Annotated in this window: 405 protein-coding genes, 7 pseudogenes and 2 riboswitches (1 of these 414 running past the window's edge); of the genes and pseudogenes, 179 read left to right on the top strand and 233 right to left on the bottom strand. The window is 71.1% G+C overall.

Features of this window, described 5'->3' with window-relative positions; all coding sequences use genetic code 11:
* The 5 genes from nudC to AC07DF_RS03965 all read right to left on the bottom strand — a co-directional run.
* A protein-coding gene (gene nudC / locus AC07DF_RS03985; RefSeq protein WP_391110501.1) for an NAD(+) diphosphatase crosses the window boundary here: on the bottom strand, positions 1–652 show its 5' portion. The gene continues 293 nt to the left of window position 1, outside the view; 652 of the gene's 945 nt are visible here — the first part of the coding sequence; it begins with the start codon at positions 650–652; the stop codon falls past the left edge of the window.
* A 156-nt stretch (positions 653–808) separates the two neighbouring features.
* Entirely contained in the window at positions 809–2212 is a 1404-nt protein-coding gene (locus AC07DF_RS03980; RefSeq protein WP_478966662.1) for a dipeptidase, read from the bottom strand.
* A 10-nt stretch (positions 2213–2222) separates the two neighbouring features.
* On the bottom strand, positions 2223–5705 hold the full coding sequence (locus AC07DF_RS03975; protein WP_478966660.1) for a UvrD-helicase domain-containing protein: 3483 nt from the start codon (positions 5703–5705) through the stop codon (positions 2223–2225).
* A 92-nt stretch (positions 5706–5797) separates the two neighbouring features.
* Positions 5798–9181, bottom strand: a complete 3384-nt coding sequence (locus tag AC07DF_RS03970) for an ATP-dependent helicase (protein WP_478966658.1) — start codon at positions 9179–9181, stop codon at positions 5798–5800.
* Between the two features lie 266 nt (positions 9182–9447).
* Positions 9448–9837: an MGMT family protein gene (locus AC07DF_RS03965; RefSeq protein WP_478966656.1), complete on the bottom strand. Its 390-nt coding sequence runs from the start codon at positions 9835–9837 to the stop codon at positions 9448–9450.
* Between the two features lie 186 nt (positions 9838–10023).
* Between AC07DF_RS03965 and AC07DF_RS03960 the strand changes: the two genes are divergently transcribed.
* The 3 genes from AC07DF_RS03960 to AC07DF_RS03950 all read left to right on the top strand — a co-directional run bounded on the left by AC07DF_RS03960 (position 10024) and on the right by AC07DF_RS03950 (position 16048).
* Positions 10024–12753, top strand: a complete 2730-nt coding sequence (locus AC07DF_RS03960) for a lysylphosphatidylglycerol synthase transmembrane domain-containing protein (protein ID WP_478966654.1) — start codon at positions 10024–10026, stop codon at positions 12751–12753.
* 114 nt (positions 12754–12867) lie between these two features.
* Positions 12868–14415, top strand: coding sequence for an alpha/beta fold hydrolase (locus AC07DF_RS03955; RefSeq protein ID WP_478966652.1), 1548 nt, complete (start codon positions 12868–12870; stop codon positions 14413–14415).
* 160 nt (positions 14416–14575) lie between these two features.
* Positions 14576–16048: an alpha/beta hydrolase gene (locus tag AC07DF_RS03950; protein ID WP_478966650.1), complete on the top strand. Its 1473-nt coding sequence runs from the start codon at positions 14576–14578 to the stop codon at positions 16046–16048.
* 71 nt (positions 16049–16119) lie between these two features.
* Here AC07DF_RS03950 and moeZ read toward each other — a convergent pair whose 3' ends face one another.
* From moeZ to AC07DF_RS03890, 12 genes are all read right to left on the bottom strand, one after another.
* Positions 16120–17298, bottom strand: a complete 1179-nt coding sequence (gene moeZ, locus AC07DF_RS03945) for an adenylyltransferase/sulfurtransferase MoeZ (RefSeq protein WP_184590710.1) — start codon at positions 17296–17298, stop codon at positions 16120–16122.
* Positions 17299–17361: 63 nt separating this feature from the next.
* Positions 17362–18120 carry a spherulation-specific family 4 protein gene (locus AC07DF_RS03940; protein WP_478966648.1) on the bottom strand — a complete coding sequence of 253 codons (759 nt, stop codon included), beginning with the start codon at positions 18118–18120 and terminating at the stop codon, positions 17362–17364.
* Positions 18108–19067: an NAD-dependent epimerase/dehydratase family protein gene (locus AC07DF_RS03935; RefSeq protein ID WP_215118651.1), complete on the bottom strand. Its 960-nt coding sequence runs from the start codon at positions 19065–19067 to the stop codon at positions 18108–18110. The genes AC07DF_RS03940 and AC07DF_RS03935 overlap by 13 nt, the downstream gene beginning before the upstream one ends.
* Positions 19068–19214: 147 nt before the next feature.
* On the bottom strand, positions 19215–20399 hold the full coding sequence (locus AC07DF_RS03930; protein WP_478966646.1) for a hypothetical protein: 1185 nt from the start codon (positions 20397–20399) through the stop codon (positions 19215–19217).
* Complete coding sequence (locus tag AC07DF_RS03925) at positions 20396–22138, bottom strand: DUF3492 domain-containing protein (RefSeq protein ID WP_478966644.1); 1743 nt, start codon at positions 22136–22138, stop codon at positions 20396–20398. Before AC07DF_RS03925 ends, AC07DF_RS03930 begins: the two co-directional genes overlap by 4 nt.
* 189 nt (positions 22139–22327) lie before the next feature.
* Positions 22328–23965: a dipeptide ABC transporter ATP-binding protein gene (locus AC07DF_RS03920; protein WP_478966642.1), complete on the bottom strand. Its 1638-nt coding sequence runs from the start codon at positions 23963–23965 to the stop codon at positions 22328–22330.
* On the bottom strand, positions 23962–24960 hold the full coding sequence (locus AC07DF_RS03915; protein ID WP_478966640.1) for an ABC transporter permease: 999 nt from the start codon (positions 24958–24960) through the stop codon (positions 23962–23964). Before AC07DF_RS03915 ends, AC07DF_RS03920 begins: the two co-directional genes overlap by 4 nt.
* Positions 24957–25964 carry an ABC transporter permease gene (locus tag AC07DF_RS03910; RefSeq protein ID WP_478966638.1) on the bottom strand — a complete coding sequence of 336 codons (1008 nt, stop codon included), beginning with the start codon at positions 25962–25964 and terminating at the stop codon, positions 24957–24959. The genes AC07DF_RS03915 and AC07DF_RS03910 overlap by 4 nt, the downstream gene beginning before the upstream one ends.
* A 4-nt stretch (positions 25965–25968) precedes the next feature.
* A complete protein-coding gene (locus AC07DF_RS03905) occupies positions 25969–27687 on the bottom strand; it encodes an ABC transporter substrate-binding protein (RefSeq protein ID WP_478966636.1) in 1719 nt (572 codons plus the stop codon).
* A gap of 204 nt (positions 27688–27891) precedes the next feature.
* Complete coding sequence (locus tag AC07DF_RS03900) at positions 27892–27984, bottom strand: Ms4533A family Cys-rich leader peptide (RefSeq protein ID WP_310851085.1); 93 nt, start codon at positions 27982–27984, stop codon at positions 27892–27894.
* 68 nt (positions 27985–28052) lie between these two features.
* Positions 28053–29528, bottom strand: coding sequence for a DUF3152 domain-containing protein (locus AC07DF_RS03895; protein ID WP_478966634.1), 1476 nt, complete (start codon positions 29526–29528; stop codon positions 28053–28055).
* An 8-nt stretch (positions 29529–29536) separates the two neighbouring features.
* Positions 29537–30568 carry an alpha/beta fold hydrolase gene (locus AC07DF_RS03890; RefSeq protein ID WP_478966632.1) on the bottom strand — a complete coding sequence of 344 codons (1032 nt, stop codon included), beginning with the start codon at positions 30566–30568 and terminating at the stop codon, positions 29537–29539.
* A 206-nt stretch (positions 30569–30774) separates the two neighbouring features.
* Here AC07DF_RS03890 and AC07DF_RS03885 point away from each other — a divergent pair, with 206 nt between their 5' ends.
* The 4 genes from AC07DF_RS03885 to AC07DF_RS03870 all read left to right on the top strand — a co-directional run bounded on the left by AC07DF_RS03885 (position 30775) and on the right by AC07DF_RS03870 (position 32720).
* Complete coding sequence (locus AC07DF_RS03885; protein WP_478966630.1) at positions 30775–30999, top strand: hypothetical protein; 225 nt, start codon at positions 30775–30777, stop codon at positions 30997–30999.
* A gap of 206 nt (positions 31000–31205) precedes the next feature.
* Positions 31206–31847 (top strand): TetR/AcrR family transcriptional regulator, encoded by a 642-nt coding sequence (locus AC07DF_RS03880; RefSeq protein WP_478966628.1) that lies wholly within the window; start codon positions 31206–31208, stop codon positions 31845–31847.
* Positions 31848–31982: 135 nt separating this feature from the next.
* Positions 31983–32210, top strand: a complete 228-nt coding sequence (locus AC07DF_RS03875; protein ID WP_189723087.1) for a DUF3107 domain-containing protein — start codon at positions 31983–31985, stop codon at positions 32208–32210.
* Between the two features lie 237 nt (positions 32211–32447).
* Complete coding sequence (locus AC07DF_RS03870; RefSeq protein ID WP_478966626.1) at positions 32448–32720, top strand: hypothetical protein; 273 nt, start codon at positions 32448–32450, stop codon at positions 32718–32720.
* Between the two features lie 189 nt (positions 32721–32909).
* Here the strand turns inward: AC07DF_RS03870 and AC07DF_RS03865 are convergent, their stop codons facing one another.
* Positions 32910–33665 (bottom strand): ferritin-like fold-containing protein, encoded by a 756-nt coding sequence (locus AC07DF_RS03865; protein ID WP_478966625.1) that lies wholly within the window; start codon positions 33663–33665, stop codon positions 32910–32912.
* A gap of 481 nt (positions 33666–34146) precedes the next feature.
* Here AC07DF_RS03865 and AC07DF_RS03860 point away from each other — a divergent pair, with 481 nt between their 5' ends.
* On the top strand, positions 34147–36906 hold the full coding sequence (locus AC07DF_RS03860) for a DEAD/DEAH box helicase (RefSeq protein WP_478966623.1): 2760 nt from the start codon (positions 34147–34149) through the stop codon (positions 36904–36906).
* Positions 36907–37037: 131 nt separating this feature from the next.
* Entirely contained in the window at positions 37038–37910 is an 873-nt protein-coding gene (locus AC07DF_RS03855) for an alpha/beta fold hydrolase (protein WP_478966621.1), read from the top strand.
* Positions 37911–37953: 43 nt separating this feature from the next.
* Here AC07DF_RS03855 and AC07DF_RS03850 read toward each other — a convergent pair whose 3' ends face one another.
* A complete protein-coding gene (locus AC07DF_RS03850; protein ID WP_478966619.1) occupies positions 37954–38847 on the bottom strand; it encodes an NYN domain-containing protein in 894 nt (297 codons plus the stop codon).
* Positions 38848–39076: 229 nt separating this feature from the next.
* Here AC07DF_RS03850 and AC07DF_RS03845 point away from each other — a divergent pair, with 229 nt between their 5' ends.
* Both AC07DF_RS03845 and AC07DF_RS03840 read left to right on the top strand, forming a co-directional pair.
* A complete protein-coding gene (locus tag AC07DF_RS03845; RefSeq protein ID WP_010047718.1) occupies positions 39077–39229 on the top strand; it encodes a hypothetical protein in 153 nt (50 codons plus the stop codon).
* Between the two features lie 133 nt (positions 39230–39362).
* Positions 39363–41429, top strand: a complete 2067-nt coding sequence (locus AC07DF_RS03840; RefSeq protein WP_478966617.1) for a trypsin-like serine peptidase — start codon at positions 39363–39365, stop codon at positions 41427–41429.
* Positions 41430–41438: 9 nt separating this feature from the next.
* On the opposite strand, the gene AC07DF_RS03835 is transcribed toward AC07DF_RS03840, so the two are convergent.
* The 3 genes from AC07DF_RS03835 to AC07DF_RS03825 form a co-directional block, all read right to left on the bottom strand.
* Positions 41439–42044: a MarC family protein gene (locus AC07DF_RS03835; protein ID WP_478966615.1), complete on the bottom strand. Its 606-nt coding sequence runs from the start codon at positions 42042–42044 to the stop codon at positions 41439–41441.
* A 165-nt stretch (positions 42045–42209) separates the two neighbouring features.
* The gene (locus tag AC07DF_RS03830; RefSeq protein WP_478966613.1) at positions 42210–43070 is read right to left on the bottom strand and encodes a PHP domain-containing protein; all 861 of its coding nucleotides are present in this window, start codon (positions 43068–43070) and stop codon (positions 42210–42212) included.
* A 195-nt stretch (positions 43071–43265) separates the two neighbouring features.
* Positions 43266–43907, bottom strand: a complete 642-nt coding sequence (locus tag AC07DF_RS03825; protein WP_478966611.1) for a DUF6758 family protein — start codon at positions 43905–43907, stop codon at positions 43266–43268.
* A gap of 159 nt (positions 43908–44066) precedes the next feature.
* On the opposite strand from AC07DF_RS03825, the gene AC07DF_RS03820 reads away from it, so the two are divergent.
* Positions 44067–45290, top strand: a complete 1224-nt coding sequence (locus AC07DF_RS03820) for an MFS transporter (protein ID WP_478966609.1) — start codon at positions 44067–44069, stop codon at positions 45288–45290.
* A 58-nt stretch (positions 45291–45348) separates the two neighbouring features.
* Here the strand turns inward: AC07DF_RS03820 and AC07DF_RS03815 are convergent, their stop codons facing one another.
* Positions 45349–45933 carry a suppressor of fused domain protein gene (locus tag AC07DF_RS03815; protein WP_478966607.1) on the bottom strand — a complete coding sequence of 195 codons (585 nt, stop codon included), beginning with the start codon at positions 45931–45933 and terminating at the stop codon, positions 45349–45351.
* Between the two features lie 462 nt (positions 45934–46395).
* Between AC07DF_RS03815 and AC07DF_RS03810 the strand changes: the two genes are divergently transcribed.
* On the top strand, positions 46396–47511 hold the full coding sequence (locus AC07DF_RS03810; RefSeq protein ID WP_478966605.1) for a magnesium and cobalt transport protein CorA: 1116 nt from the start codon (positions 46396–46398) through the stop codon (positions 47509–47511).
* 23 nt (positions 47512–47534) lie between these two features.
* Positions 47535–48047, top strand: coding sequence for a hypothetical protein (locus AC07DF_RS03805; RefSeq protein ID WP_478966604.1), 513 nt, complete (start codon positions 47535–47537; stop codon positions 48045–48047).
* Between the two features lie 10 nt (positions 48048–48057).
* Here the strand turns inward: AC07DF_RS03805 and AC07DF_RS03800 are convergent, their stop codons facing one another.
* On the bottom strand, positions 48058–48813 hold the full coding sequence (locus tag AC07DF_RS03800) for a hypothetical protein (protein ID WP_478966602.1): 756 nt from the start codon (positions 48811–48813) through the stop codon (positions 48058–48060).
* A 225-nt stretch (positions 48814–49038) separates the two neighbouring features.
* Here AC07DF_RS03800 and AC07DF_RS03795 point away from each other — a divergent pair, with 225 nt between their 5' ends.
* Genes AC07DF_RS03795 through AC07DF_RS03785 form a run of 3 tightly spaced genes read left to right on the top strand, consistent with a single transcriptional unit; the run spans position 49039 to position 52088 of the window.
* A complete protein-coding gene (locus AC07DF_RS03795) occupies positions 49039–50322 on the top strand; it encodes a magnesium transporter MgtE N-terminal domain-containing protein (RefSeq protein ID WP_478966600.1) in 1284 nt (427 codons plus the stop codon).
* On the top strand, positions 50312–50911 hold the full coding sequence (locus tag AC07DF_RS03790; RefSeq protein ID WP_478966598.1) for a DUF1003 domain-containing protein: 600 nt from the start codon (positions 50312–50314) through the stop codon (positions 50909–50911). The genes AC07DF_RS03795 and AC07DF_RS03790 overlap by 11 nt, the downstream gene beginning before the upstream one ends.
* A gap of 43 nt (positions 50912–50954) precedes the next feature.
* Positions 50955–52088, top strand: a complete 1134-nt coding sequence (locus tag AC07DF_RS03785) for an Mrp/NBP35 family ATP-binding protein (protein WP_184590765.1) — start codon at positions 50955–50957, stop codon at positions 52086–52088.
* Positions 52089–52171: 83 nt separating this feature from the next.
* On the opposite strand, the gene AC07DF_RS03780 is transcribed toward AC07DF_RS03785, so the two are convergent.
* From AC07DF_RS03780 to sigE, 5 genes are all read right to left on the bottom strand, one after another.
* Positions 52172–52843, bottom strand: a complete 672-nt coding sequence (locus AC07DF_RS03780; protein ID WP_478966596.1) for a hypothetical protein — start codon at positions 52841–52843, stop codon at positions 52172–52174.
* 202 nt (positions 52844–53045) lie between these two features.
* Positions 53046–53486, bottom strand: a complete 441-nt coding sequence (locus tag AC07DF_RS03775; RefSeq protein ID WP_478966594.1) for a sec-independent translocase — start codon at positions 53484–53486, stop codon at positions 53046–53048.
* Positions 53487–53694: 208 nt separating this feature from the next.
* On the bottom strand, positions 53695–55464 hold the full coding sequence (locus tag AC07DF_RS03770) for a S1C family serine protease (RefSeq protein ID WP_478966592.1): 1770 nt from the start codon (positions 55462–55464) through the stop codon (positions 53695–53697).
* 132 nt (positions 55465–55596) lie between these two features.
* Positions 55597–56514, bottom strand: coding sequence for an anti-sigma factor family protein (locus tag AC07DF_RS03765; RefSeq protein ID WP_478967583.1), 918 nt, complete (start codon positions 56512–56514; stop codon positions 55597–55599).
* Between the two features lie 71 nt (positions 56515–56585).
* Positions 56586–57356, bottom strand: a complete 771-nt coding sequence (sigE, locus tag AC07DF_RS03760; RefSeq protein WP_478966590.1) for an RNA polymerase sigma factor SigE — start codon at positions 57354–57356, stop codon at positions 56586–56588.
* Between the two features lie 162 nt (positions 57357–57518).
* Between sigE and AC07DF_RS03755 the strand changes: the two genes are divergently transcribed.
* Positions 57519–58217, top strand: a complete 699-nt coding sequence (locus AC07DF_RS03755; protein ID WP_478967581.1) for an O-methyltransferase — start codon at positions 57519–57521, stop codon at positions 58215–58217.
* 118 nt (positions 58218–58335) lie between these two features.
* On the opposite strand, the gene AC07DF_RS03750 is transcribed toward AC07DF_RS03755, so the two are convergent.
* Positions 58336–58503, bottom strand: coding sequence for a DUF3117 domain-containing protein (locus tag AC07DF_RS03750; protein ID WP_003966491.1), 168 nt, complete (start codon positions 58501–58503; stop codon positions 58336–58338).
* Between the two features lie 381 nt (positions 58504–58884).
* On the opposite strand from AC07DF_RS03750, the gene chcB reads away from it, so the two are divergent.
* The gene (gene chcB / locus AC07DF_RS03745) at positions 58885–59688 is read left to right on the top strand and encodes a 2-cyclohexenylcarbonyl CoA isomerase (protein ID WP_478966588.1); all 804 of its coding nucleotides are present in this window, start codon (positions 58885–58887) and stop codon (positions 59686–59688) included.
* Positions 59689–59758: 70 nt separating this feature from the next.
* Here the strand turns inward: chcB and AC07DF_RS03740 are convergent, their stop codons facing one another.
* Both AC07DF_RS03740 and AC07DF_RS03735 read right to left on the bottom strand, forming a co-directional pair.
* The gene (locus AC07DF_RS03740; RefSeq protein WP_478966586.1) at positions 59759–60346 is read right to left on the bottom strand and encodes a DNA-3-methyladenine glycosylase I; all 588 of its coding nucleotides are present in this window, start codon (positions 60344–60346) and stop codon (positions 59759–59761) included.
* Positions 60343–60744, bottom strand: coding sequence for a DivIVA domain-containing protein (locus AC07DF_RS03735; protein WP_478966584.1), 402 nt, complete (start codon positions 60742–60744; stop codon positions 60343–60345). The genes AC07DF_RS03740 and AC07DF_RS03735 overlap by 4 nt, the downstream gene beginning before the upstream one ends.
* A 135-nt stretch (positions 60745–60879) precedes the next feature.
* Between AC07DF_RS03735 and folP the strand changes: the two genes are divergently transcribed.
* Positions 60880–61740, top strand: coding sequence for a dihydropteroate synthase (gene folP, locus AC07DF_RS03730; RefSeq protein WP_478966582.1), 861 nt, complete (start codon positions 60880–60882; stop codon positions 61738–61740).
* A 164-nt stretch (positions 61741–61904) separates the two neighbouring features.
* Here folP and AC07DF_RS03725 read toward each other — a convergent pair whose 3' ends face one another.
* Both AC07DF_RS03725 and dapE read right to left on the bottom strand, forming a co-directional pair.
* A complete protein-coding gene (locus AC07DF_RS03725) occupies positions 61905–62663 on the bottom strand; it encodes an LOG family protein (protein ID WP_454363710.1) in 759 nt (252 codons plus the stop codon).
* 120 nt (positions 62664–62783) lie between these two features.
* On the bottom strand, positions 62784–63863 hold the full coding sequence (gene dapE, locus AC07DF_RS03720; RefSeq protein ID WP_478966579.1) for a succinyl-diaminopimelate desuccinylase: 1080 nt from the start codon (positions 63861–63863) through the stop codon (positions 62784–62786).
* 85 nt (positions 63864–63948) lie between these two features.
* On the opposite strand from dapE, the gene AC07DF_RS03715 reads away from it, so the two are divergent.
* Together AC07DF_RS03715 and AC07DF_RS03710 are read left to right on the top strand one after the other, a co-directional pair.
* Entirely contained in the window at positions 63949–64932 is a 984-nt protein-coding gene (locus tag AC07DF_RS03715) for a VldE C-terminal domain-containing protein (RefSeq protein ID WP_478966577.1), read from the top strand.
* 344 nt (positions 64933–65276) lie between these two features.
* A complete protein-coding gene (locus tag AC07DF_RS03710) occupies positions 65277–65723 on the top strand; it encodes an ATP-binding protein (RefSeq protein WP_478966575.1) in 447 nt (148 codons plus the stop codon).
* Positions 65724–65829: 106 nt separating this feature from the next.
* Here AC07DF_RS03710 and AC07DF_RS03705 read toward each other — a convergent pair whose 3' ends face one another.
* Positions 65830–66921 carry a bifunctional succinyldiaminopimelate transaminase/glutamate-prephenate aminotransferase gene (locus AC07DF_RS03705; RefSeq protein WP_478966573.1) on the bottom strand — a complete coding sequence of 364 codons (1092 nt, stop codon included), beginning with the start codon at positions 66919–66921 and terminating at the stop codon, positions 65830–65832.
* A 127-nt stretch (positions 66922–67048) separates the two neighbouring features.
* Positions 67049–67366 carry a ferredoxin gene (gene fdxA, locus AC07DF_RS03700; protein WP_010047804.1) on the bottom strand — a complete coding sequence of 106 codons (318 nt, stop codon included), beginning with the start codon at positions 67364–67366 and terminating at the stop codon, positions 67049–67051.
* A 140-nt stretch (positions 67367–67506) separates the two neighbouring features.
* Here fdxA and AC07DF_RS03695 point away from each other — a divergent pair, with 140 nt between their 5' ends.
* Positions 67507–68523: a GNAT family N-acetyltransferase gene (locus AC07DF_RS03695; RefSeq protein ID WP_478966570.1), complete on the top strand. Its 1017-nt coding sequence runs from the start codon at positions 67507–67509 to the stop codon at positions 68521–68523.
* Positions 68524–68553: 30 nt separating this feature from the next.
* Positions 68554–69408: a transglutaminase family protein gene (locus tag AC07DF_RS03690; RefSeq protein WP_478966568.1), complete on the top strand. Its 855-nt coding sequence runs from the start codon at positions 68554–68556 to the stop codon at positions 69406–69408.
* 86 nt (positions 69409–69494) lie between these two features.
* On the opposite strand, the gene AC07DF_RS03685 is transcribed toward AC07DF_RS03690, so the two are convergent.
* The 8 genes from AC07DF_RS03685 to AC07DF_RS03650 all read right to left on the bottom strand — a co-directional run bounded on the left by AC07DF_RS03685 (position 69495) and on the right by AC07DF_RS03650 (position 77285).
* On the bottom strand, positions 69495–70109 hold the full coding sequence (locus AC07DF_RS03685; protein WP_478966566.1) for a response regulator transcription factor: 615 nt from the start codon (positions 70107–70109) through the stop codon (positions 69495–69497).
* A complete protein-coding gene (locus AC07DF_RS03680; RefSeq protein ID WP_478966564.1) occupies positions 70106–71275 on the bottom strand; it encodes a sensor histidine kinase in 1170 nt (389 codons plus the stop codon). The genes AC07DF_RS03685 and AC07DF_RS03680 overlap by 4 nt, the downstream gene beginning before the upstream one ends.
* Positions 71272–72012, bottom strand: a complete 741-nt coding sequence (locus tag AC07DF_RS03675) for an ABC transporter permease (RefSeq protein ID WP_478966562.1) — start codon at positions 72010–72012, stop codon at positions 71272–71274. Before AC07DF_RS03675 ends, AC07DF_RS03680 begins: the two co-directional genes overlap by 4 nt.
* Positions 72009–72920 carry an ABC transporter ATP-binding protein gene (locus AC07DF_RS03670; RefSeq protein WP_478966560.1) on the bottom strand — a complete coding sequence of 304 codons (912 nt, stop codon included), beginning with the start codon at positions 72918–72920 and terminating at the stop codon, positions 72009–72011. The genes AC07DF_RS03675 and AC07DF_RS03670 overlap by 4 nt, the downstream gene beginning before the upstream one ends.
* 159 nt (positions 72921–73079) lie before the next feature.
* Complete coding sequence (locus AC07DF_RS03665; RefSeq protein WP_478966558.1) at positions 73080–75605, bottom strand: hypothetical protein; 2526 nt, start codon at positions 75603–75605, stop codon at positions 73080–73082.
* A 155-nt stretch (positions 75606–75760) separates the two neighbouring features.
* On the bottom strand, positions 75761–76171 hold the full coding sequence (locus AC07DF_RS03660) for a DUF6113 family protein (protein WP_478966556.1): 411 nt from the start codon (positions 76169–76171) through the stop codon (positions 75761–75763).
* Entirely contained in the window at positions 76168–77028 is an 861-nt protein-coding gene (gene mshB, locus AC07DF_RS03655; protein WP_478966554.1) for an N-acetyl-1-D-myo-inositol-2-amino-2-deoxy-alpha-D-glucopyranoside deacetylase, read from the bottom strand. The genes AC07DF_RS03660 and mshB overlap by 4 nt, the downstream gene beginning before the upstream one ends.
* Before the next feature lie 62 nt (positions 77029–77090).
* Complete coding sequence (locus AC07DF_RS03650) at positions 77091–77285, bottom strand: hypothetical protein (protein WP_010047829.1); 195 nt, start codon at positions 77283–77285, stop codon at positions 77091–77093.
* A gap of 176 nt (positions 77286–77461) precedes the next feature.
* On the opposite strand from AC07DF_RS03650, the gene AC07DF_RS03645 reads away from it, so the two are divergent.
* Entirely contained in the window at positions 77462–79585 is a 2124-nt protein-coding gene (locus AC07DF_RS03645) for a prolyl oligopeptidase family serine peptidase (protein ID WP_478966552.1), read from the top strand.
* 240 nt (positions 79586–79825) lie between these two features.
* Here AC07DF_RS03645 and AC07DF_RS03640 read toward each other — a convergent pair whose 3' ends face one another.
* From AC07DF_RS03640 to AC07DF_RS03610, 7 genes are all read right to left on the bottom strand, one after another.
* Positions 79826–80974 (bottom strand): ABC transporter ATP-binding protein, encoded by a 1149-nt coding sequence (locus AC07DF_RS03640; protein ID WP_478966550.1) that lies wholly within the window; start codon positions 80972–80974, stop codon positions 79826–79828.
* A complete protein-coding gene (locus AC07DF_RS03635) occupies positions 80967–82025 on the bottom strand; it encodes an ABC transporter ATP-binding protein (RefSeq protein WP_478966548.1) in 1059 nt (352 codons plus the stop codon). The genes AC07DF_RS03640 and AC07DF_RS03635 overlap by 8 nt, the downstream gene beginning before the upstream one ends.
* Positions 82026–82036: 11 nt before the next feature.
* Positions 82037–82999, bottom strand: a complete 963-nt coding sequence (locus AC07DF_RS03630; RefSeq protein WP_478966546.1) for an ABC transporter permease — start codon at positions 82997–82999, stop codon at positions 82037–82039.
* Positions 82992–83921 (bottom strand): ABC transporter permease, encoded by a 930-nt coding sequence (locus AC07DF_RS03625; protein WP_478966544.1) that lies wholly within the window; start codon positions 83919–83921, stop codon positions 82992–82994. Before AC07DF_RS03625 ends, AC07DF_RS03630 begins: the two co-directional genes overlap by 8 nt.
* Positions 83922–84054: 133 nt before the next feature.
* Complete coding sequence (locus AC07DF_RS03620) at positions 84055–85668, bottom strand: peptide ABC transporter substrate-binding protein (RefSeq protein ID WP_478966542.1); 1614 nt, start codon at positions 85666–85668, stop codon at positions 84055–84057.
* Between the two features lie 608 nt (positions 85669–86276).
* Positions 86277–88184 (bottom strand): translational GTPase TypA, encoded by a 1908-nt coding sequence (typA, locus tag AC07DF_RS03615; protein ID WP_478966540.1) that lies wholly within the window; start codon positions 88182–88184, stop codon positions 86277–86279.
* Positions 88185–88419: 235 nt separating this feature from the next.
* Positions 88420–90570 (bottom strand): ABC transporter family substrate-binding protein, encoded by a 2151-nt coding sequence (locus AC07DF_RS03610; protein ID WP_478966538.1) that lies wholly within the window; start codon positions 90568–90570, stop codon positions 88420–88422.
* A 289-nt stretch (positions 90571–90859) separates the two neighbouring features.
* Between AC07DF_RS03610 and AC07DF_RS03605 the strand changes: the two genes are divergently transcribed.
* Genes AC07DF_RS03605 through AC07DF_RS03590 form a run of 4 tightly spaced genes read left to right on the top strand, consistent with a single transcriptional unit; the run spans position 90860 to position 94768 of the window.
* Positions 90860–91150: a hypothetical protein gene (locus tag AC07DF_RS03605; RefSeq protein ID WP_478966536.1), complete on the top strand. Its 291-nt coding sequence runs from the start codon at positions 90860–90862 to the stop codon at positions 91148–91150.
* A 54-nt stretch (positions 91151–91204) separates the two neighbouring features.
* Positions 91205–92041 carry a hypothetical protein gene (locus AC07DF_RS03600; protein WP_478966534.1) on the top strand — a complete coding sequence of 279 codons (837 nt, stop codon included), beginning with the start codon at positions 91205–91207 and terminating at the stop codon, positions 92039–92041.
* Between the two features lie 16 nt (positions 92042–92057).
* Positions 92058–93995: a fumarate reductase/succinate dehydrogenase flavoprotein subunit gene (locus AC07DF_RS03595; protein ID WP_478966532.1), complete on the top strand. Its 1938-nt coding sequence runs from the start codon at positions 92058–92060 to the stop codon at positions 93993–93995.
* Positions 93992–94768, top strand: a complete 777-nt coding sequence (locus tag AC07DF_RS03590) for a succinate dehydrogenase/fumarate reductase iron-sulfur subunit (RefSeq protein ID WP_478966530.1) — start codon at positions 93992–93994, stop codon at positions 94766–94768. The genes AC07DF_RS03595 and AC07DF_RS03590 overlap by 4 nt, the downstream gene beginning before the upstream one ends.
* On the opposite strand, the gene AC07DF_RS03585 is transcribed toward AC07DF_RS03590, so the two are convergent.
* The 9 genes from AC07DF_RS03585 to AC07DF_RS03545 all read right to left on the bottom strand — a co-directional run bounded on the left by AC07DF_RS03585 (position 94743) and on the right by AC07DF_RS03545 (position 104079).
* Entirely contained in the window at positions 94743–95738 is a 996-nt protein-coding gene (locus AC07DF_RS03585; protein ID WP_478966528.1) for a phosphotransferase, read from the bottom strand. The genes AC07DF_RS03590 and AC07DF_RS03585 overlap by 26 nt on opposite strands.
* Positions 95735–96847 carry a glycoside hydrolase family 18 protein gene (locus AC07DF_RS03580; protein WP_478966527.1) on the bottom strand — a complete coding sequence of 371 codons (1113 nt, stop codon included), beginning with the start codon at positions 96845–96847 and terminating at the stop codon, positions 95735–95737. The genes AC07DF_RS03585 and AC07DF_RS03580 overlap by 4 nt, the downstream gene beginning before the upstream one ends.
* A gap of 69 nt (positions 96848–96916) precedes the next feature.
* Positions 96917–97495 (bottom strand): GNAT family N-acetyltransferase, encoded by a 579-nt coding sequence (locus tag AC07DF_RS03575; RefSeq protein WP_478966525.1) that lies wholly within the window; start codon positions 97493–97495, stop codon positions 96917–96919.
* A 31-nt stretch (positions 97496–97526) separates the two neighbouring features.
* Positions 97527–100163 (bottom strand): SpoIIE family protein phosphatase, encoded by a 2637-nt coding sequence (locus AC07DF_RS03570; RefSeq protein ID WP_478966523.1) that lies wholly within the window; start codon positions 100161–100163, stop codon positions 97527–97529.
* Positions 100164–100415: 252 nt separating this feature from the next.
* Positions 100416–100859, bottom strand: a complete 444-nt coding sequence (locus tag AC07DF_RS03565; protein ID WP_478966521.1) for an ATP-binding protein — start codon at positions 100857–100859, stop codon at positions 100416–100418.
* 124 nt (positions 100860–100983) lie between these two features.
* Complete coding sequence (locus tag AC07DF_RS03560) at positions 100984–101436, bottom strand: (deoxy)nucleoside triphosphate pyrophosphohydrolase (RefSeq protein ID WP_478966519.1); 453 nt, start codon at positions 101434–101436, stop codon at positions 100984–100986.
* Positions 101437–101524: 88 nt separating this feature from the next.
* The gene (locus AC07DF_RS03555) at positions 101525–101719 is read right to left on the bottom strand and encodes an SPOR domain-containing protein (RefSeq protein WP_382490312.1); all 195 of its coding nucleotides are present in this window, start codon (positions 101717–101719) and stop codon (positions 101525–101527) included.
* A 341-nt stretch (positions 101720–102060) separates the two neighbouring features.
* Positions 102061–102813 carry a GntR family transcriptional regulator gene (locus AC07DF_RS03550; RefSeq protein ID WP_478966517.1) on the bottom strand — a complete coding sequence of 251 codons (753 nt, stop codon included), beginning with the start codon at positions 102811–102813 and terminating at the stop codon, positions 102061–102063.
* Between the two features lie 147 nt (positions 102814–102960).
* Positions 102961–104079, bottom strand: coding sequence for a DUF4190 domain-containing protein (locus AC07DF_RS03545; RefSeq protein WP_478966515.1), 1119 nt, complete (start codon positions 104077–104079; stop codon positions 102961–102963).
* 351 nt (positions 104080–104430) lie between these two features.
* On the opposite strand from AC07DF_RS03545, the gene AC07DF_RS03540 reads away from it, so the two are divergent.
* A complete protein-coding gene (locus AC07DF_RS03540) occupies positions 104431–104655 on the top strand; it encodes a DUF2283 domain-containing protein (protein ID WP_478966513.1) in 225 nt (74 codons plus the stop codon).
* 103 nt (positions 104656–104758) lie between these two features.
* Here the strand turns inward: AC07DF_RS03540 and AC07DF_RS03535 are convergent, their stop codons facing one another.
* A complete protein-coding gene (locus tag AC07DF_RS03535) occupies positions 104759–105664 on the bottom strand; it encodes a LysR family transcriptional regulator (RefSeq protein ID WP_478966511.1) in 906 nt (301 codons plus the stop codon).
* A gap of 82 nt (positions 105665–105746) precedes the next feature.
* Here AC07DF_RS03535 and AC07DF_RS03530 point away from each other — a divergent pair, with 82 nt between their 5' ends.
* Positions 105747–106577 (top strand): oxidoreductase, encoded by an 831-nt coding sequence (locus tag AC07DF_RS03530; RefSeq protein ID WP_478966509.1) that lies wholly within the window; start codon positions 105747–105749, stop codon positions 106575–106577.
* Positions 106578–106802: 225 nt separating this feature from the next.
* The gene (locus tag AC07DF_RS03525) at positions 106803–108383 is read left to right on the top strand and encodes a S8 family peptidase (RefSeq protein WP_478966507.1); all 1581 of its coding nucleotides are present in this window, start codon (positions 106803–106805) and stop codon (positions 108381–108383) included.
* A gap of 65 nt (positions 108384–108448) precedes the next feature.
* On the opposite strand, the gene AC07DF_RS03520 is transcribed toward AC07DF_RS03525, so the two are convergent.
* Together AC07DF_RS03520 and AC07DF_RS03515 are read right to left on the bottom strand one after the other, a co-directional pair.
* Positions 108449–108805 (bottom strand): arsenate reductase/protein-tyrosine-phosphatase family protein, encoded by a 357-nt coding sequence (locus AC07DF_RS03520; RefSeq protein WP_478966505.1) that lies wholly within the window; start codon positions 108803–108805, stop codon positions 108449–108451.
* The gene (locus AC07DF_RS03515) at positions 108802–109203 is read right to left on the bottom strand and encodes an ArsR/SmtB family transcription factor (RefSeq protein ID WP_478966503.1); all 402 of its coding nucleotides are present in this window, start codon (positions 109201–109203) and stop codon (positions 108802–108804) included. Before AC07DF_RS03515 ends, AC07DF_RS03520 begins: the two co-directional genes overlap by 4 nt.
* Positions 109204–109284: 81 nt before the next feature.
* Between AC07DF_RS03515 and arsM the strand changes: the two genes are divergently transcribed.
* Positions 109285–110034: an arsenite methyltransferase gene (arsM, locus tag AC07DF_RS03510; protein WP_478966501.1), complete on the top strand. Its 750-nt coding sequence runs from the start codon at positions 109285–109287 to the stop codon at positions 110032–110034.
* 96 nt (positions 110035–110130) lie between these two features.
* Here arsM and AC07DF_RS03505 read toward each other — a convergent pair whose 3' ends face one another.
* Positions 110131–111030, bottom strand: a complete 900-nt coding sequence (locus AC07DF_RS03505) for a helix-turn-helix transcriptional regulator (RefSeq protein ID WP_478966499.1) — start codon at positions 111028–111030, stop codon at positions 110131–110133.
* 152 nt (positions 111031–111182) lie between these two features.
* Here AC07DF_RS03505 and AC07DF_RS03500 point away from each other — a divergent pair, with 152 nt between their 5' ends.
* Together AC07DF_RS03500 and AC07DF_RS03495 are read left to right on the top strand one after the other, a co-directional pair.
* A complete protein-coding gene (locus AC07DF_RS03500) occupies positions 111183–111503 on the top strand; it encodes a carboxymuconolactone decarboxylase family protein (protein WP_478966497.1) in 321 nt (106 codons plus the stop codon).
* 16 nt (positions 111504–111519) lie between these two features.
* Positions 111520–111933, top strand: coding sequence for a (R)-mandelonitrile lyase (locus tag AC07DF_RS03495; RefSeq protein WP_478966495.1), 414 nt, complete (start codon positions 111520–111522; stop codon positions 111931–111933).
* 41 nt (positions 111934–111974) lie between these two features.
* Here the strand turns inward: AC07DF_RS03495 and AC07DF_RS03490 are convergent, their stop codons facing one another.
* From AC07DF_RS03490 to ychF, 3 genes are all read right to left on the bottom strand, one after another.
* Positions 111975–112229, bottom strand: a complete 255-nt coding sequence (locus AC07DF_RS03490) for a Txe/YoeB family addiction module toxin (protein ID WP_478966493.1) — start codon at positions 112227–112229, stop codon at positions 111975–111977.
* Positions 112226–112507: a type II toxin-antitoxin system Phd/YefM family antitoxin gene (locus AC07DF_RS03485; RefSeq protein WP_478966491.1), complete on the bottom strand. Its 282-nt coding sequence runs from the start codon at positions 112505–112507 to the stop codon at positions 112226–112228. The genes AC07DF_RS03490 and AC07DF_RS03485 overlap by 4 nt, the downstream gene beginning before the upstream one ends.
* A 143-nt stretch (positions 112508–112650) precedes the next feature.
* Complete coding sequence (ychF, locus tag AC07DF_RS03480; RefSeq protein WP_478966489.1) at positions 112651–113739, bottom strand: redox-regulated ATPase YchF; 1089 nt, start codon at positions 113737–113739, stop codon at positions 112651–112653.
* Between the two features lie 170 nt (positions 113740–113909).
* Here ychF and AC07DF_RS03475 point away from each other — a divergent pair, with 170 nt between their 5' ends.
* Positions 113910–114515: a DUF6542 domain-containing protein gene (locus AC07DF_RS03475; RefSeq protein WP_478966487.1), complete on the top strand. Its 606-nt coding sequence runs from the start codon at positions 113910–113912 to the stop codon at positions 114513–114515.
* A 42-nt stretch (positions 114516–114557) separates the two neighbouring features.
* Here AC07DF_RS03475 and ppgK read toward each other — a convergent pair whose 3' ends face one another.
* Together ppgK and AC07DF_RS03465 are read right to left on the bottom strand one after the other, a co-directional pair.
* Positions 114558–115304, bottom strand: a complete 747-nt coding sequence (gene ppgK, locus AC07DF_RS03470; protein ID WP_478966485.1) for a polyphosphate--glucose phosphotransferase — start codon at positions 115302–115304, stop codon at positions 114558–114560.
* Between the two features lie 69 nt (positions 115305–115373).
* Positions 115374–116459 carry a 4-hydroxy-3-methylbut-2-enyl diphosphate reductase gene (locus tag AC07DF_RS03465; protein ID WP_478966483.1) on the bottom strand — a complete coding sequence of 362 codons (1086 nt, stop codon included), beginning with the start codon at positions 116457–116459 and terminating at the stop codon, positions 115374–115376.
* A 263-nt stretch (positions 116460–116722) separates the two neighbouring features.
* On the opposite strand from AC07DF_RS03465, the gene xseA reads away from it, so the two are divergent.
* The 3 genes from xseA (at position 116723) to AC07DF_RS03450 (ending at position 118901) form a co-directional block, all read left to right on the top strand.
* A complete protein-coding gene (gene xseA / locus AC07DF_RS03460; protein WP_478966481.1) occupies positions 116723–117931 on the top strand; it encodes an exodeoxyribonuclease VII large subunit in 1209 nt (402 codons plus the stop codon).
* A gap of 9 nt (positions 117932–117940) precedes the next feature.
* Positions 117941–118186 (top strand): exodeoxyribonuclease VII small subunit, encoded by a 246-nt coding sequence (locus AC07DF_RS03455; RefSeq protein WP_478966479.1) that lies wholly within the window; start codon positions 117941–117943, stop codon positions 118184–118186.
* A 124-nt stretch (positions 118187–118310) separates the two neighbouring features.
* Entirely contained in the window at positions 118311–118901 is a 591-nt protein-coding gene (locus AC07DF_RS03450) for a malonic semialdehyde reductase (RefSeq protein ID WP_478966477.1), read from the top strand.
* Between the two features lie 115 nt (positions 118902–119016).
* On the opposite strand, the gene AC07DF_RS03445 is transcribed toward AC07DF_RS03450, so the two are convergent.
* Positions 119017–119541, bottom strand: coding sequence for a DUF4245 domain-containing protein (locus tag AC07DF_RS03445; RefSeq protein ID WP_454366313.1), 525 nt, complete (start codon positions 119539–119541; stop codon positions 119017–119019).
* Between the two features lie 127 nt (positions 119542–119668).
* Between AC07DF_RS03445 and glpX the strand changes: the two genes are divergently transcribed.
* Positions 119669–120703: a class II fructose-bisphosphatase gene (gene glpX, locus AC07DF_RS03440; RefSeq protein WP_382490272.1), complete on the top strand. Its 1035-nt coding sequence runs from the start codon at positions 119669–119671 to the stop codon at positions 120701–120703.
* Positions 120704–120790: 87 nt separating this feature from the next.
* Here the strand turns inward: glpX and AC07DF_RS03435 are convergent, their stop codons facing one another.
* The gene (locus tag AC07DF_RS03435; protein ID WP_184590908.1) at positions 120791–121168 is read right to left on the bottom strand and encodes a WhiB family transcriptional regulator; all 378 of its coding nucleotides are present in this window, start codon (positions 121166–121168) and stop codon (positions 120791–120793) included.
* 174 nt (positions 121169–121342) lie between these two features.
* Positions 121343–122044, bottom strand: a complete 702-nt coding sequence (locus AC07DF_RS03430) for a DUF1707 SHOCT-like domain-containing protein (RefSeq protein WP_478966474.1) — start codon at positions 122042–122044, stop codon at positions 121343–121345.
* Positions 122045–122233: 189 nt separating this feature from the next.
* On the opposite strand from AC07DF_RS03430, the gene AC07DF_RS03425 reads away from it, so the two are divergent.
* From AC07DF_RS03425 to AC07DF_RS03410, 4 genes are all read left to right on the top strand, one after another.
* On the top strand, positions 122234–123904 hold the full coding sequence (locus AC07DF_RS03425) for a fumarate hydratase (RefSeq protein WP_391099644.1): 1671 nt from the start codon (positions 122234–122236) through the stop codon (positions 123902–123904).
* A 229-nt stretch (positions 123905–124133) separates the two neighbouring features.
* The gene (locus AC07DF_RS03420; protein ID WP_478966471.1) at positions 124134–125537 is read left to right on the top strand and encodes a class II fumarate hydratase; all 1404 of its coding nucleotides are present in this window, start codon (positions 124134–124136) and stop codon (positions 125535–125537) included.
* A gap of 83 nt (positions 125538–125620) precedes the next feature.
* Complete coding sequence (gene fomD, locus AC07DF_RS03415) at positions 125621–126313, top strand: cytidylyl-2-hydroxypropylphosphonate hydrolase (RefSeq protein WP_478966469.1); 693 nt, start codon at positions 125621–125623, stop codon at positions 126311–126313.
* Between the two features lie 321 nt (positions 126314–126634).
* Positions 126635–128779, top strand: a complete 2145-nt coding sequence (locus AC07DF_RS03410) for a SpoIIE family protein phosphatase (RefSeq protein WP_478966467.1) — start codon at positions 126635–126637, stop codon at positions 128777–128779.
* A 106-nt stretch (positions 128780–128885) separates the two neighbouring features.
* Here the strand turns inward: AC07DF_RS03410 and AC07DF_RS03405 are convergent, their stop codons facing one another.
* The 4 genes from AC07DF_RS03405 to AC07DF_RS03390 form a co-directional block, all read right to left on the bottom strand.
* Positions 128886–129629, bottom strand: coding sequence for a hypothetical protein (locus AC07DF_RS03405; protein ID WP_478966466.1), 744 nt, complete (start codon positions 129627–129629; stop codon positions 128886–128888).
* Positions 129626–130075, bottom strand: a complete 450-nt coding sequence (locus AC07DF_RS03400) for a hypothetical protein (RefSeq protein ID WP_478966464.1) — start codon at positions 130073–130075, stop codon at positions 129626–129628. Before AC07DF_RS03400 ends, AC07DF_RS03405 begins: the two co-directional genes overlap by 4 nt.
* Positions 130076–130088: 13 nt before the next feature.
* On the bottom strand, positions 130089–132317 hold the full coding sequence (locus AC07DF_RS03395) for a glycoside hydrolase domain-containing protein (protein WP_478966462.1): 2229 nt from the start codon (positions 132315–132317) through the stop codon (positions 130089–130091).
* A gap of 570 nt (positions 132318–132887) precedes the next feature.
* Positions 132888–135176 carry a transglycosylase domain-containing protein gene (locus AC07DF_RS03390; protein ID WP_478966460.1) on the bottom strand — a complete coding sequence of 763 codons (2289 nt, stop codon included), beginning with the start codon at positions 135174–135176 and terminating at the stop codon, positions 132888–132890.
* A gap of 261 nt (positions 135177–135437) precedes the next feature.
* On the opposite strand from AC07DF_RS03390, the gene AC07DF_RS03385 reads away from it, so the two are divergent.
* From AC07DF_RS03385 to AC07DF_RS03365, 5 genes are all read left to right on the top strand, one after another.
* A complete protein-coding gene (locus AC07DF_RS03385; RefSeq protein ID WP_478966458.1) occupies positions 135438–136373 on the top strand; it encodes an SPFH domain-containing protein in 936 nt (311 codons plus the stop codon).
* On the top strand, positions 136370–136630 hold the full coding sequence (locus tag AC07DF_RS03380) for a type II toxin-antitoxin system antitoxin (protein WP_478966456.1): 261 nt from the start codon (positions 136370–136372) through the stop codon (positions 136628–136630). The genes AC07DF_RS03385 and AC07DF_RS03380 overlap by 4 nt, the downstream gene beginning before the upstream one ends.
* Before the next feature lie 141 nt (positions 136631–136771).
* On the top strand, positions 136772–137296 hold the full coding sequence (locus AC07DF_RS03375) for a PadR family transcriptional regulator (protein ID WP_478966454.1): 525 nt from the start codon (positions 136772–136774) through the stop codon (positions 137294–137296).
* A complete protein-coding gene (locus AC07DF_RS03370; RefSeq protein WP_478966452.1) occupies positions 137293–137982 on the top strand; it encodes an ABC transporter ATP-binding protein in 690 nt (229 codons plus the stop codon). Before AC07DF_RS03375 ends, AC07DF_RS03370 begins: the two co-directional genes overlap by 4 nt.
* Positions 137979–140309: an ABC transporter permease gene (locus tag AC07DF_RS03365; protein WP_478966450.1), complete on the top strand. Its 2331-nt coding sequence runs from the start codon at positions 137979–137981 to the stop codon at positions 140307–140309. The genes AC07DF_RS03370 and AC07DF_RS03365 overlap by 4 nt, the downstream gene beginning before the upstream one ends.
* Positions 140310–140325: 16 nt before the next feature.
* Here AC07DF_RS03365 and AC07DF_RS03360 read toward each other — a convergent pair whose 3' ends face one another.
* Positions 140326–141276: a LysR substrate-binding domain-containing protein gene (locus AC07DF_RS03360; protein WP_478966448.1), complete on the bottom strand. Its 951-nt coding sequence runs from the start codon at positions 141274–141276 to the stop codon at positions 140326–140328.
* A 133-nt stretch (positions 141277–141409) separates the two neighbouring features.
* On the opposite strand from AC07DF_RS03360, the gene AC07DF_RS03355 reads away from it, so the two are divergent.
* Together AC07DF_RS03355 and AC07DF_RS03350 are read left to right on the top strand one after the other, a co-directional pair.
* Positions 141410–141964, top strand: coding sequence for a peroxiredoxin (locus tag AC07DF_RS03355; RefSeq protein WP_390993657.1), 555 nt, complete (start codon positions 141410–141412; stop codon positions 141962–141964).
* 6 nt (positions 141965–141970) lie between these two features.
* Complete coding sequence (locus tag AC07DF_RS03350) at positions 141971–142504, top strand: alkyl hydroperoxide reductase (protein ID WP_382590113.1); 534 nt, start codon at positions 141971–141973, stop codon at positions 142502–142504.
* Positions 142505–142581: 77 nt separating this feature from the next.
* Here the strand turns inward: AC07DF_RS03350 and AC07DF_RS03345 are convergent, their stop codons facing one another.
* The 4 genes from AC07DF_RS03345 to AC07DF_RS03330 form a co-directional block, all read right to left on the bottom strand.
* The gene (locus tag AC07DF_RS03345) at positions 142582–143892 is read right to left on the bottom strand and encodes an AI-2E family transporter (RefSeq protein ID WP_478966445.1); all 1311 of its coding nucleotides are present in this window, start codon (positions 143890–143892) and stop codon (positions 142582–142584) included.
* A gap of 85 nt (positions 143893–143977) precedes the next feature.
* The gene (locus tag AC07DF_RS03340) at positions 143978–144667 is read right to left on the bottom strand and encodes an aggregation-promoting factor C-terminal-like domain-containing protein (protein ID WP_478966443.1); all 690 of its coding nucleotides are present in this window, start codon (positions 144665–144667) and stop codon (positions 143978–143980) included.
* Positions 144668–145086: 419 nt separating this feature from the next.
* Positions 145087–146412, bottom strand: a complete 1326-nt coding sequence (locus tag AC07DF_RS03335) for a PhoH family protein (protein ID WP_399026465.1) — start codon at positions 146410–146412, stop codon at positions 145087–145089.
* Positions 146413–146826: 414 nt separating this feature from the next.
* Positions 146827–147600, bottom strand: a complete 774-nt coding sequence (locus AC07DF_RS03330) for an isoprenyl transferase (RefSeq protein ID WP_391099613.1) — start codon at positions 147598–147600, stop codon at positions 146827–146829.
* 757 nt (positions 147601–148357) lie between these two features.
* Here AC07DF_RS03330 and AC07DF_RS03325 point away from each other — a divergent pair.
* Positions 148358–149566, top strand: a complete 1209-nt coding sequence (locus AC07DF_RS03325; protein WP_478966440.1) for a winged helix DNA-binding domain-containing protein — start codon at positions 148358–148360, stop codon at positions 149564–149566.
* On the opposite strand, the gene AC07DF_RS03320 is transcribed toward AC07DF_RS03325, so the two are convergent.
* The 9 genes and pseudogenes from AC07DF_RS03320 to AC07DF_RS03280 form a co-directional block, all read right to left on the bottom strand.
* On the bottom strand, positions 149567–150430 hold the full coding sequence (locus AC07DF_RS03320) for a class I SAM-dependent methyltransferase (protein WP_478967579.1): 864 nt from the start codon (positions 150428–150430) through the stop codon (positions 149567–149569).
* Between the two features lie 51 nt (positions 150431–150481).
* Positions 150482–150859 (bottom strand): annotated as a pseudogene (locus tag AC07DF_RS03315) (GNAT family N-acetyltransferase); the annotation flags it as partial.
* 50 nt (positions 150860–150909) lie between these two features.
* Positions 150910–151788 (bottom strand): LLM class flavin-dependent oxidoreductase, encoded by an 879-nt coding sequence (locus AC07DF_RS03310; RefSeq protein ID WP_478966438.1) that lies wholly within the window; start codon positions 151786–151788, stop codon positions 150910–150912.
* Between the two features lie 103 nt (positions 151789–151891).
* The gene (locus AC07DF_RS03305) at positions 151892–152551 is read right to left on the bottom strand and encodes a hypothetical protein (RefSeq protein WP_478966436.1); all 660 of its coding nucleotides are present in this window, start codon (positions 152549–152551) and stop codon (positions 151892–151894) included.
* A 34-nt stretch (positions 152552–152585) separates the two neighbouring features.
* Positions 152586–153251 (bottom strand): hypothetical protein, encoded by a 666-nt coding sequence (locus tag AC07DF_RS03300; RefSeq protein WP_478966435.1) that lies wholly within the window; start codon positions 153249–153251, stop codon positions 152586–152588.
* A gap of 22 nt (positions 153252–153273) precedes the next feature.
* A complete protein-coding gene (locus AC07DF_RS03295; protein ID WP_478966434.1) occupies positions 153274–154497 on the bottom strand; it encodes a putative T7SS-secreted protein in 1224 nt (407 codons plus the stop codon).
* A 116-nt stretch (positions 154498–154613) separates the two neighbouring features.
* Positions 154614–154931, bottom strand: a complete 318-nt coding sequence (locus tag AC07DF_RS03290) for a hypothetical protein (protein ID WP_478966433.1) — start codon at positions 154929–154931, stop codon at positions 154614–154616.
* Between the two features lie 128 nt (positions 154932–155059).
* Complete coding sequence (locus AC07DF_RS03285; protein WP_478966432.1) at positions 155060–156106, bottom strand: hypothetical protein; 1047 nt, start codon at positions 156104–156106, stop codon at positions 155060–155062.
* Positions 156094–156753: a hypothetical protein gene (locus tag AC07DF_RS03280; RefSeq protein WP_478966431.1), complete on the bottom strand. Its 660-nt coding sequence runs from the start codon at positions 156751–156753 to the stop codon at positions 156094–156096. Before AC07DF_RS03280 ends, AC07DF_RS03285 begins: the two co-directional genes overlap by 13 nt.
* Positions 156754–157040: 287 nt before the next feature.
* On the opposite strand from AC07DF_RS03280, the gene AC07DF_RS03275 reads away from it, so the two are divergent.
* Entirely contained in the window at positions 157041–157424 is a 384-nt protein-coding gene (locus AC07DF_RS03275; protein WP_478966429.1) for a DUF192 domain-containing protein, read from the top strand.
* Between the two features lie 17 nt (positions 157425–157441).
* Here the strand turns inward: AC07DF_RS03275 and AC07DF_RS03270 are convergent, their stop codons facing one another.
* The 19 genes from AC07DF_RS03270 to AC07DF_RS03180 all read right to left on the bottom strand — a co-directional run bounded on the left by AC07DF_RS03270 (position 157442) and on the right by AC07DF_RS03180 (position 174975).
* A complete protein-coding gene (locus AC07DF_RS03270; RefSeq protein ID WP_478966427.1) occupies positions 157442–157654 on the bottom strand; it encodes a hypothetical protein in 213 nt (70 codons plus the stop codon).
* Positions 157655–157713: 59 nt separating this feature from the next.
* Positions 157714–158436, bottom strand: a complete 723-nt coding sequence (locus AC07DF_RS03265; RefSeq protein ID WP_478966425.1) for a hypothetical protein — start codon at positions 158434–158436, stop codon at positions 157714–157716.
* Positions 158437–158550: 114 nt separating this feature from the next.
* Complete coding sequence (locus tag AC07DF_RS03260) at positions 158551–158949, bottom strand: hypothetical protein (protein WP_478966423.1); 399 nt, start codon at positions 158947–158949, stop codon at positions 158551–158553.
* Between the two features lie 108 nt (positions 158950–159057).
* On the bottom strand, positions 159058–160125 hold the full coding sequence (locus AC07DF_RS03255) for a hypothetical protein (RefSeq protein ID WP_478966421.1): 1068 nt from the start codon (positions 160123–160125) through the stop codon (positions 159058–159060).
* A complete protein-coding gene (locus AC07DF_RS03250; protein WP_478966419.1) occupies positions 160122–162674 on the bottom strand; it encodes a Flp family type IVb pilin in 2553 nt (850 codons plus the stop codon). Before AC07DF_RS03250 ends, AC07DF_RS03255 begins: the two co-directional genes overlap by 4 nt.
* A gap of 255 nt (positions 162675–162929) precedes the next feature.
* Complete coding sequence (locus AC07DF_RS03245; protein ID WP_478967577.1) at positions 162930–163535, bottom strand: OmpA family protein; 606 nt, start codon at positions 163533–163535, stop codon at positions 162930–162932.
* Positions 163536–163590: 55 nt separating this feature from the next.
* A complete protein-coding gene (locus AC07DF_RS03240) occupies positions 163591–164172 on the bottom strand; it encodes a hypothetical protein (protein ID WP_478966417.1) in 582 nt (193 codons plus the stop codon).
* A gap of 34 nt (positions 164173–164206) precedes the next feature.
* Positions 164207–164809: a pilus assembly protein TadG-related protein gene (locus AC07DF_RS03235; protein ID WP_478967575.1), complete on the bottom strand. Its 603-nt coding sequence runs from the start codon at positions 164807–164809 to the stop codon at positions 164207–164209.
* On the bottom strand, positions 164809–165042 hold the full coding sequence (locus tag AC07DF_RS03230; protein ID WP_193502347.1) for a hypothetical protein: 234 nt from the start codon (positions 165040–165042) through the stop codon (positions 164809–164811). Before AC07DF_RS03230 ends, AC07DF_RS03235 begins: the two co-directional genes overlap by 1 nt.
* A gap of 190 nt (positions 165043–165232) precedes the next feature.
* The gene (locus AC07DF_RS03225; protein WP_478966415.1) at positions 165233–166198 is read right to left on the bottom strand and encodes a response regulator; all 966 of its coding nucleotides are present in this window, start codon (positions 166196–166198) and stop codon (positions 165233–165235) included.
* Between the two features lie 43 nt (positions 166199–166241).
* Complete coding sequence (locus AC07DF_RS03220; protein WP_478967573.1) at positions 166242–167453, bottom strand: sensor histidine kinase; 1212 nt, start codon at positions 167451–167453, stop codon at positions 166242–166244.
* A gap of 642 nt (positions 167454–168095) precedes the next feature.
* Entirely contained in the window at positions 168096–168983 is an 888-nt protein-coding gene (locus AC07DF_RS03215) for a DUF5936 domain-containing protein (protein ID WP_478966413.1), read from the bottom strand.
* Between the two features lie 31 nt (positions 168984–169014).
* Complete coding sequence (locus AC07DF_RS03210; RefSeq protein ID WP_478966411.1) at positions 169015–169959, bottom strand: type II secretion system F family protein; 945 nt, start codon at positions 169957–169959, stop codon at positions 169015–169017.
* A 19-nt stretch (positions 169960–169978) separates the two neighbouring features.
* Positions 169979–171316, bottom strand: a complete 1338-nt coding sequence (locus tag AC07DF_RS03205) for a CpaF family protein (protein WP_478966409.1) — start codon at positions 171314–171316, stop codon at positions 169979–169981.
* A 28-nt stretch (positions 171317–171344) separates the two neighbouring features.
* Positions 171345–171704, bottom strand: coding sequence for a TadE/TadG family type IV pilus assembly protein (locus tag AC07DF_RS03200; RefSeq protein WP_478966407.1), 360 nt, complete (start codon positions 171702–171704; stop codon positions 171345–171347).
* Between the two features lies 1 nt (position 171705).
* Positions 171706–172098 (bottom strand): pilus assembly protein, encoded by a 393-nt coding sequence (locus tag AC07DF_RS03195; protein ID WP_470132948.1) that lies wholly within the window; start codon positions 172096–172098, stop codon positions 171706–171708.
* Positions 172095–173354 (bottom strand): CpaE/TadZ family protein, encoded by a 1260-nt coding sequence (locus tag AC07DF_RS03190; protein ID WP_478966404.1) that lies wholly within the window; start codon positions 173352–173354, stop codon positions 172095–172097. Before AC07DF_RS03190 ends, AC07DF_RS03195 begins: the two co-directional genes overlap by 4 nt.
* A gap of 9 nt (positions 173355–173363) precedes the next feature.
* A complete protein-coding gene (cpaB, locus tag AC07DF_RS03185) occupies positions 173364–174071 on the bottom strand; it encodes a Flp pilus assembly protein CpaB (RefSeq protein WP_478966402.1) in 708 nt (235 codons plus the stop codon).
* A gap of 70 nt (positions 174072–174141) precedes the next feature.
* The gene (locus tag AC07DF_RS03180; RefSeq protein WP_478967571.1) at positions 174142–174975 is read right to left on the bottom strand and encodes a hypothetical protein; all 834 of its coding nucleotides are present in this window, start codon (positions 174973–174975) and stop codon (positions 174142–174144) included.
* 381 nt (positions 174976–175356) lie between these two features.
* Between AC07DF_RS03180 and AC07DF_RS03175 the strand changes: the two genes are divergently transcribed.
* From AC07DF_RS03175 to AC07DF_RS03155, 5 genes are read left to right on the top strand one after another with little or no spacing between them, the layout of a single operon-like run.
* Positions 175357–176916 carry a Flp family type IVb pilin gene (locus AC07DF_RS03175; RefSeq protein ID WP_478966400.1) on the top strand — a complete coding sequence of 520 codons (1560 nt, stop codon included), beginning with the start codon at positions 175357–175359 and terminating at the stop codon, positions 176914–176916.
* A 20-nt stretch (positions 176917–176936) separates the two neighbouring features.
* The gene (locus AC07DF_RS03170) at positions 176937–177497 is read left to right on the top strand and encodes a hypothetical protein (RefSeq protein ID WP_478966398.1); all 561 of its coding nucleotides are present in this window, start codon (positions 176937–176939) and stop codon (positions 177495–177497) included.
* A gap of 2 nt (positions 177498–177499) precedes the next feature.
* Entirely contained in the window at positions 177500–177931 is a 432-nt protein-coding gene (locus AC07DF_RS03165; RefSeq protein WP_478966396.1) for a DUF3592 domain-containing protein, read from the top strand.
* Positions 177931–178320: a hypothetical protein gene (locus tag AC07DF_RS03160; RefSeq protein WP_478966394.1), complete on the top strand. Its 390-nt coding sequence runs from the start codon at positions 177931–177933 to the stop codon at positions 178318–178320. Before AC07DF_RS03165 ends, AC07DF_RS03160 begins: the two co-directional genes overlap by 1 nt.
* A gap of 31 nt (positions 178321–178351) precedes the next feature.
* On the top strand, positions 178352–180040 hold the full coding sequence (locus tag AC07DF_RS03155) for a chitinase (protein WP_478966392.1): 1689 nt from the start codon (positions 178352–178354) through the stop codon (positions 180038–180040).
* Positions 180041–180055: 15 nt separating this feature from the next.
* On the opposite strand, the gene AC07DF_RS03150 is transcribed toward AC07DF_RS03155, so the two are convergent.
* The 5 genes from AC07DF_RS03150 to AC07DF_RS03130 form a co-directional block, all read right to left on the bottom strand.
* Entirely contained in the window at positions 180056–180487 is a 432-nt protein-coding gene (locus tag AC07DF_RS03150; protein WP_478966390.1) for a hypothetical protein, read from the bottom strand.
* Positions 180488–180504: 17 nt separating this feature from the next.
* Positions 180505–181809 carry an Nramp family divalent metal transporter gene (locus AC07DF_RS03145; RefSeq protein ID WP_478966389.1) on the bottom strand — a complete coding sequence of 435 codons (1305 nt, stop codon included), beginning with the start codon at positions 181807–181809 and terminating at the stop codon, positions 180505–180507.
* Between the two features lie 184 nt (positions 181810–181993).
* Positions 181994–182476 (bottom strand): ATP-binding protein, encoded by a 483-nt coding sequence (locus AC07DF_RS03140; protein ID WP_478966387.1) that lies wholly within the window; start codon positions 182474–182476, stop codon positions 181994–181996.
* Positions 182477–182573: 97 nt separating this feature from the next.
* Complete coding sequence (locus tag AC07DF_RS03135) at positions 182574–183485, bottom strand: anti-sigma factor RsbA family regulatory protein (protein WP_478966385.1); 912 nt, start codon at positions 183483–183485, stop codon at positions 182574–182576.
* A 42-nt stretch (positions 183486–183527) separates the two neighbouring features.
* A complete protein-coding gene (locus AC07DF_RS03130; protein WP_478966383.1) occupies positions 183528–186386 on the bottom strand; it encodes a LuxR C-terminal-related transcriptional regulator in 2859 nt (952 codons plus the stop codon).
* Between the two features lie 272 nt (positions 186387–186658).
* Here AC07DF_RS03130 and AC07DF_RS03125 point away from each other — a divergent pair, with 272 nt between their 5' ends.
* Positions 186659–188011, top strand: a complete 1353-nt coding sequence (locus tag AC07DF_RS03125; protein ID WP_478966381.1) for a M14 family metallopeptidase — start codon at positions 186659–186661, stop codon at positions 188009–188011.
* 20 nt (positions 188012–188031) lie between these two features.
* On the opposite strand, the gene AC07DF_RS03120 is transcribed toward AC07DF_RS03125, so the two are convergent.
* The 5 genes from AC07DF_RS03120 to AC07DF_RS03100 all read right to left on the bottom strand — a co-directional run bounded on the left by AC07DF_RS03120 (position 188032) and on the right by AC07DF_RS03100 (position 192417).
* Positions 188032–188571 carry a hypothetical protein gene (locus AC07DF_RS03120; RefSeq protein WP_478966379.1) on the bottom strand — a complete coding sequence of 180 codons (540 nt, stop codon included), beginning with the start codon at positions 188569–188571 and terminating at the stop codon, positions 188032–188034.
* Positions 188572–188636: 65 nt separating this feature from the next.
* Positions 188637–190115 carry a GntP family permease gene (locus tag AC07DF_RS03115; RefSeq protein WP_478966377.1) on the bottom strand — a complete coding sequence of 493 codons (1479 nt, stop codon included), beginning with the start codon at positions 190113–190115 and terminating at the stop codon, positions 188637–188639.
* Between the two features lie 102 nt (positions 190116–190217).
* Positions 190218–190628: a RidA family protein gene (locus AC07DF_RS03110; RefSeq protein WP_478966375.1), complete on the bottom strand. Its 411-nt coding sequence runs from the start codon at positions 190626–190628 to the stop codon at positions 190218–190220.
* Positions 190625–191386, bottom strand: coding sequence for an IclR family transcriptional regulator (locus tag AC07DF_RS03105; protein ID WP_382585150.1), 762 nt, complete (start codon positions 191384–191386; stop codon positions 190625–190627). The genes AC07DF_RS03110 and AC07DF_RS03105 overlap by 4 nt, the downstream gene beginning before the upstream one ends.
* Positions 191383–192417 carry a sugar kinase gene (locus AC07DF_RS03100; protein WP_478966372.1) on the bottom strand — a complete coding sequence of 345 codons (1035 nt, stop codon included), beginning with the start codon at positions 192415–192417 and terminating at the stop codon, positions 191383–191385. The genes AC07DF_RS03105 and AC07DF_RS03100 overlap by 4 nt, the downstream gene beginning before the upstream one ends.
* A gap of 148 nt (positions 192418–192565) precedes the next feature.
* Between AC07DF_RS03100 and AC07DF_RS03095 the strand changes: the two genes are divergently transcribed.
* Positions 192566–193843 (top strand): amino acid deaminase, encoded by a 1278-nt coding sequence (locus AC07DF_RS03095; protein WP_478966370.1) that lies wholly within the window; start codon positions 192566–192568, stop codon positions 193841–193843.
* Between the two features lie 12 nt (positions 193844–193855).
* The gene (locus tag AC07DF_RS03090; RefSeq protein WP_478966369.1) at positions 193856–195469 is read left to right on the top strand and encodes an N-acyl-D-amino-acid deacylase family protein; all 1614 of its coding nucleotides are present in this window, start codon (positions 193856–193858) and stop codon (positions 195467–195469) included.
* 22 nt (positions 195470–195491) lie between these two features.
* On the opposite strand, the gene AC07DF_RS03085 is transcribed toward AC07DF_RS03090, so the two are convergent.
* Complete coding sequence (locus tag AC07DF_RS03085; protein ID WP_478966367.1) at positions 195492–196418, bottom strand: S1 family peptidase; 927 nt, start codon at positions 196416–196418, stop codon at positions 195492–195494.
* 162 nt (positions 196419–196580) lie between these two features.
* Positions 196581–197630 carry a hypothetical protein gene (locus AC07DF_RS03080; RefSeq protein WP_478966365.1) on the bottom strand — a complete coding sequence of 350 codons (1050 nt, stop codon included), beginning with the start codon at positions 197628–197630 and terminating at the stop codon, positions 196581–196583.
* Between the two features lie 126 nt (positions 197631–197756).
* Here AC07DF_RS03080 and AC07DF_RS03075 point away from each other — a divergent pair, with 126 nt between their 5' ends.
* Together AC07DF_RS03075 and AC07DF_RS03070 are read left to right on the top strand one after the other, a co-directional pair.
* Positions 197757–198968: a pyridoxal phosphate-dependent aminotransferase gene (locus tag AC07DF_RS03075; RefSeq protein WP_382490149.1), complete on the top strand. Its 1212-nt coding sequence runs from the start codon at positions 197757–197759 to the stop codon at positions 198966–198968.
* A 111-nt stretch (positions 198969–199079) separates the two neighbouring features.
* The gene (locus AC07DF_RS03070; RefSeq protein ID WP_478966363.1) at positions 199080–199496 is read left to right on the top strand and encodes an SCO4983 family protein; all 417 of its coding nucleotides are present in this window, start codon (positions 199080–199082) and stop codon (positions 199494–199496) included.
* 214 nt (positions 199497–199710) lie between these two features.
* On the opposite strand, the pseudogene AC07DF_RS03065 reads toward AC07DF_RS03070, so the two are convergent.
* From AC07DF_RS03065 to AC07DF_RS03035, 7 genes and pseudogenes are all read right to left on the bottom strand, one after another.
* Positions 199711–199881: pseudogene (locus AC07DF_RS03065) on the bottom strand (ABC transporter permease); the annotation flags it as partial.
* A gap of 82 nt (positions 199882–199963) precedes the next feature.
* Complete coding sequence (locus tag AC07DF_RS03060; RefSeq protein WP_478966361.1) at positions 199964–200506, bottom strand: hypothetical protein; 543 nt, start codon at positions 200504–200506, stop codon at positions 199964–199966.
* Positions 200507–200549: 43 nt separating this feature from the next.
* Complete coding sequence (locus tag AC07DF_RS03055) at positions 200550–200735, bottom strand: twin-arginine translocation signal domain-containing protein (RefSeq protein WP_478966360.1); 186 nt, start codon at positions 200733–200735, stop codon at positions 200550–200552.
* The gene (locus AC07DF_RS03050; protein ID WP_478966358.1) at positions 200732–201190 is read right to left on the bottom strand and encodes a hypothetical protein; all 459 of its coding nucleotides are present in this window, start codon (positions 201188–201190) and stop codon (positions 200732–200734) included. The genes AC07DF_RS03055 and AC07DF_RS03050 overlap by 4 nt, the downstream gene beginning before the upstream one ends.
* Positions 201191–201200: 10 nt before the next feature.
* Positions 201201–203438, bottom strand: a complete 2238-nt coding sequence (locus AC07DF_RS03045; RefSeq protein ID WP_478966356.1) for a glycoside hydrolase domain-containing protein — start codon at positions 203436–203438, stop codon at positions 201201–201203.
* Positions 203439–203819: 381 nt separating this feature from the next.
* Positions 203820–205553 carry a WD40 repeat domain-containing protein gene (locus tag AC07DF_RS03040; RefSeq protein ID WP_478966354.1) on the bottom strand — a complete coding sequence of 578 codons (1734 nt, stop codon included), beginning with the start codon at positions 205551–205553 and terminating at the stop codon, positions 203820–203822.
* A 239-nt stretch (positions 205554–205792) separates the two neighbouring features.
* Positions 205793–207622 (bottom strand): phosphoenolpyruvate carboxykinase (GTP), encoded by a 1830-nt coding sequence (locus AC07DF_RS03035; protein ID WP_478966353.1) that lies wholly within the window; start codon positions 207620–207622, stop codon positions 205793–205795.
* 327 nt (positions 207623–207949) lie between these two features.
* On the opposite strand from AC07DF_RS03035, the gene trhA reads away from it, so the two are divergent.
* The 4 genes and pseudogenes from trhA (at position 207950) to AC07DF_RS03015 (ending at position 211787) form a co-directional block, all read left to right on the top strand.
* A complete protein-coding gene (trhA, locus tag AC07DF_RS03030; RefSeq protein WP_478966351.1) occupies positions 207950–208663 on the top strand; it encodes a PAQR family membrane homeostasis protein TrhA in 714 nt (237 codons plus the stop codon).
* A gap of 105 nt (positions 208664–208768) precedes the next feature.
* Positions 208769–210390 (top strand): annotated as a pseudogene (locus tag AC07DF_RS03025) (MFS transporter).
* A gap of 5 nt (positions 210391–210395) precedes the next feature.
* Entirely contained in the window at positions 210396–211022 is a 627-nt protein-coding gene (locus AC07DF_RS03020; protein WP_478966349.1) for a TetR/AcrR family transcriptional regulator, read from the top strand.
* Between the two features lie 33 nt (positions 211023–211055).
* On the top strand, positions 211056–211787 hold the full coding sequence (locus AC07DF_RS03015; protein ID WP_478966347.1) for a Mut7-C RNAse domain-containing protein: 732 nt from the start codon (positions 211056–211058) through the stop codon (positions 211785–211787).
* A 112-nt stretch (positions 211788–211899) separates the two neighbouring features.
* Here AC07DF_RS03015 and AC07DF_RS03010 read toward each other — a convergent pair whose 3' ends face one another.
* The 5 genes from AC07DF_RS03010 to AC07DF_RS02990 form a co-directional block, all read right to left on the bottom strand.
* Complete coding sequence (locus AC07DF_RS03010) at positions 211900–214302, bottom strand: galactose oxidase-like domain-containing protein (RefSeq protein ID WP_478966345.1); 2403 nt, start codon at positions 214300–214302, stop codon at positions 211900–211902.
* Entirely contained in the window at positions 214286–215500 is a 1215-nt protein-coding gene (locus tag AC07DF_RS03005; RefSeq protein WP_478966343.1) for a glycosyltransferase, read from the bottom strand. The genes AC07DF_RS03010 and AC07DF_RS03005 overlap by 17 nt, the downstream gene beginning before the upstream one ends.
* Entirely contained in the window at positions 215497–217149 is a 1653-nt protein-coding gene (locus AC07DF_RS03000; protein ID WP_478966341.1) for an ArnT family glycosyltransferase, read from the bottom strand. Before AC07DF_RS03000 ends, AC07DF_RS03005 begins: the two co-directional genes overlap by 4 nt.
* Positions 217146–218447: a glycosyltransferase gene (locus AC07DF_RS02995; RefSeq protein WP_478966339.1), complete on the bottom strand. Its 1302-nt coding sequence runs from the start codon at positions 218445–218447 to the stop codon at positions 217146–217148. Before AC07DF_RS02995 ends, AC07DF_RS03000 begins: the two co-directional genes overlap by 4 nt.
* A gap of 146 nt (positions 218448–218593) precedes the next feature.
* Positions 218594–220630 carry a thioredoxin domain-containing protein gene (locus AC07DF_RS02990; protein WP_478966337.1) on the bottom strand — a complete coding sequence of 679 codons (2037 nt, stop codon included), beginning with the start codon at positions 220628–220630 and terminating at the stop codon, positions 218594–218596.
* A 237-nt stretch (positions 220631–220867) separates the two neighbouring features.
* Here AC07DF_RS02990 and AC07DF_RS02985 point away from each other — a divergent pair, with 237 nt between their 5' ends.
* Together AC07DF_RS02985 and AC07DF_RS02980 are read left to right on the top strand one after the other, a co-directional pair.
* On the top strand, positions 220868–224068 hold the full coding sequence (locus tag AC07DF_RS02985; protein WP_478966335.1) for a tetratricopeptide repeat protein: 3201 nt from the start codon (positions 220868–220870) through the stop codon (positions 224066–224068).
* A 120-nt stretch (positions 224069–224188) separates the two neighbouring features.
* On the top strand, positions 224189–224398 hold the full coding sequence (locus tag AC07DF_RS02980; protein ID WP_478966334.1) for a hypothetical protein: 210 nt from the start codon (positions 224189–224191) through the stop codon (positions 224396–224398).
* 32 nt (positions 224399–224430) lie between these two features.
* On the opposite strand, the gene AC07DF_RS02975 is transcribed toward AC07DF_RS02980, so the two are convergent.
* Together AC07DF_RS02975 and mca are read right to left on the bottom strand one after the other, a co-directional pair.
* Positions 224431–224724, bottom strand: coding sequence for a hypothetical protein (locus AC07DF_RS02975; protein ID WP_478966332.1), 294 nt, complete (start codon positions 224722–224724; stop codon positions 224431–224433).
* Positions 224717–225598, bottom strand: coding sequence for a mycothiol conjugate amidase Mca (gene mca / locus AC07DF_RS02970; RefSeq protein ID WP_399026341.1), 882 nt, complete (start codon positions 225596–225598; stop codon positions 224717–224719). Before mca ends, AC07DF_RS02975 begins: the two co-directional genes overlap by 8 nt.
* A gap of 147 nt (positions 225599–225745) precedes the next feature.
* On the opposite strand from mca, the gene AC07DF_RS02965 reads away from it, so the two are divergent.
* Together AC07DF_RS02965 and greA are read left to right on the top strand one after the other, a co-directional pair.
* Entirely contained in the window at positions 225746–226144 is a 399-nt protein-coding gene (locus tag AC07DF_RS02965) for a DUF4307 domain-containing protein (RefSeq protein ID WP_478966329.1), read from the top strand.
* A 179-nt stretch (positions 226145–226323) separates the two neighbouring features.
* Positions 226324–226821 carry a transcription elongation factor GreA gene (greA, locus tag AC07DF_RS02960; protein ID WP_478966327.1) on the top strand — a complete coding sequence of 166 codons (498 nt, stop codon included), beginning with the start codon at positions 226324–226326 and terminating at the stop codon, positions 226819–226821.
* Positions 226822–226876: 55 nt separating this feature from the next.
* Here greA and AC07DF_RS02955 read toward each other — a convergent pair whose 3' ends face one another.
* The 3 genes from AC07DF_RS02955 to ilvA form a co-directional block, all read right to left on the bottom strand.
* Complete coding sequence (locus AC07DF_RS02955; protein ID WP_376386212.1) at positions 226877–227734, bottom strand: ABC transporter permease; 858 nt, start codon at positions 227732–227734, stop codon at positions 226877–226879.
* Positions 227731–228768, bottom strand: coding sequence for an ATP-binding cassette domain-containing protein (locus AC07DF_RS02950; RefSeq protein WP_478966325.1), 1038 nt, complete (start codon positions 228766–228768; stop codon positions 227731–227733). Before AC07DF_RS02950 ends, AC07DF_RS02955 begins: the two co-directional genes overlap by 4 nt.
* 148 nt (positions 228769–228916) lie before the next feature.
* On the bottom strand, positions 228917–230146 hold the full coding sequence (ilvA, locus tag AC07DF_RS02945; RefSeq protein ID WP_478966324.1) for a threonine ammonia-lyase: 1230 nt from the start codon (positions 230144–230146) through the stop codon (positions 228917–228919).
* A 164-nt stretch (positions 230147–230310) separates the two neighbouring features.
* On the opposite strand from ilvA, the gene AC07DF_RS02940 reads away from it, so the two are divergent.
* The 3 genes from AC07DF_RS02940 (at position 230311) to AC07DF_RS02930 (ending at position 231718) form a co-directional block, all read left to right on the top strand.
* Positions 230311–230817, top strand: a complete 507-nt coding sequence (locus tag AC07DF_RS02940) for a MarR family winged helix-turn-helix transcriptional regulator (RefSeq protein WP_478967569.1) — start codon at positions 230311–230313, stop codon at positions 230815–230817.
* A gap of 123 nt (positions 230818–230940) precedes the next feature.
* Positions 230941–231444 (top strand): sigma factor-like helix-turn-helix DNA-binding protein, encoded by a 504-nt coding sequence (locus AC07DF_RS02935; RefSeq protein ID WP_478966322.1) that lies wholly within the window; start codon positions 230941–230943, stop codon positions 231442–231444.
* A gap of 25 nt (positions 231445–231469) precedes the next feature.
* On the top strand, positions 231470–231718 hold the full coding sequence (locus tag AC07DF_RS02930) for a hypothetical protein (RefSeq protein ID WP_478966320.1): 249 nt from the start codon (positions 231470–231472) through the stop codon (positions 231716–231718).
* A gap of 42 nt (positions 231719–231760) precedes the next feature.
* Here the strand turns inward: AC07DF_RS02930 and AC07DF_RS02925 are convergent, their stop codons facing one another.
* Positions 231761–232924 carry a cystathionine gamma-synthase gene (locus AC07DF_RS02925; protein ID WP_478966319.1) on the bottom strand — a complete coding sequence of 388 codons (1164 nt, stop codon included), beginning with the start codon at positions 232922–232924 and terminating at the stop codon, positions 231761–231763.
* Positions 232925–233087: 163 nt separating this feature from the next.
* On the opposite strand from AC07DF_RS02925, the gene AC07DF_RS02920 reads away from it, so the two are divergent.
* The 5 genes from AC07DF_RS02920 (at position 233088) to AC07DF_RS02900 (ending at position 237999) form a co-directional block, all read left to right on the top strand.
* Positions 233088–234206, top strand: coding sequence for a hypothetical protein (locus tag AC07DF_RS02920; protein ID WP_478966317.1), 1119 nt, complete (start codon positions 233088–233090; stop codon positions 234204–234206).
* A gap of 95 nt (positions 234207–234301) precedes the next feature.
* Positions 234302–234970: a peptide-methionine (S)-S-oxide reductase MsrA gene (msrA, locus tag AC07DF_RS02915; RefSeq protein ID WP_478966315.1), complete on the top strand. Its 669-nt coding sequence runs from the start codon at positions 234302–234304 to the stop codon at positions 234968–234970.
* An 89-nt stretch (positions 234971–235059) separates the two neighbouring features.
* Positions 235060–236166, top strand: a complete 1107-nt coding sequence (locus AC07DF_RS02910) for an AI-2E family transporter (protein WP_478967567.1) — start codon at positions 235060–235062, stop codon at positions 236164–236166.
* A 138-nt stretch (positions 236167–236304) separates the two neighbouring features.
* The gene (locus AC07DF_RS02905) at positions 236305–236991 is read left to right on the top strand and encodes a DUF4389 domain-containing protein (RefSeq protein ID WP_478966313.1); all 687 of its coding nucleotides are present in this window, start codon (positions 236305–236307) and stop codon (positions 236989–236991) included.
* Between the two features lie 66 nt (positions 236992–237057).
* Positions 237058–237999, top strand: coding sequence for a DUF5829 family protein (locus AC07DF_RS02900; RefSeq protein WP_478966311.1), 942 nt, complete (start codon positions 237058–237060; stop codon positions 237997–237999).
* Positions 238000–238012: 13 nt separating this feature from the next.
* Here the strand turns inward: AC07DF_RS02900 and AC07DF_RS02895 are convergent, their stop codons facing one another.
* The 3 genes from AC07DF_RS02895 to AC07DF_RS02885 all read right to left on the bottom strand — a co-directional run bounded on the left by AC07DF_RS02895 (position 238013) and on the right by AC07DF_RS02885 (position 240384).
* Positions 238013–238774: an SDR family oxidoreductase gene (locus AC07DF_RS02895; protein WP_478966309.1), complete on the bottom strand. Its 762-nt coding sequence runs from the start codon at positions 238772–238774 to the stop codon at positions 238013–238015.
* A gap of 98 nt (positions 238775–238872) precedes the next feature.
* Positions 238873–239256, bottom strand: a complete 384-nt coding sequence (locus AC07DF_RS02890) for a VOC family protein (protein WP_454361473.1) — start codon at positions 239254–239256, stop codon at positions 238873–238875.
* Positions 239257–239343: 87 nt separating this feature from the next.
* A complete protein-coding gene (locus AC07DF_RS02885) occupies positions 239344–240384 on the bottom strand; it encodes an NAD(P)-dependent alcohol dehydrogenase (protein WP_478966306.1) in 1041 nt (346 codons plus the stop codon).
* Between the two features lie 179 nt (positions 240385–240563).
* Here AC07DF_RS02885 and AC07DF_RS02880 point away from each other — a divergent pair, with 179 nt between their 5' ends.
* Entirely contained in the window at positions 240564–241490 is a 927-nt protein-coding gene (locus AC07DF_RS02880; protein ID WP_478966305.1) for a helix-turn-helix domain-containing protein, read from the top strand.
* A 92-nt stretch (positions 241491–241582) separates the two neighbouring features.
* Here the strand turns inward: AC07DF_RS02880 and AC07DF_RS02875 are convergent, their stop codons facing one another.
* The 3 genes from AC07DF_RS02875 to AC07DF_RS02865 all read right to left on the bottom strand — a co-directional run bounded on the left by AC07DF_RS02875 (position 241583) and on the right by AC07DF_RS02865 (position 247107).
* Positions 241583–244897 (bottom strand): S8 family peptidase, encoded by a 3315-nt coding sequence (locus tag AC07DF_RS02875; RefSeq protein WP_478966303.1) that lies wholly within the window; start codon positions 244895–244897, stop codon positions 241583–241585.
* A gap of 308 nt (positions 244898–245205) precedes the next feature.
* The gene (locus AC07DF_RS02870) at positions 245206–246471 is read right to left on the bottom strand and encodes a L,D-transpeptidase (RefSeq protein ID WP_478966301.1); all 1266 of its coding nucleotides are present in this window, start codon (positions 246469–246471) and stop codon (positions 245206–245208) included.
* A 246-nt stretch (positions 246472–246717) separates the two neighbouring features.
* On the bottom strand, positions 246718–247107 hold the full coding sequence (locus AC07DF_RS02865; protein WP_478966300.1) for a hypothetical protein: 390 nt from the start codon (positions 247105–247107) through the stop codon (positions 246718–246720).
* A 109-nt stretch (positions 247108–247216) separates the two neighbouring features.
* Between AC07DF_RS02865 and AC07DF_RS02860 the strand changes: the two genes are divergently transcribed.
* Positions 247217–247531, top strand: a complete 315-nt coding sequence (locus AC07DF_RS02860) for a hypothetical protein (protein ID WP_189722908.1) — start codon at positions 247217–247219, stop codon at positions 247529–247531.
* A 69-nt stretch (positions 247532–247600) separates the two neighbouring features.
* On the opposite strand, the gene hutH is transcribed toward AC07DF_RS02860, so the two are convergent.
* The 3 genes from hutH to AC07DF_RS02845 all read right to left on the bottom strand — a co-directional run bounded on the left by hutH (position 247601) and on the right by AC07DF_RS02845 (position 251393).
* Positions 247601–249139, bottom strand: coding sequence for a histidine ammonia-lyase (hutH, locus tag AC07DF_RS02855; RefSeq protein WP_478967565.1), 1539 nt, complete (start codon positions 249137–249139; stop codon positions 247601–247603).
* 91 nt (positions 249140–249230) lie between these two features.
* Entirely contained in the window at positions 249231–250385 is a 1155-nt protein-coding gene (locus AC07DF_RS02850) for a GGDEF domain-containing protein (RefSeq protein WP_382490053.1), read from the bottom strand.
* Positions 250386–250592: 207 nt separating this feature from the next.
* Positions 250593–251393, bottom strand: a complete 801-nt coding sequence (locus tag AC07DF_RS02845; protein ID WP_478966297.1) for an enoyl-CoA hydratase/isomerase family protein — start codon at positions 251391–251393, stop codon at positions 250593–250595.
* Between the two features lie 215 nt (positions 251394–251608).
* On the opposite strand from AC07DF_RS02845, the gene AC07DF_RS02840 reads away from it, so the two are divergent.
* The gene (locus AC07DF_RS02840) at positions 251609–252292 is read left to right on the top strand and encodes a hypothetical protein (protein WP_478966295.1); all 684 of its coding nucleotides are present in this window, start codon (positions 251609–251611) and stop codon (positions 252290–252292) included.
* Positions 252293–252301: 9 nt separating this feature from the next.
* Here AC07DF_RS02840 and AC07DF_RS02835 read toward each other — a convergent pair whose 3' ends face one another.
* Together AC07DF_RS02835 and AC07DF_RS02830 are read right to left on the bottom strand one after the other, a co-directional pair.
* Positions 252302–253405, bottom strand: a complete 1104-nt coding sequence (locus AC07DF_RS02835) for an adenylate/guanylate cyclase domain-containing protein (protein WP_423570091.1) — start codon at positions 253403–253405, stop codon at positions 252302–252304.
* 195 nt (positions 253406–253600) lie between these two features.
* Complete coding sequence (locus AC07DF_RS02830) at positions 253601–254476, bottom strand: biotin--[acetyl-CoA-carboxylase] ligase (protein WP_478966293.1); 876 nt, start codon at positions 254474–254476, stop codon at positions 253601–253603.
* Between the two features lie 110 nt (positions 254477–254586).
* On the opposite strand from AC07DF_RS02830, the gene AC07DF_RS02825 reads away from it, so the two are divergent.
* The 4 genes from AC07DF_RS02825 (at position 254587) to AC07DF_RS02810 (ending at position 257319) form a co-directional block, all read left to right on the top strand.
* On the top strand, positions 254587–256191 hold the full coding sequence (locus tag AC07DF_RS02825) for an acyl-CoA carboxylase subunit beta (RefSeq protein WP_478966291.1): 1605 nt from the start codon (positions 254587–254589) through the stop codon (positions 256189–256191).
* A gap of 25 nt (positions 256192–256216) precedes the next feature.
* The gene (locus tag AC07DF_RS02820; protein WP_382490037.1) at positions 256217–256426 is read left to right on the top strand and encodes an acyl-CoA carboxylase epsilon subunit; all 210 of its coding nucleotides are present in this window, start codon (positions 256217–256219) and stop codon (positions 256424–256426) included.
* A gap of 111 nt (positions 256427–256537) precedes the next feature.
* Positions 256538–256666: a morphogenic membrane protein MmpB gene (gene mmpB, locus AC07DF_RS02815; RefSeq protein ID WP_478966289.1), complete on the top strand. Its 129-nt coding sequence runs from the start codon at positions 256538–256540 to the stop codon at positions 256664–256666.
* Between the two features lie 32 nt (positions 256667–256698).
* Positions 256699–257319, top strand: coding sequence for a Maf family protein (locus AC07DF_RS02810; RefSeq protein WP_478966287.1), 621 nt, complete (start codon positions 256699–256701; stop codon positions 257317–257319).
* Here AC07DF_RS02810 and AC07DF_RS02805 read toward each other — a convergent pair.
* Complete coding sequence (locus AC07DF_RS02805; RefSeq protein ID WP_478966285.1) at positions 257288–257719, bottom strand: hypothetical protein; 432 nt, start codon at positions 257717–257719, stop codon at positions 257288–257290. The genes AC07DF_RS02810 and AC07DF_RS02805 overlap by 32 nt on opposite strands.
* Before the next feature lie 344 nt (positions 257720–258063).
* On the opposite strand from AC07DF_RS02805, the gene AC07DF_RS02800 reads away from it, so the two are divergent.
* On the top strand, positions 258064–259839 hold the full coding sequence (locus AC07DF_RS02800) for an acetyl/propionyl/methylcrotonyl-CoA carboxylase subunit alpha (RefSeq protein WP_478966283.1): 1776 nt from the start codon (positions 258064–258066) through the stop codon (positions 259837–259839).
* 262 nt (positions 259840–260101) lie between these two features.
* Here the strand turns inward: AC07DF_RS02800 and AC07DF_RS02795 are convergent, their stop codons facing one another.
* On the bottom strand, positions 260102–261082 hold the full coding sequence (locus tag AC07DF_RS02795) for a DeoR/GlpR family DNA-binding transcription regulator (RefSeq protein ID WP_478966281.1): 981 nt from the start codon (positions 261080–261082) through the stop codon (positions 260102–260104).
* 165 nt (positions 261083–261247) lie between these two features.
* Complete coding sequence (locus AC07DF_RS02790) at positions 261248–262696, bottom strand: NAD(P)H-quinone dehydrogenase (RefSeq protein ID WP_189722896.1); 1449 nt, start codon at positions 262694–262696, stop codon at positions 261248–261250.
* A gap of 96 nt (positions 262697–262792) precedes the next feature.
* On the opposite strand from AC07DF_RS02790, the gene AC07DF_RS02785 reads away from it, so the two are divergent.
* From AC07DF_RS02785 to AC07DF_RS02775, 3 genes are all read left to right on the top strand, one after another.
* On the top strand, positions 262793–263230 hold the full coding sequence (locus AC07DF_RS02785) for a gamma-glutamylcyclotransferase family protein (RefSeq protein WP_478966279.1): 438 nt from the start codon (positions 262793–262795) through the stop codon (positions 263228–263230).
* A gap of 95 nt (positions 263231–263325) precedes the next feature.
* Positions 263326–264162: a purine-nucleoside phosphorylase gene (locus AC07DF_RS02780; RefSeq protein ID WP_454365030.1), complete on the top strand. Its 837-nt coding sequence runs from the start codon at positions 263326–263328 to the stop codon at positions 264160–264162.
* A 385-nt stretch (positions 264163–264547) separates the two neighbouring features.
* Positions 264548–266179, top strand: coding sequence for a phospho-sugar mutase (locus tag AC07DF_RS02775; protein ID WP_478966277.1), 1632 nt, complete (start codon positions 264548–264550; stop codon positions 266177–266179).
* Positions 266180–266249: 70 nt separating this feature from the next.
* On the opposite strand, the gene AC07DF_RS02770 is transcribed toward AC07DF_RS02775, so the two are convergent.
* A complete protein-coding gene (locus AC07DF_RS02770; protein WP_478966275.1) occupies positions 266250–266939 on the bottom strand; it encodes a PH domain-containing protein in 690 nt (229 codons plus the stop codon).
* Positions 266940–267154: 215 nt separating this feature from the next.
* Here AC07DF_RS02770 and deoC point away from each other — a divergent pair, with 215 nt between their 5' ends.
* Genes deoC through AC07DF_RS02755 form a run of 3 tightly spaced genes read left to right on the top strand, consistent with a single transcriptional unit; the run spans position 267155 to position 270439 of the window.
* Entirely contained in the window at positions 267155–268117 is a 963-nt protein-coding gene (gene deoC / locus AC07DF_RS02765) for a deoxyribose-phosphate aldolase (protein ID WP_478966274.1), read from the top strand.
* Between the two features lie 5 nt (positions 268118–268122).
* Entirely contained in the window at positions 268123–269559 is a 1437-nt protein-coding gene (locus AC07DF_RS02760; protein WP_478966272.1) for an aldehyde dehydrogenase family protein, read from the top strand.
* Complete coding sequence (locus AC07DF_RS02755) at positions 269552–270439, top strand: aldehyde dehydrogenase family protein (protein WP_478966270.1); 888 nt, start codon at positions 269552–269554, stop codon at positions 270437–270439. The genes AC07DF_RS02760 and AC07DF_RS02755 overlap by 8 nt, the downstream gene beginning before the upstream one ends.
* A gap of 80 nt (positions 270440–270519) precedes the next feature.
* Here AC07DF_RS02755 and AC07DF_RS02750 read toward each other — a convergent pair whose 3' ends face one another.
* Complete coding sequence (locus tag AC07DF_RS02750) at positions 270520–271266, bottom strand: TetR/AcrR family transcriptional regulator (RefSeq protein ID WP_478966268.1); 747 nt, start codon at positions 271264–271266, stop codon at positions 270520–270522.
* A 148-nt stretch (positions 271267–271414) separates the two neighbouring features.
* Here AC07DF_RS02750 and AC07DF_RS02745 point away from each other — a divergent pair, with 148 nt between their 5' ends.
* Positions 271415–272011: an NADPH-dependent FMN reductase gene (locus AC07DF_RS02745; protein ID WP_478966266.1), complete on the top strand. Its 597-nt coding sequence runs from the start codon at positions 271415–271417 to the stop codon at positions 272009–272011.
* A complete protein-coding gene (locus AC07DF_RS02740) occupies positions 272008–273531 on the top strand; it encodes a DHA2 family efflux MFS transporter permease subunit (protein ID WP_478966264.1) in 1524 nt (507 codons plus the stop codon). Before AC07DF_RS02745 ends, AC07DF_RS02740 begins: the two co-directional genes overlap by 4 nt.
* A 1-nt stretch (position 273532) precedes the next feature.
* On the opposite strand, the gene AC07DF_RS02735 is transcribed toward AC07DF_RS02740, so the two are convergent.
* Complete coding sequence (locus tag AC07DF_RS02735; RefSeq protein ID WP_478966262.1) at positions 273533–273934, bottom strand: hypothetical protein; 402 nt, start codon at positions 273932–273934, stop codon at positions 273533–273535.
* Between the two features lie 56 nt (positions 273935–273990).
* On the opposite strand from AC07DF_RS02735, the gene AC07DF_RS02730 reads away from it, so the two are divergent.
* Entirely contained in the window at positions 273991–274695 is a 705-nt protein-coding gene (locus AC07DF_RS02730; RefSeq protein WP_478966260.1) for a uridine kinase family protein, read from the top strand.
* A gap of 225 nt (positions 274696–274920) precedes the next feature.
* Here AC07DF_RS02730 and AC07DF_RS02725 read toward each other — a convergent pair whose 3' ends face one another.
* Positions 274921–275661, bottom strand: a complete 741-nt coding sequence (locus tag AC07DF_RS02725; protein ID WP_478966258.1) for a SigE family RNA polymerase sigma factor — start codon at positions 275659–275661, stop codon at positions 274921–274923.
* 237 nt (positions 275662–275898) lie between these two features.
* Here AC07DF_RS02725 and afsQ1 point away from each other — a divergent pair, with 237 nt between their 5' ends.
* The 5 genes from afsQ1 (at position 275899) to AC07DF_RS02700 (ending at position 279749) form a co-directional block, all read left to right on the top strand.
* On the top strand, positions 275899–276576 hold the full coding sequence (gene afsQ1 / locus AC07DF_RS02720; RefSeq protein ID WP_097219620.1) for a two-component system response regulator AfsQ1: 678 nt from the start codon (positions 275899–275901) through the stop codon (positions 276574–276576).
* Positions 276573–278177: an ATP-binding protein gene (locus AC07DF_RS02715; protein ID WP_478966256.1), complete on the top strand. Its 1605-nt coding sequence runs from the start codon at positions 276573–276575 to the stop codon at positions 278175–278177. The genes afsQ1 and AC07DF_RS02715 overlap by 4 nt, the downstream gene beginning before the upstream one ends.
* Positions 278174–278791 (top strand): hypothetical protein, encoded by a 618-nt coding sequence (locus tag AC07DF_RS02710; RefSeq protein WP_478966254.1) that lies wholly within the window; start codon positions 278174–278176, stop codon positions 278789–278791. Before AC07DF_RS02715 ends, AC07DF_RS02710 begins: the two co-directional genes overlap by 4 nt.
* Before the next feature lie 97 nt (positions 278792–278888).
* Positions 278889–279473, top strand: coding sequence for a VanZ family protein (locus tag AC07DF_RS02705; RefSeq protein WP_478966252.1), 585 nt, complete (start codon positions 278889–278891; stop codon positions 279471–279473).
* A 63-nt stretch (positions 279474–279536) separates the two neighbouring features.
* Positions 279537–279749 carry a PspC domain-containing protein gene (locus AC07DF_RS02700; protein ID WP_193481686.1) on the top strand — a complete coding sequence of 71 codons (213 nt, stop codon included), beginning with the start codon at positions 279537–279539 and terminating at the stop codon, positions 279747–279749.
* An 85-nt stretch (positions 279750–279834) separates the two neighbouring features.
* Here the strand turns inward: AC07DF_RS02700 and AC07DF_RS02695 are convergent, their stop codons facing one another.
* Together AC07DF_RS02695 and AC07DF_RS02690 are read right to left on the bottom strand one after the other, a co-directional pair.
* Positions 279835–280161: an ATP-binding protein gene (locus AC07DF_RS02695; RefSeq protein ID WP_478966250.1), complete on the bottom strand. Its 327-nt coding sequence runs from the start codon at positions 280159–280161 to the stop codon at positions 279835–279837.
* 142 nt (positions 280162–280303) lie between these two features.
* Complete coding sequence (locus tag AC07DF_RS02690) at positions 280304–281461, bottom strand: adenosine deaminase (RefSeq protein ID WP_478966248.1); 1158 nt, start codon at positions 281459–281461, stop codon at positions 280304–280306.
* Between the two features lie 123 nt (positions 281462–281584).
* On the opposite strand from AC07DF_RS02690, the gene AC07DF_RS02685 reads away from it, so the two are divergent.
* Entirely contained in the window at positions 281585–282343 is a 759-nt protein-coding gene (locus AC07DF_RS02685) for an alpha/beta hydrolase (protein ID WP_478966246.1), read from the top strand.
* A gap of 71 nt (positions 282344–282414) precedes the next feature.
* Here the strand turns inward: AC07DF_RS02685 and AC07DF_RS02680 are convergent, their stop codons facing one another.
* Complete coding sequence (locus tag AC07DF_RS02680; RefSeq protein WP_478966244.1) at positions 282415–283377, bottom strand: LysR family transcriptional regulator; 963 nt, start codon at positions 283375–283377, stop codon at positions 282415–282417.
* Positions 283378–283440: 63 nt separating this feature from the next.
* Here AC07DF_RS02680 and AC07DF_RS02675 point away from each other — a divergent pair, with 63 nt between their 5' ends.
* From AC07DF_RS02675 to AC07DF_RS02665, 3 genes are all read left to right on the top strand, one after another.
* The gene (locus AC07DF_RS02675; RefSeq protein WP_478966242.1) at positions 283441–284712 is read left to right on the top strand and encodes an MFS transporter; all 1272 of its coding nucleotides are present in this window, start codon (positions 283441–283443) and stop codon (positions 284710–284712) included.
* Between the two features lie 100 nt (positions 284713–284812).
* On the top strand, positions 284813–285982 hold the full coding sequence (gene dnaN, locus AC07DF_RS02670; protein ID WP_478966240.1) for a DNA polymerase III subunit beta: 1170 nt from the start codon (positions 284813–284815) through the stop codon (positions 285980–285982).
* A 119-nt stretch (positions 285983–286101) separates the two neighbouring features.
* A complete protein-coding gene (locus tag AC07DF_RS02665; protein ID WP_478966238.1) occupies positions 286102–287118 on the top strand; it encodes a sigma-70 family RNA polymerase sigma factor in 1017 nt (338 codons plus the stop codon).
* Here AC07DF_RS02665 and AC07DF_RS02660 read toward each other — a convergent pair.
* Positions 287002–287388 carry an STAS domain-containing protein gene (locus AC07DF_RS02660; RefSeq protein WP_478966236.1) on the bottom strand — a complete coding sequence of 129 codons (387 nt, stop codon included), beginning with the start codon at positions 287386–287388 and terminating at the stop codon, positions 287002–287004. The genes AC07DF_RS02665 and AC07DF_RS02660 overlap by 117 nt on opposite strands.
* 136 nt (positions 287389–287524) lie before the next feature.
* Here AC07DF_RS02660 and AC07DF_RS02655 point away from each other — a divergent pair, with 136 nt between their 5' ends.
* Positions 287525–288451 carry an AEC family transporter gene (locus AC07DF_RS02655; RefSeq protein WP_478966234.1) on the top strand — a complete coding sequence of 309 codons (927 nt, stop codon included), beginning with the start codon at positions 287525–287527 and terminating at the stop codon, positions 288449–288451.
* A 1-nt stretch (position 288452) separates the two neighbouring features.
* Here the strand turns inward: AC07DF_RS02655 and AC07DF_RS02650 are convergent, their stop codons facing one another.
* The 9 genes from AC07DF_RS02650 to AC07DF_RS02610 all read right to left on the bottom strand — a co-directional run bounded on the left by AC07DF_RS02650 (position 288453) and on the right by AC07DF_RS02610 (position 299020).
* Positions 288453–289046, bottom strand: coding sequence for a Uma2 family endonuclease (locus AC07DF_RS02650; protein WP_478966232.1), 594 nt, complete (start codon positions 289044–289046; stop codon positions 288453–288455).
* Positions 289047–289142: 96 nt separating this feature from the next.
* Complete coding sequence (locus AC07DF_RS02645; protein WP_478967563.1) at positions 289143–290420, bottom strand: thymidine phosphorylase; 1278 nt, start codon at positions 290418–290420, stop codon at positions 289143–289145.
* Positions 290421–290504: 84 nt separating this feature from the next.
* Positions 290505–290909, bottom strand: a complete 405-nt coding sequence (locus AC07DF_RS02640) for a cytidine deaminase (protein WP_478966230.1) — start codon at positions 290907–290909, stop codon at positions 290505–290507.
* Positions 290906–292171 (bottom strand): ABC transporter permease, encoded by a 1266-nt coding sequence (locus AC07DF_RS02635; protein WP_478966228.1) that lies wholly within the window; start codon positions 292169–292171, stop codon positions 290906–290908. The genes AC07DF_RS02640 and AC07DF_RS02635 overlap by 4 nt, the downstream gene beginning before the upstream one ends.
* Positions 292168–293289, bottom strand: a complete 1122-nt coding sequence (locus AC07DF_RS02630) for an ABC transporter permease (protein WP_478966226.1) — start codon at positions 293287–293289, stop codon at positions 292168–292170. The genes AC07DF_RS02635 and AC07DF_RS02630 overlap by 4 nt, the downstream gene beginning before the upstream one ends.
* On the bottom strand, positions 293289–294854 hold the full coding sequence (locus tag AC07DF_RS02625; RefSeq protein WP_478966224.1) for an ABC transporter ATP-binding protein: 1566 nt from the start codon (positions 294852–294854) through the stop codon (positions 293289–293291). The genes AC07DF_RS02630 and AC07DF_RS02625 overlap by 1 nt, the downstream gene beginning before the upstream one ends.
* A 211-nt stretch (positions 294855–295065) precedes the next feature.
* Positions 295066–296115, bottom strand: a complete 1050-nt coding sequence (locus AC07DF_RS02620; protein WP_478966222.1) for a BMP family lipoprotein — start codon at positions 296113–296115, stop codon at positions 295066–295068.
* Positions 296116–296482: 367 nt separating this feature from the next.
* Positions 296483–297529, bottom strand: coding sequence for a BMP family lipoprotein (locus AC07DF_RS02615; protein WP_478966220.1), 1047 nt, complete (start codon positions 297527–297529; stop codon positions 296483–296485).
* 258 nt (positions 297530–297787) lie between these two features.
* A complete protein-coding gene (locus tag AC07DF_RS02610) occupies positions 297788–299020 on the bottom strand; it encodes a M20 family metallopeptidase (protein ID WP_478967561.1) in 1233 nt (410 codons plus the stop codon).
* A gap of 299 nt (positions 299021–299319) precedes the next feature.
* Here AC07DF_RS02610 and AC07DF_RS02605 point away from each other — a divergent pair, with 299 nt between their 5' ends.
* On the top strand, positions 299320–300000 hold the full coding sequence (locus AC07DF_RS02605) for a class I SAM-dependent DNA methyltransferase (protein WP_478966218.1): 681 nt from the start codon (positions 299320–299322) through the stop codon (positions 299998–300000).
* Positions 300001–300870: 870 nt separating this feature from the next.
* Here the strand turns inward: AC07DF_RS02605 and AC07DF_RS02600 are convergent.
* The 4 genes and pseudogenes from AC07DF_RS02600 to AC07DF_RS02585 all read right to left on the bottom strand — a co-directional run.
* Positions 300871–301926: pseudogene (locus tag AC07DF_RS02600) on the bottom strand (hypothetical protein); the annotation flags it as partial.
* Between the two features lie 46 nt (positions 301927–301972).
* Entirely contained in the window at positions 301973–302911 is a 939-nt protein-coding gene (locus AC07DF_RS02595; protein WP_189722860.1) for an N-acetylneuraminate synthase family protein, read from the bottom strand.
* 13 nt (positions 302912–302924) lie between these two features.
* Entirely contained in the window at positions 302925–304190 is a 1266-nt protein-coding gene (locus tag AC07DF_RS02590; RefSeq protein ID WP_478966216.1) for a cytidylyltransferase domain-containing protein, read from the bottom strand.
* 35 nt (positions 304191–304225) lie between these two features.
* Positions 304226–305572 carry a DUF6716 putative glycosyltransferase gene (locus tag AC07DF_RS02585; protein WP_478966215.1) on the bottom strand — a complete coding sequence of 449 codons (1347 nt, stop codon included), beginning with the start codon at positions 305570–305572 and terminating at the stop codon, positions 304226–304228.
* Between the two features lie 198 nt (positions 305573–305770).
* On the opposite strand from AC07DF_RS02585, the gene AC07DF_RS02580 reads away from it, so the two are divergent.
* The 4 genes from AC07DF_RS02580 to AC07DF_RS02565 all read left to right on the top strand — a co-directional run bounded on the left by AC07DF_RS02580 (position 305771) and on the right by AC07DF_RS02565 (position 310460).
* Positions 305771–306757 (top strand): glycosyltransferase family 2 protein, encoded by a 987-nt coding sequence (locus AC07DF_RS02580; RefSeq protein WP_478966213.1) that lies wholly within the window; start codon positions 305771–305773, stop codon positions 306755–306757.
* Entirely contained in the window at positions 306757–308088 is a 1332-nt protein-coding gene (locus AC07DF_RS02575) for an alpha-2,8-polysialyltransferase family protein (RefSeq protein ID WP_478966211.1), read from the top strand. The genes AC07DF_RS02580 and AC07DF_RS02575 overlap by 1 nt, the downstream gene beginning before the upstream one ends.
* 230 nt (positions 308089–308318) lie before the next feature.
* Positions 308319–309473 (top strand): acyltransferase family protein, encoded by a 1155-nt coding sequence (locus AC07DF_RS02570; protein WP_478966209.1) that lies wholly within the window; start codon positions 308319–308321, stop codon positions 309471–309473.
* A gap of 63 nt (positions 309474–309536) precedes the next feature.
* Positions 309537–310460 (top strand): class I SAM-dependent methyltransferase, encoded by a 924-nt coding sequence (locus tag AC07DF_RS02565; protein WP_478966207.1) that lies wholly within the window; start codon positions 309537–309539, stop codon positions 310458–310460.
* Positions 310461–310470: 10 nt separating this feature from the next.
* Here AC07DF_RS02565 and AC07DF_RS02560 read toward each other — a convergent pair whose 3' ends face one another.
* Positions 310471–311121 carry a TetR/AcrR family transcriptional regulator C-terminal domain-containing protein gene (locus AC07DF_RS02560; protein ID WP_478966205.1) on the bottom strand — a complete coding sequence of 217 codons (651 nt, stop codon included), beginning with the start codon at positions 311119–311121 and terminating at the stop codon, positions 310471–310473.
* Between the two features lie 74 nt (positions 311122–311195).
* Here AC07DF_RS02560 and AC07DF_RS02555 point away from each other — a divergent pair, with 74 nt between their 5' ends.
* On the top strand, positions 311196–312617 hold the full coding sequence (locus AC07DF_RS02555) for an FAD-dependent oxidoreductase (protein WP_478966203.1): 1422 nt from the start codon (positions 311196–311198) through the stop codon (positions 312615–312617).
* A gap of 4 nt (positions 312618–312621) precedes the next feature.
* On the opposite strand, the gene leuE is transcribed toward AC07DF_RS02555, so the two are convergent.
* A complete protein-coding gene (gene leuE, locus AC07DF_RS02550) occupies positions 312622–313275 on the bottom strand; it encodes a leucine efflux protein LeuE (protein ID WP_478966201.1) in 654 nt (217 codons plus the stop codon).
* A gap of 45 nt (positions 313276–313320) precedes the next feature.
* The gene (locus AC07DF_RS02545) at positions 313321–314901 is read right to left on the bottom strand and encodes an acyl-CoA mutase large subunit family protein (protein ID WP_478966199.1); all 1581 of its coding nucleotides are present in this window, start codon (positions 314899–314901) and stop codon (positions 313321–313323) included.
* Between the two features lie 149 nt (positions 314902–315050).
* On the opposite strand from AC07DF_RS02545, the gene AC07DF_RS02540 reads away from it, so the two are divergent.
* Positions 315051–315902, top strand: a complete 852-nt coding sequence (locus AC07DF_RS02540; RefSeq protein WP_478966197.1) for a L,D-transpeptidase family protein — start codon at positions 315051–315053, stop codon at positions 315900–315902.
* A 202-nt stretch (positions 315903–316104) separates the two neighbouring features.
* Here AC07DF_RS02540 and AC07DF_RS02535 read toward each other — a convergent pair whose 3' ends face one another.
* The 4 genes from AC07DF_RS02535 to AC07DF_RS02520 all read right to left on the bottom strand — a co-directional run bounded on the left by AC07DF_RS02535 (position 316105) and on the right by AC07DF_RS02520 (position 319892).
* Positions 316105–317169, bottom strand: coding sequence for a hypothetical protein (locus AC07DF_RS02535; protein WP_478966195.1), 1065 nt, complete (start codon positions 317167–317169; stop codon positions 316105–316107).
* Positions 317169–317843 (bottom strand): RNA polymerase sigma factor, encoded by a 675-nt coding sequence (locus tag AC07DF_RS02530; RefSeq protein WP_478966193.1) that lies wholly within the window; start codon positions 317841–317843, stop codon positions 317169–317171. Before AC07DF_RS02530 ends, AC07DF_RS02535 begins: the two co-directional genes overlap by 1 nt.
* Before the next feature lie 343 nt (positions 317844–318186).
* On the bottom strand, positions 318187–318951 hold the full coding sequence (locus AC07DF_RS02525) for a cyclase family protein (protein WP_478966191.1): 765 nt from the start codon (positions 318949–318951) through the stop codon (positions 318187–318189).
* On the bottom strand, positions 318948–319892 hold the full coding sequence (locus AC07DF_RS02520) for a DMT family transporter (RefSeq protein ID WP_478966189.1): 945 nt from the start codon (positions 319890–319892) through the stop codon (positions 318948–318950). Before AC07DF_RS02520 ends, AC07DF_RS02525 begins: the two co-directional genes overlap by 4 nt.
* Positions 319893–320008: 116 nt before the next feature.
* Here AC07DF_RS02520 and AC07DF_RS02515 point away from each other — a divergent pair, with 116 nt between their 5' ends.
* Entirely contained in the window at positions 320009–320929 is a 921-nt protein-coding gene (locus tag AC07DF_RS02515) for a LysR family transcriptional regulator (protein WP_478966187.1), read from the top strand.
* Positions 320930–320978: 49 nt separating this feature from the next.
* On the opposite strand, the gene AC07DF_RS02510 is transcribed toward AC07DF_RS02515, so the two are convergent.
* Positions 320979–321920 (bottom strand): ScbA/BarX family gamma-butyrolactone biosynthesis protein, encoded by a 942-nt coding sequence (locus tag AC07DF_RS02510; RefSeq protein ID WP_478966185.1) that lies wholly within the window; start codon positions 321918–321920, stop codon positions 320979–320981.
* A 139-nt stretch (positions 321921–322059) separates the two neighbouring features.
* Between AC07DF_RS02510 and AC07DF_RS02505 the strand changes: the two genes are divergently transcribed.
* The 21 genes and pseudogenes from AC07DF_RS02505 (at position 322060) to AC07DF_RS02405 (ending at position 343768) form a co-directional block, all read left to right on the top strand.
* Positions 322060–322725, top strand: coding sequence for a ScbR family autoregulator-binding transcription factor (locus AC07DF_RS02505; RefSeq protein WP_478966183.1), 666 nt, complete (start codon positions 322060–322062; stop codon positions 322723–322725).
* On the top strand, positions 322722–323690 hold the full coding sequence (locus AC07DF_RS02500; RefSeq protein ID WP_478966181.1) for an NAD-dependent epimerase/dehydratase family protein: 969 nt from the start codon (positions 322722–322724) through the stop codon (positions 323688–323690). Before AC07DF_RS02505 ends, AC07DF_RS02500 begins: the two co-directional genes overlap by 4 nt.
* 244 nt (positions 323691–323934) lie before the next feature.
* Positions 323935–324513 (top strand): TetR family transcriptional regulator, encoded by a 579-nt coding sequence (locus tag AC07DF_RS02495; protein WP_478966179.1) that lies wholly within the window; start codon positions 323935–323937, stop codon positions 324511–324513.
* A gap of 54 nt (positions 324514–324567) precedes the next feature.
* The gene (locus AC07DF_RS02490) at positions 324568–325329 is read left to right on the top strand and encodes an SDR family NAD(P)-dependent oxidoreductase (RefSeq protein WP_478966177.1); all 762 of its coding nucleotides are present in this window, start codon (positions 324568–324570) and stop codon (positions 325327–325329) included.
* A gap of 48 nt (positions 325330–325377) precedes the next feature.
* Positions 325378–326184 carry a carbon-nitrogen family hydrolase gene (locus AC07DF_RS02485; RefSeq protein ID WP_478966175.1) on the top strand — a complete coding sequence of 269 codons (807 nt, stop codon included), beginning with the start codon at positions 325378–325380 and terminating at the stop codon, positions 326182–326184.
* Between the two features lie 346 nt (positions 326185–326530).
* Positions 326531–327217 (top strand): hypothetical protein, encoded by a 687-nt coding sequence (locus tag AC07DF_RS02480; protein ID WP_478966174.1) that lies wholly within the window; start codon positions 326531–326533, stop codon positions 327215–327217.
* On the top strand, positions 327214–327408 hold the full coding sequence (locus AC07DF_RS02475; protein WP_382489640.1) for a hypothetical protein: 195 nt from the start codon (positions 327214–327216) through the stop codon (positions 327406–327408). Before AC07DF_RS02480 ends, AC07DF_RS02475 begins: the two co-directional genes overlap by 4 nt.
* A gap of 159 nt (positions 327409–327567) precedes the next feature.
* On the top strand, positions 327568–329241 hold the full coding sequence (locus tag AC07DF_RS02470; RefSeq protein WP_478966172.1) for a GH3 family acyl-acid amido synthetase: 1674 nt from the start codon (positions 327568–327570) through the stop codon (positions 329239–329241).
* A 42-nt stretch (positions 329242–329283) separates the two neighbouring features.
* The gene (locus tag AC07DF_RS02465; protein WP_478966170.1) at positions 329284–330165 is read left to right on the top strand and encodes an alpha/beta hydrolase; all 882 of its coding nucleotides are present in this window, start codon (positions 329284–329286) and stop codon (positions 330163–330165) included.
* Positions 330155–331300, top strand: a complete 1146-nt coding sequence (locus tag AC07DF_RS02460; protein ID WP_478966168.1) for a mandelate racemase/muconate lactonizing enzyme family protein — start codon at positions 330155–330157, stop codon at positions 331298–331300. The genes AC07DF_RS02465 and AC07DF_RS02460 overlap by 11 nt, the downstream gene beginning before the upstream one ends.
* A 72-nt stretch (positions 331301–331372) precedes the next feature.
* Complete coding sequence (locus AC07DF_RS02455; protein ID WP_478966166.1) at positions 331373–332260, top strand: FAH family protein; 888 nt, start codon at positions 331373–331375, stop codon at positions 332258–332260.
* A gap of 35 nt (positions 332261–332295) precedes the next feature.
* Positions 332296–333489 carry a hypothetical protein gene (locus AC07DF_RS02450; protein WP_478966164.1) on the top strand — a complete coding sequence of 398 codons (1194 nt, stop codon included), beginning with the start codon at positions 332296–332298 and terminating at the stop codon, positions 333487–333489.
* A 141-nt stretch (positions 333490–333630) separates the two neighbouring features.
* A pseudogene (locus AC07DF_RS02445) lies at positions 333631–334758 on the top strand (IS701 family transposase); the annotation flags it as partial.
* 401 nt (positions 334759–335159) lie between these two features.
* On the top strand, positions 335160–336452 hold the full coding sequence (locus tag AC07DF_RS02440) for an MFS transporter (protein ID WP_478966162.1): 1293 nt from the start codon (positions 335160–335162) through the stop codon (positions 336450–336452).
* Between the two features lie 6 nt (positions 336453–336458).
* Entirely contained in the window at positions 336459–337214 is a 756-nt protein-coding gene (locus AC07DF_RS02435; RefSeq protein WP_478966160.1) for an SDR family NAD(P)-dependent oxidoreductase, read from the top strand.
* Positions 337215–337260: 46 nt separating this feature from the next.
* Entirely contained in the window at positions 337261–337563 is a 303-nt protein-coding gene (locus AC07DF_RS02430) for a YciI family protein (protein WP_478966158.1), read from the top strand.
* A 69-nt stretch (positions 337564–337632) separates the two neighbouring features.
* Positions 337633–338976, top strand: coding sequence for an aminotransferase-like domain-containing protein (locus AC07DF_RS02425; RefSeq protein WP_478966156.1), 1344 nt, complete (start codon positions 337633–337635; stop codon positions 338974–338976).
* Positions 338973–340238, top strand: coding sequence for an ATP-grasp domain-containing protein (locus tag AC07DF_RS02420; RefSeq protein WP_478966154.1), 1266 nt, complete (start codon positions 338973–338975; stop codon positions 340236–340238). Before AC07DF_RS02425 ends, AC07DF_RS02420 begins: the two co-directional genes overlap by 4 nt.
* A 74-nt stretch (positions 340239–340312) precedes the next feature.
* The gene (locus AC07DF_RS02415) at positions 340313–341422 is read left to right on the top strand and encodes an LLM class flavin-dependent oxidoreductase (RefSeq protein ID WP_478966152.1); all 1110 of its coding nucleotides are present in this window, start codon (positions 340313–340315) and stop codon (positions 341420–341422) included.
* 95 nt (positions 341423–341517) lie between these two features.
* Entirely contained in the window at positions 341518–341994 is a 477-nt protein-coding gene (locus AC07DF_RS02410; protein ID WP_382489622.1) for a flavin reductase family protein, read from the top strand.
* 781 nt (positions 341995–342775) lie between these two features.
* The gene (locus tag AC07DF_RS02405; protein WP_478966149.1) at positions 342776–343768 is read left to right on the top strand and encodes a ScbA/BarX family gamma-butyrolactone biosynthesis protein; all 993 of its coding nucleotides are present in this window, start codon (positions 342776–342778) and stop codon (positions 343766–343768) included.
* Positions 343769–343814: 46 nt separating this feature from the next.
* On the opposite strand, the gene AC07DF_RS02400 is transcribed toward AC07DF_RS02405, so the two are convergent.
* Together AC07DF_RS02400 and AC07DF_RS02395 are read right to left on the bottom strand one after the other, a co-directional pair.
* Positions 343815–344345: a hypothetical protein gene (locus AC07DF_RS02400; protein ID WP_478966147.1), complete on the bottom strand. Its 531-nt coding sequence runs from the start codon at positions 344343–344345 to the stop codon at positions 343815–343817.
* 136 nt (positions 344346–344481) lie between these two features.
* Positions 344482–345099, bottom strand: a complete 618-nt coding sequence (locus AC07DF_RS02395; protein ID WP_478966145.1) for an RNA polymerase sigma factor — start codon at positions 345097–345099, stop codon at positions 344482–344484.
* A gap of 230 nt (positions 345100–345329) precedes the next feature.
* On the opposite strand from AC07DF_RS02395, the gene AC07DF_RS02390 reads away from it, so the two are divergent.
* The gene (locus tag AC07DF_RS02390; protein WP_478966143.1) at positions 345330–346595 is read left to right on the top strand and encodes a peptidoglycan recognition protein family protein; all 1266 of its coding nucleotides are present in this window, start codon (positions 345330–345332) and stop codon (positions 346593–346595) included.
* A 2-nt stretch (positions 346596–346597) separates the two neighbouring features.
* Here the strand turns inward: AC07DF_RS02390 and AC07DF_RS02385 are convergent, their stop codons facing one another.
* The 4 genes from AC07DF_RS02385 to AC07DF_RS02370 all read right to left on the bottom strand — a co-directional run bounded on the left by AC07DF_RS02385 (position 346598) and on the right by AC07DF_RS02370 (position 349984).
* Positions 346598–346993, bottom strand: a complete 396-nt coding sequence (locus AC07DF_RS02385) for a hypothetical protein (protein ID WP_478966141.1) — start codon at positions 346991–346993, stop codon at positions 346598–346600.
* A 147-nt stretch (positions 346994–347140) separates the two neighbouring features.
* Positions 347141–347695 (bottom strand): hypothetical protein, encoded by a 555-nt coding sequence (locus AC07DF_RS02380; protein ID WP_478966139.1) that lies wholly within the window; start codon positions 347693–347695, stop codon positions 347141–347143.
* Between the two features lie 108 nt (positions 347696–347803).
* Entirely contained in the window at positions 347804–348310 is a 507-nt protein-coding gene (locus tag AC07DF_RS02375) for a hypothetical protein (RefSeq protein WP_478966137.1), read from the bottom strand.
* A gap of 96 nt (positions 348311–348406) precedes the next feature.
* Positions 348407–349984: a beta-N-acetylhexosaminidase gene (locus AC07DF_RS02370; RefSeq protein ID WP_478967559.1), complete on the bottom strand. Its 1578-nt coding sequence runs from the start codon at positions 349982–349984 to the stop codon at positions 348407–348409.
* 308 nt (positions 349985–350292) lie between these two features.
* Here AC07DF_RS02370 and AC07DF_RS02365 point away from each other — a divergent pair, with 308 nt between their 5' ends.
* The 11 genes and pseudogenes from AC07DF_RS02365 (at position 350293) to AC07DF_RS02315 (ending at position 358836) form a co-directional block, all read left to right on the top strand.
* Positions 350293–350787: a 2-oxo-4-hydroxy-4-carboxy-5-ureidoimidazoline decarboxylase gene (locus AC07DF_RS02365; RefSeq protein WP_478966135.1), complete on the top strand. Its 495-nt coding sequence runs from the start codon at positions 350293–350295 to the stop codon at positions 350785–350787.
* A gap of 192 nt (positions 350788–350979) precedes the next feature.
* A complete protein-coding gene (sdhC, locus tag AC07DF_RS02360; RefSeq protein ID WP_031107855.1) occupies positions 350980–351360 on the top strand; it encodes a succinate dehydrogenase, cytochrome b556 subunit in 381 nt (126 codons plus the stop codon).
* A gap of 5 nt (positions 351361–351365) precedes the next feature.
* Positions 351366–351848, top strand: a complete 483-nt coding sequence (locus AC07DF_RS02355) for a succinate dehydrogenase hydrophobic membrane anchor subunit (RefSeq protein WP_020273764.1) — start codon at positions 351366–351368, stop codon at positions 351846–351848.
* Between the two features lie 19 nt (positions 351849–351867).
* Positions 351868–353622, top strand: a complete 1755-nt coding sequence (gene sdhA, locus AC07DF_RS02350) for a succinate dehydrogenase flavoprotein subunit (RefSeq protein WP_391099198.1) — start codon at positions 351868–351870, stop codon at positions 353620–353622.
* Positions 353622–354401 (top strand): succinate dehydrogenase iron-sulfur subunit, encoded by a 780-nt coding sequence (locus tag AC07DF_RS02345; RefSeq protein ID WP_391099195.1) that lies wholly within the window; start codon positions 353622–353624, stop codon positions 354399–354401. Before sdhA ends, AC07DF_RS02345 begins: the two co-directional genes overlap by 1 nt.
* A gap of 156 nt (positions 354402–354557) precedes the next feature.
* Entirely contained in the window at positions 354558–355178 is a 621-nt protein-coding gene (locus tag AC07DF_RS02340) for a Uma2 family endonuclease (RefSeq protein ID WP_478966132.1), read from the top strand.
* 12 nt (positions 355179–355190) lie between these two features.
* A pseudogene (locus AC07DF_RS02335) lies at positions 355191–355386 on the top strand (site-specific integrase); the annotation flags it as partial.
* Between the two features lie 263 nt (positions 355387–355649).
* Positions 355650–357027 (top strand): annotated as a pseudogene (locus AC07DF_RS02330) (DNRLRE domain-containing protein); the annotation flags it as partial.
* 133 nt (positions 357028–357160) lie between these two features.
* On the top strand, positions 357161–357568 hold the full coding sequence (locus tag AC07DF_RS02325) for a hypothetical protein (protein ID WP_478966130.1): 408 nt from the start codon (positions 357161–357163) through the stop codon (positions 357566–357568).
* 12 nt (positions 357569–357580) lie between these two features.
* A complete protein-coding gene (locus AC07DF_RS02320; protein ID WP_478966128.1) occupies positions 357581–358060 on the top strand; it encodes a thiol-disulfide oxidoreductase DCC family protein in 480 nt (159 codons plus the stop codon).
* 32 nt (positions 358061–358092) lie between these two features.
* On the top strand, positions 358093–358836 hold the full coding sequence (locus AC07DF_RS02315; RefSeq protein ID WP_478966126.1) for a TetR/AcrR family transcriptional regulator: 744 nt from the start codon (positions 358093–358095) through the stop codon (positions 358834–358836).
* A 16-nt stretch (positions 358837–358852) separates the two neighbouring features.
* Here AC07DF_RS02315 and AC07DF_RS02310 read toward each other — a convergent pair whose 3' ends face one another.
* The 3 genes from AC07DF_RS02310 to AC07DF_RS02300 all read right to left on the bottom strand — a co-directional run bounded on the left by AC07DF_RS02310 (position 358853) and on the right by AC07DF_RS02300 (position 362377).
* A complete protein-coding gene (locus AC07DF_RS02310) occupies positions 358853–360409 on the bottom strand; it encodes an ABC transporter substrate-binding protein (RefSeq protein ID WP_478966124.1) in 1557 nt (518 codons plus the stop codon).
* A 187-nt stretch (positions 360410–360596) separates the two neighbouring features.
* The gene (locus tag AC07DF_RS02305) at positions 360597–362114 is read right to left on the bottom strand and encodes a metallophosphoesterase (RefSeq protein ID WP_478966123.1); all 1518 of its coding nucleotides are present in this window, start codon (positions 362112–362114) and stop codon (positions 360597–360599) included.
* A 23-nt stretch (positions 362115–362137) separates the two neighbouring features.
* Complete coding sequence (locus tag AC07DF_RS02300) at positions 362138–362377, bottom strand: SCO4848 family membrane protein (protein WP_382489590.1); 240 nt, start codon at positions 362375–362377, stop codon at positions 362138–362140.
* A gap of 91 nt (positions 362378–362468) precedes the next feature.
* Between AC07DF_RS02300 and AC07DF_RS02295 the strand changes: the two genes are divergently transcribed.
* Positions 362469–363779, top strand: a complete 1311-nt coding sequence (locus AC07DF_RS02295; RefSeq protein ID WP_478966122.1) for a D-alanyl-D-alanine carboxypeptidase family protein — start codon at positions 362469–362471, stop codon at positions 363777–363779.
* Positions 363780–364084: 305 nt separating this feature from the next.
* On the opposite strand, the gene AC07DF_RS02290 is transcribed toward AC07DF_RS02295, so the two are convergent.
* From AC07DF_RS02290 to AC07DF_RS02275, 4 genes are read right to left on the bottom strand one after another with little or no spacing between them, the layout of a single operon-like run.
* Positions 364085–365014: a YihY/virulence factor BrkB family protein gene (locus tag AC07DF_RS02290; RefSeq protein ID WP_478966120.1), complete on the bottom strand. Its 930-nt coding sequence runs from the start codon at positions 365012–365014 to the stop codon at positions 364085–364087.
* The gene (locus tag AC07DF_RS02285) at positions 365002–365457 is read right to left on the bottom strand and encodes a GtrA family protein (RefSeq protein ID WP_478966118.1); all 456 of its coding nucleotides are present in this window, start codon (positions 365455–365457) and stop codon (positions 365002–365004) included. The genes AC07DF_RS02290 and AC07DF_RS02285 overlap by 13 nt, the downstream gene beginning before the upstream one ends.
* Positions 365454–366398: a decaprenyl-phosphate phosphoribosyltransferase gene (locus tag AC07DF_RS02280; protein ID WP_478967556.1), complete on the bottom strand. Its 945-nt coding sequence runs from the start codon at positions 366396–366398 to the stop codon at positions 365454–365456. The genes AC07DF_RS02285 and AC07DF_RS02280 overlap by 4 nt, the downstream gene beginning before the upstream one ends.
* Positions 366399–366408: 10 nt before the next feature.
* Positions 366409–366930, bottom strand: coding sequence for a phosphatase PAP2 family protein (locus tag AC07DF_RS02275; RefSeq protein ID WP_478966116.1), 522 nt, complete (start codon positions 366928–366930; stop codon positions 366409–366411).
* Between the two features lie 133 nt (positions 366931–367063).
* Here AC07DF_RS02275 and AC07DF_RS02270 point away from each other — a divergent pair, with 133 nt between their 5' ends.
* The gene (locus AC07DF_RS02270; protein ID WP_478966114.1) at positions 367064–368446 is read left to right on the top strand and encodes an FAD-binding oxidoreductase; all 1383 of its coding nucleotides are present in this window, start codon (positions 367064–367066) and stop codon (positions 368444–368446) included.
* Positions 368447–368462: 16 nt separating this feature from the next.
* Positions 368463–369218 carry a decaprenylphospho-beta-D-erythro-pentofuranosid-2-ulose 2-reductase gene (locus AC07DF_RS02265; protein WP_478966112.1) on the top strand — a complete coding sequence of 252 codons (756 nt, stop codon included), beginning with the start codon at positions 368463–368465 and terminating at the stop codon, positions 369216–369218.
* Between the two features lie 7 nt (positions 369219–369225).
* On the opposite strand, the gene AC07DF_RS02260 is transcribed toward AC07DF_RS02265, so the two are convergent.
* The 5 genes from AC07DF_RS02260 to AC07DF_RS02240 all read right to left on the bottom strand — a co-directional run bounded on the left by AC07DF_RS02260 (position 369226) and on the right by AC07DF_RS02240 (position 374314).
* Positions 369226–369804: a 2'-5' RNA ligase family protein gene (locus tag AC07DF_RS02260; protein ID WP_478966110.1), complete on the bottom strand. Its 579-nt coding sequence runs from the start codon at positions 369802–369804 to the stop codon at positions 369226–369228.
* A 141-nt stretch (positions 369805–369945) separates the two neighbouring features.
* The gene (gene trpS / locus AC07DF_RS02255; RefSeq protein WP_478966108.1) at positions 369946–370959 is read right to left on the bottom strand and encodes a tryptophan--tRNA ligase; all 1014 of its coding nucleotides are present in this window, start codon (positions 370957–370959) and stop codon (positions 369946–369948) included.
* 102 nt (positions 370960–371061) lie between these two features.
* On the bottom strand, positions 371062–372507 hold the full coding sequence (locus AC07DF_RS02250) for a glycine hydroxymethyltransferase (RefSeq protein WP_478966106.1): 1446 nt from the start codon (positions 372505–372507) through the stop codon (positions 371062–371064).
* A gap of 31 nt (positions 372508–372538) precedes the next feature.
* Positions 372539–372624: riboswitch (ZMP/ZTP riboswitch) on the bottom strand.
* Between the two features lie 138 nt (positions 372625–372762).
* Positions 372763–373944, bottom strand: a complete 1182-nt coding sequence (locus AC07DF_RS02245) for a glutathionylspermidine synthase family protein (protein WP_478966104.1) — start codon at positions 373942–373944, stop codon at positions 372763–372765.
* Positions 373945–373957: 13 nt separating this feature from the next.
* On the bottom strand, positions 373958–374314 hold the full coding sequence (locus AC07DF_RS02240; protein WP_478966102.1) for a hypothetical protein: 357 nt from the start codon (positions 374312–374314) through the stop codon (positions 373958–373960).
* Between the two features lie 151 nt (positions 374315–374465).
* Here AC07DF_RS02240 and AC07DF_RS02235 point away from each other — a divergent pair, with 151 nt between their 5' ends.
* From AC07DF_RS02235 to AC07DF_RS02205, 7 genes are all read left to right on the top strand, one after another.
* Positions 374466–375335 (top strand): hypothetical protein, encoded by an 870-nt coding sequence (locus AC07DF_RS02235; RefSeq protein WP_478967554.1) that lies wholly within the window; start codon positions 374466–374468, stop codon positions 375333–375335.
* A 183-nt stretch (positions 375336–375518) separates the two neighbouring features.
* A complete protein-coding gene (locus AC07DF_RS02230; protein ID WP_478966100.1) occupies positions 375519–376097 on the top strand; it encodes an antibiotic biosynthesis monooxygenase in 579 nt (192 codons plus the stop codon).
* Between the two features lie 30 nt (positions 376098–376127).
* Positions 376128–378974, top strand: a complete 2847-nt coding sequence (pabB, locus tag AC07DF_RS02225) for an aminodeoxychorismate synthase component I (RefSeq protein ID WP_478966098.1) — start codon at positions 376128–376130, stop codon at positions 378972–378974.
* A 38-nt stretch (positions 378975–379012) separates the two neighbouring features.
* The gene (locus AC07DF_RS02220; protein WP_478967552.1) at positions 379013–380536 is read left to right on the top strand and encodes an AMP-binding protein; all 1524 of its coding nucleotides are present in this window, start codon (positions 379013–379015) and stop codon (positions 380534–380536) included.
* A gap of 23 nt (positions 380537–380559) precedes the next feature.
* A complete protein-coding gene (locus AC07DF_RS02215; RefSeq protein ID WP_478966096.1) occupies positions 380560–382149 on the top strand; it encodes a class I adenylate-forming enzyme family protein in 1590 nt (529 codons plus the stop codon).
* Positions 382146–383324, top strand: coding sequence for an FAD-dependent monooxygenase (locus tag AC07DF_RS02210; protein ID WP_478966094.1), 1179 nt, complete (start codon positions 382146–382148; stop codon positions 383322–383324). Before AC07DF_RS02215 ends, AC07DF_RS02210 begins: the two co-directional genes overlap by 4 nt.
* A 13-nt stretch (positions 383325–383337) precedes the next feature.
* Entirely contained in the window at positions 383338–384135 is a 798-nt protein-coding gene (locus AC07DF_RS02205) for an aminotransferase class IV (protein ID WP_478967551.1), read from the top strand.
* 75 nt (positions 384136–384210) lie between these two features.
* Here AC07DF_RS02205 and AC07DF_RS02200 read toward each other — a convergent pair whose 3' ends face one another.
* Positions 384211–384678: a carboxymuconolactone decarboxylase family protein gene (locus AC07DF_RS02200; protein WP_478966092.1), complete on the bottom strand. Its 468-nt coding sequence runs from the start codon at positions 384676–384678 to the stop codon at positions 384211–384213.
* 63 nt (positions 384679–384741) lie between these two features.
* On the bottom strand, positions 384742–386130 hold the full coding sequence (gene pdxR, locus AC07DF_RS02195) for a MocR-like pyridoxine biosynthesis transcription factor PdxR (protein WP_478966090.1): 1389 nt from the start codon (positions 386128–386130) through the stop codon (positions 384742–384744).
* A gap of 47 nt (positions 386131–386177) precedes the next feature.
* On the opposite strand from pdxR, the gene AC07DF_RS02190 reads away from it, so the two are divergent.
* From AC07DF_RS02190 to AC07DF_RS02180, 3 genes are read left to right on the top strand one after another with little or no spacing between them, the layout of a single operon-like run.
* Positions 386178–386693, top strand: a complete 516-nt coding sequence (locus tag AC07DF_RS02190; RefSeq protein ID WP_478966088.1) for a carboxymuconolactone decarboxylase family protein — start codon at positions 386178–386180, stop codon at positions 386691–386693.
* Positions 386690–387136: a carboxymuconolactone decarboxylase family protein gene (locus tag AC07DF_RS02185; RefSeq protein WP_478966086.1), complete on the top strand. Its 447-nt coding sequence runs from the start codon at positions 386690–386692 to the stop codon at positions 387134–387136. Before AC07DF_RS02190 ends, AC07DF_RS02185 begins: the two co-directional genes overlap by 4 nt.
* Positions 387133–387849 carry an isocitrate lyase/PEP mutase family protein gene (locus AC07DF_RS02180; RefSeq protein WP_478966085.1) on the top strand — a complete coding sequence of 239 codons (717 nt, stop codon included), beginning with the start codon at positions 387133–387135 and terminating at the stop codon, positions 387847–387849. The genes AC07DF_RS02185 and AC07DF_RS02180 overlap by 4 nt, the downstream gene beginning before the upstream one ends.
* 6 nt (positions 387850–387855) lie before the next feature.
* Here the strand turns inward: AC07DF_RS02180 and AC07DF_RS02175 are convergent, their stop codons facing one another.
* The 9 genes from AC07DF_RS02175 to AC07DF_RS02135 all read right to left on the bottom strand — a co-directional run bounded on the left by AC07DF_RS02175 (position 387856) and on the right by AC07DF_RS02135 (position 399875).
* Positions 387856–388812 (bottom strand): ABC transporter substrate-binding protein, encoded by a 957-nt coding sequence (locus tag AC07DF_RS02175; RefSeq protein ID WP_478966083.1) that lies wholly within the window; start codon positions 388810–388812, stop codon positions 387856–387858.
* Position 388813: 1 nt separating this feature from the next.
* The gene (locus AC07DF_RS02170; protein ID WP_478966081.1) at positions 388814–390763 is read right to left on the bottom strand and encodes an ABC transporter permease; all 1950 of its coding nucleotides are present in this window, start codon (positions 390761–390763) and stop codon (positions 388814–388816) included.
* Positions 390763–391833 carry a quaternary amine ABC transporter ATP-binding protein gene (locus tag AC07DF_RS02165; protein WP_478966079.1) on the bottom strand — a complete coding sequence of 357 codons (1071 nt, stop codon included), beginning with the start codon at positions 391831–391833 and terminating at the stop codon, positions 390763–390765. Before AC07DF_RS02165 ends, AC07DF_RS02170 begins: the two co-directional genes overlap by 1 nt.
* A 41-nt stretch (positions 391834–391874) precedes the next feature.
* The gene (locus AC07DF_RS02160) at positions 391875–393407 is read right to left on the bottom strand and encodes a GMC family oxidoreductase (protein ID WP_478966077.1); all 1533 of its coding nucleotides are present in this window, start codon (positions 393405–393407) and stop codon (positions 391875–391877) included.
* An 89-nt stretch (positions 393408–393496) separates the two neighbouring features.
* Complete coding sequence (locus tag AC07DF_RS02155; protein ID WP_478966075.1) at positions 393497–395017, bottom strand: aldehyde dehydrogenase family protein; 1521 nt, start codon at positions 395015–395017, stop codon at positions 393497–393499.
* Positions 395018–395326: 309 nt separating this feature from the next.
* A complete protein-coding gene (locus tag AC07DF_RS02150; protein ID WP_382489546.1) occupies positions 395327–396316 on the bottom strand; it encodes a malate dehydrogenase in 990 nt (329 codons plus the stop codon).
* A gap of 394 nt (positions 396317–396710) precedes the next feature.
* Positions 396711–398042 (bottom strand): helix-turn-helix domain-containing protein, encoded by a 1332-nt coding sequence (locus tag AC07DF_RS02145; RefSeq protein WP_478966073.1) that lies wholly within the window; start codon positions 398040–398042, stop codon positions 396711–396713.
* 395 nt (positions 398043–398437) lie between these two features.
* The gene (locus AC07DF_RS02140) at positions 398438–398875 is read right to left on the bottom strand and encodes a DUF3017 domain-containing protein (protein WP_478967549.1); all 438 of its coding nucleotides are present in this window, start codon (positions 398873–398875) and stop codon (positions 398438–398440) included.
* Positions 398876–399020: 145 nt separating this feature from the next.
* Positions 399021–399875, bottom strand: coding sequence for a bifunctional methylenetetrahydrofolate dehydrogenase/methenyltetrahydrofolate cyclohydrolase (locus AC07DF_RS02135; RefSeq protein WP_478966071.1), 855 nt, complete (start codon positions 399873–399875; stop codon positions 399021–399023).
* A 276-nt stretch (positions 399876–400151) separates the two neighbouring features.
* On the opposite strand from AC07DF_RS02135, the gene AC07DF_RS02130 reads away from it, so the two are divergent.
* From AC07DF_RS02130 to AC07DF_RS02115, 4 genes are all read left to right on the top strand, one after another.
* Positions 400152–400730 carry a hypothetical protein gene (locus tag AC07DF_RS02130; protein WP_478966069.1) on the top strand — a complete coding sequence of 193 codons (579 nt, stop codon included), beginning with the start codon at positions 400152–400154 and terminating at the stop codon, positions 400728–400730.
* A gap of 133 nt (positions 400731–400863) precedes the next feature.
* Positions 400864–401610, top strand: a complete 747-nt coding sequence (locus AC07DF_RS02125; protein ID WP_478966067.1) for an FHA domain-containing protein — start codon at positions 400864–400866, stop codon at positions 401608–401610.
* On the top strand, positions 401607–403166 hold the full coding sequence (locus AC07DF_RS02120) for a protein kinase domain-containing protein (RefSeq protein WP_478966065.1): 1560 nt from the start codon (positions 401607–401609) through the stop codon (positions 403164–403166). Before AC07DF_RS02125 ends, AC07DF_RS02120 begins: the two co-directional genes overlap by 4 nt.
* A gap of 168 nt (positions 403167–403334) precedes the next feature.
* The gene (locus AC07DF_RS02115) at positions 403335–403928 is read left to right on the top strand and encodes an ALF repeat-containing protein (protein WP_478966063.1); all 594 of its coding nucleotides are present in this window, start codon (positions 403335–403337) and stop codon (positions 403926–403928) included.
* 51 nt (positions 403929–403979) lie between these two features.
* On the opposite strand, the gene purH is transcribed toward AC07DF_RS02115, so the two are convergent.
* Both purH and purN read right to left on the bottom strand, forming a co-directional pair.
* Positions 403980–405545: a bifunctional phosphoribosylaminoimidazolecarboxamide formyltransferase/IMP cyclohydrolase gene (gene purH, locus AC07DF_RS02110; protein ID WP_478966061.1), complete on the bottom strand. Its 1566-nt coding sequence runs from the start codon at positions 405543–405545 to the stop codon at positions 403980–403982.
* Positions 405542–406180, bottom strand: coding sequence for a phosphoribosylglycinamide formyltransferase (gene purN, locus AC07DF_RS02105; protein WP_478966059.1), 639 nt, complete (start codon positions 406178–406180; stop codon positions 405542–405544). The genes purH and purN overlap by 4 nt, the downstream gene beginning before the upstream one ends.
* Before the next feature lie 344 nt (positions 406181–406524).
* Between purN and AC07DF_RS02100 the strand changes: the two genes are divergently transcribed.
* Positions 406525–407301, top strand: coding sequence for a hypothetical protein (locus AC07DF_RS02100; protein ID WP_478966057.1), 777 nt, complete (start codon positions 406525–406527; stop codon positions 407299–407301).
* A 16-nt stretch (positions 407302–407317) separates the two neighbouring features.
* Here AC07DF_RS02100 and AC07DF_RS02095 read toward each other — a convergent pair whose 3' ends face one another.
* Entirely contained in the window at positions 407318–409549 is a 2232-nt protein-coding gene (locus AC07DF_RS02095) for a cell division protein PerM (RefSeq protein ID WP_478966055.1), read from the bottom strand.
* A 96-nt stretch (positions 409550–409645) separates the two neighbouring features.
* Between AC07DF_RS02095 and AC07DF_RS02090 the strand changes: the two genes are divergently transcribed.
* Positions 409646–410902, top strand: a complete 1257-nt coding sequence (locus AC07DF_RS02090; protein WP_478966053.1) for a helix-turn-helix domain-containing protein — start codon at positions 409646–409648, stop codon at positions 410900–410902.
* 87 nt (positions 410903–410989) lie between these two features.
* Here the strand turns inward: AC07DF_RS02090 and sucD are convergent, their stop codons facing one another.
* The 6 genes from sucD to AC07DF_RS02060 all read right to left on the bottom strand — a co-directional run bounded on the left by sucD (position 410990) and on the right by AC07DF_RS02060 (position 419766).
* Positions 410990–411874: a succinate--CoA ligase subunit alpha gene (gene sucD / locus AC07DF_RS02085; protein WP_193481601.1), complete on the bottom strand. Its 885-nt coding sequence runs from the start codon at positions 411872–411874 to the stop codon at positions 410990–410992.
* A 21-nt stretch (positions 411875–411895) separates the two neighbouring features.
* Positions 411896–413074: an ADP-forming succinate--CoA ligase subunit beta gene (sucC, locus tag AC07DF_RS02080; protein WP_399775858.1), complete on the bottom strand. Its 1179-nt coding sequence runs from the start codon at positions 413072–413074 to the stop codon at positions 411896–411898.
* A 507-nt stretch (positions 413075–413581) separates the two neighbouring features.
* Positions 413582–414634: a hypothetical protein gene (locus AC07DF_RS02075; protein WP_478966050.1), complete on the bottom strand. Its 1053-nt coding sequence runs from the start codon at positions 414632–414634 to the stop codon at positions 413582–413584.
* Between the two features lie 223 nt (positions 414635–414857).
* On the bottom strand, positions 414858–416021 hold the full coding sequence (locus tag AC07DF_RS02070; protein WP_478966048.1) for a VWA domain-containing protein: 1164 nt from the start codon (positions 416019–416021) through the stop codon (positions 414858–414860).
* A 139-nt stretch (positions 416022–416160) separates the two neighbouring features.
* A complete protein-coding gene (locus AC07DF_RS02065) occupies positions 416161–418596 on the bottom strand; it encodes a DUF5682 family protein (protein ID WP_478966046.1) in 2436 nt (811 codons plus the stop codon).
* A gap of 51 nt (positions 418597–418647) precedes the next feature.
* The gene (locus AC07DF_RS02060) at positions 418648–419766 is read right to left on the bottom strand and encodes an ATP-binding protein (protein WP_478966044.1); all 1119 of its coding nucleotides are present in this window, start codon (positions 419764–419766) and stop codon (positions 418648–418650) included.
* 145 nt (positions 419767–419911) lie between these two features.
* Here AC07DF_RS02060 and AC07DF_RS02055 point away from each other — a divergent pair, with 145 nt between their 5' ends.
* Together AC07DF_RS02055 and AC07DF_RS02050 are read left to right on the top strand one after the other, a co-directional pair.
* A complete protein-coding gene (locus tag AC07DF_RS02055) occupies positions 419912–421267 on the top strand; it encodes an SWIM zinc finger family protein (protein WP_478966042.1) in 1356 nt (451 codons plus the stop codon).
* 133 nt (positions 421268–421400) lie between these two features.
* Positions 421401–423029, top strand: a complete 1629-nt coding sequence (locus AC07DF_RS02050; protein WP_478966040.1) for a DUF5691 domain-containing protein — start codon at positions 421401–421403, stop codon at positions 423027–423029.
* Positions 423030–423172: 143 nt separating this feature from the next.
* On the opposite strand, the gene AC07DF_RS02045 is transcribed toward AC07DF_RS02050, so the two are convergent.
* Positions 423173–423589: a coenzyme B12-dependent isobutyryl CoA mutase small subunit gene (locus AC07DF_RS02045; protein ID WP_382489501.1), complete on the bottom strand. Its 417-nt coding sequence runs from the start codon at positions 423587–423589 to the stop codon at positions 423173–423175.
* A 476-nt stretch (positions 423590–424065) separates the two neighbouring features.
* Here AC07DF_RS02045 and AC07DF_RS02040 point away from each other — a divergent pair, with 476 nt between their 5' ends.
* Together AC07DF_RS02040 and AC07DF_RS02035 are read left to right on the top strand one after the other, a co-directional pair.
* Positions 424066–424932, top strand: a complete 867-nt coding sequence (locus AC07DF_RS02040) for an esterase/lipase family protein (RefSeq protein WP_478966038.1) — start codon at positions 424066–424068, stop codon at positions 424930–424932.
* A gap of 97 nt (positions 424933–425029) precedes the next feature.
* Positions 425030–426703 (top strand): M23 family metallopeptidase, encoded by a 1674-nt coding sequence (locus AC07DF_RS02035; protein ID WP_478966036.1) that lies wholly within the window; start codon positions 425030–425032, stop codon positions 426701–426703.
* 94 nt (positions 426704–426797) lie between these two features.
* Here the strand turns inward: AC07DF_RS02035 and pcrA are convergent, their stop codons facing one another.
* The gene (gene pcrA / locus AC07DF_RS02030; RefSeq protein WP_478966035.1) at positions 426798–429275 is read right to left on the bottom strand and encodes a DNA helicase PcrA; all 2478 of its coding nucleotides are present in this window, start codon (positions 429273–429275) and stop codon (positions 426798–426800) included.
* 303 nt (positions 429276–429578) lie between these two features.
* Positions 429579–429737, top strand: a riboswitch (cyclic di-AMP (ydaO/yuaA leader).
* 8 nt (positions 429738–429745) lie between these two features.
* Between pcrA and AC07DF_RS02025 the strand changes: the two genes are divergently transcribed.
* Both AC07DF_RS02025 and AC07DF_RS02020 read left to right on the top strand, forming a co-directional pair.
* Complete coding sequence (locus AC07DF_RS02025) at positions 429746–430921, top strand: C40 family peptidase (RefSeq protein WP_478966033.1); 1176 nt, start codon at positions 429746–429748, stop codon at positions 430919–430921.
* 76 nt (positions 430922–430997) lie between these two features.
* Positions 430998–432014, top strand: coding sequence for an SLAC1 family transporter (locus AC07DF_RS02020; RefSeq protein WP_478966031.1), 1017 nt, complete (start codon positions 430998–431000; stop codon positions 432012–432014).
* Here AC07DF_RS02020 and AC07DF_RS02015 read toward each other — a convergent pair.
* Positions 431992–432345 (bottom strand): hypothetical protein, encoded by a 354-nt coding sequence (locus AC07DF_RS02015; protein ID WP_107455854.1) that lies wholly within the window; start codon positions 432343–432345, stop codon positions 431992–431994. The genes AC07DF_RS02020 and AC07DF_RS02015 overlap by 23 nt on opposite strands.
* 421 nt (positions 432346–432766) lie before the next feature.
* On the opposite strand from AC07DF_RS02015, the gene AC07DF_RS02010 reads away from it, so the two are divergent.
* Positions 432767–433834 (top strand): C40 family peptidase, encoded by a 1068-nt coding sequence (locus AC07DF_RS02010; protein WP_478967547.1) that lies wholly within the window; start codon positions 432767–432769, stop codon positions 433832–433834.
* 22 nt (positions 433835–433856) lie between these two features.
* Here AC07DF_RS02010 and AC07DF_RS02005 read toward each other — a convergent pair whose 3' ends face one another.
* Together AC07DF_RS02005 and AC07DF_RS02000 are read right to left on the bottom strand one after the other, a co-directional pair.
* Positions 433857–434600 (bottom strand): LuxR C-terminal-related transcriptional regulator, encoded by a 744-nt coding sequence (locus tag AC07DF_RS02005; protein WP_454365522.1) that lies wholly within the window; start codon positions 434598–434600, stop codon positions 433857–433859.
* Positions 434597–435883, bottom strand: a complete 1287-nt coding sequence (locus AC07DF_RS02000) for an ATP-binding protein (RefSeq protein WP_478966028.1) — start codon at positions 435881–435883, stop codon at positions 434597–434599. Before AC07DF_RS02000 ends, AC07DF_RS02005 begins: the two co-directional genes overlap by 4 nt.
* 178 nt (positions 435884–436061) lie before the next feature.
* Between AC07DF_RS02000 and AC07DF_RS01995 the strand changes: the two genes are divergently transcribed.
* Together AC07DF_RS01995 and AC07DF_RS01990 are read left to right on the top strand one after the other, a co-directional pair.
* Complete coding sequence (locus AC07DF_RS01995; protein ID WP_478966026.1) at positions 436062–437501, top strand: PspC domain-containing protein; 1440 nt, start codon at positions 436062–436064, stop codon at positions 437499–437501.
* Positions 437488–437706 carry a hypothetical protein gene (locus AC07DF_RS01990; protein ID WP_478966024.1) on the top strand — a complete coding sequence of 73 codons (219 nt, stop codon included), beginning with the start codon at positions 437488–437490 and terminating at the stop codon, positions 437704–437706. The genes AC07DF_RS01995 and AC07DF_RS01990 overlap by 14 nt, the downstream gene beginning before the upstream one ends.
* Before the next feature lie 18 nt (positions 437707–437724).
* On the opposite strand, the gene AC07DF_RS01985 is transcribed toward AC07DF_RS01990, so the two are convergent.
* Positions 437725–438252: a DoxX family protein gene (locus tag AC07DF_RS01985; protein ID WP_454365516.1), complete on the bottom strand. Its 528-nt coding sequence runs from the start codon at positions 438250–438252 to the stop codon at positions 437725–437727.
* Positions 438253–438379: 127 nt separating this feature from the next.
* A complete protein-coding gene (locus AC07DF_RS01980) occupies positions 438380–439696 on the bottom strand; it encodes a hypothetical protein (protein ID WP_478966022.1) in 1317 nt (438 codons plus the stop codon).
* A gap of 288 nt (positions 439697–439984) precedes the next feature.
* Between AC07DF_RS01980 and AC07DF_RS01975 the strand changes: the two genes are divergently transcribed.
* Positions 439985–440851, top strand: coding sequence for a DUF4429 domain-containing protein (locus AC07DF_RS01975; protein WP_478966020.1), 867 nt, complete (start codon positions 439985–439987; stop codon positions 440849–440851).
* A gap of 3 nt (positions 440852–440854) precedes the next feature.
* Here AC07DF_RS01975 and AC07DF_RS01970 read toward each other — a convergent pair whose 3' ends face one another.
* Complete coding sequence (locus tag AC07DF_RS01970) at positions 440855–441649, bottom strand: class II aldolase/adducin family protein (protein ID WP_478966018.1); 795 nt, start codon at positions 441647–441649, stop codon at positions 440855–440857.
* Positions 441650–441847: 198 nt separating this feature from the next.
* On the opposite strand from AC07DF_RS01970, the gene AC07DF_RS01965 reads away from it, so the two are divergent.
* Entirely contained in the window at positions 441848–442321 is a 474-nt protein-coding gene (locus AC07DF_RS01965; protein WP_478966016.1) for a pyridoxamine 5'-phosphate oxidase family protein, read from the top strand.
* Between the two features lie 3 nt (positions 442322–442324).
* Here the strand turns inward: AC07DF_RS01965 and guaA are convergent, their stop codons facing one another.
* Positions 442325–443905, bottom strand: coding sequence for a glutamine-hydrolyzing GMP synthase (gene guaA, locus AC07DF_RS01960; protein WP_478966014.1), 1581 nt, complete (start codon positions 443903–443905; stop codon positions 442325–442327).
* Positions 443906–444247: 342 nt separating this feature from the next.
* Here guaA and AC07DF_RS01955 point away from each other — a divergent pair, with 342 nt between their 5' ends.
* Positions 444248–444541 (top strand): chorismate mutase, encoded by a 294-nt coding sequence (locus AC07DF_RS01955; protein ID WP_193481580.1) that lies wholly within the window; start codon positions 444248–444250, stop codon positions 444539–444541.
* A gap of 526 nt (positions 444542–445067) precedes the next feature.
* On the opposite strand, the gene AC07DF_RS01950 is transcribed toward AC07DF_RS01955, so the two are convergent.
* Positions 445068–446204, bottom strand: a complete 1137-nt coding sequence (locus tag AC07DF_RS01950) for a hypothetical protein (RefSeq protein ID WP_478966012.1) — start codon at positions 446202–446204, stop codon at positions 445068–445070.
* 214 nt (positions 446205–446418) lie between these two features.
* Between AC07DF_RS01950 and AC07DF_RS01945 the strand changes: the two genes are divergently transcribed.
* Complete coding sequence (locus AC07DF_RS01945) at positions 446419–447402, top strand: LAETG motif-containing sortase-dependent surface protein (RefSeq protein WP_478966010.1); 984 nt, start codon at positions 446419–446421, stop codon at positions 447400–447402.
* A 90-nt stretch (positions 447403–447492) separates the two neighbouring features.
* Here AC07DF_RS01945 and AC07DF_RS01940 read toward each other — a convergent pair whose 3' ends face one another.
* The 3 genes from AC07DF_RS01940 to AC07DF_RS01930 all read right to left on the bottom strand — a co-directional run bounded on the left by AC07DF_RS01940 (position 447493) and on the right by AC07DF_RS01930 (position 452102).
* A complete protein-coding gene (locus AC07DF_RS01940; protein WP_478966008.1) occupies positions 447493–449280 on the bottom strand; it encodes a GMC family oxidoreductase N-terminal domain-containing protein in 1788 nt (595 codons plus the stop codon).
* A 35-nt stretch (positions 449281–449315) separates the two neighbouring features.
* The gene (locus AC07DF_RS01935) at positions 449316–450944 is read right to left on the bottom strand and encodes a succinic semialdehyde dehydrogenase (protein ID WP_478966006.1); all 1629 of its coding nucleotides are present in this window, start codon (positions 450942–450944) and stop codon (positions 449316–449318) included.
* 144 nt (positions 450945–451088) lie between these two features.
* Positions 451089–452102, bottom strand: coding sequence for a serine/threonine-protein kinase (locus tag AC07DF_RS01930; protein ID WP_478966004.1), 1014 nt, complete (start codon positions 452100–452102; stop codon positions 451089–451091).
* Positions 452103–452516: the final 414 nt, after the last annotated feature.

Below are 452516 nucleotides of genomic sequence, written 5' to 3'. Positions count from 1 at the left end.
CCGACTGCTCGATGGACTCGCCGGGCTCGACGAAGCCGGCCAGGGTGGAGAAGCGACCCTCGGGCCAGTGCACCTGCCGGCCGAGCAGGATGCGGTCGTCCTCGTCGGTCACGGCCATGATCACGGCGGGGTCCGTGCGCGGGTAGTGCTCCGCGCCGCAGGCCTGGCAGCGGCGGATGTGGCCGGCCGCGGCGATGACGGTGCGCTCGCCGCAGCGCGAGCAGAAACGGTGTGTGCGCTGCCAGTTCTCCAGCCCCACCGCGTGCACCATCAGGCCCACGTCACGGGCCGACAGGAGCAGGCCCGCCTCGCGCAGGCCCGCCGGGCGCGCGGACTGGTCCATACGCCCGGGCAGGGAGTCCTTCTGGAGGGCGAAATAGCTGACGCCGTCCTCGTCGATGCCGAGGAAGTAGCGGTGCGCCTCGGTGAGGGGGGCCTCGAAGGAGGGGGTCATGACGAGTTCGGTGTGCCCGTCCGCCGTCTCGTCGATGAGGACCTGGCCGCCGGAGACCACGAAACAGCGCGTCGAGGGGTGGCTCCACGCCGCCGCGAGCCAGGCCTCGTCGAGCCGGTGGTGCGCGGCCCTGTCGATGCCGTTCGGGGCGGTGAGCGAGATGGGTCGGTCGGCGTTCTGGTCGGTCCAGGTGGTCACTGGTGCTTCCAACTCCCCGGTGGAACGGTCGGGTTCGGCGGGCTGATCAGCGGGACGTACGGCGGGGGGCGACCGGGTCCGGAGGGGCTCGGGCGGTGCGGGGCGGCTCCTCCAGTGTGCCCCTCGCGCGTGGCCGGTCCGGGCGGCCCGGGACGCTCAGGGCGCATCGCGCCAGTTCTCGGCGAGGTCGCCCCACAGGTACGCGGTGGTCTCGACGCCCTTGAGGAGCAGGTCGAGTTCGACCTTCTCGTTCGGCGCGTGCCAGCCGTCGGACGGGACGGAGATGCCGAGGAACAGCACCGGAGCACCGAGGACGTCCTGGAGGTCCGCCGCCGGTCCGGAGCCTCCCTCGCGGGTGAAGCGGACGGGTTTCTCGAAGGCCCGGCCCATGGCGCGGGCCACCGACTGGAGGGCCGGGTGGTCCAGCGGGGTCAGGCACGGGCGCGTGGCCCCGCTGAACGTGATCTCGCAGCGGATCCCCGCGGGCACCTGCTGTTCGGCCCAGGCGCGGACGGCCTTCTCCACGTGGTCGGGGTCCTGGCCCGCGACCAGCCGGAAGGACAGCTTCACCAGGGCGGAGGACGGGACGATCGTCTTGCTGCCGGGGCCCTGGTAGCCGCCGCCGATGCCGTTGACCTCCGCGGTGGGGCGGGCCCAGACGCGCTCCAGGGTGGTGTACCCGGCTTCCCCCTGGGTGGCGTACGACTTGGCCGCGCGCAGCCACTGCGACTCGTCGAAGGGCAGTTCGGCGAGGAGTTCGCGCTCGCGGTCGGTGAGCTCGACCACGCCGTCGTAGAAACCCGGGATCGCCACGCGCGCGTGCTCGTCGTGCAGGGCGGCGACGAGGCGGGCGGCGATGGTCGCCGGGTTGGGCACCGCGCCGCCGAAGGAGCCGGAGTGGATGTCCTGGTCGGGGCCGTGCAGCCGTATCTCGCATTCGGCGAGGCCGCGCATGCCGGTGCACACCGTGGGGGTGTCCTCGGACCACATGCCGGTGTCGGAGACGATCACGGCGTCGGCGGCGAGCCGCTCGGCGTGCTGCTCGACGAGGGCCCGGAAGTGGGGCGAGCCGGACTCCTCCTCCCCCTCGATCAGCAGCTTCAGATGCACGGCGGGGGTCGTGCGACCGGTGGCGGCGAGGTGGGCACGGACGCCCAGGGTGTGGAAGAACACCTGGCCCTTGTCGTCGGCCGCCCCGCGCGCGTAGAGACGGTTCTCACGGACGACGGGCTCGAAGGGGTCGCTGTCCCAGCCGTCCTCCCGGGCGGCGGGCTGCACGTCGTGGTGGCCGTAGACCAGCACCGTGGGTGCCCGCGGGTCGTCGGAGGGCCACTCGGCGAAGACGGCGGGCGCGCCGGGGGTCTGCCAGACCTCGGCCGTCGGGAACCCGGTCTCCTTCAGCTCGGCGGCGAGCCAGTCGGCGCTGCGTCGTACATCGGGCGCGTGGTCCGGCTGGGCGGACACCGACGGGATGCGCAGCCACTCGGCGAGGTCGTCGAGGAAGGCGTCGCGATGCTGCTGGATGTACGTACGGACGACGCTGTCCGGGGTCTGGCTCATGGTCACGAGCCTATCGGCCCGCACTGACGTCCTCGGAGTGCGGTTCCTCACCGGGCGGACCCTCGCTCAGCAGCCGCTCCAGTGCCTCGCGGTCCGGCAGGCCGTCGGGGCGGACGATCTCGCCGCTGCGCACGTACAGGAACGCGACGGTGACGGATTCCAGGGGAACTTCCTGCTGCTCGGCCCAGGCCAGGCGGTAGACGGCGAGCTGGAGGGGGTCCGCGGTGTGTGAGCGGTTGGTCTTCCAGTCGACGATCTCGTACGTCGTGCCCTCACCGTCGCCCGTCTTGTAGACGGCGTCGATACGGCCCCGTACGACACGGCCGGCGAGCGTGAGCTGGAAGGGGGCCTCCACCCGGTAGGGCGTGCGGTGCGCGTACTCGGTCTGCTCGAAGGCGTCCTTGAGTACCTCCAGGTCCCGTTCGTCGGCGATCTCCGCTTCGCCGCCGGGCAGCTCCTCCGGCTCCAGCAGGGGCAGCGTCAGCTCTTCGAAGCGGGCCTCGACCCAGGCGTGGAAGCGGGTGCCGCGACGGGCTGCGGGCTGGGGCGGGCGGGGCATGGGGCGAGCCAGCTCCTGGGCGAGGCCGTCCGGGTCGGCGGCCAGGAGCAGCAGCTGGGAGGCCGTGAGGGAGGTGGGCAGGGGGACCTCGGTGACGCTGTCGCGGGCGCGCAGGAGCTCGCCGGTGAGGGCGTCGAGGTCGCGGTCCCAGGAGGCGATGGTGCGGGCTTCCTCCGGGGTGAGGTGCGGCCTGCGGTGTGGGTGTGCGTCCGAAAGTTCCGGTGGCGGCGCCTGGCGAGGGATCGTCGGGCCGTCCGGCCGTGCGTCCTCGTCAACCGAGTCTTCACTGAAAGGTTCTTCACTGAAGGGGCCTTCGTCGAACGGGTCCGGCTCGTCATACGGAGGCTCGTCGTCTTCGGGAGGCGGGGGCCACTCCGGGTCGTCGACGGCGTCCGGGTCGTGCACGGCCGCCGGGTGCCCGTCCTCGTGGGACGCGAGGTCCTCCAGATGGGCCAGGACGGTCTCGGCGGCGGCGCGGCGGCGGGCCAGGGCCGCCTCGTCCAGGGGCAGGGGCCACACCTGGTCGGCGGTGGCCTGGTGCAGGGCCGGGTTCTCCTCGTCCTCGGCGGGTTCGTCCGCCCAGGCCTCGATCTCGCCGTACCCGGCCGCGCAGTGCTCGTAGAGGTCCTGGAGGAACGCGGAGGGTCCGCGGCGCTTCTTCTGGGTGGGTCCCCACCAGTGGCCGGAGCCCAGGAGCAGGGAGCGGGGGCGGGTGAAGGTGACATAGCCGAGGCGGAGTTCCTCGGTGTGCTGGTGCTCCTTCATGGCCTCGTGGAAGGCCCTGAGGCCCTTGGCGTCCCAGGAGGTGATGTCGGGCAGGGTGTCGGCGTCCCCACGCAGCCCGTGCGGCAGGACCTTGCCCTGGGAGGTCCACTTCTCGCGGCCCTGGCTGCTGGGGAAGGTGCCGGCGACCAGGCCGGGGACGACCACGACGTCCCATTCCAGGCCCTTGGACTTGTGGGCTGTGAGCACCTTGACGGTGTTCTCGCCGCCGGGGAGGGCGTTGTCGAGGCCCTTCTCGTACTGGGCGGCGGTGCGCAGAAAGCCGAGGAAGGCGAGCAGGCCGGCCTCGTTTTCGCCGGCGGCGAAGGATGCGGCGACGTCCAGGAAGTTGGACAGCGTCTCGCGGCGCCGCGCCGCCAGGGCGTGCGGGGACGCCGACAGCTCCACCTCCAGGCCGGTGACGGCGAGGACGCGGTGCAGGACGTCCATCAGTGGGTCGGACAGGGAGCGGCGCAGGTCGCGCAGTTCGGTGGCGAGGCGGGCGAAGCGCACGCGCGCGTCGGGCGAGAAGGGCAGCCCGTCGTCGTCCCCGTGGCCGTCCAGCGGCGTCTCCAGGAAGGTGTCGAGGGCGTCCGCGAGGGAGATCACCTCGGCCGGGTCGACCCCCTCGACGGCCTCGGCGAGGCGGCGGTCCGGGTCGTCGTCGCCCTCCACGCGCGCGTGCGTGACGAGAAGCCGGGCCCGCCGCCCCAGCAGGGCGAGGTCGCGCGGACCGATGCGCCAGCGCGGGCCGGTCAGCAGGCGGACCAGGGAGGCGTTGGCTCCGGGGTCCTGGAGGACCTCGCACACGGAGACGAGGTCGGCGATCTCGGGCAGGTGGAGCAGCCCGGACAGGCCGACGACCTCGACCGGGATGTCCCGGGCCACCAGTGCGCCCTGGATCTCGGAGAAGTCGGTCGCCGTGCGGCACAGGACCGCGATCTCGCCGGGCGCCGTCCCGGTGCGGACGAGGTGGGCGACGGAGTCGGCGGCCCAGTCGATCTCCTCGGCATGGGTACGCAGCAGCGCGCAGCGAACGATGCCGTCGCGTTCGGCTCCGGGGGCTGGGCGAAGTGCCTCCACGCCCTCGTGCAGGGCGCGCAGTGGCTCCGCGAGGCCGTTGGCGAGGTCGAGGAGGCGGCCGCCGCTGCGGCGGTTCTCGCTGAGGGCCTGGCGCGTCGCGGGGCGGCCGTCGGCGCGGGCGAAGTGCTCGGGGAAGTCGTCGAGGTTGGCGACGGAGGCGCCGCGCCAGCCGTAGATCGCCTGGCAGGGGTCGCCCACGGCGGTGACCGGGTGGCCGGTGCCCTCGCCGAACAGGCCTGCCAAAAGGACGCGTTGGGCGACCGATGTGTCCTGGTACTCGTCGAGCAGGACCACCCGGAACTCGTCGCGCAGGAGGCGGCCCACTTCGGGGATCCCGGCGAGCCTGGCCGACAGGGCGATCTGGTCGCCGAAGTCGAGCAGGTCCCGCTCGCGCTTGGCGGCTCTGTAGCGGTTCACCAGCTCGGCCAGTTCGCGGCGTGCGGCAGCGGCTTCGGGGACCTTGCGCAGGTCGGCGTTGCTGAGCTTGACGCCGCGCAGGTTCAGCAGCAGTTCGGCGTCGTACGCGCGCAGCGCCTCGGGGCGTACGAGGTGCTCGGCGAGTTCGGCGTCGAGGGCGAGGAGGTCGCCGACCAGGTCCGGGAAGGAACGGGTCAGGGCCGGATAGGACCCCGGGGCCTCACGCAGAACGCGCGCGGCGAGCTGGAAGCGGGTCGCGTCGGCGAGCAGCCGGGAGGTCGGCTCCAGCCCGATACGCAGGCCGTGGTCGGTCAGCAGGCGTCCCGCGAAGGCGTGGTACGTGGAGATCACCGGCTCGCCCGGCGGGTTGTCCGGGTCGATGGTCTCCGGGTCGGTGACGCCGGCCTTGACCAGTGCCTTGCGGACGCGCTCGGCGAGTTCGGCGGCCGCCTTGTTGGTGAAGGTGAGGCCGAGCACCTGCTCGGGGGCGACCTGGCCGGTGCCGACCAGCCACACCACGCGGGCTGCCATCACGGTCGTCTTGCCCGAGCCGGCACCGGCCACGATCACCTGCGGGGCGGGCGGCGCGGTGATGCAGGCCGTCTGCTCCGGGGTGAACGGGATGCCGAGGAGCTCCTTGAGCTGTTCGGGATCGGTGATACGGGCGGGCACATCGAGAGAGGCTAGTGGCGGCCACTGACAGTGGCGGCCGGATCGGTCTCCGGTGAGGAGGATGCCCAGGTCAGCACGTGTGGTGCGATAGATCACTCGACTACATGGCGGCCCTCCTGGCGCGCGCTGCACGAGGCCCGGAACGCGCAGTGCGTGCAGTGCTGCCCGGCGGTCGGTGTGAACCGTTCGTCGAGGACCTTGCCGGCGGCGGTGGCCAGCAGATCGCCGACCCACTCCCCCTCCAGCGGCTCCTGGGCCTGCACCTTGGGCAGGGTCTCGCCGCCGTCGCGCTGGGCGGCGCCCTGCCGGAGATGGACGAGTTCGGCGCCGCCCGGCTCGGGACGCACGCCGTCGAAGGCGTCGTCGACGGCGCCCTCACGGACGGCCAGCTGGTAGACGGCGAGCTGCGGGTGGCGCTCGACCTCCTTGCCGGTGGGCGCCTGTTTGCCGGTCTTGAAGTCGACCACGTAGGCGCGGCCGTCGCCGTCCGCCTCGACGCGGTCCATCTGGCCCCGGATGCGCACCTGGTAGTCGCCCGCCTCGAGGGTGACGTCGAAGTCGTGCTCGCTGGCGACCGGGGTCCGCCCGGTGCGGTCCATGACGTGCCACTGAAGGAATCGTTCGAGCGCCACGCGCGCGTTGTCCTTCTCCTGGTCCGACTTCCAGGGCGCGTCGAAGGCGAGGGCGTTCCACACGGAGTCGAGGCGTTCCATGAGGACGGAGAGGTCGGCCGGGGTGTGCCCGGAGGCGACCTCGTCGGCGAGGACGTGCACCACGTTGCCGAAGCCCTGGGCGGCGGTCGCGGGCGCGTCGGCCTTCACCTCACGGCCCAGGAACCACTGCAGGGCGCAGGTGTTGGCCAGCTGGTCGAGGGCGCTGCCCGAGAGCACGACGGGCTGGTCGCGGTTGCGCAGCGGCACCTTGGACTCGGTTGGCTCGAACATGCCCCACCAGCGGTAGGGGTGCGCGGACGGCACCAGGGGGCGGCCGTCCTCGTCGGCGAGGGCCGCGAGCCGGGCCAGGCGGCGTGCGGCGGCTTCCCGGAGGGCCTCGGAGACGCGCGGGTCGACCGTGGTGGCGCGCAGTTCGGCGACGAGTGCCGCGACGGACAGCGGGCGGCGCGGGCGTCCGGTGACGTCCTTGGGTTCGACGCCGAGTTCGGTGAGGAAGCGGGAGGGCTGGTCGCCGTCGTCCGCCGGGGCCTTGACCGCGGTGACGACCAGGCGTTCACGCGCGCGCGTGGCCGCCACGTAGAACAGGCGGCGTTCCTCGGCGAGCAGCGCGCCGGGGGTGAGGGGCTCGGCAAGTCCGTCGCGCCCGATGCGGTCGGCCTCCAGGAGGGAGCCGCGGCGGCGCAGGTCGGGCCAGAGCCCCTCCTGGACGCCCGCGACGACCACGAGGCGCCACTGCAGGCCCTTGGAGCGGTGTGCCGTCATGAGGCTGACGGCGTCGGGGCGTACGGCACGCCGCGCGAGGGTGTCGGCGGCGATGTCCTCGGCCTCGATCTCCTCAAGGAAGTTCAGCGTGCCCCGGCCTCCGGTGCGCTCCTCCGCCCGGGCCGCCGTCGCGAACAGCGCGCAGACCGCGTCCAGGTCGCGGTCCGCGTTGCGCCCGGCCGCGCCGCCCCGGCGGGCGGCCCGCTCCAGCCGCGCGGGCCACGGTGTGCCGTTCCACAGGTCCCACAGCGCCTCCTCGGCCGTACCGCCGCCCGCCAGGCGCTCACGGGCCTTGCCCAGCAGCGCACCGAGGCGCTGGGCGCCGCGCGCGTACGCGGGGTCGTGCACGGCCAGCCGCTCCGGCTCGGCGAGCGCCCGCGCCAGAAGCACGTCGGAGGGGGGCGGCAGCGCGTTTCCCGCGGCCCGCTCCTCGTCCCGCAGAGCCCTGCCGAGACGGCGCAGGTCGGCGGCGTCCATGCTCGCGAGCGGGGAGGTGAGCAGAGTGAGAGCGGTTTCCGTGTCCAGCCAGGAGATGTCGGGGCGGGAGGTGTCCGGCCGGGAGATGTCCGGCTCGGCGGAAGGCGCGTCCTTGAAATCGGCGGAAGGGCCGTCCTTGGAAGAGGCCTCCCCCTCGGGAGCCCCCGACGCCTCCGCCGCTGCCACCGCCCGAAGCGCCGTCAGCAGCGGCGCCACCGCCGGTTCGTGGCGCAGGGCCACGTCGTCGCCGTCGACGTCCACCGGGACGCCGGCCGCCGTGAGGGCGCGGCGGACCGTGGGGACGGTGCGGGAGCCGGCGCGCACCAGCACGGCCATCTCGCTCCAGGGGACGCCGTCCTCCAGGTGGGCCCTGCGGAGGATGTCGGCGATGTTGTCCAGTTCCGTCCCCGAGGTCGGGTACGTGTACGCCTCGACGCGGCCGCCGTCCCTTACGGGTGCGAGTTCGCGGTGGGCGCGGACCTTCTCGGCGGGCAGGCGGGTCAGCGGCATGCGCTGGGTCAGCAGCCGGGTGGCGGCCAGCAGCCCGGCGCCGGAGCGGCGGGACGTGCGCAGCACCGCGACGGGGGCCGGGCGGCCGTCCGCGCGCGGGAAGGCGTGCGGGAAGTCCAGGATGCCGTTCACGTCCGCCCCGCGGAACGTGTAGATCGACTGGTCGGGGTCACCGAAGGCGACAAGGGTGCGGCCACCGCCCGCCAGGGCGTGCAGGAGTCGTACCTGAGCGGGATCCGTGTCCTGGTACTCGTCGACGTAGACGGCGTCGTAGCGGGCGCCGAGCCAGGCCGCGACCTCGGGCCTACGGGCGAGGAGCACGGCGCGGTGGACGAGCTCCGCGTAGTCGATCACGCCTTGGAGGTCGAGCACGTCGAGGTACTCGGCAAGGAAGGCGGCCGCCGCGCGCCAGTCGGGGCGGCCCGTACTGCGGGCGAAGGCGTCCAGGGCGTCGGGTCCGAGGCCCAGTTCACGGCTGCGGGCGAGGACCGCGCGGACCTCGTCGGCGAAACCGCGAGTGGTCAGGCAGGCGCGCAGTTCGTCCGGCCAGCGCACGTGCGCGAGGCCGAGCCGCTCCAGGTCCACCTGGCCCGCTAGCAGCTCCCGTACGGAGACGTCCTGCTCGGGGCCGGACAGCAGTCGCATCGGCTCCACGAACCGGTCGCTGTCCTGGTGGGCACGGACCAGGGCGTAGCAGAACGAGTGGAAGGTGGTCGCCCGGGGAGCGCGGGCCGCCCCGGCCCGGGTGGCCATGCGGTCGCGCAGTTCGACGGCCGCCTTGCGGCTGAACGTGAGGACCAGGACCCGCTCGGGGTCCCCGCCCCGGGCGATGCGCTCGGCCACGGACTCGACGAGCGTGGTGGTCTTGCCGGTGCCCGGACCTGCGAGGACGAGCAGCGGGCCGGCCTCGTGGTCAACCACCAAGCGCTGCGAGGCGTCCAAAAGAGGGGGGTCCACCGGGGCGGGAGGGGTACGTACCAGTCGGTAAGCGCCACGGCTCCCCCGCCGCACCCGGGGGTGCGACAGGCCGCTGGTGGAGGAAGAGGAGCTCACGTGGTTCGCCGGTCCTGGTGGAAGTACTGGTTGGCGGGCCACCGCGCGTGGCGGGCGGTGACCGCGGGGTGACGGGGACACGCGCAGCCGACGCTACGCCGACGGGTGAGGCGGAAGCAGGGCTTCCCCTTCTTCCCGCCGGCCACTCGTGGCACTCGCGGCACTCGTGCCCCTCGCCTCACGAACGTACGTCATGGCACCGACGTGCCCCGATTCCCCCGTCCGGATCACGGGCCACACGGGAGGCCGCCGGATGGCGGAAGCTGTCAGGTGTGACCCTCCGCGCGTTCGCCGCCGTCCCACCGCGCCCGTCGCATGTCGATCCGCGGCAGGTGGCCCTCGGCGGCCCGGCTCGCCTCCTTCAGGGGCGTGCCCTCCACGCGGTAGTGGCCGAGCGCCCGCTGCTCGCGCCCCGGGAGCAGGACACCGTCCGCGCGGACGACTCTCCACCACGGAACGGCTCCCCCGTAGAGAGCCATCACACGGCCGACCTGCCGCGGACCGCCCTCCTCGAGCCACTCGGCGACGTCGCCGTATGTCATGACACGGCCTGGCGGGATCAATTCGGCGACGTCGAGGACCCGCTCGGCGTAAGCGGGCAGGGCTTCCGCACGCTCGTCCCCGTGCCGGTCCCCCTCAAGGCTCTGCTCACTCATCCGCCCCATCCTGCCCCACCCCACCGACAACAGGACGCGCGTACTCCCGAGCGATTCCTTCGCCCGGCAGGACCGCGTCGGGCAGACTGTCCGCCCCCGCATGTGCACCCTGATGCCCCCGCGTATCGGTGCGGCATGCCACCATCGTGCGGGCGGTGACCGGTGATACGAGACCAAGAAGAGACGATGAAGCAACAGGGTGCGCACCCGGACGACACGGAGGGCACCTCTGACGCTGCGTCGCGCCCGGACACGCCGGACGACGGCCCGAAGGCGGGCAGGAAGCAGGCCCGGCCGGTCTCAGAGGAACCGGACATCGCGCACATCGACGAGGTGGAGGGCGACGAACCGCTGCTCCCCGCGCGCGTGCACCGCCCGTCCGACCTGATGCGGCTCCTGGTGGGCGTGCTCGCCGTCGCGGTGCTGATCGGCATCGCCGCGTTCGCGCACGGCACCACCTCGGGCCTGGAACAGGACATCAACAAGGGCACCGGGCAGGCGCCCGATCTGCTCATCAAGATCGCGGGGCTGGCCTCCAGCATCGCGATCCTGCTGGTGCCGGTCGCTTTCGCCATCGAGCGGCTGATCAAACGGGACGGCCTGCGAATCGCCGACGGCGTGCTCGCGGCGGTCCTCGCGCACGGTGTGACACTCGCCACCGATCTGTGGGTCGCCCGGGCCGCCCCCGACTCGATCCAGGAGGCCCTCACCCAGCCCTCCCCCGGGGACATCCACGCGCTGACCGACCCCGTGCACGGCTATCTGGCGCCGGTCATCGCCTATATGACGGCCGTCGGCATGTCGCGCAGACCCAGGTGGCGCACGGTGCTGTGGGTCGTGCTGCTGCTCGACGCCTTCTCGATGCTCGTCACCGGGTACACGACCCCGTTCTCGATCATCCTGACCGTGCTGATCGGCTGGACCGTGGCCTACGGCACCCTCTACGCGGTCGGCTCGCCCAATGTCCGGCCCACCGGGCAGACCCTGATGGCCGGTCTGCGGACCGTCGGCTTCCGCCCGGTCAGCGCCTCACGCGAGGACACCTCGGACAACCCGGACACCGGCGACCGGGGCCGGCGCTACTTCGTCACGCTGGAGGACGGCCCGCCGCTGGACGTCACGGTGGTCGACCGGGAGCAACAGGCCCAGGGCTTCTTCTACCGTGCGTGGCGCAATCTGACCCTGCGCGGCTTCGCCACCCGCAGCAGCCTCCAGTCGCTGCGCCAGGCCCTGGAGCAGGAGGCGCTGCTGGCGTACGCGGCCATCGCGGCCGGTGCCAACGCGCCCAAGCTGATCGCCACCTCCGAGCTCGGCCCCGACGCGGTCATGCTCGTCTACGAGCACAGCGGCGCACACACCCTCGACTCGCTGCAGGACGAGGAGATCACCGACAACCTGCTGCGCGACACCTGGCACCAGGTGAAGGCCCTGCAGTCCCGGCGTATCGCGCACCGCAGGCTGGTGGGCGACGCCATCCTGGTGGATCGTTCCGGCACGGTGATCCTCACCGACCTGCGCGTCGGCGAGATCGCGGCCGGCGACCTGCTGCTGCGCATGGACATCTCCCAGTTGCTGGTGACCCTCGGCCTCCGGGTGGGCGCCGAGCGTGCGGTGGCCTCGGCGGTGGGCGTGCTCGGCCCGGACGCGGTGGCGGACTGCCTTCCGATGCTCCAGCCCATCGCGCTCAGCCGCTCCACGCGCGCGACGCTGCGCAAACTGGCCCGGGAGCGGGCACAGCGCGAGCGCGAGGCGGTGCTGGAGGCGTCCCGGCTGGCCAAGCAGGCGCGTCTGGAGGAGTCCTCGGACGAGGCGGTTCCGGTCCCGGAGAAGGCCGACAAGAAGGCCGTACGGGCGGAGCAGCGGGCCGAGAAGCGGGCCATCGACGAGGCCGTGGAGGAGGCGCGCGAGGAGGACCTGCTCACGCAGATCCGCCACGAGGTGCTGCTGATCAGGCCGCAGGCCCCGGTCGAGCCGGCCCGGCTGGAGCGGGTACGGCCGCGCACGCTGATCAGTTTCATGGCCGGAGCGATCGGCGCGTACTTCCTCCTCACACAGCTCACGCACATCGAGTTCGGACCGCTCATCGCGAACGCCGAGTGGGGCTGGGTCGCCGCGGCGGTGCTGTTCTCCATGTGCAGCTACCTCGCGGCGGCGATGGCTCTGCTGGGGTTCGTGCCCGAGCGGGTGCCGTTCCTGCGGACCGTGGCGGCGCAGGTCGCCGGGTCGTTCGTCAAGATCGTCGCCCCGGCGGCGGTGGGTGGTGTCGCCCTGAACACGCGCTTCCTGCAGCGCGCGGGAGTGCGGCCGGGGCTCGCGGTGGCGAGCGTGGGCGCGTCGCAGTTGTTCGGGCTCGGCTGCCACATCCTGATGCTGCTGGCCTTCGGATATCTGACCGGGACGGAGAAGACGCCGTCGCTGTCGCCGTCCCGGACGGTCATCGCCGGCCTGCTGACGGTGGCGGTGCTCGTACTCGTGGTGACCTCGGTGCCGTTCCTGCGGAAGTTCGTCGTCACGCGCGTGCGGTCGCTGTTCGCGGGTGTCGTGCCGCGCATGCTGGACGTGTTGCAGCGGCCGCAGAAGCTGGTCACCGGCATCGGCGGCATGCTGCTGCTGACCGCCTGCTTCGTGATGTGTCTGGACGCGTCGATCCGCGCGTTCGGCGACGAGTCCACCTCGATCAGCCTCGCCAGCGTCGCCGTCGTCTTCCTCGCGGGCAACGCCCTGGGGTCCGCGGCTCCGACGCCGGGCGGTGTGGGCGCGGTCGAGGCGACCCTGACGGTCGGTCTGATCGCCGTCGGCCTCCCGAAGGAGGTCGCGGCACCGGCCGTGCTGTTGTTCCGCCTGCTGACGCTGTGGCTGCCCGTGCTGCCGGGCTGGCTGGCCTTCAACCACCTCACCCGCAAGCAGGCCCTCTGACACCAGTGGTCGCCGGGCAGGGATTTCGGCACGGCTCTTGGCAACACCAGCCCCTCCTACCTCGTACGACACGCGTCCCGCGCGTCCGCCCGCGGGCCGCCGCAGGATGGAAACATGCCATCCCTCCTCCGGCTGCGCGCCGTCGTCCTGACCGCCATCGCCGTGCTGCTGTCCACCGTGCTGGCGGGCTGCGGTGACGACGACGCCAAGGACGAGGACCTCACGCGGCAGGAACTGAGCTGGGAGGCCTGCCCGGCGCCGGACGAGGCCCAGGGCGGAGGCACCTCGCCCTCTCCCCTGCCGGACGACGGCGAGTGGCAGTGCGCCACCATGAAGGCCCCTCTCGACTGGGACGATCCCCAGGGCGACACGATCGGCATCGAGCTGATCCGCGTCAGGACCACCGGCGAGGCGAGCGAACGCATCGGCTCGCTCATCTTCAACTTCGGCGGCCCCGGCGGCTCGGGCGTCACCGCCCTGCCCGGCTTCGCCGACGACTACGAGACCCTGCGCACCCGCTACGACCTGGTCAGCTTCGACCCGCGCGGAGTCGGCCGCAGCGACCCGGTGATCTGCGAGAACGACCAGCAGCTCGACGCGTACTTCCAGCAGGACGGCACGCCCGACGACACCGCCGAACGCACCGAGCTCCTGGACAGCACCACGGAATTCAACGACGCCTGCGAGCAGAACTCCGAGAAGATCCTGCCGCATGTGCGCACCACCGACGCGGCCCGGGACCTGGACCTGATGCGCCAGGTCCTCGGCGACGACAAGCTGCATTACTTCGGCTTCTCCTACGGCACCGAACTCGGTGGCGTCTACGCCCACCTGTACCCCAAGCGGGTCGGACGCGCCGTGTTCGACGCCGTCGTGGACCCCACCAAGAACCCCCAGCAGGGCTCGCTCGGGCAGGCCGGGGGCTTCCAGCTCGCGATGGACAACTTCGCCGAGGACTGCGTGTCGAAAACCGAGGAGTGCCCCCTCGGCGACAGCGCGCAGAACGTGAAGGACCGTATCGCCACGCTGCTCAAGGACCTCGACAGCAAGCCGATCCCGGGCGTCTTCCCGCGCCAGCTCACCCAGACCGCGGCGACGAGCGGCATCCTGCAAGCGCTGTACTCGCAGGACCTGTGGGAGACCCTCACGGAGGGCCTGACTCAGGCGTACGACGGTGACGGCAGCATCCTGATGCTGTTGTCCGACTCCATGAACGGGCGCAGTGAGAACGGCGAGTACGACAACTCGGTCGCGGCCCTCACCGCCATCAGCTGCGCCGACGCCAAACCGCGCTACGACAGCGCCTATGTGGAACGGAAGCTGCCCGAGTTCCGGGCCGCGTCCCCCTTGTTCGGCGAAGCCCTGGCGTGGGGCATGATCGGCTGCACCGACTGGCCCGTCGCGGGCGCCGCCGACCACCCGGACGTGAGCGCGCCGGGCTCGGCGCCGATCCTGGTCGTAGGCAACACCGGTGACCCGGCCACCCCGTACGAGGGCGCGCGGAAGATGGTGGACGCGCTGGGCAAGGGTGTCGGTGTCGAGCTGACGTACCGGGGGCAGGGGCACGGCGCCTACGACAGCAAGAACAAGTGCGTGCTGGACGCGGTGAACGGCTATCTGCTGGACGGAAAGGTGCCGCAGGCGGGGACCGTCTGCACCTGAGAACTTGAGTCACCTGAGCACAGCCACAGCCCCAGCCTCACCGAAGCCGCAGGTCAGAAGGTTATCCACAGGCCGACACGGCCGGCTCGGGATCTGCCTACCATGGCCTGACCGCCATCCGCAGCACGGTGCGGACGGCCTGCGAGGGGGGACTGGGCGCATGTCGCGCTTCGTACGGTGGACCGCTGTGGCGGTCGCCTCGGCACTGCTGGCGGCGGGCTGCAGCGGCGGCTCGTCCGGCGACGACAAGGGCGGCGGGCTCTCCTGGGGCCGCTGCAAGGCCACCGCGGACGCCCCCGCACCGAGCAGCGACTGGCAGTGCGCGACGCTGAAGGTGCCGCTGGACTGGTCGAAGCCGGACGGCGAGACGATCGGACTGGGACTGATCCGCGCCAAGGCCCGCGGCGACGACCGCGTCGGCTCGCTCCTGTTCAACTTCGGCGGCCCCGGCGCCTCGGGCCTGTCCATGATGCCGTCGTACGCCCCGGCGGTCTCCGGGCTCCGTGAGCGGTACGACCTGGTGAGCTGGGACCCGCGCGGGGTGGGTGCGAGCGAGGGCGTGCGCTGCCGCGGCGACAAGGAGATCCAGGCCGCCGAGTCGGTGGACGTCACCCCGGACACACCGGCCGAGGAGAAGGCGTACTTCCAGGACGCCGCCGACTTCGGCGAGGGCTGCCGGAAGGACGCCGGAAAGCTCATGGCGCATGTCTCCACCGCCGACTCGGCCCGCGACATGGACCGCATCCGGGAAGTCCTCGGCGACGACAAGATGCACTACTTCGGCATCTCGTACGGCACCGAACTGGGCGGCACCTATGCCCACTTGTTCCCGAAGAACGTGGGCCGGATGACACTGGACGCGGTCGTCGACCCCGGCGCCGACACCGTGGGCCATGCCCAGAACCAGGCCAGGGGCTTCCAGCGCGCGCTGAACAGCTATCTCGAGTCCACGGGCCAGGACCCTCAGGAGGGCACGCGGAAGATCGCGGACCTGCTGCGACGGATCGACGCCCGGCCCCTGCCGACGGCCACCCCCGCGCGGAAACTGACCCAGACACTCGCGGTCACCGGCCTCACCCTCCCCCTGTACAACAAGGAGAGCTGGCCGACGCTGACCAGCGCCCTCGACGCGGCCGAGCGGGGTGACGGATCGGAGCTGCTGACCCTCGCCGACGGCTACAACGACCGCGCCCCTTCGGGACAATACGGCACCACGACCCACTCACAACGGGTCATATCGTGCCTGGACGACAGGCAGCGGCCGACCGCGGCCCGGACGAAGGAGCTGCTGCCGCAGTTCGAGAAGATCTCCCCGGTCTTCGGCACCTTCCTGGGCTGGGACACGGCCGGCTGGTGCCACGACTGGCCGGTGCCCGGACAGCACGACACCCCGGAGGTGAGCGCCCCCGGCGCGGCGCCGGTCCTGGTGATCGGCAACACCGGCGACCCGGCCACCCCCTACGAGGGCGCCCGGAAGATGGCCGACGAGTTGGGCAAGGGCGTCGGCGTGATGCTCACCTGGCGGGGCGAGGGCCATGGCGCGTACGGCAGCGGGAGCGACTGCGTGGACTCCACGGTGAACGCGTATCTGCTGGACGGCTCGGTCCCGAAGGACGGCAAGGTCTGCTCATGACGACGGCGGGGGCTTCGGGCACCCGTGGTGCCCGAAGCCCCCGCCGTTCGGGAAGGGAGGCCGGATACGGCTCAGTAGACCGGCTTGTCCGGCTCGATCTGGTTGACCCAGCCGATCACGCCGCCGCCGACGTGGACCGCGTCCGAGAAGCCCGCGGACTTCAGGACGGCGAGGACTTCCGCACTGCGGACACCCGTCTTGCAGTGCAGGACGATCTTCTTGTCCTGCGGGAGGCTCTCCAGGGCGGTGCCCATGAGGAACTCGTTCTTGGGGATCAGCCGGGCGCCCGGGATGGAGACGATCTCGTACTCGTTCGGCTCGCGGACGTCGATGATGTCGATGCCCTCGCCGTCGTCGATCCACTCCTTGAGCTGCTTGGGAGTGATCGTGGAGTCGGCGGCCGCCGCCTGGGCCTCCTCGGAGACGACGCCGCAGAAGGCCTCGTAGTCGATGAGCTCGGTGACGGTCGGGTTCTCGCCGCAGACCGCGCAGTCCGGGTCCTTACGGACCTTGACCTGGCGGTACTGCATCTCCAGGGCGTCGTAGATCATCAGCCGGCCGACCAGCGGGTCGCCGATGCCGGCGAGCAGCTTGATGGCCTCGTTGACCTGGATGGAGCCGATGGACGCGCACAGCACGCCCAGGACGCCGCCCTCGGCGCAGGAGGGAACCATGCCGGGGGGCGGGGGCTCCGGGTAGAGGCAGCGGTAGCAGGGGCCGTGCTCGGACCAGAAGACGGAGGCCTGGCCGTCGAAGCGGTAGATCGAGCCCCAGACGTACGGCTTGTTCAGCAGCACGCAGGCGTCGTTGACCAGGTAGCGGGTCGCGAAGTTGTCCGTACCGTCGACGATCAGGTCGTACTGGCTGAAGATGTCCATCACGTTGTCGGCCTCGAGCCGCTCCTCGTGAAGGATCACGTTCACGTACGGGTTGATGCCGAGGACGGAGTCACGGGCGGACTCGGCCTTGGGGCGGCCGATGTCGGCCTGGCTGTGGATGATCTGGCGCTGCAGATTCGACTCGTCGACCTCGTCGAACTCCACGATGCCGAGGGTGCCGACGCCCGCGGCGGCCAGGTACATCAGCGCCGGCGAGCCCAGGCCGCCGGCGCCCACACACAGCACCTTGGCGTTCTTCAGCCGCTTCTGCCCGTCCATCCCGACGTCGGGGATGATCAGGTGGCGGGAGTACCTGCGGACCTCGTCTACGGTGAGCTCGGAAGCCGGCTCGACCAGGGGTGGCAGCGACACGGGGACTCCGTTGGTCGGTCAATCACTACGGTTGTTCTCCCCGTAACAGTGCCATGGGCTTTTTCATTCCGAGACACCCGTTCCGACACGCGAGACGATTTCGTCCCAGTAGCCGGGCATGGCCTCCCAGGGATCGGTGAGTCCACCACAGTCCGTGCGGTCCGTGCGGTCGGTGAAGTAGATCGTCGCGGCACCCTGCCAGCGCGCGATGCCCAGCGCCTCCCCGAGGTGGGAGCGAGGCACCCCGTGGACGAAGTGACAGAAGCGCTCGGGCGAGTGGTCGGCGGTCCACTCGGCCACCTGCGACCAGCGGTAGTCGCTCCACGGACCGGAGAAGGTGACCAGCTGGTCGGCGAGTTCGACGTACCCCGGGTGCGGGTGGATGCCATGGCCGAGGACGATGTGGGCCTCGGCGCGGATCACGCGGAGCGTGGCGATCGTGCGGCGCACCTCGGGCAGCCCGACGTGGTCCGCCGGGCAGCGCTCCAGGAGGAAGCCGTCGACCTGGTACCAGTCGACGAACCGGTGGGCGTCCGAGATCAGCTCTCCGAAGTTCCGGGTGCCGTACCGGGTGTCGAGATGGCCCAGCACCCGGATGCCGGCGTTGCGCAGGCGGCCGGCCGCCTCCAGGCAGTGCGGGTCGGGGCGGGCGCCGGGGCCGTCGGCCACGTTGAGGACGACCCAGTGCAGCGGGGTGCCGGGGCGGGTGAGCTCGCCCCACTCGGTGGGGGCGAGGAGGGGGTGGGCGTAGCCGGGGACGGCGACGCCGGGGCGGAGTTCCGTGCCGGGGTCGCGTGGTCGTGTCCTGGTCAGATGCGGCATGCCGCCTCCATCCAGATGTCCGCGAGGGACTCCTCGAGGCCGATCCGGGGACGCCAGCCGAGCCGGTCGCGGGCGGTGCGCACATCGGCCTGCTGCCAGCTGCCGCAGCCGTCGGGGTACGGGTACGCGACCTGGGGTGCGTGGTCCGAGTCCGGGCGGGGGTGGCCGATGGCCGGGCGAAGCGCGCCGGGAGGCCCGTCGAGTTCATGGAGGGCACCCCCGTATCCGGCCACCCGGGCGAGGACCGCGGCGGCGTCGCGCAGGCGCACGGCGCGGCCGGAGCCGATGTTGATGACGCCCTGCGCGGCGGAGAGCGAGGCGGCGTGGACGGCGCGGGCGACGTCGCGGACGTCGACGAAGTCGCGCTGCGCGCCCAGGCCGCCGAGTTTCAGCTCGCCGTCGCCGGACTGCATGGCGCGGCGCATGGCCTCGGCGAGACGCCCGAGCGGGGAGCCGGCGGGGGTGCCGGGTCCGGCCGGTGAGAAGACGCGCAGGACGACGGCGTCCAGGCCGGAGCCCAGGACCAGTTCGGTGGCGGCGAGTTTGCTGACGCCGTACGGGCCGCCGGGCCGGGGGACGGCGTCCTCGGCCGTGGAGGAGCCGGGCTGGCTGGGCCCGTACTCCGCGCTGCACCCGATCTGCACCAGTCGGGCGCCGCAGCCGCTGCGGCGCAGGGCCTCGCAGACGGTGGCCACGGCGACGGTGTTGTGGCGGGTGAGTTCGCGGGCACCGCCCCTGGTGGCACCGGCGCAATTGACGACGACGCCGGGGTGGACCGCGTCGAGGAAGCGGGTGAGGGCGCCGGGGCTGCCGGAGGCGAGGTCGAAGCGGACGTCGGCGTCGTCGCCGCGGCCGAGGGCGGTGAGCTGCACGGCCGGGTCGGCGAGCAGGCGGTCGGCGACGAAGCGCCCGATGTAGCCGTTGGCTCCGATCAGCAGGACTCTCATCGCGCGGCTCCCGGGGCGGCTGGGACTCCTGGGTGGGTCGTCATCGGGGTTCTCCTTGGTGCGGGGCGATCGGGACGGGGCGGGTGCCTCCGGCGGTGGGCCGGTGTCTGCGGCTACGGGGTGACGGCTCTGCGGGGTGAGAGCTCTCTAGGTCGGTGCGTGGGCCGAGGCCCTGGTCAGCTTGCGCGTCGCATGGACGAGGAGGGCCAGGGCCGCGGCTCCGCAGGCGAGGGTGGGGACGCTGCCGGCGCCCCAGAGGGTGACGAGGGTCTCCACGGGGGTGCTCAGGAAGCCGAGACCGGGGAGGCGGGCGATGAAGACCGTGGCGAGGGCGGCTGCCTGGACCGTGGCCGTCGCGGTGAGGACCACGGCAGGGGCGTAGGCGAACCGGTGGGTGGCGAGGAGGCGGGCGATGAAGAGGAGCCCGCCCAGGGCGAGGGCCTCCGCGTAGCACGCGGGCTCGTCGAGGACTGCCGCACAGAGGGCGAGCAGGGCCGCCAGGGCGCCCAGGAAGAGGACGACCGAGCCGAGCAGGAGTGGTCGTACGGCGGCGGCGAAGTCCTCGAGGCCGCGGCTTGCCGCGAGCCTGCGGCGGCCACGCGCGGTGAAGAGGTGGGCGGTCCAGGCCGCGGGCGCGCACGCCAGGGCGAGGGCCAGGACAGGGGCGACGGTGAGGGGCCAGGGGCCGTCTGCCGCACCGGTGGGCAGACCGTCGGGACCGCCGGTGACGGCGCTCTGGAGGAGGCCGTTGCCCAGGAGGGAGTAGCCGATGAGCCAGGAGATCCAGAGGGTGCTTCCGCCCGGGGCCGTGTGGTCGGTCCGGCTCAGGGGGCCTCGGCGGAGGGCGGCGCGGAGGGCCAGGCCCACGGCGAGGATGCCCGCTGCCGTGGCGAACTGGCGCGAGCGGCCGTGGGTGAGGTGCACGGCGGCCACGGTGGCGGCGCACAGCGCGCCCGGCAGGAGTGTCAGGAGGACCCAGTCCGCGCGTGCCCGGGGGGCAGCGGGCGCCGGGGGCGCGGGTGCGTCCCCGTCCCGGGTGACTCGGGCGTACATCTCCTCCGCGAGGGAGAAGACGTCCCGGTGGCGGAAGCGGGCCGCGGTCCGCTCGGTGATGCCGTGCGCTTCCAGTCCGGCCGCGATCTCGAGGGGGTCCACCGCGCGTTCGCAAAGTTCCCGGTGACGGTGCATCAGCGCCTTCACGGGATCGGCACCGCGGCGAGGGGAGGGCGGCTTGCGGTCTGCGGCCGACTCCTGCTCCCCGGGGTGTTCGCGCTCTGCGGCCGGTTCCGGGGCCGGTGTTCCAGGACGGTCCAGTTCGCCCAAGTCGTTCATCGTGCTCTCTCCGGGGCGGGGACGACGGGGGTGGCTCGTACGGGACCGTCTCCGGCCCAGCCAGGGACGCCCCGGGTGGCGAGGCCGGGCGTCGGGGCGGCCCAGCGGACCGGGACACGTGCCTCGGCGGGCACCGCGAAGGGCAGCGGCTCCGCGTCGAGGGCGTCACGGCGGACGGGGGCTCGGGAGACGATCTCCAGGTAAATGCTGTGAAATGCCTCGATGTTCTGCTCGACCGTGAACAGTTCGAGGGCACGGGCCCGGGCGGCGGCGCCCAGGCGCTCACGGCGCTCCGGGTCGCGCAGCAGCGCGACGCACGCCTCGGCGAGCGCCCGCGGATTGCGCGGGGGCACGACCAGCCCCGTGCCTCCGATGACCTCCACGACAGCGCCGACGTCCGTCGACACCGTCGCGCGCCCGCAGAGCATGGCCTCGGCAAGGCCGATCGGGAAGCCTTCGACGACGCTGGACAGCACGGTCACGGCGCCCGAGGCGTAGGCGTCGGCGGGGGCCGGGAGTTCCGGCCCTCCGACCTCCTCGAAGGACACCGGGTTGTGGCCAGCGGCGTGCGGCCCCTCGGCCTCGTCGGGGAAGAGATGGGCGGCCAGCGCCCTGCAGTGGGCGAGATAGGCCGCGCCTTCGCTGCCGGCGGGGGCGCCGACGATCCGCAGGCGCGTCTTCGGCTCCTGTTTGCGGATCTCGGCGAAGGCGTGCAGCAGCGAGACCAGGTCCTTGGCGGGCTCGACGCGGCCGACCCAGACGAGCGTGTCCGGGTCGGCGCTCTCCGCGGACTCGCCCACTTCCGCGTAGGGCCGGGCGTCCATGCCGGGGTAGATCGTGCGGAGCTTGGCGCGGTCGGCACCGCAGCGCTCCTGCCAGCGGCGGGCGTGCGTGTTGCCGGCGGTGACGACCTCGGCCTGTCCGTAGGCCTCGGCGGCGAGTCTGCCGTGGAAGGCAGCCAGCAGGGACCGCACGGCGGGCGGGGCGTCGGGGGCGGTGAGGTAGTGCGTCCGCAGCCGCACGCCGTACTCGGTCACCAGCAGGGGGACGCCGGTGAAGTGGCGGGCCAGCAGGCCCGGCAGGGCGGCCGGGCCGCCGGACGCGGCGTGACAGAGGTCGACCGCACCCAGTCCGTCGTTCTCGTACCAGTCGAGGGAGAGGGGGCGCAGCGCCCTTTCGAGGTGCGCGGCCACGGCGAGCAGGTCCGGAACCCGGGCCTCACGCGCGGCGCGGTGGGCGCCGGGCGCACGACAGGCGCGTTCCAGCGCGTGTACGGCGGCCTCGGAGCGGAGAGCTCGGGGAAGGCCGCCCTCCTCGCGGGCGAGTTCGGCGAGGCCGTACAGAGCGTTGGCGAAACGGTCCGCCTCGGGGGTCGACGTCCCACCCCCGGACGACGTCCCACCCCCGGACGACGTCCCACCCCCGGACAACGTCGCGCCCCCAGACGACGCCCCGCACAGCACCGCAGCCAGTTCGCCGAAGCACTCGGAGAACCGCCGGCGTGCGCGGCGGCCCAGGGTCACTCCGTCGTCCTCGGCCATCCACAGCGGTGCGGTGCGCACCCTGCGGACGTTCGGCGACAGCGGGGTCCAGCCCTCGTCCTCCTGGTGTTCACTGCGGCTGAGCGCGTAGACGTCGAACTCGTGCTGTGCGAGCCCGCGCACCAGCCGGTCACACCAGAGCCTGGCGTCACCGCTCACATACGGATAGCCACCCTCCGTAAGCAGTCCGATGCGCACGTGTGCACCCCCGATCTCCCGTATGGGGAGCCGCCGTTGCCCGGCGGCTCGCAGCGGGACGAACGTATGCGGTCAAGGCGGTGGTACGACGGACGGTTGTCCGTCGCACCACCAAAAGGGGTGAACGGTCGTAACTTTCCCGTGCGGGTCGCGTTCCGTCGCGCTAGGAGATCAAGCGGACACGGATCGTCATACCGCGGCCAACTCCCGTCGCTCCGCCCGGCGTCGCGCGGCGGCCTCCGGGTCGATCGCCGGTACGGCGGCCAGCAGCTGCCTGGTGTAGGGCTCTTGCGGCGACCCGTACACCTCGGCGATGGGCCCTTCCTCGACGATCCCGCCCTTTCGCATCACCGCGACCCGGTCGCTGACCTGGCGTACGACGGCCAGGTCGTGCGCGATGAAGACCAGCGCGAGCCCGAGTTCGCGCCGCAACTCCCCCAGCAGCTCGACCACATGCGCCTGGGTGGTGACGTCGAGGGCCGAGACCGGCTCGTCGCAGACGATGACGCGCGGGTCGGCCGCGAGCGCCCGCGCGATCCCGATGCGCTGGCGCTGACCGCCGCTGAACTCGTGCGGGTAGCGGTCGTGGTGCGCCGCTTCGAGCCCCACGCGCTCCAGCAGTTCCGATACGCGCTCCCGGATGCGCCCCTCCTCGGACTCGCCGCGCGCACGGAGCGGATCAGCGATGGACTCGCCCACGCTGCGGCGGGGGTTGAGGGAGGAGACGGGGTCCTGGAAGACCATCTGCACGGCCGGGTTCACCCCGGTGTGCGCGCGGCCCTCGAACCTCAGCGATCCGGCCGTCGGCTCCAGCAGCCCGACGAGCATGCGCCCCAGGGTCGTCTTCCCGCTGCCGCTCTCGCCCACGACGCCGAGCGTCTCACCGCGCCGCAGGGGCAGCGACACATCGTCCACGGCCGTGAACGCCCGCTTCCCGCGCCCGAACACGCGCCTGAGGCCGCTCGCCTCCAGCACGGCCTCCTCGGCCTCCTCGACCTTCCCGGCCTCCTCGGCCTTCCCGGCCTCCGCGGGCGCCGGGGAGGCCTTCCGGGGCGCGTCCAGCCGTGGCACCGCGGCCAGCAGGTCCCGGGTGTACGGCTGGGCCGGCGCGCCCAGTACGCCCGACACCGGGCCGTGCTCGACCGCCCGCCCGTGCCGCATCACCAGCACCTCGTCGACGCTCTCGGCGGCGACGCCCACGTCGTGGGTGACGAGCAGCAGGCCCATGCCGGTCTCCTCGCGCAGCGTGTGCAGCAGGTCGAGGACCTGGGCCTGGACGGTGACGTCGAGGGCGGTCGTCGGCTCGTCGGCGATCAGCAGGCTGGGCTCGCACGCGAGCGCCATGGCGATCAGGGCGCGCTGGCGCATCCCGCCGCTGAACTCGTGCGGCCGGGAACGCGACCGCCGGGCCGCGTCCGGGATGCCCACCCGGTCCAGGACGTCGACGGCACGCGCGCGTGCCGCCCGCCGGGACACGCGCGCGTGGGCGCGGTACACCTCGGCGATCTGGTCACCGATCGCGTAGTACGGGTCGAGGGAGGACAGCGGATCCTGGAACACCATCGCGGCCCGACCGCCGCGCAGCCGCCGCAACTCCTCGTCCGAGGCCCGCTGTACGTCGGTGCCGGCCACCTCGACCGAGCCCCCGACCCGCGCTCCCGTGCCGCGGTGCAGGCCCAGCAGGGCGGACGCCACGGTCGACTTGCCGGAGCCGGACTCACCGACCAGGGCCAGGGCGGCGCCCTGTTCCAGGCGGAAGGAGAGTCCGTCGACGGCACGCAGCTCGCCGAAGTCCACGCGCAGATCCCTCACGTCGACCAGGCTCATGTCAGCACCACCCGTCGGTCGGCCACCGCGTACAGCACGTCCGCGACGGCGTTGGCCAGGACCACGAAGAAGCCGGTCACCAGGACCATGCCGACGACCACCGGCAGGTCGACGACCTTCACCGCGCCCACCAGCGCCTGTCCGATGCCGGGCAGTCCGAAGAGCGTCTCGGTGAGGACGGCGCCGCCGAAGAGCACCCCGAGGTTGTTGGCGTTCACGGCGATGAGCGGTGCCACCGCGCCGCGCAGCGCGTGCCGCCCGATGATGGCCCGCTCCCCGATGCCGTACGCGCGGAAGGTCCGTACATGGTCCTCGGCGAGGGTCTCCAGCATCGCGGCCCGGGTCAGCCGGGCGTAGGTGGCCGACTCGATCAGCGCGAGGGACAGCCAGGGCAGCAGCAGGTTCCAGGCCCACTGCTCGGGGTCGTCGGTGAAGGCGACGTACTGCGGGAACGGCAGCAGTTGCAGCTGTCCGCAGACGACGATCATCAGGACCAGGCCGATGACGAAGACGGGCGTGGCCGTGCCGACCAGCGTGAGGCCGGTCAGCAGCCGCTCCGTGAGCCGGCCGCGCCGCCACACCGACAGCACGCCGGTGCCGATGCCGATGACCAGCCACAGCACCATGGCCCCGAGCGCGAGCGAGCCGGTGACCGGCAGCTTCGCCAGGATCAGGTCCGTGACCGGCTGGTCGCTCTGGTACGACAGGCCGAGGCAGGGCGCCGGGCAGTGCTGCACGGACGTACCGGTCGAGAAGTCCTGGCCTGCGACGAGGCCCGACAGGAAATGCCAGTACCGCACGTACAGCGGGTCGTCGAGCCTCAGCTGCTGGGCGACCTGGTGGACCTGTTCCGGTGAGCAGCGCGGGCCGCAGGTGATCTGTGCGACGTTGCCGGGTGTGGCGTAGAAGACGACGTAGATGATCACGGAGATGGCGAAGAGGGTGACCAGGGCGCCGAGCAGGCGGCGCAGCGCGAAGCCGCCGAAGCCGCTCATGCCGTACCTCCCTCGGCCGCCTTGGCCTCCCGCTTCCGCCCCGTTCCGATGCGCAGCCGTGAGGCCGCGCGCGGGTCGAGGGCGGTGCGCACACCGTCGCCGAGGACGGTCAGGGCCAGCACGGTCACGAACAGCGCGCCCGCGGGCAGCAGCAGGTACTGCGGTGCCGCCTGGTACCAGACGTCGGCCGCGGTGAGCATCTGCCCCCAGGACGGCGTCGGCGGCTTCACGCCCACGCCGAGGAAGGACAGTGCCGCCTCGACGGTGATGTTCTGCGGGATGAGCAGCGCCGAGTACGTGATGACGGGCGCCGCGAGGCCCGGCAGCAGTTCGCGGCGTGCGATCCGCGCGGTGCCCCAGCCGCTGAGCCGTGCCGCGGAGACGTAGTCGAGCTGCTTGAGGGTGAGCGTCTGCGCGCGCACCATCTTGGCCAGCGTGCCCCAGCCGGAGACCAGCCCCACGACGAGGGCGACCAGGACGGGACGCGGGAAGCTCGTGGGCACGATGGCGAGCAGGGCCAGCGCGATGACCATCAGGGGCATGGACACGAAGATGTCGGCGATCCGGGTGACGGCGAGGTCCACCCAGCGGTTGCCGAGCCCCGCGATGACGCCCAGCACGACACCGAGCAGCACCTGCACCACCGTGGCCGCCAGCGCGACGCCCAGCGAGACGCGCGCGCCGTAGGTCAGCCGGGCGAACAGGTCGCGTCCGGTCTGTGGTTCGACGCCGAGCCAGTGGTCACCGCTGATGCCGCCGAGCGGCCCGATGGGCACGCCTCCGCGCGCGGAGTCCACCAGGGAGGGGTGGTAGGTGGTCGGGTCCTGGCCCTCCAGTGCCGTGAGCAGGGGCGCGGCGAGCGCGATCAGGACGAGCAGGGCGACGACGGCCGCCGCGACGAGGGCGGCGCGCCGCGTGCGCAGCCGCCGCCAGAACTGACGGGCCCCCGAGGCCCCCGGAGCGGACACTCCGGGAGCCCCGATGGCGAGAACTGCCTCACTCACGGCGCTACTTCACCGCGACCTGGGAGATGTCCAGCACACCGGTCCAGTCACTGATCACGATGTTCTTGACGTCCTTGCCGTACAGGCGCTTGTAGACGGGGTGGAACAGCGGGACGGTCAGGGCCTTCTCGCCGATCTTCTTGTCCAGCGCGCCCCACCTCTTGGCGGCCTGGTCAAGATCCGTCAACTTGTTGATCGCGTCAATCTCGGCATTGACCGACTTGTCGTTCAGCAGGCCCGTGTTGAAGTTCGCGCCGTCCTTGACGATCTGCCGGCCGTCGAAGATCGGGGCGAGGAACGGACCGCCGGAGGGCCAGTCGGCACCCCAGTGGGCGAGGAAGAAGCCAGGCTCGGTCTTCACGTTGTGGATCTTGTCGGAGTAGTCGTTCTCCTCCAGTCCCTGCAGCTCGACCGTGATGCCGGCCTTCTTGAGCGCGTCCTGGATCGCGGTCGCGATCTCCGGGCTGGTCTCGAAGTCCTTGGCGTTGGAGTGCGTCAGCGTGACGGTGAGCCCGCTCGGATGACCGGCCTCCTTCAGCAGCTCCCTGGCCTTCTGCGGGTTGCCGCTCTTTCCCGCCGGGAACAGGTCGTACGGCGTGTACCCGAAGGACTTCTGGTCGGGCAGGAAGGTGGTCGCGGGCTCGGCGAGCGCCGAACCGCCGGCGGCGTTCACCACGGACGACCGGTCGAGGGCGTACGAGATCGCCTGCCGCACCTTGACGTCGTCGAACGGCTTGATGGCCGGGTTGAACGCGATGTAGTTGGTGTAGCCGAAGTGCCCGGTGCCGACGCGGGCGGCGAGCTCCTTGTCGCCGGTGACCTTGGCCAGCTCGGCCGGGCCGAGATTGGTGTCCGTGGTGACCGCGGCGGCGTCCGCTCCCTGGGACGCGGACAGCCGCTGGTTGATCACGGACGAGTCGAGCCCGGACCGTACGTCGATCTTGTCCGGGTAGGCCTTGCGTTCGGCGTCGGTCGAGGCGGACCAGTGCGTATTGCGCTCCAGGGTCAGCCGCTCACCGTCGTTCTCGTTCCGCACGACCTTGTACGGCCCGGACGAGACCGGGTGCTCCTCGTACTTCGTGCCCGTGTCCTTGGTCTTCGGGACGGGCGTGAACTGCGTCTGCGTTGCGAGGTACGGGAACTCGCCCTCGGGCTTGTTCAGGCGGAAGACGATGGTCCGCTCGTCCGGCGTCTCGATCGCGTCGAGGCCCTTCTTGTCCTTGTACGGGCCCTGGTAGTCAGCGGCCCCGACCAGCCAGTCCCGCAGGTAGGGGGCGCCGCCCGACAGCTCGGGGGCGAAGGAGCGCTCGATGCCGTACTTGATGTCGGCCGAGGTGATCGGGGTGCCGTCCTCGTACTTCAGGCCCTTCTTCAAGGTGTACGTCCACACCGTCGCGTCCTTGCTGGGGCGCCCGGTGTCAGTGGCGAGGTCGGGGACGACCTCGGTGCCGGCGGCGCCGCCCTCGCGGTTGCGGGTGGTGAGCGTACGGAAGACCAGGGACGGGACGTTGCCGCCGCCGGAGGTGTACAGGCGTGCCGGGTCGAAGTCCTCCTGGGGGGTGGCGTTCAGGACCGTGAGGGTGCCGCCCTTGTGGGGCGTGGAGTCACCGCCGGCGCCCTTGGCATCGTTGTCCTTCGGCCCGCAGGCGGCGGCACCCGCTGCCAGGACCAGGCTGACGGATGCCGCGGCCACGCGGCGCGCTGTGACGGACGGTTGGCGCATCGGAATGACGACCTCTCGATGATGTCTCGGATCGCGAGACGAGATGACAAGGCGTGAGACGAAAGGGAACAGACGTCTGCCCGGCGCCGGGTCGTCGAAGAAACCGTGGTCGGAATGACCGTGGTCGGAACAGCCGTGACCGAAGAAAGCCGTGACCGGATCACGGAGAGCATGGGTTTTCGCGACGCGCGCCTCGGGCGGGCGTCAGCAACAGTGAATGTCGGCCACGCAGAGCGGGGTCACGCCGATGAGCGCCAGCTCGATGGCGGCGCGAACGGAGGCGGGACGGGGCGACATGCGCAGAAATATGTACGACTTTTCTGCGCATGTCAACGCGCGATGCGGGCCCGCCCCTGTGACACCCGTCAATTCCCCGGGTAGGCCCAGGGGTTGGGACGGCAGCGGATGCCGTCATGGTCGAGGAACTTGGTCTGCTGCTGCATGACCGGGGCGAGTTCGCCGTCCTTGTCGCAGGTGACATGGTTGTAGCCGAGGCGGTGCCCGACCTCGTGGTTGATCAGCATCTGCCGGTAGGCGTGGATCTCGTCGCCGTACGTCGGCGAACCCTGCGCCCACCGGTAGGCGTTGATCATCACGCGTTCGGTCGCGGCCGAGTCGCAGGAGACGTTGTCCACGGTGGTGTCGAGGCCGGACTTGGCACACCAGTCGGCGGTCGTGCCGGGGCTGGCGAGTGTGATCACGAAGTCGGGATTGCCGGAGTAGACGCGCTCGAAGGTGTGCGCTCCGTTGTGGGCCCAGCTGCGCTGGTCGTTGAGCGTCTTCTGCACGGCCTCGGCGAAGAGCTCGCCGTCCAGCCCGAGCCCCTGCTCGACGTCCACGCGGTAGGTGTGCTTCTGCCCTGTACCGGGCGCCTTCGCGATTCCGGGGACGGCGTCGAACCTGCCCGAGCCCTTGAACTTGGCGCCGAGCGGGTACGTCCTGGCCATCTTCTCGTCGTACGTGAGCGGCTTCGCGTCGGATTCCGGGGCGGGTGTCTGCCTGCCCCCGTGGGGCGCGGGGTCCCGGGCGTCACGGGCCTGGTCGGTGGCGGACTGCGACTGCACGCCGGCACCGCCCTGGTCGTCGGCGACCTGGCCGGCGACGACGACGGCCAGCACGGTGGTGACGGCGGCGGCCGCGATGCCGGTGAAGGTACGGCCCTTGCCGCCCTTGACCGGGGCGGGCGCGCCGGTGGGCTCCGCGTCGTCGAGGTCGTCGTCGCGGTCGCCGAAGGGGGTGTCGGCCGGAGTGCCCGCGTTCCAGTCCGTGACGGAGGCGTAGGCGTCCGCCGCGTGCGCCGAGGCGGCCGTACGGGGCGCGAAGACGTCGTCCCCTTCGCCGAAGGCGTCGACGTACTCCTGCCGAGGCCCCGGCACGGACGCCCGCCGCTGTCGCGGTATGGGAGCGGCGCCCCGGCCGCTCTCCCTCAACTCACCCCAGCCGCCGCCGGGCTCCCGCTGCTCGGGGTGGCCGCCCCGGGCATGGGGGAAGCCGTGCGCGGGGGTGCCGTCGGGCAGCCGCGGAACGTCGCGTCCCGGGACACCGTCCGGACGCCATCCGTCCGGCAGGCGCGGCATCCCGTACGGCGGCGTGCCGGACCCCGGCACGGGCCCGGACCCCGGTGCGGGCCGCGGCCCCGGCGCACGGCGTGGGCCCGCGCCCGGTGGCGGCCAGCCGCCCTGTCCGGCGCCGGGCGGTGCCGTCCGGCCACCCCGGCTCGGGTCGGGCACCTGGCCCTGCCCTGGTCTCTCTCCCTGCGATCCGGCCCGGTCGTCCCGTACTGCGGTCGCGTCCGCGGTGTCGCCCTTGGCGACGGCCCCGCGGCGGCTGTGGCGTCCCACGTCGCGCCTCAGCCCCCCATGCTCTCGTCGGTGCGTTCTCTGTCGACGGCGTCGCCCCGGGCCCGCTCCGCACGTCGCGTGCCCAACTCTCCGGAATCGGCGAGGAGTTCACGAAACGCCAGAGCAACCGTCTCCGGGTACTCCATCATGGCCACGTGCCCCGCGTCCGGCAACGTCACCAGCCGCGAGTCGCGAAAGGCCCGGGCCGCCTTCTGGGCCATGCGGAAGCCGACCAGTTGGTCACGGCCACCGTAGACGAGGAGGGTCGGCGCGAGAACGCGCTCGGCCTGGCGCCACAGCCCCTGCTGGCCGCCCAGCGTGTAGGCGTTGACGATCCCGCGCGCGGACCGCGCCATCGCGTCCCAGAAGTACGGCAGCCGCAGCCGCCGTTCCATCTCCTGCACGGCGTTGCGGAAACCTTCCGGCGTCACCCGCCCCGGGTCCCCGTAACACAGCGCCATCACGCCGCGTACCCGCTGCTCCGCCGTCCAGGCGCGGGTGAGACGGGTGAAGAGCAGGGCGACACCGGGCACCGCCAGCAGCCCCGTGGGCACGGCGGAGCGCTGCACGCGGATTTCCGGCAGGGCAGGCGACACGAGCGTGAGCGTACGGACGAGATCGGGCCGTACCGCGGCGACACGGGTGGTGATGGCGCCACCGAGCGAGTTCCCGAACAGGTGCACGGGACCACGGCCGGAGGCGTCGAGGTAACGGATGACCGCGCGCGCGTGCGCCGTGACGGAGTAGTTGCCGTCGTCCGGCGGCGGGGAGTCGCCGAAGCCCGGCAGGTCGACGGCCTCGCTGTCGACCACCTCCTCCAGCAGCGGCATCAGCGCCGACCAGTTCTGCGAGGAACCGCCGAGTCCGTGGACATAGAGCGCGGGAGGCAGCCCCTCGCGCGCGGGTGGTCGGGAACGCACCGTCAGCGTGACCCCGGGCAGCTCGACCGACCTCAGCCGCTCGCCCTCCGCGACCCTGACGCCCCCCACCTTCGGCAGCACATTGGCGGGCGGCACGAACGGCAGCTCGGTCGAAGACATGCGGCAATGTTACGAGACGATCACGCAGTGGCTCATGTGTTCGCCGTCACAAGAATCGGACAAGAGCAGTTCAGGGGGTGCGCACCGCGTCACGCTCCGGACGCGGATCGCATAGCGTCCGGATCGGGTGTCTCCTAGGCTCGTACAGAGGGCACCCGCGTGTGGCCCCTGCATCCTCAGGGACGTTCGTAGGAAGGGAGCCCAGCATGGCCGTAGACCCCACCGACCCCGAGACGTTCGAGGCCGAGGAAGCGCCGGAGGCGCAGGAGTACGACGTCGAGGCCCCCGAGGTCGACGCGGCCGAGCAGCACGCGGACCTCGCGCCGGACCGCGACGACCCGCTGACCGGCGTCGAGCCGGACCGCGCCAACGAGGCCGACCTGGTGGAGCAAGCCCGGATCGTCTCACTCGACGAGGACGACTACCGGTGACGTTCCCCACCGGGGGCGGCAAGCAGCGTTATTGAACAGGAAAGAGGCTGCATTATGCCCGCTCTGCCCCTGTTTGAAACCTTCGCAACCGCTTTCGCGACCGTCCGGTCCGTGAAATTCTGCGCTCTCACCGCGCACACCACGGTTACCGAAAAGTACGATGGCGACGCGGCCAGATCCGCACGTGGACGACTATGGGAGGCGGCGTGACAGCCATCGAGCAGACAGAGGCGGTTCGCCCGCGGGGCACACGCCTGCCACGCCGTGCCCGACGCAACCAGCTCCTGGGAGCCGCCCAGGAGGTCTTCGTGGCCCAGGGCTATCACGCGGCGGCGATGGACGACATCGCCGAGCGCGCGGGCGTCAGCAAGCCGGTGCTCTACCAGCACTTCCCGGGCAAGCTCGACCTCTATCTCGCACTGCTCGACCAGCACTGCGAGTCGCTCATCCAGGCCGTGCGCCACGCGCTCGCCTCGACGACGGACAACAAGCAGCGCGTCCGGGCGACGATGGACGCGTACTTCGCGTACGTCGAGGACGACGGCGGCGCCTTCCGCCTGGTCTTCGAGTCTGACCTGACGAACGAACCCGCCGTGCGCGAGCGCGTCGACAAGGTCACCAACGAGTGCGCGGAAGCGATCTGCGACGTCATCGCCGAGGACACCGGCCTGTCGCGAGCGGAGTCGATGCTCCTCGCCTCGGGCCTGGGCGGCCTCGCTCAGGTCGTCGCGCGGTCCTGGCTGCACAGCGACCGCAGCGTGCCCCGCGACCAGGCGGTGCAGCTGCTGACCTCGCTGGCGTGGCGCGGCATCGCGGGCTTCCCGCTGCACGGCAGCGAGCACCACTGACGGGCGCTTTGTTCCCGCCCGATGTTCGCTCGTGGCGTTCTCGGGCGGGGACTGAAGGTCCCCTCGCCGGGCTAATGTGTGCTGCGTACGGCGCGGAAGGTCGCGCACATCACTGACCGTCGGAGGGACATAGCCGTGGAGGTCAAGATCGGCGTGCAGCACGCGCCCCGCGAGATCGTTCTGGAGAGCGGTCAGAGTCCCGAGGAGGTCGAGCGGGTTGTGGCCGAGGCACTGGCCGGAAAGTCGCAGCTGCTGAGCCTCGTGGACGAACACGGCCGCAAGATCCTGGTCCCGGCCGACCGTCTCGCGTACGTCGAGATCGGCGAGCCGGCCCCGCGCAAGGTGGGCTTCGGCGCGCTGTAGGCGCGTGAGTGGAGCGGGGCGGGACGGCCAACGGCCGTCCCGCCCCGCTCGCGTCTCCTCCCCCGAGCGGCTCCGGAGCGGTTCCGGGACGGTCCCGGAGCGGCCCCCGTGCGGCACCTGGGTTCCTCCACGGATGGAGCACAGAGCGCGCACAGAATGGGATTGGATTCCGCAGGTCACGGGTAAGACGGGCTACGACCGATTTGGGCAGGCCGGCCATGTGGGAGGGACCCCGACATGCTCCTGGAAGCGTTGAGCTCCGCGATCCTCGGCCTGGCTCTGGCCTGGGCGGCCACCCAGCGCCTGTCGCACCGGCTCCCGGCCCGCCCGCTGGTCCTGTCGACCGGAGTCGCCGGAGCCGTCTTCGGGGCATTCGTCATGCACAGCGCGCTGGAGGCCGGGCATCTGCTGCTGGTCCTGCTCGGCGCGGTGATCGTCTCGGTGGCCTCGCTGTCGCTGCTGCTGCGCCCGACGGGACGCCACCTGCGCCGACGATCAGCCACGGCGTAGCCGGAGCAGCCCTCAGGGGCACGGACAACGCCCTGAAGGGGCGCGGGGAACTGCGCGACCAGCCACCGGCGGCCCGCAGCCTCCCCACTGCCCGCGGAAGCGCACACCGCGCTCATGCCGAGAGCCGCGCGGAAGCGCCTTCCGCACCATGCCGACACCGCGGTGCGGCCGCACCCCCTGGCGAAACGGCTACGCGGCCAGCCCCAGCGCGGCCATCCGCTTGGTGTGGGCCTCGGTGATCCGGGAGAACATCTTGCCGACCTCGGCCAGGTCGAAGCCGTCCGCGACACCGCCCACCAGCATGGTCGACAGGGCATCCCGGTCGGCGACAACCCGCTGGGACTGCGACAGGGCCTCTCCCATCAGCCGCCGCGCCCACAGCGCGAGCCGTCCGCCCACGCGCGCATCGGCGTCGATGGCGGCGCGCACCTTCTCCACGGCGAAACCGCCGTGGCCTGTGTCGTCGAGCACGGCCAGCACGAGGTCGCGGGAGTCGGAGTCCAGACGGGCGGCGACCTCCCGGTAGAAGTCGCTGGCGATGGAGTCGCCCACGTAGGCCTTGACGAGTCCCTCCAGCCAGTCCGAGGGAGCCGTCTGCTTGTGGAACCCGTCGTAGGCGGCGACGAACGGCTCCATCGCCCGCGTCGGCTCCTCCCCGATCTCGGCGAGCCGGTCGCGCAGCCTCTCGAAGTGGTGGAACTCGGCCGACGCCATCTTCGCCAGCTCCGCCTTGTCCGCCAGCGTCGGTGCCAGCTTGGCGTCCTCCGCGAGCCGCTCGAACGCCGCCAGTTCCCCGTACGCGAGCGCGCCGAGCAGATCCACGACAGCGGCGCGGTACTGCGGGTCGGCGGAGGCCGTCGCCCAGTCCCGGGCGGCGACTCCGGTGTGCTCGGCCGGGGTGGCAGTGGCGTCCGAGGCGGTCTCAGGCTTGTCAGAGCTCGTCATGAAGCGCACAATAGCTCGCCCGCCGGGAGGCGTAAGGCCCTGGTCATTCACTGTGACAACGGCTACGTGACCAAATCGGCCATCGCATGTGCGGGATTCCGGGGTATGGTGGTAATGCGCCTGCTGGTACTTCGACGTACCTCGACAGGCCGCACGTATGAGGATGCCCGGTCGGTGGCCCGATCGGCTCCGACCCGACAGACCTCCGCGTCCGTACGGCACTGTGCGTACGGAGCCCGGAGGGACACCCTCAGCGGTACGAGCGCTAGAGCGTCGACAGTGGTCCCGTGCCCAACGGCACCGCCGCAAGGCCGCCGACGTCCCCGGCACGGTCCGTACACGACCCCCGCGCTCGCCTCGCACCGCCCCACACAGAAGAGGCAGCACCCTGACTACGACGTTCCGAGAGCTCGGAATCCTCCCCGAGACCGCCGAGGCCCTTGAGGCCGTCGGCATCACCACCCCCTTCCCCATCCAGGAGATGACGCTGCCCGTGGCCCTTTCGGGCACGGACGTCATCGGCCAGGCCAAGACCGGCACCGGCAAGACGCTGGGCTTCGGCCTCCCGCTCCTCGAGCGCGTCACCGTCCCCGCCGATGTCGAGGCCGGACGCGCCAAGCCCGAGGACCTCACCGACACCCCGCAGGCGCTCGTCGTCGTCCCCACGCGCGAGCTGTGCCAGCAGGTGACCAACGACCTCCTGACGGCCGGCAAGGCCCGTAACGTGCGCGTGACGGCGATCTACGGCGGCCGGGCCTACGAGCCCCAGGTCGAGGCCCTGAAGAAGGGCGTCGACGTGGTCATCGGCACCCCGGGCCGGCTGCTCGACCTCGCCGGGCAGAAGAAGCTGAACCTGAAGCACGTCAAGTGCCTGGTTCTCGACGAGGCCGACGAGATGCTCGACCTGGGCTTCCTGCCCGACGTCGAGAAGATCATCAACATGCTGCCGGTCCGGCGCCAGACGATGCTGTTCTCGGCCACCATGCCGGGCGCGGTCATCGGCCTGGCCCGCCGCTACATGTCGCAGCCCACGCACATCCGTGCCACGACGCCGGACGACGAGGGCGCGACGGTCGCGAACACCAAGCAGTTCATCTACCGCGCGCACAACATGGACAAGCCGGAGATGGTCGCGCGCATCCTGCAGGCCGACGGCCGCGGTCTTGCGATGGTCTTCTGCCGGACGAAGCGGACGGCGGCGGATCTCGCCGACCAGCTCAAGCAGCGCGGCTTCGCCTCCGGCGCGGTCCACGGCGACCTCGGCCAGGGCGCCCGCGAGCAGGCCCTGCGCGCCTTCCGCAACGGCAAGGTGGACGTGCTCGTCTGCACCGACGTCGCCGCCCGCGGTATCGACGTCGAGGGCGTGACCCACGTCATCAACTACCAGTCGCCGGAAGAGGAGAAGACGTACCTGCACCGCATCGGCCGTACGGGCCGCGCGGGGGCGAAGGGTACGGCGATCACGCTCGTCGACTGGGATGACATCCCGCGCTGGCAGCTGATCAACAAGGCGCTGGAGCTGGGCTTCAACGACCCGCCGGAGACGTACTCCACGTCCCCGCACCTCTTCTCCGACCTCGGCATCCCCGAGGGCACGAAGGGCGTCCTGCCGCGCTCGGAGCGCACGCGCGCCGGGCTGGACGCGGAGGAGCTGGAGGACCTGGGCGAGCCGGGCGGCAGGGCGCCGCGCGGGCGCGGCGCCCGGAACGGCCGCGGCGGGCGGGACGAGTCCCGGCCGGCCGAGCGCGAGCGTTCCGAGCGCACACCGCGACGCCGCCGCCGCACACGCGGCGGAGCGGCACTGGGCGGGGCGCCGGAGTCCGCCGGCACCACCGCACCGGAGACCACAGCTGCCTCCGGCACCGCCGAGGCGGACGCCGTCACGGCTCCGCGCACCCCGCGTCGTCGTCGCCGCACCCGCGGTGGCGCTCCGGCCGAGTCGGCGCCGGTCACGGCCGTCGAGTCCGCCCCGTCCGAGCAGGCGGAGAACGCCGTGGCGACGGCGGAGGGCACGAGCGCGGAGACGCCCGAGGCGGCGAAGCCGCGCCGGCGCCGTACGCGCCGGTCGGAGACCCCGGTGGAGACGCCGGTGGCGGAGACCGAGGCCGCGGTGACGCCGTCGGCCACGGAGTCCGCGGCCGTCGCGGATGACGCCCCGGTGACCGCGCAGCCCGAGGCTTCCGCCACCAAGCCGCGCCGCCGCACCCGCAAGAGCACGGCGGCGGCAGCGGCCGAGTCGGCGGTCGACACGGCCGAGGGGACCAACGAGTCCGTCGCGGAGGCCGCGGAGACGAAGCCGCGGCGTACCCGCAAGGCGGCCGCGAAGGCCGAGGCCCCCGCCGAGCAGGCCGAGGCAACGGAGCCCAAGCCGCGCCGCACGCGGAAGACCGCGGCAGCGGCGGAAGCCGCCGTGGACACGGCCGAGGCCGCCGAGGCGAAGCCGAAGCGGACGCGCAAGGTGACGGCTGCGGCGGAAGCCGCCGTCGACACGGCCGAAGCCGCGGAGACCAAGCCCCGCCGCACTCGCAAGACCGCGGCAGCGACCGAGGCAGCCGTCGGTGTGGCCGAGGCCGCAGAGGTCAAGCCCCGCCGTACCCGCAAGACCGCGGCAGCGGCCGAGGCTCCCGCCGGCACGGCCGAAGCCGCGGAGACCAAGCCCCGCCGTACCCGCAAGACCGCGGCAGCGGCCGAGGCAGCCGTCGACACCGCGGAGGGCGCGGAGGCCAAGCCGCGCCGCCGCACCCGCAAGGCCGCCGAGACGGTCGAGGCAACCGAGACCGTCGCCGCCGGCATCCCGGCCCAGACGGCCCAGGAGCCCGAAGCCGCCGAGGCCAAGCCGCGTCGTGCCCGCAAGGCCGCCCCCAAGGCCGAGGCAAGCGTCGACACGGTCGAGGCGACCGAGGCGAAGCCGCGCCGCACGCGGAAGACGGCCACCGCGGCTCCGGATGCCGAAGCCGCCGAGGCCAAGCCGCGACGGACGCGGAAGACCGCCGCAGCGGCCGAGGCCGCAGTCGACACCGCCGAGGGCACGGAGGCCAAGCCGCGCCGCCGCACCCGCAAGGTCACCGAGCCCTCCGAGATCCCGGCCCAGGCCGGGCAGGAGCCGGAGGCCGCCAAGCCGCGCCGCACGCGGAAGACGGCCGCTGCCGCCACGGCCGCCGCCGAGGACGGGGCCGAGGCGAAGCCCAAGGCCCGCCGCACCCGCAAGGCCACGGCCACCGCGGAGCCCACGGAGGGCTGACACTCCGCCCGACGGCCCGGTCCCACCCAGGTGGGGCCGGGCCGTCGGCGTTCCCGCGGGCGCAAGCCACCGCCGGAGAGCGCACGCAAGCCACCCGCCGTAGAGCGCACCTCACCCGCTACCCTCACCCCGTGAGCAGGCAAGCCACCTTCACCCCGCCCCCGGGCGCCCGCGCATATCCCCTGCGCACGGCCCGCGGTGAGTTCGCCGTCGTCGACTCGTCGCCGAAGGCGGGTGCGCGGGTCAGGGGAGTTGTCCTGATGCTGCCCGGATTCACCGGGAGCAAGGAGGACTTCAGCCTGCTCCACGAGCCGCTCGCAGAGCGCGGGTACCGGGTCGTCGCCGTGGACGGACGGGGGCAGCACGAGTCGGACGGGCCGGTGTCCGACGAATCCGCCTACGCCCAGCGGGAACTGGCCCGGGACGTGCTCGCGCAGGCCGAGGCGGTCGGCGTTCCCCTGCACCTCGTCGGGCACTCGTTCGGCGGACAGATCGCCCGTGCGGCCGTACTGCTCGACCACTCCCCCTTCCTCTCCCTGACCCTGGTCTCGTCCGGCCCGGCGGAGATCTCCGTCTCCCAGCAGCAGCGCGTGAAACTGCTGCGGGACGCGCTCGCCGTCATGTCGATGGAGGAGGTCTGGGAGGCGATCCAGGCCATGGGGCCGCCGGAGGAGGTCGGCGGGCCCGCGCGCGGCATCGGCGACCAGGACCAGTTGCGCCGGCGCTGGCTGGGCAACAAACCGGCCCAATTGCGCGCGACCGGACGCCAGTTGTGCACCGAGCCGGACCGCGTCACCGAACTCGCCGCCGTACCGCTGCCGTTCCATGTCCTGTCGGGGGCACACGACGACACCTGGCCGGTGGCGATCCTCGACGACATGGCCCTGCGGCTGAACGCGCACCGCACGGTCATCACGGGAGCCGAGCACTCCCCCAACGCCGACCGGCCCCTGCCGATGGCCCGCGCCCTCGCCGACTTCTGGGACAGCGTCCGGACGGTCTAGTGCGGCGCACCCGGACGGTCCGGGATCGGCACACCCGGACGGTCTAGAACTGCGCCCGCAGATGCTCCCAGAAGCCGTCCCGCAGGGCGCGCCGCAGATCGGCCTGCCCGCGCAGCGAGTACTGCAACAGGCCCTCCGCCTCCACGAGCAGGTCCTGGTCGACCGAACCGGGCAGATAGGGGTGCCCGTGCAGCAGCTCCCCCAGCGTCTCCCGGCCGCGTGCCGCCAGCCACTTCGCCGAGATCTGGGCCCCCACGAACCGCACGTCCTCGCGGGCCGGCCTGCCCGTGGTCGCCTCGAAGGCGGCGGCCGTGCGGCGGGAGACGTACGGCTTGAAGAAGTCGAGGTCGAGGGTGCGCTGGCTGTCGACCTCCCACAGCAGGGGCTCCGCCTGGTTGCGGCCCTCCGGCGCCTCGATGCCCCACAGGTGGACCCGGGCGCCGTAGCCCTGCGCCGCCTCCACCGCCGACACCAGGTCCTCGTCACCGCCGAGCAGGGCAGCGTCGCTGATGGCACGGTGCCGGGCGAGTGACTCCAGGTCGGAGCGGATGAGCGAGTCGACGCCCTTCTGCTGGTTGTTGGCGTTCAGATTGCCCAGTCGCACCTTCACGTCCGGCAGCTCCGCGATGGTCTGCTGCTCCGCCGTGTGGATGCGGCGGCGGGCGCCGTCGTACCAGTAGACCCGCAGCAGTCTGCTGTCCGCGAAGATCGTGCGGGCCTTGTCGATGAGCGCGTCGATCAGGCCCTCGGCGTCCAGGTCGAAGGCGCGGCGGTCCTCCGTACCCGCGACGAGCCGTCCCGCGGCCGCGTAGAGATACCCGGCATCGACGAAGATCGCATGGGTCGAGGGTGTCTTCGCCACCTCGGCGAGCATGCGCTGGAGCAGCTCGTTGGTGCGGTCGATGCGGGCGCTCAGGTCCGCGGGGTCGTCGTTCATCACTTCCATTGTCCCGGCGGTCACGCTGCGAACACAACTGTTCCCGGTCGGTCCCGTAACGACACTCTTACGGCTCAGTAATTAGCCGTTCGAAAAATTTCCTTAGCGTAGGGAATGTTTGAACCATGCAGTCCTGTTGACTCATACGGAACACCGGGCACCGAAGCCTCGTGGGCCGCCACACCGAGTAGTTCTCCTCAGGAGGATGACCAGACGAAGGGAGAAGCCCTTGCGCTTCGAAATCATGCACCTCGACGACGTCGACGGCACGCCCGTGGACACGACCGTCGTGGACGCCGCCTCCGTCAACCGGATCGTTCAGCAGGCCGCCGCCACCGGGCAGCGCCTCTGGATCCGCCCGGCCGGGACCACGGCCTCATAACGCGCGCAGCTCTCCCACACTTCGGAGCCCCCGCCCGGCATCGGCCGTGCGGGGGTTCCGCTGTTGCGGACCGCTCCAGCCGGGGGCGTACTGGCTGAGGGGCCCAGCGAGAGCGAACAGGACGGTGGGACGCATGTCCGTGACGGGCCGGTCGAACGGGGAGCTGCAGGAACAGGCCGCGGCCGAGGCCGCGCGACGGTACGAGGACTCCACCGCGGAGCGGGAGCGGGTCGAGGGCAAGCTGGCGGCCGGCGTGCGGTTCCCGGACGCCCCGGACGCGCTCGCCGTCCGCGCCGACCGGATCCTGGAGCGGGGCGGTCTGTCGCCCTCGGCGGTCGTGGCGGACATCCACGGCGAGGCCATGGACCTGCCCGACGCCAACGAACGCATCATCGACCTGTCCAACGAGCTCCAGGCCTGGAGCTTCCTGCCCCGCGGGGTCAGGGCCGGGGCCTCGGTCGCCCGGATCACCCTGCGCCGCGACGGCCGTGAGCTTCCGCACGGCACCGGCTTCCTGGTGTCGCCGCGGCTGATGATGACCAACCACCACGTGCTGCCCGACGAAAGCTTCGCCCGCCGGTGCTTCGCCGAGTTCAACGCCCAGGTCACGGTCGACAACGTGCCCGACACCGCCGTCCGCATGGAGCTCGACCCGGGGGCCTTCTTCGCCGCGGACAGCCGGCTGGACTTCGCCCTGGTCGCGGTCGCGCCCGCCCCGGACGGCCGCCCGCCGGGCGAGATCTTCGGCTGGAACCGGCTCAGCGTGCAGCTCGGCAAGCTGGTGCTCGGCGAGAAGGTGAACATCATCGGTCACCCGGACGGCCGCCTCAAGGAAATCGTTCTGCGCGACAACGCGGTGCTGGTACGGCTCGACGACTTCGTCCACTACCGAACCGACACGCGCCCCGGAAACTCCGGCTCCCCCGTCTTCAACGACCAGTGGGAGGTCGTGGCCCTGCACCACAGCGGCGTGCCGAAGAAGGACGACCAGGGCCGCGTCCTGCGGAAGGACGGACAGCCCTGGCGCCACGGCGACGGCGACGACGCGATCGAGTGGGTCGCCAACGAGGGCGTCCGCATCAGCTCGATCCTGAAGCACCTGGCCCGGCTGGACCTCGACCCGGCGCGGCGTGCCCTGCTGACCGAGATGGGCCCGGACTCGGGCCTGGACCTGAGTACGGTCGCAGCGCCCGCGCTCACCTCGCCGGCGGCACCCGGCGTCACACCCCCGCCGGTCACCGTCGCTCCGGTCACGGAGAGCGGGACGGACGCCGGCAGGCCCAAGACCGGACGCCCGGCCCGGAACACCGCCTTCGGCGGCCGCCGGCACCTGGTCTTCCTGCACGGCAGGGACCAGCACAAGAAGCAGCCGGACGAACTCCGCCGGACCTGGGCATCCGGCCTGAACCGCGGACTCACCCTCGCGTCCCTGCCCCCGATCGACCCGGAGGACGCGTGGTTCCCGTTCTACGGCACGAGACTGCACGACCTCGTGAGCGGCAGGGAGAGCACGGTCGAGGCCATCGGCCTGGACATGGTGAGCGCCGCGGCTGCCGCCGAGGTCTTCGCTGCGGAGTCGCCCACCGGCTCCTACGAGCGGCTGATCTACGAGGCGGCCGCCCGGGCCGGCATGCCCCAGAACGGCCCGGCGACCACCGAGGGCTTCGGGGCGGGCCTGGTCGGGGCCCTGCACCGGCCGCTCAGCTGGCTGGCCGCCCGGTCCGACCTGGACGAGTGGACCATCGCCACGTTCCTGCGGGACGTCGACCTGTATCTCGGCGACAGCGCCGTGCGGCAGTCGGTGCTGGACAGCGTCCTGGAGACGATGCCCGCCACCGGCGAACTGGTGCTGGTCACGCACAGCCTGGGCACGGTGGTCGGCCTGGACCTGCTGACCCGGCTCCCGGATGGCCTCGACCCGGTTCTGCTCGTCACCGCGGGCAGCCCGCTCGGCCTGGACGGCGTCAACGAACGGCTCCTCGCCCGCGGCCCGCACCGGCCGCCCCGGGTGCGTGACTGGGTCAACGTCTGGTGCCCCACCGACGGGGTGGCCATCGGCTGCCCGCTGGAGGACGAACGCTGGGGCAAGCTCACCCAGCTCGCCGTCTCCAACGGCCGCGACCGTGCGCACAACATCGACGAGTACCTCGCCCACCCCGGCGCGGCCGGTGCGATCGGCTCGGTGCTCGGCCGGACCTGACGTGCCCCGTCAGCTCCCCTGGATCACCTGCGTGACGCCGTTGATGATCTGCTGCACGGCGATCGCGGAGAGCATCATGCCCGCGAGCCGGGTCACCAGGACCACACCGCCGTCCTTGATGATCCGGATGATCACCAGCGAGTAGCGCATCACCAGCCACAGCACGACATGGATGGCGAGGATCGCCGCCCACACGGAGACCTGCGCGGCAACGCTGTGCGCCTTCTGCACGGCGAGGATGACCGACACGATCGCCCCCGGCCCGGCCAGCAGCGGCATGCCCAGCGGCACGAGGGCGACGTTGACGTCCTTGGTCTGCTTCGGCTCGTCGGTCTTCCCGGTGAGCAGATCGAGCGCGATCAGCAGAAGCAGCAGCCCGCCCGCGATCATCAACGCGGGCACGGAGACATGCAGGTAGTCGAGGATCTGGTGCCCGAGCAGCCCGAACACGGTGATCACACCACCGGCGACACAGACGGCCTGAAAGGCCATCCGCTTCTGCACCTTGCCGGGTCGGCCGGCGGTGAGCGCGAGGAAGATCGGGGTGATCCCGGGGGGATCCATGATGACGAAGAGGGTCAGGAAGAGGGAGCCGAAGACGGCGACATCGAACATGGGTGTGATGGCCTTGCGAGGTTGATGAAACGCGCGGCGGGCAGCGGCAGCGACCTGACCGCTACCGCTCCCGCACCCGCTGTGGGCAGGCGTTCCGCACGGCGGAACGGGTGGGCACAGCGGACAGCGCCGAGTGCCTGAAAAGAGACCTAAGGGGGAGAAACCTCAGACAGCTCCGCCGGCCCCGGGCACCGGAAACGCCCCGAAGGCCCGCCGGGTGATCTCCCCGTACACCTCGGGATCCGTCGTGTACTCCCCGAGCACACACGTCTTCCGGCTGCCGTGATAGTCACTGGACCCGGTCACCAGGAGCCCCAGCTCCTTCGCCAGCCCCCGCAGCCGCGCGCGCGTATCCGCGTCGTGGTCCATGTGGTCGACCTCGATGCCGTCAAGACCGGCCGCGGCCATCTCGGCGATCGCGGCCTCCGGCACCGTACGCCCCCGCTTGGTCGCCCCGGGATGCGCGAACACCGCGACGCCGCCCGCGCCCTTGACCAGCCGGATCGCCTCGAAGGGGTCGGTCTCGTGCTTCTCGACGTAGGCCCGGCCGCCGTCGGCCAGCCAGTCCTCGCTGAAGGCGTCGTTCACGGTCGGCACGACACCCAGCTCGACGAGCGCGCTCGCCACGTGCGGACGCCCGACGGAGCCGTCACCGGCGATCCGCCGTACCTGCTCCCAGGTCACGGGCACGCCCAGCCCCTGAAGCTTGGCGATCATGCCCTGCGCCCGGGGCACCCGATCGTCCCGGACCAGCTCGCGCTCGGCGAGCAGCGCCGGTTCCTCGGCGTCGAAGAGGTAGGCCAGCATGTGCATGCTGATGCCGTCGAGCCGGCAGGAGAGCTCGGCCCCGGTGACCAGCGTCAGCCCCTCGGGCAGCGCGGCGATCGCCTCGGCGTGCCCGCGGGTGGTGTCGTGATCGGTGAGCGCGACGGCGTCCAGCCCGGCCGCGGCGGCCTTGCGCACCAGCTCGGCCGGGGTGTCCGTGCCGTCGGAAGCGGTGGAGTGGGTGTGCAGATCGATACGCACGACACGGACTCCAGACACTGACGGGACGAACAGGGCTGCTCAAGGATAACCGGATTTTCAGCGCCCCCTGTCACACCCGAACCCACGAAGCGCCCCCTACACCAACGCCCCCAAGGGGCGCGGGGAACTGCGCGACCGGCCCCATCCGACCCGCAGCCGCCCAAGAACCAAGGCTCCCACCCCCCCCCCTGGGCGCTACGGCTCAAGCAAGCGCGGCGACAACGCCCCGCACGGCACCAGCTCCACCTCCGCGCCGGCGTCCCGCACATCCGCCAAGACCAGCTCGTCGTACATCAGCAACCCGGACTGCTCCGGCCACACGACCGCCCACAGCCACATCCCGAGCGCCTCGCCGGCGAACACCGCGCGGTCGTCCGGCGCCCCGGTCACATGCCACAGCGGCGTCGGCCGCCCCGCGGCGAGCACTTTCGCCTGGGCCGGTTTCTCGACGTTCATATAGGGCCCCGGGTCCGGACCGTCCATGCCCGCGTAGCGCGCGCCGAGACCGACACCCAGCTCCTCGGCCACCAGGATCAGCTCGCCCATCCCGCCGAGCGGCCCGGGCCCCGTACAGGCCACGGCCGTGGCGCGGCCGCCCGTGCGGTCGTCCCCCGCGCAGGCCACACCCGTGAACAGCCAGCCGACCGGCAGCGGCCAGGGCATCCACACCGGCACCTGAGTCCGGTGCACCACGACGTTGAGGGCGTCGACGCTGGGCGGTATCACAGGCTGCACCGGATGGACGGTGCCGTGCACATCGCACTGCCAGGAGTCGGAGAAGAGGCCGGGAGCCCTGACCCGGCCACCGCACTTCGGGCAACTGGGTTCGCCCCTCATAGGGCCCCACGGTCCTACCCCCGCCCCGCCGCGTCAAGGACGATCACCCAACCGGACGGAACCCTTCACCCCCATATTAGATGTAGCTTGCATTAGTTAGCATGGCTAACTTAGTATGTGCATATACCAACTACCTCGTCTCGGGAAAGGGAGCACGCAATGGACCCCTTCGACGCCGGAGCGGACGGCCTCCTCAAGCAGCCCAAGTCCGTGTGGGCGACCGCCGGAGCGTCGGTCGTCGCCTTCATGGGCATCGGACTCGTCGACCCGATCCTGCCGTCCATCGCCTCGGGTCTGCACGCCTCCGCCAGCCAGGTCTCCCTGCTCTTCACCTCGTACTTCCTCATCACCGCGATCGCGATGCTGGTCACCGGCTTCGTCTCCAGCCGCATCGGCGGCAGGAAGACCCTGCTGCTCGGCCTCGCCCTGGTCGTGGTCTTCGCGGGCCTGTCGGGCACCTCCGGATCCGTCGGCGAACTGGTCGGATTCCGGGCCGGCTGGGGGCTCGGCAACGCACTGTTCGTCTCGACGGCCCTCGCGGTCATCGTCGGAGCGGCGGCAGGCGGCAGCGCGGCGGCGATCCTGCTGTACGAGTCGGCCCTCGGCCTCGGCATGGCCTGCGGTCCGCTGCTGGGCGCCCTGCTCGGTGACGCCAGCTGGCGCTACCCGTTCTTCGGTACGGCCTTCCTGATGGCCGTCGGCTTCCTGTGCATCGCGGCGTTCCTGAGGGAGCAGCCGAAGCCGGCCCGCAAGACCTCGCTCCTGGACCCGGTCAGGGCCCTCGGCCACGGCGGTCTCGCCTCGGCTGCGGTCTCAGCGTTCTTCTACAACTACACGTTCTTCACCGTGCTGGCCTTCACCCCGTTCGTGCTGGACATGAGCCCGTACCGGTCGGGTGCGGTGTTCTTCGCCTGGGGTGTGCTGCTCGCCGTGTTCTCGGTGATCGTGGCGCCACGGCTGCAGAAGCGGTTCGGCTCGCTGAAGGTGCTCGGCGGCTCACTGGTGGTGCTCGCGGCCGACGTGCTCGCGCTCGGCTACGGCGACCACACCACGGCCGTCGTCTGCACGATCCTGTCCGGTGCCTTCATCGGCGTGAACAACACCGTCTACACCGAGCTGGCACTCGGCGTCTCGGACGCGCCCCGGCCGGTGGCGAGCGCGGGCTACAACTTCGTGCGCTGGTTCGCGGCGGCGGCCGCCCCGTTCTTCGCACCGAAGATCGAGGAGTGGACCGACCTCCACATCCCGTTCGTGGTGGCGGCCGTCACGGCCGTGCTGGGCGCCGCGGTCGTGGTCGTACGCCGGAAGGCCCTCACCCTCGAAGCCGAGGAGCTGGAGCCGAAGCACGCGACCGAGGACAGCGTCACCGTCTTCGGCAACTGAGCCGACTGAGCAACTGATGCTTTTCGGCCATGGGTTGGTGAGGTTCCTCACTCAGGCCTCACTCCAGCGCGACGGACCTCCGGGACGGATCCCGGAGGTCCGTCCCCTGGTTCAGCCACCGCTCCTGGAGCGCCTGGGCGCCGTGCACCCGCTTCCAGGCGGCCTCGTTCGGGGTCATCGGCAGCAGCGGCAGGAACCGTACGGGGTCGAGGGGTTCGTCGAGCTCCAGGTCCTCGACCAGACCGCCCGGTTCGGCGACCAGGACCGAGGTGAAGGGGGCGCCCGGCCACAGCGGTTCGCCGACGTCGAGGGAGGCACCGGGGGCCACGATCAGGCCCTCCACCTGCGGAGACGCGGCGAGAACGGCCAGCGGGCGGAGCACCTTGTCCGTCTCGGCGAGCCCCGCCCGGACCGACAGGACCAGCTCGGCGCGCGGACCCTTCACCGGGTCGGCGACCGCCGCCGTGGGGTCCGTCATGGGTTGCGCGGACATGCCGAGCGTGGCGTAGCGGGCGATGTCGCCCTCCTGGAAACGCAGCACCTCGATGCGGTCCGTACCGAGGAACGTCACTGCCGCGCGCGCGTCCGGTTCGCCCAGCGCACTACGCAACCGGGCCTCGACCAGAGGAAGAACATCAGCCATGCGGTGAGCATAGAACTCGTCAGTAGCCGGCAAAGGAGCACCTTGACAGTTTTGTCGGCTGCTACTCTTGCCCGGTGGTTCGGGGCAGCACGCAGAAGCGTCGCGATCAAGCCCCGACGCCGATGGAACTCCCTTACGAGGGACCGGCCGGAGGAGGTGGGGCTGCAATGGATCGAAGTCGACCGTGCAGTAGCACCACGCTCTCCCGCCGCTGATGTAGCTGCTCTGTCTCTCTGGCCGGCCGCCACCTCTCGCACTCGCTTCACCGCGGAAGAGCGCTTCGTTTCGTTTTTCCTGATCTGCCTCAGTAGCTGAATCAGTAACGAAGCTCGCCACCGCGACGGTGCGGTGCTCCCCGCTTTGTGGACGTGCCAAACATCAGCAGTCACTACGTCCTCATTCCGGGTAGTTCCACCCGTCGCCGCCGGCGCCTTTCGTTGCCCTCCCGCGAAGGAGCCCGCCATGTCGATGATTCGCGACCTGCGCGCCGTGGTCCGTCCGTCCCGCGTCTCGCTGCGCAAGGACAGTGGCACGTACGACACCACCCGCAGCCCGGCGACGGCCACCGCCGTCGTCGACTGCGCCATCTACCGCGACGGCCGCCGCATCGAGACCGAGACCCCGCTGACCCCGCACGAGGCGGTGCGCCTGGTGCGCCGCGACGGGGGCTTCGTGTGGATCGGCCTGCACGAGCCGACCGAGGCCGAATTCTCCGGCATCGCCAGTGAGTTCGGGCTGCACCCGCTGGCCGTGGAGGACGCCGTCCAAGCCCACCAGCGGCCCAAGCTGGAGCGCTACGACGACTCGCTCTTCACGGTCTTCAAGACCATCCACTACGTCGAGCACGACCAGCTCGACGCCAACAGCGAGGTCGTCGAGTCCGGCGAGGTCATGTGCTTCACCGGACGGGACTTCTTCATCACCGTCCGGCACGGCGGGCAGGGTTCCCTGCGGGCTCTGCGGCACCGCCTCCAGGACGACCCCGAGCTGCTGGCCAAGGGCCCCTCGGCCGTGCTGCACGCCATCGCCGACCACGTCGTCGACGGCTACATCGCGGTCGCCGACGCGGTGCAGGACGACATCGACGAGGTGGAGACCGAGGTGTTCTCCCCGGGGCGCAAGGGCTCGCCGCGCGGTTCGGACGCCGGGCGGATCTACCAACTCAAGCGCGAGGTGCTGGAGTTCAAGCGGGCCGTGTCGCCGCTGCTGCGGCCCATGCAGCTGCTGAGCGAGCGGCCGATGCGGCTGATCGACCCGGACATCCAGAAGTACTTCCGGGACGTCGCCGACCACCTGGCCCGGGTCCAGGAGCAGGTCCTCGGCTTCGACGAACTGCTCAACTCCATCCTCCAGGCCAACCTCGCGCAGGCGTCCGTGGCGCAGAACGAGGACATGCGGAAGATCACCTCCTGGGCGGCGATCATCGCCGTACCGACGATGGTCTGTGGCGTCTACGGCATGAACTTCGACCACATGCCGGAGCTGCACTGGCGGTACGGCTACCCGGTGATCATGGGCATCACCGTGGTCATCTGCCTGGGCATCCACCGCACGCTGAAGCGGAACGGATGGCTGTGAGCGGCCTGGATAGGCTGAGGCCCATGACAAGCGAGCTGCTCGGCCAGGCCCTCGTCGAGGAGGCCACCAAGAAGTCCGGCCTCGTCTGGGTCCAGGGCCCCGACGGCCCGGCGCGTGCGCTCTGGCACGTGTGGCACGAGGGTGCCGCGTGCCTGATCGGCGACGGGCCCGGCGAGCAGCCGCTGCCGGGGCTCGCCGACGGGGGCGAGGCCCGGGTGACGGTCCGCAGCAAGGACAAGGGAGGCCGGCTGGTCTCCTGGACGGCCCGGGTCACCGAGCTCGCGCCGGGCTCCGAGGCGTGGGACGCGACGGTGGCCGAGCTCAAGGGAAAACGGCTGAACGCGCCCGACGGCGAGGCCATGACCGGCCGCTGGGCCCGCGAGTGCCGGGTGCTGCGCCTGGAACCGACCGGGACGACGGCGCCGTTGCCCGACGGCTCCCTGTCGGAGCCGCCCCTGCCGTCCCCGGCGATCACCCGCCGGCCGATCCCGGCGGGGCTGCCCCGCCTGCTGCTGAAGAAGCGCAAACGGACGTGACGTCCCGGGCCTACGACGCCGGCAGCTGCTTGCCGTAGTCCACCGTCTCGTTCCTCTCCGGCTCCCTGAGGGAGAAGTCCTCTCCCCAGGCGGAGAACGTGAGGGTGCCCGCGCCGCCGGCCCGTTCCATGCGCAGTGGATACGGCTTGCCCTCGAGGGAGACCTCCAGGGCGCCGCCGGAGCCCTTGTCGCCGGTGATGCGGATGGTGCGGACGCCCGCCTGCTCCTCGTGGCCGTCCGTCTCGAGTGTGCCGTGCAGGGTGAGCAGACCGTCGAGGAGGACACCCTTGTCCGTGAAACCGCTGAACTTCTTGTACGCGGGGTCGCCCTGCGGCACCTTCACGAACTTGCCGCCGAGCTTGGAGGCCGCGGCCGCGTCCCCCTTGCCGCCCCCGCCCTGGCCGTCACCGTGAGTCCAGAACTCGGCGTCGGCCTTGACGAAGAGCTGCTCACCGACGCGCAGCACCTGGAAGGTCGTGCCCTCGGTGGTGACCGATCCCTCGCCACCGTCGTCCTTGAGACGCATGTCGAGGGCGTACGTCTTCTCGCCGCTGACGACACTGCCGTGCACCCGGACCGCCCCGGCGGACTCGGCGGCCGAGCGGGTCTTGCTCTGGATCTTCCCGGCGGGCAGTCTGCCGACCCCGTTGGTGCCCTCGTTGGGATCCTCCGCGCAGCCGGTGAGCACCGTCCCCGTCACGAGCAGCGCGCACATCGCGCTCGCGAGTACGGCACTACGGCTTCGGCCGTGGCGAATCGGAGTCACAGGTGGAGCTGCCTCTCTACGGGGAGACCTGAACGGCGTACCGCAGGGTACCGGGCACGTGCGGGCAGGTCGGAGCCAGTCCGTCCGGACCGCCCGCCGACGCACCGCCGATCGGGACGGGCTAGCCTGAAGCCCACCCGAGCGGGCAATTCGGAACAGACGGATACACAGGCAGGCACAGAGACAGGCACCAGGAAACACCCCGCACGAAAAGGAGCCGCGGCCATGGCAGCGGGCGCCCCCAGGATCTTCGTATCGCACCTCTCCGGTGTCGCCGTCTTCGACCCCGCAGGCGACCAGGTGGGGCGGGTGCGCGATCTGGTCGTCATGCTGCGGGTGGGGCAGCGGCCGCCGAGGCTGCTCGGCCTCGTCGTCGAACTCGCCACCCGCCGCCGCATCTTCCTGCCCATGACCCGGGTCACCGCCATCCAGTCGGGCCAGATCATCACCACCGGCGTGCTCAACGTCCGGCGCTTCGAGCAGCGGCCCACCGAGCGGCTGGTCTTCGGGGAGCTGCTGGACCGGCGCGTGACGCTCACCGAGACCGGTGAGGACGTCACCGTCCTCGACCTGTCGGTGCATCAGCTGCCGGCCCGCCGGGAGTGGGAGATCGACCGGGTCTTCGTCCGCAAGGGCAGAAAGGGCAGCGCCTTCCGGCGGGCCAAGGGCGAGGCGCTGACCGTCGAATGGACCGCCGTCACCGGCTTCTCCCTGGAGGAGCAGGGGCAGGGTGCCGAGAACCTGCTCGCCACGTTCGAGCAGCTGCGCGCCGCCGACCTGGCCAACGTCCTGCACCACCTCTCCCCCAAGCGCCGGGCCGAGGTCGCCGCCGCCCTCGACGACGACCGGCTGGCCGACGTGCTGGAGGAACTCCCGGAGGACGACCAGATCGAGATCCTCGGCAAGCTGAAGGAGGAGCGCGCCGCCGACGTCCTGGAGGCCATGGACCCGGACGACGCGGCCGACCTGCTGGGCGAACTGCCGACGGACGAGCAGGAGCGGCTGCTGAACCTGATGCAGCCCGGCGACGCGGCCGACATGCGGCGCCTGATGTCGTACGAGGAACGCACGGCGGGCGGTCTGATGACCACCGAGCCGATCGTGCTGCGCCCGGACGCCTCCGTCGCCGACGCCCTCGCCCGCATCCGCGAACCCGACCTCTCCCCCGCCCTCGCCGCCCAGGTCTACGTCTGCCGCCCACCGGACGAGACGCCGACCGGCAAGTACCTGGGCACGGTCCATTTCCAGCGCCTGCTGCGCGAGCCACCGCCCTCGCTGGTCAGCTCGATCGTGGACAGCGACCTGCAACCGCTGGACCCCGAGGCGGATCTGCCGGCCATCGCCGGGTTCTTCGCCACGTACGACATGGTCGCGGCGCCCGTGGTCGACGAGGCGGGGGCGCTGCTGGGCGCGGTGACCGTGGACGACGTCCTCGACCACATGCTTCCCGACGACTGGCGGGAGACGGAATTCCATCTGGACGAGGAGGTGCCGACCGATGGTTCCTGAGCGCGAGACCCTGCGCGAGCGCACGCCGGCCGGCGCCACGGCCGCGAGCCGGCCGCGCGCGACCCGGCTCGACCAGCCCGGCGTGCCCAGGCGCCGGTTCCTGCCCGAGTACGACCCGGAGGCCTTCGGGCGGCTGTCGGAGCGCATCGCGCGCTTCCTGGGCACGGGCCGCTTCCTGGTCTGGATGACGGCCGTCATCATCCTGTGGGTGGCCTGGAACAGCCTCGCCCCGCGTGACCTGCGCTTCGACGAGTACCCGTTCATCTTCCTGACCCTGATGCTGTCGCTCCAGGCCTCCTACGCCGCTCCGCTGATCCTGCTCGCGCAGAACCGGCAGGACGACCGTGACCGGGTCAATCTGGAGCAGGACCGCAAGCAGAACGAGCGGTCGATCGCGGACACCGAGTACCTGACCCGCGAGATCGCCGCCCTGCGGATCGGCCTGGGCGAGGTCGCCACCCGCGACTGGATCCGCTCCGAGCTCCAGGACACGATCAAGGAGATGGAGGAACGGCAGAACGGCCACCGTCACGACCCCGTCGTATTCCCGGCGGAACGGTCACGGGGACGTGACGCAGACGACCGCTGACAGGCTTTCCTACGCACCGGTACAGCGCCGTACCATCGTCCTTATGGCTACGGAAGACGCGGTGCGCGAGGCACTGGCGACGGTGAACGACCCCGAGATCCACAAGCCCATCACCGAACTCGGGATGGTCAAGTCGGTGGAGATCGGCGCGGACGGGGCGGTCGCGGTCACCGTGTACCTCACGGTCTCGGGCTGCCCGATGCGGGAGACGATCACGCAGCGCGTGACCGACGCGGTCTCCGGCGTCGAGGGCGTCACCCGCGTCGACGTCACGCTCGACGTGATGAGCGACGAGCAGCGCAAGGAGCTGGCGAACGCCCTGCGCGGCGGCCAGACGGAGCGCGAGGTCCCCTTCGCCAAGCCCGGCAGCCTCACCCGCGTCTACGCGGTCGCCTCCGGCAAGGGCGGCGTGGGCAAGTCCTCGGTGACGGTGAACCTGGCGGCGGCCATGGCGGCCGACGGCCTCAAGGTCGGGGTCGTGGACGCCGACATCTACGGCCACTCCGTGCCGCGCATGCTCGGCGCCGACGGCCGTCCCACCCAGGTCGAGAACATGATCATGCCGCCGTCGGCGAACGGCGTGAAGGTCATCTCCATCGGCATGTTCACCCCGGGCAACGCCCCCGTCGTCTGGCGCGGCCCGATGCTCCACCGCGCCCTGCAGCAGTTCCTGGCCGACGTCTACTGGGGCGACCTGGACGTCCTCCTCCTGGACCTGCCGCCCGGCACCGGCGACATCGCGATCTCCGTCGCCCAGCTGGTCCCGAACGCCGAGATCCTGGTCGTCACGACCCCACAGCAGGCGGCGGCCGAGGTCGCCGAGCGCGCGGGCTCCATCGCCGTACAGACCCACCAGAAGATCGTCGGCGTGGTCGAGAACATGTCCGGCCTGCCCTGCCCGCACTGCGACGAGATGGTCGACGTCTTCGGCACGGGCGGCGGCCAGGTGGTGGCCGACGGCCTGACGCGCACGACCGGCGCCAACGTCCCGGTCCTCGGCAACATCCCCATCGACGTCCGCCTCCGCGAGGGCGGCGACGACGGCAGGCCGGTCGTCCTGACGGACCCGGACTCCCCGGCGGGGTCCGCGCTGCGGGCCATCGCAGGCAAGCTGGGAGGCCGCCAGCGGGGCCTGTCGGGCCTGTCCCTGGGGATCACTCCGAGGAACAAGTTCTAGATCGAGACGCCGCCTGGGGGCAGCGCCCTCAGGGGCGCGGGGAACTGCGCGAGGGGGCGCCGAAACACACGGCGCCCCTTCGATCAGGCGTATTCGGCGATGTCCTTCACCACGGCGAACCCCAAGCCGTACGCACTCATACCCCTGCCGTACGCACCGACATGGACACCCGCCGACGTCGACCCGGCCAACACCCACCCGAACTCGGACTCCCGGTAGTGGAACGCCGTCGGCACACCGTCGACCGGCAACGACAACGTGGACCAATCGGCCCCGTCGAGGTCGTCCGCCAGCACCCACGCCGTCTCCGTCTGCTGCTCCAGCCAGTCGTCCCGCAGAGAGTGATCCATCTGCCCGGGCCACGTGGCGGACAGCAGTCCCACACCCGCGAGCCACGCCGCGGAGGACACCGACGTGGCCTCCAGCAGCCCCGTACCGTCCGCACTGCGCCGCGAGGGATGCGCCGCGACGGTGACCACGACCGCGAACTTCTCCTTCGCCTCCTGATCACCCCCGGACACGAACTCGTTGCGCACCCTGGGTTCGTCCCCGTGCCCGATCGACCCGTGTTCCACGGCCCCGTCGGCCGTCGTACCGACCTGCATCAGCCAGCGCGGCCCCGTGAAGGCCTCGTCGAGGCCGTACCACGGGAAGGGCGCGCGCAGGTAGCCGTCGACGTTACGCCGGGCGGAGGGGACCTGTTGTCCGTCCTCCGCGGCCGGCGCCTGCGCGACTCCTGGACTCGTCGTCTCCATGTGCCCGGACGCCTCCTCGCTCTAGTCGGACCGGAACGGCCCGCCCCCCTTCGGGCGTACTCTTCCGGTCCGCACAACAACTCGGCAGCATAGCCACACCGCTGCGAGCAGCAGGGAAAGCGCCCGGCGCGTGCGCCGCACGGGGGCCTGGTTCAGGCCGTACACAGCCCGACCGGAGTATGAAACGCGTCACGCGAGTCGCTCAGGTGGCGTCCGCGTCGAAGGGCGGACGGTCGTCCCGGTCCGGCGTCTCGGGCTTCTTCGTCATGTCGATACGGCCACCGGACGAACCGGCGGAGCCGGAGGACGACGTGTCGGAGTCACGGCTGTGGACGGCGTCGGTGACCTCGGCCATCTCCTTCTTCAGGTCGAAGCCGTTGCGGATCTCCTTGAGCCCCAGGTCCTCGTTGTCCAGCTGCTTGCGGATGAACGCCTTGGGGTTGAGGTCCTCGAACTCGAAGTCCTTGAACTCCGGGCCGAGTTCCTCACGGATGTCGTTCTTGGCGCTCTCCGAGAACTCACGGATCTTCCGGATCGTGCGTGTCACGTCCTGGATGACCTTGGGGAGCTTGTCCGGACCGAAGACGAGCACGGCAAGGACGATGAGCGTCACCAGCTCGAGTGGTCCTATGTCATTGAACACCTGAAGCTCCTTGCGATGTCCTCGGTCCTCGGCCCTCGGTGGTCGGCCCTCGGTGGTCGGTGCGGGTCTTGCCGTGGTCCGGGCCGGGTCCACGGTACCCGGCGATCCTGTCCGACCGGTACTGTCCCGAGAGCTCCGAGTGCGAGGAGTGGGAGCGCTTTCCGAATTGTTTGCCTGGTTGGTCCCTGTGCTTCCCGGACATCACGTCTCAGCTGCCACCGGAGGAGCCGAGGACGAGTGAGACCGTCCGTTCCTTGCCGCCGCGCTCCAGCGTCAGCTCCAGCCGGTCGCCGGGACGGTGGGCCCGGGTCTTGACGATCAGTTCCTCGCCCGAGTGGACCCGCTGACCGTCGACCGTGGTGATGACGTCGCCCGCCTTGATCCCGGCCTTGGCGCCCGGCCCGTCCGCGGTGACCGGCGGTCCGCCCTCGCTGCCCTCGGCGGCGACCCGGGCGCCGTCGCCCGTGTAGTCCATGTCCAGGGTGATGCCGATCACCGGGTGGGTCGCCCCGCCGGTGTTGATCAGCTCCTCGGCCACGCGTTTGCCCTGGTTGATGGGTATGGCGAAACCGAGGCCTATGGAGCCTGACTGGCCGCTCTCCAGTTCGGAGCCGCTGTCCGCCGAGCGGATGGCCGAGTTGATGCCGATGACCCGGCCCCGGGAATCGAGCAGGGGCCCGCCGGAGTTGCCGGGGTTGATGGGCGCGTCGGTCTGGAGCGCGTCGACGTACGACACGTCGCCGCCGTCGCCCTTCTCTCCGCCCGCCGTGATGGGCCGCTGCTTGGCGCTGATGATGCCGGAGGTGACGGTGCCGGCCAGGTCGAAGGGCGCGCCGATGGCCACGACCGGATCGCCGACCTGCATGTTGTCCGAGTTGCCGAGGGGCAGCGGGGTGAGGCCGCGTACGCCCTTCACCTTCACAACGGCGAGGTCGTAGCCACTGTCCCGGCCGACGAGCTCGGCCTGGGCGGTCTCCCCGCTGTTGAACGTCACGGTGATGTCACCGGAGGATCCGGCGGGCCGCACGACGTGGTTGTTGGTGAGGATGTGGCCGCGGGCGTCGAGCACGAAGCCGGTGCCGGTGCCCTGTTCGCCGGAGCCGCTCACATGCAGGGTGACCACGCTGGGCAGGGCCCGTTGGGCGATCCCGGCCACGCTGTCGGAGTCCCGCCCTGCGGACTCCTTCCCGGCCTGCGGGAGCTCGACGGTCCCGATGCCCCCGTTCCGCTCCAGATACGTCCCTGCCACGCCGCCGATCCCTCCGGACAGGAGCGCCAGCAGCACGGCACCGCCCGCCAGGGCCTTCCTGCCCCGCTTGCGCCGCTGTTCCGTACTGGGCACACCGGCCCCGGTCTGCTGGAGAGGCCCGGGAGCCGCCCAGGGGTCGTATCGCTGCCAGGGGTCGGGAGCGGGTGCCGCAGGTGCCGGTGCCGCGAGTGCAGGTCCAGGTGCCGGTGCCGGGATGCCGGGAGCCGTTGCCTGCGCCTCCGGTGCGACGGCTGCCGGCGGGACGGGTGCGCCCGGTATGGACGGCCGACTCGGTATCGCCGTGCCGTGCGTCGGCGTGGCCGCCGCCGGATGCTGGACGGGCGGCGCGGGCGCCCAGGGGCCCGGTTCGCCGTAGGGCGGGGTGCTGTACGGGTCGGGATCGTGCAGCGGCTTGGCCGCACCGCCGACCGGCATGGCGGGCTCCACGGCGGTGCCGGCGGGCTCCTCGGGACGCCTCAACTCGTAGTCACCCGCGTCCTCGTCCTGCCGCACGGCGGGCCGCGCCAGCTCGAAGTCGCCGTCGCTGCCGACGTCTGTGCCGGCGTCTGTGCCGATGCCGGTGACGGTGACGGTGACGGTGACGGTGTCGGTGTCGACGGAGTCCGCCGGAGCCGCCCCCTGCCCCTCCGGCTCGCCCGGCTCCCCCTGAGCGTCCTGCGGCCGTGGACGGCTCCACCACTTCGCCTTCGTGGGCTTCCCCTCGTTCATGCTCTCCCCACAGCCGCGGCACGGCTCGAATGCGGTGACCGCGGTTCGTCGAATCGGCGCCCGGCCACGCCTCGGCAGCGGGCGACAACCCCCGGATTCAATCAGGTTCGCCGCCCGGTGCGCAGAGGCCGGTCAGCGGGCCGTCCGCGAGGAGGCGGAAGGAGAGGGGGCCGGGGTCGGGTCCGGGAGGGGCACGGCGAGCAGGGGCCCCGCGATCTCGGGGACCGCGGACCACGAGGTCAGGGCCGCCGGCGCCACCTCGAGCGGATGTATCAGCGGGGACATGGCCACGGCACCGGCCACCACGGGGGCGGTCAGCGCGTGCACGGCGTGGTGCCGGGTGGCGGGCGGCATTCCGGGCAGCAGCGGTGCGGACACCTCGGTCGGGGCGACCGGGGTCTGGCCGAGCATGCTCTGGCCGTGCACCTGTCCGAGCAGTGGCGCAGCACCCCGGCGCCGCTGGGATTCCGGCGTCGTCGCGCCCGCCCCCTGCGTGCGCGTCGGCGTCACGTTGCTTCCCGTGCCGGAGCCGCTGCGGGCTTCCGTGTCTCCGGGGGTGCCGGTGGTGACGCCGCCCAGGGCGATCGCGGCCAGGGACACGGCCCCGGCGGCCGCGAACGCGAACCGCAGCCGCGAGGAGGACCTGTCGGTCTCGGACCGGCCGACGTCGTGGATACGGAAACCCCGGCCCCCCGAAGGAAGGCCTCGGCTGTCGGAAGGCAGCACGGGGATGTGCGGCCGGGACGGGGCGTACCCGAACTCGAACCGCTCGCCGCGCTTCGCGCCGAAGGCCCCGGACGAACCGAACCGTCCGGACAGTCCGCCGGGCAGCCCTCCGCCACCCGGGGGCATACCGTCACCGTCCGGGTCGCCCCCCGCGGGTAGTCCCTGCAGGCGGGCCAGGAAACTCTCCGAGGGAGGCGGTGGGGCCGCCTCGGCGAAGACGTTCTTCAGCCGGCGCTGGGCGTCCACCTCCGCCTTGCATTTCGGGCAGGTGGCCACATGCGCCAGTACGCGCTCCCGCGCGTCATGACCGAGCTCTCCGTCCACCAGGGCGGAGAGTCGGTCTCCCAGGTGCTGCTCTGCGAGGTGTCCCTCGGAGGACTCAGGACGTGATCCGCTCACGCGCTCGTGCCCCCTCCTCCCAGTGCGGGAACACGGGGCACGAAGGAGCGGCGCTCGGCACGCGCCTCCGGGGAGCGGTGCGCGAGGGCCTTGCGCAGCTGGGAGCGGCCACGGTGGATCCGCGAGCGGACCGTGCCGAGCTTGACGCCGAGCGTCGCGGCGATCTCCTCGTACGACAGTCCTTCGATGTCGCACAGGACGACCGCGGCGCGGAACTCGGGGGCCAGGGTGTCGAGGGCCTGCTGGACGTCGGCGTCGAAGTGCGCGTCGTTGAAGACCTGCTGCGGCGTGGGCTCCTTGCTGGGCAGCCGCTCGGCCGCGTCCTCGCCGAGCGCGTCGAAGCGGATGCGCTGCTTGCGGCGGACCATGTCCAGGAACAGGTTCGTGGTGATGCGGTGCAGCCAGCCCTCGAAGGTGCCCGGCGTGTAGGTCGACAGGGAGCGGAAGACACGGACGAAGACCTCCTGCGTGAGGTCCTCTGCGTCGTGCTGGTTGCCGGTGAGGCGGTAGGCGAGCCGGTAGACCCGGCCGCTGTGCGTGCTGACGATCTCCTCCCAGGTGGGCGGAGTCCACGCCTGCCCGTCCGCGTCGGTGGAGAAGGTCGCGGTCTGGGCGAAGTCAGCGGCGTGGCTGTGGTCAGCAGTGTCGTTCACGGATGTCGGCCTGCCCGCTGATCCGAGGAAGCGCCGGAACACTCCTCCGCGATCCACAGGCGCAGCCGCACCTCCCCTGTCAGCTCTGGTGGTGTCCAGTGGAGCCCCTACCATAGCCACCTCGCCCGTTAGGACCGGATAAGCGGTTTTACGAGAATTTGATCTGGGCTGATACGCCTCGTACTGCTGCGACGGCACTTGCTCGGCGTCCTCGTCCACTGCCTGCCCCCCGTCCCGGCCCGCGCCACTCGCTCATCCCTTTAAACGACCGGTCCCATCTGCGGGTTCCCGCACCCAACGGATACAGTCACGCCGAGGCATTCACGGGGACAGGAGAGGGTCATTACCGGCAACCGGCAGACGAGCTGGGCGTTCGCCGACGCCTATGTCGCCGAGGACGAAGCGCTGCACTGGGCCCGGGACCGGGCCCGTGAGGCAGGGCTGCGCTCGGTGACGCCCGGCACGGGCGCCGCGCTGCGGTTGCTGGCCGCCTCCGTCGACGCGAAGGCCGTCGCGGAGATCGGGACCGGCTGTGGTGTCTCCGGCATCCACCTCCTGCACGGTATGCGGCCGGACGGTGTGCTGACGACCGTGGATCCCGAACCGGAGCACCAGCAGTTCGCCCGCCAGGCCTTCCGCGCCTCCGGCTTCGCCAGCAACCGGGCCCGCTTCATCCCGGGCCGTGCCCTCGACGTGCTGCCCCGCCTCGCGGACTCCGGCTATGACCTCGTCTTCTGCGACGGCGACCGCCTCGAGGTCATGGACTACCTCGCTGAATCGTTGCGGCTGCTGCGCCCGGGTGGGCTCGTCGTCTTCGAGGGCGCCTTCGCGAACGGCCGAACGGTGGACTCCGGACCGCAGCCCACCGAGGTGCTGCGACTGCGGGAACTGCTGCGCACGGTGCGCGAGAGCCAGGAGCTGGTGCCCTCACTGCTGCCGGTGGGCGACGGTCTGCTGTGCGCGGTGAAACGCTAGCCGGATCGCACGTTAGCGGAGCGGATGCCGGGGCAGGCGAAAGTCATTGATGAGAAAACAACCGCCCCGGCACCACAGATGATGCCGGGGCAGCTGAAAGGGTATGGCCGCTTGCGCCTCAGCCGACGACCTTCTTGAGGGCGTCGCCCAGCGCGTCGGCCTCGTCCGGGGTCAGCTCGACGACGAGCCGACCGCCGCCTTCGAGCGGAACGCGCATGACGATGCCCCGCCCCTCCTTGGTCACCTCGAGCGGGCCATCGCCCGTCCGCGGCTTCATGGCCGCCATGCTCGTTCCCCTTCCTGAAACCCAGCTCATCGTCAAAGCCGTCGGCCCCGAGAAGGGCACACGTGCGGCCCTGAGCAGGACTCGCGACACCGGCATCGAACACATTGCTTCCAAGCCATTATCCCGCATCTCAGGACCCGATGACCAACATCAGTAGGCATCGCTTGGGCAACGCACGCGAGCAAAACCACTCAATTCGGCGAAGTGACTGCGATACTCCGCCACCGCACACACATCCGCCGAACGGAATCGGGCAAGAATTCTTTGACGCAGGTCACACGTCCGGTCCGGTCACCTGTCGGCGATCTCCGTCATGCTGTCCTGCAGAACCGGGACCTACCGACCGGTAGGTCCCGAGCAGCGACACGGAGGGGATACCCCATGGCCGACACCGTGCTCTACGAGGTGAGCGACGGGCTCGCGACGATCACGCTGAACCGCCCCGAGGCGATGAACGCGCTGAACGTGGAGGCCAAGGTCGCCCTGCGGGAGGCGGTCCGGTCCGCGGCGGACGACGCCGCGGTGCGGGCGGTGCTGCTGACCGCCGCCGGTGACCGGGCGTTCTGCGTCGGGCAGGACCTCAAGGAGCACATCGGGCTACTGGTCCAGGACCGGGAGACCGGTTCGAGGCAGACCATGAACACCGTGCGGGAGCACTACAACCCGATCGTGCGGACGCTGGCCGAGGCGGCGAAGCCTGTCGTCGCCGCAGTGAACGGGGTGGCGGCCGGGGCGGGCTTCGGCTTCGCACTGGCGGCGGACTACCGGATCGTGGCGGACACGGCCGCGTTCAACACCTCGTTCGCCGGGGTGGCGCTGACCGCCGACTCGGGGATCTCCTGGACGCTGCCGCGGGTGATCGGCCCCGGCCGGGCGGCCGACCTGCTGCTCTTCCCGAGGAGCATCAGCGCGCAGGAGGCGTACGAACTCGGCATCGCCAACCGGCTGGTGCCCGCCGGCGAGCTGCGCGCGGAGGCCGAGAAGGTGGCACGGGCGCTGGCCGAGGGTCCGACGGTGGCGTACGCGGCGCTCAAGGAGGCGGTGGCCTACGGGCTGACGCACTCCCTGGAGGAGACCCTGGAGAAGGAGGACGAGCTGCAGACGCGGGCGGGGTCCTCCGAGGACCACGCGATCGCGGTGCAGGCCTTCGTCAACAAGGAGAAGCCGAAGTATTTGGGCCGGTGAGTTCGGGGGTGTGACGCGCCGTCGGGGGCTGCGGGTCGCCGGTGGTTGATCGCGCAGTTCCCCGCGCCCCCTAGGGGGCGCTTCTCGCCACGCATGTCTCCAGGTGATCGTCCACCAGGCCGCACGCCTGCATCAGCGCATACGCCGTCGTCGGGCCGACGAAGCGCAGGCCCCGCTTCTTCAGCGCCTTGGAAAGGGCCGTCGACTCGGGGGTGACGGCCGGGACGTCGGAGAGGGTCTTCGGGGCCGGGCGGGTGCCCGGCTCGGGGGCGTGGGACCAGATCAGTTCGTCCAGGTCGCCCGGGGCCCATTCGGCCAGCACGCGCGCGTTGGCGAGCGTCGCGTCGATCTTGGCGCGGTTGCGGATGATGCCGGCGTCGGCCAGCAGGCGCTCACGGTCCTCGTCGGTGAAGTCGGCCACCGAGGCGATCTTGAAGTCCGCGAAGGCGGCACGGAAGCCGGGGCGGCGGCGCAGGATCGTGATCCAGGACAGGCCGGACTGGAAGGCCTCCAGGCTGAGACGTTCGTAGAGGGCGTCGTCGCCGTGGACCGGGCGGCCCCACTCCTCGTCGTGGTACGCCACGTACTCCGGGGCGGACAGGGCCCAGGGGCAGCGCAGCGCGCCGTCCGGGCCGGCGAGGGCGGTGCCGTCGCTCACGGCCGGTCCTCCTGTCGCGGACCTGGCTTGTCCATGGACACGTGGTTTTCCGCGGACGCGTGGTGCTGCGGGGTCACCGGGCCGTGGGTGGCGGCCGCCCGGGCGCCCGCCAGGGCCGATTCCAGGTCGGCGATGCGGGCGTCGCGCTCGGCGAGCTCGGCGCCGAGGCGGCTGAGGGCGTCGTCCACGTCCCCCATGCGGTAGCCGCGGGCGGCGAGCGGGAAGCGGAGGCTCTCCACATCCGCGCGGTCGACCGGGCGGTCCGGGGGCAGCGGGTCCCGGAGCTGCTCGGGGGCGGCCTCGGGCAGCGGGCCGTTCTCCCCGCCGCCCACCACGGCCAGGGTGACCGCGCCGACCACGAGGACCAGCGCGACCACCAGGAACAGGAACATAACCATCGCGGGGCCCCCACGGCAGGTGTCTCGGAGTCTTCGAAAGACGGATGTTGTCAGGCTCCGATCGTGCCATGCGAGTCTGACAGTTAGGGTCGCAGGCGGCGGAAGACGGGGACGTACCAGGAAAGGTCACAGGGGATGCTCAGGCTGGGCAGGCGGGAATTCGAGCCGCGCGAGCCGGTGATCATGGCGATCGTGAACCGGACCCCGGACTCCTTCTACGACCGGGGTGCGACCTTCCGCGACGAGCCGGCCCTCGCGCGCGTGGAGCAGGCGGTGGCCGAGGGAGCCGCGATCATCGACATCGGCGGGGTCAAGGCCGGGCCGGGCGAGGAGGTCACGGCCGAGGAGGAGGCCCGGCGGACGGTCGGGTTCGTGGCCGAGGTGCGGCGGCGGTTCCCGGACGTGATCATCAGCGTGGACACCTGGCGGGCCGAGGTCGGGGAGGCCGTGTGCGAGGCCGGGGCCGATCTGCTGAACGACGCGTGGGGTGGGGTCGATCCGGGGCTCGCCGAGGTCGCCGCGCGGTACGGGGTGGGGTTGGTCTGCACGCACGCGGGCGGTGCGGAGCCGCGGACGCGGCCGCATCGGATCGAGTACGACGATGTCGTGGCCGACATTCTGGATGTGACGGTCGGGCTGGCGGAGCGGGCGGTGGCGCTGGGGGTGCCGCGGGAGTCGATCATGATCGACCCGGGTCATGACTTCGGGAAGAACACCCGGCACAGTCTGGAGGCGACTCGGCGGCTGGACGAGATGGTCGCCACGGGGTGGCCGGTGCTGGTGTCGCTGTCCAACAAGGACTTCGTGGGCGAGACGTTGGACCGGCCGGTCAAGGAGCGGGTCGTGGGGACGTTGGCGACGACGGCGGTGTCCGCGTGGCTGGGGGCGCAGGTGTACCGGGTGCACGAGGTCGCCGAGACGCGGCAGGTGCTGGACATGGTCTCGGCGATCGCGGGGCATCGGGCTCCTGCCGTGGCGCGGCGGGGGTTGGCCTAGCCCGGGCACCAGGGGGCTCCGCCCCCTGGACCCCCGGCCTGTGCCCACCCGCCACCCGAATCACCCGGACAAGAAGTCCGACTCGCCCCACCCGCATCACCCGGACGGGAAGCCCGGCTCGCCCGCCCGAAGCGGGCCGGCAGGAGGCTGGGCTCGGAACGCCTCTAGCGCCCCGCCTCCTTCGACACCAGCGCCACCGCCTCGTCCACGTCGTCCGTGACGTGGAACAGGAGGAGGTCCTTCTCCGCGGCCTTGCCCTGGGCGATGACCGTGCCGCGGAGCCAGTCGACCAGGCCGCCCCAGTACTCGCTGCCGAAGAGCACGATGGGGAAGCGGGTGACCTTCTGGGTCTGGACGAGGGTGAGGGCCTCGAAGAGTTCGTCGAGGGTGCCGAGGCCGCCGGGCAGGACCACGAAGCCCTGGGCGTACTTGACGAACATCATCTTCCGGACGAAGAAGTAGCGGAAGTTCAGGCCGATGTCGACGTACGGGTTCAGCCCCTGCTCGAAGGGCAGTTCGATGCCCAGGCCGACCGAGATGCCCTTGGCCTCCAGGGCGCCCTTGTTGGCCGCCTCCATCGCGCCCGGGCCGCCGCCCGTGATGACGGCGAAACCCGCGTCGACCAGGCCCTGCCCCAGTCGCACGCCCGCTTCGTACTCGGGTGAGTCCGCCGGGGTCCGGGCCGAGCCGAACACGCTGATCGCGGGCGGGAGTTCGGCGAGCGTGCCGAAGCCTTCGATGAACTCCGACTGGATGCGCAGCACGCGCCAGGGGTCGGTGTGGACCCAGTCGGAGGGGGCTCGCTCGTCCAGCAGCCGCTGGTCGGTGGTGCTGGCCTGCACCTGGTCCCGCCGCTGGAGGACCGGGCCCAGGCGCTTCTCCTCCGGCGGCTGCTTCTTCCCCTCGGGGTTGCCGGTCGCCATGTGCGCTCCCTCCGTCGTGCCTGTCGTTCCACCTCAGCGTAGATCTACGCGGGTTACGAACGAGGGACGTGAGCATGTCCGCGATGAAGCGCCGTAAACACGAGGGGCGCCCCGGCCGGGTCAGGCCGTCAGCCAGCTCCTCAGGCGTTCCTCGCCCGCGAGGATCTTCGCGGTCTCCACACGCTCGTCCCGCTTGTGGGCCAAGTGGGGGTTGCCCGGGCCGTAGTTGACCGCGGGGACGCCGAGCGCCGAGAAACGGGAGACGTCCGTCCAGCCGTACTTCGGCATCGGGGTGCCGCCCACCGCCTCGATGAACGCCTTCGCCGCCGGGTGGGACAGTCCCGGCATCGCCGCGCCGCTGTGGTCGACGACCTCGAACTCCGCCACGCCGCAGTCCGCGAAGACCTCCCGGACGTGGGCGACGGCCTCCTCGGGCGTGCGGTCGGGCGCGTAGCGGAAATTGACGGTGACGACGCACTCGTCGGGGATCACGTTGCCGGCCACTCCCCCGCTGATGCCGACCGCGTTCAGGCCCTCGCGGTACTCCAGACCGTCGATGACCGGCCAGCGGGGTTCGTAGGAGGCCAGGCGGGCGAGGATCGGGGCGGCCGCGTGGATCGCGTTGGAGCCCATCCAGCCGCGTGCCGAGTGGGCCCGCTCGCCCGTGGTCTTCAGCAGCACCCGCAGGGTGCCCTGGCAGCCGCCCTCGACCTGGCCGTCCGAGGGCTCCAGGAGCACCGCGAAGTCCCCCTCCAGCCACTCGGGGTGCGTCTCGGAGACGTGCTTGAGGCCGTTCAGCTCGGCGGCGACCTCCTCGTTGTCGTAGAAGACGAAGGTCAGGTCGCGGTTGGGGGCCGGGACCGTGGCCGCGATGCGCAGCTGCACGGCGACGCCCGACTTCATGTCGCAGGTGCCGCAGCCCCACAGGACGCCGTCCTCGTCGAGCCGGGAGGGGACGTTGCCGGCGATCGGGACGGTGTCGATGTGGCCGGCCAGGATCACCCGCTCCGAGCGGCCCAGGTTCGTACGGGCCACGACGTTGTTGCCGTACCGGTCGACCGTCAGATGGGGCAGCGCGCGCAGCGCGGTCTCGACGGCGTCCGCGAGCGGCTTCTCGGTGCCGCTCTCGGAGCGGAAGTCGACGAGCCGGGCGGTGAGCTCCGCGGCGTCCAGCGTGAGGTCAAGCGAGGTGTCGGCCATGCCGTCGACCCTAACGCGCCAGTCGGTGTGCCCACTGTCCCCACCTGGCACATGGGAATCCATACTCTCCAGTACCTTGTACGGCGTGCCAGAGCCGTCCTCCCCCAAACGCCGTGGCCGCCTCTTCCGATGCGGATCCGCCTTCGTGATCCTGCTCGCGGTCGCCGGTTACCTCGTCGTGCAGTACATCACCGGAGGCACGGGCGAACCGGGCTGCAAAGTCGTCTCGGGCAAGGGCGACGGGGCGTCGTACGCGTTCTCGCCCGAGCAGGCCGTGAACGCGGCGACGATCACCGCCGTGGGCACCGGGCGCGGGCTGCCGGAGCGCGCGGTGACCATCGCGCTGGCGACTGCGCTGCAGGAGTCGAGCCTGCGCAACATCAACCACGGCGACCGGGACTCGCTCGGGCTGTTCCAGCAGCGTCCCTCGCAGGGCTGGGGCACGCGCGAGGAGATCCTGGACCCCACGTACTCGGCCGGCGAGTTCTACGACCACCTGGTCAAGGTGCCCGGCTACACACGGCTGCCCCTCACCGTCGCGGCGCAGCGGGTGCAGCGCAGCGGCTTCCCGCAGGCCTACGCCAAGCACGAGCCGGACGCCGCGCTGCTCGCCGCCGCCCTCACCGGCCAGTCCGCGGCCACGCTGACCTGCGAGGGCCGTCCGGCCGCGACCCGGGCGACGGGCCCGGACGGGGTGCGTACCGCGCTCGTGCGGGACTTCGGGCGCGATGTGCTGGAGCCGGCCGGCGCCCAGGTGGGCGACTCGTCGGCGGCCACTCCGACGCCGTCCCCGAGCGGCGCTACGGGCGATTCCGACGGGCGGACGGTGACGCTGCCGGTGACGGCCGAGACGGGTTCCGCGACCGGGCGTAGCCTGGAGCGGCGCGGCTGGCAGCTGGCGCACTGGGCCGTGGCCAATGCTTCCGAGCTGCACATCGCGCGCGTGACGTACGCCGGGCGTGAGTGGGTCGCCGGGAACACCGCCAGCGAGTGGCGCGCTCCGACGGCGAAGGGCACCGCGGGGGCGGAACGGGACACGGGCGCCGTCCGTATTGTCACGATGCGCTAGATCGCGCAGGGGTACGGGAACTCACCCCTGGGGGTTACCCGCGCGGCTCGGCGGCGACGGTGTGCGCAGGTTTTCGCGCCCTCACCCGGGAATCCGTGAAAACCCTTGGGCCTACAGGGCTGGAAGGATTCGGCGGACTTTCCGGCCTGGGCCTTTTTGCCCGTTTGTCCGCAGCCGATTATGCGACGCATTACCAACTCTTTACGTTGCGACGCCGCAACCTTCCCGGGCTTCGAGCGGTAGTCACTGCGTCCGAGCCGGGGCGGTCAACAGCCAGTCGATCAACTCCCGGAGCCGGTCGGACACTTCACGAACCTCACTGTTCTCTCCGTCGAAGGAGCACCATGTCCCTCCCCCTGACCCGCCGGATCGCCCGTGCCGCGCTCATTGTCGCTGCGGGGGCGGCTGCCGGGGTCGGTGCGGCCGGCTCCGCCAGTGCGGCCCCCGAGCTGCCGGCCAACCCGAACCTCGGCGGACTGACCGCCCTGGACGGGGCGAACGTCGGCAACACCGTCGACGGCGCGGCGACGGACGTCAGCAAGTCCGCCGGTGACACCGGCAGCAAGGCCGTCAAGAAGGCGGTGCCGGCCGCGGGCAAGCTCGGCGGCAAGACGGTCAAGAAGGCCACGCCCGTCGCGCAGAAGGCGGCCGGTGAAGCGGCCGGCTCCGCCGGACAGCTCGTCGGCGAAGCCGCGGGTTCGGCGCAGGGGGGCCTGCCGACGGACTCCCTGACGAAGGGCGGCGTGCCGTCCGCGAACACGCTGCCGGCGAAGGGCCTGCCGGTCGGCTGACGCCCACCTCAGACCGCTGAAGGGGTCCAGGGAATGTCCCTGGACCCCTTCACTGTGCTCCGTGTTCGCCGCGTTCCGTGCCCGCCGGACGCGACGGCTCCGGCTGCTACAGACGTCGTACCGCCGCCGCGATCCGCTCGTCCGTCGCCGTCAGGGCCACGCGGACGAACTCCGCGCCCGCCGAGCCGTAGAAGTCGCCGGGGGCCACGAGGATGCCTCGGTCCGCGAGGTGGGCGACCGTGTCCCAGCAGGATTCGCCCCTGGTGGCCCACAGGTAGAGGCTGGCCTCGCTGTGCTCGATGCGGAAGCCGTGGGACAGCAGGGCCTCGCGCAGGAGGGCACGGCGGGCCGCGTAGCGCTCGCGTTGGACGCGGACGTGGTCGTCGTCGCCCAGGGCCGCCACGACGGCCGCCTGCGTCGGCGCGGACGTCATCATGCCGCCGTGCTTGCGGATCTCCAGGAGAGGGCTCAGGACGGCCGGGTCGCCGGCCAGGAAGGCCGCGCGGTAGCCCGCGAGGTTCGAGCGCTTGGAGAGGGAGTGGACGGACACGATGCCGTCGTACGAGCCGCCGTTGACGTCGGGGTGCAGCACCGAGACCGGGTCGGCCTCCCAGCCCAGCTCCAGGTAGCACTCGTCGGAGAAGAGCAGGATGCCGTGCTCGCGGGCCCAGGCCACGATCCGGGCGAGGTCCGCCTTCGAAAGGACCTTGCCCGTGGGGTTCGACGGGGAGTTCAGCCAGAGCAGCTTCAGGCCCTCGGGGTCCAGCTCCGTCGGGTCGTCGTAGACCTCGTACTCGGCACGGGCCAGGCGGGCGCCCACCTCGTACGTCGGGTAGGCCAGGCGCGGGTAGGCCACCCGGTCGCCCGGTCCGAGGCCCAGCTGGGTCGGGAGCCAGGCCACGAGTTCCTTGGAGCCGACGATCGGCAGGACGTGGCCGTGGGTGACGTCGCGGGCACCGAGACGGCGCTCGACCCAGCCGGTGATCGCGTCGCGCAGCTCGGGCGTGCCCCAGACAGTCGGGTAGCCCGGCGAGTCCGCCGCTTCGACCAGCGCTTTCTGGATCAGCTCGGGAACCGGGTCGACCGGGGTGCCGACGGACAGGTCCACGATGCCGTCCGGGTGGGCGGCGGCCGTGGCCTTGAACGGCGTCAGCTTGTCCCAGGGGAAAGCGGGGAGACGGTCGGAGACTGCGGACACGGTTTCTGGCTCACTTTCTGGTACGTACGAGCCGTCGTAGGCCAAACGCCTCGGCCCCGTACGGCGACCAGGGTGTGATCGGGCCGTACGGGACCGAGGCGGCACGGTGTGCGGCCGCTCGTGGTGGCTAGGCCTGCGGCGGCAGCGCGGCGATGAAGGGGTGGTCGCGCTCGATCAGCCCCAGCTTGCTGGCGCCGCCGGGCGAGCCGAGCTCGTCGAAGAACTCGACGTTCGCCTTGTAGTAGTCCTTCCACTCCTCCGGGGTGTCGTCCTCGTAGAAGATCGCCTCGACCGGGCAGACCGGCTCACAGGCACCACAGTCGACGCATTCGTCCGGGTGGATGTACAAGGACCGGGAGCCCTCGTAGATGCAGTCGACCGGGCACTCCTCGATGCACGCCTTGTCCTTGACGTCGACACAAGGCTGCGCGATGACGTAGGTCACGCTGTCGTTCCTCCTCGATAGGGCGCTGGCGGGCCTCCTCAGGCTCCGCCGCCTGGCGCGCGGGAGCGCGGCGTCGTCGATGCCCGCCCCTAGTATCTCCGTTCTTGGGCATGATCCGAACAGGAGGGGTGTACCGACCTGTGGAAATCTCTGCCGCCGGGCGTCTCGAGGTGGCCATCACCGCTGCTGACGTGGGCAAACGGGTCTCCGTACGGAGCTTGATCGAACATGCGGCTCCGGGTGAGAAGTTCACCGACACGGTCGGCGTTCTCACATCATGGGACGAAGGTGTGCTGCTGATCACACGCCGGGGTGGCGAGAGCGTCCGCATCGCGGAATCCGCGCTGGTGGCGGGCAAGGTGGTGCCCGCCGCTCCGGCGCGTCGCCGTGGTCCGGCCGCCTCGTACGAGGAACTGGCCCGGGTCGCCGCGCGGGCCTGGCGGCCCGTGGAGAGCGAGCGGCTCGGCGACTGGGAGCTGCGGGCCGCGTCCGGATTCACGCGGCGGGCCAATTCGGTGCTGCCGCTCGGCGAGCCGGGCATGCCGCTCGACGAGGCGCTCGTCGCCGTCCGGCGCTGGTACGGCGACCGCGGGCTGCCCGCCTACGTCCAGACCGCGACCGGCGCCGAGGGCACGCAGGAGCTGCTGTGTGCCGAGCTGGAGGCGCGGGGCTGGGTGCGGGAGGTGACCGCCGAGCTGTGGATCGGGCCGCTGGCGCCGGTCGCCGACCGTGCCGATCCCTCGGGCGTCGGGCTGTCCCGGGAGACGGACGACGCATGGCTGGCCCGGTACCAGCGCAAGGGCGTGAGCGAGGTGGCGCTGCGGGTACTGGGGAGCGGACCTTCGGTGTGGTTCGCGACGGTTCCGGGCGCGGTCGAGGGTGCCGCTCCGGCCGCCATCGGGCGGTGTGTCGTCGACGGGCGGTGGGCCGGGTTCGCCGCCGTCGAGGTCGATCCGGAGTCGCGGCGGCAGGGGCTGGGCACGGCCGTGATGGCGGCGCTGGCCCGGCGGGCCCTCGACGAGGGCGCGTCGGCCGCGTGGCTCCAGGTCGAGGCCGAGAACGCGGGAGCGCGGGAGCTGTACGCCGGGATGGGCTTCGCCGCGCACCATGCCTACCACCACTACCGGGCGCCGGAATCCGGCGGCAACGGCCGGTAACCGATCGTCGTGAGAGGGCACGAGCCAGGTATGCGTCCCCCCTATCCCCCGTCCCCGGAGCGCTCCGCCGAGCTGCGGCGGCGGTTCGCCGAAGAGGCCCGGTCCGAGCGGCCCGATCTGTCGACGCTGTGCCTGCTGGTGGGCGCTGAGGCGGACCGGGAGCTGGACGAGGCGGGCCTGGACACCGCTCAGGTCGAGCTGGACCGGCTGGCGGGGCTGCTGCCGTACCGGCCCGGCGGGCCGCGGGCCTGGGCTGTCGCCCTGCGGGAGCTGCTCGGTGAGCGGATGGGTTTCGGCGGGAGCCCGGCCGACTACCAGCGGCTGGAGTCCTCGCTGCTGCACGAGGTGCTGGTGCGGCGCAGGGGGTTGCCGATCCTGCTGTCCGTGGTGTGGATGGAGGTGGCCCGGCGGGCCGGGGCGCCGGTGTACGGGGTGGCTCTGCCGGGGCATTTCGTGGTCGGGTTCGGGCCTGACGAGGGGCAGGTGCTCGCCGATCCGTTCGACGGGGGGCGGGTGCTGACGGGGGCGGACGCGGAGGTGCTGGTCGCCGGGGCGACGGGGACGGGGCGGCTCGATCCGGAGATGCTGCGGCCGGCGGATCCGCTGGAGGTGGTGCTGCGGATCCTGAACAACGTGCGGGCGTGGGCGGCGGCTCGGCCGGAGCGGTCGGATGTCGCGCTGTGGGCGGTGGAGTTGTCGCTGCTGTTGCCTTCGCATCCGGCACGGTTGCGGTACGAGCGGGCGCGGTTGCTGGTGCAGCGGGGGGACTTCGTGCCGGGGGCCTTGGAGTTGGAGGCGTACGCGGAGGTTGTTTCCGCGGTAGATGAAGAGGCTGCCGAGCGGGTGCGGGGGGAGGCTTTCGCGGCTCGGGCGATGCTCAACTGATGCCCTCTCGCCGTCCGACTTGTGCTGTTTGGCATGTGCGGGTGCGTTGTGGTTGATCGCGCAGTTCCCCGCGCCCCTAAAAAGTTTTACAGCCAGCCCTTTTCTCGTGCTGTCCGGACCGCCTCCGCTCGGTTTCTCACCGCCAATTTCTGGATCGCCGTGGAGAGGTAGTTGCGGACGGTGCCCTGGGAGAGGTGCAGGGTTGCCGCCAGTTCGGCGTTGGTGGAGCCGTCGGAGGCTGCTCGGAGGACTTCTCGCTCGCGGTCCGTCAGCGGGTTGGCGCCGTCCGCCAGGGCCGCTGCCGCGAGGGTGGGGTCGATGACGCGTTCGCCGGTGAGGACCTTGCGGATCGCTTCGGCGAGCCGGGCCGCGGGGGCGTCCTTGACCAGGAAGGCGTCGGCGCCGGACTCCATGGCGCTGCGGAGGTAGCCGGGGCGGCCGAACGTGGTGAGGATGACCAGCTTCACGGCCGGGAGCTCCTCGTGGAGGCGTGCCGCCGCCTCTATGCCCGTCGCACCGGGCATCTCGATGTCCAGGAGTGCCACGTCGACGGCGTGTTCGCGGGCCGCTTCCAGGACCTCGTCGCCGCGGGCCACCTGGGCGACGACCTCGATGTCCGCTTCCAGGCCGAGCAGGGCGGCCAGGGCCTCGCGGACCATCGACTGGTCCTCGGCGAGGAGGACCTTGATCGTGCGGCTCATGCCGGGGATCCTACGTCCGCCGGGTCGGCCGTCGGCACGCGGGCGACCAGGCGGAAGCCGTGCTTGAGCGGGCCCGCCTCCAGGGTGCCGCCCGCCTTGGCCAGGCGTTCGGTGAGGCCCGTGAGGCCGTTGCCGTAGCCGTCGTCCGGGCCGCCGGAGCCGTTGTCCTCGACGGTGAGTTCGAGCACCGGGCCGTCGAGGGTCTGGCGGCGCAGCAGCTCGACCGTGCAGCGGCGCGCGCCGCTGTGCCGTACGACATTGGTGACCGCCTCGCGCAGGGCCCAGGCGAGGGCGGACTCGCTGTCCTCGGGGACGCCGGCGAGGCCGGGCGGCTCGGCGGGCAGGTCGGTGGTGACGCCGGCCGCGGTCAGGGCGACCCGGGCACCGGCGAGTTCGGCGCTCAGACGGGGGCGCCGGTAGCCGGTGACGGCCTCGCGTACGTCCACGAGGGCCTGGCGGCTGACCTGCTCGATGTCGGCGACCTGCTGGGCCGCCTCGTCGGGCCGGCCGGGGAGCATCCGGCCGGCCAGCTCGCTCTTGAGGGTGATCAGGGAGAGGGAGTGGCCGAGCAGGTCGTGCAGGTCCCTGGCCAGGCGCAGGCGTTCCTCGTTGGCGGCGAGCTGGGCGACGGTGGCGCGGGCCTCGCGCAGGGCGATGGTCGTCCGGACGAGTTCGCGTACGCCGGTCATGGCGAAGCCGCCGAGCAGGGCCGGGATGAGGAGCCCGGCCAGGAAGGAGTGACCGTCCGGCACCGCGAACGCCACGGCGGTCAGCAGGGCGCACGCGGCCGGGATCGTCCAGCGGGCCATGCGCAGGGGCAGGGCCGCCCCCGAGGCGATGGAGACGTACACGAACAGCACCAGCCACTCGCGACCCAGGGTCAGGGCGAGGAGCGTGGACTGGGCCGCGAGGACCCCGAGCGAGCCGAGCACCAGGGCGTTGCGCTCGCCGCGGCCGGTGCGGAAGACCAGCAGCATGTACCAGGTGACGAACGCGGCCAGGCCGATCCAGCCGAGGATCCGCACGCCCGTGCTGTGGCCGCCGTGCAGCAGGTCGGTGACGGGCGCGCTCAGGTAGACCAGCCAGATGCCGGTCCACAGCGACTTCACCGCCCGCTGCCGGCGGTTCACCGGGCGCTGCCCGATACCGAACCCGACGCCGCTCACGCCTTCAGGGTGTCCTTCCGGTACAGCCAGGCCGCGCCGCCCGCGAACAGGGCGAACGACACCACGAGGACGGCGAGGTCCTGGACGTGCGGGGCGCGGCTCTGCTCGATGGCCTGCCCCAGGGCAGCGTACGCGTGCGTGGGAAGCCACTTCGCGATGTCCTGCAGCCAGTCCGGGAACGTCGTCGTGGGCATCCACAGGCCGCCCAGCATCGACAGGCCGAAGTAGGTGATCATCGTGATCGGGCGGACCGCGTCGCCGCTGGCGAGGTAGCCGAGGGCGACACCCAGCGCGGCGAAGACGAGGCTGCCGGCCCAGATCGCGCCGGTGAGGGCGAGCCACTGCCAGGCGTCCAGGGTCACGCCCTTCACGGCCGCCGCGACGGCGAAGACGATGACGATGGACGGCAGGCTGACGACGGCGGCGCTCGCGGTCTTGGCGAGGACGTAGCCGCGGCCCGGCAGGGTGGTCAGGCGCAGTTGCCGCACCCAGCCGCCCTCACGCTCCTTGGCGATGCGCTCGCTGTTGCCCATGAGGACGGCCGTCAGAGCGCCGAAGGAGGCCATGGAGACCATCATGTAGGTCGGCAGGGTCAGGCCGGAGCCGGGGACCTTCGTGGTGCTGTCGGCGTTGCCCGCGATGATCAGGAACAGCACCGACGGGTAGATCACGGAGAAGAAGAGGAACTTGCGGTTGCGCAGGGCGCGGGTGAGTTCCAGCTTGATCAGGCTGTTCACTTCGACTTCGCCTCCTCGGCGGCGGTGATCGCGACGAAGGCCTGCTCCAGGCCGAGCCCGGCGACTTCGAGGTTGCGGGGGTAGACGCCGAGGCCGTAGAGGGCGTGGACGGTCGCGTCGGCGTCGGTGGACTGGATGCGGACGGTCCGGCCGGAGACGGCCAGGGAGGTCAGGAAGGGCAGGCCGCGCAGGGCCGCCTCGTCGACGGTGTCCGCCAGGTCGAAGGAGACGCGGCGGGCGCCCGCCTTGGCCTTGATCTCGGCGGCCGTGCCGTCGGCGAGGAGCCGGCCGCGGTGCAGCACGAGGACCCGGTCGGCGATCGCGTCGGCCTCCTCGAGGTAGTGGGTGGCGAAGAGGACGGTCCGGCCCTGGTCGGCCTGCTCGCGCATGGTGGCCCAGAAGGCCTGGCGGGTGGTGACGTCCATGCCGGTGGTGGGCTCGTCCAGGACGATGAGGTCGCTGTCGCCCGCGGTGGCGAGGGCGAAGCGGACGCGCTGGGCCTGGCCGCCGGAGAGCTTGTTGACCTTGCGGCCGGCGATCTGGGCGATGCCCGCGCGGGACAGGACCTCGGAGGGCTGGTACGGCTTCGGATGCAGGTCGCAGGCGAGCCGCACCAGTTCGGCGACCGTGACCTCGTCCATCAGCCCGCCACTCTGCAGCATGGCGCCCACGCGCCCGGCGACGATGGCCTCCCGAGGGCCGGCGCCGAAGAGGCGGACCGTGCCGCTGTCGGGCTTCTTGAGACCCAGGAGCAGATCGAGGGTGGTGGACTTGCCGGCGCCGTTGGGGCCGAGCAGCGCCACGGTCTCCCCCGGGCGCAGGGTCAGGGTCAGTTTGTCCACGGCCCGGACGGTGTCGTATGCCTTGCTCACCTGGTCGAACGCGACCACCGAGGCTGTCATTGCCATACGCGTTGTCATACGGCCATGGTGGCTTCGGCGGTGCCGGCCGGGGCAGTGTCGGGCGTCCGGAGTGCCGGATGACAGATGTCATGCCGGTGGGGTGACGACGCCGAGCAGCCCCTGCCCGGTGGGCAGGGGCTGCTCGTCCGTCCGGACCCTACGAGGTCAGTTCGGCTTGGTCTCGATGACTCCGACGCGCTCCGCCGGTGTCTTGCCGCGCAGGGCCTTGCGCAGCGCGGAGACGACGTCCTGCGGCAGGACGTCGCGCTTGCCGCTCGCGCCCTCGATCTGCACGCCCTGGAAGGTCGTGCCGTACGCCTCCTGGAGTGCCTTGAGGTTGTACGTGTCCACGAGCTTGCCGTCGACGGCCTTGAAGCTCAGGATCTTCGGCAGGGACACCTTGCCGAAGTCGATGCTGTGCGCCGCGTCGGTACGGATGGTGACGAGGTCGGACATCGCGGGCTGCGCGAAGTCCTTCATCATCCGGTCGACCTCGGCGTTCGACACCGTCGGCTTCCGCGTGGTGGTCGGGAGCGTCACCGCGCCGGCCGTGCCGGTCTCCACCTGGGTGCGGTAGGCCTCCTCGACAGCGGCCGTCGACTTGGCCACGTCGATGCCCTGGCCCGCCTTTCCGTAGACGGCGACGGCCTTGCCGCCCTGGAACTTGATGGTGCCGTCGGACGACGAACCGGAGCCGCCCGCGGCGGTCTCCAGGGACGCGTGCAGCTTCTCCTCGTCGATCGGCATGACGGGCGTGACGACGCGGTGGTTGCCGAAGAGCGAGCCGATCACGGAGACCGGGTTGTAGTCGCTCTTCGCCGCCGCGTCCGCCGTGGCGTCCATGTCGAACTGGAGGCCCGCGTTGTCCGGGTCGAGGGACACGCTCTTGCCGCCCACCGACAGCTTCAGCGGCTTGCCCGCCCGGTCGTCGAAGGCGGCGTCGAGCTTCTTGACCGCGCCGTCGCGGGTGGTGCCGCCGATGTCGACGCCGAGCACGCTGGTGCCCTTGGGGACGTCGGTGCGGTTCATCAGCAGACCGGCGCCGTAGAGGCCACCGGCGGCGACGACCACGCCGACCGCGAGCAGTACGAGCTTGTTGCGCCCCTTCTTCTTCGGCGCCTTCGAGGAGCTCGCCGGGGGCGGGGAGACCGGCTCGGGCAGCTTCGGGGCCCCGTGCGGCACCGGGCCTTCGCCGGGCGCGCCCGGGCCGAACGGGGAGGCCGCGCCGGACGGTACGACCGGGATGCCGCTGGTGACGGTGTGCCCGGAGACGTTGTCGTGGCGGGGGCTGAAGCCCTGGCCGTCCGGTTCGGGGGCCGGCTTCTGCGGCGTGAGGATGGCGGTGTCGTCGCTCATACCGCCGCCGGGGGCGCCGCCCAGGGGGCCGGGTCCGCCTGCGCCGGCGGGGCCGCCGGGGCTGGCCGTACCCGGGCCGCCCGGGCCTCCGGGGCCGCTCTTGCCGGCCGGGCCGCCGGGTGCGCCCGGGCGACCGGGGCCACCGGGACCGCCTATGGCTCCGGGGCCGGCGGGCGCGCCGGGGCCTCCCGGCCGGCCGGGGTCGTTGAAGGCGCTGGGGGCGCCTGGGCGACCGGGCTCGTCGAAGCCTCCGGGGCCACCAGGCCCACCGGGCCTGCCCGGCTCGCTGAAGCCGCCGGGGCCGCCAGGACCGCCGGGGCCACCCGGTCGGCCCGGGGCACCCCGTCCACCCGGTCCGGCGAAGGCGTCGGGACCGCTCTGCTCGGTGAAGCCGCCCGGGGCGCCGGGTCCACCGGCAGGCGGCATCATCGGGCCGTCCCCGGTGACCGGGCCGCCCGTCGGGCCGGCGGGGCCCTGGGGGCCGGAGCCTCCCTGGCCCACACGGTCGTTCTCCGAGAAGTACGGCAGCTCGTCGCGGCGCGGTTCGCCACCACCGCTGCCGATGCCGCTGCCCGGGGCGGGACGCGAACCGTTGCCCAACGGGCCCGCCGCCAGTGCCTCGGTGACGTCGAAGGAGCCGGTGCCGCCGCCGTGCCCGGGCGCGACGGGTCCGCCGGTCGCGCCGCCGGGGAGCCCGGCACCGTTCGTACCGCCGGACCGGGAGCCGCCCGGCGCGCCCATGGAGCCGACCACGCCCCCGGGCCGCCCGGCACCCGGCCGGGCCCCACCGGGCGCACCGGCGCCGGACGCGCCGGGAGCGCCCGCACCAGGGGCGCCCGCGCCGGAACCGCCCGCCGCCGGGTTGGAACCGTCCGGCATACCGGCCCCGTTGGTGGAGCCGCTGCCCTGACTGCCCGGGCCCGTGCCCGACTTGCGGGGCGCGAACCAGTCGCTGGTCGGCTTGTCGTCGGCGGGCTGTGCGGGCTCGGCGGGAGGCTCGACCGTGCCGGTGCCCCTGGAGGTGGCGGCACCCGGGGCGCTCGCCTCGCTGCCGGGGCCCGCACCGGTCGTCCCGGTGTCGCCCGAGCCTTCCGATTCCCCGACGGGCTTGCGCACCACCACGGGCGGAATGGGCCGCGACCCAGGGATGTTGATCCGGATCCGGGTCGTCAGCGTGGTCTCGGTCTTGCGTTCCTCCGGCCTGGCGGCCGAACGGCCCGCGTCCGTACCGGCGTCGGAGACCGCGGGGGTCCCGTACGGCGGCGTACCCGACGGGTAGGCGGCTCCACCGCGCCCGTTGGGCCCGGAGGACGGAGTGTCAGTTTCACGACTCAAGGCAGGTTCTCCCGGTTGGCTCCGCCGCCCGACACAACCTCACGCGGGCAGCTCGGCGGCGCGCACCACCATACTGGCCACTTCTAGCCCGTATCCCATGACCGCCGGGAATCCCACACCGGACCCCCACGGGCACGTCCTGGCGAAGTGGTACGTCACTTGGCAAGTCGGACGGGACCGCCGTCCGGTTGCCGCCCCGGGGCAAGGGTGGCGCACATCACAGCCACACCGATGCCCCCGAGCAGATAGAGGTAGGAGCCGCTCCCCGCGGCGAAGAGGAAGTCGCCCTCGGGACGGCTGGCCGTGAGCAGGATGACGGCGAGCATCCAGCCGGCGGCGACCGCGACGCCCCCGATCCGGCCGCGGGTGACGCGTGCCGCGCCCAGGACGGCTCCGGCCTCCCCGGCGAGGGCGAGCAGCAGTCCGCCCGGGAACCACGCCGGCTGCACCAGCGCCCCGGCCACGCCGACCACGGCCCCGAGCAGAAAGAATCCCAGACAGGCGGTGATCCGCGCGGCGGACGGCGGCCGTAGCGGCTGGGCGAGCATCGGGCTCCGGTCACTCATGAGACCTCCTCGACACCGGCGAACAGGTCCGTCTCCCGCTCACCGGGGCCCTGCTCGCCCCGCACCAGCTCGTAGTACTCGGTCGTGAGGATCGGCTGGGCGAGTTCGTTGGACAGCGCGAAATACGGCTCGGCCACGGTGATCTGGGTGGCGTGGGCGCGCATCGCTGCGGCCTTGGCGGCGGCGTGGGCGGTGCCGTCGATCACCGTGGTGACGCGCTCCTCGGCCACCACGCCGGGTACGTCGTCGACCTCGGCCGCCTTGGTGAAGGGGAGGCCGGGCAGGTCGTCGCGGAGCCGGGCGAAGGACTCCTCCACAACGGGCCGGGGGACCCGGTTCCAGTAGATCTTCCGGACCGGACGGCCGGCCTCGGCGGAGAGTTCGGCCGCGCGCATGGCGACGCGGTGGGCCTGGATGTGGTCGGGATGGCCGTAGCCGCCGTCGTCGTCGTAGGTGACGAGGACCTGGGGGCGTACCTCGCGGATCACCTCGACGAGATGTGCGGCGGCCTCGTCGACGTCGGCCTGCCAGAAGCAGCCGGGGTCGTCGTTTTCGGGCAGGCCCATCATCCCGGAGTCGCTGTAGCGTCCGGCGCCGCCGAGCAGGCGGACGTCCTGGACACCGAGCTCGGCCATGGCGGCGGCGAGCTCGCGGCGGCGGTACTGCCCCAGCGCGGCGCCGGTCAGGTGCCCGAGCCCGGGCGGGATGACCTCGCCGCGTTCGCCGAGGGTGCAGGTGACCAGGGTGACGTGGACACCCTCGGCCGCATACCTGGCCATGGTGGCGCCGTTGTTGATCGACTCGTCGTCCGGGTGCGCGTGCACCAGCAGCAGACGCCGGTCGGGCAGTTCCGTCATGGAACCCACCCTACGAGGTCCCGCGACCCCGGCTCACGAGGCCGCGGGCGGGACCCGGCCGGTCAGAACTTGATACTGCCGATCATGCCCGCGATGTTCGTCGTCAGCTCGTTGATCGTGGGAGCGACGGTCGAGGAGGCGAGGTAGAAGCCGAGCAGCATGCAGACGACCGCATGCCCCGCCTTCAGTCCTGACTTCTTGATCAGCAAGAAGACGATGATCGCCAGCAGCACCACCGCCGAAATCGAGAGTGCCACGGCGGCTCACCTCCAAAGATCCACAAGGGCGCGGGGGTCGGACTATGGGGGCATTAAATCCGTACGTCAGCCAGCAGGTTCATACCCACTATGCGACATTGATCATAACTATCCGTCCGTGCGCATCGATCGGCGCACGGCCGCACAAGGGGGCGCATGGCCAATATGGTCAGGGCATGACGACCGAGCCTGACTCCTTCCCCCGGCGGCACGCCCGCACCCAGCGCTTCACGCTCGGCGCGCCGCGTTCGTTCAGTGTGGCGCCCGACGGTTCACGAGTTGTGTTCCTGCGCTCCGGTTCCGGTACGGACCGGGCGAGTTCACTGTGGGTCCTCGACACGGAGGAGGGCGGGGAGCGCGTGGCCGCCGACCCGGGCGCCCTGCTGGGCGGTGCCTCGGAGGACCTGTCACCCGAGGAGCGGGCACGGCGTGAGCGCAGCCGCGAGGGCGGGGCGGGCATCGTCGGGTACGCCACCGACTCGGCCGTCGAGCTGGCCTCTTTCGCCTTGTCAGGGCGGCTTTTCACAGCCGAGCTGCGGGCCGGGACGGCGCGTGCGCTGCCCACCCCGGGGCCGGTGATCGACCCGCGTCCGTCGCCCGACGGGCGGCACATCGCCTACGTCGCGCAGGGCGCTCTGCGGGTGGTGGGCGCCGAGGGGGACGGCGACCGGGCGCTCGCCGAGCCTGATTCCGAGAATGTCTCATTCGGGCTCGCCGAGTTCATCGCCGCCGAGGAGATGGGGCGTTCGCGCGGCTTCTGGTGGGCTCCGGAGTCGGACCGGCTGCTCGTGGCGCGGGTGGACGACGCGCCGGTGCAGCGGTGGTGGATCTCCGATCCGGCGCATCCCGGGCGGGAGCCGCAGCGGGTGGCGTATCCGGCGGCGGGCACCGGCAACGCGGAGGTGCGGCTGTTCGTGATCGGTCTGGACGGGTCGCGCACGGAGGTCGCCTGGGACCGGGCGCGGTATCCGTACCTGGCGCGTGTGCACTGGTCAGCGGCGGGCGCGCCGCTGCTGCTCGTACAGGCGCGCGATCAGCGCAGCCAGTTGATCCTGGCCGTGGATCCGGAGTCGGGCGCGACACGGATGGTGCACGCTGACGAAGATCGAACATGGCTTGATCTTTTCCCCGGGGTGCCGTGCTGGAGCCCGTCCGGGCAGCTGGTCCGGATCGCGGACGAGGGCGGTGCGCGGGTGCTGGCGGTCGGGGAACGGCCGCTCACCGGAGCGCAGTTGCACGTCCGGGCCGTACTGGACGTCTCCGACGACGACGTGCTGGTCTCGGCGTCCGCGGGTGAGGAGGCCGGCGAGGCGGAGACGGGCCAGGTTCATGTGTACCGGGTGAACGAGCTGGGCGTGGAACGGGTGTCCCAGGAGCCGGGCGTGCACACGGCTGCGCGCGCCGGGGACGTCACGGTTCTGGTCTCGGCGACGCTGAATCGGCCAGGTGTGCGGGTGCAGGTGCTGCGCGACGGGAAACCGACGGCGACTGTCCCCTCTTACGCCGAAGACCCGGGTATGTCCCCCCGCGTGACGCTCACCGAGGGGGGCGCACGCCGCATCCCGTGCGCCGTGCTTATGCCTCGGGACTACGCCGGTGACACCCCACTGCCGGTACTCATGGACCCGTACGGCGGGCCGCACGGGCAGCGGGTGGTCGCCGCGCACAACCCGCACCTCACCTCGCAGTGGTTCGCGGACCAGGGCTTCGCGGTGATCGTCGCGGACGGCCGCGGCACCCCGGGCCGGTCCCCCGCCTGGGAGAAGGGGATCCACCACGACTTCACGCTGTCGCTCGACGACCAGGTGGAGGCGTTGCAGGACCTCGCGAAGCGGTATCCCCTGGATCTGTCCCGGGTGGCGATCCGCGGCTGGTCCTTCGGCGGCTGGCTGGCGGGCCTTGCGGTGCTGCGCCGCCCCGACGTCTTCCACGCGGGCATCGCGGGGGCGCCGGTGACGGACTGGCACCTCTACGACACGCACTACACGGAGCGGCACCTGGGCGCCCCCGCCGAGCACCCGGAGTCGTACGCGGGGAGCTCCCTGGTCACCGCCGACGGGCTGTCCTCCCCCGCCGAGCCGCGCCGCCCCTTGATGGTCGTGCACGGCCTCGCCGACGACAACGTGGTCGTGGCCCACGCCCTGCGTCTCTCCTCGGCCCTCCTGGCCGCCGGCCGCCCGCACGAGGTCCTGCCGCTGTCCGGGGTCACCCACATCACCCCGCAGGAACAGGTCGCGGAAAACCTGCTCCTCCTCCAGGTCGACTTCCTGAAGCGCTCCCTGGGCATCACCACCGCCTGACCGCACGGCAACGGGCCGGGACGACATGGCGCGCCCCGGCCCGTTTACGGCACCCGCACGGCCGTACGCGGTTCAGCCTGACGTGTCCGTATATCGGGACCGGGTCGGCGAAGTTGCTTGCGTGTTAACGCAGTTGGCGGGGGTTTGTGGGCACTTGGGCTGCCGCGTGCCGGGAACGCCGGTTCCCGGCACCTTCAGCGGAAGGCACCGGGAACCGTAAGCAACGTCACCGCAGGGCGGTCAGGCCGCGTGGACCACGTCCTTTTCCTCTGCGAAGTGGCAGGCCGACTCGTGGGCCGCCGGGTTGTCCTCACCCTTGAAGCGCTCGGGGACCGCGAGGAGCGGGACCTCCTGGGCGCACTTGTCCTGGGCCTTCCAGCAGCGGGTGCGGAAGCGGCAGCCCGAGGGCGGGTTGGCCGGGGACGGGACGTCTCCGCTGAGGATGATGCGCTCGCGGCCCTCGCGGGACTCCGGGTCGGGCACCGGGACGGCCGAGAGCAGCGCCTGGGTGTACGGGTGGGTCGGGTGGTCGTAGATCTCCGTGTCCGAGCCGATCTCGGCCATCTTGCCGAGGTACATGACCCCGACCCGGTCCGAGATGTGCCGGACGATCGACAGGTCGTGCGCGATGAAGAGGTAGGAGAGGTTGAACTCGTCCTGGAGCTTCTCCATCAGGTTGATGACCTGCGCCTGGACGGACACGTCCAGCGCGGAGACCGGCTCGTCGCAGATGATGATCTCGGGGTTGAGCGCGAGGCCGCGGGCGATGCCGATGCGCTGGCGCTGACCGCCCGAGAACTGGTGCGGGTAGCGGTTGATGTACTCGGGGTTGAGACCCACGACGTCCAGCAGGTCCTGAACCCTGCGGCGGCGGTCGCCCTTCGGGGCCACCTCGGGGTGGATCTCGAAGGTCTCGCCGATGATGTCGCCCACCGTCATACGGGGGTTGAGCGAGGTGTACGGGTCCTGGAACACCATCTGGATGTTCCGGCGGACCGCCTTCAGCGCACGCCCGGACAGCTTGGTGATGTCCTGGCCCTTGTAGAAGATCTCGCCCGCGGTCGCCTTCTCCAGCATCATCAGCAGCTTGGCGACCGTGGACTTGCCACAGCCGGACTCGCCCACGATGCCGAGCGTCTCGCCCTGGTAGAGGTCGAAGGAGATACCGTCGACCGCCTTGACCGCCCCGACCTGCTTCTTGAAGAGGATGCCCTGGGTGAGCGGGAAGTGCTTCACCAGGTTGCGCACCTGCAGGATCGGCTCGCCCCGCTCGACGGGGGCCTCGATCGCGGCGACCGCGTCCGTCTCGGAGCGGGCGTTGACGACCTCGACCTCGGAGACGTTCGGTGTGGCGTCCTGCGGCTCGTCGGTCTTGCTGAGCTCAGCCATGGATCGTCTCCTTCCAGAAGTGGCATGCCGATCCGCGGCCGGCCAGCTCGGTGCCGTCCCGCTCGGCGACCGGGTGCAGCGCCGGAATGTCCGTACGGCAGACGTCCTGGGCCTGGGGGCAGCGCGGGTTGAAGGCGCAACCGCTCGGGATGCGCAGCAGGTTGGGCGGCAGACCCTTGATCGCGTAGAGCTCCTGGCCCTTCTGGTCCAGGCGCGGGATCGAGTCCAGCAGACCCTTGGTGTACGGGTGCGCGGGGCGCTTGTACAGCTCGTGCACCGGAGCGGTCTCCACGATCCGGCCCGCGTACATCACCGCGATCTTGTCCGCGACGTCGGCGACGACGCCGAGGTCGTGGGTGATCAGGATGAGGCCCATGTTGTACTCGCGCTGCAGCTCCGCGAGCAGGTCCATGACCTGGGCCTGGACCGTCACGTCGAGGGCCGTGGTCGGCTCGTCGGCGATGATCAGGTCCGGCTCCAGGGCGAGGGCCATCGCGATCATGATGCGCTGGCGCATACCGCCCGAGAACTGGTGCGGGTAGTCGCCGATGCGCTCCTTGGCTGCCGGGATCTTCACCCGGTCCATCAGCTCGATCGACTTGGCCTTGGCTTCCTTCTTGGACATGCCCTGGTGGACGCGGAACATCTCGCTGAGCTGGTAGCCCACGGAGAGCACCGGGTTCAGCGAGGACAGCGCGTCCTGGAAGATCATCGCGATCTTGCTGCCGCGGATCTTCCGCCGCTCTTCGTTGGACATCTTCAGCATGTCCTGGCCGCGGAAGAGGATCTCCCCCTTGGGGATGCGGCCGGGGGGCATGTCGAGGATGCCCATGATCGCCTGCGCGGTCACGGACTTGCCGGAGCCGGACTCGCCGAGCACGGCCAGCGTCTCACCCGCGGCGACGGAGTAGTTGACGCCGTTGACGGCCTTGGCGACGCCGTCGCGGGTGCGGAACTCCACGTGCAGGTCGCGGACTTCGAGCAGCGGGCGGCCAGCGTCCGCCGCGCCGTCGGGCGCGGGACTCTCGGCCGTTTCATCGATGATGGTCACGTACGCCTCCCTCAGCGCAGCTTGGGGTCGAGGGCGTTGCGTACCGCATCGCCGAACATAAGGAACGAGAGCACCGTGATCGAGACCATCACCGACGGGATGATCAGGGTGTGTGGGGCGATACGGAGCTGCTCACGTCCTCGCGCCACGTCGCCGCCCCAGGATACCGCCGTGTCACCGAGGCCCACGCCCAGGAAGGACAGGGTGGCTTCGGCCGCGATGTAGCCGCCGAGCGCGATGGTCGCCACGACGATGATGGGCGCGAGCGCGTTGGGCAGGATGTGCCGGATCAGGATCCTGGACGTCGAGGCACCGAGGGCCTTGGCGGCCACCACGTAGTCCGCCTGCTTGATGGTGATCACAGCACCGCGGGCGACACGGGCGATCTGGGTCCAGCCGAGGAAGGCGAGGGCCATGATGACGACCCAGACGCTGCGGTCGTCGAAGGAGTTGAGCACCACCAGGGCGCCGAGCAGGAACGGGATGCCGAGGAAGATGTCGGTCATCCGCGACAGCAGGGTGTCGGTCCAGCCGCCGAAGTAACCGGCGATCATGCCGATGACCGTGCCGATGACGGTGACGCAGAGCGTGACACCCACACCGACGGTGATCGAGGCACGGGCACCGTAGACGACACGCGCGTAGATCGAACGGCCCTGGACGTCGTAGCCGAACCAGTCCGGGGCGAAGAGGTGACCCCAGTTCGGCTTCCCCAGATAGTGCTTGGCCAGGTCGGCGTCGCGTGGCGAGGCGCTGGTGAACAGTCCCGGCCAGAGCGACATCACCAGCAGGAACACGATCAGCACGGCCGAAACCAGGAACAGCGGGTTGCGTCGCAGGTCGTGCCAGGCGTCGGACCACAGGCTGCGCGCCTTGTCGGGAGCCGGGCCGGCGTCGGTCACGACGACGCCCGCGGTGCTCGCGGTGTCACCGGGAAGGGCTTCGACCTTCTTCTCGACGGTTTTGTCAGGCATACCGGATCCTCGGGTCCAGGACCGCGTAGAGCAGGTCGACGATCAAGCTGGCAGCGAGGTAGATGAGCACCATCAGCGAGGCGATTCCCACGACCGTGGCCCCCTCACGACGGGTGAGCGCCTCGTAGATCTCGACACCGATACCCCGCACGTTGAAGATGCCCTCGGTCACGATGGCGCCGGTCATGAGGTTGCCGACCTCGATACCGAGGAAAGTGACCACGGGAATCAGCGAGTTGCGCATCAGGTGGACACCGATGACGCGGCGGCGCGGCAGCCCCTTGGCCACGGCGGTGCGCATGTAGTCGGACCGCAGGTTCTCCGCGATCGACGTGCGGGTCAGCCGGGCGACGTAGGCGAGCGACAGCGACGCCAGCACGGTGGCGGGAAGCGCGAGCTGGGCGAAGTCGGTCGAGTCGGTCACCGTGGGTGTGGTCACCGACCACTGGAACGCGAGCAGATACTGCAGCAGGAAGCCCAGCACGAAGGACGGCATCGAGACGAGGACCAGTGTCAGCGTCAGCAGTCCGCGGTCTCGCAGTGTGTCGGGCCGCAGGCCGGCGACGACACCGAGGCCGATGCCCACGAGCGTGACGAAGGTGAAAGCGAAGAGCGTCAGTCTGAGCGTCACCGGGAACGCGTCGGTGATGATGTCCGCGATGGGCCGCTGACTGGCGATCTGGGTACCGAAGTCGCCCTGGAACAGCCCCATCATGTAGTTCGCGTACTGCTGCAGGAGCGGCTGATCGAGACCGAGTTCCTTCTTGATGCCCGCGACCACCGTCGGGTCGTACGCCTGATCCCCCATCATCGCCCGGACTGGATCGCCGGGCAGGGCGTACATCATGCAGAAGATGAGCAGGGTTGACCCGATGAAGACCGGGATCATCTGGAGCAGTCGCCGTGCGACATAGCGCCCCATAGGTGCCTCCGTGAGGGGTTAACGCAGGTGCGGGGGCCGCCTCCTGATGAGGAGACGGCCCCCATGCACCTCCCACCGCCACCTGGGCGGCGGCGGGTCTACGGCCGAGGGGGAAGAGGTCCGAGAGGTCCTCTTACTTGGTGGTGACGCCCCACACTTCGAGGTCACCGTGGAAGTCGACGTTGACGTTGTCGACGTTCTTACCGTGGCCGCCGTTGATGCGGTAGTACCAGAGCGGGATGGCCGGCATGTGCTCGACCAGCTTCTTCTCGACCTCCTGGAAGGCCTTCACCGACTCGTCGAGGGACTTGGCGTTGTCCGCCTTGTTCATCAGGTTGTCGATCTCCTTGTTGGAGAAGCGACCGTTGTTGGCCTCGGCGGTGGTGTGGTAGAGCTCCTTCATGAAGTTGGCGTTGACCGGGTAGTCGGCGACCCAGCCACCGCGGTACATGCCCTTCACCTGGTCGTTGTCACGGGCCTCGAGGTCCGTGGCGAAGTCCGGCTTGGGGTCGCCGACGCAGTCGACACCGGTGGCCTTGCGGATGGACTCGCAGACCGCGGTCACCCACTCCTTGTGCCCACCGTCGGTGTTGTACTGGACGGTGAACTTGTTGCCCGGAACGCCACCGCCCTCCTTGATGAGCTGCTTGGCCTTCGCCGGGTTGTACGTGAACACGTCGGTGTCCAGGTCCTGGTTGCCCTTGACGCCAGGCGGCGTGAAGGACTTGGCCGGCGTACGGGTGTTGTTCAGAACCGTCTTGGTGATCGTGTCGCGGTCGATCGCCATCGACAGACCCTGCAGGACCTTCGGGTCGATGTCCTTGAAGGTCTTGGAGTAGAACGCCGGGGTCAGCGACTGGATGGCCGCGTACGGCTGCTCGATGGCGCCGTCGCCCAGGTCCTGCTTGTACTTCGGCAGGTCCGTCGGGCCGACCTGGCGGATCATGTCCAGGTTGCCGGAGACGACGTCCTTGTAGGCGGCCTCGAGCGTCGTGTAGGCCTTGAACTGGACGCCCTTGTTCTTCGCCTTGTTCGGGCCCTGGTACTCGTCCCAGGCCTTGACCTGGATGAGCTTCTTGTGGTCCCACTTCTCGAAGGTGTAGGGACCGTTGCCGACCGGCTTCTGGCCGAAGGCCTTCGGGTCGTCGTAGAAGACCTTGGGCAGCGGGGCCCACGTGCTGTAGCCCAGCTTGTAGTTGAAGTACGGCATGGTGTTCTTCAACTCGATGGTGAAGGTGTGGTCGTCCACGGCCTTCAGACCGGACATGGTCTCGGCCTTCGGGTCACCCTTCTCCGGGTGGACATCGTCGTAACCCTTGATGTCCTGGAACCAGAAGGAGTTCTGCTGGTTGTTCTTGATGTTGGCGTACCAGTTCCAAGCGTCGATGTACGACTTGGAGGTGACTTCTTCCCCGTTGTGGAACTTCCAGCCCTTCTTGAGCTTGACCGTCCACGTCTTGGAGTCGTCGGTGGTGACCGACTCGGCGTTCGTGTAGACGATGTCACCCTTGGAGTCGAAGTCCAGCAGCTGGGTGAAGAGGGACTGGATGACGTACGAGCCGTTGGTCTCGTTGGTGTCAGCCGGGATCAGCGGCTTCTGGGGCTCGCCGACGTCGATAGAGACGTATCCGGCCGGCCCGGAACCCTTGGTGTTCCCCTCGCCGTCACTGTCGCCGCCGCAGGCGGTGGCGGCCAGGGCGACGACTATCGCCCCCGCGACCCACTTGGCGCTCTTGGCACCGCGCATGGGTTCCTCCTATGAAGTCATTGGTTCACCGCAAAGGGAGCACAGGACAGATCACCGCCACCGCCCGTCGTCCGGTGCCGGAAATCGTCAGGTGCCCCCGCGCCCGTGAGGGTCGGCGTCGCCGTCGGCGAGTGACCCGTTCATCCGAGCTCTACGCGCCTAACTATCTGCCAAACACTGGGGCCGAACCACACCCTCGAGGTCTCGGTTCGATCACAGCTCGCGTATACATCTTCCAAAATCCGGACAAAGGGTTTGGTGAAAGATCCCTGCGAAACGGACTTGTTACACATCTATCGGTAACGGGTGTCCGCATTCCGGACGCGAGAATGAGATAAACGGGTTGCGACTCCCGTAGCCGCCGTGCAGGGTGCCAGCGGTGGCTGTCGCCCTCTCAGAAGGCCTGCGTCGCAAGGCCGTTGGACGGCCCCGGATCAGGGCAGGGTGCGGCGCTTCCGCGACAGGGTAGTGGGAACGGGGCGTTCCGAACGGCTGTCCCCGCCAAATCGAGGGTTTTCCCTAACCCTTTCCTCTGCGTTCCCCCTTCTTTACGAACACGCCGGGCCCCCGCACAGCGGGGGCCCGGCGTGTTCGTGCGGTGGGAGGCGTCAGCCGTGCTTGGCGCGGCTCGCGGCGCGGGCGCGCTCGCGGGCGTCCAGGTTCACCTTGCGGATGCGCACGGCCTCCGGGGTGACCTCGACGCACTCGTCGTCGCGGCAGAACTCCAGCGACTGCTCCAGCGACAGCTTGCGCGGCGGGACGATCGACTCGGTCACGTCGGCCGTGGACGACCGCATGTTGGTGAGCTTCTTCTCCTTGGTGATGTTGACGTCCATGTCGTCGGAGCGGGAGTTCTCACCGACGATCATGCCCTCGTACACCTCGGTGCCCGGGTCGGTGAACAGCACGCCGCGCTCCTGGAGGTTGGTCATCGCGAACGCGGTGACCGCACCGGCGCGGTCGGCGACCAGGGAGCCGTTGTTACGGGTCTGGAGCGCGCCGAACCAGGGCTCGAAGCCCTCGTGGATGGAGTGGCCGATGCCCGTGCCGCGGGTCTGGGTCAGGAACTCCGTACGGAAGCCGATCAGACCGCGGGAGGGGACGACGAACTCCATGCGGACCCAGCCGGAGCCGTGGTTGGACATGTTGTCCATGCGGCCCTTGCGCACGCCCATGAGCTGCGTGACGGCGCCCATGTGCTCCTCGGGCACGTCGATCGTCATGCGCTCGACGGGCTCGTACGTCTTGCCGTCGACCTCCTTGGTGACGACCTGCGGCTTGCCGATGGTCAGCTCGAAGCCCTCACGGCGCATGGTCTCGACGAGGATCGCCAGGGCCAGCTCGCCACGGCCCTGGACCTCCCAGGCGTCGGGGCGCTCGGTGTCCAGCACGCGGAGGCTGACGTTACCGATCAGCTCGCGGTCGAGGCGGTCCTTCACCTGGCGGGCGGTGACCTTGCGGTCCTTGACGGCCCCCTTGTTGTCGGCGCCCTTGCCGGTGGCGCCACGGCCGACCAGCGGGGAGGTGTTGGTGCCGATCACCATGGAGATCGCGGGCTCGTCGACCGTGATCAGGGGCAGCGCGACCGGGTTCTCCGGGTCGGCCAGGGTCTCGCCGATCATGATGTCCGGGATACCGGCCACGGCACAGATGTCACCGGGGCCGGCCATCTCGGCCGGCTTGCGGGTGAGCGCCTCGGTCATCATCAGCTCGGAGATGCGGACGTTGCTGACGGACCCGTCGCGCTTCATCCACGCGACCGTCTGGCCCTTGCGCAGCTCGCCCTGCTCGACGCGGAGCAGCGCGATACGGCCGAGGAAGTTGTCGGCGTCCAGGTTGGTGACGTGCGCCTGGAGCGGGGCGGCCTCGTCGTACGTCGGGGCCGGGATGTGCTCCAGGATCGTGGAGAAGAACGGCTCCAGGCTGGTGGAGTCGGCCGGGACCGTGCCGTTGTCCGGCTTGGTCAGCGAGGCGATGCCGTCACGGCCGCAGGCGTAGACGATCGGGAACTCGATCTGCTCCTCGTCGGCGTCCAGGTCGAGGAACAGGTCGTAGGTCTCGTTGACGACCTCGTCGATCCGGGAGTCCGGGCGGTCCGTCTTGTTGATGCACAGGATGACGGGCAGGCGCTGCTGCAGCGCCTTGCGCAGCACGAAGCGGGTCTGCGGGAGCGGGCCCTCGGAGGCGTCCACGAGCAGGACGACACCGTCGACCATCGACAGACCGCGCTCGACCTCACCGCCGAAGTCGGCGTGACCGGGGGTGTCGATGATGTTGATGGTGATGACGTCCCCCCCGTCCTTCGGGTGGTACTTCACCGCCGTGTTCTTGGCGAGGATCGTGATGCCCTTCTCACGCTCCAGGTCGTTCGAGTCCATCATGCGGTCGTCGACGCCCTCGAGCTGGTGCGCGGCGAAGGCGCCGGCCTGCTTCAGCATGCCGTCGACGATGGTGGTCTTGCCGTGGTCGACGTGGGCGACGATGGCGACGTTGCGGATGTCGTGGCGCGTGGCCATAAGAAGGCGTACTCCCGGAGTGTGAGGAAGGCCCTGCGCGGACGTCTGCGGTGCGCGGACCCTGCCGGGCTCAACATGCCACGGCCTCACCCCATCGTACGGGTCCGCTCCCGCTGGGGTGAGCCGGGATACGTCGGTGCTGGTCAGCGTTGTTTATGAGGTGCTCGGCGTCCGCGCCCGGGTTGCTGGGGGCTGCCGCCCCCAGGCCCCCGCTTCGGCCTGAACGGCCTCGTCCTCAAGCGCCGGACGGGCTGGGAGTGCCTGACGGGCCGGAGGCCGGCTTCGCGCCCTTCTTCAGGAAGCCCATGTCCTCGTAGACCGGCGTGCCGAGGCCGAAGGCTCCGGCGTTGACCAGGTTCTTGCGGGCGGCGACGAGCTGGGGGCGCTGGAAGAGGGGGATCGAGCCGGCCGCCGCCCAGATGCGGGAGTCCGCCTTGCGGATCAGGGAGCGGGACTCGCCCTCGTCGAGGGTGGCCACGGCCTGGTCGAAGAGCTGGTCGACCTGGTCGGTGCCGACTCGGGTGTAGTTCTGCTCGACGTTCAGCGAACCGTCGGCGGCCGGGACCGGCTTGGCGTAGACGGGCCGGGCGTCGGTGGCGGGGAACGCGGAGGCGGGCCAGGAGTACAGGGCGAGGTCGTACTGGCCGGACGCGATGTGGTCCTTGAAGTAGGACTCGTCGGAGACCTTGGAGATCTCCGTGCCGATGCCGACGCGCTCCAGCATGCGGGCGATGCGGTCGGCCACCGTGCGCAGCGTCTGGGAGCCGGGCCCGGAGGGGAGCACGAAGCGGAGGGTGAGCGGCTTGCCGTTCTTGGCGAGCGGGGCGGCCTCGCGGCCGGCCGGGGCGGCGGTGCCCATGGGGGCGTACGCGCCGGGGGCGCCGCCCTGGTGCGGCTGCTTGTACTGCTTACCGTCCTGGGCGAGGTGGTTCGGGTCCGTCTCGCGGTGCGCCTTGCCGTCCTGCCGGTCCTTGTCGTCCTGCCGGTCCTTGTCGTCCGAGCCGACGATGTACTCGCCGTCGTCGTCACGCGACCCGTCCTCGGAGGAACCGGCCTTCTCGCCCTCGGCTCCGGCCGCCTTCTCCCCCTTCTTCTTCTCTTCCTTGATCGGGCCGCCCCGCACCCAGCCGGCGTCCGCGAGCAGCGCCTGGGCCTCCTTGGTGTCCTGGCCGCCGAGGGCCCCGCTGTTGTCGGCGTAGGCGGCCTGGCCGGACAGCGCGAGGTGGCTGCCGACCGGTACGGCGGGCAGTCCGAGGGGCTTGAGCACCGCCTGGGCCAGTTCCTTGCGGTCCAGGGCGCGGGCGACGGCCCTGCGGACGCGCTCGTCGGTGAGCGGCCCCTCGGCCCCGTTCAGGGCGAGCTGTGTGAAGGCCGGCTCCAGGGACTTGCGCACCTCGAAGCCGCGCAGGGCCTGCTGCTGCCGGGCGTACTTGGCGGCCGCCTTGGGCGTGCGCGGCTTCTGGTCCGCGTCGGGGCCCATGACCGGGCTGCTGGAGCCCCGGGGGCGGGCTGCGACGGTGATGCGGCGGGCCTCGGAGGGGGCGATCTCGGCCAGGTCGATGGAGCCGGCGGCCAGCTCTTTGGCCCGCTTCTCGCGCGGCACCGTGCGCAGGATGATCTCGGAGAGCTTGGCCGGCCGGCCCCACCAGCGCGGATTGCGGGTGAGGGTGATCTCCTCGTTCTTGCGGCTGAGCTTCTTCACCAGGAAGGGGCCCGCCGTGACCTTGAGCTTCTTGCGTGCCCCGTCGTTGAAGGAGTCCGGCGTGCCCATGACGTCCTTCGGGTACAGCGGCGAGAACAGCGAGCGCCAGTCGGCGTAGGGGCGGCTGAAGGTGACCCGGACCTCCAGGGCGTTGTCCCCGCGCTCGATCTTCTGGATGCGGTCGTAGCCGGCGTTGCGGGCGGTCCAGTAGGCGGTGTCCTTGCCGGACAGGGCGCGCCACTGGGCGGCGAAGTCGGAGGCGCCGATCTCCCGGCCGTCGCTCCAGACGGCCTGCTGGTCGAGCTTGTAGAGGACGACCTGCTTGGGCTCCGTCTCGACGACCTTGGCGGACTCCAGGTAGGCGGGGTTGCGCTCCGGGCGACCGTCGGCGTTCATCCGGAACATCGACGGCAGGACGGCCTGGGCCACGCGGGTGGTGGTGGCGTCGGCGTCCGACTGGAAGGTGTTCAGGGTGTCGGGCACGGAGTCGACGGCCCAGCGCAGGGTGCCGCCGTCGGCGATCCGGTCGCGGGCGGCGGGCTGGATGTCCTGCCCGGCGAGCGGCTTGCCCGCCGGGTCCTCGGAGCCGCATCCGGCGAGCGCGGGCACCGCGAGCACTCCCGCGGTGAGGAGGAAGGCGACCGAGCGCGAGACCGCACGCGGGCCGACGCCGTGCTGGGACATCTGTGCTACCTCCGGAAAGCCGCGGGCGTTATGATCACTTTTGGCGGTATTTGGATTTCATCTGATGTATGCGGCCCACTGAAGAGGAAAGGGTTCGGCAACACAGGGCGACACGGCGGTCACCGGCGGAGAGTCACCCGTGCGGAGCAATACACGGCACGGCGCACCCATGCGCCTCGGCCAATCGATGCACATCCCTTCACAGCACAAGGTGTGACGCGCAACACTCGCAGGCGCATGAACGTTGCCGCCTTGGGCCTCGAAGGACCCGCGGAAGTGAGGGCAAGTCATGTCCGTTCACGACGAACTGACGTCAGTCCAGCGCAGCCTCGACGACCTGCTCCGGTCGGTGGGGCGCCTGGAGAAGCAGCTCGGCACCGGCGGCCTGGAGATGCGCCGCGTCCGTGCCGACGCCAACCATCTGCGCGAGAGCGTCGCCCTGCTGCGCGACGCCGCCGCCTCGCCGGCCGCACCGAAGCGCCCCGAGCTCGTCACCATCTCGGACACGCCGTACGACTCCGCCCTGTGGAGCGACTCGGACGACGAGGGGCTCGGCGCCCGGGACCGGCGCGCTCCCTGACCGGTCAGGAGTGGTACGACCGGCACCTCCCCCGAACCCGACCGGAGTCGTCACGTGGCCACTGGTACGGAACCCCCCGCCACCGAACCCCAGCCCAGAAGCGGCGGTGTACGGGCGGGTACGCGCGCCGCGATCACCGCCCCGCACCTGCGCACCGACCGCTGGTGGCTGGCGCCGGCCGGCACGGCCGCCGGCCTGCTGGCCTTCATCGTCTACTCGACCTGGCGGGCCTTCGCCGACGCCCACTACTACGCGGCGCCGTACGTCTCGCCCTTCTACTCCCCGTGCCTGGCGGAGCGGTGCAAGCCGATGAAGGCCGGCCCGAACTGGGAGATCTTCGGCAGCTGGTGGGGCATCTCGCCCGCCATCATCATCCTGATCTTCCCGCTCGGCTTCCGGCTGACCTGCTACTACTACCGCAAGGCCTACTACCGGGGCTTCTGGGCGTCCCCGCCGGCCTGCGCGGTGGCCGAGCCGCACAAGAAGTACACCGGTGAGACCCGCTTCCCGCTGGTCCTGCAGAACATCCACCGGTACTTCTTCTACGCCGCGATCCTCGTCGCCGGGATCCTCACGTACGACACCGTGCTCGCCTTCCGCGACGAGAACTACGCGTGGGGCCACATGGGCCTCGGCACGCTCGTGTTCCTGGTGAACATCGTGCTGATCTGGGCGTACACGATCTCCTGCCACTCGTGCCGGCACATCGTCGGCGGCAAGCTCAAGCACTTCTCCAGGCATCCCGTGCGCTACCGGATGTGGCAGTGGGCCGGGAAGCTCAACGCCCGGCACATGCAGCTCGCCTGGGCGTCGCTGGTGAGCGTGGCGCTCGCCGACTTCTACGTCTATCTGGTCGCGTCCGGCGCCTTCGACGATCCGCGGTTCTTCTGATGAGGGGTGCGTACTGATGTCCGTGGTCGACCGGCAGGAGTGGGACGTCGTCGTGGTGGGCGCGGGCGGGGCCGGGCTGCGCGCCGCCATCGAGGCCCGTGAGCGGGGCGCCCGTACGGCCGTGATCTGCAAGTCGCTGTTCGGCAAGGCGCACACCGTGATGGCCGAGGGCGGCATCGCCGCGGCGATGGCCAACGCCAACGAGAACGACACCTGGCAGGTCCACTTCCGCGACACCATGCGCGGCGGCAAGTTCCTCAACCAGTGGCGGATGGCCGAGCTGCACGCGCAGGAGGCGCCGCAGCGGGTGTGGGAGCTGGAGACCTGGGGGGCGCTGTTCGACCGCACCAAGGACGGCCGGATCTCCCAGCGCAACTTCGGCGGCCACGAGTACCCGCGCCTCGCCCACGTCGGCGACCGCACGGGCCTGGAGCTGATCCGCACGCTCCAGCAGAAGATCGTCGCGCTGCAGCAGGAGGACTTCAAGGAGACCGGCGACTACGAATCCCGGCTGAAGGTCTTCCAGGAGTGCACGGTCACGCGCGTGCTGAAAGCGGACGGTCGCGTCTCGGGGGTCTTCGCCTACGAGCGCGAGTCGGGCCGTTTCTTCGTCCTCGAGGCACCCGCCGTCGTGATCGCGACGGGCGGTATCGGCAAGTCCTTCAAGGTGACGTCCAACTCGTGGGAGTACACGGGCGACGGCCACGCGCTGGCCCTCCTCGCGGGCGCGCCCCTGCTGAACATGGAGTTCGTGCAGTTCCACCCGACCGGCATGGTCTGGCCGCCGTCGGTGAAGGGCATCCTGGTCACCGAGTCGGTGCGCGGCGACGGCGGTGTGCTGCGCAACTCCGACGGCAAGCGGTTCATGTTCGACTACATCCCCGACGTCTTCAAGGAAAAGTACGCCGAGTCGGAGGACGAGGGCGACCGCTGGTACGACGACCCGGACAACAACCGGCGTCCCCCCGAGCTGCTCCCCCGCGACGAGGTCGCGCGGGCGATCAACGCCGAGGTGAAGGAGGGGCGCGGCTCGCCGCACGGAGGCGTGTTCCTCGACGTGTCGACGCGGATGCCCGCCGAGGTCATCAAGCGCCGGCTGCCGTCGATGTACCACCAGTTCAAGGAGCTGGCGGACGTCGACATCACGGCGGAGGCGATGGAGGTCGGGCCCACCTGTCACTACGTGATGGGCGGGGTCGCGGTCGAGTCCGACACGGCGGCGGCCCGCGGGGTGCCGGGGCTGTTCGCGGCCGGTGAGGTGGCCGGCGGGATGCACGGCTCCAACCGGCTCGGCGGCAACTCGCTGTCCGACCTGCTGGTGTTCGGGCGACGGGCGGGCTGGCACGCGGCCGAGTACGCGGCGGGCACCACCGGGGCGCGGCCCGTCGTGGACGACGTCCAGGTCGACTCCGCCGCCGCCGAGGCCCTGCGGCCCTTCTCGGCCGAGGCGGAGATCGAGGAGCCCGCCGGGGGCCCACCGGAGAATCCGTACACCCTGCACCAGGAACTCCAGCAGACGATGAACGACCTGGTCGGCATCATCCGCCGCGAGCCGGAGATGAAGCAGGCCCTGGAGAAGCTGGCCGAGCTGCGGGTACGCGCCCGCCGGGCCGGGGTCGAGGGGCACCGGCAGTTCAATCCGGGCTGGCACCTCGCCCTGGACCTCAGGAACATGCTGCTGGTCAGCGAGTGCGTGGCGAGGGCCGCGCTGGAGCGCACCGAGTCGCGCGGCGGGCACACGCGTGAGGACCATCCGGGGATGGACCGCAAGTGGCGCCGTATCAACCTGCTGTGCGCGCTCACCGACCCGACGGGCGGGCTGGCGGCGGATCCGGTCCGCGGCCAGATCACCCTCAGCAGCGAGACCACCGAACCCGTCCGTGCGGACCTGCTCGCCCTGTTCGACAAGGAGGAGCTGGTGAAGTACCTGGCCGAAGAGGAGCTGTACGAGTGAGCGGCTACGAGGCCCGCTTCAAGGTGTGGCGGGGCGATGTCGGGGGCGGCGGCCTGGAGGACTTCAAGGTCGAGGTGAACGAAGGCGAGGTGGTCCTCGACATCATCCACCGTCTGCAGGCCACGCAGGCCCCCGATCTCGCCGTGCGCTGGAACTGCAAGGCGGGCAAGTGCGGTTCCTGCTCGGCGGAGATCAACGGCCGGCCGCGGCTGCTGTGCATGACCCGCATGTCGGTCTTCACCCGGGAGGAGACGATCACGGTGACGCCGCTGCGGGCGTTCCCGGTCGTCCGCGACCTGGTCACCGACGTCGGCTTCAACTACACGAAGGCCAGGGAGGTCCCGGCCTTCGTTCCGCCGGCCGGGGTCGCGCCCGGCGAGTACCGCATGATGCAGGAGGACGTCGACCGCTCGCAGGAGTTCCGCAAGTGCATCGAGTGCTTCCTGTGCCAGGACACCTGCCATGTGGTCCGCGACCACGAGGAGAACAAGCAGGCGTTCGCGGGTCCCCGCTTCCTGATGCGCGTGGCGGAACTGGACATGCACCCGCTGGACGCGGCAGCCGAAACGGGCCTGGACCGCAAGACCACAGCCCAGGAGGAACACGGCCTGGGTTACTGCAACATCACCAAGTGCTGCACGGAGGTCTGCCCCGAGGGCATCAAGATCACGGACAACGCCCTGATCCCGCTGAAGGAACGGGCGGTGGACCGCAAGTACGACCCGCTGGTGTGGCTGGGCTCGAAGATCAGGAGGCGGACCTCAGCAGGCTGAGCGCCTCCTGGAGGTTGTGTTCGGCGATCTCCCGCATCCGCTCGGGGTGCGGGAAGTCCCCCTCGATGAGGGTCAACGGGCCCGAGACGAGCCCGATGTGCGTCGAGAGGCGGTACAGACGCAGGCGGGCCTCGTCCAGACCCGGGGCCCGCAGCGCGTCGTAGTGGGGCCCGAAGCGGAGCCGGAGGAAGACGTGTTCCTGCTCCACGTCGAAGTACATCAGGCCCTCGATGTCGATGAGCGCCGGCTGCCCGTCGGGCGTGAGCAGGACGTGGTCCGGCCCGAGTTCGCCGTGGATGAGGGTGAGGCGCTCGCGGGGGCGGACCTCGCCGGCCAGGGCCTGGACGGTGTCCTCCAGCTCCCGGCGTACGGCGGCGGCGCGGGGCTCGCGCCGGGCCGCTTCGGCGATGCAGCGCAGGGCGCCCTCGGTGACCCGCTGTTCGCAGGAGGTGCTGTGGGAGGAGCCGCCGCTGTCGACGAGGGCGACCTTCCCGAGGCGGGGTCCGGTGCGGGAGTGCAGGGTGGCGAGCAGAGCCGCCATGCGCTCCATGGCCTCCGGCGCCGCCCGCGGGTCGCGGACCAGGGCCTCCTCCAGGCTGCCGCCGGTCAGGTCCTCGACGACCGCCGCGTCCGCCGGGAGGTGGGTATGCGTGGCGTCGGCGTACCGGAGGCGGGGCGTTCGGACCCCGGCGGCGGCCAGCCGGTCGTGGGCAGCCGTGAACAGGTCGAGGCCCGTGCCGTGGGAGAAGGGGTCGCGGGGGTCGGAGGGACCGGCGTCCCAGTAGTCCTCGTCGGCGGACCAGACGTAGGCGACGGCCGTGGAGTCGTCGTCGAGGATGAGGCGGTAGACGCCCTTCTTGGAGCCGCCGCGCAGGCGTTCCACTCCGGTGAGGGTGCGTCCCGCGCCCAGGGCGGCGCGGGCCAAGGGGACGAGGTCGGCACGGGTGAGTTCGCGTCGTGTCTCCGTCACCGCACCCAGTCTTCCTTGTAGGAGCGCCAGTTTTCCTCCGTCGCGGCGAAATCGATGTACAGCGCGACACCGAAGCGGGCCCGGTCGGCGTCCGTACGGGACAGGCCGAGCCGGACACCTCGTACCGCGGCCGGCACGGTCTCGGCGTGGCCCCAGTGGTCGAAGTTGCTCTCCCAGTAGAAGGGCAGGCCCATCAACAGGTCGGTGGAGGGCGGGGTGACCTCCAGGGCGAGTGAGGTCTGCTGGGCGACATAGCCGCCGTAGGTGCCCTCCAGCGGCTGGGCGGTGTCGTACGACATCACGGCGATCTGGTCGACGCGGCGGGCGACCTGGCCGAAGAACTCCTGCGACCACCACTTGGGGTGCTCGGTGAACAGGCCGAACACGGTGTGGAGCGACGGCAGCGGGTCGATCTGGTGGGCGGCGACGGAGAGTCGCGCGTCCCGGGGCCGGGTCTCACGGCGCAGGGAGTCGAGGAGAGAGAGGTAGTCGCGGTCCCCGGACGGCATGGGCTCCAGGTCGAGGTGGATGCCCTCGTAACCGGTGTCCAGGACCTGACGGGCGGAGCGGACGACGGCGGCGCGGGTGCCCGGGTCCTCCAGGTGCATGCCGTCCTCGTCCTCGGACGCGAGGACGTCGCCGAGGAAGGCCTGGACGCGGATGCCGGGCATCTCCTCGTGTACCGCGTCGATGAACCAGCGGGCCCTCGGATAGACCGACTCGGGAAGCGTGCCGTCGTGTTCCAGGGGGCCGGAGTGGACGTACAGGTCGCGGATGCCGGTGCCTCGCAGGCGACGGGCCAGGGCGGTGACATCGGCGTCCTTCTTGCGGCCGTCGACCCAGGCGTGTCCGAGCCAGAGGGCGTCGCGGTTTCTGGTGTGGGTGCCGTCCGCGGGGTCGCCCATGTAGTTGATGCGGAGGGCCGTCAGTACGGACAGCAGCGGGAGCAGGAGGACCACGGGCAGGAACAGCGCCGTACGTCTGACCCAGCGCCGACGCCCCCGGCTTCGTCCGTTGTCGGGTTCGGGAGCCCCCGGTGGGGAGTCCTCGGAGTCCTCGCCCTCGGCGGCCACGGCTTCGTTCGCGGTCGTGTCCTCCGTGTGTTCCATGCCGTCGTCCCCCCGGTGGTGCGGTTGGTGTTGCTGGGGATGACGAACCATACGGATGTTCGGTTGCGATCAGCTGGGCGCCCCGGGCCGGTGCCGCACGTGCACGTGGCCCTCCCGGGGGTGGGCGGGCGGATGCGGAGGAAGGACGGTCGTGAGTATGTAGCGGCTCTTCTCCGCCACGCGGCAGGAGGCCGTGTTGTCCGCCTGGTGCAGGAGTTCGAGGCGGGTCAGGCCGTCGTGGGCGAAGGTGGTGAAGGCCCAGTCGGTCAGGGCGTGCAGGGCGCGCGGCGCGATGCCCCGGCCGCGTGCGTGCGCGGCCGTCCAGTAGCCGACCTCGGCGGACGCGGCGCCGGGGACGATGTCCTTGAGGACCACGTGGCCGGCCAACCGCCCGCCGGCGCCGGAGGGCTGGGCTTCCTCGACGGCGAACGCGTAGCGGCGGCCCTGCTCCCAGCCCTGCTGCTGCTCGCGCAGCCACCGCGCGGCGCCCGTGGCGTCGTCGACGGCGAAGGACGTCCAGCGGCGCAGGGCTTCGTCATGGCCCAGCGCGGCCAGTCCTGCGGCGTCCCCGGGGGTCCAGGGGCGCAGGACCAGGGCGGGGGCCGTCGGCGTGGCGTCCGCCCGGAGCCGTGCGGTGGGTATCGGCATGGGCTGAGCGTACGGTGGCGGCGGGCCGTTCTCAGAACAGGCTCAGCAGCGCCTCCGCCGGGTCCGTCAGGCGGGTCTCGCCGCCGGGCAGGGGGAGTTCGAACCAGACCGTCTTGCCTCGGGGCGTGCGCCGGGAGCCCCACGCGGCGCTGAGCAGGCCGACCAGCTGCAGGCCGCGGCCGCCCTCGTCGGTGTCGCGGGCCCGGCGGCGGCGGGGCTGGACCAGGCCGGAGTCCCAGACCTCACAGACCAGGGTCCGGTCGAGCAGCAGCCGGAGGCGGATCTCGCCCTCACCGTAGCGCAGGGCGTTGGTGACCAGCTCGCTGACCAGGAGCTCCGTGGTGTCGACGAGGGCTTCCATGTCCCAGCTGATCAGCTGGGCACGCGCGTACTCACGGGCCCGGCCCACACTGCGCGGCTCGCGCGGCAGGGTCCAGTCGCCCACGGACTCGTTCGGCAGACCCTGTACACGTGCCATCAGCAACGCGATGTCGTCCTCGCCGTGGTGGGTGTCGAGGGTGTTGAGGACGTGGTCGCAGACGTCCTCCAGCGGCTGGGCGGGGTCGGAGAGGGCGCTGACGAAGGCCTGGAGTCCCTCGTCCAGGGGATGGTCGCGGCTTTCGACCAGTCCATCCGTGTAGAGCGCGAGCAGAGCGCCCTCGGGGAGTTCGACCTCGACCTCCTCGAAGGGCTCGCCGCCGACCCCGAGCGGCATACCCGGCGGCACGTCGAGCATCAGGGCGGACTCGCCGGGTTCCACCAGGACGGGCGGCAGATGGCCCGCGTTGGCGAAGGTGCAGCGCCGGGTGACGGAGTCGTAGACGGCGTAGACACAGGTGGCGAGGTACACCTCCGAGAGGTCCGCCTCGCGGGGGCGGCGGGCCGCCCTCGTCGCCTGCTGGACACCCCCGGGGGCGCCGAGGCCGCGCGCGATCTCGTCCAACTGGGAGAGCACTTCGGCCGGTTCGAGGTCGAGCTGCGCCAGGGTCCGGACGGCCGTGCGGAGTTCGCCCATCGCGACGGCGGCGCGCAGGCCGCGGCCCATGACGTCGCCGACGACGAGCGCGGTGCGGTGCCCGGGGAGTTCGATGACGTCGAACCAGTCGCCGCCGACCTCGCTGGGCCGGCCAGTGTTGGCGTTGCCGGGCAGATAGCGGCAGGCGATGTCGAGGCCGGAGGCCTCCGGGTCGCCGGGCGGGAGCAGGGACCGTTGCAGTATCAACGCGCGCTCGTGCTCGCGCCGGTAGAGGCGGGCGTTGTCGATGCAGACGGCCGCGCGCGCCGCCAGCTCCACGGCGAGATCGCGGTCCCGGTCGCCGAACGGCTCGCTGCCCTTCGTACGGGCGAACTGCACGAGCCCGACGACGGTGTCATGGGCGACCATCGGCACGGCCAGCGTGGACTGCACGAGCCCCCCGTCCTCGCCGGGGACGAACTGGGGGCGGGCCGTGCGCAGGGCGTCCGCGCAGGGCGAGTTGAACGGGTAGTGGTGGACGGCGCCGACCGAGACGGGCACACCGCTGCCGGCGAAGGGCTCGTCGGAGACGGCACTGGCGAACGCCACCCGGCGCAGCTCGGCGCTGCCGTCGGCGAGCCCGGGCGGGGTCTCGTCGCCGGCCAGCAGGCCCTGGTAGAGGTCGACGGTGGCCAGATCGCAGAAGCCGGGCACGACCACGTCGAGGAGCTGCCTGGCCGTGGTCTCCAGGTCCAGGGAGTTGCCGATGCGGGCGCCGGCCTCGTTCAGCAGAGCCAGGTTGCGCCGGGCGGCGGCGGCCTCGCGGGCCGCGGCCCGGCGGGCGGTGATGTCGATCCCGAGCCAGGCGATCCCGATGGGACGGCCCGAACCGCTGTGTACGCGATAGAGGTTGACGGACCAGTGGCGGCGCTCGTCGGAGCCCGGCACGAATCCGGTGACGTGCATGTCGGTGATGGAACTGCCGGTCTCCAGCACCCGCCGCAGCGTGGCGGCGACCCGCTCGGCCTCGCCGCGCTGGAGGTAGTCGTGTACTCCCTTGCCGCGGTGGGCGTCGGGCTCGCCGCCGAAGATGGAGGCGAACCGCTGGTTGACGCGGCGGACCCGCAGGTCGGAGTCGATCAGCAGGAAACCGAACGGGGATTGACTGAAAATGGCCTGCGATGCGGCGAGGTCGGTCTCGATGCTGCGCAGGGTGCGGACGTCGACGACGATGCAGACGGCGGCCTTCTCGCCCTCCTCGGTGCGCGTCGGCATGACGTACACCTCGGCGAGCCCCTCATGACCGCATTCGCCCTCGGTGTCCTTGGGCATCCGGAAGGGCACCACACCGGTCCACTCGCGGCCGTCGAGGATCTCGGCCATCTTGCGCATGCCCCGCTCGCGATGGCGGGGATCGATGAACGCCTCGATGGGGTCCATGCCGACGGCGCGCCGCGCGGAGATGCCGAAGAGGTGCTCGGCGCGCAGGCTCCACTGGTCGACCAGCCCGTCGGGGCCGATCGAGAAGGACGCGACCTTGATGTAGTCGTAGATGGATCCCGGGGGACTGCTCTGCCACATGGCGTCCCCGGGCTGTACCCCGTCGGCCGCGAGCGCACCTCCCACCGCGGAGGCCAGGCCGTCCGCGGCCCTGGCCCTCGCGCCCTCCGACGGGTCCTCGGACTCCGTGGCCTTCGCTGGTATCTCGCTCACGCGAACCGTCCCCTCCAGCTCACCGCGTCCGGCACCGGTCACCGGGGGCGGCTGCCCGCAGTATCCAGCACTACGGTGCCGCACAACACGGTGTTCACGATCACAGCACGGTCCCGATGGTTTTCGGTCCGGACCGTGACAACACTTCCAGTCTTCTAACCAGCGGACACGTCGTCGAATCACGTCTACCGACAACCGCCACTGGCCTGAACCAATCGCTCGACAGTGACAGGGCGTACGTACACCGACTTTTCACCCCGGCACGGTGAGTTCGAACCACACCGTCTTGCCCGCGGCGCCGGGCCGGGTGCCCCAGCGGCGGCAGGAGGAGGCCACCAGTTGCAGTCCGCGGCCGCTCTCGTCCTCGGGCCGGGCGGCGCGTTCGCGGGGCGGGTCCGGGAGCGGGTCGGAGACCTCGACCCGCAGGACGCCGTCCAGGTCGGACGGGCGGAGCAGCCGGACCCCGATGGGGCCTGTGGCGTGTCGCAGGGCGTTGGTGACCAACTCGCTGACCAGCAACGCCGCGAGGTCGGCCAGGCTGTCGAGGTTCCAGCCGCGGAGTTGGCGGCGGACGACCTGGCGGGCGGTGCGCACGGCGCCGGGTGCGGCGGGAAAGGTCCACTCGGCGCGGTCACCTTCGGTGTCGGTCACGCCGATCACTTCCCAGACAGGAGGCCCGCCCATGTCCGGTTTCATGGGGTTAATGGGCACATACCCGGTATCTGGGGCGGAGTACCGTGCGGAGCAGCGCACAGTGGCACGAAAGGCACAGGGGGCGCCCGTACGGCGACCGCCCGGCACCGCACGCCCCCGGATGGCCTCAAGCGCCGGGCACTTCCTCCGCGCCCGGGCCTGAAGTGGTGAGGCCTTCGGCGGCTTCGAGGTGCGCGAGGGTCTGCCGTACGGCCGGGACGTCCTGGTCGAGCCAGTGCACGTCCCAGATCTCGCCCGGGCCGAGCCAGCGCAGCGCGTCGTGGTCCTCGAGGGGCTCGGGGGCGGCGGAGCCGGGTCGCAGCCGCGCGGTCCACACCTGCAGGACGTAGGGCGACTTCAGGGGCCACTCCCCCGGGACGCGCGCGCCGGCCTCGGCGTCGACGCCGAGTTCCTCGCGCAGCTCCCGCACCAGCGCCGCGTCGGCCGTCTCCCCGGGCTCGACCTTGCCACCGGGCAACTCCCAGCGCCCGGCCAGCTCGACGGGCGCACTGCGCCGGGCCGCCAGCAACCGCCCGTCGTCGACCAGCGCGGCACCCACGACGACGATCCGCTCACTCATGCCGGGAGCCTACGGGAGCGCGGCCGGACGGCGACTCCGGCCCCGGGCGCAGGCATCGGGCGCAGGCACCGAGCGCAGGCACCGGGCGTCAGTCGTGCGTCACGCCCGCCCCGTTCTGCCCCAGCCGCTCGACCCAGTACAGCTGTTTGTGACCGCGGCCGTCGAGGCTGTCCGCGATCTTCTGAGCCTCGGACCGGGTCGCGTACCGGCCCACCCGGTAGCGGTTGCCGTTGTCGTCCTCTCGTATCACGAGCCAGGGAAGAGTGACCGTGCTGTCGTTCATCGCGCCCCTCCACTTCCCACCCGCGGCCTGTGCCGTGCCCCACCCGCTAAGGAAACCGCAATGCGCATATGCCCGAGCCTACGCCTAACCTTCACGGAGCGAATACGGGTTTTCACAAAGAGGTACGCAACCAGCCAGAACGCAGGGGGCGCGCGCCAATGAACGCGCCGTCTGAGTGCCTCGGGACACCCGAGCGCGGGCATACCGCATACACCACTGTCGACCTGCGAAGACGACGACCGGTCAGGGAATACGGACCGCCCCGTTCGACGACGGCCGCCTCGGTGATCGTGTGAGCGGGGCGCGCAAGGAGCGCGCCCCGGGACGGATGTGAGCGTTCGCTACTTGACCGGAAGGTGGTAGGCGACCCGGTACCGATCGGCCGGAATCACCACGTCGGCCGTCTCGACCGGGCGGCCGGAGGCGTAGAACGTGCGATGGACGACCACGACCACATGACCGGGGACGCCACCCAGGACGAGCAGTTCCTCGGCGAGCCCCGGACGGGCGCCGACCTCCTCGGTGACGTTGTCCACGATCACCTCGATCGCGCGCATGCGCTCGACGACGCCCATGCCGCCGAGCGGCCCCTCCTCCGGCAGCATCACGGGCGTACGGCCCGTCACGGCGAGCGGCTCCCAGGACGTGGAGAGCATCATCGCCTCGCCGCCCTCGCGGAAGAGGTACTTCGTGCACATCACCCGGTCGCCCGGCTCGATGTCCAGGCGCTCGGCGACCGCGACACTCGCCTCGGACTGCTCACTGCTCGACTCCCAGGTGCCACGCCCGTCCCCGTCGGCCTGCTCCTGGCGGAACGGCGTGGCCCCGCCGGGCGGGCGGTAGCCGGAGCGGGAGACACGCCGGGGCACGGGCCGCTCGCGCACATACGTCCCCGAGCCGGAGCGGCCCTCGACCAGCCCCTCCGCCATGAGCACCTTGCGGGCCTCCAGGGCGACGGTGTCCGAGACTCCGTACTCCTGGCGAATTCTGGCCTGGGAGGGGAGACGGGTGTGGGGTGGCAGCTGACCCTCGACGATCTTCTGGCGGAGATCACCCGCGACGCGCAGATACGCCGGCTGCTCACCGAATGTCACTGGCCGCTCCCATCAGGTTGTACAGACAGCAACAGCGTGGCAACCGTAGGTTGTGCGGTGCAAGTAAAGGCCAGAGAATCACTCGATGTGATGACATGGTGGCCCTGAGGGCTTTACGCAGGCACTTTCTCCCCGCTATAGCCGCCGTCACACCTCGGCTTCGGAGTTGCCGCTCTCACTGTCGTCGAACGCCGGCGGGGTGGTGGCCAGCCCGAGGGCCTTGCGCGCGGTGACGATCTCCGGGCCGTCGACGTACGCGTACGCCTTCTCGTAGTGCGCGAAGTAGGTGTCCACGTCACCGGCCTCGCTCGCCTTCGACCACTCCTCGCGGGCGCCCTCCATCTCCTCGACCAGGTCGGCGACGGGCTTCCGGGCAGCCGACGGCCAGGAGTGGCCGCGCAGGGCCTCGATCTGTTCGCCGAGCACGTCGTGCACCTGCGTGGCCCAGGCCCGGCTTCCGGCGAGATCGTCCTCGGGGGACTTCTCCGGCTCCTCGTACAGCGCCGCGTCGACGGCGTTGGCCGTGGACAGGAAGACGACCTGGTCGGTGTCGAGCGTGGTGGGATCGTCGCGCAGGGAGCCGGTCAGCCGGGTCTTCGCGTCGGTGCTGCCGAAGACGCAGATGATCGCGCGGTCGCCGTAGCGCCAGGTCTCCCGGGACGGCATGAGGTAGTACACGTCGACGTCGGCCGGCATCGCCCAGGAGTCCATGGCGTACTGGCTCTGGAGCGCGTAGCACCTCTCGTCGGCGAGGTCGGTGACCTTGCCGTCGCCCGGGAAGGCGCCGCCCGGCAGCGTGACGACCCCGAACACCTCACCGTCGTGCCCGACTTCGCAGGAGACCGGGTCGACGTCGTAGGTGTCGCCCTCCAGACCGTCGGGCGCGTCGAAGCAGTCGCCCGTGCGCAGCGACAGGCTCTCGTTGCCCTGCGCGCCGTCCTCGAACTTCGCCCAGACCTCGGACGCGGTGCCCGTGGCCAGCACCACCCCCCACAGCACGGCTCCGACGGATGACAGCACCACCCCGGCGATCGCCATGCCCCGCCCGCTCTGCCCGGAGCGCCGGATCTGCCACAGCGCGACCAGCCCCAGGACGAGCCCCGCCACGGGCAGGAAGCAGAGCACACCGAGCACGAGAGCGGCCACGGCGAGCGCGTTGACGGAGACCGGAGTGCCGTAGGGACGGTGCGCCTGGGGCCAGTTGGCAGGCGGCCGGCCGTACGGGTCCTGGGGCTGCGGATTCCCAGGGGGCGGAGGTATCGACACGGGTACGGCGCTCCTGGCTGAGGCGGTGGGCGGGGGTCTGTCGTACGGCTGCGCGCATCGTAAGCGGGTGCGGCGGGGTATGGCGGCCGCGTTCAGCTCAACGGGCTTCAGGGCGGCGGCGTTCAGGTCGCCGGGCCGACCTGGCTGCCCCGGTGAGCGGCTCGGGCTTCTCCGGGACGGGCGGCTGCTGCTCACCCAGGGCGTCAAGGGCATCTCCAAGCACGCGGCCCAGCGCATGGCCCGGCGCGGCATCAGCCAGGAGATGGCCGCGCGTACGGTGAAGACCGGCACACAAGGCCGGGAACGTCGCGTCCGTCGGCCGCAACTGAGCCCGTTCCCGAGAGGCGAACCATGCACATCGAGTACGACCGCGAGAACGACACCGCGTATGTCTCTCTCGCCGAGCACATCGCGGACGGCGCCGCCGTCCGGCAGATCCCCGTCGCCGGGGTCGGGGCGGATGCCGAGGTCTTCCTCGACGTGGACGCGTCGGGCCGGCTCCTCGGCATCGAGGTCATCGGGGCGGGCGGTGCGTTGCCGGCCGAGGTACTGGAGCAGTACTCCTCGTCCGACTGACGGGCCGGGACCGTCGCGGGGGGGGCGGCCAAGGCCGGGGCCGTCGCGGACGGTTGCGCGGACGGTTAGGCCGGAAGGCCGGCACAGGCGGTCAGGGTCGTTGCTACGGCTTCTCCGTCACCCGTCGGCAGGCCTCCGCGTACGCCCGTACCAGCGGCCGTCGTCCGTCCTTGCGGCGCCAGGCCAGGACGTAGCGGCTGGGGGTGACACCGCGCACCGGGCGGGCCGTCACGCCGCCCAGGGTGAGCAGGGGGACGTTGCCCTCGGCCACCAGGCACACGCCGAGGCCGGCGGCTAGAGCCTCGTACGTCTCCTCCGTGCCGGCGATCTCCGCGCCGATCCTGGGCGGCCGGCCGTCACGCGCGTCCAGGGCGAGCCAGAAGTCGCGCAGCGGCCCCGTGCTCTCGGGCAGCGCGAGGAAGGGCTCGTCGAGCAGGTCCGCGAAGTCGATCTCGGCACGGCCGGCGAGGGGATGCGTCTCCGGCAGGGCGACCAGCAGCGGCTCCTCGGCGACGACCGTCCATGCGAAGCGGTCCTGGCCGGGCAGCGGCAGCCAGACGAAGGCGACGTCCGCGGCACCGTCGGCGAGGCCCGCGGTGGGGTCCTCCCAGTTGACCTGCCGGAGCCGTACGACGGCCTCCGGGTGCGCCGCCGTGAAGCGGGAGCGGATCGCGGGCAGCAGGCCGCCGCGGACCGGGCTGGTGCTCATACCCACCACCAGCGTGCTGCGCTGCGCCACCCGGGCCGACTCCACCGCGGCCGCTCCCTCCTCCCAGTCCGCAAGCACCCGCCGGGCGTGCGGCAGCAGTGCCGTACCCGCCTCGGTGAGGGCCACGCCGTGCCGGTCGCGCCGGAACAGCTCGACGCCCAACTGCCGCTCCAGGGCCCGGACCTGCTTGCTCAGGGCCGGCTGGGACACGTAGAGGCGCGCGGCGGCGCGGGTGAAGTGCAGTTCCTCGGCCACGGCCACGAAGTAGCGCAGGTCCCGTACATGGACGTCCATAACCATTGGTTATCACCTTAAGTCTTGGACGGGCGGGCGGGCCCGGCGAGAGGGTGAAGGGAGTGACGACACGAGACGGGGAGCTGGCATGAACAAGGTGTGGCTGATCACGGGTGCGAGCAGCGGCTTCGGGCGGGCGATCGCCGAGGCGGCCCTCGCGGCGGGCGATGTGGTGGTCGGCGCGGCCCGGCGCCCCGAGGCGCTGGACGACCTGGTCGCCGCCCACCCCGACCGGGTGGAGGCGCTGCGCCTGGACGTCGCCGACACCGGCGCCGCCGAGGCCGCCGTACGGGACATCGTGGCGCGGCACGGGCGGATCGACGTCCTGGTCAACAACGCGGGCCGGACGCATGTCGGGGCCTTCGAGGAGACCACCGAGGAGGAGCTGCGGGCGCTGTTCGACGTGCATGTCTTCGGCCCGGCCGCCCTCAGCAGGGCCGTGCTGCCGTACATGCGGGAGCGGCGCTCGGGCGCGATCGTGCAGATGAGCAGCATGGGCGGGCAGCTTTCCTTCGCCGGCTTCTCGGCGTACAGCGCGACGAAGTTCGCCCTGGAGGGCATGTCCGAGGGACTCGCGGACGAGGTCGCGGACTTCGGCATCAAGGTGCTGATCGTCGAGCCGGGCGCCTTCCGCACGAGTCTGTTCGAGACCGGGCGGGCCGGAGTCAGCGCGGACACCGGGGTGTACGGCAAGGTCAGCGAGACCCGTGGGGCCGTCGCCGGCGGTGACGGCGTCCAGCCCGGCGACCCGGCCAAGGCCGCCGCCCTCATCCTGGCCGCCCTGGACGCCGATCCGGCCCCGCTGCGCCTGCCCCTCGGCGACGACGGCGTCAGCGCGGTCCTCGGCCATCTCGACCAGGTGCGGGACGAGGTCGTGGCCTGGGAGAAGCGCACCCGGGACACGGGATTCGACGACTGACGGCCCGTCCGGCGAACTGACGCATATCCGACGGCATATCTGACGACACATCACAAGGGCCCTGCATGTCCGTGCAGGGCCCTTGTGCAATTCCTGTGGAGGCCTCAATCTTTCGGCTGACGCACAGGAGTCGTCCTCGGGTTGACATGACCATGACTCCAGGGTGGCTTCGACGGGCGTGCACCACACCCCACAGCGCACCACCGATCGAGGAGGACCCCTCAGATGGCAGTGATGCGTACTCCCCACGGATCCACCCGGCGAAGACTGGCCGCGCTCGGCGCGACGGCCACCGCGGCGCTCGTCGCGAGCCTCGTCTCCGCCCTCCCCGCCGGCGCGGCCCCGGTCGCCGCCGAGGGACACGTCCAGTACGAGGGCGCCGCGAACGCCGTCGCCGACAGCTACATCGTCACCCTGAAGACCGAGAAGGCCGGTTCCGCCGAGGGCCGCGCCCTGGCGCACAAGTACGGCGCCGAGATCGAGCGGACGTACACCAAGGCCCTGAACGGCTATGCCGTCGAGGCGTCCGAGTCCGAGGCGAAACGTCTCGCCGCCGACCCGGCCATCGCCTCCGTCGTCCAGGACAGGACCTACCGCATCACCGGGACGCAGCCCAGCCCGCCCTCCTGGGGCCTGGACCGCATCGACCAGAAGAACCTGCCGCTGAACAACTCGTACACCTACCCGGACTCGGCGGGCCAGGGCGTCACGGCGTACGTCATCGACACCGGCGTCCGCATCACCCACAGCGACTTCGGCGGACGCGCCTCCTACGGCTACGACGCCGTCGACAACGACAACACCGCCCAGGACGGCCACGGTCACGGCACACACGTCGCCGGCACCGTCGCCGGGAGCGCCTACGGCGTCGCCAAGCAGGCCAAGGTCGTCGGTGTCCGGGTGCTGAACAACTCAGGACAGGGCACCACCGCCCAGGTCGTCGCGGGCATCGACTGGGTCGCGCGGAACGCGGTCAAGCCGGCCGTCGCCAACATGTCCCTCGGCGGCCCCGCCGACACGGCCATCGACACCGCCGTACGCAACGCCGTCACCTCCGGGGTCACCTTCGTGGTCGCGGCGGGCAACGAGTCCACCAACGCCTCCACCCGGTCCCCGGCCCGGGTCACCGAGGCCGTCACGGTCGGCGCCACCACGTCGGGCGACGCGAAGGCGAGCTACTCCAACTACGGCACGGTGCTGGACCTGTTCGCGCCCGGCTCGTCCATCACCTCGGCCTGGAACTCGAGCGACTCGGCGACCAACACCATCTCCGGTACGTCGATGGCGAGCCCGCACGTCGCCGGAGCCGCCGCCCTGCATCTGGCCGACAACCCCACGGCCACTCCCGCGCAGGTCTCCGCCGCGCTGACGTCCGCAGCCACCACCGGTGTCGTCACCAGCCCCGGCAGCGGCTCCCCCAACCGCCTCCTGTACGTCGGCGGCGGTACGACCACCCCGCCCGGACCGCGCTTCGAGAACACCGCCGACCAACCCATCGCCGACAACGCCACCGCCGAGTCCCCGGTGACGGTCTCCGGCGTCTCCGGCAACGCGCCCTCGGCCCTGGCCGTCGAGGTCCACATCGTCCACACGTACATCGGCGATCTCCAGGTCCAGCTGATCGCCCCCGACGGCACGGCGTACACCCTGAAGGGGTACGGCACCGGCGGCAGTGCGGACAACATCGACACCACGTACTCCGTGAACGCCTCGGCCGAGGCGGCGAACGGCACGTGGACCCTCCGGGTGAGCGACAACGCCCGCCTGGACACCGGGCGGATCGACGCCTGGGCACTCCAGTTCTGATCCCCGTGTGCGAAGGGCCGTCAGTTCGCTGACGTGTCCGGTACGCAGGCGTCCTCGGCCGGGAGTCAGGCCCCGGCCGGGACGCCGAGCTCGGCGAGCAGGCCGCGCACGCGCCGCTCGATGGCGTCCCGGATCGGGCGGACGGCGTCGACGCCCTGTCCCGCCGGGTCGTCGAGCCGCCAGTCCAGGTACCGCTTGCCGGGGAAGACGGGGCAGGTGTCCCCGCAGCCCATGGTGATGACCACGTCGGACGCCTGGACCGCTTCGGGGGTGAGGATCTTCGGGGTCTCGGCGGAGATGTCGATCCCGGCCTCGTTCATCGCCTCCACGACGGCCTGGATCCCCGACCCGACGACCACGGCGACCAGGAGCCCGGTCCCGAGCGCTTCGGCGACGACACGGCGGCCGAGGGGCGGGGTCATGCGGTGGCTCCGGTGGCCACCGTGGCGGCCGTCCCGGCGGCGGACTCCGGCGCGCTCAGGAACGCGGCGATCCGGTCCAGGACACCGGGCAGCACCCAGTAGTACACCCACGTTCCGCGGCGCTCGCAGTCGATGAGACCGGCCTGGCGGAGCAGCTTGAGGTGGTGGGAGATCGTCGGCTGCGACAGATCGAAGGCCGGGGTCAGCTCGCAGACGCAGACCTCGCCGCCTTCCCCGCGCGAGGCGATCATCGACAGCAGCCGCAGCCGCACCGGGTCGCCCAGCGCCTTGAACACCTTCGCCAGCTCCCGGGCCCGTTCCTCGTCCAGCGGCGCGGTGGCCAGGCCCTCGCAGCAGGAGGCGTCCTGCCCGATCACCTCGAGCTCTTGTTTCGACATGCCTCTATGTTGACGTTTTTCGATTCAAGGCGCAAGGTTGTATCAACGAACGTCAATACAGCCCGCTTGGAGGCGACCGTCATGAGCGAACACTCCACCGACCTGCGCGAAACCGTCCGTCGTCGCTACGCCGAGGCAGCCGTGCGGGTGACCGCGGGCGGCACCGGCTGCTGCGGCCCCGAGCCGGTCGAGGTCGACGAGAACTTCGGTTCCACCCTCTACGCCGCCGACGAGCGCGACGCCCTGCCCGCCGAAGCGGTCGCCGCCTCCCTCGGCTGCGGCAACCCCACCGCCGTGGCCGAACTCCGCACCGGCGAGCGCGTGCTCGACCTCGGCTCCGGCGGCGGCATCGACGTCCTGCTCTCCGCCCGCCGCGTCGGCCCGACCGGCAAGGCGTACGGACTGGACATGACCGACGAGATGCTCGAACTCGCCCTGGCCAACGCCGAGAAGGCGGGCGCGACGAACGTCGAGTTCCTCAAGGGCACCATCGAGGCCGTCCCACTCCCCGCGAACACCATCGACGTGGTCATCTCCAACTGCGTGATCAACCTGTCCACCGACAAGCCGGCCGTGTTCGCCGAGACGTTCCGCGTGCTGAGGCCCGGCGGCCGGATCGGCGTCTCCGATGTCATCGCCGACGACGCCCTCGCCCCCGCCCAGCGTGCCGAGCGCGGTGACTACGCCGGCTGCGTCGCCGGCGCGCTGTCCTTCGCCGAGTACCGGCGGGGCCTGGAAGCCGCCGGTTTCACCGACGTGGAGATCACCCCGACCCACGCGGTGGCCGACGGCATGCACTCGGCGATCGTCCGCGCGACCAAGCCGCGCTGACGGGCCGGTGCCGTGCGGACCGGCCATGCGGTCTGTGCTGACCGGCCATGCCGCCTGTGCTGACCGTCCGGTGCCGCCGCGCGCAGTCCGGCGCGCTCAGTCCTTCCGACGGTCGGGGGCGGCAGCGGGCTCACCGGTGACCAGCGCCTCCTCGGTGGCGGCCCACGCGGCGAGCAGCTGGAGCGCGTCGTGGTCGGCGGAGCCGGGTGCGGCACTGTAGGCGGTGAGGGTGAGGCCGGGCTGGGCGGGCAGTTCCATGGCGTCGAAGTCGAGGGTGAGGACACCGATTTCGGGGTGGCGGAAGGACTTGCGGCCGGTGTGGTGCAGGCGCACGTTGTGCCTGGCCCAAGCCGTACGGAACTCCTCGCTGCGGGTGACCAGCTCGCCGATCAGGCCGGTCAGCCCGGTGTCGTGAGGGGCTCGTCCGGCCTCGGTCCGCAGCAGGGAGACGGTGGTGTGCAAGGACTCCTCCCAGTCGGGAAAGAAGTCGCGGCCACGGGCGTCGAGGAACTGGAACCGGGCGATGTTGACGGTCCGGGCGGTGCGGTCGGGGAACAGCGGGGAGTACAGGGCCCGGCCGAGGTGATTGGTCGCGAGGATGTCCAGGCGGCCGTTGCGGATGAAGGCCGGGGAGTCGGTCATCGACCGCAGGACGCGCAGGACACTGTCCGGCAGCGGGCCGCGGGCGCGTCCGGGGCGGCGGGCAGGGCGCTTGGCGGCGGCGCGGGCCAGGTCGAACAGATGGGCGCGCTCGGCGTCGTCGAGCTGGAGAGCGTTCGCCACGGCGTCCAGGACCTCCTCCGAGGCACCGGCGAGGTGACCGCGTTCGAGGCGGACGTAGTAGTCGATGCTGACGCCGGCGAGCAGCGCGACCTCTTCCCGACGCAGGCCCGGCACCCGCCGATTTCCCCCGTAGGCGGGCAGCCCCGCCTGCCGGGGCGTGATCTTGGCCCGGCGGGATCTCAGAAATTCGCGGGCGTCGCTCTCGGTGCTCACACGTTTCAGGCTAGGCGGGACGTCCCACGGCTGGGGGGTCCTGCCAGTACCTGTAACGGCAGCCCCTTCTCCACCCACCCGGGCCGCGTTTTCCTCGATATCGACAGCTGAGCGAAGTCCGCACAGTCCGTCTTGATCGAGGAGCAACTCTCATGCCGAAGCAGTCCGCACCCCAGGAGCTTGCCGGGATCGCGCCCAAGCTCGTCGAGGTCACCGACGAGGTCCTGTTCGGTGACGTCTGGGAGCGGCCCGGGCTCTCCCCGCGCGACCGCAGCCTGGTGACCGTGAGCGTGCTGGCCGCCCTGTACCGCGGCGAGCAGCTCGGCTACCACCTCGGTGTGGCCCTGGACAACGGCCTGAGCTGCGAGGAGCTGTCCGAGGCGATCACGCACCTGGCCTTCTACGCGGGCTGGCCCAACGCCATGACCGCGATCACCAAGCTCAAGCAGATCACCGACGCGCGAGACGCCTGACGACAGGAGCGAACCCATGGAACACATCACCGACACCCCCACCCTCAGGGCCCCGGCCGAGCGCTTCACCGGCGACGTCTACCTCAACATGATCGAGACCCCCGCCGAACCGGCCCGCCTGGCCGCCGCCCTGGTGCGGTTCACCCCCGGCGCCCGCACCAACTGGCACTCCCACGCCTTGGGCCAGCTCCTGCACATCACCGACGGCGTCGGCCTGGTCGGCACCCGAGACGGCAACGTCATCCGCGTCAGCGCCGGCGAAACCGTCAAGTGCCCTCCGAACGAAGAGCACTGGCACGGCGCCACCGACACCAACCTCCTGGCCCACATCGCCCTGGTCGTCGGCACCCCCACGGGCGACGGCACGACCTGGCTGGAGCCGGTGACGGACGACCAGTACACGACGGCGCTCGCCGGCGTTGCGGGCTGACGAGCCCAGAACCAGACTGACGGGGACGGACGGCCCAACGTTCAGTAGTGATAGCGCGCCGCGAGGATCACGATCTCCTTGTCCGTGACCAGGTAGACCAGGCGGTGCTCGTCGTCGATCCGCCTCGACCACGCCCCGGGCAAGTGGTACTTGAGGGGCTCGGGCTTGCCGATCCCCGTGAAGGGGTCCCGCTCCACGTCCTCGATGAGCTTGTTGATGCGAGCGAGCATCTTGCGGTCGTTCTTGAGCCAGGACGTGTAGTCCTCCCAGCCCTGGTCCTCGAAGACAAGCCTCACTCGGCACCCGTGTCCGGGGCCGCGGTATCAGGATCGATCAGCTCGCGCTCCGACACGTTGAGGTTGCCCAGGGCATTCTCGTACGCCTTGAGCAGCCGCCGAGCGTTGGCAGGCGAGCGCAGCAGGTACGAGCCCTCGCGCAGCGCCGCGTAATCCTCGGCCGAGACGAGTACGGCGTTGCCGTGCTTGGAGACGATCTCGATGGCCTCGTGATCGTCGTTGACCTTCTTGATCAGCGGAAAGAGAGCCTTGCGGGCTTCGCTCGCAGTTATCGACACGGCACGACTCCCTACATCAAAGTGGTACCGGATAATGTACCACTCACCGCCAGCGCCATCCCCGCACGCAAAACAGCTGGGGGTCGACCCCCGGACGGGTCGACCCCCAGCTGACCTGCATGTTTGCCAGGTCTTGGTACCACTCACACGTTGAAGCGGAACTCCACCACATCCCCGTCCTGCATCACATACTCCTTGCCCTCCATGCGCGCCTTGCCCTTCGCGCGGGCCTCCGCCACCGAGCCCGTCTCCACCAGGTCGTCGAAGGAGATGACCTCCGCCTTGATGAAGCCCTTCTGGAAGTCGGTGTGGATGACGCCGGCCGCCTCGGGGGCCGTGGCGCCCTTCTTGATGGTCCAGGCGCGGGATTCCTTGGGGCCGGCCGTGAGGTAGGTCTGGAGGCCGAGGGTGTTGAAGCCGACGTGGGCGAGGGTGGCGAGGCCGGGCTCGTCCTGGCCGACGGACTGGAGGAGTTCGAGGGCCTCGTCGTCGTCGAGCTCGGCGAGGTCCGCCTCCAGCTTGGCGTTGAGGAAGATCGCCTCGGCCGGCGCGACCAGGGCGCGCTGCTCGTTCTTGAAGTCCTCGTCGGTCAGCTCGTCCTCGTCGACGTTGAAGACGTAGAGGAAGGGCTTCGTGGTCAGCAGGTGCAGGTCGTGCAGCAGCTCGTTGCGCTCGGTGCCCTGGACGATGCCGTGGGCGAAGAGCGTGTCGCCCTTCTCCAGGATCTCCTTGGCCTCCTCGACGGCCTTGACCTTCGGGGCGATGTCCTTCTTGATGCGCGACTCCTTCTGGAGGCGCGGGAGGACCTTCTCGATGGTCTGGAGGTCCGCCAGGATCAGCTCGGTGTTGATCGTCTCGATGTCGTCCTTGGGCGAGACCTTGCCGTCCGCATGCACGACGTTCTCGTCCGCGAAGGCACGGATGACCTGGCAGATCGCGTCCGACTCACGGATGTTCGCCAGGAACTTGTTGCCCAGGCCCTCACCCTCGGACGCGCCGCGCACGATCCCCGCGATGTCGACGAAGTCGACCGTGGCCGGGAGGACCTTCTCCGACTTGAAGATCTCGGCCAGCTTGCCGAGCCGCGGGTCGGGGACGCCGACGACGCCCACGTTCGGCTCGATGGTGGCGAACGGGTAGTTGGCCGCCAGCACGTCGTTCTTGGTCAGGGCGTTGAACAGGGTCGACTTGCCGACATTCGGCAGACCGACGATTCCGATCGTGAGCGACACGTTGCGACTTCCCGTGAGTGGAGAGGGCCAGGAGGCCAGGGGACCGGCCGATCCACCAGTCTACGGCGTACCCGCAACCGGCCCGGCGACCTGTCGAACGCTTGGCCAAGCCCCGGCCCACGGCGTGTCTGAGGGGCGATTCGGCACATTAAACGACCTACGTTGGTGCAGTGGAGCAATACAGGACGCGACCTGCCCGGTACGGACCGCGACGCGACCGGCCGAGATCGTCCCTGCCGCCCCAGTCGAATCGAGGGGCGGAGGGTGAGGAGGCGGTGCGAGCGGAGCGGGGAGAGCGGGCGCCGGGGGCGCAGCGCCGTCCGGCGGCGGTACGGCGGACCGCGTCCGCGTCGGGGGCCCCCACTGCGGGACAGCTGCCGAATCCCCGGCTGACCGGGCTGGGCAGCGGATTGTTCTGCGGGGTGGTGATGTTCCTGCTCGGCGGGCTGTGCTCGGTGCTGTTCGGGGCGTCGCTGACGGCGTACGGCGTGCTGTTCGTGCCGGTGTGCGTGCTGACCGCCGTCTGGGTGAGGCGGGGGGATCTCATGATCGCGCCCGTCGTGGTGCCGATCGCGTTCGCCGTCGGGCTGCTGCCGATGGCCGACGGCGACGGAGGAACCGGCGGCAGGCTGATGGGGCTGGTGACGGCGCTCGCCACGCAGGCCGGGTGGCTGTACGGGGGGACCCTCGTCGCCGGGGTCATCGTCATCGTCCGGCGGATCCGGCTGGTGCACCGGCGACGGACGGCGGCTGCCGGGCCCCGTCCGCCCGTGTGACACCTGCCGGTGTGGTGCCCGCCCTTTGACGCCCGCCGGGCCCTAGTGCCCGGCCGCGCGCATCGCCGCCCCCACGATCCCCGCGTTGTTCTGCAGCTGCGCCGGGACGATCTCCGCCTCGATGCCCTCGATGTGGGGCAGGAACTTGTGGGACTTGCGGCTGACGCCACCGCCGATGATGAACAGCTCCGGCGAGAACAGCATCTCGACGTGGGCGAGGTACTTGCGCACGCGGTGCGACGCCCAGTGCTCCCACGTCATGTCGTGGTCCTCACGGGCCTTGCTGGAGGCCCGCTTCTCCGCGTCGTGCCCGTCGAGCTCCAGATGGCCGAGCTCGGTGTTGGGGACGAGGACGCCGTCGACGAAGACCGCGCTGCCGATGCCCGTGCCGAGAGTGAGCACGATCACCGTGCCGTGGCGGCCGCGGCCGGCGCCGAAGTGCATCTCGGCGACGCCCGCCGCGTCCGCGTCGTTCACCACCGTCACCGGCAGGCCGCCCAGCCGCTCGCCGAGCAGCGCGCGGGCGTCGGTGTCGATCCAGCTGTCGTCGACGTTGGCCGCCGTGCGGATCACGGCTCCGTCGGTGACCACGCCGGGGAAGGTGACCCCGATGGGCCCCGTCCAGCCGAAGTGGTCGACGACCTGCTTGACGCCGTCGGCCACCCCGTCCGGCGTGGCCGGGTGCGGGGTGAGGACCTTGTGGCGCTCCTGCGCCAGGTCACCCTTGTCCAGGTCCACCGGGGCGCCCTTGATCCCGGAACCACCGATGTCCACACCGAAGATCTGCATGGCCCTACGCTACGACGAACGACTGACAGTCACAGGCCGGACGGCGGTCGCTGCCCGGCCCGTTCGCGATCACTCCCCGGAATTTTCACCGGTCCCGGCACCGGCCTCGGTACCCGTCCCGGCCTCGGTCCCCGTTCCGGTCCCGGTCCCCGTACCCGCCCCGCCGCGCTCGGCGGCCAGCGTCGCCGCCTCCTCGCGCAGGTCGCGGCGCAGCTCCTTCGGCAGGGAGAACGTGATGGACTCCTCGGCCGCCTTGACGATCTCGACGTCCTCAAAGCCGCGCTGCGAGAGCCACTCCAGGACCTGCTCGACCAGGACCTCCGGGACGGAGGCACCCGAGGTGACACCGACTGTGGAGACGCCCTCCAGCCAGGACTCGTCGATCTCGTCGGCGAAGTCCACGAGGTACGCCTCGCGCGCACCCGCGATCTTGGCGACCTCCACGAGCCGCTTGGAGTTGGAGGAGTTGCGGGAGCCGACCACGATCACCAGCTCCGACTCGGCGCCCATCTGCTTCACGGCCAGCTGACGGTTCTGCGTGGCGTAGCAGATGTCGTCGCTGGGCGGGGAGATGAGCTGCGGGAACTTCTCCTGCAGCGCGTCGACGGTCTCCATGGTCTCGTCGACGGACAGTGTGGTCTGGGAGAGCCAGACGACCTTGGACGGGTCGCGGACCTCCACCTTCGCGACATCGCCCGGCCCGTCGACCAGCTGGATGTGCTCGGGGGCCTCACCGGAGGTGCCGATGACCTCCTCGTGGCCCTCGTGGCCGATCAGGAGGATGTCGTAGTCCTCGTTGGCGAACCGGACGGCTTCCTTGTGGACCTTGGTGACCAGGGGGCAGGTGGCGTCGATGGTGGCGAGGCGGCCGCGCTCGGCCTCCTCGTGGACGACAGGGGCAACGCCGTGTGCGGAGAACATGACGATGTTCCCCGGGGGCACTTCCTCCGTCTGCTCGACGAAGATCGCGCCCTTCTTCTCCAGGGTCTGCACGACGTACTTGTTGTGGACGATCTCATGCCGGACGTAGACCGGAGCCCCGTACTGCTCCAGCGCTTTCTCGACGGCGATGACGGCGCGGTCCACACCCGCGCAGTAGCCACGGGGGGCGGCGAGCAGGACACGGCGGCCAGGCGAAGCAGACATGCGTCCCATCGTAAGGCCGCGTTCGCCGGGTCAAAGATCGCGTCCGTGCGGAGTCCCCGGGAAGACTGAGAGGGCGCGAGGTGAGTGACGCGGGCGGAGGGGCCGACGGAGGGGACACGATGCCGGAGACCGGGACGGCGGCGGCCCCCGCGGCCGACGGGGAACACACGCCGCGGCGCAGTCCCGGCTTCCGGGACCTGGTCGTCCACGGCCTGAACACCTCACCGAGCGGTTGAGCGGCGTTGTCAGCGGCGCCCACTACTCTCGCGGGCATGGCTGTGAACACGTCCGCGGAATCCCCGCTCCCCGTCGGTGAGGTGTCGCGGCTCATCGGGGGATGGATCGACCGGCTCGGGGCCGTGTGGGTCGAGGGGCAGATCACACAGTTGTCGCGGCGGCCGGGCGCCGGTGTGGTGTTCCTGACGCTGCGCGACCCGTCGTACGACATCTCCGTCGGCGTCACCTGCTACCGGCAGGTGTTCGACGCCGTCGCGGACATGGTGAGCGAGGGCGCCCGGGTGGTCGTCCTCGCCAAGCCGGAGTGGTACGCCCCGCGTGGGCAGCTGTCGCTGCGGGCCGCCGAGATAAGGCCCGTCGGCGTCGGTGAGCTGCTCGCGCGTCTGGAGCAGCTGAAGAAGACCCTCGCGCGGGAGGGGTTGTTCGCGCCCGAGCGGAAGAAGCCGCTGCCGTTCCTGCCGCAGCTCGTGGGGCTGGTCTGCGGTCGGGCCTCGGCCGCCGAGCGCGACGTCCTGGAGAACGCCCGGCACCGCTGGCCCGCCGTCCGCTTCGAGGTGCGCAACGTCGCCGTGCAGGGCGTGCACGCCGTGCCGCAGGTCGTGCAGGCCGTGAAGGAGCTCGACGCGATCGAGGACGTGGACGTGATCATCGTCGCGCGGGGCGGCGGCAGTGTGGAGGATCTGCTGCCGTTCTCCGACGAGCAGCTGATCCGGACGGTCTCCCAGTGCCGTACGCCCGTGGTGTCCGCGATCGGGCACGAGCCCGACAACCCGCTGCTCGACCACGTCGCCGACCTGCGCGCCTCCACCCCGACCGACGCGGCCAAGAAGGTCGTACCGGACGTCGGCGAGGAGTACGAGCGGGTGCGGCTGCTGCGGGACCGGGCGCGGCGGTGCGTGGCGGCGCTGGTCGAGCGGGAGGAGCGCGGGCTGGCCCATGCCCTCGCTCGGCCGTCGATAGAGGACCCGCACCGGATGATCGACGAGCGCGCCGACCACGTGGCGGACCTGCTGGACCGGGGCCGGCGCTGTCTGCGGCACCAGCTCGACCGGGCCGACTCGGAGCTGACGCACACGCACGCGCGCGTGGTGGCCCTCTCCCCCGCCGCGACCCTGAAGCGCGGCTATGCCGTGCTGCAGAAGGCGGACGGGCACGCGGTCCGCGACCCGGGCGAGGTGGAGGCCGGCGAGGCGCTGCGCGCCCGGGTCTCCGAGGGTGAGTTCTCCGTACGAGTGGACACATAGGGTGGGTGGATGACCAGCGAGGTTGATGAGGCGCCGGACATGACCGAGGCGCTCGGGTACGAGCAGGCGCGGGACGAGCTGATCGAGGTCGTCCGGCGTCTGGAGGCGGGCGGTACGACGCTGGAGGAGTCCCTCGCGCTCTGGGAGCGCGGCGAGGAGCTGGCCAAGGTCTGCCGGCGCTGGCTGGACGGGGCGCGGGCGCGGCTGGACGCGGCGCTGGCCGAGGAGGCCGCGGAGGACGAGGACACCGAGTAGACCGGGCCGGCGGGTGCGGGGTGACACACGACACCCTCAGGTTAGTTGAACGTTGAACTTAACTGGCGTACGGTCGAAGACGTCAGCCGATCTTCCGGACCGACCGTCGCGAGAAAGTGCATTCATGTCCCTCGTTCTTGACCCCGCCGCCCAGGACCTGCTGTTCCGTGAGGCCCGCACCGCCAACGCCTTCACCGACGAGCCGGTGACCGATGAGCAGGTGCAGGCGATCTACGACCTGGTCAAGTACGGTCCGACGGCCTTCAACCAGACCCCGCTGCGCATCACGCTGGTCCGCTCCCCCGAGGCCCGCGAGCGCCTCGTGCCGCACCTGGCCGAGGGCAACCGCGCCAAGACGGCGGACGCTCCGCTGGTCGCGATCCTCTCCGCGGACAACGAGTTCCACGAGGAGCTGCCGCACCTGTTCCCCGCCGCGCCGCAGATCAAGGACGTCTTCTTCACCGAGCGCCCGGTCCGTGAGAACGCCGCCGGGCTGAACGCCGCCCTCCAGGCCGCGTACTTCATCGTCGGCGTCCGCGCCGCCGGTCTCGCCGCCGGCCCGATGACCGGCTTCGACTTCGAGGGCGTGCGCAAGGAGTTCCTGGACGACGACCACACCCCGCTGATGATCGTCAACATCGGCCGCCCGGGCCCGGACGCCTGGTACCCGCGCTCCCCGCGCCTGGAGTTCGACCAGGTCGTCACCACGGTCTGAGCCCCGCGTACACAGGCCCTGCGCACATAGGCCCTACTACGCACACGAAAGAAGTCCCCCGGCAGTGCCGGGGGACTTCTTTCGTGTCTTCTCCGTGCCTACGCGAATACGCGGCTCACTCCGTCTTCAGCGCCTCCGCCATCTTCGTCAGCTGCGCGAACGACGCGGTACCCGTCACGACGGTCGTGGAGCCCTTGGCGCCTTCGAGGACCAGCGCGTCGTACCGGCCGCCCTCGTAGCGCGTCCACGTCCGGCCGGCGATCTTCTCGGTCCGCTCGGTCTCCCGCGCGCCCTGGGTCGCCTCGTCGAGGAAGACAGGACGGCGCTGAGTGGACTGCTCGACCGCCACGTACTCCCCCTCGGGATCGTGGAAGCCGAGGTGCCAGGTGTCGAAGTCGTCGCCCCGGTAGCGCACGGAGGTGGCCTTCCACGCATCGGTCAGGCCTTCGGGTGCGGCCACGGGGTACGGAGCGGCGCGGCGTGCCGTCAGCAGTTCGACCCGGTAGTCGACCACCTTGGTCTCGGGCGGGGTGTCGTCGTGCGGGATGAAGAGGTACACGAAGCCCGCCACGAGGACGATGACGCCCATCGAGAGGATCATGTCCCGCGCCGTCTTCTGCTTGCCGTTCGTGCCTGCCACGCCCCCTATCGTCGCAGGTCTCCGGAGCGCTCATCCGTGGGGGCCCCTGCTCATTTTGCGCACTCAGAGATAGAGTCGGGCGACAAAGCCCTCATCCGGCCGTCGTCGTACAGAAAGGTGCGCTCCGATGACCGAGCATCATCACTTGCCGTCCGAACTTGATGTGCCCTCCGAGGCCCCCGACCGCAACCTCGCCCTGGAACTGGTCCGGGTGACCGAGGCCGCGGCGATGGCCGCGGGCCGTTGGGTGGGGCGCGGTGACAAGAACGGCGCCGACGGTGCCGCGGTGCGCGCCATGCGGACCCTCGTCTCCACCGTCTCGATGAACGGCGTCGTCGTCATCGGCGAGGGCGAGAAGGACGAGGCCCCCATGCTGTTCAACGGGGAGCGCGTCGGGGACGGGACCGGGCCCGAGTGCGACATCGCCGTGGACCCGATCGACGGCACCACGCTGACCGCGAAGGGCATGACGAACGCGATCGCTGTGCTGGCCGCGGCCGAGCGCGGCTCCATGTTCGACCCGTCGGCGGTCTTCTACATGGACAAGCTCGTCACCGGCCCCGAGGCGGCCGACTTCGTCGACATCAACGCCCCGGTGTCGGTGAACATCCGCCGGGTCGCCAAGGCCAAGCGGTCCGCGCCCGAGGACGTGACGGTGGTGATCCTGGACCGGCCGCGGCACGAGGGCATCATCAAGGAGATCCGTGAGGCCGGTGCGCGGATCAGGCTGATCTCCGACGGCGACGTGGCCGGCTCGATCCTGGCGCTGCGCGAGGGCACGGGCGTCGACCTGCTGCTCGGCATCGGCGGTACACCGGAGGGCATCATCTCGGCCTGCGCGGTGAAGTGCCTGGGCGGCACGATCCAGGGCAAGCTGTGGCCCAAGGACGACGAGGAGCGGCAGCGGGCACTCGACGCCGGGCACGATCTGGACCGGGTGCTGACCACGGAGGATCTGGTCACCGGCGAGAACGTGTTCTTCGTGGCGACCGGGATCACGGACGGGGAGCTGCTGCGGGGCGTTCGCTACCGGGCGGAAACCGCCACGACCGACTCGATCGTGATGCGCTCGCGGTCCGGCACGGTCCGCAGAATCGATTCCGAGCACCGGCTGAGCAAGCTGCGGGCGTACAGCGCGATCGACTTCGACAAGGGGAAGTAGCGCCCCACGCCCCGGAAGTCGGGGGGCGAGGAATCGCTGAAAAGAGGGCGCCCCCGGTGCGGTGGGGGCGCCCTCTTCCTCTGTCGCTCAGCCTGCCGCGGCTATGCGGTCCGACGAGCGGGCCGCCTTCTTCAGCTCCAGGTCGCGACGGCGCCGCCGGGCCAGGACCACGCGGCGTTCCGCGGCGGTGAGGCCGCCCCAGACGCCGTACGGTTCGGGCTGGAGCAGGGCGTGTTCACGGCATTCGACCATCACGGGACAGCGGGCGCAGACCCGCTTCGCCGCCTCCTCGCGGGAGAGCCGGGCCGCGGTGGGCTCCTTGGAGGGAGCGAAGAACAGGCCGGCCTCATCCCGCCGGCACACCGCCTCGGTGTGCCACGGGGCGTCTTGATCCCTGTCTCGCGCTGGCACCCGCGGGGCCGGAACGGCAGCTACCTGCAGGGACGAATGCGGCGGTTGCAGCACGGTCTACTCCTGACGACGGCTTCGCGAGCGAGAGACGATGCAGCAAGGCCTACCCGCTGTACGCGCGCCTATGCACTGAGTTCCGAACCGCTGGTTTCGCCCCGTTCGCAGGGCCCGTGGGGCCGTGCCGGGGGTGCACCATTTTGCTCCGCACCCCGGGTGGATTCGCGACTGTCAATGATCCAGGTGCTTGCGCAAACTCTTGTCGACCTTGCGCTGCACCCGGTCCAGGATGTCCGCGACGAACTTGCCGCGCTTGGGCCGCGCTTCGACGCTGCCCAGGACGGCCCAGCCGTCCACGTAGACGACCGGTGCCTCCGGTTCGCCCGAGTCAAGGGTGTCCACCTCGAAGCTGCCGAGCACGCCGCCGCCCATGCCGCGCAGCGACACGTTCTCCGGGACGCGGATGTCGACGCTGCCGAAGATCGCGAACGACTTGATCACGACCTGCTGGTGGTCGAAGAGGGCCTCACTGAGGTCTATCTCGACGCTGCCGAAGATCGCGTACGCGTGGATGCGGCGGCCCGCGCGCCAGCGGCCCTTGCGGACGGCGCCGCTGAAGACCGCGACCACGTTGTCGTCGGGGTCCATCGGAATGGCGCCGGCGGTGGGGCGGTAGGGGGCCGGGGCGGGGGACGCGGCCGGGCCCCGGCGGTGGGCGGCGGGCAGGTCCCGTGTGAACACCTCCAGCTCGCCGACCGTCTTGGCGCGCAGCACCCCGTCGACCCGCTCGGCGTGCTCGTCAGCGGTGAGACGGCCCTCGGCGAGGGCGTCGTGCAGGATGTCGGCGATGCGGTCGCGCTCCGCGTCGGAGGCACGGAACTCGGAGCCCGCGGGAGCGGTCTGCTTCTGAAGGTCCTGCTTCTGAAGGTCCACGACAGCAGCGTACCGAAACACGATAGATCGCGACACCCCTCACTGGGGACCTTTGCGAGCCCCTGACCACGACCCCGACCGTGACGAACTGAGCCTTACCTCACAAGCTCGCCGCCGGAGGCAGGTTCTACGCTGGTGGGCGCTCGCCAAAGGAGGCGGGTCGCGTCTGTCGAGTGAGGAATGGGCGAGATGCCTGAGTTCGCGTACACCGATCTGCTCCCCCAAGGGGAGGACACCACTCCGTACCGGCTGGTGACCTCCGAGGGTGTCTCCACGGTCGAGGGGCCGGACGGGCGGACCTTCCTCAAGGTGGAGCCGGAGGCGCTGCGCAAGCTCGCCGAGGAGGCCATCCACGACATCCAGCACTACCTGCGCCCGGCCCACCTCACCCAGCTGCGCCGCATCATCGACGACCCCGAGGCGTCCGGCAACGACAAGTTCGTGGCGCTGGACCTGCTGAAGAACGCGAACATCGCGGCCGCGGGCGTCCTGCCGATGTGCCAGGACACCGGCACGGCGATCGTCATGGGCAAGCGCGGGCAGAACGTGCTCACGGAGGGCGGCGACGAGGCGGCCCTGTCGCGCGGCATCTACGACGCGTACCAGAACCTGAACCTGCGGTACTCGCAGATGGCCCCGCTGACCATGTGGGACGAGAAGAACACGGGCTCCAACCTCCCGGCGCAGATCGAGCTGTACGCGACCGACGGCGGCGCCTACAAGTTCCTCTTCATGGCCAAGGGCGGCGGCTCGGCCAACAAGTCGTTCCTGTACCAGGAGACGAAGGCCGTCCTGAACGAGGCCTCCATGATGAAGTTCCTGGAGGAGAAGATCCGCTCGCTCGGTACGGCGGCCTGCCCGCCGTACCACCTGGCGATCGTGGTCGGCGGCACGTCCGCCGAGTACGCGCTGAAGACGGCGAAGTACGCCTCCGCGCACTACCTGGACGAGATCCCGTCGGAGGGTTCGGAGCTCGGGCACGGCTTCCGGGACGAGGACCTGGAGCAGAAGGTCTTCGAGCTGACGCAGAAGATCGGGATCGGGGCGCAGTTCGGCGGCAAGTACTTCTGCCACGACGTGCGTGTGGTGCGCCTGCCGCGGCACGGCGCGTCCTGCCCGGTCGCCATCGCGGTGTCCTGCTCCGCCGACCGCCAGGCCGTCGCGAAGATCACGGCCGAGGGCGTCTTCCTCGAGCAGCTGGAGAAGGACCCGGCGCGGTTCCTGCCGGAGACGACGGACGAGCAGCTCGAGTCCGAGGGCGACGTCGTCAAGATCGACCTGAACCAGCCGATGGACGAGATCCTGGCCGAGCTCACGAAGTACCCGGTGAAGACCCGGCTGTCGCTCACCGGCCCGCTGGTCGTGGCCCGCGACATCGCGCACGCCAAGATCAAGGAGCGGCTGGACGCGGGCGAGGAGATGCCGCAGTACCTGAAGGACCACCCGGTCTACTACGCGGGTCCCGCGAAGACGCCCGAGGGGTACGCGTCCGGCTCCTTCGGCCCGACGACGGCCGGCCGTATGGACTCCTACGTGGAGCAGTTCCAGGCGGCGGGCGGCTCCAAGGTGATGCTCGCGAAGGGCAACCGCAGCAAGCAGGTCACGGACGCCTGCGGCAGCCACGGCGGCTTCTACCTCGGCTCCATCGGCGGCCCGGCCGCGCGCCTGGCCCAGGACTGCATCAAGAAGGTCGAGGTCGTGGAGTACGAGGAGCTCGGCATGGAGGCCGTCTGGAAGATCGAGGTCGAGGACTTCCCGGCGTTCATCGTCGTCGACGACAAGGGCAACGACTTCTTCCAGGACCCGGCGCCGGCGCCGACGTTCACGTCGATCCCGGTGCGGGGCCCCGGGCTGGCGTAGCGCCTCGGGTGCCACGGGGGATGGATCTCGCCCCCGCCGCCCCTACCCGTCCCGCCCTCCAGGGGCTCCGCCCCTTCGACCCCGCCCGGGGCTCCGCCCCGGACCCCGTTCGGCCCGAAGGGCCTCGTCCTCAAACGCCGGACGGGCTGCCGTCAGAGGGGTGACTATTCGCCTCCACGGGGAACAGTGGTCGCGTCGCGGACGCTGTGCCACGTGGAGGTGATCGTCGATGACCGACGAGCAGGACAGGACCGAGTACCGCATCGAGCACGACTCCATGGGAGAGGTGCGGGTGCCCGCCCACGCCAAGTGGCGGGCCCAGACCCAGCGGGCCGTGGAGAACTTCCCCGTCTCCGGGCAGCGCATCGAGCGGGCGCACATCGAGGCGCTCGCCCGGATCAAGGGGGCGGCGGCCAAGGTCAACGCCGAGCTGGGGGTCCTGGACAAGGAGATCGCCGAGGCGATCCGGGCGGCGGCCGCCGAGGTGGCCGAGGGGAAGTGGGACGAGCACTTCCCGGTCGATGTGTTCCAGACCGGGTCCGGGACCTCGTCCAACATGAACACCAACGAGGTCATCGCCACCCTGGCCACCGAGCGGCTGGGCCGGAGCGTGCATCCCAACGACCACGTCAACGCCTCCCAGTCGTCGAACGACGTCTTCCCCTCGTCCATCCATATCGCCGCCACCGCCGCCGTCATCCGCGATCTCGTCCCCGCCCTGGAGCACCTTTCGGCCTCTCTCGGCCGCAAGGCCGAGGAGTTCGCCGATGTCGTGAAGTCGGGGCGGACCCATCTGATGGACGCCACCCCCGTGACGCTGGGCCAGGAGTTCGGCGGCTACGCCGCCCAGGTGCGGTACGGCATCGAGCGGCTCCAGGCATCCCTCCCCCGGCTCGCCGAACTGCCCCTCGGCGGCACGGCCGTCGGCACCGGCATCAACACCCCGCCCGGGTTCTCCGCCGCCGTGATCGAGGAGATCGGCCGGACGACGGGGCTGCCCCTCACCGAGGCCCGTGACCACTTCGAGGCGCAGGGCGCCCGGGACGGCATCGTCGAGACCAGCGGGCAGCTGCGCACCATCGCGGTCGGGCTGACGAAGATCGCCAACGACCTGCGATGGATGTCCTCGGGGCCGCGGACCGGCCTCGCCGAGATCGCCCTGCCCGACCTCCAGCCCGGCTCCTCGATCATGCCGGGCAAGGTGAATCCGGTCATTCCGGAGGCCGTGCTGATGGTGGCCGCCCAGGTCGTCGGCAACGACGCGACCGTGGCCACGGCGGGTGCCGCCGGCAACTTCGAGCTCAATGTCATGCTGCCGGTCATCGCGAAGAACGTGCTGGAGTCGATCCGGCTGCTCACCAACGTCTCGCGGCTGCTCGCCGACCGGACCGTCGACGGCGTCACCGCCGACCGCGAGCGGGCGCGGGAGTACGCCGAGTCCTCCCCCTCCGTCGTCACGCCGCTCAACAAGTACATCGGGTACGAGGAGGCCGCGAAGGTCGCCAAGAAGGCACTGGCCGAGCGCAAGACCATCCGTCAGGTCGTCCTGGACGGCGGGTACGTGGAGCGCGGCGACCTGACCACGGAGCAGCTCGACGAGGCACTGGATGTCCTGCGGATGACGCACCCGTGACGGTGCGTGGACCGAATACGCCCGGCGCGTGAACCGTGACACGCGCCGCAGCGTCGTATGCCTATGGCACCTAATATCTGTGCATGGCAGAGGGTGGAGCGGTGAGACGCGTGGAAACGGGTGGTGCGGCAGGCTTCTGGGCGCCCGGGAGCCGGATCCTGTGGCGGTACCGGGAGAACGGCGGCCCGCGTCTGCACATCGTGCGTCCCGTCACCGTCGTACGGGACGACGCGGATCTGCTCGCCGTGTGGCTGGCCCCGGGCACCGAGTGTGTGAAGCCCGTGCTCGCCGACGGTACCCCCGTGCACCTGGAGCCGCTGGAGTCGCGCTACACCAAGCCCCGCACCGTGCAGCGCGACCGGTGGTTCGGCACGGGTGTCCTGAAGCTGGCCCGGCCCGGCGAGCCCTGGTCGGTGTGGCTGTTCTGGGATCCGGGCTGGCAGTTCAAGAACTGGTACGTGAACCTGGAGGAGCCGCTGGTCCGTTGGGAGGGCGGTGTGGACTCCGTGGACCACTTCCTGGACATTTCCGTCCATCCGGACCGCAGTTGGCACTGGCGGGACGAGGACGAGTTCGCCCAGGCCCGGCGAGACGGGTTGATGGACGGCCAACAGGCGGAAAAGGTACGAGCGGCGGGGCAGGCCGCGGTGGAGGTGATCCGCGTGTGGGGGCCTCCGTTCTCGGAAGGCTGGCAGCACTGGCGCCCGGATCCGTCCTGGGCGGTACCGTCACTGCCGGAGGACTGGGATCGTACGCCCGCGCATGTGTCCTCATGAGACCCTTGATGCGCCCCCGGGCAAGAAACGTAGGATCGTCCTCCGCAAGGGCGCGCGGCGGGTCGCACACCGCAACTACCGGAGCACGCGCTGGGCTTGACCGATCGTCACCGAGGGGCGGCAGGACGTGAGCGAGGGGTACGAGGGCAACACCGGCAGGGCCTGCGCCACCGGCCCTGGGGGCCCTGAGGGCCGCAGACGGTCGGCCGGTGGCACAGAAACAACCTCTGACCACGCGGGAATTCCGTTCCTGGGGCACGTATTCCGGGTATCGGAGTTTCGGCGGGACCACCTGCACCTCTGGCGTGCAGCCCCGGACGGATGGATTCGACACGCGTGACGGAGCAGCCGACCTCCTTCGAACGCCCGCAGACGGGCATCGACCCCGCGGATTCCCGCGGGGCGCTCGTGCATACCTCGACACCGGCGCGCACGCCCGGCTCGGGCGCCTTACCGGTACAGGGCCGCTCAGGCGGCGACGTCACCGTTCCGGTCACGACGCCGCACACCACGCCGGGCACCTCGGAGCCGGGCACCTCCACGCCGTTCGGCAAGGGCAAGGACACCGTGAGCGACCCCGCCTCCGAGCACTCCCAGCCGGGTGCCGAGCAGACCGCCGAGCGCGAGACCCCGCGGCCGCGCCCCGCCCCCGAGGGCATTCCGGTCCAGCCGGCCGATGAGCAGGACCGGCCGGCGCCGAATGCCGAGGGGCAGGAACGCCGCAGCGGCCAGAGCCTGCCGCCGGGCCGGCCCACGCCGATGCGGCGGGACGGCGACCGGCTCCGGTTCGTCGGCGCCGCCACCCGGCGGATCGCCCGCGGCATCGATCTCGACGAGATCGTGATGGGGCTGTGCCGGGCCACCGTGCCCACCTTCTCCGACGCGATCCTGGTCTATCTGCGCGATCCGCTGCCCGTCGGCGACGAGCGGCCCACCGGCCCGCTGGTGCTGCGGCTGCGCCGCACCGACCGGATACCGGCGGAGCGCGACACCGAGAACGGCTTCCAGCCGGCCACCCAGCCCGAACCGGACGAGCTGGACACGGTCGGCGCCGAGCTGTGCGAGGTACGGCCCGGCAGCGCGCTCGCCGAGGTCCTGCGGGGCGTGCGCCCGGTTTTCACGGACGCTCCCGCGGCCCGCGCCGCGCTGCCCGAACTGCTCGGTGAAGGCGGCGAGTCCGCCGTGCCGGACGGACAGCGGGCGATCCTCGCCCCGCTGCGCGGCCGGCGCCGGGTCATCGGCGCCGCCCTGTTCCTGCGCCGCCCCGAGCGCATCGCCTTCGAACCGGACGACCTGCTGGTGGCCGCCCAGCTCGCCACGCACAGCGCCCTGGGCATCGACAAGGCCGTGCTGTACGGACGCGAGGCGTACATCGCGGACGAACTGCAGCGCACCATGCTGCCCGAGACGCTGCCCCGCCCCACCGGTGTGCGGCTCGCCTCCCGCTATCTGCCGGCGGCGGAGACGGCACGCGTCGGCGGTGACTGGTACGACGCGATCCCGCTGCCCGGCAGCCGGGTCGCCCTGGTCGTGGGTGACGTGATGGGCCACTCCATGACCTCGGCCGCCATCATGGGCCAGCTGCGCACCACCGCCCAGACCCTCGCGGGCCTCGACCTGCCGCCGCAGGAGGTCCTGCACCACCTCGACGAACAGGCCCAGCGCCTCGGCGTGGACCGTATGGCGACCTGCCTGTACGCCGTCTACGACCCGGTATCGCATCGCATCACCATCGCCAACGCCGGTCACCCGCCGCCCGTCCTGCTCCATCTGGGCGGCCGCGCCGAGGTGCTGCGCGTGCCGGCCGGTGCCCCCATCGGGGTCGGCGGCGTCGACTTCGAGGCGGTGGAGCTGGACGCGCCCGCCGGCGCGACCCTGGTGCTGTACACCGACGGCCTGGTGGAGTCGCGCCTCAGGGACGTGTGGACCGGCATCGAGCAGCTGCGTGAGAAGCTCGCCGCGACGGCGCAGCTCACCGGTCCCGACCATCCGCCGCCCCTGGAGGCCCTCTGCGACGAGGTGCTCGACATGCTCGGCCCGGGCGACCGGGACGACGACATCGCGCTGCTCGCCGCCCGCTTCGACGGGATCGCGCCCAGCGACGTGGCGTACTGGTTCCTGGAGCCGGAGGACGCCGCCCCCGGCCGGGCCCGCCGGCTGGCCCGGCGCGCGCTGCAGCGCTGGGGCCTCGAGGAGCTCAGCGACTCCGTCGAGCTGCTGGTCAGCGAGGTCGTCACCAACGCCGTGCGGTACGCGTCCCGGCCGGTCACCGTGCGCCTGCTGCGGACGGATGTCCTGCGCTGCGAGGTGGGGGACGACGTCCCGCAGCTGCCGCGCCTGCGGCAGGCCCGTGCCACCGACGAGGGCGGACGCGGGCTGTATCTGGTGAACCGGCTGGCCCGGCGCTGGGGCGCGACGCGGCTGAGCACGGGCAAGGTGGTCTGGTTCGAGCTGAACCGGGGCTGAGCGCGCACACGGCACGGGCCGGTCCCCGCATCGCGGGGACCGGCCCGTCGTCGAAGTCCGTCACACCGTGCGGGCCACCGTTCGGTTCAGGACTGCTGCCGGGTGTTCAGGATTGCTGCCGGGCAAGGCGTTCGGCGGACCGCTTCCGCGACGGCTGGAGCGGGTCGGCGCCGGAACCGGCGCCCTTGCCGGGAGCCCATTCCCAGCCCTGGATCTTCGCGGCGGTCGCCGCCAGCCGGCTGTCACCGGGCTCGACGTCGAGGTAGAACAGCGCCTCGTCCGGGCGCTTGTCGTCCCCGCCCCACCGGACCACGCCGTCGCACTCGGCAAGGATGTCCCGGATCACCACCGTCTGCTGCGGGAAGAAGCCGCCCCGCACCCCGGAGGGGTAGTAGCCCGGCCGGATCTGCACCGCCGTGCCGGAGGCCTGGTTCGACTCGGCCAGGCCCTTGCGAACCGTCGAGGGGTGACGCCAGCCGGTGACGTCGCCCCGGCGGAGTTCGTCGATCTCGTAGTGGAAGCGGCGGATCACATGGACGAGGACGGTCTCGACGTCGCCCATGCGGATCTGGACGCCGTCGAGGGGAGTGCCGGGGACGGGTCTGGTGTAGATGTGCCCGTGGTCGTCCGCGGTCTTCTCCATCTCCCACCCGTTCGTCGACGGGGTGCCGCTGAGGACTCGCTTGTTGCGTTCCTGCGCCTTGCGTATCGCTTCACGGATCTTGTCCGGATCCGGGCCCGGGGACGCGGCCCGGGCGGGAGAGGAGAGCAGTGAGGAGCCGAAGGCCGCGCCCGCGGCGATGAAGGCGGCACGCCGCAGCGCACTTCGGCGGGACAGGTCGGTTGTCACGTGTCGGTGTCCTTCTTGTGGTGGGCGATGGCGAGTGCGGTGAGGACGAGGGAGCAGACCCCGAGTACGGCGACTGCCGGGTTGATGTACGAGGGGATGACGGCCTCGACGACCCGCCCGTCACTGGTGCGGCAGCCGAAGCGCAACGGGAGGAAGCTCGGCGCGTAGCCGCTGAGCTTGTCCCCGACCGCGTCGCGGCAGGCCTGGGACCGGGCGTAGTCGTCGAGGAGGAACAGATGGAGGAGTCCCCACGTGTACATGGCGATCGTCGCGTCCCAGGCCAGCACGGCCGCGGACCGGGCTGTGAACGTCTCCTTCCTCCGAGCGGCGCGTATCAGGCGTTTGATCCCGTGGACGGTGAGGGGCAGCACCGTGAGGACGCAGGCCAGGAGCAGCACCAGCAACAGCGCGCCGTCGTGGGCGGCGTAGGGCTCGTCTCCTGACATGTGCGCTCCCCTGCTAGTAGTTGCGGGAGATGGAGTTGTACTTCTCCATCACGTAGTACAGCCCCATCCGCTTCTTCGCCTCCGTCATCGCGGGCTCGCCGGGGCCCTGGTACCGGCGCAGGACCTCGTAGATCTCGGTGTCCGTGTAGCCGAGGGTCGGCTTGCGCAGGGCCGGGGAGTCGTCGTCGCCGCCGGGCTTACCGTCGATGTCCCACAGGTGGATGATGGCGACGCTGGTGAGGGCGAACGTCTCGCTGTCGTAGGCCTGCTTCCAGGCGTTGTACTTGTCCTCGTCCTTCGACGCGTCCCGGCGCGGCTGGTCCGAGGAGTACCCCTTGTCGAGGGCGTGGTTATAGGCACCGATCAGAGTGCCGGCCCGCTGCTTGGCGATGCCCGTGGACGTCTCACGGATGTACTTGCGGGTCGTGTTGAAGGCGGTGATGACCGCCAGCCACGCCGCCTCGTCCTGCGGGGTGATGTGCCGCATCTCCCAGTAGGCGGTCGTCTGGATGAGCGCCTTGCGCAGGTTGTATTTGCGGGACAGGTTGGTGATCAGCTCGTCGTGCGCGGTGACGGTCCGTTCGAAGCACTTCCAGTGCTGCCAGCTGCGTGTGCCGCCGTCGAGGGGGAAGCCGAGCGACTCCATGTACTTGCCGACGTCCGTCTGCATGGCCGTGGTGACGTCGGGGTGCAGCCGGGTGTCCTGCTTGACACCTCTCGGCGGGTTGAACGACCCCTGACCGGTGTCACGCCCGGAGGCGATGTTGACATCAATGTTGATCGAACCGCTTCCGGAGCCGACCGTCTTGGTGACGATCTGGTCGTAGGCCCAGTTCTCGGGGAGCGGATAGCCGAAGTTCCCCGAGAATCCGGAGGACATGTCGGATACGAAGGATGCCGAGGCGTGGCCCGCGTCCGATACACGGGTGCACACGTTGCGGGGACCGTAGACGCCGACGCCGTAGCGGTTGCCGTCGTCGCGCATCGCGTCCTGGATGCCCTTGAAGTGGGGCAGGACGTTGTCGGTGACCTCGTAGTCGTAGGCGTCGAAGTCGACCGCGAAGAATATGCGCGCTCCCGGCTTGAAGCCGTGGTCGAGGGCCGCGTTGATCGCGGCCTGTCCGGCCGCTCGGCCCAGGGGATAGCTGAAGTCCTCCGCGCCCCGCCCGAAGGTCTGGTAGATCGGGAAACAGCGCAGCCCCTGGTCGGCGATGGTCTGGAGCTCGCCGGTCTGGATCTCCTTCTCGGGGACCTTGCCGCCGCCGGGGATCGGGTTGGTGAGGTAGCGCCCGACGACGGTGATGCCTTCCGCCTTGAGCGCCTTGGCCCGGTCGGGGGTGATGCGGGTGACGCCGTCGCACGCCGAGCCCTTGCGGTTCTGGTCACCGTAGGAGACGAGGAGGGAGGCCCAGGTGGAGAAGTCGCCCTTCCCCGTCACGGGGAGCTTGACGAACGACTGGAACGAGCGGACCGCGTCGGCATGGGCGGCGGTGAAGGTGCCGCCGAAGGAGACGGAGCGCTGGTTGAGCAGCATGCCGGCGGTGAACAACTGCACCCAGGTGCCGGACGATCCCACCGTCAGGGTGTGTTCCTTCAGACCCGCCTGGGTGCCGGGGCCGAACACTCCGTTGGCGACGCCGTCGGCCATCCCGATGGTGTACTGGACCGCGTAGAGCATCGCCTGGGCGACGGTGCGGGAGTGATGACCGTCGCACGCGATGATGTAGAAGTCCCGGCGGTTGATGAATTCGCCGTTCATCCACTGCTGCACGGCGCGGATCTGGGCGGAGCCGTTGTTGACGGTGACGTACGGGTCCATGTTCAGAAGGCCCTTGAGCACCTTCGGGACCACTTCGCTGCCGGGGTAGGCGAAGTCGACGCCCATGTCCTTCTTGAGCTTGATCACCGAGTCGCGGACACGGTCGTTGTACTTGCCGTCGATCTCGCCGCCGTCGTAGCCCTTGCAGTACAGGCCGGCCTGGACGATCCGGATGATGTTCGCCGGGACACCCGAGGCGCCGATGCGCGGGTACTTCGACTGGAGCGTGGAGAGCGTGCCGGGACCGAAGTTGTCCGACAGTCCGGAGATGCCCAGCTCGTACTGGAGCGCCCGGGTGAGGGCGAACATGACGGTCCAGCCGGTCTCGCCGTTCTCGACGAGCCGCGATATGCCCAGTTTCGCGCCGTCGTCATAGGTGGCGTTGAGGAACGTCTGGGCTCTGCGCACCATCTCATCGGCCATGGGCGTGGCTCTCCTTCACAAGGGTCGTGTCCGAGTACCGGAGCGTGACGGCACCCCCATCCGGCGCGGGACCGGGAGGAGTTGACGAGGGACGGCCTCACCAGGAGGCGAGACGGCTCAGAGGCGCGGCATGACGGCACGACTGTGAAAAAGATGTGCGCATGACAGACGGCACGGCGACATCAGAAACCTCCCCCGTTCCGGTGGCGTGGTCAGTGCACCGGATTGGTGATCACCATAAGCACAGTGCGAGCAGGGGGAGCAAGGGCTTTACTCCTGGGTCAGTTGGTGTCCTGGCGTGATTCCGACCTATCCCCGGACCGGGTTCCGGAACAGGCGGTTGAGCCGACTCACCCATGCCGCACCGGTGAAGAAGTTGTGAAGCGGAATGCCCAGGAGGGGAGCATTCCGGGCGGGAAAGCTGCCCGAAAACTGAAGGCTCGGACAGGCCGGTCCAAGTACCGCGCATCACCGCCCCGTCACCTCGTCATCAGCAGGCGGTTCCGCTCACGGAACGGAAGGGGCGCCCGGCATGATGCCGGGCGCCCCTTCGCGTCTCCTGCTCCTCGTCTACTCCTCGTCCCCCGGCTTGACCGGGTCGAACGGGTCGCCGTCGGTCGGCGGTGTCGTCTCCGGGGCCGTCGGCGGCGTGAAGGTCGGCGGTGACGTCGACGGAGTCGGCGGCGGCGAGCTGCTCGGCTCCTCCGTCGTCGGCGGCGGGGACGACGACGGCTCCTCGGTGGTCGGCTCCTGCGTGGGCTCCTCGGTCTCCGACTGCGTGGGCGTCGGCGTCCACGTCGGCTGGACGGCCGCGCCCTGCTGGGTGTCCAGGTCGAACTTGGTGACGTCACCCATGACGCCGAAGGTGTACGCCGCCCAGATCCGCGCCGGGAAGCCACCGCCGTCGATGCGGGGCTCGCCGAGCGCCTTGTACATCGGGACGTGCTTGTACGGGGGCTTGTCGTCCTCTCCGAACAGCCCGACGGAGGTGACCACGCTGGGCGTGTAACCGGTGAACCAGGCCGACTTGTTGTTGTCGGACGTACCCGTCTTGCCCGCGACCTGCTGGCCGTCGCGCCCCGGGTTGTTGCGCACGGAGGCCTGCGCGGTGCCGTCGTCGACCACGCCGGTCAGCACCGAGGTCACCGAGTCGGCGGCCTCCCTGCTGATGACCTGCTCGCCGACGGGGTCGGGCATGGCGACCGTCTGGTTCCGGTGCTCCACCGACTTCACGACGGCCGGGGTGACCTTCTTGCCGTGGTTGTCGAGGGTGGCGTAGACCCCGGCCATCTGCAGGGGGCTCGCGCCCATACTGCCCAGCGTCTGGGCGGGCACGGCCTCCATGTTCTCGGTGTCCATGCCGAGTTTGCCGGCGACCTTCACCACCTCGGACATCCCGACGTCGACGCCCATCTGCGCGAAGACGGAGTTGACGGACTTGTTCATCGCCGTCTGGACGGAGATCGGCCCGTAGTCCCTGTCGTCCTCGTTCTCGGGGGCGAAGCCGACCTTGCTGCCGTCCTCCATGACCGGGCGCTTGCTCGTGCCGTCGTAGACCGTGCGCGCGTTGATCGGCTCGCCGTCCTGCGTCTTCGCCTGCTCCTCCAGGGCGGCGGCCAGGATGACCGGCTTGAAGGTGGACGCGGGCTGGTAGTCGGTGCGGGTGGCGTTGTTGGTCCAGTGCTTGAAGTAGTCCTGGCCGCCGTACATCGCGACCACGGCGCCCGTCTTCGGGTTCACGGACGCGGCACCGGCCTGGACGTCCGCGTCGACCTTGCGCTTCTTCGGGTCGAGCTTGCTGGTCAACTGCTGCTGGACGGACTTCTCCAGCGCCGCCTGCTTCTTCTTGTCGATGTTGAGCGTGATCGTCCAGCCGCCGGCATTGATCATCCCCTCGGCTTCCTTGCGGCTGCTCGCGGTGCCGTCGGCGACGAGCTGCTTCTTCAGGGTCGCGTTGGCCGCGTTGACCAGGTAGCCCTTCTGGCCCTCCATGCCGGGGGCGGGTTTGGGCTCCTTCGGCACCGGGAACTTCACGGCGTCACGCTCGGACCGGCTCAGCCAGCCCTCCTCGACCATGTTGTTCAGGACGTAGTTCCAGCGCGCCTTGACCAGCTTCTTACCGCCTTCGGAGGCAACCGCCCAGTCGTACTCGCTCGGGGCCTGGAGAAGCGCGGCGAGGTAGGCGCCCTGCGCGACGGTGAGGTCCTCGGCGTCGGTGCGGTAGTAGGCCTGGGCGGCGGCCTGGATGCCGTAGGCGTTGCGGCCGTAGTAACTGGTGTTGATGTAGCCGGCGAGGATGTAGTCCTTGGACTTCTCCCGGTCCAGCTTCAGCGAGATGACCAGTTCCTTCAGCTTGCGCGTGACGGTCTGTTCCTGCGTCAGGTAGTAGTTCTTGACGTACTGCTGGGTGATCGTCGAGCCGCCCTGCGCGCCGCGGCCGGAGAGCGTGTTGAACACACCGCGGGCGGTGCCCTTGAGGTCGACGCCGGCGTCCTTGTAGAAGGTCTTGTTCTCGGCCGCGACGAAGGTCTGCCGGACCTGCTTGGGGACCCTGGACAGGTCGACGACCTCGCGGTTGACCTTGCCGTCGCGGGCCATGATCGAGCCGTCGCTGTACTTGTAGATGTTGCTCTGGCGCTTGGCGTCGGCGTTCCCCTCGGGGATGTCGATCACCATGTACAGCACGATGAAGGCACCCATGCCGAGCAGGCACAGGCCCAGGAAGGTGCCGAGGATCTTCTTCCAGGTGAAGAGCCTGCGTATGCCGCTCTTCCCGGCCGCGGCCGACGAACGGTGGCTCTTGGGTGCCGCCCGGCGCCCACCGCGCTGTCGGGCGCGTCTCTCTTCCGCTCGTCCCATGGGTCCGATCCGCTCCGCTTCGTTCATGTGTGCACTCGCGTCACACAGGTTCGCCGCTCAGGTCAGCTCAGAAAGCTAACACCGGGAGATAAGAGATAGGGCGGCCGATCCGGCCCTTTGCGGGCGTGACAATCAGCACCCATCCCAACGGAACCGACGTTCGAGACACCCGAAGGGTTGCCAGGACGCGATAAAGTGATATCACTTAGATAGACGGACGCTATGCAGGATGGCTCCGCGCGAAGAACGGGGGATTCACCCATGTCCACACACGACACGCAGGTCACCGCAGACGTGCCCGAGATGCCGGCCCCACGCGTACGGGAGTTCACCGCCCACAGCATCGGCGGCGGTCTCGCCCTGCTCCTCGGCCTGCTCGGACTGCTGGCCGGCGCCGGGCTGATCGCGGCCGCCACGGCGGTGGACGGGACCGGCGCCAAGGCCGGCCTGATCATCGGCGGCATCCTGGTCGCGATCGCGGCGTTCCTGGCCATGTGCGGGCTGAACATGGTGGCGCCCGGCGAGGCCCGAGTCGTCCAGCTCTTCGGCCGCTACCGGGGGACGATCCGGCAGGACGGCCTGCGCTGGGTGAACCCGCTCACGTCGCGCACGAAGATCTCGACGCGAGTCCGCAACCACGAGACCGCCGTCCTGAAGGTCAACGACGCCTACGGCAACCCGATCGAGCTCGCCGCGGTCGTGGTCTGGCGGGTCGAGGACACCGCCCAGGCCACCTTCGAGGTGGACGACTACATCGAGTTCGTCTCCACCCAGACCGAGGCGGCCGTGCGGCACATCGCCATCGAGTACCCCTACGACGCGCACGAGGAGGACGGCCTCTCGCTGCGCGGCAACGCCGAGGAGATCACCGAGAAGCTCGCCGTCGAACTGCACGCGCGCGTGGAGGCCGCCGGGGTGCAGATCATCGAGTCGCGCTTCACACACCTCGCGTACGCCCCCGAGATCGCCTCGGCGATGCTCCAGCGGCAGCAGGCCGGCGCGGTCGTCGCGGCCCGGCGGCAGATCGTGGACGGAGCGGTGGGCATGGTCGAGGCCGCGATCGCCCGGATCACCGAGCGGGACATCGTGGAGCTGGACTCCGAACGGAAGGCGGCCATGGTCTCCAACCTCATGGTGGTGCTGTGCGGGGACCGCGCCGCGCAGCCGGTCCTCAACACCGGGTCCCTCTACCAGTGACCGCCCCCTCCGAGGGCCCGGGCCCTCAGCGCCGGCCGCAGCAGCAGCGCAAGCAGGTGCTGCTGCGGCTGGACCCGGCGGTGTACGAGGCGCTCGCGCGGTGGGCCGGGGACGAACTGCGGTCGGCCAACGCGCAGATCGAGTTCCTGCTGCGGAAGGCGCTGGCCGACGCGGGGCGCCTGCCGCGCGAGACCGGACCCATCCCCCGGCGTGGGCGACCGCCGGGGGGCTCCACCCCCGAGCCCCCGTCGGCCTGAACGCCCTCGCCCTCAAGCGCGGACGGCCGGTGGTCACAGAACTGTGACAACCGGCCCCGACCTGCACACCCGCACCGCCCGCCATGAACTGCACACCCGGCGTATACATGCGGCGTATACACGGTGTGTAGAGTGCTCGGCATGTCCATCGGTCACACCCTTTTGGGGCTCCTGGAGTCCGGCCCGCGGCACGGTTACGACCTGAAGCGGGCCTTCGACGAGAAGTTCGGTCACGACCGGCCGCTCCACTACGGCCAGGTCTACTCGACGATGTCCCGCCTGCTGAAGAACGGGCTCGTCGAGGTCGACGGCATCGAGGCGGGCGACGGGCCCGAGCGCAAGCGGTACGCGATCACCGAGGCCGGCATCACCGACGTCGAACGCTGGCTCGCGACGCCGGAGAAGCCGGAGCCCTACCTCCAGTCGACCCTCTACACCAAGGTCGTCCTCGCGCTGCTCACCCACCGCGACGCCGCCGACATCCTCGACACCCAGCGCTCCGAGCACCTGCGCAGCATGCGGATCCTCACCGACCGCAAGCGCAAGGGCGACCTCGCCGACCAGCTCATCTGCGACCACGCCCTGTTCCACCTGGAAGCCGACCTGCGCTGGCTGGAACTGACCGCCGCCCGACTCGACAAACTCCGTGAGGCATTGACCCGATGACGATCCCCGCCGGCTCGCTGCTCACCGCCCAGGACCTGCGCAAGGCGTACGGCCCGACCACCGCGCTCGACGGCGCCGAGTTCTCCATCCACCCCGGCGAGGTCGTCGCCGTGATGGGCCCCTCCGGGTCCGGCAAGTCGACGCTGCTGCACTGCCTCGCCGGGATTGTCACGCCCGACTCCGGGTCGATCACCTACAACGGGCGCGAGGTGACCTCGATGAGTGACGCCGAGCGCAGTGCGCTGCGGCGCTCCGAGTTCGGGTTCGTGTTCCAGTTCGGCCAGCTCGTGCCGGAACTCACCTGCGTGGAGAACGTAGCGCTCCCGCTGCGGCTGAGCGGGTCGTCCCGCAAGGAGGCAGAGCGGACCGCGCTGGCGTGGATGGAGCGTCTCGAGGTCGACGAGCTGCGCAAGAAGCGGCCCGGCGAGGTGTCCGGCGGTCAGGGGCAGCGCGTCGCCGTGGCCCGCTCGCTGGTGACGAACCCGCGCGTGATCTTCGCCGACGAGCCGACCGGCGCGCTGGACTCGCTCAACGGCGAGCGCGTGATGGAACTGCTCACCGAGGCGGCCCGGTCGACCAACGCGGCCGTGGTGCTGGTGACGCACGAGGCGCGGGTGGCGGCCTACTCCGACCGCGAGATCGTCGTACGCGACGGGAAGTCCCGGGACATGGAGCGCGTCGTATGAGCGCACGGCAGTGGGGCCGGGACCTGGCGATGGGAACCCGGTACGCCTTCGCCGGCGGACGCGAGGGATGGACCCGGGCGCTGCTCACGGCCGTGGGCGTCGGGCTCGGCGTGGCGCTGCTGCTGCTCACCACCGCCATCCCGAACGCGCTGGCGGAGCGGGACCGGCGCGAGGAGGCGCGCAGCGACCACACCTTCGGCCAGCAGGAGATACCGAAGGCCGACGACACCCTGATCGTGGTGGACGCGGACACCACGTTCCGCGACCAGGACGTCCGTGGGCGCATGCTGGAGGCGGAGGGCCCGAAGGCCCCGCTGCCCCCGGGCGTCCCTGCGTTCCCGGCGGACGGCGAGATGGTCGTCTCCCCCGCGCTGAAGGAGCTGCTCGCCTCCGACGAGGGGAAGCTGCTGCGGGAACGGCTGGACTACCGGATCACTGGCACCATCGGCGAGCAGGGCCTCGTCGGCTCGCACGAACTCGCCTACTACGCGGGCGGCAAGGGGCTCGCGGAACGGCTCGAGGGCCCCGCCAGCGGGGCCCGGATCGACGGCTTCGGCAACCCGGACCTGGGATCGTCCGACCCCTGGGACCCGGTGCTGCTCCTGCTGGTCCTGGTCGTCTTCGTGGTGCTGCTGATGCCGGTCGCCGTGTTCATCGCCGCGGCCGTGCGGTTCGGCGGCGAGCGGCGCGACCGCAGGCTCGCGGCGCTGCGGCTGGTCGGCTCCGACAGCCGGATGACCCGGCGGATCGCCGCCGGCGAGGCACTCGCCGGCTCCGTGCTGGGACTCGTCCTCGGCACCGGGTTCTTCCTGCTCGGACGCGAACTGGCTGCCTCCTTGGAGGTGTTCGAGGTCAGTGTGTTCCCGAGCTATCTGAACCCGTCGCCCGTGCTGGCCGTCCTGGTCGCGCTGGCGGTGCCGGCGGCCGCGGTGCTGGTGACGATCCTCGCCCTGCGCGGAGTGGTCATCGAGCCGCTCGGCGTAGTGCGCACGGCCAAGCCGGCGCGGCGCCGCTTGTGGTGGCGGCTGCTGCTGCCGCTGGGCGGGCTCGCGATGCTCTTCCCGATGGTCGGACAGGGCCGTGACAGCGGGGACTTCAACCAGTACCTGGTCGTCGGCGGTGTCATGCTGCTGCTGGTCGGCGTGACGGCGCTGCTGCCCTGGATCGTGGAGACGGTCGTGGCACGGCTCGGCTCGGGCGGCATCGCGTGGCAACTGGCCGTGCGCCGACTCCAGTTGAGCAGCGGTGCGGCAGCTCGCATGGTCAACGGCATCGCGGTGGCGGTGGCCGGGGCGATCGCGCTGCAGATGCTGTTCGCCGGAGTGGAGGGCACCTACACCAAGTCGTCCGAGTTCGACGTCTCCCGGGCCCAGATGAGCGTGGACGTGCCGGAGGGCGCCCAAACCTCGTCGGTCGTCGGGAAGTACCGGGACACCGAGGGCGTGGACAAGATCACCGCACTGTCCGACGTCTATCTGCAGGCGCGCGGCGACGAGGACTCCTTCACCCAGGTCACCGTGGCCGACTGCGCGTCGCTGCGCGAGGTGGCCACGCTCCCCTCCTGCCGCGACGGTGACGTCTTCGCCGTCAAGGGCTCGGAGTACGACAGTGCGAGCGACCACCTCTCCGAGCCCGGCACGGCCCTCCAAACGGAGGAGACCGACCGTCCCGGCGACCGGCCGGTCTCCTGGACCGTGCCGCGGGACATCCGGAAGGCCGAGGCACGCGAGGACCCCACCGGGTACGAGCGCGGCGGCATCCTGGTCACCCCCGGCGCGCTTCCCGAGTCCCTCGGTTCGCGCCTCTCCACGGCGCTCTTCCTGAGCCTGGACACCTCCGACCCGGACGCCTACGACCACGTGCGCAACACGGCCGCGCGGCTCGACCCGACGGTCCAGCCGATGACCTGGCACAGCGTCGAGCGCAACGAGCGCTACGCCACCATCCGCACCGGCCTGAACGTCGGCGCCGCGGCCGTGCTGGCGCTGATCGGCGCGAGCCTGCTGGTCTCGCAGCTGGAGCAGTTGCGCGAACGCCGCAAGCTGCTGTCGTCCCTGGTGGCCTTCGGCACCCGGCGGCGCACCCTCGGCCTGTCGGTGCTGTGGCAGACGGCGATCCCGATCGGGCTGGGCCTGCTGCTCGCCGCGACGGTGGGCATGGCCCTGGGCGCGGTCCTGCTGCGGATGACCAGCACGTCGATCCGGGTGGACTGGACGAGCGTGCTGTCGATGACCGGCATCGGCGCGGGCGTCGTCCTGGTGGTGACGCTGCTCAGCCTCCCGCCGCTGCTGAAGCTGATGCGGCCGGACGGTCTGCGCACCGAGTAGGGCTCCGGCCGAACCGTCAGGCGCCCCGGTCCAGCACCCGTACGGGCGCCGACCGGAGCGCCTGACGCAGCGCTTGCGCCAGTTCCTCGTACTCCCCGCCGCGCGCCGCCCCCGTCCGCATCGCCAGCGCGATCCGGCGGGTGGGGGCCGGGTCGGCGAAGTACCCGGTGAGGAGCTGGTCGCTGCGCGAGGTCTCGACCGTGAGGGCGGTGCGCGGCAGCAGCGTGACACCGAGCCCGCCGGCGACGAGCTGCACCAGCGTGGACAGTCCGGCGGCGGTCGTGGTGACCGGCACGTCGTCGCGGCCGGCCTCCCGGCAGATGTCGAGGGCCTGGTCGCGCAGGCAGTGCCCCTCGTCCAGCAGCAGCAGGTTCAGCTCGCGCAGCGCCTGGCGCGGAATGCCCTCGCGCCCGCCGAGCCGGTGGTCGAGCGGGGTGACGAGCACGAAGTCCTCGTCGAACAGCGGCAGTTCCGTCACGCCCGGGACGCCGAGAGGCACCGCGAGCAGCAGCAGATCGAGCCGCCCGCTGGTGAGACCGTCGAGCAGGCTTGCGGTCTGCTCCTCGTGCACCTGGAGGTCGAGGTGCGGATACCGTTCATGGACGAGCCGCAGGACCGTCGGCAGCAGATAGGGCGCCACCGTCGGAATCACCCCGAGCCGCAGCACCCCGGTGAACGGGGCCCGCACCGCCTCGGCCTCCTCCAGCAGAGCGCCCACCTCACCCAGCACCGCCTTGGCCCGTACGGCGATCCGCTCACCCTCGGGTGAGAGCAGCACCTTGCGCGTCGTACGCTCCACGAGCGTCACTCCGAGTGTCTCCTCCAGCGCCGAGACGGCACCCGAGAGGGCGGGCTGGCTCATGCCGATCGCTCCGGCGGCGTCCCGGAAGTGCAGATGCTCGGCCACGGCCGCGAAGGCACGGAGCTGCGCGAGGCTGGGCTGCCTGCGCTTATTACCCACAGTCACTAATAACTACCTCCGATCAACCCGACCGAGTGTAGCTATTTCTGTAATCAATCGACGTTGTGCCAACATCAACACAGTCCAACCCATGGGAAACGCCCGCAATCCGGGTGTTTCTTCGCTGCAAGGAGAGTGTGTGCTCACCGTCGGTGACAAGTTCCCCGAGTTCGATCTGACCGCCTGCGTCTCGCTGGAGAAGGGCGAGGAGTTCCAGCAGATCAACCACAAGACCTACGAGGGTCAGTGGAAGGTCATCTTCGCCTGGCCCAAGGACTTCACCTTCGTGTGCCCGACCGAGATCGCCGCCTTCGGCAAGCTGAACGAGGAGTTCGCCGACCGCGACGCGCAGGTCCTCGGCTTCTCCGGTGACTCCGAGTTCGTCCACCACGCCTGGCGCAAGGACCACGACGACCTGCGTGACCTGCCGTTCCCGATGATGGCCGACTCCAAGCACGAGCTCATGCGCGACCTCGGCATCGAGGGCGAGGACGGCTTCGCCAAGCGCGCGGTGTTCATCGTGGACCAGAACAACGAGATCCAGTTCTCGATGGTGACCGCGGGTTCGGTCGGCCGTAACCCGAAGGAGGTCCTGCGGGTCCTCGACGCCCTGCAGACCGACGAGCTCTGCCCCTGCAACTGGAGCAAGGGCGACGAGACGCTCGACCCCGTCGCGCTGCTGTCCGGGGAGTGATCTGAGATGTCCCTCGACAACCTGAAGTCCGCGATACCGGACTACGCCAAGGACCTGAAGCTCAACCTGGGCTCGGTCATCGGCAACTCCGACCTGCCGGCCCAGCAACTGTGGGGCACGGTGCTGGCCACGGCCATCGCCTCGCGCTCCCCGATCGTGCTGCGCGAGCTGGAGCCGGAGGCGAAGGCGAACCTGTCGCCGGAGGCCTACACGGCGGCGAAGGCAGCGGCCGCGGTGATGGCGATGAACAACGTCTTCTACCGCACGCGTCACCTCCTCTCGGACCACGAGTACGGCACCCTGCGCGCGGGCCTGCGGATGAACGTCATCGGCAACCCGGGCGTCGACAAGGCCGACTTCGAGCTCTGGTCCTTCGCGGTCTCCGCCATCAACGGCTGCGGCATGTGCCTCGACTCCCACGAGCAGGTCCTGCGCAAGGCCGGTATCGACCGCGACGTCATCCAGGAGTCCTTCAAGATCGCGTCCGTCATTCAGGCGGTCGGTGTGACGCTGGACGCCGAGGCGGTCCTCGCGGAGTAACTCCCGTCCGCGGCCTGTGAACCGCAGGGCCCCGTCCCCTGGGCATGGTGGACGGGGCCCTGTTTCATGTCCTGGGGCTACTCCGTCGGCGGGTCCGGGGCAGCCGGCTCGGCACTCACCGCCGTGGCGCCCCGCGGCCGTACCGAATGCCGCAGCGCCGATTCCCTTGAATACGACCGCAGATACCCGGCCACCGTGTTCGTCACCGCGACCAGCGGCACGGCGACCACCGCACCGCCGATCCCGGCCACCATCCCCCCGCACGCGACGGACAGCACCACCGCGAGCGGATGCACCCGCACCGCCCGCCCGAGGATGAACGGCTGCAGGATGTGGCCCTCGATCTGCTGCACCGCGAGCACCACCACCAGCGTCATGACCGCCGTGAACACCCCCTGGGTGACCAGCGCGACCACCACGGCCAGCGCCCCGGACACCACCGCACCCACCAGCGGGATGAACGCGAACAGGAAGATGAACACCGCCAGCGGCACGGCCATCGGCACATCGAGGAAGTAGATCCCCAGCCCGATGAAGATCGCGTCGATCAGCGCGACGATCACCGTGCCCCGCACATACGCCGTCAGCGTCCGCCACGCCGCCGGCCCGGCCCCGGCCACTCCCGGCCGCGCGGCCGCCGGAACCAGCTTCAGCGTCCACTCCCAGATCCGCTTGCCGTCGTAGAGCAGGAACAGGGTGGAGAAGACCGCCAGCAGGATCCCGGTCAGCGCCTCGACGACGACCGTCACGCCCTCCAGGCCCGCCGAGGTGATCGCGTCGGTGTTCGCGCCGACCGCCTCACGCAGGTTCTTGGCGATCTCGTTGATCTGCTTGTCCGTGACGTGGAAGGGGCTGTTCAGCAGCCAGTTCCGCAACTCGTCGATGCCGTCCTGGATCTGGCCCGAGAGATCGTCGATGTTCTCCATGACCTGCCAGGTCACGAACCAGCCGATCAGGCCCATGATGACGAAGCCGAGGATCGCGGTCAGCGCGGTGGCCGGCCCGCGCGGCACTCCGAGCCGCCGCAGCCGCCCCACGGTCGGATGGAGCAGCGCGGTGATCAGCAGCGCGCTCACGAACGCCAGCACCACCAACTGGACGGCGCTGATGACCCGCATCAGCACCCACAGGCTGCCCGCGAGGATGAGCAGCCGCCAGGCGGCCTCCGCCGCGACCCGCACCCCCCACGGCACGGCCAGCGCGGGATCGGGCCGGGCGGGAACGTCGGGCGCGTAGTCCGGGGGCGGCGGAACGTACTCCTCGGACCCGGTCCGGGACTCGGCGTCGCCGCGCTCCCGTTCGGCCTCGGCGCGGCGCTCGTTCCACTGCTCGCTCATCTCGGTCAGTCCGGCGCCGAGCCGGCCGAGCCACCCTGGCACTCGCGACATGATCCGACCGTACATGGCGCGAGCCCCACACCGTACGACGGTGTGGGGCTCGCGCAAGGACGACAGCGGCCGAAGGCCGGGTGGCTCAGTACCAGTTGTTGGCCTGCCAGAACGACCAGGCGTCACACGGGCTGCCGTAGCGGTCGTTCATGTAGCCGAGGCCCCACTTGATCTGGGTGGCCGGGTTGGTCCGCCAGTCGGCGCCGGCGGACGACATCTTGGTGCCGGGCAGTGCCTGGAACATGCCGTAGGCCCCGGAGGAGGGGTTGACGGCCTTGTAGTTCCAGTCGGACTCGTGGTCCACGATGTTGCTGAAGCACTGGAACTGACCGGAGGGCACGATCTGCCGCGCCATCGCCTGGATCTGCGCGATCGTGTAGGAGCTCGAGACAGGGATGTCCGAGATGTCCTTGGAACGGCTGGCGGCCTTCTTGGCCTCCTCGCGCTCCTTGGCCTCTTCCGCCGCCTTCTCGGCGGCCTCCTTCTTCGCGATCGCCGTCTCGGCGGCGGCCTTGCGGGCGGCCTCCTCGGCGTCCTTCTTCGCGCTCACATCGGCGGCGATGGCCTGTACGTCGGCCTGCTGCGTCAGCGACGCGGTCTGCACCTGGGCCTGCTGACCCGAGGGGATGTCCGCGAGCAACGTGGTGCCGTTTGCCGTCGCTTCGGCGTCGTTGTTCTGCGCGGTGCTGCCCGAGGCAACACCGACGACGCTTCCAACAGCGGTGACCGCCGTGGCCGAAGCCACTGCGAATCCCCGGACCGAGATCCGGCTCACACGGTTTCCTTCCAGCATCGCCCGCTTCGGTGACCCTCGCGGACGCAATCGTGCCCCTGACACTGGCCTCCCCAACTACGGGTCACGGGAGGCACGGGCCCGGTGGGCAACTCCCTCGGGAGGGAGTGCCGCGTGGTGCGCGGGCGGCATACGACATCGCTATGCAGTTGGTGCTGATGCTTTTGTGGTGCCGTACCGCTGGGGGTACAGGTGTGTCGTATGCGGGGCCTGACAGGAGTGAGACTCTGCCGTAACACGGCGGGGCAAGGCAATTCTGTGTTGGGTGTGAAAGCTCACATCCCGTTTGGCCCAGGAGATTCACGGAAACTGTGACGCGCGAAGGCGCCGCCCGGCTAGGCTCTTCGCCTTTTCGGACGGCGCCAACTACTGCGTAACCACCACCGCTTGGGGCAGGGCGGTCAGATCTGCCCGTCTTCGAGCATTTCGGTCACAAGGGCAGCGATCTGGGACCTCTCGGACCGGTTCAGGGTCACGTGCGCGAAGAGCGGATGCCCCTTCAGCTTCTCGACGACGGCGACGACACCGTCGTACCGGCCGACCCTGAGGTTGTCCCGCTGGGCCACGTCATGGGTGAGAACCACCCGCGAATTGGCCCCGATCCGGGACAGAACGGTAAGAAGCACATTCCTTTCCAGTGACTGCGCCTCGTCCACGATCACGAACGCGTCGTGCAGCGAGCGGCCCCGGATGTGGGTGAGGGGCAGGACCTCCAGCATCCCGCGCGCGGTGACCTCCTCGATGACCTCCCGGCTGGTGACCGCCGACAGCGTGTCGAACACGGCCTGCGCCCAGGGGCTCATCTTCTCCGCCTCGGAGCCGGGCAGATAGCCGAGCTCCTGCCCGCCCACCGCGTACAGCGGACGGAAGACCATCACCTTCTGGTGCTGACGGCGCTCCAGCACCGCCTCCAGGCCCGCGCACAGCGCCAGCGCCGACTTGCCGGTGCCGGCCCGGCCGCCCATCGACACGATCCCGACGTCCGGGTCGAGCAGCAGATCCAGCGCGATGCGCTGCTCGGCGCTGCGGCCCTTGATGCCGAACGCCTCACGATCCCCGCGTACGACACGGATGTTGCCCTCGGGTGTGACCCGGCCGAGCGCCTTGCCGCGCTCCGACTGGATGGTCAGGCCCGTGTGCACCGGGAGATCGGCGGCCTCGGGGACGTAGACGTGCCCCTCCTCGAAGAGGATGTCCACCTGCTCGCCCGGCAGGGTCAGTTCGGACATTCCGGTCCAGCCGGAGGAGTCCGTGATGGCGAGTTCCGCGCGGTACTCCTCGGCGAGGAGACCCACGGACGACGCCTTGATCCTGAGCGGGAGGTCCTTGGACACGACGGTGACGTCGAACCCCTCGGCCTGCAGGTTGCGGGCGACCGCGAGGATGCGGGAGTCGTTGTCCCCCAGGCGGTAGCCGCTGGGCAGCACGCTGGGGTCCGAGTGGTTGAGCTCGACACGGACGGTCCCGCCGAGGTCCCCGGTCGGAATCGGGGAATCAAGGCGGCCATGACGGATCCGGTAGTCGTCGAGCAGACGCAGGGCCTGCCGGGCGAAGTAGCCGAGCTCGGGATGATGCCTCTTGGCCTCCAGTTCCGTCACCACGACGATGGGGAGCACGACCTCGTGCTCGTCGAAGCGGCTCAGGGCGTTGGGGTCGGCCAGCAGAACGCTGGTGTCGAGGACATAGGTGCGCCGGTCTGGCTTGTGGCGCTTTGTGCTGGTCACCACGGAAGGACGTACCCCCTCGGATGAGGTCGGGGAGCGACGGAGTGGAAGCTGGACCGGGAGGGGTGGGAAAAATCCCGACCGGTCGTCGGCCGCCCTGCGCGGGCCGAGAACCGGCCCTCCCGCCTCTTCATCCGTGCTGTGACCGCACGATCGGGCTGGTGCAAAGGGCCTCCCGGGCGGACGGCCCCGTGCCGTCCGCTGAGATCCGACACCCGTGGTTCGGGCGTCGACCTGACTGGCTTATGCCCTCGAACGAGCCGCGCCATGCCACGGCATATGACGGCGAGCCGGTGAACTCCGTGTTACGTGCGTCTGCGGAGGGGTACCGGGAAGCGTTGCGACGTGCGGTGACCGCGGTGCCGGGCGGGCGCCGGGCAACGTACGGCCTCCCGCGAAAGTTCGGTGTTGAACGGTTCAGCCGCCGAAACGCCGGTGGCGGGCGGCGTAGTCACGCATGGCGCGCAGGAAGTCGACCTTGCGGAAAGCCGGCCAGAACACGTCGCAGAAGTAGTACTCGGAGTGCGCGGTCTGCCAGAGCATGAATCCGGACAGCCGCTGCTCGCCGCTGGTGCGGATCACCAGGTCGGGGTCGGGCTGGTCACTCGTGTAGAGGTGACGCCCGATCATGTCGGTGTCGACGGCCTCGGCGAGCTCCTCCATCGAGGTGCCCTTCTCCTGGGCGTCGAGCAGCATCGAGCGCACGGCGTAGGCGATCTCCTGGCGGCCGCCGTAGCCGATGGCGACGTTGACCAGTATCCCGTCGACGTGCGCGGTGGTCTCCTCGGCCTCCTTCAGGACCGTCTGCATCCCGGAGGGCAGCAGGTCGGGAGTGCCCACGTGGTGCACGCGCCAGCGGCCGTCGGCGGCCAGGGTGCGCACGACGTCCTCGATGATGCCGAGCAGCGGCCCGAGCTCCTCCTGCGGCCGGTCGAAGTTGTCCGTGGACAGCAGCCAGAGGGTCACGACCTCGACGTCGGTCTCACTGCACCAGCCGAGGAACTCCTCGATCTTTCCGGCACCGGCCCGGTGACCGTCGACGGTGCTGGAACCGGCGGCCTTCGCCCAGCGTCGGTTGCCGTCCATGATGACGCCGATGTGCTTGGGCACCTGAGCGTGGTCCAGGTGGCCTTCCACCCGGCGTGCGTACAGCCTGACCAGCAGGCCACGCAGCTTGTCGCGCAGGTTCACGTGATTGTCAGCCCCTCCGTAAGGATCGGACAGGCCGCGATGTGCGGCCCGGTCGTGGCCGCGGGCGGTCCCTGCCCGTGTGGCAGTCCCCGGAGGCGAAGCCTACCCCCGCCGCGTCCCCGGGCCGCCAACGGGTGCGGAGCGAAGGATTCCGGCCCCTGTTCCGGCCTGCCCCCGCACAGAAAAAAATCGGGCCGGTCCGTGGGGGGGAGACGGACCGGCCCGAGGGGGGGTTTCCACCATAACCCTTCGTAAGTGATGCTGCGTGCATCGGCGTGCCACAACTACTCTCCGGAGCCACCCGACGACGGGGCGATGCCCGCGGAAGCCCTCGCTCATGGCTTGTTCTTGACTGAAACACGGCCGATAGGCAGCGAAATCGGGCACCCTCGGGCAGGGTCCGGGGGATTTGACGCACCTTGAGGCCCGCTCGGCGAGTTGTCCCCGGCGTCCCTCCGACGGGTGACCCGGCTGCGAACGCCCGCTTGACCCCGGAGCGGCCTCGCCGCCGCCTCAACAGGGAGGCCCTGGCACCGCGCAGCCCCCTCCACTGCGCGGTACCGCCCGCGCAGCTTTGCTGACGCGAATTACCTTGGTCTGAACTTACGCGGGCGGTGGCACCGAAGGCGAGCCGCAGGCGATAACGATGTGAAAGACCTCGGCGGAAGTTGCGCAAGTGGAGTGAGTGGAAGGAGTGACTCATCTGCGGCGGCCCAAGAGGACAGCTTCTGTCCTCATTCGCACCTAACGTCGCCCCATGACGACGACCGTGAGGATCACATGGGACGCCGCGAACGCACGGCGGGCGGAGCGGCAGTTCCTGGCCAGGCCGGCCGGGAGCGGCACACCGGTCGCCGAGGTGGTCGGCAGGATGGCCGGCGCGCACGCGCAGGTGCTGTCCGCGGCCGAGGTGTCGGTGGGAGTGCGGACGGCCGGGCTGACACGAGCGGACGTACGGACGGCACTGTGGGACGACCGGTCCCTGATCAAGACGTACGGTCCGCGCGGCACGGTACATCTGCTTCCGGCGCGTGAACTCCCCCTCTGGTCGGCCGCCCTGACGGCGGTTCCGACCGGGCCGAGCCCGTTCCCGCCCGACGTACGGCTCACCGAGGAACAGGCCGGCCAGGTCGTGACGGCGATCGGCGACGCGCTCGACGGCAGGTACCTGACGCTCGACGAGCTGACCGAGGAGATCGTCACCCGGACGGGCCCGTGGGCCGGTGACCGGGTGATGCCGGCGTTCCAGGACCTGTGGCCGCGCTGGCGGCAGGTGATGCACCGGGCGGGCTGGGCGGGAACGCTGTGCTTCGGCCCGAACCGCGGTCGCAAGGCGACGTACACGCGCCCGCCGCGCGTGGGGGCCGTGGGCGGTGCGGGGTCCGTGAGCGGTGAAACGGGGTCCGTGGGCGGTGCGGGGTCCGTGGCTGATGCTCTGGGCACCTTCGTACGCCGTTATCTGCACGCCTACGGACCGGCCACCCCGCAGCACTTCGCGAAGTGGCTCGCGGCACCGCCCGGCTGGGCCACGACCCTGTTCGCAGAGCTGGCCGCCGCGGGCCGTATCGAGGAGGTCGACTTCGAGGGGACACCGGCGTGGGTGGCGGCGGGCGACACCGACTTCCCGGACGGGCCCGCGCGGGGTGTGCGGCTGCTCCCCTACTTCGACGCGTACGTCATCGCCGGGCAGCCCCGCGAGCGGCTGTTCCCCGGGGAGGCGTACCGGCGCGCCCTCGCGGGCGGCCAGGCGGGCAACTATCCGGTGCTGCTCATCGACGGTGTGGCGGCGGGGGTGTGGCACCAGCGGCGCCGGGGCCGTCGCACGACCGTCACGGTCGAACCGCTCGGCCGTCTGACGGCACGGCAGGAACGGGAACTGGGCGAGCAGGCGGAGCGGGTGGGTGAGGTGCTGGAGGCTACGGCGGAGTTGGTGGTGGGGGAGGTGGGGGTGGGGCCGCATGCGTGATCAGGAGTGGCGGGGAGAGGGTGAGTCCGGCTTGCGGGCGTCGAAGAGGTGGCGGGTGCTGTGGGCGACGAAGGGCCCTTCGGCCTGGATCCGCTCGTGCAGCGCGCGGAGCTGCGGCTCGTACGCCTCGACGGTGAAGCCGGGAACCATCCAGACGACCTTGCGCAGGAAGTGCACGACCGCGGCGATGTCGTGGAACTCCATCCGCAGCCGCTCGGCCCGCAGCTCGACGACGTCGAGCCCGGCGGCCTCGGCGTCGGCACGCTCACGGTCGGGGTGGCGCCCGCCGCGCACGTCGTCCGGCTGGGGCCCGAGGAAGTACTCGACGAGCTCGAAGACGCTGGCCGGCCCGACGTGCTGGGCGAAATAGGTCCCTCCGGGCTGGAGGACCCGGGCGATCTCCTCCCAGTGCGGGCGGACGGGATGCCGGCTCACGACCAGGTCGAAGGCGCCGTCGGCGAAGGGCAGCGGGGCGTCCTCGGGTGCGGCGACGACCGCTACGCCGCGCGGCCGGAGCAGGGCGGTCGCCTTGGCGACGTTGGGCGGCCAGCCCTCGGTGGCGACGGTGAGCGCGGGCTGCTTCGGAGCCGTACGGGCGAGGGCGAAGTCCAGGACCTCCCCGCCCCCGGTCTGGATGTCGAGCACGGCACTCGCCCGCTCCAGCCGCCCGGCCATCGACGTCGCGTACCCCCAGGACGGCCGCGCTTCGGTGGCCCGCCCCTCGAACCAGGAGAAGTCCCAGCCTTCCGTGGGGACGGAGGCTCCCTCGGCGACGAGGTCCTCGAAGGTGCGGTGCGGGTTCGAGTCCGGGTCGGGGTTCGGGTTCGGGTCGGGGTTCGGGTTCGGGTCTGGGAGGACGAGCACGACATGCTCGTCCTCCCCGTACCGGACGGTGCCGGTCCGGCGGAAGCCGTGCCGCTCGAGGAGACGTACGGAGCCGGCGTTCCCACTGAACGGGTCGGCGTACAGCGGCCGGTTCTGCTCCCGCTCCAGGAAGAGGGCCAGGGCTCTGCTGCCGATGCGTCGCCCCCAGTACGGGCGTCCGAGCCAGTACCCGGTGAAGCGGCGGTCCCCGTCCCACCAGGCGACGAAGTTGCCGGCGACGTCACCGTCCACGGTCACGGTCTGCACGAAGACGGTGTCGTCCCCGAGGACGTTGGCCTTCCAGTGCCGCATGAACGCGTCGCGCGGCCGAGGCGTGAACCTCGACCGCCGAACGGCCTCCGGGTCGTGCTCGTACGCCAGGAAGGACTCCAGATCCTCTTCCACGACGTCGCGCAGGCGTACGTCCATGTCGTCTTCGCTCATGCCCGGAGTGTGGCAGCCGCCACTGACAACGTCCCTCAGGGAACCAGCGGACGCACTTCCTCCGCCACGAACCGCACGAACCCCTCCGGGTCGGGCTCGTCCCCCGTCGGCTGCAGCACCACGGTGTCGGCACCGGCCTCGGCCAGCCGCGCGACGGCCCCGGCCACGGCACCGGCATCCCCGGCGACCCCGAGGTCCGGAAGGGATTCCACTCCCTCGTCGACCAGCTCGGCACGGAGCCGGCCGGCGGCATCGGCCCCGGTCGCGGTCAGCAGATACACGACCACCGGGTGCGGCCCGGCCCCGCGACCGGCCGCCTCCCGCCCTTCGGCGATGAGCCGCCGCGCCTCCCGCACGCCCTCGGCGTTGGTGGAGGCGGTGAGGATCGTCCCGTCGGCGGCCTCCCCGGTGAGCCGCAGCGACCGCGGCCCGGTGGCCCCGGCCAGCACGCCGCTTCCCATGTCTTCCGGCGGCCAGTCGAGGCCGACGTCGTCGAGGCTGACGTACCGCCCGTCGGTGGTCACCCGCTCGCCGCCCAGCAGCGCGCGCAGCGCGACGAGATGCTCCCGCAACAAGGTCACCGGCGACTCGACCCTCGCCCCCACCTGCCCCATCCAGCTCTGCACGCCATGCCCCACACCGACGATCGCCCGCCCCGGGAACATCCGGTGCAGCGAGGCGACCTCCATGGCCGTGACAGCAACATTCCGCAGTGGCACAGGCAACAGCCCCACCCCGACCCGCACCCGCTCGGTCCATGCGAGGGCCGCGGCGGCGGTGGAGATACCGCCTTCTCGAAAGCAGTCTTCCCAGAGCCAGAGTTGTTCCAGGCCTGTCTCATCGGCGATCTGGGCTACGGAGCGGAGTCGTTCTGGGGCGAGTTGCGGACGGAACACTGCGCCGAGTTCGGTCATGCTGCTCTTCCTACCCGGGCGGCGGTACACGCAACAAGGCACCTTGCGCCCTTTGTCTCTCCGGCGAACCAACCATCATGTTGGTCAGGCTCATGGCCGGGCTCTACGCATCGACCAATGGCGACTCAAAGCTGGTCAGTTCCGCAATCTGCCGCAGAATCTCGCGATACTGCTCGCGTCGCTCCACCTCGGGTGTGCTCAGCATCAAGACCGCCATGCGCTTGCAGTCCGGGTGCGGGAGGTAGGCGTAGATCTGAAGCAAGGGGGTCGGTGGGAGGCCGGACTCTGGGGTCGGCGTGCGCACCATTTCGCCCAATGACGCGGGACCGCTGGACAGGTCCAGGTACTCGACGTGGGAGTGCCGCTCTGCTGTGGCCACTGCCCTCGCCGCACTCACCGACCGTGGGGACCAGGCGATGTCTCGCCAGGACACCGTGAAGAGGGAGTGGAGGATTCCGCCGGTGCCTCCCTCCACATCGTCGCGGTGCAAACCCAGGGAGCAGTGGACAGTGCCCACCTCACGCAGTGCACGGAGGAGTTGCTGGCCCGAAGCCAACTGGCCGATGAACTGGTGACGTGTGACGCCGCTTGGAATGGCTTCGACCAGCGGATCGAGTGCTTCCCGGAGCCGGTTCGCCTCGGCGGAAGCGGGCGACGCGAGGAGGATGTCGAGCGGCAGCTCAGTGAAGCCGCCGGGCACGGCGAACCAGATACCAGAACTGGCGTCATTGGCGGAATCATCGATGAGGACCTGAAATGTCATGTTGCGGGATTTCCAGATTCGGCCGATTGAAGGATCAGGAACGGGCCGGGCGGATGCCGACTCGGCGTCCGCGTTCAATATCCTCGGCAGTAGCTCCCCAGTCCGCGACAGAACGGCGGCCGCCGTCCGATCCCGACTGCTGGCTCAGGAGACGGAACCGGCGGGGCGTCGACTCGTCGGAGGTGGGCGCGGCGATCACGCCGATGAAGCGAGGGTCTCCAGCGAGCCACACCACGCCGACCTGAGCCTTCAGTTCAGGCTTCGCGCGAGGAGCCATCCGGCGGTGCCACCAGCCCACTCCCCAGTGCCGGGGAAACACCATGGGCAGTCGCTCCTCCGGGCGGGCAGGGTTCGGGAACTCAAACCACCCGTACTGCCTGCCGACGACGTCGGGCCGATCAGCGAGCCCGTGTGCGGCGTCGCTGTACAAACGCCACGGGTATTCCTGTAGGACACGTCTCGTCTGAAAGGCGGCTGGAAGGACGAAGAGCTGGAGGAACGCGCGGTAGAAGCTGTACAGCAAGAACGGTACGAAGAGGATCGTGTACCCGGGAGAGAGGAACAACACCAGGATCGCCAGCAGGGCGAACCACAAGGCGATCCAGCCAAAGAGAGCGAGCGCGTTCACAGCCAACTGTTTCAACCAGGCGCGCCGGGTCTGCGGGTGCTCCCAAGCAACGGAATGGTCCGTGGGGTTCATATGATCTCTCTTGTCCTCTGGGTCAGAACACGTGCTGGGCGAGATCGATCAGTGCCCCGCCGTCCAGGATGGCCCGTGCACCGTCAACGCCGGTACCTGTGTCCTTCGCTCCGTCATTTTCCAATGTGTCCACCGCACTGGACACCAGACCGTACCCGGCGGTCACGACGCCGAGTGAAGCCGAGGAGATCTCCACGATGTCTCCGGCACGGGCGGAGTCACGAGCCCCGCGCACCACCATGTTCAGGGCCGGATTTCCGAGGTTGGAGATGGCCTTGGCTTCACCGATGGTCTTGCTGCCCAGCGTAGTCAGCACCTTCCCGAGGGATACCGCTTCCTCACTGGCCTGAAGGGCGCGCATCGTTCCACGAGCACCCATGCCGACGGCGCTCACGCCCGGAACAGCTCCCAGGACGTCACCGCCCAGACTGACGACGTTTCCCCAGAAGTCGGAGTCCAACTCACCTTTTGTGATGCCATCTACGAGGGAGGCGCGCACTTTGGGGTCGGACAGTCGCACAGTGAGCGCTGAGGCGCTCAATGCCGCTGCCGCCAACAACAGGACGGCGGCAGCCATGCCGCCCGTGGCCACGAACAGCGCCACCAAGCCGATGACGCCAGCTGTGAAGCTCAGGATGTCGGGCAGGTTCTCCACGAACCACTCGCCGAATTCCTCAAGCCACCCCGGCTCATGTGGCGCCAGTTTCTTCGTGGCGTCGCGGATCTTGCCGGCGCGGTACCGGGCCTTCCCCTCATGCTCCTCGGCAAGCTTCTTCGCCTTGCCAATGATCTTGTCGAGCTCGGCCTGAGCCGCTTCCACAGCGTTGTTCGCACTGGTCAGGCGCTTCTGCGCCTTATCGTCGCGGCCGCCCTTGCCGTCCAGGTCGGGGTCGTTCTTCGCTGTTTCAGCGTGCCCCTTCGCCTCCTCCACGGCAGCCTGGGCGTCCTTGGCGTCCTGCTCCAGCTTCTTGGCCCGGCGCTGGAAATCCTCGAGTTCACCCTCCCAGCGGTCGAGCTGCCGGGCCGCCTTGCGAACGGAGTGCGCGGCGTTCTTCAAGTTGAGCGGGAGCGGTCCGTCATCAAGCTGCTCGCGGAAAGCGACGGCGGCATCGCCCTTCCAGTAGCTGCCGTCCATGAGCTTAGTGACGAGCTCGTGCGTCTCGTGCAGGGTCTTGGCACAGTTGGCGAGCTTCTTGGACAGATCACGAACCGCTTCGGTGGCGCCCGGCGTCGGATTGAAACCCAAGTGGGGATAGTGGGGGTTAGGAATGGAAGGAGAGGACTTGAGCCCCTGAGGCAGGCCCCCATTCCGGGCGGCTGGCGAGTTGGCGTAGGAGGGCTTTTCAATACCAGGCGTGACCGTCACTTCTTACCACCCGGCTTTCCGGCCCTGGCCTTCTTCAAGGCCTCTTCCAACGCCTTGTCAACTTCCTCATAGCTGTCCTTGCTCTGTTCGATGATCTTGGCAAGGTCCTCGGTCTGCTTACCGATTTCTTCGGTGCCGTACTTCCAGTCCTCCTGGAAATCCTCGCACGCAGAGTCCAGATCGTCCGTACCCAGACCGGTGACGGTGGCATCGCTCAGGGCCTTGCGCAATCCCTTCAACGAATCACTCGACTTGTTCAGAAGCCGCATGAAGTGCGCGAGTTCGCCGCCATCCACAGCCAGCCGGTCAGCCATGTACCGCTGCCACCTCCCTGTTCGGAACTGTGTGCCTGAGGCGGCGACTCTACCTGCGTCGCCTTTGAAGCAAGTCGGGCGATCCCCTCTGAGGAGAGCGATCGCCCGACCGTGGGACCTCAGGATCGTCAGCGGTTGACGGCTTGGATCTCCTGGACGACAACGTCCTGCTCGGTACCGAACGTGCCGTCGGGCAGGAGTTGTTGGCCCTGGACGCCGGTACCTGTCCAGTGGATCTTCCAGGTGAGTGTCGCCTGGAGCTTGTACGAGCCTTCACCGGAAGAGCGCAGATATTTCACTCCACACGGTGGATTCTTGTCAGCTTTGCCTCTTGCGTACGGTTCACCAATTGAACCATCCGTGATCTGGCACTCGCCCGAGTCCGGATAAGTAACGGCGTCACCCGTGCCCGGCTCGATCTTCAGAGACACCGGCTCGGCGGTGGTGGTCGCCTGGATGTTCAGCAATGGGACACTTGCCGTTACCGACACCGGCTTAAACTTCGCCGAATCCAGCCAAGCCCAAGTCGGTAGATTCACCTTCGTGGCTTCCTGGGGTGCGAGTTCTACCGTGGTCGACGGGACACGAATCTCGGCGTACGCAAGCTGGGCGAGCATCTCGGGCGTGATGGCTTGGGGGACATTAGCGGGCGGCGGGTCTCCATTGTCCACCCAGAAGATTGGCTCGGTGCAGTCGAGGGAACCCGGGTTGCCGACCTGACTTTCAGGAACGTAGGAGTCCCACCAATATCCTTCACCGGCCTTATCCTTGTTGAAGTCCTTGTACGGATGCCCGTTCACGTAGCGATCGCGCTGCTGCGCATCCCACTGGTAGCCCGTCGACTCGGCCTCCCAGGTGGGCTCCAGAGTCTTCTGAAGTTGCTCAGGCGTGTACTTCGGCGCGTAGTAGCAGGGAGGCGGGGTCCACGAAGTCGTGGATTCGACACCCCCCGCGGACTTACCCGAGCCGTTCTTCGAACGGTCGAAGACGATCACACCGCTTGCCGAGGACGCGAGCGTGTCACCCTCCACGGAGCCCGAGGGCTTCGACGTGCTCGTATCGCTCTCGGTGGTGCCGTCGGGAGTGACCTTGGCCCAGGCACTCGGTGTGCCCGCAGCAACAAGGACCACAGCCAGGGCCAGGCCTCTCAGAACTCCCCGTTTCACTTCAGACACTGCTTCGCTCCTGCGGTCGAAACGATGCGCGTGGTCCGCCAGACCCCGGCCTTGTTCTTCTCCAGCCGGGTGTTGTAGAGGATGAAGTCCTCTTCGGAGGGGGTCGTGACCTTGGGCTTGTTCGTCTTGAGATCCTTGGCGTAGCCCTTGCTCTCGTCGGCACAGAACAGGACCGATGCCGCCGTACCACCATCGAGAGTCACAGTTCGGTCGTAGTACCTGATGGTGCCCGTAATGCCGAGGTTGGCCTTTTTGAACTTCTCCACCCAGACGGCGGCAGCCTCCAACGCTTTACCGGCGTTGTAGAAGTTCATCGCCTTGGCTCTGGGGTCAGTTCCCGCAATCGCCGCGTTGACCGCGCGCATACGGTCAGCGTTGTCCGCTAGTACGGCGTCCTTGTCGGCATCGCCCGTCTTGCCGCCTTCGAAAGTCATGGTCAGGTCGGACGGCAGCTTGATCTCCGGTCGGTCTGCGGACTGTGGAGCCGAGTCGGTGGGCGATGCCGATGTAGCGTCCCCAGCATCGGCGCCAGCGATCTTGTCTTTGTCCTTGCTCTTGGAGCTGTCGTCGCTCCCGCACGCGGTCAGCGTCAGGGCCGCAGCTGCGGTCAGAGTGAGCGCTGCGAGGAAGGTGGGGCGGCGGTTCACGGTCGGCTCCCGGTCAGAGGCGAGGCTTCTCTTGAGCGAACCAAAGCTATACAGCGGGGTGGAGCCGCACCAGGGTGAAGGTTGTCAACTGGCGGGGCGTATGGGGAGAAAGCGGCGTTTCGCCGACCGGTATGAGCCGTAACGGTTGCATAACTCGATGACCGCAAACGGCCCAGCAAAGGGCTTGGGCCCGTGGGCCTATGTGGGGCCTACTCCCCTGCGGATACGTTCAGGCGGGCAGTCGGTGGTAGGTGACAAGTGACAGGCGACACGGTAGGAGGGCCCATATGGGACGGCGTTGGGAGGACGGCCATGGGGAGTTGGTCGTGCGCGGGGGTGATGGGAGGCCGTCTGTCCGTGTGCCGTTGGAGGTCGCCACCTCGTACCGGGCCCGTACGAAAGGGCTCTTGGGACGGGACTTCATCGACGGGGCGATTCTGCTCTCTCCCGCCAACAGCGTGCACACCTTTCGTATGCGCATGCCGATCGATGTCGCCTATCTCGATCGGCACCTACGCGTCGTCGCCGTGCGCACGATGCGGCCGGGGCGGCTGGGGATGCCTCGGCTGCGGGCGCGGCATGTGGTGGAGGCGAGGGCTGGGGCGATGGGTGAGTGGGGGGCGCGGGAAGGTGCCCAGGTGGCGATTTTCGTGGAAGGGAAGGAAAGTTAGGCGAGCCGGCGCCGTCGTTATGCGTTGCCGTTGACCAGGGCCGACGACGGGTCGCCGCGCAACCTGATGTAGCCGCACAGGACAGGTGCGGCCCAGTCGCGTTGGTTCTGGTCGCTGTCTCGGTCGGCCACGTCCACGTCGGCGCCTTCCGTCCGTACCGCCTCTGCCAAGGCCTCGGCGAGCGACGCGGGCGGGATGGGCGCGCCGGCCAGGAGCAGGTCATAGATCATCGGCAAGTCCCCGTTCGTGCACTGTCTGAGCAGGTGAGCATGGGCTCGATCTGGTGCTGTCAGAGGCTCGTTCCGCCGCTCCCCAGGTCGAAGAGTGTGCTTTGTGCCGCTTCCGCGTTCTCCCAACTCGCCGGGCCGTCCGGTTTCACCGACAGCCGCTCCAGTGCCGCCCTGGCCTCCGGGCTGTCCATCGCGCCGAGCAGTTCGATGGCGGAGTCGGCGCCAATATCCTCAGTCACGCAACGCTCGGCCAGGTCCACCGCCCAGTCGGCGAAACGGCCCGGGGCAGGATCGAGAGCCAGCCAGCGGAACACCGAGTCGGTGATGTCGTCCCGCAGCGACGGGATCATGGCCAGCATCGCCGCTTCGACGTGCCGTACGACGTGCCGCTGCAGCGGATACAGCTGCGGTCGGCCCTGCCACGCGCCGACCAGCGCGTCCACGCCGGTCCATGTCACCTGGCTCGGGCGGGGCATGGCCTCCCCGACGGCCTGATGGAACTCCTCCCAGGCATGCCACAAGAGGCCGGGGGACGGGGGCTGAGGCACTTGCGGAACCAGTCCCGGGTCTTCCAGGAGTACGGTCACCACTCGCCGGGCTTCCGCCAGTCGCTCGTCGGTGCGGGGCAGTTCCGCGATCCGGCTCCAGTCGCACTCGTCCCAGGGCTGTGGCAGGGATCGCAGGGCTTGGGGCAGGACGTAGTCGCCCTCCGGATCGCGCCACCGTGCGACCTGCGGATCCCACATCTCCTCGCCATTCGGCTCCGTGCCCGGCTCACTCATCCCTGCGTCCCACCAACGTCCCGTCTCCGTCGTCCGCTCAGTCGTGGGGCATGGGTTCACGGCCGGCTCCCGGCCAGTGGGGAAGCTTCTCCTGCGCCGAAATGTGTGGAGTACTCACACCCACTGCTGCGCGGTATTCCTCGTCGTGGCCGACAGGCTCGGGTCGAAGGCCAAGGAATACGGAAGGTCCTGCAGCCCTTCGGGCAGCAGCGGCCCCTCTTCGCGGGTGGCTTGCCGGGCACGAACGTCGTACACCGAACGGCGCAGCCCGAGAAGCCGGGAACGCACATACGGGCGGAAGTCCCGGACCTCGTCGTCGTTTACGAGTTCCCTCAAGGCTTGTTCGCCGCGCGGACGACCGAGCGAGACAAGCAAGCGCACCGCCGCCTCGACCGCCACGCCGACCCGCACGAACGCGGCTGCGAACAGCGCAACGTCTTCAGCCTCCCCGTCCTTCAGCGATCCGGCGGTGGTTGCACGCTCGAGTGGTTCAGGCACCGTGGGGATGCTCATGTCAGCCCAGGCTTGGACCACCTGCACCACCCGCTCCCGAGTGACCCGGGACGTGGTCGGCATGATTCGGGTCAACCAGGCGTCCGCCTCGAGCCCTCATCCGGCACATCAAGGCGGGCAAGGCCGACCACCTGCTGTAGGCCCCCACTGGGAGCCTGCCTCCGCCGCCTCGGAGAGCAGTCGCGTCGCCTCGGCCACTGCGACGTTCCGGTCGATGTAGCGCATGGCGAGGTCCAGGGCCCAGGGAGCGAAGCAGCCCTCACGCCACAGCCATTCGAGCATTCCCCGTGCCAGATGTGCGGTGATGCGCGCAGCCCACCGCTCGGCGAACGCCTCGGGGTTCGTGTCCTCCAAGTCGATGCCCAGTCGCTCACACTCGTACCAGGCCCAGATCAGACGCTCCCGCGTGACCAACCGCGCGTCGAGCATCAGGGGGACGAGGACCATCTCGACTTCCAGCCACGCGGGCCGGTCCTCCGCATCCTCCAGCCACTTTCCCTCCCATTCGGGAGGTTCCTCCGACGCCGACCGTTCGTCAGGCAGCAGCGCTTCGAGAACGGCCCGCGCTTGGGCGAGGCGCTCCGGTGTCGGTTCGTCCTCCAGCTCCCAGCCGCCGGCCCAGCTGCATGTCAGATCGCGTACCACCTTGGGCAGGAGCAATTCCTCGCCGTCGGTAGGACGAGCCGCCCGTGCCTCGTAGTCCGGTCTCCTCAGCTTCGCGAGCCACTCGCGGGCCTCCCGACGGTCACCTTCGGCCACCGACTCGTCCTTCACGAGGCGCGCCAGCGCCTGCTCACCGTGCGGGCGGCCGAGATCGCGGAGCAGCCAGATGTTGTCGTAGCCACCCAGACCGGCGTGTACGCCCAGCTCGGCAAGCGCGGCGGCCCGGGAGGCTTCCCGGAGCTCACTTTCACGCACGGTCTCCCGCAGCGACCACAGCAACCCTTGGACCTTGGACGAAGCCTCCCGGCGTTCCCGCCGAGCCGTGAAGTGCTGACGCTGCTCGTCGGTGAGCGGGAGACCGGGCTCCTCCTGGGCCCGATCCCAGAGGTCCTCCAGCTCGTCCGGCCAGCCGCTGTCTCTCGGCGGGGCAGCGGCGATCGCCGTCTCCAACTCTCCGAGGAGCGCAGTTGTGCGGTCCTCGGGAATCTCCGCGTGCTCCTCGTCGTACGTCATGAGACCCCCAGGTACCCCATCGCGGTCTTCGGATCCTTCATCTTGCCGGAGCGTAGAGCGTCGTACTTCTCCGCCTCGCTCTTGGCATTCCAGGCGTCGTTCATGGCCTTGAGCTGCGCAGGAGTCACCTCTTGGCCGGCGATGCGGGCGCCGACTTCATTTTGGGCCATCCTGGAGGCTGGGGTTCCCGGAGGAGCGTCCTCGCCTCGCTTCGGCGGCTTGAACCCGTCGAAGATCTTCTGCCATCCCCTGGTGGAGGCGATCTCGTAGCGGGCGACGCGGCCCGGCTCCGCTCTCTGCCACGCGCCCAGCCTGTCCACCTGTGTGGCTATGGAGCCCTTGGTCGTCGCGTTTCCGGTGTTCTTGACCTCCACGACGTGCACCTTGCCGTCCTTGCCACGGTAGGCCACATCGGCGTCCGGGATGCCTGTGACGTCGACCTGGCCGCCCAAGCCGTCTGGGTGTACCGGCGACTCGCGTTTCTTCCTGCGCTCGTCGCTGTCGCCGATGTCCGAGTACACCGTGCTGCCATCCGCCGCCTCGTCCTGCGCCACACGCTTCGTGACGTTCGCCTCGGCGAGGTTCTCGGCGAGCTGGTCCTTGGTCTTGGAGTTCAGCACCTTGGCGGCGAGCTTCTCCCTGCTGGTGTTGTGGATGTTCTTCTGGTTCACCAGCTCCGAGACGTCGGCGATGGCGTCCGCCGCCTCCTTCTTGCTGATGTCCTTGGAGTTCGGGTCGACGTCGTCCTTGGCCCGCTTGAGCAGGTTCTCGAGCTGGGCCTCCTGCAGGTTGACTTTCTCGCCCTGCGGGAGCCGCTTGTACGCCTTGATCTGCTCCCGCAGCAGCTCGGCCCGCGCGTCCAGCGCCTCCTGCTGGGCCTGGCGCGCGTCGTCGGCGTCGTCGCCCGTGCACTCCTTGCCGCCTCCTTCGGCGACGACGATCCGGCCGCTCTGCGGGGCCGCCAGGACGCCCGTGCCGGTGCCCGCGACGCCGCCGACCCGCGCGCCGCCGCCGTACGGGACGCGCCCGATCGCGATGGTGCAGCTGCCGTTCTTCTCGGCATTCTTCTTCGCCTCGTCGGCGTGCTTCTGCGCCTCGTCCGCTGCCTTTTTCGCGCCGTCGAAGTCGCCCGCCCTGGCCGCCTTGCGCGCCTTCTCGGCCGCGTCGGCCGCCTTGTCGAGGGATTCACCGACCTCGGCCAGCTTCTTGAACTTGGTGAACTTCGTGATCGTCTTCGGGCTGAAGATGCCGATGACGTTGACCACGGTGTTGCCGATGGAGGCGCCGTAGTTGCCCTTCTCCCAGTTCTCCTTGTCGACGAACGTGTCGATCGCCAGGTCGGACACGAAGTCCTCGGGCGAGTTGACCCAGCCCCATACGGAGGAGACGTAGTTCCCCTTGTCCCACTCCTTGCCCAGCTCGTCGGCCTTGTCGCCCCACCAGTCCGTGGTGTAGCCCTTCAGGCCGTTCCAGCTGTCCTTGATCGAGCCGACCGGGTCGCTGACGAAGTCCATCGTGCTGGCCAGGAAGCTCTTGGTCGGGGCCACGAAGAATCCACGGACATGGTCCATGAACGTTCTGTCGTGACGTTCCTGGTCATGTACGTCGTCCCAGAGCGACCTCTCCTCGAACGGCCCCGGGGCGAGTGGGACTGTGTCGTTCGTCCCCGCGCCCTCATAGGTGATGATCCGAGTCGACCACGCCGGACCACCGTCGCTGTTGTTGCCGCCCGTACCACCGCCGGCACTCGTGCCTTCCTGGCCACCCGAACCGCCGTCGGTGCCCGAGTCGCCTTCGGAACCCGTCTCGCCGTTCGCGCCCGAACCACGGTCTGCCCCCGCGCCACCGTCCGGGTACGCGCCACCGTCCGGGTCCGCGCCACCGTCCGGGTCCGCGCCGTTGCCTCCGTCGGTGCCGGCGTCCGAACCGCCATTCCGGGGATCGTCATCGTCCCCGGCCGCACCCGTCTCCGTACCATCGCCCTGCGGAGCGGCGCAGGCCGTGCCCGTCACCGAGCAGACCGCCGACTGAATGCCGTCCGCGATGCGCCCGCCGAGACCGCCCACCGACAGCGCGAGGATGATCGCGGCGACGACCGCTACGAGCCCCGCGTACTCCACCGCGGTCTGGCCCTCGTCGCGGCGCCAGCGGATCATCCTCGCGAGGCTGAACGCCCGCCGCTCCTCCCTGTCCTGAGGAGCGGCCTGGAACCATTCCCGCGACGGGGCCCGACGCAGCAGCACGATGACCGCCACCGGCATCGCCGCCTGCGTGAATCCCCGCAGATCACCGTGCATCAGCGTGCCGAAGGACAGCCACACGATCCACGCCTGTACGGCGATCAGTGCGCGGCTCGTCCACACCCCGCCCCGCCACAGGCGCCGGGCCAGGTAGACCCCCGCCACGCTGGGCAGCGAGTCGTACACCAGGATCCCGAAGATCTCACCGGAGTAGTACGACACCACCGACAGCACGGTGACCACGTACAGCACCGTCAGCGCGAACTGCACCCACAGCAGTACCTGCGCCCAGCCCAGTTCCCGTGGCAACGGCGAACGCCGGTCCCAGGAGGGGGTGTTCTGCGCACCCCAAATCCCACTCGGGGGTATTGAGTTACCGGCACCGGACATGTGTGACCTCGGTTCAGCGGGCGGGCATTCAAGGCGGGCGCCCGGCCGAGGCTATTGAGAGTCGAACACTGGCACATGGGCCCCCGGGCCCACCCTCGGCCCAACTTGAACCGCAGGGCCCGTCCCTGCCTGCGGTGGCGAGAGGCGGGCCCCCGGTGAGTGGGCGCTGGTGACTCAGCTCTCCGTGCGCGGGAAGGAGACCTCGACCCGGCGGTTCTTCTTGCGGCCGGCTTCCGAGGCGTTGTCCGCGATGGGGTACTGCTCGCCGTAGCCGCGTACCTCGTAGGTGACATTGGAGTCGGTCAGTTCCTGGTCCAGGACGTTCTGTACGGCGTCGGCGCGTTGCCTGGACAGGACGTCGCCGTGGGCGGAGGAACCGAGGTTGTCCGTGAAGCCGAAGACCCGGATCTTCGTCGCGTTCTGTGTCTTGATCTCCTCGGCGATCGCGGAGATACGGGACTTCGCCTCCGCGCTGAGTTTCGCGCTGTCCTTGCTGAAGAGGACCTCGGCCTGGAGGGCGAACTTGACGTCGGCGTTGGTGTCTTCTCGGCGTTCGTCGCCGCTTTGGTCTTCTACGACCTGTTTGATGTCGAGGACCTTGGCGGAGGCGAGGGTGGCGCCCTCGGGGAGTTTGAGGTCGGGGTCGTTGGGGTCGACCTCGACGGGGGCGGAGGGGGAGGCCTCGGTGCCAGGGGGGACGCTGGGGCCATCGTCGGCGTGGGCGGTCGCGGCGCTGTAGAGGTTTGTGGCGACCATGAGGGCAGCGGAAGCGATGACCATGGAGACACGCTGCGCTGTCACGCGCCTTGAAATTTGAGGAGTGGTCACTTCCGCCTCACCCAGAGATCTTGATGAGAGCACTCGAGAACAGCGGCAGTTGGAAGGTGGCTTCGGTCGTGCTCGACGGGGGGGCCGGGAACTGCAGGAACACAGCCATGGATTCCCCGGCCTTGAGTGCCGAGAAGCCAGTGGTCGTCAAAGGACGTCCATCTGTGTCGCGCAGCACGTAGTACCGCTTCTTGCCCTTCGAGTCGACGAGTGTGGCGCCACCGAACGACCTGCCCTTATTGATGATCTCGGTCTCGTTACCACTCAGCTCGGCTGGGATGGTGACGATTTCGGAGCCGTCGTTCTTCAGGTTGCCGTTCACGGTGACGAAGCCACCGGAGTCACGCTCAGCGGAGGTGATCTGGAGGAGCAGGCCACTCGGCCCCTTCACCTCTGCCAAGGGCTCACTGTCCTGTCCCTCTTGCGCACTCGGCTTGGATCCAGTGTCCTTGGAGGCGGACGACGAAGGCTGCGGCTTTTCGCTGTCGTCGCCACCGCCGCCGCAACTGGCCACGCTGAGGGCCAATCCGGCCGCAACGGTCAACGCGACCGCCCCCCTGCGGGCCTTCGTAGTGAACCGAATGCTCATCACTCTGCGTCCTTCAACTCGTCGCTCGTATTTGTCAGTCGGCCAGATGGACGTCGAAGAGGTCCTCGGGTTTCGGGAGAACGCTGGGGGGATCGCCCGGCTTCAGGTCCCAGTCCCTGTCCTTCTTGCAGGAGAGCCGTGGCAGTACGTTCTCACCCGCGTCCGCGGCGGGAAGCTTGAACGTACAGCGGGGCTCGATCACTGCGGTGGCGAACGCATTCGATTTACGTTCCGCCGTGCCGGGGATGATCGAGTCTCCGACAGGCTTGTTGGTCTCGACCTCAACCGTGAAGCCCAGGAGGCTCTCCGGGCCGCAGCCAACCACTCGGGCGTCGTTCTGCGTGGCGAGCTGGTGTGCGCGCCAGCACGACGGGCCGAGTTCTTCGGCATTGCCGTCGAAGATGTCCTGCCACCTGGTCGGGTCAAGGACGTTCTTCACCCACGCGCCTGCGAGTAGGTTCCGCCTGTCCTGGGCCGCCGCGAGAGCTGCCGCATCCGCGGCCGTCTGGGCGCCGTTCCGATTGACCGCGGCCTGGCCGACCGCAAAGTACGCGAACGCGAGGAAGAGCAGGCTCCCCACCACGGTGATGTAGATGGGGAATGCCTGCCCTGCGTCGCCATATTTGCGAGGTCGGATCAAGGGGCGACCTTGTTGATCTGCGTGGTCAGCTTGTTGACGATCGTCTGACCGATGTTCGTCCCGGCGATCAGCACCACGATCGCCACGACCACCGCGATGATGCCCAGGTACTCGACCGCGGTCTGTCCCTTGTCGCCGGCGCGGCGCTGCATTGCTTCGACCGTGGTGTTCTTCCAGCCGTTCACGCGGACCTTGGTCGCAACGGCGGTCTTCAGCATCAGGTCGCTCATGGTGTTCCCCTCCGGGTTCGGCGTTGCCGCTTTCGGCACCAGAAACGTACGGCGGAACACCCCGCGTCCCAGAGGGCCCCAGGGCCCAATCCGGGGCCCAATCAGAGGCCCAGCGCAACTTCCGGGACTTACCTTTGACGACCTGGGCCCGCAGGCCCATCCACCCTTCCCCCCACTTGGTCACCTCTGGTCACCCCAGTCCTCGACGTGAGTCCGGAGCCGTGCCGATCCACTTGGCGGCAGCTTCGGAGCGGCTGGTGCTGTGCAGTTTGGCGAAGATGCGGTTGATGTGGTTCTTGACGGTCTTCTCGCTGATGAAGCAGGTGGCGGCGATCTGCTGGTTGGTCATGCCGGACGCGATGTGGTCCATGATCTCCGCCTCCCTCGCACTCAGTTGGAACCGCGACCTGTCGGGAGCGACCGGAGGGCCACTCGTCCACCCAGACGAAGACTGTCCCACATGCGGTTGCATTTGCGAAAGGTTTTCTGAAGAAGTGGGTGGGGATGGGATACGCGGTAGAGCCAAATGCCCTGGTGTGGAGGGCGGTTGGGATTGGGTATGCGAGCGTGCGGAGCCAGAAATTCCGTATGCAGTCGCACTCGCTGATTGGCCCAGGCCCTCGGGGAGGGGCTGGGGTCCCGGCGCCTGGCTCTGGCGGAGCTGGGTCAGCAGGGCACCCGCCGCAGTCGGCGTGAAGTGGGCTCGGCCCTCCTTGATGTCCCGTACGGCGTCGACCAACTGGTTGGCGGTGAACTCGCCGTGGACCAGGTAGCCGCCCGCTCCTCGGCGGAGAGCCTCCTGGACGATCTCCGATTCCCTGCTGTACGTCAGCATCACCACCGGGGCGATCTGCACCAGGTAAGGGAGTGCCGAGATGCCGTCCACCCCGGGCATGCGGACGTCGAGGAGAACGACGTCCGGGCGGTGCTGCTGGGCGGCCTCGTAAGCCTGGCGACCGTCAGCGGCCTCGGCTACGACCGTGATGTCCGCGCGGCCGGAGAGGAGCGCTGTGAGGCCGGCGCGGACCACGGGGTTGTCGTCCGCCACGACTACACGCAGCGCGGCGGCTCGTTGGGCCGGCGGAAAGTCGCCGAACGGGTTCAGTGGAGGTTGGGGTGGCTGCTGAGAGTCGGGGTGGGGAGTCAGGTCCGGCATCGGTGCGGCCTCCTCTCGTGGTGTGCGGACGGGTGCGGCGTACTCAGGTGTCGTTCGACTGCCATGCGTTCGATGTCGTCAGAGCCGCCAGTGGAAGTTCCAGGCGGACCTCCGTGCCTCTGGGATGGCTGCCGCGGCCGATGCGGATCCGGGCGCCCACCGAAGCCGCCCGTTCGACCATGCCAACCAGTCCGAAGTGTCCTGACCGGCGCAGCTGTTCGAGGGCCGTTCCCGGTGGGAGACCTCGGCCGTCGTCGTACACGCTGATACGGAGAAGGTCGCCGTGGACACCTGCGTGGACCTGGACCCGAGTGGCCTGCGCGTGGCGATGGGCGTTTTCCATGGCCTCCGAGGCGATGGTGAGGAGTTGGCGGGCCACGGCGGGTGGGACTGGAGGGACGGAATCCCCGCCGGTTGGGCGGTAGACAGTGGGAAGACCGGTGCGGCTGCTGAAGTCCCGGGTGCGGGCCGCGAGTTCTACGAGTACGTCCGTGGCGTGCTGAGGATCGGAGTCGCGGCGGAGGTCGGCGAGGAGCTCTCGGGACTCGGCGGCAGCGCGCCGGGCTGAGCGAGCGACGAGGTCGGCCTGCTGTTTCACCAGGGCCGCATCCATACGGTCGGCACCGGCTGTGCTTGCCAGGCCGTCGGCGGCGAGCGCCACGCCGTGCAAGGTCTTGGCGACCGAGTCGTGCATCTCACGGGCCAGGCGGGCGCGTTCGGCACTGACCGCTTCGGTGACGGACAGCCGGGCCTGCACCGTCGTCAGGGCCTGTGTGGCTGCGCCGAAGCGGAGCATGAGGTTGCGGAGGCTCGAGCCCGCGGCTCCGGCGATGACGCACAGGCCCGGGAGGAGAGAGGCCTCGGCGAAGCCGGCGTGCAGGTTCGCCGCGGTCGCGTAGACCAGCAGGAGAATCAGCGACTGGAGTGAGGCGAACACGGCTGCGCCACGCCAGCCGTAGACGAGACCGGCCAGAAGGGGAGTACAGACGCTGACGTAGGCGAGGGTGCTGTCAGGACCCGCGGAGACGAGGAGCAGGGAGCCGAAGAGGGTGTCCAGGGCCAGGAGGGAGGGATGACGGAGGAGGAGGGGGCCGAATCGTTCCCAGTCTCGGAAGAGAACGTAGGAGCCCATGAAGGTGACGACCACTGCGGCGGCCACCAGGCGGGTGGCCAGGCCTGGGCCGGCGTTGAGCAGTGCTGCGGGGGCGGCTAGGGCGATCATGGCCAGGCGGAAGCCGAAGACCTGGCGGCACATGGCCTGGAGGGCGTTGATCTGGATGGGGATGGCGGGGGTGTCTCCAGCGGCGGGAACGAGGTGGGACACCCGGCCATTGGCCGGATCCGGGTTCCTGTCCGCACCGCTGTGGCCTCCGTGGCCGGGAACGTGTGGCCCCTGGGGCGGTTGAGCGCGATCGTCGTCGCCCGCCGCGCCGTTCGCACGTGTCGCCGCCCCGCCGTTCGCGGCTTCCCTCAGCCCGCCCTTCGCCTCCGCCGTCGGCTCGTCGCGCCTGTCCGCTGTCGCGCGGTCATTGGTTCGGGTCGGCGGCCGGTCGTGCGCCGGTACCGCCGTCGGGTGCTGTGGGGGCGGCGCAGTGGCGTCGGTCCGAGCCGCTGCCCCTTCCCGCCGAAGCCCCCGCCTGATCCGTACCGTCCGCCCGGGGACGGCCGCGGTGCCCGCGTCGGGCCCGGCGGCGTCCGTGGGGGCCGGGGCGTCCGCCGGGATCCACCCCGGTGGGAGGGCCGGTGTCGCGTACGTCACCGGGATGTCCGGGGCTCCCGTCCTCACGTGATCCGGCAGGACCGTACCCGCCGGAGGTGTCGTGATCTCCGGTGGCTTCGGACGGCGGCGCAGCAGCCTGGTCCGCTCCCTCGTCGTCGACATGCCGGCGTCCCCGTCCTACTCGCCCGTGATCGTGCTGAAGTCCGTACCGGAACCGAGCAGCATCCCCGCGCCGAGCAGGATCATCGTGGCCGGGACCATGAACGTCGTGATCATCAACGTGGCCTTGGGAACCGCGCGTGCGGCCTTGCGGCGAGCGCTCTGCGCATCCGTTCGGCGCATGTCCTGGGCGAGCGCGACGAGGGTGTCCACGATCGGGGCGCCCAGCTCCTCGCCCTGCTGCAGCGCGGTCACGAACATGGCCACCTGCTCCGAGTCATTGCGTCGCCGTAGCTCGGCGAAGGCTTCGCGGCGGCTCATGCCGAGGTCCATCTGACGCAAGGTGATGCGGAGTTCGTCCGCCCATGGCCCTTCGTACTTGGACGCTACGCGGTCCAGCGCCTGGCGGAAGCCGAGTCCCGCGCTGACTACGACGGCAAGGACGTCGAGGAAGTCCGGCAGGGTCCGCTCAATGGCGTCCTTGCGGATGCGGATCGCCGACCAGATGCCGACCTCGGCCCAGAAGGCCGCGAAGGCGAACATGATCAGGGCGCTGAAGAGGCTTCCCTCGCTGAGCGCGATGAGACCGCCCAGTCCGCCGATCACCCCGTACACCGCACGCCGGGCCGCGTAGCGGTCGATGGTGAGACCGCCGGGGTTGCCCGCGAGGTCGATCTTGCGGCGATACTTGGCGACCTGTTTGGGACCCATCAGACGCAGGACGGCAGGCGCGTACCGCATGCCGAGCCGATCGACGAGCGAACCCACGGCGCTGGTGCGGGACGAACCGACCTCCAGGGCCAGCGCCAGGTCGCCGGGAAGCCTGGCCTCCGCGCGGTAGATGCGGATGCCGGCGAAGATGCCCCACACGCTGAGGCCCATGACCAGTGCCAGCAGAAGTCCCATCGCGGCGCTCCTTCTCCAGTGACTCGGTGGCTCAGACGTCGATGCGGGACAAGCGGCGGATGAGGAAGAACCCGATGCCGTAGAGGCCGAACGCGATGATCACGCAGGCCTGACCGACCGGCGACGCGGTCATGCGGTCCAGCGCTCCGTCCTCGATGGCGTTCAACAAGAACAAGGCACCCACGCCCAGCACCGGCACCGCGTACGACGTCATGTTCACCTGCGACAACTGCGTCCGCACCTCCCGTCGCGTCTCCTTGCGCTCCTCCAGCGTCTCCGTCAGGTTCCGCAACGCGCTCACCACCTGACCGCCCGCCCGGTTGGACAGCACCAGCGTCGTGACCAGGACCACGAGCTCGCGGGACGGCAGGCGGTCCGCCAGCTCACCCAGTGCGTCGTCCATCGACGCGCCGACGGCCAACTGGGCCGCCACCTTGCCCAGTTCCTCGCCGGCAGGCGCCTCCAGTTCCTCCGCCGCCATCCCGATCGCCGTGCGCAGTGCCAGACCGGCCTGGGTGGCGTTGGCCAGGATCCTCGCCAGCTCAGGGAGCTGGTTGATGAACTTCTCGATGCGTTTCTGGCGTTGCCAGTTGAGGAACTGCACGGCCACCCAGATGCCCAGCAGGCCCGCGATTGGGCCGAAGAAGGGAGCCAGGGCCACCTGGCCGATCAGCCACAGGCCGGCGACCGTGGCGATCATGTAGACGAAGAACTCGCCCGGGGTGATGTCCAGGCCCGTTGCCGCCAGACGGAGTTCGAGCTTCCTTCCCAGCTTGGTTCGGCGCAGGCGACGGTCCAGGTTGCGAAAGCGGCGGCGACGGCCGCCGACCGGTATCTGGCCGGTGGCCGACAGACGATCGACGAGCGCCTGCCGCTGTGCCTTGCCCATGGCGTAGGAGTGCAGGCCCACGACCGCGAGGACGCAGGTCAGCAGGGTGATGCCGATGGTGAGCGTGATGAGGGACTGCAGATCCATGGGAGCGGCTCTCTTCTTCCTACCTGGCTTCTCGGGCGGCCAGCTCGTCCGCGGACTGGGCGACGCCGAAGGCCTGGGGGACGGGCTGGCTCGCCATGTAGAGGCGGTCGGCGATTCTGCGCGGGAGCGGGAAACATGCGAACGCGCCATAGATACGGCCGTCCGCCGCCATCGGCTGAGCATTGAAGCGGGCGACCGTGATCAGTCGGTACGGCTCGCTTCCGTGGCTCTCGAGCAGCGCGATCTCGGTGATGCGCCGGGCGCCGTCCGCGAACCGGGTCAGCTGCACGATGACGTCCACCGCGCTGTTGATCTGGTCGTGCAGCGCCACGAAGGGGATCTCCACGTCCGACATGGACGCCAGGGTCTGCAGCCGCATCAGCGCGTCCTCGGCGCTGTTGGCGTGGACGGTGGCCAGCGAGCCGTCGTGGCCCGTCGACATCGCCTGGAGCATGTCCAGGGACTCGCCGCCTCGGACCTCACCGACGACGATCCGGTCGGGGCGCATGCGCAGGGAGTTGCGGACCAGGTCACGGATCGACACCTGGCCCTTGCCCTCGACGTTCGGCGGGCGTGACTCCAGGCGGATCACATGGGCCTGCTGGAGCTGGAGCTCGGCGGAGTCCTCGATGGTGATGATGCGTTCGCCCCCGGGGATCAGTCCGGAGAGTGCGTTCAGCAGGGTCGTCTTCCCGGTGCCGGTCGCGCCCGAGACGATGACGTTGAACTTCGCCTGCACCAGGCCCGCCAGCAGGTACAGCATGTGCTCGTCGAGCGAGCCGAGGCCGATCAGCTCCTGGAGCGTGAAGGAGCGCGGGAAGCGGCGGATGGTGAGCGTTGCGCCCGTCAGGGAGAGGGGCGGGATGATGACGTTGACGCGCTCGCCGGACGGGAGGCGGGCGTCGACCATCGGGTTGGACTCGTCGACGCGCCGGTTGACCGTCGAGACGATCCGCTCGATCGTCTGCATGAGCTGGTCGTTCGAGGCGAAGCGCAACGGCAGTTGCTCGACCCGGCCGCCGCGCTCCACGAAGATGGCGTCCGGGCCGTTCACCATGATCTCCGTGATGGAGGCGTCCTCCAGGAGCGGCTCCAGGATGCCCAGGCCCAGCGCCTCGTCGACCACCCTGCGGATCAGCTGCGAGCGTTCCACGGTCGACAGGACCGGGCCCTCGCGGCTGATGATGTGCCCGAGCACCCGCTCCAGCCGCGCCCTGCGCTCGGCGGTAGCCAGCGAACTCATCTCCGCGAGGTCGATCTCCTCAAGGAGCTTGGCCCGGTACGAGGCGACCATGTGGCCGTCCTCGCCCCGGCTGCCGTTCTCCTCGGGGGAGTTGATACGTGCCCGCAGGCTCATGAAACCGGTGCTCCTCGTTCGCCGATGATCAGTGGTCGAGCGGCATCGTGGCGGTTTTGCGCGCCGGGTCGAATTTCCAGCCGGGGACGAGGGAGGGGATGTCGACGGTGGCGGTGACCGTGACCTCCTCGCCCGACTCACCGCCCGAGCAGGAAGTCCCGTCGGCCAGCCAGGCGCTGACCGCGTTCCCGCAGGCCTGCTGCTCGGTTCCGGGGTCCAGTGAGGCACTGCGCGCTCCCGCCCGCGCCGCCGTCCCCGCCTGCTGCGCCGTGTAGGCGATCAGGCCGAGTTGTACGGCCGCCATGGCGACGAGCAGCAGGATCGGCAGGAACCCGAGGTACTCGAGGGCCACCTGGCCGCGATCGCGCACTTTACGGTCATCCGACATCTCACTTCGCCTCCTCGACCGCACCCGCGTGGCCCTTGACCGTGAAAGGGAAGGCGATCGTGCCCGGGAAGAGGACGGGGACCTGGAGCTTGACGTCGGAGGTGATGAAGCCTGAGCCGGAGCCCCCGCAGCTGACCGCGGCGCCGGCCCGCCACGCGTCCGACAGCTTGTCCAGACCCGCCTGTTGGCACTTGCCCTCACGGTCGTACTCCGCCGCCGTCCCCGCCCGCACCGCCTCGTCCGCAGCATTCCCCGCGAGAGTGAACGTGTACCCCACGAGCACTAGCTGCCACAGCACTACCAGCGTCACGATGATCGTCGGTGTCATGCCCAGGAACTCGATGGTGACCTGTCCCCGGTCCCGATCACGCGCCAAGGGCGCCCGCATCCTCATCCCCCTCCGTCCTTCCGCCGCCGAAAGCTCACCGACCCCCGGTCACCGCCCCGGAACCCCCGGCCCGCCTTCTGCGCGCCGTCGGAGACCTTGACCAGGCCCAGTTCTCCCGCGAGACCCCACAGGGCCTGCTTCACCGCGCTCTTGTTCTCCAGTTCGTGGATACGGCCCGCGTCCACGACGCTCTGCAGTTCCTTGAAGTTGGCGGGGACGACGGTGGCGGCGACCGCCGTGCCGGTGATCTTCTGGATCAGGGGCGGCTGGATCTCCGTACCGCGGCTGTGCCGGTTGACGACGACGGTCGTCTCCTCGGCCTTGCGGATCTGCAGCCGGTCCCACATCCGTACCGCCCGTTTGGCGCCCCGTACGGCGACCACGTCCGGCGTGGTGATCAGCAGGGCCCGGTCCGCCATCTCCACGGCGGCCGCGCCCGCGCCGTTCAGCTGGGAGCCGCAGTCGATGACGACGATCTCGTAGCGGGAGCGCAGCGCGCTGACGATCTGGCGGGCGGCGCGGTCGGTGACGTCCTCGCCGCGTTCCCCCTCGGCCGGGGCGAGCAGCAGGGCCAGGCCGGTGTCGTGGCGGAAGACCGCGTCGGCCAGGACGCGCGGGGAGATGTCCGTGATGGCGGCCAGGTCGACGACGGAGCGGCGGAACTGGACGTCCAGGTAGGAGGCGATGTCGCCGGTCTGGAGGTCCATGTCGACCAGGGCGGTGCTGCGGCCGGAGGCCTGGGCGGCCAGGGCGAGCTGGATGGCGGTCAGGGTGGCCCCGGTACCGCCCTTGGCGCCGCTGACGGTGACGACGGTGCCTCCGACGCCGGTGAAGACGTCGCCGCCGGCGCCCAGGTGCCGCCGTACGCCGACGGACCACTGGGCGACCGCCTGGACGCGGCTGGCCAGTTCCTCGTAGCTCAGGGGCAGGGCGACGAGGCCGCGGGCGCCGTAGTCCATGGCGGCCTGGAAGAGGCCGGGGCTCGCGTCCGAGGTGACGAGGATGACGCCGACGGCCGGGAAGCGCAGGGCCACTTCGCGGATCAGCTCCAGCGCGGGCACCGGGCCGATCCGCTCGTGCACGACCACGACCTCGGGCAGTTCGTCGACGGACTCGGCGGCGAGCCGCGCGAGGGTGTCGATGAGCTGGGTGGAGTCGGCCACCGGGGCCACCGGCTCGGCGTCCGGGAGCTGGCTGAGCAGCGTCGTGATGGACCGGACGGCGTCCGCTTCACCGACTGCCGGGAGGATCCTCGTGGGCATGCGGGCCTCTCACTTGTCCTTCGCGAGTTCGTACGTCCGGTCCTGCTCCGGGACCGTGGTGTCGCTGCCGGGGGCGACGAGGGCGAGCCGGACCCGCTGGGCGAACGACTCGGCGTAGGTGATGCGCTGGGCGTCGAGGGCGGACAGCGCGAAGGTGATGGGGACGGCGTCGGTGGGCTGCTGGGTGCGGTTGTTCTCGTCCGGCTTCAGCGCGGTCAGGTCGCCCACGTCGATGACTTTGGCGTTCGTCACGATGATCTTCGACTGGTCGGGGTCGCCCTCGCGCTTGCCCTCGAACGTGGCGTACACGTTGACCGAGGAGCCGGGCGTGATCTTGCCGGCCACGCCGGTCGCCGCGTCGATCATGATGGCGACCTCCTGCTGGCCCGGCTGCAGGGCGGGCTGGCGGACGATCATGTCGGACTGGAGCAGGGAGCCCGAACGCAGCGTCGTGACGGCGATCTTGCCCTGGATCTCCCGCAGATCGGTGACGGCGTTGCCGGACAGCCACCGTTCGGGCATCTTGATCTTCTCGAACTGGCCCGTGGTGAGCGTGGTGTAGGGCGGCACGTCCGATTTCAGCCGGTAGGCGGTGACCTCGGGGCCGACCTTGGACTTCACGTCGCCTATGACGGAGAGCACGCCGGTGAAGGCGCCCAGGGCGCAGACGACCGACAGGAGCAGGAGAATCACGCCGCGGCGCTGACGGGAATTCATGAACCGGACAACCTCGTTGGGGATAGCGGTCGGGCGGGGTCGGAGCGGTGCCGGCGAGCGGTGTCGGGGCTCACCCGGCGGCCGTTCGGTTCTCGAGCTGTTTGGGGGGCGGACTCTCGTAGGCGGGTGGCGTGGCCGAACAGAACACGCAGCGGTCGCCGATGACGTCGATGCCGCACCAGTGGCAGCGGCTGCGCCGTACGGACGTGACCAGCTGGTAGAGGACCGACAGGTCGGGCAGATAGCTGCAGAACTCGATGAGCTTGCCGGTGCCCCACCAGCCGGGCGACTCGGCCGGCAGCGGGATCTCGCGCAGCCCCTGCACCTTCCAGGAGGGGGCGAGGGTGGCGGTGACCCAGTCGGACTGGAGCTGCCCCTTGGCGACCAGCATCCAGGTGCCGAACTCGGGGCCGGGGAGGGCGGCTTCGGGGGTGATTCTGACGAGCCGCGGCTCGGGGTGGGCGAGGACGCCGAACTGGCTGCCGGGGACCCAGGACTTGGCGTGCGATTTCAGGCCGACGGGGACACGGTCGAGCCTGGTGACGGAGTTGAGCAGCGCCCCGGCGTGGATGTAGTGGACGAGCAGCCGGCCCGCCGAGGCGAGCACGCCGGGGCTGATGTCGCAGGACGCCAGCTGTCTTAACTGGCGGGCCAGGACCGCCAGTCCGAGCGGGGGCAGGTCCGGACTGAAGAGGGCGATGCGGTCGCTCTCCATGAGGGAGCGCAGGGTGTGCAGCCGGCGCTGTACGGCGGTGGGCGCGGCCTGGGAGCACACCACGATGACGTGTCCGTGGTGCTCGACCAGGGTCTGCATCTCGGCGAGTGCCTGTTCCAGGGGGCGCCGGTCGATGTCCCGCAGCACGACGGCGGGCAGGGTGCGTTCGTCCTGTGGCGGCAGCGCCATGTCGGCACCCGTCACGGCAATGGCAGTTGGCACGCGCAGCTCCCCGTTTCCCCATGCCCGTCGGCGCGCCGGTGTGACTCCGGCACACTTCGGTGACTTCACTGCGTGACTACCTCAGCACTGTATCCACGGCTCTGTGACCGGAGAACAGCGTTTGTGTAGCTGGAGAGCAACTGTCGTTGCACAAGATGCGTCAAAACGGGGCAGGTTGAGCATCTCGCCGGTCGCGGGCGAGGGCTCGGGGGTCCCGGACGGTGGGCCCAGAGGGCCCAGCGTTGACGGTGGGTCTCCGTTTGGGCCCTGAGGCCCACGCCCGGTGCGGGGGCGCGTCCCTACGCTCGCCGTCCACGGATACGTGGTTCGGGTGAGGAGGGGTGCCGTATGGCTGGCGGGGGCGGCATACGGACGTACAGGGACAGACTGGTCTTCGACGACCGCGGCGCGACCGGCACCGAGTATCTCGGGATGGTCGTCGTCAGTGCCGCGATCGTGCTCGCGGTCTCGGCCACCGGCGTCGGACAGCTGATCTACGACAAGATCGCCGCGCAGATCTGCAAGGTCGCCGGCGACGGCGGCTGCGGGGCTGGCGGGAAGGATCCGGGCAAGCCGCTCACCGACGCCGACTTCGAGCCGGCGCTGTGCCAGGTCTCCTCCGTCACCGACAAGGCGGGCTCCAAGGCGAAGATCTTCTTCTGGGAGATCGGCAAGGAGTACGGCTTCCAGGAGCAGCACCTGAAGGCCAAGACGGATGTCAACGGCGACGGCAAGGTCGACGACAAGGACACGCTGGTCTACCTGACCTTCACCGACGCCGCGTCCGTCGCCGCGAAGAAGGACTTCAAGCCGGGTATGAAGGTGGGCCGGTTCGGCGCCGACAAGGTGGAGCTGGGCCTCGGCATCAAGGTGACCAACGGCGACACCTGGGTCTTCCAGAGCCCGGAGGAGGCCCAGCGGTTCCGGGACGACGTGGAGAAGCTCCAGATGTACGAGATGCGGCGCACCATGCCGGGCGGCGCGGAGGCGAGTCTCGGTGACAGCATCGCCTATCTCTTCGGGACCGGGCCGCTGAAGGACGAGGAGGACACCCAGAACCGCATCAAGGAGAACCTCGGCGACAACCGGAAGATCACCTACGGCAAGGTGGGCCTGGAGGCCTCGGCGTCGGCGGGCCTGAAGATCTCGGCGGGCGACGAGAAGAAGCTGAGCGCCGCGCTCGGCGGCACCTTCAAGTACTCCCCCGAGGTGACCTGGACCGACAACGCCTACAAGAACACCAAGTCGTACACGTACTCCTCGTCGATCGAGTACGGCTCCAAGGTGGGCTACGAGGCGGGGCCGCTCAGCGGCGAGTACGCGGCGAACACGACGCAGACCGGCACCATCACGGTCACCTACGACAAGGAGACCAACAAGCTGGTGCGGATCGACATGACCCGGACCGTGGAGAAGGGCGGCCAGAAGGACGGCGCCAAGGTGGGCGGCGACAACGGCAAGAAGGACGGCGACAAGCGGGGCGGGAACGCCGGGGTGAAGGGCACCGACTCGGGGACGGGTATCGAGATCGTCACCAACACCGTGACCTTCGACCCCGGCCCGGCCGGCGACAAGGACCGGGCGGTCGGCGAGCGCTGGCTGGACAGCAACAACGAGCGGGTCGCCACGCCCTTCACGTACATGTTCGACGACCACGCGCCAACGGCCCGGCCGGGCGCCGACGACCCCTTCGGGCAGCTGATGTTCGACCAGGGCAAGTCGAGCCGGATGACGTACACGGGCGAGGTGAACGCGGCCGAGTACGGCTTCGAGTTGAATCTCGGGCTCAGTCTGGGCATGACGATCAGCACGGAGAAGAAGTCGGAGACGCTGACCGATGCCCAGTTCCTGGGGGCGCCCCGCGGGGACGGTCGCTCCTACCTTCCCTACAGCTACTGTGCGAACTGACGAGACGGGAGCCCGATCCGATGAAGACCCGCCGTGCCTGCCTGGCCGCCGCCGCCCTGCTGACCGCCGTGGCCCTCACCGGCTGCGGAAGCTCCGACTCGGGCGGGGCCTCCGTGCCCGACGGCTGGGGGACGCTGAAGACGAAGGGCGTCGACGTGTCGTACCCGAAGGGGTACGAGGTGCAGAGCGCCGCCGAGCGGGGCAAGCACAACGCGGCCGCCGCGGTGCGCACGCAGGACGGGAAGAAGGTCTCGGTCGTCACCGTGCAGCTCGGCTTCACCGAGGCGAACTCCGCCGAGCAGGCCGCGATCGCCGCCGAGGCGGGCATCCAGCTGGGCTCGGACGTCAAGGGCCAGAAGGACGTGGAGCTGGCCGGCACGGACGAGGCCAGGCGCATCGACTTCTCCTTCAAGGCGACCGGCGAGGACGGCGGCCCGTCCAAGGGCACCCCGGTCGAGGGCGTGATCCTCGCCGGGCTCGACTCGCACGACACCACCTTCGCGATCCGGATCGACGCCCAGCAGGGAACCCTGCCGGACGGGGACCTGGACCGGATCATCGACTCGGTCGAGGTGCACTGACCGTGGAGGTGCCGGGCGCCGGATACGTCGTACTCGCGCTGCTGGTCGCGCTGTTCGGCGCGCTGGCGTGGAAGTACGCGCGCCGGCTGGTGACGGTGACGCGGGTGCTGCGCGCCGGTGTCCGGGCGGAGGGCAGTTGCGTCCGGGTGGAGACGGAGCCGTACAACCGCTCCGACGCCAGGCGGCACTTCTTCGCCTTCCGTACGGCCGACGGCACACGGGTCGAGTTCGAGGACCTGGCGGGCTGGTCGACGACGGAGGGCACCGCGGTCACCGTCACCTACGACCCCCGCGATCCGCGGGGCACGGCGACGGTGGCGGGCCGGGGCAGCTGGTCCCCGGTGCTCCAGTCGCTGGCCCTGGTCGCGGGCTGCGGCATGGCCACGCTGGGCTTCGCGATTCTTCTCTGGTTCGAGATCTTCGGGAGTGGCTGATGGCGCTCGTCCGCTGCTGGGCCGTCGGCATCGTCGTCCTCGTCGTCAGCGAGTACGTCCAGATGACGCTGGTGTACGGCCCCTTGGCCGGTCCGCGGGGCGTCGGTTCGTTCGAGGCCGCGCTGGGGCTGGTGCATCTGCCGAACCTGGTCTGTGTCGTGCTCGCCACCTGGGCGGCGGCGCGGGTGCATCCGGAGCCGTGGCGGGAGATGCCGGCGCGGCATCTGGCGGCGGCGTGCGCCGTTCCGGCGGCGGCGCAGGTGCTGCTGCTGACGCTGCGGCCCGATGTGCTGGATCTGGCGGGTCTGGCGTTCTGGATGTCCACCGGGGTGCTGCTGGCTGGGTGTGCGGTGGGACTGCTGCTCGACAGGTTGGTCTGGACCTCTTGACAGCACCTCTGGTCTGGACCATTTTCTTGTCATGTCCAGACACAGACGATCCATGCGGCTGTGGTCGGGTGCCGTCACGGCTGCCCTGGCCCTCACTGTCACGACCGTCGGCCAGGCCTCCGCCGCCGACGTCAACAACGCCAGGAACGCCGGCTTCGAGTCGGGCCTGAGCGACTGGACCTGCTCCGCGGGCAGCGGTACGGCCGTCTCCTCACCGGTGCACGCCGGCACGGCCGCGCTCAAGGGGACCCCGGCGGGGCAGGACAACGCCCGGTGCGCCCAGACGGTGCGGGTGAAGCCCGGCTCGACGTACACCCTGGGCGCCTGGGTCCGGGGCGGATACGCCTACCTCGGCGTCTCGGGCACGGGCACCACCGACGTGTCCACCTGGACCCCGGACTCCTCCTCCTGGAAGCAGCTCTCGACGACCTTCCGGACGGGCTCGTCGACGACCTCGGTGACGGTGTACACCCACGGCTGGTACGGGCAGGCCGCGTACTACGCGGACGACGTGTCGGTGTTCGGGCCCGACGGGGGCGGCGGCACCGATCCGGGGCCAACGGTCCCGGCCACGCCGGGCGGTCTGAAGGTCTCCGGTACGTCGTCCTCGTCGGTGTCCCTGGCGTGGAACGCGGTCTCCGGGGCCACGGGGTACACCGTCTACCGCGACGGCACGAGGGTGACGGCCGTCTCCGGCACCTCGGCGACGGTGACCGGCCTCGCGGCCTCCACGTCGTACTCCTTCCAGGTCGCGGCGGCCAACGCGGCGGGTGAATCGCCGAAGTCGGCGGCGGTGACGGGCCGGACGAACGCGCCGAACGGTCCCGGTCCCGCCCTGCCCAAGCACGCGGTGACCGGCTACTGGCAGAACTTCGACAACGGGGCCACGGTCCAGAAACTCGCCGACGTCCAGTCGCAGTACGACATCATCGCCGTCGCCTTCGCGGACGCCACCTCGACGCCGGGCGCGGTGACCTTCAACCTGGACTCGGCCGGTCTCGGCGGCTACACCGTCGACCAGTTCAAGGCCGACATCAGGGCCAAGCAGGCCGCCGGGAAGAAGGTCATCATCTCGGTCGGCGGTGAGCGCGGCACGGTGGCGGTGAACGACGCGGCCTCGGCGGCGAACTTCGCGGACTCGGTGCACTCCCTGATGCGGACGTACGGCTTCGACGGCGTCGACATCGACCTGGAGAACGGCCTCAACGCGACCTATATGACACAGGCGCTGCGGTCGCTCTCGGCGAAGGCGGGCTCGTCGCTGATCATCACGATGGCGCCGCAGACCATCGACATGCAGTCGACGTCGAACTCCTACTTCCAGACCGCGCTGAACATCAAGGACATCCTCACGGTCGTCAACATGCAGTACTACAACAGCGGTTCCATGCTGGGCTGCGACGGCAAGGTGTACAGCCAGGGCTCGGTGGACTTCCTGACCGCGCTGGCCTGCATCCAGCTGGAGGGCGGCCTCGACCCCTCCCAGGTCGGGCTCGGCCTGCCCGCCTCGACCCGGGGCGCGGGAAGCGGCTATGTGTCACCGTCCGTCGTGAACAACGCCCTGGACTGCCTGACCAAGGGCACGGGGTGCGGGTCCTTCAAGCCGTCCAGGACCTATCCCGGCCTGCGGGGCGCCATGACCTGGTCGACCAACTGGGACGCGACGGCGGGCAACGCCTGGTCGAACGCGGTCGGGCCGCACGTCCACGGGCTGCCGTAGCGGCGCCGGACGCCGTCAGCCCATCGGTCGGTAATGGCCGAGCACCCAGGCCAGCTGCGGGAACCACTCCTGGAGCCGCGTCCTGGGCTTGGCCTCCACCACGCACTCGTAGAACCTGCCGTCCATGTGGACCACCGAGACCATCAGGGCCTTGCCGTCGGGGCTCGCCCGGTAGTGGACGCCGCGGATCTCGGGCCAGCGGAACTCGATCGTCTGGCCGGCCGACTCGAAGGCGACGCCCGTCGCGTCGACGACGATCGCGTTGCGTTTGTCGACGGCGAGGAAGTCCGGGCCGGCCGGTGCCGGTTGCTGGGGCGGGGCCTGGACGTACGGAGGTGGTGCGGGCGGGTACGGGGAGGGCGGGGGCGCGTAGGAGGGCTGCGGGGGCGCGTACTGCGGTGGGGGCGGGCCGAAGCCGGGGCCGGGCGGCGGTGGCTGCTGGGTCATCCGGCCATTCTCCCGCCTCAGAAGAACTCCCCCCACGGCTGGTCCCAGATCTGCTTCACGCACAGGACCAGGAACAGCAGGCCCGCGATGGCGAGCATGGCGTTGCTCAGATGGCCGTTGCGCCATTCGCGGGGAGTGCGGGCCGAGTTGAGGAGCCAGATCAGGGTCAGGGCCAGGAAGGGCATGAAGGCCGCGCCCAGGACGCCGTAGATGATGATCAGGCGGAAGGGCTGGCCCTGGAAGAGCAGGACCATGGGCGGGAAGGTGAGCCAGAGCAGGTAGGCGCGGAAGGGCCAGGAGCGCTCGCGCTTGCCGGAGGCGACCTCCTCGCCCTTGACGGCCTCCTTGCCCGACAGCCGTGCCACGAAGTCGGCGAACATCAGGCTGACGCCGTGCCAGACGCCGATCAGCGAGGTGAACGACGTGGCGAAGAAGCCGATCAGGAAGAACTTGGCAGTGGCACCGCCGTACTCGGCCTCCAGGATGTCGGTCAACTGGATCAGGCCCTTGTCGCCGCTCGCGATGGCGACGTTCGCCGAGTGGAGGAGCTCCGCGCCCACGAAGAGCATGGCGATCACGAAGATGCCGGTCGTGGCGTAGGCGACGCGGTTGTCCAGGCGCATGACCTTCATCCAGCCGGTGTCGGTCCAGCCCTTGGCGTTGACCCAGTAGCCGTACGCCGCGAGCGTGATCGTGCCGCCGACGCCGCCGATCAGGCCCAGGGTGTTGAGGATCGAGTCCTTCTCGTCGGGCAGCACCGGGAGGAGACCGGCGAAGGCGTCGGGGAGGTTGGGGGTGACCCGGATCGCCAGATACACCGTCACCACGAACATGACGCCCACCAGGACCGTCATGACCTTCTCGAACACCGCGTACTTGTTGAACCAGACGAAGACCAGACCGACCAGACCGCAGGCGATGCCCCACCACTTCAGGTCCATCACGTCCGGGAACAGCGCCTGCAGCGGCAGCGCGCTCGACGACATCGCCGCCGCGCCGTAGACGAAGCCCCAGATCACGACGTACACGGCGAAGAACCAGGTGGTCCAGCGGCCGAGGCTCGCCCAGCCGTCGAACAGGGTGCGCCCCGTGGCCAGATGGAAGCGGCCCGCCGCCTCGGCCAGCGAAATTTTCACCAGGCAGCCGATGATCGCGGCCCACAGGAGGGTGTAGCCGAAGTTGCTGCCCGCGATGAGCGTGGCGACCAGGTCACCGGCACCGACACCGGTCGCCGCGACGACGATGCCCGGCCCGATGTGCTTCCAACTCGCCTTACGGGGCTGGGGTTGCTGCGTACCCGTGTGATCCGTGGTCTCGGCCATGCAGATCAAGAAACCGCAAAGACCCCGGCCCGACAAGAGGGCATGAGCGAAAACCCCTCAGGGGCGCGGGACTGTGTCGATCTGCGGCTCCGCCGCGTGGGCGCGAGCAACCACAGACAACCCGCAGCCCGGAGACAGGCCGAGGCGGCACAACGCACCGCCCACGGCCCACCCCAGCGGAGCGTCACGGCTGTCGCCGACCACAGCCGTCCGCCCCACACGTGCCGAGCTCGAACCACACGGTCTTGCCCGGCCCGTCCCGGTGGCAGCCCCAGCGCTGGGCGAGCGCGTCCACCAGGAACATCCCACGGCCGTTCTCCCCGTTGCCCGCGTCCAGCACCCGCGGCACCCGGCGCTCCGCGTCCGCGACCTCGCAGCGCAGTACGCCGTGCGCGGCGAAGAGGGTCAGCCGGAAACTGCTCTCGGCGTGCACCAGGGCGTTGGTGGCCAGTTCGCCGACGAGCAGTTCGGCCACGTCCGCCACCTCACCTCGCTCCGCGAGCCCCCAGCCTTCCAACTGCCTGCGGACCTCCGCACGTGCCTCGCGGACGGCGGAGAGCCGGGGCGCGTACTCGACACTGAGGTGGCCCGCTCCCAGGGGTGGCTGGGGGAACGGACCAAATCGTGCGTCGGGGTCCGGGAGGTGGCGCCCGGAGAGTTGCAGCATGGGTCCAGGGTGATCCCCGGGGGCGGTCCGGCGCAGGGGGAGGACTACCCGATCCCCTACCTGCTTGTGCAGGTGGGGGCGGTGCGCGGTGGCGGCGTCACGCGTACTGGAGGCGGACCGTGGCTCCCTCGGAGTCGTCGCGGATGTCGACGTACGCGCACACCTGGCGGGCGTACCACAGGCCCGGTCCCGGTTCCGGGCCGGTGGCCGGGGGCGGGACGAAGCCGGCGAGCGGGTCGTCGATCCGGCGGGCCGAGCGCAGTTCGCAGACGCAGGCGGGCGCCTCTCCCCACAGCAGTGCGGTGCCGTCGAGGGGGGCCAGGGCCGCCGCCGTCTCCGCGACCGCGGTGGCGAACAGCTCGGCGTCCGCGGCGGGCAGTCCGCGGTTCTCCGCCCAGGACTGCACGGCGGCCGCGTGCGGCTGCGCGAGGTGCTCGGCGCCGGCCGGGGGCAGCGGCAGCGGTACGGCGTCGAGTTCGGCCGCGAGCCGTACCGGGTCCTCGTACACCTCCGTGTCGGGGTGGGTGCGGCGGGCCGCGGCGACGACGGCGGGACCGGCGGTACGGGTGTCGTAGGCGCACAGGGCGGTGGTGGCCATGGGGCCGAACAGGGGGTTGGCGAGGGCCTCGTAGCGGATCCACTCGGTGGTCTCGCGCGTCGAACGGCCGGCGCGGCCGCTCCACACGGGCTCCATGAGGAGGTGGATCCGGCCGCCCGGACCGGCGTGGGCGGCGAGGTAGGAGGCGGCCCGGGCGACGGCGTTGGCGGCGGAACCGGTGTACCAGTCGGTGTGCGGGATACAGGCGATGTCCTTCGCGTCACCGCCGAGGGCGTCCCGGAGCAGGTCCAGGTTGCGGGGGGCGGCGATGGCCACCGGCGGTGGTTCGCCGGGGGCGGCGAGGCCTTCGCCGAGGAAGGGCAGGGCGGCGGCCACGAAGTCCTCGTCGGAGTCGAAGACGGCCATGCGGTGGTCGAACGGGGCGGGTGCGGAGGGCTGTCGGACGGTCATGTGTTCCCCTCGGGAGATGGGTGGGTTGTCCGGTACGGGAGGTCAGCGCCGCGCCGTCACCCAGGCGGCGATCTGGCTGCGGTTGCTGAAGCCGAGCTTGCTGAGGATGCGTTCCACATGGCCTTCGGCGGTGCGGCGGGCGATCACCAGGCGGTCGGCGATCTGCTGGTTGGCGAGCCCCTCGGCGACGAGCCGGGCGACCTCGGTCTCGCGGCGGGTCAGGCGGACCGTGGCGTCGTCGTGCGGGGCCGGGGAGTCCCCGGGGCGCGGGCGGGCCGGCTCCTGGAGCGCCTGGCCGACGAGTTCCGCGAGGCCGAGGCCGCCGCCGCGCCGGTGGGCCCGCTCGAAGGCGTCCCGTCCCAGGGCCGAGCAGGCCCGCTCCTCGCTGTCCCGGCGTACGGAGTTGAGGGTGTGCGCGCCCCAGCGGCCGGTGTCGATGTCGGCCCAGACGCGGTCGGCGCCGCCCATCAGCAGGGCCGCGTGCCGGTGGGCGCCGCGTTCGGCGGCGATCGACGCGAGCAGGTCGAGGGTGAGGGCGATGCCGATGATGTCGTGGACGGCGTGTTTGAGCCGCAGTGCCTCGCGGGCGTGCCGCTCGGCCCGGGGCCAGTCGCGGCGCACGGTGTGCGCGAGGGCGAGGATGCGCAGCACGTACGACCGTACCCACTGCTCGCCGTGCCGCTCGCACAGCCGCAGGGCCTGCTCGCAGACCTCGACGGCCCGGTCGGCCTCGCCCAGGAAGCCCAGCGCGCAGGCGAGTTCGACCTGGTCGAGACCTACGAGGCTCAGGTGCTGGCCGGGTACGGGGCCGCGGGCGACGGTGGTCTCGAAGTGCCGGAGCGCGCCGGGCAGGTCGTCGCCGAACAGCCGGATGACGCCGATGACGTACTCGGCGTGGGCGGCCTCGGCGGTGTCGCCCAGGGCACGGGCGAGGGCGAGGGCGTCCGTGGCCTGGCGGCGGCCCCGGGGGAAGTCCTGGGTGGTGGCGGCCAGCAGCCCGGCGACCCAGAGGCCGCGGGCCCGTTCCCGGGTGGGTCCGGGGCTTGCGGCCAGGGCCCGGTCGAGCCAGTACAGGCCCTCGCGGGGGGCGCCGCAGGCGTGCCAGTAGAACCAGAGGGTGCCTGCGAGCCTGAGTCCGGCGCGTTCCTCGCCCGGGGTGGACAGGCTGAAGTCGAGGGCGGCGCGCAGATTGTCCCGGTCGGCGCGCAGCCGGGCGACCGTCTCCGGCTGCCCGGGCCCGAACCAGCCGCGCTCACAGTCCTCGACCCGCCGCAGCATCCGGTCCCGCTGCCGCCTGCGCACGGCGTCCTCCTCCCCCGCCGTCCGCCGCAGCCGCTCGAGCCCGTACTCCCGCAGCGTGTCGAGCATCCGGTACCGCACACCGCCGGGCCCCGGCTCCCGGCACAGCACGGACTTGTCCACGAGCCCGGCGACGGCGTCGAGAACGTCCTCGGTACGAGGCCCGGCCGGCCCGGACCCGGCGCCCCAGTCCCGTGTCGCGCCGCCGGGGACGGGCACGCCCGGGGACGGCACCAAACCGCCCGGACACCACCCGACCGCGACCGGGGGCAGCGGCACACCGTCGAGGCCGGGGACGGCCGGGGACGGTGTCACCCCGCCGGGGAAGGGCACGGCCAGGGACGGCGGCTCACCGGCAAGGGCGGGCGCCATCACGCCACCAGGGCCGTCACCGGCGCGGGGAGCGGTCAGGGGGTGGCGGGGTGGCACGGGTCGCGGCGCGATGCCGTCGGCCGGGCCCGGGGCGGGGGGTGCCGAGGTGCCGGGGCCGGCGTCGAGCGGGGGCAGCGTGGTGGTCCGGGTGAGCGCGTGCGCGGGGTGAGGGCGCTCCACGGCCGCGCCTCCCCGCCCGGCCCCGCCGCCGAAGCCCGTCGCGCCTCCCCGCCCGGCCTCGCCGCCGAAGCCTGTCGTGCTGCCCTCCGGAAGGAGAACCCCGGCCGGTGCCAGGACCGTTCCCCACCCCGCGTCCCCCTCCCCCGCGTCGTCCGCGCACACCGCCTCGGCCGTCTCCAGGTCGAAGCTGCCCGCCAGGACCGACAGCCGGGCCCACACCGTCTGCTCGGGGCCGGTGCACAGGTCGTGGCTCCAGGCGACCGCCGCCCGCAGGGTCTGGTGGCGCGGCAGGGCCGCGGGGCTGCCGGTGGTGAGGAAGCGGTAGCGGTCGTCGAGGCGGTCCAGGAGCTGGTCGACGTCGAGGACGCGCATCCGGACGGCGGCGAGTTCGATGGCGAGGGGCAGGCCGTCGAGGCGGCGGCAGAGGCGGGCCACGGAGGCGAGGTTGCCGGACGTGAGCCGGAAGCCGGGGACGACAGCGGCGGCACGGTCGGCGAACAGCGTGAGGGCCGGGTAGCCCTCGGCGGCGGACAGGTCGCCGTCCGGGTCGGGCACCGGCAGCGGCCGTACCTCCAGCAGATGCTCCTCGGTGAGACCGAGCCGGTGCCGGCTGGTGGCGAGGATCCGGACGCCCCCGGTGCCGTGCAGCAGGGCCGCGGCCAGCCGGGCGCACGCGCCCGCCAGGTGCTCGCAGTTGTCGACGACGAGGAGCAGCCGCCGGTCCCGTACCTGCTCGACGAGGGCGTCCAGCGGCGGCTGGGCGGAGTGGTCGTGCAGTCCCAGCGCGTCGGCGGCGGCGAGCGGGACGAGGGCCGGGTCGTGCAGCCCGGAGAGGTGCACGAAGCGCACGCCGTCCGGGAAGGCGCGCTGCACACGGGCCGCGATGCGCGCGGCGAGCCGGGTCTTGCCGACGCCGCCCGGTCCGGTCAGTGTCACCAGCCGTGCGCGGGCCAGCAGTTCGCGGCCCTCGGTCAGTTCGCCACGCCGGTCGACGAAGCTGGTCGTCTCGGCCGGCAGGTGGTTGTCCCGTCGTGGCGCTGATCCGCCCATGATCAGCCAGTCCTCTGGGGGTGTGGTCCGAGGATCCGGACAGTCCGGCTCCTCTTGCGCGGATCCTCACTCTCTCCCCTGGCCTACATATATGCACGCGCGAGTCACACCCGCGGGTGTACTTCAGCCGGGGCACCTCGACCTCCGCGCCGCACGCGTACACTGCGCGACCGCTTTCAGTCTTGACCTGCTCATGCCATTAGCAGAACGATGTGCGCCACCCGCACTACGTACGTCGCACGGAACAACCCCACCTCCCACAAGGAGATTTCATGCGACTTCGCATACGAGGCTCCGGGGCCGGCACCGGCAGACGCACCGCCGCCCTCGCCGCCCTTCTCGCACTCGCCCTCGCGGCGCCCCTGTCCGCGACGGCGCCGGACGCCACCGCCGACAGCGCGCCCAAGGCGGCCCCTTCGGCCGACGACGTCATGCAGTACGAGGTCCATCTGCACACGACGGCCAAGGACCGCACGGCACTTCAGCGCACGGGCGTGACCGTGGACGAGTCCCACGGGCACGGTGTCGTCGTCTCCGGAAGCGCGGACCAGATCAAGAAGCTGCGCGCACTGGGCTACGAGGTCACCCCGCTCGGCGCGGTGCCCGACCGGTCCGCCGGCGAGGACGACGTCCGGATCTTCGACTTCCCGTCCGCCGACTCGAAGTACCACAACTACGCGGAAATGACGACCGAGATCAATTCGATCGTCTCGGCCAACCCGTCGATCGCGAGCCGGCGCGTGATCGGCAAGTCGTACCAGGGCCGGGACATCGTCGCCGTCAAGATCAGCGACAACGTCGGCAGCGACGAGGCCGAGCCGGAGGTGCTGTTCACGCACCACCAGCACGCCCGCGAGCACCTGACCGTCGAGATGGCGCTCTACCTGCTGCGTGAGCTGACCTCCGACTACGGTTCCGACTCACGCGTCACCAGCATGGTGAACAACCGCGAGATCTGGATCGTCCCGGACGTCAACCCGGACGGCGGCGAGTACGACATCGCCACCGGTTCGTACCGCTCGTGGCGCAAGAACCGCCAGCCCAACTCGGGTTCGTCGTACGTCGGCACGGACCTGAACCGCAACTGGAACTACCGCTGGGGCTGCTGCGGCGGCTCCTCCGGCTCGGCGTCCTCTGACACCTACCGGGGCACGGCGGCGGAGTCGGCGCCCGAGGTGAAGGTCGTCGCCGACTTCGTGCGCAGCCGGGTCGTCGGCGGGAAGCAGCAGATCAAGGCCGGTGTCGACTTCCACACGTACAGCGAGCTGGTGCTGTGGCCGTTCGGCTACACGTACTCGGACACGACGACCGGGATGACCGCGGACGACAACGCGGCGTTCAAGGCGGTCGGGCAGAAGATGGCCGCTAGCAACGGGTACACGGCGGAGCAGTCCAGCGATCTGTACATCACGGACGGGTCGATCGACGACTACCTCTGGGGCGCGCACAAGATCTTCGGGTACACGTTCGAGATGTATCCGAGGTCCGGTGGAGGCGGGTTCTACCCGCCCGACGAGGTCATCGAGCGGGAGACTTCGCGTAACCGCGATGCGGTGCTGCAGTTGCTGGAGAACGCCGACTGCATGTATCGGTCGATCGGGAAGGAAACTCAGTACTGCAGTTAGGTGCGCGGTTCCCCGCGCCCCTACTCGGCGTTCTCGTCGAAGTAAGCGTCCAGAACCGCGTCCAACTGCTCGTCCCACTCCGTGAAACGGCTCCTGGCCGGTGCTTCGATCTCGATCGGGTACCAGCGCCGGTCAGGGGTGTGGACGGTGACGGTGTAGCGCTTGCCGAAGCGGGCGGTCTCCGTCTCGACCGCGCCGATCTCGTCCCAGCGGAACTCGCATTCCTGGTCGTCCAGGGAGAGTCGTACGCCTCTGTGGTCGGCGACCAGTTTCGCGCGGCGGTCAGAGGCCTCGAAGACGGGACCGTCTTCCGGTGGGGCGTCCTCCTCCGCAGCGTCCTCGTCCGGCTCCGGGGCGGACTCTTCGGCTGCCTCGGTCTCCTCGGCGCCGTCTGCGTCTCCGGCGGATTCGGCGGATTCGGCTTCCGCGACCTCGGGTTCCTTCTCCGGCTCCTCGTCCTTGGTCCGTCCGGACGCGGGTGACGTGAGCCCGGGGATGAAGGCCGGGTCGAATCCGGCGCCTTCCAGGGGCTGGCTGCTCGAACCTATGCGCTGCTCCACAGCGCAGCAGTATGGTCGACAAACCTGTGCGGCACACAACCAGCCCCGGCATCGTTATCAGACGCCTACACGAACAGGCTCAAAACCGCCGCCACCACGAATCCCGCCACCGACAGCACACTCTCCAGCACCGTCCACGACTTCAGCGTGTCCCGCTCGCTGATGCCGAAGTACTTGGCGACCATCCAGAAGCCTCCGTCGTTGACGTGCGAGGCGAAGATGGAGCCGGCCGAGATGGACATGATGACGAGGGCGACGAAGGCCTGGGAGTGGTTGCCCTCGGAGAGGAGCGGGGCCACGATGCCCGCCGTCGTGACGATGGCGACCGTCGCCGAGCCCTGGGCGACGCGCAGGACCACGGAGATCAGGTAGGAGAGGACGATCACCGGCAGGCCCACGTCGTTGAACGTGTCGGAGAGGGCCTGGGCGACGCCGCTGGCCTTGAGGACGGCGCCGAAGATGCCGCCCGCGCCGACGACCAGCAGGATGTTGCCGACCGGCTTGAGGGACGCCGTGGACACCGTCTCCAGGGACTTGCGGGACCAGCCGCGCCGGATGCCGAGCAGGTAGTACGCGAGGAACAGGGCGAGCGTGAGCGCCACGAAGGGGTTGCCGAAGAACTCGATCACCGAGCGGAGCGTGGAGGGGTCCAGGGCGATCGAGGAGAACGTGGCGGCGAGGATGAGGACCAGGGGCGTGCCGATGATGCCGAGGACCGTGCCGAGGGAGACCGGCTGTTCGCGCGGCTCGGTGCCGGTCGCCCGCTGCTCGTCGACGACGGCCTGCTTGGCCTCTCCGGCGGCCTCGACCATGTCCTGCGGCACGGCGACGAAGATGCGGCGGCCGATCCACGCCGAGTACGCCCACGCGGCCAGCACGGCGGGCAGACCGCAGACGACGCCCATGAGGATGACCCAGCCGAGGTCCACGTGGAGGAGACCGGCCGCGGCCACCGGGCCGGGGTGCGGGGGCAGGAAGGCGTGGGTGACGGAGAGGCCCGCGAGCAGGGGCAGACAGTAGAGCAGGATCGACTTGCCCGAGCGCTTGGCGGCGGCGTAGACGATCGGTGCCAGGACGAAGATGCCCACGTCGAAGAAGACCGGGATGCCGAAGATCAGGCCGGTGAGGCCCATGGCGAGCGGGGCACGCTTCTCGCCGAACAGGCCGAGGAGGCGACCCGCCAGTACCTCTGCGCCGCCGCTGACTTCGAGGATCGCGCCGAGCATGGTGCCCAGGCCGATGATGATCGCGACATGGCCGAGGATGCCGCCCATGCCGGACTCGATCGTGGAGACGGCGTCCGACTTCTGGACCGTGCCGAAGAGTTCGGTGACCGACAGACCGGCCGCCAGGCCGACGGCTATGGAGACCGCGAGCAGCGCGACGAACGGCTGGAGTCTCGTCTTGATGATGAGGAACAGCAGGAGCCCGATACCGAGGGCGGCGGTGAGCAGCAGTCCGGCCGTGCCGTCCACGAGGAGGAGCAGTCCTCCGGTGTGGGGTGGGGTCTCGGCAGGGGCGGACGCGGCGAGCGGAAGGGACATTCGGGGGTCCTCTACGTAAATGCATGCGGTTTCGGGGTAGGGGGGAGCGCGGCGCGGCGCACCGGTGGCGCCGCGCCCCGGAGAGCGAGGTGGTGGGGAGGGTCAGCCGAGGACGGCCAGCGCGTCGATCTCGATGAGGAGACCCGCGGGGAGACCGACGTAGACCGTGGTGCGCGCGGCGGGCGGCTGGGTCAGGCCCTGCTCCTCGAAGTACGCGTTGTAGATCGCGTTCATCTCGGCGAAGTGGTCGACGTCGGTGAGGTAGACGCGGATCATCATCACGTCGTCCCAGGAGGCGCCGCCCTCTTCGAGGATCGCCTTGACGTTGGCCAGGGTCTGGAGGGTCTGCTCGCGCAGGGCCGGCCCGGCGGGTGTGGGTGCCTTGCCCTCCTCGGCGGGCAGGAAGCCGACCTGGCCGGCGACCTGGAGGATGTTGCCCTTCTTCACACCGTGCGAGAACTTCGCCGGCGGCGTGGTGTGGGTCTTGGGGGTGAGTGCGATCTTGTCCGTCATACGGTGCCCTTCACTGGTGTTCTGCCGGAGTACTCCCCGCTGATGGCGTCCGCCGTACGGCGTACCAGCGGCAGGAGGGTGAGGAGTTCGTCAGCGGTGACGACGACGTTCGGCGCGGAGACCGACATCGCGGCGACGACCCGGCCGTCGGCGCCGCGGATGGGCGCCGCGACGCAGTTGATGGACTCCTCGTGGCCGCCGAGGTCGGTGGCCCAGCCCTGTTCGCGCACCTTCTCCAGCTCGCGCAGGAACGCGCCGGCGTTGGGTGTCGAACGGGACGTGTACGTGGGGTAGTCGAGCTTCTCCGTCACGGCCCGCCGCTCGTGCTCGGGCAGGTCGGCGAGCAGCAGCTTCGCGACCGCGGCGACGGTGATGGCGACGGGCTTGCCGATGCGGGAGTACATCCGTACGGGGTAGCGGCTCTCGACCTTGTCGATGTAGAGGACCTCGTTCTCCTCGTACACGGCGAGGTGCACGGTGTGGCCGCAGCTCTCGTTGAGGCGGACCAGGTGGGGATGGGCGATCTCGCGGACGTCGAGGTTCTCCATCGCTTCCTGGGCGAGCGCGAAGAGGCGGGCGCCGAGGCGGTAGCGCTGGTCGGACTGGCGGTAGACGAGGCCGTGCTCGTGGAGGGTGCGCAGCAGGCGCAGGGCCGTGGACTTGTGCACGCCGAGGCGGTCGGCGACCTGCCCCAGGTCGGCGGGGCCCTCGGCGAGCAGCGGCAGGATGCTCAGCGCGCGGTCGACGGTCTGGCTCATGGCGTACGTACCTCCTCGTCGGCCCGCTGTGCCTCCGCGGTCCAGCCCGGGCCGAGTCGCAGTCTCCCCCATGCCGCGTCGTCCAGGGCCGCGAGCCGGTCGGCGTGCTCCCGCGACGGGGGTGTGGCGTGGTCGCCGGGGACGGTGAGCGCCGCGGCGGCCATCAGATGCCCGTGCCGCAGCCGGTCCCGGACGGGCAGTGCGCGCAGGGTGGCGGAGAGGAACCCGGCGGCGAAGGCGTCGCCGGCGCCGACCTCGGCGACGACGTCGACCCGGGGGGCGGGGACGAAGGTGACGTCCCGCTTCTCGAAGACGGTGGCTCCCTCGGCGCCCTGCTTGACGACCAGCACCTCCGGTTCGGGGAGGGCGGCGCGGACGGCCTCGGGGCTGGACAGCCCCCAGGCCTCGTCCTGTCCCACGAAGACGAGGTCGGCGCCGCGGGCGAGGTCCCGCAGGACCCGGGGCGCGTCCGTGTCGCCCCACAGTCCGGGCCGGTGGTTGACGTCGAAGGAGACCAGGGGGCGGCCGGGCCTGTGGGCGGTCAGCTCGCGCATCAGGTCCAGGCAGCTCGCGGACAGCGCGGGCGTGATCCCGGAGAGGTGCAGCACGCGCCCGGCGCGCACCGCCGCCGGATCGGGGTCCGTCACGCTCATCGCGGACGCCGCGGAACCGGCCCGGTAGTACGCCACCTCGTGCGCGTCGGTGGCCCGGTCCCCGGCGGTGCGGAAGTAGATGCCCGTGGGGCGGCCGGGGTCACGCCGGACGTGTGCCACGTCGACCCCGTACCCGCCGATCGCCTCGACCAGGTGATCACCGAACGGGTCGTCGCCCACCCGGCTCACCCACCGCACGGAATGCCCGGCGGCGGCCAGCACGCACGCCACGTTCGACTCCGCCCCGCCGATGCCCCGGTCGAAGGAGGGCACGTCGGCGAGCCGCCCCGGCCGGGAGGGCAGGAACGTGACCATGGACTCGCCGAGCGCGACGACGTCCACGACGTCGGGGGCGTTGCAGGGTCCGGTGGGGGTCACGATGCTCGTAGCTCCTCGTCGGGGCGTCGGGGTGGCCGGTGGCCGGTGGCCGTTTCATTGACCGCGGGTGGCCGAGATGTTAGACAGCGTTCAGCGACATACGCAATGCAGATTGCAGAGAATGCAACACAGCTGATCAGGAGGCTCCATGCCAGCCGACACCGCCGCCGAGTCCCTCGCCCGGCTCGCCGCCGAGCGCGTCGACCACCGCTTCAAGGGCCTCCCGCCGGACGCCGACGGCCTGACCGTGGGCGAGCTGGCCGCCCAGCGCCGCAACCTCTTCACCGGCGGCTTCGCCACGCCCGTGCTCGCGCTGTCCGCCGAGCGCCTGGAGCACAACCTGAAGCTGATGGAGACGTACGCGGTCCGGCACGGCCTGGCGTTCGCGCCGCACGGCAAGACCTCCATGGCCCCGCAGCTGTTCCAGCGGCAGATCGAGCACGGGGCGTGGGGCATCACGCTGGCGGTGCCGCACCAGGTGCGGGTGGCGCGTGCCTTCGGGACCCGGAGGGTGTTCCTCGCGAACGAGCTGGTCGACCCGGCGGCCCTGCGCTGGGTCTCCGCCGAGCTGGACGCCGACCCGGACTTCCGCTTCGTCTGCTACGTCGACTCCGTGCGCGGGGTGGAACTGATGGACGCGGCCCTGAGCGGTTCCGTGCGGCCGGTGGACGTCGTCGTCGAACTCGCCGCCGGTGAGGGCGCCCGGACCGGGGTCCGTACGGAGGCGGAGTGCGCGGCGGTCGCGGACGCGGTCGCGGGCACCGGGACCCTGCGGCTCGTCGGTGTCGCGGGCTACGAGGGCGAGGTCCCGAAGGCCGATCCGGAGCGGGTGACGGCGTGGCTGCGGCGGCTGGTCGCGCTCGCCGCCGGCTTCGACGAGGCCGGGCGCTTCGAGGGCCTGGACGAGATCGTCGTCAGCGCGGGCGGCAGCGCCTGGTTCGACGCGGTCGCCGAGGTCTTCGCCGAGATCCCCGGACTCTCCCGTCCCGTGCTGAAGTTGCTGCGCTCGGGCGCCTACGTCTCGCACGACGACGGCCACTACCGCAAGCTGACCCCGTTCAACCGGGTTCCCGAGGAGGGCGCCCTGGAGCCGGCGTTCCGCCTGTGGACGCAGGTGGTGTCGCGGCCCTCCGCCGAGCAGGCCTTCGTCAACGCGGGCAAGCGGGACGCGGCCTACGACCTCGATCTGCCCTTCGCCCAGGTGGTCCGCCGGGACGGCGCCGAGCGCCCGGCCACCGGGGTGTCGGTGACCGGCCTGTCCGACCAGCACGCCTGGCTGAGCACCACGCCTGAGGCGGATCTGGAGGTCGGGGACTGGGTCGGCCTGGGTCTGTCCCATCCGTGCACGTCGTTCGACAAGTGGCAGCTGATCCCGGTCGTGGCGGCGGACGGCACGGTCGTCGACTACGTCCGTACGTTCTTCTAGGAGGCCCGCGCGATGGAAGAGCTCGTCATCCGGGACGCCGAGGTCGTGGACGGCTCCGGCGGACCCTCGTACCGGGCCGATGTCGTGGTCGACGGCGGCCGGATCGTCCAGATCGTCAAGGAGGCCGCGGCGGCCGGCTGCCAGCGGCCGAAGGCACGCCGGGAGCTGGACGCGGAAGGTCTTGTCCTCTCCCCTGGCTTCGTCGACATGCACGCCCACAGCGACCTGGCCCTGCTGCGCGACCCCGACCACAGCGCCAAGGCCGCGCAGGGCGTCACCCTGGAGGTCATTGGCCAGGACGGACTGTCGTACGCGCCGGTCGACGATCGCACGCTCGGCGAGGTGCGCCGGGCGATCGCCGGGTGGAACGGCTCCGGTGACGACATCGACTTCGACTGGCGCTCGGTCGGCGAGTACCTGGACCGGCTGGACCGCGGGATCGCGGTCAACGCGGCCTACCTCATCCCGCAGGGCACGGTCCGCGCGCTCGCCGTCGGCTGGGAGGACCGCGAGGCGACCCCCGAAGAGCTCGACCGGATGCGGCGGTTGGTCGCCGAGGGCATGGAGCAGGGCGCGGTCGGCATGTCGTCCGGGCTGACGTACACGCCCGGCATGTACGCGCAGGACGCCGAACTGACCGAGCTGTGCCGGGTGGTGGCGTCGTACGGCGGCTACTACTGCCCGCACCACCGCTCCTACGGCGCCGGCGCCCTGGAGGCGTACCGGGAGATGGTCGCCCTGACCCGGGAGGCGGGCTGCTCCCTGCATCTCGCCCACGCCACCATGAACTTCGGCGTGAACAAGGGCCGGGCGCCACAGCTGCTGTCCCTCCTGGACGAGGCGCTGGCGGCCGGGGCCGACATCAGCCTCGACACCTACCCCTACACGCCGGGCTGCACGACCCTGGCGGCCATGCTGCCGAGCTGGGCGAACGAGGGCGGCCCGCAGGAGGCCCTGAAGCGGCTGGCGGACGAGGGGACGGCCGAGCGGATCCGCCACGACCTGGAGGTCACGGGCTCGGACGGCTGTCACGGCGTGCCCATCGAGTGGGACACCATCGAGATCTCCGGCGTGGGCGATCCGGCCCTGGACGGGTTCGTCGGCCGGACGGTCCAGGAGTCGGCGGACGTGCGGGGCGAGGACCCCTGGACGACCGCGCGTGGACTGCTGCTGGCCGACCGGCTGGCCCCGACGATCCTCCAGCACGTCGGCCACGAGGAGAACGTCCGGGCGATCATGCGCCACCGGGTGCACACCGGCGGCTCGGACGGCATCCTCCAGGGCGCCAAGCCGCATCCGCGCGCCTACGGCACCTTCCCGCACTACCTCGGGCACTACGTGCGGGAGTTGGGGGTACTGTCGCTGGAGGAGTGCGTCGCGCACCTCACCTCGCGCCCGGCGGCCCGGCTGAGGCTGCCGGACCGGGGCCTGGTGCGCGAGGGGTACGTCGCCGACCTGGTCCTCTTCGATCCGGCGACGGTAGCGGCGGGGTCCTCTTTCGCCGAACCCCGCACGCTCCCGACGGGCATCCCGTACGTCCTGGTCGACGGCCGCTTCGTGATCGAGGACGGCCGTCGCACGGACGTCCTGGCGGGCCGGGCGGTGCGCGGAACCGCTCGGGCGTGACCACCCGGCCCGGCACCCTGCCTTACGGCTTGGGCAGGGTGCAGCCGCTCGCGTGCAGGTCGAGCTTGCTGTCGGTGCCGAAGCAGGCCGGGACCTGGTAGGTCTGCTGGCCGTAGTTGATGCCCTTGCGGACGGTCACTTCGCCGTTCGCGTCGACCTCACAGGGGTTGTTCACCGTGCAGCGCTCGCCGTCCTCGTTGCCGGTGTTGTTGATGGCGACGACCTTGCCGGTGGCCTGGTCGACGATGGGCGAGCCGGACGTGCCGCCGATGGTGTTGCAGGCGGAGGTGTAGCGGACCGAGTCCTTGAAGGTCCAGTCGCCTTCCTTCAGGTTGTGGGCGAACCCGTCGATGTCGCAGCTGTAGATCCGCTTCCAGTAGCCCGAGGGGATGCTGATGGCGGTGCCGGCGACCGGGTGCGAGTCGTTCAGCGTCAGCGCGTTGATGCCGTACGAGCTCTTGATCTGCCCGTACGTGGTGGTGAGCTGGTAGAACGCGACGTCCGTGTCGGTCATCGTGCCGTACGCGAGCTTGGCGGCGCGCAGGGTGGCCACGCGCGAGCCGGAGGCGTTGAGCAGGCCGAAGGTACGGCTGGAGGCCTGGTCGACGCGGACCTGGCCGGGGCCGGGCATGCCGCCGTCCAGGCAGTGGCCGTTGGTCATCACCAGCGCCGGGTCGTTGTCCTCGGAGTCCGGCATGCGGACGACGGAGCCGGAGCAATTGCTGAGCGCGACGGTGCCGGCGAAGTTCACGGCCTTGGCCGACGGGCTCCGGAGCCCGGACAGGGTCTCCGTTGCGGACGTGACCACGTCCGTGACGGCGGACGTGACCTTGCCCGTGTCCGCGGCCTTGCCGACGCCCTGGGGGGCGGCATCGGCGGCGGTCGCGGGAGCCGCGCCTGCCCCGGCTATCGCCAGGGCGAAGAACGCGGCGGCGAGAGGTTTTCTCATGGGGGGTCCCCTCTTGCGACGGAGGCGGCCGGAAAACTTCCGGCCGCCCGCAGTGTTGTCATGCGCATTGTGATCGTCGCAAGGCGGGCAGGGCAAGGAGTTGTTTGCCGCCCGGGACCGGTCAGTTCTGCCCGACCCTACTCAAACCCCCTGACCGACCTGTCACTTGGGCCCCTTGGTGCCGCCGGGGCCGTGTCCGGGCTTGTCCCCGGATCTGCCCGGGGCCGACGTGGCGGCCGTGGGGTCGGACGCGGTCGGGGCGCCGGGCGTGGAGCCGCCGCTCGAAGGACTCCCGGTATCGGACGGGTTCCGGCTCGTCGCGTCGGACGGGCTCGCGGACGCGGCGCCGGACGGCTCGTCGCGATCCGACGGCCGGCCGGAGAGCGGGGCGTTCGGGGGCGTCGCGCCGCCTGACCCCCTGGGCGTCGCCGCCGGCGACTCCCCCGCGGTCGGGCCCGTCCGGCCGCCCTCGCCGTCGCGCGGACTGCCGGAGGGCGAGTCCGGGAGGGAGAGACCCGCGATCAGCGCCGCCGCGGACACGGCACCCACGACCCCGACCGCGACCGCCACGCGCCGGGTATGCCACGGCCCCGGCCGCCGCCGGGAGCGGCGACTCGGACCCGACCGGCCGTAGCCCGGCACGGCCGGCAGCTCGCGGGTGTCGGCCGGACCGGGCGCGGGGGCCGCACCGGGCGCGGGATACCCGACGTGCGCGTCCCCCGGGTGACGCGTGCCGTCCGCACCGCGCTCGGCACGCGTGCCGTGCTGGGCGGGCATGCCGTACTCGGCGGGGATGCCGTGCTCGGCGTGCGGGCCGTAGCCGGCGTCCGTGCTGTACTCGGCGTGTGAGCCGTAGCCGGCGACCGTGCCCTGCTCGGCGTGCGCGCCGTACCCGGCGGCCATGCCCTGCTCGGCGTGCGCGCCGTACCCGGCGACCGTGCCGTGCTCGGAGTGCGCGCCGTACCCGGCGACCGTGCCCTGCTCGGCGTGCGCGCCGTACCCGGCGACCGAGCCCTGCTCGGCGGCCCGGGTGGTCTCCGTGTCCTGGGAGCCCTCGGTGTCGCCGGCCTCCTGCCAGCCGTGTGCCGCCGCCGGATCGGCGTACGCGTCGTACTCCGGGGGCGGTGCGGCCTGCGGCAGGTACACGTTCGGCGGCGGGCCCGGCGGCTCGCCGCTCGTCGCTCCGTCGGCGTACTCGGATGGCTTGGACATGGCGGCGCATTCTAGGTACCGAAGGTGCTGGTGGGACAGCGTGCGGCGATATCAACCCAAATCGCCGTGTCTCACGTGGCGGAAAACACGAGCCGCGGGGCGTTACCGGGCCGTAAGCTCCCTGACATGCAGGTGATCCAGTCGACCAAGCTCGCCAACGTCTGTTACGAGATCCGGGGCCCGGTGCTCGAGGAGGCGATGCGACTGGAAGCCGCCGGTCACCGCATCCTCAAGCTCAACACGGGCAACCCGGCGGCGTTCGGCTTCGAATGTCCGCCCGAGATCCTGGAGGACGTCCTCCGGAACGTGTCCTCGGCACACGGGTACGGGGACGCCAAGGGGCTGCTGGCCGCACGCCGCGCGGTCGTCATGCACAACCAGACCCTCGGCATCGAGACGGACGTCGAGCACGTGTTCATCGGCAACGGCGTCTCCGAGCTGATCGTGATGGCGATGCAGGGGCTGCTCGACGACGGCGACGAGGTACTCGTCCCCGCGCCCGACTACCCGCTGTGGACCGCCGCCGTCTCCCTGTCCGGCGGCACCGCCGTGCACTACCGGTGCGACGAGCAGGCCGACTGGATGCCGGACCTGGCCGACATCGAGCGCAAGGTCACCGACCGCACCAAGGCGATCGTGATCATCAACCCGAACAACCCGACCGGGGCCGTCTACGACGAGGCGATGATCAAGGGGCTCACCGACATCGCCCGCCGCCACAACCTGCTGGTCTGCTCGGACGAGATCTACGACAAGATCCTCTACGACGAGGCCACGCACACCCCGACCGCCGCCGTCGCCCCCGACCTGCTCACCCTCACCTTCAACGGCATGTCGAAGGCGTACCGGGTCGCCGGCTACCGCGTCGGCTGGATGTCGATCTCCGGGCCGCGCGCGCACGCGGACTCCTACATCGAGGGCCTGACGATCCTCGCGAACATGCGGCTGTGCGCGAACATGCCGGGCCAGCACGGCGTGGTCGCGGCGCTCAGTGGACGCCAGACGATCAACGACCTGGTGCTGCCGGGCGGCCGGCTGCGCGAGCAGCGGGACGTGGCATACGAGCTGCTGACTCAGATCCCGGGCGTGACCTGCGTGAAGCCGAAGGGCGCGCTGTACCTCTTCCCGCGGCTCGACCCCAAGGTCTTCAAGATCAAGGACGACCGTCGCATGGTCCTGGACCTGCTCCGGCGCGAGAAGATCATGGTCGTGCAGGGCACGGGCTTCAACTGGCCGGAGCCGGACCACTTCCGGGTGGTGACCCTGCCGTCGGTCGGTGATCTGCGGGACGCGATGGGACGGATCGGGCACTTCCTGGACGGCTACAGCCAGCCCTGACCCGAGACCGCGCTCACACTGTGTGTGCAGCCGGTCCGGTTTTGTGAACAACTCAACTTTAGACGAAATCTAAGCTAGGATGGCTTCCTGAAGCACTCAGGAGGCCGTCCCATGTACGAACCGATCCGCGCCAAGTCGGTCCACAGCACGATGGCCGGCACCACCGCCGACTTCCCCCACCGATCGCGTGAGGAAGAGCTGGACATCCAGCTCGCGGGCCATCTCGCCGCGCTGCTCGCCGTCACGGACGAACTGCGCACCGCGGCACCGTCGGCCGACCTGGACGCCTCGGCGGAGCGGCTCACGGAGCAGGTGGCCCGGCTGAGGGGCGGGCGTACGCCGGTCCGCGCGCCCAGGGGCCGGCGCGAGCGGAGCGCCGTGGCGCTCCACCGGCGGGCCCACGCCCTGGCGGGGCGTGCGCTGGTCGTCGCCGCGTCCCGGGCCGATACGGCCGCCGCCATCCTTGCCGCCGAGCGCATGGATGCCCACTCGGCGGCCCTGGAGCCGCGCACACTCGCGTCCCACTGAGCCCGGTTCACGGGCTCCCTCAAACGGCCCCGGCCCGCGCGCACCCGCAGCGACGCGCGGGCCGGGTGCCACATCTCTGCGTTGGCTTGAGCCGTGTATCGCCGTCGAGGTATCGCCCGTGGGCGGCTGCGGGTTCGGGGCGGCTTGTCACGCCCACGCGGCGGAGCCGCACACATCGACGCGGCCCCGCGCCCCGGACGGGGTTCTGCCCCGCTCAGCGGCGCAGCGCTTCGACGGGTGGGATGCGGGACGCTCTCCACGCCGGGTACATGCCGGCAAGCAGGCCGGCGACCAGGCCGAGTGCCGGGGCGGCGGCCAAGGTGGCGGGGTCGATCACCGGCGTCCACTGCCTCGCCACGGCGACGGTGACCACGACGACGGTGCCACGAGGAAAAGCTTCCTCTTCACTGCCTTCTCCTTGACGGTCGACTGCGAACCCGGAAACCCGGACCGCGCGCGAAGCGGCGTCAGGCCGCCTTCCGCTGGACGCGGGCGAGGGCCTCGGCGGCCGAGCGGCGGTCCTTCTCGTGGACGTCGACGAGAGTGCCGGCGCCCTCGCCCCCGGTCCTCTCGCCACCGGCGCGGAGGCGTTCGGCGACGGCGGTCAGACGCTTGTCGTCGGGGCCGACGGCCAGGTAGAAGAGGGCCTCGTCGACGGCACGGTCGTCACCGCCCCAGCGGACCACACCGTCGAGTTCGGCGAGGATGTCGCGCAGCACCGCGAGTTCCAGGGGGAAGTAGCCGCCCTTGGCGCCGGGCGGGTAGTGGCCGGGCCGGATACGGACGGCGGTGCCGGAGGCCAGGTTGCGGGCGGGCCCGCGCAGCCCCTTCGGAGCGGTCCAGCCGACGGCCTCGCCGGGCTGGAGCTCGGCGATCTCGTAGTGGAAGCGGCGGACGAGGTGGACCAGGACGATCTCGGGAGCACCGAGCCGGATCTGAAGGTCCGTCACCGGGGTGCCGGGCACGGGCCGGGTGGCGATGGATCCGCCCTTGTCGGCGGCGGTCTCCATGTCCCACCCGTTGGCCGAGTCGGCCCCGGCGAGGAGTCGCTTGTTACGGGCCTCGGCCCGTGCGACGCCCTCGCGGACGGCCTTGGGGAAGGTGTAGTCCCGGCGGCTCGGCGGCGTACGCGGGGGTGGCCAGCGCCTGCGAGTACGGGACCGCCGCCGCGGCGGCGGTGACGGCGGCGGCACGCAGCAGGAAGCCTCTGCGGGACAGCGGGGCGGGAGCGTCGCTCACGTGGTCCTCTTCTCGGGATGCTCGGGTGTGGTGGTGCGGCGGTGTTCGGCGAGGGCGATCAGAGCGAGCGTCACCGCGATCACCGCGCAGACCGTCATCACGGGCGCGATGAAGCCGGGGACGGCCGCCGGGTACGAACCACCGGACGACATGCGGCAGTCGAGGGCAGGCGGCAGGTAGGACACGCTGTAGCCGCTCACCTGCCCGTACAGCGAGAGGTTCGCGTCCTGGCAGGCCTGGGCGGTGCCGCTCTCGTCGAGGAAGAGCGACACCAGGCCCCAGACCCAGGCGACCGCGGCGAGGGCTCCGGCGAGCGCGGCGCCGCCGCGTGCCACGGCCCCCGGACCGCCCCTGCCGATCGCCGGGAAGCCGTACCCGGCGAGAGCGAAGGCGGTCACGGCAGCGACGACGATGCAGAGCAGCAGGGGCAGGGCGGCGGGATACGTGGTGGTCATGGTGACCACCTCACCCGCCGGCGAGCTGCCGGACAAGGTTGTTGTACTTCTCGAAGATGTAGTACAGCCCCATGCGCTTGGCGGCATGGGCCTCGGCCTCGTCGCCCCAGCCCTGGTAGCGGCGGATGATCTCGAAGATCTCGCCCTCGGTGTAGTCCAGGCTCATGGCGCGCAGCTTGGTCTCGCCGGCAGGCGGGTTCTTGCCGCCGGGCTTGCCTGCGACACCCCACAGGTGGATCAGAGGCACGGTCCGCATGGCGAAGGCGTTGTCCTTGTTGACCTTCTGCCACATCGTCCAGATGTCGGCGTCCTTGGTCGGATCCAGGCGGGTGCCGGTGACGAACCCGTTGTCGATGCAGTGGTTCCAGGCACGGATGCCGACGTCGCCACTGATCTGCGCGATGCCGGTCGAGGAGTCCTTGACGATGCCGACGCCGTTGAGGTGGTACGAGGCGACCTGGTGGTCCACGCCCTGGTCGATGAGGTCGTAGTGCCGCATCTCCCAGTAGGCGGAGGTCTGGATCATCGCCTTGCGCATGCTGTACGCACGGGACAGCTGGGTGGTCTGCGCGTCGTGCGACATGATCGTCTCGAAGCACTGGGTGTGCGTGAAGAGACGGGCGTCGGTGCCGGTGCCACCGTCGTCCTCGTAGCCGATGCTGCGCATGTAGCGGCTGAGGTCCGCATGCAGCGAGGTGAGGAAGGAGCCGTCGAAACCGACGTCGGGGCGCGGTGGCCGGGGCGCGTTGAAGGAGGCCTGGCCGGTGTCGCGTCCGGAGGCGATGTTGACGTCGATCTCGATGGAGCCGGCGCCGGAGCCGACGGTGCGGGTGACGATCTGGTCGTACGCCCAGTCGGCGGGCAGCGGGTAGCCGAAGTTCCCGGAGAAGCCGGAGGACATGTCGGAGACGAAGGAGGCGGTGGAGTGCCCGGCCTCGCCGACCCGGGTGCAGACGTTGCGCGGCCCGTACACACCGACCTTGAACTCCGCGCCGTCGGCGGCCAGCGCGTCCACGATGCCCTTGAAGTGCGGCAGGACGTTCGAGGTCACCTCGTGGTCGAGCGCGTCGAAGTCGACGGCGAAGAAGATCCGCGTGCCGGGCTTGAAGCCGTGGTCGAGGGCGGCGTTGGCGGCGGCCTGGCCCGCTGCCCGTCCGGCGGCGTAGTTGAAGCCGTCGGCGTCCCTGCCGTACGTCTGGTAGATCGGGAAGCAGCGCAGGCCGTTCGCGGCGATGGTGGCCAGCTCACCGGGCTGGATGGCCTTCTCCGGGAGCGAGGTGGCGCTGGGGTTGGTGAGGTAGCGGCCTATGTACTTCACGCCGGCTGCCTTGAGGGTGGCCGCGCGCGCGTCGGTGATCTTGGTGACGCCGTCGCAGGCCTCGCCGCTACGGCTCTGGTCACCGTAGGAGACGAGGAGTGAGGCCCAGGTGGAGAAGTCGCCCTTGCCGGTGACCGGGAGCTTCGCGAAGGACTGGAAGCTCTGGACGGCGGTGGAGACCGCGCTGGTGAAGTTGCCGAAGGCCACCGGGCGCTGGTTGAGGATCATCGCGCCGGTGAAGAGCCGTGCCCAGTTGCCGGAGCTGCCGACCGACAGGGTGTGCGACTTGAGGCCGGACTGGGTGCCGGGGCCGAAGACACCGTTGGCGACGCCGTCCGCCATCCCGATCTCGTACTGGACGGCGAAGAGCATCGACTTGGCGACGTCGCGCGAATGGTGGCCGTCGCAGGGGATGACGTAGTAGTCCTTGCGCAGGACGTACTGACCGTTGAGCCACTGCTGCACCGCGCGGACCGCGCTGGAGCCACCGCTGACGGTGACGTACGCGTCCATGTTGAACAGGCCCTTGATGACCTTCGGCCACAGTGCGCTGCCCGGGTAGACCGCGCTCAGTCCCATGTCGGCGTTGAGCTGGGTGACGGACTGCTTGACGCGGTCGCTGTAGGTGCCGTCGATGGCGCTGCCGTCGTAGCCCTTGCAGTACAGGGCGGACTGGAGGATCCGGCAGAAGTCCGCGTGCGGCACGTTGTTGGCGTCGATCTTGCCGTACTTCTCCGCGATGGCCGCCAGGGTGGCCGGCCCGAAGCTGTTCGACAGGTTGGTGATGCCCAGCTCGTACTGGAGCGCCCGGGTCAGGGCGTACATGGTGGGCCAGCCGGTCTGCCCGTTCTCCTCGACGGTCATGCCGATGCGGCTGCCGTACACGCGGTTGATGAAGACCTGTGCTTGACGCACCATCTCGTCGGCCATGAGGTGCCCTCTCAGCTGGGGGATGCGGGGCCGCGCCTGAGATCGGGCGGCACTGGGTCGGTGACACCTCCGGCCTCGGTTGGCACCGGCGGCCGGAGGGTCCGAGCGAAGGGCGGAGCGAAAGGCGCGGGTGGGATCAACGCCCTTGTGAAGTCTTTCGCTTGACCATTTCACAGCCCGGGCATCAGACGATCTTGGATTGATCCCAGCAATAGCACCCAGATCGGACCCGGCGGGCGATCAGTTGTGATGGACCCGTGCCCAAGGTGAGGTCGAATGTGCGCACAACCTTTCGCCCGCTCAGGCGTCCCAACTGCGCGGACACATACGGAATGTGTGACACCGTCAGATCGGCGGTCGCCGTCCTGGCGATCGCCGTCCCTAGCGTCTGACGTAGACCTCCGCCGACGCTGTCGACCCCTCGTGCAGGGCGTCGCCCGGCCAGCTGACCGTGTAGGTCACGTCGCGGTGGGTGCGGGGGATGTCGTTGATGGTGAAGGTGCCGTCCGCTGCGACGGTCACCGACGAGAGCGTGCCGGTGCCGAGGCGGTCCTCACGGACGACCTTGAGTACCGCCCGGTCCGCCAGGGGCTTGCCCTGGGCGGTGAACGCGCCGGTGATCTCGATGCCGCCGGACATGGTCGCCTCGTCGGGAGCGGTGAGGGCGATCGCGCTGGAGGCCTTGCCCACCGTCACCGTGTGGGTGATGTCCGTGGCCGGACGGTGGGTCAGGTCGCCGAGGTAGGAGACGGTGTACGTGGCCTCGCCGAGCCGGTCGGGCTCGTCGAGGACCGTGAAGGTGCCGTCCGCCTTGACGGTGGCGGTGCCCAGGTCATGGGTGCCGCTCGCGTCGGTGCGGGTCGCCTTGACCTTCAGCGGCTCGGCGGGCGCCGGCCCGTCGTGCTCCAGCCGGCCGCGCACGGCGAGCGGCTCGCCCGCCACGGCCTGGCCGGGGCTGTGGGTGAGGCCGCCGGTGAAACGGGTGTCGTACTGGACGGCGGGCGGCTTGATGATGTGCAGCCAGTACTGGCCACCGGTCGCGTTGGTGGTGACCGCGAACAGCCGGGATCCGTCCGCCGCCCACTCCATGCCGCGCGGCACGACCCGGTCGCCGTCGAGGCTGCCCTCGAAGACGAACTCCAGCGGGGTGGTGGAGTCGCCCGGGTCGGCGGGCTGCACCAAGAGGTCGGGGACGGCACCGGTGGCGGAGGCTCCGCGGGCGATGTACTTGCCGTCACCGCTGAAGGCGACCGCGCTGGCGGTGGCCCCGTCGGGCAGAGCCCGGTAGCCGGTCGCGGCGTCCGACAGGTCGCCGGTGTTCAACAGCCTGGTGCCGGCGGTGGCGTCGGCGAGGGCGACCTTGCCGCCGTCGGCGGAGAACGCCAGGTCCTTGAGGTTCAGGGCGCCGTTGCCCTGGCCGTCGGCGAAGCGCCGCGCGGCGTTGCGGACGAGGGCGCCGTCACTGGTGTCGTACACGGCGAGGAAGGGGTCGGCCGCCTTCGCGCCCAGCGGCTGGCCCATGAGCATGCGGTCCCCGGCCCCGGCCTCCAGCAGCAGATCGCCGTTGTCGTTCCAGCCGGTGCGGGTGTGCACGCCGTTCACGATCCCGTCGAGGTGGGTCTCGGCGGTGGCGCACTGGGAGGTCGAGGACGTGTTCGGCGTCGTGAAGTAGATCTGACCGCCGGACTGGGCGACCTCCCGGCCGCAGGTGTCGGTGCTGACGGAGGCGACGGTGGTGCGCTGGTAGGTGGTGGTGTCGAAGGCCTCGATACGTTCGCGCAGACCCGCGTACAGCGTGTTGCCGTCGGCGCTGACCGCGAGGCCGGAGACATGGGCCTGGTTGGTGGTGAGCGTCGTGAGGCGCTCGCCCTCGAAGGTGTAGACGGCGATGGTGCCGGAGTTGAGGTAGTAGCCGACGTTGCTGTCCGCCACGAAGACACGCTGGTGGACGTTGTCGACGGCCAGCGCCGAGTACGACGAGATCGGCAGCTTGGCCACGGCGTCGGAGGCCGCCGCGTGCGCCGCGGGTGCGGCGGCGACGGTCAGGCCGGTCCCCGCGAGTAACGCGGCGGACAGCGTGGCGGCGAGCCGTCTGGAACGGTGTGCGGTATTCAACTGTGCCCCCCACAGGCTTCTTTGCGGCCCCCACCGGGACCGGTGGGGCGCCTGTAGAGCATGAAACAGGCGTGAAGATTCGGTGAGCAAGGGGGCGCGACGGGAACGACGAAGGCAGGGGCTCGCACGCCGTTGTGCGAACCCCTGCCTCCGGTACTGCTGTCACCGCGGCCGGCCGTGACGATGTTGCTGGTCAGGGCACTCTCGGTAGACCGGCCGCGGAGTCCTGTGTGCGGGTCTCAGCCCAGGCGCTGCACCAGCGCGCGGTACTCGTCCCACAGTTCCTTCGGGGTGTGGTCGCCGAAGGTGTTGAGGTGCTCGGGGACCAGGGCGGCCTCCTCGCGCCAGACCTCCTTGTCGACCGTGAGCAGGAAGTCCAGGTCGGCTTCGGACAGTTCGAGTCCGTCCGTGTCGAGGGAGCCCTTCGCCGGCAGGACGCCGATCGGCGACTCGACGCCCTCGGCCGTGCCGTCCAGGCGCCCCACGATCCACTTCAGGACACGGGAGTTCTCGCCGAAGCCGGGCCACACGAACTTGCCCTGGTCGTCCTTGCGGAACCAGTTGACGTAGTAGATCTTCGGCAGCTTGGACTGGTCCTTGTCCTTGGCCACGTCGATCCAGTGGGCCATGTAGTCGCCCATGTTGTAGCCGCAGAACGGCAGCATCGCGAACGGGTCGCGGCGCAGCTCGCCGACCTTGCCCTCGGCGGCGGCGGTCTTCTCGGAGGCCACGTTGGCGCCGAGGAAGACGCCGTGGTTCCAGTCGAAGGACTCCGTCACCAGCGGCACGGCGGTGGCCCGGCGGCCGCCGAAGAGGATCGCCGAGATCGGCACGCCCTTGGGGTCCTCCCACTCCGGCGCGATGATCGGGCACTGCGAGGCCGGGACGGTGAAGCGGGCGTTGGGGTGGGCGGCCGGGACGCCGGACTCCGGGGTCCAGTCGTTGCCCTTCCAGTCCGTCAGGTGGGCCGGAGTCTCCTCCGTCATGCCCTCCCACCAGATGTCGTTGTCGTCGGTGAGGGCGACGTTGGTGAAGACGGAGTTGCCCCAGAGCGTCTTCATGGCGTTGGCGTTGGTGTGCTCGCCGGTGCCGGGCGCGACACCGAAGAAGCCGGCCTCGGGGTTGATGGCGTAGAGCCGGCCGTCCTCGCCGAAGCGCATCCAGGCGATGTCGTCGCCGATGGTCTCGACCGTCCAGCCGGGAATGGTCGGCTCCAGCATGGCGAGGTTGGTCTTGCCGCAGGCGCTCGGGAACGCCGCGGCGACGTACTTGGCCTCGCCGCGCGGCGGGGTGAGCTTGAGGACCAGCATGTGCTCGGCCAGCCAGCCCTCGTCACGCGCCATCACGGAGGCGATGCGCAGGGCGTAGCACTTCTTGCCGAGCAGGGCGTTGCCGCCGTAGCCGGAGCCGTAGGACCAGATCTCGCGGTCCTCGGGGAAGTGCGAGATGTACTTGGTCTGGTTGCAGGGCCAGGGGACGTCCTCCTGGCCGGGCTCCAGCGGGGCGCCCAGGGTGTGCACGGCCTTGACGAAGAAGCCGTCGGAGCCGAGCTCGTCCAGGACGGCCTGGCCCATGCGGGTCATCGTGCGCATGGCGACGGCGACGTACGCCGAGTCGGTGATCTCGACGCCGAGCGCGGACAGCGGCGAACCGAGCGGGCCCATGCAGAAGGGCACGACGTACATGGTCCGGCCGCGCATCGAGCCGCGGAACAGGCCGCCCTGGCCCCCGGCACCCTGGAAGATCTCCCGCATCTCGGCGGGGGCCTTCCAGTGGTTGGTCGGGCCCGCGTCCTCCTCCTTCTCGGAGCAGATGAACGTCCGGTCCTCCACGCGGGCGACGTCGGTGGGGTCGGAGGCCGCGTAGTAGGAGTGGGGGCGCTTGATCGGGTCGAGTTTCCGGAAGGTGCCCTTCTGGACGAGCTCCCCGCACAGGCGCTCGTACTCGGCCTCGGATCCGTCACACCAGACCACGTTGTCCGGCTGGGTCAGCTCGGCGATCTCGTTGACCCACGAGATCAGCCCCTGATGGGTGGTGGGGACGGTGGGAGCCGCGATATCGCGCGCCACGATTGCTCCTAAATGAGGGATTTTTGGTGATGTGGAGGCCCCGTGGGGGCTGCGACCCGGATGCTTCACGGTGAAACTTGGCGCTCATCCGGTGCCGACCGCACTCATTTGATCATCCGACGTCCGCGCCCATCTGTCCAGAGGAGCGCACAGGTGAGCAACGTGAGGATCGCCACGGTTTCTCACGACGCTTTGCGTGCACGTTGGGTTCATGTGACCGTCCGTTTGCGTAACCATCGTTCGGCGACGGTGAGAGGATGGCCACTCTTCATCGGCCAATCAGATGGACTGATAGGTCACTTACGGTTCCGTAGCTACCATTCGGCCATGACTGCGTTCGTCCCCGACGCGCCCTCGGATACGCCGGCCGACGGCCGTGGCCCGGTGGCGCTCTCGTTGCCGCACCCGGTGAAGCCCAAGCTGCGCGGCTGGCTGCACCTCGGCATGTTTCCGGCCGTTCTCGTCGCGGGCCTGGTGCTGACCGCCCTCGCCGACTCGTCCAGAGGGCGCGTCGCCTGCGGTATCTACGTACTGACGGCGTGCCTGCTCTTCGGCGTGAGCGCGCTGTACCACCGGGGCAACTGGAGCCCGCGCATGGACGGCGTCCTGCGCCGTCTGGATCACGCCAACATCTTCCTGATCATCGCCGGCACCTACACACCGCTGACCATGCTGCTGCTGCCGGGCGCCAAGGGCCAGTGGCTGCTGTGGGGCATCTGGGCCGCCGCGGCGGCCGGTATCGCCTTTCGCGTCTTCTGGGTCGGCGCCCCGCGCTGGCTCTACACGCCGTGCTACCTCGCGATGGGCTGGGCGGCCGTCTTCTACCTGCCGGACTTCATGCGGACCGGCGGGATAGCCGTCCTCGTCCTGGTCATCGTCGGCGGCCTGCTCTACAGCGCGGGCGGCGTGGTCTACGGGATCAAGAAGCCCAACCCGTCACCGCGCTGGTTCGGCTTCCACGAGGTGTTCCACTCCTTCACCCTGGCGGCCTTCATCACGCACTACGTGGGGATCTCGCTGGTGGCGTACCAGCACGCGTAGATCCCACCCACCTCTCTCAGGCCACGACCCCCGGGTCGTGGCCTTTTTGCATGCCCGAGGGAATCACATTGACAGTCTCTATGTTTTGATAGTTACTCTCATTTCATGGCTACTGTCACTATCGGGGTCCAGCAGGACCCGCGCCGCTGGTGGGCCCTCGGTGCCCTGGTCGCGAGCATGCTGACGCTCGGCTTCGACATGACGATCCTCAACGTCGCGCTGCCCACCATGGCCGCGGACCTGGGCGCGACCACCGGAGAGCAACTGGGGGTCCCCCCAGGCGTTTAGCACTGGGGGAGGATGGCGGACGCCTACGTCGTCGTGTTCGCCGCCCTGATGCTCCCCGCCGGGCTGCTCGGGGACCGGTTCGGGCGGCGGCTGATGCTGGTCACCGGGCTCGGGATCTTCCTGGCCGGCTCGGTCGCGGGCGCCCTGGCCGAGGACGTGACCTGGGTCGTCGCCGCCCGTGCCGTGATGGGCGTCGGAGGCGCGCTGGTCATGCCGCTCGCCCTGTCCGTGCTGCCCTCGCTGTTCGGGCCGGACGAGCGCTCCAAGGCCATCGGCGTCATGTCGGCCGCCTCGGCGCTCGGTATGCCGCTCGGCCCGATCCTCGGCGGCTGGCTGCTCGACCACTTCTGGTGGGGCTCGGTCTTCCTGGTCAACGTCCCGATGGTCGGCATCGGCATCACTGCCTGCCTCGTCCTGCTGCCCGAGACCCGCGACCCGGCCTCCCCCAAGGTCGACACCGTCGCTACGGCACTCATCGCGGCCGGCCTCGGCGCCCTCGTCTACGCCATCATCGAGGCGCCCACGCGCGGCTGGGGCGACCCACTGGTGGCCGGGTTCCTCGCGGGCTCCGCGGTCCTGCTGGCCGGACTGGTCCTGCGCGAGCGCCGGGCGGCACGGCCCATGCTCGACATGGAGCTGCTCGGCCACCGCGGCTTCCTCGTCAACACGCTCACGGCGACCCTGGTCACCTTCGTCCTGGCGGGCCTGCTGTTCCTGCTGCCGCCCTACCTCCAGGCCGTCCTCGGCCATGACGCCCTCGGCACCGGGCTGCGGCTGCTGCCGATGATGGGCGGGCTGATGGCCGCCGCGCGCGGTGCCCAGCCGGTCGTCGCCCGGTTCGGTCCCCGCGCGGTGGTCAGCTCCGGCCTGGTGGTGCTGGCCTTCGCCGCGTTCCTCGGCAGCCGCACGACAGCCGACTCCGGCTACGCCTTCACCGCGCTGTGGCTGACCATCACCGGGCTGGGCTTCGGCTTCGCCGTGGTCCCCGCGATGGACGGGGCGCTGGCCGCGCTGCCCGCCGACCGGGCAGGCTGGGGGTCCCCCCACGCCGTTGAGGCAGTGGGGGAGGTTCCGGGCTGCTGATGACCCTGCGCCAGGTCGGCAGCGCGATCGGTATCGCCCTGCTCGGCAGCCTCCTCGCGGGCGTCTACCGGGACCGGCTCGACGTCACCGGTCTGTCCGCCCGGGCCGCCGACACCGCCGGGGAGTCCGTGGTCGCGGCCCACCTCGTCGCCGAACGGGCCTCCGCACCCGGCCTGGCCGCCTCCGCGGACAGCGCGTACGTCCACGGCATGGGCGTCGTCCTGCTGGTGTGCGGCGTCGCCGCCCTGGTCGCCGCGCTGTGCGCCGGGGCGTTCCTGCCGGACAACCGGTCCGTCCCGGGCGGGACGAGCGGCGCCCCGGCGATGGCCGAGCCCGAGGGCGATGCCCGACAATGACCTTCATGACGGCCCCACGCACCACCCCCGCCGACCGGCCCCCGCTGGGACTCCGGGAGCGGAAGAAGATCAAGACCCGCCAGGCGATCCGCACCGCGACCTACGCGCTGATCGAGGAGCAGGGCTACGACGCCACGACGATCGAGCAGATCGCCGACCGAGCCGAGGTGTCGCCGTCGACCGTCTTCCGGTACTTCCCGACCAAGGAGGACATCGTCATCACCGACGAGTGGGACCCGGTGATGCTGGAAGAGCTGCGGGCCCGGCCGGAGGACGAGTCGTGGGCCGACACGCTGCGGCACGTGATGCGCACGGCCCTCGACCTGAGCCTCGCCGAGGAACCCGAGGTGACCCGGCTGCGGACGCGGCTCGGGGTCGAGGTGCCGGCGGTCCGTGCCCGCATGCTCGAGAGCACGGCGGCCACCGGCGAACTGCTCCGCACCGCCCTCGCGGAACGCTCCGGCCTCGACCCCGACGGCCTGGAGCTCCGGGTGTTCGCCATGTCCGTGATGGGCGGGCTGATGGAGGTCTCCCACTACTGGGCCGAGACCGGCCACCGGGACGACATCCGGGACCTCGTCGACCGCGCCCTGGACGTCCTGGAACACGGCCTGCCGACCGGAAAAGGCTGAGGCGGCGGCCCGTCGCCGTGTCATCCTGACCGGGTGAACGGTCCCGAGATCCACGTCGAGTTCGCCCCCGAGCTGCATGTGTTCGTCCCCCGGGCCCGGCATGCGGGTGCCGTACGGGCCGCCACCGACGGCGTCTCCAGCCTCGGCCATGTCGTCGAGTCGCTGGGCGTACCGCTGACCGAGGTGGGCGCCCTGGTCGTGGACGGACGCGAGGTGTCCTTCTCGCACGTCCCGGCGGCCGGCGAGTCCGTGACCGTACGGACCGTCGCACGCCCCCAGAAGGTCCCGGGCGCTCCCCTGCGCTTCCTCCTCGACGTGCACCTGGGGACGCTGGCCCGCCGGCTGCGGCTGCTCGGCGTGGACACGGCCTACGAGTCGACCGACATCGGGGACCCGGCGCTGGCCGCGCTGTCGGCCGCCGAGCAGCGGGTGATGCTGAGCCGCGACCGGGGGTTGCTGCGGCGCCGGGAGTTGTGGGCGGGCGCGTTCGTGTACAGCACCCGGCCCGAGGAGCAGCTCCGGGACGTCCTGGACCGGTTCCGTCCCGAGCTGCTTCCCTGGACGCGGTGCACTGCCTGCAACGGGGTGCTGCGTGAGGCGACCAAGGATGAGGTCGCCGACCAGCTGAAGCACGGGACGCATGCGACGTATGACGTGTTCGCGCAGTGCACGGCGTGCGGCCGGGCCTATTGGAGGGGTGCGCATCACGAGCAGTTGGAGGCCATCGTGGAGCAGGCGATCGCGCTCCGCGCGGAGCGCCGTTGATCTGAGCGCCGCGGGGAACTGCGGGACCGCTGTGGCTGGTCGCGCCCGCGCGGCGGAGCCGCAAATTGATACAGCCCCGCGCCCCTGAGGGGCGCGTACCCGAGGCCGTTTCCTAGCGCCTGGTCAGGTCCCCCTTGCCGCAGGCGATTCCGTCCCTGTTCCTGTCCAGGTTCAGGGGGTCGTCCCTGCCGTTGATCTTCAGGCGGCCGTAGTCGTTGGCCTTGAGCCACTCGCAGCGGGCTGCCGTCGTCTTCTTCACCTCCGCCGGGAAGTCCGTCGGGACGCAGACGTTGATCGAGCCGTAGTGGCGGTCGCAGCCGGAGATGGTCGGGCTGACCTTCTGCGAGGCCCGCTTCTTGCCGGGCTTCACCACCGTGCCCTCGGGCGCGTCGGCGAAGTCGTGGACGTGCGCCGAGGCGTCGGTCGCCTTGAGCGCCTGCGGGCCCTGGAGGTGCACCCACTTCGCCACCGAGGGCACGCCGTTCGCGTCGACCGCGAAGAGCATGTACCAGCCGGGCGGGGCCAGGTTGGGGTTGCTCGTGACGTTCAGGTCGACGTTGTTGCCGTCCACGGACAGCGGCAGGTCCACGAACCGCTGGTTGGGGTCGGAGGAGTGCGTGACGGCGGCCGGGCGGATCAGCTCGGCCTTGGCGATGGGCCGGTCGACGGTGATCCGCTGGGTGTCGCCGTAGTTCCACTCGGTGTCGATGACGGAAGTGATCTCCGGACGCGGGCCCTTGAACAGGTAGGGCGGGCTGTAGACCGACACGTCGTGATTCCAGGAGCCGTTGCCCGGGTTGTCGCCGGTGGTCATCACACGGCCGTCGGGGAGCAGGAACGCCGAGGAGTGGTAGCCCCGCGCCTCGGGGTCGACGGCCACCGGGTCGAAGGTCTCCGAGGCGGGGTCGAAGATCGACGTCTCGTAGACCGGGTTGGCGCGGTTGTGCAGCGCGCCGCCCGTCTCCAGCACCTTGCCGTCGGGCAGGAGCACGGCGGAGACGTACATCTTGCCCTGGTTCCCGGTCTGCGGGACCGGCCCGTTGCCCATGTCGACCGTGCCCTGCGGGATCGGCGGCCCGGCCACGTACGCGGGGTTCGGCTGCTTGAGGTCGATGATGTCGGTCAGGCGGTTCGCCTCCGGGTTGGAGTCGATGTTGCCGCCTCCGAGGGTGAGGACCTTCTGGTCCTGCGCCGGGGGCAGCAGCACACTCGCCGACTGGTCGCGCTCGTCCTTCTTCTGCAGGCCGGGCACCTGGGTGATGGTGTTGGCGCCGTAGTCGTAGATCGCCGAGCCGGTGCCGGGGATGTTGTTGCCGAAGACGTGGCTGCCCGAGTAGAAGAGGCGGCCGTCCTGCATCAGGATCATCGACGGGTACAGGCCCCAGTAGGACCAGGTCTGGTTGACCTTCCAGGTGGGCTGCCACTGCTGCTCGGCCTGGGAGAACAGTTCGGCGGTGACCGAGCCGGTGGAGTCCTCGCGCAGTCCGCCGAAGGAGATGACGTCACCGTTGCCGAGGATCGTCGCCGACGGGTACCAGTGGCCGTCGTTCATGTCGTTGGTCTTCGAGTAGGTCTCGGTCTCCGGGTCGAAGATGTAGGAGTCCTTGTAGCCCTCGTAGCCGTGCCCGCCGGGAACCGGGTACGCCTTGTTGCCGCTCATCACGAGCACGCGCCCGTCCTGAAGCTGCACATGCCCGGCGCAGAACATGTCCTTCGGCGTCGGGACGACCTTGTAGGAGCCGTTCGCCGGGTCGTAGACCGCCGAGGTGAAGGTGCCGGCCTCGAACATCGACTCGTCGTTGCCGGAGCCCGCGATCAGCAGCACCTTGCCGTTGTGCAGGACGACCGAGTGCATCGAGCGGACCGGGTTCTGCGTGGGCAGCACGTCCCACTTGCCGTTCGCGCACTGCTCGGCCGTGCCCGTGCACTGTGGAGGCAGGACCGGGTCGGGCACCTGGTCCATCGTGTAGTCGTCGGTGGTGGCGGAGCCGGTGCCGTAGACCGAGACGCCCCAGGAGATGCGGTCGGTGCCGGCCGGGACCTCGGGGGTGCGGACCGTGGCCTCGGTCCAGCCGCCCGCCATGTCCAGCGTCTTGAGGTCCGTCCAGTACTGCCAGCCGGCCGTGGCGTCGTGCCGGAACAGGGTGATCGCGGCGTCCGGGGTCGTCGTCTTGTACCAGAGACCGAGGTCGTACTGCTTGCCCGGCGTCACCACCGGCGCGCACGCGGCGGACTCGGTGATCAGCGCCTTGCGGTCGCCGTCGACGCGGCGGGTCAGCTCGACCTTCATGGCCTTGCCGCCGGAGTGCGCGTCGGTCGTGGTGGTGAAGGTGAAGTCGTTGTCGCCCCAGCCGGACTTCTCCCAGCAGTACGGCATGTCGCCGGTGCCGGCGGTCTCGAATCCGGGGTTCTTGATGAGGTTGGCGGCGGAGGCGGTCTGCGGAGAGGTCAGCAGCAGGCCCGAGGTGAGGCCCGCCACGGCCAGGAGTGCGGTACTTCTACGACGTCTTTTCACACGGCTCTCCTTGCTGTGCGGAGCTCCCGCGTCCGGGCTTCTCACGCCCCCGGCGCGGCAGATAGACCAGCGCTTCGGTCCCCGCGAAGCGCAGGACGAAGGTCGTCACCAGCGCGAGCGCGGTGGCGGACAGCACGCCCAGGTGGAACTGGTGCACGAACAGGGCGATCAGCGGGATGCGGAGCACCAGATCGGCGTTGGCGAGCAGCGCGAACCGTCCGGCCCGGTCCCACCAACGGCGGTGCCGGCGCCGTTCGCGGAACAGCAGATGCTCGATGAGCAGGAAGTTCCAGGCGACGCCGAGCTGGTTGGCGAGGATCTCCGCCGGTACGTAGTGCATGCCGAGCGCGGTCAGCGCCCACAGGCCGACCAGGTTCGGCACGAAGCCGGTGAGCCCGATCAGGCCGAAGCCGACCATGCGCGCGGCCGGCGAGGCGGTGCGCAGCCCGGCCAGGTGGCGCAGGAAGCGCAGGCCCTCCTGCGCGGTCGACTTGGACTCCCCCGCGAACCGGTCCTGGAAGACGAAGGGCACCTCGGTGACCGTGCGCGGGCGGCTGCGGACGGCGAGTTCGAGGAGGATCTTGTAGCCGAGCGGCTGGAGCACCTCGGCCGTGACGGCGCTGCGGCGGATCGCGAAGAAGCCGCTCATCGGGTCGCTGATGCCGCGCAGCCGGCGAGGGAAGAGCGCCTTGGTCAGCCAGGTCGCCCCGCGCGAGACGAACACCCGGTAGCTGCCCGCGAGCCCGGCCCGGCTGCCGCCCTTGATGTACCGGGAGGCGACGACGAGCCCGGCACCCGCCCGCTCGCCGGTGGCGACCAGGTCGGGCACGAGCGAGGGCGGGTGCTGGCAGTCGCCGTCCATGACGACGATCCAGTCCGACGTGGCCGCCTTCATGCCCTCGACGACCGCGCCGCCGAGCCCGCCCACCGGCTCCTCCCGGTGCAGCACGGTCACCGGGAACGGGCAGTCCTGCGCCGCCTTCTGGATGACCTCGGGCGTGTCGTCGGTGGAGTCGTCCACGAAGACGACCTCGCAGGGCAGCCGGGCCGGGACGGCCTCGGTGATCTGGCGCAGCAGCTGCCGTACGTTCGCCGACTCGTTGAACGTCGGTACGACGATGGTGACGGCGCCCGGTTCGGGGATCTCGGTGGTCTCGGTCTCGACGACCTCACCGGGGACGGTGGACTCCTGGCTCATCGCGCGCCTCCGGCGGACGTCTGGATCTGGCGGATCTCGATGCGGTCCTCGCCGGTGCCGAAGGTGGCGACCGGGTCCGAGTGCTCCATGGCGGCCTGGACGTTGGGCAGGTCGGCCGCGTCACGCCGTACCGTCGGCGAGGCGACGACGTAGTCGAGGTCCTTCCAGCCGCGCGGCATCGTCTTCGTCACCGCGGGGTCGAGGTCGGCCTTGTAGAACCAGATGACGCCGAGCCCCGGCCGGTAGCCCTGGTGCACCAGGTCCAGCCAGAGGGCGTCGTCCACCAGCACCCGGGTGCGCGCCGGGTCCTCGACCTCCGTGGCCAGCCACTTCGACGCCGCCTGGTAGCCGGCGTTGGCGTCGGTGGTGACAGCGATGCGGGCGCCGTCGTACCAGCGCGGTACGACATAGGCGCCGGCGGAGAGGGCCAGGACCGCGGCGAGCGCGTACCGGCCCAGACTGACGTACCGTTTCTCCGCCTCGGAGCGCCGGCGGCTCAGCACGGCGTGGGCGACGGAAGCGGTGCCGCCGGCGAGGACGAGCGCGAGGAACGGCAGGGCCTGGATGACGTACATCGCGGGCAGATAGCCGTTGGGGCGCAGCGCCAGTGCGGCGAAGATCGCGACGGCCAGGGCCGGTCCGGCAAGGGCCCGGGCGGTGACCGACCAGCGCCAGGTGACGAGCAGCAGCAGGGCGCCCGCGAGACCGCCGAGGGGCAGGATCCTGTCGTAGTACAGCCATGACTGGAGGACGCCCCAGGAGCCGGAGCCCTGGTCGAGGATGAAGCCCGAACCGGGCCGGGTCATCTGGTACTTGACGCCGTCCCAGAGGGAGACGTGCCCGGCGCCCGGCAGCAACTCGCCCTTGAGCAGGGCGAACAGCGGATACGAGAAGCCGATCAGCGCGCAGGCCGTGACGGCTCCGGTGAGGGCGAACTTGCGGGTGTCCTTGTGGCTGTGCCGCCACATGGTGAGGAACAGTGCGGGCAGGACGACGAGCATCGTCTCCTTGGTGAGGACGGCCGTGGCGGCCGCGATGCCCGCGCCGAAGTGGTGCCAGAGGTGGCGGCTCGGGGACGCGGCGAGGGTGAAGGCCAGCAGCGTCCACATCACCGCGAGGTTGTCGAGGAAGATCTCCCGCTGCAGGACCACGGACAGCGGGGAGAGCCCGAAGAAGACCATGCCGAGCCCGGCGGCCCAGCGGGGCAGCGCCAGACGGCGGCCCAGCACGAAGACCAGGACCGCGCTGATGCCGCTGATCAGCAGCATCGCGGCGCGCATGGTGCCCACCGTCATCGACTCGGGGCTGATCAGCGCCGGGATCCAGGTCAGCAGGGCGATCTGGATCCAGCCGAGGGGCGGGTGGTCGTACCAGTAGGTGTAGTGGGCCAGGCCGTTGCCCTGCTGGACCGACCAGGCCTGGGCGAGGTAGGTGCCCTCGTCGTCGCTGAGGGCCGGGTAGTCGGCGATGTTCCAGCCCTGCACGACGAGGGTCGCGACCAGCAGGAGGCCGCACAGGATCAGGTCGGGCCGGGAGGAGCGCAGCCGGCTCGGCGGCTCGGGTGTGCGACGGGCCGGACCGGCGCCGGGCACAGGCTGCCGCTGCGCGGGGACCTCAGGGCTGGTCGCCGCGGGAAGGGTGGAGGTCACGCGGGAACGTCCTCTCGGGTCACGGGAACGTCCTCTTGGGTCACGGGAACGTCATGCCGCGTCTCGTCGAGATGCGCGCCGACATGGGTCGTCAGCTCCCAGTCGTTGCGGCCGCGCTGCTCACGCCACACGGCGCGCACGGCCGCACCGGCGAGCAGGACCTGGTAGAAGGGGCCGCCCAGGACCAGCTTGAGGTAGTGCCCGAAGCGGACGCGCAGCCCGTACTGCTTGCCGAAGTCGTGCAGTCCGACGATCTCGAAGACGAAGGTGACCAGGGCGGTGACGGCCGGCAGGAAGGTGATGAAGGCGACGCCGACAGGCACGTCGAGGAACAGCGCGATCGCCACGTTCAGCGGGATGATCAGGCCGGTGAAGGCCTGCATGAACGGGGTCATCAGGGTGTAGCGGGCGAGCAGGCGCTGCCCGAGGGTGGGCAGTTGCTTCCAGTCCTTCTTCCGGTACACCTGGAGGAATCCCTGGTTCCAGCGGGTGCGCTGCTTCAGCAGGGACATCAGCGAGTCCGGGGTCTCCTCCCGGGTCACCATGTCGGAGTCGTAGGCGACCACGACCTTCTTGCCGACGCTGGAGAGCCTGACGCCCAGGTCGCAGTCCTCGGCGAGGCAGTCCGGATCCCAGCCGTCGGCTTCCCTGAGGACGTCCGTGCGGACGAAGACGGTGTTGCCGCCGAGCGGAATGAAACCTTTCTGCGCGTGCAGATGGAGCCGCGAGCGGAACCAGAAGAAGTACTCCAGGCAGTTGCGCAGGCTGTACCAGCTGGAGTGGAAGTTGATCAGCTGCACGCCACCCTGGACGACGTCCGCGCCGGTGGTGCGGAAGGCGTGGTCGACGTGCGCGAGGAGCTCGGGGTGGACCTGGTCCTCCGCGTCGAAGACCCCGACGACGTCGCCGCGGCAGTGCGGCAGGGCCGTGTTCATGGCCTTCGGCTTGTTCTTCTTCTCGTGCGTGTCGACGACGACGCGGACCCGTGGGTCACGTGCCGCGGCCTTCTCGGCCACCTCGGTGGTCTCCGGATCGTCGTGCCCGACGATCACGATGATCTCGAAGTCGGTGTGGCTCGACTCCAGCAGCCGCTGGATCGTGTGGTCCAGCACCGCCTGTTCGTGCCGGGCGGGCAGCAGCAGCGAGAAGGAGACGTGCTCGTCCCCGTCCGGACTGCTGAACCGCGTGGAGGCGAGCACTTCCGGCGTACGCCAGGCGTGCATCTGCCACCACAACGTGAACGCCGCCATCCAGAACAGAGCCAGTGACACGGCAGCGATGAAGACAGACGTCAGCAAACAGATCCCCCCAGATCCCAGAACCCCCAGTGGTGACAGTGGGCCTGAGTGGCCCCATCCGTCACATCACTGTGCAGAGATTAAGGGGGAACTGTGAAGCCCGGGGGCCGTTCAGATAAAGAGCACGTTTCCGTTGATTCGCGACTTCAGTCGCGCAACACCGCACGCAACCTTTCAACTTCGGTCGTCGGGGCGTCACATGTGAAGTTACGGCAGACATAGGCGGCCGGTTCACCGCCGACCAGCGGACGGCCCGTGAGCAGCGGGAACTCGTCGCTCTCCGGAGCGCCGACGGCGACGACCGCGCCCGGCGCGGTGCCCAGGAGTGCCGTGCGGTGCAAGGTCTTCGTGCCCTCGTGATCGAGCGACGGCCCCACGATCGCGACCTCGCGCGGCCCGTCCAGCGCGGCCTCCGCGGCGGCGAGCCCCCAGCCGATGAAGCGGGGCACGCGCGGACCGAGTGCCTTGACGACCCCGAGGGCCTTCTCGGCGGCGGTGCGGTGGGGCTCGGATCCGGTGTGCGCGGCATAGCCGAGCAGGGCGTTCGCCGCCGCGGTCCAGCCGGACGGTGCGGCGTTGTCGGTCGGGTCCTGCGGGCGGCGGATGAGCTGCTCGGCGTCGGCGGCGGTGTCGTACAGGGAGCCCGACTCCGGGTCGGTGAAGCGGACCAGGACGTGGTCGAGGAGGAACCCGGCGAACTCCAGCCAGACGCCCTCACCGGTGACGGAGGCGAGCGCGAGGAAGCCCTCGGCCACGTCGGCGTAGTCCTCCAGCACGCCCGCGTTGGCGCCGGCGTGGCCGTCCTTGCTGGTGCGGGTGAGCCGGGCCTGCTCGTCGAGGTGGAGTCGCACCAGAAGGTCGGCGGCGACGACGGCGGCCTCGACGAGGTCGGGCCGGTCGAAGTAGGCGCCGGTCTCGGCGAGCGCGGCGATCGCCAGCCCGTTCCAGGCGGCCACGACCTTGTCGTCCCGGCCGGGCGCGGGACGCTCCGACCTCGCCGCGAGCAGCCGCTCCCGGATCGAGGCGATCTTCCCGGCGTCGACCAGCCCTTCCTGCTGCTGAGGCAGCTGGAGGACGGAGGCGCCCTCTTCGAAGGTGCCCTCCTCGGTCACGCCGAAGTACTGCGCGGCGAGCTCGGCGTCCTGCTCACCGAGCACCTCACGGAGCTGCCCGGGCGTCCACACGTAGTACGCGCCCTCGACGTGCTTGCCGGTCCCGTCGTCGCTGTCGGCATCGAGCGCGGAGGCGAACCCGCCCTCGTTCGTGCGCAGTTCGCGCACCATGAAGTCGGCGGTCTCCACGGCGACCCGGCGCGCGAGTTCCGAGCCGGTGGCACGCCAGAGGTGGGCGTACACCCGGCACAGCAGGGCGTTGTCGTACAGCATCTTCTCGAAGTGCGGCACGACCCAGTCGCGGTCGACGGAGTAGCGGGCGAAGCCGCCGCCGAGCTGGTCGTAGATACCGCCCCGGGCCATGCGCTCGCAGGTGTCGGACGCCATCTGCAGGGCACCTTCGGCGCCGGTCCGGGCGTGATGCCGCAGCAGGAACTCCAGCACCATGGACGGCGGGAACTTCGGCGCCCCGCCGAATCCGCCGCGCTGCGGGTCGTACTCCCGGGTGAGCCCGAGCAGCGCCTGCGCGAGCTCCTCCTCACCGGGGGTCCGGGCATCCCCGTAAGAGATCTCCCGGGCCGCCAGATCGCGGACGATCTTCCCGGCGACCTCGGTGACCTCGTCCCGCCGCTCCTCCCACGCCTGGTGCACGCCCTGGAGCACCTGCCGGAAGGAGGGCATGCCCTGGCGGGGCGCGGGCGGGAAGTAGGTGCCGAAGTAGAAGGGCTCGGCGTCCGGTGTGAGGAACACGGTCATGGGCCAGCCGCCCTGCCCGGTCGCCGCCTGCACGGCCTCCATGTAGACGGCGTCCACGTCGGGGCGTTCCTCGCGGTCGACCTTGATGCTCACGTAGTGCGTGTTGAGGTCGTCGGCGGTCTGCTGGTCCTCGAAGGACTCGTGTGCCATGACGTGACACCAGTGACAGCTGCTGTATCCGATGCTGAGCAGCACGGGCACGTTCCGCTCGCGGGCCTCCTCGAAGGCCTCCGCCGACCAGGGCCACCAGTCGACGGGGTTGTCGGCGTGCTGAAGGAGGTAGGGGGACGTCTCGTGCGCCAGTCGGTTCGGCATGGTGTCCATCCTGCCGCAGTACCCCGCCGGTCTCGCGTCAGGCGCCGCCCGGGCGACGCTCCCGCCGCACGCCCGCCGGGCACACGGCGCTCCGCCGGGCCCGTGTCTTCACACAATCGGGCGGGGCACGCCCCCTCGCAACGATGCGCCGTCCGCAGCACACTTGACCAAGGAACGACCGAGAACACGACCGAGGTGACCGCGGAGAACGCCGTTGCCGCCGGAGGGGGACGTGACATGCGGGACAGTCATCGGGCGGAGGCCGAGGGGCTGTTGGCGCGGGCCGTGGAGGAGGAGGTACGGCGGACCGGCGGGCGCAGCGACGGAAAAGTGCTGCTCGCGAGGGCGCGCGGGGGCCTCGACGGGATGGCGCGGAGCGCGGCCGAGGAGTACGAGGCCTACACGCGCGCCCTCGACGAGGCGGCGGCCGGACAGCTCACCTTCGGACAGCGGTACGCCCGTGAGGGCGCCGGGACTCCGCTGCTGGTGGCCGGGGTCGCGGCGGTCGCGGCCGTCGTCGCCGACATGGCCCTCGGTACGGACACCGGGACGGCACTGGGCGCGGGCGTGGCCGTCGGGGTCGTGGGCGCCGCGGCGACGGTCGTGAAGGTGGTCGGCTCCCATCTGCCGGCGGCGCACCACCGCGCCGGGGCCGTGAGCCAGCCGGGCGGACCGGAACAGCTGCGGCTGCAGTGGCTGACGGCGCTGGAGGTGCGGGGCATCCGGCCGTTCCTGGACCAGCAGCGGGTGCTCGCCGCCTCCACCGGGCCGAAGAAGACCGGGCCACGGCTGCGGGGCGCCGACAAGAGCGCGGCGGCGCGCGGGCGCAATGTGCTGGAGCAGTCCTTCGCGCAGCTCCCGGATCCGGCGGAGCCGTTCGCGGGACGGCGGCCGGAGCTGGCGCAGATCCGGCAGTGGGTGCAGGCCGCCCGCGCGAACACGGAGACCCAGCCGACGGTGGTCGTCCTGCACGGCACGCCCGGCAGCGGCCGTACGACGCTCGCGGTGCGGGCCACGCATGATCTGCGGGACTACTTCCGCGGCGCCTGCGTCGTCGATCTGCGCGCCGAGGGCCCGGGCGGGTCCCCGCTGTCCACCCGCGACGCCCTGCTGCATCTGCTCAACCGGCTCGGCGCGCCCCGTGAGCAGCTGCTGTTCCGTGAGCGCTCCTCCCCCGACCAGCAGGTCAAGCGGCTGAGCGAGCTGTACCACCAGCATCTGACCGGCCTGCCCGTCACGGTCGTCCTGGACGACGCCTCGGACGCCGAGCAGGTCCGCGCCCTGGTCCCGGAGCGGTCCGACAGCCTGGTGCTGGTGACGGCGCGGGGCCCGCTGGAGCTGGACGACCTGCCCGCGCGCGTCCATCAGCTGGCGGTGGAGCCGCTGGACGCGGCGGGTGCGGAGGAACTGCTGGGCGCCGCCGCGCAGGACCGTTCCGGGCCGTACGACGCCGAGTCCGCCGACCGGGTCCGGGAGCTGTGCGGCGGGCTGCCGCTTGCGCTGCGCATCGTGGGGTCGTGCCTCGGCCCGCGCTCCCCGCGCGCGCTGGCGACGGACCTCGGCGCGTACGGCCCGGTCGAGCCGGTGGAGCGCGCCCTGTGGCTGCGCTACACCGACCAGCCGGACACCGTACGGCGGCTGCTGCGCCGGCTGGCCCTGGCCGGGCGGGCCTCGCTCGGCGCCGCCGCGGCCGCCGCGCTGCTGGCCACCGACGAGGCGGAGGCGAAGCGGCAGCTGCAGGCCCTGACCCGCGCGGGCCTGATCGACCACGTCCGGGGCGACCGCTACCGGCTGCACGACCTGGTCCGCGCCTTCGCCCAGGCCCGTCTCCTCGACGAGGAGGAACCGGCCGAACGCACGGCGGCGCAGGAGCGGCTGATCGTGAACTACGCCGAGCTGGCCGACTCGGTGCTACGCATGGTCGACGGCAACATGTCGACCCGCACCAACCGCTTCAGCCCGTACGGCTTCACCTCCCTCGACGAGGCGCTGCGCTGGCTGGACGACGAGTCGAGCTTCATCACGGCGGCGCTGCGGCACGCCGAGGGCGTGAACCAGGCGGCGGTCCTGAACCTGCTGGGCGCCCTGTGCGACTACTGCCTGCTGCGCGGCGACCTCTACCGGCTGGGCGAGATCAGCGAGCTGGCGCAGGCGGTGGACGAGGGACTGCTGGTGCGCTCGGTGCAGTGGCGCACCGGCATCGCGGCGCGGCAGCTCGGCGAACTCGACAAGGCCCGCACCACCCTCGCCTCGGTCGTCGACCTCTACCGGGAGGCCCACCACGACGCGGGGGCCGCCCGCGCCCTGTGCTCCCTCGGCATCACCCTGCACCACCAGGGCAATCTGACGGAGGCGTCGGCGAAGCTCCGCGAGGCCCTGGCCCTGCAGTCCTCCGCCGAGCTGGCGACGGACCGGGCGTGGACGATGCACGCCCTGGCGGCGGTGGAGCGGGACCGGGCCCGCGTGTCGGAGGCGCTGGACCTGCTGACCGAGTCCCTTGTCCTGCACCGCGCAGGCGAGTCGGTGCACGGCCAGGCCTGGGCCCACTTCCAGCTCGGCCAGCTGGGCCTGCGCATGGGCGACGTCCCACGCGCCGAGTCCGAACTGCGCGCGGCCCTCGACCTCTACGGCCGTACCCGCGACGCCCGCGGCGAGGCCTGGGCCCTGACCCAGCTGGCCCGGGCCCTGCTGGTCGCCGGCGACGCGTCCCCGGCCGTGGAGGAACTGCGCGGCGCGGCCGCCCGGCACCGCGACAACGAGGACGCGCGCGGCGAGGCCTGGACCCTCTACTACCTGGGCCAGGCCCTGGAGGAGACGGGCAACCTGGACCAGGCGGTCCGCGAACTCGAACGCTCCCGCACGATGTTCTCCCGCATGCGCGACGTCTACGGCCTGGCCTGCGCCCGCCACCACTCGGCCCGCGTCACCCGCGACCAGCGCGCCGCCCAGACGGGCTCCTTGCGGAACTCCGGCTTCGCCCGCCAGCTCCTGGTGGACGCCCGCGCCGACTTCCAGCGCATCGGCGTCGCCCACGGCGAGGCGTGGACCTGCCTGGAACTCGCCGTCGTGGACGCGGGCAACGCCCGCACCCAGCAGGCACTCGCCCTGTGCGACGAGGCCGTCGACCTCTTCACCTCGTACGGCGACCGCCGGGGCGAGGACTGGGCCCGCTTCCTGCGCTGCACCCTCCTGCCGTACGCGGCCCCGGGCGGCGCGGAGGTCGGCACCGCCGTCGCCCAGGAGGAACTGGCCCAGCTGTCCCGCGCGGGCCATCCCCTGCGGGACGAGAAGCTCGACGAGTACATCGACGCGTGGGGGCTGCTGCTGGAACGGGGCGTGAGTCTGGAGTCCGGGTGGCAGGCATGGGGTCTGGGGATGACCCCGAGCCGGCATGCGCGGGAGGTGATGGGGGTGGTGGTTCCGGCGGAACAGGGGTGAGGCGGCACGTACTCCCGGCACGACCGTGCCACCGGCTTCTGGCACCCGCGGGCCGAGAAGTGGGCGGGTGTCGGCCACGCGGGTATCGGGACCGGGCCGGCCCCGGTCTCGGCGGTCCGGATGCTGCCGCCCGCCGAGCCCCATCCCCTGGCCGCGCTCGACCACCGCTTCGTCAGCGTGGACGCGAGCGACGTCCTCGTCCGAGGGCACGGCCCGGCGGGCGCGCACTCCGGCCATCTGCGGCCGGAGACGGCGCACCCGCTGCTGTCACTGGCCGCCCAGCCGGAGACGGCCCACCCGCTGCTGTCACTGGCGGCCCACAGCCGGTGACAGCGCGCTGCCGCCGAGCGGCCGACGGGTGGTCAGCCGTTCGCGGACGGCTTCTTCGCGGCCCCTGCGGCGCTCTCGGCGGCACCCTTCGACTCCGGCTCCGGCTCGGACTCCGCCTGCTCGGCCTTGGGGTCCGGGACCTGGGTGAAGTCGACCCTGTTCATGTGGCGGCTCATGGACTTCATCAGGGCCCACACCGCCAGGGCCATCGCCGCGAAGACGATGAAGCCGAGGACGCCGGGGGTGACCTTGTCCTCGTCGACCTCCTTGGCGAAGGAGACGAGGTGCGTCATTGCCAGGCTTGCGCTTGCGCTCATGTCAGGCATTGTCGCGGACGCCCGCGAAGAGGTCGTCCTCGGGGAGGGAGGTATCGGCGAGAGACTTCGCCAGCTCGTACTCCTCCGTGGGCCAGACCTCCTTCTGGATGTCCATCGGCACCCGGAACCAGCCCCCGTCCGGGTCGATCTGCGTGGCGTGCGCGATCAGCGCCTTGTCGCGGATCTCGTAGAAGTCGGCGCAGGGCACGTGCGTGGTGAGCGTGCGCTGCTTCATGCCGAACTCGTCCCAGCGCTTGAGCCAGTCCCCGTACGGCGACTCCAGCCCCCGGTCCAGCATCGCCTGGTGCAGCGCCTCGGTGCGGGGACGGTTGAAGCCCTGGTTGTAGTACATCTTCAGCGGCTGGTACGCCGGGCCGTACTCGTCCTCCGGGTACTTCTCGGTGTCCGCCGCCCCCTCGAACGCGACCATCGAGATCTTGTGGGTCATGATGTGGTCGGGGTGCGGGTAGCCGCCGTTCTCGTCGTAGGTGGTGATCACCTGGGGGCGGAAGGCGCGGATCTTCCGCACCAGCTCACCGGCCGCCACGTCGACGTCCTCCAGGGCGAAGCAGCCCTCCGGCAGCGGCGGCAGCGGGTCGCCCTCGGGCAGCCCCGAGTCGACGAAGCCGAGCCACTCCTGCTTGACCCCGAGGATCTCCCGGGCCTCGTCCATCTCCTTCTTGCGTACCTCGTGGATGTGCTCCTCGATGTACTTGTCGCCCTGAAGCTTGGGATTGAGGATGGAGCCGCGCTCCCCGCCCGTGCAGGTCACGACCAGCACGTCCACCCCCTCGGACACGTACTTCGCCATGGTCGCCGCGCCCTTGCTCGACTCGTCGTCGGGGTGGGCGTGCACGGCCATCAGTCGCAACTGGTCAGTCAAGACTCAATCCTCAGTAAGTCGGCGCCCTGTGTGCGTCGGCGCAATCAGCGGCTTCTATAGTGACCGAACCGGGAGGCGAATAATTCCGGGACCGGGCCACGGGGCCCTGCCGGGACCCTCGCCCGGGTCTTGTCTTGGAGGACGATCATGAGTACGGCGAGCACGCGACTGCCCGAGGGCCGTTACGGCCGCACCTCGGACGAGCGCGCCGACCGCAAACTCAAGATCATCGGTGCTGTCCTCTCGGTGGCCCTGCTGGGACTGGTCGGCTGGTTCGGCTACCACTACGTCGTCCAGAACGAGATCAGCGCCGAAGTGATCACCTTCGAGCCCGGCAAGGAATCAGTGAAGGTCCATCTGGAGGTCCGCAAGGACGCCGATGCCACCGGCTACTGCACCGTGCGCTCCCAGGCCGAGGACGGTTCCGTGGTGGGCCGGGCCGAAGTGCGCTTCGACAGTGACGCCACCGTCATCGACAAGGTCTTCACCCTGCGCACGACCGCGCCCGGGACGACCGCCGAACTGCAGGGCTGCCAGGCCGACTGAGGCCGCACGGACGTCACCTGCAATACGTAGCGCCTGACCTGCGTTGACGTGAATCTGGTGGCTTATGTCCTCCCCCTTCTGCTCCTGAATTGTTAGGCTCGTGGTTTCGCCCATCCGTGAAGGAACATTCTTCTGGGTAGGGCGATGCTTTGTATTCCCAGTACCTACGAGGAGCACCTGTGACCCAGACCAGCGAGAACGTCACCTGGCTGACCCAGGAGGCGTACAACAAGCTCAAGGCTGAGCTTGCGCACCTTACTGGTCCCGCGCGAACGGAGATCTCCGCGAAGATCGCCGCTGCGCGCGAGGAGGGCGACCTGCGTGAGAACGGCGGGTACCACGCGGCCAAGGAGGAACAGGGCAAGCAGGAACTCCGTGTGCGCCAGCTCACCCAGCTCCTCGAGAGCGCGAAGGTCGGTGAGGCGCCCGCGGCGGACGGTGCGGTGGCGCCCGGCATGGTCGTCACGATCGCGTTCGACGGCGACGAGGACGACACGCTGACGTTCCTGCTCGCCTCACGCGAATACGCGAGCTCCGACATCGAGACGTACTCGCCGCAGTCCCCGCTGGGCTCCGGCGTGATCGGCCACAAGGTCGGCGAGGACGCCGAGTACGAGCTGCCGAACGGCAAGAAGGCCTCGGTGAAGATCATCAAGGCCGAGCCGTACGACGGCTGAACCAACCGTCGAGCCTTGACCTGCCCCCGGCGTCGCTGCGGTGCCGGGGGCACTGTCATGCCGTCGCGGACCGGTACTTGCGCACCGCCAGCGTCCGGAAGACGACCAGGATGAGGATCGAGTAGATCAGCGAGGCCCAGACGGGGTGCTGCATGGGCCAGGCGTCCGACGGCGACTGGCCCGGGTTGGCGAACAGCACACGGCAGGCCTGGACCGTGGCACTGAAGGGATTCCACTCGGCGATGTGGCGCAGCCATGGGGTCATGTGGCTGGTGTCCACGAACGCGTTCGAGATGAACGTGACCGGGAAGAGCCAGATGAGCCCGCTGGACGTGGCCGCCTCGGGGGTTCTGACGGACATGCCGATCAAGGCGCCGATCCAGGTGAACGCGTACCCCAGCAGGAGCAGCAGGCCGAAGGCCCCGAGCACCTTGCCCGCGTTCGTGCTGCCGTCCGACCCGACGCGCCAGCCCACCAGGAGGGCGACCACCGCGAGCACCACCAGGGTCAGGGCCGTCTGCACCGAGTCGGCGAGGGTGCGCCCGGTGAGCACCGCGCCGCGCGCCATGGGCAGGGAGCGGAAGCGGTCGATGAGGCCCTTGTGCATGTCGTCGGCGATGCCCGCGCCGGAGCTGGCCGTGGCGAACGTGACGGTCTGCGCGAAGATGCCGGCCATCAGGAAGTTCTTGTAGTCGACAGCGCTGGTGCTGCTGCCGATCTGCATGGAACCGCCGAAGACATAGGTGAACAGCACCACAAACATGATGGGCTGGATCAGCCCGTAGATAATCATTTCGGGAATGCGGGACATTCTGATCAAATTGCGTTTTGCAACGACCATGGAGTCCCGGATCGACTGGCTGACCGGGTTCGCTGCCGGCGCGACCCGCACGGCGTCGGTGACGGCACTCACTTGGCGACCTCCTTGTCGATCTTCTGGTCGGTCTTCTTATCGGTCTTCTTGCCGGTCTTCTCGTCGATCGCTGCGCCGTTCTCCTCGTCCTTGACCTCGGCCACATGTCCCGTCAGGGACAGGAAGACGTCGTCGAGGGTCGGCCGGCGCAGGCCGATGTCGTCGATCTCGATGCCCCGGGTGTCCAGTTCGCGGATGACCTCGGCGAGGAGCTTGGCGCCGCCGGTCACGGGCGCGGTCAGCTTGCGCATGTGCTCCTCGACCGTGGTCTCGCCCTTGCCGAAGCCGGTGAGGACCTCGACGGCGGCCTGGATGTGCTCACGCTCATGCACCACGACCTCGACGCGCTCGCCGCCGGTGCGGGCCTTGAGCTGGTCGGAGGTGCCCTGGGCGATGACCCGGCCGTGGTCGACGACCGCGATGTCGTGCGCCAGGTGGTCGGCCTCTTCCAGGTACTGGGTGGTCAGCAGCAGCGTCGTACCGCCGGAGACCAGCTGCTTGATGACCTCCCACAGCTGCTGGCGGTTGCGGGGGTCGAGGCCGGTCGTCGGCTCGTCCATGAACATCACGGGCGGCGAGACGACCAGGGCCGCCGCGAGGTCGAGCCGGCGGCGCATGCCACCGGAGTAGGTCTTGGTGGGCCGGTCGGCGGCGTCCGTGAGGTGGAACTGCTCCAGCAGCTCGACCGCGCGCTCCTTCGCCGCCTTCGCCCTCATCTGGTAGAGCTGGCCGACCATCTGGAGGTTCTCACGGCCGGTCAGGTATTCGTCGACGGCCGCGAACTGGCCGGACAGGCCGATCGAGCGGCGGACGGCGTCGGGCTGCTTGAGCACGTCGATGCCCGCGACGACCGCCCGTCCGCTGTCGGGGCGCAGCAGGGTGGTCAGGCAACGGACGGCGGTCGTCTTGCCCGCGCCGTTCGGCCCGAGCAGGCCCAGGACCGTGCCCTCGGGCACATCGAGGTCGACACCGTCCAAGGCTTTGACGTCACCGAAGGTCTTGACCAGACCTTCGGCATAGATGGCGCCTGGCATATGAGTCTCCACGTCTTCGGGGATCGCCGGACAGATGACTGATACTTCGCACGAACACACCATAACGCGATGTATCGCGTCTCACAATAGGTCTCGTCGGTGTCGCGTTCCGTGAGAAAAAGGGATCTTGGCCGGCTCCGGCGGCGGCTCAGTTCATGACCGTGTAGCCCGCCTCGCGGAGCGCCCGGCCGACCTCGACGCAGTGCGCCGGGCCCTTCGTCTCCAGGTGCAGCTCGACCTCCGCCTCCGTGAGCCCGAGCCGTGGGTCGGTCCGTACATGGCTCACATCGAGGACGTTAGCGTCCACCACTGACAACACGCCCAGAAGTGTGGCGAGAGCGCCGGGACGGTCGGTCAGCCGCAGCCGGACGGCCAGGTAGCGGCCCTGCGCGGCCATGCCGTGCCGCAGCACCCGCTCCATCAGCACCGGGTCGACGTTGCCGCCCGACAGCACCGCGACGACCGGCCCCTCGAAGGCGCCCGGCTCGCTCAGCAGCGCCGCGACCGGGCTCGCCCCGGCGGGCTCCACGACGAGCTTGGCCCGCTCCAGGCACAGCAGCAGCGCGGCGGACAGCTCGTCCTCGCTGACCGTGCGCACCTCGTCGACCAGCTCGCCGACCAGGCCGAACGGCACGTCGCCGGGCCGCCCGACCTTGATGCCGTCGGCCATCGTCGCCGGGTTCTCGACCGTCACGGGCCGTCCCGCCGCCAGTGAGGGCGGGTAAGCTGCCGCGCCCTCCGCCTGGACGCCCACGATCCTGAGGTCGGGCCGCAGGGCCTTCACCGCCACCGCGATCCCGGCGGCGAGACCGCCCCCGCCGATGCCGACGACGATCGTGCGCGCCTCGGGGCACTGCTCGAGGATCTCCAGGCCCACCGTGCCCTGGCCCGCGATGATGTCGGGGTGGTCGAAGGGGTGGATGAACACCGCGCCCGTCTCGGCCGCGTACTCCTGGGCGGCGGTCAGCGTCTCGTCGACCACCTGGCCGTGCAGCCGCACCTCGGCCCCGTAGTCCCGGGTGGCGCTGACCTTGGGCAGCGGGGCGCCCTTCGGCATGAACACCGTGGAGCGCACACCGAGCAGCGAGGACGCCAGCGCGACGCCCTGCGCGTGGTTCCCGGCGCTCGCGGCGACGACACCGGCGGCGCGCTCCTCGGGCAGCAGACCCGCGATCCTGACGTATGCGCCGCGCAGCTTGAAGGAACCGGTCCGCTGGAGGTTCTCGCACTTGAGGTGCACCGGCGCGCCGACCATCTGGGAGAGGTGCCTGCTGCCTTCCATCGCGGTCACCCGCGCCACACCCGACAGCATCTTCTGGGCGCCGCGCACATCGTCGAGGGTGACGGGGCGCAAGGAGTCAGCCGTGCTGTAGCTCATGACACCCAGCATCGCAGTTCACAGGCGGGAACGACGGTTGTGACCAACCTCCGAGACCCGCTTTGTGAAGCGCCGGTACGACCCGCCCCCCGGCCGCGTACCCTGTCCCCCAATCAGCCAGCCCTCCACGAAGTGAGCCCCCGGCCATGCCCACAACACCTGAAATGTCGATGGACATGACGACCGTCGGTGACACCGGTCTTCTCGACACGCTGCAGCACGAGGTGGCGCTGTTCGCCCGCCGTGCCGAACAGACCCGGCTCGGCGGAGTCGGGCAGGTGCGCAACTCCATGGACCGCGCCGCGTACCTGCTGCTCAACCGTCTCGACAAGGAAGGCCCGATGGGCGTCAAGGCGCTCGCCGCGAGCATGGGGATCGACTCGTCCACGGTCACCCGGCAGGTGGCTCCGCTGGTCGACACCGGCCTGGTCAAGCGCACCTCGCACCCCGAGGACGGACGGGCGGTGGTGCTCCAGCTGTCCCCGCGCGGGCAGGCCCGGCTGGAGGAAGTGCGCTCCTCGCGGCGGCAGTTGATGGCCGAGCTGACCGAGGACTGGGACCCTGAGGAGCGCGAGGCGTTCTGCTCGCTCCTCACGCGCTTCAACAGCGCGCTGTCCGCCCGGATGGCGGTGCCGGGCGTGCCGGGGCCGGAGACCCAGCCGCAGTCCTGAGCCCCGGCCGTGCGCGGCTCTTGACCTCGGGGCCGACCCTGGCCTGATATGAGACCGGGTCCTGTCGTACAGGCGTACGCGGCCGGGCCCGCAACTTCAGGGCCGCGGCGGGCGGGAGGCGCGATGCGACAACGGCATGCGTCCCGGGCGGCCCGTCGGGCCCGGGAGTTCGAGGCGTTCGTCGCGGGCGCGGCGGGGCGGCTGCTGCAGACCGCCACCCTGCTCACCGCCGAGGCCCCGGACGACAACCCGCGCGCGCGGCGTCTGCTGACCCTGTCCCTGGCGCACACGTACGCGTGCTGGGACCGGCTGCGCGGCGAGGACCCGTACGACCGCACCCGCCAGTACCTCGCCACCCGCTTCGCGCGCGGCACCTGGCACCACTACGGCGGTCTCGGCCGCGCCCGCCCGCACCCCGCCGGCCCCTTGGCGCCGCTCACCCCGCAGGAACGCCTGATCCTGGTCCTCAGGCTCTACGAGGGCGTCGCCGAGGAGCAGACGGCGGCCCTGCTCGGCCTGTCCGTGGAGCGCGTACGGGCCATCTGCCACCGGGCGGTGTCGACCCTGCTGCACCGGCCGCGGGGACCCGCACCGGCGGTGACGGCCGCGAAGGCGGTGCCGTCATGAGCCCTTCCGGCGACCGGAGGCCGTCATGAGCGGGAAGGACCGGGAGGCGACCGCGCGGCGGCTGATGGAGCAGGCGCCGCGGCCCGTGCCGCCCGAGATCCACACGGAGGCGGTGCGCAGGGGCGGCCGCATACTGCGGCGCAGGACGCTGGCCCGCCGGGTGCTGTGGCTGCTGCTGCTCACGGCGGCCGTGGCGTTCACCGTGTGGGCGCTGACGGCCCGCCCCTGGGTGGAGCCGCCGTCGAACACGACTCCACCCCTCACCGGCTGGTGACCGGCTGGACCGGCTGGTGACCCCGGGAGGGCCGGGTCCGCTTCAGCCGATCCAGCCGAGCGCCTGCTGAAGGTCTTCCAGCAGGTCGTCGGCGTTCTCGATGCCGACGGACAGGCGCACCAGGTCGGCCGGGACTTCGAGGGCCGAGCCGGCGGCGGACGCGTGCGTCATGCGGCCGGGGTGCTCGATGAGCGACTCGACGCCGCCCAGGGACTCGCCCAGCGTGAACACCTTGGCGCGGTTGCAGACCTCGACGGCCGCCTCCTCGCCGCCCTCGACACGGAACGAGACCATGCCGCCGAACGACTTCATCTGCTTGGCGGCGATCTCATGGCCGGGGTGCTCCGGCAGGCCCGGGTACAGCACGCTCGTCACGCGCGCGTGCCGGGTGAGCATGTCGGCGACCTTGACGGCGTTCTCGCTGTGCCGGTCCATGCGGACCGAGAGCGTCTTGGTGCCGCGCAGCACCAGCCAGGAGTCGAAGGGCCCGGCGACGGCGCCCATCGCGTTCTGGTGGAAGGCCAGTTCCTCGCCCAGGTCGGCGTCGCTGGTGATCAGCGCGCCGCCGACGACGTCCGAGTGGCCGCCCATGTACTTGGTAAGCGAGTGCACGACGACGTCCGCGCCCAGCGCCAGCGGCTGCTGGAGGTAGGGCGTGGCGAAGGTGTTGTCGACGACGAGGCGGGCGCCGGCGTCCCGGGCGATCTGAGCGACGGCGGCGATGTCGGTGATACCGAGCAGCGGGTTGGAGGGGGTCTCCACCCACACCGCCTTGGTCTTCGGGGTGAGGGCCGCCCGTACGGCCGCCGGGTCGCTCGTGTCGGCGACCGACCACTCCACGCCCCAGCGGGCGACGACCTTGGCGAACAGCCGGAACGTGCCGCCGTAGGCGTCGTTGGGGATGACCACGTGGTCGCCGGGGCTGAGCAGCGTACGCAGCAGGCAGTCCTCGGCCGCCAGCCCGGACGCGAACGCGAGACCGCGGCGGCCGCCCTCCAGGGCGGCGAGGTTCTCCTCCAGCGCGGTCCTGGTGGGGTTGGCGCTGCGGCTGTACTCGTAGCCGCCGCGCAGGCCGCCGACGCCGTCCTGCTTGTAGGTCGAGACCTGGTAGATCGGCGGGACGACCGCGCCCGTCAGGGGGTCGGCGGTGTTGCCCGCGTGGATCGCGAGGGTCTCGAAGTGCTGACTGATCTGCCTGTCGCTCATGAGGACCGAGGGTAGTGCGCCGACGCGAAGAGTGCCGGAGTACGAGTCGAAGCGCGCCCGTGACCGGGTTTTCCACAGGGCCACAAGGGCTGCTCGGCCCGGTTTTCCACAGGTTCGGGGAGCAGGTTGGCCAATTGTCGGCGCGGTCTGGTTCGCTTGTTGCATGGAGATTCTCTGGGTCCTGATCGCGCTGGTCATGCTGGGCTTCGTGCTGCTCCCCTTCCTGCGGCGCAGGCGCGGTGCGGTCGGACTGGTCTCGCCCGACCACCCGGACGCCGCGGACCCGGCGAACTACGGCTTCGTCCGCGAGGAGGAGCTCGACATCCGCATGCCCGGCCCCGACCAGGACCTGCTGGACGTCCTGGACGTGGTGCAGCGCTCGCAGGACCACCGCGCGGCGCAGCAGCTCCTCGCGGGCACGGAGACGGAGGGCGAGCGGCGCTGGCAGCGGGTGCAGGCCTTCGCGGGTGCCGCCTCGCTGGAGCTCGCGCAGCGGCCCGGCGGGGTCGGCGAGGCGCCGGGCGGGCAGTGGCTGCGGGTGTGGCGGGCCGAGGCGCCCAAGGACGCGGGTGGCGCGGCGGTGCAGGCCGAGTTCCTGGTGCAGCAGGCGTGGCGGACGGCGACGCCGGGGACGGACGAGTTCCGGATCATCATGGAGGAGGCCAGGTCGGCGTGCGGCGACGCGGCGCTGCTCTCCCCCGGCGACCCGATTCCGTACATCGTCGAGCTGTCGGTGGCCCGCGGGCTCGGCTACTCCCGCAAGGACTTCGAGCAGCTCTGGCTGAAGATCCTGGACCGCGACCCCGCGCACATGGGAGCGCATCTGGCCGCGCTGCACTACTGGTGCGAGAAGTGGCACGGCTCGCGTGAGCTGGCGTACTCGTTCGCCGAGGCCGCCGCGGCCCGCGCGCCCCAGGGCTCCCTGCTGGCGGCGATGCCCCTCTTCGCGGTGTTCGAGCACCTCCCCGAGGTGACCCTGGTCAGCAGCTTCTGGCAGTCCGAGGTCGTCACGAAGGCGGTGCACGGCGCGCTGCACGCGGTGCACTCGGCCCGCCCCGACGACCCGATGCTGGCGCACGCCCGGCACCTGCTGGTCTTCTTCCTGGTCCGCAGCGAGCGCTGGTCGGAGGCCATGAGCCAGCTGATACACATCGACGGCCACGTGGGCGCCCTGCCCTGGACCCTGTCCGAGGACCCGGCGGCGGAGTTCGCGGTGTACCGGGCGCTGGCGGTGGCGGGCTACGAGGCGAACGGCGGCAGCCCGGCGACCCTGCCGCACTGAGGCACGGCCCCGGGCCCCCGGCCGGAATTCCCCCCGGCCGCCGCACGTTGTAGGGAGCGTCGCCCCGGCGCGGCGTCGCCCCGATTGGAGACCGCATGTTCCTGCACAGCCGTACGCCCCAGCTGCCGTCCCCCGAGCAGGCGCTGCCCGGCCGCCCGGTCCCGGCGTTCACGGTCCCCGACCGCCACACCGTCCTCGGCAACCCCCTGCTCGGCCCCTACCCGGAGGGCCTGGAGGTCGCCGACTTCGGCCTGGGCTGCTTCTGGGGCGCCGAGCGCAAGTTCTGGCAGCTCCCGGCGGGAGTGTGGACGACCCTGGCCGGCTACCAGGGCGGCCACACCGAGAACCCCACCTACGAGGAGGTCTGCTCGGGCCTGACCGGCCACACGGAGGTCGTGCGCGTGGTCTTCGACCCGAAGCTGATCTCGTACGAGCGCCTGCTGAAGACGTTCTGGGAGTCCCACGACCCGACGCAGGGCTTCCGCCAGGGCAACGACGTGGGCACGCAGTACCGCTCGGCGGTCTACACCCACACCGCCGAGCAGGCGGCCATCGCCAAGTCCTCCCGCGACTCCTACCAGAAGGTCCTCACGTCCTCCGGCCACGGCGAGATCACCACGGAGATCGCCCCCGCCCAGGACCGCCCCTTCTACCCGGCCGAGGGCTACCACCAGCAGTACCTGGACAAGAACCCGGCGGGTTACTGCGGCATCGGCGGCACGGGCGTGTCCTGCCCGATCGGTGTGGCCAAGGCCGAGGGCTGAACCCCCGAGGGCTGAACCCCGGTACCACTGAATACACGGGGGCTCCCTGGCAATAGGGTGCCTCCGTGACTGCCCCCTTGAATTCGACCCTGAGTTCGGCGAAAGCCCGGCACGCGCTGCGTCTGTCCGCGCGGGTGTCCGCGGAGTTGCTGCTGGTCCTTGTGATGCTGGCCGTGTCTCTGTGGCTGCTCGGCCGGATGTGGTCGGTGGTGTGGCCGCTCGTCGTAGGTCTGCTGCTGACCACGCTGACCTGGCCCGCGGCCCGCGCCCTGCGTCGTCGCGGATGGCCGCCCGCGCTCGCCGCGTCGCTCGTGACCGTGTTGTTCCTGCTGGTCGCGGGGGGCGTCGTGGCGCTGATCGCGGTGCCGGTGGCGTCGCAGTCCGGTGAACTGACGGACGGTGTGGTCGAGGGCATCCAGAGGCTGCGCGAGTGGGCCGCCGGGCCACCGTTGAACATCGGTGACGCCCAGATCAACAAGGCGTTCGACACCGCGGTCGCCCGTGCCCAGGAGGGCGTGGGCAGCATGGTCGGCACGGTCGTCACGGGCGTCAGCACCGTGGTGAGCGGAGTGGTCACCGCCGTCCTCGCGCTGTTCCTGATGTTCTTCTTCCTCAAGGACGGGCCGAAGTTCCTCCCGTGGCTGTCCCGGCAGCTCCCGGGCCGGTTCGCCACCGACGTCCCGATCGTGTTCGCGCGCGGCTGGGCCACCCTGGGTTCCTTCGTACGGTCCCAGGCGGCCGTCGGCATGCTCGACGCGGTCCTGATCGGGCTGGGCCTGTGGATCCTGGGCGTGCCGCTGGTGCTCCCGCTGGCGGTGCTGACCTTCGTCTCCGCGTTCGTGCCGATCATCGGCGCCCTGTTCGCCGGTTTCGTCGCGGTCCTCATCGCGCTGGTCTCCAACGGCCTGACGGACGCGCTGATCGTGCTGGCCATCATCGTGGTGGTGCAGCAGCTCGAGGGGAACGTCTTCCAGCCCATGATCCAGAGTCGTGGGCTCGGGCTGCACGCGGCCGTGGTGCTGCTGGCCGTGACGTTGGGCGGCAGTCTGGCCGGCATCGTGGGCAGTCTGCTCGCCGTTCCCATCGCCGCGCTGATCGCGGTGGTGTGGAACTACGTGCGCGAGCAGCTCAGCGACCCGCCACGGGAACCGGACGGCACCGACGAGCCGGACACCACCGCCCCCGTGCCGTCGTAACGGCCCCGGGCGCGCGACCGGCCCTGGACGCGCGACCGGCCCTGGACGCGCGACCGGTCCTGCACGCGCGAACGGCCCCGCCCAGGTCGCGTGGCTCCTCCTCGCTTGCGAATCTGCAGGCGAAAGGAGCACCGCCACATGAACCCTGTCACCGCGTCGCCCGTGCGCATCGAGGCGTCTGTCGACCCCCGGCTGTCCCGATGGCTGTGGCTGGTGAAGTGGCTGCTCGCCGTTCCGCACTACATCGTGCTGTTCTTCCTGTGGATCGCGTTCGCCGTCGTGACGGTCATCGCGTTCTTCGCCATCCTGTTCACCGCCCGGTACCCCCGGTCCCTCTTCGACTTCGGCGTCGGCGTGCTGCGCTGGAACTGGCGGGTCGGCTACTACGCACACACCGCGCTCGGCACCGACCGGTACCCGCCGTTCACGCTCGCCGACGTGCCCGACTATCCGGCGCGCTTCGACGTCGTCTATCCCGAGCGGCTGTCGCGCGGCCTGGTCCTGGTGAAGTGGTGGCTGCTGGCGATCCCGCAGTACATCGTCGTAGCGATGTTCGTGGGCGGTGGCTGGGGCTCGGGCTGGCACGACGGGGGCGGCTGGCGGGGCGGTGGGCTGATGACGTGGCTCTCCCTGGTCGCGGTGGTCATCCTGCTGTTCACCGCCCGCTATCCACGGCACCTCTTCGACTTCCTGCTGGGCCTCGCCCGCTGGTGCGCGCGGGTGACCGCCTACGCCGCCCTGATGACCGACCAGTACCCGCCGTTCCGGCTCGACCTGGGCGGGCAGGAGCCCCCCGGCCAAGGGCCCTTGGCCAAGGGTCCCTGACAAGGAGCCCCGGGCAGCGCCGGAATCCCGAGCGGAACCGATTCCTCCCGCTCTACGCTCCTTCGCATGGTTCTCAGACGAGCGTTACAGGTGATCATGGTCGTCACTCTGGCCCTCGCGGGGGCGGTCCAGGGCGGGGTGAGTTCGGCGCGGGCCGGAGACGCCGGACGGCAATTGCTGTTCTACAACCACGCCTACGGCGTCCTCGACCGGGAGACCGCCGACGCCATCGAACACTCGGCCTATCTGCGCGAGTTCGCCGACTTCCAGGTCCGGACCACGACGGGTTCCGGCGGGCAGACCTGGACCGGCCGCTATCTGATGGGGCGCGAGACCTACCTCGAACTGTTCGGCGTCGGCGACCTGCCCGGCAAGGACGGCACCCTCGGCTCCGCCGGCATGGGCATCTCGACCGAGCGGAAGGGCGACCTGGTGACGGTGCTCGCGAGGCTGCGCGAGCAGGGGATCAGCGACCCCGTCGAGTTCCGGCAGACGCGCGACTTCGGCGACGGCGTCCCCGTGCCGTGGTTCGACGCCGTCTTCACCACCGACCAGTTCGACCTCTTCGGCACCTGGGGCATGGAGTACCGACCGGAGTACTTCGCCGACCCCCGCGGCAACACCGAGCCCGCGGCACACCCCGATGACGTGGGCCGGGAGCGCTATCTGCCCGACGGCTACCGCGACCACCTGATGCGGGACGTGACCGGCATCCGGCTCGCGGTGACCGCACGCGACCTCGCCAACACGGTGCCGCTGCTGAAGGCCGGCGGGTTCGCCGTGCGCTCCCTGGCGGACGGGGGCGTCGTCGCGAAGGGCGGCGGCACCACCCTCCGTTTCGACACCGTGCCCCTCGACCAGGTGGGCCTCCGGCAGGTCGAGATGTCGCTGAACCGGCCGGTGGCGTACCGGCACGAGGAGCGCATCGGTCACTCGACCCTCGCCGTCGGCCCGGGGCCGCGAGCCGTGTGGACCTTCGGCGACCAGGGCCGGCCCGCGCCCCGGTGATCACGGAAACCCTCTAGCCCAGCCGCTCCGCCAGGAACTCCTCCCAGGTCCGCTTCCCCTCCTCCGCACCCCGCAGGGTGAGGTTCGCCCCCGCCCGGTACGCCCGCCCCGCCTTGCCGGGGATGCGCACCGGCAGCATCGGGCGGCGCCGCCCCCGGAGGCGGAGGTAGGGCCGGGCCAGGTCGGCGAGGCCGTGGACCTGTGGCCCGGTCAGGTCGGGGACGAGGCCGGCCGGGGCGCCGAGGGTCATCTGCGTGAGGCGGGCGGCGACTTCGCGGGAGTCGACCGGCTGGAGCCGGAGGCCGCCGGGGACCGGGAGCACCGGCAGCTTCGCCATCTTCTCGACCATGGTCAGCGCGAGGTCGTGGAACTGGGCGGCGCGCAGGGTCGTCCACGGGATGCCCGAGTCGGCGACGGCCCGCTCCGACTCCAGCTTCGTCCGCATCCAGGCCAGCGGGACCCGGTCCGCCCCGATGACCGAGATGTAGACCAGGTGCCCCACCCGGGCCCGGGACGCGGCGCGCACCAGATTGCGGGTGGCCTCGTCGTCGCCCTTGGGACCGCCCGCCAGATGCAGCACGGTCTCCGCCCCGTCGAGAGCGGCCTCGACGCCCTCGTCCTTCAGCAGATCGCCGGTGACGTAGGCGATGCCGTCCGCGGCGGAGCGGGGGTTCCGGCTGAGGATCCGCACCTCGTGGCCGACCGCGCGCAGCAGCGGGACGACATGGCCGCCCAGGGTGCCCGTGCCGCCGGTGACCAGGATGGATGACGTCATGACTACTCCCCGACTCTCGACTTCCGATTCGCCTTCGCCGGTATGACGGAGGGCGGCGGGGAGATGTGACAGGCGGAGAGGTCCCAGAGCCCGGAAGATCAGCCGCCGCTGCCGTACGGCCTCGTGATGATCTCCAGTCGGTGGCCGTCGGGGTCGTCGAAGTACGCGCCCCGGCCGCCGTCGTTGTGGTTGATCTCGCCGGGGCGGCTGTGGAACGGGTCCGCCCAGTACGTCAGACCGGCCTCCTGGATACGGCCGAAGATCACGTCGAACTCGTCCTCCGAGACGAGGAAGGCGTAGTGCTGCGGCGTGATGGCGCCGGGGCTGTCCATGTAGTCGAGCGTCACACCGTTGGGGATCTCGACCGGGAGGAACGGGCCGTAGGGCGGGCTCACGTCGAGTCCCAGGATGTCGGCGAGGAACCGGGCCGAGGCGCGCTTGTCGTGCGCGACGACGATGGTGTGGTTCAGCTGCACGGTCATGGTGGGCCTCCCCTCCCGATCCACGATACTCAACGCCGAGGGCCCCGGCGCATGATCAACGTGCGCCGGGGCCCCTGATGGTCAGGCTCAGATCGTCGCCGTGTCGATCACGAACCGGTACCGCACATCGCTGCCCAGCACCCGCTCGTACGCCTCGTTGATCTGGTCACCGCGGATCAGCTCGATCTCGGCACCGAGGCCGTGCTCGGCGCAGAAGTCCAGCATCTCCTGGGTCTCGGCGATACCGCCGATCATGGAACCGGCGAGCGACTTGCCGCCGCCGATCACCGAGAACAGGTTGAGGGAGATCGGCTCCTCGGGCGCGCCAACGTTGGCCAGCGTGCCCTCCGGCTTCAGCAGCGCCAGGTAGGCGTTGAAGTCCAGCGGGGCCGACACCGTGGACACGATCAGGTCGAACGTGCCGGCCAGCTCCTCGAAGGTCTTCGGGTCGCTGGTGGCGTAGTAGTGGTCGGCGCCCAGCCGCAGGCCGTCCTCCTGCTTGCGCAGGGACTGCGACAGCACGGTCACCTCGGCGCCGAGGGCGTGGGCGATCTTCACGCCCATGTGGCCGAGGCCGCCCAGGCCGAGGATCGCGACCTTCTTGCCCGGGCCGGCGCCGAAGCGCTTGAGCGGGGAGTAGAGGGTGATGCCGGCGCACAGCAGGGGCGCGGCGACGTCGAGGGAGAGGCCGTCGGGGATGCCGACGACGAAGTTCTCGTCGACGACGACCTTCTGCGAGTAGCCACCGTAGGTGGGCTCGCCGTCGCGGCCGATGCCGTTGTACGTCTGGACGTTGCCCTCGACGCAGTACTGCTCGCGGCCGGCCTTGCAGTTCTCGCACTCGCGGCAGGAGTCGACCATGCAGCCGACGCCCACGCGGTCGCCGACGGCGAACTTCGTCACGCCCGGGCCGACCTCGGTGACGACACCGGCGATCTCGTGGCCGGGGACCATCGGGAAGATCGCCTCGCCCCAGCCCTCGCGGGCCTGGTGGATGTCGGAGTGACAGATACCGGCGAACTGGATGTCGATCAGGACATCGAACTCGCGCACCTCACGGCGCTCGATGGTGGTGCGCTCCAGCGGAGCCTTGGGGGCGGGTGCGGCGTACGCGGCGACAGTGGTCATGCCGGGGTTCTCCTAGCGGGGTTCCGTGCCCGGCTGCCTTCTGGATCTTCTGACCGGGCACGATCACCACCGTGCCAAAAACGCGAGCGTCTACCCAGACCACGGTTTTGCGTACGCACACGGTGCGTACCACTGGCGGGGTCAGGCTCGTGTGCGTACGACCGTGAATACTGGAGGGCATGGACGAACAGCCCGAACCCGTACAGGAGCCCGCAGCACAGTCCGGCGGGGGCCTGGACCGGCGTGCCGAGCTCAGTGAGTTCCTGCGCACCCGGCGTGCCCGGCTGAAGCCGGAGGACGTGGGACTGCCCGACTTCGGGCGGCGGCGCGTGCCGGGGCTGCGCCGCGAGGAGCTGGCTCAGCTGGCCGGGGTGTCCGTGGCGTACTACACACGGCTGGAGCAGGGCAACGGGCGCAACGTCTCGGCGGAGGTGCTGGACGCGATCGCGCGCGCCCTGCGGCTGAGCGACGCCGAGCACGCCCACCTGACGCACCTGGCGAAGCCGAAGCAGCACAAGAAGAAGCCGGTGGCACGCAGCCAGCAGGTGCGGCCGACGCTGCGGCATCTGCTGGACTCGATCGACACCGTCCCGGCGTACATCGTCGGGCGCCGCTCGGACGTCCTGGCCTGGAACCGGATGGCCGCGGCCCTCTTCGGTGACTGGGCGGAGCTGCCGGCGCCGGAGCGGAACTGGGCGCGGCTGGTGTTTCTGCGGCCCGGGTACCGCGACCTGTTCGTCGAGTGGGACCAGAAGGCCAAGGACATGGTCGGCTATCTGCGCATGGACGCGGGCTGCCACCCGGACGACCCGCAGCTGTCGGCGCTGATCGGCGAACTGTCGGTGAAGAGCGAGGAGTTCCGCCGCCTCTGGGCCGCCCACGACGTCAAGGAGAAGAGCTACGGCGTCAAGCGCCTGCGCCACCCCCTGGTCGGCGACCTCACGCTCTCCTTCGAGACGTTCCGCCTGATCGACGACTCGGAACAGTCCCTGATCACGTACCACGCGGAACCGGGCACCCCGTCGGCCGAGGCGCTGCGCCTGCTGGCGAGCTGGGGGGCGGACGCGACCCGTGCGGGGGCCGAAAGCTCGGCCCCACCGGCCTGACACCGCCTGACACACCGGCCTGACACAGGCCTGCACACACGAACGGCCCGCCGGGAGCCGAGGCTTCCGGCGGGCCGTCCGCTAACGGCCGCTCACTTGCCGTAGTACGCGTTGTAGATCGAGATCGTCGACTTGTTGCCCTTCTTGTCGGCGATCTTGGCGTGGAAGGAGATGGCCTTCCCCTTCTCCGGGTTCTTGACGCTGACCTTGCCGTCCTTGACGGTGAGCTTCTTCCAGGTCTTGCCGTAGTCGTACGACACGTACACCGACAGCGACTTCAGGTTGCTGCCCCTGGCAGCGCCCTCGACGGTGACCGGGATGCTGACCGTCTTGCCGGCCGGGACCTTGCTGTCCAGTCCCGTGACCGCGTTGAAGCGGGCCGTTGAGGCGGGCACCTTCACGCGCGCGTCACCGGACGGCTTCTTGGAACGGAAGACGAAGCTGGCGTCGATGCGGGTGGAGGCCGCCGCAACCTTGACGCTGCGCTTGACCGACGTCGTCAGCTTGTACTCGGCGTCGGCAGACGGGACCTTGAACTCCTCGCCGAACAACGGGTCGGCGTTGGAGCCGACCTTGGTGCCGTTGCGGTAGAGATTCGTCGCGACCGACGTGTAGTCGGACGAGCCTGCGTGCCCGGCGCCGTCGGCGAACAGGGGCAGGGAACCGTAGAGGGCGTTCCCCATGCGGAAAATGCCGAAGTCGGCGTTCAGGCGCGGGCCGAAGACCGCGGTATTGAAGGTCTTCGTGTACTTCTGGCCTGCCTTGAATGTCTGAGGGTCACCGAGCGTGTAACCGGCTTCGGGGATCGGGTTGCCGTCCGCGTCCTTCCCCTTGTACTGCGTGAAGTCGAACGCCCATTTGACCTTGTCCGACGTCGAGAGGTACAAGGTGCGCGCGCTCGGCAGCTTCTGCTCCACAGGGACGCCGAAAACGACACTCTCGGGAAGCATGCCCATGGTGAACAAGTCGCCCGTCTTGCCGGACGCCGCCGCACCCATGTTGTTCTTCACCGCGGCGAGCTCACCCGCCTTGAAGTGCCGGACCTTGTCGCCCTGAATCTTCTTGGCCTTGGCGGTGGTAACCACGTTGTACTCGGCGGCATCGCCCTTGTTCCACTGCCCGTTCCAGGTCTGGCTCAATCCGGAGACCTCCGGACCCAGGTGGGCCATGCGCAGGCCGGCGAACGAGTCGAGGCTCAGGCCGAGACCGGAGTCCGCCGGCTCGTAGAAGTAGTCGACCATCGCGGACACCGGCTTGGCCTGCACGTCCGGGATCCTGATGTCGGCCGGCTTCGTCTTACGAGCGTCGATGGTCACCGTGGTGTTCTTGGTGACGGCCAGCTTCGGCTGGACCAGCCAGTCGATACCGCCCTCGAACGTCTCGACGTTCTCGGCGACCAAGCCGTTCAGCAGGTAGGTGCCCTTGGGCACACGCAACGTGACCGCGCCCGAAGGAGCGACGGGCACCTGGTATTCACGGTTCTTGACCAAGCCCGCGTAGCTCAAGAGATCAGTGCTGTACGCGTCAGTCGGCTTCCCGTCCCTGCCGATGTGCTTAACAGTGACGTCGTACGACTCCATCTCGCGCTGCACCGCCGCCGCTGTGCGGACGGCCTGGCCGCCGCCCGTCGCCGTCACGTACGCCGAGTACGCGCCGTCGACCGTGCCGCCCAGCTTGGTGTCGACGGTGAACGGGACGGAGGCCTTGCCGCCGGCCGGGACGGTCACCGTGGTGGCGCCGAGCTTGAAGAAACCGGCCGGGACGGCCTGGCCCTTGGGGTTGGTGGCGGTCGACGTCAGCTTCAGCGTGACGTCCTTCGTACCGAGGTTGCGGTACGTCAGCTCCTTGGTGACCGGCTTGTCGTCGGTGTGCGGCCACTGCTGGACGCCGAAGCTCACCGAGCCCGGCTCGGCGATCACGGACTGCTTGATGGCCTGGTCGACCTGGATACGGCCCGAACCCTGCTGGTACGGGGTGTACTTGCCGCCCTTGGTGGAGCCGGTGAGGGCGCCCTTCAGCTCGGCGTACTTCCACGTCGGGTGCTGCTGCTTGAGGATCGCCGCCGCGCCCGCGACATGCGGGGTCGCCATCGACGTACCGGAGATCGACATGTAGCCGGCCGGGTTCTCGCCGACCTCCTGGGCTATCTGGCTGCCCGGGGCGGCGGCCGCGGTGATGTCCACGCCGGGCGCGGTCACATCGGGCTTGAGGGCGCCGTCCATGCCGGGGCCACGGCTGGAGAAGTCGGCCAGCGCGTCCTTGTCGTCGACCGCGCCGACGGTCAGGGCCGCGGCGGCGCTGCCCGGGGAGCCGATGGTCTGTTCGCCGTCGCCCTCGTTGCCGGCGGCGATGGCGAACAGGATGCCCTTCTCCTCGGAGAGCTTGTTCACGGCCGCTTCCAGCGGGTCGATCGCGGGCGTGTCCCCGCCGCCCAGGCTCATGTTGACGACGTCGGCGCCCTCGGCGGCGGCCCACTCGATGCCGGCCAGGACCTCGGAGTCGCTGCCGAATCCGCCGTCGTCGAGCACCTTGCCGTTGAGGATCTTCGCGCCGGGCGCGACACCCTTGTACTTGCCGCCGGACTTCGCGCCGGTGCCCGCCGCGATCGAGGCGACGTGCGTGCCGTGGCCGACCTTGTCGGTGGTGTCGGGCGAGGTGGTGAAGTTCTTGGCACCGATCACCTGCCCCTTGAGGTCGGCGTGGGTGGCGTCGACTCCGGTGTCCAGGACGGCGATCTTCACGCCCTTGCCGTCATAGCCGGCCGCCCACGCCTTGGGGGTGCCGATCTGCGCGACGGACTTGTCGAGGCTGGCCTTGCGGACGCCGTCGAGCCAGACGTGCGCGATGCCGGAGGCGGTCTTGCCGCCGTTGGTGACCGCGTCCCACAGGTCGGGCGTGTCCTCCTTGGGCGTCTGCACCGCGTCCGCGTTCACGGACTTCAGCGAGTGGCTCAGTGTGCCCGCGTCGCGGACGTCGGCCTTGGCGGCCGTGGCGCTGCCCCGGTAGCCGACGATGACCTTCAGGCCCTTCTTCTGGGCCTTGCGGGTCGTGGACTTGTTGAGCTCGGTGACGTCGAAGAGCCGCTGGTCGAGCTTGCCGGTGGCGACCAGGCGGGCCGCGTCGGCGGGGATGACGAGGGTGTGGCCGTCGAGCTTGCGGACCTGGACGGGAATGTCCTCGCGTCCCTTGGCCCGTTCCAGGCCGACAACGCGCCCCTTGGCGTCCAGGACGACCCGGTCGCCGGTGATCAGCGTGATGCGGTGCTTGGCGGTGAGCGAGGTGGGCTTCGAGGCTGCGGCCGTCTGCTCGCCGTTCGCCGACGCCGGGCTGGTCATTCCCGCCGCCAGGGCCACGGCCGCCGCTGTGGCGACCGTGGCCGCGCACGCCTTTTTCACTTGTCTGCGCAAGATTCCCCCTTGCAGAAGAACCAGGTGAATTCCCCGTTCACCCGGCCGGGGGTGGTCTCGTACGCATGGCCGTACACCCCCCGGAAAAGGAAGTATGCCGAGGGGTGATCAGGTGCTCAATAGATGAGAAGAGGGTAAGAATTCCGTCGGCGGACTGTTACACGGTCGCCGGAACTCCGTTACAGGGCCGTGGGGTTACGCCGCCCGGTCAAGCCGGGGACAAGACGGAAGCCGCCGCCCGACCCCGTTGCCGAGTGGGCGGCGGCTTCTCTGCAGGAGTTACCGGACCGTCAGGAGCTACCGGACCGTCAGACCGCCGAACCGGCCTTCCAGTCGGCCCAGTTCATGTTCCAGCCGTTGAGGCCGTTGTCCGGAGCGACCGTCTTGTCGCCGGTGTTCTGGACGACGACCACGTCACCGAGGATCGAGTTGTTGTAGAACCACGCGCCCGGCGTCTTCGGGTCGTCGGCGCCCTTCGCGTCCTGGAGACCGACGCAGCCGTGGCTGGTGTTCACACTGCCGAAGATGGACTTCGCGCCCCAGTAGTTGCCGTGGATGAAGGTGCCGGAGCTGGAGAGGCGGATGGCGTGCGGCACGTCCTTGATGTCGTACTCGCCCTTGCCGTCGTCGTCCGTGAAGCCCACGGTCGCGCCGTTCATGCGCGTCTCCTTGAACTTCTCGGACATCACCATGATGCCCTCGTAGGTCTTGTTCTCGGGCGAGCCGGCGGAGATCGGGATGGTCCGCACGGTCTTGCCGTCCTGCGTGATCTTCATCTGCTTGGTCTTCGCGTCGACGTACGAGACCTGGTTACGGCCGATCTTGAAGGTGACCGTCTTCTGCTGGACCCCGTAGACACCCTTGGCGCCCTCGACACCGTCGAGCGCGAGCTTCAGCGTGACGGTGGAGCCTTCCTTCCAGTAGTCCTCGGGGCGGCAGTCCATGCGGTTGGCGTTGAACCAGTGGCAGGCGACCTCCTGGCCACCGGTCGTGCTGACCTTGATGCCCTTCTGGACGGCGGCCTTGTTGGTGATCGCCTTGTCGAAGTTGATCGAGACCGGCATGCCGACGCCGACGGTGGTGCCGTCGTCCGGGGTGAAGTTGCCGATGAAGCTGTTGGCCGGGGAGACCGTCGTGAACGAGGCGTTCTCGTGGGCGACGCGGCCCTCGTCGTCCTTCGCCTCCGCGGCGAGCTTGTAGTTCGTGGAGCGCTCCAGCTGGGCGCTCGGCTTCCAGCTCTTCTTGTCGGCGGATATCTCGCCGCTGACCTCCGTGCCGTCGGACGTCGTCATCTTGACGTCCGTGAGCGTGCCCTTGCTGACGGTGACGGCGGCGGAGTTGTTGATGGAGGCGTTGTCGGAGCCGTCCTCGGGCGTGATCTTGATCTGGGCCGCGGAGGTCTTCTTGGCCGCGGCCTCGTCGACCTTCGACTGGGAGCTGTCGCCGCCGTCACCCCCGGAGGCGTTGTCGTCGCCGCCGGTACAGGCCGAGAGCGCCAGCACTCCACCGAGCAGTGCGGACGCGACCGCCAGGCCCTTGCGCCGCTTACTGACCGTTATCACACGCTTCTCCATCGTTGCCGATTTCCCCAAGACCCCGAGTGTGTCCCCGTCAAAGTCCAAGTGCCCTCGCGTGGACTCGTGAGTCCTCGTCGAGACCTTTCAACGCTACGACCGGTTCGTCCGGTTCCCCATGTGACACAGGTGTGGGGATCACCACGTCCGCGACGCGGATGGTGCTGGTGCGGTCGGTGCGTCGCTTGAGACGACGAAACCCCGGGCGGCGGTTGCCACCCGGGGTCAAGTTTTCCCCGAGCCGCCTCAGCCGGCCGCGTGCGCCCGGCTTCCGCCGTCCCCTTCGTCGCTGTCCTCACCGTCGATCAGGTCGTACTCGCCCTCATCATCATCCTCGTCGTAGTCCCAGTCCGGCGAATCGGGGTCGTACTCGATCCGCTCGCTGCTCCAGGAGGCCTGCTGGAGTTCGACCCCCGGAACCTCGCTGACCAGGTCGAACGGGTCCACGAGGTAGGCGAGGGCCTCAGCGGTGTCTTCCGTCACAGCGTTCTCGGCGTGTACCCGTTCCGACGCCGGCAACTCGGCGTCGTCGGCGATCCGGCGCAGCGCGGACTTGGTGACGGCGTCCGCGTCGTCGACCTCCAGAACGAGTTCAACCCGAACCCGTACAAAACGTGATGTCTCAGGAGTGCTCATGGCGGGAGCGTACGTCCAGGATCTCCCGTGACTTTCCCGTGACCCGCGCCTTTTACTAACATCACCCCACACGGCCAATTCGCCAGTGCCACAAGGGGATCGATATTCCGTGTCATCCGCTCGCCGCCCGTTGCTGACCACCACCGCCGCAGCGACCCTGCTGGGCGCCCTGTGGTTCGTCCCGTCCGCCAACGCGACGTCGGACTCCCCGGTGAGAGACGCGGTCTCGGCGAGCCCGTCGCCGCAGGTCACAGAGCAGGCGCGGATCGCGGCCACGACGGCGGGCGACTCCGTCACGGACACCCGCCTCGCCGACACGGGCAGCTTCGACAGCACGCCCTACGTGGCCGGCGGCACGATGTTCCTGATGCTGGGCGCGGGCTTCGTCGCCTATTCGGTCCGCCGGGAACGGCTCGGCCTCTGAGCGCACTTGGCGCAAGGCCGACCGCCCAGGGGCCCTGCGCCCGGCAAGGCCCCTGCACTGTTCGTCGTATTACCGGAGCGGCCCGGTGACCGTCTCCACCGCGGCGAGCAGCCGCCCGTCGCGCACGAAGGCGTCCGCGGCGGCCAGATCGGGCGCCAGGAACCGGTCCGGCCCCGGACCCTGAACTCCCGCTTCCCGTACGGCATCGATGACCGCCCGTGTCGCGGGCGCAGGCGTCAGCCCCTCGCGCAGTTCGACGGCGCGGGTGGCCGCGTACAGCTCGACGGCGAGGACACGGGTGAGGTTGTCGACGGCCGTGCGCAGCTTGCGCGCCGCCGACCAGCCCATCGAGACATGGTCCTCCTGCATCGCGGAGGACGGGATCGAGTCGGCGGACGCCGGTACGGCGAGCCGCTTCAGCTCGCTCACCAGCGCGGCCTGCGTGTACTGAGCGATCATCAGGCCCGAGTCCACACCGGCGTCGTCGGCGAGAAACGGCGGCAGGCCGTGGCTGCGGTTCTTGTCGAGCAGCCGGTCGGTGCGCCGCTCGGCGATGGAGCCGAGGTCGGCGGCGGCGATGGCGAGGAAGTCCAGGACGTAGGCGACCGGCGCCCCGTGGAAGTTGCCGTTGGACTCCACCCGCCCGTCGGGCAGCACCACCGGGTTGTCGACCGCCGACGCCAGCTCACGGTCGGCGACCAGCCGGGCGTGGGCCATGGTGTCCCGCCCGGCCCCGGCGACCTGCGGGGCGCAGCGCACCGAGTAGGCGTCCTGGACGCGCGGGGCGTCGTCCTGGTGGTGCCCGGTCAGGCCCGAACCCTTCAGCACGGCCAGCATGTTGGCGGCGCTGGCGGCCTGCCCCGGGTGCGGCCGGATGGCGTGCAGTTCGGGCGCGAGGACCCGGTCGGTGCCGAGCAGGGCCTCCAGCGACAGGGCGGCCGTGATGTCGGCGGACCGGTAGAGCGTGTCCAGGTCGGCCAGGGCCATGACCAGCATGCCGAGCATGCCGTCGGTGCCGTTGAGGAGGGCGAGGCCCTCCTTCTCGCGCAGTTCGACCGGCTGGATGCCGTGCGCGGCGAGGAGTTCGGCGGCCGGGCGTACGACACCGTCGGGGCCCTCGGCGTCGCCCTCCCCCATGAGCGCGAGCGCGCAGTGGGACAGCGGCGCGAGGTCGCCGGAGCAGCCGAGGGAGCCGTACTCGTGCACGACCGGGGTGATACCGGCGTTGAGGAGATCGGCCATCGTCCGCGCGACCTCGGGCCGTACGCCGGTGCGCCCGGAGCAGACGGTCTTCAGCCGCAGGAACATCAGGGCGCGCACGACTTCCCGCTCCACGGCCGGGCCCATCCCGGCGGCGTGCGAGCGGACGATGTTGCGCTGGAGCTGTGCGCGCAGCTCGGGGCTGATGTGCCGGGTCGCCAGGGCCCCGAAGCCGGTGCTCACGCCGTACACGGGGTCCGGCTTGGCCGCCAGCGCGTCCACGATCTCGCGGGCCGCGGCGAGGGCGGCCACGGCCTCCTCGGAGAGCTGGACGCGGGCACCGCCGCGCGCCACGGCGAGCACGTCGGACGCGGTCACGCCGGACGTCCCCACCACCACAGTGTGCATATCCATATTCAGGAGCGTACGCAGTGAATTCGACGATGTCACCACTGGGAGCCGGGTTCGCCCCTTACCGATACGTCACACGGCCGCTCCCCTACGGCGCATGGCGCCCCCGGAACCGCCGGCGCTCCCCGTCCGCTCCCTTGGACGGCTCGTCCGCCAGCCGCATGACGGGGTCGTCGGGCCCGGCCCGGCCCGCGACCACCGGCCGGGCGGCCCGCTCGGCCTTGGCCCGGTACTGGGCCGCGTCCGCGAGCCGGAACAGCCGCCGCGCGGAGCGCACGGGCCCGATCGGATCCTCGGTGGAGGCGACCCCGCAGGCCACGCCGTCCCCGAGCTCCAGCTCGGACGCCCGGCGGCACAGTTCACCGGCCGCCTTCACGACCTGGTCGGCGGGCGGCCCGACCGCGAGCAGACAGAACTCGTCCCCGCCGAGCCGCGCCGCCAGGGCCCCCGGCAGCATGGCCCCGCACAGCGACAGCACCGAGCCGAAACGCTCCAGGAGCCGGTCGCCGACGGCGTGCCCATGGGTGTCGTTGACCCGCTTGAGCCCGTTCAGATCGCAGACCACGAGACTGACGACCGCGCCGTCCCTGCGGTGCCGCTCGATCGCCTGCTCCAGGCGTACGTCCACGGCACGACGGTTGGCGAGTCCGGTCAGCGCGTCGGTGAACGCGAGCCGCCGGGCCTCCTCCAGCCGCTCGGTCTGGGCTATGCCGGCGGCCACGACGGAGGCCAGGACGGTGGCGAAGTCGGCGTCGGCCCGCTCGAAGACGGCCTCACCGGCCGGCCGGGCGACATACAGCTCGCCCCAGGCCCGGCCGTGCAGCACGATCGGCGCGACCACACAGCAGCCCCGGCCGCGTCGGCGCAGGGCGGCGACGCGCTGATGGCAGTACCCGGGACGCCGCCCGGCGGCGGGCCCTTCGGCGGTCTCCACCCACGCGTCGGGCTCACCGCCCCCCGCCGCCCACTGCTCGTGCAGGAACTCGGTGATCTCCGCGAACTGGTGCACCGGATAGGCCTCGTCCTCCGGGAACTCCTCCTCCCCGTCGGCCAGCGCACCCACGTTGACGAGGACTTTCAGCCGCCCGAGCTCCCGCTCCCACACCGACAGCGCGGCGAAACTCCCGCCCAGCGCCCGGCACGCCCCGGCAGCCGCCGCACGCCACGCCTCACGCGACCCGTGCGCGGCCGCCATCCCCTGAGCCAACGCGACGACGGCCACCAGCCGTCTGTCCTCACCCATCACTCCAGGCTAGGGACTTTTCAGCCAATCCGTTCTGTGGACGACGCGAACGGGGCGGACTCAGCTGCGGCCGCCGGTCCCGCCCCCACTGCGGGCATGCGTGCCGCTAGGGGCGGCACGGGTGGGCGCAGCGGCACCTCGTCGCGCCGGGCTGCGCACCCACCCGCCCCCAGCACCCACGCCGAGTACCGGACAACAAACCCCAGCTCACTCCCCCGGCCACTCCGGCTTCCGCTTCTCGTTGAACGCCGCGACCCCTTCCGCCCGGTCCCCGGAGAACGCCACCGCCCTCCACGCCGCGTCCTCCACCTCGAGCCCGGCCCGCAGATCCAACCCCTGCCCCAACCGCAACGCCCGCTTCGCCGCCCGCAACCCCACCGGCGAGTTCCCCGCGATCCGAGAGGCCAGCTCCAGCGCCACCTCCCGATCCCGCCCCTCCTCCACCACCTGATCGACCAACCCCAACTCGCCCGCCTCCACGGCCTCCACCCGCCGCGCCGAGAAGATCAGCTCAGCCGCCCGCGCCGCCCCCACCCGACGCGGCAGCAACTGCGTGCCCCCGCCCCCGGGAATCACCCCCACCGACACCTCCGGCAGCCCCACCACCGCCGTACGGTCCGCCACGATCACGTCACACGCGAGCGCCAGCTCGAACCCGCCCCCCAGCGCGAACCCGTGCACCGCCGCCACCGTCGGCACCGGCACCTCGAGCACCCCGGTGTACGCCCCACGCGTCACCGGCCGCTGCCGCACCAGATCCGCGTCGCTGAACGAGTTCCGCTCCTTCAGGTCGGCCCCCACGCAGAACGCCCGCTCATGCGTCGAGGTCAGCACGACCACCCGTACGTCCCGGTCCTCCCCCAGCGCCGCACAGGCCCCGGCGATGGACCGCGCCATCCCGGTCGACACGGCGTTCATGGCCCCCGGCCGGTCGAGGACGAGCTCCGCGACATGCCCCTGCTCATGCCGCCGCACCAGCACGAACTCCCCGAACCGTTCCTCGTTCATGACACCCTCCGGTTAACGCGGGTTAACAATCACCGTCTCGATCATCGCAGCCCCGTCCCCCGCACGAAAGAGCGGACGCGACCGGTTCCCGCACCCTCACCCGTCCACCCGTTCGAGTGACATCACCTCAATTCCGGCCCGACCACCCATGGGAGCGCATAGCGTGCGTCCGCCAACGGCGCACAGGGGGCGCGTGCGCAACGGGGAGGAACGTGATGAGGGCGAACACGCCGACGACGCCACAGCGGGACACCGGGACTGCCACGGCGCCCCGCCGGATGGAGCCGATCACAACCGCCGAGCCGCCCCCGGCGGAAACCGGCCTCTTCACCCCCCGCGTCCGGGGCCGCCACCGCAAGCCCCGCCCCCACAAGGCCCTGCTCGCCGCCGGCGGCCTCGCCCTGGCCGCCGGCACCCTGAGCCTCGTACGCCTGGCCTCCGGACCGGGCCCCGACGGCGTCGGCACCGTCGAGGCCGAACCCCGCCCGGACCCGGTCACCACCGGCACGGACACGGGCCGGACCGCCGACACCGCCGCGACCTTCCCGGCCGTCGCTCCCGAGGTCAGCCCCTCATCACCCGCAACCCTGGGCGGCCTGACCCCGTCCCCGGTCACCAGGGACGCACGACCGGCCCCGCCCGCCGCGACCGGTACCCGAGGGACCGACACGACCGCCGCTCACCGGCCCACGACCATCCCCGACACACCGAACACCCCGGCACCGGTCACCCAGGGCGACGCCCCGCGCCCGGCACCGGCCGAGCCCGCTCCGCCGAGCCGGACCACGCCCGCCCCGGCGCCCGAGCCCAAGCCCGAACAGCCGAAGAAACCCGAAGACCCCGGCCTGTGCGTGCCGGTCATCGGCCTGTGCGTGGACACACCGGGCGGCCGCGGCTGACCGCCCCTGTCAGCCCAGGTCCCGCCGGGTGAGGAGCCACGGCTCCACGACGCCCAGACCACGCACGGGCCGCTGCCACATCGGCTGCAACGCGAACCGGTACGCCGGGGGCTCCTCGCCCTCCTTCTCCGCCGCCGCGGCCTCCTCGGCCGCCTCCGCCTCGGAGGAGGGGGCGTCCTGCGTGCGGATCAGCTCCTCGGCGAAGGCCGTGTCGACGAGGACGGCGTCCTTCGGAGCTATCGAGGTGAGCCGGGAGGCCAGGTTCACGGTCGTACCGAACACATCACCCATACGGGTGGTCACCGTGCCGAACGCCATGCCGACGCGCAGCTCCGGCATCGTCTCGTCGTGCGCCATGGTCTCGATCAGCCGCAGGGCGATCTCGGCGGCGATGCCCGCGTCGTCGGCGGCGTACAGCACCTCGTCACCGAGGGTCTTGATCAGCCGCCCGCCGTTCGCGGCCACCAGGTCGGCGGCCGTGGTCTCGAAGGCCTCGACCAGCTCGCCGAGCTCCTCCTCCTCCATCCGGCGAGTGAGCCGGGTGAAACCGACCAGGTCCGCGAAGCCCACGGCGAGGCGCCGGTCGACCATCTCCTCGTCGTCGGCGGCCTGCACGACCCGCCCGGCCGAGGCGGCGAGCTGACGCCGCCAGACATAGACGAGGAACTCCTCCAGCTCGGGCAGGAGCAGCTCGACGATCGGGTACGTCACCTCGGTGCGGGTCATGCCCGGCTCGGGCGGCTCGGTCAGCCCCTCCAGGAAGGAGTCGATCTGCCACTCGGCGAGCCGTGCGGTGGTCTGCCCGGTGGACCGGGCCACCTGTACGGCCATCGCCTCGCTCAGCAGCCCGGCCTCGACGAGACCGGCGAGACGCCGCAGGGCGAGTACGTCCGCCTCGGTGAGGGCCTTGGCCTGCCCGATGTCCGCGAAGCCCATGGCCCGCCAGAAGCGGGAGGCCAGTTCCATGGAGACACCGGCGCTACGGGCCGCCTGAAACGGCGTGTACCGGCGCTCGGCCCCCAGAATGAGCCCTTCGAGGCGCAGGGCGAGCGGGTCCTCGCCGGGGTCGGCGCCCTGCGCGTCCGTGCCGGAGTCCGGGTCTTCGACGGTCACGCGTGCTGCCCTTCCGATCTGTCACGGTCATGTATCGACCGGCCTCAACTCTACGGCAGGTGTGCGCCAGCTCACTCCGTTAGGTACTCCGCTGCGGGCATGCGTGCCGCTAGGGGCGGCACGGGTGGGCGCAGCGGAGCCCCGCAACGCCGGGCTGCGCACCCACCCGGCCTCAGCCCTCACGCCGAGGACCTGTCAAGCGGGCCTGAGGTGCACGATGTCCCCCGCCCCCACCGGCTCCTGCACCCCGTCCTCCGTCGCCAGCACCAACCGCCCGTCCCCATCCACAGCCACGGCCTCCCCCACCACGCCCCGATCCCCCGGCAGCTCCGCCCGCACGGTCCGCCCGAGCGTCGCGCACGATGCCGCATACGCCTTCTGCAGCCCGCTCACCTCCGGGTCGCCCCCCGCCGCACGCCACTTCCCGTACCACTCCTCCAGAGAACGAAGCACCCCCCGCAGCAGCGGATCCCGATCCGTACTCACCGCCCCGGCCAGCCCCACCGACCCCGCCGTAGGCACCGGCAGCTCGTTCTCCTTCAGCGAGACATTGATGCCGACCCCGATCACGACCCCGTCGTCACCGGCCCGCTCGGCGAGGATCCCCCCGGCCTTGCGTTCCTCGCCCCGCACCGTGACCAGCACGTCGTTCGGCCACTTCAGAGCCGTGTCGACACCCGCCGCGCGCGACAGCCCCGTCGCCACCGCCACGCCCGTGAGCAGCGGCAGCCACCCCCACCGCCCCACCGGCACCTCGCTCGGCGTGAGCAGCACGGAGAAGAACAGGCCCGACCGCGGCGGCGCCGTCCACTGCCGGTCCAGCCGGCCCCGCCCGGCCGTCTGCTCCTCGGCGACGAGCACCGCGCCCTCGACGGCCTCCCCCTTCGCCGCCCGGGCCACGAGGTCGGAGTTGGTGGAGCCGGTGCGATGCACCACGTCCAGCTCCGACCACAGCCCTCCCTCCCGCACCAGCCCCCGGCGCAGGGCGGTGACGTTGAGGGGCGGACGGTCCAGGTCCGACCAACGGCTACCGTTCGGCTCACTCGGCTCTGCTGCATCTCGCGGCGTCATGCAAGCCACCCTAGGTGTGGTAAACGCCGCACTGCCGACCTGAAGGCACCGCACTACTCTACGGATGAGTAACCGTCCCCCCTTTTGAGCAGGCAGGGAGCCGCATCCCGATGTCCGAGCCGGAAGAGCTGCAGCAGCCTGACATTCACACGACCGCGGGCAAGCTCGCGGATCTCCAGCGCCGCATCGAGGAAGCGACGCACGCCGGCTCCGCACGCGCCGTCGAGAAGCAGCACGCCAAAGGCAAGCTGACGGCCCGTGAGCGGATCGAACTCCTCCTGGACGAAGGCTCCTTCGTCGAGCTGGACGAGTTCGCCCGGCACCGGTCCACCAACTTCCAACTGGACAAGAACCGCCCGTACGGCGACGGCGTCGTCACCGGGTACGGCACCGTCGACGGCCGCCCCGTCGCCGTCTTCTCGCAGGACTTCACGGTCTTCGGCGGGGCGCTCGGCGAGGTCTACGGCCAGAAGATCGTCAAGGTCATGGACTTCGCCCTGAAGACCGGCTGCCCGGTCATCGGCATCAACGACTCCGGCGGGGCCAGGATCCAGGAGGGCGTCGCCTCACTCGGCGCCTACGGCGAGATCTTCCGCCGCAACACCCACGCCTCCGGCGTGATCCCGCAGATCAGCCTGGTCGTGGGCCCCTGCGCCGGCGGCGCCGTGTACTCCCCGGCCATCACCGACTTCACGGTCATGGTCGACCAGACCTCGCACATGTTCATCACCGGGCCCGACGTCATCAAGACCGTCACCGGCGAGGACGTCGGTTTCGAGGAGCTCGGCGGCGCCCGCACCCACAACGCGACCTCGGGCGTGGCCCACCACATGGCCGGGGACGAGAAGGACGCCATCGAGTACGTCAAGCAGCTGCTGTCGTACCTGCCGTCCAACAACCTCTCCGAGCCGCCGGTCTTCGCGGAGGAGGCCGACCTCGACATCACCGACGAGGACCGCGAGCTGGACGTCATCGTCCCGGACAGCGCGAACCAGCCGTACGACATGCACGCGGTGATCGAGCACGTCCTGGACGACGCCGAGTTCTTCGAGACGCAGCCGCTGTACGCGCCGAACATCGTCACCGGCTTCGGCCGGGTCGAGGGCCACCCCGTCGGCATCGTCGCCAACCAGCCGATGCAGTTCGCCGGCTGCCTCGACATCACCGCCTCCGAGAAGGCGGCCCGCTTCGTGCGGACCTGCGACGCGTTCAACGTCCCGGTCATCACCTTCGTGGACGTCCCCGGCTTCCTGCCCGGCGTCGACCAGGAGCACGACGGCATCATCCGCCGCGGCGCCAAGCTGATCTACGCCTACGCCGAGGCGACCGTCCCGCTGATCACGATCATCACGCGCAAGGCCTTCGGCGGCGCCTACGACGTCATGGGCTCCAAGCACCTGGGCGCCGACCTCAACCTCGCCTGGCCCACCGCCCAGATCGCCGTCATGGGCGCCCAGGGCGCGGTCAACATCCTGCACCGCCGCACCATCGCCGAGGCGGAGGCGGGCGGCGAGGACCTCGAGGCGGTCCGGGCCCGGCTGATCCAGGAGTACGAGGACGCCCTGCTCAACCCCTACGTCGCGGCCGAACGCGGCTATGTCGACGCGGTGATCATGCCGTCCGACACCCGCTGCCATGTCGTACGGGGTCTGCGTCAACTGCGCACGAAGCGGGAATCCCTGCCTCCGAAGAAGCACGGCAACATCCCCCTCTAGCCCGCAGCGAGCCCAGGAGACCCACATGACGATCAAGGTCGTAAGGGGCAACCCGACCCCGGAGGAGCTGGCCGCCGCACTGGCGGTGGTCAGGGCCCGCGCCGCGGCGGCGACAGAGACCCCGCCCGGCGCACCGGCCCCCCGCGACTCCTGGTCCGACCCGTCCCGCATCGCGTCCCACCGCCTGCCCCAGCCGGGGCCGGCGGCCTGGGGCCGTACGTACTGGCCGGCCTAGGGCTCTCGCCCCCAGGGACGCGGGGAACCGCGCACGGCGGAACAACGCGGGGCGCCGATTTGAGTACCCCTACTCAGGCGCCCCGCCCTGCCAAGCCGCACGCTGGGTGGCATGCTCTGGTCCGACCCCGAGAACGAACCGCCGAAAGAACTCCGCGACATGCAGGACATGCTCCGGCGGCTGGGCGTTCTCATGGCACTGGCCATGTTCGTGGCCATGCTGGTGATCGGCATCAGGTGAGCCGGCCTCGCCCATATGACTAACCTGACTGCATGACCGCTCAGCGCCGCAGGCGACTCGTCCTCGCCTCCCAGTCCCCCGCCCGGCTCGGACTGCTCCGCCAGGCAGGACTCACCCCCGAGGTGATCGTGAGCGGCGTCGACGAGGACGCCGTCACCGCCCCCACCCCCGCCGAGCTGGCCCTCGCCCTCGCTGAGGCGAAGGCCTCCGTCGTGGCGGCCCGGCCGGAGACCAAGGGCGCGCTCGTGATCGGCTGCGACTCCGTGCTCGACCTGGACGGCCAGGCCCTCGGCAAGCCCGCGGACGCCGAGGAGGCCACGGCCCGCTGGAAGTCGATGCGGGGCCGCGCCGGCACCCTCCAGACCGGCCACTGCGTCTACGACACGCTCAGCGGCCGCTATGTCTCCGCCACCGCGTCCACGGTCGTCCACTTCGGCGACCCGACGGACGAGGAGATCGCCGCCTACGTCAGCTCCGGCGAACCGCTCTACGTCGCCGGGGCCTTCACCCTGGACGGCCGCTCGGCCCCGTTCATCAACGGCATCGACGGCGACCACGGCAACGTGATCGGCATCAGCCTGCCCCTGGTCCGGCGGCTCCTCGCCGACCTGGGCGTCGGCATCACGGAGTTGTGGGCGCCGGCGGAGCGATGACCGGCTCGGCCGGGCGGTCGTAGGTCATCAGCAGCAGGACGATCAGGCCGAGCACCAGCATCATGAACAGGAACGCGGGCCAGCCGACGGGCCCCCAGGTGAACGCGCCCAGCAGTCCGTGCACGACCGCCGCGCTGATCAGCAGCACCCGCCCGAGGCCCGCCGGGGGGCGGTCCCGCAGCGCCACGAGCAGGGCGACCAGGCCGCACAGCGCGAAGTAGAGGCCGAAGGCGATCCCGCCGATCTTCGACGACACCGACATCATGTGCGGATCGAGCCCGGCCAGGGACATGTCCTGCCGGTCGACGACGACCCCGAGGAACCAGTTCAGCGCGGCGATGCCGAACGCCTCACCGAAGAGCACCACCGCCACGACCCACGCCACCGGCCTGCGCACCACCGGGCCCACCCTCTTACCCCTAGTACGTTCGAGACATCGCGAACGCTACTGACAGGTAAACCCTGGGACAAGGGTTCCGTGGCGGGCAAAGAATCATTGGGCCATTCGTAGGGACTCCACAAAGAAACGGAGTGGCCCGCAGCACGTGATGACAGAGACCTTGACCACAGGAGACGGCTAGGGTTTCCCGCAGGAGTGCTGCGTACCGCGGTGCGACAAGGGATTTCGCGGGTCGAGCGAGCCTCGCATCACGCTCCGTGTGGGCAAGCTCACCACTGGGGACGGGTCGAAGTGCCGTGTCGGCAGTCCCTAAACTCGGCTTGTTTCAAGGAGGGAGCCTCATCGTGCGCAAGGTGCTCATCGCCAACCGTGGCGAAATCGCTGTCCGCGTGGCCCGGGCCTGCCGGGATGCCGGCATCGCGAGCGTGGCCGTCTACGCCGACCCTGATCGGGACGCTCTGCATGTCCGCGCCGCGGATGAGGCGTTCGCCCTGGGCGGTGACACCCCGGGCACCAGCTACCTCGACATCGAGAAGGTGCTGAATGCCGCGCGGGAGTCGGGCGCGGACGCCATCCACCCCGGCTACGGCTTTCTCTCCGAGAACGCTGACTTCGCCCAGGCGGTCCTGGACGCGGACCTGATCTGGATCGGCCCGCCCCCGCAGGCGATCCGCGACCTCGGTGACAAGGTCGCCGCCCGGCACATCGCGCAGCGCGCGGGCGCCCCGCTGGTGGCGGGCACGCCCGACCCGGTCTCGGGCGCCGACGAGGTCGTCGCCTTCGCCGAGCAGCACGGTCTGCCGATCGCCATCAAGGCGGCCTTCGGCGGCGGCGGTCGTGGCCTGAAGGTCGCGCGCACGCTCGAAGAGGTGCCCGAGCTGTACGACTCGGCGGTGCGCGAGGCGGTCGCCGCCTTCGGGCGCGGCGAGTGCTTCGTCGAGCGCTATCTGGACAAGCCTCGGCACGTGGAGACCCAGTGCCTGGCCGACCAGCACGGCAACGTCGTCGTGGTCTCCACCCGTGACTGCTCCCTCCAGCGCCGGCACCAGAAGCTGGTCGAGGAGGCTCCCGCGCCCTTCCTGTCCGACGCGCAGGTGGAGGAGCTGTACTCGGCCTCCAAGGCGATCCTGAAGGAGGCCGGCTACGTCGGCGCCGGCACGGTCGAGTTCCTCGTCGGCCTGGACGGCACGATCTCCTTCCTCGAGGTCAACACCCGCCTCCAGGTGGAGCACCCGGTCACCGAGGAGGTCGCGGGCATCGACCTCGTCCGCGAGATGTTCCGCATCGCCGACGGTGAGGAGCTCGGCTACGACGACCCGGCGCTGCGCGGCCACTCCTTCGAGTTCCGCATCAACGGCGAGGACCCGGGCCGCAACTTCCTCCCGGCCCCCGGCACGGTCACGAAGTTCGACCCGCCGGCCGGCCCGGGCGTCCGCCTGGACGCGGGCGTGGAGTCCGGCTCGGTCATCGGCCCGGCGTGGGACTCCCTGCTGGCCAAGCTGATCGTCACCGGCCGCACGCGTGCGGAGGCCCTGCAGCGGGCCGCCCGCGCGCTGGAGGAGTTCCAGGTCGAGGGCATGGCGACGGCGATCCCGTTCCACCGCGCGGTGGTGAAGGACCCGGCGTTCGCCCCCGAGCTCACCGGCTCGTCCGACCCGTTCACGGTCCACACGCGATGGATCGAGACGGAGTTCGTCAACGAGATCAAGCCCTTCGCCGCTCCGGCCGACGCCACGGAGGCCGAGGAGGAGCTCGACCGCGAGACGGTCGTCGTCGAGGTCGGCGGCAAGCGCCTGGAGGTCTCCCTCCCGGCCTCGCTGGGCATGTCCCTGGCCCGTACGGGCCTGGCGGCGGGCGCCAAGCCCAAGCGCCGCGCGGCGAAGAAGTCGGGCCCCGTCGCCTCCGGCGACACCCTCGCCTCCCCCATGCAGGGCACCATCGTCAAGGTGGCCGTCGAGGAGGGCCAGGAGGTCAAGGAGGGCGACCTGGTCGTCGTCCTCGAGGCGATGAAGATGGAACAGCCCCTGAACGCCCACAGGTCGGGCACGATCAAGGGCCTCAGCGCGGAAATCGGCGCATCGGTCACGTCCGGCGCGCCCATCTGCGAGATCAAGGACTGACACAACAAGAGTCGGGCGGGCAGGCGCACACAGCACCTGCCCGCCCGTCTCGCTGAGCTGCGGGCATACGCGCCGCCCCAGCTGCGGGCATGCGTGCCGCTAGGGGCGGCACGGGTGGGCGGTGGGGCTCCCCCCCCCCGCTCGAGCGAAGCCGAGAGTGGGGGAGGCACCTCGTCTCGCCGAGCTGCGCACCCACCCGCCCCCAGCCCTCACGCCGGGCACCTGGCAGCCACCAGCAACGGGACCCACCCACCGGCAGCTCCTAGCGCCGCCGCAGATCCGCCACCCGCGCCCGCTCCGCCCCAGGCCCCTGCTCACCCAGGATCGCGGCGGAGCGCAACGGCCCCCCGGCCCCCGGAACCTGACGCCGCGGCCCGGGCAACGGCACATCCCTGCGCTGCTGACGCGCCGGGACCGAATCACCCCCCGGTCCCCCGGCCCCCGCTCCAGCGGAGCCCCGTTGCCCTCCGGCCACGGCGATCTGCACGCCCTGATCGGCAAGCGCCTGAAGCTCGGTGGCCGCACGGTCGTCATGTGCGGGCGGCTCGTCCGTCACAAGGCGCGTGATGAGATCCGTAGGCACGGTCTGGAACATCGTGTCCGTCCCGAGCTTCGTATGGTCGGCAAGCACCACCACCTCCGCGGCAGCCTGCACCAACGCCCGGTCGACGGACGCCGACAACATGTTGGACGTGGACAACCCGCGCTCGGCGGTCAGACCGCTCCCGGACAGAAACGCCCGCGACACCCGCAGCCCGTGCAGGGACTGCTCGGCACCACTGCCGACCAGGGCGTAGTTCGAACCGCGGAGCGTCCCGCCGGTCATCACGACCTCGACCCGGTTGGCGTGGGCCAATGCCTGCGCCACCAGCAGCGAGTTGGTGACGACGGTCAGCCCGGGCACCCGGGCGAGCCGGCGCGCCAGCTCCTGGGTCGTCGTACCCGCCCCGACCACGATCGCCTCTCCCTCTTCCACGAGGTTCGCGGCGAGGTCGGCGATGGCGGTCTTCTCGGCGGTCGCGAGATGGGATTTCTGCGGAAAGCCGGACTCCCGCGTGAAACCGCCCGGCAGTACCGCACCGCCGTGCCGGCGGTCGAGGAGTCCTTCTGCCTCCAGCGCGCGCACGTCCCGCCGTACGGTCACTTCGGAGGTCTGGACGACGCGGGCGAGCTCACGGAGCGACACGGCCCCGTTCGCTCGCACCATTTCGAGGATCAATTGGCGACGTTCTGCAGCGAACACGAAACTGACAGTAACGCCAGCGACCGTCTGCTTTCAGCAGTTTGCGCTGAATAGCAGAAGATGTTCGCACCGAGCAGCGGGAAGTGGTATAGAGCCTAGTCCCGCCGCCTATGCCACACACATGGTCGAATACTCCCCGTGACCAGCGAGGAGCCGGTTTCGGCCTCAGCCCTCGCCGGTCTCCTTGCGCGTGTGCAACTGCCGTGCCACCTCGGCGATCGAGCCCGAAAGCGACGGGTAGACGGTGAAGGCGTTCGCGATCTGCTCGACGGTCAGATTGTTGTCGACCGCGATCGAGATCGGATGGATCAGCTCCGAGGCCCGCGGCGCCACGACGACACCACCGACCACGATCCCGGTGCCCGGCCGGCAGAAGATCTTGACGAAGCCGTCGCGGATGCCCTGCATCTTGGCGCGCGGGTTGCGCAGCAGCGGCAGCTTCACGACCCGGGCGTCGATCTTCCCGCCGTCGACGTCGGCCTGGGTGTAGCCGACGGTGGCGATCTCCGGGTCGGTGAAGACGTTCGACGACACGGTCTTCAGGTTCAGCGGAGCCACCGCATCACCCAGGAAGTGGTACATGGCGATGCGCCCCTGCATGGCGGCCACCGACGCGAGCGCGAACACACCCGTCACGTCACCGGCCGCGTACACGCCGGGAGCGGTCGTACGCGACACCTTGTCGGTCCAGATGTGGCCGGACTCGCGCAGCCTGACCCCCGCGTCCTCCAGCCCCATGCCCGCGCTGTTGGGCACGGCACCGACGGCCATCAGACAGTGCGATCCGGTGATGACGCGCCCGTCGGAGAGGGTCACCTCGACCCGGTCCCCGACCCGCTTGGCGGACTGCGCCCGGGTACGCCCCATGACGTTCATGCCGCGCCGCCGGAAGACGTCCTCCAGCACGGCGGCCGCGTCCGGGTCCTCGCCCGGCAGCACGCGGTCCCGCGACGACACGAGCGTCACCCTCGAACCCAGCGCCTGATAGGCACCCGCGAACTCGGCACCGGTCACACCCGACCCGACCACGATCAGCTCCTCGGGGAGCTCGTTCAGGTCGTACACCTGGGTCCAGTTCAGGATCCGCTCACCGTCCGGCAGTGCGTCGGGCAGCTCACGCGGATGCCCACCGGTGGCGATGAGCACGGCATCCGCCGTCAGGGTCTCCTCACTCCCGTCAGCGGCGCGCACCACCACCTTCCGCGACCCGTCGAGCGCCTGCATGCCCTCCAGACGCCCGCGCCCGCGCATGACCCGCGCGCCGGCACGCGTCACGGAGGCGGCGATGTCGTGCGACTGGGCGAGCGCGAGCCGCTTCACACGCCGGTTGACCTTCCCCAGGTCGACCCCCACCACCCGGGCGGACTGCTCCATGGGCGGGGTGTCGTCGGCGACGATGATCCCCAGCTCCTCGTACGACGAGTCGAAGGTGGTCATCACCTCGGCCGTCGCGATCAGAGTCTTCGACGGCACGCAGTCGGTGAGCACCGACGCCCCGCCCAGACCGTCGCAATCGACGACGGTCACCTCCGCGCCGAGTTGAGCGGCCACCAGCGCCGCTTCGTATCCGCCGGGTCCGCCACCGATGATCACGATCCGAGTCACGTACTCCATTGTCCCGCACCCCTCAAGCCGACACCGCCCGGGGGCCCGCCGCGATGCGGCTCCGTTACGCGAGTGACGCGAGTCCGCCTGCCGTACCCTTCCCCCATGTCGCTCTACGCCGCGTACGCCGGCAACCTCGACGCGCGGCTGATGTCCCGCCGCGCCCCGCACTCGCCGCTGCGCGCCACCGGCTGGCTGAACGGGTGGCGGCTGACCTTCGGCGGCGAGCACATGGGCTGGGAGGGCGCCCTGCCGACGATCGTCGAGGACCCGACCTCCCAGGTCTTCGTCTCCCTCTACGACATCGCCCCCATGGACGAGGACTCGATGGACCGCTGGGAGGGCGTGGGCCTGGAGATCTACCGGCGTACCCGCGTACGGGTGCACACCCTGGACGGCGAGGAGCCGGCCTGGTCCTACGCCCTGAACGCCTACGAGGGCGGCCTGCCCTCCGCCCGCTACCTGGGCGAGATCGCCGACGCGGCCGAATCCGCCGGCGCCCCGCACGACTACGTGATGGAACTCCGCAAGCGCCCCTGCTGAGCCGAGCCCCTCGTCGGAAACGACAAGGCAACGATCGCCACCCCGTCGGCTCCACCATCTACGCGCGTAGGCATTCACCGGCTACCCTCGTCCGCGTGAACGCATCTCTTCTTCCGGACGACATCCAGGGCGCCGCCCCGATCGACCCCAGGGCCGCCGCCGACGCCGCCGCGGCCCGCCTGCGCGAACTGACGGGCGCCGAGACCCACGACGTCGCCCTCGTGATGGGCTCCGGCTGGGCTCCGGCCGTGGACGCCCTGGGCGACCCCGACGCCGAGTTCCAGGTCACCGAGCTGCCCGGCTTCCCGCCCCCGGCGGTCGAGGGCCACGGAGGCAAGATCCGCTCGTACAAGATCGGCGACAAGCGCGCCCTGGTCTTCCTCGGCCGCACGCACTACTACGAGGGCCGCGGCGTCGCCGCCGTCTCCCACGGCGTCCGCACCGCCGTCGCGGCCGGCTGCAAGACGATCGTCCTCACCAACGGCTGCGGCGGCCTGCGCGAGGGCATGCGCCCCGGCCAGCCGGTCCTGATCAGCGACCACATCAACCTCACGGCCACCTCCCCCATCATCGGCGCCAACTTCGTCGACCTCACCGACCTCTACTCCCCGCGCCTGCGCGCCCTGTGCAAGGAGGTCGACCCCACGCTGGAGGAGGGCGTCTACGCCCAGTTCCCCGGCCCGCACTACGAGACTCCGGCCGAGATCCGCATGGCCCGCGTCATCGGCGCGGACCTGGTGGGCATGTCGACGGTCCTCGAGGCGATCGCCGCGCGCGAGGCGGGCGCCGAGGTCCTGGGCATCTCCCTCGTCACCAACCTCGCCGCGGGCATGACGGGCGAGCCCCTGAACCACGAAGAGGTCCTCCAGGCGGGCCGTGATTCGGCAACGCGGATGGGCTCACTGCTCGCACAGGTCCTGGGACGCCTGTAAGCACGGGGCGTCGGTGCCGGGGCCGGGGGGCCGCACCCCGGCGGCTCGGGGTGCCCCCACCGCCAACCCGTGCCGCCCCGAGCGGCGCAGGCCCGCAGCGGCGGCGCGCCCGCGGCTAAAGCGGATGGCACGAGAGCCACGACGCGCCCGCACCCGCCGGACGACGCAAGGGGGCGTGTCGGGGGGTGTCCGCCCGCAGCGGTTGTCGCGTCAACGAACAGCCAGTCGGCGTGGCACCCCATCGCGACGTTCCGAGGACGGACACCCCCCGGCGCGGCCCCGACCCACCCCCGGCGAATAGGCGCTACACACACCCCCACCCAAGCCGCACAGGCCGCCGCAGGCATGGCCCGCCACCACACACAACCGAGAGGCGACACCGACCGTGCACGACGAACTCATCGCACAGGCCCAGGCGTGGCTCACCGAGGACCCCGACCCGGACACCCGCACCGAGCTCGCCCGCCTCCTCGACACCCAGGATCACACCGAACTCGCCGCCCGCTTCTCCGGCACACTCCAGTTCGGCACCGCCGGCCTCCGAGGCGAACTCGGCGCCGGCCCCATGCGCATGAACCGCTCGGTCGTCATCCGCGCCGCCGCGGGCCTCGCCGCGTACCTCAAGAAGCAGGGCCACGACAACGGCCTGGTCGTCATCGGCTACGACGCCCGCCACAAGTCACACGACTTCGCCCTGGACACCGCCGCCGTCATGACCGGCGCCGGCCTCCGCGCCGCCGTCCTCCCCCGCCCCCTCCCCACCCCCGTCCTCGCCTTCGCCATACGACACCTCGGCGCGGTCGCCGGCGTAGAGGTCACCGCCAGCCACAACCCACCCCGCGACAACGGCTACAAGGTCTACCTGGGCGACGGCTCCCAGATCGTCCCGCCCGCAGACGCCGACATCGCGGCGGAGATCGCCGCCGTGGCATCCCTCACCACCGTCCCCCGCCCCACCCACGGCTGGGACACCCTCGACGACAGCGTCCTCGACGCCTACCTCACCCGCACCGACGCCGTACTGGCCAAGGATTCCCCCCGCACGGCCCGCACGGTGTACACGGCGATGCACGGCGTCGGCAAGGACGTCCTCCTGGCGGCCTTCGCCCGCGCGGGCTTCCCGCCCCCGGCCCTCGTCACGGAACAGGCCGACCCCGACCCGGACTTCCCGACCGTCGCGTTCCCCAACCCGGAGGAACCCGGCGCGATGGACCTGGCCTTCGCCACCGCCCGCGAGACATCCCCGGACCTGATCATCGCCAACGACCCGGACGCGGACCGCTGCGCCGTCGCCGTGCGGGACGGCACCGACTGGCGCATGCTCCGCGGCGACGAGGTCGGCGCCCTCCTCGCCGCCCACCTGGTCCACCGCGGAGCGACCGGCACGTTCGCGGAGTCGATCGTCTCGTCCTCCCTCCTCGGCCGTATCGCCGAGAAGGCGGGCCTCCCCCACGTCGAGACCCTCACCGGCTTCAAGTGGATCGCCCGCGCGGAGGGCCTGCGCTACGGCTACGAGGAGGCCCTCGGCTACTGCGTGGACCCCGAGGGCGTACGCGACAAGGACGGCATCACGGCCGCGCTCCTGATCACGGAACTGGCCTCTCAGCTCAAGGAGGAGGGCCGGACCCTCCTCGACCTCCTCGACGACCTGGCCGTGGAACACGGCCTGCACGCCACGGACCAGCTGTCGGTCCGCGTCGAGGACCTCTCCCTCATCGCCGCCGCGATGCACCGCCTGCGCGAACAGCCCCCGACCGAACTCGCCGGCCTGCCCATCACCCGCACCGACGATCTCACCCGGGGCACGGAAAGCCTCCCGCCCACCGACGGCCTGCGCTACACGCTGGACGGCGCCCGGGTGATCGTCCGCCCGAGCGGCACGGAGCCGAAGCTGAAGTGCTACCTGGAGGTCGTGATCCCGGTCGCGTCCCACACCGACCTCCCCGCGGCCCGCGCGAAGGCGACGACGCTACTGGAGTCGATCAAACGCGACCTGTCGGCGGCAGCGGGCATCTGACCACACGAAACAGACGGTCAGACCACACATCCCGGAGTGCCCCCAGGGCACCCCGGGACAGAACTGCTCCCTACCCCACGGCCAGCAGAATCGCGACGAGCACCGCCCCGGCAACCGCCGGCGCCACCACCTCGTAGGCCCACCGCACGGTCACCTCACCCTGCGCCGTCTCCGCCCGGTGCCGCGCCTCGTGCAGCCCGCGCAGCTCGTCCATGATCCGGTCGGTCTCCGCACGCACGGGCCCGTCGGACTCCGGGCCGCCCCCACCGGGGCCCCGCCCCAGCCCCGCACCCATCCCGAGGGTGCTGCCGCCACGCCCCTCGTTCCGCCCCATGGCCCGCCGCGCCTGCGCGCTCGCCCGCATCTCACGCCGCGCGGCCTTCTTGCGGGCGCGCAGCGACACGGGGACGGCCCACAGCTGGTACTTGGCGCCGGACTCGGTGAGGACCTCGTTCGAGTAGGCGGACTTCAGCGAGGCGACCTGCCCCCAGGGCAGCGCGATGACGCGGAAGGGGTTGCGGATCCGCAGCCGGTCGTCGCCCGCGTACACGGCGGGCCGCAGGGTGAAGGCGACGACGAGCGGCACGATGAGCAGCATCAGCGCGAGCGCGAGCCACTGCGTGCGCCCCTCTCCCGAGACGAGCGCGTCGATACCGAGCCACCCTGTGATGGCGAGCAGCAGCACACCACCGGCGATGGCCGGGACCGACCGGTAGACCCGGTCCTTGGACTCGGGCGACTGGGACTCGGGACTCGTCATACCCCGATTCTGCCGGACGCCGACGCCCCCACCCCCGCCACCCCAGCTCAAGCCACCGCGCCCACCCGAAGCCCAAACCACAATGCGCGACCACCGCTCCCCACCCCACTCCACCCCGCAGCCGCCCACACCCACCACCCCCGCCCCCACCCCCACCCAGTCAATCCCGGGGGCTGTACAGCCGCTACGCGCGTAGATATGCTCGTCTGGTGACCATGCCCAGTTCTGCACTCACCGCAGCTCACCCCCTCAAGGACGTCACCGCGTCCGACAGCGCGCTGCGCCGCTTCCTCCACGGGCTCCCCGGCGTCGACGCGGTCGGACTCGAAGGACGTGCGGCCTCCCTCGGTACGCGTTCGATCAAGACGACCGCGAAGGCGTACGCCATCGACCTCGCCATCTCGATGGTCGACCTGACGACGCTGGAAGGCGCGGACACCCCGGGCAAGGTCCGGGCGCTCGGCGCGAAGGCGGTCAAGCCCGACCCGACCGACCGTACGACGCCCGCCACGGCCGCGGTCTGCGTCTACCCCGACATGGTGGCCGTGGCCAAGGAGGCCGTCGCCGGCTCCGGCGTGAAGGTCGCCTCCGTCGCCACGTCGTTCCCGGCGGGGCGCGCCCCGTTGACCGTCAAGCTGGCCGACGTCCGCGAGGCCGTCGCCGCGGGCGCCGACGAGATCGACATGGTCATCGACCGCGGCGCGTTCCTCGCGGGCCGCTACCTGAAGGTGTACGACGAGATCATCGCCGTGAAGGAGGCCTGTGGCACCTCCGCGCGCCTGAAGGTCATCTTCGAGACGGGCGAGCTGTCCACGTACGACAACATCCGCCGCGCGAGCTGGCTCGGGATGCTGGCCGGCGCGGACTTCATCAAGACCTCCACCGGCAAGGTCGCGGTGAACGCCACCCCCGCCAACACTCTCCTCATGCTGGAGGCGGTCCGCGACTTCCGGGCCCAGACCGGCATCCAGGTCGGTGTGAAGCCGGCCGGCGGCATCCGCACCACCAAGGACGCCATCAAGTTCCTCGTCCTGGTCAACGAGACCGCGGGCCAGGACTGGCTGGACAACCACTGGTTCCGCTTCGGCGCCTCCTCGCTGCTGAACGACCTGCTGATGCAGCGCCAGAAGCTGGCCACCGGCCGCTACTCCGGCCCCGACTACGTGACGGTGGACTGATCACCATGGCACCCGCATTCGAATACGCCCCGGCCCCCGAGTCCCGGGCGATCGTCGACATCGCTCCCTCGTACGGCCTGTTCATCGACGGTGAGTTCACCGAGGCGGCCGACGGCAAGGTCTTCAAGACGGTCAGCCCCTCCTCCGAGGAGGTCCTCGCCGAGATCGCCCAGGCGGGCGAGGCGGACGTGGACCGTGCCGTACAGGCCGCCCGCAAGGCCTTCGAGAAGTGGTCGGCGCTGCCGGGCGCGGAGCGCGCGAAGTACCTCTTCCGGATCGCCCGCATCATCCAGGAGCGCTCCCGCGAGCTTGCCGTCCTCGAGACCCTCGACAACGGCAAGCCGATCAAGGAGACGCGCGACGCCGACCTGCCCCTGGTCGCCGCGCACTTCTTCTACTACGCGGGCTGGGCCGACAAGCTCGACCACGCCGGCTACGGCGCGAACCCGAGGCCCCTCGGTGTGGCGGGCCAGGTCATCCCCTGGAACTTCCCGCTCCTGATGCTGGCGTGGAAGATCGCGCCCGCCCTCGCCACCGGCAACACCGTCGTCCTCAAGCCCGCCGAAACGACCCCCCTCTCGGCGCTCTTCTTCGCGGACATCTGCCGCCAGGCCGGCCTGCCCAAGGGCGTCGTCAACATCCTCCCCGGCTACGGCGACACGGGCGCCGCGCTGGTGGCCCACCCGGACGTGAACAAGGTCGCCTTCACCGGCTCCACGGCCGTCGGCAAGGAGATCGCGCGCACGGTCGCCGGCACCCGCAAGAAGGTCACGCTCGAACTGGGCGGCAAGGGCGCCAACATCGTCTTCGACGACGCCCCGATCGACCAGGCCGTCGAGGGCATCGTGACCGGCATCTTCTTCAACCAGGGCCAGGTCTGCTGCGCCGGCAGCCGCCTGCTGGTCCAGGAGTCGATCCAGGACGAGCTGCTCGATTCCCTCAAGCGCCGCCTGTCGACACTGCGCCTCGGCGACCCGCTGGACAAGAACACGGACATCGGGGCGATCAACTCCGAGGAGCAGCTCTCGCGCATCACCTCCCTCGTCGAGCAGGGCGAGGCGGAGGGCGCCGAGCGCTGGTCACCGGCCTGCGAACTTCCGGAGAGCGGCTACTGGTTCGCCCCGACGCTCTTCACGAACGTCACCCAGGCACACCGGATCGCCCGCGACGAGATCTTCGGCCCGGTGCTGTCGGTCCTGACCTTCCGTACGCCGGACGAGGCGGTCGCGAAGGCCAACAACACGCAGTACGGCCTCTCCGCCGGCATCTGGACGGAGAAGGGCTCGCGCATCCTGGCGGTCGCGAACAAGCTCCGCGCGGGTGTCGTCTGGTCCAACACGTTCAACAAGTTCGACCCGACCTCGCCGTTCGGCGGGTACAAGGAGTCGGGCTTCGGCCGCGAGGGCGGCCGCCACGGCCTGGAGGCGTACCTCGATGTCTGACACGCGACTCAGTGTCCTCAAGACCTACAAGCTGTACGTGGGCGGCAAGTTCCCGCGTTCCGAGAGCGGCCGGGTGTACGAGGTGAGCGACTCGAAGGGCAAGTGGCTGGCGAACGCGCCCCTGTCCTCCCGCAAGGACGCCCGTGACGCGGTCGTCGCGGCCCGCAAGGCGTTCGGCGCCTGGTCCGGGGCGACGGCGTACAACCGCGGCCAGGTCCTGTACCGCGTCGCCGAGATGCTGGAGGGCCGCCGCGACCAGTTCATCCGTGAGGTGGCCGACGCGGAGGGTCTTTCGAAGTCCAAGGCGGCGGCGGTCGTGGAAGCGGCGATCGACCGCTGGGTCTGGTACGCGGGCTGGACCGACAAGATCGCCCAGGTGGTGGGCGGCGGCAACCCGGTGGCGGGCCCGTTCTTCAACCTGTCCTCCCCCGAGCCGACGGGCGTGGTCGCGGTCCTGGCACCCCAGGAGTCGTCCTTCCTCGGGCTGGTCTCGGTAGTGGCCCCGGTCATCGCCACCGGCAACACGGCGATCGTGGTGGCGAGCGAGAAGTCCCCGCTGCCCGCGCTGTCCCTTGCCGAGGTGCTGGCCACCTCGGACGTCCCCGGCGGCGTGGTCAACGTCCTCTCGGGCCGCACGGCGGAGATCGCCACCCCGCTCGCTGCCCACCAGGACGTCAACGCGATCGACCTCGCGGGCGCCGGCGAGGACCTGGCGAAGGAGCTGGAGATCGCCGCGGCCGACAACCTCAAGCGCGTCCTGCGTCCACAGCCTGTGGATTACGCGGAGACTCCGGGCATCGACCGCATGACGGCGTTCCTGGAGACGAAAACGGTCTGGCACCCCACGGGGTCACTGGGCGCGTCGGGTTCCTCCTACTAGACGCCTCTCACAGCCGAAGCCCCGGTCCTCCTCCGTCCAGGAGGTCCGGGGCTTCTCCGCGCGCGGGGCGCGCCCCGCCGTCAGATCCCGAGGCGCTGCCCGACGCCGTCGAGCACACAGTCGAGGCCGAACTCGAACTCCCAGGCCCGGTCGTCCTTGCGGCTCGCACCGAGGGCGTACCGCTCGAAGGCCGGATAGCGGCCCGTGCTCATCAGGTAGCGCATCTGCGGGGCCAGGGCCTCGCGGGTCTCGTCGCCGCCGGCCCAGCCGTGGCGTTCCTGGTAGTCCCGCAGGGCGATCTCGGCCTGGGCCGAGCCGTGCACGAAGGAGGTGACGGCCCGCAGGACGGCCATCACCGCGTCGGCGTCCAGACCGTGGGCGGCGAGCGCGGACAACCCTCGTTCGGCCACCGCCATCCGCGAGGGGGTGAGCATGATGACCGGGGTGGGCATGACCGCCATCCACGGGTGGGCGAGCATCAGATCCCGCGTCTGGAGGGCGTAGGAGCGCAGCACCTCGCGCCAGTCCGTGACGTCGTCCGGCACGGCCAGTTCCCGGGACACCCGGTCGATCATGAGCGCCCAGAGGTCGTCCTTGCCGTTGACGTGCCGATAGGCGGCCATGGGTGCGACACCGAGCTTCGTGGCGAGACGGCGCATGGTGACGGCCGCTCCGCCCTCCTCGTCGGCGATCTCGACCGCGGCGGCGGCGATCCGCTCCAGGGTCAGTGAGGTGCGAGGGGCCGGGGCGGGCCGCTCCATGCGCTCCCAGAGGGAGGGCGCCCCGGCCCCGCTCTCCGTGTCCTCCTTCTTCTTCGCGACCGCCATGGTCCGCTCCTCCCGGTCGAAACGTCGCGTACAGCGTATCTCCAGTAGACGGCGTACACATCGCTGTGTACGTTGTACGCACAGAAGATACGTCGTACACGTCGCAGATACGTCGTACACACCGCCGTACACATCCAGGGGGAGACCCATGCCCGCCACCGCCGAACCGCTCCGCGTCGCCGTTGTCGTCGGCTCGACCCGGGAGGGACGCTTCGCGCCCGTCGTGACGAAGTGGCTGACCGGCCACCTCGACCAGCGCGACGACCTGCGCGCCGATGTCGTCGACCTCGCGGAGACGCCGCTGCCGACGGTGTTCCCGGCCTTCGGACAGCAGCCGCCGCCCGGCACCGAAGAGCGGCTGGCCCTCGTGTCACCGCGGCTCGCGGCCGCCGACGCCTTCGTCCTCGTCACGCCCGAGTACAACCACAGCTTCCCGGCGTCCCTGAAGAACGCGATCGACTGGCACGGCGAGGAGTGGCACGGCAAGCCGGTCGGCTTCATCTCCTACGGCGGCCTGTCCGGCGGCCTGCGCGCGGTGGAGCAACTGCGGGTCGTCATGGCCGAGGTGAACGCCACGACCATCCGCAACACCGTCAGCTTCCACAACGCCTGGAGCCGCTTCGACGAGGACGGCACCTGCACGGACCCCGCCGCCGACACGGCCGCGAAGGCCCTGCTCGACCAGCTCGCCTGGTGGGGCCACGCCCTGCGGGACGCCAAGTCCGTCCGGGACTACGTCGCATGACCGGTGAGACCACGGCCTCGCCCGCGAGCACGGCACATCCGGCCCGGCCGGACGCTCCGCCCTCCCGGCTCGTCATCCTCGGCCTGCTGCTCGGCATCGTGCTCGCCACACTCGACGGAACCGTCGTCGGCACCGCACTGCCCACCATCGTCGGCGACCTGGGCGGCCTCGACCAGCTGTCCTGGGTGATCACGGCCTATCTGCTCACCACCGCCGTCTCCACCCCGATCTGGGGGAAACTCGGCGACCTGTACAGCCACAAGGGCAGCTACCTCACGTCCATCACCGTGTTCCTGATCGGCTCCGTGCTGTGCGGACTCGCCCAGGACATGGGCCAGTTGATCGCCTTCCGGGCCCTCCAGGGCATCGGCGCGGGCGGCCTCTTCGTGGGCGCGCTCGCCCTCATCGGCACGCTGCTCACCCCGGCGGAGGCCGGGCGGGCCCAGTCGCTGATCGGGATACTGCTGCCCGCCGCGATGATCGGCGGACCGCTGGCCGGCGGCTTCCTCACCGACCAGCTCGACTGGCGCTGGGTGTTCTACGTCAACGTCCCGGTCGGCGCGGTGGCACTCGCCCTGATCGGCTTCGGGGTGCGGCTGACCGCCGCCCGGGTCAAGGCCCGGATCGACCTGGCCGGAGCCGGGCTGCTGACCGGCGCGATCCTCGCCCTGACCCTCCTCGCGAGCTGGGCCGGGACGACGTACGCCTGGTCGTCACCGCAGGTCATCGGGCTCGCCCTGATCTCCGCGGTCGCGCTGGCCGCCTTCGTGCGGGTCGAGCGGCGCGCCCCGGAACCGGTGATCCCGCCCCGGCTGTTCCGCGACCGCAACTTCTCGGTCGCGCAGGTGCTCAGCTTCGTCACGGGCGCGGCCATGCTGGCGGCGGCGAGCTATCTGCCCCAGTACCTGCAGTTCGTGGGGGACGTGTCGTCCACCGAGAGCGGACTGCTGCTGCTCCCGTTGATGCTGGGCATGATGGCCGCCCAGCTCGTCATCGGCCGGCGGGTGGGCGACGGCGGGCGCTACCGCGGCTACCCCATCGCGGGCGCCGCGCTGGCCACGGCGGGGGCGCTGGCCCTGCTGACGCTGGGCACGGCCACGACGGCACCTGTGGCCTCCGGTCTGACGCTGGTGCTGGGCGTGGGCATCGGCGGTCTGATGCAGCCGACGATGCTCATCACGATGAACAGCGCGGAACCACGCGACATGGGCGCGGCCAGCGGCACCCAGACGTTGCTGCGCACCATCGGAGGCTCACTCGGGGTCGCCGTCCTCGGCTCGTTCTACACCGGCCGGCTCACGGCCGCGGTCACGGACCGGCTCGGCCCCGACGGCGACCGGCTGACGGGCGGTGAGCTCACCCCCGAGGCGCTGCGGGACCTGCCGGAGCCGGTCCGGGACGCCTTCCGGGCGGGCGTCGTGGACGGGCTGCACGGTGTCGCGCTCGGCACGGCCGCGCTGTGCGCCGTCGCGTTCGCGGTGTCCTGGCTGGTCCGGGAGGTCCCGCTGCGGGGCCGGTGAACTACCCCGAGACCAGCCTGGTGACCTGGCTCAGCACCAGGGCGTCCCCGACCGAGGGCGCCTGGGCCACCGGGCCCGTCACCTCCTGGGAATCCACCGGCTTGAAGTCGGCGACCTCGGTGCCGACGCTGTTGTCGAGCGGGTCGACTCCCGTGCCGGCGAGGGGGTTGGGCTTGAGGCCCGTGACCGTGCCGGTGGTGTGGGCGAGGGTGTCGCTCGCGGCCTGGAGACCGGCCCGGGTGTCGGTCTTCCCCGGGGCGGTGTGGACCAGGTCCAGGACCGAGCCGGTTCCCGCCGCGGCCGACGCCGCCCCGGCACCCGCCCCCAGCGCCATTCCCGCGGTCGCGAGGACGGCCAGGGCACGCTGGACGGTCGGCTTCTTGGGTGAGTCGTGTCGGGCCATCACTGCCACCTTCTGACGCTCCGGGTAATCGATTCGACACGAAGGGTAGTTGAGATGTGACGCGCGCATCAAAGACGACCCGCGGGGTCGTACGGCCCCCGATGGATGCCTCACACTGGTGTCCCGTGAGTTCCCCTCTGCCCATACCGACGCGAGTCGTGCTGCTCTGCGGCCCTTCCGGCTCCGGCAAGTCCCTTCTCGCGGCCCGCTCCGGCCTTCCGGTGCTGCGGCTCGACGACTTCTACAAGGAGGGCGACGACCCGACTCTGCCTGTGGTGGAGGGGAGTTCGGACATCGACTGGGACCATCCGGACTCCTGGGACGCGGACACCGCCGTCGCCGCGATCACCCAGCTGTGCCGCACGGGCCGCACGGCCGTCCCCGTCTACGACCTCTCGCTCAGCGCCCGCACCGGCGAGGAGACGGTCGAGATCGGACGGACCCCGCTGTTCCTCGCGGAGGGCATCTTCGCCGCGGAGATCGTCACCCGCTGCCGGGAACTCGGCGTCCTGGCCGACGCGCTGTGCCTGAGCCGCGGCCCGGTGAAGACGTTCCGCCGCCGCTTCCTGCGGGACCTGAAGGAGGGCCGCAAGTCGGTGCCGTTCCTGCTGCGCCGCGGCTGGCGCCTGATGCGGCAGGAGCGCTCGATCGTCGCCCGCCAGAGCGCGCTGGGCGCGTACGCCTGTGACCGCGATGAGGCGATGGGCCGGCTGGCGGCGGCTGCTGCGGGCCGCTGCGCGAGCCTCCGTACGGCGGCCTGAGCGGCGACAGGGCAAGACACCGAACAGAAGACAGAAACAAGCGGGACTGGACGGACCCCCCGGCCCTCCAGTCCCGCTCTTGTGTTCCCCCGTGGTGCTCCCCCCTGGGTGCTCCCCCGTTTTCCTCCCCCTTGTTTCCCCCGTGTCCCCACTCTCCTGAGGAGACGCCCCCCAGCGTCTCCACAGTCCCCCGTGGGCCCCCTTGTGGTGCTCCCCCCCGAACCTTCAGGCCACGAGCTCGCCGAAGGCGTCTTCCTCGTCACGGCCGAAGCTGAGGACCTCGTCCTCGCGCAGCCGGCGGAGCGACCGCCAGATGCTGGACTTCACCGTGCCGACACTGATGTCGAGGATCTCCGCGATCTCCGGGTCCGTGCGGCCCTCGTAGTAACGAAGGACCAGCATGGTGCGCTGGAGTTCGGGCAGCCGGGCCAGCGCCTGCCACAGGACGGCGCGCAGCTCGGTGCCGCGCATCGCGTCCGTGTCACCGGCGGTCTCCGGCAGCTCCTCGGTCGGGTATTCGTTCAGCTTGCGGCGGCGCCACGCGCTGATGTGCAGGTTCGTCATGGTGCGGCGGAGGTATCCGCCGACCGCCGCCTTGTCACTGATCCGGTCCCACGCCCGGTAGGTCGAGAACAGCGCGCTCTGCAGCAGGTCCTCGGCCTCGAAGCGGTCGCCGGTGAGGTGGTAGGCGGTGGCGTACAGGGAGGCGCGGCGCTCCTGGACGTAGGCGGTGAACTCCGCCTCCGACAGCGAACGGCGCTCCCCCGGGTCCTCCCTGTACGCGGCTCCGGCCTTGTTGCCGTCCCCCGTGTGTGCGTCGACCACCGTCATGTAACCGGTGTGCTGACGCCCGGTGCCGCGAGCGCACCCCCGCCCGCTCACGGCACCGGACTTCTCGGAAACCCGGTGCACGTCGTGCAGACGCGTGATCACTGCGCTGGTGCTGATGCCGTGCAGCGTGTTCATCTCGCGCCCCCCGTCGTGGACTTCCGGTGTGCGGCCCGCCGGTCGGGCGGGCTTCCTTGCCTGTGCCGAAAAGCTTGCCAAGGCACTTTCATCGCCGTGTCCGCCGACTGTCACAGGCCTGTCACAGGGGTCGGCCACAGGAGGAGCACGGCTCGTACACAGGCGTCGGCGGTAGGCGCGGCGCTGATCTCGGCCCACAGGTCGAACCCCGCCCCCCTCATGGGCCAGAATGAGCCCGTGCCTTCCCTGTTGCTGATCGAGGACGACGACGCCATCCGGACGGCCCTGGAGCTCTCACTGACGCGCCAGGGTCACCGCGTGGCGACCGCTGCCAGCGGTGAGGACGGTCTGAAGCTGCTGCGCGAGCAGCGGCCGGATCTGATCGTGCTGGATGTGATGCTGCCCGGCATCGACGGGTTCGAGGTGTGCCGGCGCATCCGGCGCACGGACCAGTTGCCGATCATCCTGCTGACCGCGCGCAATGACGACATCGACGTGGTCGTCGGGCTGGAGTCCGGCGCCGACGACTATGTCGTCAAACCGGTGCAGGGGCGTGTGCTCGACGCCCGGATCCGGGCCGTGCTGCGGCGCGGCGAGCGTGAGTCCAACGACGCGGCGTCGTTCGGCAGCCTCGTCATCGACCGCTCGGCGATGACCGTGACCAAGAACGGCGAGGACCTCCAGCTCACGCCGACCGAGCTGCGGCTCCTGCTGGAGCTGAGCCGGCGGCCGGGGCAGGCGCTGTCCCGCCAGCAGCTGCTGCGGCTGGTGTGGGAGCACGACTACCTGGGTGACTCGCGGCTCGTGGACGCCTGTGTCCAGCGGCTGCGTGCCAAGGTCGAGGACGTGCCGTCGTCCCCGACGCTGATCCGTACCGTGCGGGGTGTCGGCTATCGGCTGGACGCGCCTCAGTGACACAGGCGCACCAAGGGGGGGCCCGCGGCTGGACCGCGGAGCGCAAGGGAGTTCTGTCGCGGCTGCGCTTCACCAGCCTGCGGCTGAGGCTGGTCGTCGTCTTCGGCCTGGTGGCCCTGACGGCGGCCGTGTCCGCCTCCGCCATCGCGTACTGGCTCAACCGCGAGGCCGTGCTCACCCGCACCCAGGACGCGGTGCTGCGCGACTTCGAGCAGGAGATGCAGAACCGGGCGGGCGCGCTGCCCGAGCGGCCGACGCAGGACGAGTTGCAGCACACCGCGGGCCAGATGGCGGGCAGCGACCAGCGCTTCAGTGTGCTGCTGGTCGCCCGCGACGCCGACGGCAGGACCGTCTACGGCAGCTCCGGCGGGCTGAGCGGCTTCTCGCTGCGGGACGTGCCGGCCTCGCTGCGCACGGCGGTGAACAAGACGCAGAAGGTCGACGGGGCCAACAAGCACCCGTACCACCTGTACTGGCAGCGGGTCATAGACCACGACACCCCGTACCTCGTGGCCGGGACGCGGGTGATCGGCGGCGGCCCGACCGGCTACATGCTGAAGTCGCTGGAGCCGGAGGCGAAGGATCTGAACTCGCTCGCCTGGTCGCTGGGAATCGCCACGGGACTCGCGCTGATCGGCTCGGCGCTGCTCGCGCAGGCCGCCGCGACGACGGTGCTGAAGCCCGTGCAGCGGCTCGGGACGGCCGCGCGGCGGCTCGGCGAGGGCAAGCTGGACACCCGGCTCAGGGTGTCGGGCACCGATGAACTCGCCGATCTGTCCCGGACGTTCAACAACGCGGCCGAGGCGCTGGAGAAACGGGTCGCCGACATGGCCGCGCGGGACGAGGCCTCCCGGCGGTTCGTCGCGGACATGAGCCATGAGCTGCGTACGCCGCTCACCGCCATCACCGCCGTGACGGAGGTGCTGGAGGAGGAGCTGGAGGCCGAGACCGGGAGCATGGACCCGATGATCGAGCCCGCCGTCCGGCTGGTGGTCAGTGAGACGCGGCGGCTGAACGACCTGGTCGAGAACCTGATGGAGGTCACCCGCTTCGACGCGGGCACCGCCCGGCTCGTCCTGGACGACGTCGACATCGCCGACCAGATCACCGCGTGCATCGACGCCCGGGCCTGGCTGGACGCGGTGGAGCTGGACGCCGAGCGCGGCATCCACGCCCGCCTGGATCCGCGCCGCCTCGACGTCATCCTGGCCAACCTCATCGGCAACGCGCTCAAGCACGGCGGGTCCCCGGTCCGGGTGACCGTCCGGGCGGATGACGACTCGCTCGTCATCGAGGTGCAGGACCACGGGCCCGGCATCCCCGAGGACGTGCTGCCGCATGTCTTCGACCGGTTCTACAAGGCCAGCGCCTCCCGGCCGCGCTCCGAGGGCAGCGGTCTCGGCCTGTCCATCGCCCTGGAGAACGCCCACATCCACGGCGGCGAGATCACCGCGGCCAACTCGGCCGACTCGGGCGCGGTGTTCACCCTGCGGCTCCCGCGGGGCACCGCTCCGGTGGAAGAGCCCGCCGATGACGGGCAGCAGCCCGAGAGCGATACCGACCAGCCCAAGGGCGAGGACTCGAAGGGGGAGGCCCGATGACCGTACGTCTCGCGGCCGTGTCTCGTCTGCTCGCCGTGCCCGCCCTCGCCGTTGTGCTGGCCGGCTGCGGGATCCGGGCCACGGAGGTGCCGACGAACTTCGGGCCCGCGCCCTCGCGGGTGCGGTGCTCGCTCGCCGAGCCGGACGTGTCGGCGCAGGCCGTGCGGGGGCTGCCGGTGCAGGTGTTCCTGCTGTGCGGGTCCTCGCTGGTGACCGTCGACCGGACCGTACGGGTCCCGGACGGCGCGGCCGACTCCGAGCGGCGCATGCTGGTGGCGCAGGGCCTGCTGGACGAGCTCGCCGAGACACCGTCGCCCGCCGAGAAGGAGGCCGGCTACAGCACGGACGTCCGCGGCGGCATCACCGTGGGCGGGCCCGGGAAGGGCGACCCGGAGGACACGCTGCGGCTGAGCGCGGCGCCGGACAGCCTCACCTCGTACGCCCTGGCCCAGATCGTGTGCACCTTCTCCGATTCCGCCGCCGCCGAGGGCGACGGCTCCGTGGTCCTGGGCGGCCCCGGCCCCGAGTCCCCGCGCCGCTACGAGTGCACCGACGAGGTGCGGGCCCGCCCGGGCAGCACGGAGCCGCCGTCCAAGGACGTGGCCGGCGAGTGAGGCGGCGGCGGTTTCCGCCGGGCTGTGGCGCACGCCTCACAGGCGTCCCTGGGGGCATCCCGGAACCGATCCTGCCGGAGGCCGCGTCTTGGGGGGCGTGCAGCGTCAAGGCTCCATCGGCGGCAGCGCCGAGTTCCGCATCCGTGTGACGGGAGGTGTCCTCCTCGTCGCACACCTCGCGTTCGTCGCCTGGTTCACGCTGCGGCCGCTGGAGGTGCCCTGGGTGATGCCCGCCAATCTGCGGCCGTTCGCCGGGATCCGGGCCGATCTCGCCCTGGGCTGGCCCGAGGCGGCCCGTCACATCGGAGAGAAGCTGGCCCTGCTCGCCCCGCTGGGCGTGCTGCTGCCGATGGCGAGCGGCAGGCTGGTCGTCTCGCCGCTGGCGTCCCTGCTGCGCACCGTCGCGGCCGGCGCGCTGCTGTCGCTGGGAATCGAGCTGTTGCAGACCGGCGTGCCCGGTCAGGTCGTGGATGTCGACTCACTGTTCCTGAACACCGCGGGCGTGGGCCTCGCGCACCTGGCGCTCGTCCCCGCGGGCCGCTCCTGGCTGCGCCGCCGCTCCACCGCGCCCCTGACCCGGGCGCCCCTGGCCCCGGAGGAGCCGGCTCAGGGTCGGACCCCGACGATTCCCAGGGTCGGGATCGCCCCGTGGAGCGACGCTTTGCCCCCTTCGTCTCCGTAGCGTGGAGTGCAGATGGGGTACTCGGACGAGAGACCTCGCACACCGACGCTGAAGGAGTCGCACATGTCCCGCCTCGCCCGCCCCACCAACGGCCGCATGATCGGCGGAGTGTGCGCCGCGCTGGCACGGCGCTTCGGCACCTCCACGACGACGATGCGGGTGATCTTCCTGGTCTCGTGCCTGCTGCCCGGCCCGCAGTTCCTGCTGTACATCGCGCTGTGGATCGTGCTGCCCTCGGAGGACAAGGTGCGGAACAAGGCCCAGACGGCCTGGTGACCGCCCGCCGCGGAAACGCCGATGGGGCGCACCCTGTGTCCAGGGGTGCGCCCCATCGGCGTGTGCGTCCGCACGGGCGGGAGGGTCAGGCGAGGGGAATGCCGTTCACCGGGAGCCCGCCGAGCAGCTTGGGAGCCGGGCCGTTCGGGCCCTTGGCGAGCAGCTGTCCGGCGACCGGCTGGGCGGAGGCGAGACCGGTGCCGGCCAGGCTCTGCCCCTGCCCCACCGCCTCACCCGAGCCCGCCGGCAGCGTCTGGGAGAGCTGCTCCGCCGGGAGCGCGTGGGTGACGCTCTCCAGCGCCTGGGTGGCGTCCGGGACGGCCGGGGCGGCGCCCGCGGCGCCCGCACCGGTGGCGGCGAAGGCGGCACCGAGAGCGGCGACACCGAGGGACTTGGCAGCAGACTGCTTCATGAAAACGCGTCCTCGCATTGGAATGACGGGGTGTGTGAGCGGTGCGGCGACCGTAATCACGCGGCGCCATCCGCCGCAAACATCGAAATGCGGACGGCTTGTGAACACCGTCCGCATTCCCTGTGTGCCGATTCCCCCGGGCTCAGCTCTCCGAATCCACAGAGCCGCTGGTCGAAGCGGTCTGCCGGAACAGCCATTCGGATTTCAGCTCGGCGTATCCCGGCTTGATCACGTCATTGATCATGGCCAGTCGTTCATCGAAAGGAATGAACGCTGATTTCATCGCATTGACTGAGAACCACTGCAGGTCGTCGAGCGTATAACCGAAAGCCTCGACAAGGTGCTCGAATTCCCGGCTCATGCTGGTGTAGGACATGAGGCGATTGTCCGTATTGACGGTTGCGCGGAAATGCAGCCGACGCAGCAGCCCGATGGGGTGTTCGGCGTACGACGACGCCGCCCCGGTCTGCAGGTTGGAGCTCGGGCACAGCTCCAGCGGGATGCGCTTGTCCCTGACGTACGAGGCGAGCCGCCCGAGTTCGACGCGGCCGTCCTCGTGGACCTGGATGTCGTCGATGATCCGTACGCCGTGCCCGAGCCGGTCGGCGCCGCACCACTGGAGGGCCTGCCAGATGGACGGCAGCCCGAAGGCCTCTCCGGCGTGGATGGTGAAGTGGTTGTTCTCGCGCTTCAGGTACTCGAAGGCGTCCAGGTGCCGGGTGGGCGGGTAACCGGCCTCGGCGCCCGCGATGTCGAACCCGACCACTCCCAGGTCCCGGTGGCGGTTGGCGAGTTCGGCGATCTCCAGGGCGCGGGCCGCGTGCCGCATGGCGGTCAGCAGGGCGCCGACGCGGATGCGGTGCCCGTTCTCCCCGGCGCGCCGCTCCCCTTCCCGGAAGCCCTCGTTGACGGCCTCGACCACCTCTTCGAGGCTCAGTCCGCCCTCCAGGTGCTGCTCGGGGGCGTAGCGCACCTCGGCGTAGACGACGCCGTCCTCGGCGAGGTCCTCGGCACACTCGGCGGCGACCCGGACCAGGGCGTCGCGGGACTGCATGACGCCGACGGTGTGGGAGAAGGTCTCCAGGTACCGCTCCAGGGAACCGGAGTCGGCGGCCTCGCGGAACCAGAGGCCGAGCTTCTCCGGGTCGGTCTCGGGGAGCTGGGTATAGCCGTTCTCGCGGGCGAGTTCGACGATCGTGGCGGGGCGCAGGCCGCCGTCGAGGTGGTCGTGCAGCAGAACCTTGGGCGCCCGGCGGATCTGGTCCGATGTCGGGGTGTTCGCGATGGTCTGGCTCGTCATTTCCGCACTCTAACTCCTACGCGCGTAGATGGCGCCTCTTCGGCTCCTTTACGTTTTCGTCGATACGTAACGGTGACCCCGGGGACGGGTCGAATACACCCGCGCTTCTGACACTGTTCTGTCATGGCACACCAAGCGACGCCGGTTCGCAGGGCCCGGCTGGGCAGGACACTCGGTCCGGGGCCGACGGCGGTGAGCGGCGTGGTACTGCTGCTGCCGGGCGGGGACGAGATCTCCGGCCGCAGACCGTCGCCCATGCTGGCGACCGCCTCCGTACGAGCCCTGGGGCGCCGGCTGGCCCGAGCGGGCCGGGAGGAGGGTCTGGCCGCGCACGTGGTGCACTACCGCTGCCGCGGCTGGAACGGCAGCGAGGCCAACCTCGCGGCGGACGCCGCCTGGGCGGCCGACGAGGTCGTACGGCGCTACGGGGACGTGCCCGTCTGCCTCGCGGGGACCGGGATGGGCGGCCGGGCCGGGCTGCGTGCGGGTGGGCACGAGGCCGTCAACTCCGTGCTGGCGCTGGCCCCCTGGCTGCCGGAGGACGATGTGGCGGCGCCACCCGAACCGGTGAAGCAGTTGGTGGGGCGGCAGGTGCTGATCGTGCACGGCACCAACGACGAGCGGACGGATCCCGAGTTGTCGTTCCGGCTGGCGGCGCGGGCGAAGAAGGCGAATCGGGATGTGTGCCGGTTCGAAGTGCATGCGGATGGGCACGGGTTGCATCAGTACCGGGACGAAGTGCTGGCGCTGGCCGAGGACTTCGTGATGGGGGCGGTGTACGGGCGGGCGGTGTCGCGGCCTGTGCGGGATGCGTTCGCGGCGCCGCCGCCGTTGGGGTTGCGGATGCCGTTGGCTGCGGGATTCAGTCCTTCGAGGCGGTAGCGCCGTTTGAGGTGCCTGTGGGTTTCGGGGCGCGGGTTGTGGTGGGTTGCTCGCGCAGTTCCCCGCGCCCCTCAAGTCGGCAGCAAACTGCCCCTTCGGGAGAGCAGGAACCTTTTGAAGGCTGCTACCGGTGGGGTGTCCGGGTGGCCTTCCAGCCAGGCCACGCCGATTTCGCGGACCGCGCGTGGTGCGGTCACCGTCAGTTCCACCACTCCTGGCCGGGGGACGGCCGGTGGGGGCAGGAGGGCTACTCCCAGGCCTGCTGCCACCAGGCCTCGGAGGGTTTCCGCCTCCTCTCCCTCGAAGGCGATGCGGGGCTTGAAGCCCGCCTCCTGGCACAGGTCGTCGGTGATGCGGCGCATGCCGTAGCCGGGTTCGAGGGTGACGAAGGTTTCGTCGGCCGCTTCCGCCAGGCGGATGCGGCGGCGGGTGGCGAGGGCGTGGTCGGCCGGGACGACCAGCCGGAGTTTCTGTTCGTCGAGGCGGCGGGCCACCAGGCCGGGGGCGTCGGGGACGGGTGACGTCAGGCACAGGTCGAGTTCGCCCGCGCGGAGGCGTTCGAGCATCGCCTCGCCGTAGTTCTGGACCAGGCTGAAGCGGACGCGGGGATGGTCGGCCCGGAAGGCCTGGAGGAGACCCGGGACCGTCTCGGCGCCCATGGTGTGCAGGAAGCCGAAGGCGACCTTGCCGGTGGCCGGGTCGGCGTCGGCCCGCACCTCCTCGGCGGCACGCTCGACCTCGGCCAGGGCGCGTTCGACGGAGGTGAGGAAGGTACGGCCGGCCGGGGTGAGGGAGACCGTACGGCCGTGGCGGGCGAAGAGGTCGACGCCCAGGTCCTGCTCCAAGCGGGCCATGGAACGGGAGAGGGTCGACTGCGGGACGTTCATCTCCTGGGCGGCGCGGGTGACGTGCTCGGTGCGGGCGACGCCGGCGAAGTACGCGAGGCGGGGCGCCAGCACCTTGGACATCTCTGCCATGTCTTCTGTGTCACTGGATGGTGACAGGCGAGCCGGTGAACTGGGTTGATGCACCATGGGAACGATTATCGCCGTTCCATGCATTGGACGGATCAGTGGGGGCGTACGTAATTTCGAAGCATGTCTCCCGCCAGTACCGGGGCGTCCACCACCGTGGGCGCCGATGTCTCTGTCCCTGCTTCCGACTCCCGTATGTCGCCGGGCGGGCCCGGCTACCGCCGGATGAGTTTCGCCCTCTTCCTCGCGGGTGTCGCGACCTTCGCGCTGCTGTACTCCACCCAGGCGCTGCTCCCGCTGATCTCCGGCGAGTTCGGGGTGGCGGCGAGCGACGCGAGCTGGACGGTGGCCGCCGCGACGGGCGGGCTGGCGCTGTTCGTACTGCCGATGAGCGCCCTGTCCGAGCGCTTCGGGCGGCGGGCGGTCATGACGGCGTCGCTGGCCGTGGCCGTCACGATCGGGCTGCTGGTGCCCCTCGCCCCGTCGCTGGGCGTGCTGGTCGCGCTGCGGGCGCTCCAGGGCGCGGCCCTGGCCGGGCTGCCCGCGTCGGCGACCGCCTACCTCGCGGAGGAGGTCAGCCCCAAGGCGCTGGTCACCGCGATCGGGCTGTTCGTCGCGGGCAACAGCGTCGGCGGGATGAGCGGCCGGGTCATCACCGGCTGGGTCGCGCAGGAGTGGGGCTGGCGGGTCGCCGTCGGTGTCATCGGCGCGATCGCCGTGGCGTGCGCGGTGGCCTTCCGGGCGCTGCTGCCCGCCCCGAAGCACTTCAAGACCGGCTCGCTGCGGCCGCGCGTCCTGGCCCGAACGGTCCGCGACCACCTGTCCAACCCGCTGCTGTGCCGGCTGTACGCGATCGGCGCCCTGTTCATGACGGTGTTCGGCGGCGTGTACACGGTCATCGGCTACCGCCTGACCGAGGCCCCGTTCTCGCTGCCCCAGGGCATCATCGGCTCGATCTTCCTGGTGTACCTCGTCGGTACGGTCTCGGCGTCGACGGCGGGCCGGCTGGTGGGCCGGATGGGCCGCCGGGGCGCGCTGTACGCGGCGGGCGGCACGACGGCCACGGGCCTGCTGCTGTCCCTGGCCGGGTCCCTGCCGCTGGTCCTGCTGGGCCTGGTCCTCATCACCGGCGGCTTCTTCGCGGGCCACGCGGTGGCCTCCTCGGCGGTCAGCAAGACGGCCACGACCGGCCGCGCGCAGGCGTCGGCGCTGTACCAGTCCGCCTACTACATCGGCTCCAGCGCGGGCAGCACGGTCGGCGCGATCGCCTTCCACGCCGGTGGCTGGGCCGGGACGGTCGGGGTCGGGCTGCTGGCGGTGCTCGGCGTCGTGACGATCACGGTGTTCGGCACGCGCGCGGCTCGGCTGCAGCGGCGGCTGACCACGGCCGCCTGACCGTACCTCCGGAGCGTTCCCCCTGGTCGGGGCCGGTTGTCAGTGGGCGCGGATAACGTCCGCGTCTGCTGACCACCGGACCGAGCAGGGGGGATTTTTCATGGAGTTCCGCATCGACCGCACGGCGTTCGCCGAGGCCGTGGGCCGGGCGGTACGGGCGCTGCCCGCGCGGACGCCGGTGCCGGTGCTCGGCGGACTGCTGCTGGAGGCGGACGCGGGACGGCTCGCCGTGACGGGGTTCGACTTCGAGGCGGCGGTACGGGTGGAGGCCGAGGCGGAGATCGCGGTGCCGGGGCAGGTGCTGGTCCTCGGGCGGCGGCTGCTGGAAGTCTGCCGGGTGCTGCCGGAGGGGCCGGTGAGCTGTGCGCTGGAGGCGTCGCGGTTCACGGTGGAGGCGGACGGTACGCGCTTCGGGCTCTCGACGCTGCCGCTCGCCGAGTACCCGGCCCTGCCGGTGGCGCCCGCGCCGTACGGCACGGTGGACGCCGCCGCGTTCGCGACCGCCGTCGCGCAGGTCGCGGTCGCCGCCGGACGCGACGACACGCTGCCGCTGCTGACGGGCGTCCAACTGCGCCTCGACGGCGGGGAGATGACGCTGTCCGCCTCGGATCGCTACCGCTACGCGGTGCGGCGGCTGGAGTGGAAGCCGGGGGCGGCGGCCGACGGGGTGGTGGGGGCCGCCGACGGGGTGGTGGAGGCCTTGCTGCCGTCGCGGCGGCTGCTGGACGTCACGCGGTCGCCGGTGCGCGGCGGGGACGTGCTCATCGGGTGGGATCCGGCCGGTGGCGGCGGGCTGATCGGCTTCGAGTGCGGGCCGACGCGGACGGCGCTGCGGCTCCTGGACGGGCGGCTGCCGGCCTACAAGTCGCTGTTCGACATGGCGGGGGCGGCGGTCGCCGAGGTGGAGTGCGAAGGGCTCGCGGAGGCCGTGCGGCGGGTCGCGGTGGTGGCGGAGGCGAACAGTCCGGTGCGGCTGGACTTCTCGGCCGAGGGGTCCGTCGTGCTGCGCGCGGGCTTCGGGGACGACGTGGCGGTCCAGCGACTGCCGGCCGTGCTGAGCGGCGCCGACGAGATGCCGGTGGCCTTCAACCCGGGCTATCTGCTGGACGCGCTGACGTCCTTCGAGAGTCCGCGGGTACGGCTGGAGCTGCTGGGGGCGGGGCAGCGGGCGCTGCTGCACGGCGTGCCGGACGGCGGCGGGGCGGGGGCGGGCACGGCGCGGGCCGGGACGCACCGGCATCTGCTGATGTCGGTGAAGCAGCTGGTCTGAAGGGCCCCTTCCACCTGCGCTTTCGCGCGCTCGGGGCGCCGTTGTCAGTGGGCTGCGGTAGCTTCCGAAGTGCTGGGCGCAATGGCGCGTGACAGAAATTCCACAGGGGTGGGTGGGCGATGACGAACGGCACGGCGACACCGACGGACCTGGACACCAGGCTGGAGGCACACCGGACGGAGCTGACCGGGTACTGCTACCGGATGCTCGGCTCCTCCTTCGAGGCCGAGGACGCGGTGCAGGACACGATGGTCCGCGCCTGGCGCAGCTACGACAAGTTCGAGGGCCGCTCCAGCCTCCGCTCCTGGCTCTACCGCATCGCGACGAACGTGTGCCTGGACATGCTGACCGCGGGCAACAAGCGCGCCCGGCCCATGGACCTCACCGAGTCCACCCCGCTCGCCCAGGCGGCCCTCGCCCCCCGACCGGACAACGTCTGGCTGGAGCCCATGCCGGACGCCCGTGTGCTGCCCACGACCGACGACCCGGCGGAGGCGGCGGTCGCCAAGGAGTCCGTGCGGCTCGCCTTCATGGCCACGCTGCAGCAGCTGCCGGCCAAGCAGCGGGCGGTGCTGATCCTGCGCGAGGTCCTGGCCTGGAAGGCCAGCGAGGTCGCCGAGCTGCTGGGCACCTCGGTGGCGTCGGTCAACAGCGCCCTCCAGCGGGCCCGGGCCACCCTGGCCGAGCGGCAGGAGCCGGGCGCCGACGCGGTCGTCTCCGACCCGCTGGACGAGGACCAGCAGAAGCTGCTGGACCGCTATGTGGCGGCCTTCGAGGGCTATGACATGACCGCGCTGACGGCGCTGCTGCACGAGGACGCGGTCATGACGATGCCGCCGTTCGACCTGTGGCTGACCGGCACCGAGGACATCACCGGCTTCATGACGACCCTGGGCGCGCCCTGCGCGGGCTCCCGGCTGGTGCCGGTCCAGGTCAACGGGCTGCCGGGGTTCGCCCAGTACAAGCCCGACCCGGAGGGCGGCGGCTTCATGCCGTGGGCGGTCCAGGTGCTGGAGATCTCAGACGGCCGGATCACCGGGTTCCACTGTTTCCTCGACACCAAGCGCTGGTTCCCGCTCTTCGACCTGCCCCTCCGTCTCGAAGCGGAGACCGACCAGGTCGAGCAGGGCGCCTAGGGCCGGGTCGGGGTCGCGGAGTCTGATCCGGCCTCCTGCCCTGCGGGCGGCGAGCTGGAGCCTGGCCAGCAGGTCGACGGTGGCGAGGCCCGGTGGCCCCAGGCCTCCGACATCGCACACCACGACCCGGGCACCGCTGGTGTGCAGCAGTGCCCGTACGTCGTCGCTCAGCCCTCTCACCTCGTCCCGGGTGACGGGGCCGGGCAGCACGAGTACGGGGGGTGTCATGGCGTCCACGATCGGTAGACCGGGCGGGCGGCTGTAACTCATCGCGACTGTCCGTCCTGTCGGCGCCGTCAAGATCACATTGACCGGGATACGGCCTTCCCCGGAGGGTTGGCTGTATGCCCCATGCACCTGCCCCTCCCCCGCTGCCCGATGTCCTCTTCGCCGGTGAGGGGGTCTCGTGCAGGGGGTGCTGAGCGGGTTCGCGGTCATCGCCGTGGTCATCGGGGTCGGCTACTTGATCGGCCGCCGGGGCTACCTGGGTGACGGGGGCCGCGAGGTCCTGACCAAGCTGGCCTTCCACGTGGCGTCCCCGGCGCTGCTCTTCACGACGCTCGCGCAGGCCGACCTGTCGGTGATCTTCTCCGACCGGCTGCTGGTCACGGCGATGAGCACGGCAGCGGCGGCGGGGGTCTTCGTGGCGGTGGGTGCCGCGCGCGGGTGGGGTGTGGGCCGGACGACGATCGGCGCGCTGTGCTCCAGCTACGTCAACTCGGGGAACCTCGGCATCCCGATCGCCGTGTACGTCCTGGGTGACGCGTCGCTGGTCGCGCCGGTGCTGCTGTTCCAGCTGGTCGCTGTCACGCCGGTGGCGCTGACGGTCCTGGACCTGGCGACCGTCGGAGAGGGGAACAAGCGCCCTCTGTGGCAGAGCCTGCTCACCCCACTGCGCAACCCGATTGCGCTGGGCTCCCTCGCCGGGGTGGCGGCGTCGGCGACCGGGCTCCACGTCCCGGGCCCGCTGATGGACCCCCTGACCCTGATCGGCAACATGTCCGTCCCGGCGGTTCTGCTGGCCTTCGGCATCTCCCTGCGCGGCAGCACGCTCCCCCTGCGCGGCGCGGAACGGGCCCCGGTGCTGCTGGCCGTCGCCCTCAAGGCCATCGCCCAGCCCCTGATCGCCTGGTCCCTGGCAGCGGGCGTCTTCGGCCTCCACGGAGCTTCCCTGCTCGACGTGGTGGTGACGTCCGCCCTGCCGGCGGCACAGAACCTGTTCACGTACGCGAGCAGCTACCGGGTGGGCGAGGTGCTGGCGAGGGAGGCGATTCTGTTGTCGACGGTGCTGGCGGTGCCGGTGCTTGTGGTGGTGGCGGCGTTGCTGGGGTGAGTCAGTTGTCGGGGAACTCGCGGGTGTCGAGCTCGAGGCCGAAGGGGTCGGGCAGCGTGATGCGATCTCCGAATTTGCCCTCATCCAGAACCCGGTAGACGTCCCCTCGCGGTTCGCCGTAGAGCGTAATGGCAGGACCTCCGGGGGCCCAGCCGTCGATGAGCAGGTACAGCGGAACACCGGCCTGGGCATAACCGGCGGCTTTCTTGATCCGGTCGTGGCTCGCATTCCCCTTGGACGTGATCTCGACAATGAGTTCTGCGGCAGCCGCTGGGATGAAGTGACCGCCCTCGTCACGCAGCACCTGCCTGGGGGCGACTGCGAGGTCGGGGATGTAGAGCCCGTCACGAGACGGGACCGCCGTACCCAGGGTCTGGTAGATGCCCCAGTGCCTGGGGATGACCTCGTACAGGACTCGCTGAACCAGGTCAGCGATGTCGTTGTGGGCATTGGACGGCGGTGGTGCCACGGTGACGATCCCCTCGATGATCTCCACCTTGCAGCCCTCGGGTGCGTCCGTCTCCTGCCAGATCCGAACGAGGTCGTCCCACTCGTGGCCGTTGGCAGCCGAGTGGTCGACGGTGAGTGCGCTCATGGCGGTTCTCCAATCAGTGCGTCACCGATCCCAGCATGCCGAACGGGACCGGCGGAGGTCCACCGATCCCGTTCCCCCGAAAGGGAATTCCCCTGGTCAGGCGATACGTTCCAGCACCACCGGCGACGCCGTGAAGTCAGTCCCCGGCGCGGCGATGTCGTACGAGCCCTCCACCGACTGCAGGGCGTACTCGAAGCGCTCAGGGGTGTCCGTGTGGAGGGTGAGGAGGGGCTGGCCCTCGGTCACCGTGTCGCCCGGCTTGGCATGCATCTCGACGCCGGCGCCGGCCTGCACCGGGTCCTCCTTGCGGGCGCGGCCCGCGCCGAGGCGCCAGGCGGCGATGCCGATGTCGTAGGCGTCGAGGCGGGTCAGGATGCCCGAGGCGGCCGCCTTGATGACGTGCTGCTCGCGGGCCACCGGCAGCTCCGCGTCCGGGTCGCCGCCCTGGGCCGTGATCATGCGGCGCCAGACGTCCATCGCGGAGCCGTCGGCCAGGGCCTTCGCCGGGTCGGCGTCCCGGATGCCCGCCGCGTCGAGCATTTCGCGGGCCAGCGCCAGAGTCAGTTCCACGACGTCCGCGGGGCCGCCGCCCGCCAGGACCTCCACCGACTCGCGGACCTCCAGGGCGTTGCCCGCGGTGAGGCCGAGCGGGGTCGACATGTCCGTGAGGAGCGCGACCGTCTTCACGCCGTGGTCCGTGCCGAGGCCCACCATGGTGGAGGCCAGTTCGCGGGCGTCCTCGACGGTCTTCATGAAGGCGCCCGTGCCGACCTTGACGTCCAGGACGAGCGAGCCCGTGCCCTCGGCGATCTTCTTGGACATGATCGAGGAGGCGATCAGGGGGATCGCCTCGACCGTGCCCGTGACGTCGCGGAGCGCGTAGAGCTTCTTGTCCGCGGGGGCCAGGCCGTCGCCCGCCGCGCAGATCACCGCGCCGGTGGTGTCCAGGACGTCCAGCATCTGCTCGTTGGAGAGCAGGGCCCGCCAGCCGGGGATGGACTCCAGCTTGTCCAGCGTGCCGCCGGTGTGGCCGAGGCCGCGGCCCGAGAGCTGGGGCACGGCGGCCCCGCAGGCGGCGACCAGGGGGGCCAGCGGGAGTGTGATCTTGTCGCCCACGCCGCCCGTGGAGTGCTTGTCGGCCGTCGGGCGGGACAGGGACGAGAAGTCCATGCGCTCGCCGGAGGCGATCATCGCGGCGGTCCAGCGGGCGATCTCACGGCGGTTCATGCCGTTGAGCAGGATGGCCATCGCGAGGGCCGACATCTGCTCGTCGGCCACCTCCCCGCGGGTGTACGCGTCGATGACCCAGTCGATCTGTTCATCGCTGAGCTCGCCGCGGTCCCGCTTGGTGCGGATGACGGAGATGGCGTCCATGGCCATGGCTTGGGCTTCCTTCCGAGGGTTCCAGAAGCCGTACGGCCCCTCCTGAGCGACTCGGAGGGGCCGTACGGGAAATGACTACTTGCTGAGGTGGCCGGGGCCGAAGGCCTGGGGCAGCATCTGAGACAGCGGCACGATGCCCGCCGGGGTCTCCAGCAGCAGGTCCGGGCCGCCGAACTCGTGCAGCAGCTGGCGGCAGCGGCCGCACGGGACGAGCGCGTCGCCGTCGCGGTCGACGCAGGTGAAGTGCGTCAGGCGGCCGCCGCCGGTGTTCTGCAGCTCCGACACCAGGCCGCACTCGGCGCACAGGCCGAGGCCGTACGAGGCGTTCTCGACGTTGCAGCCGGAGATGATCCGGCCGTCGTCGACCAGGGCGGCCACGCCCACCGGGTAGCCGGAGTACGGGGCGTACGCCCGGGACATGGCGTCCCGGGCCACCGCACGCAGCTTCTCCCAGTCGACGGCCGGGCCGCTGCCGGTCACTTGCCCTGTCCCTTCCGGTACGGCATGCCGTTCGCCTTCGGCATCCTCAGGCGCTGCGCGGACAGGGCGAGCACCACCAGGGTGATGACGTACGGCGTGGCGGAGACGACCTGGTTCGGGACCTCGTCGGTGGTCGCGTACCAGGCGAAGACCAGGCCGCCGACGATCAGGGTGATCGCGGCGTGGACGTACTTCTTGCGGACCACCAGCCAGATGGCGCCGATGAGCAGCAGGAGCGCGCCGAGCAGCAGCAGGGCGTGCACGTTGGCCGAGCCGCCGCGCAGGTTGAGGCTGTCGGTGTAGCCGAACAGGCCCGCGCCGATGGCGAGTCCGCCGGGCATCCAGTTGCCGAAGATCATCGCGGCGAGACCGATGTAGCCGCGGCCGCTGACCTGGCCCTCCAGGTAGAAGGGGTTGGCCACGATGGACAGGAAGGCACCGCCGAGGCCGGCCAGACCACCGGAGATGATCACGGCGATGTACTTGTACTTGTAGACGTTGACGCCGAGGGACTCGGCGGCGACCGGATTCTCACCGCAGGAGCGCAGCCGCAGGCCGAAGGCGGTGCGCCACAGGATCCACCAGGTGGCGGGGATCAGCGCGATGGCGATCAGGGTCAGCCAGGAGACGTTGGTGACCAGGCCGCCGAGCAGGCCGGCGATGTCCGAGATCAGGAACCAGCCGTGGGCGTTGAGGTCCCGCAGGGCGTCGGACAGCCCCGGCACCGTGAAGTTGCCGAGGGAGTCCACCGCCGGGGACTGCTTGGCGGAGCCGCCGGTGTGGCCCTCGAAGGCGAGGGGCGCGAGATAGCGGGTGGCGCCGAGGGCGAGGATGTTGATGGCCACACCGGAGACGATGTGGTTGACGTTGAAGGTGACGGTGACGAAGGCGTGCAGCAGGCCGCCGATCGCGCCGCCCGCGATGCCCACCAGGACACCGGTCCACGGGCCCCACTGGAATCCGGCCCAGGCGCCGAACCAGGTGCCGAGGATCATCATGCCCTCGAGGCCGATGTTGACGACGCCCGCGCGCTCGGCCCACAGGCCGCCGAGACCGGCGAGGCCGATCGGCACGGCGAGCTGGAGCGCGGTGGACATCTGGCTGACGTTGGTGATGCCGTCGGCGCCGGTGATGATGCGGACGATCGAGGTCAGCGCCAGGGCGCCGGCGATGATCAGCAGCAGGACGGGCCACGACAGGCGGCGGCCGGTCGGCGCCGCGGGCTGCAGCGTGGGCTGGTTGAGGTCGGTCACGGTGGTCATCGGCCAGCCACCTCCTTCGTGGTGTTGTGGGCGCCCAGGACGTGACCGGCGGCCAGTTCGGCGCCGACCCGGCGCTGCTGGCGGCGCAGGCCCCATTCGCGGACGGCCTCGTAGGAGACGACGACCGAGAGCACGATCAGGCCCTGCATGATGACCGCGATCTCCTTGTCGTAGCCGTGGAAGTCCAGTTCGGGCGAGGCCTTGTCGAGCCAGGCCCACAGCAGGGCGGCGAAGGCGATGCCGACCGGGCTGTTGCGGCCGAGCAGGGCGATGCCGATGCCCAGGAAGCCGATGCCGGTGGGGAAGTTCAGGCTGTAGGTGTGGGTGTCGCCGAGCAGGATCGGCAGACCGGCCAGGCCCGCGAGGCCGCCGGAGAGCAGCATGGCGGTCAGCACCATGCGCTTGGGGTCGACGCCGCTGGCCGCGGCCGCGGTCGAGGAGGCGCCGGAGGCACGCAGGTCGAAGCCGAAGCGGGTGCGGTTGAGGACGACCCAGTAGCCGATGCCGAGCAGTACGGCGAGCAGCACCAGGCCGTAGATCTCGCCGGCCGCGCCCATGCCGATGCCGGGGATCCAGCCGGACTCGTGCATCTCGCCCGTGGTGTTGTTGTTGCCGACCTTCACACCGAAGACGTCCGGCAGCCACAGGTAGGCGATCACGGAGGTGGCGATCGCGTTGAGCATGATCGTGGCGACGACCTCGCTGACCCCGCGGGTGACCTTGAGGACACCGGCGATGCCGGACCAGAAGGCGCCGGTGAGGACGGCGGTCAGGAGCAGCAGCGGGACCTGGAGGGCGGCCGACAGGTTCGCGTGGGCGCCGACGATGGCGGCCATCATGGCGGCGAGCTGGTACTGGCCGTCGACGCCGATGTTGAACAGGTTCATCCGGAAGCCGATGGCCACCGCGAGCGCCGCGATGTAGTACATCGACGCCTGGTTGATGATCAGCACCTGGATGTCCGAGAAGCCGAGCTGCTCAAACATCAGGGCGAACGGCTCGAAGGGGTTCTTGCCCGACGCGACCAGCACGATCGCGATCAGGACGAAGGCCACGGCGAGCGCGATGACCGGTCCGGCCACCGCGAGGAGCACGCGCTCCTTGTCGAACTTCTTCATCAGCGGGCCTCGTCTTCCCCAGACTCGGGAGACTTGCGGGTCTCGGGGGTCTCTTCGTGTTCCAGGTGGCCGGACGCGGCGCCGGTCATCGCCGAGCCGAGCTCCTCCGGCGTGATGCCGGCCGGGTCGGCGTCCGCGACGAGCCTGCCGTTGTAGATCACGCGCAGGGTGTCGGACAGGCCGATCAGCTCGTCGAGGTCGGCGGAGATCAGCAGCACGGCGAGGCCCTCGCGGCGGGCCTCGCGGATGAGGTCCCAGATGGCGGCCTGGGCACCGACGTCCACGCCCCGGGTGGGGTGCGCGGCGATCAGGAAGCGGGGCTTGTGGCTCATCTCGCGGCCGACGATCAGCTTCTGCTGGTTGCCGCCGGAGAGGGAGGCGGCGGTGACGTCGATGCCGGGGGTACGCACGTCGTACGCCTCGACGATGCGCCGGGTGTCCTCCTGGGCCGCCTTCGGGTCCAGCCAGACGCCCTTGGCGAGGGGCTTCTCGGTGACGTGGCCGAGGATGCGGTTCTCCCAGAGGGGGGCCTCCAGGAGGAGGCCGTGGCGGTGCCGGTCCTCGGGGATGTAGCCGATGCCCTGCTCGCGACGCCTGCGGGTGGGCCAGGCGGTGATCTCCTCGGCGGCGAGGGTGATCGTGCCGGAGTCGGCGTGCTTGAGGCCGATGAGCGCGTCGACCAGTTCGGTCTGGCCGTTGCCCTCGACGCCGGCGATGCCGAGGACCTCGCCCTCGTGGATGGTGAAGGTGATGTCGTCGAGGAGGGCCTTGCCGCCGGGGGTCTCGAGGCGGAGCTTGTCGACGGTGATGACCGGGCGGTCGGTGACCGTGGACTCGGCCGTCTCGGGCGTGGGCAGTTCGCTGCCCACCATCATCTCGGCGAGCTGCCGCGGCGTCGTCTCGGCGGGGACGGCCGTACCGACGGTGGTGCCGCGGCGGATGACGGTGATCTCGTCGGCGACGGAGAGCACTTCGCCGAGCTTGTGCGAGATGAAGATGACCGACAGGCCCTCGGACTTCAGTTCGCGCAGGTTGGCGAAGAGGGCGTCGACCTCCTGCGGTACCAGGACGGCCGTGGGCTCGTCGAGGATCAGCGTGGTGGCGCCGCGGTAGAGAACCTTGAGGATCTCCACGCGCTGGCGGGCGGCGACGCCGAGCTCCTCGACCAGGAGGTCGGGCTGGACGCCGAGGCCGTAGCGCTCGGAGAGGTCCTTGATCTTGCGACGGGCCTTGGCGCCGATGCCGTAGAGCTTCTCGCTGCCGAGCACCACGTTCTCGAGGACCGTGAGGTTGTCGGCGAGCATGAAGTGCTGGTGGACCATGCCGATGCCGCGGACGATGGCGTCGGCCGGCGACGAGAAGGCGACCTGCTCACCGTTGACGGCGATGGTGCCCTCGTCCGGCTTCTGCATGCCGTAGAGGATCTTCATCAGCGTCGACTTGCCGGCGCCGTTCTCGCCGACGAGGGCGTGGACGGTGCCCTTGCGGACGCTGAGGTGGATGTCGTGGTTGGCCACGACGCCGGGGAAACGCTTGGTGATCCCGGCGAGTTCGACGGCGGTCACCGATTCGTTGACCGCCGCTCCGGCCGGAGGGCTGCTGGACGCGTTGATAACGCACTCTCCTGGGGACGGGGGTCGTCTACGCGCGTAGCGCCCCTACGGCATACAAAGGGGCCGGCGTCCCGCGCCAACGGGGCGCGGGAACAGCCTCCCCGCACCCCGTTGAGCGGACGCGACCCCCCGGGGGTCACTGCCTGCTCGAGGCAGTAAGTCGTCAGCTGCTCTTGACCTTGATCTCGCCGCTGATGATCTTCTCCTTGGCCGTCTTGATGGCTTCCTGAAGCTCGGCGTCGTCCGCGAACTTCGGGTTGGAGTCCGAGAGGCTCACCTCGCCGGTCTTCAGATCGCCACGAACGATACCGGTCTCGGGCTTGCCGTCCTCGACCGACTTCGCAAGGTTGTACACCGCCTTGGCGACGTCCTTCATCGCCGAGGTCAGGATGGAGTCCTTGTACTTGGCGAGGGCGGCCTGCTCGTACTGGTCGGAGTCGACGCCGATCGCCCACACCTTCTTGGCGGCGGCGGCCTCGATCACGCCCTGACCGGACAGACCGGCGGCCGCGTAGACCACGTCGGCCTTCTTCTCGATCTGGCCCTCGGCGGCCGTCTTGCCCTTGTCGGGGCTGGCGAAGCCGCCCTCCTCGGCCGTCTGCGTCAGGTACTGCGAGAGCACCTTGACCTTCGGGTCGGTGTCCTTGACGCCCTGCGCGAAGCCCGCCTGGAACTTGTGGATCAGCGGGATGTCCACGCCGCCGACGAAACCGACGACCTTCGACTTGGTGCTCTTGGCGGCGGCGACACCGGCCAGGTAGGAGGCCTGCTCCTCGTTGAAGACCAGGTCGGCGACGTTCTTGGAGTTGATCGTGGCGTCGTCGACGATGCCGAAGGTGGTGTCCGGGAACTTCTCCGCGGCGCCCTTGACGGCCGAGGCGTACGCGTAGCCGACGCCGATGACCGGGTTGTGGCCCTGCTTCGCCAGCGAGACCAGACGCTGCTCCTTGTCGGCGTCGGTCTCACCCTCGGTGGGCTCCACGTCGGCCGTCTCGTAGCCGAACTCCTTCTGCGCCTTCTCCAGACCCGCGTACGCGGCGTCGTTGAAGGACTGGTCGCCCTTGCCGCCGACGTCGTACGCGATGGCGAGGCCCTTGTTCCCCTTCGAGTCCGACGACCCGGCAGAGGTCGAGGTGCTGCCGCAGGCGGAGAGTGCGAGGGCCAGGGAGGCGGTCGCTGCGCCTGCGACCGTGATCCGGGAAATCCGGCGCATGTGTGGGTGCTCCTGTCGTACTGGCGGGACCGGGGCGGCGCGAGTGCGTTCACACGCCGTTCGGCGAGAGTGTGTGCCTGGCGGCGTGGGTACGTGCTCGGACTACCCCGGGGTCGCCCAGCGCCCGATCGGTCGGTTCAGCTTCGGCGCTGGTTTCGCCGCAGATTAACGCGCGTAGACCTGCCTGAAAACCCCTTCTGTCCACCTTGTTATGCGCCCGTGCTCTGCCGTCCCCGTGCTCTGGCCCGGTCGTTGCCGACGGCGAACAGGGGGTGGCTCTGGGTGATCCGTCCCCCGGAAATGCAGGAGAGGGCGGGCACCCCCCCCCGGGGTGCCCGCCCTCTCCTGCTGTCCCAGACCGGTACCTCTACTCGGTCTTCACCTTGATCGAGCCGTCGATGATGCCCTTCTTGGCCTTGTCCACGGCGGCCTTGAGGCCCGCGACCTTGCCGAACTCCGGGTTGGCCTCGGAGACTCCGACGCCGTTGACCTTCAGGTCGAAGGTCTGGGTGCCGGACAGCGGCTTGCCGTCGTGGACCGACTTGGACAGCGCGTAGACCGCGCCGCCGACGTCCTTGAGGGCGGAGGTGAGGATGTACTGCTTGTACGCGGCGAGGGGAGCCTGCTTGTACTGGTCGGAGTCGACGCCGATCGCCCAGACCTTCGCCTTGGCGGCGGCCTCGATCACGCCCTGACCGGAGAGACCGGCCGCCTGGTAGACGACGTCGGCCTTCTTCTCGATCTGGCCCTCGGCGGCGGCCTTGCCCTTGTCGGGGCTGGCGAAGCCGCCCTCCTCGGCCGTCTGCGTCAGGTACTGCGAGACGACCTTCGCCTTCGGGTTGGTGTCCTGAACACCCTGCTTGTAGCCGGCCTCGAACTTGTGGATCAGCGGGATGTCCACACCGCCGACGAAACCGACGGTGTTCGACTTGGTGACCTTGGCGGCCGCGACACCGGCGAGGTAGGAGGCCTGCTCCTCGGCGAAGACGAGGGAGGCGACGTTCTTGCCCTCGACCACGGAGTCCACGATGCCGAAGGTGGTGTCCGGGTACTTGGAGGCCACGGCCTTCATCGCCGGGCCGTAGGCGAACCCGACGCCGATGACCGGGTTGTAGCCCTGCTTGGCCAGCGAGGCCAGCCGCTGTTCCTTGTCGGCGTCGGTCTCGCCCTCGGTGGGCTCGATGTCGGCCGTCTTGTAGCCGTACTCGTCCTTGGCCTTCGTCAGGCCGGCGTAGGCGGCGTCGTTGAAGGACTGGTCGCCCTTGCCGCCGATGTCGTAGGCGATGGCGAGACCCTTGTCTTCCTTCGTGTCACTGCCACCGCTCTCACTGCTGGTGCTGCCACAGGCCGTGGCGACGAGACCGAGCGACGCGACCCCCACCGCGACACGGGTCAGTTTGGAAATCCGACGCATCTGAAGTTCCCCATTCTCCAAAGCCCCGCAGTGGGTGCTCAGTGCGGCGCACATTAACGCGCGTAGACACCCTTGGGAACGGTTCGCAGTGGGGCCGTTATCCATTCGTGCCGATGGCCGGTTACGCCCTTGTGAACCGCGGGAGCGAACGGGGCCGAAAGGTGCGGCCGGGGGCACGGCGCGAGCCTGTTCGACACGCGCCGTTCCGCTGCCCCCGCCCGGGGTCCTTCTCGGAGATCCAGGAGATCCAGGACTGTCCTAACGGAGGCCGTTGACCAGGGCCGCTGCCGTGAAGAGTTCCACGCCGACCGTGATCGCGGACTCGTCGACGTCGAAGTCTCCCTGGTGGAGATCGCGTACGTGACGCTCGCCGGGGACGCGTACGCCGAGTCGGGCCATGGCGCCGGGGACGTGCTCCAGGTACCAGGAGAAGTCCTCGCCGCCGAGGCTCTGCTCGGTGCCCAGGACGGACTCGACCCCGCGACGGGCGATCATGGCGTCGCGCAGGAGCTCGGTCACGCCCGGCTCGTTGACGACGGGCGGCACTCCGCGCACGTAGTTGATCTCCGACTTGGCGCGGTGCAGATTCGCGATCTCGTCGATCGCCGCGACCACGACGTCGGGGGCCTGGCGCCATGCCTCGATGTCGAGGCAGCGCACGGTGCCGGAGAGCTCGGCGTGCTGCGGGATCACGTTCGGTGCGTGTCCCGACTCGACGCGGCCCCAGGTGATCGCGAGCCCGCTGCGGCTGTCGAAGCGACGGCCGACCAGGGCGGGTACGTCGGTGACGACGCGGGCGGCGGCGGTGACCAGGTCGGTCGTGAGGTGGGGGCGCGCGGTGTGGCCGCCCGGGCCGTCGAGGGAGATCTCCAGCCGGTCGCAGGCCGAGGTGATGGGACCCTCGCGAAGCCCGATCTTCCCCGCGTCCACCCGGGGGTCGCAGTGCACGGCGATGATCGCGCCGACGCCCTCCAGCGCCCCGCACTTGATGACGTCGGCGGCGCCGCCGGGCAGGACCTCCTCGGCGGGCTGGAAGATCAGCCGGACGGGGCGGGGCAGCAGGCCCTGCTTGTGCAGTTCGGCGAGGACCAGGCCGGCGCCGAGGACGACGGTGGTGTGCACGTCGTGGCCGCAGGCGTGGGCGCGGTCGGGCACGGTCGAGCGGTACGGGCAGTCGGCCTTGGTGTCCGGGATGGGCAGGCCGTCGATGTCGGCCCGCAGGGCGAGCATGCTGGGGCCTCCGTCCCACTGCTCGCCCTCTACGCCGATGTCACAGACGAGTCCGGTGCCGACGGCGAGTACGCGCGGTTTGAGGCCGGCCCGCTCGAGCCGCTCCTTGATCGCGGCCGTCGTGCGGAACTCCTGGTTGCCCAGCTCCGGGTGCATGTGCATGTCGCGTCGGAACGCGATGAGCTCTGCGCGCAGGGCGTCGGGCAGTGCGCCGGGAAGTACGGCTTCGCCGGGAAGATCGACCTCGGACTCCAGTGACATCAATTGCTTCACCCTTTGAAGGGTAGGGCGCCAGGGCGGTCGGCTGACCCTCGATCAACAAATTTTCAACCCGTTAGGGGAAGAAAATATGACCGCCGGACGTATAGCTATCAAGTGAGATGGGTAAACTCGCCTGCCTTTCGGGCCGAGCCGGTCACCACTCTCCGGGGAGTGTGATATCGGCCACACCTCAGTCGCGACTGCGATACCCATCCATCCTCTCCACGGATACCACGCCCCGCGCGGGGAACACTGTCTTGTTCATCTCACCGGCGCCCGGCCCCGATAGTGTGCGGCCCGTGCGCGCCGACAGCCCCGAGTTCCTCACAGCCACCCAGGCCTCGTACGACGCCATCGCGGAGGCCTATGCCGCCGGGTTCCCCGACAGCCTGGCCGGGAGACCGCTGGAGCGGGCGCTGCTCACGGCCTTCGTGGACCTGGTCCGGGCGTCCGGAGCGCCTGTGCAACCGCCGGTCGCGGACATCGGCAGCGGCCCCGGGTACGTCGCGGCGCGGCTGCACGGGCTCGGGCTGCCGGTGTTCGGGGTCGACGTCTCGCCCCGCATGGTGGCCCTGGCCCGCCGGGCGCACCCGGGGCTGCGGTTCCACGTCGGTTCGATGACGGCCCTGGACCTGCCGGACGAGACGCTCGGCGGCATCGTCGCGCTCTACTCGATCATCCATGTGCCGGACGATCATCTGCCGTCGGTCTTCGCCGAGTTCCACCGTGTGCTGCTGCCGGGGGCGCCGGTCCTGCTCGGCTTCCAGTCCGGCGACGAGGACGGGCATCTGCGCCTCACCGAGCGCTTCGGCAGCCCCATCTCGCTCGACTACTACTGGCGCACCCCCGACACGGTCGCAACCGCCCTCACCGAGTCGGGCCTGCACCTCCACGCCCGCGTACTGCGCGAGCCGGAGGGCGAGGAGAAACTCCCCCGCGCATTCCTGCTGGCCTACAAGCCGGGTGCTGCGGGGGCGTGAGCGGGGCCCTGACCGGGGGCGTGGGCGTGAGCCGGTCGCGGCCGGGGCCCCGCTCTGAGGGCATCTGGCTCCACCTCGGCCTGCCTTTGGCGGGGCGCGGTCCAGGGGTGCCGGTCGGCCCGTCGTTGCGCCTCGGTCGGGGCGTGGGTCCGTGCCGGCCCCGCGGGCATCAGCCACGGTCGGTGCTTGAGTGCACCCCGGTCGGGCCCGTGGACCGGCTGTGATGGGCGCCGTGCCGGGTGTCACGCCAGACGGGCGGAACGCAGATCCGCCCCGGCCGGGCACGCGGAGCGGCTTCGGTGGGCGCCGTTCGGTGTAGTGGTCCGACTTCGTCGGAGATTGTTTCAGCCCGGTCGACGCGCGAGCCGCCGTAGGGCACGAGTCCGTCGTGGGCTCGCCTGCCTGATCCGGCCGGGCTGGTCGGCGGCAACGGCCGCGAGGGCTGTCTGAGTTGCCGTGCCTGCTCCCCCCGCTCCCCGGGGCCCTCAGGTCCCCGAGGGCCCCGTATGGCGTTCAGCCGGCGGCCACCGCCCCCGCGGCGTCCGCCGGGCCCGTCCTGCCTGCCGAGCGGACCGCCCCCGCCGGGGCGGACAGGCTCGCCCTTCCCGTCGAGCCCGGGATGCCGGCCGGGCCGGTCGCCGGACCCGTCGGATCCGTGCCGCTCGCCGGGCCAGCGGGGGCAGTCATGCCCGCCGAACCCGTCACACCCCCCGGGCCGGTCACGGTCGCCGGACCCGTCGGATTGGTGGCGCTCGCCGGGCCAGTGGGGGCAGTCATGCCCGTCGACCCCGTCGCACCCCCCGGGCCGGTCATGGTCGCCGGGTCCGGGATGCTTCCCGGGGCGGGCGGGTCTTCGACGGCGTCGGGCGCGGCCCCCGTGGACAGTCGGTGGACGTCCCGCGCCGTGCCCGTCACGCCCGAGAGGAAGCCCTGGGCTCGGGGGGACGCGTTCTCGGTCAGCCAGGTGGGGTCGATGTCGCAGACCGCTACGCGGACCTCGGTGCCCGAGAGGGCGAGCGGGAGGGTGTGGACGACCGTGGAGGGGAAGCTGAGGATGGTGCGGCCGATGGGGCCTCGGCGGGCGATCAGTTCGAGCGGGAGTTCGGGGCGTACGATCTCCAGGCCCGTCTCGACCGCCAGGCGGCGGAGCTTCGTCGGGCTCTCGCGGCGGTGGGCGAAGTAGCGGGTGGCGCCGTGGGCGGCGGCCAGGGCGCGGACGGCCTCCAGGTAGCGGTCGTCGTCGACGACCCCCGTCTCCACCAGGGACGTGCCCACCATGTCGGCGCCCTTGGTGATGCGCGGCGGGCCGAAGCGGGCCCGGGTCCAGGCGAAGTCGTTGGCGCTGATCGTGACGCCCTCGGGGGTCTCCTCCATCGGCATGGAGGAGAAGATCTCCACCCGGCGCCTGTCCCCGGGGGTGAGGCGCCGGCGGGCCGAGGAGGAGACCGGCGCGAAGATCAGGTCGCGGGGGCCGGGGCGGCCGCCCTTGCGGTGCCAGCGCACCAGCCTTTCACCCCGGGCCAGCTGACCGACGAACTCCATCGTCGCCGTGCCGTCGTCGACGACGACCAGGTCACGGGCGCGGGTGATGGTCAGGAGGAGCTGGACGTAGCGGGAGAAGGGGTCACCCAGGACGATCCGGCGGGCCCTGCGGAGTACGCCCGTGAGGCCGCCGATGGTCTGGAAGGGCGCCAGCGGGCCGCCGCGCGCCTCCTCCCAGCGGACCTCGTGCCCCTCGTCACGGGCCAGGTCGGACATCCGTCGCAGCTGGCCGCGCGTCATCGGGTCGACGGGCGACAGCACCACGAGGGTGAGCCCCACGCCGGGCGCATGCGCGTGCGCCCACTCCAGCACGTTCAGCAGCTGTACCGGACTCTCGACGAACGCGAGAGTGTGGGGGCCGGCGTTCCCGGCGCGGGGGCTCATCGACGTACGACCGTCCCGTCGTAAGGGGGTTGTGGGGGGTGTGAGCTCAGACGCCGACCGGCTCGCCCGCCGCGTCGGCGATCTCCGCCTCGGCGACCACACCGCTGACGCGGCGCAGCTTCTTCATCGGGCCCAGCTCGGACTCGTAGACCTTCTTCACGCCGTCACCGAGGGAGGCCTCGATGGTGCGGATGTCGCGGACGAGGCGCGTGAGGCCCTGCGGCTCCACGGAGGCGGCCTGGTCCGAGCCCCACATGGCGCGGTCGAGGGTGATGTGACGCTCCACGAAGGTGGCGCCCAGGGCGACCGCGGCGAGGGTGGTCTGCAGGCCGGTCTCGTGGCCGGAGTAGCCGATCGGGACGTTCGGGTACTCGCCCTGCAGGGTGTTGATGACGCGGAGGTTGAGCTCCTCTGCCTTCGCCGGGTAGGTCGAGGTGGCGTGGCACAGGAGGATGTTCTCGCTGCCCAGGACCTCGACCGCGTGGCGGATCTGCTTCGGGGTGGACATGCCCGTGGAGAGGATGACCGTACGGCCGGTGGCGCGCAGGGCACGCAGCAGCTCGTCGTCCGTGAGGGAGGCCGAGGCGACCTTGTGCGCCGGGACGTCGAACTTCTCCAGGAAGGCGACGGCCTCGGTGTCCCACGGGGAGGCGAACCAGTCGATGCCGCGCTTCTTGCAGTAGGCGTCGATCTGGCCGTACTCGTCCTCGCCGAACTCGACGCGGTGGCGGTAGTCGATGTAGGTCATCCGGCCCCAGGGGGTGTCGCGCTCGATGTCCCACTGGTCGCGCGGGGTGCAGATCTCCGGCGTGCGCTTCTGGAACTTGACCGCGTCGCAGCCGGCCTCGGCGGCGGCGTCGATCAGCTTGAACGCGTTCTCGATGTCACCGTTGTGGTTGATGCCGATCTCGCCGGTGACGTAGACGGGGCGGCCGGGGCCGGCCTCGCGGGTACCGAACTTGCGGATGCGGGAGTTGTTGCTCATGGCGCAGATGTCCTTACTTGGTGAGGGAATCGAGAGAGGGGCCGAGGATCCAGCTGGCGATCTCTCGGATCGCGCCGTCGCCACCGGGGACGGTGGTGACCGCGCGTGCGGCGCCGCGCACGACGTCGTGGGCGCTCGCGACCGCCACGGGCCAGCCCGCTAGGGCGAAGCACGGGAGGTCATTGACGTCGTTGCCGACGTAGAGCACGCGCTCCGGCGCGATGCCCTGCTCCTCGCACCACTGCTTCAGCGCGAGGTCCTTGCGGTCGATGCCGTGCAGCACCGGGAGCTTGAGCTTCCGGGCCCGGGCGGCGACCACAGGGTTCTGTTCCGTGGACAGGATCAGCATCTTCAGGCCGCTCCTGCGGAGGGCCGCGATGCCGAGTCCGTCCCCGCGGTGCACGGAGACGAACTCCCGTCCGTCGGAGTCGACGAGCACCCGGTCGTCGGTCTGGGTGCCGTCGAAGTCGAGGACGACCGCGTCGATGTCGTCGGCGGTCGGGAGCGCGCCGGGCCGGTCCGCGTCGAAGAGCGGGGCCAGGGCCCGGGCGCGGGCGAGGTCGTGCGGGTCGTCGATCTCCAGCACGCGCGCGGGGTCGGTGCGCACCAGTTCGGTGCGGCCGAAGAAGCGGTGCTGGTGCTTGCGGAAGCCGACCGCTTCCATGCCGTAGGCGGCGCCGGTCTCCAGCAGGTCCTGGGGGCGGTCCTGGCGGCGGGGGCGGAAGGACTTGTCGTGGTTGACGCCGTAGCCGCCGCCGGTGGCCGCGTCGGCCTCGGCGACGCTGCCGGCGGCCACCTCGTCCTCGGCGTCCCGCCAGATGAACCCGTGGAAGGGCGCCACGGTCACCGCGGTGTCGGCGCCGTTCTCGACGATCGCGCCCGCGACCCCGTCCACGTCCTCCCGGGTGATGAACGGGCTGGTGCACTGCACCAGGAGCACCACGTCCACGACCGCGCCGTGCAGGGCCTCGTGCGCGTCCACGGCGTGCAGGACGGCGGCCTCGGAGGTGGCCGTGTCGCCGGCGATGGCGGCGGGCCGCAGCACGACCTCGGCGCCCGCCTCGCGGGCGGCGGCGGCGATGGCCTGGTCGTCGGTGGAGACCACGACGTCCGTCACGAGCCGGGCGGCGCGGCACTCGCGCACCGCACGCGCCACCAGCGGGACGCCGCCGACGGGGAGGAGGTTCTTCGCGGGCACGCCCTTGGAGCCGCCGCGCGCGGGGATCACCGCGAGCACACGGCGCACCGAGGCGCCTTGGCCCGCTTCCGGTTGGGACATGGGGACTACTCCTTGGGCAGGGGACTCGGGGCGGCTCACAGCTCGCCCATCCGCCGGATGACGGGCGCCACGCGCTGCACGCCGTGCCGGTAGGCGCCGCGCGCCGCCCGGCGCACGACCTGCCGGACCGGTCCGGGTTCCTTGTCGGCGGCGGGCGCGCCGGGCAGCGGGGTGCCGTCCGGGCCGAGGTGGTGGCGGGCGAGGATCCCGGGCAGATAGCCGGGCGCGGTGACGGGTGTGTAGTACGGGGCCAGCGGGGGCAGGCCGCCGGGCCGGTCGAGCAGCTTGGCGATGCGTTCGCGGGCCGCGTCGAAGGCGGAGTCGTAGGAGCCGTCCGCGGCGACGCCCTGCCGGGCGACCCACTCCTCGTCGGGCGTGGGCCGGTGCCCGGCGTCCAGCTGGTCCCAGGAGGCGAGGCAGCCGGAGCCCACGAAGTGGTGGTTGCCGAGCGACTCGCGGATGCCGAGGTCGGTCAGGACGACGGTCGGGACCCGGCGGTGCAGCGACTCCAGGGCGGCCGTGGAGCTGACCGTGACCAGCAGGTCGGTGCGGTCGAGGACCTCGCCCATGTTCCCGTAGACCAGGCGGAAGTTGTCCGGCGGGTCGAGGCGCTGCACCAGCTTCTGGTACGGCAGTTCCTCGATGTGGGTGGTGTGTTCGCCCGGCTTGGAGCGCAGCTTCAGCAGCACCTCGCGCTCGGGGTGCCTGCGGGCGTGCTGGACCAGCCGGCTCAGCAGGTACGTACGGTCCTTGCGGCTGTCCGGGACGGAGGGCTGGGCGGCGAAGACCACCGTGTAGGGGTCGTGCTCACCCTCGTACGGCGCACCGCCGAGGAACGGCAGGGCCACCTCGGTCACCGAGGAGTCGTCGGCGCCCACTCCGTCGTAGACGGCCCGGAAGCGGTCCGCGTCCTGGCGGGAGTTGGCGAGGACGAGGTCCGCGCCGTGCCGCAGCAGCAGGCCGTCGGCGAGCTTCTCGTAGACGACGCCGACGTAGCCGGTGACGACGACGGGCCGCGCGGTGCGGTCCTGCCAGACGCGCGCCAGGCCGTGCAGCATCGCCTGTACACCGCCGCCGACGAGGGCGAGGACGAGGAGGTCGTACGACTCCTCTTCCATGGCGCGCAGGAACTCGACGGCGGTGACCTCCCGCAGCGAGTCGGCGCGCACGCCCACTTCCTCCAGCTGGCGCGGGGTGGGCGTCGCCCGGCCGCGCAGCAGATAGCCGTCGAGGACAGGGCGGACTTGCGCGCCCTCGCGCGGTCCGGCTTCCATGGACGGGCCCGGGGCGATGCGGTCCGCGGTCAGCGCACCCCATTTCCATCGGGTGTCTGAGTCCGCGAGGACGGCGATTCGCGGGCGCTTCGGTGTACTTGCTGGCACGTCGATGACGCTAGGAAGCGAATCCGAGGTATGGCGGAACCAGGACTCAACGAAAAGTTAACAACACCCCACCGAAAGCCGAACTGGCCTGCTGGAAGGCGGGAAGTACACGGGGTGCACCGTTCTGACACATGGAGTTCACCCGGTGTACGACCATCGGAAAGTTGCGCTGCCGGGCGGGCTCCTAACGTTTTGCAGGTGCCTAAGCTTTCCGTGATCGTGCCGTTCTACAACGTGCAGCAATATGCCCCGGACACCCTCAGAAGCCTTCGGTTGAACGCCGACCGTGATTTCGAGTTCATCCTGGTCGACGACCATTCGAAGGATGAAACCCCGGCCATTCTCGAACGAGCGGCCGAGGAACTTTCGGATGTCGCCCAGGTGCGTTACATCCGCCACGAGGAGAACGGCGGGCTCGCCACCGCCCGGAACACCGGCCTGGACGCGGCCCAGGGCGAGTACCTGACGTTCCTGGACGGCGACGACTGGCTGGCCCCCGGCTACTTCACCGAACTGGTGTCCGCCATGGACGAGTTGGGGTGCGACTTCGTGCGCACCGACCATGTGCAGGCCACCGCGCGCGCCCGTTCCGTGAGCCGGGTGCCGGTCGGCCGCCGCTGGGAGGTGTTCAGCCCGCGGGACGCCATCCTCCCCGCCCACCGCTCGACGTCGGTCGACTACGCCTACGCCTGGGCCGGTGCCTATCACCGCCGCCTCCTCGACAAGGGCGTGCTCCACTTCACCCATGGGCTGCGCACGGCCGAGGACCGGCCGTGGATCTGGAAGCTGCACCGGGAGGCGGAGTCGTTCGCCGTGGTGAGCCTGCTGGGCGTGTTCTACCGGCGCGGGGTGGCCTCGTCGCTGACCCAGATCGGCGATGTCCGCCAGCTCGACTTCATCCGGGCCTTCGACCAGGTGATCGAGGAGACCGCGTCGGACCGGGAGGCCGACCGGCTGCTCCCCAAGGCGGTGCGGACCTACTGCGCGATCATCGCCCACCACCTCTCCAACGAAGACAGGTTCGAACCGGCCGTGGCCAGACAGCTGCGGTCGATGAGCGCGGCGGCCATCAAGCGCATGCCGCAGGACGCGCTCGGTGACGCACTGGAGGCGATGGACATGGACCGCTCGTCCAAGCTGCGGCGGCTGCGGCGCAGGGCCACCACCACGGAGGCGGCCGCCTGATGCCCGGGACCACTCAGATCTTCTGCGCCTCGACGCTGTACGGCGTCGCCACCCTGGCCGCCGCGATCGACTCGGACCTCTTCGAGGAGCCGGACCGCCGGGTGCTGCTGGTGTTCAACAACTCCGCGACTCCGGAGACCACCCCGGCCCTCGACGAGATGCCGGGCTTCGCGCCGCTGCGCGAGCACTTCGACGAGGTGCTGTCCTGGAACGAGGCGATCCGGCCCTTCCACCCCGGGGCCTGGACGCCGCGCTCCGACGACATCCCCCTGTTCGAGCGCTATCTGCGGATGCTCTGGGGCCTCGGCGACGACCGTGTGAGCCTGGTCCTCGAGTCCATCCAGGTGGCGCCCGCGCTGACCGTGGCCCAGCTGTTCACCGACGCCCCCATCGACGTCTACGCCGACGGGCTGATGAGCTACGGCCCCACGCGCAACAAGCTCGACCCGCTGGTCGGCACGCGTGTGCGGCGGCTGCTGCACCTCGATCTGGTGCCGGGGCTCACGCCGATGCTGCTGACCGAGTTCGAGGTGCCGGCGCACCTGGTGCCGTCGCCCGCGTTCCTGAAGGTGCTGGGCGAGGTCACCGAGACCGTCCCCGAGCTGCCCGCCCTGCCCGGTGACGCGGCGCTGCTGCTCGGCCAGTACCTGTCGGCGCTGAACATCCTCTCCCCGGAGGAAGAGGAAGACCTGCACGTGCGGATGATGCGGGGCGCGGTCGCCCGCGGCCACCGCACGGTCGTCTTCAAGCCGCACCCGACCGCGCCGGCCCGTTACAGCCGCGCCCTGGAGACCGAGGCCGAGAAGCTCGGCGTGGACCTCACCGTGCTGGACACGCCCGTCCTCGCCGAGGTGCTGTTCGACCGGGCCAGGCCCGCGCTGGTCGTCGGCTGCTTCTCCACCGCGCTGTTCACGGCCTCGGCGCTCTACGACCTGCCGGCCGCGCGCATCGGTACCGAGCTGCTGCTGGAGCGGCTGACGCCGTACCAGAACAGCAACCGGATCCCCACCACCCTGGCGGACGCGCTGCTGCCCGACCTGGACGGCGGGACGGACGGCGACGTGCTTCCGGCCGAGCGGCTGTCCGCCCTGGTCACCGCCGTCGGATTCACCATGCAGCCGCAGATCTATCCCGAGCTGCGCCCGCAGGCGGAACAGTTCCTTTCCCGGCATCTCGGTCCGCGCACCCGGCGCTACTTCAAGAAGCGCCGTCTCACCTCGCTCGGCCTGCCCGGCGGTATTCCGCAGCGGCTGGCCTTCCTGCCGCGCAATTCCACGGCACGCCGGGTGGTCCGGCGGGCCAGGGCGCTGCGCAAGGCGGTACGCCGCTGAAAACGTATGCCGAGCACCGCAAGGGCGTCGGTCCGCCACAGAGGCGGGTCGGCGCCTCCGCGTTTTCGCCACTGGTTACCGACATCCAGATGAATCCATGGGAACAGGAAGGCGAAGCCTGTTTCCGTCGAACGTTTAAGCGTCAATTCACGTCCTAGGGTGACAGGCGGCGTCCTGCCCGCCCGCAGGCGGCTCAGGTGAAGGACACACGAGCTACAGAGGTTTCCAGCGTGACCGAGACGGTCGTCAGCACCCGCAAGCCCCAGCCCGAAGTCACCGTGCTGGTCGAACCACCGGGAGCCACGACCGGCCCGCGGCGCAGGAAGGGCTCCGGCGGCCGGCTGCGCGCCCTGGACGGCCTGCGGCTGGTGGCCGCGCTGATGGTGGCGGCGTACCACTACGGCGGTCGCGACGGTGAGGTCTCCGAGGCCTGGGGCAGCTCGCCCAAGGTCCAGTTCCCCACCCTGCACGAGTTCTTCGCCTACGGCTGCCTGGGCGTCCAGGTCTTCTTCGTCATCAGCGGGTTCGTGATCTGCATGAGCGGCTGGGGACGTCCCCTGAAGTCGTTCTTCGCCTCCCGCGCCTCCCGGCTGCTGCCCGCCTACTGGGTGGCGGTCGCGATAGTGACGGTGGTGTTCGCCCTGCCGGTGGTGGCCTACAAGGCGGTGTCGCCGAGCGACGCGCTGGTCAATCTGACCATGCTTCAGATGCCGCTCGGCGTGGACCGGGTGCTCGGGGTGTGCTGGACACTGTGGGCGGAGGTCCGCTTCTACGCGCTGTTCGCGCTGTGCGTGGTGCTCCCGGGGGCGAGCCGCCGCCGGGTGATCATGTTCTGCGCGGGCTGGATGCTGGCGGCGGTGATCGCGGACAACGCGAACATGCCCCTGCTCGACATCGTCCTGATGCCCGAGTACGCCCCGTACTTCATCGGCGGTGTCGGCCTCTACCTCGTCCACCTCGACCGGCGGGACGCCTACGCGTGGGGCATCGTCGCCGTCAGCTGGCTGATCGGGCAGCACTACGCGGTGCAGAGCCTGTGGCACGCCGCCGGCGCGGACGGCTTCTCCTACCGCTCCTCGACCGGCATCGTCCTCGTCGTGACCTTCGGCTTCCTGGCTGTCGCGGCGATCGCGCTGGGCTGGCTGCGCTGGGCCAACTGGGGCTGGCTGACCGTGGCGGGGGCGCTGACGTATCCGTTCTATCTCGTCCACGAACACCTTGGCTGGGTGGTGATCCACGCGCTGCACCGCGGCCTCGGACTGCCATCCGGGGCGACATTCGCCCTGACCGCGGCCTCAATGCTGCTGCTGGCGTGGGTGCTGAACCAGTATGTGGAGAAGCCCCTGACGCCACGCCTGCGGGCAGTGCTGGCGAAGGACCGCTGAGCTGTTCACGGGCCGTTCAACCGACCGTCGGTTTGGGCATCGCTCAGAGAGAAGGCTCGTCTCATGACCAACGCACAAGTCACCGACAAGCACCCCGGCGAACTCGCCGACGTCCCGGGCTGGTTCCCGCCGCTGGACCAGATGCTGTTCACCTGGTTCCTGGAGCGGCAGCAGAAGCAGGGGATGAAGGGCGACCTGCTGGAACTCGGCGTCTACATGGGCAAGAGCGCGATCCTGCTCGGCCACCACCTCCAGGACGGCGAGAAGTTCACGGTCTGCGACCTGTTCGAGGGCGACGCCCCCGACGGGGCCAACCAGGCGGAGTCGGCGAAGTCGTACGCCTCGCTGACCCAGCAGATCTTCGAGCGGAACTACCTCTCCTTCCACGACGACCTGCCCACGGTGATCGCGGCACCCAGCTCCGTGGTGCCGGAGAAGGTGGCCCCGGCCTCCTGCCGCTTCATCCACGTCGACGCCTCGCACCTGTACGAGCACGTGCACGGCGACATCGGCGCGGCCCACGACATCCTGGTGCCCGAGGGCGTCGTCGTCCTCGACGACTTCCGCTCCGAGCACACCCCCGGTGTCTCGGTCGCCGCCTGGGAGGCCGTCCTCAACCGCGGTCTGCGCCCGGTCTGCCTCAGCACGCAGAAGCTGTACGGCACCTGGGGCGATCCCGAGCCGCTCCAGGAGGAACTGCTCGAGATGCTGCGGCAGCGCTCGGACGTCGGGCTGAGCGTGCAGTCGGCGGCCGGGCACCGGCTGATCCGCGCCCGGTCCCGGGGCATGAAGCCGCCGCCGTTCCCGGCCTCCCGGCACTATGTGGCGCCGCCTGCCGCGGCGAAGGCCCCGGCCGCCGAGGTGACCGAGTCCCGTGCGGCGCGACCGGCCCGGCCCGCCCCGTCCCGGGCACGCCGGCTCGCCAAGGACCTGCTGCCGCCCCTGGTCACCCGGGCCGTACGGCGGGCACGCGCGAAGCGTTCCTGACGCCGGGGTGTCATGAGACGCCGTAGCGCGCCCCGATCCCGTCGATCACGAGGGCGAGTCCCTCCTCGAAGTGCAGGTCGTAGTCCTCGAAGATCTCCGCGCCCGCCTGGGCCGACAAGGGAAAGTCGGCCATCAGGCGGGCGCGTTCGTGCACGTCGTAGCCCTCGCGGCGCTCGTCCGGCAGCGGCCGCACGCCCTGCTCCTCGGTGACGAAGCCGAGCGTGTACAGGTACGAGGTGGTGAGCGCGCGGACCGCCTGGGCGAGGGTGAAGCCGGCGGCCGTGAACAGGCGCAGGTTCTCCTCCATCTGCCCCGCGTGCTCGATGCCGGTGAAGCGTGAGCCGCTGAACACCTTCGCGCCGTCCCGGTAGCCGAGCAGGGCCGCGCGCAGCCCCCGGTTGGCCTTCAGCAGCCGGTCCCGCCAGGTGTCGGCCGGGTCGAGCGAGGCCCCGGCGACCATCCGGCGGTACATCTCCGTCGCCATCTCGTCGAGCAGTGCCTGCTTGTCCTTGAAGTGCCAGTAGAGGGCGGGCGCCTTCACGTCCAGCTCCCGGGCGATGGCCCGCAGGGTCAGGCCGTCCAGGCCCGTCTCGTTCAGCAGCCGCAGGGCGGTGTCCGCGACCCGCCGCCGGTCCAGGGGCGCACGTCGTTCCGTACTCACGCTTGACAACTTAACACCGTTAAGGCAACCCTCGGAGGGAGGGTTGCTTAACAGCGTTAAGGAGACGGTGGATCATGGACACGGACGTGCTGGTGGTGGGCGCGGGCCCGACGGGCCTGGCACTCGGTATCGACCTCGCCCGGCGGGGCGTGGCCGCCCTGGTCGTCGAGCGGGCGGAGGCGCTGTTCCCCGGCTCGCGCGGCAAGGGCATCCAGCCGCGCACGATGGAGGTCTTCGACGATCTGGGCGTGCTGGACGCGATCCGCGCGGCGGGCGGCCCCTACCCGGTGGGGATGATCTGGCAGAACGGCAGGCGGGCGGGCGAACACCGGATGTTCGACCCGGCCGAGGCGAGCGAGGACGCGCCGTACACGGAGCCGTTGATGGTGCCGCAGTGGCGCACGCAGGAGATCCTGCACGCGCGGCTGGCCGGGCTGGGAGGAGAGGTGGCCTTCGGCCGGGAGCTCGTCGGGCTGACGCAGGACGGCCTCCCGGCCGGGGTGCGGGCGGAATTCGCCTCGGGGGAGCCCGTCACCGCCCGGTACGCCGTCGCGGCGGACGGCGGCCGCTCGACGGTGCGCAGACTCCTCGGCATCGGGATGACGGGCGAGACCCTCGACCCGAACCCGACGCTGGTGGCCGACGTCCGGATCAGCGGCCTGGACCGGGACAACTGGCACATCTTCCCGCCGGCCGGGGACGGCGACGGCTACCTCGCGCTCTGCCCGCTGGTCGGCACCGAGGACTTCCAGCTCGTGGCGCAGTTCCCGGACGGGACGGCCCCTGACCTCTCGCTGGAGGGCATACGGAAGGTCGTCGCCGCCCGCTCGCACCTCGCCCCCGAGACCGTGACCGAGCTGCGCTGGGCCTCGGACTTCCGCCCCCGGGCGGCCCTGGCGGACCGCTTCCGCTCCGGGCGGGTCTTCCTCGCCGGCGACGCGGCCCATGTGCACTCCCCCGCCGGCGGCCAGGGCCTCAACACCAGCGTCCAGGACGCCTACAACCTGGGCTGGAAACTGGGCGCGGTGCTGCGCGACGGCACGGAGGCGGCGCTGCTCGACACCTACGAGGAGGAGCGGCGTCCCGTCGCCGCCGACATGCTCGGGCTGTCCACCAGCGTCCACCGCGGCGAGACCCGGCGGGGCGGGGCGACCCGTCAGCTGGGGCTCGGCTACCGCACTTCGTCACTCACGCGGGAGACACGCACCGACCCGGGCCCGGTACGGGCCGGCGACCGGGCACCCGACGGGACGGTGGACGGGGCCCGCCTCTTCGACGCGTTCCGCGGACCGCACTGGACGCTGCTGGCTCTGGGCGGGGCGCGGCCTCCCGCCCTCGGCAGGCAGATCGAGCAGGTGCGGACCGTCCACGGCCCGGCGCACGGGGCCTACGGGGCCGGGCTGTTCCTCGTACGGCCCGACGGATACGTCGGCTGGGCCGGGGACTCGGCGACCGGGCTCACGGAGTACCTCGCCCGGTTCGGCCGCAGCCGGTGAGGCGCTACGCGCTGCTCGCCAGGGACAGCTTCACCGCGAAGCCCAGGAACAGGGCCCCCGCCGCGGACGTGGCGCCCGCGGCGAGTCGCTTGCGGCTGCGGAAGGCGGCGGCCAGCCGGGTGCCGCCGAATATCAGCGCACTGAGGTAGAGGACGCTGGCCAGGGTGGCGAAGGTGCCGAGGACGACGAAGGAGACGGCCGGGTAGGCGTATCCCGGGTCGACGAACTGGACGAAGAAGGCGACGAAGAACAGGATCGCCTTGGGGTTGAGGAGACTGATGACCAGCGCCCTGCGGAAGGGCCGCTCATCGGCCGCCGCCCCGGGCGCGCCGTCCTCCGCGGCCCGCTCACGACGGGTCCGCCACAGGCCCCATGCCGCGCGCAGCATCCCGACCGCCAGCCAGGCCAGATACCCGGCTCCGGCGTACTTCACGATCCCGAACAGCACGGCGTTCGCCTGGAGCAGCGAGGCGACCCCGGCCGCCGACAGCGTCATCAGCACCGCGTCCCCGCACCACACCCCGGCCGCGGCCCGATACGCGGTGCGCGTACCGCGTCGGGCGGCGACGGAGATCACGTACAGCGAGTTGGGACCGGGCAGCAGGACGATCAGAACCAGGCCCACGAGGTAGGTGGGCAGATCGATGACACCGAACATGCGAATGAGTGTCGCACGCGGGTCTGACACTCCCCCTCCCCCCGGTCAGAAGACGTCCGAGGGCTCATACGCCCCCCAGACCTCCCGCAGCGCGTCGCACACCTCTCCCACCGTCGCCCGTGCCCGCAGGGCCTCCCTCATCGGGTACAGGACGTTGTCCGAACCCTGCGCGGCCTTCTTCAGGGCCGTCAGTGCCGCGTCCACGGCCGGCTGGTCGCGCTCCGCCCGCAGTTCGGCCAGGCGTTCGGCCTGCCGGGCCTCGATGGCCGGGTCCACCCGCAGCGGCTCGTACGGTTCATCCTCATCGAACTGGAAGCGGTTGACACCGACCACGACCCGCTGACCGGAGTCGGTCTCCTGCGCGATGCGGTAGGCGTTGCGCTCGATCTCACCCTTCTGGAAGCCGTGCTCGATGGCGGCCACGGCACCGCCCAGCTCCTCGACCCTGGCCATCAGTTCCATCGCCGCGGCCTCGACGTCGTCCGTCATCCTCTCGATGACATAGGACCCCGCGAACGGGTCCACGGTCGCCGTCACGTCTGTTTCATGGGCCAGGACCTGCTGGGTGCGCAGCGCCAGTCGCGCGCTCTTGTCCGTCGGCAGGGCGATCGCCTCGTCGAAGGAGTTGGTGTGGAGGGACTGGGTGCCGCCCAGGACCGCTCCCAGGCCCTGCACGGCGACCCGGACCAGGTTCACCTCGGGCTGCTGGGCCGTCAGCTGCACCCCTGCCGTCTGCGTGTGGAAGCGCAGCATCAGCGACTTGGGGTTCCTCGCGCCGAACTCCTCCTTCATGACCCGTGCCCAGATCCGGCGTGCGGCACGGAACTTGGCGACCTCCTCCAGCAGCGTCGTACGGGCGACGAAGAAGAACGACAGGCGCGGTGCGAAGTCGTCGACGTCCATGCCCGCCGCCATCGCGGTACGGACGTACTCGACACCGTCGGCCAGGGTGAAGGCGATCTCCTGCGCGGGCGAGGCGCCCGCCTCCGCCATGTGGTAGCCGGAGATGGAGATCGTGTTCCACCTCGGGATCTCGGCCCCGCAGTACCGGAAGATGTCCGCGGTCAGCCGCAGCGACGGCTTCGGCGGGAAGATGTACGTGCCCCGGGCGATGTACTCCTTCAGCACGTCGTTCTGGATCGTCCCGGTCAGCCGCGCGGCCGGCACACCCTGCTCCTCGGCGACCAGCTGGTAGAGCAGGAGCAGCAGGGCCGCGGGGGCGTTGATCGTCATCGACGTCGAGACCTGGTCCAGCGGGATGCCGCCGAACAGCACCCGCATGTCGTCGACGGAGTCGATGGCGACGCCGACCTTGCCGACCTCGCCGTGCGCGAGGGGGGCGTCGGAGTCGTGGCCCATCTGGGTGGGCAGGTCGAAGGCGACCGACAGGCCCGTCGTGCCGTGGGCGATCAGCTGCCGGTAGCGGGCGTTGGACTCCGTCGCCGTGCCGAAGCCCGCGTACTGGCGCATCGTCCAGGGACGGCCGGTGTACATCGACGGGTACACGCCCCGCGTGAAGGGATACGCCCCCGGAGCCCCCAGCTTCTCCGCGGGATCCCAGCCCTGGAGGGCCTCCGGCCCGTAGACCGGCTCGATGGGCAGCCCGGACTCCGACTCACGCGTCATGGTGTGATGCCTCCCGCCGAGCAGTGGGTGGTCGGGACCTCGCTCACCACCATGCCCCCTGGTTCGCGACGGGTCACGCCAGGGGAACATCTCAGGTGACATCCGGGCACACCGGTGAGACGACAGGGGGCCGCGTGCGTACCAGGGGCATGGGGAGAGCGATCGCTGCGGCGCTCGCCGCGCTGGCCGCGGTGACCGGCTGCACAGTCCAGCCCGCCGACGGCGACGGGAAGGGCCGTTCGCCCGTGCACATCGAGTTACCCGATGGCACCCCGTCCCCGGCGCGCACCCCGCCCGGCGAGGGCGGCCCGAGCACCGCCCCCGCCCCGCCCGGCGACGACAAGCCCGGCGCGGCGCCCCCCGCCCCGGCCCGTGTGCTGTGGTCCCGCGGTGCCACCGGCCGGGACGTCCGCGAGCTCCAGGCGCGGCTGCGGCAGGTCGCCTGGCTCTTCGAGGGGCCGACCGGGACGTACGGCGAGCAGACGGAGCGGGCGGTCAGCGGCTTCCAGGGCAAGCGCGGGCTGCCGCGCACCGGGCGGGTGGACACCGTCACCTGGCAGCGGCTGCTGCGGATGACCCGCGAGCCGGGCCGATGGGACCTGTATCTGATGGGCGGCCAGCCGGCCGACCCGCCGGACCCGCGCTGCACGAGGGGCCGGGTGCTGTGCATCGACAAGACCAGCAGGACGCTGCGCTGGATGATCGACGGGCGGACCGTGTCGACGGTGGCCGTCCGCTTCGGCTCGAGCGGCACGCCGACCCGGGAGGGTGTCTTCTCCGTCTACTGGAAGTCCCGCGACCACGTCTCGACGCTCTACGACGCACCCATGCCCTACGCGATGTTCTTCAGCGGCGGCCAGGCCGTGCACTACTCGGCGGACTTCGCCGCCCGGGGCTACGCGGGGGCCTCGCACGGCTGCGTCAACGTACGGGACGAGGCGGCGATCGCTGAGCTGTACGCGCAGGTCCGCGACGGCGACAAGGTCGTCGTGTCCTGGTGAGGACGCGGGAGGGAAGTTGGGGCGCGGGCGGGACCGGGGGAACGTGTCCCGCCCGCGCTCAGGTGCACGAGCCGTAGGTACGGGGGGAACCCCGGCTCTGTGCGACGGCCGATGACCAGTCGGCTCACTCATTACTGCGCCGGAGCGGCCGAAAACGTCACACCCTCGGCCAGGAGATTTTCACGGAGTACGAAACCGCAGGTCACAGGGGTGCGAGAGACTGCCGGGAGTGGCCGCGGTCCGCGGCCTCACCGTCGGCGTTCCGCCGCTCGGCACGTGCCCCGGCCCGCTCGCCGGCCTGACGGCCGGCCTTCCGCTCGGCCTCGCCGTGCTCGCGGTCCCGCTTTCCGTCCCGGTCGCGGTCCCCGTCCCGGTCCTTGTCCCGGTCGTCGTTCTTGTGCCTGCCCGTCTTTCCGTCGCCGTCCTCGTCGTTCCGGTCGGCGGAGCCGGAGCCGGTCGTGGACAGGACGCCCTTGCAGTACTTCCACACCCGGGTGCCGGCCGCGGCGTCCCGCAGGGCGCGCCTGCGGTCGGCGTCCAGCCGCTTGCCGTCGCGCAGGTCGCGGCAGGCTGAGGTGATCTTCCTGCGGCTGTCTCCCGGGCGGTGTCCCCGCTCGCCGGAGCCGGGCTTCGGTGTCGCGTCCTCGCGTGCCTCGCCCCGCCCGGAGCCACCGGGGCCGCCCGCCGCGGGGCCGCTCGGCGCGTCGTCCGGGGTGGACCCGCCCTGCACCTCGTCGCTCGGCGAGGGCGACTCCAGCGGGCGTTCGGGAGGAGAGACGGCGGCGGAGACCGAGGCACCGGGGCCGGGCTCGTCGCCGCCGAACGGTGTCAGGACTCCGGTTCCGGCCGCGACCGCGATCCCGCCGACCATGCCGACCGCCAGCACGGCGGCCAGGGCGAGGCGTGCGGGACGGGCCCAGGGAGGCCGCCGGCCATCGCCGGAGCCGCTGCCTCGCGAGGTTCCGATCCGGACAAGTCCGGCGTCCACGACCTCGTCGGCGGCCTGTCCGCCCGTGGTCCCGGAGGCCGCGAGGGCCGCCGCGGCGTCGGCACGCTCCGCGCGCAGCTTGCGGAAAGCGGCCATCGCCGCGGCCTCACCGGGGAGTTCCTCGCTGGTCAGCGGGGGTGACGCGGACAGCGCACCGAGCGTCCTGGCGAGTCGTTCGGCCTGGTCGCGGTCGGCGCCTTCGACAGCTTCGAGTGACTCTCCGCTCAGCAAACGCTCCGCCGTTTCGCGGTCCAGCCACCTGTACTGCTCGTCGGCCATCACACATCCTTCTGCGTCCGCGGGACGCTGCGCGTCACACCTGCGGACGTCACCGCACCGCCGCGCGGTTCTCGCTGCTGCGGCAGGGCGTCGAGCACCCCGGCCGATTCCGGATCGGCCTCCGGGTCGTCGCCGAGCAGCTCGGCGAGCCGCCGCAGACCCCGGTGTGCCGCCGTCCGGACGGCGCCCGGGCGCTTGCCGAGCGTCTCCGCTGCCGACTTCGCGTCGAGCCCCACGACCACCCGCAGCACGACCGCCTCGGCCTGGTCCTGCGGCAGCCGGGATATCAGAGAGAACGTGCCGTCGGTGGCGAGCGCCTCCATGGCCTCGCCGGCGGTGTCGGACTCGGCGGCCCGGCCGGTCAGTTCGGTCTCGTCACCGCCGATCGCGGGCCGGCGCCCGCGCATCCGTATGTGGTCCAGCGCGCGGTTGCGGGCGATACGGGCGGCCCAGCCGCGGAAACGATCCGCGTCGCCGGTGAACCGCTCCAGGTCACGGGCTATCTGCAACCAGGCCTCGGATGTCACGTCCTCGGCGTCGGGGTCGCCGACCAGCGTCCGTACGTATCCGAGCAGCCGCGGGTGCACGGCTCGGTACACAGTCCGGAACGCGGTTTCATCTCCGTCCTGTGCCGCACGCACCGCGGCGGTCAGCTCCGCGTCGTCCCCCAGCACCGCGCGCGCCCCTCTTTGCGCCTAAACCGGCGCCGCTCTCGCGGACCGGGTTCTGGCCGTCGTGGTTCCTCAATGCCTGGTTGCGGTCTCAGGTCCGCAGTGGTTGCTGTGGTCATCCGTCCTCCGCGGTCTGGCGCGAAAGGCACGTTACGTCCTGAAACCATTCCCCGTCCATGTCCGTCCAGGATGCAACTAAGCCGTGACACGGCGAGGTGTGACAGAAAACGCAGACATGGCGCTGTAGGAAGTACGGGCCGCCGCGCGGTCCGTGCCGCGTGACGGCCGGGGCCTCTCCTGTGGGGGGTGGCGGCCCCGGCCGTTGCCACGGCGCCCCGGGACGCGCTTACCGCGCCGGACGTACGGCGAACACTCGCGCCGGGAATCCCGAACCGCCCTGTGGCTTGGGCCACGTTGCGATGATCAGGGCCCCCGCCTCGGGGACCTGGTCGAGGTTGGCCAGCAGTTCGATCTGCCAGCGGTCGCGTCGCAGGACGTACGCCTCCAGGCTGTAGTCACCCGCGGAGGCGGCGAGGCCCGGGTCGGTGTCGGACTGTTCGTGACCGATGGCGACGACTCCCGCGTCCTCGAACAGATATCGCAGCACCTCGGCCGACCAGCCCGGCGTGTGGCTGACGCCCGCCTCGTCCCGGTTGGCCAGCGCCACCGGGTCCGGCCAGCGCCGGCTCCACCCGGTGCGCAGGGCGGCGAACGAGCCGGACGGGACACGGCCGTTGCGCTCCTCCCACGACCTCACGTCGTCCAGGGTGGGCGTGGCGTCGGGGTCGGTCTCGACCCGGGCGGTGATGTCGAGCACGACCAGCGGCAGGATCATCTCCTCGACCGGGATACGGTCCAGCGGGCGGGCCCCGGCCACGAAGTGGGAGGGCGGGTCGACGTGCGTGCCCCACTGGCCGACCAGCGTGTAGCGGTGGACCGTGAAACCGTCGCCGCGCTCCAGGTCGAAGAGCGTCTCGCGCCGCTCGTCCCCGAAGCCCGGGAAATGCGGCTGCCCCGGCCGGAAGGCGTGCGTGAGGTCCGTGAAGACCGCCTTCTCGGTCAGCGCGCGGTACGCCGACCACAGCCCGGGCTCGGATCCGCCGAGGGTCACCGGGCGTTCTCCAGGAGCGTGCGCCCGGGGGTGTGCCGAGACGGCGATGCCGACGTCACCGCCACCTTCCTCCGCGTCAGCCCGACGCCCACAAGCACCACGACCATGCCCAGCACCACCCGCACGCTGAGGTTCTCGCCCAGGACGACCGCGCCCAGCAGGACGGAGACGACCGGCAGCAGATAGCCGACCACGGCGGCGTTGGTGGCGCCCTCGTCGTTGATGATCCGGTAGGTGAGGTGGAAGGTGATCGCCGTGCAGAAGACGCTCAGGACCACGGCCGCGATCACGACGGCCGGACCGACGTCGATCGACTCCAGGCCGCCCACCGGCATCGCGAGCGCGGTCAGCCCGCTCGCCGCGACGAGCTGGGCGGCGGAGAGCGAGAGGGTGGGGGTGCCCTTGCGGACCAGCGTGCGGCCCATGTAGGTGAACGCCACGGCGTAACTGGCGGCCGCGCCGAGGATGGCGAGGGCGCCCCAGCCGGTCGCCCCGGTCGTCTGCCAGGGCGCGAAGATCACGATCGTCCCGGTGAAGCCCAGTAGCAGGCCCGCCAGTCGTACGGGACGGAGTCCGCGTTCCGAGCCCAGGGCCAGACCGAGGGCGATCGACCAGAGCGGGGTCGTGGCGTTCAGGACACCCGCGAGACCCGAGTCGACCGTCTGCTGGCCCAGGCTGAACAGCGCGAACGGCAGCGCGTTGCAGAAGAGGGCCGCGACGGCGATGTGCCGCCAGACGGTCACGCCCCGAGGCAGCCGATGCCCCGTCGCGTAACAGGCGACGACGAGGACCAGCGCGCCGAGGGCACAGCGGATGAACGTGACCTGGAGCGGGGAGAGCCCGCGCAGCGCCAACTCGATCCAGAGGAAGGTCGATCCCCACAGCAGCGCGAGCACGGCCACCCGCAATCCGCCCCACAGACTCCGCGTACCACTGTTCACGATGATTCCTCCCCGCCATGGGCCCCGATGCGTTCTCGTCCCGTCCCTACGAAGGTGCCTCAGTCAAGCTTTGAGGACAAGCAAATGGTTCTACCTATTCTGTTAAGCTCAGCTACATGCTTGACGTCAGGCGACTCCAGGTCCTGCGCGCGGTGGTCACCAGCGGCACGGTCACGGCCGCCGCGGCCCACCTCGGCTACACACCGTCCGCCGTCAGCCAGCAGGTGGCGGCACTGGAGAAGCAGGCCGGTACGGCGCTGCTGGAGCGGGTCGGCCGAGGGGTGCGCCCCACGGCCGCGGGTCTGCTGCTCACCGAACACGCGGCCCTGATCAGCTCGGCGGTCGCCCAGGCGGAGTCCGCCCTCGCGGATCTCCGCGCCGGGCGCACCGGCCGGCTGTCGGTCCGTTACTTCGCCACGGCGGGCTCCACCCTGGTGGCTCCGGCCCTGGCCCGGCTGCGCGCCGAGCACCCCGGCGTCCGCGTCGACCTCGAACTCACCGACCCGGAGGACCCGTTCCAGGAGGTGGTGCGGGGCCGGGCCGACCTGGCCGTGGTCGTCCGGACCCATGACCGCGCGGGCGACGGCTTCCGGCTCGTCCACCTCCTCGACGACCCGTACGCCGCCGTACTGCCCCTCGGTCATCCGCTCGCCGGCAAGGAAGTCGTCGACCTCCATGAGCTGTCCGGTGAGCAGTGGGTGGGCAGCGAGCCCCCCGGCCCCTGCCTCGAACCCGTCATCGACTCCTGTGCGGCGGCCGGCTTCAGCCCCGACTTCGTCATCCAGAGCGAGGACTACGCCACCGCGCAGGGCTTCGTCGCTGCCGGTCTCGGCGTCGGTCTGATGCCGGGTCTCGGACTGCGCAACCGGCACCCCGGCGTCGTCGTACGCCCGGTCCGCAACCCCGAGCCGATCCGGGTGATCTCGGCGGCCGCACGGGAGACCGCCCTCGAACAGCCCGCCATGCGCGGCCTGCTGGCCGCGCTGCGGGACGCGGCCGTCACCGCCGACCCGCCCGGCGGACCCGGGGCGGACTGACCGCTGCCCGAGGGGCGCGGGCCGGCGGCGAGGACGGAAGAGGAACATGTCAGACGCGGTGGAGGGCGGGGTCGGCGGGTGCGGCGGCCAGGGTCACCACGCTGGCGAAGATCTCCTTGCCGTGCTGCCGGGCGCTGATCCTGACCTGGTCCGGGTCCGCGAGCTGCTCCGCCTCCAGCCAGCAGGGGATGTCCATCTCGGCGTACCGGACGAAGTCGGTCTCCATGCCGGTGACCGTCACCGTGTCGGGGTGGGCCGTGGCCAGCGCCGCCTGGCGGGCGGCCTCCAGCAGCAGCATGCCCGGGGCGTGGTCCACGAGGTGGTCGAAGAGGATGGGGTGGGTGGTGTCCACCCGCAGCTGCCAGCGGTCGGGCCGGTCGGTCGCGGCGAGCACCACGTCCTCGAAGCGGTCGCGGCCGAACGGGGTGAGGCCCGCCGGAGGCGGCAGCGGCACGGCGCGCGCGGTGGCCGCCGCAGCGTCGGCGTACGGGCCGCGCAGCCGGTTGTAGACGGTGCGGTCCTGGACGGTGAAGCGCGAGCGCGCCGAGGCCAGCGGGCGGCCGTCGCGCTCGACGTCGGCTCTCAGGGTTATCGCGGAGGCCCGCTCACGACGGTAGGTCACCTCGTCGCAGGTGATGTGCAGTTCCAGCTCGGCCGGCCCCCCGTCGGCGTACGCTGCGGCCGGATCGAGTGTCCAGCTGAAGTCCTTCCACAGCAGCTGGTGGCCGAACGGCACGTTGTAGGCGCCGTGGGACAGCAGCGGCAGCGTCTGGCGTACGGTCTCGCTGAGCATCAACGGGTCGTGCAGACCCAGGCGGTTGACGTAGAACGGGTGGGTGGCGGGCCAGGCGGCCGTGACCGTGAAGGCGTCGGGCGCGGTGCGCCGCCAGCTGCGCAGCAGCACTTCGTCCTGGTTCGTCTTGTGCGTGAGGACGGGCGAAACCGTCTCAAAACGGTTTCCGACGCCGTGCTGGGCAAGGCTGATGGACATGGTGTTCCCCCCTGATGCGGTGACTCTCTTCTGGGCACGCGCAGGTGAAGCGAAGGCGCCCCCGGTGACAGGACCGCGCCGACGTGAATAAAATAGAGGTCGTTCTTTTTGTTTGTCTACGGGTTGAGGGAGTCTGCCGATGGCACGACAACGGCAGGAACGCGCGGAACGGACTCGTGCCGCGCTCATCCACGCGGCCGCGGAGGTGTTCGACCAGGCCGGGTACCACGGCGCGGGTCTGAACGCGATCCTGCAGAGAGCCGGCATCACGACCGGAGCCATGTACTTCCACTTCAAGTCGAAGGAAGAACTGGCCCGCGCGGTCATCGTCGACCAGGCCGCCGAACTGCAGTGGCCCCAGGGCAAGAAGGGGCTGCAGCAGCTGATCGACGTGTGCCAGTACCTGGCCGTGGAGATGCGCTCCAACGTGCTGTTCCGGGCCGGCGTCCGGCTCGCCGTCGAGCAGAGCGAGGTGAATCTGCTCGACTACTCGATCTACGACTGGTGGTCCGAGCAGTTCAGCACCCATCTGGCCGAGGCGCGTGAACTCGGCCAGCTGAAGCCGGAAGTGGACGTGGCCGCGTTCTCCCAGGTGATCGTCGCCTCGTACACCGGTACGCAGATCATGTCCCGGCTCTCCACCAACCGGTCCGACCTGCCCGCGCGCATAGAGAACATGCTGCGATGTCTGTTGCCGGCCATCGCGCCGGCGGAGATCGTCGCCTCGCTGGAGTTCCCGGGGAACGGGGAGACGGCGGGGGAATCGGTGGTGGAGGCGGAGCCTGGGGAGGGTGCGGCTTCATGAGACGTGTCCGGGTGTTGCTGACCGGCTCGACCGGGTTCGTCGGGCGGGCGGTCCTGAGCCGGCTGCTGCGCGCGAGCGGCGCCGACGGGCGGCGGGTCGAGGTACGAGCCCTCGCCCGCGCCGTTCCCGCCCTCGCGGACGAGCGGGCGGGCGTGGAGTGGGTGTGCGCGGACCTGACGGACCCCGCCTCGCTCCATGGGGCGGCGAACGGTACGGACGTCCTCGTCCACCTCGCCTGCCGGGTCTCCGGCGGGGCGGAGGAGTGCGAGCGGACGAACGTCGGCGGCACCCGGGCGATCGTCGACGAGGCGCGGCGTGCGGGGGTGGGGCGGATCGTCCACCTGTCCACGGCGGCGGTGTACGGGCCCGGTCCGCACCGGGGCATCCCCGTCGACGGGGTCGTGCCCGCGCCCGTGTCGGCGGCCAGCCGTACGCGGTTGGCGGCCGAGCGGATCGCGCTCGACGCGGGGGCCGTGGTCCTGCGCCCCGGACTGGTCCTCGGCCCCGGGGACCGCTGGGTCGTGCCCGCGCTCGGCGAACTGCTCCAGCGGGTGCCGGCCCGCTGGGACGGCGGCCACGGACTGCTCTCCGCCGTGGACGTCGACGACCTGGCCCGCCTCGTCGCCGCCCTGGTCACGGCACCGGACGGCGGCGCCGTGGCCTCCGGGGTCCACCACGCCAGCCATCCGGAGCCGGTACGCAACGGCGACCTCATGGCGAGGCTCGCCGAGTTGGACGTACTGCCGTCGGCCGGCGCCGACGACTGGGACTGGGAGAAGTGCCTCGCGCGACTGCGGGAGACACCGGGGCGTATGAGCGAGCGGCAGTTCGCCCTGCTGGCGCGGGACCACTGGTACGAGAGCGAGCGGATCTGGCGGCTCACGGACTGCGCCCCCGGGCCGGGACCGCTCGAGCGGCTGGCCGGGGCGGCGGCCTGGTACCGGGAGCAGCTGAGCGCTGGGTGACACCGCCCTCGAGACGGGGCGGCGGGAGAAGCGGTCCGCGGCTGAAGTCAAGGCGGGCGCGCTCGACTTGGCCAAGTGGTCGCGGGGTCGGCGCCGGGAGGCGTCTGTGGGGGAAAGCGGCGGTACGTTCACAGGACTGGGGGCGTGGCCTTCCGTCCTCCCCCGTCCCCAGCCCCCGTTCCCGGCGGGCCCGTGGGAGTCATTTCCCGTGATGGATGCAGAGGTCAAGCCCATGGTGAAGCAGGTGAGAGCGGAACGTACCCGTCAGGCGCTGATCGCGGCGGCGGCCGTCGAGTTCGACCGGCAGGGGTATGCCGGGACCTCGCTGTCCGCCGTGCACCGGGCCTGCGGGGCGACGATGGGAGCACTCACCTTCCACTTCCCCGCCAAGGCGGACCTGGCCACCGCGGTCTGCCGTGAGGCCGAGGCCCTCACCGGCGAGGCGCTCGCCCGGCTCGAACCGGCCGGACCGCTCCCGCCGGTCGCCGAGTTCACCCTCGAAGTGGCCCGGCTGCTGGAGCAGGAGGTCACCGTCCGCGCGGCGGCCCGGCTCACCCGGGAACGGGCCGTCCCGTCCCACTGGTACACCGTCTGGCGGGCAGCCCTGCGCGAGCTCGTGACAGCGGCCCGGGAAGCGGCCGGGACCCGTCCCGCACCCGACGAACTGGAACTGCTGGCGGTCTATCTGACGGCGGGCGCGGAGGCGGCCCTGCGATCGGGGCGCACCGGCGAGGAGGTGCAGGCTCAACTGAAGTGCCTGTGGGCCCTGGTGCACTCATCGAATGAGTGCACGGTCACCCCTGACCGCCTCCGATCACCCTGACTACCCGGTCTTTCTGACGATCTTTCTGACCGCTCCAATGAAAAGGCTCAGCCCATGACTCGACGCTGCGCGCTCGTCACCGGTGGTTCCCGGGGCATCGGGGCCGCCATCGCGACCGAACTCGCCGCCGACGGACACCGCGTGGCCGTGCACTGCCGTGCCGACTCCGCCGCCGCGAAGGCCGTCCTGGACGCCCTGCCCGGCACCGGCCACGCCCTGGTCACCGGTGACATCAGCACGCCGGGCGCTGCCCAGGAGGTCATGGAGTTGGCCGTCGGGCAACTGGGCACCGTGGACGTCCTCGTCAACAATGCCGGTGTCTACTCCGAGCAGCCCGTAGCCACCACCTCGTACGAGGACTGGCAGGCCGACTGGCGGCGCCTCGTCGACGTCAACCTGCTCGGACCCGCCGACCTGATCTGGCACTTCGTCGACCACCTCCGGCAGCGGCCGCAGGGCCCACGGGGCGCCCGCATCGTCAACGTCGGCTCGCGCGGCGCCTACCGGGGCGAACCCGACGCCCCGGCCTACGGCGCCACCAAGGCCGCCCTGCACTCGCTGACCCAGTCGCTCGCCCAGTCCCTGGGCCCGCTCGGCATCGCGGTGACCGCCGTGGCCCCGGGCTTCGTCCGCACGGACCTGGTGGAAGACCTGCTCGTCGGGGACGTCGAGGAGCAGGTGCGCCGCCAGAGCCCGCTGGGCAGGATCGCCGCGCCCTCGGACGTCGCCGCCGCCGTGGCCTGGCTCAGCGGTGAGCGGGCCGAATGGTGCAGCGGTGCCGTGATCGACGTCAACGGCGCCTCGCACCTGCGCTGACCCCGTAACCGGCCCTCCCGGGCCGCACCACACCTCAGAGGAGACCCCGTGCGCGCCGCGCTGTCGCAGATCGCCGTACGACCGGACGAACCCGTCGCCGAGCGGCGGGCCCGCGTGGCCGGCCTCGTTCGTGAGCAGCACACCGCCGACCTGGTGGTCCTGCCGGAACTCTGGACGGTCGGCGCGTTCGCCTTCGACGAGTTCCGCGCCCACGCCGAGCCGCTGGACGGGCCCACGGCCCGGGCGATGGGCGCGGCGGCGGCCGAGGCCCGGGTCTGGCTGCACGCGGGCTCGATCATCGAACAGGGCCCGGGCGACACGTTGTACAACACCTCCCTCGTCTTCGCGCCCGACGGCCGGCTGCACCGGACGTACCGGAAGATCCACCGCTTCGGCTTCGACCGGGGCGAGGCCACCCTGCTGGGCCGGGGGGAGGAGACCGTCACCGTCACCCTGGACGACGGTGGCCCGGCACGGCTGACGGCAGGGCTCGCCACCTGCTACGACCTGCGCTTCCCCGAGCAGTTCCGTCTCCTGGTGGACGCCGGCGCGCAGCTGTTCGTCGTCCCGGCCGGCTGGCCCGCCGCCCGTCGTGCCCACTGGTCGCTGCTGGCCCGCGCCCGGGCCGTCGAGTCCCAGGCGTACGTCCTTGCCTGCGGTACGGCCGGTACGCACGCCGGGGTGGAACAGGCCGGCCACAGCGTGGTGGTCGATCCCTGGGGCGAGGTCCTCGCCGAGGCCGGGGCGGGAGAGGAGACCCTCGTCGTCGACCTCGACCCGGCGCTCGTGGCGAAGACCCGTGCCGAGTTCCCCGCTCTTCGCGACCGTGTTCTCGGTGTGCCGACACCGGGCTGACCGGCCCTCGGCGACAGGTGCCGTCCGCCCCGCGAGTGCCGGGGCGGACGGCACCTGTCGTCTGTGCGCGGCCAACTACCAGGAGAAACAAACTTGTTGGATATTTTCCGGTGGCCTCTTGCGGCCCACGCGGCAGACGTGTAACACTCTTTCGCGAGGCAGTCTGCCCACTTCCAGGAGCCTTCGCACTGCCAACGCGTCGCCGTCGAGCGGCGCTTTTTTGTTTTCCGCGGTACCGGTTCCGATTCCGCGTCTCCCCGTTTCCCCGTTTCTCCGTTTCCCCGTTTCCCCGTTTCCCCGTTTCCCCGCATCTCCTTGTCTCCTGAAGGTGAGGCGACCAGTGACCATGGCCGACCCGACCCCCTCGCATCCCCGCCCGGAGCAGTGTGCGTCGAACCGCTGCCGCCGTGCGGCCCGTTCCGACGGTCTGCGACGCAGGCCCGCCGCTCCCGGTGCCCGGCTCTGCGGCCCGTGCAAACGCGCCCTCGCGGCCGATCTGACGGCCCTGCCCGCGCTCCACCACGAGAGCGAGCAGCGGCTCGTACTCCCCGCACGGCAGGGGGGCCTGGCCCGGGTCACGGGTCACCGGCCGGACGCGCCGCCGGTGAGCGACGCGGCGCTGGACGCCCGGCACGACGCCGTCGTACGACTGGCCTCCTGGGCCCGGCTCGTCCTGGACGAGGAGCCGGCCGCCGGAGCCCCGCCGGAGCGGACCGTTCCCGCTCTGGCCGCCTTCCTCGGCCGGCACATCGACTTCCTGGCCGCCCACCCCGCCGCGGGCCCGGCGGCCGACGAGATCGCCCGCACCGCCACGGCCCTTCGGCTCGTCGTCGCGCCGCCCAAGCCCGACCTCGTACCGCTCGGCCGGTGCGTGGAGCCGGGCTGCGACGCCGAGGTGTCACTCCCCGGGCGCGGCGGCGACGACCTGGTGCTGCGCGGACCGATGTGCGGCGCGGGGCATGTGCTCTCGCCACGTCAGTGGCTTGTCATGAATCACCGTCAGTCAACGCTCGAGACCAAGGAGTCGGGATGAACGACGACCTGCGCGCCCCGCGCGGCAAACGCGTCCCCACGTCGCTCGCCGCCCTCGCCCTCGGCGTCCGCGAGGGGACGATCCGGCAGTGGGCCCGGCGCGGCAAGATCACCCGGTACGGGACCAAACGCCAGGCCCTGTACGACCTGAACGAGCTGGCAGCGCTCGCGGCCGGGGAGAGCGGCGCGTAACTCCCCGCGCCGTAACGCCCCTCCCCCGCACCGAAGACCCGCCCGCCCCTAGAGACCTCCCCACCCCATAGAACCCGCACCACCGTTCGGCCACCGCCGCGCGGCCCTTCGGCATGCCCGAAAGCGGGCCGCGACCACAGTTCTTGAGGAGAGACAGCCATGGAGACGTACCCGGCATCGCAATGGCAGCAGCACTGGCAGGACCGGCGCGACCCCTTCGTCGAGGAGTGCTTCCGGGCCCGCGAGAACCTGCTCACCGATCTGAAGGACCCCGGCGCCGCCCAGGCCCGTGTCCTCGACGACCTCATCGACATCGGCGCCGCGTCGCTGCACTGGAAGGAGCAGGGGTACGACGCCGTGGCCACCGCCCCGGACACCTTCCGGTCCGTGCTGCCGATCATGCGCTACAACGACTTCGCCGAGCAGATCGACCGGGAGACCCGCACCAAGGGCGGCATCCTGTCGTGCAGCCCCGTACTGCGCTGGCTCAAGACCAGCGGGACGACGGGCACCCCCAAGCGCGTCCCGTACACGCTGCACTGGCTGCTCAAGTACCGCATCCCCGCGATGAAGGCGATGTGGGGCACCTACCTGGAACACCACCCCGAGATCCTCGCCCACCCCTGGGCCACCCTCGACACCCAGACGGTCCGCGAGGACGTGTACGACTTCGTGCACGGCGTCGAGCACCAGGCGATCAGCAACCGGCATCCGCAGATCAACAGCCGGGACTGGAACCCGCCGTGGTACGAGTCGCCGTGGTTCGGCCCCGACACGCCCACCAGCCACGCCGGGCGGATGTACCACCGGGTACGGCACCTCGTCGGCAAGGACCTGCACTACATCTCGGCGATCAACCCCAGCACCCTCGTCTCGCTGCGCGACCTGATCGCCGAGCACGGCGCCGAGCTGGTGCGCGACCTGCGCGAGGGCACGCTCCAGGGCAAGCCGTGGACCGAGCCCGACGAGAAGGCCGCGCTGCACCTCGAACAGGTCCTGGGCAAGGGCGAGTTCAGCCTCGTGGACCTCTGGCCGTCGCTGACGCTGTACAGCTGCTGGCTGTCGGCCTCCGCCGAGCTGTACCGGCCGCGTCTGGACGCCGTGCTGCCCGGTGTCGCCAAGCTGCCGTTCATGAGCTGCGGGACCGAGGGCGTCACCACCATTCCCGTGGACGACACCCTGGAGAGCCAGCCGCTCGCCGTCAGCCAGGCGTACTTCGAGTTCGTCCCCGCCGAGGTACCGCTCGGCGCGCTCCTCGACGCCGGCGAGAAGGTCGAGACGCTGCTGTACGACGAGGTCGAGGCGGGCCGCGACTACCACCTGATCATGTCCCAGGGAAACGGCCTCTACCGGCTGTGGACCGGTGACATCTACCGCGTGGACCGGATCGCGGACGGCACCCCCTGGGTCCACTTCACCCACCGCGACGGCGTCTTCCACTCGTTCACCGGCGAGAAGATCACCGAGGGCCAGGTCACCCAGGCCATCCGGCAGGGGCTCGAAGGCAGCGGGCTCGACACCGGGCTGTACATGTGCGGGCCGCGCTGGGACGAGCCGCCGTCCTACACCGTCGTCGTCGAGGTACCGGACCCCGGAGCGGACCTCGACCGGGTGCTGTCCGCCGCGATCGACCGCGAACTGTCCGTCATCAACATCGAGTACGCCTCGAAGCGGGACAGCGGACGGCTCGCCGCGCTCCGGGTGCGGACCGTGGCGCAGGGCGCGATCGCCGCGTACGTCGAGTCGCGGCGGCAGGGCGGCAACGCCACTCAGTACAAGTACAAGCCGTTCCAGAAGGACATCGACTTCGTCGACGCGATCCTCGCCGGCTGAAGCGCCCCTCACCCACTCAGTACCGATCAAGGAGAGCTGACCATGCTGGAGACCCTCAGGCCCCCGCAGAACACCCGCCGCGAGATCATCGACCTGCCCTGCGGCGACACCCGGCTCGCACTGCACCTGTGGCGGCCGGAGCAGATCAAGGGAGCCGTCTTCTACTTCCACGGACTGCAGAGCCACGCCGGGTGGCTGTGGGAGGTGGGCCCGCAGTTCGCCGACAACGACATCGCGTTCTTCGTCCTCGACCGGCGCGGCAGCGGCATAAGCCCCGGTCCGCGCCACGAGATACCGGACGTCGACACCGTCCTCGGCGACTACGCGGAGGCCGTCGCGTTCGTCCGGGAAATGATCGGCGACTCCGTGCCCCTGTCCCTGTTCGGGCACTGCCTCGGCGGCTCCTTCATGGCGGCCCTGATGGCGTACGAGGGGTTCACCACCTCGTACGACGCCGCCGTCTTCTGCTCGTCCTGGCTCGGCCGGATGCACGCGACCCTCGAACCGGACACCCTTGAGGCCATCGCGGCGAGCGGGAGCGAGGAGCTGTGGGACGCGGGGCTGAAGGCAGGCGACTTCACCGACGAGGTCAAGTACCAGCACTTCATCGACCACGACGACCTGGCGGTACGGCAGTTGACGCAGCGGTCGCGGGCGGTGCTGCTGGAACTGGAGCGGCTCTATCTGACGCGCGGACGCCTCAGCCCGGCGGTCCCCGCCGCGACCTTCGTCTCCGGGATGACCGACCCGATCGTGGACCTCGACGCCGCGCACTCCGTCTTCCAGGACCTGGTCTCCGGGCGCGGCTCGATCATGAAGTTCCCGACCGACAAGCACTACCTCTTCTACACCGGCGTCAGCGGCGACCTGGTCGACTGGACGTCGACGTACACCCTGCTCCAGGGGGTGAACCGTGGCGCCTGAGGCCGGCGGGTCCGGACAGGCCCGGCTGTACCACGTCGAGCTGCCCATGCGGACGCCGTTCGACCATCCCGCCGCCCGGCGGCGTACGTCCGACAGCCTGGTCCTGAGGCTCTCGGCCGACGGCGTGGACGGCATCGGCGAGTGCGCGCCCCGGTCGTACGTCACTGGGGAGACCACCGCGAGTGTGCGCACGGCGCTCGAACAGGTCGACTTCGAAGCGGTGTTCGCGCTACTGACCGGCCGTGACCCGCGGGAACTGCTGGGGCTGCTCCACCGGGACGGCTTCGCGCGGACCTTCGGGATCGACGGCGGCAACAACCTGCTCTGCCTGCTGGAGACGGCGGTCCTGGACTGGCTGGGGCGCCGCTCGGGGCTGGGCGCGCGGGAGCTGTTGCCGGGCGAGGCCGACGAGGGGCGCCGGTCGCTGCCCGTCTCGCAGGTGCTCGACCTCAGCCTGGACGCCGAGGAGTTCCTCGCCACCCGGGGACCCTTCCACTTCGTGAAGATCAAGGCGTCGGACGACATCGAGCACGACGCCCGTACCGTCCGGACGATCCGCGACAAGGTAGGCGACGACGTACCGGTCATGGTCGACGCCAACATGTGCTGGACGCCCGAGAACTCGGTCGGCCACGCCCGCCGGCTGCGCGAGGCCGGCGTCGACTATGTGGAGGAGCCGCTGCCCAAGGGCTCGTGGGAGGCGTTGCGCGCGCTGCGCCGCGAGGGCGGGCTGCGGATCATGCTGGACGAGTCGGTGTGCACGGCCCGGGACGCCCGTACGGCGGTCGAGTCGGAGGCCTGCGACGCGTTCAACATCCGGGTGTCGAAGAACGGGGGGCCGCTGCCGGCCGCCGGGCTCGTCGCCTACGCCCGGGAGAACGGCGTCCGTTTCCAGTTCGGGGTCCAGGTCGCCGAGGTGGGCCCGCTCATCAACTCCGGCCGGGCGCTGGCCTTCGGCAACCCGGACGCGCTCACCGTCGAGGCCGGGCAGTCCGACCGCTTCTTCCCGGAGATGATCGTCGCCCCGCCCCCGGCCGTCGACCGCCACACGAACACGCTGGCGCCGGCCGACGGCACCGGCTGGGGCATGGACCTGGCCGCGAGCGCGGAACGCTGGGCCGTGAAGAACTTCTGAGCCGGCCCTTCCCGGTCGCACATCAACGACGCCCATTCCCCACCACACCCATGCCCGAAAGGCGGGAACATCATGACCGTACTGTTCGAATGCACCTACCGGGGCGGCCGGTACTTCGGCCTCGGACTGCCCAAGGAGGACCAACCGTTGAGCCTCACGCCGCTCACGGACCGGAACCTGGGGAAGCTGCTCACCGAGGGCGGCGACGTCGCCGTGCTCCTCGCCTCCTCCGAGACGGTGACCGTTCCCGTGAGCGAACGCGACTCCGTCTCCTTCCGCCCGCCGCTGCTGCCCGACCACCTCGGTGACGCGGTGGTCGGCGGCTTCATGCAGACCCACAACGTCAAGGTGGACGCGGACACCCCGTCCCAGCCGAACTGGTTCCTCAAGGGCCTCGGCGATGTGCTGAGGACCTCCGGGGAGGAGCTGCGCGCACCGGTCGGGTCCGTCGCGCTGACCGAGGAGGCGGAGGTCGTCCTCGTCTACGTCACCGACGCGGACGGCGTCCCCCGGTACGTCGGCTACACCTTCGGCAACGACCTCACCGACATCGGCCGCTTCCGCCGCCACCGGGGACACCTCTCGTACGCCAAGCTGTGCGAGGCGGCCGTGGCGCCCTTGCTCTTCCTCGACAGGCCGCCGCGCCACGTCACCGGGCACGTCACGATCGAGCGGGACGGCGAGCCGTGCTGGCGGGGCGAGTTCACCACCGGCACCAAGGCCCTGCACTACGGGCTCGACGACATCATGTCCGAGCTCTTCTCCTACGACGCTCTGCTCGCCCCCGGCCGTGTGCACTACGTCTACATCGGCGCCGACCGCAGCAGCTTCCACGACGGCTTCCGGATGGCCGACCGCGACCGCGTCACCCTGGACTTCGCGAGCCACGGGGTCACGCTGTCGAACACCGTGCGATGTGCGTCGCCGACGCTCGCCGCCGCCGCGCGCGAGGGATCGTGAGCGGCGGTGGGCGGGGGCATGCCCCGGTCGACGGGGTGCGCAGGCTCAGTGGCACGGAGGCGACGTTCGCGTACAGCCATGCGCTGATGCGGGGCAGGGGCGGGCTCACCACCTCCTTCACGGTGAACGGCGTGTTCTCGCCGGAGCGGATGGAGGCGGCTGTGGAGCTGTGGCTGAGGAGGCTGCCGCTGCTGTCACTGCGGATCGAGGACACCGGGGGCGCGGGGCTGTGGTTCCGGCAGGGGGAGCCCGTCTCCCCGGACGGTGAGCGGCTGTGGGGGCTGCGGGTCGGGCGGGCTTCGGAGGGGACGACAGGTTTCTCCCTCAGCCTCCACCCCGCGATCTGCGACGGCTACTCCGTCGGGCGTCTCGTACGGCCGCTGCTGGACGCCCTGTTCGGCGTTCCGGGTGCCTGTGCCCGGGAGGAGGAGCTGCCGCCGGACACCGACGAGCTGACGTACGAGAGCGGTGGGGTCTGCGGGATGTGCGTGCCGGGGCCGGCCCGGCGGGCTGTGACGTCGCGCGGAGGAGGAACGGGGCCGGGAGCGGGGCGCGGGCGTCCGGCCGGAGTGGTCCGTGAGAGTGGTGGGGGCGTGACCCTCGCCCTCGGTGCGTACGAGACCCGCCGGCTGCGGGACTGGTGCGGTGCGCGGCGGTTGACGGTCGGCGGGTTCCTCGCGACCGTGCTGGCGGACGCGTTCGCCCGGGAGACCGGCCGCCGGGAGGTCACGGTCGCCACGGCGGTGTCCCTGCGCCGGCGCTACGCCGAGCGGGCGCTGATCAGCGAGCCCGGGTGCGTGCTGGGTCTGGTGCGGGCGCGGCTGCGGGCGGGCTGCGCCGGTCGCGACGCCGTGGGCGCGGGGGGTGACCTCGGGGGCCGGGCCCGGGGCCACGCGGAGGTGCTGTGCTCGGCCGGGCGGGACTGGCGTCCGGAGCGGCGGGCGCACACCGCGATCCGCCGGGCCGTGGAACGGGAGGCGGAGGGCGGCGGAGGGCCGGAGCTGCGGGTGACCGACGCCGGTTCGGTGGACACCGCGCTCGGGCCGCACGCGGAGAGGGTCACGGGGTTCCGGACCGTGGCGGCCCGGGGGGCCGGGGCGCTCGACGGCACGCTGCATCTGTCGTCGTTCAAGGGGGCGTTGACGGTCGGGCTGGCCGTCGGCGGGCCTTGGGCGGCGGTGGCCGAGCGGGAGTTGAGCGACGCCATGCTTTTGCTCGACCGCAGGTGAGCGCCCTGCGGGGGTGCGGACTCCTCAAAGTCGTAGCTGGAAGTGGCCCCTTCAATTGAAAACAAAGAGTTCGTTCTCTATTTTTTGAGGGCGGGCTTCGAACCGGCGGGGCCCGCCCAGTCCAGAGGAGGGGAACGCGTCATGGTGAGGTCCGCACGCCACCACGCCTTCGACGCCTTCATCGCGGGGATCTTCGAACGGCTGCCCCGTGCCGACCAGCGCAGATGGGCCCATGTCTACACGCGGGGCCTGCTGGTGACGCCGGGGCGCAAGACGGTGCGCCGGCTCGCGGCCTCCGCCTCGGACTCCACCACGGCGGCCCAGGCCCTGCACCAGTTCGTCAACGCCAGCCCGTGGGACTGGGAGCCGGTCCGCGCCCGTCTGGCCGACTGGGTCGTACGGCGGTCCCGGCCGCGTGCCCTGGTCATCGGTACGGCGGTGCTGCCCAAGCGGGGTGACCGCTCCTGCGGAGTGCACCGCCGCTTCGTCCCCCGGGACGGACGCACGGTCAACTGCCAGGTCGGCATCGGGGCGTTCCTCGCGGTGGAGCAGGGGACAGTGCCGGTCGACTGGCGGTTGCTGCTGCCCGGGCGGTGGGCCGAGGACGCGGGTTCGGGTCCGGAGGCGGGTGCGGCCGATGCCCTGGCGCTGGACCTCGTCGACGGGGTCGCGACCCGGGGTGCGGCCGGCTCGGACGAGGTGCCGGTCGTCGCCGACCTGGTCGGGTTCGCGGACACCGCCGCGCTGGTGGGCGGGCTCGTCGGCCGGGAGCGGCGGTTTGCCGTGGCCGTACCTGATGACTTTGTGGTGCACCCGGACCGTGCGGCCCTCGGCGGGCCCGGCTCTCGAACCGGTGCCGGTGCCGGTGGTGTGCCCGCACGAAGCCTCCTCACAGCCCGTCCGGGCCGGCCGCCGCACCACCCCCCGGCGGCGGCCGAGCCGGACTCGGCGCGAGTGGCGACGGGGGTGGTCCGCCTCCCCGGCATCGCCGTCGCCCTCCGGTTGATCGGCGAGCCGGGAGGCGGACGGATCTGGCTCACGGATCTCGTGGACAGGTCACCGCGCGAGGTGCTCGCGCTGGCCCGGCTGCACACGGGTGCCGTCGACACGGTGGAGCGGCTGGCCGACGACTTCGGTCTGCGCGCCTTCGAGGGACGCTCGTACGCCGGCTGGCACCACCACAAGACCCTGGTCTCCGCCGCCTTCGCCTACAGCACGCTCGGCTCCGCCGCCCCGACGCGCCCCGGCACTCCGGCCCACGCGTCACTCCGGCCACGCATCGCCCGCCCACCGCACCGGGCACGGACTACGGCCACAGGTGGGCGGGCCGGCACGGCCCCGGGACGCGCCGCCGGGGCCCCGGCCCGGACGGTCACGACACCCGGGCGGGCCCCAGCGGCTCCGGCGCGGACCGCTGAGACAGCGGCGCGGGCCGGCGTGGCTCCTGAGCGGGGCTCGGGGAGTCCGGCCGCTTCGACGCGCGCCACTGGGGCTCCGGTGCGGACTCCGGTGCCTCTCGGGCGAGCTGACGCGGCTTCGACATGGACTCCTGTGGCCCTCGCGCCACACGCCCGGCTCCCCGGGCCCCCGGCACGCACCCTCACCATCCCACCGCAACCCCCCGCACACCCCTCGCACCCGCTCCCCACCCCGATACGAACGGAATCCTGATGGCCCTTCCCAAAGCGTTCTGGTTGTTGTGGTTCGGGCAGACCGTCAGCCGGCTCGGGACGCTCGCCCCTGCCTTCCTCGTGCTCTACCTGGAGCAGGACGGGCTCGTCGCCCCGGGTACGACCCCGCTCGTCGTCGGGCTCTTCGGTGCCGGTGTCGTGCTGTCCGGGCTGGTGGGAGGGGCGGTCGCCGATCTGATCGGGCCGCGTCGCACCATCATCGCCGCCCAGCCGGTCACCGCCGCGATGGCCCTGCTCTTCGCCGTCGCCGACCACGTCGTCGCCCTGTGCGCGCTGTCGCTGATCACCGGGTTCCTTTCGGCCGTCGACCGGCCGGCCGGGGCCGGGCTGATCTCCGCGATCGTCCCGCAGGAGCAGTTCTCGAAGGCGTACAGCCTCTTCCTCGTCGGCTTCAACATCGGCATGTCGCTGAGCCCCGTCTTCTCCGGTTTCCTGCTCGAGGTCAGCCCCGGCGCCCTCTTCGTCGTCTGGGCGGTTTCCAGCCTCGTCTACGCGGCCCTCGTCTTCGCGGTGCCCGCCGATCCGCCGCCCGCGCAGGACGCCGACCGGCCCGCCGGGGCCGCGGCGGCCTTCAAGGCGGCCGCACGCGGGATCGCCGAACCCTTCCGGACCCCCGTCCTGGTCGCCTTCCTCCTCCTGACCTTCCTGCTGGCCTGCATCTACCTCCAGGTCAACTCCGCCTTGCCACTGGACATGCGGGCCGGCGGGCTGACCGCCGGGGACATCGGCTTCGTCCTCGCCGTCAACGCCGTCCTGTCCGTGCTGCTGCTCCCGCTCGTGCCCCGCCTGGTCGGCGGGCTGCGCGCCCATGTCCCGCTGATCCTGGCGGCCGTGTTCATGGCCCTCGGCTTCGGCGGCAACGTCCTCGCCGACGGCATGGTCTCCTTCACCGTCGCCACCGTCGTATGGACGCTCGGCGAGGTGCTGTGGGCCCCGATGTCCGCCACCTTCATCGCCGACCGGGCCCCGGCCGGACGCAGCGGCACCTACCAGGGCTCGTACTTCTTCGCCTGGAACGCGGCGTTCGTCGTCGGCAGTCCCGCAGGACTCGCCCTCGCCCACTCCCACGGCTACGAGGCGCTGTGGATGTCCGTCCTCGGCCTGGGGCTCGCGGTGGCGGCCGGCTTCGCCCTGCTGCCCCGGCTGGCCGGGTTCGTGACCAAGCCCGGCCCCGACCCCGACTCCGACCTCGACACGGGCTCCGACCTCGACACCGAGTCCGTGACCACCGGGGCAACCACCCCGGAACCCCTGACCCGAGAGACAAGGTGACCCACCATGCCCGCACCCACCCCCCGCACCGCGCTCCTCGTCGGCGCCGCCGGCGGCATCCTCAAGGAGGTCTCCCGCGAGCTCGCCGAGGAGGGCCACACGCTGGTCCTGTTCGACCGGGACGCCGAGGCCGTCGGCCGGCTCGCCGAGGAGCTGGGACGGATCACCAAGGTCGAGACCGTCGTCGGTGACATCACCGACATCCCTGAGGCGGAACGCCGGCTGGCCGACATCGTCGACCGGTTCGCCCCGTCCATCCTCGTCAACGGCGTCGGCGGCGACACCCGCGTGATCGGCTACGCCGACCTCACCACCGACCACTTCGACCAGTCCTTCCTGGAGAACGTGGTCAGCAGCTGGATCGCGGTCAAGGTGTGCGCCCCGCGCATGGCCGCCGACGGCTACGGCCGCATCGTCAACTTCGCCTCGGCGGGCGGCCGTACGTACAGCCGCTTCAACAACGCCGCGTACGTCGCGGCCAAGGCCGCCGTCATCGGCATGACCAAGCAGCTGGCGTTCGAGCTGGCCCCGACCGGGGTGGTCGTCAACGTCGTCGCCCACGGGCCCATCGCCACCGAGCGGGTCGCCGGGGCGTTCGAGCGGCGCGACCCGGAGCAGCAGCAGGCCGTACTGGCCAAGCTGCCGATGGGCCGCTACGGCACCGTCGCCGAGGCCGTCGGCAGTGTGCTGCACCTCTGCTCGGAGAGCGCCGGCTACTCGACCGGGTCCGTCATCGACATCAACGGCGGCATCTACATGTGAGTCCCGCCCCCCGCCCGCACCCCCCATCGCGACACCGGAGGTATCCATGGCGAAGTTCGTCGTCGAGTTCGAGTACAACGTCGACCGCGCCGGCCGGGAGCATCTGCACCCCGCCCACACCGACTATCTGCGCGCCCTCACCGACAGCGGCGTCCTGCTGCTCGCCGGGCCGCTCCAGGACACCAACGGTGGCCTGCTGGTCTACGAGGCCGAGGACCGCGACCGCCTCCAGGAGGTCCTGGACGCCGAGCCCTACGTCAAGGGCGGCATCGTCTGCCGGGTTCGTATCCGCCAGTGGGCGCCGGGCAAGGGCACGTGGGCCGCGGCGTCGGAGGAGGCCGCGGCCTGAGCCCCGGGTCCATCGCCCCGCCGCCCCTCCCCGTCAAGAAGCAAGCCCCCCTCGAAAGGACCGACTGACGTGCTCGTGACGCCAGTTCAGCAATCCACCACTCCGCTGCGCCGAGAAGCCCTGCACGCCGGGATCGTCGACCCCGGCATGGACTCGATGCGGCTGCTCAGTGAGACGGCGATGAAGTTCCCCGAGGCGCTGTCGTTCTCGTCGGGGGCGCCCCACGACGGTACGCACAACCTCGCGAAGCTCTCGTACTACGTCGACCGGTACATCGCGCACCTGCGGGAGCAGGGGGTGCCCGAGCAGCGCGTCACCCGGCTGCACTTCCAGTACGGACCCGTCAACGGGTTCATCCAGGAAGAGGTCGCCCGCATGCTCGCCAAGGACGAGGACATCGATGTCGCGCCCGAGGCGATCATGATCACGCACGGCTTCCAGGAGGCGGCGCTCGTCGCCCTGCGGGGGCTGTTCCGGTCGCCCGACGACGTGCTGCTGTCCGTGTCCCCCGCGTACGTCGGCATTCGCGGCGCCGCCCGCATGCTCGACATCCCGGTCAAGGGCATCACCGAGGGGCCCAACGGGCTCGAACCGGAGGCCGTGGCCGCCGCCGTGCGTGCCGTGCGTGCCGAGGGCAAGCGGCCCGCCGCGCTCTACCTGGTCCCCGACTTCTCCAATCCGTCGGGCACGGTCGTGCCGCTGGAGGCCCGGCGGCGGCTGCTCGCGCTGGCCGCCGAGGAGGGGTTCACCATCCTGGAGGACAACCCGTACGGGCTCTTCGCGAACGACGAGGAGAGGCTGCCGACGCTCAAGGCGCTGGACACCCGCGGTGACGTCGTCTACCTCGGTTCCTTCGCCAAGTCCGCGTTCCCGGGCGCCCGCCTCGGCTATCTGGTCGGTGACCGGGAGGTCGTCGGCGAGGACGGCACCCGGCGCACCCTGGCCCAGGAACTCTCCAAGGCCAAGGCGATGTTCACGGTCGGCTCGTCCTCGCTCTCCCAGGCCGCGATCGGGGGCATCCTCGTCGACGCCGGCTACGACCTGCGCTCCGCCACCCGGGATCTGGCCGCCGTCTACCAGGAGCGGCTCGCCGCCACCCTCGACGCCCTCGCCGAGCACTTCCCGCCCGAGCGGTACGCCGAGCACGGCGTGCGCTGGAACCGGCCGCGCGGCGGTTTCTTCCTGGTCGTCGAGGTGCCCTTCGAGGCAGACCTCGTCGCCATGGAACGGTCGGCCCGCGACTACGCGGTCAGCTGGGCGCCGATGCGCATGTTCCACCTCGACGGCAGCGGCGAACGCGCCCTGCGCCTGGGCTTCAGCAACCTCACCCCCGCCGCGATCCGCGAGGGCATCGCCCGCCTGGCCCGCTTCATCGAGGCCGAGTCCACATCCGAACAGGAGGCCACCTCATGAACAGCACTCCCACGCGCCCCGTGGCGGTGATCGTCGACGGCTACTCCGCCGGCAACTTCTACCCCGCCGCCTTCGCCGCGTACGGCACGGACGTCGTCCACGTCCAGTCCACCCCGGAGCTGATCCCGGCGATGGCACCGCCGGACCTCACCGCCTACCGGGAGAACATCGCCGGACACGGCGACGAGGACGCCCTCGTCGAGCGGCTGCGCGCCCTCTCCCCCGTGTGCGTGATCGCGGGCCAGGAGTCGTCCGTGCCGCTCGCCGACCGGCTGAGCGAGGCGGTCGGCGTCCCCTCCAACGGCTCGGCCCTTTCACCGGCCCGCCGCGACAAGTACGAGATGATCGAGACGCTGCGCCGCGCCGGGGTGCGCTGCGCGCGGCAGCTCAAGACCGACGACCCGGACGCCGCGGTCGACTGGGCCGAGGACCACGGCAGTTACCCGGTGGTCGTCAAACCGCTCAGCTCGGCGGCCTCCGACGGCGTCTTCGTCTGCGACGGCCCCGACGCGGTCCGCGCCGCCGCCCGCAGCGTCCTCGACGCCCCGAACATGTTCGGCCTCGCCAACACCGAGATCCTCGTGCAGTCCTATCTCAAGGGCACCGAGTACATCGTCGACACCGTCAGCCGCGGCGGCGAGCGGTACGTCTGCGGGGTCTGGGAGTACGAGAAGACGCTGCTGCCGTCCGGCAAGAACATCTACAACCGCGACCTCCTCGCCGACCCGGACGACAACCCGGTGGTCGCCGAGCTCACCTCGTACGTCGACGAGGTCCTCGCCGCCCTCGGCGTCGCCTGGGGGCCCGGCCACGCCGAGGTCATCGTCACCGACGAGGGTCCCGTCCTGGTCGAGATCGCCACCCGCCTCAACGGCAACCTCAACGCCCCCTTCCACGACGTGTGCCTCGGTCACAACCAGGCGGCGCTCACCGCGCAGGCGTACACCCGGCCCGACGAGTTCCTCGCGGAGTACGCCGGACGGACGTACACGAGGCTTCAGCCCGCCGTCGTCTACAACACCCCGACCGAACTCGACGGTGTCGTGGACACCGTCGACGAGAGCGCCGTGGCGGAGATCCGCGCCCTGGACAGCGTCTTCCTCGCGACGGTCAAGTACGCGCCCGGCGCCCGGATCAGGCCCACGGTCGATCTGCTGACCAGCTCGATGCGGGTGTTCCTCACGGCACCGGACGAGACGGCCCTGACGGCCGGCTACGAGAAGGTCCGCGCGCTCAAGGACGCCGTGTACCGGGTCGTCTGACCACCAGCCACACGCTTCTTTCTCTCTTCCTTCCTCTTCGCCTTCTTCCACCGCTTGCTTCCCGGAGGTCTGTCATGCACAGCCGTATCGGTCTCTTCCTGTCCCCCGTCCACGAGACCGGCCAGGACCCGCACCTCGCGATCCGCCGCAACCTGGACCTCGTCGAGTACGTCGATGACCTCAACTTCGACGAGGCGTGGTTCGGCGAGCACCACACGCTGGGCTGGGGCCTGGTCGGGGCGCCCGAGACGCTGATAGCCGCCGCCTCGCAGCGCACCACCCAGATCAAGCTGGCCCACGGCGTCGTGCCGCTCTCCGGCCACCACCCCTTCCATGTGGCGAGCCGGGCGGTGCACCTCGACCACCTCACCCGCGGCCGGTACATCCTGGGCGTCGGCCCGGGCGTGCCCTTCGACGCGAAGATGTTCGGCCTGGAGCAGCCGGTGCAGCGCCGTCGCCTCGAGGAGGCCCTGCCGACGGTCCTCGAGCTGGTCAACGGCGACGAGCGGATCACCCAGCAGACGGACTGGTTCGATCTGCGTGACGCCAAGCTCCAGCTGCCGCGCTTCAGCCCGCAGGGCATCGAGGTCGCGGTCGCCACCTCCGGCACCTCGCAGTCCAGCCCGCGCCTGATCGGCCAGTACGGGCTGAGCATGACCTCGTTCGCGCTGCCCTTCGCCCTGCTCACGCCCGGCGCCCCCGCGCACATCAACCTGGCCCACCAGTGGAAGTACGCGGAGGAGGCCGCCGCCGAGCACGGGCAGACCCTGGACCGCGACAAGTGGCGTATCGCGCTGCCGGTGCATGTGGCCGAGACCCGCGAGGAGGCGTACGCGGACGTCCGCGAGGGCTACGACCGCTGGCTGTTCGAGTACTTCGGCAAGGCGGCCGGCCGTGAGGTCCTCAGCCCCGACGTGCCGCGCGAGAAGGCGCTGGAGGCCCGGGTCGAGGCGGGCGGCGCGCTCGTCGGCTCGGTGGACGACGTGGTCGCCGGCATCGAGCGGCTGCACGAGATCACCGGCGGCTTCGGCACGCTGCTCGTCTACGTCGCCGACTGGACGTCCTGGGAGAAGACCAACCGCAGCATGGAACTGCTGGCCCGCCATGTCGCCCCCCGCATCACCGGCTCGGCGGCCCGCCCGCAGGAAGCGGTGGACTTCGCGATCGCCAGCCGGAAGAAGTAGCGCGAGGGAGCGTCCTCGCCGAGCCCTCCGTATGTCACGCCAGGTCGGGCCGTTCCGTCGGCCCGGCCGTGCGTCCCACCGATCGGAAAGAACTCATGCTGGAGCAACGCTCGTTCCGCGACATACTCGGCCGGTTCACCACGGGAGTGGTCCTGGTCACCGCCGACACGGCCGAAGGCCCCAAGGGCATGGCGGTCAACTCCTTCACCTCCGTCTCCCTCACCCCGCCGCTGGTCGCGCTGTGCGCCGCGGACACCTCCTCGACCTGGCCCGCGATCCGTGAGGCCGGGTCCTTCGCGGTGACGATCCTCGGCGACCAGCACGCAGAGCTGTGCCGCCTGTTCAGCGCGAAGGGCGCCGACCGCTTCGCCGCGGGCGCCTGGTCCACGACCCGGGCCGGGCACCCCATTCCCGCCGACGGTCTCGGCTGGCTGGACTGCCGTATCACCACGCTCCATCCGGCGGGCGACCACGAGTTGGTCATCGCCGAGGCCCTGGAAGGCGCCCTGACGGCACAGGCGGGCCCCCTGGTCTTCCACGCGGGCCGCTTCACGGCCCTGGCAGCGGCCTGACCCGTCCCTCCCCTCCCAGATCCCCCCGGGACACCCCGGACACGGCCCGACGGAACCCCGGCGCAGCTCCCTCCGGCAACGGCCCGGGCACCGGCACCGGCACCGGCACCGGCACCGGTCCAGCCGCGGGCACGGCCCCTGGCCGTGGGTACGGGTCCAGCTGCGGCCCCGGATCCAGCCGTCGCACGGGCCAGGCCGTGACCGGATCCAGCCGTCGCCCAGGCCAGGCCGTGGCTACGGTCCAGTCCGGCATCGGATCCACCCGCCGCACAGGCCAGGCCGCCAGGCGGTCCAGCCGCGGACACCGCCCCGGCCGTGGCAACGGGCCGACCCCGGCACCGAACCCATCCCCGCACCGGATCCACCGGTCGCAGGCCAGGCCGCTAGACGGTTTGGCCGCGGACACCGCCCCGGCCGTGGCTACGGGTCGGCCCCCGGCACCGGACCCAACCCCGGCACCGGCACCGGCACCGGCACCGGATCCAACCGTCGCACAGGGCAGGTCCACAAACGGGGACTCAGCAACCCATCGCTCACCACCCGTCGTCCTCTCTCACCACCCGCCACCCGCCGAGCCGAGGCCACCGGCGTCCTCGGCCCGGTCTGAACGGCCGCGCCCCACCCGGGAGCCGGCTCCGCCCGTGAGGGGCCCGGCCCGGTTCGCACGGCCCCGCCCCGGGACCCGGCACCGCACCCCGCCCTGCCCGGAGCCGGCCCGGCCTGGCTCGGAGGGCCCGGCACCCGGGACCCGCCCCGGGACGCGTTCGTCGCGTCGACGCCCATGAGAAAGGCAACCCGCGTGTCCCACACCGATCCGATACCCAAGGCGCTCACCCTCCCCCTGCCGCCGGATGCCGGGCCGGAGGCCGACCTCCACTTCGTCCGGACCGCCCCGCGTCACCTCGTCGACCGCAGTGCCGTGGCCGAGGTGCTGATCACCGACTGGCGGCGGCTGGGCCCCGACGCGTTCCGGCTGGGCGCGCAGTGGCCGCGCGGGCACCACTTCTACGCACCCATCGCCGGTGCCTGGTACGACCCCCTGCTCACAGCGGAGTCGCTACGCCAGGCCTCCGTCCTGGTCGGGCAGACGTACTACGGCGTCCCGGCGGACCGTCACTTCACCATCGCCGAACTGGAGTTCGAGGTCGTGCCGGGTGTCATCCTGCTCGGCACCCGCCCGGCCGAGATGCGCCTGGAGGCCGCGGCCACGGACGTCCGGGGCGCCGACCGCCGCCAGGGCCCCCCGACCGCACTCACCCTGGAGGCAGACCTGCTGCGCGGCGACGACTTCGCCGGCGCGGGACGGCTGACACTGCGCGTGTCCGCCCCCCGGGGCCCCGCCGCAGGGGAGGGCGGCGGGTACCCGCCCCTGCCCGATCCCGTGCCGCCCGCGATCGTGGGCCGCCTCGACGAACGCGACGTCGTCCTCGGCGTCCCCCGCTCCGCCGCCGCTCGCCGGGGCCTGAACTGGGACCTGCGCATCGACCCCGGCCACCCGGTGCTCTTCGACCACCCGACCCACGAGATCCCCGGCATGGTGCTCCTGGAGGCCGCCCGCCAGGCCGTGCAGGCGGCCTGCGCGCCGTACCGCGTACTCCCCGTGGAACTGCGCAGCGCCTTCCACTCCCCCTTGACCCTGGACATCCCCTGCCGCATCTCCGCGACCAGGCTCCCCGCGCAGGACGCGAGCGAGGACGCCGCGGTCCGGGTCACCGCGTGGCAGTCCGGCCGGCTGGCCTTCGACAGCCTCGTGGTGGCGAGCCTGTGCGACTGATGACCGAGAAGACCGAAGGAGGACCGGCCGGATCCCCAGGACTCTCCTAGGGCGTGGGGCGGCGGTCGTTCCCGCCCGGCTCGGGCTCCGCCAGATGTTCCGTGCAGTAGGCCGTGACGTTCTTCTCGCCGTCCGCCGCCGCCACGAGACGCCGCCAGACCGTCGCGTTCAGGCCCCGGCCGTTTCCCCCGACCTCCTGGTAGTCGCGGCAGTCGGCCTCGGCGCCCCGGGCGGGGGCCGGGCGTTCGTCGTCCGCCGGGAAACCCGCCGCGCCGACCACGCCCATGGCGACACCGACCAGCATGAGACCGGCGAACAGCACCGAGAGCGCCGTCCGCGGGGACGGCACGGGGCGGCGCCGGTCCCGCAGGCCCCAGTCGTCCCGGCGGCGGGCGCGGCCGCGGTGGGCCCCGGCGTCCCGGGCGGCCAGGAACGCGGCCACGGCCCGCTGCTCGGCCCCGGCGTCGACACCGTCCCGGACGAGGGAGGCGACGATCAGCGCCTCGACCTCGACGTCGGGCAGGGCGGGACGGGAACGACGGCCGGGAAGCCCGCCGCCGCTCTGCCGTTCAGCCATGTCCGATTCCGTCCCTGCTCGATCCACTCGCCCAACCGGCCCGCCGGGCCTCACCAGTACGGCCCACACGTCCGGCCTGTTCAGGAGCGAGCGACCGCGCGGTCCCGTCAGCCCTGCCGGAGAAGCTGAGCATCGTTCACGTCGAATCCCCCAGCGTCCGGGGAACCTCATCCGTCACACCCTCCGCGCCCAGCTGCCGGGCGAGGCGCTTCAGCCCCCGGTACGCGGCCGTGCGTACCGCGCCCGGCCGCTTGCCCAGGACCCGCGCGGCGGCCGGGCCGTCCAGGCCGACCACGACGCGCAGCAGCACGGCCTCGGCCTGGTCGCGGGGCAGCCCGCGGACCAGCTCCAGGGCGTGCTCGGTGGTCAGGGCCTCCAGCGCCTGGTCGTGCGTGCTGTGCGGCCCGGGCAGGTCCAGGACGTCCTGTTCCAGCACGGCCGGCCGGGGCCGTACCCGCTGCCGGCGCAGATGGTCCAGCGCCCGGTGCCGGGCGATGGTCGCCGTCCAGCCGCGGAACCCGGCCCCGTCGCCCCGGAATCGCCCCAGATCCCGGGCGATCTCCAGCCAGGCGTCGGACGCCACGTCCTCCGCGTCGTCCCCGACCAGGCCGCGCAGATAGCCGAGCAGGCCGGGCTGCACGAGCCGGTAGGCGACCGCGAAGGCCGCCTCGTCTCCCTGCTGGGCCCGCGCGACGGCCGCGCCCAGTTCCCCGTCGTACGCCTGCATGCGCCGGGGCGCCGCTCCCTGACCCACGTACCGTCCCTGTTCGTACCGAGTGCGCGCCCTCCCGTACCACGCCCCCACGGTGATCAGCGTCGCCGCGGACGGAAGTGTCACAGCGCGTCAGCGCCCGGCGGCCGGCCCCCGTTCGGGTCAACCCGACCCGCCGTCCTCGGGAGCGCCGGCCCGCGGAGGTTTGGGCCAAGTGACGTACCGGGGAGCTCTGCACGCGATGCATCCGCCCCACGAAAGGCGAGCGCCGTATGCCATCTCCCCTCCTGCGCACCGCCGTCGCCACCGCTCTGGCCCTCGGTGCCCTCGGCCTGGCCCAGCCCGCCCGGGCCTCGTCCTCGGACGGCGTGTACACCGTCCGGGTGCCGGACGGCGATCCGCACAAGCGGTCCCTCGCCCCGCGCACCACCGAGCCGTTCAGCATGGTCGGTGTCACCTGGGCGGACCCGGACGCCTCCCTGGACGGCACCGCGTATGTGCGCACCCGCTCGCGCGAGAGCGGCGAGTGGAGCGCGTGGCGGGCGCTGGACGCCGATGTGCGCATGCCCGAGAGCGGCCCCGACCGCGACCACGCCGGGGTGCGCGGCGGCACCCAGCCGCTGTGGACCGGGCCCTCGGACGGCGTCCAGGTGCGCGTCTCGGGCGGGCGGCTGCCCAAGGGGCTGCGCGTCGAACTGGTCGATCCCGACGGCGGGTCGGACGCCGTGCACACCTCGGTCGTCGAACCCGGCGCTGCCCAGCCCGGCGCCGTCGAACCGGCCCCCGGGGCGCCCCTGGCCGGCCGCCCCGCCGTGACGTCGCGCTCCGCCTGGGGCGCCGACGAGTCCCTGGTGAAGGACCCGCCCACCTACACCACCGGCACCCAGGCGATGTTCGTCCACCACACGGCGGGCACCAACGACTACACCTGCTCCCAGTCGGCGTCGGTGGTACGCGGTGTGTTCCTCTACCACGTGCAGAGCAACGGCTGGAACGACATCGGCTACCACTTCCTCGTCGACAAGTGCGGGACCGTCTTCGAGGGCCGCGCGGGCGGCATCGACAAGCCCGTCCTCGGTGCGCACACCTACGGTTTCAACACCGCGACCAGCAGCGTGTCGGTGCTCGGCGACTACTCCACGGCGGCCACCAACGCCGCGGTGCGCGAGTCGGTCGCCAAGGTGGCGGCCTGGAAGCTCGGGCTCTACGGCCTCGACCCGGCCGGGACCGTGGTGCTGACCTCAGGTGCCGACAACGGCAAGTACCAGGCGGGCCAGAAGGTCACGCTCCACCGCGTCTCCGGGCACCGCGACGGCTCCCCGACGGAGTGCCCCGGACAGAACCTCTACGACGACCTGCCCGAGATCCGCGCCCTCGCGGCGAAGGCCGGCACGCTCGTCGCGCCGCAGCCGCAGCCGCAGCCGCAATCGGAGCCCGGGCAGGGAACGGCACCGGCGTCCGAACCGGCGACGGAGTGGGTACCGGAGTCGGAATGGGAGCTCGCCGAGCTGGGGATCGAGGGCGTGCTGGCGCGCTGACGCTACTGCCGGGGCGCCGTGCCCGCCGCGTCCCGGCACAGCAGCCGCAGCGATCCGTGACCGCCGTAGCAGCGGCGGGCCTCGTCGATCGGGTCCCAGAGGCGCCCGTCGGGGGTGCGTATCCAGTGGTCGCCGCCGGTGGCCCACCATTCGGCGCCGGTCTGACGTGCCATCACCTCACCGGCATAGGCCCCGAACCCGCGCAGCACCTCCTCCACGGCCGCGTACGGGGCTCCTTCCCGCCGTATCCCCTCGATCATGCGGTCGATGCTCCACAGACTCTGTGCCGAGTAGTCGAGGCGCAGTCGTGCTCCCTCGCGCATCGTCGCCACCGTGTCCGCCGCCCACCGCAGCGGCTTCGCAGCCGCCGATGGCCTGGTCTCCTGCTGAGTCGTCACACCCCTTCAATGCGCTGCGGGGCGGCGTTTCGTCACGCGAAATCGGCGACTTCCCGGAAGTGGCGCAGGACCGCCCCACCTCGGCCTTACGACAGTCACAGGACTCTCGCAGGAACGGGGTTTAGGCCGGTCGGGGTCCCCCCCGGCTCAGCTCCGCTGCCGGGTCCGGCGGGAGACCACCGCGCGCAGCACCCGCCGCCCCTCCGTCGACACCTCCAGCGCACGCCGCAACCCGGCCGGCCCGTGTCCGGCCAGGACCTCGAGGACGGTGACCTGACGGCGCAGTTCGGCGGCGACGAGCGGCGACATGCCCTCCGTACGGCCCTGGCGACGGGTGTCGACCGAGGAGGCGTCGTCAGGCGCGGTGTCGAGGAGGCGGTGGATCTGGAGGGAGGCGACGGAACAGGCGTCGGCCCACACCCGCACCTCGGCGGCGGAGCGCTCCGCGGGAGCGGCCTGAAGCATCCGGTGGGCGAGCACGACCGCCTCGTCCCCGTCGCCCGCGGCGTCCAGCTTCCCGCGCGCCTGCTCGAGACCGTCACCCCAGTCGCCGGCGCCGGCGTCGTCGGTGAGGCTCGCCCACAGGGGCCGCAGGATCTCGTCGTCACCGCCCAGCAGGGGCACACACCGATCCATACAAGCCAGCCCGCTCGCGGCCAGCCCGCGTTCGTCGGCCTGTGCGATCAACTCCACCAGGCTCATCCACGCCTCCCTCCGCGGGCCTTCTCAGGGGCCCTATCAGGCCGCTACCAGCCCTCACCCCTCACGGAACCCGCACTTCCCCTTACTGCGTGCGACGGCCCCGGAGTGTCACAGGGGCACCACGCCGAGTCTGTCGAGGAAGCGGAACAAGAGGTTTTCGGCCAGAGGATCAGGGTCTGAAGTCAGTACGTCCACAAGCGCCTCGGCGTTCACTTCGTGTCCGGCCTCGGCGGCCCAGCGCACCGCGCGCTCGGCGGCGTCGCCGGGCTCCAGGAAGTAGTCCTCCAGCGTGAGGCCCTCCCGGTCCGCGCCTAAGTAGCCGGCCATCGCGGTCCGCGCGAGGCAGGTCGTCCACGCCCCGCTCTGCGGGGCCGCGGCCTCCAGCACCACGCAGTCGCTGTTCATGACGTACCCGAACAGCGCGGGCGCCCCGGTCTCCCGGGCCAGGTCGTTCATGTTCCCGACGTCGCCCTCGCCGCTCGGGTACTCCCACAGCTGCCATCCGCCGGGTGCCGAGGTGTGCGGCGTCATACCGCCCTCGGCCCCCGTCAGCGCGGCCAGTTCCGCCAGCGGCTGCTCCGCTCTCCCCACGACGAAGTAACCCCAGTAGCCCATCTTCCGGTTCCCCCCGGCATATTCGATTCGACTGGCGTCAGAAGACCACCACAGTCGTACGGGAGTTCGCAGCCGTATGGGCCAATTCGTGCGGAGTCAGCCGATCCTGTCCGCCAGCGCCCGGAACTCCGCCCAGGACAGCTCGGGCCTGTCCGGGTTCCACAGCTTCTGGACGGTCGCCCGCAGCGGCATCCGGATCCCGTCCGCCACCTGGTCCTGGGTCTGCGAGTTCGCGAGGTCGCACCAGACGGCGAAGCTCCCGCCGAGGATCTGGCCGTCGTAGCGCTCCGGCACGGCCGCGGTGCCGCGCAGCACCCGCGGTGTCCACTGCTCGTAGATCCGCTGCCCCGTCGGATAGACGAAGGTCTGCGGCTCGCCGAGCACGTAGTACAGGAACTCGTCGTTGTAGTTGATCACCTTCCGGCCCGCCTCCAGGTACTCCAGGGGCTCCCGGGCGCCGATCTCCTTGCCGGTCCAGTAAGCGACCTGGATGTCCTTGTCCGCCTGGACGGACCCGCCGCGGAAGAAGCCGTCGTTCCACGCGCGCGGGACGCGCTGGTGCTCGCGGACGGTGGCGGCGCGGTCGTTGAGCCAGCCGGTGGTGAGGTCGGCGACCGTGGCGCCCGAGCCGTACTTCTCCCGCGCCGCGGCGGCCAGCTGCGGGAACGCCGCCTCCGGGTCGGATCGGACCAGCGCCTGGTACTCGTCGGCCCCGAGGTGCCAGGGCTTGCCGGGGAAGAGCTCCGCGTACTCGTTCAGCAGCTCGTCGACGATCTCGGCGCTCTCGGGCTTGGAGATGTCGATGGCCCCCTGCACCGCCGACCCCTGCGCGGTGCGCAGCTGCAGGTCGGGGTGGGCGCGCAGGACCGCGCCCAGGTGCCCGGGCGAGTCGATCTCGGGCACGACGGTGATGTGCCGGCTCTCCGCGAGGTCGATGATCTTCCGCACCTGCGCCTTGGTCAGATGCGGCTGGGAGACGATCTCCGGCTGCGTGTCGGACTCGATCCGGAACCCCTGGTCGTCGGAGAAGTGCAGGCCCAGCTGGTTGAACTTCAGATCGCCCAGCTCCCGGACCCGGTCCTCGATCCAGCCGGCCGTGAAGTTCTTGCGCGCGATGTCCAGCATGAACCCGCGCTGCGGCTTGGCCGGCTCGTCCCGCACCACGCCCTCGGGTGCCGTCCCGCCGTCGTGCGTCTCCTGCTTGAGCGTGCGGGTCCCGTAGAAGACGCCCGCGTCGGCGGGCCCGGTGATCTCCGCGCGCCCGTCGCGCACGGTCATCACGTACGACTCCGGGTTCGCCTTCTTGTCGCCGCCGAGCGCCAGCCGCAGGTCCCCGGCGCGCCGGTCGTCCTTCTCGCCCGCGTACGTCATCCCCAGCTCGCCGGCGACCAGCCGTCCCTCGTCGGCCAGCGAGGCGTCGGCCACGACCACGCGGTTGCCGCTCTCGGGCTGCCAGCCCGGGCCGCGCGCCGGCTCGTGGTCGCGCACGGCGGGGATCGTCTGCGGCGCCTCGGACAGGGCGTACGAGCGGCTCGGACTCGGGCTGCTCTCCGGCGAGGTGCCCTGCGGGGCGCCAGCGGTCCGGCCCTCGGAGGGTCTGGCCTCCGTCCCCGTGGACCCGCCGTCGCCGTCCGAGGCCGCCCAGAGCCCCAGACTCACCCCGGCCGCGATCATGACCAGTGCGACGGCCATGGCCACGACCAGCACTGGCCGCTGTTTCACCTGCTTCGCCGTATCCCGGCGCCTGTGCTGACTCACACGGCCAACCTAAAACCCATGGCTGCCCGGCGCGCGTCCACCACACGTTCCGAAACTCTCTCCCCCGGGTGAAATTCGGGCATCCGTCGGACACGTCTCGGTCGCACTCGATAGCGTGACGTCACATCTCTCACACCTTGACCTGCCGACACACGTGACGCCCACGAGGACCCACGCTGCCTGCGCACCGCCTCCCCGACCTCCCCGGCCGAGCAGCCATACCGGTGGAGCACTTCAACGCAGCCTCCGAGGAGGACCTGGAGCAGGCACTCCTCTCCTGTCTGCGCAGCCACCGCTGGGCCGGGCGTGTCGCGGCCCACCGCCCCTACCCGGACCTGGCCGCCCTGCTTGCCGCGGCGGACGAGGCGGCCTACGACCTCGGCTGGTCCGACCTCACCGAGGCGCTGGCGGCCGAGCCGCTGCCCGCCCTCCCGCCGGACACCTACGCCGCTGCCCACACCGCCCTCAGCGCGGCCCACGCCGCCTACGAGGCCCGCTTCGGACACGTGTTCGTCATCTGCCTGGACGGTGTGTCCCCGTCCGAGACCCTGGACCGCCTCCTGGAGGCCATCCGGTCACGATTGACAAACGATCCGGAAGAGGAGCGGGCGGTAGTCGCCGACGAGCTGCGGCGCCTGGCGAAGGAACGGCTGGTGGGCGCGCTGAGGGGCGCGGGGAACTGCGCGAACGACCACAGCGAACCCGCACCCGGCAGATAACGGGAAATCACACCCCAGAAGCCGCAGAGGCTAGCCCGTAAGCATGCCAGTTTGATCACACAGGCAGACCCCCGCTGAGCCCAGCGGCAGCGCATCGCTACGATGCTGGGGGCCGGTGGACCGTACCCGGCCGGGCCCGACCGACACACCAAGCCGGCGCGGCCCCAATCCCCGCTCCCGGAGGAAACTTCCGTGCCGGCTGGAACGCTGTACCGCGGCCGGGAAGGAATGTGGTCCTGGGTGGCTCACCGAGTCACCGGCGTCCTCATCTTCTTCTTCCTGTTCGTTCACGTGCTGGACACCGCCCTCGTCCGCGTGTCCCCTGAGGCCTACGACACGGTCGTGGCCACGTACAAGACGCCGATCGTCGCGCTGCTGGAGTACGGCCTCGTCGCCGCCATCCTCTTCCATGCGCTCAACGGCCTGCGTGTCATCGCCGTCGACTTCTGGATCAAGGGCGCCCGGTACCAGAAGCAGATGCTCTGGACCGTCGTAGCCCTGTGGGTCGTGCTGATGCTCGGGGCGATCTACCCCGTCCTCGGCCACGCCGCTCGTGAACTGTTCGGGAGCTGACGCCAATGTCCACGTCTGAGAAGACCGCCGCCGGCGTCGGCCCCGTCGAGGGCGGCGCCGTCTACACCGTCGACAACCCGGCCCCCTTCATCGAGGCCCCGCGCAAGCGCACCAAGAAGACCCCGAAGTCCACGCGGGGCAACTTCGAGCTGGCCGCCTGGCTCTTCATGCGCCTGTCGGGCGTCGTGCTGGTCGTGCTGGTCCTCGGCCACCTGCTGATCCAGCTCGTGCTGGACGGCGGCGTGTCGAAGATCGGCTTCGCCTTCGTGGCGGGCCGCTGGGCGAGCCCCTTCTGGCAGGTCTGGGACCTGCTGATGCTGTGGCTCGCGATGCTGCACGGCGCCAACGGCCTGCGCACGGTCATCAACGACTACGCGGAGCGCGCGAACACCCGGCTGTGGCTCAAGGGCCTGCTCTACACCGCCACGGTGTTCACCATCCTGCTGGGCACGCTGGTGATCTTCACCTTCGACCCGAACATCCGCTAGGCACGGGGCTGCGAGAATCATGAAGATCCACAAGTACGACACCGTCATCGTCGGCGCCGGTGGCGCGGGCATGCGCGCGGCCATCGAGTCCACGAAGCGCAGCCGCACCGCGGTCCTGACCAAGCTGTACCCCACCCGCTCCCACACGGGCGCCGCGCAGGGCGGCATGGCCGCCGCGCTGGCCAACGTGGAGGAGGACAACTGGGAGTGGCACACCTTCGACACGGTCAAGGGCGGTGACTACCTGGTCGACCAGGACGCCGCCGAGATCCTGGCGAAGGAGGCCATCGACTCCGTCCTCGACCTGGAGAAGATGGGCCTGCCGTTCAACCGCACGCCGAACGGCACCATCGACCAGCGCCGCTTCGGCGGTCACAGCCGCAACCACGGCGAGGCCCCGGTCCGCCGCTCCTGCTACGCGGCCGACCGCACCGGCCACATGATCCTCCAGACGCTGTACCAGAACTGCGTCAAGGAGGGCGTGGAGTTCTTCAACGAGTTCTACGTCCTGGACCAGCTCATCACCGAGGTCGACGGCGTCAAGAAGTCGGCCGGTGTGGTGGCGTACGAGCTCGCCACCGGCGAGATCCACGTCTTCCAGGCGAAGTCCGTGGTCTACGCGTCCGGCGGCTGCGGCAAGTTCTTCAAGGTGACGTCCAACGCGCACACGCTGACGGGCGACGGCCAGGCGGCGGTCTACCGCCGCGGTCTGCCGCTGGAGGACATGGAGTTCTTCCAGTTCCACCCGACCGGCATCTGGCGCATGGGCATCCTGCTGACGGAGGGCGCCCGCGGTGAGGGCGGCATCCTCCGCAACAAGGACGGCGAGCGCTTCATGGAGAAGTACGCGCCGGTCATGAAGGACCTGGCGTCCCGTGACGTCGTATCGCGGTCCATCTACACGGAGATCCGCGAGGGCCGCGGCTGCGGCCCCGAGGGCGACCACGTCTACCTGGACCTGACGCACCTCCCGCCGGAGCAGCTGGACGCGAAGCTCCCGGACATCACGGAGTTCGCCCGCACCTACCTCGGCATCGAGCCCTACACGGACCCGATCCCGATCCAGCCCACGGCCCACTACGTCATGGGCGGCATCCCCACGAACGTCGAGGGTGAGGTCCTCGCGGACAACACCACCGTCGTCCCCGGCCTGTACGCGGCCGGCGAGGTCGCCTGTGTGTCCGTGCACGGCGCCAACCGCCTCGGCACCAACTCGCTGCTGGACATCAACGTGTTCGGCAAGCGCGCGGGCATCGCCGCCGCGGAGTACGCGCAGACGGCGGAGTTCGTCGAGCTGCCGGAGAACCCGGCGGAGCTCGTGATCGAGCAGGTGGAGCGACTGCGCGACTCCACCGGCACCGAGCGCGTGACGGCGATCCGCCGCGAACTGCAGGACACCATGGACGCCAACGTCATGGTGTTCCGCACCGAGCAGACGATCAAGACGGCGGTCGAGAAGATCGCGGAGCTGCGCGAGCGGTTCAAGAACGTGTCGATCCAGGACAAGGGCAAGCGGTTCAACACGGACCTGCTGGAGGCCATCGAGCTGGGCAACCTGCTCGACCTCGCCGAGGTCATGGCGGTCTCCGCGCTCGCCCGCAAGGAGTCCCGCGGCGGTCACTACCGCGAGGACTACCCGAACCGCGACGACGTCAACTTCATGCGGCACACCATGGCGTACCGCGAGGTCGGCGCCGACGGTTCCGAAACCGTCCGTCTCGACTACAAGCCGGTCGTCCAGACCCGCTACCAGCCGATGGAGCGTAAGTACTGATGGCTACCCCTGTTGTGGACAAGGCGGAAGCGGCCGGCCAGCCCGAGCCCGGCTTCGCCGACTCCCCCTACATCACCGTCACCTTCCGGGTCCGCCGCTTCAACCCGGAGGTCTCGGCCGAGGCGACCTGGGAAGACTTCCAGCTGGAGATCGACCCCAAGGAGCGCGTCCTCGACGGCCTCCACAAGATCAAGTGGGACGTCGACGGCACGCTGACCTTCCGCCGCTCCTGCGCGCACGGCATCTGCGGCTCCGACGCCATGCGGATCAACGGCAAGAACCGCCTCGCGTGCAAGACGCTGATCAAGGACATCAACCCCGAGAAGCCGATCACGGTCGAGCCCATCAAGGGCCTGACGGTCCTGAAGGACCTCGTGGTCGACATGGAGCCGTTCTTCCAGGCGTACCGCGACGTCATGCCCTTCCTCATCACGAAGGACACGAACGAGCCGACGCGTGAGCGGCTTCAGTCGGCCGAGGACCGCGAGCGCTTCGACGACACCACGAAGTGCATCCTCTGCGCGGCCTGCACCACGTCGTGCCCGGTCTTCTGGAACGACGGCCAGTACTTCGGCCCGGCGGCCATCGTCAACGCGCACCGCTTCATCTTCGACTCGCGTGACGAGGCCGGCGAGCAGCGCCTGGAGGTCCTCAACGACCGCGACGGCGTCTGGCGCTGCCGCACGACCTTCAACTGCACGGACGCCTGCCCGCGCGGCATCGAGGTCACGAAGGCGATCGCGGAGGTGAAGCGAGCGCTGATCACGCGCCGCTTCTGAGGTCGTTCGCCGTACGGCTTTGAGGGCCCTGTTTCCGCTGGAGACGGGGCCCTCTGGCATATGCCACACCTTCGGGTGAAGGCCTCCGGGACGGACGCGCGGGCGGCCTCGGACCTACGATGATGCTCTCGACACCAGCCCCCCAGGAGGCACCTGATGTCCGCAGCTTCCGTCGAGCAGCCCTTCCACGAGGAAGAGCCGGTCACCCTGACGACCATCGCCGACGAGATCATGGAGCGCCATCCGGGCTACCGCGTCGAGATCATCGGAGGCCATCTCCTCGTGACCCCGTCCCCGGATGCTCCTCATGCCCGCGCCCTGACCAAACTCATGCGCCCGTTCATCGCAGCAGGTCTGGATGACGGGGAAACCGAAGTCCTGCAGAACGTCGGACTCTGGCTCCCCACCGGCGCCGAGGACTACGCCATCCCTGACCTCGTCGTGGTGGACGCCGACATCGACGACCACTTCGTCGAGAACAACGCGTACGACCCGGCCTGCTTCCGCCTGGTCCTGGAGGTCACCTCAGGCAACTGGAAGGACGACCTCAAGACCAAGGTCGCCGCATACGCCGAGGCGACGGTGCCCGTCTACGTCATCGTCGACCGCAAGCACCAGCGCCTCCACGTCCTGACCGACCCGGTCGGCAGCACCTACGAGAACCACCGCCCCCATGCCCCCGGCGAGCTCGTCACTCTCCCGGACTCCATCGGCGCCAAGGTGACCCTCGACGTGGCGGAGATCCTCAAGGCCGGCCAGCCGAAGACGAGCGACTGAGCCGCAGGGCCCGGGACCGGCCAGATTCGGGCTCTCCAACGCACCAACGCGGGCGGGCCCAACAACCCTGCCCACCAAGACCCGAGCCTCCGAACGCCGCACAGCCCTCCCCGGACACCTCTTCACCCCGCCGCAGGGCAGGCCGATCGACCCGACCAACCTCACCCGCGCCTTCACCACGCTTCTCCGCAAGGCCGGCCTCCGCCGCTCCTCGATGTCCTGGGTGGTGCCGTCGGCCATGAGGACGTCGGTGCCTGCGAGGAGGCACTGGCAGCCGCCCGGCGGCTTGGCCCTGCCTCGGGCACCCGCCCCCGGGCATGAAACTCGCCGCGGTGCCCTCAGGGCAGTCCTTGCCGCCCCGGCAGGCCATGTACAGCCAGCGCTGCACCTGCCTCTGCTGGGCGGGGTTGGTCCGATCGCCGAGGTACTCGGGCGTGGACCGGTTGGTGCTCCTCGTGCCCAGCCACAAGTGACACCGGCACCGCTCTGAGGACGACGAAGGGCTTCCCCACGAGCAAGCTCAAGAACGGCACCACGTACTCATGGCGGATGCGGGCGATCGACGAGGCCGGTACGACCTCGCCGTACTACCCGGTCAAGTCGCCCTGCCGGTTCGTCCTGGACACCTCCGCACCCCGGCCGCCCGTGGTGAGTTCCACCGACTTTCCCAACGCGGACGGGAACCAGAGACGTCGTGCGCTACGAGTACGGCTTCAAGTCGGCCACGTACACCGGAAGCCTCGGCCGGGCGAACGGCACGGCGACGAGCGTGAGTGCCTCACTCTCCGGAGCCAGGCCTCCGACGGCCGGACCCAACGTGCTCTACGTCCGTGCCGTGGACGCTGCGGGCAACCCCTCGGATCCCACGAAGTACTTCTTCTACGTCTCGCCCCGGGACCAGGCCGACAGCCCCGGCGACTTCACCGGCGACAAGCTGCCCGACCTCATGGTCGTCACCGAGGGCGGCAACCTGGCCATGTACCCGTCCCAGGCCGACAAGGACGACCTGGCCAAGGGCACCGGCGACCTGGACTACTCGATGGCCGGAGCCTATCGGACCAACCCCGAGAAAGACCCCAACGGGGACGACCTGCCCCCGTACGTCCCTGCCCCGTCAGGGCACTTCAAGGGGGCCCTGATCACGCACAACGGTGACATCTACGGTGGCGACGGTCTTCAGGACCTCGTCGTCCGCCTCGGCGGCAAGCTCTGGGTCTACCCCGGAGACGGTTACGGCGCCGTCAACGTCGACAAGCGCCAGGAGATCCTCCTGCCCGAAGGGGCGCCGAGTCCGGCCGACTTCACCCAGATCCTCAGCGCGGGAGACGCCACCGGGGACGGCCGCGCCGACTTCTTCGCCACGGTGAGGAACTCCGCCGGCGCCGACGACGAGCTGTGGGCCCTCACCGGCTATCACGGCGCCACGGTCGACCAGAGTGTCCGTCTGAACGCCACCGCTTGGAAGGAGCGCGACCTTGTCGTCACCCAGGACGTCTCGGGCGACGGTGTGACCGACATGGTCTACCGGTCCGACGTGTCCGGGAAACTGTGGCTGCGCAAGGGCACCCCCGCTTCCGGCGATGGGGTCGACCTGAGCTCGCCGGCCACCGCGGCGAACTCCTCGGGCGGGGCGGACAACGAGTACGGCTCGTCGGGCTGGTCGAGCAGCGACAAGCCTCATCTGATGGGCACGCCGAGCGCCAACGCCGACACGGTTCCCGACATCTGGGCCGTCCTCGCCGACGGATCGGTTCGCTTCCACGCGGGCAGCAAGACCTCCCTCACCGGCTCAGGGGCTGAGGTCATCGGCCGGGCCGACTACTGGAGGACCCGCATCGCCATCGGGTGACCCGCTGTCGAGTTGTGCGAAACCGGGGCCGTCTTCGTCGAAGACGGCCCCGGTTTGCGTGTTGAACGTGTTCAAAAAAGGGTCTACAGTCTCCCTCGACAGCGTTTTGAACGTGTTCAAGAAGGGTGGGGCAATGGACCGCACGGTCATCGCCTATGTCATCTACCTGCTGGTCAGCGTCGCGTTGACGGTCTGGGTGGCTCGCACGCTCAGCCGGAACGGGAAGGTGTTCCTCGCCGATGTGCTGCACGGCAACGAGAAGCTCGCCGACGCCGTCAACCACCTTCTGGTGGTCGGCTTCTATCTGGTCAACCTCGGGTTCGTGGCGCTGTATCTGAGCGGGGACGAGACCATCACCGACACGCGCGGGGTCTTCGAGGCGCTGTCGACGAAGCTCGGTGTGGTGCTGCTGGTGCTCGGTGTGATGCACCTGGCCAACGTCTATGTGCTGAACCGGATCCGGCGGCGGGGTGTGATGGAGCGGGAGCAGACGCCGCCCGTGCCGCCGCAGGGCTGGGTGGCCCCGCAGGCACAGGCCTGAGCGGAGACCGGCATGAACGCCACCGCACCGGTCCGCCGGCTCACCGTCCTGTACGACGCCGAGTGCTCCCTGTGCGCCTTCGTGCGCGACTGGCTCCTGCGGCAGCCGCAACTGGTGCCGCTGGAGCTGGTCCCGGCCGCCTCCGAGGAGGCCCGGCGGCGCTTTCCCGGACTCGACCACGGCGCCACCCTCGACGAGATCACCGTCGTCGGAGACGCCGGGCAGGTCTACCGGGGGCCCGCCGCCTGGATCGTCACCCTGTGGGCGCTGCGCGCGCACCGGCGGCTCGCCCACCGGCTGAGCAGCCCGTCCGGCGCCCTGCTCGCCAAGGGCGCGGTGCTGGCCGCCGCGAAGTGGCGCGGGTCGCAGTGGGGCGGGACGGGGTGGGGCGGCCGGGTGTACCGGGGCGCGGACGGGTGGGCGTACGCGCCGGACACCGGCTGGACCTACACCGCGCCGGGCTGCGCCGACGGCACCTGCGCCCCTCGCTAGCCGCGCCGGTGCTGACGTTAGGCTCTCTTCCCGTGTCCGCGAAGAACGACGGCCCCGACGACGGCGCCACCCCCACGAAGTCCGAGCAGACCCGCGCCCTGATCCTGGAGACGGCCATGCGGCTGTTCCAGGAGCGCGGCTACGACAAGACGACGATGCGGGCCATCGCCCAGGAGGCCGGGGTCTCCGTCGGCAACGCGTACTACTACTTCGCGGGCAAGGAGCACCTGATCCAGGGCTTCTACGACCGGATCGCCGCCGAGCACCAGGTGGCGGTCCGGGAGATCCTGGACCGGGAGACCGACCTGGAGGCCCGGCTCGCGGGTGTCCTGCGGACCTGGCTGGACATCGCCGCGCCCTACCACGAGTTCGCGGTGCAGTTCTTCAAAAACGCCGCCGACCCGGACAGCCCGCTCAGCCCCTTCTCCCCCGAGTCGGAGCACGCGCGCGTGGAGGCCATCAGCGTCCACCAGGAGGTGCTGGCCGGGGCGACGAAGACGAAGGTGGCCGAGGAACTGCGGGACATCCTGCCCGAGTTGATGTGGCTGTCCCAGATGGGGCTCGTCCTGTACTGGATCTTCGACCGGACCGAGGGGCGGGAGCGCAGTTACCGGCTGGCCGAGCGCGGTGCCCGGCTCACCTCGCGGGGCGTCGCCCTGGCCCGCTTCCGGGTGCTGCGCCCTCTGGTGCGGGAGGTGCACGAGCTGTTCACGGACTTCCTGCCGGGGATGACCCGGGCCATCCCCGACCCGGCGGGGCGCCGCACCGAGTCCTAGGGGCGCGCAGGGCGCCTCAGAGCCTCGTGAGGCTCCAGAGGCGGAAGACGCCCGTGCCGTCGGAGAGGTACTGGCCGCCGCCGATGTCCTCGGTGGTGACGACGTACTCCTTCGCCTGCCACAGCGGGAGCACCGGCACGTCCTGCGCCACGGTCTGCTGCACCTCGCGGAAGTCCCGGTCGGCCTCGCCGCGGTCGGCGTAGCGCTGGCTGTCCTTGATGAGCCGGTCCACGGTCTTGCTGCTGTAGCCGGTGTTCATGGCGCTGCCGGTGCCGACGAGCGCGGCGCCGAAGGTGTCCGGGTCGGGGAAGTCGGCGACCCAGCCGACGGCGTACGCGTCGAGCTTGCCGTTCGCCCACTGCTTCTGGAAGGCGGTCCACTCGTAGCCCTGGAGGGTGACCTTGAAGAGTCCGCTCGCCTCCAGTTCCTTCTTGATCTCGGCCGCCTCCTGCGCACCGGCGCCGCGGCCCTCGGCGTAGCCGTAGGTGATACGGACCGGCAGGCTCACGCCGGCTTTGGTGAGCAACCGCCGTGCCTTCCTCGCGTCCTGCGCGGGATAGTCGTCGAAGAACGAGGCGGTGTGGCCGGTGATGCCCGCAGGGATCAGGGAGTACAAGGGGTCGACGGTGCCGTCGTAGACGGTGGCGGCCAGTCGCTCGCGGTCGATCAGCCAGGCCATGGCCCGGCGGACCTCGGGCTTGTGCAGGGGCTTGCCCGGGCGCGTGTTGAAGTACAGGTTGCGAGTCTCGGAGCCGTCCGCCTCGAAGACGCGCTGCGCCGGGTCGCTCGGGTTGAGGCTTGCGAGGACCTGGGGTGGCAGCTGGCGGGTGGCGACCTCGACCTGCCTGTCCTTCCAGGCGGTGTCGAGGGCGTCGGGGGTGTCGTAGTAGCGCAGCTCGACGGAGCGGCCCGCGCCGTCCTTGACGGCGCCCTGATAGTGGGCGTTGGGCGCGAGGACCGCCTTGGCGTTCTTCGCGTAGGAGGTGAGGGTGTACGGGCCGGTGCCGTCGACACCGTTGCCGGTGCGCAGCTTGCCGGCCGGGTACGCGGTGCGGTCGACGATGGAGCCGGCGCCCGTGGCCACCTTGAACGGGAAGGTCGCGTCGGGCGAGGACAGGTGGAAGGTGATGGTCAGCCCGTCGGCGCTGACGGAACCGAGGGTGTCGAGCAGGGGCGCCGGGCCGACGGGCGACTTGATCCTCAGGATCCGGTCGAAGGAGTACTTCACGTCCTCGGCGGTCATCGTCCGGCCGCTCGGGAAGGTGAGCCCGGAGCGCAGGTCGCAGCGGTACGTCGTCAGGTCGCCGCCCGCGAACGCGCAGCTCCTGGCCGCGTCCGGAACGGGTTCGGTGCCGCCCGGCGCGAAGGTGAGCAGCGACTGGAAGACGTTGCTGAACAGCGCCCAGGAGCCGGCGTCGTAGGCGCCGGCCGGGTCGAGCGAGGTGACGGCGTCCGTCGTGCCCACCGTGATGGCCTTGCCGTCGCTCTTGGACGGCAGGAACTGCCAGGCGCCCACGCCCGCGGCCGCCAGGACGAGCAGCCCCGCGAGTATCCGCATGCGAATCGATCGCATCGGCCTTGCCCTCCCCAGGCCCTTTGGGCCCGTTGTGGCCCTTGTGCGTGTGCCACACCCCTTCGTGGCGGCCTCACACAATCACAGGCTTTTGACCTCGGGGAAGGGAGATCTGCCGACTTGGGAAAGAACTTACCGATGGGCGGTTCGGTCCGATTTCACAGCGGTCTCACAGGGTGACGGGTGGTCAGGCCTGCTTCGACGCCAGCTCGATCAGCGTGATGTCCGACGGCGCGCCGACCCGGGTGGGCGGACCCCAGGCGCCGGCGCCGCGCGAGACGTAGAGCTGGGTGTCGCCGTAGCGCTCCAGGCCCGCGAGGGTCGGGTTGGCGGCGGAGGCGATGAGGTTGCCGGGCCAGAGCTGGCCGCCGTGGGTGTGGCCGGAGAGCTGGAGGTCCACGCCGTGCTCGACGGCGTCGTGGATCTGGACGGGCTGGTGGGCGAGCAGCACGCACGCCCGGGCGGTGTCCCGGTCGCCGAGCGCCCGGGCGAAGTCGGGGCCCTGGCCCTCCTCCTCGCCCGCCACGTCGTTGACTCCGGCCAGGTCGAAGTACGGAAGCTCCCGGCGGGCGTTCTCCAGGGGGGCGAGGCCCAGGCGCCGGACCTCCTCGACCCACTGCTCGGCGCCGGAGAAGTACTCGTGGTTGCCGGTGACGAAGTAGGCCCCGTGACGGGCCCTCAGCTGGGCCAGCGGGGCCGCGGCGGGGCCGAGGTCCTTGACGCTGCCGTCGACCAGGTCGCCGACGACCGCGATCAGGTCGGGCTGGGTCGCGTTGATCGTGTCGACGACCGTCTGGGCGAAGCCGCGGCCCAGGACCGGGCCGAGGTGGACGTCGCTGACCACGGCGATACGGAAGCCGTGCGCCGCGCGCGGCAGCTTGGCCAGCGGCACGGTGACCCGCTTCACCTTCGGCCCTCGCAGCACGCCGTACGTCCCGTACCACACGGTCCCGACGGCGGCGGCCGCGGCGGCCCCGGCGACGATGCGGGAGACGAAGAGGCGTCGGGAGGGACCGGTGGGGGTGGGGGCGGCGGGTGTGGTGTCGGTGGTGCCGGTGGGGGCGAGCGGCTCCGGGGTGGCCTCTGGGGCGTCGGGGGTGGCGTCTGTCAGCGGGTGGGGCTCGGTGGCGGAGGCGGTCGCTCCGCTCGATCCGCCGCGGAGACCGGCCCGTGCGGCGGCAGCGGCGGCCACACCGGGCGCGGCTGCGCCGACGCCGGCCTGCGGATCGGCCACCGTCCCGGCGTCGGCTGCTCCGCCCTGGGGGGCGGCCTGGACGGCGGCCGCCGGCGCGGAAGCAGTGGCTCCGCCGGGTCTGACAGGGGTGTGTCCCTGGTCGGTGGTCGACGCCGTCGGGCCCGTCCCGGTCTCGGCCCTCGCCTTGTCCCGGCGTTCCAGGAAGCGCCGCAGCAAGGGGCGTACGACCTCTCCCGCCACCACCGCCAGCAGCAGGTATATCGACAGGGCCAGCCACAAAAAGCCCGGCCAGGCGAGGGTCTGCTGGAGCCAGAAGGGGGCTCCGGAGCGTTCGGCGACCAGGGCCGCGATCGCCAGGGCCCAGCCGCCGGCGATCAGGACCGCGCCCGCACGGCGGGTGAGGCCCGGTCCGCGGGTCGTGTCGCGGAACAGGCGGCGCCACACATACCAGTTGGCCGTCACGATGACGGCCAGGACCAGAGTTGCGACGAGTACGAAGACGATGGCCACGGTGTCGTGTCTCCCGATTGCCGTTATGACGTCCGGCGCAGTGCGCGCAGACCACGCAACCCGATGGCCCCGACGGCCGTCCCCAATACGAAGGAAACGACGGCGAGCAGCAGGTGCACCCAGAAGTACGCCGTGGGACGACCGTCGTCGAAGGCGAGCCCACTGCTGTCCTTGACAAGGTTTTTGACGAAAGTGATCCAGATGACCCAGCTCCACACCCCGAAGGCGAGCAGGAACCAGGAGACGGGGCGGCTGAGCTTCATGAGTCCAGTATCGCCAGAGCGTGTCCTGTTCCGTTCCCGGGGTGGGGCCGGAAGCGGGACTTCCCTGCGTACGGCATGTACGTTTCCGACCGTGCCCGCACCGAAGAAGACCGCCAGGCGATCCCTGCTGGTCACCGCCGCCGTCCTGTCGTCCCTCGCGCTGGCCGCGCCCGCCGCCGTCGCGGCCCCGAAGCCCTCGGACAGCCCGTCGGGCAGCCCGTCGGCGAGCCCCTCGGCCACTCCCCCGGCCTCGATGTCGACCCTGGGCGGCGCCCGGCTCGGGCGGCCGGGGACGCAGGTGAACCTGGCGAGCGGTGTGCCGGTGCTGCCGAAGGACCTGAGCGCCCGCTCCTGGATCGTCTCCGACGCCGAGACCGGTGACGTGCTCGCCGCGCACAACGCGCACTGGCGGCTGGCCCCGGCGAGCACGCTGAAGATGCTGTTCGCGGACACGCTGCTGCCGAAGTTCCCGAGCACGGCCAAGCACAAGGTCGTGCCCTCCGACCTGGCGGGCATCGGCGCGGGGTCGAGCATGGTCGGGATAAAGGAGGAGGAGACGTACACCGTCCACGACCTGTGGCTCGGCGTCTTCCTGCAATCCGGCAACGACGCGGTGCATGTCCTGTCCGCGATGAACAAGGGCGTCGAGAACACCGTCAAGGAGATGAACGAGCACGCCGAGGAGCTCCAGGCCCTCGACACGCACGTCGTCAGCCCGGACGGCTACGACGCCGAGGGGCAGGTGTCGTCGGCCTACGACCTGACGCTGATCGCCCGTTCGGGGCTCCAGAAGAAGGACTTCCGGGAGTACAGCTCGACGGTCACCGCGAAGTTCCCCGGCGAGACGAAGAAGGACAAGAAGGGGAAGTCCGTCCGCAAGTCCTTCGAGATCCGCAACACCAACCGGCTGCTGAGCGGCGACGCGGACGTGCCCGTCTACGAGGGCATCGCGGGCGTGAAGAACGGCAACACCACCAACGCGGGTGCCACGTTCACCGGTGTCGCCGAGCGGAACGGCAAGGTGCTGCTGGTCACGGTGATGAACCCGGAGAAGGACGAGCACAACGAGGTCTACAAGGAGACCGCCCGGCTGTTCGACTGGGGGTTCAAGGCGGCCGGGAAGGTGCAGCCGGTGGGTGAGCTGGTGCCCCCGAAGAGCCAGGCCGGCACCCAGCCCGGCTCGAACCCCTCCGGCGAGGCCGGTGGCTCCGGCGACGCCGGGGCCGGTTCGAAGCCGGTGGCGAGCGCCTCGGCCGCGGACGGCTCCAGCGGCATCGGAACGGCGCTCGGCATCACCGGCGGCGTACTGGTCCTGCTCGCGGCCGGCGCCTTCCTGATCAACCGCCGCTGGCCCCTGCCGGACCTGGTACGCCGCCGGTCCCGCTCGGACGACGACAACTAGCGCCCACACCACACTCGAGCATCACCGCACGACACCCGGGCCGATCGGACGCCCCTCCCGAACGACCGCGACCCACCACCAGGCCTGGCACACCACCCGATCCTCCCGAACGACGACAGCCGACGCCCGGGAGGCCTGCGACGCCGCACGACCACCGGGCCGACCGGGCGGCGCCTCCCAGGCCGACCACCACCCACCACCACCGGGCCCGGTACGCCACCCGACCCGCCCCGGTGGCGACAGCCGGCCACACCGCACTCGGACATCACCGCACGGACGCGCCGCGGCGTTGCCGGTGTTCGCGGTCAGCCGCCGCCCGCTACCGCCGGATCCGCTGTCCCGCCGGGACCGTCCGGGCGGCCGGGGGCGGTGGCCGGGAGTTCGTCCTGCTTGCTCTGTGTTGCCGTCCAGGCGGCGCAGAACAGCACCAGCTTCGAGGTGAAGTTGATCCACAGCAGCAGTGCGACGGGGACGCCGAACGCGCCGTACATGCTCTTCGCGGCCACGCCCTGGAGGTAGCCGCTGAGCAGGAGCTTCAGCAGTTCGAAGCCGACCGCTCCGGTCAGCGCGGCCACGACCAGGCGGTGGCGCGTCGGTTCTACGCCGGGCAGCAGCGTCAGGACGTAGAGCAGGAGCAGGAAGTCGGCGAGGACGGCGACCAGGAACGCGGCGATCCGCAGCAGGACCCCGCCCCAGCCGCCCTCGTCGATGCCCAGCTGCCGGATGATCCAGCCGACCATCGCGGAGGCCACCGCCGAGGCGGCGAGGGTGACGAGGATCGCGCCGCCGAGGCCGATCAGGACACCCGCGTCCTTGGCGTAACGCAGGACCGGGTTCTCCTCCTCCTCGGGCAGCTCCCACACCGCGCGCAGACACTCGCGCATGGAGCCCGCCCAGCTGATGCCGGTGAAGAGCAGCAGCGCGCCCGCGATGAGACCGATGGCACCGGCGTTGTCCACCAGTCCGGAGATGTCCAGCTGGTCGGAGATACCGGGCACCTGCTCGGCGATCTTGTCCTGCAGCTTGTCCTGCTGGTCCTGGCCGAGCGTGGCTGCGGCGATCGCGGCGGCCACGGTCAGCAGCGGGAACAGCGCGACGAAGCTGGTGAAGGTCATCGCGGCGGCCAGCCGCGTCCACGCCACGCGGTCCAGCCGCTCGTACGACCGCCACGCGTGCGTGATCATCAGCCGGGTCGCCCACGGCCCGACGACCGGAAGCCTTTTCAGCCAGTCCATGATCCGCTTCTGCCCTCCGCCCGGAACACCCATGTACGGGTACCCCAGAACCGCAGAATCGTGGCCAGGACCATACCGACGACCGCGCCCGAGACGGTGTCCGCACGCTGGGAGGTGAGCCCGAGGCCGTAGTGGCTGACGGCGAGACAGAGCAACTGGACGGCGGCACCGGCGAGGTTCACCGCGCAGAAGACGGCGTACGGCCGCCAGCCCCGGCCCCGGGTGGTCCGGTAGGTGCCGAGGGCGTTGCCCGCGTAGGCCACCGAGCAGGCGGCCACGAAGGACAGCGCCTTGGCGGTGAGCGGGTCGAGCCCGGCGGGGCCGCGCAGACAGGTGAACAGGGCCAGGTCGACGGCGTAGGCGAGGAGACCGACGGCGGCGAAGCCGGCCAGTTCACGGCGCCACGGGAGAGCCGGTCGGCTCCGCCACGCGCGCGGGGTCACCAATTGGCCACCGCCAGGCCGTACATCGCCATCCACACCAGGCCGATGAGGGCGAGCGCACGGTCGCGCAGGACGACGTCCTCGGGTTCGCCGGCCGTGCCGCGGTCGGCGAAGACGGCGTATCTGAGGACGGCGAGGATGAAGGCGACCATGGACAGCTGCCGCCAGGGCAGCACGCTGGTGTGCGGCACGCCGCCCTCCTCCATGGCCCACAGGCAGTAGCCGAGGACGGCGGCCCCGGCCGCGAGCTGCCAGACGAAGCGGAGGTAGTCGCTGGTGTACTCGGTGAGCAACGCGCGCGTGGCGCCCGCCTTTCCGGCCATCTGCACGGCTTCGGAGTAGCGCTTGGCCGACACCATGAACAGCGCGCCGAAGCCGGTGGTGATCAGGAACCAGCGCGACAGCGGGATGCCGAGGGCGAGTCCGCCGATCATCGCCCGCATCAGGAAGCCGGTCGTGACGACCGCGAGGTCGACGACGAGGACGTGCTTGAGGCTGACGCAGTAGGCCAGTTGCATGCCGAGGTAGGCGACCAGCAGGGCGGCGACGGCCGGGGAGCACAGCCGGGCAGCGGCGGCGGGCGCGAGGACGGCGAGGACGCCGCCGACGGCGTAGGCGAGGGGTACGGGGACCTGCCCGGCGGCGACCGGCCGGTGCCGCTTGGTGGGGTGGGCGCGGTCGGCTTCGGCGTCGCGGGCGTCGTTGACGAGGTAGACGGCGGCGGCGCAGGCGGTGAAGAGGACGAAGACGAGGGCGAGTTGTGCCAGGGCGTGCCGGGAGAAGAGCTCGCCAGCGGCCGCGGGGGCGGCGACCACGAGGATGTTCTTGATCCACTGCCGGGGGCGCGCGGTCCTGAGGAGACCGGCCAGGAGGCCGCCCTTGCGGGGTGGCGCGGGCGGCTGCTCGCCGGCGCGCTGCCGCAGGACGGCCGTCTCGGCCATGGCGGGCGCCTCAGTCATCGCGGGCGCCCCCCTTCACCCAGCGGGCGCCGAGCCGGGCCGTGAGCGCGCCGAGGGCGGCGCCGGCCGCGACGTCCGAGGGGTAGTGGACGCCGGCCACCAGCCGCGAGACGCACACGGCGGCGGCGAGGGGCCGTACCGCGCGCGCTCCCAGGGCGCCGAAGGCGACGGCGGCGGCCGCGGCGGAGGCGGCGTGCGAGCTGGGGAAGGAGTGCCGGCCGGCGGTGCGCACCAGGGGCTCGACATGCGCGGGGCGCGGTCGGCGCACGACTCGTTTCACGCCCATGCTGACGAGATGCGCCCCGGCGGTCAGCGCCGTGCCGCGCAGCCAGGCACCGCGCCGCCCGCCGTCCACCGCGGCTCCGGCGAGCCCCGCCGCCAGCCACAGCGCCGCGTGCTCCCCCGCCCAGGACAGGGCACGCGCGGCGCCCGCCACACGCGGGTCGGTGCCGCACGCCCTGAGCGCCGAGACGATGCGGTGATCCATGTCGTGCAGGTCGTCGAGGTCGTCCATGTGGACTCACTGTTCATGCCCATGCGGCCCGAACTCCGGCAATATTGAGCGACATCCCATTAATCACCCATTTCGGGGAGGGATGCCATGTTCGCTAACTAATCGCTCACAAGAGGGCGATACGGTCACGGACATGTCTGCCGACACCGATTCCGCCCCGGACGTCATGGGCCTGGACCACACCACCGTCACCGGCTGGGGCCGCACCGCTCCCACGGCGGGCCGGCTGATCCGCCCGAGGACGTACGAGGAGGCCGCGGCGGCCGTCCGTGAGTGCGGGGCCCGGGGCGGCATCCCCCGGGGCCTGGGACGGGCGTACGGGGACGCGGCGCAGAACGCGGGCGGGGCCGTGCTCGACATGACGGGCCTGGACCGCGTCCACGCGATCGACGCCGCCGGCGGGACCGTGCTGTGCGACGCGGGCGTCTCCCTGCACCGGCTGATGCAGGTGCTGCTGCCGCTCGGCTGGTTCGTGCCGGTCACCCCCGGCACGCGCTACGTCACCGTCGGCGGGGCGATCGGCGCCGACATCCACGGCAAGAACCACCATGTCTCGGGCTCGTTCTCACGGCACGTGCTGTCCTTCGAACTGCTCACCGCCGACGGTGAGATTCGCACGGTGGTCCCCGGCACGCCCCTGTTCGACGCCACCGCGGGCGGCATGGGGCTGACCGGCGTGATCCTCACCGCGACGATCCGCCTCCAGCCGGTCGAGACGTCGCTGATGTCGGTCGACACCGAACGGGCGGCGGACCTCGACGACCTGATGGCCCGGCTGACGGCCACCGACCACCGCTACCGCTACTCGGTCGCCTGGATCGACCTGCTGGCCCGCGGCGCCGCCACCGGCCGGGCGGTCCTCACCCGCGGCGACCACGCGCCCCTGGACGCGCTGCCCGCCCGGCTGCGCGCGGACCCGCTGGCCTTCCGCACCGCCCGCCTCCCGGCCGCCCCGGCCGTCGTCCCCGAGGGCCTGCTCAGCAGGACCACCGTGGGCCTCTTCAACGAGCTCTGGTACCGCAAGGCCCCCCGCGCACGGGCCGGCCGGCTCCAGCGGATCTCGGCCTTCTTCCACCCCCTGGACGGCGTGCCCCACTGGAACCGGGTCTACGGCCGCGGCGGCTTCGTGCAGTACCAGTTCGTCGTCGGCCACGGCCGGGAGGACGCGCTGCGCGGCGTCGTCCGGCGGATCGCCGAGCGCCGCTGCCCGTCGTTCCTGGCCGTCCTCAAGCGCTTCGGGGAGTCCGACCCGGGCTGGCTGTCGTTCCCGGTGCCGGGCTGGACGCTGGCGCTGGACATCCCGGCGGGGCTGCCCGGCCTCGGGGCGTTCCTCGACGAACTCGACGCGGAGGTCGCCGCCGCGGGCGGGCGCGTCTACCTCGCCAAGGACGCCCGCCTGCGCCCGGAACTGCTCGCGGCCATGTACCCGCGCCTCGACGACTTCCGCGCACTGCGCGCCGAACTGGACCCGCGCGGGGTGTTCGTGTCCGACCTGGCCCGCCGACTCCACCTCTAGGAACCTAGGAGCTGTCATGAAGGACGCCTTCGGTCTCCCCCAGTCCCTGCTCGTCCTCGGTGGTACGTCGGAGATCGCGCTGGCGACCGCCCGCCGGCTGATCGCCCGCCGCACCCGCACGGTCTGGCTGGCGGGCCGCCCCTCGGCCGCCCTGGAGGAGGCCGGCGGGCGGCTGCGCGGGCTCGGGGCCGATGTGCACACCATCGCCTTCGACGCGCTCGACCCCGGCTCCCACGAGGCCGTGCTCGGCAAGGTGTTCGCCGAGGGCGACATCGACATGGTGCTGCTCGCCTTCGGCGTGCTCGGCGACCAGGCCCGGGACGAGCGGGAGCCGGAGGCGGCGGTGCGGGTCGCGCAGACCAACTACACCGGCGCGGTCTCGGCGAGCCTGGTGTGCGCCCGCGCGCTCCAGTCCCAAGGGCACGGCTCCCTGGTCGTGATGTCCTCCGTGGCAGGCGAGCGGGCCCGTCGCGCGAACTTCATCTACGGCTCCAGCAAGGCCGGCCTCGACGCCTTCGCGCAGGGCCTGGGCGACGCGCTGCACGGCACGGGCGTGCACGTCATGGTCGTACGCCCCGGCTTCGTCCGTACACGGATGACCGCCGGCCTGCCCGAGGCGCCCCTCGCGACCACGCCCGAGGCGGTCGCGACGGCCGTGGAGCTGGGGCTGCGCCGCCGCTCGGAGACGGTGTGGGTACCGGGCGCCCTGCGCGTGGTGATGGCGGCACTGCGCCATCTGCCACGTGGGGTGTTCCGGCGGCTGCCTATCTGATGCCGATTCAGCGCGTGGGGACCGAGCCGCGTTCCGCGGGGCCGGCCTGGGACGGGACGACCGCGCCTCCGAAGGGGAACTCGCGAAGCTTGCGCCAGACACCGTCGGCGCCCTGCTCGTAGAGGGCGAAGCCGGTGCAGGGCCACTCGGCCTCGTAGCCGGCGAGTTCCCCGAAGGCGCGGTCCATCGCCGCCTCGTCGATGCCGTGCGCCACCGTGACGTGCGGGTGGTACGGGAACTGCAGTTCGCGCGGGACCGGCCCGGAGGGGTCGCGGACCTGCTGCTGGAGGCCCGTGCAGGCCTCCGCTCCCGAGACGACCTGGACGAACACGACCGGCGACACGGGCCGGAACGTCCCCGTGCCGGACAGCCGCATGGGGAACGGCCGGCCGGCCGCGGCGACCTCGGTCAGATGCGCCTCGACGGCCGGCAGGGCGTCCTCGTCGATCTCCGTCGGCGGCAGCAGGGTGACGTGCGTGGGGATACCGTGCGCCGAGGCGTCGCCGAAGCCCGCGCGCAGCTGCTGGAGCTCGCTGCCGTGAGGCTCCGGGACCGCGATCGAGACACCGATCGTTACGGTCCCCACGTCGTCTCCTGTCGTTCAGTTGGCGGGTCGCTGATACGACCACCCGGATATCGACTGTACGGCCACGGCCGGGTTACGGGCAGGCGCAACCAGAGTGATGTACAGCGCTGTCGGGTGGTACGGCTGTGCGCGGGGGCGGGTTCAGTGCTTGGCGGGCAGGAAACCGACCTTGTCGTACGCCTGGGAAAGGGTTTCCGCGGCGACCGCGCGTGCCTTCTCGGCGCCCTTGGCGAGGATCGAGTCGAGCGTCTCGGGGTCGTCCAGGTACTGCTGGGTGCGCTCCCGGAACGGCGTCACGAAATCGACCATGACCTCCGCGAGGTCCGTCTTGAGCGCGCCGTAGCCCTTGCCCTCGTACTTCGCCTCCAGCTCGGCGATGCTCTCGCCGGTGAGGGTCGAGTAGATGCCGAGGAGGTTGCTGATGCCGGGCTTCTCCGCCGCGTCGAAGCGGATGACGGTGTCGGTGTCCGTGACCGCGCTCTTGACCTTCTTCGCGGTGGCCTTCGGCTCGTCGAGGAGGTTGATCAGGCCCTTCGGCGTGGACGCCGACTTGCTCATCTTGATCGTCGGGTCCTGAAGGTCGTAGATCTTCGCCGTCTCTTTCAGGATGTACGGCTTCGGGAGGGTGAAGGTCTCGCCGAAGCGGCCGTTGAAGCGAGTGGCGAGGTCGCGGGTGAGCTCGATGTGCTGGCGCTGGTCCTCGCCGACCGGGACCTCGTTGGCCTGGTAGAGCAGGATGTCCGCGACCTGGAGGATCGGGTAGGTGAAGAGGCCGACGGAGGCGCGCTCGGCGCCCTGCTTGGCGGACTTGTCCTTGAACTGGGTCATCCGGCCGGCCTCGCCGAAGCCGGTGAGGCAGTTCATGATCCAGGCGAGCTGGGCGTGCTCGGGGACGTGGCTCTGGACGAAGAGCGTGCAGCGGTCCGGGTCGAGACCGGCCGCGAGGAGCTGGGCCGCGGCCAGGCGCGTGTTCGCGCGCAGGTCCTTCGGGTCCTGCGGGATGGTGATCGCGTGCAGGTCGACGACCATGTAGAACGCGTCGTGGGTCTCCTGGAGGGCTACCCACTGGCGGACGGCGCCGAGGTAGTTGCCGAGGTGGAACGAGCCGGCGGTGGGCTGGATACCGGAGAGCACGCGGGGACGGTCAGAGGCCATGTTTCTTATTGTCTCAGAGGGGTGTGGGTGGTTTCGGCGGGTGGGGAACTACGGGACCGTCGTGGCTGGTCGCGCAGTTCCCCGCGCCCCTTGAGGGGCGTTTCAGCCGAGGTCGATCTCGGGGTACAGGGGGAAGCCCGCCACCAGGTCCGTGGCGCGCTGGGAGATCTCGTCCGCCACCTTCGCGTCGAGGATGTGCTGGGCCTTGGAGGGGGCGCCCGACTTGGTCGTGCCCGCTTCCGTGCTGGTGAGGACGCGGTCGATGAGGCCGGCGACCTCGTCCATCTCCGCCGTGCCGAGGCCACGCGTGGTGAGCGCGGGCGTGCCGATGCGGATGCCGGAGGTGTACCAGGCGCCGTTCGGGTCGGCGGGGATCGCGTTGCGGTTGGTGACGATGCCCGAGTCGAGCAGGGCGGCCTCGGCCTGGCGGCCGGTGAGGCCGTAGGAGGAGGCGACGTCGATCAGGTTGAGGTGGTTGTCCGTGCCGCCCGTCACCAGCGTCGCGCCGCGCCGCATCAGGCCCTCGGCGAGGGCGCGGGAGTTGTCGACGATGCGCTGGGCGTAGTCACGGAAGGACTCCTGGCGGGCCTCCGCGAGGGCGACCGCCTTGGCGGCCATCACGTGCGGCAGCGGGCCGCCGAGGACCATCGGGCAGCCGCGGTCGACCTGGTCCTTCAGGGAGTCGTCGCACAGGACCATGCCGCCACGGGGGCCGCGCAGCGACTTGTGTGTGGTCGTCGTCACGATCTGGGCGTGCGGGACCGGGTCGAAGTCGCCGGTCAGGACCTTGCCCGCGACCAGCCCTGCGAAGTGCGCCATGTCGACCATCAGCGTGGCGCCGACCTCGTCGGCGATCTCGCGCATGATCCGGAAGTTCACCAGGCGGGGGTAGGCCGAGTAGCCCGCGACGATGATCAGCGGCTTGAACTCGCGGGCCTGGGCACGCAGGGCCTCGTAGTCGATCAGACCGGTGGCCGGGTCGGTGCCGTAGGAGCGCTGGTCGAACATCTTGCCGGAGATGTTCGGCCGGAAGCCGTGGGTGAGGTGGCCGCCGGCGTCCAGGGACATGCCCAGCATGCGCTGGTTGCCGAAGGCCTGGCGCAGCTCGGCCCAGTCGGCCTCGGTCAGGTCGTTGATCTGGCGGACGCCGGTCTTCTCCAGGAAGGGCACCTCGACGCGGGCGCCGAGGACGGCCCAGAAGGCGACGAGGTTGGCGTCGATGCCGGAGTGCGGCTGGACGTAGGCGTGGCGGGCGCCGAAGAGCTCCTTGGCGTGCTCGGCGGCCAGGGACTCGACGGTGTCGACGTTGCGGCAGCCGGCGTAGAAGCGGCGGCCGACGGTGCCCTCGGCGTACTTGTCGCTGAACCAGTTGCCCATCGTCAGGAGCGTGGCCGGGGAGGCGTAGTTCTCGGAGGCGATCAGCTTGAGCATCTCGCGCTGGTCGGCGACCTCCTGGCCGATGGCGTCCGCTACGCGGGGTTCCACGGCGCGGATGACGTCCAGCGCGGCGCGGTAGGCGGTGGAAGCGGTGGAGAGGGGCTCGGGCATGGGGACCTCCGGACGTTGCGTTCAGCGTTCACGGTACGGCCCAGGCGCACGGCACTCTCTGCTCGGGCCGCTCCCCGATGGTTTGTCCATCCCAGCGCGCCAGTCACGGCCCGGCGATCAGCCTACCGGCTGGGGCGGGGGAGCGTCTGCCGGGTTGCTCTGCGTTGCCGGGTGCGGGTGCGTTGTGGCTGGTCGCGCAGTTCCCCGCGCCCCTGACGGACGTGCCCCTGAGGGACGTCTTGAGGATCACGTGGGCTAAAGGATCACGTGGGGCAGGAAGCGGGCGTACTCGTCCGTGATCAGGCCCGACGACTCCCGGATGCCGAGGCCTGCCGACTCGTTCTCCACCACCCAGGCGCCCAGGACCACGCGGTTGCCGTCGAAGTCGGGCAGGGGGGCCAGCTGCTGGTAGACGCAGGGTTCGTCGCGGAGGGTGGGAGGGGAGCCGGGGTCGTGGATCGTGACGCCCGCGCCCTCTCGGCCGAGGAGGGGCTTGGCGACCCAGCCGTGGGCAGGCAGGTCGCGGGGGCCGTCCAGGTAGGCCGGGAGCAGATTGGGGTGGCCGGGGTACAGCTCCCAGAGGATCGCCAGCAGTGCCTTGTTGCTGAGGAGCATCTTCCAGGCCGGTTCGATCCACAGCGTGGAGCCCGTGCCGCCGCCGTTGTCGAGGGTGTCCAGGACGTGGCCGGCGAAGCGGTCGGTGGTGAGCCACTCCCAGGGGTAGAGCTTGAAGGCGCTGCGGATGAAGCGGAGGCGGTTGTCGACGAAGCGGCCGGAGAGGCGGTCCCAGCCGATCTCCTCCATGGCGATCCAGTCGGTGGCCAGGCCCGCCTGCTCGGCCGTCTCCTTCAGGTAGGCGACCGTCATCATGTCCTCGCCGAGTTCGTCGGCGGAGGAGTACGCGAAGTACAGGGGGCTGCCCGGCGGGAGAAGGGCGGCCTGCTTCTTCCAGGCGTCGATGAGGCGTTCGTGGAGGGAGTTCCACTGGTCGGCGCCGGGGAAGCGCTCCTCCATCCAGAACCACTGGGGGGACGCGGCCTCGACCAGTGAGGTGGGGGTGTCGGCGTTGTACTCCAGGAGCTTGGCCGGGCCGGTCCCGTCGTAGCGGAGGTCGAAACGGCCGTAGAGGGAGGGGAGTTCGGCGCGGCGGTGCCAGGACTCGGCGACCGCCCGGGCGACGCGCGGGTCGGTGATGCCCAGGTCGGCGAAACGGTCCTCGGCGACGATGTGGGCGGCCGCCGCCAGACACATGCGGTGGAGTTCCTCGACGGCCTCCTCCAGGGCCTCGACCTCCGGAAGGGTGAAGACGTAGTACGCGCTTTCGTCCCAGTAGGGGCGCAGGGAGTCGTCGGGGTAGCGGGTCAGGGGGTAGATCAGGCCCTGTTCCTCGACGGTCTGCTGCCAGCCGGGGCGGGGCTCCATCGTGTGGCGTTCCATCTGCGCGGCCCGCTCAGCCGCCGCCGCTGCCGGAGCCCGAGCAGCCGAAGCCGCCCCGGTCGACGGCCTCGCTGCGGCTGAAGGTGCCGTTGTCGGCGTAGCCGCCGCTGACGTCGGCGTCGTAGTACCAGTCGGCGTTCGTGGTCTTGCCGGTCTTCTTGCGGCCCTTGCCGTAGGAGGAGCCCGACGAGGAGCCGGAGTTGCAGTTCTTGTCGGCGACGATCTTGTAGCCGTTGATGTAGTCGTTGCTGTCCCGGTCCACACAGCGGCGGTCCGGGTCGGAGCCGCATGCGGACAGGGCCGCCGCGAGGACACCCATACCGCCCAGCACCACCGTGCTCGAGCGCAGTCGCCGCCGTGTTTCGGCCATGTTCTTCTCTCCCCCGTGTTCCCTCGTGTCGTGTACGGCGCGTGTACCGCGTCGGGTACTGCCGAGCGGTCAGCCTAGAGAGGGGTGAGAGCGGGCGTACATGCCCCCCTGCCCGCACCCCCTCCCCTACTGTCGTTTTGTGATCTTTGGAATGGTGTGCGCCCTTGGTGCGGCCGTCTGCTTCGGTACGGCGACGGTGTTGCAGGCGATGGCCGCCCGGGCGGCCGCGGCGACCGGCCCGGGCGGGGACGTGGCCCTGCTGTGGCGGGCACTGCGGCAGTGGCGGTATCTGCTGGGGCTCGCGCTGGACGGGCTCGGATTCCTGCTTCAGATCATCGCACTGCGGTCGGTGCCGATCTACGCCGTGGGGGCGGCGCTGGCCGCGAGCCTCGCGGTGACGGCCGTGGTCGCGGCGCGGCTGCTCGAGGTGCGGCTGAGCCGCGTGGAGTGGGCCGCGGTGGGGGTGGTGTGCGCCGGGCTCGCGCTGCTGGGCCTTGCGGCCGGGGCGGAGGGCGACGAGGCGGGGCCGGACTGGCTGAAGTGGGCGATGCTCGGGGCGGCGGGCGGAGTGCTGCTGCTCGGGGCGGTGGGCGGGCGGCTGCCGGAGCGGGGGCGGGCGCTCGCGCTCGGCCTGGGGGCAGGCTGCGGGTTCGGGGTGGTGGAGGTGGCGGTCCGGCTCATCGACGGGCTGTCGCCCGGGGAGCTCTTCACGAACCCGGCGGCTTACGCGCTGGTGCTCGGAGGCGGTGCCGCGTTCCTGCTGCTGACCTCGGCCCTGCAGCGCGGGTCGGTGACCACCGCGACCGCCGGTCTGGTGCTCGGGGAGACGGTCGCGCCCGCGCTGATCGGCGTGATCTGGCTCGGGGACCGTACGCGGGAGGGGCTGGGCTGGCTGGCGGTGCTCGGTTTCGCGGTGGCGGTGGCCGGGGCGCTGGCGCTGTCGCGGTTCGGGGAGGCGCCGGTGGAGTCCGGGGGCGGGGCGGCGGGGGAAGCCGGGGAGGACGCGGTCGCGCCGAAGTGAGCTGGCTTTTTCGGCAGAGAGCTGGGCTTCTCGGCGGTGAGCTGGGCTTCTCGGCAGTGAGCTGGGCTTTGCGGCAGGAGGCGCACCCGCCGTAAAGCTTCACGTTCCGGACAACTTCCGGACGGCCGGAAAATTGTTTGTTGAATCTTGAACGCGCGGGAACCGCTTTCCGTACGGTACGGCGTGACCAGTAATCCCGTCACGGTCACCGTGGCCTATCGCGTGACGCCGGGCCGTGCGGCCGACTTCCACTCCTGGGGGTGGGCCATGCTGGGCGCGACCGCGCGGCAGCCGGGTTTTCTGGGGGGTGGGGTGCTTGTCGACGGAGGGGCGGAGTGGCATGTCGTCTATCGCTTCGCCAGCGAGGGTTCGGCCCTGGCCTGGGAGCGATCAGCCTCCCGGTCACAGTGGGACGCCCGGCTGGAGGGGGTCGCGCGGGAGGCGGAGCGCCGGAGAGTGCCGGGCGCCAGGGCCTGGTTCGAAGCGCAGACGCTGACGCCCGCGCCGCCGGCGCCGCCGAAGAAATGGAAACTGTGGTTCGTGAATATGAGCGCGGTTTTTCCGCCGGTGCTCCTGTTCAATCTGACGATTCTTCCTTATCTCGGTGACCTCAATGCACTGATACGCACGCTGTTGTTATGTCTGTGTGTGACCGCCCTTGTCACCTGGATTCTCATGCCGCGCCTCCAGCGTTTCTTCAGGAAATGGCTGTACCCGTCGCTCCAGGCGCTTCGTGGGCGGCACAAACGCCGGGCCACGTAGGTCCGCGAACGAACAGAGGGAGGTGGGCGGGTGAAGACACTGCTCATCGACAATTACGACTCGTACACGTACAACCTGTTCCAGCTGATCGCCGAGGTCAATGGCGAGGAGCCGGTGGTGGTGCGCAACGACGCGCCGGCGGACGGGATCCCGGATCTCCGGGAGTTCGACAATCTGGTGGTGTCCCCGGGCCCCGGGCACCCGGGTGACGCGCGTGACTTCGGCATCGGGACCAGGCTGCTCGCGACCTCCCCGGTTCCCGTGCTCGGCGTGTGTCTCGGCCATCAGGGCATCGCGCTCGGGGAGCGGGGTGTTGTGGGTCCGGCGCCGGAACCGCGGCACGGGCATCTCACCACGGTCCGGCATGACGAACAGGATCTGTTCCGGGGCCTGCCGCAGCATTTCACCGCCGTGCGCTATCACTCGCTGGCCGTGCGCGAGCCGTTGCCTCCGGCGCTCGAGGCCACGGCCTGGGCGGAGGACGGTGTCCTGATGGGACTGCGGCACCGCGGCCGGCCGCTGTGGGGTGTGCAGTTCCACCCGGAGTCCGTCCTCACGGAGTACGGCCACCGCATGCTCGTGAACTTCCGCAACCTGACCGCCGAACGGGCCGGCAAGCTGCGCACGAAGAACACGGCGGTCCCGTCCCCCGAGGTCCCGGCCCGCCGCCGTGCAGTGGTGCCGGAGTGCGACGCGGGGGTCCGCCGGCCGACGGGGGCACGGGGGGCCACGGCGAGGGCTCAGGCGCCGGTTGGAGCGGTTTCCCGGCCTGCGGCTGTTGACGGGGCCGGGGCGACCGGTCGGACGGCGGATGTTCCCGGGGCCCAGCTGAGCAGCCGGGCGGCGGCTGCATCCGGGGCCGGGACCGGCGATCAGCCCGGGGCCGTTTCCGAAGCCGGAGCGGGCTCCCGGCCTGCGGCCGCTGCCGGGGCTGTGGCGAACGGTCGGGCGGCGGCCACCCCCGAGACCGGAGCCGGCAATGAGCCGGAGGCCGAGCTGAGCAACCGGACGGCGGCTGCATCCGGGGCCGGGGCCGGCGATCAGCCCGGGGCCGTTTCCGAAGCCGGGGCAGGCTCCCGGCCTGCGGCCGCTGCCGGGGCTGTGGCGAACGGTCGGGCAGCGGCCACCCCCAAGACCGGAGCCGGCAATGAGCCGGAGGCCGAGCTGAGCAGCCGGGCGGGGGCTGGTTCCGGCGTCGGGGCCGGCAGTCAGGGCGGGGCCACGGCGGGTGCGCCGCGGGCCGCGGTGCCTCGGCCTGCTGCCGTCTTCCCCGTTTCGGCGATGTCCCGGGCTGACGGGGCTGTGGCGGCGGGCGACGACGTCCCCCTGCCTCCCAAGCCGCCCGCCGCCGCCATCCCCCGCCCCCGGCGGCCCGGCCGGGTCGGTTACCGGCTGCACACCCGGCGGGTCACCGGTGCCGTCGACACCGAGGCGGCCTTCACCCGGATGTTCGCCGCGTCTCGACGGTCGTTCTGGCTGGACAGCTCCCTGGTCGAGCCCGGGCGGTCGCGGTTCTCGTTCCTGGGGGACGACAGCGGGCCGCTCGCCGAGTTCGTGCGGTACGACGTCACCGCCGGGCGCTGTGAGATCGAGCGGGCCGGGCGGCCGGTGCGCAAGGTCGCGGCGAGTGTCTTCGACTATCTGAAGCGGCAGTTGACGAACCGCCGGGTGGACGCGACCGGGCTGCCGTTCGACTTCACCGGGGGCTACGTCGGCTACCTCGGCTACGAGGTGAAGGCCGACTGCGGGTCGCCCAACCGGCACCGCTCCCCCGCCCCGGACGCCGCCTGGCTGTTCGCCGACCGGGTGATCGCGGTGGACCACCAGGAGGGCTTCACCTACGCCGTGTGCGTCGCGGAGGACACCCCGCAGGCGGCCCGGGAGGCCGCCGACTGGCTGGAGAGCGCGCTGGCGGACCTCAGCTGCGTGGCGACGGAGCGGACGCCGCTGCCCGCGCAGCCGGCCCCGGCCGACCCCGGCGCCGCCGAGCCGTGGCTCGTACGCGACCGGGCGACGTACCTCGCGGACATCGAGGCCTGCCAGCGGGAGTTGCGGGCCGGCACCAGCTACGAGGTCTGCCTCACGAACGCCGCCCGTTTACCCGCTCCGCCCGACGCGCTGGAGTTCTACCGGACGCTGCGCCGCGACAACCCGGCCCCGTACGCTGCGTTCCTGAGATTCGGGCAGCTGGACGTGGCCGGTTCCTCGCCCGAGCGGTTCCTTCGGATCGGGCGGGACGGTACCGCCGAGGCCAGGCCCATCAAGGGAACCGCGCCGAGGGGCGACGGCCCGGAGGAGGACGCCCGGCTGCGGGACGCGCTCGCGTCGGACGACAAGACACGGGCCGAGAACCTGATGATCGTCGATCTGCTCCGCAACGACCTGGGACAGGTCTGCCGGACGGGATCGGTGCGGGTGTCGAAGCTCATGGCCACGGAGACGTACGCCACGGTGCACCAGCTCGTCTCGACCGTGACGGGACGGCTGCGGCCGGGCACGGACGCGGTGGACTGCGTCCGTGCCTGCTTCCCCGGCGGGTCGATGACCGGCGCGCCGAAGCTGCGCACCCTGGAGATCATCGACGCGCTGGAGACCGAGGCCCGGGGCGTGTACTCCGGCGCCCTCGGCTACTTCGGGTGCGGCGGCGGCGCGGATCTCAGCATCGTCATCCGTACCGCCGTGTTCGCCGACGGCCAGATGCACCTGGGCGCGGGCGGCGCGATCGTGCTCGGCTCCGATCCGGAGGCGGAGTACGAGGAGATGCTGCTGAAGACCGCGGCCCCGATGCGGGCCCTGCACCAGCACACGGCCGACCGGATACGGCGGCAGGCCCCGCCTGGGGACAGAGCCGGGGCGGCCGGGGAGGCCCGGCGATGACCAGTCCTCAGGTCGAGATGACCAGTGATCAGGCCGAGATGACCAGGCCTGAGGTCGAGCTGAACCCGGCCGAGGCCGAGGCCCCCGGGAACATGGCGGCCCAGCTCGCCGAACTCGCCGAGCGGCGCGGGTGGAGCGGCCGGACCGCCTTTCACCAGGGCCACCGGGCCTGGACCCACGGGGAGGTGCACGACCTCGCGGCCCGCGCGGCCACCGTGCTCGCCGAGTACGGCGTACGCCCCGGGGACCGGGTGCTGCTGGCGCTGCCCGACTCGCTCGCCTGGGTGACGGCCTTCCTCGCCACCGCCCGCCTCGGTGCCGTCGCGGTCCTGGTCAACCCCGAACTACCCGCGGCCGACCATGTGTTCCTGGCCGAGGACACCGGAGCGCTGCTGTGCGTGACGGGGCCGGGCCTGGAGGAGCGGTTCGCCCGCCGGTCCCGGCTCGGAGCGGATCAGCTGATGGCGCTCGCCCCGGCCGCCGAGCCCGCACCCGCCCACCAGGTCGACGCGCACGCCCCGCTGTACGTCCAGTACACCTCCGGCACCACGGGCCGCCCCAAGGGCGTCGTGCACACGCACGGCGATCCACGGACGTACCACGACCTGGTCGGCCGGCGGGTGCTGCGGATCACCGCGGACGACGTCACCCTGTCGGTGTCGAAGCTGTACTTCGCCTACGGCTTCGGCAACGCCCTCGTCTTCCCGCTGTTCTCCGGTTCGTCCGCGGTGCTGGTGGACCGGCGCCCCTCCCCGGCCACCATCGACGAGCTGGTCGCCCGGCACCGGGTGACGCTGCTCTACTCCGTGCCGTCCGCGTACGCCGCGCTGGTCGCCGAGCGGGGCCACGGACATGAGGGCTGCTTCGCCTCGGTGCGGGCCGCGGTGTCGGCCGGCGAGGGGCTGCCGGACGGGCTCGCACGGCAGCTGACCGCGCTGCTCGGGGCGCCGGTGCTGGAGCAGATCGGCTCCACCGAGGCCGGTCACGCGTTCTGCGCCAACGGCTTCGCCCACGACCACCCGGGCACCGTGGGCCGTCCCGTGCCCGGCTTCGAGGTGGAGCTGCGCGACCGTGACGGGCGCCCGGTGCCGGACGGCGAGGAGGGCGAGATGTGGGTGCGCGGGCCGACGGTCACCCCGGGCTATCTGAACCGGCCCGAGGAGACCGCGCGGACCCTGGTCGGCGGCTGGCTGGCCACCCACGACCGGGCGTGCCGCGAACCGGACGGCTCCTACCGGCATCTGGGCCGCGCCGACGACATGGAGATGGTCGGCGGCATCACCGTCTCCCCGCTGGAGGTGGAGGCCGTGCTGCGCCGCCATCCGGCGGTGCGGGAGGTGGCGGTCGCGGCGGTGCCCGACGGGCGGGGCGCGAGCCGGCTGCGGGCCTTCGTGGTGCCGGTCGCCTCCGCGCGTGACGGTCTGTCGGACGAGCTGATCGGCCTGGCGCGGGAGAGCCTCGCCGCCTTCAAGGTCCCCCGCAGCGTCAGCTTCGTCCCCTCGCTGCCGCGCACCCCGACCGGGAAGCTCCGCCGCCATCTGGTGCGCCGGGGGGCCTGGTGAACACCTCGGAAAGGAACGGCCTCATGCGACAGTCCCAGGACCGGCCCCGGCCCCTGCTCGCCGATCGCGGCTTCTATCTGGGACCGGTCTTCCGGCACGCCGCCGACCGGCACCGGGCCGTCTTCGTCACCCTGGACCGGCCGCTGGACGTCAACCCCTCCCTCGGGGTCGACCTGAGCTACACCGTGCTGGCCGACGTGGTGGAGGAACTGTCCGGGCGGCTGTGGGAGGCCGGGGTGCGGCCCTCGGAACAGGTCGTCGTGCACAAGGCCGACAACGTCGACATCATGCTGCTGACCTGCGCCGCCTCCAGGATCGGCGCCGTGCCCGTGCTGCTGTCGCCCGCGCTGGCCCCTCAGGTGGCCGGGCAGCTCCTCGCACGGCTGCGCCGCCCCTGGCTGATCACCGACGGCGCCACCCTGGACGGTCTGAAGGACCTCGCCCTGTCCGGGCTCGTGCGGCGCACGCTCTGCGTGGACGACGCGCCCGGGGCGGAGCCCCTGGCGAAGTACGCCGGCGCCGAGCCGCCCCCGCCGGTCCGGCTCCACCCCCGCGAGCCCGCCCTGATCACCCACAGCTCGGGCACCACCGGCGTCCCCAAGCTTGCCGTGCACTGCGCGCAGACCATGTGGAACCGGCTCGTGCCGCAGCAGGCGATGGGCTGGCCCACCCGTGGCGAGCCGGCGGCGCTGCACATGTCCTTCGTGCACTCGCGCCTCTACCATCTGCTCGGTGTGCTGCTGCACTTCGGCAGCCCGCTGGTGCTGATCACCGACCCGGATCCGGCCGCGGTGGGCCCGCTGCTGGTCCGGCACCGGCCCGGGATCGTGGAGACGCACCCCAACACGTTCGTGCTGTGGGAGGAGCTGGCCGACGCCCCCGGGGCCCCGCTGTCCCGGGTCCGGTCGTACGGCTCCACGTTCGACGCCATCCACCCGCGCACCGTACGGCGGCTGCTGGGCGCCTCCCGGCGCCGTACGCCCTGGCTGATCCAGCTGTACGGGCAGAGCGAGACGGGCCCGGTGGCGTTCCAGGTGGTGACGCGGCGCGGTGCCGCACGGGTGGACGGGCGCCGGGTCGGGATCGGGATACCCGGCTTCACCCGGGTCCGTGTCACCGACGCCGAGGGCAGGCGGGTCGCGCCCGGCACGCCCGGCCGGATCGAGGCCCGCACCCGGGGCCGGATCCTCACCTACCTGGGCATGCCGGAGCGCTACGACCGTCAGCTCACCGACGGCTGGTGGGAGATGGGCGACATGGGCTACCGGAGCCGCCTGGGCGCCCTGTACCTGATCGACCGTGAGGTGGACCGGATCGACGCCGTGCACAGCAACCTGGAGGTCGAGGACGCGCTGATGTCCCGGCTGGAGGAGCTGCGCGAGGTCGTCATCGTGCCGGGCGCGGACCGCGAGCCGGTGCCGGTGGTGTGCGTGCGCGGCGAGCGACCCCTGGACCCGGAGCGCTGGCGGAAGGCCACGGCGGGGCTGCCGGCGATGGCCGAGCCTCGGCAGTGGCGGTTCGAGGATCTGCCGATGACCGCGACGTGGAAGGTGAAGCGGGTGGAGATCGCCCGGATGCTGGCCGGCAGCAGGGCCGAAGGCGCCCGCGCATGACCATGGTCGTGGTCGTGGGCGCCGGACCGGTGGGCCTGTCAGCGGCCCTGGCCCTGCGCGGGCACGGACTGCCGGTGGTGCTGCTGGAGGCCGACCCCAAGGACCGGGAACGGCCGGGCAGCCGAGCCCTGTTCGTGCACCGGGAGACCCTTGGGCTGCTGGACGCGATGCTGCCCGGCCTCGCCGCCGAGATCACCTCGTACGGGCGGACCTGGCACACCCGGCGCACCCTCTACCGGGGGCGTGAGGTCTACGCCCGCACCTTCCCGCCGCCGTCGGGTCCCCCGCCCTTCACCAGCCTGCGCCAGACGGACACCGAACGGTTCCTGCGCGCGGCCTGCGAGGGGGCCGGGGTGGAGTTCGTGTGGGGCGCGCGCGTGGCGGGCGTGAGCACCTCGGAGACGGAGGTGCGGCTGACGGGCGAGGACGGGCGGGTGTGGACCGGCGCGTACGCCGTGGCCGCCGACGGCGCCCGCTCCGCGGTCCGGCGCGAGCTGGGCATCCCCTTGGAGGGCACGCACGGCGAGGGCTTCCACGTCGTGGTGGACGTCGCCGACGTGCCGGGCGCGGAGCTGCCGCTGGAGCGGGTCTTCCACTACGAGCACCCCGGGGTCGGTGGGCGCAGTGTGATGCGGGTGCCGTTCACCGGCGGTTTTCAGGTGGACCTGCAGTGCCGGGACGACGACGCGCAGGAGGAGTACGGCACCGAGGAGGCCGTGCGGCGCTGGCTGCCCGCGATCGTCGGGGACGGCTATGGCGACCGGATCATGTGGGTGTCGACGTACCGCTTCCTGCGCAAGGTGGCGGCCTCGTTCACCGATCCGGACGGGCGCGTGCTGCTGGCCGGGGAGGCGGCGCATCTCTTCCCGCCGTTCGGGGCACGCGGCATGAACAGCGGGATCGCGGACGCGGCTGCCGCCGCCGAGGCGATCGCCGCCGGGACCGGCGAGGCGGTCGCGCACTTCGCCGAGGTGCGGCGGGCGGCGGGCCTGTTCAACAGCGCCGCCGCCGGTACGGCCCTGGACCATCTGCGGCCGCACCGCCGTACCGTCCGGGTCAGGCAGCGGGCGGCGGCGGCCCTGGCGCCGGTGCTGCCGTGGTGCGGATCATGGCTGGAGCACGCGCCGTACGGGCCCCGGCACGGGGCGCCGGCCGTCGCGGGCCGCAAGTACTGAGGAGGAGCTGGTGGTGACACGACCGGCGGTGGCGGAAGGCCTGTGGACATGGACGCCCGGCCGTGGCCTGGCCGCCGCCCCGGAGCAGGAGGCCGGGGGGCGGCTGCTGGTCGCGGACTCGTGGCTGCTGCGCGAGGGCCGGGTGCGGGCCTATGCCCGGCACCGGGAGCGGTTCTCGCGGTCCTGCGTCGAGTGCGGCGGGCCGGAACCGCGCCTGCTGGTCGCGTTCTGGCAGGACGTGACGGCCGCGCTGCCGCGCACGGGTGAGTGGTTCCCGCGGGTGGAACTCGCGGCGGGCTCCCTGGAGTTGCGGCTGCTGGTGCGTCCCGCCCCGCCGCTCGGCACGGAGATCCGGCTGTGGGCGGCGGGCCAGGCCGACCCGAGGACGGTGCCCCGCCGCAAGGGCCCGGACCTGGAGACCCTGGCCCGGGTACGCCGCCGGGCCGCCGGCGAAGGGGCCGACGAGGCGGTGCTGATCGCGCCGTCGGGCACGGTGCTGGAGTCGGCCACCGCCGGCGTGCTGTGGTGGGAGGACGACACCCTGTGCCTGCCCCCGCCCCGGCTGCCCGTCCTGCCGAGTGTCACGGCCGGGCTCGTCCAGGAGCGGGCGCTGCGGTCCGGGATCCGGATCGCGCACCGCGAGCGGACCGTGGCCGAACTGGACGGCCGCGAGGTGTGGCTGGTGAACGCGCTGCACGGGATCCGGCCTGTCACGGGCTGGACGGGAAGGCCGATGGAAATGCCGCCGGTGGAGCGGGCCGGGGAATGGCGGACCTGGCTGGACGGCCTCATGGAGCCCCTGCCGAGCTGAATTAACAGAAGAACAGAGGACATGACGACGCCGGGCCGAAGGAATTCGACCCGGCGTGATTTCCGTTGTTCTTTTTCAGCTTTTCGGCACCATACGCGTGGCTATCGCGATGCGGTTGTAGGCATTGATGACGGTGGCCGCCCAGATCAACGCGGCGATCTGGTTCTCGTCGAAGACCTCGGCCGCCTCGGCGTACACGGCGTCCGGGACGCGACCGTCGTGGACCAGGGTCACCGCCTCCGTCAACGCGAGGGCGGCACGCTCCCGTTGAGTGAAGAAGGGCGTCTCCCGCCAGGCGTTCAGGGTGTAGAGGCGCTGCTCGGTCTCGCCCTGGGCGCGGGCGTCCTTGCTGTGCATGTCGAGGCAGAACGCGCAGCCGTTGATCTGCGAGGCGCGGATCCTGACCAGTTCGAGCAGTTCCGGTTCGACCTTGGCGTCCTGCGCCGCGGAAACGGCGGCGGAGTGCAGGGAACCCATTGCGGCGGAGACGCCCGGGGTGATTTTCTTCAGGGCCACACGGGATATGGAAGGGCTTTCGCTCATGGGGCGACCATATCCCCGGAATCGCATTCCCGAAGGGGAATTCGCGCGATTGTCAGGGCGCGATTATCCGGGCAGTACCGCGCACAGCGCGTCCAGCGCCCCCGACCAGGCGTGGTCCGGTGGCGTCCCGTAGCCCACGACCAGGGCGTCCACCGGCTCGGCGTGCGCGGCGGGGTGCTGGTAGCGGGCGAGTCCGTGGACGGCGAGGCCCTGCCAGTGCGCGGCCTGGACCACGGACTGCTCGGTGCCCGGCGGCAGCCGCAGCAGGACGTGCAGACCGGCCGCGATGCCGGTGACCCGGGCCCCGGGAGCGCTGGCGGCGACGGCGGCGACCAGGGCGTCCCTGCGGCGGCGGTAGCGCAGGCGGGTCGCGCGCACATGGCGGTCGTAGGCCCCGGAGGCAAGGAACTCGGCCAGGGTCAGCTGGTCGAGCACCCCGCAGGTGTCGACGCCGCCCTTCGCCGCCGCGACCTCCTCGGCGAGGCCCGGCGGCAGCACCGCCCAGGCCAGCCGCAGGCCGGGGGCGAGGGACTTGCTGGCCGTGCCCAGATAGACCGCCCGGTCGGGGTCCAGGCCCTGGAGCGCGCCCACGGGCTGGCGGTCGTAGCGGAACTCGCCGTCGTAGTCGTCCTCCAGCACCAGCCCGCCGGTGCGGCGCGCCCAGTCGACGACGGCGGCGCGGCGGTCGCGGTGCAGGGGCACGCCCATGGGGAACTGGTGGGCGGGGGTCAGGAGGATCGCGTCGGCGCCGGACAACTCGCCCGGGTCCGTGCCCAGTTGGTCGAAGGGCAGCGGGGTGGTGGCCAGGCCGGCCGCGGCGAGGAGCCTCCAGTGCGCGTCGAGCCCGTACGACTCGACCGCTACGGTCCCCGCCCCGCGTGCCCGCAGGACCGTGCCGAGCAGCTTCAGGCCGTGCGCGAACCCGGCGCACACCACGATCCGTTCGGGGTCGGCGCGTACGCCCCGGGCCCGGGAGAGGTAGCCGGCGAGCGCGGCCCGCAGCTCCGGGCGGCCCCGGGGGTCGCCGTAGTCCAGCGCGTCGTACGGGGCGGCGGTGAGGGCGCGGCGGGCGGCCTTGAGCCACTGCGCGCGCGGGAAGGACGCGAGGTCGGGGCTGCCGGGGCGCAGGTCGTAGGCGGGGCGGGCGTGGGCGCGGGGGTGGGGTGCCGTACCGGCCGGCGGGACGACCGTCCTGGCGGCGACCCGGGTCCCCGAGCCCTGCCGGGCGGTGAGCCAGCCCTCGGCGGCCAGGTCGGCATAGGCGTCGGCGACCGTGTTGCGGGCGATGCCCAGGTCGGCGGCGAGCGCGCGGGAGGAGGGCAGCCGGGTGCCGGGGGCCAGCCGGCCGGAGCGCACCGCCTCGCGCAGGGCGTCGGTCAGGCCCCGGCGCAGGCCCGGGCCGGTCGGCTCCACGTGCAGGTCGATGCCCAGAGTGGCCCATGGTTCCGCCATGGAAATGGACCATACTCCTGGGCTGCTTCCTTCCTAGGGTCGGGAGCATGACGACGCACACCGATGACACGACGACGACAGGCGCGGAGTACGCAGCCGAGCGGCCCGCCCGCCTGGAGTGGGCCAAGCACGCGCCCGACGTCTACAAGGCGATGGTCCGGCTGGAGACCGCCGCCCGGCAGGGCCTGGACCACACGCTGTACGAGCTGGTGAAGATCCGTGCCTCCCAGATCAACCACTGTGCCTTCTGCATCGACATGCACACCAAGGACGCCCTCGCGTCGGGCGAGAGCGTCGAGCGGATCGTGCAGCTCAGCGCCTGGGACGAGTCGCGGCACTTCTACACCGCGAAGGAGCTCGCGGCGCTGGAGCTGACGGAGGCCGTGACGGTCCTGACGGAAGGGTTCGTCCCGGACGAGGTGTACGAGCAGGCCGCGCGGCACTTCGAGGAGGCGGAGCTGGCGCAGCTGATCGCCGCGATCACGGTGATCAACGCCTGGAACCGGTTCGGTGTGACCTGCCGGATGGCGCCGGGGCACTACCAGCCGGGCCAGTACAAGTGACGGCCCGGACCCGGCTGCTGGATCCGGCGGTCGGCGGGGCCATGGCCGCGCTCAGCAAGGTCGCCAAGCGGGGCTTCGGTGACCCGGCCCTGGCCGAACTCGTCGTGCTCCGCGCCTCGCAGCTCAACCAGTGCGCGTTCTGCCTCGACATGCACCTGGCGATCGCGCGCGAGTACGGGGTGAGTGAGAAGCAGATCGACCTGCTGGCCGCGTGGGAGGAGGCCGAGGACGTCTTCGACGAGCGGGAGCGGGCCGCGCTGGCGCTGACGGAGGCGGTGACGCTGCTGACGGCGGGCTTCGTGCCGGACGAGGTGTACGAGCGGGCCGCCAAGCACTTCGACGAGGCCCGGCTGGCCCATCTGATCGGGCTGGTCGTCGCCATCAACAGCTGGAACCGGGTGATGGTGAGCCGCCGGATCCCGCCGGGAGGTCACACACCATGAGCAAGGCCGATGTGTTCCGCGCCCTGCACCACCACCGGGTGCCCGGCGACCCCCTCGTGCTGCCCGGCCCCTGGGACGCGGCCACTGCCCGGGTGTTCGAGGAGGCCGGCTTCCCGGCGCTCGCCACGCCCAGTGCCGGAGTCGCCGCGTCCCTGGGGTACGAGGACGGGCAGACCCCGGCCGACGAGATGTTCGCCGCGGTGGCCCGGATCGTCCGGGCCGTCGGCGTGCCGGTGTCGGCGGACGTGGAGGGCGGTTACGGACTCGCCCCGAAGGAACTGGTGGAGCGGCTGCTGGAGACCGGGGCGGTGGGCTGCAACCTGGAGGACTCCGAGGACGGGGTGCTCAAGGACCCGCGCGCGCACGCCGAATGGCTCGCCGAGGTGCGGTCCGTGGCCGGTGACCGGCTCTTCGTGAACGCCCGCGTGGACACCTTCGCCTGCGGGGTCGCCGATCCCGGACGGGCCATCGAGCGGGCCGCGTTGTACGTCGCCGCGGGCGCCGACTGTGTCTACCCGATCGGGGCCCCGCCGGAGGTGCTGCCGCTGCTGCGGGCCGGTATCCAGGGGCCCGTCAATGTGGGAGCCCTGGTCGACGAGGGCCCCTCGCCCGCCGAACTCGGCACGCGAGGGGCCACCCGGATCACCTTCGGGCCGGGACTCCAGCGGCGCGCGGCCCGCGCACTGCGGGAGATCGCCGCCCGGCTGACGTAGGACGCGTCAGGACAGCCACTTCTTCCATGTGGACTTGTGGCTGTCCACCCACTTCTTCGCCGCCTCCTCCGGCGTCATCTTCTGGTCGGCGATCATCAGGGAGACCTCGTTCTGGTCCTCGGTCGTCCACTTGAACTTCTTCAGGAAGGCCGCCGCCTTGCCGCCCTTCTTCGCGAAGTCCGCGTTGAGGTACTTCTGCAGCGGCGTGTGCGGGTAGGCGCAGGCGACCTTCTCCAGGTCGGCGTCGCAGCCCTCCTTGTACGCCGGCAGCTTCACCTCGGTCATCGGGACCTTCTTGAACAGCCACTGCGGGGAGTACCAGTAGGTGAGGAAGGGCTTCTTCTCCTTGGCGAACTGCCGCATCTGGGTGATCTGCGCCGCCTCGGAGCCGGCGAACACCACCTGGTAGTCCAGCTTCAGGTTCTTCACCAGCGCCTTGTCGTTGGTGACGTAGGACGGCGAACCGTCCATCAGCTGGCCCTTGCTGCCGCTCTCGGGGGTGCGGAACTGGTCGGCGTACTTGTTGAGGTTCTTCCAGTTCGTGACGTCCGGGTGCTTCTTGGCGAAGTACGTCGGGACGAACCAGCCGATGTGCCCGGTGACGCCGAGTCCGCCGCCGGGCGCGATCGTCTTCTTGTCCTTGACGTACCGCTGCTCCTGCTCGGGGTGGCCCCAGTCCTCCAGGAGCGCGTCGACGCGGCCCTGGCTGAGCGCGTCCCATGCGGGCACCTCGTCGACCTGGACGGTGTCGACGCGGTAGCCCAGCTCGTTCTCCAGGAGGTACTGGGCGACGGCCACGTTGGCCTGGGCGCCCACCCAGGACTGCACGGACAGGGTCACGGACTTGGCGCCCTGCGCGTTGGCGAAGGGCGAGGCCTGCTTGGTCATGTCGGCCGCGCCGCAGCCGGTGAGCAGCGCCAGGGAGCTCACGGCGGCGATCATGGCAGTCGTACGGACTCGCATGTCACGCTCCCTTCTTCGCGCGCCGCTCGGTGGGCTGGGTCACCCGGTCGAGCATCAGGCCGAGGCAGACGATCGCCGCGCCGGCCACCAGACCGGTCGCCAGGTCGCCCTGGGCGAGGCCGAAGACCACGTCGTAGCCGAGCGCGCCACCGCCGACCAGGCCGCCGATGACGACGACGGCGAGGACCAGGACGAGGCCCTGGTTGACGGCGAGCAGCAGGGCCGGCCGGGCCAGCGGGAGCTGGACCTGCCGCAGCTGCTGCCAGCTGGTCGCGCCGAGCGAGCTGGAGGATTCCAGCGCGGCCGGGTCGACCTGGCGCAGGCCCTGGGTGGTGATCCGGACGACGGCCGGCAGCGCGTACACGATCGCGGCCGCGACGGCCGGGGCGCGGCCGACGCCGAACAGGGCGACGACCGGGATCAGGTACACGAACTGCGGCATCGTCTGGAACACGTCCAGGACGGGCCGCAGCAGCCGCTCCAGACGGTCGCTGCGGGCCGCCGCGATGCCGGTGGCGAAGCCGACGACAAGGGTGACGGCGACGGCGGCGAGGACCTGCGACAGGGTGTCGAGGGAGGGCTTCCACACGCCGAGCACGCCGATGGCGGCCATGGCGAGGACGGCGGTGAGCGCGGTGCGCCAGGTGCCGATCACCCAGGCCAGGGCGGCGACGATCAGCAGGACCGACCACCAGGGCAGTGACTGCAGGCCGTCGCGCATCGGGTCGAGCACCCAGGTGGTGAAGTGGCCCGCCCAGTCGGCGGTGCCGCCGACCACGGGGACGCCGGAGTAGAGGTGCGCGGTCATCCAGTCGACCGCGCGGTTGACGGGCTCGGCGATGCCGACGACCCAGGCCTCGGGCCAGTCGAGCCGCCCCGCGACCCGGCCGGCGACGGCCACGGCGGCGAAGGCGACCAGGGCGTACAGCCAGCCGCGCCCGCGCCGGGGCTCCGGTTCGGCGCCGAGCCGCTCCCCGGCCGCGCCCGTGACGCGGTCCAGGACGACGGCCAGCAGCACGATCGGGATGCCGGCGGCGAGCGCGGCACCGACGTCGACCGAGGCCAGCGCCTGGTAGACGCGGTCACCGAGACCGCCCGCGCCGATGACGGCCGCGATGACGGCCATCGAAAGCGCCATCATGATCGTCTGGTTGAGGCCGAGCAGGAGTTCCTTGCGGGCCAGCGGGATACGGGCCGTCAGCAGCCGCTGGCGTGCGGTGGAGCCGAGCGACTCGACCGCCTCCAGCACCTCCTTGTCGGCGCCGCGCAGACCGAGCGAGGTCAGCCGGGCCATGGGCGGGGCGGCGTAGATGACGGTGGCCAGGACGGCCGCCGGGACGCCGATGCCGAAGACCAGCACGACCGGCAGCAGATAGGCGAAGGCCGGGAGCACCTGCATGGTGTCCAGGACCGGGCGCAGCAGGCGGTCCATCCGGTCGGACAGCCCGGCGGCGAGCCCGAGCAGCGCGCCCACCACGACCGACGCGAGGACCGCGACGACCATCAGGGCGAGCGTCTGCATGGTCGGCACCCACATGCCGAGCAGGCCGCAGGCCAGGAACGCGATGCCCGTGCCGAGCGCGAGCCGGATGCCCGCGACGCGCCAGGCGACCAGCGCGCCCAGGGCCGTGACACCCGCCCATCCGACGGCCAGGAGGCCGAGGTAGACGGCTCGTACGGCGATGACGACGACGTTGCTGACGTGGCCGAAGAAGTACAGGAACAGCGGGTGGCTGTCGCGGTTGTCGATGATCCAGTCGCTGGCCTTGGCGAGCGGCTCGGAGAAGTCGACGGTCAGGGCGGCCGGCCAGCTGCCGCTCGCCCAGCGGGCGTTCGCCAGGGGGACGAGGATCGCGGCGGCCAGGGCGAGGAGCAGCAACTTGTGCACGGCCCGGTGCCTGAGGAGGCCGGGCAGGCCGACCCGGGGCGGGTTCGCGGTGATGGTCGCCATCACACCGCCTCCTTGGACTTCTCCGTCCCGGGCGGAGCCGGCTGCTCCGTGCCGGCGACGACACCGAGCAGCGTGTCGGAGTCGACCATGCCCACGCACCGGCCCTCGTCCACGACCCGGGCCGGGACGCCGGCGCGGGCGACCGCCTCGATCGCCTCGGAGACCGTCGCGTCGGGCCGCACGGCCGGTCCGCTGCCGTCCAGGTCCGCCGACGGGTTGCGCATGGCCGTACGGACGGTCATCACCTGCTCGCGCGGGACGTCCCGGACGAACTCGCGGACGTAGTCGTCGGCGGGCGAGCCCACGATCTCCTCGGGCGTGCCGAGCTGCACGACCCGGCCGTCGCGCATCAGGGCGATGCGGTCGCCCAGCTTGAGGGCCTCCTGGAGGTCATGGGTGATGAAGACCATCGTCCGGCCCTCCTCGTGGTGGAGCCGGACCACCTCCTCCTGCATCTCGCGCCGGATGAGGGGGTCGAGCGCGCTGAACGGCTCGTCGAAGAGGAGGACTTCGGGGTCGACGGCGAGCGCGCGGGCGAGGCCGACGCGCTGCCGCTGGCCGCCGGAGAGCTGGCTCGGGCGGCGGTGCTCCATGCCTTCCAGGCCGACCTTGGCGACGACCTCGGCGGCGCGCTCACGCCGCTCGGCCTTGCCCATGCCCTGGATCTCCAGGCCGTAGGCGACGTTGTCGAGGACCGTGCGGTGCGGCAGCAGGCCGAAGTGCTGGAAGACCATGGCGGCGCGGTGGCGGCGCAGTTCGCGCAGCCGCGAGCGGTCCATGGCGCGGACGTCCTCGCCGTCGATGGCGATGGTGCCGGCCGTCGGTTCGATGAGCCGGGTCAGACAGCGCACCAGCGTGGACTTGCCGGAGCCGGACAGGCCCATGACGACGAAGACCTCGCCCTTGCGCACATCGAAGGTGACGTCGCGGACGGCGGCCGTGCAGCCGGTGCGGGAGCGCAGCTCGGCGGGGTCGAGGGCGGTGAGCTCGGGGTCGGCGGGAACGCGGTCGGCCTTGGGGCCGAACACCTTCCACAGGCCCTCCACCGAGAAGACGGGGGTGGTGTCCATGCTCTGCTCCTCCGTGGGGGGTTCGAGGGTCGGAATCTCGGTCACCGGTCACCACCACCGATCAGCTCGGCGGCCTTCTCCCCGACCATGAGCACGCCGATCATCGGGTTCACGGTGGTCATGGTGGGGAACACGGAGGCATCGGCGATGCGGATGCCCTCCAGGCCGCGGACGCGCAGCTCGGGGTCGACGACCGCGAGCCGGTCGTCGGGGTCGCCCATCTTGCAGGTGCCCGCGGGGTGGTAGACGGTGTGCGCGACCTTGCGGGCGTACTCGCTGAGCTCGGCGTCGTCGGTCACGTGCGGGCCGGGCGCCACCTCGCGCTTGAGCCAGCCGGCCAGCGGCTCGGTCCTGGCGATCTCGCGGGCGATCTTGATGCCGTCGACGAGGGTCTGGCCGTCGTAGTCGTCCTCGTCGGTGAAGTAGCGGAAGTCCAGGGCCGGCTTGACCTCGGGGTCGGCGCTGGTCAGGTAGAGCCGGCCGCGGCTCTTGGGCTTGGGGATGTTCGGGGTCATCGAGACGCCGAACTCCGGCCGCTGGTAGCCCAGTCGCTCCGGGTTGTCCGTGAAGGGGATCTGGTAGAAGTGGAACATCAGGTCGGGGTGCGGCCGTTCGGGGTCGCGGCGCACGAACAGGCCGGCGTCGGAGTCCATCGCGGAGTTCTCCGGGATGGGTCCGTTCGTCTCCCACACGATCACCGACTCGGGGTGGTCGAGCAGGTTCTCGCCGATGCCCGGCAGATCGTGCGTCACGGGTATGCCGAGCTTCTCCAGGTCCGCCTTCGGGCCGATGCCGGAGTGCATCAGCAGCCGGGGCGAGTCGACCGCGCCGGCGCAGAGCAGGACCTCGTTGCGGGCCTTGACGAGGATCTCCTCGCCGTCCTTGGTGCGGACGTGCACGCCCTCGGCGCGGTTGCCGTCCAGCTCCAGCTTGTACGCCCAGGTCTCCAGCAGGATCGTCAGGTTGGGCCGCTCGTCCATCACCGGGTGCAGGTACGCCACCGACGCCGAGGAGCGCTTGTTGTTCTCCGGGTGGTAGGCGAGGTCGAAGAAGCCGACGCCCTCGGTGAACGGCTTCTTGTTGAAGCCCTCCACGCGCGGCACGTTCAGCGCCGCCTGGGCCGCGTCGACGAAGTCGCGGGCGATGGCGTTCCGGTCCTTCTCGTCGACCGGGACGACGTTGTTGAGCAGGCGCGCGAAGTACGCCTCCATCTGCACCGCGCCCCAGCCCTTGGCGCCGGCGGCCTCCCACTCGTCCCAGTCGGCCGGCAGCGGCTTGAAGGCGATCAGGGTGTTGTGCGAGGAGCAGCCGCCCAGGACCCGGGCGCGGCTGTGCCGGATATGCGAGTTTCCGCGTGGCTGCTCGGTGGTGGGGTAGTCGTAGTCGAGCTCGCCGCCCAGCAGGCCCATCCAGCGGCGCAGGGTCAGCACGTCGTCGCGGCCGACGTCGCTGGGGCCGCCCTCGATGACGGCGACGGTCACGTCGGGGTTCTCGGTCAGACGGGAGGCAATGACGGAACCTGCGGTTCCGCCGCCTATCACGACATAGTCGTACTCGTGACTGGTGTGGGACATGGCGTACTTGCTCCAGAGGGGATGAACCAGAGGGGACGTAGAGGTCGGCCCGAAGGGCGCGGGGTGCGCGGGTGCGCGGGTGCGGGAGGTCAGCCCGCGAACCAGCGCACCGGCTTCGGAGCGAGGTTCTGGTAGACGTGCTTGGTCTCTCGGTACTCGGCGAGTCCGGCCGGGCCGAGTTCCCGGCCCACTCCGCTCTTGCCGAAGCCGCCCCACTCCGCCTGCGGCAGGTAGGGGTGGAAGTCGTTGATCCAGATCGTGCCGTGCCGCAGCCGGCCGGCCACGCGCCGGGCGCGGCCCGCGTCGGAGGTCCAGACACCGCCCGCGAGGCCGTACTCGGTGTCGTTGGCGAGGGCGACGGCCTCGTCCTCGGTGCGGAAGGTCTCGACGGTGAGGACCGGTCCGAAGACCTCCTCCCGGATGACACGCATCTCGCGGTGGCAGTGGTCGAGGACGGTCGGCTCGTAGAAGTAGCCGTTCTCGGGGCGCTGCGGGGACGGCTCGGGGCGCTTGCCGCCGGAGCGCAGTACCGCGCCCTCCTTGAGGGCGGACTCGACGTACATCTCGACCTTGTCGCGCTGCTGCTCGGAGACCAGCGGGCCGCACTCGACGCCGTCCTCGGTGCCGCGGCCGAGCCGGATCTTCTCGGCGCGGCGGGCGAGTTCGGCGACGAAGCGGTCGCGGACCGACTCCTCGACGATGAGGCGGGCGCCGGCCGAGCAGACCTGGCCGCTGTGGATGAAGGCAGCGTTGAGGGCCTGGTCGACGGCGGTGTCGAAGCCCTCCTCGGTGGCGCAGGCGTCGGCGAAGACGACGTTGGGGTTCTTGCCGCCGAGCTCGAGGGCGACCTTCTTGACGGTCGGGGCGGCGGCCTCGGCGACCTTGGTGCCGCTGACCAGGCCGCCGGTGAAGGAGACCAGGTCGACGTCCGGGTGTTCGGAGAGCCGTGCGCCGACCGAATGACCGGGCCCGGTGACGATGTTGGCGACACCGGCGGGCAGCCCGGCCTCGACCAGCAGCTCGATGACCGCGATCGTCGTCATCGGCGTGATCTCGCTCGGCTTGATGACGAAGGTGTTGCCCGCCGCGAGCGCCGGGGCGATCTTCCAGCTGGCCTGCAGCAGCGGGTAGTTCCAGGGCGTGATCATCGCGCAGACACCGATGGGCTCGTGCACGACGACGCTGTGGATGTCGGGCGAGCCCGCGTCCACGACCCGGCCGGGGGCCTCGCCGGCGACCAGGTCGGCGAAGTAGCGGAAGGCGTCGGCGACGCAGTCGATGTCGACGCGGCCCTCTTCGACGGTCTTGCCCGCGTCCTGGGCCTCCAGCCGCCCGAGCTGCTCGCGGTCGCGCACCAGCAGGTCGGCGACGCGCCTCAGCAGCGCGGCGCGCTCGGTGACGGGCGTGCGGGGCCAGTCGCCCTCGTCGAAGGCGCGCCGGGCGGCGGCGATCGCCAGGTCGGTGTCTTTCTCGTCACCCTCCGCGACCACGGCGAACGGCAGCGCGTCCGCGGGGTCGAGGATCTCCCGGGTGGCGCCGGAGACGGCCGCACGCCACTCGCCCCCCGCGTGGATGGTGCTGCGCGCCTGAAGTACGTTGCTTTCCGCCATGACCGCTTTCGCCTTCCGTTCCTGATCAGCGCCCTTGTGTCACACACGTGTCACTAAGAGACCGAGTGCGCCTGCCCTCGCCCTCTGGATGCATGCACGATCCGTGGCCGAAAGTGCGCTGTGTCACTGGGGATGCGGGCAAACGGGGGCGAATCACCCGCCAATCAGGTGCGGCTGACGTCAGGCCGCCCGAGGCCGGAAGCCCTCCGGCGGGGACTACGACCCGGGGCTGGCAACGCGGTAAGCGCGCAGGCCCCGTACCGGCCGGAGCCGGTACGGGGCCTGCGCGGACGCGCGGAGAGGCTCCGGTCAGATGAGGCCGAGGCCGCGGACCGCCTCGCGCTCCTCCTCGAGCTCCTTGACGGAGGCGTCGATCCGGGCGCGGGAGAACTCGTTGATGTCCAGGCCCTGGACGATGTCGTACTTGCCGTCCTTGGTGGTGACCGGGAAGGACGAGATCAGGCCCTCCGGGACGCCGTACGAACCGTCCGACGGGATGCCCATGGAGACCCAGTCGCCGTCGGCGGTGCCGTTGACCCACGAGTGGACGTGGTCGATGGCGGCGTTCGCGGCGGAGGCGGCCGACGAGGCGCCACGGGCCTCGATGATGGCGGCGCCGCGCTTGGCGACGGTCGGGATGAAGTCCTCGGCCAGCCACTTCTCGTCGTTCACGACCTCGGCGGCGTTCTTGCCGGCGACCGTGGCGTGGAAGATGTCCGGGTACTGGGTGGCGGAGTGGTTGCCCCAGATCGTCAGACGCTTGATGTCGGCGACCGTCGAGCCCGTCTTCTTCGCGAGCTGGGTCAGCGCGCGGTTGTGGTCGAGGCGGGTCATGGCGGTGAAGCGCTCGGCCGGTACGTCCGGCGCGGCGGCCTGGGCGATCAGGGCGTTGGTGTTGGCCGGGTTGCCGACGACCAGGACCTTGATGTCGTCCGCGGCGTGGGCGTTGATCGCCTGGCCCTGCGGCTTGAAGATGCCGCCGTTGGCCTCGAGGAGGTCACCGCGCTCCATGCCCTTGGTACGGGGGCGGGCGCCGACGAGCAGCGCGACGTTGGCGCCGTCGAAGGCGACGTTCGGGTCGTCCGAGATGTCGATGCCCTGGAGGAGCGGGAACGCGCAGTCGTCCAGCTCCATGGCCGTGCCCTCGGCGGCCTTGAGCGCCGGGGTGATCTCGAGGAGGCGCAGCTTGACCGGCACGTCCGCGCCGAGCAGCTGACCGGAGGCGATGCGGAAGAGCAGGGCGTAACCGATCTGGCCGGCCGCGCCGGTGACGGTGACGTTCACGGGAGTGCGGGTCATGGCGTTCTCCGTATGACAGCTGGCGGTGGGGCGGTCCCTGCCCCGGACGTCTGATCGATCTCTTGGCGTCAAGAGATCCACCAGCGGTCAGGCTATCGCGCATCCGGTATCTCGCACGGCCGGGTAGGTGTGGCCCACCCCACAACCCGCCCGGCGCCCATGCGAAAGGCGGCCGCCCGTCCGGGAGAGAGGGACTGGGGCGGCCGCCGGGGGGAACCGACCGTGCCGGACTCCCGTGGGGGTACGGTTCGCCTGCCCCCGATTCCCCCGGCCATTCCTCCGTCTGCGAAATTCGTTCGGACCGGGTCCGAGACGCCCCTCCAGGGGCGCGGGGAACTGCGCGAACAACCCCCACCGGCCCACACCCGCTGCCCGCTGCCCGCTGCCCGCAGGCCTACTCCGTGCAGCCCTGCTCGCCCGAGGCCAGGGTCGCGCAGGCCTTGGCGTCGGCGGCGTTCTTCACCGCCACCATCGGGGTGTACGCGATCGCGTCGCCGGCCACGGTGATGCTCCCGGACTGCTTCGCCTTGCCCGCGCTGATCTCGACCTCGTCGCCCTGGGTCGCCTGGGTGACACGGCCCCAGGCCGCCTTGCAGGTCTCGCTGTAGCGGACCTCCACGACGGCGGTGCCGACGGTCGCGGTCTGCGCCGTGGTGACCAGGTCACCACTGCACCCCATGGCCTCCGCGTCCTTGCCGGTGCAGCTGTCGCCGCTGCACTTCACACCGGGCGGCAGGTCCGGGTTCGTGGTGGCGCTCGGCTTGGGCGACCTGGTACCGCCCTTGGCCTCGTCGTCGCCACCGCCGCCGGTGAGATAGAACGCGCCGGCGATCACCACGAGCACGCCCACGACACCCGCGAGGAACGTCACGGTCCGCCGCTTGCCCCCGGCGGAGCCCTTCGCCCGGGACGGGGCGGCGCCCCGCGGCGACCGGTGCTGCGAACCCGCGCCCGAACCCGGCGTCCGGGCAGGCCCGTCGGGCGCCCCGGCGGGAGTACTGCCGCCCGCACCGGGCCTGGACCCGCTGCCGCTGCCCGGGCCACTGCCGGGACCGCTGCCGATGCCGCTGCCGCTGCCGGCGGAGCGGCCGCCCGTCGGCGACGGACCCTGGTACCCGGCGATGCCCCACGAGTTGACCCCGGTCGCACCGCCCCGGCCGCCGTCCTCCCGCACACCACCGCTGGTGGAGGAGTCCTGGACCTCGGGCGCCGTCGGCTGCGGCGGCACGGTCGGGGCCACTCCGGCCGGCCCCGCGATACCCGGCGTGACGGTGGCGCTGCCGCTCCTGCGGGCGGGCTTGTCCGCACCCCGGGAAGCCGGCTTGCCCGAAGCGCTCTTGCCGCCGGAGGCCGTCGTACCGCCGCTCTTGGAGCCGGCCGACGGGTCGCCGAAGTCCTGCCCGCCGAACTCCCCGAGCGCGGCGCGCGCCTGGGAGATCCGGATGGCCTCCATCGTCATGTCGTGCCGCATCTCCGAGCGGCTCCAGGCGCGCTCGGCGAGCTCCCACATGGTGGTCAGGTGCAACGGGTTGGTCCCGGTCACCTCGGCCAGCGCCACGATCGCGCCCTTGGGCGCGAGCAGCCGGCCGTTCAGATAACGCTCCCACGACGTCTTGCTGTAGCCCGTGCGGTCCGCCACCGACGCGATGCTCAGACCACTGCGGTCCACGAGTCTGCGCAGCTGGCTGGTGAACTCCCTGATCTGTGGATCGAGCTCATCCGGCAAGGCCCTCCAACGAGGCATTGCTTCCCCCCTCTTCCCCCCGGCCGTGCCGGTCGTGCTGATATGTCCCGCGCTGTTCGCCCCGCGCGTTGGCGGCCTCGGCCGAGTCCCCGTTCTGGTTACCCACAGGGATGCGCACACTCAGGATCTCAGTTCCCCGACCGGGGGCGCACAGAAGCATGAAGACAGCGCGCGATACACCCTGGACCGTCCTGATTGTCCACGCCAACCCCGTCGTCGCACTACTTCGTGCGGAATTCACCAGAGGAAGTACCGGAACTGTCACTTCCGTGCCACAGCGCTCTGACAGCCGTTGAACAGGCCGTTCGCCGTGCAGGAGGGTTGGTCCGTGGCGGCGGCCCGTCCTTCCTCGGGGGAGAGGACGGACCGCCGTCGGGTCATCCGCTGGTGACCGTGAAGTGCAGCGTGTCCTTCAGGAACGGGATCTGCAGCCACGGCTTCGGCTGTGCCATCAGTGCCAGCAGGACGATGGTCAAGCCCAGCACGCCGTACGTGACGATGTCCGTGAAGCGGGAGCGGACGGCGAGCATGCCGACGTCCGGCAGCAGCCAGCGCATCACGCCACCGCCCAGCAGGGCGGCTCCGATCAGCAGCGTCCCGAGCCGGAACTGGTCGAAGGCGGTCACCAGCAGCCCGAGCCCCACGAGCCCCAGCACGGCGAGAACGGGCCACTGCCGCACAGGCGCCGGCGCGTCCCCGGACACGGCCCGGCCACCGCCCTCGGGCCGCGCGGTGTCCCTGGTGAACAGCGGGAACCGCCGGGTGACCCGCCGCGCCCGCCCCTCGGCGTCGGGCGCGCTGACCGGGTCCCGCACGGTGAGGCCGTCTTCGCCCTCCGCGGGCCCGTCCGCCCCGTCCGGAGCGCTCGGCCCGACCTGCTCCTCCGGCTCGGTCGAAGCGATCGGGCCTGCCTGCCCGGTCTCGGCGCTCCCGCCGCCCGCCGCGCTGCGCGCGCTCCGGTCAGCCGACACTGCGCTCCGCCGCCTCGACCACGTTGACGAGCAGCTGGGCACGGGTCATCGGGCCGACTCCGCCGGGGTTCGGGGAGATCCAGCCGGCGACCTCGGCCACGTCGGGGTGGACGTCGCCCACGATCTTGCCCTCGGCGCTGCGGGAGACACCGACGTCCAGGACGGCAGCGCCCGGCTTGACGTCCTCGGCGCGGATCAGATGGGCGGAACCGGCCGCGGCGACGATGATGTCCGCGCGCTTGAGGTGCGCCGACAGATCACGCGTGCCGGTGTGGCACTGGGTCACCGTCGCGTTCTCGCTGCGCCGCGTCAGCAGCAGCGGCATCGGCCGGCCGATGGTCACGCCCCGGCCGACCACCACGACCTCCGCGCCCTTGATCTCCACGCCGTAGCGGCGCAGCAGGGTCAGCACGCCGTTCGGGGTGCAGGGCAGCGGGGCCGGCTCGTTCAGGACCAGGCGGCCGAGGTTCATGGGGTGGAGCCCGTCCGCGTCCTTGTCCGGGTCCATCAGTTCCAGGATGCGGTTCTCGTCGATGCCCTTGGGGAGCGGCAGTTGCACGATGTACCCGGTGCAGGCCGGGTCCTCGTTCAGTTCGCGGACGGCGGTTTCGATCTCCTCCTGCGTCGCCGTCGCGGGCAGCTCGCGCTGGATCGAGGCGATGCCGACCTGCGCGCAGTCGCGGTGCTTGCCGGCGACGTACTTCTGGCTGCCGGGGTCGTCCCCGACCAAAATCGTGCCGAGGCCGGGCGTGACGCCCTTCTCCTTCAGCGCCGCCACGCGGGCGGTCAGATCGGACTTGATCGCGGCTGCGGTGGCCTTGCCATCGAGAATCTGGGCGGTCATGACCCCATCCTCGCGGATGACCCGCCCACGGTTCCAATCCGGCCACAATCCGGGCACCGGGGGCCGCTCCTCCCGTATCCGCCCATGATCAGCGATGTTGCACTTGCACAACACATCAGGAATGCGGCTGGACAAGCCCGTCACCGGTGCAGAACGATGACATGACAAGTGCCGCGGGCAGTTCAACGGGGGGACGGTCGCAATCTGAAGTACTTCTCCTCCGTGCGGATGCCCCGCGTCGTCCCCGCACTCGGAACCAACGGAGGAAATCCAGCCATGAGCTACGGCGACCCGAACAACCCCTACGGCGCTCCCCAGGGGCAGCCGCAGCAGCCTGGCTACGGCTACCCGCAGCAGCAGGGCCAGGCGCCCGGCTACGGCTACCCGCAGGCCCCTCCGGTGTCTCCCTACGGCGGCGGCCCCGCCGCGCCGACCACGATGCCGGGCTCGGTGAGCGCGGCCCGCGCGATGATGTGGGTGATCGTCGGTCTGCAGGTCGTCGGCGTGGCGCTGATGGCCTTCGCCGCCGCGGCCCTCAACGCGGCCAAGGACGACGAGTCCCTCCAGGACAACACCGCCTTCCAGGACCTGGTCGGCCAGTCGACCGGCGTGATCTGGGGCTACGCCGTGTTCGGCCTGGCCTGGCTGGTGTTCGGCGCGGTCCTGGCGACGAAGTTCAAGTCCGGTGGCAACAGCGCCCGGATCACCATCCTGGTCTTCGCGATCATCACGGCCGTCCTGGGCATCTACCCGTTCGTCATCATCGGCCTGGTGCACACCATCCTGGCCGTCCTGGTCGCGGTGTTCGTCGGCAACGCCAACGGCAAGGCCTGGTTCAACCGCCCCAAGTACTGAACGGGCCCGGTCGACCGGACCAGTTCACGCCAATCACACCCAAGGGCCGTGTCTCACCCGTACGAGGGGGGCACGGCCCTGGTGCGTCGCCCTAGTCTGACGGTGGTAGCTGTTCAGGCACGGGGAGAGCACCTTGTACAGCATCATCGTGGTACCTCCGCCGACCACGGAGGACGAGCGAAACCGCACCCAAGTCAGACTCGCGCCCGGCGAACGCCTCACCTTCGGCCGGTCCGCGCACGGCAACGACCTGCCCATCCCCCACGACGGGGTCTCCCGCCGGGCCGGTGAGATCACCGCGCAGGGCGCCTTCTGGATCCTGAGCAACCTCAGCCGCGACCAGACCTACGTGGTGGAGAACCCGGAGGGCGCGGGCGAACACGTCAAGGTGGCGCCCGGGCGGCTGGACGCGCCGATCCCCTTCGAGTTCTCGCGGATCGTGCTGCCCGCCGCCGGCGACCTGCTGCCGCTGGAGGTGTGGGCGCCGCGCCACGACTACCTCAGCGGCGCTGGCGGCCTCGACGGCGCCACGACCGCGCCGGCCTTCTCCGTCGACCGCGGCAAGCGCTACTTCGCGGTGCTGGCCGCCCTGTGCGAACCGCGCCTGCGTGGCACCCCGCACGCCCCGCTGCCCACCGTCGACCAGGTCGCCGACCGCCTGCGCCCCACCTGGCCGGCCGCGTCCCGCACGGCCGTGCAGTGGAACATCGACTACCTCGCCGTGAAGCTCCGCCTCAAACCGGGCCCGGAGAGCGCCGACACGGGCCCTCGGCTCAACGGCAAGAAGGAGTCCCTGGTCTCCCTGGCGCTCCGCTTCGACCTGGTCCGGGAGGACGACCTGGGCGTCCTGGCCGCCCCGCCGGGCGAGGTGACCCGGTGAACGAGGCCTATGCGGTGCCCGTGCCGAAGGGCTACCGGGTCGGCGCCTGGGAGGTGCGCGAGCCGATCGCGACCGGCGCCTTCGGCAGTGTGTACGCCGCCCGGCGCGTCGGCGAGAGCACGGAGCTGCCCCGGACCGCCGCCCTGAAGTTCCTGCCCACCGGTACGGCCACGCCCCGCCGGCTCAGCCACCTGCGCGAGCTGATCGAGCGGGAGGTCGCGCTGTACCGGCGGCTGAAACACCCGCGGCTGGTGCGGATGTACGAGACGCTGACCGTCGACGACCCGGGCCGCCCGGAGCTGGACGGCGCCACCGTCCTCGTCCTGGAGCGGGCCAAGGGCTCCCTGTCCGCCCTGCTCACAGCGGTGCCCCGGCCCGAGGCGGGTCCCACGCTGCTCGCGCAGATCTGCGAGGGACTGGCCCAGCTGCACGACGCCGGCTGGGTGCACGGCGACCTGAAACCGGCCAACGTGCTGCTGATGGAGGACGGTTCGGTCCGGCTGGCCGACTTCAACATGGCGGCCGAGCTGGAGGGCACCCACGCCTACACCCCGGCCTTCTCCACCCCCGACTACACGCCGCCCGAGCTCCTGTGGACCGAGATCGGCGAACGGGGCCGCCGGATCCGGCCGTCCGCCGACGTGTGGGCCTTCGGCGTCCTGGCCCACCTCGTCCTCACCGATTCCTTCCCGCTGCCCGGCGCCACTCCGACGGCCCGTCGCGACGCGGCGGCGGCCTACGCCCGCGGCACCGACGAGCTGCGTCTGTCGCCCGAACTGGCCGACGACTGGCGGGAGATCGTACGCGCCTGTCTGACCCGGACGTACCAGGACCGCATCACCGGCGAGGCACTGCTGCGCCGCGTCCGGGCGGCTGCCGCCGGGACGGCGCACCGGCCCTTCCGGCTGCCCCTGCTGCGCCCGGCCCGCCGCCACACGGTCCGTACGTCCGTCGCGGCCGCCATGGCCGTCGGCGCGCTCGCCGCCCTCGCCTACGGCGTCAGCGTCTGGGCCGGCGGTCCCCCCGGCGGCGGTGGCCCCGGCGCGACCGCGAACGTCCCGGCCGCCGCGTACGGCGCCTCCGACCTGCGCACCGACCGGGGCGTCCCGCCCGCCTACCGGCTGCTGATCGTGGAGACGGCGCACGACTGCGACCAGAAGGAGGTCACCCCTGCCCTGATCGCCGCCATGCTGAAGGTGGAGAGCGACTTCGACCCGGATCTCTCCGACCCCGCCAACGACGAGTACGGCATCGCCCGCTGGACCCCGCGCGTCCTGCGCTGGTGGATGAACGAGGACGGCACTCCCGGCGAGACCGTCCCCCGGCCCCCCTTCCCGCCCGCCGAGTCCATCCCGGCCATGGGCCGCTACCTGTGCTGGATCGCCCCGCGCCTGGAGCCCGGCCTGCGGGGCGAGAGGCGGGTGCTGGTCGCCGCCGCGTACCGGACGTCGTACAAGACGGTGAACGACGCGGGCGGCGTTCCCCCGGACACTCGTACCTACACCGACCGCGTCGCGCACTACCTCAAGGAGTACAGCCCGCCCGGGAAGAAGTGACCCTGAGAGTTCCGAGGTGCCTCAGCGGTCGGGGACCGTGCCGGCAGCGCCGGGAAAATGCGAGGACCCGCACGCCGGGGGATGTGAGGATGTCCGCACCGACGGCCCGGCCCAGCCCGGTGCCGCCCCGGATCATCCAACTTCCTTGCACTGAAGGCAGGTTCACGCATGAGACGCACCCGCGGTGCCCTGGCGGCCGCCGCCGCCCTGACGCCCGTCCTCCTGCTCGCCACCCCGGCCGTCGCAGCCGGCCCGGCCGCCGTGGCCCCCGCCGTGACGGCCGCGGCGACGACGGACGGCACGCCGGTGGACGAGATGTCGGAGGAGGAGCTCCGGATAGCGATCCTCCGCATCATGGCCGACGAGGACAGCGGACGGGGCGTCAAGAGGGAGGCCACCGAGGCCCTCGACGGCACGGTGGAGGACATGCGTGCCTTCCTCAAGACGGGCTACCGCCTCGCGCAGGCCGAGGACGACCGCGTCGCCATCGTCCGCATCATCGGCGACCCGGACTCCGGACGAGGCGTCAAACGCGAAGCCACCAAGGCCCTCGACACCAACACCCCCGAAGCCCTGCGCGCCTTCCTGGAAACCGGCTACCGCCTCGCCCAGGCCGAAGACGACCGCGTCGCCGTCGCCCGCATCCTGGCCGACCCGAACATCAGCGCGGCACTGCGCGCGGCCGCCGAGGACGCCATCGACGGCACTCCGGAGGAGCTGAGGTACTTCCTGGAGGTCGGGCGGTACGAGGTCGACGGCTGACGCGTCGGGAGCGGGCCGGCGGGGTCGCGCCGGCCCGCTCCGTCAACGGGCTCAGTGGAAGAAGTGGCGCGTTCCCGTGAAGTACATCGTGATGCCGGCCTTCTGCGCGGCCTCCACGACCAGCTCGTCACGGACCGAGCCGCCGGGCTGGACGATGGCCTTGACGCCCGCGGCACCCAGGACGTCGATGTTGTCGGGGAACGGGAAGAACGCGTCCGACGCGACGTAGGAGCCCCGGGCCCGCTCCTCCCCGGCCCGCTCCACCGCGAGCTTGCAGGAGTCGACCCGGTTGACCTGCCCCATGCCGACGCCGACCGAGGCGCCGTCCTTGGCCAGCAGGATCGCGTTGGACTTCACCGCACGGCAGGCCTTCCAGGCGAACGCCAGCTCGGCCAGTTCGCCGGCGCTCAGCGCCTCGCCGGTCGCCAGCGTCCAGTTCGCCGGGTCGTCGCCGTCGGCCTGGAGCCGGTCCGTCACCTGCAGCAGCGCACCGCCGTCGATCGGCTTGACCTCGACGGGGGCGGCGGGCCCGTCGGGGCAGCGCAGCACACGGATGTTCTTCTTCTTGGTGAGGGCCTCCAGGGCCCCCTCCTCGTAGCCGGGCGCGACGATGACCTCGGTGAAGATCTCGGCGACCTGCTCCGCCATCTCCTTGCTGACCGGGCGGTTGACCGCGATCACGCCGCCGAACGCCGACAGCGGGTCACAGGCGTGCGCCTTGCGGTGCGCCTCGGCGACATCCGCGCCGACCGCGATACCGCAGGGGTTGGCGTGCTTGATGATCGCGACGGCCGGCTCGGCGTGGTCGTACGCGGCACGGCGGGCGGCGTCCGTGTCCGTGTAGTTGTTGTACGACATCTCCTTGCCGTGCAGCTGCTCGGCCTGGGCGAGGCCGCCGCCCTCCGGGGAGACGTAGAGCGCGGCGGGCTGGTGCGGGTTCTCGCCGTAGCGCAGGGTGTGCTCGCGCTCCCAGGTGGCGCCGAGGAAGTCGGGGAACCGCGACTCGTCGACGGGCGCGTAGGAGGAGGCGAACCAGGACGCGACGGCGACGTCGTAGGCGGCCGTGTGCTGGAAGGCCTCGGCGGCGAGCCGCTTGCGGGTGACCAGGTCGAAGCCACCGCTCTGGACGGCCTTGAGCACATCGGCGTACCGGGCCGGGCTGGTGACGACCGCGACCGACGGGTGGTTCTTGGCGGCGGCGCGGACCATCGAAGGACCGCCGATGTCGATCTGCTCGACGCACTCGTCGGGCGAGGCGCCCGAGGCGACGGTCTCGCGGAACGGGTAGAGGTTGACGACGACCAGGTCGAACGGCTCGACGCCCAGCTCGGCGAGCTGCCGCTGGTGGTCCTCGAGGCGCAGGTCGGCGAGGATGCCGGCGTGAACCCTGGGGTGCAGGGTCTTGACGCGGCCGTCCAGGCACTCGGGGAAGCCGGTGAGCTCCTCGACCTTGGTGACGGGGACGCCGGCAGCGGCGATCTTCGCGGCCGTGGAGCCGGTGGAGACGAGCTCGACCCCGGCCTCGTGGAGCCCACGCGCGAGGTCCTCGAGCCCGGTCTTGTCGTAGACGCTGACGAGCGCCCGGCGAAGGGGCCGCTTGTTGCTGTCGGCGGTCACTGGATAACTACCTTTCGTCCCTCAATGCGATAGCCGTTGCGGGCGAGCCGCCCCACGACCTCGACGAGCAGCCTTCGCTCGACGTCCTTGATGCGCTCGTGCAGAGCGCTCTCGTCGTCCTCGTCCCGGACCTCGACCACGCCCTGGGCGATGATCGGGCCGGTGTCGACGCCGTCGTCGACGAAGTGGACGGTGCAGCCGGTGACCTTGGCGCCGTACACGAGCGCGTCCCGCACGCCGTGGGCTCCCGGGAAACTGGGCAGCAGGGCGGGGTGCGTGTTGACGAACCGGCCGCCGAACCGCTCGAGGAACTCCTTGCCGACGATCTTCATGAAGCCGGCGGAGACGACGAGGTCGGGCTCGAAGGCGGCGACGGCCTCGGCGAGGGCGGTGTCCCACTCCTCGCGGCTCCCGTGGTCCTTGACCTTGCGGACGAAGGTCGGCAGCCCGGCGCGCTCGGCCCGCGCCAGCCCCTCGATGCCCTCGCGGTCGGCGCCGACGGCCACGATCTCGGCCCCGTACGCCTGCGCGCCGGTGGCGGCGATCTCGTCGAGGAGCGCCTGCAGATTGGTGCCCGATCCGGAGACCAGCACGACGAGGCGCTTGGCGCGCGGGGCCACGGGCTTGGCGGCCACGGTGGGGCCTTTCTTCGGGGAAGCGTCTGTCCGGCGGCCGGACCGTGACGTTTGTACATTCATACGAATGCTTCGGGCCCCCTGATACGGGGAAGCCTACGAACCGGCCGACCGTCAGCAACGATACCGGCACACCGGACGGCCCCCACGGGACGGGGGCGTAGCCGGGAGGTAGCGTCTGGGCGGAGCCGGTTCGGGAACGCCGTCCGGGCGTGGTGCGTTCAAGAGGGTGACGGAGCCGGTCCCGACGCCGCACCGACCTCTGTCCGTCCAGTCCTGATCGTCCAGTACTGATCCTCCAGTCCACTCACCGTCCTACTCACCAACGGGAAGACGCTCACTTGATGCCGGACCGCAGCCTGCGACTCCTCACGTTCCCCCCGCCGTCGGCACAGGGAGGGGAGCGCGGCGCCGTGCTGCTGCGGGAGCGCCCCAGCTCACCGCCCGACGCCCCGTCGGACGGCTCCCGCGGCGACGGGCGAGGGCGCGGCTCCCAGGAGGACAACCCCTTCGCCCCGCCGCCCGAGGGCACCCCGGACCGGCCCTGGCAGCCGCGCCGCCCGTCGGGCGACGACTCCCAGGACGGCGACGGGGGCGACCGTGCGCCGTGGGGCAGTCAGTGGAGCGACCGGCAGCCCGGCCGCTCCCCCGACGGCTTCGGTGAGCGCCCCCGCGGCGGCCCCGAGGGCCAGGGCGGCCCCCAGGGCGGCCCGAACCTCCGCTGGGACCCGACGGACCCCTCGCAGCGCCGGGCGCGCTATGCCCTGCTGTCGGGCATGTGGGCCTTCTTCTTCGCCCTGTTCAGCTGGCCGTACGTGGCGCTGCTGCTCGGCGCGCTCGCCCTCTACTGGGGCATCAGCGCGCTGCGCGCCAAGCCCCGCAGGTCCGACCCGGACTCCCCGGCCCCCGAGCAGCCGGGCCGCCCCCAGACGACCGCCGCGGTCAGCGGCCTGGTCACGGCGTCCCTGGCGATCGCCCTGGTCGCCGCGTCCTTCACGGCGCAGCTGGTCTACAGCGACTACTACACGTGCACGAACGACGCCCTCACGAATCAGGCCGAGAAGTCCTGCGCGAAGCTGCTGCCGGAGGAGCTGCGGGGCCTGCTGGGGTCGAGAGGCTGAGGCGCCCCCGCCCCCGTCAGGGGCTGTCGGAACCCGGAGCCGGGTCGGCCGGCAGGAAGTCGTAGGGCTCGTAACCGGCGTCGTCGTCCTGGCCTTGCGGGCCGTACAGCGCGTCGTGCTCGAAGGGCGCGTAGGGGACGTAGGGCAGATCCGGTGAGAGGTCCGGGGTGCGAGATGCCGCAGCCCCACCCGACGCCGAGCCACCACGCGCCTGGCCCGGCGCACCCTTGCCGTCCTTGCCCCCGCGACCGACTCCGACTCCCCCGGCGACTCCGGCACTCTTGCCGCTCCTGACACCCCAGGCGACTCCGGATTCCCCGGCGCCCTTGGCGATCCCGGGCTGCTCGGCGTTCCCGGGCTGCTCGGCGTTCCCGGGCTGCTTGGCGTTCCGGGGCTGCTTGGTGCTCCGGGGCTGCTTGGCGTTCCCGGCGCCCCAGGCGTCTCCGGCATCCCCAGCGGCTCCGGCCCCCTCGGCGCCCCAGGCGTCTCCGGCACCCCCGGCGACTCCGGCCCCCTCGGCGCCCCAGGCGTCTCCGGCATCCCCAGCGGCTCCGGCCCCCGCGGCGCCCCAAACCTCTCCGGCTTCCCCGGCGACTCCGGCTCCCTCAGCGCCCCAGGCGGCTCCCAATTCCCCTGCGGCGCCTACCTTGCCCCCGGCGCCCGTGGTGCGTCCGGACCGGCCGGTGCCTCCGGCGGCCCCGGCGGCCCCGGTGGTCCCGGCAGCCCCGGTGGTCCCGGCAGCCCCGGTGGTCCCGGCAGCCCCGGTGCGCGCGGGCCAGTCGCCTCGGCGGCTCGTCCGCCCGGCCCTGCCGACGCCGGCGCTCTCCTCGCGCTGTTTGCCGATCGCCGGTTCCTCCGCCTTGGGTGGCCGGCGGCGCCAGAGTCCCACCCCCACCGCTGTCGGGACGGAGACCACCGTCAGCCAGGCCAGGGTCGCCGCGCCCACCTGCCACCACACCGGTCCAAAACGGGCCAGTACGGCGATCCCGAGCGGCCCGCCGGCCAACGCGGCGAGACCCGCGAGCACGGCCGCGCACAGGAGCGCCGCCAGAGCGGCGGCGCAGGCGCCGCGCCACGGTGACCAGCCGGCGCCCCGCCCGCCGCGCTCTTTGGAGGCCGCCCCGCGCGCCACGGTCCGGCCCATCACCACCCCGGCGACCACCGGCACGACGCCGGCCGCCCAGTGCACGAACGCCCCCTGCCCCGCTTCCGGCACCGCCGCCAGCAGTGGAAACGGCGGCAGGAACGGTGGCGGGGCGGAGGACAGCGGGCCGACGACATGGCCGGCGCCGAGCGCGAAGCCGGGGCCGAGGGCGTACGCGGCGCCCCATACCGCCGCGTTCGGCAGCAGGGCCGCGCACAGCAGCAGGACCGCGAACCGCCCCGACCATCCCTCGGTCAGCAGGAGCCACGACGCCTGGGCCTGCGTGCCGTGCCCCACCAGCGACACCGCCACCAGCAGCGCACCGCCCCCGAGCAGCACCGCCACTCCCGCCGCCGCGGCCCGGGTGGCGGCACCCGGGCGCCCGTCCGCGCCGTAGACCAGCGGCCGCAGGCCCGTCGGCAGGACCCGCAGCAGGCGCCGCAGCGGCCCGCCCGGGCGGCCGTACGCCGACCACACACCCACCCCCGCCGCCAGGACGGCGACCAGCGGAACGTACACGCCCGTCCACAGCCACGACGGCCGCAGCACCCCGCCGGCGGCGAACAGCGCGGCGGGCAGGGCGACGGCCAGGTAGCCGAGGACGACACCCGTCCACGCGGTGCGGGCGGCGACCAGCGGTGGCCCCGCGCCGTCGATCACCTCGGCATCCTCGGGGCGCTCCAGATCCTCGATCGTCGCGATGCCCTTGAAGCCGCCGGCGTCGTCCTCCTCCGCCGCCCCGCCGTCCGTGGCGTCGCGTGCCGCCCGGAGCAGCAGCCACACGGGCAGCACGAGCAGGAGCAGCGGCGGGATGCCCACGGGGGCCGGGAGGCCGGAGAGCGTGTCGACGCGGACCAGTTCGGCCCCGTGGGCCAGCAGCCACAGGGCCGCCGTGACGTGCAGCACACCGCCGGGCCCGCTGTCGGGGTACGGCGAGGTGATCCACAGCATCATCACCAGCACGGCGAACCACGCGAGCCCCAGGCCCGCCGCCACCGCACCACTCACGAGGGCATCACCCAGTCCGGGCGAACGGTCGCGCACCCGGGCGAGCAGGAGCGCCGGCAGACGGCGGCGAGCGGTCATCTTGATCACGCCCGCCATGCTGCCAACGACACGCGCTTTCCCGTCGTAACAGGCGAACCACCGTTGTGTCGCTCAATATACGTTTATGTACTTTTCCGTACCCAGGGGCGCCCTGTGACCCAGAGCCCCGCCCTCCAGCTCCCTCCGCCCAAGGAACGCCGACGCCTGCGCGAGGCCGCCTCCCTGACGCGGGCTCAGCTGGCTTCCCGGGTGGGCGTCACCAGCGAGACGGTGCGCGGATGGGAGACCGGCCGCGCGACGCCACGCGGCCGGAAGGGGGAGAAGTACGCGAGGCTGCTGAACTCGCTGGGCGGGCAGCGGGAGGTGACGGAGCCTCATACGAGCGTCGCCACGGCCGATCGGGGCAGGGCCTCCGCCCGGGTCAGGGGCGCCGGGAGCCGCCCGCCCGCCCGGGACCGGGACCGCGCCCATGTCGCCGACCGGGGCCGCGCCCCCGCCCACGCCCCTGCCCCCGACCGCGGCCGCACCACCCCCCGCGTCACCCTCGCCGGCCTCAGCCGGGCCCCCGGCCGTACGAAGACCCCGCACCGGCCGGACGACGCGACCTCCGCGCTCGACCCCGAACAGGCCTTCGACGCGCTGTACGCCTTCTGCGCTCCCGCGCTGGTCCGGCAGGCCTATCTGCTGACCGGGCGCCGCGAGCTGGCCAGGGAGTCCGTCGAGCGGGCCTTCCAGATCGCCTGGCAGCGCTGGCCCGAGGTGGCTCGCGACCGGGACCCGGCGGGCTGGGTGCGCGCGGTGTCGTACGAGTGCGCGCTCTCCCCGTGGCACCGGCTCCGGCCCCGCTACCGGCACCCCGAGCCGCCCCCGCCCGACGCGTTCGACCGCGCGCTGATGGACACCCTGCTGAGGCTCCCGCCGTCGTACCGCCGCACGCTGCTGCTGTACGACGGCGTCGGCCTCGGCCTGCCGGAGACGGCGGCGGAGACGGAGGCGAGCACCCGCGCCGCCGTGAACCGGCTGACGCACGCGCGCGAGGCGGTCGCCGAACGGCTGCCGGAGCTGGCGGACCCGGAGGTCCTGCACTGGCGGCTGGTCGAACTCGCCTCCACCGAGCGGCTGCGGGCCGCCAAGCCGCTGGTGGTACGGCGGGCCGGGGAACGCCGGGCCCGCCTCTGGACCCGGGCCGCCATCGCCTTCACGGCCCTGCTGATCGGAACCACGGTGCTCACCGTGCGTACGGCCCCGACGCGCTACGAGCCGCCCGTACCGGCGGGCGAGAGCGTCCAGGGCGTACCGCCACCGGTCGCGCCCGGACCGCTGTCGGAGTCGGAGCGGCACCTGCGGAGCAAGCTCCTGCGCGAGGAGCAGCAGCGGGGGCCGGACCGGCTGATGCCGCAGCCCCGGTGACGGCAGCGCCGGAGTGGCCTCCGGAAAACAGCGGTGGGCCCGCCCCCGTGCGGGGAGCGGGCCCACCTGTGAGCCGTGAGGCGCTGCTCAGCCGGCGAGGATGGCGCGGGCCAGCTTCGCGGTCTCGGTCGGCGTCTTGCCGACCTTGACACCGGCGGCCTCGAGGGCCTCCTTCTTCGCGGCGGCCGTGCCGGAGGAGCCGGAGACGATGGCGCCGGCGTGGCCCATGGTCTTGCCCTCGGGCGCGGTGAAGCCCGCGACGTAGCCGACGACCGGCTTCTTCACGTTCTCCTTGATGAAGGCCGCGGCCCGCTCCTCGGCGTCGCCGCCGATCTCACCGATCATCACGATCAGGTCGGTGTCGGGGTCGGCCTCGAACGCGGCGAGCGCGTCGATGTGGGTCGTGCCGATGACCGGGTCGCCACCGATGCCGACGGCCGAGGAGAAGCCGATGTCACGCAGCTCGTACATCATCTGGTACGTCAGCGTGCCGGACTTCGAGACCAGGCCGATGCGGCCCGGCTTCGTGATGTCGCCCGGGATGATGCCGGCGTTCGACTGGCCCGGCGTGATGAGGCCGGGGCAGTTCGGGCCGATGATGCGGGTCTTGTTGCCCTGCGACACGGCGTAGGCGTAGAACGCGGCCGAGTCGTGGACGGCGATGCCCTCGGTGATGACGACCGCGAGCGGGATCTCGGCGTCGATGGCCTCGACGACGGCGGCCTTGGCGAAGGCCGGCGGCACGAAGAGGACGGATACGTTGGCGCCCGTCTTCTCGATCGCCTCGGCGACCGTGCCGAAGACGGGGATGTCGTTGCCGTCGATGTCGACCGACGTGCCCGCCTTGCGGGGGTTCACGCCACCGACGATGTTCGTGCCGTCGGCCAGCATGAGCTTGGTGTGCTTCATGCCCGTGGCACCGGTCATGCCCTGGACGATGACCTTGCTGTCCTTGTTGAGGAAGATAGCCATGGCTGTTTAGTCCCTCGTCCCTTACTTCGCAGCCGCGAGCTCGGCGGCCTTGTCGGCCGCTCCGTCCATGGTGTCCACGCGCTGCACCAGCGGGTGGTTGGCATCGGAGAGGATCTTGCGGCCCAGCTCCGCGTTGTTGCCGTCCAGACGGACGACCAGGGGCTTGGTGACTTCCTCGCCCTTGTCCTTGAGCAGCTGCAGCGCCTGGACGATGCCGTTGGCGACCTCGTCGCAGGCGGTGATGCCACCGAAGACGTTGACGAAGACGGACTTGACGTCCGGGTCGCCGAGGATGATCTCCAGGCCGTTCGCCATGACGGCGGCGGAGGCGCCACCACCGATGTCGAGGAAGTTGGCGGGCTTGACGCCACCGTGCGCCTCACCGGCGTACGCGACGACGTCCAGGGTGCTCATGACGAGACCCGCGCCGTTGCCAATGATGCCGACCTCGCCGTCGAGCTTGACGTAGTTGAGGTTCTTCTCCTTGGCGGCGGCCTCGAGCGGGTTGGCCGCGTCCTTGTCCTGGAGGGCCTCGTGCTCCGGCTGACGGAACTCGGCGTTCTCGTCCAGGGAGACCTTGCCGTCCAGGGCGATGACCTCACCGGAGGCGACCTTGGCCAGCGGGTTGACCTCGACCAGGAGGGCGTCCTCCTCGACGAAGGTCTTCCACAGGGTGACGAGGATGTTCGCGACCTTGTCGGCGACCTCGGCCGGGAAGTTCGCGGCCTCGACGATCTGGCGGGCGACCTCGGGGGTCACACCGACGTTGGCGTCGATCGGCGTCTTGGCGACGGCCTCGGGGCGGGTCTCCGCCACCTCCTCGATCTCCATGCCGCCCTCGACGGAGGCGATGGAGAGGAAGGTGCGGTTGGCACGGTCCAGGAGGAAGGAGACGTAGTACTCCTCCACGATCTCCGGGGCCGTCTCGGCGATCATCACCTTGTGGACCGTGTGGCCCTTGATGTCCATGCCGAGGATGTTGGTCGCGTGCTCGACCGCCTCGTCGGTGGTCGCCGCCAGCTTCACGCCGCCGGCCTTGCCACGGCCGCCGACCTTCACCTGGGCCTTGACGACGGACTTGCCACCGAGGCGCTCGGTGGCTGCGCGGGCCGCCTCAGGCGTGTCGATGACTTCACCGGCCAGCACCGGTACATCGTGCTTGGCGAAGAGGTCCCTCGCCTGGTACTCGAACAGGTCCACGCGCTTCCGTCCCTATCAGTGATCTCGCGGTTCGTTGTCTGCGTGGGCGTGCCGCGAGGGCAACGTGACGTCCGCCGTCTGTCAGTCACAAGGGAGGCGCACACGGTGTCCGAGCGCGCGGCATGTCCGTCTCGCAGGTTATCGCTGCTTGCAGGAGGCCCCTAAATCGAGGGTCACACCTGAGCGGTGATACCTGTCACATGATGCCGCGCTCTCTGGCACAGCGTGCCTGGGGTGAGGGGCCTCACCGGGCTGGGGTAGACCCGGTGAGGCCCGCCGAGCACCCTCGAAGGAACACAAAGGCCCAGTTCAGGACCCTGCTCTCCGGGGGGTGGGCCGGTCGGTCCCCACCCCAATGGGGACCGGCCGACCTCATCCACGAGGTTTCGGCCTCGGACCGTCGACGGCTTTCGACCGTCCGGGCGTGAGGGCTCGCGGAGTCTCAGGGGGAGGAACGCGCCCCCGCGCGACAGATCCGTACGGCGGAGGAGCGGTGGTCTGGCTCAGCTAGCCGGGAAAGACGGGGACGTCCCGGTGACTGTCCCGGGTACCGGCCACGCGGGTGCGGTCGGCGACACCGCGCACGAGGCTCAGCGGAGCCCGGCTGCTCGGCGTGACGGCATGCGCGTCCCCGTGACGCGGTGTGCCGTGGTCGGCCATGGAACGGTTGCAGAGGGTGCCGTCCGGACGACCTCCGGGCACGTGACCGACCGGGGCGGCGTCTCCGACGCTCGCGGAGGCTCCGGTGTGCACTGCGTGTCTGAGGTGGTGCGCGCGGCCGTGAGCTGTGTGGTCGTGGGCTGCGCGGTCGGCGTGTGGGGCGCGGTACTGGTCGCCGTACGGGCCGTGCGGGCCGTACGGGCTGTGCGCCACGGGGGACGCCTCCCCGGTCGGGGCCGGGGCCGGCGTGGCCGGGGCGGCAGGGGTGTCGGCCGGCTGCGGGTCGACCGTGACGGGCGCGGTCGCGGGCAGGGGGTGACTCGGGAACTCCGGATAGCCGGGGAGCCCGGGCTGAGGGGGCACTTCCGGCACCGCGACGTCACTCTCGGGCGGAGTCGGCGGAGCGGCCGGCCCCGGCAGCCCGGGCAGGCCCGGCAGCACCGGCGACTCGGGCACGGCCGGAGGGCCGGGCACGGACGGCAAGCCGGGGAGCACGGGCACGGATGGTGCCTTCGGCAGTACGGAGAGGCCCGGCAGCTCCGGCAGGTCCTCCAGCTCCGGCAGCGAGGGGGCCTTCGGAGGTACCGGCAGCTTCGCCTGCGCCTTCACCAGCTCCCCGCTGACCGACTTCCTCGCGTCATCCACCACTCGTACGACGCGGTCGGCCGAAGCGTGCGCGTCGGGTCGGACCAGCTGCCCCTGCCCGCCGGCCAACCGCCCGGCCGCACTCTCCGCCGACACCCGCGCACCGTCCGCCGCATACGCCCGCTCGCCGCACAGCAGCGCGATGACGAGCACCCCGCCCACCAGCAGCGCCACTTGGAGCGCACGCCGCCCGGCCGCCGTGCGCAGCATGCGCACAGCGGCATCGGCATCGGACAGGGCTGCTGACGAGGTCAAGAGGGGGAGCTTCCTCCCGTGCGACGGAACAAGTGCGGAACGCATCACGCGTCACGGGCAACGAGTCGGCACAACGCGGTACTGCCCGGCGCGGCGCGGCGCCCTGCCGAGCAGGCGCTGATCCTCGCACGGGAGTGCGGAGGTCGCGCAAGCCCCTCGCTATTGACGGCCCGTCATATCCGTTTTGCCGAACCGAATCGGACGACGACGCGTCGACAAATCGTCACACCGCGTCCGGTATCGGCAGCGGCCGCTTCTCGATCGCCGCCGCCATCACCTCCGGGAACAGGTCGGGCGTGCAGGCGAACGCCGGTGCCCCCAGCGCCGCGAGGGCGGCCGCGTGCTCCCGGTCGTACGCCGGTGCCCCCTCGTCCGAGAGCGCCAGCAGCGTCACGAACTGCACCCCTGAGGCCTTCATCGTCGAGACCCGCTTGAGCATCTCGTTCCGGATGCCCCCTTCGTAGAGGTCGCTGATCAGCACGACCACCGTCTCGGCGGGTCGGGTGATCTGCGACTGGCAGTACGCCAGCGCCCGGTTGATGTCCGTACCGCCCCCGAGTTGCATGCCGAACAGCACGTCGACCGGGTCGTCGAGCTGGTCCGTCAGGTCGGCTACCGCCGTGTCGAAGACGACGAGTCGCGTGGAGATCGTCCGCATCGAGGCGAGCACCGCCCCGAACACCGACGCGTACACAACCGATGCCGCCATGGATCCCGACTGGTCGATACAGAGGATGACCTCCTTCTTGGTGGACTGGGACGCCCGCCCGAACCCGATGAGCCGCTCCGGCACGATCGTTCGGTACTCGGGCAGGTAGTGCTTGAGGTTGGCCGCGATGGTGCGGTTCCAGTCGATGTCGTGGTGGCGGGGCCGGTTGATACGGGCGCTGCGGTCGAGGGCGCCGGTGAGGGTGGCCCGGGTACGGGTGGCGAGCCGCTTCTCCAGGTCCTCGACGACCTTGCGCACGACGGCCCGTGCCGTCTCCTTCGTCGTCTCCGGCATCGCCTTGTTGAGCGACAGCAGCGTGCCCACGAGATGCACGTCGGCCTCCACCGCCTCCAGCATCTCCGGCTCCAGCAACAGCGTGGCGAGACCGAGCCGGTCGATGGCGTCGCGCTGCATGACCTGCACGACGGAGGACGGGAAGTACGTCCGGATGTCCCCGAGCCAGCGCGCCACGGACGGCGCCGACGCCCCGAGCCCCGCCGAACGGTCCCGGCCTCCCTGCGGCTTCTCCCCCTTTCCGTAGAGCGCGGTGAGCGCCCCGTCCATCGCCGCGTCCTGGCCCGACAGGGCGCATCCGGTGCCGTCCGCCGCGTCGCCCCCGAGCACCAGCCGCCACCGCCGCAACCGCTCCTGCGCCGGGTCCGTCACCTCGGTCGTCATCCGTGCCCTCCCCCGCGAAGCCGTTCCCACAGCGGGACCACCGGCACGGTCGTCGCCGGCCGGCCTTCCGTCCCGGGCCCGTTGCCGATGCTGCTGGCCGCTTCCGTCCTCGGAGCCGGCTTCCTCGGTCCTTCGGTCGTCATCCCGTCACCCCCGCCAGGTCGCTTCCGGTCTTCTCATCCGCCTCGTCCAGCCCGAGCAGCAGCCGCACGACCGGCAGCACGGCATCCGCGCGCGCCGTGTCGAGCTCGGCCGCGAAGCCGGGTATGCCGGAGCCGGCCGCCGCCGGGCCGCCCCCGGCCCCGGGTCCGCGCCGGACCAGCTCGCCGAGGGTCCGGCGCACCCCGGGCTCGTACGCCGAGAACGTCCGCCGCAGCAGGGGCAGCACGTCCGTGAAGGCCGCCGCCGGAACGCCGGTCAGCCAGGCGTCGACCAGCCCGAGCAGCCGCTCGTCGTGCACCAGGAGCATCCCGCCGCCGGAGCCTCCTCCGACGAAGCCCTCGATCCACGCGGCCGCGTCCGCGGGCGGTGTGCCCGGTGACAGGACGAGCCCCATGAGCAGCGCCGCCTCGTCCTGCGCCAGCTCCCCGTCGTCGAGCAGGAGCCGCACGGCCCGCCCCCGGATCACACCGGGCACGGTGTCCCGCCCGCACAGCACGCGCAGCACCGACTGCCAACGGCCTCTCAGATCGCCGTGTTCCGCCGCGGGCGCGTCGCCCAGGAGCCCCACGGCCCCGTGCACGGCGTCCACATGACGCCGCATCTCCTCGGCGGCATCCCCGTCGAGCGCGGCGCAGGCCGGGGGCAGACCGACGAAGACCCGCTCGGCCAGCCCAGCGGCGACCTCTGCCAGGGCCCCGGTGTGTGTGCCGCGCACATCGCCGTAGCGCAGGGAGCGGACCAGGGCCGGCAGCGCCTGCGCGAGATGGCCGACGTCCGTGTCGAGGGCCGCCCGGTCGGCGAGGATGCGCATCACCGTGGGCAGGGCGTCGGGCAGTTCGGCCAGCAGGCAGCGCTCGGCGAGCGCGGTGACATCGGCGAGGCCCTGCGCGGCGACTCCGTCCGCCTCGGCCTTCGCGGTCGCGGCGGACAGTACGGTCGTCCCCCACACGCCGGCCTCGGCGACCCGCACCGACAGCTCGGGCTCCCAGCGCAGCCGCCAGGTCTCCCGGAACGTGCCCGTACTGCCCCGCGAGGCGGCCGGTTCGCCCCACTCGACTCCGAGCAGCCGCAGCCGGTGCAGCAGCCTGCTGCGGCCGGCGTCGGTCTCCTTGCGCAGGTCGAGCTCCAGCTCCCGCTCCAGTGCCTCCGGCTTCAGCCGCAACCTGCGCTGGAGCCGGGCGAGGTCCCGCTGCAACGGAACCGCCGGCGCCGTCGGCGGCACCTCCCCCAGCACGTCCCCCACGACCAGCCGGTCGTGCACCAGCGCCAGCGGTACGTCCGAGCCCTCGCACATCACGGCCCGCACCGCGTCGGTCGTCTCGCTCAGGCCGGGCAGCGGCCGCCCGCGCATCGCCGCGAGCGTCTCGGCCAGCCGCACCGCCTCGATGACATGCGCGGAGGAGACGATCCGGTCCTCGGCGCGCAGCAGCCCGGCCACCTTGGTCAGCCACCGCTCGACCGGCCGGTCCGGGGCGCCGAACAGATGCCCGTACCAGCCAGGCGACTCGATCCCGGCCCCGTATCCGCTGATCCTGGACAGCCTGCGGTGAGTCCACGGCACCCACGTCATGTCGGTCTTGACCTTGGGCAGCCCCTTCAGCAGCGCCTTGTCGGCGGCGACGGTCGTCTTCTGCCGCAGGGCGGGGACGTGCCAGGCGCCGCAGACGACGGCGACGCCGTCCTCGAATTCCCGCTGCGCGGCCCGCACCTGGAGCCGCATATAGGCCTCCCGCACCAGGTCCCGGACGTGTCCCCCGACGCCGTAGGTCTCCCGCAGCGCCCCCATGGCCTCCTCGAGCACAGTGAAGGGAGCGAGCGCGTCCCCCTTCCCCACGCCCCGGTGCTCCACGACGTCCTCCCACCACCGCTCCGGATCGTCGTATCCGGCGGTCTCGGCGAGCACGCCGAGCGGATCGATGCGCAGGTCGGCGGGGCCGGGGGCCGAGTCGCGATCGCCATCGCCTTCGCGATCGTCGCCGTCGCGGTCGCCGTCGCGGTCGCGGTGTTCATCGCCGTCACCGCCGCCGTCGTTCCCCGCCGCCTCCTCCTGCCTCCCCCAGGCCAGCGTGTGCGTGGCCGGCAGGTCGATGAAGCGGGCCGGGACGTCGTGTGCCAGGGCCCAGCGGATGGCGACCCACTCCGGGGAGAACTCGGCCAGCGGCCAGAACGACGAGCGGCCGGGTTCGTCCACGGCATGGGCGAGCAGGGCGACCGGAGGCCGCATCTCCTCGTCGGCGGCGAGCGGGATCAGGGCGTCGGCCTCGGGCGGACCCTCGATCAGCACCACCCTCGGCCGGGCCTCCTCCAGCGCAGCCCGCACCGCCCGGGCCGACCCCGGCCCGTGATGCCGCACCCCGAGCAGCAGCGGCCCGGCCCCGGCCCCCCGGCCCTCAGCCCTCTCCACGCCTGTCACGCCAGCTCCCTCCCCTCCACACGCACCTCTGACGGCCCCGCCCCGTACCGCTCACACGCTCACCTCACGGCAGGCCCGGTAGAAGTCCTTCCAGTCGTCGCGCTCGCGGACCACCGTCTCCAGGTACTCCTGCCAGATGACACGGTCGGCCGCCGGGTCGCGGACCACCGCGCCGAGGATGCCCGCGGCGACGTCGCCCGGCCGCAGCACGCCGTCGCCGAAGTGGGCCGCCAGGGCGAGTCCGTTGGTGACGACGGAGATCGCCTCGGCCGTGGAGAGCGTGCCGCTGGGCGACTTCAGCTTCGTCCGGCCGTCGGCCGTGACCCCGTCGCGCAGCTCTCGGAAGACCGTGACGACCCGGCGGATCTCGTCGAGGCCGTCGGGCGCGGCCGGCAGATCCAGGGAGCGGCCGATCTGGTCGACGCGGCGCGAGACGATGTCGACCTCGGCCTCGGGGCTCTCCGGCAACGGCAGCACCACTGTGTTGAAGCGGCGGCGCAGGGCGCTGGAGAGGTCGTTCACCCCGCGGTCGCGGTCGTTGGCCGTGGCGATCAGGTTGAAGCCGCGGACCGCCTGAACCTCCTGGCCCAGTTCCGGTATCGGCAGCGTCTTCTCCGACAGGATCGTGATGAGCGTGTCCTGCACATCGGCCGGGATGCGCGTCAGCTCCTCGACGCGGGCGGTCATGCCGTCGGACATCGCCCGCATGACCGGGCTGGGCACGAGGGCGTCGCGGCTCGGGCCGTGGGCGAGCAGTCGCGCGTAGTTCCAGCCGTACCGGATGGCCTCCTCGGGTGTGCCGGCGGTGCCCTGGACCAGCAGCGTGGAGTCGCCGCTGACCGCCGCGGCCAGGTGCTCGGACACCCAGGTCTTCGCGGTGCCGGGCACACCGAGCAGGAGCAGGGCGCGGTCGGTGGCGAGCGTGGTGACCGCGACCTCGACGATGCGGCGCGGACCCACGTACTTCGGTGTGATCACGGTGCCGTCCGGCAGTGTGCCGCCGAGCAGGTAGGTCGCGACGGCCCACGGCGACAGCTTCCAGCGGGCCGGGCGCGGGCGGTCGTCCTGCGCGGCGAGTGCGGCGAGTTCGCCGGCGAAAGCGTCCTCGGCGTGCGGCCGCAGCGCCTCGGCACCGTCGGTCTGCGACGTCGTTTCAACGGACACAGGCATGGCTGAGTCCCCCTCCAGCTCGGCCGGTTCGGATCTGACGACCACGTTGCACCACACCACTGACAATGCGTCCTGACCTGCGCAAACGTCCTGCCGGAGCCGCTCGCGGACCCGATTGTCAGTGGTGGGATCTACCTTCGATGGCATGACTCAGCAGGGGGTGCGCTGGACGGCGGACCAGGTGCTGGCACTGGCGCCTGACACCGCGTCACGCAAAGCGGGCAGCAAACTCGGCGCGGCGGGTCCGTGGTCCGAGGCGGGGAGTTCCGACGAGGGGACGGTGTGGGGGCTGTGCAAGGGCAGCGGAAGCAAGCCGTATCAGACGGTCATCGACATCGCGGACGCCTCCGGGCCCGCGTACAAGTGCAGTTGTCCGAGCCGCAAGTTCCCGTGCAAGCACGCTCTCGGGCTGCTGCTGCTCTGGGCGGGCGACGACGGAGCGGTGCCGTCGGGGCAGGCGCCGGAGTGGGCAGGACAGTGGATAGCGGGGCGACGAAAGCGCGCTGAGGAAAAGGGTTCGGGAGAGAGTTCGGCTTCGCCGTCCGGATCCGCTGGTCCGGAGGCGGCGCGGCGCCGTGCGGAGCGGCGGGCCGAGCGGGTCACAGCGGGTGCGGTGGAACTGGAGCAGCGCCTGACGGACCTGCTGCGCGGCGGGCTGGCGACAGCGGAGCAGTCCGGCTACGGCCTCTGGGAGGAGACGGCGGCCCGCATGGTCGACGCCCAGGCGCAGGGCCTTGCCGCCCGGGTGCGGGAGCTGGGGGCGATCCCGTCCACCGGTCCGGGCTGGCCGGTGCGGCTGCTGGAGGAGTGCGCGCTGCTGCATCTCCTCGGCCAGGGCTGGCTGCGCCGCGAGCGGCTGCCGGACGGCCTCGCCGCCACGGTCCGTTCACGGATCGGCCTGCCGGCCTCCGCGGAGGGCCCGGCGGTGCGGGACAGCTGGCTGGTGCTCGCCCAGTACGACACCACCGACCCACGCCTGACGACCCGCCGGATCTGGCTGCACGGCGCCGCCTCGCACCGCACCGTGCTGCTCCTCTCCTACGGCGCCGCCGGCCGCGCCCCGGAGCTGGCGCTGCCGGTGGGCCTGACCCTCGACGCCGAGATGTCCGCCTACCCGGGCGCCGGGCAACTGCGGGTGGCCCTGGGCGAGCAGTTCGCACCGCCCACGCCCACGGACATACGTCCGCCGGGGATGACGACGTCGCAGGCGGCGGCCCGCTACGGCGACGCCCTGCGCGACGATCCGTGGCTGGACTCCGTCCCGGTGACGCTGGACCGGGTCGTCCCCACCCCGGACGGCGGCTCCTGGCAGTTGGCGGACGCCGACGAGGACGAGGCGCTGCCGCTCACTCCCGCCGCACGTTCCAGGCCCGGCCTGTGGCGGCTGGTCGCCCTGTCGGGCGGTGCCCCGGTCACGGTCTTCGGCGAATGCGGCCACCAGGGCTTCACCCCGCTGACGGCCTGGCCCGAGGGCCCGGGCGACGCGGTGGCGCTGTGCTGAACCGACGGCGATGGACGGGTTTTTCCTACCCGACCCACCCTTCCCATGAATCAACGCATCTTTCAGGCATCACGGGACAACCGATGAGGGTGAGCCTTCAACCACTCCCGGGCGCCCCACGGAAAGGAAGCTCATGACCGGTACCACCGCTTCTGTGGACGCGCCGGCCACCAGCGTCTGGGAGGGACTCGTCACCACGGCGCTGCTGGGCACGGACCGGCGCACCCCGCCGGGTGCCGGGCCGGGCCCGGAGGCACCGGTGGCGCTCCTGGACGCGGCGGCGACGGAGACCGTGCGACGCCGGGCCGGTCTGCGTCCGGCGCGGGCGGCGGAACGCCCGCAAGCGGCCCCGGAGGATCCTCGTCCGCCCCTGCCGCCCGCGGCTGCCCGCAGACTCGCACTGCTGCTGGCCGACCGCCCCGGCGCGTCCGGCGGCGGCCGCCGGGGGGCAGCGCCCGATCTGGTGGAGCTGCTGCCCCAGTGGCTCGCGGGGGCCAACGCCCGTGGTTTCGCACCGCCTCCGCACGCGCTCCCCGCGCTGCTGGACGCGGCCCGGGGGCGTACCGACCTGCGTCCGGCGGTGCTGGAGTTCGCGGGGCCGCGGGCCCTGTGGCTGGCGCGGCTGAACCAGGACTGGCGCTTCGCGCTGCGCTCGGCTCCGGGCGGTGGAGCGGCGCTGCCGCACGTCGATGACGACGACCGGACTCAGCAGTTGTGGCAGGAGGGCCTGTTCGCCGAACGGGTCGCTCTCCTCTCCGCCCTGCGCTCCCGCGAACCGGCCGCCGCACGGGAACTGCTCGCGACGACCTGGTCGACGGAGCGGGCCGAGGACCGGCTGATGTTCCTCGACTCCCTGCGCGCGGGCCTGGGCCCGGACGACGAGCCGTTTCTGGAACAGGCCCTGGCCGACCGCAGCCGCAACGTCCGGGCGACGGCGGCGGAGCTGCTGTCGGCGCTTCCCGGTTCGGCGCTGGCCGCGCGGATGGCGGTCAGGGCGGGGGCGTGTCTGGCCATCGACCACACGCAGACACTGCCCGCCCCGACGATCGCCGTCGAAGCGCCGCACGAGTGCGATCCGGGCATGGAGCGCGACGGCGTCGTGGCGAAAGCCCCGGCGGGACGGGGCGAACGGTCCTGGTGGTTCGGCCAGTTGGTGGAGGCGGCACCGCTCGGGACCTGGTCGCGCCGGCTGGGCGGGCGGACCCCCCGGGAGATCGTGGCGCTGCCGGTGGCGGACGACTGGCAGGGCGAACTGCACGCGGCATGGTGCCGGGCGGCGGTGCGCCAGCGGGACGCCGAATGGTCGCGCGCGCTGCTCGGCGAGCCCTCGGCGCCGGAGGCCGGCGGCCCGGGCGCGGTGTCCCTGGCCGAACGCGCCAAGCTGCTCGGCACACTGGGCGCCGCCGAACGGGCCGAGTGGGTGGCCGGCTTCATCGCGACGCACGGCCTGTCCGAGGCCTTTCAACTGCTCGGCGTGTGCGCGGTGCCGTGGTCGGGGCCGCTCGGCCGGGCGGTGGTGGACGCGCTCAACATCGCGCGGGACGCAGGGAGTTATCCATGGAGTTTCAGCGGGGTCATGGGCCTGGCCGAGCGCTGCCTCGACCCGTCCGAGGCCGGGCGCCTCGACGGCCTGCTGGCCGTACCGGACGAACCGGAGAACGCGTCACCCGGAGCCGGCGGCTACTGGGCGGAGGCCTTCCAGCGCCTGGTCACGACCCTGCGGCTGCGCGCGGCGATGGCGGAGGAACTGGGCGTGTCATAGACCCGCGCATACCAGCCGACCGCGCGACGACCCGGCCCCGGCCGGCAACAAGCCCACCAGGCACGACACCGGCATCGACCCAAGCCCTCACACCAACCCCGGCCTCGATCAGCCGCAGCCGTCCCGGCCCCACCGCCGGAGGCCTACGCCCCGGCCGGCTGGCGTGCGTTCGTCCGGACCCATTCCACGATCGACGTCGTCGTCGCGCCGGGCGTGAAGATCTCCGCGACGCCCTTCTCCTTCAGCAGGGGGATGTCCGCCTCGGGGATGATCCCGCCGCCGAAGACCAGGATGTCCGCCGCGTCCCGCTCCTTGAGCAGCTCGATCACCGCCGCGAAGAGCGTGTTGTGCGCGCCGGAGAGGATGGACAGCCCGATCGCGTCGGCGTCCTCCTGGATCGCCGTGTCGACGATCTGCTCGGGAGTCTGGTGGAGCCCGGTGTAGATGACCTCCATACCGGCGTCGCGCAGGGCCCGCGCGATCACCTTGGCCCCGCGATCATGGCCGTCGAGCCCCGGCTTGGCCACCACTACGCGGATCGGACCGGCTGCCACACCCATCACTGCCTCCATGAAGCGAATACATCCATCCGTACCGACAAGTACCGCACACATCGGGCACGCAGTACACGCCGCACCGCACGGACACCCCGCCCCGCATCGTCCGGGCAAGTGAACGAACGTTATCTCCAGGATCCCGCAACCGGCAGTTTCGCACTGCAGGCCGAGGGGGAAATCACATGGTGGGACAAGCGCAAGGGGAGCCGCGACGAAGTCGCCGTACCGCCGCCGCACCCACCACGCACAGCGGCGGTACGGCACTTCGGCGAAGAAACGCAGGGCAAGCACCGCAGGTTCGGCACGTACCGCACGCAGGGGATCACTGGCGCCACACACGCCACACGCCTCACTCAGGCCCCACGGCACACGCGGCTCGGGCCGCTCACATGGTCATCGCCGGCCGTCTTCGCAGCAGCTTTCCACGAGGGCACACGGGGGGCGGAGCCGTCCTTCCACGTGCCGACAGGAGGTCGGCCATGAAGGTCACCGGGGCTGCTCTGCCCTTTCTACCGTTCTGCCGGCGCCTGCTGCCGAGCCGGCTGACAGGGCTCTCCCTGGCGCTTCTGAAGGCCACCGCCCTGGAGATCGCGATCCTGGCCGGGCATCTCCTCCTCTACCCCTCCGGCATCACCCAGGAGCGACGAGCCCCCGCCCCGGCGCCGCTCCCGACCGGCGGTGCCGCCCAACTGCCCACGGAGGCCAAGCCCCCGGTCGTCCTGCTGCACGGCTTCATCGACAACCGCTCGGTCTTCGTCCTGCTGCGGCGCAGCCTCGCCCAGCACGGCAGGCAGCAGATCGAGTCCCTCAACTACTCGCCGCTGACCTGCGACATACGCGCCGCGGCCGAGCTGCTGGGCCGGCATATAGAGGAGATCTGCGAGCGCACCGGGGCCCGGCGGGTCGATGTCGTCGGGCACAGCCTCGGCGGCCTGATAGCGCGTTACTACGTGCAGCGGCTCGGCGGTGACGCCCGCGTCCGGACCCTCGTCACCCTCGGCACGCCACACTCCGGAACCCGAGTCGCGCCCTTCGCGGACGCGCACCCCATCGTGCGCCAGATGCGCCCCGGCTCACCGGTGCTCGAGGAGCTCACTCGGCCCGCCCCTGACTGCCGTACGCACTTCGTCAGCTTCTGGAGCGACCTGGACCATGTGATGGACCCGCTGGAGACGGCCCGCATCGACCATCCCGATCTGACGGCGCAGAACGTACTCGTGACCGGCATCGGCCATCTCGCCCTGCCCGTGCACCCCGCAGTCGCCAACGGAATACGGCAGGTCCTCGACACGGCCCACCCGGGTGAACCGTCCGCCCATCACACCGGCGGCCTCACGGTGGCCTGACTCCGGACTCGACGGCTGCGCGCTTCGGGTCGAAACGTCGAACAAACTTCGAACACAAAGCCAAACCCGCGCCCGCCGTCCGCCAAAACACGGCCGAATGCCCGTTTCATGCGCGCGCGAAACCTGCCGAAGATTGTCGTGCCCGCGTACCGCCGGGTACAGTCGCCGCACTGCTCTGGCAGCCCCTGTTGTCGAGGCGAAAGAGAAGTTGGTGAACGACCGTCACCCGTCGGGGACCATGACCCCGGCTCCGGCTTCCGAGGCCGCCTCGGCGCATTACGCGTCGTACGGCACCCAGGAAGCCCAGTACGGCGACTTCACCACGTACGGCGACTACGCCGCCACCGGATTTGACGCCACCGGCGCTCACGCCACCGGTACGGACGGCTCCGGTTTCGACGCCACCGGGCACACCACCGCGACCTTCGCCAGCGACCCCCTCTTCGGCGACATGCCGGGCAGCGGCCCCGACACGGGCACGTACGACACCGGTCACTGGCCCACGGGTACGCACGAGAACCCGCACTACGACGCGTACGCGGCCCAGCACCACGCCGCCTACGACACCGGTGTCTACGACACGACCTCCTGGACGGCCCAGCAGCAGCCACTGTCGGTCATCCCGCCGCAGGCCGGGTCCCCCGACGCCACCGGCCAGTGGGACACCGGCGCCTGGCTCCAGCCCGACCAGTCCGGCAATCCGGCCGACCAGACCCAGCAGTGGGAATGGGGCACGCAGGCCTTCGACACCGGCACCTACGACGCCACGCAGTGGAACACCGACGGCTCCGCCGCGCCGTCCCCCGACGGGTACGAGCAGCACGCGGACGCCTTCCACCAGCACGAGACGGCGGCGTTCGAGCAGATCGAGATCGGCTACGACGAAGCCACCGGGGCCGGCTACGACGACCCCGCCACGGACGGCGATGAGCCGGCCGCCACCGGCGAACTGCCCACCGTCACCCCGCTCCTGGACGGCCAGGAAGAGGTCGGCCCGCGCACCGCCGCACGGGCGGCCTCGCGCGCCGGGTCCCGCTCCCGCCGCCGTACACCCCCCAAGCGCTCGGCACTGCTGACCATCGCGGTGCCCTCGGCGTGTGTGATGGGCGTCGCGGGGATCGCCGCCGCGTCCGTCGGCAGCCTCACCGAGGACAGCGCCGCGGAGGCGCAGACGACCGCGGCGGACGCACAGCCGGTGCAGCCGGCCGCCGCCAACAACAAGCTGGACACGCAGCTGCAGAGCCTCTCCGCCGGCGCCGACGACTTCGCCGACCGGGCCAGCCGTACGCAGGAACGTATCGACCTCAAGGCTCAGCAGGCGGCCGAGCGGAAGCGGGCGGCGGAGGAGGCGGCCCGCAAGGAGCGGCTGCGCCCGAAGTTCGCCATGCCGGTGGCCCGCCACGGACTCAGCGCCCAGTACGGCCAGTCCGGCATCAACTGGATGTCCTTGCACACCGGCATCGACTTCCCCGTCTCGTACGGCACGACCGTGATGGCCGCGACCGACGGCACCGTCCGCACCCAGTGGAACAGCGCGTACGGCAACATGCTGATCCTGACCGCGAAGGACGGCACGGAGACGTGGTACTGCCACCTCTCCACCTACACGGTCCCCTCGGGTACGAGCGTGAAGGCCGGCGATCCGATCGCGCGTTCGGGCAACTCCGGCAACTCGACCGGCCCCCATCTGCACTTCGAGGTGCGTCCGGCCGGCGGCTCGCCGATCGACCCGCTCCCGTGGCTGCGCAGCCACGGCGTCGACCCGACGTAACGTCCCGGCAGCCCCCGCCGATCCGGCCCCGCCGGCCCAGCCCCCGCCGGTCCTCCGGCGGAGGCTCACCTCACAGGACTGTCGCCGTCCAGGGCTACAGCTTCTCCACCGGCGCGTACCGCAGCAGCAGCCGCTTCGGCTTGTCCCCGAAGTCGATCGTCGCCTCGGCGTTCGCGCCCGTGCCCTTGACCGCCACGACGGTCCCGAGCCCGAACTGGTCGTGCGTGACCCGGTCCCCGACCACGAGCGACACCACCGGCTTCTCGGAGGTGCGGCGCGTGGCGAAACCGGAGGCGCCCGACGCCGACGAACGCGAACGGGACGACGACAGCGAGGCCGCCACGGCGGAGACCGGCCCGGAGGACGCGGGCGCTGTCGCACCGGTCCGCTTCCACTCCAGGTGGGTCGGCGGGATCTCCTCCAGGAACCGGGAGGGCGGGTTGTACGACGGCTGTCCCCAGGCGCTGCGCATCGTCGAGCGCGTCAGATACAGCCGTTCCCGCGCGCGGGTGATGCCCACGTACGCCAGGCGCCGCTCCTCCTCCAGCTCCTTGGTCTGGCCGAGGGCGCGCATGTGCGGGAAGACGCCGTCCTCCATGCCGGTCAGGAAGACAACCGGGAACTCCAGGCCCTTGGCGGTGTGCAGGGTCATCAGGGTGATGACGCCGTCGCCGTCCTCCTCGTCGGGGATCTGGTCGGAGTCGGCGACCAGCGCGACCTTCTCGAGGAAGTCGGCAAGCGTTCCCTGCTCGTCCTCGCCGCGCTCCTGCTCGAACTCCATGGCGACGGCGGCGAGTTCCTGGAGGTTCTCGATCCGGGTCTCGTCCTGCGGGTCGGTGGAGGCCTGCAACTCGGCGAGGTATCCGGTGCGCTCCAGGATCGCCTCCAGCACGGTGGCGGGCCCCGCGCCGGACTCGACGACCGTACGGAGGTCCTCCATCAGCGTGTTGAACCGCTTGACGGCGTTGGTGGAGCGCGCGGCCATGCCGTACGCCTCGTCGACGCGCTTCAGCGCCTGCGGGAAGCTGATCTTCTCCCGCTGGGAGAGGGCGTCGATCATCGCCTCGGCGCGGTCGCCGATGCCGCGCTTGGGCACATTGAGGATCCGGCGCAGCGGCACCGAGTCCTCCGGGTTGGCCAGCACGCGCAGGTAGGCCAGGACGTCCCGGACCTCCTTGCGCTCGTAGAAGCGGACGCCGCCGACGACCTTGTAGGGCAGGCCGACGCGGATGAAGATCTCTTCGAAGACACGGGACTGGGCGTTGGTGCGGTAGAAGACGGCGACGTCGCCGGCCTTCGCCTCACCCGCGTCGGTGAGACGGTCTATCTCGTCGGCGACGAACTGCGCCTCGTCGTGCTCGGTGTCGGCGACGTAGCCGGTGATCTGCGCGCCCGTGCCCGCGTTGGTCCACAGGTTCTTGGGGCGGCGGGACTCGTTGCGCTCGATGACCGCGTTGGCCGCGCTGAGGATCGTCTGGGTGGAGCGGTAGTTCTGCTCCAGCAGGATCGTCGTCGCGTCCGGGTAGTCCTCCTCGAACTGGAGGATGTTGCGGATCGTCGCGCCGCGGAAGGCGTAGATCGACTGGTCGGCGTCACCGACCACGCACAGCTCGGCGGGCGGCAGGTCGTCCGCGCTGGGCGGTACGTCGACGGGGTGCTCGGAGGTGCCCACGAGCTCCCGGACGAGTGCGTACTGGGCGTGGTTGGTGTCCTGGTACTCGTCCACGAGGACGTGGCGGAAGCGGCGGCGGTAGTGCTCGGCGACGTCCGGGAAGGCGCGCAGCAGGTTGACCGTCGTCATGATCAGGTCGTCGAAGTCGAGGGCGTTCGCCTCGCGCAGCCGCGACTGGTACATCGCGTAGGCCTGGGCGAGGGTCTTCTCGAAGCCGTCGCCGGCCTGGGCGGCGAAGTCCTCCTCGTCGATCAGCTCGTTCTTCAGGTTGCTGATCTTGGCGCTGAAGGACTTCGGCGGGAAGCGCTTGGGGTCGAGGTCCAGGTCGCGGCAGACCAGGGCCATCAGGCGCTTGGAGTCGGCGGCGTCGTAGATCGAGAAGCTCGATGTGAAGCCGAGCTTCTTGCTCTCCCGGCGCAGGATGCGGACGCAGGCGCTGTGGAACGTCATCACCCACATGGCGTTCGCGCGCGGGCCGACGAGTTGCTCGACGCGCTCCTTCATCTCGCCGGCGGCCTTGTTGGTGAAGGTGATGGCGAGGATCTGGCCCGGGTGGACGTCCCGCTCGGCGAGCAGGTGGGCGATGCGGTGTGTGAGCACACGGGTCTTGCCGGAGCCGGCGCCGGCCACGATGAGCAGCGGGGAGCCGGAGTGTGTGACGGCGGCGCGCTGGTTGTCGTTCAGCCCCTCCAGGAGCGCGGCGGCGTCCACCGGCGGGCGCGCGGCTCCGTCCCGGTAGTAGGCGTCGCGGTCCGGCGGCACATCGAACTTCCCGCCGAACAGATCGTCCGGAACCGGCTCCGGTCCGTGATCGTCCTCGGGCGGCGGTGGGGGTTCGTCCGCGGGACCCCGCTGGGCCTGGAGGTCCGCCAGGAAGCTGTCGTCAAAGAGGCTGCTCATCGCTCTCCGAGTCTAGGGCGCCCCACTGACAGCCCGCCGCCGCCCTGAGAACATCGCCGAAAGAACCCCCCTGTCACCCTCCAGGTGCACGTGATCACAGGCCGCTACGGCTTCACAATTGCGTATAAACGGTGACCAATCCCCCTCGATCGATCACTCTCGGCGATGCTCATGAGCAAGGTCACGGAAATGTATCGGGCATATCACCCATCAACCTTCACAAGGGCCACACGAGTTGGCTACCGTGCGAGGAGGTCACACGACCCCCACCGGCGAACGTCGCCGGGCCGCGTGGCCTCCGCCGAGTCAGGCGTGCCGCAGCGGCAGCCAGAGCCGGGGACCCAACCGAGACCCCGGGGTGAATCGGCCCGACTCCCTTCCCGGAGACGGCCGTAGGGCAACCCTTCCGAACCACCCGCCCGAACCCGACAGCTAACCCGGTAGGCGGAGCATGGAAGGAGTCGCCTCCCTTGGCGTCGCACCGCAAGTCGCGTCCTACGGGTTCGCGCGTTGCAGGCATACGGACCCCCGCCCTCGCGACGGCGGCCCTCACCTCCGTGGCCCTGCTGTCCCAGTCGGCCAACGCCGCCCCCGAGGCCGACGACAAGCCCAGCCTGGAGGAAGTCGAGAAGAAGGTCGACGACCTCTACCGCCAGGCGGGGTCCGCGACCGAGAAGTACAACGGGGCCAAGGAGAAGACCGCCAAGCAGCGCAAGCGCGTCGACACCCTCCTCGACGACGTCGCCAAGCGCACCCAGAAGCTGAACGAGGCGCGGGAAGAGCTGGGCACCTTCGCCGCCGCCCAGTACCGCACCGGCGCCTCCACCCCGGACACGGCGACGTTCCTGCTCGCGGACACCCCGCAGGACTACTTCGACCAGACCCAGCTGATGGACCGGATGACCGGCCGTCAGAAGGTGGCGGTCGACGACTACATCACTCAGCAGTCAGAGACGATGGAGAAGCGTCAGGAGGCCACCGAGAGCCTCGAGACGCTCACCGAGTCGCAGGACGACCTGAAGACGGCCAAGGCGACCGTCCAGAGGAAGCTCGCCGACGCGCGCGAGCTGCTGTCGAAGCTGACCACCGAGGAGAAGGCGCGGCTCGCGGCGATCGAGAGGGAGAAGCAGGAGGAGGCCGCCCGCAAGGCCGCCGAGCTGGCCCGGCAGCAGGCCGAGCAGCAGCGGGAGCAGGAAGCCGCCCAGCAGGAAGCCGCCCAGCAGCAGGACAGTGGTTCCTCCTCGACGGGTTCGTCCTCGTCGTCCACCGCGCCCGACTCCTCGTACGCCACCAAGGCCGACAAGGCGCTCGCCTTCGCCCGCGCCCAGATCGGCAAGCCGTACGTCTGGGGCGCCACCGGCCCCGGCTCCTACGACTGCTCCGGCCTCACCCAGGCCGCCTGGAAGGCCGCCGGCGTGACCCTGCCGCGCACGACGTACGACCAGGTCAACGCCGGCACCACGGTGCCCCTGGCCGACGCTCAGCCCGGTGACCTGGTCTTCTTCTACGACGATGTCACCCACGTCGGCATCTACATCGGCAACGGCATGATGATCCACGCTCCGAAGCCCGGCACGTACGTGCGCGAGGAGTCGATCTACTACGACGGCGAGTCGTCGATCCACAGCGTGGTGCGGCCGGCCTGACGGGTCTCGCAGGTTTTTGGGACCCCGCGCGCGTGGCCTGCCCGTAACGCGCGCGGGGCCTCCTAGCATCGGCCCCATGCCCGGCCCCTCCCCCTCCGTCGCCTGGTGGGCGCAACGTGCTCCGGCGGCCAGTGCCGCCGTGCTGGCGACCGGCACCCTGTCGGTCGGTCTGGATCTGGCGGGGTACGAGGTCCTCTCACGCGTCACCCTGGGTCTGGCCTGCGCGGCCTGGCTGCTGTTCGCCTCGGACTTCACCCTGCGGCTGCTGCGGGCCGGGACCAGGTGGCGGGCTTATACGCGCAGGCCGGGCGTCCTCGAGAGCGTGATGACGACGGCCCTCACCACCGTGGCGGCGACGGCCGTCCTGGGCACCGCCTTCTCGGCGGCCGGCTCCCGGGCCCTGGCCGTGACGCTGCTGGTGCTCGCCGTACTGCTCTGGCCGGTGCCGCTCGTCCTCGTCCCGCAGGGCGGGCAGCGGCGCGGGCCCGGGACGGTGTTCGCGCGCTGCATGGCCACGCAGGGGCTCGCCGTGCTCGGCGCCACGCTGGCCGCGGCCGAGTCGGCGGACTGGCTCGCGCACGCGGCGCTGGTGCTGTTCTGGCTGGGACTGGTCCTGTACGTCCTCGCCCTGATCCGTTTCGATGTGCGGCAGGTGGCCGAAGGGGTCGGCGATCACTGGCTCGCGGGCGGGGCGCTCGCCCTCTCGGCGCTCGCCGGGGCGCGGCTGATCAGCGCCGACAGCGCGCGTCTGTACCTGTGGAACGAAGACGACCGGGACGTCCTGCGCACGGTGACCGTCGCGCTGCTCGTGCTCGCACTGCTCTGCTACGCCGTCCTGCTCGCCGCCGAGTTCCTGTGGCCCCGGCCCCGCCATGACGTCCGCCGCTGGGCGACCGTGTTCACCTGGGCCAAGACGGGGACGGCGGCACTGGCCGTCGCCGTCGCCCTCGACGTCTCCTGGCTGGACGGCTTCGGGGAGGCGCTGCTGTGGATCGCGGTCGCCGCGTGGCTCGTGGCCGCCGCCTGGACGGCCGCCGCGGTCCGGTCCGGTGCGCTGCCCGGCCGCCGGGTCAGGTCCAGAGCACGGCGATGAAGACGTTCGCCGTGGTCAGCAGGCCGACCAGGCCGAACAGGCCCTTGTCCACCTTCTCGTCGTCCCGCTTCACGTAGACCAGGCCGAGGATCACGATCAGCAGGGCCAGCTTCACGCCGATCTTGATGTTGTTCACGGACTGGTCGTCGGCCTGGTTGAGGCCGACCAGGATCACACCGGTGACCAGCATCGTCAGCGCGCCGTGCAGCATCGCCGGGGTGTAGCGGGCGGTGCCCTCGCCCATCGCCTTCATCTGGGTGAGAAAGCCGCCCAGGAGCGAGGCGATGCCGATGATGTGGAGGCCGACGAAGAGGTGGATGAGTACGTCCATGAGGCCGGAGCCTAATCAGGGGGTCCGATCCGCCCGACACCGGCCCACCGATGCATATATGCGCCCCATAGCACCCGATCACCGGCACCCGCCCGGGATTTCGACGCATCGGTCATCACGCTGAGTTAAGTCGACGGCGCCGAGGCGGGATCGCGGTCGCATACGGTCACCGTCGGTCCTCTCGGAACAGTTCCGCGCACCGGCCACGGGCCGCCATGGCGAGGTTTAACGTCCTCCTCCAGGTGACCGGCTCCCCACCGCCGCCCGGGCCAGGGGCGGCAGTCGGGCACCACCGCCAGAAGTCCGGCGGCGGCCCGCTTCCCCTGTGCGGGCCGCCGCCGGACGCGCAGGCCGCCCGTCCGCTCCCCACGGCGGCCGTCGCACGCACCGGGCGGTCGCAGGAAAGGACGTGGCTCCCAAGGTGGCAGCGCACCGCAAGCCCCGACAGCGCACCGCGAGCGGCAACACGGCCCGTACGGCCGCCACGATCGCGCTCGCCGGCGCGGCGACCGCGACGGGCTTCGACGGAACCGGACACGCCGAACCGCAGCTCTCCCCCGGCCAGGTCAAGGCCAAGGTGGACAAGCTGTACCAGGAGGCGGAGGTCGCCACCGAGAAGTACAACGGCGCGAAGGAGAAGGCCGACGCCGCCGGAGAGCGGCTCAAGAAGCTCCAGGACCAGGCGGCCCGCAAGGAGGAACGGCTCAACTCGGCCCGCGACGCCCTGGGCTCGGTGGCCGCCGCGCAGTACCGGGACGGCGGCATCGACCCCGCCCTCCGGCTCGCCCTCTCGGACGACCCCGACCGGTACCTGGAGAACGCCGAGTTCGTGGAGCGGGCCGGCCACCGGCAGAAGTCCGCCGTCGCGGGCGTCCGCAAGCAGCTCCGGGAGATCGAGCAGCTGCGCGGGGCCGCCCACATCGAGCTGACGTCCCTGAAGTCGCGGCAGACGGAGCTGAAGCGGCACAAGAAGACGATCACCGGCAAGCTGGGCTCCGCACGGCAGTTGCTGTCACGGCTCAGCGCGCAGGAACGTGCCGACCTGGGCGGAGGGACGGGTTCGAACCGCGTCTCACGCTCCTCGAGGGGCGCCCGCGACACCCTGGCGGCCACCGGATCCGCCGCCGCGCAGGCGCCCAACGCCCGCGCGGCCGCCGCCGTCTCCTACGCCTACCAGAAGCTCGGCAGCCCCTACGTCTGGGGCGCGACCGGGCCGAACGCCTTCGACTGCTCGGGCCTCGTCCAGGCCGCGTACCGCTCCGCGGGCGTCTCGCTGCCCCGCACGACGTACTCCCAGATCGCCGCCGGCCGCCGCGTCTCCCGCTCCGAACTCCTCCCCGGTGACCTGGTCTTCTACTACGCCGGCATCAGTCACGTGGGCATCTATGTGGGCAACGGGCAGATGATCCACGCCCCGAACTCATCGGCCCCGGTCCGGGTCGCCCCGCTCGACGAGATGCCGTACGCGGGGGCGACACGGGTGGTCTGACGGGGGCGGCCCGGGCCGCGTGTCACACCAGCCGTCGTGCCGTGGCCCAGCGCGTCAGCTCGTGCCGGTTGGAGAGCTGGAGCTTGCGCAGGACCGCCGAGACATGCGACTCGACCGTCTTCACGGAGATGAACAGTTGCTTGGCGATCTCCTTGTACGCGTACCCCCGGGCGATCAGCCGCAGCACCTCGCGCTCGCGCTGGGTCAGCCGGTCCAGGTCCTCGTCGACCGGCGGGGCGTCCGTGGAGGCGAAGGCGTCGAGGACGAACCCGGCCAGCCGCGGGGAGAACACCGCGTCGCCCTCCTGGACGCGGAAGACGGAGTCGACGAGGTCCGTGCCGGTGATCGTCTTGGTGACGTACCCGCGGGCCCCGCCGCGGATCACTCCGATCACATCCTCCGCCGCGTCGGACACGGACAGCGCGAGGAAGCGGACCGGCTGCTCGGCGTCGGCCATCAAGGGGGCACAGCGGCGCAGCACCTCCACCCCGCCGCCGCCCGGGAGATGCACGTCGAGGAGGACCACCTCGGGCCGGGTCGCGGTGATGACCGTGACCGCCTGGTCGACGTCCGCGGCCTCGCCGACGACCTCGACGCCGGTCTGCTCGGTCTGCCCGATCTCGGCCTGGACCCCCGTACGGAACATGCGGTGGTCGTCGACGAGGACCACGCGCACCCGACGCCCGCCGGTGCCGCCGCCCGACTCCGCGGGCCCGGCCGCCTCCGCCGCTCCCGCCGTACCGTTCGACTCGGTCGGGTCGCTCATGACGTCTTCTCCGCCCTCTCCATCTCCAGCTCGACCTCCGTGCCGCCGTCCGGCACCGCGCGCAACCGCGCCGTGCCGCCGTGACGCTCCATGCGGCCGATGATCGATTCTCTGACACCCATGCGGTCGGCGGGTATCGAGTCGAGGTCGAAGCCGGGGCCGCGGTCCCGGACGGACACGAAGACCGTCTTCCCCTCGACCTCGGCGTAGACCTGTACGGCTCCGCCCTCGCCACCGTACTTGGCGGCGTTCACCATTGCTTCCCGCGCGGCCTGCATCTGTGCGCCGGTCCCTTCGTCGAGCGGGCAGTCCCCCACCACGACGACCTCGATGGGCACGCCGTGCTTGTCCTCCACCTCGGCCGCGTTGCGCCGCACGGCGTCGGCGAGTGTGGTGGGTTCGTCGGCCTCCTCCTTGCCGGTGCCCTCGGGCTTGTAGAGCCAGGTGCGCAGGTCGCGCTCCTGGGCGCGGGCGAGGCGGCGCACCTCGCTCGCGTTCTCCGCGTTGCGCTGGATCAGGGTGAGGGTGTGCAGCACCGAGTCGTGCACATGGGCGGCGACCTCCGCCCGCTCCTGGGCCCGGATGCGCATCAGACGCTCCTCGGAGAGGTCCTGCGTCATGCGCACCAGATACGGCCCGGCGAGGAGCGTTATCCCGACGAGGACCGCGAGGGCCGCCTGCAGCACGGAGCCGAGGTGGGCGGCGGAGCCCTGCAGGACGAAGATGCCGGAGACACCGGCCGTCACCAGCAGCACCCCGCCCACCGCGCGCAGCAGCGTGACCGTGCGCCGGCGGCGGCCGACTTCGACCCAGCGGGCCCGGCGGGCGTTGTCCGCCTGCCGCCAGACCAGGGCGACGCCCGCGCCGACGAGCACCGCCGGCCACAGGTACACCCGGGCCCCGCCGCTGAGGTTCACGTTGCCGACGAACACCAGGGCCACGGCGACCATGAGCAGCAGGGCCACTATCTGGCCCTTGTCGGGTTTGCGGGCGACGAGTCTGCGGCGGCCGTCGGGCGAGGTCTCCGAGGCGGCCGGCGGCTTCTGCGCGTCGACTCCGCCGACGCCGAGCGGGACGAAGAACCAGAACGCGGCGTACAGCAGCGCGCCGAGACCGTCGGCCATGAACAGGCCGACGAACACGAGCCGCACCCAGACGACGGGCAGCCCGAGGTGCCCGGCGAGGCCTCGCGCCACGCCACCGAGCCAGCGTCCGTCGCTGCTGCGGTAGAGCTTGCGCGGCGGCCGCGGTTCGGCGAGTGGCGCTGCTGCGGCTTCCGACATGCCATTGATGGTCACACGGCCGGAGGGCCGGAGCATCAGGGTCGACCCCGGAGACTCCCCTGATCTCCGGAGCCCGGCCCGTCGAACGCCTCCCGAGCCGTTCCTCAGGGCCGATATCAGGGTTCGGCCAGGGTCGTTCCGACTGCCGCAGCGGCGCCGCGCCCGTCACCATGGACCCATGACCGATCACGAGCACGCCGCGACGGGCCCGGGACCCGGCTCCGGCCCGCAGGACGCCGCGCCCGCGGACTCCCCCGCGCAAGGGCGTGCGGACGCGGGAGAACAGGGAGGAGCCCCCGACGCGGCCGATCCGGCCGACCCGGCCGGGGAAGCGGCCCCGCCCGGCCCGCCCCACGCGTTCCGTCGCGACCGCCGCCACAAGACCCTGGCCGGCGTCTGCGCCGGGCTCGGACGGCAGTGCGACCTGGACCCGGTGATCTTCCGGATCACGCTCGCGGTGCTCTCCGTCACCGGCGGCATCGGCCTGCTCTTCTACGGCTTCGTCTGGCTTCTCGTCCCGTACGACGACGAGGACGAGAACGAGGTGCGCAAGCTGCTGACCGGCCGCGTCGACGGCCAGGCCCTGACGGCCGTGCTGTTCGCGCTGGTCGGCTGCGGAGTGTTCCTGACCCTGCTGAACAACGGCGGAGTGCTGACCTTCGCCTTCGTCCTCTCCATACTCCTGGCCGGCTGCGGCTACTGGTCACGCCAGCGCGGCACCCCCAGCCCCGACCCGCTGGCCGCCCAGGCCGCCGCCGACGCCCCGCCCGAGCCCCAGGCGCCGCCGGTCTTCATCACCGCCCCCTCCTGGTGGCGCGACCCCATCGTCAAGGACGGCACCCACATCGGCGGCACGGGCTATCTGTGGGGCCCCCGCGACGCCCGCGACCCGGATGTCGCTGCCGCCGTCAACATCGGGCTCGGCACCCGGGCCGGCGGCCGCCAGGACATACCCGTCCCGCGCAGCCGGCCTCCCGAGCCGCGCGGCCCCCGCTGGATCGGCGGCTGGGTCTTCCTGCTGGCCCTGCTCGCCGGTGCCCTGGGCACCGACCTGACCTGGGACGAGCACCCGCTGGGCACCAGCCTGCAGACAGGGCTGGCCTGCGCGCTCGCGGTCCTCGGCCTGGGCATAGCCGTCAGCGCCTTCCTGGGACGGACCGGGGCGGGCTCGATCCTCCTGGCGATCATCACGGCCGGACTGCTCGCCGGGTCGGCGGCACTGCCCAAGGACATCGGCACCGAGTGGGCCCGCACGACCTGGCGGCCCGCCACGGTGGCGGACGTACGGGAGCAGTACGAACTGGGCACCGGCGTCGGCACCCTCGACCTCAGCAGGCTGGACGTGGCCGGGAGACAGACCGTGACGACACGCGCCGACGTGGGCATCGGCCGGGTGAAGGTGCTCGTGCCCGAGGACGTGACCGTGCGGCTGAGCGTCGACGTGGGGCTCGGCGACCTCCAGCTGCCGGGCGACGACACGAAGGACGTGGATGTGAAACCGGGCCAGCGGAAGCAGATCACCCTCTCCCCCGCCAAGGGCGTCGAGAGGTCCGGCACCATCGACCTGGACCTCCAGGTCGGCATGGGACAGGCGGAGGTGACCCGTGCTGCGTCATGAGCCCCGGCCCGGAAAGCTGGTCGCCGGTCTCGTCCTCGTCCTGACGGGCGTCCTCTACGCCGGTGACGCGGGCGGCGCCTGGCAGATCCCCTGGTTCGTGGCGATCCCCCTCGTCACCGGCGGACTGTGCCTGGCCGGCGCGGTGGCCTTCCTGACGGGCCGCCTGCGCCGACGCCGCACGGCGGGGCGTACGGCCACCGACTAGCGACCGCCGGGGCTCCGGCTACCGGTACTCCCGCCTCTGCCGTCGTCGTGACCTCAGGGCGGCGTCCACGGACAGCAGGGGCGCGCCGGCCAGGACGAGGGGGGTCCAGGCCATGAGGTAGGCGAGGTCGTTGCCGTAGTAGTACGGATCGGAGGCCCAGCTCACGGTCAGCCACAGGCTGAGGGAGATCAGCGCGCCGCCGAACGCGGCCAGACGGGCGAGCACACCGAGCAGGGTGCCGATGCCTACGGCCAGTTCTCCGAAGGCGATGGCGTAGCCGAAGCCGACCGGGCTCTTCAAGGAGAGGTCGACCAGGGCGGGAATGGCGGAGGAGTCGCGGACGGCGCGCATCATGTCGCCGATCGATCCGGCGCCGGAGTCCTTCATGAAGGCGCTGTCGGTGATCTTGTCCAGGCCGGCGTAGATGAAGGTGACGCCGAGGAAGATGCGCAGAGGAAGGAGGGCGTAGCGGCCGGCGGTGTCCCGCCAGCCTCCGTCGCCGCGGAAGTGGGGGGAGCTCGTGTCCGTTCGCATACTGTGAGTCATCGCTGATAGCCGCCTCTCGCCGCCGGTGCCGAGACCCCCTCAACAGACCATACGTACGACGAACAGACCGTGCTCAACCCTGTATGTCCCCAATTTTTGCCCGACCGCCGGAGCCGGCGGGCATCCGTCACTCCGTCACATCAACCGCGTACCGATTCGTCTCCACCCCCGCCGCCGTGACCACCTGCACGTCCACGCGCCCCGGTTCGACATCCGCCGGCACCGGCACCGTCAGCAGCGTGTCCGCCGGGTTGCTGAAGCCGCCGGGTACCGGTACCAGCGGAACGTGGACGTGCACGGCACCCACCCGGACGACCATCCGGGCCAGTCGGTCGGCCCCTTGCGCACCCGGCGGCACGAACCCGGCTCCCCGGATCTCGATGTCGTCGCCCGTGCGGATCGGCCCGTCGAGGTCGCCCGCCTCCCGGGCCCGGACCACGGAGAGGATGACGGGCCGACCGCCCTCGGCGTACTTGCCGGCCAGATAGGTCGCCGCCGACACCAGGACCACGACCGCCAGTCCCCACGGCAGGTCCGGCAACTGGTCCGGGCGCCTGGCCAGCCGCACCGCCGCGAAGACCAGGGCGACACCGCTGATGACGACGTACTGGATGTCGGCGAAGGTGCCCCGGCCCGCGTCGTCGGTCAGCAGGTCGGCGGCGCGCGGCCGGTCGGCGCGGACCTTCTGCAGCCGTTGCCCGAGCACCCGCAGCCCGACCACCCGCCGTACGAGCACCGCGATCCCGCACACCACGGCGAGCACGGTCACGACCCCGGCGCCGCGGGCGAGTTCCAGCCCGGAGATCAGCGCGTCCCGCTCCCGGGCCCGGGAGGCGGCCGCCAGCCGGCCCGCCAGGACGAGCACCGCGTAGGCCACGAACAGCACCCACGCCGCGGCGACCGTGCGGGAGGTGGACAGGCGGTTGTCCTCGCCGATCACGGGCGCCAGCGCACCGCCCTTCGACCGGTGGAACCAGGACGCCGCCGTCACCGCACCGGCCACCACCAGCGCCGCGGCCAGCCCGGCCGTACGCGCCGCCGTCCAGCCCGCACCGACCGCGGTGAGGCACTGCCCGAGCAGCAGCAGCACGACGGCCGCCCACACCACACCCGCCGTACGGCGCCACAGGCCCGTCAGCCAGGACCGGCCCTCGGCCCGGCCGTGCTCGGCGACGAGTTCCGCGGACTGCGCCAGTTCCTCCGAGACCCACTGCCGGGAAGCGAAGGCGGAGTGGGCCACCGCGGCCGGCAGCCCCTGCCCGGCCGCGAACTCCTCGCGCCTGCGCAGGAACGCGGCGACGGCCCGCCGGTGTCCCTCACGCGCCCCGTGCGGACAGTCCTCGCAGGCGCACCCGCCTTCATGAGCCCCTCCGTAAGCACGGCCGTGAGCGCTGCCGTGAGTACTGCCATGAGCATTGCCGTGGCCGCCCGCGTACCCGCTCACGGGCCCACCGGCGTACCGGCTGGCATACGCACCCGCATCCGTATACGCCCCCGCATCCGCGTACCCGCCCGCATCCGCGCCGCCCTGTCCCTCGCGTACCGCCACGCCCGACGCCCGCCTTCCCGCGACCCAACCACCGTCGGCCTTCCGGACCCCGGAAACCCGCTGTACAACTCCCCTGCGACGACAGCGAATTGTGCCCTACACCAGCCGGTTCGCGTCCGCTCGGTCTGGTCAACACGGGTGAACTTCGGCGTGCCGTGTTGACCTGACTGGGAGAATTCCCCTATGGCCGAGATCATCCAGCGTGACGGGACCTGGGCCTTCGACGGCGACACGGTCCGGATCACGCCCGGTCTGCACCGCTCCGTGCCGCTGTTCCGGCAGACGTACGGGGAGATCGCCGTGCCGCTCGAGGCGGTCTCGAGTGTCGTCCTGGAACCCGAACGCAGGCGCGGACGGTTGCGGTTGAGGCTGCGGGAGGGCGCCGACCCCCTGCTCCAGGCCACCGGCGGACGGCTGCCGGACGCGGCCGATCCGTACCGGCTGACGGTGGACGCCGACCGGACGGGGGTCGCCGAGTACATCGCCGAGGAGATCCGCCGCGCGCTGCTCCTGGACCGGATTCCCAAGGACCCGGCGAAAACCTATCTGCTGCCCGGCCCGCCGGTCCCGGTCTCGGTCCGTTCGTCCGACGGGACGGTCTCCTTCGACGGCACTCGCGTACGGATCGACTGGGCCGACACCTCCGAGCGGGTCAAACGCGCCACCGGCCCGCGGATCATCACCCTGGGCGACCTGGTCCGGGTCGAGTGGCTGCCGAACTCCGGCCACGAGGACGGCCTCCTGCGCTTCGTGACCCGCGAGACCGTGTACTCGAAGCTGCCGCCGGAGAAGGACCCGTACGCCCTGGACCTGTGGGGCAGCGCCCGCCGCGATCTGCTCACGGCGCTCGTCGCGACGGCGGTCACGGCCCGGCTGCCGCACCCGTCCACCGAGGCGGCGCACGACATGTCCGCTCACTACCCGCCCGCCTCCGAGCACCACGACGTACTGCTGCGCCGGCTGCGCGAATTGGGCCGGCTGCACCAGGACGGGGTGCTCACCGACGAGGAGTTCGCGATGACGAAAGCAGTGGTGCTCCGCGGCTTCTGATGACTAACTCAATAGATCCGGCTCGCTCCGGCTGACGTCCTGCCACATCGGCTGGTAGTTGATCCACGCCACCAGGTCGCCGCCCAGCTGCTCCCGCGTCGCCACCGCCATCCGGTGGTCGATGCGGACCGGCCGCCCGGCCGCCTGCGCCGTCAGCTGCACCTGGCAGGACCGCTCCATCGACACGAACCACCAGGCCGCGGCGTCCACCGAGTCGCCGACGGTCAGCAGGCCGTGGTTGCGCAGCACGAGTGCCTTGCGGGAGCCGAGCACGGCCGCGATACGCCGTCCCTCCTCGGCGTCGACGGAGACACCGGTGTAGGCGTCGTAGAGGACGTGGTCCTCGTAGAAGGCGCAGCTCTCCTGGGTGATCGGCTCCAGCAGCTCGCCGAGGGCGGCGAGCGCCCGGCCGTGCACCGAGTGGCAGTGGGCGACGGCGACCACGTCGGGGCGGGCGGCGTGCACCTGGGCGTGCACGGTGAACGCGGCCTGGTTGACGTGGTAGCGGCCCTCGACGACCTGGCCGTCCTGGTTGGCCAGCACCAGGTCGCTCACGGTGACGTGCCGGAAGGGCAACCCGAACGGGTTGACCCAGAAGCAGTCGGTGTATTCCGGGTCGCGGGCCGTGATGTGTCCCGACACACCGTCCTCGAAGCCGAGCCGCCCGAAGATCCTGAGGGCGCCCGCGAGCCGCTCCTTGCGGTGCAGGCGTTCGTCCTCCACCGACTCGTGCATGGGCGGCATCGCGAACCGCAGCCGGTCGGTGGGCAGCGGCAGGGGCGGGGTGGGCCCGTGCATAGGTCCTCCAGCGCTGTTTCTTCGTACGGGGCGGAAGTTACCGCCGGTCGGGCCGGGATGAACAGAACCGTTTCGTAAAGATGAAACGAGCGCCCCTGAGAGCACCCTGTGCGCACCCTTTTGCCCCCGGTCTCCCCCAGGGGCCTACCCCACGAATAGCCGACAGAAGATGTCGCATTTCGGCGCCACACTCTCCGTATGACAGCGAACTGGGCAGCTCTCGTCACCGCCGAACCGGATCTGGCCGACACGGTCGAGAAGCGCTTCGGCGCCTACACCCACCACGTTCTCGCCACTCTCCGCAAGGACGGTTCGCCCCGCACCAGCGGCCTTGAAGTGCGGTTCCTGAAGGGCGAGCTGTGGCTCGGCATGATGCCGGGCTCGCTCAAGGCCCTCGATCTGCGCCGCGACCCGCGCTTCACACTCCAGTCGAACCCCGGGGAGGGCACGGGCATGGGCGGCGGGGACGTCCGGATCAGCGGCCGGGCGATCGAGGTCGACGACGCGGAGACCAAGGCCGGATACGTCGAAGAGGTGGAACCGCCGGAGCCGTTCCACCTCTTCCGCACCGAGCTGACGGAGGTCGTGAGGACCTACGTCGAGGACGACACGTACCTCGTCGTCCAGGTCTGGACGCCCGGCGATCCCCTGCGCACGATCAAGCGCACCTAGGGGTCACTCCCACTCGATCGTCCCCGGCGGCTTCGAGGTCACGTCGAGGACGACGCGGTTGACGTCGCGCACCTCATTGGTGATCCGGGTCGAGATCTTCGCCAGGACGTCGTACGGCAGACGCGACCAGTCGGCCGTCATGGCGTCCTCGGACGAGACGGGGCGCAGCACGATGGGGTGGCCGTACGTACGGCCGTCGCCCTGGACGCCGACGCTGCGGACGTCCGCCAGCAGGACCACCGGGCACTGCCAGATGTCCCGGTCGAGGCCGGCCGCCGTCAGCTCCTCGCGGGCGATGGCGTCGGCCTCACGCAGCAGGTCCAGGCGCTCCTTGGTGACGTCGCCGACGATGCGGATGCCGAGGCCGGGCCCCGGGAAAGGCTGGCGCTGGACGATCTCGTCCGGCAGGCCGAGCTCCTGGCCGACCATCCGGACCTCGTCCTTGAACAGCTGGCGCAGCGGCTCGATCAGCTGGAACTCGAGGTCCTCGGGCAGGCCGCCCACGTTGTGGTGGGACTTGATGTTGGCGGTGCCGGTGCCGCCGCCGGACTCGACGACGTCCGGGTAGAGGGTGCCCTGGACGAGGAACTCCACGGCCGGGCCCTGGTCGGCGATGATCTCGGCCTGGGCCTGCTCGAAGACCCGGATGAATTCGCGGCCGATGATCTTCCGCTTCTCCTCGGGGTCCGAGACCCCGGCCAGCGCCTTGAGGAACCGCTCCTCGGCGTCCACGACCTTCAGCTGCACGCCGGTCGCGGCCACGAAGTCCTTCTCGACCTGCTCGGTCTCGCCCTTGCGCATCAGGCCGTGATCGACGTACACGCAGGTCAGCTGGGAGCCGATGGCCTTCTGGACGAGGGCGGCGGCCACGGCGGAGTCCACACCGCCGGACAGCCCGCAGATGGCGCGCCGGTCGCCGACCTGCTCGCGGATCGCGGCGACCTGCTCCTCGATCACGTTGCCGGTCGTCCAGTTCGGCGTGAGACCCGCGCCCCGGTACAGGAAGTGCTCCAGCACCTGCTGCCCGTGCGTGGAGTGCATCACCTCGGGGTGGTACTGGACGCCGTATAGCTTCTTCTCGTCGTTCTCGAAGGCCGCTACGGGCACGACGTCCGTGGAGGCCGTGACGGAGAAGCCCTCGGGGGCGGCGGAGCAGGCGTCGCCGTGCGACATCCAGACGGCCTGCTCGGCGGGGGTGCCCTCGAAGAGGGTGGAGGACGACTTGGAGACGTGCAGGCCGGTGCGGCCGTACTCGCGGGCTCCGGTGTTGTCGACGGTGCCGCCGAGGGTCCGCGCCATCAGCTGGAAGCCGTAGCACATGCCGAAGACGGGGACGCCGGCCTCGAAGATCGCGCGGTCGAGGCTCGGGGCGCCTTCCTCGTAGACCGACGAGGGGCCGCCGGAGAGGATGATCGCCGCGGGGTTCTTGGCGAGGATCTCCTGGACCGGCATGGTGCTCGGCACGATCTCGCTGTAGACCCGCGCCTCGCGGACACGACGGGCGATGAGCTGGGCGTACTGCGCGCCGAAGTCGACGACCAGGACGGTGTCGGGGGCGTTGGCAGCGGGAGTCGCTGATGACACGGGGTGCCTTCCGGCGGTGGGGCGGGGGTCTTGTGCCACCCGATTCTACCGAGGTGCTCGTGGGGAGCGTCCCGCCCACGGACAGTCCGGGCTCCGGCACCCGCGTCTCACCATGCGAACCCGCTTGGACGCCGCGCCGCCCCGGGGCATACTGGCGCCATGCTCACGCACCAGACCTTCCGCTTTACCTATGGCATCCGGCCCGCCGGCTGCCATGGTCGTGCTGCTTGAGCAACTGACAAGCGACTTCCCAGGCGCCCCGGGCCGACAAGGCCCGGGGCGCCTGTCGTCGTCCGGGCCTTGCCGCCCCGGGGCACCCCCTGACGACGAGGAGCCCCTCCCATGACCGTTCCCACCACCGCCACCGACGTGACCGGCGCCCGCACCCCCGAGGCCGCCGAGGTGATCACCGGCGCGCGTGAGCGGATCGACGCGCTCGACGACCGGATCATCGGCCTGATCCAGGAACGGGTGGCCGTCTCGGCCGTCATCCAGGAGGCGAGGATCACCTCCGGCGGCCGGCGCGTGAACCTCTCCCGCGAGATGGAGGTGCTCGGTCACTACAGGGACGCGCTGGGCAAGCCGGGTACGGCCCTGGCGATGACCCTGCTGGAGCTGTGCCGGGGCAAGATCTGAATCCGCCGGAGGAATGCGCGTTCCCGGGACAGACGTACGCACCCCTCTCACCCGTACGGCGCGTGACCGCCCCCCGGCGCCCTTCGTTGGTCTCGATGTCCGTGCCAGCCAGGCGCGGGCCCGAAAGAACCACGCGTGGCTCACTGGAGCGATGAGACGTACGGATCGTGCCGTGCGTCGTGGGACCTCGCTCCAGGGAAGTGACCGGACGGCAGGGGACAGCAGCCCGGTCACCCAAGAGAACGGACGGCTCCGGGGACGCCCGGGGCCGCCCGGCGGACATCGAGAAATCGCGCAAGGCTGGGCCAAACGGTTGCGGGCGCCGCGTTCATCCAGCACGATGCGCATACAGCCCAAGTCTCCCCGCCGGCACCCGCATTGCCCGACTGCCAAAGGTCGAGACCAGCGGCGCAACCCCCCGGCGCCGCTTCCAGGCACCGGCGCTGCCCTGACGTCGGTGCTGACGAGAAGAAGGGCCCCGCGGCTCCACCCCGCGGGGCCCTTCGCTCATGCTTGTCGCACCTGGTCAGGTGCGGGTGACCGTCCCGCAGACGTGGCCGTCGTCGATGCTCCTGCTGCGGTCGTACGGGTCCGTCGTCGGGCCGGTGGGGTCGGGACCCTTGTCCGCGCTCGACGGGAACTCCGGGTGCAGATAGCCGTCGTGGACGTCGCAGGTGGAGTTGCCGATCTCCTCGTCGTACTTCCGGACGGTCAGCCGGCCCGGGGTGACCCGGTAGCGGACGGGGTCGGCGAGTTCGACGTCGAGGACCCTGCGCACGATCGTGCGGGTGACCTCGGTCGATCCGTCGGCGCGCATGACGGGGTAGACGAAGGTGTAGTCGGCGCGCACCGCGACCCCCGCGTGCGAGCCCTTCTCGAACGTCATACGCCCGCGCGTCTTGATCACGTCACCGACCGGCCGTATCTCGTCGGAGTCGAAACGGCTGAACATCGTCACCGGGTCGTGTGTGCCGCTCGGGGAGCGCAGGGCGGTGTTCAGGTCGTCGAGCAGGCCCGGCTGCTTCGGGTCGAGCACGGAGAGCGCGGCCTCGGGGCGTTCGCCCCGCACCGTCTTCGGGTCGAGGTTGGCGCCGGCCAGCAGCTTCTTCGTCAGCTTCAGCGCCTCTTCCACGCGGTCCTTCGGGACCGCGCCGACGGCCTTCGCCTCGGGCAGGACGATGCCGGCCTCGCCGTCGGCCCAGTGCAGCGCCGGGGAGCCGGCGAAGGGCTCGTCCAGGGTGGGGGTTTCGGGGTCCGACGCGCCGGGTGCGGCGGTGGGCGCCGCCGTCTCGGCGGGCAGGGGCGAGGTCTCGGCGGCCCCGGGCTCACCCGTACCGAAGGGGTCACCGGGCAGCAGCGACGGCTTCAGGGCCACCAGGGCCACGCCGACGGCGACGGGCACGACGAGCAGGGCCCACAGCTTGCGGCGGCGGCCTGCCCGGCCGTGGACGTACGGCGATTCGGGGCCGGTACGCCACCCCGGGGGCGATTCGCCCCGCTCCTCCTGCCGGCGCAACCGTTCGGTGACCATGCGTGCCCGCGCGGACGGTTCCTTCGGGGCGGAGCCGCGGGTGTCCCGTTCGGCGTCGCGGATGAACTGTTCCCAGACGTCGTCGGGGATCTCGGAGGCCGACGGCTGATCGTCGGACGGCTTGTCAGACACGAGCGTCAGTTCTAGGCGTTCAGCAAGCGCCTTCACAAGAAGGTCATGGATGTGACTCAGCCCACATAAAAATCCTGTGAAGGACAGTGCAACCATTCACAGGTTTCACGGATCAAACCTGCAGAACCACGGGCCACTCCCGCGCCCCACACGCGGAGGCCTCCCCCAACGTTCGTACCGCACCCTGCGGTACGCCGGACTCTCCGAGGTCTTCATGAAGCTTCGCCGCGCCATGGCAGCAGCGGCCGCTACGGCGGTCATAGCCCCGGTGGCACTGCTCGCGGCACCGGCCGCGTACGCGACCGACGAAACGACGCCCACGCCGAGCGCGTCCGTGAGCGAGTCCGCTCCCGAGACGACGCCCTCGCCGTCGGCGACCGAGTCCAAGCCCGCCGAGACGACGCCGACTCCGAGCGCGTCCGTGAGCGAGTCCGCTCCGGAGACGACGCCCTCGCCGAGCGCCTCCGCGAGCGAGTCCTCCCCGGCGCCCTCCGCGTCCGAGCCCGAGGAGTCGGAGTCCCCCGACCCCGAGCCCTCGGTCTGCGAGGACACCAAGGTCGACGTCAGCATCTCCGGCCTGCCCGGCAAGATCGCGGCGGGCAGCGGCTGGCACAAGTTCTCGCTGAACGTGCTCAACAACTCCGACTCCACGCTGAACGACCTCGACTTCTTCGCCGGAGCCTCCTCCGACAAGAACGGCGAGGACCTGTTCACCAGCAAGCAGGTCCAGCTCCAGGCCTGGGACCCCCAGGACAAGATCTGGGTCGACCTCAACGAGGGCGGCCTCGCGGTCGGCTACGTCGGCTACACCGACGAGCTGAAGCCCGACTACGAGGTCAACATCCCGCTGCGCCTCAACGTCAAGCCGTCCGCCCCGGTCGGCGCCGGCTTCTCGCTCGGCGCGACGATCTACGGCGACAACGACGCCGAGTGCACCGGCTTCGGTCAGATCTCCTACAAGTTCCAGATCGTCTCGGCCGGTACGGACACCGGTGGCACCAAGCCGCAGGAAGGCGGCAAGGCGCCCGTCACCGACGAGAAGCCGGCCGGCACCACGCCGGAGGTCACCGGCAGCCTCGCCGAGACCGGCTCCAGCTCCGCCCTGCCGATGATCAGCCTCGTCGGCGGTGCCGCGGTCGTCGCCGGTGCCGGTGCGATCTTCGTGGTGCGTCGCCGCAAGGCCGGCGTGCAGGCGTAAGCCATAGCGGCCAATAGGCCGCAGCACCAAGCAGAAGAGGGACCTGCGCTCGGAGGGGGGTGCAGGTCCCTCTTCTGTTGCCTGTCGGCTTCAGTTCTTGGGCGGCACCGCCGGCATGCCCAGGAACGGCAGCCGCAGTGCGCCGAACGCGTCCGCCGGGACCGCCGGGGACTTGGGCTCGACCGGCTGGAGACGTTCATAGGCCGCGCCCTGCCGCGGCCGGGGGTCGGGCTCGCCCTTGTTGGGCCAGTACGACATCGCCCGCTCGGCCTGGGCGGTGATGGTGAGGGACGGGTTGACGCCCAGGTTGGCGGAGACCGCGGCGCCGTCGACGACGGAGATGCCGGGGTGGCCGTAGAGGCGGTGGTACGGGTCGATCACGCCGGACTCGCGGGAGTCGCCGATGGGGCAGCCGCCGAGGAAGTGGGCGGTGAGCGGGGTGCCCATCAGTTCGCCGACGTTGGAGCCCGCGAAGCCGTTGATCTCGGCGGCGAGTGCCGAGGCGCTCTCCGTCGCGGCCTTGATCTGTTTGGGGTTGGGGGAGCCGTGGCCCTGCCGTGCGGTGAGCAGGCCGCGGCCGGCGCCCGACGTTTTCAGATACGTCGTCAGGGAGTTGTCCAGCGACTGCATCACCAGGCCGATGATGGTTCGCTCCGACCAGCGGCGGTTCGACAGGGAACGCAGCACCAGCAGCGGGTGTTTCGCCGCGTTGGCGAGGAAGCCCAGGACCCGCGAGGTGCCCGAGTTCGTCCCCGCGTACGGCACCTGAAGGATGGACAGGCCGCCCATCGAGTTGGAGCCCCTGCCGTAGCGGACCGGCTCGATGTGGGTGTTCTCGTCCGGGTGGATCGAGGACGTGATGGCCACGCCCCGGGTGAAGTCGGCCTTCCGTGCGCCGTGGGCCTTGCGGTAGCGCCGGTCGTCGGTCTGGGCGCCGACCAGGGCCTCGGAGTTGGTACGGGTCAGCTCACCCAGCTTGTCGGAGATGTACGGCAGCTGTCCGCCCGCCTTCATGCGGTGCAGGAGGGTCTGGGTGCCGTAGGTGCCGGCGGCGATGACGACCTTGCGGGCCGTGTAGGTGCGGCCCTTCGCCTTGCGGCGGTCGTCGGTGGGGAGCGTGGCGACGGCGTACCCGCCGCGTGAGTCGTCGGTCACCGAGACGACCGTCGTCAGGGGGTGGACGACGGCGCCGGCCTTCTCGGCCAGGTGCAGATAGTTCTCGTTGAGGGTGTTCTTCGCGCCGTGGCGGCAGCCGGTCATGCACTCGCCGCACTCCGCGCAGGCCCTGCGGGCCGGGCCCGCGCCGCCGAAGTACGGGTCGGGCACCTCCTGGCCCGGTCTCGCCTTCGCCGTGCCGTCGGCGTCCTCGCCGTCGCCGAAGAAGACGCCGACCGGGGCGAGATGGAAGGAGTCGCCGCAGCCCATGCGCTCCGCGGCGGCCTTCAGGTGGACGTCGGACGGGGTCATGGTCGGGTTGAGCCGGACGCCCAGCATGCGCCGGGCCTGGTCGTAGAACGGCTTCAGCTCGTCCTGCCAGTCCGTGATGTCACGCCACTGGGGGTCCTCGAAGAACGGCTTCGGCGGGACGTAGAGGGTGTTGGCGTAGTTGAGGGAGCCGCCGCCGACGCCCGCGCCGGCCAGGACCATGACGTTGCCCAGCAGGTGGATGCGCTGGATGCCGTACATGCCGAGTTTCGGCGCCCAGAGGTAGTTCTTGAGGTCCCAGGAGTTCTTGGGGAGGGACTCGCGGGTGAAGCGGCGGCCGGCTTCCAGGACGCCTACGCGGTACCCCTTCTCCGTGAGGCGCAGGGCGGTCACCGAGCCGCCGAAGCCGGAGCCGACGACGATGACGTCGTAGTCGTAGGTGTCCTGGGGCACGGGCTCTCCTCGTCGAGAACGGGTGTGGTCTGGCTCTAGCGGAACCGGAATGCCTTCATCAGGCGGAGGCTCCTGCTCATGAACCGGGCGTACTTCTCGTCGTCCATGCCGAGGGAGGGAGCCATCGGGAGAACCCGCTGGTGGGCGATCGTCTGGGCCTCGGTGTACTTGAGGATGCCCTCGGAGCCGTGGCGGCGGCCGAGGCCCGAGTCCTTCATGCCGCCCATGGGCGACTGGACGCTGCCGTACGCGGGGGCGTAGCCCTCGTTGATGTTGACCGTGCCGGTGCGCAGCCGGCCGGCGACCTCCTGGCCGCGCCGGGCGTTCTTCGTCCAGACCGAGGAGTTCAGGCCGTAGGCCGTGGCGTTGGCGCGCTCGATGACCTCGTCCTCGTCCTGGAAGCGGTAGACCGAGACGACCGGGCCGAAGGTCTCCTCGGCGCAGACGGACATCTCCGCCTCGACTCCGTCGAGGATCGTGGGCTCGAAGAAGTACGGGCCGATGTCCGGGCGGGCCACGCCTCCCGCGACCACCTTCGCGCCCTTGGCTACGGCCTCGTCCACGTGCCGCGTGACGGTCTCGAGCTGGCGTTCGCCGACCAGGGAGCCCATGTCGGCGCCGTACGCCAGCGACCTGCCGAGGCGCATCGTCCTCGTACGGGCGGCGAAGCGCTCCAGGAAGGCGTCCGCGACGGACTCGTGGACGTAGAGCCGCTCGATGGATATGCAGAGCTGACCGGCGGAGGAGAAGCAGGCGCGGACGGCTCCGGCCGCGGCCTTCTCGATGTCGGCGTCCTCCAGCACCAGCATGGCGTTCTTGCCGCCGAGTTCGAGGGAGACGCCGACGAGCCGGGCGGCGGCGCCCTGGGCGACCTCGCGGCCGGTACGGGTGGAGCCGGTGAAGGAGACGTAGTCGGCGTGCCGGACGACCTCCGGGCCGACGACCGGGCCGTCGCCGAGGACGACCTGGAAGACGTCGGCGGGCAGACCGGCCTCGATGAGCAGGTCACGGGCCCACAGGGCGGTGAGGCAGGTCTCCGTGTCCGGCTTCATGACGACCGCGTTGCCCGCGACGAAGGCCGGGATCGCGTCGCCGACCGACAGCTCCAGGGGGTAGTTCCAGGGGGCGATCTGGCCGATCACACCGCGCGGGTGGCGCAGCTCGGTGACCTTGGTGAGGGTCGGCATGGCACCGGCGTGCCGCTTCGGCCGGAGGTAGGAGGGGGCCTTGCGGCCGTAGTGCCGGGCGGCGACCGCGACGGCCTGGACCTCCTCGTGGGCGTGCAGCCGGGCCTTGCCGGTCTCCAGCTGGATCAGGTCGAGCACCTCGGCCTGGCGCTCCAGCACCAGGTCGTGGAAGCGCAGCAGGACGGCGGCACGCTGCCGCAGGGGGGTCCGCGCCCACACGGCCTGGGCGGTGCGGGCCAGTTCGAAGGCCCTCGCCACGTCCTCGGGCGTCGACTCGGGGAGGTCGGCCAGCTTCTCCCCGGTGAACGGCGTGTGGTTGGCGGTGCGACCGGAGCCGGCCACGCCCTTGGTGAGCTGGGCGACCAGCTCTGGGGTGACCACGTCGGCGGCGGTGCGGGCGCCCTCCGGGGCGGGGGCGAGGGGGTTCGTGCCGGTCTGTGCCGTGCCGGTCTTCTCCGGGGCGTGCGCGTCCGTCATGAGCGGCAGGGTATGCCCCGGCGGAGGCTTTGGGTACCCGTCGGTAATACGGCTTCACCGAGTGCACACACGACGCCAGTGGCTGCTGGCAACAAACGCCCTGATCAGGGCGTTGTGCGGTGACAGTCGGTGTAATTCAGCCTTTTACGATCCCGAGCCGATCCCCAGCCGGTCGCGGGCGCCCTGGAACACCGAGGTGCCTTCCTCCTCCTCCGGCGTGCCCCTGGGCATGTCGACGCGCAGTTCGTACATGCGGTCGTCGCCGGTGCGGATCAGCAGGCGCATGACCCTTCTGGGGCCCTCGTCCGCGTGGTAGGCGGTGTCGGCGAGGGCGGCCTCGTGCCCCTGGACGCCGGTGCGGGTGTAGCGCGTGTCCCCCTGGACGATGGGTGCCTTACGGGCCTGGTCCATCGGGGAGGCCGGGGCACGGTCCCAGAGGAGGAGGCGGACCTGGACCGTGCCGCCCCGTTCGTCGCCGTAGAGCACGGTGCGGGGCTGGTCGGTCGCGCTGCCGGTCCGGCCGAGTTCGCGGTAGTGGCTCGGGAGATGGAGTACGGCCGACAGGTCCGGGTCGTGGTGCGGGGTCCAGGCGTCCGTCGTGTCGGCGGTCTGTTCGGCGCTCTCCGCGGTGCCGGCGCCGTCGAGGTGGGTGGCGGCGCCCAGGCCTCCGGCGAGCAGCGCGCTGAGGAGGGCGAGGGGGGCGGGGCGGAGGAGGCTGTGCCGCTTCGGCGACTCCGGCGGTGCGGCGGTCGCGTCCAGGTGCGTTCCGGGGCCGGGGCCCGGGCCGGGGCCGGGGCCGGGGCCGGGGTCGAGGTCGGGGTCGGGGTCGTCCGCCGGCTCCGGTACGTCCGCGGCCTCCTGGTCTCCGGCGGGTATCTCCGCGAGGGGCGCGAGGGGCGGTGGTCCCGCCACCGCCTCCAGTTCCTTCGCGACCTCCTCTGCGTCCGGCCGCTGGTCGGGGTCGGACGCCAGCAGCCGGACGATCAGCGGCCCGAGCGGCCCGGCCTGCTCCGGCCCGGGCGGCTCGGCGGCGCGGATCGCTGCGCGTGTGGCCTCCGGCGTGGCCCGGCGGAACGGGGACGAGCCCTCCACGGCGGCGTACAGCAGGGCACCCAGGGACCACAGATCGGACGCGGGCCCGGCGGTACGGCCGGACATCCGCTCGGGGGCGACGAACTCCAGCGACCCTGCGAACTCCCCGTCGGCTGCGGGGGCTTCCCCGTCGGCTGCGAGGGCTTCCCCATCGGCTGTGCGGGACCCGCTGACTGTGCGGGATTCCCCGCCGACGGCGAGAGACTCCCCACCGGCCGTGCGGGACTCCCCACCGGCCGCGAGGGACTTGCCGCCGAGCGTGCGGGACCCCCCACCGGTCGCGAGAGAATCCCCACCGGCCGTGGACGACTCCCGGCCAGCCGCGACAGACTCCCCACCAACCGTTCCAGACCCCCCACCAGCCGCGAGGGACTCCCCTCCGACCGTGCGGGACCCCCCACCGGTCGCGAGAGAATCCCCACCGGCCGTGGACGACTCCCGGCCAGCCGCGACAGACTCCCCACCAACCGTTCCAGACCC

This window comes from Streptomyces sp. NPDC044719 (assembly GCF_056433405.1).
This window is presented reverse-complemented; position numbering and strand designations above follow the sequence as displayed.

Excerpts from the sequence above, each read along its gene's own strand:
- AC07DF_RS03190 (WP_478966404.1), bottom strand. The coding sequence starts at position 173,354 with ATGCCCACGAGGATCCTCCCGGCAGTCGGTGAAGCGGACGCCGTCCGG.
- AC07DF_RS03155 (WP_478966392.1), top strand. The coding sequence starts at position 178,352 with ATGTCCAGACACAGACGATCCATGCGGCTGTGGTCGGGTGCCGTCACG.
- AC07DF_RS02820 (WP_382490037.1), top strand. The coding sequence starts at position 256,217 with ATGACGATCAAGGTCGTAAGGGGCAACCCGACCCCGGAGGAGCTGGCC.
- AC07DF_RS01970 (WP_478966018.1), bottom strand. The coding sequence starts at position 441,649 with ATGCACGGGCCCACCCCGCCCCTGCCGCTGCCCACCGACCGGCTGCGG.
- AC07DF_RS02930 (WP_478966320.1), top strand. The coding sequence starts at position 231,470 with ATGAGCGGGAAGGACCGGGAGGCGACCGCGCGGCGGCTGATGGAGCAG.
- ilvA (WP_478966324.1), bottom strand. The coding sequence starts at position 230,146 with ATGAGCTACAGCACGGCTGACTCCTTGCGCCCCGTCACCCTCGACGAT.
- AC07DF_RS03790 (WP_478966598.1), top strand. The coding sequence starts at position 50,312 with ATGGTTCCTGAGCGCGAGACCCTGCGCGAGCGCACGCCGGCCGGCGCC.
- mshB (WP_478966554.1), bottom strand. The coding sequence starts at position 77,028 with ATGACGGAACTGCCCGACCGGCGTCTGCTGCTGGTGCACGCGCACCCG.
- AC07DF_RS02480 (WP_478966174.1), top strand. The coding sequence starts at position 326,531 with ATGGCCGACCCGACCCCCTCGCATCCCCGCCCGGAGCAGTGTGCGTCG.
- AC07DF_RS01935 (WP_478966006.1), bottom strand. The coding sequence starts at position 450,944 with ATGACGGACGCGCACGCCCCGGAGAAGACCGGCACGGCACAGACCGGC.
- AC07DF_RS02645 (WP_478967563.1), bottom strand. The coding sequence starts at position 290,420 with ATGGACGCCATCTCCGTCATCCGCACCAAGCGGGACCGCGGCGAGCTC.
- AC07DF_RS02515 (WP_478966187.1), top strand. The coding sequence starts at position 320,009 with ATGCTTGACGTCAGGCGACTCCAGGTCCTGCGCGCGGTGGTCACCAGC.
- AC07DF_RS03630 (WP_478966546.1), bottom strand. The coding sequence starts at position 82,999 with ATGCCTGACAAAACCGTCGAGAAGAAGGTCGAAGCCCTTCCCGGTGAC.
- AC07DF_RS03135 (WP_478966385.1), bottom strand. The coding sequence starts at position 183,485 with ATGACCGTCCGACAGCCCTCCGCACCCGCCCCGTTCGACCACCGCATG.
- sigE (WP_478966590.1), bottom strand. The coding sequence starts at position 57,356 with ATGGTAGGGGCTCCACTGGACACCACCAGAGCTGACAGGGGAGGTGCG.
- AC07DF_RS02380 (WP_478966139.1), bottom strand. The coding sequence starts at position 347,695 with ATGAGCCTGGTGGAGTTGATCGCACAGGCCGACGAACGCGGGCTGGCC.
- deoC (WP_478966274.1), top strand. The coding sequence starts at position 267,155 with ATGCCCAGTTCTGCACTCACCGCAGCTCACCCCCTCAAGGACGTCACC.
- trhA (WP_478966351.1), top strand. The coding sequence starts at position 207,950 with ATGACTGCGTTCGTCCCCGACGCGCCCTCGGATACGCCGGCCGACGGC.
- AC07DF_RS03205 (WP_478966409.1), bottom strand. The coding sequence starts at position 171,316 with ATGAGCCTGCGGGCACGTATCAACTCCCCCGAGGAGAACGGCAGCCGG.
- AC07DF_RS02990 (WP_478966337.1), bottom strand. The coding sequence starts at position 220,630 with ATGCCGAACCGACTGGCGCACGAGACGTCCCCCTACCTCCTTCAGCAC.
- AC07DF_RS02240 (WP_478966102.1), bottom strand. The coding sequence starts at position 374,314 with ATGGCCGAAACACGGCGGCGACTGCGCTCGAGCACGGTGGTGCTGGGC.
- AC07DF_RS02695 (WP_478966250.1), bottom strand. The coding sequence starts at position 280,161 with ATGAAGCAGTCTGCTGCCAAGTCCCTCGGTGTCGCCGCTCTCGGTGCC.
- AC07DF_RS02840 (WP_478966295.1), top strand. The coding sequence starts at position 251,609 with ATGAGGGCGAACACGCCGACGACGCCACAGCGGGACACCGGGACTGCC.
- AC07DF_RS03465 (WP_478966483.1), bottom strand. The coding sequence starts at position 116,459 with ATGGGACGCATGTCTGCTTCGCCTGGCCGCCGTGTCCTGCTCGCCGCC.
- AC07DF_RS02150 (WP_382489546.1), bottom strand. The coding sequence starts at position 396,316 with ATGACCCGCACTCCCGTGAACGTCACCGTCACCGGCGCGGCCGGCCAG.
- AC07DF_RS02630 (WP_478966226.1), bottom strand. The coding sequence starts at position 293,289 with ATGAAGAAGTTCGACAAGGAGCGCGTGCTCCTCGCGGTGGCCGGACCG.
- AC07DF_RS03710 (WP_478966575.1), top strand. The coding sequence starts at position 65,277 with ATGTCCCTCCCCCTGACCCGCCGGATCGCCCGTGCCGCGCTCATTGTC.
- AC07DF_RS02505 (WP_478966183.1), top strand. The coding sequence starts at position 322,060 with ATGGCACGACAACGGCAGGAACGCGCGGAACGGACTCGTGCCGCGCTC.
- AC07DF_RS02575 (WP_478966211.1), top strand. The coding sequence starts at position 306,757 with ATGCCCGGGACCACTCAGATCTTCTGCGCCTCGACGCTGTACGGCGTC.
- AC07DF_RS03900 (WP_310851085.1), bottom strand. The coding sequence starts at position 27,984 with ATGTCGCCCCGTCCCGCCTCCGTTCGCGCCGCCATCGAGCTGGCGCTC.
- AC07DF_RS03270 (WP_478966427.1), bottom strand. The coding sequence starts at position 157,654 with ATGATCTATGACCTGCTCCTGGCCGGCGCGCCCATCCCGCCCGCGTCG.
- glpX (WP_382490272.1), top strand. The coding sequence starts at position 119,669 with ATGACCGAGCATCATCACTTGCCGTCCGAACTTGATGTGCCCTCCGAG.
- AC07DF_RS03750 (WP_003966491.1), bottom strand. The coding sequence starts at position 58,503 with ATGGCGGCCATGAAGCCGCGGACGGGCGATGGCCCGCTCGAGGTGACC.
- AC07DF_RS01975 (WP_478966020.1), top strand. The coding sequence starts at position 439,985 with ATGGCCGAGATCATCCAGCGTGACGGGACCTGGGCCTTCGACGGCGAC.
- AC07DF_RS03245 (WP_478967577.1), bottom strand. The coding sequence starts at position 163,535 with ATGGTCATCGCTTCCGCTGCCCTCATGGTCGCCACAAACCTCTACAGC.
- AC07DF_RS03195 (WP_470132948.1), bottom strand. The coding sequence starts at position 172,098 with ATGAGGATGCGGGCGCCCTTGGCGCGTGATCGGGACCGGGGACAGGTC.
- AC07DF_RS03860 (WP_478966623.1), top strand. The coding sequence starts at position 34,147 with ATGACGCTGCCCGTGGCCCTTTCGGGCACGGACGTCATCGGCCAGGCC.
- AC07DF_RS03920 (WP_478966642.1), bottom strand. The coding sequence starts at position 23,965 with ATGAGCCTGGTCGACGTGAGGGATCTGCGCGTGGACTTCGGCGAGCTG.
- AC07DF_RS02830 (WP_478966293.1), bottom strand. The coding sequence starts at position 254,476 with ATGACGCCGCGAGATGCAGCAGAGCCGAGTGAGCCGAACGGTAGCCGT.
- AC07DF_RS02660 (WP_478966236.1), bottom strand. The coding sequence starts at position 287,388 with ATGAGTTACAGCCGCCCGCCCGGTCTACCGATCGTGGACGCCATGACA.
- AC07DF_RS01955 (WP_193481580.1), top strand. The coding sequence starts at position 444,248 with ATGACCGTTCCCACCACCGCCACCGACGTGACCGGCGCCCGCACCCCC.
- AC07DF_RS02000 (WP_478966028.1), bottom strand. The coding sequence starts at position 435,883 with ATGTCGGAAGCCGCAGCAGCGCCACTCGCCGAACCGCGGCCGCCGCGC.
- hutH (WP_478967565.1), bottom strand. The coding sequence starts at position 249,139 with ATGCACACTGTGGTGGTGGGGACGTCCGGCGTGACCGCGTCCGACGTG.
- AC07DF_RS03735 (WP_478966584.1), bottom strand. The coding sequence starts at position 60,744 with ATGGTTATGTTCCTGTTCCTGGTGGTCGCGCTGGTCCTCGTGGTCGGC.
- AC07DF_RS02155 (WP_478966075.1), bottom strand. The coding sequence starts at position 395,017 with ATGGCGGAAAGCAACGTACTTCAGGCGCGCAGCACCATCCACGCGGGG.
- typA (WP_478966540.1), bottom strand. The coding sequence starts at position 88,184 with ATGGCCACGCGCCACGACATCCGCAACGTCGCCATCGTCGCCCACGTC.
- AC07DF_RS03325 (WP_478966440.1), top strand. The coding sequence starts at position 148,358 with ATGACGACGACCGTGAGGATCACATGGGACGCCGCGAACGCACGGCGG.
- AC07DF_RS03255 (WP_478966421.1), bottom strand. The coding sequence starts at position 160,125 with ATGACGTACGACGAGGAGCACGCGGAGATTCCCGAGGACCGCACAACT.
- AC07DF_RS02510 (WP_478966185.1), bottom strand. The coding sequence starts at position 321,920 with ATGTCCATCAGCCTTGCCCAGCACGGCGTCGGAAACCGTTTTGAGACG.
- AC07DF_RS03425 (WP_391099644.1), top strand. The coding sequence starts at position 122,234 with ATGCCTGAGTTCGCGTACACCGATCTGCTCCCCCAAGGGGAGGACACC.
- AC07DF_RS03935 (WP_215118651.1), bottom strand. The coding sequence starts at position 19,067 with ATGAGAGTCCTGCTGATCGGAGCCAACGGCTACATCGGGCGCTTCGTC.
- AC07DF_RS03770 (WP_478966592.1), bottom strand. The coding sequence starts at position 55,464 with ATGAACGAGGGGAAGCCCACGAAGGCGAAGTGGTGGAGCCGTCCACGG.
- AC07DF_RS02700 (WP_193481686.1), top strand. The coding sequence starts at position 279,537 with ATGTCCCGCCTCGCCCGCCCCACCAACGGCCGCATGATCGGCGGAGTG.
- AC07DF_RS02985 (WP_478966335.1), top strand. The coding sequence starts at position 220,868 with ATGCGGGACAGTCATCGGGCGGAGGCCGAGGGGCTGTTGGCGCGGGCC.
- AC07DF_RS02430 (WP_478966158.1), top strand. The coding sequence starts at position 337,261 with ATGGCGAAGTTCGTCGTCGAGTTCGAGTACAACGTCGACCGCGCCGGC.
- AC07DF_RS02745 (WP_478966266.1), top strand. The coding sequence starts at position 271,415 with ATGCCCGCCACCGCCGAACCGCTCCGCGTCGCCGTTGTCGTCGGCTCG.
- fomD (WP_478966469.1), top strand. The coding sequence starts at position 125,621 with ATGGCAGAGGGTGGAGCGGTGAGACGCGTGGAAACGGGTGGTGCGGCA.
- AC07DF_RS02095 (WP_478966055.1), bottom strand. The coding sequence starts at position 409,549 with ATGGCGGGCGTGATCAAGATGACCGCTCGCCGCCGTCTGCCGGCGCTC.
- AC07DF_RS03725 (WP_454363710.1), bottom strand. The coding sequence starts at position 62,663 with ATGGCGACCGGCAACCCCGAGGGGAAGAAGCAGCCGCCGGAGGAGAAG.
- AC07DF_RS03870 (WP_478966626.1), top strand. The coding sequence starts at position 32,448 with ATGCTCCTGGAAGCGTTGAGCTCCGCGATCCTCGGCCTGGCTCTGGCC.
- AC07DF_RS02865 (WP_478966300.1), bottom strand. The coding sequence starts at position 247,107 with ATGAGCACTCCTGAGACATCACGTTTTGTACGGGTTCGGGTTGAACTC.
- AC07DF_RS03095 (WP_478966370.1), top strand. The coding sequence starts at position 192,566 with ATGCCAGCCGACACCGCCGCCGAGTCCCTCGCCCGGCTCGCCGCCGAG.
- AC07DF_RS02845 (WP_478966297.1), bottom strand. The coding sequence starts at position 251,393 with ATGAACGAGGAACGGTTCGGGGAGTTCGTGCTGGTGCGGCGGCATGAG.
- AC07DF_RS02565 (WP_478966207.1), top strand. The coding sequence starts at position 309,537 with ATGACCAACGCACAAGTCACCGACAAGCACCCCGGCGAACTCGCCGAC.
- AC07DF_RS02265 (WP_478966112.1), top strand. The coding sequence starts at position 368,463 with ATGAAGGACGCCTTCGGTCTCCCCCAGTCCCTGCTCGTCCTCGGTGGT.
- AC07DF_RS02935 (WP_478966322.1), top strand. The coding sequence starts at position 230,941 with ATGCGACAACGGCATGCGTCCCGGGCGGCCCGTCGGGCCCGGGAGTTC.
- AC07DF_RS03045 (WP_478966356.1), bottom strand. The coding sequence starts at position 203,438 with ATGGCCGACGAGATGGTGCGTCAAGCACAGGTCTTCATCAACCGCGTG.
- AC07DF_RS02270 (WP_478966114.1), top strand. The coding sequence starts at position 367,064 with ATGTCTGCCGACACCGATTCCGCCCCGGACGTCATGGGCCTGGACCAC.
- AC07DF_RS02665 (WP_478966238.1), top strand. The coding sequence starts at position 286,102 with ATGACGAACGGCACGGCGACACCGACGGACCTGGACACCAGGCTGGAG.
- trpS (WP_478966108.1), bottom strand. The coding sequence starts at position 370,959 with ATGGCCTCTGACCGTCCCCGCGTGCTCTCCGGTATCCAGCCCACCGCC.
- AC07DF_RS02345 (WP_391099195.1), top strand. The coding sequence starts at position 353,622 with ATGGCTACCCCTGTTGTGGACAAGGCGGAAGCGGCCGGCCAGCCCGAG.
- AC07DF_RS02850 (WP_382490053.1), bottom strand. The coding sequence starts at position 250,385 with ATGGGTGAGGACAGACGGCTGGTGGCCGTCGTCGCGTTGGCTCAGGGG.
- AC07DF_RS02870 (WP_478966301.1), bottom strand. The coding sequence starts at position 246,471 with ATGGAGAAGCGTGTGATAACGGTCAGTAAGCGGCGCAAGGGCCTGGCG.
- AC07DF_RS03960 (WP_478966654.1), top strand. The coding sequence starts at position 10,024 with ATGAAGCAACAGGGTGCGCACCCGGACGACACGGAGGGCACCTCTGAC.
- AC07DF_RS03850 (WP_478966619.1), bottom strand. The coding sequence starts at position 38,847 with ATGAACGACGACCCCGCGGACCTGAGCGCCCGCATCGACCGCACCAAC.
- AC07DF_RS03160 (WP_478966394.1), top strand. The coding sequence starts at position 177,931 with ATGGCGCTCGTCCGCTGCTGGGCCGTCGGCATCGTCGTCCTCGTCGTC.
- AC07DF_RS02220 (WP_478967552.1), top strand. The coding sequence starts at position 379,013 with ATGACCAGGCCTGAGGTCGAGCTGAACCCGGCCGAGGCCGAGGCCCCC.
- mmpB (WP_478966289.1), top strand. The coding sequence starts at position 256,538 with ATGCTCTGGTCCGACCCCGAGAACGAACCGCCGAAAGAACTCCGCGAC.
- AC07DF_RS02300 (WP_382489590.1), bottom strand. The coding sequence starts at position 362,377 with ATGAAGCTCAGCCGCCCCGTCTCCTGGTTCCTGCTCGCCTTCGGGGTG.
- AC07DF_RS03625 (WP_478966544.1), bottom strand. The coding sequence starts at position 83,921 with ATGGGGCGCTATGTCGCACGGCGACTGCTCCAGATGATCCCGGTCTTC.
- AC07DF_RS02975 (WP_478966332.1), bottom strand. The coding sequence starts at position 224,724 with ATGCCTGACATGAGCGCAAGCGCAAGCCTGGCAATGACGCACCTCGTC.
- AC07DF_RS02370 (WP_478967559.1), bottom strand. The coding sequence starts at position 349,984 with ATGATCGCGGCCGGGGTGAGTCTGGGGCTCTGGGCGGCCTCGGACGGC.
- pdxR (WP_478966090.1), bottom strand. The coding sequence starts at position 386,130 with ATGGCGGAACCATGGGCCACTCTGGGCATCGACCTGCACGTGGAGCCG.
- AC07DF_RS03455 (WP_478966479.1), top strand. The coding sequence starts at position 117,941 with ATGACCAGCGAGGTTGATGAGGCGCCGGACATGACCGAGGCGCTCGGG.
- AC07DF_RS02060 (WP_478966044.1), bottom strand. The coding sequence starts at position 419,766 with ATGCCTGTGTCCGTTGAAACGACGTCGCAGACCGACGGTGCCGAGGCG.
- AC07DF_RS02920 (WP_478966317.1), top strand. The coding sequence starts at position 233,088 with ATGGAGATTCTCTGGGTCCTGATCGCGCTGGTCATGCTGGGCTTCGTG.
- AC07DF_RS02940 (WP_478967569.1), top strand. The coding sequence starts at position 230,311 with ATGTCGATGGACATGACGACCGTCGGTGACACCGGTCTTCTCGACACG.
- AC07DF_RS02015 (WP_107455854.1), bottom strand. The coding sequence starts at position 432,345 with ATGGACGTACTCATCCACCTCTTCGTCGGCCTCCACATCATCGGCATC.
- AC07DF_RS02190 (WP_478966088.1), top strand. The coding sequence starts at position 386,178 with ATGACGACGCACACCGATGACACGACGACGACAGGCGCGGAGTACGCA.
- AC07DF_RS01945 (WP_478966010.1), top strand. The coding sequence starts at position 446,419 with ATGAAGCTTCGCCGCGCCATGGCAGCAGCGGCCGCTACGGCGGTCATA.
- AC07DF_RS02880 (WP_478966305.1), top strand. The coding sequence starts at position 240,564 with ATGGACGAACAGCCCGAACCCGTACAGGAGCCCGCAGCACAGTCCGGC.
- AC07DF_RS03050 (WP_478966358.1), bottom strand. The coding sequence starts at position 201,190 with ATGACCACCACGTATCCCGCCGCCCTGCCCCTGCTGCTCTGCATCGTC.
- AC07DF_RS02725 (WP_478966258.1), bottom strand. The coding sequence starts at position 275,661 with ATGAACACGCTGCACGGCATCAGCACCAGCGCAGTGATCACGCGTCTG.
- AC07DF_RS03495 (WP_478966495.1), top strand. The coding sequence starts at position 111,520 with ATGGAACACATCACCGACACCCCCACCCTCAGGGCCCCGGCCGAGCGC.
- AC07DF_RS02405 (WP_478966149.1), top strand. The coding sequence starts at position 342,776 with ATGAGAAAGGCAACCCGCGTGTCCCACACCGATCCGATACCCAAGGCG.
- AC07DF_RS03865 (WP_478966625.1), bottom strand. The coding sequence starts at position 33,665 with ATGACGAGCTCTGACAAGCCTGAGACCGCCTCGGACGCCACTGCCACC.
- arsM (WP_478966501.1), top strand. The coding sequence starts at position 109,285 with ATGAGCGAACACTCCACCGACCTGCGCGAAACCGTCCGTCGTCGCTAC.
- cpaB (WP_478966402.1), bottom strand. The coding sequence starts at position 174,071 with ATGAATTCCCGTCAGCGCCGCGGCGTGATTCTCCTGCTCCTGTCGGTC.
- AC07DF_RS02980 (WP_478966334.1), top strand. The coding sequence starts at position 224,189 with ATGCTGCCGCCCGCCGAGCCCCATCCCCTGGCCGCGCTCGACCACCGC.
- AC07DF_RS03350 (WP_382590113.1), top strand. The coding sequence starts at position 141,971 with ATGTCCCTCGACAACCTGAAGTCCGCGATACCGGACTACGCCAAGGAC.
- AC07DF_RS03555 (WP_382490312.1), bottom strand. The coding sequence starts at position 101,719 with ATGAACGACAGCACGGTCACTCTTCCCTGGCTCGTGATACGAGAGGAC.
- AC07DF_RS02555 (WP_478966203.1), top strand. The coding sequence starts at position 311,196 with ATGGACACGGACGTGCTGGTGGTGGGCGCGGGCCCGACGGGCCTGGCA.
- sdhA (WP_391099198.1), top strand. The coding sequence starts at position 351,868 with ATGAAGATCCACAAGTACGACACCGTCATCGTCGGCGCCGGTGGCGCG.
- AC07DF_RS02690 (WP_478966248.1), bottom strand. The coding sequence starts at position 281,461 with ATGACGAGCCAGACCATCGCGAACACCCCGACATCGGACCAGATCCGC.
- AC07DF_RS03950 (WP_478966650.1), top strand. The coding sequence starts at position 14,576 with ATGTCGCGCTTCGTACGGTGGACCGCTGTGGCGGTCGCCTCGGCACTG.
- AC07DF_RS02135 (WP_478966071.1), bottom strand. The coding sequence starts at position 399,875 with ATGACCGCCCAGATTCTCGATGGCAAGGCCACCGCAGCCGCGATCAAG.
- sucD (WP_193481601.1), bottom strand. The coding sequence starts at position 411,874 with ATGGCTATCTTCCTCAACAAGGACAGCAAGGTCATCGTCCAGGGCATG.
- msrA (WP_478966315.1), top strand. The coding sequence starts at position 234,302 with ATGTTCCTGCACAGCCGTACGCCCCAGCTGCCGTCCCCCGAGCAGGCG.
- AC07DF_RS02325 (WP_478966130.1), top strand. The coding sequence starts at position 357,161 with ATGGACCGCACGGTCATCGCCTATGTCATCTACCTGCTGGTCAGCGTC.
- AC07DF_RS03690 (WP_478966568.1), top strand. The coding sequence starts at position 68,554 with ATGCGTCCCCCCTATCCCCCGTCCCCGGAGCGCTCCGCCGAGCTGCGG.
- AC07DF_RS02475 (WP_382489640.1), top strand. The coding sequence starts at position 327,214 with ATGAACGACGACCTGCGCGCCCCGCGCGGCAAACGCGTCCCCACGTCG.
- AC07DF_RS03915 (WP_478966640.1), bottom strand. The coding sequence starts at position 24,960 with ATGAGCGGCTTCGGCGGCTTCGCGCTGCGCCGCCTGCTCGGCGCCCTG.
- AC07DF_RS03815 (WP_478966607.1), bottom strand. The coding sequence starts at position 45,933 with ATGGCTGATGTTCTTCCTCTGGTCGAGGCCCGGTTGCGTAGTGCGCTG.
- AC07DF_RS03345 (WP_478966445.1), bottom strand. The coding sequence starts at position 143,892 with ATGTCGCGAGTGCCAGGGTGGCTCGGCCGGCTCGGCGCCGGACTGACC.
- AC07DF_RS03540 (WP_478966513.1), top strand. The coding sequence starts at position 104,431 with ATGCACATCGAGTACGACCGCGAGAACGACACCGCGTATGTCTCTCTC.
- AC07DF_RS03060 (WP_478966361.1), bottom strand. The coding sequence starts at position 200,506 with ATGGAGACCGCCGCCGACAAGGGCGGATCCATCGCCACCCGGCCCGTG.
- AC07DF_RS03130 (WP_478966383.1), bottom strand. The coding sequence starts at position 186,386 with ATGGGCGGATCAGCGCCACGACGGGACAACCACCTGCCGGCCGAGACG.
- AC07DF_RS02250 (WP_478966106.1), bottom strand. The coding sequence starts at position 372,507 with ATGCCCGAGCCCCTCTCCACCGCTTCCACCGCCTACCGCGCCGCGCTG.
- AC07DF_RS03385 (WP_478966458.1), top strand. The coding sequence starts at position 135,438 with ATGTCCACACACGACACGCAGGTCACCGCAGACGTGCCCGAGATGCCG.
- AC07DF_RS03660 (WP_478966556.1), bottom strand. The coding sequence starts at position 76,171 with ATGAGTGACCGGAGCCCGATGCTCGCCCAGCCGCTACGGCCGCCGTCC.
- AC07DF_RS02635 (WP_478966228.1), bottom strand. The coding sequence starts at position 292,171 with ATGACCACCGTGACCGACCTCAACCAGCCCACGCTGCAGCCCGCGGCG.
- AC07DF_RS02735 (WP_478966262.1), bottom strand. The coding sequence starts at position 273,934 with ATGGCCCGACACGACTCACCCAAGAAGCCGACCGTCCAGCGTGCCCTG.
- dapE (WP_478966579.1), bottom strand. The coding sequence starts at position 63,863 with ATGGCCGACACCTCGCTTGACCTCACGCTGGACGCCGCGGAGCTCACC.
- AC07DF_RS02115 (WP_478966063.1), top strand. The coding sequence starts at position 403,335 with ATGAGACGCACCCGCGGTGCCCTGGCGGCCGCCGCCGCCCTGACGCCC.
- AC07DF_RS03395 (WP_478966462.1), bottom strand. The coding sequence starts at position 132,317 with ATGGCCGATGAGATGGTGCGCAGAGCCCAGACGTTCCTCAACGCCACC.
- AC07DF_RS01985 (WP_454365516.1), bottom strand. The coding sequence starts at position 438,252 with ATGACTCACAGTATGCGAACGGACACGAGCTCCCCCCACTTCCGCGGC.
- AC07DF_RS02050 (WP_478966040.1), top strand. The coding sequence starts at position 421,401 with ATGACCGGTACCACCGCTTCTGTGGACGCGCCGGCCACCAGCGTCTGG.
- AC07DF_RS03885 (WP_478966630.1), top strand. The coding sequence starts at position 30,775 with ATGGCCGTAGACCCCACCGACCCCGAGACGTTCGAGGCCGAGGAAGCG.
- pcrA (WP_478966035.1), bottom strand. The coding sequence starts at position 429,275 with ATGAGCAGCCTCTTTGACGACAGCTTCCTGGCGGACCTCCAGGCCCAG.
- AC07DF_RS02500 (WP_478966181.1), top strand. The coding sequence starts at position 322,722 with ATGAGACGTGTCCGGGTGTTGCTGACCGGCTCGACCGGGTTCGTCGGG.
- AC07DF_RS02040 (WP_478966038.1), top strand. The coding sequence starts at position 424,066 with ATGAAGGTCACCGGGGCTGCTCTGCCCTTTCTACCGTTCTGCCGGCGC.
- AC07DF_RS03115 (WP_478966377.1), bottom strand. The coding sequence starts at position 190,115 with ATGTCCCTTCCGCTCGCCGCGTCCGCCCCTGCCGAGACCCCACCCCAC.
- AC07DF_RS02790 (WP_189722896.1), bottom strand. The coding sequence starts at position 262,696 with ATGGAGTACGTGACTCGGATCGTGATCATCGGTGGCGGACCCGGCGGA.
- AC07DF_RS03375 (WP_478966454.1), top strand. The coding sequence starts at position 136,772 with ATGTCCATCGGTCACACCCTTTTGGGGCTCCTGGAGTCCGGCCCGCGG.
- AC07DF_RS03645 (WP_478966552.1), top strand. The coding sequence starts at position 77,462 with ATGACGACCGAGCCTGACTCCTTCCCCCGGCGGCACGCCCGCACCCAG.
- AC07DF_RS02885 (WP_478966306.1), bottom strand. The coding sequence starts at position 240,384 with ATGACCACTGTCGCCGCGTACGCCGCACCCGCCCCCAAGGCTCCGCTG.
- AC07DF_RS03370 (WP_478966452.1), top strand. The coding sequence starts at position 137,293 with ATGACGATCCCCGCCGGCTCGCTGCTCACCGCCCAGGACCTGCGCAAG.
- AC07DF_RS03840 (WP_478966617.1), top strand. The coding sequence starts at position 39,363 with ATGTCCGTGACGGGCCGGTCGAACGGGGAGCTGCAGGAACAGGCCGCG.
- AC07DF_RS02545 (WP_478966199.1), bottom strand. The coding sequence starts at position 314,901 with ATGACGCGTGAGTCGGAGTCCGGGCTGCCCATCGAGCCGGTCTACGGG.
- AC07DF_RS02165 (WP_478966079.1), bottom strand. The coding sequence starts at position 391,833 with ATGGACACCACCCCCGTCTTCTCGGTGGAGGGCCTGTGGAAGGTGTTC.
- AC07DF_RS02245 (WP_478966104.1), bottom strand. The coding sequence starts at position 373,944 with ATGGAACGCCACACGATGGAGCCCCGCCCCGGCTGGCAGCAGACCGTC.
- AC07DF_RS03240 (WP_478966417.1), bottom strand. The coding sequence starts at position 164,172 with ATGAGCATTCGGTTCACTACGAAGGCCCGCAGGGGGGCGGTCGCGTTG.
- AC07DF_RS03780 (WP_478966596.1), bottom strand. The coding sequence starts at position 52,843 with ATGGAGACGACGAGTCCAGGAGTCGCGCAGGCGCCGGCCGCGGAGGAC.
- AC07DF_RS02590 (WP_478966216.1), bottom strand. The coding sequence starts at position 304,190 with ATGTCCCAACCGGAAGCGGGCCAAGGCGCCTCGGTGCGCCGTGTGCTC.
- AC07DF_RS03090 (WP_478966369.1), top strand. The coding sequence starts at position 193,856 with ATGGAAGAGCTCGTCATCCGGGACGCCGAGGTCGTGGACGGCTCCGGC.
- AC07DF_RS03125 (WP_478966381.1), top strand. The coding sequence starts at position 186,659 with ATGCGACTTCGCATACGAGGCTCCGGGGCCGGCACCGGCAGACGCACC.
- AC07DF_RS02755 (WP_478966270.1), top strand. The coding sequence starts at position 269,552 with ATGTCTGACACGCGACTCAGTGTCCTCAAGACCTACAAGCTGTACGTG.
- AC07DF_RS02130 (WP_478966069.1), top strand. The coding sequence starts at position 400,152 with ATGAGCTACGGCGACCCGAACAACCCCTACGGCGCTCCCCAGGGGCAG.
- AC07DF_RS03450 (WP_478966477.1), top strand. The coding sequence starts at position 118,311 with ATGTCCCTCGTTCTTGACCCCGCCGCCCAGGACCTGCTGTTCCGTGAG.
- AC07DF_RS03260 (WP_478966423.1), bottom strand. The coding sequence starts at position 158,949 with ATGAGCATCCCCACGGTGCCTGAACCACTCGAGCGTGCAACCACCGCC.
- AC07DF_RS02900 (WP_478966311.1), top strand. The coding sequence starts at position 237,058 with ATGGTTCTCAGACGAGCGTTACAGGTGATCATGGTCGTCACTCTGGCC.
- AC07DF_RS02905 (WP_478966313.1), top strand. The coding sequence starts at position 236,305 with ATGAACCCTGTCACCGCGTCGCCCGTGCGCATCGAGGCGTCTGTCGAC.
- AC07DF_RS03940 (WP_478966648.1), bottom strand. The coding sequence starts at position 18,120 with ATGCCGCATCTGACCAGGACACGACCACGCGACCCCGGCACGGAACTC.
- AC07DF_RS03200 (WP_478966407.1), bottom strand. The coding sequence starts at position 171,704 with ATGTCGGATGACCGTAAAGTGCGCGATCGCGGCCAGGTGGCCCTCGAG.
- AC07DF_RS02785 (WP_478966279.1), top strand. The coding sequence starts at position 262,793 with ATGTCGCTCTACGCCGCGTACGCCGGCAACCTCGACGCGCGGCTGATG.
- AC07DF_RS02160 (WP_478966077.1), bottom strand. The coding sequence starts at position 393,407 with ATGTCCCACACCAGTCACGAGTACGACTATGTCGTGATAGGCGGCGGA.
- AC07DF_RS02810 (WP_478966287.1), top strand. The coding sequence starts at position 256,699 with ATGACCGCTCAGCGCCGCAGGCGACTCGTCCTCGCCTCCCAGTCCCCC.
- AC07DF_RS02005 (WP_454365522.1), bottom strand. The coding sequence starts at position 434,600 with ATGAGCGACCCGACCGAGTCGAACGGTACGGCGGGAGCGGCGGAGGCG.
- AC07DF_RS02415 (WP_478966152.1), top strand. The coding sequence starts at position 340,313 with ATGCACAGCCGTATCGGTCTCTTCCTGTCCCCCGTCCACGAGACCGGC.
- AC07DF_RS02760 (WP_478966272.1), top strand. The coding sequence starts at position 268,123 with ATGGCACCCGCATTCGAATACGCCCCGGCCCCCGAGTCCCGGGCGATC.
- AC07DF_RS03820 (WP_478966609.1), top strand. The coding sequence starts at position 44,067 with ATGGACCCCTTCGACGCCGGAGCGGACGGCCTCCTCAAGCAGCCCAAG.
- AC07DF_RS02355 (WP_020273764.1), top strand. The coding sequence starts at position 351,366 with ATGTCCACGTCTGAGAAGACCGCCGCCGGCGTCGGCCCCGTCGAGGGC.
- AC07DF_RS03580 (WP_478966527.1), bottom strand. The coding sequence starts at position 96,847 with ATGGAACACACGGAGGACACGACCGCGAACGAAGCCGTGGCCGCCGAG.
- AC07DF_RS03605 (WP_478966536.1), top strand. The coding sequence starts at position 90,860 with ATGTCCGTTCACGACGAACTGACGTCAGTCCAGCGCAGCCTCGACGAC.
- AC07DF_RS02740 (WP_478966264.1), top strand. The coding sequence starts at position 272,008 with ATGACCGGTGAGACCACGGCCTCGCCCGCGAGCACGGCACATCCGGCC.
- AC07DF_RS03005 (WP_478966343.1), bottom strand. The coding sequence starts at position 215,500 with ATGAGCCAGGAGTCCACCGTCCCCGGTGAGGTCGTCGAGACCGAGACC.
- AC07DF_RS02035 (WP_478966036.1), top strand. The coding sequence starts at position 425,030 with ATGCCCGTTTCATGCGCGCGCGAAACCTGCCGAAGATTGTCGTGCCCG.
- AC07DF_RS03390 (WP_478966460.1), bottom strand. The coding sequence starts at position 135,176 with ATGGGACGAGCGGAAGAGAGACGCGCCCGACAGCGCGGTGGGCGCCGG.
- AC07DF_RS03180 (WP_478967571.1), bottom strand. The coding sequence starts at position 174,975 with ATGGCGCTGCCGCCACAGGACGAACGCACCCTGCCCGCCGTCGTGCTG.
- AC07DF_RS03965 (WP_478966656.1), bottom strand. The coding sequence starts at position 9,837 with ATGAGTGAGCAGAGCCTTGAGGGGGACCGGCACGGGGACGAGCGTGCG.
- AC07DF_RS03140 (WP_478966387.1), bottom strand. The coding sequence starts at position 182,476 with ATGCTGCAACTCTCCGGGCGCCACCTCCCGGACCCCGACGCACGATTT.
- xseA (WP_478966481.1), top strand. The coding sequence starts at position 116,723 with ATGGCTGTGAACACGTCCGCGGAATCCCCGCTCCCCGTCGGTGAGGTG.
- AC07DF_RS03400 (WP_478966464.1), bottom strand. The coding sequence starts at position 130,075 with ATGTCAGGAGACGAGCCCTACGCCGCCCACGACGGCGCGCTGTTGCTG.
- AC07DF_RS02455 (WP_478966166.1), top strand. The coding sequence starts at position 331,373 with ATGACCGTACTGTTCGAATGCACCTACCGGGGCGGCCGGTACTTCGGC.
- AC07DF_RS02290 (WP_478966120.1), bottom strand. The coding sequence starts at position 365,014 with ATGGACTGGCTGAAAAGGCTTCCGGTCGTCGGGCCGTGGGCGACCCGG.
- AC07DF_RS03520 (WP_478966505.1), bottom strand. The coding sequence starts at position 108,805 with ATGACCCCGCCCCTCGGCCGCCGTGTCGTCGCCGAAGCGCTCGGGACC.
- AC07DF_RS02375 (WP_478966137.1), bottom strand. The coding sequence starts at position 348,310 with ATGGGCTACTGGGGTTACTTCGTCGTGGGGAGAGCGGAGCAGCCGCTG.
- chcB (WP_478966588.1), top strand. The coding sequence starts at position 58,885 with ATGGCCGACACCGTGCTCTACGAGGTGAGCGACGGGCTCGCGACGATC.
- AC07DF_RS03310 (WP_478966438.1), bottom strand. The coding sequence starts at position 151,788 with ATGACCGAACTCGGCGCAGTGTTCCGTCCGCAACTCGCCCCAGAACGA.
- AC07DF_RS02175 (WP_478966083.1), bottom strand. The coding sequence starts at position 388,812 with ATGCGAGTCCGTACGACTGCCATGATCGCCGCCGTGAGCTCCCTGGCG.
- AC07DF_RS02390 (WP_478966143.1), top strand. The coding sequence starts at position 345,330 with ATGCCATCTCCCCTCCTGCGCACCGCCGTCGCCACCGCTCTGGCCCTC.
- AC07DF_RS02750 (WP_478966268.1), bottom strand. The coding sequence starts at position 271,266 with ATGGCGGTCGCGAAGAAGAAGGAGGACACGGAGAGCGGGGCCGGGGCG.
- AC07DF_RS03230 (WP_193502347.1), bottom strand. The coding sequence starts at position 165,042 with ATGAGCGACCTGATGCTGAAGACCGCCGTTGCGACCAAGGTCCGCGTG.
- AC07DF_RS03420 (WP_478966471.1), top strand. The coding sequence starts at position 124,134 with ATGACCGACGAGCAGGACAGGACCGAGTACCGCATCGAGCACGACTCC.
- AC07DF_RS03825 (WP_478966611.1), bottom strand. The coding sequence starts at position 43,907 with ATGAGGGGCGAACCCAGTTGCCCGAAGTGCGGTGGCCGGGTCAGGGCT.
- AC07DF_RS02200 (WP_478966092.1), bottom strand. The coding sequence starts at position 384,678 with ATGAGCGAAAGCCCTTCCATATCCCGTGTGGCCCTGAAGAAAATCACC.
- AC07DF_RS03685 (WP_478966566.1), bottom strand. The coding sequence starts at position 70,109 with ATGAGCCGCACGATCAAGGTCCTCCTCGCCGAGGACCAGTCGATGGTC.
- AC07DF_RS02965 (WP_478966329.1), top strand. The coding sequence starts at position 225,746 with ATGAGTACGGCGAGCACGCGACTGCCCGAGGGCCGTTACGGCCGCACC.
- AC07DF_RS02420 (WP_478966154.1), top strand. The coding sequence starts at position 338,973 with ATGAACAGCACTCCCACGCGCCCCGTGGCGGTGATCGTCGACGGCTAC.
- AC07DF_RS02340 (WP_478966132.1), top strand. The coding sequence starts at position 354,558 with ATGTCCGCAGCTTCCGTCGAGCAGCCCTTCCACGAGGAAGAGCCGGTC.
- AC07DF_RS03930 (WP_478966646.1), bottom strand. The coding sequence starts at position 20,399 with ATGAACGACTTGGGCGAACTGGACCGTCCTGGAACACCGGCCCCGGAA.
- AC07DF_RS03085 (WP_478966367.1), bottom strand. The coding sequence starts at position 196,418 with ATGAGAAAACCTCTCGCCGCCGCGTTCTTCGCCCTGGCGATAGCCGGG.
- AC07DF_RS03535 (WP_478966511.1), bottom strand. The coding sequence starts at position 105,664 with ATGGTTATGGACGTCCATGTACGGGACCTGCGCTACTTCGTGGCCGTG.
- AC07DF_RS03805 (WP_478966604.1), top strand. The coding sequence starts at position 47,535 with ATGACAAGCGAGCTGCTCGGCCAGGCCCTCGTCGAGGAGGCCACCAAG.
- AC07DF_RS02170 (WP_478966081.1), bottom strand. The coding sequence starts at position 390,763 with ATGGCGACCATCACCGCGAACCCGCCCCGGGTCGGCCTGCCCGGCCTC.
- AC07DF_RS03610 (WP_478966538.1), bottom strand. The coding sequence starts at position 90,570 with ATGTCCCAGCACGGCGTCGGCCCGCGTGCGGTCTCGCGCTCGGTCGCC.
- AC07DF_RS02400 (WP_478966147.1), bottom strand. The coding sequence starts at position 344,345 with ATGGCTGAACGGCAGAGCGGCGGCGGGCTTCCCGGCCGTCGTTCCCGT.
- AC07DF_RS03640 (WP_478966550.1), bottom strand. The coding sequence starts at position 80,974 with ATGGCTGAGCTCAGCAAGACCGACGAGCCGCAGGACGCCACACCGAAC.
- AC07DF_RS03305 (WP_478966436.1), bottom strand. The coding sequence starts at position 152,551 with ATGACATTTCAGGTCCTCATCGATGATTCCGCCAATGACGCCAGTTCT.
- AC07DF_RS02890 (WP_454361473.1), bottom strand. The coding sequence starts at position 239,256 with ATGACCGTGCAGCTGAACCACACCATCGTCGTCGCGCACGACAAGCGC.
- AC07DF_RS03835 (WP_478966615.1), bottom strand. The coding sequence starts at position 42,044 with ATGTTCGATGTCGCCGTCTTCGGCTCCCTCTTCCTGACCCTCTTCGTC.
- AC07DF_RS02710 (WP_478966254.1), top strand. The coding sequence starts at position 278,174 with ATGACCGTACGTCTCGCGGCCGTGTCTCGTCTGCTCGCCGTGCCCGCC.
- AC07DF_RS03810 (WP_478966605.1), top strand. The coding sequence starts at position 46,396 with ATGTCGATGATTCGCGACCTGCGCGCCGTGGTCCGTCCGTCCCGCGTC.
- AC07DF_RS03525 (WP_478966507.1), top strand. The coding sequence starts at position 106,803 with ATGGCAGTGATGCGTACTCCCCACGGATCCACCCGGCGAAGACTGGCC.
- leuE (WP_478966201.1), bottom strand. The coding sequence starts at position 313,275 with ATGTTCGGTGTCATCGATCTGCCCACCTACCTCGTGGGCCTGGTTCTG.
- AC07DF_RS03955 (WP_478966652.1), top strand. The coding sequence starts at position 12,868 with ATGCCATCCCTCCTCCGGCTGCGCGCCGTCGTCCTGACCGCCATCGCC.
- AC07DF_RS01930 (WP_478966004.1), bottom strand. The coding sequence starts at position 452,102 with ATGTCCGGCCGTACCGCCGGGCCCGCGTCCGATCTGTGGTCCCTGGGT.
- AC07DF_RS03145 (WP_478966389.1), bottom strand. The coding sequence starts at position 181,809 with ATGGCCGAGACCACGGATCACACGGGTACGCAGCAACCCCAGCCCCGT.
- AC07DF_RS02310 (WP_478966124.1), bottom strand. The coding sequence starts at position 360,409 with ATGCGATCGATTCGCATGCGGATACTCGCGGGGCTGCTCGTCCTGGCG.
- ppgK (WP_478966485.1), bottom strand. The coding sequence starts at position 115,304 with ATGCAGATCTTCGGTGTGGACATCGGTGGTTCCGGGATCAAGGGCGCC.
- AC07DF_RS03225 (WP_478966415.1), bottom strand. The coding sequence starts at position 166,198 with ATGCCGGACCTGACTCCCCACCCCGACTCTCAGCAGCCACCCCAACCT.
- dnaN (WP_478966240.1), top strand. The coding sequence starts at position 284,813 with ATGGAGTTCCGCATCGACCGCACGGCGTTCGCCGAGGCCGTGGGCCGG.
- AC07DF_RS02020 (WP_478966031.1), top strand. The coding sequence starts at position 430,998 with ATGCCCGGCCCCTCCCCCTCCGTCGCCTGGTGGGCGCAACGTGCTCCG.
- AC07DF_RS03110 (WP_478966375.1), bottom strand. The coding sequence starts at position 190,628 with ATGACGGACAAGATCGCACTCACCCCCAAGACCCACACCACGCCGCCG.
- AC07DF_RS03980 (WP_478966662.1), bottom strand. The coding sequence starts at position 2,212 with ATGAGCCAGACCCCGGACAGCGTCGTCCGTACGTACATCCAGCAGCAT.
- AC07DF_RS02055 (WP_478966042.1), top strand. The coding sequence starts at position 419,912 with ATGACTCAGCAGGGGGTGCGCTGGACGGCGGACCAGGTGCTGGCACTG.
- AC07DF_RS02470 (WP_478966172.1), top strand. The coding sequence starts at position 327,568 with ATGGAGACGTACCCGGCATCGCAATGGCAGCAGCACTGGCAGGACCGG.
- AC07DF_RS02680 (WP_478966244.1), bottom strand. The coding sequence starts at position 283,377 with ATGGTGCATCAACCCAGTTCACCGGCTCGCCTGTCACCATCCAGTGAC.
- AC07DF_RS03500 (WP_478966497.1), top strand. The coding sequence starts at position 111,183 with ATGCCGAAGCAGTCCGCACCCCAGGAGCTTGCCGGGATCGCGCCCAAG.
- AC07DF_RS03170 (WP_478966398.1), top strand. The coding sequence starts at position 176,937 with ATGAAGACCCGCCGTGCCTGCCTGGCCGCCGCCGCCCTGCTGACCGCC.
- AC07DF_RS03215 (WP_478966413.1), bottom strand. The coding sequence starts at position 168,983 with ATGGGACTTCTGCTGGCACTGGTCATGGGCCTCAGCGTGTGGGGCATC.
- AC07DF_RS02215 (WP_478966096.1), top strand. The coding sequence starts at position 380,560 with ATGCGACAGTCCCAGGACCGGCCCCGGCCCCTGCTCGCCGATCGCGGC.
- AC07DF_RS03890 (WP_478966632.1), bottom strand. The coding sequence starts at position 30,568 with ATGTCTTCGACCGAGCTGCCGTTCGTGCCGCCCGCCAATGTGCTGCCG.
- AC07DF_RS02895 (WP_478966309.1), bottom strand. The coding sequence starts at position 238,774 with ATGACGTCATCCATCCTGGTCACCGGCGGCACGGGCACCCTGGGCGGC.
- AC07DF_RS03265 (WP_478966425.1), bottom strand. The coding sequence starts at position 158,436 with ATGAGTGAGCCGGGCACGGAGCCGAATGGCGAGGAGATGTGGGATCCG.
- AC07DF_RS02540 (WP_478966197.1), top strand. The coding sequence starts at position 315,051 with ATGGGGAGAGCGATCGCTGCGGCGCTCGCCGCGCTGGCCGCGGTGACC.
- AC07DF_RS03210 (WP_478966411.1), bottom strand. The coding sequence starts at position 169,959 with ATGGATCTGCAGTCCCTCATCACGCTCACCATCGGCATCACCCTGCTG.
- AC07DF_RS03175 (WP_478966400.1), top strand. The coding sequence starts at position 175,357 with ATGGCTGGCGGGGGCGGCATACGGACGTACAGGGACAGACTGGTCTTC.
- AC07DF_RS02045 (WP_382489501.1), bottom strand. The coding sequence starts at position 423,589 with ATGGGTGTGGCAGCCGGTCCGATCCGCGTAGTGGTGGCCAAGCCGGGG.
- AC07DF_RS02410 (WP_382489622.1), top strand. The coding sequence starts at position 341,518 with ATGCTGGAGCAACGCTCGTTCCGCGACATACTCGGCCGGTTCACCACG.
- AC07DF_RS02620 (WP_478966222.1), bottom strand. The coding sequence starts at position 296,115 with ATGCGCCGGATTTCCCGGATCACGGTCGCAGGCGCAGCGACCGCCTCC.
- AC07DF_RS03300 (WP_478966435.1), bottom strand. The coding sequence starts at position 153,251 with ATGAACCCCACGGACCATTCCGTTGCTTGGGAGCACCCGCAGACCCGG.
- AC07DF_RS03670 (WP_478966560.1), bottom strand. The coding sequence starts at position 72,920 with ATGGCAATGACAGCCTCGGTGGTCGCGTTCGACCAGGTGAGCAAGGCA.
- AC07DF_RS03410 (WP_478966467.1), top strand. The coding sequence starts at position 126,635 with ATGGATTCGACACGCGTGACGGAGCAGCCGACCTCCTTCGAACGCCCG.
- AC07DF_RS02535 (WP_478966195.1), bottom strand. The coding sequence starts at position 317,169 with ATGGCCGACGAGCAGTACAGGTGGCTGGACCGCGAAACGGCGGAGCGT.
- AC07DF_RS02210 (WP_478966094.1), top strand. The coding sequence starts at position 382,146 with ATGACCATGGTCGTGGTCGTGGGCGCCGGACCGGTGGGCCTGTCAGCG.
- AC07DF_RS03290 (WP_478966433.1), bottom strand. The coding sequence starts at position 154,931 with ATGGCTGACCGGCTGGCTGTGGATGGCGGCGAACTCGCGCACTTCATG.
- AC07DF_RS02615 (WP_478966220.1), bottom strand. The coding sequence starts at position 297,529 with ATGCGTCGGATTTCCAAACTGACCCGTGTCGCGGTGGGGGTCGCGTCG.
- AC07DF_RS03220 (WP_478967573.1), bottom strand. The coding sequence starts at position 167,453 with ATGTGCCGCCAGGTCTTCGGCTTCCGCCTGGCCATGATCGCCCTAGCC.
- AC07DF_RS02180 (WP_478966085.1), top strand. The coding sequence starts at position 387,133 with ATGAGCAAGGCCGATGTGTTCCGCGCCCTGCACCACCACCGGGTGCCC.
- AC07DF_RS03595 (WP_478966532.1), top strand. The coding sequence starts at position 92,058 with ATGTCCGTGGTCGACCGGCAGGAGTGGGACGTCGTCGTGGTGGGCGCG.
- AC07DF_RS02595 (WP_189722860.1), bottom strand. The coding sequence starts at position 302,911 with ATGAGCAACAACTCCCGCATCCGCAAGTTCGGTACCCGCGAGGCCGGC.
- AC07DF_RS03365 (WP_478966450.1), top strand. The coding sequence starts at position 137,979 with ATGAGCGCACGGCAGTGGGGCCGGGACCTGGCGATGGGAACCCGGTAC.
- AC07DF_RS03560 (WP_478966519.1), bottom strand. The coding sequence starts at position 101,436 with ATGAGTGAGCGGATCGTCGTCGTGGGTGCCGCGCTGGTCGACGACGGG.
- AC07DF_RS01995 (WP_478966026.1), top strand. The coding sequence starts at position 436,062 with ATGACCGATCACGAGCACGCCGCGACGGGCCCGGGACCCGGCTCCGGC.
- AC07DF_RS01965 (WP_478966016.1), top strand. The coding sequence starts at position 441,848 with ATGACAGCGAACTGGGCAGCTCTCGTCACCGCCGAACCGGATCTGGCC.
- AC07DF_RS03020 (WP_478966349.1), top strand. The coding sequence starts at position 210,396 with ATGACGGCCCCACGCACCACCCCCGCCGACCGGCCCCCGCTGGGACTC.
- AC07DF_RS02280 (WP_478967556.1), bottom strand. The coding sequence starts at position 366,398 with ATGGCCGAGACGGCCGTCCTGCGGCAGCGCGCCGGCGAGCAGCCGCCC.
- AC07DF_RS02100 (WP_478966057.1), top strand. The coding sequence starts at position 406,525 with ATGCCGGACCGCAGCCTGCGACTCCTCACGTTCCCCCCGCCGTCGGCA.
- AC07DF_RS03785 (WP_184590765.1), top strand. The coding sequence starts at position 50,955 with ATGGCTACGGAAGACGCGGTGCGCGAGGCACTGGCGACGGTGAACGAC.
- AC07DF_RS03070 (WP_478966363.1), top strand. The coding sequence starts at position 199,080 with ATGTACGAACCGATCCGCGCCAAGTCGGTCCACAGCACGATGGCCGGC.
- AC07DF_RS02610 (WP_478967561.1), bottom strand. The coding sequence starts at position 299,020 with ATGTCACTGGAGTCCGAGGTCGATCTTCCCGGCGAAGCCGTACTTCCC.
- AC07DF_RS03080 (WP_478966365.1), bottom strand. The coding sequence starts at position 197,630 with ATGTCCAAGCCATCCGAGTACGCCGACGGAGCGACGAGCGGCGAGCCG.
- AC07DF_RS02950 (WP_478966325.1), bottom strand. The coding sequence starts at position 228,768 with ATGCCAGGCGCCATCTATGCCGAAGGTCTGGTCAAGACCTTCGGTGAC.
- AC07DF_RS02825 (WP_478966291.1), top strand. The coding sequence starts at position 254,587 with ATGTCCGAGCCGGAAGAGCTGCAGCAGCCTGACATTCACACGACCGCG.
- AC07DF_RS02320 (WP_478966128.1), top strand. The coding sequence starts at position 357,581 with ATGAACGCCACCGCACCGGTCCGCCGGCTCACCGTCCTGTACGACGCC.
- AC07DF_RS03795 (WP_478966600.1), top strand. The coding sequence starts at position 49,039 with ATGGCAGCGGGCGCCCCCAGGATCTTCGTATCGCACCTCTCCGGTGTC.
- AC07DF_RS02925 (WP_478966319.1), bottom strand. The coding sequence starts at position 232,924 with ATGAGCGACAGGCAGATCAGTCAGCACTTCGAGACCCTCGCGATCCAC.
- AC07DF_RS02275 (WP_478966116.1), bottom strand. The coding sequence starts at position 366,930 with ATGGACGACCTCGACGACCTGCACGACATGGATCACCGCATCGTCTCG.
- AC07DF_RS03530 (WP_478966509.1), top strand. The coding sequence starts at position 105,747 with ATGAACAAGGTGTGGCTGATCACGGGTGCGAGCAGCGGCTTCGGGCGG.
- AC07DF_RS02440 (WP_478966162.1), top strand. The coding sequence starts at position 335,160 with ATGGCCCTTCCCAAAGCGTTCTGGTTGTTGTGGTTCGGGCAGACCGTC.
- AC07DF_RS02490 (WP_478966177.1), top strand. The coding sequence starts at position 324,568 with ATGACTCGACGCTGCGCGCTCGTCACCGGTGGTTCCCGGGGCATCGGG.
- AC07DF_RS03620 (WP_478966542.1), bottom strand. The coding sequence starts at position 85,668 with ATGCGCGGTGCCAAGAGCGCCAAGTGGGTCGCGGGGGCGATAGTCGTC.
- AC07DF_RS02685 (WP_478966246.1), top strand. The coding sequence starts at position 281,585 with ATGGCACACCAAGCGACGCCGGTTCGCAGGGCCCGGCTGGGCAGGACA.
- AC07DF_RS03565 (WP_478966521.1), bottom strand. The coding sequence starts at position 100,859 with ATGAAACCGGACATGGGCGGGCCTCCTGTCTGGGAAGTGATCGGCGTG.
- AC07DF_RS03575 (WP_478966525.1), bottom strand. The coding sequence starts at position 97,495 with ATGCCGATACCCACCGCACGGCTCCGGGCGGACGCCACGCCGACGGCC.
- AC07DF_RS02465 (WP_478966170.1), top strand. The coding sequence starts at position 329,284 with ATGCTGGAGACCCTCAGGCCCCCGCAGAACACCCGCCGCGAGATCATC.
- AC07DF_RS03905 (WP_478966636.1), bottom strand. The coding sequence starts at position 27,687 with ATGCGCCAACCGTCCGTCACAGCGCGCCGCGTGGCCGCGGCATCCGTC.
- AC07DF_RS02650 (WP_478966232.1), bottom strand. The coding sequence starts at position 289,046 with ATGAGCGCACTCACCGTCGACCACTCGGCTGCCAACGGCCACGAGTGG.
- AC07DF_RS02435 (WP_478966160.1), top strand. The coding sequence starts at position 336,459 with ATGCCCGCACCCACCCCCCGCACCGCGCTCCTCGTCGGCGCCGCCGGC.
- AC07DF_RS02675 (WP_478966242.1), top strand. The coding sequence starts at position 283,441 with ATGTCTCCCGCCAGTACCGGGGCGTCCACCACCGTGGGCGCCGATGTC.
- folP (WP_478966582.1), top strand. The coding sequence starts at position 60,880 with ATGCTCAGGCTGGGCAGGCGGGAATTCGAGCCGCGCGAGCCGGTGATC.
- AC07DF_RS03515 (WP_478966503.1), bottom strand. The coding sequence starts at position 109,203 with ATGTCGAAACAAGAGCTCGAGGTGATCGGGCAGGACGCCTCCTGCTGC.
- AC07DF_RS03075 (WP_382490149.1), top strand. The coding sequence starts at position 197,757 with ATGCAGGTGATCCAGTCGACCAAGCTCGCCAACGTCTGTTACGAGATC.
- AC07DF_RS02070 (WP_478966048.1), bottom strand. The coding sequence starts at position 416,021 with ATGACGACCGAGGTGACGGACCCGGCGCAGGAGCGGTTGCGGCGGTGG.
- AC07DF_RS03105 (WP_382585150.1), bottom strand. The coding sequence starts at position 191,386 with ATGAGCCAGACCGTCGACCGCGCGCTGAGCATCCTGCCGCTGCTCGCC.
- AC07DF_RS03150 (WP_478966390.1), bottom strand. The coding sequence starts at position 180,487 with ATGACCCAGCAGCCACCGCCGCCCGGCCCCGGCTTCGGCCCGCCCCCA.
- AC07DF_RS03275 (WP_478966429.1), top strand. The coding sequence starts at position 157,041 with ATGGGACGGCGTTGGGAGGACGGCCATGGGGAGTTGGTCGTGCGCGGG.
- AC07DF_RS02235 (WP_478967554.1), top strand. The coding sequence starts at position 374,466 with ATGGTGTGCGCCCTTGGTGCGGCCGTCTGCTTCGGTACGGCGACGGTG.
- AC07DF_RS02770 (WP_478966275.1), bottom strand. The coding sequence starts at position 266,939 with ATGACGAGTCCCGAGTCCCAGTCGCCCGAGTCCAAGGACCGGGTCTAC.